361 protein-coding genes, 2 tRNA genes, 2 rRNA genes, 1 other RNA gene, 5 pseudogenes and 1 riboswitch (1 of these 372 cut by a window edge) are annotated in these 461,373 nt (G+C 68.9%); of the genes and pseudogenes, 228 read left to right on the forward strand and 143 right to left on the reverse strand.

Annotated elements, in window-relative coordinates:
* Positions 1-50: 50 nt before the first annotated feature.
* From NRY95_02865 to NRY95_02885, 5 genes are all read left to right on the forward strand, one after another.
* Positions 51-126 (forward strand) — tRNA-Ala (locus NRY95_02865).
* Between the two features lie 76 nt (positions 127-202).
* Positions 203-279, forward strand: a tRNA-Ile gene (locus tag NRY95_02870).
* A 226-nt stretch (positions 280-505) separates the two neighbouring features.
* Positions 506-3,385 (forward strand): 23S ribosomal RNA (locus NRY95_02875).
* 168 nt (positions 3,386-3,553) lie between these two features.
* Positions 3,554-3,668: ribosomal RNA gene (gene rrf, locus NRY95_02880) — 5S ribosomal RNA — on the forward strand.
* Between the two features lie 493 nt (positions 3,669-4,161).
* Positions 4,162-5,229: an NAD(P)-dependent alcohol dehydrogenase gene (locus NRY95_02885; GenBank protein ID UYC16935.1), complete on the forward strand. Its 1,068-nt coding sequence runs from the start codon at positions 4,162-4,164 to the stop codon at positions 5,227-5,229.
* Between the two features lie 360 nt (positions 5,230-5,589).
* On the opposite strand, the gene NRY95_02890 is transcribed toward NRY95_02885, so the two are convergent.
* Positions 5,590-7,320: a M28 family metallopeptidase gene (locus NRY95_02890; GenBank protein ID UYC16936.1), complete on the reverse strand. Its 1,731-nt coding sequence runs from the start codon at positions 7,318-7,320 to the stop codon at positions 5,590-5,592.
* Positions 7,321-7,404: 84 nt separating this feature from the next.
* Positions 7,405-8,067, reverse strand: a complete 663-nt coding sequence (locus tag NRY95_02895; GenBank protein UYC16937.1) for a hypothetical protein — start codon at positions 8,065-8,067, stop codon at positions 7,405-7,407.
* Between the two features lie 194 nt (positions 8,068-8,261).
* On the opposite strand from NRY95_02895, the gene NRY95_02900 reads away from it, so the two are divergent.
* Together NRY95_02900 and NRY95_02905 are read left to right on the forward strand one after the other, a co-directional pair.
* Complete coding sequence (locus NRY95_02900; GenBank protein UYC18480.1) at positions 8,262-9,482, forward strand: peptidoglycan DD-metalloendopeptidase family protein; 1,221 nt, start codon at positions 8,262-8,264, stop codon at positions 9,480-9,482.
* Between the two features lie 105 nt (positions 9,483-9,587).
* Positions 9,588-11,078, forward strand: a complete 1,491-nt coding sequence (locus NRY95_02905; GenBank protein ID UYC16938.1) for a S41 family peptidase — start codon at positions 9,588-9,590, stop codon at positions 11,076-11,078.
* Between the two features lie 176 nt (positions 11,079-11,254).
* On the opposite strand, the gene NRY95_02910 is transcribed toward NRY95_02905, so the two are convergent.
* From NRY95_02910 to NRY95_02920, 3 genes are read right to left on the reverse strand one after another with little or no spacing between them, the layout of a single operon-like run.
* A complete protein-coding gene (locus NRY95_02910; GenBank protein ID UYC16939.1) occupies positions 11,255-12,244 on the reverse strand; it encodes a D-2-hydroxyacid dehydrogenase family protein in 990 nt (329 codons plus the stop codon).
* Positions 12,245-12,248: 4 nt separating this feature from the next.
* Positions 12,249-12,569 carry a DUF1820 family protein gene (locus tag NRY95_02915; protein UYC16940.1) on the reverse strand — a complete coding sequence of 107 codons (321 nt, stop codon included), beginning with the start codon at positions 12,567-12,569 and terminating at the stop codon, positions 12,249-12,251.
* 40 nt (positions 12,570-12,609) lie between these two features.
* Entirely contained in the window at positions 12,610-13,302 is a 693-nt protein-coding gene (locus NRY95_02920; protein ID UYC16941.1) for a rhomboid family intramembrane serine protease, read from the reverse strand.
* 232 nt (positions 13,303-13,534) lie between these two features.
* Between NRY95_02920 and NRY95_02925 the strand changes: the two genes are divergently transcribed.
* From NRY95_02925 to NRY95_02950, 6 genes are all read left to right on the forward strand, one after another.
* Positions 13,535-14,872, forward strand: a complete 1,338-nt coding sequence (locus NRY95_02925) for an outer membrane protein transport protein (protein UYC16942.1) — start codon at positions 13,535-13,537, stop codon at positions 14,870-14,872.
* Positions 14,873-15,504: 632 nt separating this feature from the next.
* The gene (locus NRY95_02930) at positions 15,505-18,477 is read left to right on the forward strand and encodes a TonB-dependent receptor (protein UYC16943.1); all 2,973 of its coding nucleotides are present in this window, start codon (positions 15,505-15,507) and stop codon (positions 18,475-18,477) included.
* Positions 18,478-18,547: 70 nt separating this feature from the next.
* Positions 18,548-20,419, forward strand: coding sequence for a beta-galactosidase (locus NRY95_02935; GenBank protein ID UYC16944.1), 1,872 nt, complete (start codon positions 18,548-18,550; stop codon positions 20,417-20,419).
* A gap of 70 nt (positions 20,420-20,489) precedes the next feature.
* Positions 20,490-21,863: an APC family permease gene (locus NRY95_02940; GenBank protein ID UYC16945.1), complete on the forward strand. Its 1,374-nt coding sequence runs from the start codon at positions 20,490-20,492 to the stop codon at positions 21,861-21,863.
* Positions 21,860-22,786, forward strand: coding sequence for a carbohydrate kinase family protein (locus NRY95_02945; protein ID UYC18481.1), 927 nt, complete (start codon positions 21,860-21,862; stop codon positions 22,784-22,786). The genes NRY95_02940 and NRY95_02945 overlap by 4 nt, the downstream gene beginning before the upstream one ends.
* On the forward strand, positions 22,767-24,179 hold the full coding sequence (locus NRY95_02950; protein UYC16946.1) for a 6-phospho-beta-glucosidase: 1,413 nt from the start codon (positions 22,767-22,769) through the stop codon (positions 24,177-24,179). Before NRY95_02945 ends, NRY95_02950 begins: the two co-directional genes overlap by 20 nt.
* Positions 24,180-24,385: 206 nt before the next feature.
* Here the strand turns inward: NRY95_02950 and putA are convergent, their stop codons facing one another.
* Positions 24,386-27,571, reverse strand: a complete 3,186-nt coding sequence (putA, locus tag NRY95_02955) for a bifunctional proline dehydrogenase/L-glutamate gamma-semialdehyde dehydrogenase PutA (GenBank protein UYC18482.1) — start codon at positions 27,569-27,571, stop codon at positions 24,386-24,388.
* 55 nt (positions 27,572-27,626) lie between these two features.
* Here putA and NRY95_02960 point away from each other — a divergent pair, with 55 nt between their 5' ends.
* The 7 genes from NRY95_02960 to NRY95_02990 all read left to right on the forward strand — a co-directional run bounded on the left by NRY95_02960 (position 27,627) and on the right by NRY95_02990 (position 32,587).
* Positions 27,627-27,752 (forward strand): hypothetical protein, encoded by a 126-nt coding sequence (locus NRY95_02960; protein ID UYC16947.1) that lies wholly within the window; start codon positions 27,627-27,629, stop codon positions 27,750-27,752.
* Between the two features lie 93 nt (positions 27,753-27,845).
* Positions 27,846-28,322 (forward strand): DUF2244 domain-containing protein, encoded by a 477-nt coding sequence (locus tag NRY95_02965; protein ID UYC16948.1) that lies wholly within the window; start codon positions 27,846-27,848, stop codon positions 28,320-28,322.
* 35 nt (positions 28,323-28,357) lie between these two features.
* The gene (gene coxB, locus NRY95_02970) at positions 28,358-29,332 is read left to right on the forward strand and encodes a cytochrome c oxidase subunit II (protein UYC16949.1); all 975 of its coding nucleotides are present in this window, start codon (positions 28,358-28,360) and stop codon (positions 29,330-29,332) included.
* A gap of 30 nt (positions 29,333-29,362) precedes the next feature.
* Entirely contained in the window at positions 29,363-30,973 is a 1,611-nt protein-coding gene (gene ctaD / locus NRY95_02975) for a cytochrome c oxidase subunit I (protein ID UYC16950.1), read from the forward strand.
* The gene (locus NRY95_02980; GenBank protein UYC16951.1) at positions 30,973-31,104 is read left to right on the forward strand and encodes a hypothetical protein; all 132 of its coding nucleotides are present in this window, start codon (positions 30,973-30,975) and stop codon (positions 31,102-31,104) included. Before ctaD ends, NRY95_02980 begins: the two co-directional genes overlap by 1 nt.
* Complete coding sequence (locus NRY95_02985) at positions 31,101-31,691, forward strand: cytochrome c oxidase assembly protein (GenBank protein ID UYC16952.1); 591 nt, start codon at positions 31,101-31,103, stop codon at positions 31,689-31,691. Before NRY95_02980 ends, NRY95_02985 begins: the two co-directional genes overlap by 4 nt.
* Positions 31,692-31,711: 20 nt before the next feature.
* Positions 31,712-32,587 (forward strand): cytochrome c oxidase subunit 3, encoded by an 876-nt coding sequence (locus NRY95_02990; protein UYC16953.1) that lies wholly within the window; start codon positions 31,712-31,714, stop codon positions 32,585-32,587.
* A 98-nt stretch (positions 32,588-32,685) separates the two neighbouring features.
* Here NRY95_02990 and NRY95_02995 read toward each other — a convergent pair whose 3' ends face one another.
* Positions 32,686-32,904 carry a twin transmembrane helix small protein gene (locus NRY95_02995; GenBank protein ID UYC16954.1) on the reverse strand — a complete coding sequence of 73 codons (219 nt, stop codon included), beginning with the start codon at positions 32,902-32,904 and terminating at the stop codon, positions 32,686-32,688.
* A 30-nt stretch (positions 32,905-32,934) separates the two neighbouring features.
* Between NRY95_02995 and NRY95_03000 the strand changes: the two genes are divergently transcribed.
* The 5 genes from NRY95_03000 to NRY95_03020 are packed head-to-tail and all read left to right on the forward strand — an operon-like array spanning position 32,935 to position 36,849.
* Positions 32,935-33,693: an SURF1 family protein gene (locus NRY95_03000; protein UYC16955.1), complete on the forward strand. Its 759-nt coding sequence runs from the start codon at positions 32,935-32,937 to the stop codon at positions 33,691-33,693.
* Positions 33,694-33,720: 27 nt separating this feature from the next.
* A complete protein-coding gene (locus tag NRY95_03005; protein ID UYC16956.1) occupies positions 33,721-34,296 on the forward strand; it encodes a hypothetical protein in 576 nt (191 codons plus the stop codon).
* Positions 34,297-34,307: 11 nt separating this feature from the next.
* Entirely contained in the window at positions 34,308-35,471 is a 1,164-nt protein-coding gene (locus NRY95_03010; protein UYC18483.1) for a COX15/CtaA family protein, read from the forward strand.
* Positions 35,468-36,388, forward strand: coding sequence for a heme o synthase (cyoE, locus tag NRY95_03015; GenBank protein UYC16957.1), 921 nt, complete (start codon positions 35,468-35,470; stop codon positions 36,386-36,388). The genes NRY95_03010 and cyoE overlap by 4 nt, the downstream gene beginning before the upstream one ends.
* On the forward strand, positions 36,385-36,849 hold the full coding sequence (locus tag NRY95_03020) for a hypothetical protein (GenBank protein ID UYC16958.1): 465 nt from the start codon (positions 36,385-36,387) through the stop codon (positions 36,847-36,849). Before cyoE ends, NRY95_03020 begins: the two co-directional genes overlap by 4 nt.
* A 164-nt stretch (positions 36,850-37,013) precedes the next feature.
* Here NRY95_03020 and NRY95_03025 read toward each other — a convergent pair whose 3' ends face one another.
* From NRY95_03025 to rpsU, 6 genes are all read right to left on the reverse strand, one after another.
* Positions 37,014-38,600, reverse strand: coding sequence for a thioredoxin family protein (locus tag NRY95_03025; protein ID UYC16959.1), 1,587 nt, complete (start codon positions 38,598-38,600; stop codon positions 37,014-37,016).
* Positions 38,601-38,928: 328 nt separating this feature from the next.
* Positions 38,929-39,912, reverse strand: coding sequence for a bile acid:sodium symporter (locus NRY95_03030; GenBank protein ID UYC18484.1), 984 nt, complete (start codon positions 39,910-39,912; stop codon positions 38,929-38,931).
* 285 nt (positions 39,913-40,197) lie between these two features.
* Positions 40,198-41,937, reverse strand: a complete 1,740-nt coding sequence (dnaG, locus tag NRY95_03035; protein ID UYC16960.1) for a DNA primase — start codon at positions 41,935-41,937, stop codon at positions 40,198-40,200.
* Positions 41,938-42,004: 67 nt separating this feature from the next.
* Positions 42,005-42,919, reverse strand: coding sequence for a YihY/virulence factor BrkB family protein (locus NRY95_03040; GenBank protein UYC16961.1), 915 nt, complete (start codon positions 42,917-42,919; stop codon positions 42,005-42,007).
* Between the two features lie 131 nt (positions 42,920-43,050).
* Positions 43,051-43,500, reverse strand: coding sequence for a GatB/YqeY domain-containing protein (locus tag NRY95_03045; GenBank protein ID UYC16962.1), 450 nt, complete (start codon positions 43,498-43,500; stop codon positions 43,051-43,053).
* Between the two features lie 290 nt (positions 43,501-43,790).
* A complete protein-coding gene (rpsU, locus tag NRY95_03050) occupies positions 43,791-44,006 on the reverse strand; it encodes a 30S ribosomal protein S21 (GenBank protein ID UYC16963.1) in 216 nt (71 codons plus the stop codon).
* Positions 44,007-44,127: 121 nt separating this feature from the next.
* Between rpsU and tsaD the strand changes: the two genes are divergently transcribed.
* The 6 genes from tsaD to NRY95_03080 all read left to right on the forward strand — a co-directional run bounded on the left by tsaD (position 44,128) and on the right by NRY95_03080 (position 52,044).
* Positions 44,128-45,210, forward strand: coding sequence for a tRNA (adenosine(37)-N6)-threonylcarbamoyltransferase complex transferase subunit TsaD (tsaD, locus tag NRY95_03055; protein ID UYC16964.1), 1,083 nt, complete (start codon positions 44,128-44,130; stop codon positions 45,208-45,210).
* A 90-nt stretch (positions 45,211-45,300) separates the two neighbouring features.
* A complete protein-coding gene (gene folB / locus NRY95_03060) occupies positions 45,301-45,660 on the forward strand; it encodes a dihydroneopterin aldolase (GenBank protein ID UYC16965.1) in 360 nt (119 codons plus the stop codon).
* Positions 45,661-45,777: 117 nt separating this feature from the next.
* A complete protein-coding gene (locus tag NRY95_03065) occupies positions 45,778-47,226 on the forward strand; it encodes a circularly permuted type 2 ATP-grasp protein (protein ID UYC16966.1) in 1,449 nt (482 codons plus the stop codon).
* Positions 47,226-48,167, forward strand: a complete 942-nt coding sequence (locus NRY95_03070) for an alpha-E domain-containing protein (protein UYC16967.1) — start codon at positions 47,226-47,228, stop codon at positions 48,165-48,167. Before NRY95_03065 ends, NRY95_03070 begins: the two co-directional genes overlap by 1 nt.
* A gap of 353 nt (positions 48,168-48,520) precedes the next feature.
* Positions 48,521-50,698: a glycoside hydrolase family 3 C-terminal domain-containing protein gene (locus NRY95_03075; GenBank protein UYC16968.1), complete on the forward strand. Its 2,178-nt coding sequence runs from the start codon at positions 48,521-48,523 to the stop codon at positions 50,696-50,698.
* Between the two features lie 200 nt (positions 50,699-50,898).
* The gene (locus NRY95_03080; GenBank protein UYC16969.1) at positions 50,899-52,044 is read left to right on the forward strand and encodes a PQQ-dependent sugar dehydrogenase; all 1,146 of its coding nucleotides are present in this window, start codon (positions 50,899-50,901) and stop codon (positions 52,042-52,044) included.
* 365 nt (positions 52,045-52,409) lie between these two features.
* Here the strand turns inward: NRY95_03080 and NRY95_03085 are convergent, their stop codons facing one another.
* Positions 52,410-52,715 (reverse strand): hypothetical protein, encoded by a 306-nt coding sequence (locus NRY95_03085; GenBank protein ID UYC16970.1) that lies wholly within the window; start codon positions 52,713-52,715, stop codon positions 52,410-52,412.
* 176 nt (positions 52,716-52,891) lie between these two features.
* Between NRY95_03085 and NRY95_03090 the strand changes: the two genes are divergently transcribed.
* The gene (locus tag NRY95_03090) at positions 52,892-53,443 is read left to right on the forward strand and encodes a hypothetical protein (protein ID UYC16971.1); all 552 of its coding nucleotides are present in this window, start codon (positions 52,892-52,894) and stop codon (positions 53,441-53,443) included.
* Between the two features lie 164 nt (positions 53,444-53,607).
* On the opposite strand, the gene NRY95_03095 is transcribed toward NRY95_03090, so the two are convergent.
* The 4 genes from NRY95_03095 to NRY95_03110 form a co-directional block, all read right to left on the reverse strand.
* On the reverse strand, positions 53,608-54,900 hold the full coding sequence (locus tag NRY95_03095) for an APC family permease (protein UYC16972.1): 1,293 nt from the start codon (positions 54,898-54,900) through the stop codon (positions 53,608-53,610).
* Positions 54,897-55,718 (reverse strand): hypothetical protein, encoded by an 822-nt coding sequence (locus NRY95_03100; GenBank protein UYC16973.1) that lies wholly within the window; start codon positions 55,716-55,718, stop codon positions 54,897-54,899. The genes NRY95_03095 and NRY95_03100 overlap by 4 nt, the downstream gene beginning before the upstream one ends.
* 587 nt (positions 55,719-56,305) lie before the next feature.
* Entirely contained in the window at positions 56,306-57,412 is a 1,107-nt protein-coding gene (locus tag NRY95_03105; GenBank protein ID UYC16974.1) for a dipeptide epimerase, read from the reverse strand.
* Entirely contained in the window at positions 57,409-58,803 is a 1,395-nt protein-coding gene (locus NRY95_03110) for an SH3 domain-containing protein (protein ID UYC16975.1), read from the reverse strand. The genes NRY95_03105 and NRY95_03110 overlap by 4 nt, the downstream gene beginning before the upstream one ends.
* 382 nt (positions 58,804-59,185) lie before the next feature.
* On the opposite strand from NRY95_03110, the gene NRY95_03115 reads away from it, so the two are divergent.
* The 9 genes from NRY95_03115 to NRY95_03155 all read left to right on the forward strand — a co-directional run bounded on the left by NRY95_03115 (position 59,186) and on the right by NRY95_03155 (position 71,395).
* Positions 59,186-61,978, forward strand: coding sequence for a TonB-dependent receptor (locus NRY95_03115; GenBank protein UYC16976.1), 2,793 nt, complete (start codon positions 59,186-59,188; stop codon positions 61,976-61,978).
* A gap of 101 nt (positions 61,979-62,079) precedes the next feature.
* Positions 62,080-63,732 carry a serine hydrolase gene (locus NRY95_03120; protein ID UYC18485.1) on the forward strand — a complete coding sequence of 551 codons (1,653 nt, stop codon included), beginning with the start codon at positions 62,080-62,082 and terminating at the stop codon, positions 63,730-63,732.
* Between the two features lie 55 nt (positions 63,733-63,787).
* Positions 63,788-64,597 (forward strand): N-acetylmuramoyl-L-alanine amidase, encoded by an 810-nt coding sequence (locus NRY95_03125; protein ID UYC16977.1) that lies wholly within the window; start codon positions 63,788-63,790, stop codon positions 64,595-64,597.
* A gap of 131 nt (positions 64,598-64,728) precedes the next feature.
* Positions 64,729-65,646 carry a hypothetical protein gene (locus NRY95_03130; protein ID UYC16978.1) on the forward strand — a complete coding sequence of 306 codons (918 nt, stop codon included), beginning with the start codon at positions 64,729-64,731 and terminating at the stop codon, positions 65,644-65,646.
* Positions 65,647-65,720: 74 nt separating this feature from the next.
* A complete protein-coding gene (locus NRY95_03135; GenBank protein UYC16979.1) occupies positions 65,721-66,080 on the forward strand; it encodes a hypothetical protein in 360 nt (119 codons plus the stop codon).
* A complete protein-coding gene (locus NRY95_03140; GenBank protein ID UYC16980.1) occupies positions 66,050-66,835 on the forward strand; it encodes a hypothetical protein in 786 nt (261 codons plus the stop codon). Before NRY95_03135 ends, NRY95_03140 begins: the two co-directional genes overlap by 31 nt.
* 167 nt (positions 66,836-67,002) lie before the next feature.
* Positions 67,003-68,979 (forward strand): peptidoglycan-binding protein, encoded by a 1,977-nt coding sequence (locus NRY95_03145; GenBank protein ID UYC16981.1) that lies wholly within the window; start codon positions 67,003-67,005, stop codon positions 68,977-68,979.
* A gap of 435 nt (positions 68,980-69,414) precedes the next feature.
* Positions 69,415-69,966, forward strand: a complete 552-nt coding sequence (locus tag NRY95_03150; protein UYC16982.1) for a lysozyme inhibitor LprI family protein — start codon at positions 69,415-69,417, stop codon at positions 69,964-69,966.
* Positions 69,967-70,015: 49 nt separating this feature from the next.
* Positions 70,016-71,395, forward strand: coding sequence for a peptidoglycan-binding protein (locus NRY95_03155; GenBank protein UYC16983.1), 1,380 nt, complete (start codon positions 70,016-70,018; stop codon positions 71,393-71,395).
* A 135-nt stretch (positions 71,396-71,530) separates the two neighbouring features.
* Here the strand turns inward: NRY95_03155 and NRY95_03160 are convergent, their stop codons facing one another.
* From NRY95_03160 to NRY95_03185, 6 genes are all read right to left on the reverse strand, one after another.
* Positions 71,531-74,593, reverse strand: a complete 3,063-nt coding sequence (locus tag NRY95_03160) for an efflux RND transporter permease subunit (protein ID UYC16984.1) — start codon at positions 74,591-74,593, stop codon at positions 71,531-71,533.
* 24 nt (positions 74,594-74,617) lie between these two features.
* Positions 74,618-75,724, reverse strand: coding sequence for an efflux RND transporter periplasmic adaptor subunit (locus tag NRY95_03165; protein ID UYC16985.1), 1,107 nt, complete (start codon positions 75,722-75,724; stop codon positions 74,618-74,620).
* Entirely contained in the window at positions 75,721-77,001 is a 1,281-nt protein-coding gene (locus tag NRY95_03170) for an MFS transporter (GenBank protein UYC16986.1), read from the reverse strand. Before NRY95_03170 ends, NRY95_03165 begins: the two co-directional genes overlap by 4 nt.
* A 55-nt stretch (positions 77,002-77,056) precedes the next feature.
* Positions 77,057-78,469 (reverse strand): efflux transporter outer membrane subunit, encoded by a 1,413-nt coding sequence (locus tag NRY95_03175; GenBank protein ID UYC16987.1) that lies wholly within the window; start codon positions 78,467-78,469, stop codon positions 77,057-77,059.
* Between the two features lie 127 nt (positions 78,470-78,596).
* Positions 78,597-79,868, reverse strand: coding sequence for an ATP-grasp domain-containing protein (locus NRY95_03180; GenBank protein UYC16988.1), 1,272 nt, complete (start codon positions 79,866-79,868; stop codon positions 78,597-78,599).
* The gene (locus tag NRY95_03185; GenBank protein ID UYC16989.1) at positions 79,861-80,811 is read right to left on the reverse strand and encodes a hypothetical protein; all 951 of its coding nucleotides are present in this window, start codon (positions 80,809-80,811) and stop codon (positions 79,861-79,863) included. Before NRY95_03185 ends, NRY95_03180 begins: the two co-directional genes overlap by 8 nt.
* A gap of 337 nt (positions 80,812-81,148) precedes the next feature.
* On the opposite strand from NRY95_03185, the gene NRY95_03190 reads away from it, so the two are divergent.
* The 10 genes and pseudogenes from NRY95_03190 to NRY95_03235 all read left to right on the forward strand — a co-directional run bounded on the left by NRY95_03190 (position 81,149) and on the right by NRY95_03235 (position 89,093).
* Positions 81,149-81,604, forward strand: a complete 456-nt coding sequence (locus tag NRY95_03190; protein ID UYC16990.1) for a hypothetical protein — start codon at positions 81,149-81,151, stop codon at positions 81,602-81,604.
* 84 nt (positions 81,605-81,688) lie between these two features.
* Positions 81,689-82,582 carry a hypothetical protein gene (locus NRY95_03195; GenBank protein ID UYC16991.1) on the forward strand — a complete coding sequence of 298 codons (894 nt, stop codon included), beginning with the start codon at positions 81,689-81,691 and terminating at the stop codon, positions 82,580-82,582.
* 348 nt (positions 82,583-82,930) lie between these two features.
* A pseudogene (locus NRY95_03200) lies at positions 82,931-83,545 on the forward strand (M15 family metallopeptidase).
* Positions 83,546-83,574: 29 nt separating this feature from the next.
* The gene (locus NRY95_03205; GenBank protein ID UYC16992.1) at positions 83,575-83,775 is read left to right on the forward strand and encodes a CPXCG motif-containing cysteine-rich protein; all 201 of its coding nucleotides are present in this window, start codon (positions 83,575-83,577) and stop codon (positions 83,773-83,775) included.
* A 179-nt stretch (positions 83,776-83,954) separates the two neighbouring features.
* A complete protein-coding gene (locus NRY95_03210; GenBank protein UYC16993.1) occupies positions 83,955-84,344 on the forward strand; it encodes a hypothetical protein in 390 nt (129 codons plus the stop codon).
* A 225-nt stretch (positions 84,345-84,569) separates the two neighbouring features.
* Positions 84,570-84,932 carry an EF-hand domain-containing protein gene (locus tag NRY95_03215; GenBank protein ID UYC16994.1) on the forward strand — a complete coding sequence of 121 codons (363 nt, stop codon included), beginning with the start codon at positions 84,570-84,572 and terminating at the stop codon, positions 84,930-84,932.
* Between the two features lie 239 nt (positions 84,933-85,171).
* Positions 85,172-85,585 (forward strand): EF-hand domain-containing protein, encoded by a 414-nt coding sequence (locus tag NRY95_03220; GenBank protein UYC16995.1) that lies wholly within the window; start codon positions 85,172-85,174, stop codon positions 85,583-85,585.
* 22 nt (positions 85,586-85,607) lie between these two features.
* Positions 85,608-86,375, forward strand: a complete 768-nt coding sequence (locus NRY95_03225; protein UYC16996.1) for an HAD family hydrolase — start codon at positions 85,608-85,610, stop codon at positions 86,373-86,375.
* A 320-nt stretch (positions 86,376-86,695) separates the two neighbouring features.
* Positions 86,696-87,238, forward strand: a complete 543-nt coding sequence (locus tag NRY95_03230; GenBank protein UYC16997.1) for a hypothetical protein — start codon at positions 86,696-86,698, stop codon at positions 87,236-87,238.
* 493 nt (positions 87,239-87,731) lie between these two features.
* Positions 87,732-89,093 (forward strand): VOC family protein, encoded by a 1,362-nt coding sequence (locus NRY95_03235; protein ID UYC16998.1) that lies wholly within the window; start codon positions 87,732-87,734, stop codon positions 89,091-89,093.
* Positions 89,094-89,279: 186 nt separating this feature from the next.
* On the opposite strand, the gene NRY95_03240 is transcribed toward NRY95_03235, so the two are convergent.
* From NRY95_03240 to NRY95_03260, 5 genes are all read right to left on the reverse strand, one after another.
* Positions 89,280-90,424 (reverse strand): IS3 family transposase gene (locus tag NRY95_03240; protein UYC16999.1). Its coding sequence is split into 2 segments (ribosomal slippage): positions 89,280-90,172 and positions 90,172-90,424, totalling 1,146 coding nucleotides; the frame shifts between segments, so codons are not numbered across the junction.
* A gap of 149 nt (positions 90,425-90,573) precedes the next feature.
* Positions 90,574-93,708 (reverse strand): efflux RND transporter permease subunit, encoded by a 3,135-nt coding sequence (locus tag NRY95_03245; GenBank protein ID UYC17000.1) that lies wholly within the window; start codon positions 93,706-93,708, stop codon positions 90,574-90,576.
* A 148-nt stretch (positions 93,709-93,856) separates the two neighbouring features.
* A complete protein-coding gene (locus NRY95_03250) occupies positions 93,857-97,087 on the reverse strand; it encodes an efflux RND transporter permease subunit (GenBank protein ID UYC17001.1) in 3,231 nt (1,076 codons plus the stop codon).
* 63 nt (positions 97,088-97,150) lie between these two features.
* Positions 97,151-97,594 carry a hypothetical protein gene (locus tag NRY95_03255; protein ID UYC17002.1) on the reverse strand — a complete coding sequence of 148 codons (444 nt, stop codon included), beginning with the start codon at positions 97,592-97,594 and terminating at the stop codon, positions 97,151-97,153.
* 106 nt (positions 97,595-97,700) lie between these two features.
* Positions 97,701-98,945, reverse strand: a complete 1,245-nt coding sequence (locus tag NRY95_03260) for an efflux RND transporter periplasmic adaptor subunit (protein UYC17003.1) — start codon at positions 98,943-98,945, stop codon at positions 97,701-97,703.
* Positions 98,946-99,231: 286 nt separating this feature from the next.
* On the opposite strand from NRY95_03260, the gene NRY95_03265 reads away from it, so the two are divergent.
* The 4 genes from NRY95_03265 to NRY95_03280 all read left to right on the forward strand — a co-directional run bounded on the left by NRY95_03265 (position 99,232) and on the right by NRY95_03280 (position 102,519).
* Positions 99,232-100,542 (forward strand): M20 family metallopeptidase, encoded by a 1,311-nt coding sequence (locus tag NRY95_03265; GenBank protein UYC17004.1) that lies wholly within the window; start codon positions 99,232-99,234, stop codon positions 100,540-100,542.
* Between the two features lie 199 nt (positions 100,543-100,741).
* Complete coding sequence (gene queF / locus NRY95_03270; GenBank protein ID UYC17005.1) at positions 100,742-101,560, forward strand: NADPH-dependent 7-cyano-7-deazaguanine reductase QueF; 819 nt, start codon at positions 100,742-100,744, stop codon at positions 101,558-101,560.
* 104 nt (positions 101,561-101,664) lie between these two features.
* Positions 101,665-101,958 carry a LysM peptidoglycan-binding domain-containing protein gene (locus tag NRY95_03275; protein ID UYC17006.1) on the forward strand — a complete coding sequence of 98 codons (294 nt, stop codon included), beginning with the start codon at positions 101,665-101,667 and terminating at the stop codon, positions 101,956-101,958.
* Between the two features lie 51 nt (positions 101,959-102,009).
* Positions 102,010-102,519 carry a hypothetical protein gene (locus NRY95_03280; protein ID UYC17007.1) on the forward strand — a complete coding sequence of 170 codons (510 nt, stop codon included), beginning with the start codon at positions 102,010-102,012 and terminating at the stop codon, positions 102,517-102,519.
* Positions 102,520-103,027: 508 nt separating this feature from the next.
* On the opposite strand, the pseudogene NRY95_03285 reads toward NRY95_03280, so the two are convergent.
* Together NRY95_03285 and NRY95_03290 are read right to left on the reverse strand one after the other, a co-directional pair.
* Positions 103,028-103,306 (reverse strand): annotated as a pseudogene (locus NRY95_03285) (CRISPR-associated endonuclease Cas3'').
* Between the two features lie 182 nt (positions 103,307-103,488).
* Positions 103,489-105,204: a hypothetical protein gene (locus NRY95_03290; protein ID UYC17008.1), complete on the reverse strand. Its 1,716-nt coding sequence runs from the start codon at positions 105,202-105,204 to the stop codon at positions 103,489-103,491.
* A 200-nt stretch (positions 105,205-105,404) separates the two neighbouring features.
* Here NRY95_03290 and NRY95_03295 point away from each other — a divergent pair, with 200 nt between their 5' ends.
* From NRY95_03295 to NRY95_03305, 3 genes are all read left to right on the forward strand, one after another.
* Positions 105,405-107,636 carry an NADP-dependent isocitrate dehydrogenase gene (locus NRY95_03295; GenBank protein UYC17009.1) on the forward strand — a complete coding sequence of 744 codons (2,232 nt, stop codon included), beginning with the start codon at positions 105,405-105,407 and terminating at the stop codon, positions 107,634-107,636.
* A 202-nt stretch (positions 107,637-107,838) separates the two neighbouring features.
* Positions 107,839-109,581 carry a bifunctional isocitrate dehydrogenase kinase/phosphatase gene (gene aceK / locus NRY95_03300; protein ID UYC17010.1) on the forward strand — a complete coding sequence of 581 codons (1,743 nt, stop codon included), beginning with the start codon at positions 107,839-107,841 and terminating at the stop codon, positions 109,579-109,581.
* Between the two features lie 59 nt (positions 109,582-109,640).
* Positions 109,641-110,534 (forward strand): energy transducer TonB, encoded by an 894-nt coding sequence (locus NRY95_03305; protein ID UYC17011.1) that lies wholly within the window; start codon positions 109,641-109,643, stop codon positions 110,532-110,534.
* An 88-nt stretch (positions 110,535-110,622) separates the two neighbouring features.
* On the opposite strand, the gene NRY95_03310 is transcribed toward NRY95_03305, so the two are convergent.
* The 3 genes from NRY95_03310 to trxA all read right to left on the reverse strand — a co-directional run bounded on the left by NRY95_03310 (position 110,623) and on the right by trxA (position 113,951).
* Positions 110,623-111,375, reverse strand: a complete 753-nt coding sequence (locus NRY95_03310; GenBank protein ID UYC17012.1) for a hypothetical protein — start codon at positions 111,373-111,375, stop codon at positions 110,623-110,625.
* Between the two features lie 166 nt (positions 111,376-111,541).
* The gene (gene rho / locus NRY95_03315; protein ID UYC17013.1) at positions 111,542-113,371 is read right to left on the reverse strand and encodes a transcription termination factor Rho; all 1,830 of its coding nucleotides are present in this window, start codon (positions 113,369-113,371) and stop codon (positions 111,542-111,544) included.
* A gap of 238 nt (positions 113,372-113,609) precedes the next feature.
* The gene (trxA, locus tag NRY95_03320) at positions 113,610-113,951 is read right to left on the reverse strand and encodes a thioredoxin TrxA (GenBank protein ID UYC17014.1); all 342 of its coding nucleotides are present in this window, start codon (positions 113,949-113,951) and stop codon (positions 113,610-113,612) included.
* A gap of 201 nt (positions 113,952-114,152) precedes the next feature.
* Here trxA and rhlB point away from each other — a divergent pair, with 201 nt between their 5' ends.
* From rhlB to rpoH, 6 genes are all read left to right on the forward strand, one after another.
* Positions 114,153-115,937 (forward strand): ATP-dependent RNA helicase RhlB, encoded by a 1,785-nt coding sequence (gene rhlB / locus NRY95_03325; protein ID UYC17015.1) that lies wholly within the window; start codon positions 114,153-114,155, stop codon positions 115,935-115,937.
* Between the two features lie 70 nt (positions 115,938-116,007).
* Entirely contained in the window at positions 116,008-116,694 is a 687-nt protein-coding gene (ftsE, locus tag NRY95_03330; protein ID UYC17016.1) for a cell division ATP-binding protein FtsE, read from the forward strand.
* Positions 116,691-117,638 carry a permease-like cell division protein FtsX gene (gene ftsX / locus NRY95_03335; protein UYC17017.1) on the forward strand — a complete coding sequence of 316 codons (948 nt, stop codon included), beginning with the start codon at positions 116,691-116,693 and terminating at the stop codon, positions 117,636-117,638. Before ftsE ends, ftsX begins: the two co-directional genes overlap by 4 nt.
* Before the next feature lie 7 nt (positions 117,639-117,645).
* Positions 117,646-118,488, forward strand: a complete 843-nt coding sequence (locus NRY95_03340; GenBank protein ID UYC17018.1) for a response regulator — start codon at positions 117,646-117,648, stop codon at positions 118,486-118,488.
* Between the two features lie 18 nt (positions 118,489-118,506).
* Complete coding sequence (gene ung / locus NRY95_03345; GenBank protein ID UYC17019.1) at positions 118,507-119,235, forward strand: uracil-DNA glycosylase; 729 nt, start codon at positions 118,507-118,509, stop codon at positions 119,233-119,235.
* A gap of 220 nt (positions 119,236-119,455) precedes the next feature.
* On the forward strand, positions 119,456-120,334 hold the full coding sequence (gene rpoH / locus NRY95_03350) for an RNA polymerase sigma factor RpoH (protein UYC17020.1): 879 nt from the start codon (positions 119,456-119,458) through the stop codon (positions 120,332-120,334).
* 122 nt (positions 120,335-120,456) lie between these two features.
* On the opposite strand, the gene NRY95_03355 is transcribed toward rpoH, so the two are convergent.
* Together NRY95_03355 and NRY95_03360 are read right to left on the reverse strand one after the other, a co-directional pair.
* Positions 120,457-121,077 carry a trimeric intracellular cation channel family protein gene (locus tag NRY95_03355; protein UYC17021.1) on the reverse strand — a complete coding sequence of 207 codons (621 nt, stop codon included), beginning with the start codon at positions 121,075-121,077 and terminating at the stop codon, positions 120,457-120,459.
* A gap of 55 nt (positions 121,078-121,132) precedes the next feature.
* Positions 121,133-122,440: an NAD(P)/FAD-dependent oxidoreductase gene (locus NRY95_03360; GenBank protein ID UYC17022.1), complete on the reverse strand. Its 1,308-nt coding sequence runs from the start codon at positions 122,438-122,440 to the stop codon at positions 121,133-121,135.
* Between the two features lie 200 nt (positions 122,441-122,640).
* Between NRY95_03360 and NRY95_03365 the strand changes: the two genes are divergently transcribed.
* Entirely contained in the window at positions 122,641-124,368 is a 1,728-nt protein-coding gene (locus NRY95_03365) for a VanW family protein (protein UYC17023.1), read from the forward strand.
* 29 nt (positions 124,369-124,397) lie between these two features.
* On the opposite strand, the gene NRY95_03370 is transcribed toward NRY95_03365, so the two are convergent.
* Positions 124,398-126,587: a primosomal protein N' gene (locus NRY95_03370; protein UYC17024.1), complete on the reverse strand. Its 2,190-nt coding sequence runs from the start codon at positions 126,585-126,587 to the stop codon at positions 124,398-124,400.
* Between the two features lie 463 nt (positions 126,588-127,050).
* Here NRY95_03370 and NRY95_03375 point away from each other — a divergent pair, with 463 nt between their 5' ends.
* The 3 genes from NRY95_03375 to sppA all read left to right on the forward strand — a co-directional run bounded on the left by NRY95_03375 (position 127,051) and on the right by sppA (position 131,998).
* Complete coding sequence (locus NRY95_03375) at positions 127,051-128,478, forward strand: hypothetical protein (GenBank protein ID UYC17025.1); 1,428 nt, start codon at positions 127,051-127,053, stop codon at positions 128,476-128,478.
* Positions 128,479-128,649: 171 nt separating this feature from the next.
* Positions 128,650-130,017 carry an MATE family efflux transporter gene (locus tag NRY95_03380; GenBank protein UYC17026.1) on the forward strand — a complete coding sequence of 456 codons (1,368 nt, stop codon included), beginning with the start codon at positions 128,650-128,652 and terminating at the stop codon, positions 130,015-130,017.
* 82 nt (positions 130,018-130,099) lie between these two features.
* Positions 130,100-131,998: a signal peptide peptidase SppA gene (gene sppA / locus NRY95_03385; GenBank protein UYC17027.1), complete on the forward strand. Its 1,899-nt coding sequence runs from the start codon at positions 130,100-130,102 to the stop codon at positions 131,996-131,998.
* A gap of 79 nt (positions 131,999-132,077) precedes the next feature.
* Here sppA and NRY95_03390 read toward each other — a convergent pair whose 3' ends face one another.
* Entirely contained in the window at positions 132,078-132,305 is a 228-nt protein-coding gene (locus NRY95_03390) for a hypothetical protein (protein ID UYC17028.1), read from the reverse strand.
* Positions 132,306-132,368: 63 nt separating this feature from the next.
* Between NRY95_03390 and NRY95_03395 the strand changes: the two genes are divergently transcribed.
* Positions 132,369-133,142 (forward strand): SDR family oxidoreductase, encoded by a 774-nt coding sequence (locus NRY95_03395; GenBank protein UYC17029.1) that lies wholly within the window; start codon positions 132,369-132,371, stop codon positions 133,140-133,142.
* 101 nt (positions 133,143-133,243) lie between these two features.
* Here NRY95_03395 and NRY95_03400 read toward each other — a convergent pair whose 3' ends face one another.
* Positions 133,244-134,389, reverse strand: a complete 1,146-nt coding sequence (locus NRY95_03400; protein ID UYC17030.1) for a PilT/PilU family type 4a pilus ATPase — start codon at positions 134,387-134,389, stop codon at positions 133,244-133,246.
* 99 nt (positions 134,390-134,488) lie between these two features.
* On the opposite strand from NRY95_03400, the gene NRY95_03405 reads away from it, so the two are divergent.
* The 20 genes and pseudogenes from NRY95_03405 to NRY95_03500 all read left to right on the forward strand — a co-directional run bounded on the left by NRY95_03405 (position 134,489) and on the right by NRY95_03500 (position 157,196).
* Positions 134,489-134,881 (forward strand): DUF4398 domain-containing protein, encoded by a 393-nt coding sequence (locus tag NRY95_03405; protein ID UYC17031.1) that lies wholly within the window; start codon positions 134,489-134,491, stop codon positions 134,879-134,881.
* Positions 134,878-135,774 carry a hypothetical protein gene (locus NRY95_03410; protein UYC17032.1) on the forward strand — a complete coding sequence of 299 codons (897 nt, stop codon included), beginning with the start codon at positions 134,878-134,880 and terminating at the stop codon, positions 135,772-135,774. The genes NRY95_03405 and NRY95_03410 overlap by 4 nt, the downstream gene beginning before the upstream one ends.
* Before the next feature lie 337 nt (positions 135,775-136,111).
* Entirely contained in the window at positions 136,112-136,336 is a 225-nt protein-coding gene (locus NRY95_03415; protein UYC17033.1) for a YdcH family protein, read from the forward strand.
* Positions 136,337-136,540: 204 nt separating this feature from the next.
* Positions 136,541-137,911, forward strand: a complete 1,371-nt coding sequence (locus tag NRY95_03420; GenBank protein ID UYC17034.1) for a pyridoxal-phosphate dependent enzyme — start codon at positions 136,541-136,543, stop codon at positions 137,909-137,911.
* 80 nt (positions 137,912-137,991) lie between these two features.
* Entirely contained in the window at positions 137,992-139,188 is a 1,197-nt protein-coding gene (locus NRY95_03425) for a cystathionine gamma-synthase (GenBank protein ID UYC17035.1), read from the forward strand.
* 106 nt (positions 139,189-139,294) lie between these two features.
* A complete protein-coding gene (locus NRY95_03430) occupies positions 139,295-140,587 on the forward strand; it encodes a glycosyltransferase (protein UYC17036.1) in 1,293 nt (430 codons plus the stop codon).
* A gap of 2 nt (positions 140,588-140,589) precedes the next feature.
* Positions 140,590-141,375, forward strand: a complete 786-nt coding sequence (locus NRY95_03435; protein ID UYC18486.1) for an ABC transporter permease — start codon at positions 140,590-140,592, stop codon at positions 141,373-141,375.
* Positions 141,372-142,601: an ABC transporter ATP-binding protein gene (locus NRY95_03440; protein ID UYC17037.1), complete on the forward strand. Its 1,230-nt coding sequence runs from the start codon at positions 141,372-141,374 to the stop codon at positions 142,599-142,601. The genes NRY95_03435 and NRY95_03440 overlap by 4 nt, the downstream gene beginning before the upstream one ends.
* 42 nt (positions 142,602-142,643) lie before the next feature.
* Positions 142,644-144,065 carry a methyltransferase domain-containing protein gene (locus NRY95_03445; protein ID UYC17038.1) on the forward strand — a complete coding sequence of 474 codons (1,422 nt, stop codon included), beginning with the start codon at positions 142,644-142,646 and terminating at the stop codon, positions 144,063-144,065.
* Positions 144,008-144,967, forward strand: coding sequence for a GDP-mannose 4,6-dehydratase (locus NRY95_03450; protein ID UYC17039.1), 960 nt, complete (start codon positions 144,008-144,010; stop codon positions 144,965-144,967). Before NRY95_03445 ends, NRY95_03450 begins: the two co-directional genes overlap by 58 nt.
* Complete coding sequence (locus NRY95_03455) at positions 144,967-145,944, forward strand: GDP-mannose 4,6-dehydratase (GenBank protein ID UYC17040.1); 978 nt, start codon at positions 144,967-144,969, stop codon at positions 145,942-145,944. The genes NRY95_03450 and NRY95_03455 overlap by 1 nt, the downstream gene beginning before the upstream one ends.
* Positions 145,945-146,178: 234 nt before the next feature.
* Complete coding sequence (locus tag NRY95_03460) at positions 146,179-149,244, forward strand: glycosyltransferase (protein ID UYC17041.1); 3,066 nt, start codon at positions 146,179-146,181, stop codon at positions 149,242-149,244.
* Entirely contained in the window at positions 149,241-149,798 is a 558-nt protein-coding gene (locus NRY95_03465; GenBank protein ID UYC17042.1) for a hypothetical protein, read from the forward strand. The genes NRY95_03460 and NRY95_03465 overlap by 4 nt, the downstream gene beginning before the upstream one ends.
* A gap of 238 nt (positions 149,799-150,036) precedes the next feature.
* Entirely contained in the window at positions 150,037-150,987 is a 951-nt protein-coding gene (locus tag NRY95_03470) for an SDR family oxidoreductase (GenBank protein UYC17043.1), read from the forward strand.
* 29 nt (positions 150,988-151,016) lie between these two features.
* Positions 151,017-151,937, forward strand: coding sequence for a glycosyltransferase (locus tag NRY95_03475; GenBank protein UYC18487.1), 921 nt, complete (start codon positions 151,017-151,019; stop codon positions 151,935-151,937).
* Complete coding sequence (locus tag NRY95_03480) at positions 151,921-152,319, forward strand: GtrA family protein (GenBank protein ID UYC17044.1); 399 nt, start codon at positions 151,921-151,923, stop codon at positions 152,317-152,319. The genes NRY95_03475 and NRY95_03480 overlap by 17 nt, the downstream gene beginning before the upstream one ends.
* Positions 152,316-152,915 (forward strand): hypothetical protein, encoded by a 600-nt coding sequence (locus tag NRY95_03485; protein ID UYC17045.1) that lies wholly within the window; start codon positions 152,316-152,318, stop codon positions 152,913-152,915. The genes NRY95_03480 and NRY95_03485 overlap by 4 nt, the downstream gene beginning before the upstream one ends.
* Before the next feature lie 88 nt (positions 152,916-153,003).
* Positions 153,004-154,989: a hypothetical protein gene (locus NRY95_03490; protein ID UYC17046.1), complete on the forward strand. Its 1,986-nt coding sequence runs from the start codon at positions 153,004-153,006 to the stop codon at positions 154,987-154,989.
* Positions 154,990-155,056: 67 nt separating this feature from the next.
* Positions 155,057-156,223, forward strand: coding sequence for a nucleotide sugar dehydrogenase (locus tag NRY95_03495; protein UYC17047.1), 1,167 nt, complete (start codon positions 155,057-155,059; stop codon positions 156,221-156,223).
* A gap of 218 nt (positions 156,224-156,441) precedes the next feature.
* Positions 156,442-157,196, forward strand: a pseudogene (locus NRY95_03500) (IS5 family transposase).
* Positions 157,197-157,416: 220 nt separating this feature from the next.
* On the opposite strand, the gene NRY95_03505 reads toward NRY95_03500, so the two are convergent.
* Both NRY95_03505 and NRY95_03510 read right to left on the reverse strand, forming a co-directional pair.
* Entirely contained in the window at positions 157,417-158,358 is a 942-nt protein-coding gene (locus NRY95_03505; GenBank protein ID UYC17048.1) for an electron transfer flavoprotein subunit alpha/FixB family protein, read from the reverse strand.
* Between the two features lie 94 nt (positions 158,359-158,452).
* Positions 158,453-159,199: an electron transfer flavoprotein subunit beta/FixA family protein gene (locus tag NRY95_03510; GenBank protein ID UYC17049.1), complete on the reverse strand. Its 747-nt coding sequence runs from the start codon at positions 159,197-159,199 to the stop codon at positions 158,453-158,455.
* Between the two features lie 237 nt (positions 159,200-159,436).
* Between NRY95_03510 and rfbB the strand changes: the two genes are divergently transcribed.
* The 5 genes from rfbB (at position 159,437) to NRY95_03535 (ending at position 164,177) form a co-directional block, all read left to right on the forward strand.
* Positions 159,437-160,492: a dTDP-glucose 4,6-dehydratase gene (rfbB, locus tag NRY95_03515; GenBank protein UYC17050.1), complete on the forward strand. Its 1,056-nt coding sequence runs from the start codon at positions 159,437-159,439 to the stop codon at positions 160,490-160,492.
* Positions 160,493-160,549: 57 nt separating this feature from the next.
* Positions 160,550-161,437 (forward strand): glucose-1-phosphate thymidylyltransferase RfbA, encoded by an 888-nt coding sequence (rfbA, locus tag NRY95_03520; protein ID UYC17051.1) that lies wholly within the window; start codon positions 160,550-160,552, stop codon positions 161,435-161,437.
* Complete coding sequence (gene rfbC, locus NRY95_03525; GenBank protein ID UYC17052.1) at positions 161,434-161,991, forward strand: dTDP-4-dehydrorhamnose 3,5-epimerase; 558 nt, start codon at positions 161,434-161,436, stop codon at positions 161,989-161,991. Before rfbA ends, rfbC begins: the two co-directional genes overlap by 4 nt.
* Entirely contained in the window at positions 161,988-162,878 is an 891-nt protein-coding gene (rfbD, locus tag NRY95_03530; protein ID UYC17053.1) for a dTDP-4-dehydrorhamnose reductase, read from the forward strand. Before rfbC ends, rfbD begins: the two co-directional genes overlap by 4 nt.
* A 69-nt stretch (positions 162,879-162,947) precedes the next feature.
* Positions 162,948-164,177 carry a sulfotransferase family protein gene (locus tag NRY95_03535; protein ID UYC17054.1) on the forward strand — a complete coding sequence of 410 codons (1,230 nt, stop codon included), beginning with the start codon at positions 162,948-162,950 and terminating at the stop codon, positions 164,175-164,177.
* Positions 164,178-164,244: 67 nt separating this feature from the next.
* On the opposite strand, the gene NRY95_03540 is transcribed toward NRY95_03535, so the two are convergent.
* Positions 164,245-165,648, reverse strand: coding sequence for a mannose-1-phosphate guanylyltransferase/mannose-6-phosphate isomerase (locus NRY95_03540; GenBank protein ID UYC17055.1), 1,404 nt, complete (start codon positions 165,646-165,648; stop codon positions 164,245-164,247).
* 55 nt (positions 165,649-165,703) lie between these two features.
* On the reverse strand, positions 165,704-167,050 hold the full coding sequence (locus NRY95_03545; GenBank protein UYC17056.1) for a phosphomannomutase: 1,347 nt from the start codon (positions 167,048-167,050) through the stop codon (positions 165,704-165,706).
* Positions 167,051-167,182: 132 nt separating this feature from the next.
* Here NRY95_03545 and NRY95_03550 point away from each other — a divergent pair, with 132 nt between their 5' ends.
* Entirely contained in the window at positions 167,183-167,920 is a 738-nt protein-coding gene (locus NRY95_03550) for a CoA transferase subunit A (protein ID UYC17057.1), read from the forward strand.
* Position 167,921: 1 nt separating this feature from the next.
* Positions 167,922-168,554 (forward strand): CoA transferase subunit B, encoded by a 633-nt coding sequence (locus tag NRY95_03555; GenBank protein ID UYC17058.1) that lies wholly within the window; start codon positions 167,922-167,924, stop codon positions 168,552-168,554.
* A gap of 23 nt (positions 168,555-168,577) precedes the next feature.
* Here NRY95_03555 and NRY95_03560 read toward each other — a convergent pair.
* Positions 168,578-171,405, reverse strand: a pseudogene (locus NRY95_03560) (polysaccharide biosynthesis protein).
* Between the two features lie 66 nt (positions 171,406-171,471).
* Positions 171,472-173,115, reverse strand: coding sequence for an electron transfer flavoprotein-ubiquinone oxidoreductase (locus NRY95_03565; protein ID UYC17059.1), 1,644 nt, complete (start codon positions 173,113-173,115; stop codon positions 171,472-171,474).
* A gap of 113 nt (positions 173,116-173,228) precedes the next feature.
* Between NRY95_03565 and NRY95_03570 the strand changes: the two genes are divergently transcribed.
* Positions 173,229-173,810, forward strand: coding sequence for an alpha-ketoglutarate-dependent dioxygenase AlkB (locus NRY95_03570; GenBank protein ID UYC17060.1), 582 nt, complete (start codon positions 173,229-173,231; stop codon positions 173,808-173,810).
* 305 nt (positions 173,811-174,115) lie between these two features.
* On the opposite strand, the gene NRY95_03575 is transcribed toward NRY95_03570, so the two are convergent.
* The 4 genes from NRY95_03575 to NRY95_03590 form a co-directional block, all read right to left on the reverse strand.
* A complete protein-coding gene (locus NRY95_03575; protein UYC17061.1) occupies positions 174,116-174,784 on the reverse strand; it encodes an ABC-type transport auxiliary lipoprotein family protein in 669 nt (222 codons plus the stop codon).
* Positions 174,781-175,707, reverse strand: coding sequence for an MCE family protein (locus tag NRY95_03580; protein UYC17062.1), 927 nt, complete (start codon positions 175,705-175,707; stop codon positions 174,781-174,783). Before NRY95_03580 ends, NRY95_03575 begins: the two co-directional genes overlap by 4 nt.
* A 3-nt stretch (positions 175,708-175,710) precedes the next feature.
* Positions 175,711-176,532 carry an ABC transporter ATP-binding protein gene (locus NRY95_03585; protein ID UYC17063.1) on the reverse strand — a complete coding sequence of 274 codons (822 nt, stop codon included), beginning with the start codon at positions 176,530-176,532 and terminating at the stop codon, positions 175,711-175,713.
* 81 nt (positions 176,533-176,613) lie between these two features.
* On the reverse strand, positions 176,614-177,726 hold the full coding sequence (locus tag NRY95_03590; GenBank protein UYC17064.1) for an ABC transporter permease: 1,113 nt from the start codon (positions 177,724-177,726) through the stop codon (positions 176,614-176,616).
* Between the two features lie 100 nt (positions 177,727-177,826).
* Here NRY95_03590 and NRY95_03595 point away from each other — a divergent pair, with 100 nt between their 5' ends.
* Entirely contained in the window at positions 177,827-179,086 is a 1,260-nt protein-coding gene (locus tag NRY95_03595; protein ID UYC17065.1) for a threonine/serine exporter family protein, read from the forward strand.
* Between the two features lie 52 nt (positions 179,087-179,138).
* On the opposite strand, the gene NRY95_03600 is transcribed toward NRY95_03595, so the two are convergent.
* From NRY95_03600 to NRY95_03650, 11 genes are all read right to left on the reverse strand, one after another.
* Complete coding sequence (locus tag NRY95_03600) at positions 179,139-179,879, reverse strand: alpha/beta fold hydrolase (GenBank protein UYC17066.1); 741 nt, start codon at positions 179,877-179,879, stop codon at positions 179,139-179,141.
* Between the two features lie 40 nt (positions 179,880-179,919).
* Positions 179,920-181,125 (reverse strand): crotonyl-CoA carboxylase/reductase, encoded by a 1,206-nt coding sequence (gene ccrA / locus NRY95_03605; GenBank protein ID UYC17067.1) that lies wholly within the window; start codon positions 181,123-181,125, stop codon positions 179,920-179,922.
* 55 nt (positions 181,126-181,180) lie between these two features.
* Positions 181,181-181,624: a PaaI family thioesterase gene (locus NRY95_03610; GenBank protein UYC17068.1), complete on the reverse strand. Its 444-nt coding sequence runs from the start codon at positions 181,622-181,624 to the stop codon at positions 181,181-181,183.
* Positions 181,621-187,836, reverse strand: coding sequence for an SDR family NAD(P)-dependent oxidoreductase (locus NRY95_03615; protein ID UYC17069.1), 6,216 nt, complete (start codon positions 187,834-187,836; stop codon positions 181,621-181,623). Before NRY95_03615 ends, NRY95_03610 begins: the two co-directional genes overlap by 4 nt.
* Positions 187,833-195,911, reverse strand: a complete 8,079-nt coding sequence (locus NRY95_03620; GenBank protein ID UYC17070.1) for an SDR family NAD(P)-dependent oxidoreductase — start codon at positions 195,909-195,911, stop codon at positions 187,833-187,835. Before NRY95_03620 ends, NRY95_03615 begins: the two co-directional genes overlap by 4 nt.
* A 30-nt stretch (positions 195,912-195,941) precedes the next feature.
* Entirely contained in the window at positions 195,942-197,357 is a 1,416-nt protein-coding gene (locus tag NRY95_03625; protein UYC17071.1) for an acyl--CoA ligase, read from the reverse strand.
* Positions 197,354-197,887: a hypothetical protein gene (locus tag NRY95_03630; protein ID UYC17072.1), complete on the reverse strand. Its 534-nt coding sequence runs from the start codon at positions 197,885-197,887 to the stop codon at positions 197,354-197,356. Before NRY95_03630 ends, NRY95_03625 begins: the two co-directional genes overlap by 4 nt.
* Entirely contained in the window at positions 197,884-199,026 is a 1,143-nt protein-coding gene (locus tag NRY95_03635; protein UYC17073.1) for a beta-ketoacyl-[acyl-carrier-protein] synthase family protein, read from the reverse strand. Before NRY95_03635 ends, NRY95_03630 begins: the two co-directional genes overlap by 4 nt.
* The gene (locus NRY95_03640; GenBank protein UYC17074.1) at positions 199,023-199,520 is read right to left on the reverse strand and encodes a hypothetical protein; all 498 of its coding nucleotides are present in this window, start codon (positions 199,518-199,520) and stop codon (positions 199,023-199,025) included. The genes NRY95_03635 and NRY95_03640 overlap by 4 nt, the downstream gene beginning before the upstream one ends.
* Positions 199,521-199,530: 10 nt before the next feature.
* Positions 199,531-199,782, reverse strand: a complete 252-nt coding sequence (locus NRY95_03645) for an acyl carrier protein (protein UYC17075.1) — start codon at positions 199,780-199,782, stop codon at positions 199,531-199,533.
* Between the two features lie 74 nt (positions 199,783-199,856).
* Positions 199,857-201,389 carry an acyl--CoA ligase gene (locus NRY95_03650; GenBank protein ID UYC17076.1) on the reverse strand — a complete coding sequence of 511 codons (1,533 nt, stop codon included), beginning with the start codon at positions 201,387-201,389 and terminating at the stop codon, positions 199,857-199,859.
* A 330-nt stretch (positions 201,390-201,719) separates the two neighbouring features.
* Here NRY95_03650 and NRY95_03655 point away from each other — a divergent pair, with 330 nt between their 5' ends.
* The 3 genes from NRY95_03655 to NRY95_03665 all read left to right on the forward strand — a co-directional run bounded on the left by NRY95_03655 (position 201,720) and on the right by NRY95_03665 (position 203,740).
* Positions 201,720-202,328: a response regulator transcription factor gene (locus tag NRY95_03655; protein UYC17077.1), complete on the forward strand. Its 609-nt coding sequence runs from the start codon at positions 201,720-201,722 to the stop codon at positions 202,326-202,328.
* Positions 202,325-203,080, forward strand: a complete 756-nt coding sequence (locus NRY95_03660) for a hypothetical protein (GenBank protein ID UYC17078.1) — start codon at positions 202,325-202,327, stop codon at positions 203,078-203,080. Before NRY95_03655 ends, NRY95_03660 begins: the two co-directional genes overlap by 4 nt.
* A gap of 420 nt (positions 203,081-203,500) precedes the next feature.
* Positions 203,501-203,740 (forward strand): ATP-binding protein, encoded by a 240-nt coding sequence (locus NRY95_03665; protein ID UYC17079.1) that lies wholly within the window; start codon positions 203,501-203,503, stop codon positions 203,738-203,740.
* Positions 203,741-203,931: 191 nt separating this feature from the next.
* Here NRY95_03665 and NRY95_03670 read toward each other — a convergent pair whose 3' ends face one another.
* The 3 genes from NRY95_03670 to NRY95_03680 form a co-directional block, all read right to left on the reverse strand.
* Positions 203,932-204,399, reverse strand: coding sequence for an H-NS histone family protein (locus NRY95_03670; protein ID UYC17080.1), 468 nt, complete (start codon positions 204,397-204,399; stop codon positions 203,932-203,934).
* Between the two features lie 281 nt (positions 204,400-204,680).
* Positions 204,681-206,375 (reverse strand): proline--tRNA ligase, encoded by a 1,695-nt coding sequence (locus NRY95_03675; protein ID UYC17081.1) that lies wholly within the window; start codon positions 206,373-206,375, stop codon positions 204,681-204,683.
* Positions 206,376-206,488: 113 nt separating this feature from the next.
* Complete coding sequence (locus tag NRY95_03680) at positions 206,489-206,881, reverse strand: DUF4124 domain-containing protein (GenBank protein ID UYC17082.1); 393 nt, start codon at positions 206,879-206,881, stop codon at positions 206,489-206,491.
* Positions 206,882-206,961: 80 nt separating this feature from the next.
* Here NRY95_03680 and pssA point away from each other — a divergent pair, with 80 nt between their 5' ends.
* The 4 genes from pssA to NRY95_03700 all read left to right on the forward strand — a co-directional run bounded on the left by pssA (position 206,962) and on the right by NRY95_03700 (position 210,473).
* Positions 206,962-207,738: a CDP-diacylglycerol--serine O-phosphatidyltransferase gene (gene pssA / locus NRY95_03685; GenBank protein ID UYC17083.1), complete on the forward strand. Its 777-nt coding sequence runs from the start codon at positions 206,962-206,964 to the stop codon at positions 207,736-207,738.
* Between the two features lie 8 nt (positions 207,739-207,746).
* Positions 207,747-208,244 (forward strand): alanine acetyltransferase, encoded by a 498-nt coding sequence (locus NRY95_03690; GenBank protein UYC18488.1) that lies wholly within the window; start codon positions 207,747-207,749, stop codon positions 208,242-208,244.
* Positions 208,241-208,732: a ribosomal protein S18-alanine N-acetyltransferase gene (rimI, locus tag NRY95_03695; protein UYC17084.1), complete on the forward strand. Its 492-nt coding sequence runs from the start codon at positions 208,241-208,243 to the stop codon at positions 208,730-208,732. The genes NRY95_03690 and rimI overlap by 4 nt, the downstream gene beginning before the upstream one ends.
* Positions 208,733-209,321: 589 nt before the next feature.
* Entirely contained in the window at positions 209,322-210,473 is a 1,152-nt protein-coding gene (locus NRY95_03700) for a pectate lyase (GenBank protein ID UYC17085.1), read from the forward strand.
* Positions 210,474-210,536: 63 nt separating this feature from the next.
* On the opposite strand, the gene NRY95_03705 is transcribed toward NRY95_03700, so the two are convergent.
* The 4 genes from NRY95_03705 to NRY95_03720 all read right to left on the reverse strand — a co-directional run bounded on the left by NRY95_03705 (position 210,537) and on the right by NRY95_03720 (position 215,996).
* Positions 210,537-210,989, reverse strand: a complete 453-nt coding sequence (locus tag NRY95_03705) for an isoprenylcysteine carboxylmethyltransferase family protein (protein ID UYC17086.1) — start codon at positions 210,987-210,989, stop codon at positions 210,537-210,539.
* A 20-nt stretch (positions 210,990-211,009) separates the two neighbouring features.
* Positions 211,010-213,862, reverse strand: coding sequence for a valine--tRNA ligase (locus NRY95_03710; protein ID UYC17087.1), 2,853 nt, complete (start codon positions 213,860-213,862; stop codon positions 211,010-211,012).
* Between the two features lie 115 nt (positions 213,863-213,977).
* Entirely contained in the window at positions 213,978-214,403 is a 426-nt protein-coding gene (locus NRY95_03715; protein UYC18489.1) for a DNA polymerase III subunit chi, read from the reverse strand.
* A 111-nt stretch (positions 214,404-214,514) separates the two neighbouring features.
* The gene (locus NRY95_03720) at positions 214,515-215,996 is read right to left on the reverse strand and encodes a leucyl aminopeptidase (protein UYC17088.1); all 1,482 of its coding nucleotides are present in this window, start codon (positions 215,994-215,996) and stop codon (positions 214,515-214,517) included.
* 108 nt (positions 215,997-216,104) lie between these two features.
* Here NRY95_03720 and lptF point away from each other — a divergent pair, with 108 nt between their 5' ends.
* The 3 genes from lptF to NRY95_03735 are packed head-to-tail and all read left to right on the forward strand — an operon-like array spanning position 216,105 to position 218,600.
* Entirely contained in the window at positions 216,105-217,190 is a 1,086-nt protein-coding gene (lptF, locus tag NRY95_03725; protein UYC17089.1) for an LPS export ABC transporter permease LptF, read from the forward strand.
* Positions 217,187-218,293: an LPS export ABC transporter permease LptG gene (gene lptG / locus NRY95_03730; protein ID UYC17090.1), complete on the forward strand. Its 1,107-nt coding sequence runs from the start codon at positions 217,187-217,189 to the stop codon at positions 218,291-218,293. The genes lptF and lptG overlap by 4 nt, the downstream gene beginning before the upstream one ends.
* A gap of 4 nt (positions 218,294-218,297) precedes the next feature.
* Positions 218,298-218,600 carry a hypothetical protein gene (locus tag NRY95_03735; protein ID UYC17091.1) on the forward strand — a complete coding sequence of 101 codons (303 nt, stop codon included), beginning with the start codon at positions 218,298-218,300 and terminating at the stop codon, positions 218,598-218,600.
* A gap of 68 nt (positions 218,601-218,668) precedes the next feature.
* Here the strand turns inward: NRY95_03735 and NRY95_03740 are convergent, their stop codons facing one another.
* Positions 218,669-219,145, reverse strand: coding sequence for an RDD family protein (locus NRY95_03740; protein UYC17092.1), 477 nt, complete (start codon positions 219,143-219,145; stop codon positions 218,669-218,671).
* A 136-nt stretch (positions 219,146-219,281) separates the two neighbouring features.
* Between NRY95_03740 and xerD the strand changes: the two genes are divergently transcribed.
* The 18 genes and pseudogenes from xerD to NRY95_03830 all read left to right on the forward strand — a co-directional run bounded on the left by xerD (position 219,282) and on the right by NRY95_03830 (position 249,145).
* Complete coding sequence (gene xerD / locus NRY95_03745) at positions 219,282-220,256, forward strand: site-specific tyrosine recombinase XerD (GenBank protein UYC17093.1); 975 nt, start codon at positions 219,282-219,284, stop codon at positions 220,254-220,256.
* 112 nt (positions 220,257-220,368) lie between these two features.
* The gene (locus tag NRY95_03750; protein UYC17094.1) at positions 220,369-221,175 is read left to right on the forward strand and encodes a DsbC family protein; all 807 of its coding nucleotides are present in this window, start codon (positions 220,369-220,371) and stop codon (positions 221,173-221,175) included.
* Between the two features lie 207 nt (positions 221,176-221,382).
* Complete coding sequence (gene purL / locus NRY95_03755) at positions 221,383-225,498, forward strand: phosphoribosylformylglycinamidine synthase (protein ID UYC17095.1); 4,116 nt, start codon at positions 221,383-221,385, stop codon at positions 225,496-225,498.
* A 990-nt stretch (positions 225,499-226,488) separates the two neighbouring features.
* Positions 226,489-232,160: pseudogene (locus NRY95_03760) on the forward strand (cell surface protein).
* A 391-nt stretch (positions 232,161-232,551) separates the two neighbouring features.
* Positions 232,552-234,672 carry a YadA-like family protein gene (locus NRY95_03765; protein ID UYC18490.1) on the forward strand — a complete coding sequence of 707 codons (2,121 nt, stop codon included), beginning with the start codon at positions 232,552-232,554 and terminating at the stop codon, positions 234,670-234,672.
* A 161-nt stretch (positions 234,673-234,833) separates the two neighbouring features.
* Positions 234,834-236,723: a S8 family serine peptidase gene (locus NRY95_03770; GenBank protein UYC17096.1), complete on the forward strand. Its 1,890-nt coding sequence runs from the start codon at positions 234,834-234,836 to the stop codon at positions 236,721-236,723.
* Between the two features lie 360 nt (positions 236,724-237,083).
* Positions 237,084-238,814: a type II secretion system ATPase GspE gene (gene gspE / locus NRY95_03775; GenBank protein UYC17097.1), complete on the forward strand. Its 1,731-nt coding sequence runs from the start codon at positions 237,084-237,086 to the stop codon at positions 238,812-238,814.
* A gap of 115 nt (positions 238,815-238,929) precedes the next feature.
* Complete coding sequence (locus NRY95_03780; GenBank protein ID UYC17098.1) at positions 238,930-240,144, forward strand: type II secretion system F family protein; 1,215 nt, start codon at positions 238,930-238,932, stop codon at positions 240,142-240,144.
* Positions 240,145-240,463: 319 nt separating this feature from the next.
* The gene (gene gspG / locus NRY95_03785; GenBank protein UYC17099.1) at positions 240,464-240,898 is read left to right on the forward strand and encodes a type II secretion system major pseudopilin GspG; all 435 of its coding nucleotides are present in this window, start codon (positions 240,464-240,466) and stop codon (positions 240,896-240,898) included.
* Between the two features lie 79 nt (positions 240,899-240,977).
* Positions 240,978-241,427, forward strand: coding sequence for a GspH/FimT family pseudopilin (locus tag NRY95_03790; GenBank protein UYC18491.1), 450 nt, complete (start codon positions 240,978-240,980; stop codon positions 241,425-241,427).
* The gene (locus NRY95_03795) at positions 241,424-241,840 is read left to right on the forward strand and encodes a prepilin-type N-terminal cleavage/methylation domain-containing protein (GenBank protein UYC17100.1); all 417 of its coding nucleotides are present in this window, start codon (positions 241,424-241,426) and stop codon (positions 241,838-241,840) included. Before NRY95_03790 ends, NRY95_03795 begins: the two co-directional genes overlap by 4 nt.
* Entirely contained in the window at positions 241,837-242,487 is a 651-nt protein-coding gene (locus tag NRY95_03800) for a type II secretion system protein J (protein ID UYC17101.1), read from the forward strand. Before NRY95_03795 ends, NRY95_03800 begins: the two co-directional genes overlap by 4 nt.
* Positions 242,484-243,344 carry a type II secretion system protein GspK gene (locus NRY95_03805; GenBank protein UYC17102.1) on the forward strand — a complete coding sequence of 287 codons (861 nt, stop codon included), beginning with the start codon at positions 242,484-242,486 and terminating at the stop codon, positions 243,342-243,344. Before NRY95_03800 ends, NRY95_03805 begins: the two co-directional genes overlap by 4 nt.
* On the forward strand, positions 243,341-244,465 hold the full coding sequence (locus tag NRY95_03810; protein UYC17103.1) for a PilN domain-containing protein: 1,125 nt from the start codon (positions 243,341-243,343) through the stop codon (positions 244,463-244,465). The genes NRY95_03805 and NRY95_03810 overlap by 4 nt, the downstream gene beginning before the upstream one ends.
* Entirely contained in the window at positions 244,446-245,237 is a 792-nt protein-coding gene (gspM, locus tag NRY95_03815; GenBank protein ID UYC17104.1) for a type II secretion system protein GspM, read from the forward strand. The genes NRY95_03810 and gspM overlap by 20 nt, the downstream gene beginning before the upstream one ends.
* Positions 245,227-246,000, forward strand: coding sequence for a general secretion pathway protein GspN (locus NRY95_03820; GenBank protein UYC17105.1), 774 nt, complete (start codon positions 245,227-245,229; stop codon positions 245,998-246,000). Before gspM ends, NRY95_03820 begins: the two co-directional genes overlap by 11 nt.
* Positions 246,001-246,010: 10 nt before the next feature.
* Positions 246,011-248,305 (forward strand): type II secretion system secretin GspD, encoded by a 2,295-nt coding sequence (gene gspD / locus NRY95_03825; GenBank protein ID UYC17106.1) that lies wholly within the window; start codon positions 246,011-246,013, stop codon positions 248,303-248,305.
* A 6-nt stretch (positions 248,306-248,311) separates the two neighbouring features.
* A complete protein-coding gene (locus NRY95_03830) occupies positions 248,312-249,145 on the forward strand; it encodes a glycosyltransferase (GenBank protein ID UYC17107.1) in 834 nt (277 codons plus the stop codon).
* Between the two features lie 267 nt (positions 249,146-249,412).
* On the opposite strand, the gene NRY95_03835 is transcribed toward NRY95_03830, so the two are convergent.
* The 4 genes from NRY95_03835 to NRY95_03850 all read right to left on the reverse strand — a co-directional run bounded on the left by NRY95_03835 (position 249,413) and on the right by NRY95_03850 (position 254,611).
* Entirely contained in the window at positions 249,413-250,150 is a 738-nt protein-coding gene (locus NRY95_03835; protein ID UYC17108.1) for a UTRA domain-containing protein, read from the reverse strand.
* 91 nt (positions 250,151-250,241) lie between these two features.
* A complete protein-coding gene (gene pnuC, locus NRY95_03840) occupies positions 250,242-250,823 on the reverse strand; it encodes a nicotinamide riboside transporter PnuC (GenBank protein ID UYC17109.1) in 582 nt (193 codons plus the stop codon).
* 323 nt (positions 250,824-251,146) lie between these two features.
* Entirely contained in the window at positions 251,147-253,309 is a 2,163-nt protein-coding gene (locus NRY95_03845; GenBank protein UYC17110.1) for a TonB-dependent receptor, read from the reverse strand.
* Positions 253,310-253,462: 153 nt separating this feature from the next.
* On the reverse strand, positions 253,463-254,611 hold the full coding sequence (locus tag NRY95_03850) for a phosphotransferase (GenBank protein UYC17111.1): 1,149 nt from the start codon (positions 254,609-254,611) through the stop codon (positions 253,463-253,465).
* A 375-nt stretch (positions 254,612-254,986) separates the two neighbouring features.
* Between NRY95_03850 and NRY95_03855 the strand changes: the two genes are divergently transcribed.
* The 12 genes from NRY95_03855 (at position 254,987) to NRY95_03910 (ending at position 273,962) form a co-directional block, all read left to right on the forward strand.
* On the forward strand, positions 254,987-255,832 hold the full coding sequence (locus NRY95_03855; protein ID UYC17112.1) for a glycosyltransferase family 2 protein: 846 nt from the start codon (positions 254,987-254,989) through the stop codon (positions 255,830-255,832).
* Positions 255,833-256,003: 171 nt separating this feature from the next.
* On the forward strand, positions 256,004-256,954 hold the full coding sequence (locus NRY95_03860; GenBank protein UYC17113.1) for a hypothetical protein: 951 nt from the start codon (positions 256,004-256,006) through the stop codon (positions 256,952-256,954).
* A gap of 1 nt (position 256,955) precedes the next feature.
* Positions 256,956-258,893, forward strand: coding sequence for a glycosyltransferase (locus NRY95_03865; GenBank protein ID UYC17114.1), 1,938 nt, complete (start codon positions 256,956-256,958; stop codon positions 258,891-258,893).
* A gap of 22 nt (positions 258,894-258,915) precedes the next feature.
* On the forward strand, positions 258,916-260,355 hold the full coding sequence (locus tag NRY95_03870) for a hypothetical protein (protein UYC17115.1): 1,440 nt from the start codon (positions 258,916-258,918) through the stop codon (positions 260,353-260,355).
* A complete protein-coding gene (locus NRY95_03875) occupies positions 260,337-261,317 on the forward strand; it encodes a glycosidase-like protein (GenBank protein UYC17116.1) in 981 nt (326 codons plus the stop codon). The genes NRY95_03870 and NRY95_03875 overlap by 19 nt, the downstream gene beginning before the upstream one ends.
* Positions 261,318-261,352: 35 nt before the next feature.
* On the forward strand, positions 261,353-262,534 hold the full coding sequence (gene pncB / locus NRY95_03880; protein UYC17117.1) for a nicotinate phosphoribosyltransferase: 1,182 nt from the start codon (positions 261,353-261,355) through the stop codon (positions 262,532-262,534).
* Between the two features lie 219 nt (positions 262,535-262,753).
* Positions 262,754-263,212, forward strand: a complete 459-nt coding sequence (locus NRY95_03885; GenBank protein ID UYC17118.1) for a hypothetical protein — start codon at positions 262,754-262,756, stop codon at positions 263,210-263,212.
* Positions 263,213-263,262: 50 nt separating this feature from the next.
* A complete protein-coding gene (locus NRY95_03890) occupies positions 263,263-263,673 on the forward strand; it encodes a hypothetical protein (protein ID UYC17119.1) in 411 nt (136 codons plus the stop codon).
* A gap of 95 nt (positions 263,674-263,768) precedes the next feature.
* The gene (gene bcsA / locus NRY95_03895) at positions 263,769-265,919 is read left to right on the forward strand and encodes a UDP-forming cellulose synthase catalytic subunit (GenBank protein ID UYC17120.1); all 2,151 of its coding nucleotides are present in this window, start codon (positions 263,769-263,771) and stop codon (positions 265,917-265,919) included.
* A 47-nt stretch (positions 265,920-265,966) separates the two neighbouring features.
* On the forward strand, positions 265,967-268,282 hold the full coding sequence (gene bcsB / locus NRY95_03900) for a cellulose biosynthesis cyclic di-GMP-binding regulatory protein BcsB (GenBank protein UYC17121.1): 2,316 nt from the start codon (positions 265,967-265,969) through the stop codon (positions 268,280-268,282).
* Complete coding sequence (gene bcsZ / locus NRY95_03905; GenBank protein UYC17122.1) at positions 268,279-269,442, forward strand: cellulose synthase complex periplasmic endoglucanase BcsZ; 1,164 nt, start codon at positions 268,279-268,281, stop codon at positions 269,440-269,442. The genes bcsB and bcsZ overlap by 4 nt, the downstream gene beginning before the upstream one ends.
* Positions 269,430-273,962 carry a cellulose synthase subunit BcsC-related outer membrane protein gene (locus NRY95_03910; GenBank protein ID UYC17123.1) on the forward strand — a complete coding sequence of 1,511 codons (4,533 nt, stop codon included), beginning with the start codon at positions 269,430-269,432 and terminating at the stop codon, positions 273,960-273,962. Before bcsZ ends, NRY95_03910 begins: the two co-directional genes overlap by 13 nt.
* A gap of 368 nt (positions 273,963-274,330) precedes the next feature.
* Here the strand turns inward: NRY95_03910 and NRY95_03915 are convergent, their stop codons facing one another.
* A complete protein-coding gene (locus tag NRY95_03915) occupies positions 274,331-275,866 on the reverse strand; it encodes an ATP-binding protein (GenBank protein UYC17124.1) in 1,536 nt (511 codons plus the stop codon).
* 26 nt (positions 275,867-275,892) lie between these two features.
* Entirely contained in the window at positions 275,893-276,609 is a 717-nt protein-coding gene (locus NRY95_03920; protein ID UYC17125.1) for a response regulator, read from the reverse strand.
* Positions 276,610-277,403: 794 nt separating this feature from the next.
* Here NRY95_03920 and NRY95_03925 point away from each other — a divergent pair.
* The 6 genes from NRY95_03925 (at position 277,404) to fghA (ending at position 282,275) form a co-directional block, all read left to right on the forward strand.
* Positions 277,404-278,435, forward strand: a complete 1,032-nt coding sequence (locus NRY95_03925; GenBank protein UYC17126.1) for a glycosyltransferase — start codon at positions 277,404-277,406, stop codon at positions 278,433-278,435.
* A 240-nt stretch (positions 278,436-278,675) separates the two neighbouring features.
* On the forward strand, positions 278,676-279,155 hold the full coding sequence (locus NRY95_03930; protein UYC17127.1) for a hypothetical protein: 480 nt from the start codon (positions 278,676-278,678) through the stop codon (positions 279,153-279,155).
* 114 nt (positions 279,156-279,269) lie between these two features.
* Complete coding sequence (locus tag NRY95_03935; protein UYC17128.1) at positions 279,270-279,545, forward strand: metal/formaldehyde-sensitive transcriptional repressor; 276 nt, start codon at positions 279,270-279,272, stop codon at positions 279,543-279,545.
* Positions 279,546-279,588: 43 nt separating this feature from the next.
* On the forward strand, positions 279,589-280,698 hold the full coding sequence (locus tag NRY95_03940; protein UYC17129.1) for an S-(hydroxymethyl)glutathione dehydrogenase/class III alcohol dehydrogenase: 1,110 nt from the start codon (positions 279,589-279,591) through the stop codon (positions 280,696-280,698).
* A gap of 69 nt (positions 280,699-280,767) precedes the next feature.
* Positions 280,768-281,340 (forward strand): S-(hydroxymethyl)glutathione synthase, encoded by a 573-nt coding sequence (gfa, locus tag NRY95_03945; GenBank protein UYC17130.1) that lies wholly within the window; start codon positions 280,768-280,770, stop codon positions 281,338-281,340.
* A gap of 104 nt (positions 281,341-281,444) precedes the next feature.
* A complete protein-coding gene (gene fghA, locus NRY95_03950; protein ID UYC17131.1) occupies positions 281,445-282,275 on the forward strand; it encodes an S-formylglutathione hydrolase in 831 nt (276 codons plus the stop codon).
* Between the two features lie 43 nt (positions 282,276-282,318).
* Here the strand turns inward: fghA and NRY95_03955 are convergent, their stop codons facing one another.
* A complete protein-coding gene (locus NRY95_03955; GenBank protein ID UYC17132.1) occupies positions 282,319-283,233 on the reverse strand; it encodes a hypothetical protein in 915 nt (304 codons plus the stop codon).
* Between the two features lie 104 nt (positions 283,234-283,337).
* Here NRY95_03955 and NRY95_03960 point away from each other — a divergent pair, with 104 nt between their 5' ends.
* From NRY95_03960 to NRY95_04005, 10 genes are all read left to right on the forward strand, one after another.
* Positions 283,338-284,165: a lytic transglycosylase domain-containing protein gene (locus tag NRY95_03960; protein UYC17133.1), complete on the forward strand. Its 828-nt coding sequence runs from the start codon at positions 283,338-283,340 to the stop codon at positions 284,163-284,165.
* Positions 284,162-284,464: a TrbC/VirB2 family protein gene (locus NRY95_03965; GenBank protein UYC17134.1), complete on the forward strand. Its 303-nt coding sequence runs from the start codon at positions 284,162-284,164 to the stop codon at positions 284,462-284,464. The genes NRY95_03960 and NRY95_03965 overlap by 4 nt, the downstream gene beginning before the upstream one ends.
* 8 nt (positions 284,465-284,472) lie before the next feature.
* Positions 284,473-284,757 (forward strand): type IV secretion system protein VirB3, encoded by a 285-nt coding sequence (locus tag NRY95_03970; protein ID UYC17135.1) that lies wholly within the window; start codon positions 284,473-284,475, stop codon positions 284,755-284,757.
* Entirely contained in the window at positions 284,754-287,153 is a 2,400-nt protein-coding gene (locus tag NRY95_03975; GenBank protein UYC17136.1) for a VirB4 family type IV secretion/conjugal transfer ATPase, read from the forward strand. Before NRY95_03970 ends, NRY95_03975 begins: the two co-directional genes overlap by 4 nt.
* The gene (locus tag NRY95_03980; protein UYC17137.1) at positions 287,150-288,298 is read left to right on the forward strand and encodes a type IV secretion system protein; all 1,149 of its coding nucleotides are present in this window, start codon (positions 287,150-287,152) and stop codon (positions 288,296-288,298) included. The genes NRY95_03975 and NRY95_03980 overlap by 4 nt, the downstream gene beginning before the upstream one ends.
* Positions 288,295-289,137, forward strand: coding sequence for a TrbG/VirB9 family P-type conjugative transfer protein (locus NRY95_03985; protein ID UYC17138.1), 843 nt, complete (start codon positions 288,295-288,297; stop codon positions 289,135-289,137). The genes NRY95_03980 and NRY95_03985 overlap by 4 nt, the downstream gene beginning before the upstream one ends.
* Positions 289,127-290,182, forward strand: a complete 1,056-nt coding sequence (locus tag NRY95_03990; GenBank protein ID UYC17139.1) for a hypothetical protein — start codon at positions 289,127-289,129, stop codon at positions 290,180-290,182. Before NRY95_03985 ends, NRY95_03990 begins: the two co-directional genes overlap by 11 nt.
* 39 nt (positions 290,183-290,221) lie before the next feature.
* A complete protein-coding gene (locus tag NRY95_03995) occupies positions 290,222-290,581 on the forward strand; it encodes a hypothetical protein (GenBank protein ID UYC17140.1) in 360 nt (119 codons plus the stop codon).
* Between the two features lie 2 nt (positions 290,582-290,583).
* A complete protein-coding gene (gene virB11 / locus NRY95_04000; protein UYC17141.1) occupies positions 290,584-291,552 on the forward strand; it encodes a P-type DNA transfer ATPase VirB11 in 969 nt (322 codons plus the stop codon).
* A 192-nt stretch (positions 291,553-291,744) separates the two neighbouring features.
* Positions 291,745-291,879, forward strand: coding sequence for a hypothetical protein (locus tag NRY95_04005; protein UYC17142.1), 135 nt, complete (start codon positions 291,745-291,747; stop codon positions 291,877-291,879).
* 20 nt (positions 291,880-291,899) lie between these two features.
* On the opposite strand, the gene NRY95_04010 is transcribed toward NRY95_04005, so the two are convergent.
* Positions 291,900-293,309, reverse strand: a complete 1,410-nt coding sequence (locus NRY95_04010; protein ID UYC17143.1) for a PLP-dependent aminotransferase family protein — start codon at positions 293,307-293,309, stop codon at positions 291,900-291,902.
* A gap of 128 nt (positions 293,310-293,437) precedes the next feature.
* On the opposite strand from NRY95_04010, the gene NRY95_04015 reads away from it, so the two are divergent.
* Positions 293,438-294,229, forward strand: coding sequence for a PhzF family phenazine biosynthesis protein (locus NRY95_04015; protein ID UYC17144.1), 792 nt, complete (start codon positions 293,438-293,440; stop codon positions 294,227-294,229).
* Positions 294,226-295,155, forward strand: a complete 930-nt coding sequence (locus NRY95_04020) for a DMT family transporter (protein ID UYC17145.1) — start codon at positions 294,226-294,228, stop codon at positions 295,153-295,155. The genes NRY95_04015 and NRY95_04020 overlap by 4 nt, the downstream gene beginning before the upstream one ends.
* Before the next feature lie 165 nt (positions 295,156-295,320).
* Here the strand turns inward: NRY95_04020 and NRY95_04025 are convergent, their stop codons facing one another.
* The 3 genes from NRY95_04025 to NRY95_04035 all read right to left on the reverse strand — a co-directional run bounded on the left by NRY95_04025 (position 295,321) and on the right by NRY95_04035 (position 297,466).
* Entirely contained in the window at positions 295,321-295,659 is a 339-nt protein-coding gene (locus NRY95_04025) for a hypothetical protein (GenBank protein UYC17146.1), read from the reverse strand.
* Between the two features lie 161 nt (positions 295,660-295,820).
* A complete protein-coding gene (locus tag NRY95_04030; protein UYC17147.1) occupies positions 295,821-296,762 on the reverse strand; it encodes a DegV family protein in 942 nt (313 codons plus the stop codon).
* Between the two features lie 74 nt (positions 296,763-296,836).
* Positions 296,837-297,466: a DsbA family protein gene (locus NRY95_04035; GenBank protein UYC17148.1), complete on the reverse strand. Its 630-nt coding sequence runs from the start codon at positions 297,464-297,466 to the stop codon at positions 296,837-296,839.
* Positions 297,467-297,792: 326 nt separating this feature from the next.
* Here NRY95_04035 and NRY95_04040 point away from each other — a divergent pair, with 326 nt between their 5' ends.
* On the forward strand, positions 297,793-298,611 hold the full coding sequence (locus NRY95_04040) for a cellulase (protein ID UYC17149.1): 819 nt from the start codon (positions 297,793-297,795) through the stop codon (positions 298,609-298,611).
* A 141-nt stretch (positions 298,612-298,752) separates the two neighbouring features.
* Here the strand turns inward: NRY95_04040 and NRY95_04045 are convergent, their stop codons facing one another.
* The 3 genes from NRY95_04045 to NRY95_04055 form a co-directional block, all read right to left on the reverse strand.
* The gene (locus tag NRY95_04045) at positions 298,753-300,354 is read right to left on the reverse strand and encodes a polysaccharide lyase family protein (GenBank protein UYC17150.1); all 1,602 of its coding nucleotides are present in this window, start codon (positions 300,352-300,354) and stop codon (positions 298,753-298,755) included.
* Positions 300,355-300,639: 285 nt separating this feature from the next.
* Positions 300,640-301,935: an amidohydrolase family protein gene (locus NRY95_04050; protein UYC17151.1), complete on the reverse strand. Its 1,296-nt coding sequence runs from the start codon at positions 301,933-301,935 to the stop codon at positions 300,640-300,642.
* Positions 301,932-303,332, reverse strand: a complete 1,401-nt coding sequence (locus NRY95_04055) for an amidohydrolase (GenBank protein UYC17152.1) — start codon at positions 303,330-303,332, stop codon at positions 301,932-301,934. The genes NRY95_04050 and NRY95_04055 overlap by 4 nt, the downstream gene beginning before the upstream one ends.
* 424 nt (positions 303,333-303,756) lie before the next feature.
* Between NRY95_04055 and NRY95_04060 the strand changes: the two genes are divergently transcribed.
* The gene (locus NRY95_04060) at positions 303,757-304,302 is read left to right on the forward strand and encodes a DUF924 family protein (GenBank protein UYC17153.1); all 546 of its coding nucleotides are present in this window, start codon (positions 303,757-303,759) and stop codon (positions 304,300-304,302) included.
* A 220-nt stretch (positions 304,303-304,522) separates the two neighbouring features.
* Here the strand turns inward: NRY95_04060 and NRY95_04065 are convergent, their stop codons facing one another.
* A complete protein-coding gene (locus NRY95_04065) occupies positions 304,523-305,416 on the reverse strand; it encodes a hypothetical protein (GenBank protein ID UYC17154.1) in 894 nt (297 codons plus the stop codon).
* 101 nt (positions 305,417-305,517) lie between these two features.
* Positions 305,518-306,444 carry a Grx4 family monothiol glutaredoxin gene (gene grxD, locus NRY95_04070; protein ID UYC17155.1) on the reverse strand — a complete coding sequence of 309 codons (927 nt, stop codon included), beginning with the start codon at positions 306,442-306,444 and terminating at the stop codon, positions 305,518-305,520.
* A 45-nt stretch (positions 306,445-306,489) separates the two neighbouring features.
* Between grxD and NRY95_04075 the strand changes: the two genes are divergently transcribed.
* Positions 306,490-307,281, forward strand: a complete 792-nt coding sequence (locus NRY95_04075; protein ID UYC17156.1) for a polysaccharide deacetylase family protein — start codon at positions 306,490-306,492, stop codon at positions 307,279-307,281.
* Between the two features lie 121 nt (positions 307,282-307,402).
* Here the strand turns inward: NRY95_04075 and NRY95_04080 are convergent, their stop codons facing one another.
* The 4 genes from NRY95_04080 to NRY95_04095 form a co-directional block, all read right to left on the reverse strand.
* Positions 307,403-307,744 carry a hypothetical protein gene (locus tag NRY95_04080; protein UYC17157.1) on the reverse strand — a complete coding sequence of 114 codons (342 nt, stop codon included), beginning with the start codon at positions 307,742-307,744 and terminating at the stop codon, positions 307,403-307,405.
* 435 nt (positions 307,745-308,179) lie between these two features.
* A complete protein-coding gene (locus NRY95_04085) occupies positions 308,180-308,851 on the reverse strand; it encodes a methyltransferase (GenBank protein UYC17158.1) in 672 nt (223 codons plus the stop codon).
* Positions 308,852-308,911: 60 nt separating this feature from the next.
* Entirely contained in the window at positions 308,912-309,553 is a 642-nt protein-coding gene (locus NRY95_04090; GenBank protein UYC17159.1) for an SGNH/GDSL hydrolase family protein, read from the reverse strand.
* A gap of 90 nt (positions 309,554-309,643) precedes the next feature.
* A complete protein-coding gene (locus NRY95_04095) occupies positions 309,644-310,924 on the reverse strand; it encodes a pyridoxal phosphate-dependent aminotransferase (GenBank protein UYC17160.1) in 1,281 nt (426 codons plus the stop codon).
* A gap of 90 nt (positions 310,925-311,014) precedes the next feature.
* On the opposite strand from NRY95_04095, the gene rsgA reads away from it, so the two are divergent.
* Both rsgA and NRY95_04105 read left to right on the forward strand, forming a co-directional pair.
* Positions 311,015-312,130 (forward strand): ribosome small subunit-dependent GTPase A, encoded by a 1,116-nt coding sequence (rsgA, locus tag NRY95_04100; protein ID UYC17161.1) that lies wholly within the window; start codon positions 311,015-311,017, stop codon positions 312,128-312,130.
* Between the two features lie 28 nt (positions 312,131-312,158).
* On the forward strand, positions 312,159-313,397 hold the full coding sequence (locus tag NRY95_04105) for a flavohemoglobin expression-modulating QEGLA motif protein (protein ID UYC17162.1): 1,239 nt from the start codon (positions 312,159-312,161) through the stop codon (positions 313,395-313,397).
* A 73-nt stretch (positions 313,398-313,470) separates the two neighbouring features.
* Here NRY95_04105 and NRY95_04110 read toward each other — a convergent pair whose 3' ends face one another.
* Complete coding sequence (locus NRY95_04110) at positions 313,471-314,478, reverse strand: IS30 family transposase (protein ID UYC18492.1); 1,008 nt, start codon at positions 314,476-314,478, stop codon at positions 313,471-313,473.
* A gap of 241 nt (positions 314,479-314,719) precedes the next feature.
* Here NRY95_04110 and NRY95_04115 point away from each other — a divergent pair, with 241 nt between their 5' ends.
* The 3 genes from NRY95_04115 (at position 314,720) to NRY95_04125 (ending at position 316,785) form a co-directional block, all read left to right on the forward strand.
* Positions 314,720-315,283 (forward strand): hypothetical protein, encoded by a 564-nt coding sequence (locus tag NRY95_04115; GenBank protein UYC18493.1) that lies wholly within the window; start codon positions 314,720-314,722, stop codon positions 315,281-315,283.
* 40 nt (positions 315,284-315,323) lie between these two features.
* Positions 315,324-316,070, forward strand: coding sequence for a hypothetical protein (locus NRY95_04120; protein ID UYC17163.1), 747 nt, complete (start codon positions 315,324-315,326; stop codon positions 316,068-316,070).
* A gap of 316 nt (positions 316,071-316,386) precedes the next feature.
* Complete coding sequence (locus NRY95_04125) at positions 316,387-316,785, forward strand: hypothetical protein (protein ID UYC17164.1); 399 nt, start codon at positions 316,387-316,389, stop codon at positions 316,783-316,785.
* Between the two features lie 211 nt (positions 316,786-316,996).
* Here the strand turns inward: NRY95_04125 and phbB are convergent, their stop codons facing one another.
* The 3 genes from phbB to NRY95_04140 all read right to left on the reverse strand — a co-directional run bounded on the left by phbB (position 316,997) and on the right by NRY95_04140 (position 320,519).
* A complete protein-coding gene (phbB, locus tag NRY95_04130) occupies positions 316,997-317,737 on the reverse strand; it encodes an acetoacetyl-CoA reductase (protein UYC17165.1) in 741 nt (246 codons plus the stop codon).
* Between the two features lie 112 nt (positions 317,738-317,849).
* On the reverse strand, positions 317,850-319,175 hold the full coding sequence (locus tag NRY95_04135; protein UYC17166.1) for a CitMHS family transporter: 1,326 nt from the start codon (positions 319,173-319,175) through the stop codon (positions 317,850-317,852).
* 144 nt (positions 319,176-319,319) lie between these two features.
* On the reverse strand, positions 319,320-320,519 hold the full coding sequence (locus tag NRY95_04140) for a porin (protein UYC17167.1): 1,200 nt from the start codon (positions 320,517-320,519) through the stop codon (positions 319,320-319,322).
* 241 nt (positions 320,520-320,760) lie between these two features.
* Here NRY95_04140 and NRY95_04145 point away from each other — a divergent pair, with 241 nt between their 5' ends.
* From NRY95_04145 to NRY95_04155, 3 genes are read left to right on the forward strand one after another with little or no spacing between them, the layout of a single operon-like run.
* A complete protein-coding gene (locus tag NRY95_04145) occupies positions 320,761-321,474 on the forward strand; it encodes a response regulator transcription factor (GenBank protein UYC17168.1) in 714 nt (237 codons plus the stop codon).
* Positions 321,467-322,855 carry a sensor histidine kinase gene (locus NRY95_04150; GenBank protein UYC17169.1) on the forward strand — a complete coding sequence of 463 codons (1,389 nt, stop codon included), beginning with the start codon at positions 321,467-321,469 and terminating at the stop codon, positions 322,853-322,855. Before NRY95_04145 ends, NRY95_04150 begins: the two co-directional genes overlap by 8 nt.
* A gap of 11 nt (positions 322,856-322,866) precedes the next feature.
* Positions 322,867-323,925 carry an ABC transporter substrate-binding protein gene (locus NRY95_04155; GenBank protein UYC18494.1) on the forward strand — a complete coding sequence of 353 codons (1,059 nt, stop codon included), beginning with the start codon at positions 322,867-322,869 and terminating at the stop codon, positions 323,923-323,925.
* On the opposite strand, the gene NRY95_04160 is transcribed toward NRY95_04155, so the two are convergent.
* Positions 323,864-324,541, reverse strand: a complete 678-nt coding sequence (locus tag NRY95_04160) for a hypothetical protein (GenBank protein UYC17170.1) — start codon at positions 324,539-324,541, stop codon at positions 323,864-323,866. The genes NRY95_04155 and NRY95_04160 overlap by 62 nt on opposite strands.
* A 191-nt stretch (positions 324,542-324,732) precedes the next feature.
* On the opposite strand from NRY95_04160, the gene NRY95_04165 reads away from it, so the two are divergent.
* Together NRY95_04165 and NRY95_04170 are read left to right on the forward strand one after the other, a co-directional pair.
* The gene (locus NRY95_04165; protein UYC17171.1) at positions 324,733-325,371 is read left to right on the forward strand and encodes a response regulator transcription factor; all 639 of its coding nucleotides are present in this window, start codon (positions 324,733-324,735) and stop codon (positions 325,369-325,371) included.
* Positions 325,372-325,487: 116 nt separating this feature from the next.
* Positions 325,488-325,829: a DUF5713 family protein gene (locus NRY95_04170; GenBank protein UYC17172.1), complete on the forward strand. Its 342-nt coding sequence runs from the start codon at positions 325,488-325,490 to the stop codon at positions 325,827-325,829.
* 202 nt (positions 325,830-326,031) lie between these two features.
* On the opposite strand, the gene NRY95_04175 is transcribed toward NRY95_04170, so the two are convergent.
* Together NRY95_04175 and NRY95_04180 are read right to left on the reverse strand one after the other, a co-directional pair.
* A complete protein-coding gene (locus NRY95_04175; GenBank protein UYC17173.1) occupies positions 326,032-328,680 on the reverse strand; it encodes a PAS-domain containing protein in 2,649 nt (882 codons plus the stop codon).
* Positions 328,681-328,932: 252 nt separating this feature from the next.
* Positions 328,933-330,102: a porin gene (locus NRY95_04180; protein UYC17174.1), complete on the reverse strand. Its 1,170-nt coding sequence runs from the start codon at positions 330,100-330,102 to the stop codon at positions 328,933-328,935.
* Between the two features lie 479 nt (positions 330,103-330,581).
* On the opposite strand from NRY95_04180, the gene NRY95_04185 reads away from it, so the two are divergent.
* The 8 genes from NRY95_04185 to NRY95_04220 all read left to right on the forward strand — a co-directional run bounded on the left by NRY95_04185 (position 330,582) and on the right by NRY95_04220 (position 339,817).
* Entirely contained in the window at positions 330,582-331,949 is a 1,368-nt protein-coding gene (locus NRY95_04185) for a dicarboxylate/amino acid:cation symporter (protein ID UYC17175.1), read from the forward strand.
* 147 nt (positions 331,950-332,096) lie between these two features.
* Positions 332,097-334,388, forward strand: coding sequence for an NADP-dependent malic enzyme (locus tag NRY95_04190; protein UYC17176.1), 2,292 nt, complete (start codon positions 332,097-332,099; stop codon positions 334,386-334,388).
* 260 nt (positions 334,389-334,648) lie between these two features.
* A complete protein-coding gene (locus tag NRY95_04195) occupies positions 334,649-335,005 on the forward strand; it encodes a helix-turn-helix domain-containing protein (protein ID UYC17177.1) in 357 nt (118 codons plus the stop codon).
* A 258-nt stretch (positions 335,006-335,263) separates the two neighbouring features.
* Entirely contained in the window at positions 335,264-335,542 is a 279-nt protein-coding gene (locus tag NRY95_04200) for a hypothetical protein (GenBank protein UYC17178.1), read from the forward strand.
* Positions 335,539-336,801 carry an HlyD family secretion protein gene (locus NRY95_04205; GenBank protein ID UYC17179.1) on the forward strand — a complete coding sequence of 421 codons (1,263 nt, stop codon included), beginning with the start codon at positions 335,539-335,541 and terminating at the stop codon, positions 336,799-336,801. Before NRY95_04200 ends, NRY95_04205 begins: the two co-directional genes overlap by 4 nt.
* Before the next feature lie 99 nt (positions 336,802-336,900).
* Positions 336,901-337,050, forward strand: coding sequence for a hypothetical protein (locus NRY95_04210; protein UYC17180.1), 150 nt, complete (start codon positions 336,901-336,903; stop codon positions 337,048-337,050).
* Between the two features lie 12 nt (positions 337,051-337,062).
* Complete coding sequence (locus NRY95_04215; GenBank protein UYC17181.1) at positions 337,063-337,218, forward strand: hypothetical protein; 156 nt, start codon at positions 337,063-337,065, stop codon at positions 337,216-337,218.
* A gap of 496 nt (positions 337,219-337,714) precedes the next feature.
* The gene (locus tag NRY95_04220; protein ID UYC17182.1) at positions 337,715-339,817 is read left to right on the forward strand and encodes a peptidase domain-containing ABC transporter; all 2,103 of its coding nucleotides are present in this window, start codon (positions 337,715-337,717) and stop codon (positions 339,815-339,817) included.
* 156 nt (positions 339,818-339,973) lie between these two features.
* Here the strand turns inward: NRY95_04220 and NRY95_04225 are convergent, their stop codons facing one another.
* Positions 339,974-340,213 carry a helix-turn-helix domain-containing protein gene (locus tag NRY95_04225; GenBank protein UYC17183.1) on the reverse strand — a complete coding sequence of 80 codons (240 nt, stop codon included), beginning with the start codon at positions 340,211-340,213 and terminating at the stop codon, positions 339,974-339,976.
* Positions 340,214-340,416: 203 nt separating this feature from the next.
* Here NRY95_04225 and NRY95_04230 point away from each other — a divergent pair, with 203 nt between their 5' ends.
* From NRY95_04230 to NRY95_04240, 3 genes are read left to right on the forward strand one after another with little or no spacing between them, the layout of a single operon-like run.
* Positions 340,417-340,614, forward strand: coding sequence for a zinc-finger domain-containing protein (locus NRY95_04230; GenBank protein UYC17184.1), 198 nt, complete (start codon positions 340,417-340,419; stop codon positions 340,612-340,614).
* Positions 340,615-340,625: 11 nt separating this feature from the next.
* Positions 340,626-341,738, forward strand: a complete 1,113-nt coding sequence (locus NRY95_04235; GenBank protein UYC17185.1) for a glycosyltransferase — start codon at positions 340,626-340,628, stop codon at positions 341,736-341,738.
* The gene (locus NRY95_04240) at positions 341,719-343,065 is read left to right on the forward strand and encodes an O-antigen ligase family protein (protein UYC17186.1); all 1,347 of its coding nucleotides are present in this window, start codon (positions 341,719-341,721) and stop codon (positions 343,063-343,065) included. Before NRY95_04235 ends, NRY95_04240 begins: the two co-directional genes overlap by 20 nt.
* A gap of 237 nt (positions 343,066-343,302) precedes the next feature.
* Here the strand turns inward: NRY95_04240 and NRY95_04245 are convergent, their stop codons facing one another.
* Positions 343,303-344,247 carry an LpxL/LpxP family Kdo(2)-lipid IV(A) lauroyl/palmitoleoyl acyltransferase gene (locus tag NRY95_04245; GenBank protein UYC17187.1) on the reverse strand — a complete coding sequence of 315 codons (945 nt, stop codon included), beginning with the start codon at positions 344,245-344,247 and terminating at the stop codon, positions 343,303-343,305.
* Between the two features lie 120 nt (positions 344,248-344,367).
* Here NRY95_04245 and waaA point away from each other — a divergent pair, with 120 nt between their 5' ends.
* Positions 344,368-345,687, forward strand: coding sequence for a lipid IV(A) 3-deoxy-D-manno-octulosonic acid transferase (waaA, locus tag NRY95_04250; GenBank protein UYC18495.1), 1,320 nt, complete (start codon positions 344,368-344,370; stop codon positions 345,685-345,687).
* Positions 345,688-345,867: 180 nt separating this feature from the next.
* On the opposite strand, the gene NRY95_04255 is transcribed toward waaA, so the two are convergent.
* The 3 genes from NRY95_04255 to NRY95_04265 all read right to left on the reverse strand — a co-directional run bounded on the left by NRY95_04255 (position 345,868) and on the right by NRY95_04265 (position 348,711).
* Positions 345,868-347,232: a TolC family outer membrane protein gene (locus NRY95_04255; protein ID UYC17188.1), complete on the reverse strand. Its 1,365-nt coding sequence runs from the start codon at positions 347,230-347,232 to the stop codon at positions 345,868-345,870.
* Between the two features lie 18 nt (positions 347,233-347,250).
* Complete coding sequence (locus tag NRY95_04260; GenBank protein ID UYC17189.1) at positions 347,251-347,910, reverse strand: protein-L-isoaspartate O-methyltransferase; 660 nt, start codon at positions 347,908-347,910, stop codon at positions 347,251-347,253.
* Positions 347,911-348,045: 135 nt separating this feature from the next.
* On the reverse strand, positions 348,046-348,711 hold the full coding sequence (locus NRY95_04265) for a TetR/AcrR family transcriptional regulator (GenBank protein UYC17190.1): 666 nt from the start codon (positions 348,709-348,711) through the stop codon (positions 348,046-348,048).
* A 257-nt stretch (positions 348,712-348,968) separates the two neighbouring features.
* Between NRY95_04265 and NRY95_04270 the strand changes: the two genes are divergently transcribed.
* The 8 genes from NRY95_04270 (at position 348,969) to NRY95_04305 (ending at position 358,535) form a co-directional block, all read left to right on the forward strand.
* On the forward strand, positions 348,969-349,640 hold the full coding sequence (locus NRY95_04270; GenBank protein ID UYC17191.1) for a thermostable hemolysin: 672 nt from the start codon (positions 348,969-348,971) through the stop codon (positions 349,638-349,640).
* An 89-nt stretch (positions 349,641-349,729) separates the two neighbouring features.
* Positions 349,730-351,133, forward strand: a complete 1,404-nt coding sequence (locus NRY95_04275) for an AMP-binding protein (GenBank protein ID UYC18496.1) — start codon at positions 349,730-349,732, stop codon at positions 351,131-351,133.
* Positions 351,130-351,807, forward strand: a complete 678-nt coding sequence (locus NRY95_04280) for an iron-containing redox enzyme family protein (protein UYC17192.1) — start codon at positions 351,130-351,132, stop codon at positions 351,805-351,807. Before NRY95_04275 ends, NRY95_04280 begins: the two co-directional genes overlap by 4 nt.
* A complete protein-coding gene (locus NRY95_04285) occupies positions 351,807-352,625 on the forward strand; it encodes an SDR family oxidoreductase (GenBank protein ID UYC17193.1) in 819 nt (272 codons plus the stop codon). The genes NRY95_04280 and NRY95_04285 overlap by 1 nt, the downstream gene beginning before the upstream one ends.
* Complete coding sequence (locus NRY95_04290; protein ID UYC17194.1) at positions 352,622-353,278, forward strand: hypothetical protein; 657 nt, start codon at positions 352,622-352,624, stop codon at positions 353,276-353,278. The genes NRY95_04285 and NRY95_04290 overlap by 4 nt, the downstream gene beginning before the upstream one ends.
* 22 nt (positions 353,279-353,300) lie before the next feature.
* Positions 353,301-353,984, forward strand: coding sequence for a response regulator transcription factor (locus tag NRY95_04295; protein UYC17195.1), 684 nt, complete (start codon positions 353,301-353,303; stop codon positions 353,982-353,984).
* 17 nt (positions 353,985-354,001) lie between these two features.
* Complete coding sequence (locus NRY95_04300; GenBank protein ID UYC18497.1) at positions 354,002-355,375, forward strand: ATP-binding protein; 1,374 nt, start codon at positions 354,002-354,004, stop codon at positions 355,373-355,375.
* Between the two features lie 247 nt (positions 355,376-355,622).
* Positions 355,623-358,535 carry a diguanylate cyclase gene (locus NRY95_04305; GenBank protein ID UYC17196.1) on the forward strand — a complete coding sequence of 971 codons (2,913 nt, stop codon included), beginning with the start codon at positions 355,623-355,625 and terminating at the stop codon, positions 358,533-358,535.
* A gap of 194 nt (positions 358,536-358,729) precedes the next feature.
* Here the strand turns inward: NRY95_04305 and leuB are convergent, their stop codons facing one another.
* The 9 genes from leuB to ilvC all read right to left on the reverse strand — a co-directional run bounded on the left by leuB (position 358,730) and on the right by ilvC (position 367,945).
* Positions 358,730-359,821, reverse strand: coding sequence for a 3-isopropylmalate dehydrogenase (leuB, locus tag NRY95_04310; GenBank protein UYC17197.1), 1,092 nt, complete (start codon positions 359,819-359,821; stop codon positions 358,730-358,732).
* Entirely contained in the window at positions 359,811-360,389 is a 579-nt protein-coding gene (gene leuD, locus NRY95_04315) for a 3-isopropylmalate dehydratase small subunit (protein ID UYC17198.1), read from the reverse strand. The genes leuB and leuD overlap by 11 nt, the downstream gene beginning before the upstream one ends.
* A complete protein-coding gene (locus NRY95_04320) occupies positions 360,389-360,571 on the reverse strand; it encodes a hypothetical protein (GenBank protein UYC17199.1) in 183 nt (60 codons plus the stop codon). The genes leuD and NRY95_04320 overlap by 1 nt, the downstream gene beginning before the upstream one ends.
* The gene (leuC, locus tag NRY95_04325; GenBank protein ID UYC17200.1) at positions 360,571-361,998 is read right to left on the reverse strand and encodes a 3-isopropylmalate dehydratase large subunit; all 1,428 of its coding nucleotides are present in this window, start codon (positions 361,996-361,998) and stop codon (positions 360,571-360,573) included. The genes NRY95_04320 and leuC overlap by 1 nt, the downstream gene beginning before the upstream one ends.
* An 84-nt stretch (positions 361,999-362,082) precedes the next feature.
* A complete protein-coding gene (locus NRY95_04330; protein UYC17201.1) occupies positions 362,083-363,642 on the reverse strand; it encodes a 2-isopropylmalate synthase in 1,560 nt (519 codons plus the stop codon).
* Positions 363,639-364,745: a threonine dehydratase gene (locus tag NRY95_04335; protein UYC17202.1), complete on the reverse strand. Its 1,107-nt coding sequence runs from the start codon at positions 364,743-364,745 to the stop codon at positions 363,639-363,641. Before NRY95_04335 ends, NRY95_04330 begins: the two co-directional genes overlap by 4 nt.
* Before the next feature lie 192 nt (positions 364,746-364,937).
* Positions 364,938-365,186, reverse strand: coding sequence for an acetolactate synthase (locus NRY95_04340; GenBank protein UYC17203.1), 249 nt, complete (start codon positions 365,184-365,186; stop codon positions 364,938-364,940).
* Entirely contained in the window at positions 365,170-366,891 is a 1,722-nt protein-coding gene (gene ilvG, locus NRY95_04345; protein UYC17204.1) for an acetolactate synthase 2 catalytic subunit, read from the reverse strand. The genes NRY95_04340 and ilvG overlap by 17 nt, the downstream gene beginning before the upstream one ends.
* A gap of 43 nt (positions 366,892-366,934) precedes the next feature.
* A complete protein-coding gene (gene ilvC / locus NRY95_04350) occupies positions 366,935-367,945 on the reverse strand; it encodes a ketol-acid reductoisomerase (GenBank protein UYC17205.1) in 1,011 nt (336 codons plus the stop codon).
* An 852-nt stretch (positions 367,946-368,797) separates the two neighbouring features.
* On the opposite strand from ilvC, the gene ggt reads away from it, so the two are divergent.
* Positions 368,798-370,513 carry a gamma-glutamyltransferase gene (gene ggt / locus NRY95_04355; GenBank protein ID UYC17206.1) on the forward strand — a complete coding sequence of 572 codons (1,716 nt, stop codon included), beginning with the start codon at positions 368,798-368,800 and terminating at the stop codon, positions 370,511-370,513.
* Between the two features lie 43 nt (positions 370,514-370,556).
* Here the strand turns inward: ggt and NRY95_04360 are convergent, their stop codons facing one another.
* Positions 370,557-372,122 carry a BCCT family transporter gene (locus NRY95_04360; protein UYC17207.1) on the reverse strand — a complete coding sequence of 522 codons (1,566 nt, stop codon included), beginning with the start codon at positions 372,120-372,122 and terminating at the stop codon, positions 370,557-370,559.
* 483 nt (positions 372,123-372,605) lie between these two features.
* On the opposite strand from NRY95_04360, the gene NRY95_04365 reads away from it, so the two are divergent.
* From NRY95_04365 to NRY95_04390, 6 genes are all read left to right on the forward strand, one after another.
* A complete protein-coding gene (locus tag NRY95_04365; protein UYC17208.1) occupies positions 372,606-374,462 on the forward strand; it encodes a methyl-accepting chemotaxis protein in 1,857 nt (618 codons plus the stop codon).
* A gap of 217 nt (positions 374,463-374,679) precedes the next feature.
* Positions 374,680-374,780, forward strand: a riboswitch (TPP riboswitch).
* A 110-nt stretch (positions 374,781-374,890) separates the two neighbouring features.
* On the forward strand, positions 374,891-376,801 hold the full coding sequence (gene thiC, locus NRY95_04370) for a phosphomethylpyrimidine synthase ThiC (protein UYC17209.1): 1,911 nt from the start codon (positions 374,891-374,893) through the stop codon (positions 376,799-376,801).
* 65 nt (positions 376,802-376,866) lie between these two features.
* Positions 376,867-377,532 carry an ion channel gene (locus NRY95_04375; GenBank protein ID UYC17210.1) on the forward strand — a complete coding sequence of 222 codons (666 nt, stop codon included), beginning with the start codon at positions 376,867-376,869 and terminating at the stop codon, positions 377,530-377,532.
* A gap of 256 nt (positions 377,533-377,788) precedes the next feature.
* On the forward strand, positions 377,789-380,131 hold the full coding sequence (locus NRY95_04380) for a winged helix-turn-helix domain-containing protein (GenBank protein UYC17211.1): 2,343 nt from the start codon (positions 377,789-377,791) through the stop codon (positions 380,129-380,131).
* 121 nt (positions 380,132-380,252) lie between these two features.
* Positions 380,253-381,149: a helix-turn-helix transcriptional regulator gene (locus tag NRY95_04385; protein UYC17212.1), complete on the forward strand. Its 897-nt coding sequence runs from the start codon at positions 380,253-380,255 to the stop codon at positions 381,147-381,149.
* 49 nt (positions 381,150-381,198) lie between these two features.
* Entirely contained in the window at positions 381,199-384,051 is a 2,853-nt protein-coding gene (locus NRY95_04390) for a TonB-dependent receptor (GenBank protein UYC17213.1), read from the forward strand.
* Positions 384,052-384,630: 579 nt separating this feature from the next.
* On the opposite strand, the gene NRY95_04395 is transcribed toward NRY95_04390, so the two are convergent.
* Both NRY95_04395 and ppa read right to left on the reverse strand, forming a co-directional pair.
* Positions 384,631-385,794 carry a response regulator gene (locus NRY95_04395; GenBank protein UYC17214.1) on the reverse strand — a complete coding sequence of 388 codons (1,164 nt, stop codon included), beginning with the start codon at positions 385,792-385,794 and terminating at the stop codon, positions 384,631-384,633.
* A gap of 107 nt (positions 385,795-385,901) precedes the next feature.
* A complete protein-coding gene (gene ppa / locus NRY95_04400; GenBank protein UYC17215.1) occupies positions 385,902-386,435 on the reverse strand; it encodes an inorganic diphosphatase in 534 nt (177 codons plus the stop codon).
* Between the two features lie 194 nt (positions 386,436-386,629).
* On the opposite strand from ppa, the gene NRY95_04405 reads away from it, so the two are divergent.
* On the forward strand, positions 386,630-387,118 hold the full coding sequence (locus NRY95_04405; GenBank protein UYC17216.1) for a hypothetical protein: 489 nt from the start codon (positions 386,630-386,632) through the stop codon (positions 387,116-387,118).
* A gap of 53 nt (positions 387,119-387,171) precedes the next feature.
* On the opposite strand, the gene NRY95_04410 is transcribed toward NRY95_04405, so the two are convergent.
* Positions 387,172-389,187: a sodium-translocating pyrophosphatase gene (locus tag NRY95_04410; GenBank protein UYC17217.1), complete on the reverse strand. Its 2,016-nt coding sequence runs from the start codon at positions 389,185-389,187 to the stop codon at positions 387,172-387,174.
* A 256-nt stretch (positions 389,188-389,443) separates the two neighbouring features.
* On the opposite strand from NRY95_04410, the gene NRY95_04415 reads away from it, so the two are divergent.
* Positions 389,444-389,983: a hypothetical protein gene (locus tag NRY95_04415; protein ID UYC17218.1), complete on the forward strand. Its 540-nt coding sequence runs from the start codon at positions 389,444-389,446 to the stop codon at positions 389,981-389,983.
* A gap of 88 nt (positions 389,984-390,071) precedes the next feature.
* Here NRY95_04415 and NRY95_04420 read toward each other — a convergent pair whose 3' ends face one another.
* Positions 390,072-390,500 carry a DUF6434 domain-containing protein gene (locus NRY95_04420; protein ID UYC17219.1) on the reverse strand — a complete coding sequence of 143 codons (429 nt, stop codon included), beginning with the start codon at positions 390,498-390,500 and terminating at the stop codon, positions 390,072-390,074.
* A 94-nt stretch (positions 390,501-390,594) separates the two neighbouring features.
* Here NRY95_04420 and NRY95_04425 point away from each other — a divergent pair, with 94 nt between their 5' ends.
* Positions 390,595-391,923 carry a hypothetical protein gene (locus NRY95_04425; GenBank protein ID UYC17220.1) on the forward strand — a complete coding sequence of 443 codons (1,329 nt, stop codon included), beginning with the start codon at positions 390,595-390,597 and terminating at the stop codon, positions 391,921-391,923.
* A 233-nt stretch (positions 391,924-392,156) separates the two neighbouring features.
* Here NRY95_04425 and NRY95_04430 read toward each other — a convergent pair whose 3' ends face one another.
* A complete protein-coding gene (locus tag NRY95_04430; protein ID UYC17221.1) occupies positions 392,157-393,416 on the reverse strand; it encodes a 6-phosphofructokinase in 1,260 nt (419 codons plus the stop codon).
* A 145-nt stretch (positions 393,417-393,561) separates the two neighbouring features.
* On the opposite strand from NRY95_04430, the gene NRY95_04435 reads away from it, so the two are divergent.
* From NRY95_04435 to NRY95_04445, 3 genes are all read left to right on the forward strand, one after another.
* Positions 393,562-394,125 carry an adenylate kinase gene (locus NRY95_04435; protein ID UYC17222.1) on the forward strand — a complete coding sequence of 188 codons (564 nt, stop codon included), beginning with the start codon at positions 393,562-393,564 and terminating at the stop codon, positions 394,123-394,125.
* Positions 394,126-395,176: 1,051 nt separating this feature from the next.
* Positions 395,177-396,658: a UDP-N-acetylmuramate:L-alanyl-gamma-D-glutamyl-meso-diaminopimelate ligase gene (gene mpl, locus NRY95_04440; GenBank protein ID UYC17223.1), complete on the forward strand. Its 1,482-nt coding sequence runs from the start codon at positions 395,177-395,179 to the stop codon at positions 396,656-396,658.
* A 28-nt stretch (positions 396,659-396,686) separates the two neighbouring features.
* A complete protein-coding gene (locus NRY95_04445; GenBank protein UYC17224.1) occupies positions 396,687-397,256 on the forward strand; it encodes an LON peptidase substrate-binding domain-containing protein in 570 nt (189 codons plus the stop codon).
* Between the two features lie 312 nt (positions 397,257-397,568).
* Here NRY95_04445 and NRY95_04450 read toward each other — a convergent pair whose 3' ends face one another.
* A complete protein-coding gene (locus NRY95_04450; protein UYC17225.1) occupies positions 397,569-399,572 on the reverse strand; it encodes a bifunctional DedA family/phosphatase PAP2 family protein in 2,004 nt (667 codons plus the stop codon).
* 48 nt (positions 399,573-399,620) lie between these two features.
* Here NRY95_04450 and NRY95_04455 point away from each other — a divergent pair, with 48 nt between their 5' ends.
* Complete coding sequence (locus NRY95_04455) at positions 399,621-400,295, forward strand: serine/threonine protein kinase (protein ID UYC17226.1); 675 nt, start codon at positions 399,621-399,623, stop codon at positions 400,293-400,295.
* A gap of 119 nt (positions 400,296-400,414) precedes the next feature.
* Positions 400,415-401,230 carry an NAD(P)-dependent oxidoreductase gene (locus NRY95_04460; protein ID UYC17227.1) on the forward strand — a complete coding sequence of 272 codons (816 nt, stop codon included), beginning with the start codon at positions 400,415-400,417 and terminating at the stop codon, positions 401,228-401,230.
* Between the two features lie 693 nt (positions 401,231-401,923).
* On the opposite strand, the gene NRY95_04465 is transcribed toward NRY95_04460, so the two are convergent.
* Both NRY95_04465 and NRY95_04470 read right to left on the reverse strand, forming a co-directional pair.
* Complete coding sequence (locus NRY95_04465) at positions 401,924-403,159, reverse strand: phosphodiester glycosidase family protein (protein UYC17228.1); 1,236 nt, start codon at positions 403,157-403,159, stop codon at positions 401,924-401,926.
* The gene (locus NRY95_04470) at positions 403,149-405,782 is read right to left on the reverse strand and encodes a TonB-dependent receptor (protein ID UYC17229.1); all 2,634 of its coding nucleotides are present in this window, start codon (positions 405,780-405,782) and stop codon (positions 403,149-403,151) included. Before NRY95_04470 ends, NRY95_04465 begins: the two co-directional genes overlap by 11 nt.
* Before the next feature lie 246 nt (positions 405,783-406,028).
* On the opposite strand from NRY95_04470, the gene NRY95_04475 reads away from it, so the two are divergent.
* The 5 genes from NRY95_04475 to NRY95_04495 all read left to right on the forward strand — a co-directional run bounded on the left by NRY95_04475 (position 406,029) and on the right by NRY95_04495 (position 412,321).
* Positions 406,029-407,102, forward strand: a complete 1,074-nt coding sequence (locus NRY95_04475; protein UYC18498.1) for an ROK family transcriptional regulator — start codon at positions 406,029-406,031, stop codon at positions 407,100-407,102.
* Between the two features lie 144 nt (positions 407,103-407,246).
* The gene (locus tag NRY95_04480) at positions 407,247-407,669 is read left to right on the forward strand and encodes a VOC family protein (protein UYC17230.1); all 423 of its coding nucleotides are present in this window, start codon (positions 407,247-407,249) and stop codon (positions 407,667-407,669) included.
* Positions 407,670-408,127: 458 nt separating this feature from the next.
* Entirely contained in the window at positions 408,128-409,282 is a 1,155-nt protein-coding gene (locus tag NRY95_04485) for a glycosyltransferase (GenBank protein UYC17231.1), read from the forward strand.
* Positions 409,279-411,027 carry a glycosyltransferase family 39 protein gene (locus NRY95_04490; protein UYC17232.1) on the forward strand — a complete coding sequence of 583 codons (1,749 nt, stop codon included), beginning with the start codon at positions 409,279-409,281 and terminating at the stop codon, positions 411,025-411,027. Before NRY95_04485 ends, NRY95_04490 begins: the two co-directional genes overlap by 4 nt.
* A gap of 61 nt (positions 411,028-411,088) precedes the next feature.
* Positions 411,089-412,321 carry an acetylornithine transaminase gene (locus NRY95_04495; GenBank protein UYC17233.1) on the forward strand — a complete coding sequence of 411 codons (1,233 nt, stop codon included), beginning with the start codon at positions 411,089-411,091 and terminating at the stop codon, positions 412,319-412,321.
* Positions 412,322-412,710: 389 nt separating this feature from the next.
* Here the strand turns inward: NRY95_04495 and NRY95_04500 are convergent, their stop codons facing one another.
* On the reverse strand, positions 412,711-413,328 hold the full coding sequence (locus tag NRY95_04500; GenBank protein ID UYC18499.1) for an HAD-IA family hydrolase: 618 nt from the start codon (positions 413,326-413,328) through the stop codon (positions 412,711-412,713).
* A 289-nt stretch (positions 413,329-413,617) separates the two neighbouring features.
* Between NRY95_04500 and NRY95_04505 the strand changes: the two genes are divergently transcribed.
* The 6 genes from NRY95_04505 to azu all read left to right on the forward strand — a co-directional run bounded on the left by NRY95_04505 (position 413,618) and on the right by azu (position 420,889).
* Positions 413,618-416,314, forward strand: coding sequence for a TonB-dependent receptor (locus NRY95_04505; protein ID UYC17234.1), 2,697 nt, complete (start codon positions 413,618-413,620; stop codon positions 416,312-416,314).
* Between the two features lie 228 nt (positions 416,315-416,542).
* Positions 416,543-418,117: an NAD(P)/FAD-dependent oxidoreductase gene (locus NRY95_04510; GenBank protein UYC17235.1), complete on the forward strand. Its 1,575-nt coding sequence runs from the start codon at positions 416,543-416,545 to the stop codon at positions 418,115-418,117.
* Positions 418,114-418,542, forward strand: a complete 429-nt coding sequence (locus NRY95_04515; protein ID UYC17236.1) for a cytochrome c — start codon at positions 418,114-418,116, stop codon at positions 418,540-418,542. Before NRY95_04510 ends, NRY95_04515 begins: the two co-directional genes overlap by 4 nt.
* Before the next feature lie 43 nt (positions 418,543-418,585).
* Entirely contained in the window at positions 418,586-419,095 is a 510-nt protein-coding gene (locus NRY95_04520; protein ID UYC17237.1) for a RidA family protein, read from the forward strand.
* 31 nt (positions 419,096-419,126) lie between these two features.
* A complete protein-coding gene (locus NRY95_04525) occupies positions 419,127-420,317 on the forward strand; it encodes a pyridoxal phosphate-dependent aminotransferase (protein UYC17238.1) in 1,191 nt (396 codons plus the stop codon).
* A 221-nt stretch (positions 420,318-420,538) separates the two neighbouring features.
* Positions 420,539-420,889 carry an azurin gene (gene azu / locus NRY95_04530; protein UYC18500.1) on the forward strand — a complete coding sequence of 117 codons (351 nt, stop codon included), beginning with the start codon at positions 420,539-420,541 and terminating at the stop codon, positions 420,887-420,889.
* Between the two features lie 270 nt (positions 420,890-421,159).
* Here the strand turns inward: azu and NRY95_04535 are convergent, their stop codons facing one another.
* Both NRY95_04535 and hemL read right to left on the reverse strand, forming a co-directional pair.
* Positions 421,160-423,934 carry a LuxR C-terminal-related transcriptional regulator gene (locus tag NRY95_04535; GenBank protein ID UYC17239.1) on the reverse strand — a complete coding sequence of 925 codons (2,775 nt, stop codon included), beginning with the start codon at positions 423,932-423,934 and terminating at the stop codon, positions 421,160-421,162.
* Between the two features lie 221 nt (positions 423,935-424,155).
* Positions 424,156-425,448 carry a glutamate-1-semialdehyde 2,1-aminomutase gene (hemL, locus tag NRY95_04540; GenBank protein ID UYC17240.1) on the reverse strand — a complete coding sequence of 431 codons (1,293 nt, stop codon included), beginning with the start codon at positions 425,446-425,448 and terminating at the stop codon, positions 424,156-424,158.
* 310 nt (positions 425,449-425,758) lie between these two features.
* Here hemL and NRY95_04545 point away from each other — a divergent pair, with 310 nt between their 5' ends.
* Positions 425,759-428,920 carry a TonB-dependent receptor gene (locus NRY95_04545; GenBank protein ID UYC17241.1) on the forward strand — a complete coding sequence of 1,054 codons (3,162 nt, stop codon included), beginning with the start codon at positions 425,759-425,761 and terminating at the stop codon, positions 428,918-428,920.
* A 292-nt stretch (positions 428,921-429,212) separates the two neighbouring features.
* Here the strand turns inward: NRY95_04545 and thiE are convergent, their stop codons facing one another.
* Positions 429,213-429,836 carry a thiamine phosphate synthase gene (gene thiE, locus NRY95_04550; protein UYC17242.1) on the reverse strand — a complete coding sequence of 208 codons (624 nt, stop codon included), beginning with the start codon at positions 429,834-429,836 and terminating at the stop codon, positions 429,213-429,215.
* Positions 429,837-429,910: 74 nt separating this feature from the next.
* Between thiE and NRY95_04555 the strand changes: the two genes are divergently transcribed.
* Positions 429,911-430,102: a rubredoxin gene (locus NRY95_04555; protein ID UYC17243.1), complete on the forward strand. Its 192-nt coding sequence runs from the start codon at positions 429,911-429,913 to the stop codon at positions 430,100-430,102.
* Between the two features lie 278 nt (positions 430,103-430,380).
* On the opposite strand, the gene NRY95_04560 is transcribed toward NRY95_04555, so the two are convergent.
* From NRY95_04560 to NRY95_04605, 10 genes are all read right to left on the reverse strand, one after another.
* The gene (locus NRY95_04560) at positions 430,381-431,226 is read right to left on the reverse strand and encodes a SirB1 family protein (protein ID UYC17244.1); all 846 of its coding nucleotides are present in this window, start codon (positions 431,224-431,226) and stop codon (positions 430,381-430,383) included.
* 108 nt (positions 431,227-431,334) lie between these two features.
* Complete coding sequence (locus NRY95_04565; GenBank protein UYC17245.1) at positions 431,335-431,784, reverse strand: DUF192 domain-containing protein; 450 nt, start codon at positions 431,782-431,784, stop codon at positions 431,335-431,337.
* 172 nt (positions 431,785-431,956) lie between these two features.
* The gene (gene rpiA / locus NRY95_04570; GenBank protein UYC17246.1) at positions 431,957-432,604 is read right to left on the reverse strand and encodes a ribose-5-phosphate isomerase RpiA; all 648 of its coding nucleotides are present in this window, start codon (positions 432,602-432,604) and stop codon (positions 431,957-431,959) included.
* A 91-nt stretch (positions 432,605-432,695) separates the two neighbouring features.
* On the reverse strand, positions 432,696-433,166 hold the full coding sequence (locus tag NRY95_04575; GenBank protein ID UYC17247.1) for an EVE domain-containing protein: 471 nt from the start codon (positions 433,164-433,166) through the stop codon (positions 432,696-432,698).
* Positions 433,163-433,756 (reverse strand): 5-formyltetrahydrofolate cyclo-ligase, encoded by a 594-nt coding sequence (locus NRY95_04580; protein UYC17248.1) that lies wholly within the window; start codon positions 433,754-433,756, stop codon positions 433,163-433,165. The genes NRY95_04575 and NRY95_04580 overlap by 4 nt, the downstream gene beginning before the upstream one ends.
* Before the next feature lie 78 nt (positions 433,757-433,834).
* On the reverse strand, positions 433,835-434,614 hold the full coding sequence (locus tag NRY95_04585; protein UYC17249.1) for a thioesterase family protein: 780 nt from the start codon (positions 434,612-434,614) through the stop codon (positions 433,835-433,837).
* Positions 434,615-434,790: 176 nt separating this feature from the next.
* Positions 434,791-434,975: non-coding RNA, 6S RNA (gene ssrS / locus NRY95_04590), on the reverse strand.
* 98 nt (positions 434,976-435,073) lie between these two features.
* Positions 435,074-435,367, reverse strand: coding sequence for a cell division protein ZapA (locus tag NRY95_04595; protein ID UYC17250.1), 294 nt, complete (start codon positions 435,365-435,367; stop codon positions 435,074-435,076).
* Entirely contained in the window at positions 435,364-435,585 is a 222-nt protein-coding gene (locus NRY95_04600) for a TIGR02449 family protein (GenBank protein UYC17251.1), read from the reverse strand. Before NRY95_04600 ends, NRY95_04595 begins: the two co-directional genes overlap by 4 nt.
* Before the next feature lie 67 nt (positions 435,586-435,652).
* A complete protein-coding gene (locus tag NRY95_04605; GenBank protein ID UYC17252.1) occupies positions 435,653-437,872 on the reverse strand; it encodes an EAL domain-containing protein in 2,220 nt (739 codons plus the stop codon).
* Positions 437,873-438,032: 160 nt separating this feature from the next.
* Between NRY95_04605 and NRY95_04610 the strand changes: the two genes are divergently transcribed.
* On the forward strand, positions 438,033-438,578 hold the full coding sequence (locus NRY95_04610; protein ID UYC17253.1) for a YecA family protein: 546 nt from the start codon (positions 438,033-438,035) through the stop codon (positions 438,576-438,578).
* 3 nt (positions 438,579-438,581) lie between these two features.
* Positions 438,582-439,958 (forward strand): aminopeptidase P N-terminal domain-containing protein, encoded by a 1,377-nt coding sequence (locus NRY95_04615; protein ID UYC17254.1) that lies wholly within the window; start codon positions 438,582-438,584, stop codon positions 439,956-439,958.
* Positions 439,959-440,183: 225 nt separating this feature from the next.
* Here the strand turns inward: NRY95_04615 and pepQ are convergent, their stop codons facing one another.
* The 8 genes from pepQ to rph form a co-directional block, all read right to left on the reverse strand.
* A complete protein-coding gene (gene pepQ / locus NRY95_04620) occupies positions 440,184-441,515 on the reverse strand; it encodes a Xaa-Pro dipeptidase (protein ID UYC17255.1) in 1,332 nt (443 codons plus the stop codon).
* Between the two features lie 306 nt (positions 441,516-441,821).
* Positions 441,822-442,163: a PilZ domain-containing protein gene (locus NRY95_04625; GenBank protein ID UYC17256.1), complete on the reverse strand. Its 342-nt coding sequence runs from the start codon at positions 442,161-442,163 to the stop codon at positions 441,822-441,824.
* Entirely contained in the window at positions 442,160-444,670 is a 2,511-nt protein-coding gene (locus NRY95_04630) for a DUF1631 domain-containing protein (protein UYC17257.1), read from the reverse strand. The genes NRY95_04625 and NRY95_04630 overlap by 4 nt, the downstream gene beginning before the upstream one ends.
* 92 nt (positions 444,671-444,762) lie before the next feature.
* On the reverse strand, positions 444,763-445,914 hold the full coding sequence (hemW, locus tag NRY95_04635; protein UYC17258.1) for a radical SAM family heme chaperone HemW: 1,152 nt from the start codon (positions 445,912-445,914) through the stop codon (positions 444,763-444,765).
* A 249-nt stretch (positions 445,915-446,163) separates the two neighbouring features.
* The gene (locus NRY95_04640; GenBank protein UYC17259.1) at positions 446,164-446,472 is read right to left on the reverse strand and encodes an antibiotic biosynthesis monooxygenase; all 309 of its coding nucleotides are present in this window, start codon (positions 446,470-446,472) and stop codon (positions 446,164-446,166) included.
* An 11-nt stretch (positions 446,473-446,483) separates the two neighbouring features.
* On the reverse strand, positions 446,484-447,083 hold the full coding sequence (rdgB, locus tag NRY95_04645) for an RdgB/HAM1 family non-canonical purine NTP pyrophosphatase (GenBank protein UYC17260.1): 600 nt from the start codon (positions 447,081-447,083) through the stop codon (positions 446,484-446,486).
* A complete protein-coding gene (locus tag NRY95_04650; GenBank protein ID UYC17261.1) occupies positions 447,080-447,472 on the reverse strand; it encodes a VOC family protein in 393 nt (130 codons plus the stop codon). Before NRY95_04650 ends, rdgB begins: the two co-directional genes overlap by 4 nt.
* Entirely contained in the window at positions 447,469-448,194 is a 726-nt protein-coding gene (rph, locus tag NRY95_04655; protein UYC17262.1) for a ribonuclease PH, read from the reverse strand. The genes NRY95_04650 and rph overlap by 4 nt, the downstream gene beginning before the upstream one ends.
* A gap of 109 nt (positions 448,195-448,303) precedes the next feature.
* Here rph and NRY95_04660 point away from each other — a divergent pair, with 109 nt between their 5' ends.
* The 9 genes from NRY95_04660 to NRY95_04700 all read left to right on the forward strand — a co-directional run bounded on the left by NRY95_04660 (position 448,304) and on the right by NRY95_04700 (position 458,558).
* Positions 448,304-449,164: a YicC family protein gene (locus NRY95_04660; protein ID UYC17263.1), complete on the forward strand. Its 861-nt coding sequence runs from the start codon at positions 448,304-448,306 to the stop codon at positions 449,162-449,164.
* Between the two features lie 153 nt (positions 449,165-449,317).
* Complete coding sequence (gene gmk, locus NRY95_04665) at positions 449,318-449,947, forward strand: guanylate kinase (GenBank protein ID UYC17264.1); 630 nt, start codon at positions 449,318-449,320, stop codon at positions 449,945-449,947.
* Positions 449,948-450,059: 112 nt separating this feature from the next.
* Positions 450,060-450,359 (forward strand): DNA-directed RNA polymerase subunit omega, encoded by a 300-nt coding sequence (rpoZ, locus tag NRY95_04670; GenBank protein ID UYC17265.1) that lies wholly within the window; start codon positions 450,060-450,062, stop codon positions 450,357-450,359.
* 101 nt (positions 450,360-450,460) lie between these two features.
* The gene (locus NRY95_04675; protein UYC17266.1) at positions 450,461-452,632 is read left to right on the forward strand and encodes a bifunctional (p)ppGpp synthetase/guanosine-3',5'-bis(diphosphate) 3'-pyrophosphohydrolase; all 2,172 of its coding nucleotides are present in this window, start codon (positions 450,461-450,463) and stop codon (positions 452,630-452,632) included.
* A 334-nt stretch (positions 452,633-452,966) separates the two neighbouring features.
* On the forward strand, positions 452,967-453,350 hold the full coding sequence (locus NRY95_04680) for a RidA family protein (protein ID UYC17267.1): 384 nt from the start codon (positions 452,967-452,969) through the stop codon (positions 453,348-453,350).
* A 9-nt stretch (positions 453,351-453,359) separates the two neighbouring features.
* On the forward strand, positions 453,360-455,510 hold the full coding sequence (recG, locus tag NRY95_04685; GenBank protein ID UYC17268.1) for an ATP-dependent DNA helicase RecG: 2,151 nt from the start codon (positions 453,360-453,362) through the stop codon (positions 455,508-455,510).
* A gap of 137 nt (positions 455,511-455,647) precedes the next feature.
* The gene (locus tag NRY95_04690; protein ID UYC17269.1) at positions 455,648-456,586 is read left to right on the forward strand and encodes a nucleoside hydrolase; all 939 of its coding nucleotides are present in this window, start codon (positions 455,648-455,650) and stop codon (positions 456,584-456,586) included.
* A 150-nt stretch (positions 456,587-456,736) separates the two neighbouring features.
* Positions 456,737-456,979 (forward strand): type B 50S ribosomal protein L31, encoded by a 243-nt coding sequence (locus NRY95_04695; protein UYC17270.1) that lies wholly within the window; start codon positions 456,737-456,739, stop codon positions 456,977-456,979.
* 289 nt (positions 456,980-457,268) lie between these two features.
* Positions 457,269-458,558, forward strand: a complete 1,290-nt coding sequence (locus tag NRY95_04700) for a citrate synthase (protein ID UYC17271.1) — start codon at positions 457,269-457,271, stop codon at positions 458,556-458,558.
* A 407-nt stretch (positions 458,559-458,965) separates the two neighbouring features.
* Here the strand turns inward: NRY95_04700 and NRY95_04705 are convergent, their stop codons facing one another.
* The 3 genes from NRY95_04705 to NRY95_04715 form a co-directional block, all read right to left on the reverse strand.
* Positions 458,966-459,784, reverse strand: a complete 819-nt coding sequence (locus tag NRY95_04705) for a DMP19 family protein (protein UYC17272.1) — start codon at positions 459,782-459,784, stop codon at positions 458,966-458,968.
* 57 nt (positions 459,785-459,841) lie between these two features.
* The gene (locus NRY95_04710) at positions 459,842-460,489 is read right to left on the reverse strand and encodes a hypothetical protein (GenBank protein ID UYC17273.1); all 648 of its coding nucleotides are present in this window, start codon (positions 460,487-460,489) and stop codon (positions 459,842-459,844) included.
* A 208-nt stretch (positions 460,490-460,697) separates the two neighbouring features.
* A protein-coding gene (locus NRY95_04715) for a penicillin-binding protein 1A (GenBank protein ID UYC17274.1) crosses the window boundary here: on the reverse strand, positions 460,698-461,373 show its end. Its footprint extends 1,754 nt past the window's final position; 676 of the gene's 2,430 nt are visible here — the last part of the coding sequence; its start codon lies off the right edge, out of view; it ends in the stop codon at positions 460,698-460,700.

The raw sequence follows: 461,373 nt of genomic DNA on the forward strand, positions 1-461,373 counted from the left end.
AGTCACCTGCATTCAGAGAGTTCCGCCACAGGGCGGGGCACCCCGATTTCGGGGCCATAGCTCAGCTGGGAGAGCACCTGCTTTGCAAGCAGGGGGTCGTCGGTTCGATCCCGACTGGCTCCACCAGATTTGCAGATCCCTCTGCAAACGCCCGCACCTGCGTGTGCGGACTGTCTAAGGGAGCTGCAAGAGCAAAGACTTTGGGTCTGTAGCTCAGGTGGTTAGAGCGCACCCCTGATAAGGGTGAGGTCGGTGGTTCGAGTCCTCCCAGACCCACCACTCTGAATGTATGAGCACACTAAGAATTTAAGATGCGCCAGCACTGAGGCTGGGGTATGTTCTTTTAAAATTTGTGACGTAGCGAGCGTTTGAGATCAAACTATCTTGACGTGTCGTTGTGGCTAAGGCGGGGACTTCGAGTCCCTAGAAATTGAGTCGTTATAGTTCGCGTCCGGGCGTTGTACCCCCGGACTCAGCATGACCTCGAGGCAACTTGAGGTTATATGGTCAAGCGAATAAGCGCACACGGTGGATGCCTTGGCGGTCAGAGGCGATGAAGGACGTGGCAGCCTGCGAAAAGTGTCGGGGAGCTGGCAACAAGCTTTGATCCGGCAATGTCCGAATGGGGAAACCCACTGCTTCGGCAGTATCCTGCAGTGAATACATAGCTGCTGGAAGCGAACCCGGTGAACTGAAATATCTAAGTAACCGGAGGAAAAGAAATCAACCGAGATTCCCTAAGTAGTGACGAGCGAACGGGGACTAGCCCTTAAGCTGGTATGGTTCTAGAAAAACAACCTGGAAAGGTTGGCCATAGAAGGTGACAGCCCTGTATTTAAAAGGGCCATTCCAGTGAAGACGAGTAGGGCGGGGCACGTGAAACCCTGTCTGAATATGGGGGGACCATCCTCCAAGGCTAAATACTCCTGACCGACCGATAGTGAACCAGTACCGTGAGGGAAAGGCGAAAAGAACCCCGGAGAGGGGAGTGAAATAGATCCTGAAACCGTGTGCGTACAAGCAGTAGGAGCTCGCAAGAGTGACTGCGTACCTTTTGTATAATGGGTCAGCGACTTACTGTTCGTGGCAAGCTTAACCGTATAGGGGAGGCGAAGGGAAACCGAGTCTGATAAGGGCGCATAGTCGCGGGCAGTAGACCCGAAACCGGGTGATCTAGTCATGCCCAGGGTGAAGGTCAGGTAACACTGACTGGAGGCCCGAACCCACTCCCGTTGCAAAGGTAGGGGATGAGGTGTGATTAGGAGTGAAAAGCTAATCGAACCCGGAGATAGCTGGTTCTCCTCGAAAGCTATTTAGGTAGCGCCTCGGACGAATACTGCTGGGGGTAGAGCACTGTTATGGCTAGGGGGTCATCGCGACTTACCAAACCATTGCAAACTCCGAATACCAGTACGTACTATCCGGGAGACACACGGCGGGTGCTAACGTCCGTCGTGAAAAGGGAAACAACCCAGACCCACAGCTAAGGTCCCAAATTCACTGCTAAGTGGAAAACGATGTGGAAAGGCACAGACAGCCAGGAGGTTGGCTTAGAAGCAGCCACCCTTTAAAGAAAGCGTAATAGCTCACTGGTCGAGTCGGTCTGCGCGGAAGATTTAACGGGGCTAAGCAGTGAACCGAAGCTTGGGGTGCATCGCGATAAGCGATGCGCGGTAGAGGAGCGTTCCGTAAGCCGTTGAAGGTGGATTGAGAAGTCTGCTGGAGGTATCGGAAGTGCGAATGCTGACATGAGTAACGATAATGCGGGTGAAAAACCCGCACGCCGAAAGCCCAAGGTTTCCTTGCGCAACGTTAATCGGCGCAGGGTGAGTCGGCCCCTAAGGCGAGGGCGAAAGCCGTAGTCGATGGGAAGCAGGTTAATATTCCTGCACCTCGCGTAAGTGCGATGGAGGGACGGAGAAGGTTAGGTGTACCGGGCGTTGGTTGTCCCGGGGAAAGGCGGTAGGTTTGGATCTTTGGCAAATCCGGGATCCTTTAAGACCGAGCACCGAGACGAGTCTTTTAGACGAAGTCACTGATACCACGCTTCCAGGAAAAGCTCCTAAGCTTCAGCTTACGCAGACCGTACCGTAAACCGACACAGGTGGGTAGGATGAGAATTCTCAGGCGCTTGAGAGAACTCGGGTGAAGGAACTAGGCAACATGGCACCGTAACTTCGGGAGAAGGTGCACCCTTTTTGGTGGCTCATGCGAGCTAGAGCTGAAGAGGGTCGCAGAAACCAGGCCGCTGCGACTGTTTATCAAAAACACAGCACTCTGCAAACACGAAAGTGGACGTATAGGGTGTGACGCCTGCCCGGTGCTGGAAGGTTAATTGATGGGGTCAGCCGCAAGGCGAAGCTCTTGATCGAAGCCCCAGTAAACGGCGGCCGTAACTATAACGGTCCTAAGGTAGCGAAATTCCTTGTCGGGTAAGTTCCGACCTGCACGAATGGCGTAACGACAGCGGCGCTGTCTCCACCCGAGACTCAGTGAAATTGAAATCGCTGTGAAGATGCAGCGTTCCCGTGGCAAGACGGAAAGACCCCGTGAACCTTTACTATAGCTTTACACTGAACGTTGAGTTCGTCTGTGTAGGATAGGTGGGAGGCTATGAAACTGTGGCGCTAGCTGCAGGGGAGCCATCCTTGAAATACCACCCTGTCGTGCTTGACGTTCTAACCTAGGTCCGTAATCCGGATCGGGGACCGTGTATGGTGGGTAGTTTGACTGGGGCGGTCTCCTCCTAAAGAGTAACGGAGGAGCACGAAGGTACGCTCAGCGCGGTCGGACATCGCGCACTGTGTGCAAAGGCATAAGCGTGCTTGACTGCAAGATCGACGGATCAAGCAGGTACGAAAGTAGGTCTTAGTGATCCGGTGGTTCTGTATGGAAGGGCCATCGCTCAACGGATAAAAGGTACTCCGGGGATAACAGGCTGATACCGCCCAAGAGTTCATATCGACGGCGGTGTTTGGCACCTCGATGTCGGCTCATCACATCCTGGGGCTGTAGTCGGTCCCAAGGGTATGGCTGTTCGCCATTTAAAGTGGTACGCGAGCTGGGTTCAGAACGTCGTGAGACAGTTCGGTCCCTATCTGCCATGGGCGTTGGAAGTTTGAGAGGGGCTGCTCCTAGTACGAGAGGACCGGAGTGGACGAACCTCTGGTGTTCCGGTTGTCACGCCAGTGGCATTGCCGGGTAGCTATGTTCGGAAGCGATAACCGCTGAAAGCATCTAAGCGGGAAGCGCGCCTCAAGATGAGACTTCCCGGGGCACAAGCCCCCTTAAGGAACCATGTAGACTACGTGGTTGATAGGTCAGGTGTGTAAGTGCAGCAATGCATTGAGCTAACTGATACTAATGATCCGTGCGGCTTGACCATATAACCTCAAGGTGCTTCCAGGCATCCCTTAGCACGACACACGTCGATGGCTATCCAAACGTTCGCTACGTCACACCCTATGAGAGGCTGGCGCCAGGTGCCGTCCTTCCCACACCGCACTTCCGTGCGCTGTCCGAAGACGCATCGCGGCGACACTCCAACCGTCTCCCTGGTGAAATTAGCGCTGTGGAACCACCCGATCCCATCCCGAACTCGGAAGTGAAACGCAGCTGCGCCGATGGTAGTGTGGCTCAAGCCATGCGAGAGTAGGTCATCGCCAGGGGCTTTACCCCAAATCCCCGTCCCACAAGGACGGGGATTTTTTATTGGCCGAAAAAAAAGCCGCAACAACCTCAGTCCCGCTCCGCGCTCACCGCGCTCCCGTCGTGGCTGACCGTCTTCAGAGGCGCCCTTGTGTTGTTGCGCACGCTTCCGGCTCGATCGCACAGGTCCGATCCGTGCGCGTTACGCGTCTAACCCGCGCTTGGGGCTCAGGTCTTCCATTGCTGCTGGGGGGCGGGGGGCCAGATCGATCTGGCCCGCTCGCTCGACGCTGGCTCACGATGCCGATACAAGCGATCCCGTGACGGCGCACCCGCTTCGTCAGCCCGCGCGTCGGGATGGTTCGCTCCGTTGCATCGACGATGCGTGCTTTTAATGCCTCGCGGCTTAGACTTTTCGTCTGTTGCGCCAGCCGCTATCGACATGCGCTGTCGGCTCCGACGACATCGGAGTCCTGCAAGCCTTCCCTTCCCCCGTCACGAGAGAACTCTCCCATGAGCCAAGCCAATGGATACGCCGCACTGGCGTCCGATCAGCCGCTGACCCCCTACGCATTCGAGCGCCGCGCGACCGGGCCGCAGGATGTCAGCATCGAGATCCTCTACTGCGGTGTCTGCCATTCCGACCTGCATACGGCACGCAACGAATGGCAGAACACCCAATATCCGTCCGTGCCGGGACATGAAATCGTCGGGCGCGTGACGGCGGTCGGCGACCAGGTCGAGGCCTTCAAGGTCGGCGACCTGGCCGGCGTCGGGTGCATGGTCGATAGCTGCCGGCATTGCGCGTCCTGTGCGGACGGCGAAGAGCAGTATTGCGAAAACGGTTTCGTGGGCACCTATAACGGCCCGATGTTCGGTGGCGAGAATACCTATGGCGGTTACTCCGACCATATCGTGGTCGACCAGAAGTACGTGCTGCAGATCCGCCATGCCGAACAGGACCTCGCCGCGGTGGCGCCGCTGCTGTGCGCCGGCATCACCACCTATTCGCCGCTGAATCGCTGGAAGGTGGGGCCGGGCAAGAAGGTCGGCATCGTCGGCCTGGGCGGTCTGGGCCATATGGGCGTGAAGATCGCGCACGCCATGGGGGCGCATGTGGTGCTGTTCACGACCTCGGCGAACAAGAAGCACGACGCCTTGCGTCTGGGCGCCGACGAAGTGGTGGTGTCCAAGCTGCCGCAGGAGATGGCGGCGCACACCAACAGCTTCGACTTCATCCTCAATACCGTCGCGGCCTCGCACGATCTGGACGCGTTCCTGACCTTGCTCAAGCGCGACGGCACGATGACCCTGGTCGGCGCTCCGGCCGAACCGCATCCGTCGCCGACGGTGTTCAACCTGATCATGAAGCGTCGGCAATTGGCCGGCTCGCTGATCGGCGGCATCCGCGAGACCCAGGAGATGCTCGATTTCTGCGCCAAGCACGGCATCGTGTCGGACATCGAGACGATCGAGATGGCGCAGATCAACGAGGCCTACGAGCGCATGCTCAAGGGCGACGTGAAGTACCGCTTCGTCATCGACATGGCCAGCCTGGAAAAAGCCAAACAGGCCGCCTGACGCAGCGGCATGGCTGGCCGCGCAACGCCGCGGTCGGCCCATGCGCCAGATGCGAAACGTTCGACGACGCGCCTGGACACGCGAGTGCCCAGGCGTTTTCGTGCGGATCATGGGCCATGACCTCGCGTTGGAGCGGTTTGCGTCCCGGTGGTTACAGGCAACGAAACGCGTAGAGGCGGCTCGGGGGGAACCCCTGGACCCTCAGTTGCAACAGCCCATGTCGGAAACGCCCGTCGCGGCTAAAGCCGCTCTTACAGGAACGCGCTGGCTCACGCGCCAGCGGCGATGGAGAAGAGTTCGAAACGACAACGGCGCCGCAGCGCCGTTGTCGTGACCGTCGCCAAGCAGCGCGTCAGCCGATCATCTGCCCGGCGTCGCCGCCGCCGACTTGACGCCGCCCATCATGCTGTCGCGGGCCGCCTTGAACGGATTGTCCTGGTACCAGTTCGGCCACGTGTCGCCTGCTGCCAGTTCCTTGCCGACGCCATAGACGGCCTGCAGGTCGTCCATCACCCCATCGAGCTTCCAGGTGGCCGGATCGTACTGGTCGGCCGGCGTGTGGTAGCGGTGCTTGCCGTAGTCCTCGGCAGCGCGCTTGCCGGCATCGATGCCGCCATCGACCAGGTCTTCGCCGCCATCGATGTACAGCGCCGGCACGCCGGCCTTGGCGAAGTTGAAGTGATCGGAACGGAAGTAGAAGCCGCTCTGCGGCGAGGACTCGGCATGCAGCACGCGGCCCTGCGCGGCGGCGATCGGCTTGAGCAGGTCTTCCAGCTCGGAGCTGCCGAACCCGTTGACCACCAGGTCCTTGGCGCGGCCGGCGACCGGCATCGCGTCGAGGTTGATGACGCCGGCGATCTTGTTCAACGGGAAGGTCGGGTGGGCGACGTAGTACTTGGAACCGAGCAGCCCCGACTCTTCCAGCGTCACCGCCAGGAACACCACCGAGCGCTCCGGCTTGGGCTGCTGGTGCACGAACGCGTCGGCGATCTCGAGGATGCCGGCGACGCCGGTCGCGTTGTCGACCGCGCCGTTGTAGATGTTGTCGCCGCTCTCGCCCTCGTGCTTGCCCAGGTGATCCCAGTGCGCCATGTACAGCACCGCTTCGTCGGCACGGCTGCCGCCGGGAAGCACGCCGACCACGTTGCGCGATTTCTTCTCGGAGATCGTGCTCTTCAGGTCCAGCGACAGCTTGGCCTTCAGCGGCACCGGTTTGAAGCCGCGCTTGCTCGCGTCCTTGTAGGCCTGGTCCAGGTCCAGCCCGGCGTCGGCGAACAGCTGCTTGGCGGCCTGCGCGGTGATCCAGCCCTGCGCCGGGATGCGCGGTTCCGGGTCGTCCTTGGCCGGCAGGTCGTACTGCGCGCCGGACCAGGAATTCTTCACCACGTCCCAGCCGTAGCTGGCGCCGGGGGTGTCGTGCACGATCAGTGCGGCGGCCGCGCCCTTGCGCGCGGCTTCCTCGAACTTGTAGGTCCAGCGCCCGTAATAGGTCATGCGCTTGCCTTCGAACAGCGCGCCGTCCTGGGTGTGGAAGCCGGGGTCGTTGACGAACATCACCACCGTCTTGCCCTTCCAGTCCTGGTCCGCGTAGTCGTTCCACTTCTGCTCGGGCGCGTCCACGCCGTAGCCGACGAACACCATGTCGCTGGCGTCGATCTTGACTTCGGTCTGGCCGGTGCGGGTGCCGATCACCATGTCGGTGCCGAATTTCAGTTCGCGCGGCTTGCCGTTCTGCTCCAGCTTCAGCGTGGTGTTCGGATCGGCCGTGGTCTCGGTCATCGCCACGTCCTGGAACCAGCTGTCGCCGTTGCCCGGCTGCAGGCCGATGCGCTGCATCTGGTCGCGGATGTAGGCGACGGTCTTGTCCTCGCCGGCGGTGCCCGGGCCGCGGCCTTCGAACGTGTCCGAGGACAGGGTCTTGACCAGTTCGCCGAAGTCGGCCGGCGTGATCTCGGGAGAAAAGGCGTGGCCCGCGGCGGCCACAGGAGCGGGTGCGGGCGACGCGGCATCGGCGGCCGGGGCCGGGGCCTCGCGCTTGCACGCGGTCAGCGCGGCCGCGGCGGCCAGGCACAGCACAAGCTTGCGGGACATGGGGGCTCCTGGGGTATGAGGAATCCCGATTCTATAGGCAAGTCCCGCGCGCGCGCCGCCGGCAGTGCGGACGACGCGGCCGGATCAATTCTCCGGCGCGGTGTCGCCGTCGAACGGCTGCGCGGTGGCGCCGCTGATCGGGCCGGTCTTCGCGCTGCGGTGCACGTACAGGGTCACTTCGCGTTCGAAATGCAGCGGACCGTCGATCACCGCGCGCGGGCCGATGATGATGCGTGGCTTGCGTGCCGGCTTGAACGACATGCTGAAGCTCGGCTTCTTGATCTCGATGCCGCCGCCGAGGTGCGAGTCGTGGCCGACGGTGATGTCGCCGTTGACCGTCTCGATGCCGCCTCCCAACTGCGTGGCGACCAGGCCGATGCTGCCGTTGACGCTCTCCACGCCGCCGCCGATGCGGCCGCCGCGATCGACGAAGATGCCGCCATTGACCGTCTCGATGGAATCGGAAATCTGCACCTGCTGGCCCACGTGGATGCCGCCGTTGACCGTGGACAGGCCTCCGGTCTGCGCGTTGTCGGCGATCTTGAGGCTGCCGTTGACGGTTTCCACATCGCCGACAGTGGCGCCGGATTCGACGCTGATGCCGCCGTTCACGGTTTCCAGGTCACCGTACTGCTTGCCGGATTCGGCGGTGATACTGCCGTTGACCTTGCTGATGCCTTCTGCCGCCAGGGCGGGGCCGGCTGCCAGGGCCAGCGCCAACAGGATCGCTACATGCGTACGCTTCATCACCCACCTCCGGGACGCCGGCCAGTCGCGGCACCACTTGTGCGGCGATCACAACACGCTTCGCTACAATCCGCACCTGCCTGAAGTCATTGGATCAGCCCTTGCCCGCAACCGCCTTCGCTTCGTTGCGCCCTGCCTCGCCTGCCGCGCTGGGGCGGCGCCTGCGTGCGCCTGGGCAGACGGCAACCAGGTGGCTGGCGGGGACGGTGCTGCTGCTGATCGCGACCGTGGCGCTGGCGCAGAACCCGCGCGAGGCCGAGCGCCGCCTGGAGAAGGTGCGTGGCGAACTGAAGAGCGTGGCCGAGGAGCGGCGCCAGCTGGAAGGCAAGCGCGGCGATGCCGCGCGCCAGCTGCGCGAGGCCGACGAGAAGGTGGCCAGCACCGGGCGCAGCCTGGCGCAGACCCAGCAGGCGCTGCAGCAACACCAGCAGACCCTGGCCGAACTGGAACGCAAGCGCGACACGCTGCGCAACGGCCTGGTGCGGCAGCGCGCCGAGCTGGCGCAGCTGCTGCGCGCGGCCTATGCGATCGGCGGCAATGCACCATTGAAGCTGCTGCTGGCGCAGGACCGGGTGGCCGACGCCAACCGCCTGCTGGCCTATCACCGCTATCTGCAGCGCGAGCGCGCGCAGCGGATCGCCGCACTGACCCATGAGTTGCAGGCGCTGCAACAGGTGCAGCGCGAGGTGGCGGCAAAACAGCAACAGCTCAGCGCAGCGCAGCGCCAGCAGCAGGAACAGGCAGCGGCGCTGCAGCGCGATCGCAAGCAGCGCGCCAGCCTGGTATCCGAACTGGACGAGCGCTACCAGGACCGCAGCGAGCGCGAGAAGGCGCTGGGCCAGGACGCCAAGGCGCTGGAGACGTTGCTGGCCAATCTGCGTGCGGCGGCGGCGCGGGCCGAGGCCGAGCGGCGTGCGGCCGCCAGGCGCGCGGCGGCCGAGCAGGCCGCGCAGGCCAAGGCCGCAGCGAAGAATCCGTCGCGCGGCGGCAGCAAGGTGCCGCCCAAGGTGGTGGCCTCGGCGCCGGCGCTGAAGGTCGGCGGCCTGGGCTGGCCGTTGTCCGGCGACCTGATCGCGCGCTACGGCGGCAAGCTGCCCGATGGGCGCACCAGCAACGGCGTGCTGATCGCCGCGCCGGCCGGCAGCACCATCACCGCGGTGGCCGACGGCACGGTGGTGTTCTCCGACTGGATGACCGGGTACGGCATGATCCTGATCGTGGACCACGGCAACGGCTACATGAGCCTGTACGCGCACAACGACACGCTGTTGCGCGATCCCGGCGCGCGGGTCAAGCGCGGCGATGCGGTGGCCAAGGTCGGCAATTCCGGCGGGCAAGGGCGCCCGGCACTGTATTTCGAATTGCGCCGCAACGGCCAGCCGGTGGATCCGTCGTCGTGGCTGCAGCGGCGCTGACCACCACCGAGGCCGTGCATTCAACGCGGATTTAGCCCGCTTTCGCGCATAATCCGGACAGCTGCGCCGTAGACGGTGCAGGTCATCCCCCAATCGGAGTGCTTCATGCGCGTAGTTCTGTCCGCTGCCCTGTTGCTTGCTCTGGCGCCGCTGCCGTCGATGGCGCAGAGCGCCGGCGAACAGACGCCCTCGGCCTCCACCGCCAGTGCCGACGATCCGGACGCCACCGAATCGGCCACCTCGCGCGTGCCACTGGACGAGATCCGCCGCTACGTGGCGGTGTACAACGCGGTGAAGGAAGCCTACGTCGATCCGGTCGACGACAAGAAACTGATGCAGTCGGCGATCCGCGGCCTGCTGCTCGACCTGGATCCGCACAGCACCTATTTCAGCAAGGAAGACGCCGAGGCCTTCGACGAACAGGCCACCGGCGCCTACGACGGCATCGGCGTGGAACTGCTGCAGCTGCCGGACAACACGCTCAAGGTGGTGTCGCCGATCGACGACACCCCGGCCGCGCGCGCCGGCGTGCGCTCGGGCGACATCATCGTCGCCATCGACGGCAAGCCGATCAGCGCGGTCAAGGCGATGGAGCCGCTGCGCGGCGAGTCGGGCAGCAAGGTGGTGCTGACCATCGTTCGCGAGAAGGTGGACAAGCCGTTCGACGTGACCCTGACCCGGCAGACCATCCGCGTGGCCAGCGTGCGCAGCCGCATGCTCGAGCCGGGCTACGGCTACATCCGCATCAGCACCTTCCAGGCCGATACCGGCGCGGACTTCCACAAGCAGCTGCAGCAGTTGCAGGCGCAGTCCGGCGGCAAGCTGCGCGGCCTGGTGCTGGACCTGCGCAGCAATCCCGGCGGCCTGTTGACCGCGGCGGTGCAGGTGGCCGACGACCTGCTCGACAAGGGCACCATCGTGACCACGCGCGGGCGCATCTCGGTCAGCGATTCCAAGTTCGACGCCACGCCCGGCGATCTGCTCAACGGTGCGCCGATGGTCGCGCTGGTCGATGCCGGATCGGCCAGCGCCTCGGAAGTGCTGGCCGGTGCGCTGCGCGACAACAAGCGCGCGCGCATCGTCGGCAGCCGCACCTTCGGCAAGGGTTCGGTGCAGACCGTGCTGCCGCTGGACAACGGCGATTCGGTCAAGCTGACCACGGCGCGCTACTACACGCCCAGCGGCAAGTCGATCCAGGCCAGCGGCATCGTGCCGGACGTGGTGCTGCGCCCGGAAGAGAGCAAGGAGGACGCGGACAAGCCGGCCGTGTTGGCCGACTACAGCGAAGCGACGCTGCCCGGCCACCTGCATGGCGACGACGAAGGCGCCGAAGGCTACAGCGCCGGCGACGTGCTGCCCGGCGATGCGCCGATCGTGCAGGCGTTGGCCGAACTGAAGCAGCCCGGCGCGGTCGCCAGGGCCGCTGCGGCCAAGCAGGTCCGACCGAAAGCCAAGCCGGCCGCAGCGCCGGCATCGGCGAAGAAGCCGCCCGCACCGGCGGCTTCCGCGCCGCAGCAGTCGCCGGCCCAGGCCGAGCCCGGCAAGACGACCGAACCGAGCAAGAGCGAACCCGCGCTACCGCCGTCGGGTTCCTGAGCGGGCGACGGCACGGCGCCCTCGCCAGCCGGCGGGTTCGCGCATGCGCGAGCGCGGCAGACGACGATGGCGTCAGGAACCGGGAGCGCGCGCCGCGTGCGTGCGGCACGCGTGGCACGCAAAGGCGGCCATCGGCCACAGCGTGGCCGGCGCCGCCTGCGCCCGCAACATGCGGGTCAGCCCGATGACGTCGCCAGCACCTCGGGGTTGGCCAGGCATTGCGGCGCGCCGGCGGCGAAGGCCAGCAGGTTGTCGAAGGCCGTGCCGAAGTACAGTTCGTAGCTGGCTTGCTCGACATAACCCAGGTGCGGCGTCGCCAGCACCCGCGGGTGGCGCAGCAACGGGTGCTGCGGATTGAGCACCGGTTCGTGCTCGAACACGTCCAGCGCCGCCTGTCCCGGACGCCCGGCGTCCAGCGCCGCCAGCAGCGCGCCGGGCGCGAGCAACTCGGCGCGGCTGGTATTGACCAGCAGCGCGTCGGGCTTCATCCGCAGCAGGTCGTCGAGCACGATCTGGTGCCGGGTCGCGGCGACCAGGCGCCGGTGCAAACTGAGTACGTCGCTGTCGGCGAACAGCGACGCGCGGCTTGCCGCCACCTCGAATCCGTCCGCACGCGCCTGCGCACAGGAACTCTCGCCGCCCCAGATCAGCACGCGCAGGCCGAATGCGCGGCCATACGCGGCCACGCGGCGACCGATCTTGCCGTAGCTCCACACGCCCAGGGTCCGGCCGTGCAGGCTGCGTCCCAGGCGCGCGTCGCCGGTGGCTTGCCAGTGGCCGGCGTGCAATGCATCGCGATAAGCGGGCAGCCGCCGACTGGCCGCCATCACCAGCGCCCAGGTCAGCTCCGCCGGCGCGATCGGTGAGCCGGCCCCCTCGCTCACCGCGATCCCGTGTGCGGTGCATGCGGCCAGGTCGATGTGTGCGCCGATCTTGCCGGTCTGGCTGATCAGGCGCAGGTTCGGCAGCTGCGCCAGCAGCGCGGCATCGATGTGGGTGCGTTCGCGGATCAGCACCAGCGCCTCGGCCGGCGCGGCGCGCGCGACGAAGGCCGCGCGATCGTGCAGTGGCGCGGTCAGTACATCGACGGCGTGCGCCTGCAGGCGCTGAAAGCAGGGCAGCTGCCGGACCGTGTCCTGGTAGTCGTCCGCGATCAGGATCCGCATCGGCTCAGCGCGGTTTGCCCGGCATCGGAAACGGGGTGATCACTTTTTCGCCGGTGGCCGCGTCGCGGATCGCGGACTGGCCCTTCTTGTCCACTTCCTCGATGCGCACGATGCTCTGCATCGGCAGGTGCAGCATCTTGGTGTCGCCGAATTCCTCGCGCAGGCGTTCTTCGGTGGGGTCGACGACCAGGCCGTCGTGCAGGTCGAACACCAGCCCGCCGATCTCGCTGAAGCCCCACAGGTGACTGCTGCCCACATGCTGCGCGTACAGCTCGTACACCTTGCCGTGGTTGAGGAACGTCACTTTGTACAGGGACTTGGCCATGCGCGAAGTATAGAGCGCGCTAGCGCCGCGGCGTGGCGGATCAGAAGCCCTTGCGCTTGCGCAGGCGCCGCGCGATCGCCGCGCGCACGTACAGCCCGTATGCCATGCCCAGGGTGAAGCCGGTCAGGTGCGCGGACCAGGCGACCATGCCGAAGGCCGGGCCGATATAGGCGAACACCACCTGCAGCGCCGCCCAGGTGCCGATCAGCAGCGAGGCCGGCGCGCGCACGAATTCCAGGAACAGCCCCAGCGGCAGCACCACGCCGAGCTTGGCGCGCGGGAACAGCGCCAGGTAGGTGCCGATCAGCGCCGAGACCGCGCCGCTGGCGCCGATGATGACCCGGTCCGGAGTGCCGATCGCGAACACCGCGGCCAGGTTGGAGAGGGCGCCGCCGCCCAGGAACAGCAGCAGGAAGCGCCACGGCCCGAGCACGCGCTCGGCGGGCAGGCCGAAGATCAGCAGGAACACCAGGTTGCCGAGCAGGTGCGACCAGTCCGCATGCAGGAACAGCGCGGTGAACAGCCGCAGCACGCTGCCGTCCTGCACCGTCGCCAGCCAGTCGCGCGGGCTGGCGACGCCGGCCGACAACGCGCCCCAGTCCAGCCACAGCGTGGCGCGGGCCTGGTTGGGGCGGCTGATCGACCACAGGAAGGCCAGCCACATCGCCGCGAACAGCAATGGCGTGGCCCAGCGCAGCGTGGTCCGGTCGCGGGAGGGGATGGAGACGAACATGCCTGTACCGGGAAACTCGGCCCGTAACGATACCGGCTCCGTTCGCCTGAACGCACGCCTACTCCGGGCGAAGCTGAACGGGCGGTATTGTTATTGTTCGGTTAACGCAGAGGCGTATACTGCATACGGCGTCGTATGTCGGGAGGGGACTCCGGCGCGCATTTCCGGCTTGCTCAGCTGGGATGCGCAGACGCGAACACAGACATTTTCGTCTTCCGGAGAGTAACAAGCCATGCAAAACGCAACCCAGTTCGTCCGCTTCACCGCCCTGGCCGTCGGCATCGTCGGCGCCCTGACCATCGGTCAGGCGCACGGCGCCGCGTTCCAGCTCAAGGAAAACAGCGCCAAGGGCCTGGGCCGCGCCTTCGCAGGCTCCGGCAGCGCGCCCGGCGACGCCTCGATCATCGCCAACAACCCGGCCGGCATGCGCCAGCTCGACGGCAAGGTGTTCCAGGCCGACGTCAGCGCCATCCAGTTCGCGGCCAAGTACCATGGCACCGGCACCTACGCCACCGGCTCGGCGATCTCCGGCGGCAACGGCGGCGATGCCGGTACGATCGCGCCGGTCCCGGCGGTCTACTTCCACTTGCCGTTCGGCGAGAACAACAACATGCACTTCGGCACCTCGCTGACCGTGCCGTACGGCTTCAAGACCGAATACGACCGCGACTGGGTCGGCCGCTACAACGGCGTCAAGACCGAGCTGCAGGCGATCGACTTGAACCTGGCGTTCTCCTACGACGTGAACCCGTACGTGTCGTTCGGCGCGTCGGTGTTCGCCGAGCGCCTGGACATCGATCTGTCCAACGCCATCGATCTGGGCAGCGTCCTGGCTGCGCGCCGGGTGCCGGGCTTCGCCCCGGGCAGCGCCGACGGCTACTCGCGCATCAAGGGCAACAGCACCGATATCGGCTACACCCTGGGCGGCCTGTTCAGCATCGACGAGAACACCCACATCGGCTTCAGCTACCGGTCCAAGGTCGAGCACAAGATCACCGACGGCAGCGCCGACTTCACCACGCCGGCCAACGCCGCCACCGTGCTGGCCGTCGCTGCGCCGGGCACCTTCGTCGACACCAAGGGCCGCGCCACGGTCACGCTGCCGGCCAGCGCGACCGCCAGCTTCACCCACACCATCAACGAGCAGTGGACGGTGATGGCCGACGTCAGCCGCACCGCCTGGAGCAAGTTCGACCAGGTGACGGTGGACTTCGCCAACAACCAGCCCGACAGCGTGCTGAACTTCGCCTACAACGACACCACCTTCGTCTCGATCGGTGCCGACTACCGCATGAGCGACACGCTGACCCTGCGTGGCGGCCTGGCCTACGACGAAACCCCGACCAGCAACGAGCACCGCGACGTGCGCGTGCCCGACGCGAGCCGCAAGTGGGTCTCGCTGGGTCTGAGCTGGCGTCCGTCCGAGCAGGCCGAGTACAGCTTTGGCTATACCCACCTGTTCACCAGCGATCCGAGCATCAACTCGACCACCGCGACCGGCAACACCCTGATCGGCAGCTACGACGTCAGCGGCAACGTGCTGGCGGCGTCGGTCAACTACAAGTTCTGATCGAGCGCTTGCGCGACGGTGTCGCGGTGCAGGCCGCGAGCAAGCAGAGCCCCGCTTCGGCGGGGCTTTTTTTGTGCGCGTTTCCCTGTCGGGGATGCGGCTTCGCGCATGTCGCCGCGAATGCTTGACAGACATCCCACCCGGGCGTAGAAGGCTTGTGAAGCCGATGGGGATGTGACATCGGCATGCGGCCACGGCAGTCATGCCGTCGCCATCCGGCCTGCTGTCGTCGAATGGGAGAGGTTGGCAATGCACCACCACGAATCGACCCCTTCGTCCTGCGCTGCAACGCCGCTTTTTTCCTGTGCCGCGCCTTCGGCACTGGCTGCCGTCCGCGTTTCCCGAGGCGAGCCGGCATGACCGTTCGCCACAAGCTGAGTGCCCTGCGCTCACGCGACAAGTGCGTCGCCGGCTACTCGCCGCCTCGACGCCAATCGTGCATCGCGGTCTGATCTGACCGACGCGCTCGCGTTTGTTTCCCGTGTCCCGTTGCCCGTGCGCGCTCGCTTTTGCGCGCAGCGCCGCAGTGCGCGCGCCATGCATTCGCCTTGCGTCCGGTCGGTCCCAACGACATCCGGGTTGCCGACATGCGTCGCGCCCGGTGCATGGCACTTTTGGCGAGGGGAAGCATCATGTGCAATGGCAAGCGTTCGAACGGCAAGATCCTGGTTGAGGCGATCCTGGCGGTACTGGGGGCGAGCGCCGCATTGACGGCGGTGGCGGGGACGGTGACCGGTCAGGTCAGCGTGCAAGGCGGCAAACCCGCCGCGAACGCGCGGGTCGGCATCGCCGGGACCGCGTATGGCGCGGTGACCGATGCCAATGGGCATTTCGCCATCGCCGATGTGCCGGCGGGGCAATACGCGCTGGAATCGAGCTATCCGGGTTTCAGCGCGGCGCAGACCAGCTTCGAGGTGAGCGACACCGGCACCACCGCGCTCACCGTCGCGCTGGACGAGGTCAAGCAGCTGAAGAACATCACCGTCGTCGCCAACCGCTACGACGCCAGCAACCTGAAGATGAATGCCGTGAACACGGTGGACGTGCTGTCCGCCAACGACCTGCAGCACACCGCGGTGCACAACGTCGCCGAGGCGCTGGGGCTGATCTCGGGCATCAACATCACCACCACCGGCTCGGGCTATTTCGGCGGCGTGGACGGCGCGGCGCGCGGCGAGGGCATGTTCGCGTCGGTGCGCGGTTTGCCGTCGGAGTACAACGTCAACCTGATCGACGGCGTCACCGTCGCGCAGGGCATGCCGTATAGCCGCAGCGTGCAGCTCAGCCTGTTGCCGCCGTCGGGATTGCAGACCATCGTGGTCAACAAGACCTCCACCGCCGACATGGACGGCGATGCGATCGGCGGCACCATCGACTTCCGCACGCCCACCGCGTTCGATTTCAAGCAGACCACCAGCGGCAGCGTGACCGGCAGCGGCCGCCTGGAGAGCCGTGCGCGCGACTACGGCGGCGACGGCCTGGGCGGCGGCCTGGCCGGCGAGTTCCAGCACAAGTTCGGCGACGAACAGCAGTTCGGTTTCTACGCCAGCGCCTACTACGACTACCGCACTTCGACCAACAGCGAGGTCGCCGCGGCGACCAGCGCGCTCAACGACGGCTCGTGGGAATTCCTGCACACCGATGCCGACGGCGGCAACGCCGCCGGCTATGATCCGCAGCACAACCTGACCAGCACCGGCATGAACGTGGGCGTGGTCGCCGGCTGGGAACGCCGCTACGGCGGCAACGCCTCGTTCGACTGGCAGGTCGACGACAGCCTGTCGCTGTACGCGCGCGCCACCTACGCCTACGCCAAGACCGACCAGGGCACCACCTTCGTGCAACTGCTGCCGCAGGACGTGACCTATGTGCCGAGCGCGACCGCAGGCGTCTACACGCCCAACATCGGCCGCATCGCCTCGCGCTTCTGGTACGAGACCAATCCGGAAATCGCCGACCTGGCGACGTTCCAGATCGGCGCGCGCAAGACCTCCGGCGGCTGGACCTTCATGCCGAACCTGTTCTACAGCTTCGGCGACAACGACCGTCCCAACCATGTCGAGATCGACGGCCGCGAGGACAAGTTCTCGCAGACCAACTACGCCTACTCGGGCAGCTCGCTGGTGCGCTACGGCAGCGGCGCGTTCCCGTATCCGCAACTGACTCCGGCGCTGCTGGCGCAGGTCAACAATATCCCGTCGCTGTACGCCAGCAGCTACGGCGAACTGACCAAGATCTATTCCGGGCAGAAGAAGGGCGGCGCCAAGTTCGACGTGCGCTACGACTTCGAGGACGGCGCGCTGTCGGCGCTGCAGTTCGGGGTGAAGTACAGCAAGAGCTCGCGCAATTTCAGCAACCGCGACTGGTGGACCGGCGGCGTCGCCGACACCAGCACGCTGGGCGATCTGGGCATCTTCAACGGCAACTACAGTGCGATCTTTCCCGGCAAGTATCCCTGGGTCACGCCCAAGGTCAGCGAGACCGCGGTCAGCAACGTCATCTACAGCCATCTGCGCGACGACGACCTGGACAGCTGCGGCAAGGCGTATTACGTCAACAACTGGAACTGCAACACGATGCGCGGCACCGAGGCGGTCGCCGCGGCCTATGCCATGGCGACCTTCTCGCTCGGCAACCTGGAAATCGTGCCGGGCGTGCGCTTCGAGCACAGCAGCATCCACAACACGTTCTGGGTGACGCCGTCCGATGCCGACGGCAACGAAACAGTCGGCTATTTCGACAGCAACCACACCGCCTACGACGAACCGTTGCCGAGCGTGTTCCTGACCTGGCGCCCCGACGCCCGCACCGCCTACCGCGCCTCGCTGTGGACCAGCTATACCCGGCCTGCGTTCGTGCAGTTGGGCGGTGGCAGCAATATCAGCATTTCCTCCAACGGAGTGACCACGATCACCCAGGGCAACCCGGACCTGAAACCGATCGAAGCGACCAACCTGGACCTGTCCGGGGAATGGTCGACCGAACACGGCGGCTTCTTCTCGGTCGCCGGCTTCTACAAGCGCCTGCGCCACTACATCTACGATGCCGGCTCCGGCCAGGCCAATCCCGACACCAGCGGCAGCGGCACGGTGTTCTATGCGATGCCGACCAATGGCGGCGACGGCCGCGTCTACGGCCTGGAGGTCAGCGCACGCCAGCGCTTCCAGGATCTGCCCGAACCGCTGAACGGCCTGGGCGTGAGTTTCAACGCCACCCGCCAGCATGCGCGCGCCGACCTGGGCATGGACGGTTTCGAGAACGAGCACATGCAGTCGGCGCCCAATGCCATGGCCAACGTCGAGCTGTTCTACGAACGCGAGCGGTTCTCGGTGAACCTGAGCTACCACTTCAGCAGCTCGTACCTGCTCGGTTACGACTATCTGCACCAGGGCGCGACCTGGGACGACCTGTGGGCGCGCCCGACCCGGCGCGTGGACCTGCATGCCGGCTACCACTTCGACAACGGCCTGAGCCTGGACCTGTCGATCTCCAACCTGACCAAGGAGTACAGCTACTGGGCGCACGTGGGCCGCAGCGATCTGGCGGTCTCGGACATCGTCGATGCCGGCATGACCACGTTGCTGACCGCCAAGTACGCGTTCTAGCCAGTTCTCCGCGGGATCGGGGCGATGCAGGTCTGCATCGCCCCGTGCCGCGCTGCCCACGGAGACTTCGATGAAACGTCGCCATTTTTGTTTGCTGAGTGTGCTGGCGCCGCTCGGGATGGCGGCCGCGCCAGCGGGTGCCGTCGCCACGGCCGTCGCGCCCGAACCGGATGGACGCCCGCATGCGTTCGGTTTCGCGCAAGGGCAGTTCGTGCTCGACGGCCAGCCGTGGCAGATCCGCAGCGGCGAGATGCATCCGCTGCGCATTCCGCGCGAATACTGGTTGCAGCGGATCCGCATGGCCAAGGCGATGGGCCTGAACACCATCGCGCTGTATCTGATGTGGAACGCGCTGGAATCGGAACCGGGCGTGTTCGACCTGGCCAGCGATCGCCGCGATTTCGTCGCCTTCATCCGCCTGTGCGCGCAGGAAGGCATGTGGGTCTATCTGCGGCCAGGTCCCTACGTCTGCGCCGAGTGGACGCTCGGCGGCCTGCCCGCCTATCTGTTGCGCGAACCCGGCATGCGCCTGCGCGACGCCGGCGATGCGCGTTACATGGCCGCAGTGCGCCGCTACATCGCGGCGGTGGCGCCGCGCATCGCGCCGTTGCTGGCGGCGGCCGGCGGGCCGGTGCTGATGCTGCAGATCGAAAACGAGTATTCGATGTTCGGCGCCGACGTCGGCTACCTGCAGGCGTTGCGCGCGCTGTGGCAGGAGCACGGCATCGACGGGCCGTTCGCGGTCGCCGACGGCATGAAGGACCTGCGCCGGCGCAAGGCGTACCTGCCCGGCGCGGCGCTGGGCCTGGACGGTGCCGACCTGGCCGATCTGGAGCACGGCCGCGCGTTCGCCGGCGACGCGCCAGTGTGGGTGGCCGAGGGCTATCCGGGCTGGTTGACGCACTGGGGCGAAGCGGGCTTCGCGCGGCGCGACTACCTGCCGACGCTGCGCCGGCTGCTCGCGCATGGCCATTCGTTCAATCTCTACGTGGTGCATGGCGGCAGCAACTTCGGCCTGAGCGCCGGCGCCAATGCCGACGACGACGGCTCCAACTTCCAGCCGGCGTTGACCAGCTACGACTACGGCGCGCCGATCGACGAGCGCGGCGCGGCGACGCCGGCGTACTGGGCGATGCGCGACGCGATCGCCGCGTCTGTGCCGCAGCGCTTGCCGCAGCCGCCGGCGGCACCGCCACGTGCGACCTTCGCGCCGACGCTGGCGCTGCCCTATGCGTCCTTGTGGGACAACCTGCCCGCGGCGCCGGTCGCGACCGTGGCGCCGGCCGGCAACGAGCTCCTGTTCGGCCAGGACCAGGGACTGGTGCTGTATCGCCGCCGCATCGGGCCCGGCGCGCAGCTGCGCGTGGACGGCGTGCACGACTACGCGGTGGTGCATGTCGACGGCGAGGAAGTGGGGCATGTGTCGCGGGTTCGGCACCGCACCTTGCATTCCTCGGCGCAGCTGACCCTGCCGCCGACGCAGCAAGCGCAGCGCACGCTGGAGATCCTGGTCGACAGCTTCGGCCATGTGAACTTCGGTCCGGCGCTGGGCGATGCCAAAGGGCTGCTCGGCGACGTGCGGCTGCACGGCACGCCGCTGCAGGACTGGCAGGCGTCTCCGATCGCACTGGGCGCCGCCTGGATCGAGGCGCTGCAGCCGCTGCGCGCGCCGACATCGCGGCCGGGACTGTTCTTCCGTGCGGAGATCGTGGTCCAGACGCCTGGCGACGCCTACCTGGACATGCACGAATGGGACAAGGGTTATGTGTGGGTCAACGGCCAGTTGCTCGGCCGCTACTGGCGCATCGGGCCGCAGCAATGCCTGTACTGCCCGGGACCGTGGCTGCGGCCGGGCCGCAACGAGGTGCTGGTGTTCGATCTGCATCGCACCCGCGCCGCCGCGATCCGCTGTGCGGACGCGTTGCAAGGAACGCGCGCGTGAGCCTGCGCCGCACACCGCCCGACCGTCTCCATCCGATCCGCTGCGTCGCACCGGCGACAAGGGAGTCTGCATGCTGCTGACCACGCCCGATGCGGCGCGCCACGATGCCGAGCACGTGCCGCCACGCGCGATCGGATTCTGGGGTGGACTGTCCGCGAACCTGCTGAACATGGTCGGCATCGGCCCGTTCATCACCATCCCGTTGGCGTTGTCGGCGCTGGCCGGACCGATGGTGTTGCTGGGCTGGGTGGCCGGCGCGCTGCTGTGCCTGTGCGACGGCCTGGTCTGGGCCGAACTGGGCTCGGCGATTCCCAAATCCGGCGGGCCGTACCACTACCTGCGCGAGGCCTATGGCCGCGACCGCCTGGGCAGCCTGTTCGGGTTTCTGTACCTGTGGCAGACGCTGCTGACCGCGCCGCTGTCGATCGGCGCGGCGGCGGTCGGGTTCACCCAGTACTTGGCGTTTCTGGTGCCAGGGTTGGCGCCGTGGCAACTGACCGCGATCGCGGCGGCGCTGTGCCTGTTCAACACCGCCTTGCTGTACCGCGAAGTGCGCTCGGTGCAGGTGCTGTCGCTGCTGGTCACCGCCGCGGTGGTGGCGGCGGTGGTGTGGATCGTGGCCAGCGGCCTGCTGCATTTCGACATGGCGATCGCGCAGCGTTTCCTGCACGCGGGGACGGACTCGCCGCATGGCTTCTGGCTCGGCTTCGGCGTGGTGGCGCTGATCGCGGTGTACGACTACGGCGGCTACAACAACGTGTGCATGCTCGGCGGCGAGATCCGCCAGCCGCGGCGCAACATCCCGCTGGCGGTGCTGTGTTCGATCCCGATCGTGGCGGCGCTGTACCTGGGCCTGAACGTGGCCATCCTCGGCGTGCTGCCGTGGCAGCAGGCGGCGCAGTCCAGGGCGGTGGTGGCCGACTTCATGCAGGCGATCTACGGGCATGTCGGCAGCACCATCGCGGTGGCGCTGATCATGCTGGCCAGCTGGGGCTCGGCGCTGGTGGTGCTGCTCGGCTATTCGCGGGTGCCGTACGCGGCGGCGGCCGAGGGGCAGTTCTTCCGGGTGTTCGCGCGGCTGCATCCGCGCGGGCGCTTCCCGACCGTGTCGCTGCTGTTCGTCGGCGCGACCTCGGCGCTGGCCTGCCTGCTGTCGCTGGACGACCTGATCGCCACGCTGATGGTCATCCAGATCATGTTCCAGTTCATGGCGCAGTGCCTGGGGGTGGTGTTGCTGCGGCGGCAGGTGCAGCGTCCGCCGGAGGCGTTCTCGATGCCGCTGTATCCGTGGCCGCTGTGGGTGAGCGTGGCCGGCTGGCTGTACATCCTGGCCACCAGCCAGGGCCGCCATCTGCTCGCGGCGGTCGTGGCGTTGTGTGTGGGCACGGCGCTGTTCCTGATTCAAGCCAGGAGGCAGGGCACATGGCCTTGGATAGCGCGATGAGCGCATGCGACGTCGCCGTGGTCGGCGAGATCTACGCCGATCACATCCTCAGCGGGTTCCAGCGCTGGCCGCAGCCGGGCGAGGAAGCCCTAGCCAGCGCCTATCTGCGCGAACTCGGCGGCGGCACCGTCAACACCGCCTGCGGGTTGGCGCGGCTGGGGCGCAGCACGCGGCTGATCGGCCTGATCGGCGAGAGCGACCGGCTGTGGTTCGAACAGCGCCTGGGCCAGTTCCAGGTGCGCAGCGACGGGGTGCGCAGCGACCCGGCCGGCACCGGGATCTCGGTCAGCGTGTCGATGCCCGACGACCGTGCGTTCTTCACCTACCTGGGCGCCAACGCCAAGCTCGATGCGCTGCTCGCGCGCGCCGAGGTGCTGGACGAACTGTGCGCGGCGCGCCATGTGCATTTCGCGATGCCGCTGTCGCGCGCGCTGGCGCAGACGCTGCTGCCGGCGCTGGCTGCGGCCGGCTGCACGACCTCGCTGGACGTGGGCTTCAGCCCGGACTGGCTGAGCGCGCCGCAGAACCTGGCCACCTGCCGCGAGGTGGACTATTTCCTGCCCAACCAGAAAGAGGCCGCGCTGCTCGGCTGCGGCGACGGCGCCGAGGCGTGCCGCCAGTGGGCGCAGACGCTGGGCTTGCGCCATGCGGCGATCAAGCTCGGCGGCGCCGGCGCGATGGCGGTCGATGCGGCCGGCGCGCGCCTGGTGGCCGCGCCCGCGGTGCAGGTGCGCGACACCACCGGCGCCGGCGACGCCTTCGACGCGGGCTTCATCGATGCGCTGCTCGACGGCGCAGGACTCGACGACTGCCTGTGCCGCGCCTGCTTCTGCGGCGCGTCCTGCTGCGCCGCGCTCGGCGCGCTGGACGGCCTCCCCGATTTCGACCAACTGAGGAACCGCAATGACAGCAACGAATCGTAAGATTGCCTTGATCGGCGGCGGCGGGGTGCGCTCGCCACTGGTCGTGTATGGGGTCAACGAGGCGGCCGCGGCACTGGGCGTGGAGGAGATGGTGCTGTACGACCCGGATCCGCAGCGCGTGCAGCTGATGGTCGCGATGGGCCGCGCGGTGGTGAGCGAGTTCGGCGGCGACTTGCGCCTGCGCGCGGCCGATTCGCTGGAGGATGCGATCGAAGGGGCGGACTTCGTGCTCAACAGCATCCGCATCGGCGGCATCGCGCAGCGCGCCGCCGACGAGCGGGTGAGCATCGACCAGGGCTATCCGGGGCAGGAGACCACCGGCCCGGCCGGCGTGGCCATGGCCTTGCGCACCGTGCCGGTGTCGATCGCGCAGGCGCGGCTGGTGGAACAGCTGAGCCCGGATGCGTGGCTGGTCAACTTCACCAATCCGGCCGGACTGATCACCCAGGCGGTGACCACGCACACCCGCGCCAAGATCGTCGGCATCTGCGATACCCCGACCGAACTGTTCCACAACATCGCGCATGCGCTGGGCGCGCACCACGACGCGGTGGAATGCGATTACGTCGGCCTCAATCACCTGGGCTGGGTGCGTGGCGTGCGCCTGCACGGCGAAGAGGTCATCGACCGCCTGCTGCAGGACGACGCGCTGCTGCGCCAGCTGTACTTGGCGCCGCTGTTCGACTTCGACATGATCCGCGAACTGCGGCTGATTCCCAGCGAATACCTGTTCTTCTACTACGAGCGGCGCCGCGCGCTGGCCAATCAGCGCACCCAGGGCGGCAGCCGCGGCGCCGAGATCGAGACCTTGAACCATGCCCTGATCGCCACGCTCGGCAGCCGCCTGCAGGCCGGCGACGGCCACGGCGCGGTGCAGGCCTATGAGGCGTATCTGAACCAGCGCTCGGGCTCGTACATGAAGCTCGAGGCCGAAGGCGGTTCGGCGTTCGATGCCGGGGTCAGCCTGCAGGCCGATCCGTTCCGGGTCAGCACCGGCTACCACCGCATCGCGATCGACGTGATGAGCGCGCTGACCGGCGCGGTGCCGGCGAAGATCGTGGTCAACGTGCGCAACCAGGGCGCGATCGCCGATCTGCCCGACGACGACATCGTGGAGATTTCCTCGCAGATCGACCGCGACCGCATCGTGCCGTGTCCGACCGCGCCGCTGCCCGATGCGGTGCATGGCCTGATCCGCGCGGTGAAGGCCTACGAACGCGCGGCGATCGAGGCGGTACTGTCGGGCAGCCGCCTGACCGCACGCAAGGCGATGCTGATCCATCCGGCGATCGGCGAATGGACGCCGTCGCACGACTTGCTGGAGAGCCTGTTCGGGCACCTCAGCGACGACGGCCAGTGCCTGTGCCAGGGGCCGATGCATTGGCATGGCTGAGTAAAGCGAGTGTGCGGCGACGGACGTAACGCCGCCGCCGCATTGCGCCCGCAAAGGCCGCCATGCTTATTGTCGCCGAGCATTCCTGTTGGAGCGACTTCAGTCGCGACGGGCGTTACCGGTGATGCCCGTCGCGACTGAAGTCGCTCCCACAACAACTCCACTACCTGCAAATCTGAAGAAAAACGCGCTGGCGAGCGCCGTGCTCAGTCGCCCAGCGTCAGCAGCGAGGCATTGCCGCCGGCCGCGGTGGTGTTGACCGTCACCACCTTCTCGGTGGCGAAGCGCAGTAGGTAGTGCGGGCCGCCGGCCTTGGGGCCGGTGCCGGACAGGCCCTGGCCGCCGAACGGCTGCACCCCGACCACCGCGCCGATCTGGTTGCGGTTGACGTAGACGTTGCCGACCTGCACGCGCGCGGCGATGCGCTCGATGGTCTCGTCGATGCGCGAATGCACGCCCAGGGTCAGGCCATAGCCGGTGGCGTTGATCTGCTCGATCACCGCGTCGAGCTGGTCGGCCTTCCAGCGGATCACGTGCAGCACCGGGCCGAAGATCTCGCGCTGCAGCTGCGCCAGCGACTGCAGTTCGTAGGCGCGCGGGGCGAAGAAGCTGCCGTGCGCGGTGCCGTCGTCGCTGGCGGCCACCGCGATCAGGCGCGCTTCGCGGTCCATGCGCGCGGCGTGGTCGCTGAGGAGTTGCAACGCGTCGGCATCGATCACCGGGCCGACGTCGGTGGACAGCAGGCCCGGGTCGCCGATCTTCAGTTCGGCCATCGCGCCGGCGAGCATGGTCATCACCTTGTCGGCGATGTCGTCCTGCACGAACAGCACGCGCGCGGCCGAGCAGCGCTGGCCGGCGGAGATGAAGGCGCTGGCGATCGCGTCCTTGACCACCGCCTCGGGCAGCGACGAGGAGTCGGCGATGAACGCGTTCTGGCCGCCGGTCTCGGCGATCAGCACGCCGATCGCGGCATCGCGCGCGGCCAGCGCGCGGTTGATCGCGCGCGCGGTCTCGGTCGAACCGGTGAAGGCGACGCCGGCCACGCGCGCATCGCGGGTCAGCGCGGCACCGACGGTGGCGCCGTCGCCGGGCAGGAACTGCACCGCCGCTTCCGGCACGCCTGCCTCGTGCAGCAGCTTCACCGCGGCATGGCCGACCAGGTTGGTCTGCTCGGCCGGCTTGGCGATGACGCTGTTGCCGGCGGCCAGCGCCGCGGCGACCTGGCCGAGGAAGATCGCCAGCGGGAAGTTCCACGGGCTGATGCACACGAACACGCCGCGGCCGTGCAGCTGCAGTTCGTTGGATTCGCCGGTCGGCCCGAGCAGGCGCTCGGGCGCGCCGAACTGGGCGCGTGCCTGGCCGGCGTAGTAGCGCAGGAAGTCCACCGCCTCGCGCACCTCGGCGACGCCGTCGGGCAGGGTCTTGCCGGCTTCCTTGACGCACAGCGCGATGAACTCGGGCATGCGCGCTTCCAGCAGGTCGGCGGCGTGCTCGAGGATGGTGGCGCGGCTGGCGGCCGGGGTGCGGTTCCAGCCCGGCTGCGCGGCGACCGCGTTGGCCAGCGCCTTCTCCACGGTGGCGGCGTCGGCCGGCTGCCAGCGGCCGACGGTCTGGCGGCGGTCGGCGGGGTTGGTCACGTCCAGCGGCGCGCTGGAGATCACCGCGCCCGGCACCAGCGGCGCGGCCTGCCAGGGCTTGATCGCGGCGTTGAGCTGGTCGGCCAGCGCGCGCAGGTCGTTGTCGTTGGCGAGGTTGGCGCCCATGGAATTCTTCCTGTTGTGGTTCTGGCTGCGCAGCAGATCGGCCGGCAGCGGGATCTTCGGATGCGGGATGGAGGCGAACGCGGACACGGCTTCGACCGGGTCGCGGATCAGGTCCTCGATGGCCACGTCCTCGTCGGTGATGCGGTTGACGAAGCTGGAGTTGGCGCCGTTCTCGAGCAGGCGCCGCACCAGGTACGGCAGCAGGTCCTCGTGCGAGCCGACCGGCGCGTACACGCGGCACGGCACGCCCAGGCGGTCGGCGGGAATCACCTCGGCGTACAGGTCGTCGCCCATGCCGTGCAGCTTCTGGTGTTCGTAGTCCTTGCCGCCGGCGATGGCGCGCACCGCGGCGATGGTCTGCGCGTTGTGGGTGGCGAACATCGGGTACAGCGCGTCGCTGTGCGCGAACATGCGCTTGGCGCAGGCCAGGTAGGACACGTCGGTGTTCTGCTTGCGGGTGAACACCGGATAGCCCGGATGGCCCTCGACCTGCGCGCGCTTGATCTCCGCGTCCCAGTACGCGCCCTTGACCAGGCGCACCGGGATGCGGCGGCCGACGCGGCGCGCCAGGTCGGCGAGGAAGTCGATCGTGTACGGAGTGCGCTTCTGGTACGCCTGCACCGCCAGGCCGTAGCCTTCCCAGCCGTCCAGCGACGGATCGGAGAAGGTGGCCTCGATGATGTCCAGCGACAGCTCCAGGCGGTCGGCTTCCTCGGCGTCCACCGTGTAGCCGATGCCGTAGGACCGGGCCAGTTGCGCCAGTTCCAGCACGCCCGGCACCAGCTCGGCCATCACCCGCGCGCGCTTGGCGTGCTCGTAGCGCGGGTACAGCGCCGACAGTTTGATCGAGATGCTGGGCGCGGCGAACACGTCGCCGCCCGTGTACGAGCCGTTGGGGCCGCTGCGGCCGATCGCGTGGATCGCCTGGCGGTAGGCGTCGAGGTAGCGGTGCGCGTCCTGCATGGTCAGCGCGCCTTCGCCGAGCATGTCGAACGAGTAGCGGTAGTGCGCGTTGTCGCCCTTCTTCGAGCGCGACAAGGCCTCGCCGATGGTGCGGCCCATCACGAACTGGTGGCCCATGATCTTCATCGCCTGGCGCACCGCCAGGCGGATCACCGGCTCGCCGACGCGGCCGATCAGGCGCTTGAACGCGCCGGCCACGTCGGCGCGGGTCAGGTCGTTGATCTGCACCAGCTTGCCGGTGAGCATCAGCCCCCAGGTGGAGGCGTTGACCAGCACCGAGTCGCTCTCGCCCATGTGCTTCTTCCAGTCCGCATCGCCGAGCTTGTCGCGGATCAGCTTGTCGGCGGTGTCCTGGTCGGGGATGCGCAGCAGCGCCTCGGCCACGCACATCAGCAGCACGCCTTCCTCGCTGCCCAGGTCGTACTGGCGCATGAAGGCTTCGATCGCGCCCTGGTTCTGGGCGCGGGCGCGCACCCGGGTGACCAGGTCGGCGGCCAGCGCCTGCACCTTGGCCTGGTCGGCGGCGGGCAGGCGCGCCTGCTCGAGCAGTTCGCGCACGTGGTCGGCCTCGTCCTTCAGCCACGCGGCGGTGATCGCGGCGCGCAGCGCGTGGGCGGCGGGGGGCAGTTCGGGGGCAAGCAACGGCGAAGGAGACGCGGACGGCATCGCCGGTGCGGGACCGGCGCCAGACAGAGCGTTCATGCAGGAAGGACCAGGAAAGATGCGCGCATTTTATGCCAGCGCCCGCTCGCGCAGTGCGGCGGCGGCGCGCCCGGATGCCGGCGCCGGGCGCGGATGCCTGAACGTCGGCCGCAAGAATCTGGTTGCAATGCAGCATTTTTTATGATGAACCCGCGCTTGCCGGCGCGCAGGCCCGGGGCTACCATCGAATCGTTGCTCGCGGCTGGCACAGCGCGGCGGCTCGGAAGCGCGGTGCGACATGATCGAAATGTGTCCGTGTTCTGCGGAGGGAGCGGGGACGCAGCTGCGGCTGCGGCCGCCACGGGCGCTCAGTGCCCGGCAATTCGTGATGTTGTTCGCGGCGCTGGCCGGGGCGATGTGGGCGGTGGCGGTGTTGGGGTGGTGGGCCGGCAATGTGTTCGCGCCGGCGTTCGCCTTGTTGCACAGCATCGTGGTGGCGCTAGCGCTGCGCTGGTCATGGCGCAGCGGCGAGCGCGAAGAGGACATCCGGGTGGGTCCGGGCTGCGTGGAAGTGACCCGCACGAATGCAGGAACGCCGGCGTTCCGCGCCCACCCGCATTGGGTGCGGTTGCGGATCGAAGGCGACGACAGGGTGGTGCTGGCGTGCAGCGGCAAGCAGGTCCGGGTCGGCGAGTTCCTCGGCCCGGACGAGCGCCGCGCGCTGGCGCAGACCCTGGAAGGCTTGCTGGCGGCCGCGACCGGCCGCAACCGATGACGCTCCAAGGGGTCTAGGCAATGAAGCAATGCGGCATGTCGAAGCAACAGGCGGTCAGGGGCGCGATGGCATTGGCGGCGGCGCTGGCCGCACCGATGGCGTGGGCACAATCGGCCGATCCGAAACCCTGGCAGTTGAACATGGGCCGCGGCGTCACCCAGAGCGCGCGCAACGCCTACGATTCGAACATGCTGTCGCTGTGGATCTGCGCGGTCATCGGCGTGCTGGTGTTCGGCGCGATGGGCTATGCGATGTTCAAGTTCCGCAAGTCCAAGGGCGCGGTCGCGGCGCAGTTCAGCCACAACACCAAGGCCGAGGTGATCTGGACGGTGATCCCGGTGCTGATCCTGATCGCGATGGCGTGGCCGGCCACGGCCAAGCTGATCGCCATGTACGACACCCGCGACGCCGAGCTGACGGTCAAGGTCACCGGCTACCAGTGGATGTGGCGCTACGAATACCTGGGCGAGAACGTCTCCTTCACCAGCCGCCTGGCGCGCGACTCCGACCGCATGCGCCAGAGCGGCCAGGTGCCGAGCCTGGAGAGCAATCCGCACTACCTGCTCGACGTGGACAACCGGCTGGTGCTGCCGGTGAACACCAAGGTGCGCTTCGTCATCACCTCCGACGACGTGATCCACGCCTGGTGGGTGCCGGCGCTGGGCTGGAAGCAGGACGCCATCCCCGGGATCATCAACGAAGCCTGGACCGACATCGACACCCCCGGCGTGTACCGCGGCCAGTGCGCGGAACTGTGCGGCAAGGACCATGGCTTCATGCCGATCGTGGTCGAGGCGGTGTCCAAGCAGGACTTCCAGAAGTGGCTGGCGGCGCGCAAGCCCGCCCCGGCGGCGGCCCCGGCCGCGCCGGCCGCCGCACCTGCCGAAGCCCCCGCCGCGCCGGCGGCTCCGGATGCGCCCGCGCCCGAGGCCACTGCGCCGGCCGCGCCGCCGCAGGCCCTGTTGCCCCGTCTTCGTTCCGGCTCGCACCTGACCGTGCAAGCCGCCTGATCTCCTGCATTCTTTTTTGAGGTAGCCGCCATGGCCCATTCCGCAGTCGATCACCACGACGAGCACGGGCATCAGCAGAGCTTCGTGGAACGGTGGTTCTTCTCCACCAACCACAAGGACATCGGCACGCTGTACCTGCTTTTCAGCTTCACGATGTTCATCGTCGGCGCGGCGATGAGCGTGGTGATCCGTGCGGAGCTGGCGCAACCGGGCCTGCAGTTCGTCAAGCCCGAGTTCTTCAACCAGATGACCACCGTGCACGCGCTGGTGATGATCTTCGGCGGGGTGATGCCGGCCTTCGTCGGCCTGGCCAACTGGATGATCCCGCTGCAGATCGGCGCGCCGGACATGGCCCTGCCGCGCATGAACAACTGGTCGTTCTGGCTGCTGCCGGTGGCCTTCACCCTGCTGCTGCTGACCTTCTTCCTGCCCGGCGGCGCGCCGGCCGGCGGCTGGACCCTGTACCCGCCGCTGTCGCTGCAGGGCGGCTACAACGTCGCCTTCAGCGTGTTCGCGATCCACGTCGCCGGCATCAGTTCGATCATGGGTGCGATCAACATCATCGCCACCGTGCTGAACATGCGCGCGCCCGGCATCGACCTGCTGAAGATGCCGATCTTCTGCTGGGCCTGGCTGATCACCGCGTTCCTGCTGATCGCGGTGATGCCGGTGCTGGCCGGCGCGGTGACCATGCTGCTGACCGACAAGTTCTTCGGCACCAGTTTCTTCAATGCGGCCGGCGGCGGCGACCCGGTGATGTACCAGCACATCTTCTGGTTCTTCGGGCATCCGGAGGTCTACATCATGATCCTGCCGGCGTTCGGCGTGGTCAGCGAGATCATCCCGACCTTCAGCCGCAAGCCGCTGTTCGGCTACCAGGCGATGGTGTACGCGATCGCCGCGATCGCGTTCCTCAGCTTCATCGTCTGGGCGCACCACATGTTCACCGTGGGCATGCCGCTGGGCGGCGAGATCTACTTCATGTTCGCCACCATGCTGATCTCCATCCCCACCGGGGTGAAGGTGTTCAACTGGGTCAGCACCATGTGGCAGGGCTCGCTGACCTTCGAGGCGCCGATGCTGTGGGCGGTGTCGTTCGTCATCCTGTTCACCATCGGCGGCTTCTCCGGGCTGATGCTGGCGATCGTGCCGGCCGACTTCCAATATCACGACACCTATTTCGTGGTCGCGCACTTCCACTACGTGCTGGTCACCGGCGCGGTGTTCGGGCTGATCGCCGCGGTGTACTACTGGTGGCCGAAGTGGACCGGGCGCATGTACAGCGAGGCCTGGGGCAAGTTCCACTTCTGGTGGACGATGCTGTTCGTCAACCTGCTGTTCTTCCCACAGCACTTCCTCGGCCTGGCCGGCATGCCGCGGCGTATTCCCGACTACAACGTGGTGTTCGCCGACTGGAATCTGGTCAGCTCGATCGGCGCGTTCGGCATGTTCGTCACCCCGTTCCTGATGGCCGGCATCCTGCTGGCGTCGCTGCGCAACGGCGCACGCGCCGAGGCGCGGTCCTGGGAAGGCGCGCGCGGCCTGGAATGGACCGTGCCGTCGCCGGCGCCGGCGCACACCTTTACCTTGCCGCCGGTGCTCAAGCCCGGCGACCTGGCCCACGACGACATCAGCCACTGATGACCGCGCAGACGCCGCTCGACGAAATGGCCCTGCGCCGCAAGCGCGCCGTGCGCACCGCGCTGGTGGTGGGCGCCGTGGCGGTGCTGATCTATGCCGGCTTCATTCTGTCCGGGGTGATCGGCCGATGAGCGCGCCGGCGCCGCGCGTGCACAACAGCGCCGGGCTGTTCAAGCTGGTCGGCGTGGCGCTGGCGGTGTTCGTGCTGACCTTCTCGCTGGTGCCGCTGTACCGCATCGCCTGCGAGAAGGTGTTCGGCGTGCGCCTGGAGCGCGGTCCGGGCGAAGGCCCGCAGGCGGGCAAGCCGCTGGTCGGCAAGCGCACGGTCAAGGTCGAGTTCGACGGCGGGGTGAATTCCAAGCTGCCGTGGTCGTTCCATCCCGAGCAACTGACCATGCAGGTGGTGCCCGGCGAACTCAACGAGGCGCTGTACTACGCGCGCAACGACGGCGAACGCGCCATCGTCGGCAGCGCGGTGCCGTCGGTGGCGCCGGCGCGCGCGTCCGGCTACTTCACCAAGACCGAGTGTTTCTGCTTCACCGCGCAGACCCTGCAGGCCGGCGAGAAGCGCGACATGCCGGTGCGCTTCATCGTCGACCCGAACCTGCCTGGCGACATCACCACCATCACCCTGTCGTATACCTTCTTCAAGAACGATGCGCTGAGCGCGGAACTGGGATCGCCGAAACTGGCCGGTTCCGCGCGCGCGGCCCCTTGACCTCACCCGGAACGCCCGCCATGGCCCAGCCCAGCACCGACGCCACTGCCTATTACGTGCCCAGCCAGAGTCGCTGGCCGTTCATCGGCTCGATCGCGATGTTCGTGACCATGATCGGCGTGGCCAGTTGGCTCAACGACGCGGACTGGGGCAAGTGGACCTTCTTCATCGGCATCGCGATGCTGGTGGCGACCTTGTTCATGTGGTTCGGCGACGTGATCCGCGAGTCGATCGCCGGGCACTACAACCGCCAGGTCGATGTGTCGTTCCGCATGGGCATGGTCTGGTTCATCTTTTCCGAAGTGATGTTCTTCGGCGCGTTCTTCGGCGCGCTGTTCTACACCCGCACCTTCATCCTGCCGTGGCTGGGCGGCGCCGGCGACGGGGTGATGACCAACGCGCTGCTGTGGGACGGCTATTCGGCGGCCTGGCCGACCAACGGCCCGGGCGCGATCGGCGGCCAGTTCCAGACCATTCCGGCGTGGGGCCTGCCGCTGATCAATACGCTGATCCTGCTCAGCTCCGGCGTGACCCTGACCATCGCCCACCACGCGCTGAAGGCCGGGCAGCGCACGCGGCTGCTGGTGTTCCAGGGGCTGACCGTGCTGCTGGGCTGCACCTTCCTGTACTTCCAGGCCGAGGAATACATCCACGCCTACAAGGAACTCAACCTGACCCTGGGCTCGGGCATCTACGGCTCGACCTTCTTCATGCTCACCGGCTTCCACGGCGCGCACGTGCTGCTGGGCACGATCATGCTGCTGGTGATGTGGCTGCGCTCGGCGCGCGGGCATTTCAGCCGCGACAACCACTTCGCCTTCGAAGCGGCGGCGTGGTACTGGCATTTCGTCGATGTGGTGTGGCTGGCGCTGTTCCTGTTCGTCTATGTACTTTGACGGCTGGGATTAGGGATTCGGGATTGGGGATTCGGCAAAGCAGGGGCGCTGATCACGCGATTCCCCATTCCCGATTCTCCATTCCCGGCTCGGCCGCGTCAGCGGCCGAGTCCGTGCGGCTTGATCACGCCTGTGTAGATGCCCAGGATCACCAGCAGGATCAGGCACACCGATAGGCCGATGCGCCAGGTCAGTGCGTTCACCGTGCGCTTGCTCTGGCCGCGGTCCACCAACAGGTAGTACAGGCCGGCGCCGAGGTTCCACAGAATGAGCAGCAGGAACGCGACGATCAGCAGGGTTTTCAGCGAGTCGTTCATGGGCGTCTCGGTGCACGGTATCGCCGCATTATGACCCTCGCCGCGTCCTCGCGCGTCGCCGCGCGCGCGCGCATGCCGCTGTGGCTGGGCTGGAGCATCGCCTTGGCGGTGGCGCTGGGATTCTGCGCGCTGGGCCGCTGGCAATTGCTGCGCATGCACGAGAAACAGGCGCTGCTCGCGCAGGCCGCGCACATCCGCGATCGTCCGCAGGCCTTGGCCGACGCGCTGCGCGCGGCGCGGCCGACGCAGCTGGCCTGGGTGCACGGCGCTGGCCGTTTCCTGCCCGGGCAGATCCTGCTCGACAATCAACTGCGCGAGGGCCGCAGCGGGGTCAAGGTCTACCAGCCGTTCCTGGCCGATGGCGCCTCCGCGCCGCTGCTGGTCGAACTGGGCTGGTTGCCGCTGCCGGCCGATCGCGCGCTGCCCAGGCCGGTGCCGGTGCAGGGGCGGCACACGCTGGTCGGCCTGCTCGGGCCGGTGCCGTCGCACGGGCTGACCCTGGGGCCGGCGCTGGTCGCCGCGCCGGCGCCGCAGCTGTGGCTGGCGATGCGCATCGAGCCGGCAGCGATCGGCCAGGCGCTCGGCCGCCGCGACATTTTGTCGCAGGTGCTGCGCCTGGATCCGGCCCTGCCGCTGGGCTATCCGCGCGACCTGGACATGCTGCCGAACACGCTGCCGCCCGAGCGCCACTTGGGTTACGCGGTGCAATGGTTCGGCCTGGCGCTGGCCGTGCTGATCACCGCGGGCCTGCTCAGCTGGCGCGCGCGCAAGGGGCGAGGCGGGCGCTGAGCGCGCGCGCATGAGAAAATCCCCGGCATGAATGCCTCCCCTTCGGCTCCACGCCAGGCGACCGCACGCGGCCGCTGGACGTTGATCGCCCTGTTCGCCCTGTTCTTCGGCTCGATGCTGGTCGCCGGCGCCTTGCGCTTCTCCGGCTGGCAGCCGCCGGGCAACCGCAACCACGGCGAGCTGCTGCAGCCGCCGGGCGACCTGCGCGCGCTGCAACCGCGGCGCGACGACGGCAGCGTCTACGCCTGGCATCCGCAGCAGCGGCTGTGGCGCATCGCGCTGGCGCCGCCCAGCGACTGCGCCACCGCCTGCGAGGCGCTGGCGCGCGACCTGGACAAGGTCTGGCAACTGTTCGGCCACGACGCCGACCACGTGCAGATCCTGTGGATCGGCACGCCGCCGGCGGCGGTGCGCGCGCTGCCGCAGGTACGCGTGCTGCGTGCCGACGCCGCGCTGCTGGCCGGTCTGCCGCGCGTGCACGACGCGGCCGGGGTGCCGGTCTACGTGATCGATCCGAACGGCTTCGTGGTGCTGCGCTACGCGCCGGGCTTCGACCCGGCCGGGCTGCGCGCGGACCTGTCGAAGCTGCTGAAACTCCTGTGAGCCGTCCCCCTATGAACCTGTTCGCGCCACCGGCGCTGTTTCGGCACTTCCACCGCATGGCCTGGCTGGCGGCGCTGTTCACCGCCAGCACGATCATGTTCGGTTCGTTCGTGCGCCTGTCCGATGCGGGCATGAGCTGCCCGGACTGGCCGACCTGCTATGGCCGGGTGACCTGGCCGCAGAGCAGCGACGAGGCCAACGCGCACGCGGCCAGCAAGATCCGCCCGCTGGAGACGCACAAGGCCTGGCGCGAGCAGGTGCACCGTTTCCTGGCCGGGGCGCTGGGCGTGGAAGTGCTGGTGCTGTCGCTGTTGGCCGCACGACGGCGGCGCCTGGGCATCGCCCAGATCGTCGGCGCCGCGCTGCTGGTGGCGCTGTCGATCCCGCTGTACATGTCCGGCTGGCCGTCGCTGGCGATGGCGCTGGCCGCTGCCGGCGAAGCGATCCTGCTGCTGGCGGCGCTGCGCTGGTCCAATGCCGACCTGGCGCGCGCGGCGGTGCTGACCCTGGCGGTGGTGATCTTCCAGGCGCTGCTGGGCATGTGGACGGTGACCCTGCTGCTCAAGCCGATCGTGGTGATGGGGCATCTGCTCGGCGGCCTGCTGATGTTCTCGCTGCTGGTGTGGATGGCCTGGCGCGCCACCCACCTGCCGATCACCCTGGCCGATGCGTCGCGGCTGAAGTGGCTGCTGCGCATCGGCGTGGCGCTGCTGGCGCTGCAGATCGCGCTCGGCGGCTGGGTCAGCGCCAACTATGCGGCGCTGGCCTGCGGCGGCGGCAGCTGGTCGGCCGACAACTTCCCGCGCTGCGTCAGCCAGTGGTGGCCGCCGCACGATTTCCGCGAAGGCTTCACCCTGTGGCGCGGCATCGGCGTGGACTACGAAGGCGGCGTGCTCGACGGCGCGGCGCGCATCGCGATCCAGATGGCGCACCGGATGATGGCGCTGCTGGTGGCGGCCTACCTGCTGTGGCTGGGCTGGCGGCTGAGCCGCTCGCCGGGCATGCGCGGCTGGGCCGCGGCGCTGGCGCTGTTGCTGGTGGCGCAGGTCAGCCTGGGCATCCTCAACGTCAAGCTGGCGCTGCCGCTGCCGGTGGCGGTGCTGCACAACGCCGGCGCGGTGGCGCTGCTGTTCGTGCTGGTGTCGCTGCTGGCGCGGCTGCGGGCGCCGCAATGAGCGCCAAGGGCCTCCACTGGCGCGACTACTGGGACCTGACCAAGCCCAAGGTGGTGGCGCTGATCGTGTTCACCGCGCTGGTCGGGATGTGCCTGGCGATTCCGGGCGTGCCGACCTGGGCGCAGGTGCGCACCGGTTTGATCGGCTTCTTCGGCATCTGGCTGGCGGCATCGGCCGCGGCGGCGATCAACCAGTTGCTGGACGCGCGCATCGACGCGCAGATGGCGCGCACCTCGTGGCGGCCGCTGGTGGTGGGCAAGGTGCTGCCGTGGCAGGTGCTGCTGTTCGCCACCGCGCTGACCGCGCTGTCGATGGCGATCCTGGTGCTCTGGGTCAACACCATCACCGCGGTGCTGACCTTCGCCTCGCTGATCGGCTATGCGGTGATCTACACCGTGTTCCTGAAGCGCACCACGCCGCAGAACATCGTCATCGGCGGCCTGGCCGGCGCGGCGCCGCCGCTGCTGGGCTGGGCCGCGATCACCGGCATGCAGGGCCAGTGGGACTGGGCCTACGCCTCGCTGCTGGTGCTGATCATCTTCGTGTGGACGCCGCCGCACTTCTGGGCGCTGGCGATCTTCCGCCGCGCCGACTACGCCAAGGCCTCGATCCCGATGCTGCCGGTCACCCACGGCGTGGCGCATACGCGCAAGCAGATCCTGGTGTACACGCTGCTGCTGGTGGTGGCGACGCTGCTGCCGGCGGCGGTAGGCATGAGCGGTGTGTTCTACCTCGGCGGCACACTGGTGCTCGACGCGGTGTTCGTCTGGTACGCCTGGCGCATGCTCGATCCGCCGGACGAGATGTTCTCGATGCGCATGTTCGGCTATTCGATCGTGTACCTGATGGCGCTGTTCGCGTTCCTGCTGGTGGATCACTGGTTGCTGCCGGCACTGCCGATGCCGATCGGCGCGTGAGCCGCCTGCGTCACGCCGGGCTGCTGGCGCTGGCGGCGCTGCCGTTGCCGGCCTCGGCGTGGGACACGCCGGAGCAGGCGATCGACGCCTACCTGGCCTTCGAGCTGGACGGCGGGCGGCTGCAGGCCTGGCCGTTCGCGCGCTACATCGTGGCGCCGCGCGGCTACGACGAACCGGGCTGGGACGTGCTGCATGCGGTGCGCGGCTGGCAGCGCGGCGCGGTGCGGTGCGACCATCCCGCGCGTTGCGAGGTCGTGGTGCTGTTCGAATACGCCGACACGCTGGCCCTGCCGGCGGCATGGCAACTGATGCCGCATCCGCATGGCGGCAGCGAGCGGGTGCGCTATACGCTGCAGCAGCAGCCCGCGCCGGACGGCTGGCGCGTGGCCTCCACGCTTGGCCCGCCGCGGGTCAGGCTGAAGGAGGTGGCGACGCTGTGGCCGGAAACTGCGGCCGACTGAGCCGCGCCGATCGACCGCGGCGCGCGGGCGCTGGCGCCGCAGCCGGTGCAGGCCGGAGCGGCTCCGATGGCGCACTGCCTTCGTTCGATGGCGCCCGGTGCGGCGCGCGCGCTGCCCGCAGGCGCGTGCGCCAACACCGGCGCACGCCGCGATGACCCGGGCGCTCAGCTCAGCCAGTGCTGGCAGCCGTCGCGGTCCTGGCTGCCGCAGCTTTGCTGCATCTTGTGCTGCAGGCGTGCGAGCACGGCGCTGCCGCCATGGCCCTTGCTCCAGCCTTGCAGGGCCTTGGCCAGGGTGTCGAAGCGCTGCCTGGTGCGCTGGTGGTAGCCGCCGGGCTGCCCGGCCAGTTCGCCGATGACCTGGCCGGCGGCGGCCTCGATCGCGGCCGCATTGTCCGGCTGCAGCCGGATCAGCCCATCGACGTAGAGCACGCCCCACTGCACCCGGGTGGCGGGGCCTTCGGCGCTCTCGTAGGCCTTCTTCAGCCAGTACAGCGCGGTCTGCCTGTCGCCGCGCGCCTCGGCCAGGCCGGCCAGTTCCGGCATGTAGTAGTACGGCGTCTTGCTGCGCCCCAGCTCCGCCAGCAGCAGCTGTTCGGCGCCGGCGCTGTCGCCGGCGTCGTCGAGCAGGCCGGCGGCATTGCTGATCGTGGACTGGCGTTCGTAGTCGGTCCTGGCGGCCTGCTCGGCCCACTGCACGCGCTGCTGCACCTTGGCGACCACCGCGGCCGGCAGCGGCGGATGCGGCCCATCGCCGGCATCGGCCGGCTGGCCCTGCGCCAGCCGCGCCAGCTGGATGTCGGCGTACGCGGTGTCCAGGCGGTCGCTGATCGGCAGGCTGCTGTCGGCGTAGACCCGGTCCAGCGCGCCGGTCAGCGCGGTGGACAGCGTGGTCCGCTCGCCGGCATCGGCGGCCGCGGCCTGCACCAGTTCGCGCGCCGAATAGGTCAAGGTGCTGCGGTTGGCGCGCACCTCGGCCGGATCGGCGAGTACCGCCTGCAGCAGGCGGCGATCGGTGGCGCGGCGCTTGGCGTCGGTGGCGCCGGCCTTGTCCGGATCCCGCGCGGCCAGCGCCAGCAGCGCGAAGCGGCGCTGCAGCGCCGGCTGCGGCGCGGCGGCGGCCAGCTGCGCGAGCACGCCGGCGGCCTGCTCCGGCTTGACCAGCTGGCTGGCGTCCACCGCCCAGCCGTATTCGCCGAGCAGGGTCCAATCGTCGGCGCTGAGCGTGGCCGGCGCCTGCAGCGCCTTCTGCAGCAACTGCGCCGAGGTGGTGGTGCGGGTCGCGGCCACGCGCAAGGCCTCGGCCAGGCGCCCGGTGTCGCTGTCGCCCGCCAGGCGGGTGATTTCGCTGCGATCCGGGCGCAGCACGATGATGGTCGGGTAGCCCTTGATGCCGAAGCGTTCGCCCCAGGCCTGCGCGCCTTCCGAATCGCCGTCCAGATGCACCGCGACGAAGGCGCGGGTGCGGGCGATGAAGGCCGGGTCCTTGAACAACGTGGCCTTGAGCCGGTTGCACGGCGGGCACCAGGCCGCGCCCCAGTACAGCAGCACCGGCTTGTTGTGCTCGCGCGCCTCGGCGAAGGCGTCGTCGACGTCGCCCTCGCGCCAGGCGATGCCGGCGCTGTCCGCCGCCTTGGCCGGCGCGGCGGTCTGCGGCTTGGCGGGAGCGGGCGGCTTGTCGCAGCCGCCCAGCGCCAGCATGGCGGCGAGGCTGGCGGAGGTCATCAAGGAAAGGCGGAGCGTACGGCTCATGCGTCGGTCACCGGGCGAAGAGGGGAGGGCGGCAACGGCGGATGCCGTGCAGGCCATGGCGCCGATCGCGCACTCTACCTAGGCGCTCGTGCCGCGGGGACCTGCCGGACCTGCCGGTTGCGCATTTGCATATACCGCGATTCAGCGACGGCGGCCAGCGCGCGCTTGCGGCACGGACCATGGCGCGGCGCCGGGCGGCAGCCATTGCGCAGCGTTCCGGCGTCGCCAGCGCAGACCTGGCCGATCGGCGTGCCGCGCACGAACAGGACAGCGCCGTGCGTTGAACCCGGGCAGGCAGGGCCGAGCCGCCGCCGCTGCGACGCGGTCGCTAGTCGTGTTTCGCGGTCTTCGCATCGCGCGCATAGCGCTGCGCGACGAAGGCGCAGACGATCAGCTGGATCTGGTGATAGATCATCACCGGCAGCACGATCGCGCCCAGGCTGCCGCTGGCGAACAGCACCTTGGCCATCGGCACGCCGGTGGCCAGGCTCTTCTTGGAGCCGCAGAACACGATCGGGATCTCGTCATGGCGGCCGAAGCCCAGCCGCCGCGCGGCGAAGGTGATCAGCCCCATCGCCAGCGCCAGCAGCAGCGCGGCCACCGCCGCCACGCCGAGCAGCGCCGGCAGCGGCGTCTTGCGCCACAGGCCCTCGATCACCGCGGCGCTGAAGGCGGTGTACACCACCAGCAGGATCACGCCCTGGTCGGTGTAGCGCAGCACCGCGCGGCGCCGCTCGACCCAGGCGCCGACCCAGGGCCGCAGCAGGTGGCCGGCGACGAACGGCACCAGCAGCTGCAGCATGATCTTGCCCATCGCCTCGAGCGGGTTGGCCATCGCGCTCTGCGCGCCGGCCAGCAGGCCCATCAGCAGCGGCGTCAGGAACACCCCGAGCAGGCTCGACAGCGAGGCGCTGCACACCGCCGCCGGCACGTTGCCGCCGGCCATCGAGGTGAACGCGATCGACGACTGCACCGTGGACGGCAGCGCGCACAGGAACAGCACGCCGATGTACAGCTCCGGGGTCAGCAGCCAGTGCGACAGGGGCTTGAGCAGCAGCCCCAGCAGCGGGAACAGCACGAAGGTGGCGGCGAGGATGGTCAGGTGCAGGCGCCAGTGCAGCGCGCCGGCGACGATCGCCTCGCGCGACAGGCGCGCGCCGTGCAGGAAGAACAGCGCGGCGATGGCGATGTCGGTGACGTCGTCCATGATCGCCGCCGCCTGGCCCTGCACCGGCAGCAGCGAGGCCAGCAGCACGGTGCCGAGCAGGGCCAGGGTGAAGGGTTCGATGCGGAGTTTCTTCAGCAGGCTCATCGGGAATGGAATCTCGGCGAAGGGGGCCGCCGGCAGCGGCGGCACGGAAACGAGGACGATCCTGGGTGCGCCACGGCGCCGTCGTGCGTCGCGCTCGCGACCGTCGCGGTAGCGCAGGATGCGGCGGTGCGGTATCTGCACCAGCGTAGACCAGGCGCAGTGGCGCGGGCATCGCGTGGGCGCGGGAGCGCGCTGCGTGCCGCATGCGCTGCAGACCGCGGATGGCGCCGGTCGTGCATGCGTGCAAGCGCAGCACGCAGCTTGGCCGCACGTCCGCGCATCATGTCAGCGCGCACCGGGGCGCAGCCGCAGCAGCTCGCGCAGTTCGTACTTGTCGGTTTCGTCCAGGCCCTGCGCGCGCTGCTTGGCCTGCAGTTCCTCCAGCCGTTGCTGCAGGGTCTGCCGCTCCAGCTGCACCACCACGTCGTGCAGTTCCTGGCGCCAGCTGGCGGTCTCGCCGGGGATGTCCTGCACCGCCAGCTTCTGCAGCGCGGGCAGTTCCTCGCGTTCGTGGAAGTGTTCGAGCAGCGCGCCGGTGGAGATGTCCGGGCGGGTGTGCACGATCTCCAGCAGCTCGATCATCAGCTCGATGCCGGGCAGGCGCAGGCCGGCGAACGGGTAGGGCGGGGGCAGCTCCAGCGCCAGCGAGGGCGTGTGCAGCAGGCGCACGATCGCCTCGCGTACCAGGCTGCGTTTTTGCGTCGGCCGTGCCGCTGCGCGCGGCGGCGGCTTGGCCAGTTGCGCGGCGGCGGGCGCGGGGCCGCCGATGCCGGTGATCTCGGCCAGGCGCTGGCGCATCAGGTCGCCGAACGCGCCATCGGGAATCTGCGCCAGCATCGGCCGCGCGCGCTCGGCCAGCCGCGCCCTGCCGTCGAGCGTGGCCAGGTTGACCTCGCGCGACAGTTCGTCGAAGAAGAACTGCGACAGCGGCGTGGCCTGCTGCAGGCGCGCGGCGAAGCCGTCGGCGCCTTCCTTGCGCACGATGCTGTCCGGGTCCTCGCCGTCGGGCAGGAACAGGAAGAACGCCTGGCGCCCATCCTTCATCCGCGGCAGCACCGACTCCAGCGCCTTCCAGCCGGCGCGGCGGCCGGCGGCGTCGCCGTCGAAGCAGAAGAACACGTCCGGCGCGTTGCGGAACAGCAGCTCGGCGTGGTCGGAGGTGGTCGCGGTGCCCAGCGTCGCCACCGCCTGGGTGACGCCGAACTGGAACAGCGAGACCACGTCCATGTAGCCCTCGACCACGATCAGCCGCTCGATCTTCTGGTTGGCCTGGCGCACCTGCCACAGGCCGTACAGCTCGCGGCCCTTGTGGAACAGCGCGGTCTCCGGCGAGTTCAGGTACTTGGGGCCGTCGTCCTTGTCCATGACCCGGCCGCCGAAGGCGATGACCCGGCCGCGGCGGTCGAAGATCGGGAACATGACCCGGTCGCGGAACTTGTCGTAGACGTGGCCGCGCTCGTTCTTGGAGAACAGCCCGGCGCGCTCGAGCAGCTTGTGGCGGCGCTCGTCGGTGCCCAGCGCGTCCTTCAGCGCGCTGTAGCCGTCCGGCGCATAGCCGATCTGGAAGCGCGCGCGGTTGTCGGCGTCCACGCCGCGGCCGTCGAGGTAGCTGCGCGCCTTGTCGCTGGACTCGAGCTGGCGCTGGAAGAACCTGGTCGCCGCGTCGAGTGCCGAGTACAGGTCGCGATGGTCGTCGCCGGCGGCCTGCGCGGCGCCGCGCTGCTGCGCGTCGCGCGGCACTTCCATGCCGGCGCGCTTGGCCAGTTCGTCGACCGCGTCGAGGAACTCCAGGCGGTCGTAGTTCATCAGGAAGCTGATCGCGGTGCCGTGCGCGCCGCAGCCGAAGCAGTGGTAGAACTGCTTGGTCGGCGAGACCGTGAACGAGGCCGAGCGCTCGTCGTGGAACGGGCAGCGCGCGGCGTATTCCTTGCCCTGGCGCTTCAGCGGCACGCGCGTGCCGACCACCTCGACGATGTCGGTGCGGGCGAGCAGGTCGTCGATGAACGCGTCGGGGATGCGGGCCATGGGCGATAGGATGCCATGCGCCCGCGCCGCAGCCACGGGTCGCGCGGCGAAACCGGTTATTGCGCGGTTAGACCTGCGGCGGAACCGCGGCGATCGCGCTGGCGTCGATCCCGGCCGCAGCGAGCTTGCGCCGCGAGCGCAGGCGTTCGTCGATCACCGCGGTGATCAGCGCGCCGACGAAGAACACCACGGTGGCGTAGTAGATCCATACCAGCAGGATCACCAGCGCGCCCATCGAGCCGTAGGCGCTGCCCGGCGCGGCGGTGGCGATGTACAGGCCGATCGCATAGCGCCCGGCCACGAACAGGCAGGCGGTGATCGCGCCGCCGATCACCGCTTGCCGCCATTCCACGCGCCGGTCCGGCAGGTAGTGGTAGAGCACGGCGAAGGCCAGGATGTAGATCGCCAGCGTGGAGGCGTAGCCCACCGCCGGCAGCAGCGACGGCAGGCGCGCGAAGGCGACCTGCAGCACCGTGGTCAGGATCATCGAGATCAGCAGCAGGAAGCCCAGCGCGAACACCACGCCGAACGAGAACACGCGCTTCTTCAGCCACGCCACGATGCCTTCCAGGCGCTGCTTGTCGGTGCGGAAGATCAGGTTCAGCGCGTTCTGCAGCTGCGCGAACACCGCGGTGGCGCCGACGAACAGCAGCAGCGTGCTCCACAGCCCGGCCAGCGAGCCGACGTTGGGCTGGTTCTTGGCGTTGTCGATGATGGTCTGCGCCACTTCGCGCGCGCCGTGTCCGGCCAACTGCCCGATCTGCTCGATGAAGGCCTGCTGCGCCTGCGGGTACAGCGAGGCGGTCAGCCACAGCAGCAACACCAGCAGCGGCGCCAGCGACAGCAGCGCGTAGAACGACAGCGAAGCGGCCTGGGTCATCACGTCGATCTCGACGAAACGCCGCAGCAATGCCGCCGGCAGGCTCTGCTGCAGGCGTTCGAGGTGTTTTTGCAGGCGGGTGGGCGACAGCGACAGGGACATGGGAGCGGCGACGGCCTTGCAGCGGGCGCGGCAGGTGATGCCGGGCCCGCGGATGCGCGTGGAAGGTGTCGCAGGCTCGCGGGGGTTGTAGCAGCCCGGCGCCGAAAGGCGGGTGAAGCCCGCCTGCGCGATCAGCCGGCCAGTTGCTGCTTGACCAGCACTGAGACCAGGCTCATGTCGGCCTTGCCGGCCAGCGCCGGCTTCAGCACGGCCATCAGCTTGCCCATGTCGGCCGCGCTGCTGGCGCCGGTCTGCGCGATCGCGGCCTGGATCGCGGCGACGATCTCCGCCTCGCCGAGCTTGGCCGGCAGGTAGCGCTCGATCACCACGATCTCCTCGCGCTCGATCGACGCCAGGTCCTCGCGCCCGGCCGCGGCGTACTGGCTCACCGAGTCCTTGCGCTGCTTGACCATCTTGTCCATCAGCGCCAGCACCGCGGCGTCGTCCACGTCCTTGCGCTCGTCCACTTCCTTCTGCTTGATCGCGGCGTTGATCAGCCGGATCACGCCCAGGCTGTGCGTGTCGCGGGCCTTCATCGCGGCCTTCATGTCGTCGGTGAGCTGCTGCTTGAGGGTCGTCATGAGGGGCTCCAGGGGGAAAGAAAGGGGGGTGTCATTCTAGGCGCTGCGCCGTCTCGGTCCCGGCGGGACCAATCCGGCGCAAGCGCAAGCAGCGCGCGGGATCGGTCCTGCTGCGGGCCGAGACCGGCGTGCCGGACCGCGCGGCAGCCCGCTGCGGGGTGGCTGGCCGCCGCGCTGGACCTTAATCCCGGGCCACACAAAAAGCCGGCGACGCTTGCGCGTGCCGGCTTCGTGGGCTTACCGTAGCGGATGCCGAAACCGGCACACCCCGCTACCGCAAACCGCGATCCTCAGTACAGACGCTGGCGCTTGGTGACGTCGCGAGACGTACGGCGCAGCTGGCGCTTCACCGCAGCTGCGGCCTTGCGCTTGCGTTCCTGGGTCGGCTTTTCGTAGAACTCGCGCTTGCGGGTTTCGGCCAGCACGCCGGCCTTTTCGCAGGTGCGCTTGAAGCGGCGGAGCGCAAACTCGAAGGGCTCGTTCTCGCGGACTTTGACGCTGGGCATGGAATCTCCGGGACACAATGGTGACCGGGTCACGCCCGGCGAGCCGCACATTATAGCGACTGATTTGCTGGCTGCAAGCGGGACGTTTGCCTGCCGCCGATTCGGCCCCACAATGGCAGCCATGAGAGTCCTCGGCATCGAATCCAGCTGCGACGAAACCGGCGTCGCCGTCTACGACACCGCCCTATCCGGCGCCGCCGCGCTGCGCGCGCACGGGCTGTACAGCCAGATCGCGCTGCACGCCGAATACGGTGGCGTGGTGCCGGAACTGGCCAGCCGCGACCACGTGCGCAAATTGCTGCCGCTGATCCGCCAGACCCTGGCCGAGGCCGGGCTGCAGGTGCGCGACATCGACGGGGTCGCCTATACGGCCGGCCCTGGCCTGGTCGGCGCCTTGCTGGTCGGCGCCGGCGTCGCCCGCGCGCTGGCCTGGGCGCTGGAGGTGCCGGCGATCGGCGTCCACCACATGGAAGGCCACCTGCTGGCGCCGCTGATGGAGGACCCGGACCCGGTGCACGGCGTGCCGGCGCCGCCGTTCGTGGCGCTGCTGGTGTCCGGCGGACACACCCAGCTGATCGCGGTGGAGGCCATCGGCCGGTACCGCCTGCTCGGCGAGACCCTGGACGACGCCGCCGGCGAGGCCTTCGACAAGACCGCCAAGATGATGGGCCTGCCGTATCCGGGCGGCCCGCAGCTGGCCGCGCTGGCCGCGCAGGGCACGCCGGGACGGTTCCGCTTCGCGCGGCCGATGACCGACCGGCCCGGGCTGGATTTCAGTTTCTCCGGGCTCAAGACCCAGGTGCTGCTGGCCTGGCGCGGCAGCGACCAGAGCGAGAGCACCCGCGCCGACATCGCCCGCGGCTTCGAGGATGCGGTGGTGGAGACGCTGGCGATCAAGTGCGAGCGCGCGCTGCAGGCGGCCGGCAGCGGCACCATCGTGGTTGCCGGCGGCGTCGGCGCCAACGTGCGCCTGCGCGCCAAGCTGCAGGCGATGGCGCAGGCGCGCGGCGGCCGCGCCTGTTTCCCGCGCCCGGCGCTGTGCACCGACAACGGCGCGATGATCGCCTTCGCCGGCGCGCTGCGCCTGCAGGCCGGCCAGTCCAGCGACGCGGCGGTGCGGGTGACGCCGCGGTGGGACATGGCTTCGCTGCCGCCGTTGGCGGCGGCAGCGGGGGAATCGGGAATGGGGAATCGGGAATCGTAAAAGCGGGTTCCGAGCGGTTTTCGCCTTTGCCTCCGCTTTTGCGTTTGCTCTTACCATTCCCCATTCTCGACTCCCCATTCCCGGCCCCCAATGGATAAAGTTTTCATCGAAGGTCTAGAGATCGACGCGCTGATCGGCATCTACGATTGGGAGCGGCGGATCCGGCAGACCTTGCGCTTCGATCTGGAGATGGGCTTCGACAACCGCGTGCCGGCGGCCAGCGACGACATCGCCGATACGCTCAACTACAAAGCGGTCAGCAAGCGTCTGGTGGAGCTGGTCGAGCAGTCCGACTACGGCCTGGTGGAAACGCTGGCCGAGCGCTGTGCGGCCGCGGTGCTGGCCGAGTTCGAGGTGCGCTGGCTGCGGCTGAAGCTGAGCAAGCCGGGCGCGGTGCGCGGTGCGCAGGCGGTGGGCGTGATCATCGAGCGCAGCCGCGACGCCGGCTGAGCGCGCGCCGGCGCGGCATCGCCGCAGCCGCTTGACGCTCATTCCGGTTCCGGGCATGTTGCTGTGCAACGCAACACTTGGCCGATCGCGCTCGGTGGCGTACAACGACGGGGCACGATGGACTGGAGCAAGTACCGCACGGCCACCTACGACGAGCTGATCCAGGCAGATGGTCAGCCGCGTCCCGCCGCCCGCCGGGTCATCGAATACCTGTCCAGCCTGTCCGGCCGCGAATTGTCCGAGCGCCAGCTCGCCGCCGATGTCGCCGCGCGGGTCATGGGCATCACCTTCACCGTCTATTCCGATGGCCGCAACGTCGATCGCACGCTGCCGTTCGATCTGATCCCGCGGGTGATCCCGCTGCGCGAATGGCAACGCACCGAAGCCGGGCTGAAGCAGCGCATGCGCGCGCTCAACCTGTTCATCGGCGACGTCTACGGCGCGCAGCGCATCGTCAAGGACAAGGTGTTCCCGGCGATGCTGCTGGAGCACTCGGTGAACTTCCGCCCGCAGTGCGTGGGCATCACCCCGGCGCTGGGCGTGTGGGCGCACATCTGCGGCTCGGACCTGGTGCGCGATGCCGACGGCACGCTGTACGCGCTGGAGGACAACCTGCGCATTCCCAGCGGCGTGTCGTACATGCTGGAAAACCGCATGGTCGCCAAGCGCGTGTTTCCCGAACTGTTCGAGACCAGCGCGATCCTGCCGGTGGACGAATATCCGGCGCAGCTGTACGACACCCTGGCCGCGCTGTCGCCGCGTCCGGGCGACCAGCCGGTGATCGCACTGCTGACCCCCGGCATCTTCAACAGCGCGTATTTCGAGCACGCCTACCTGGCGCAGGCGATGGGCATCGAGCTGGTCGAGGGCGACGACCTGTTCGTCGCCGACGACGACTGCACCTACATGCGCACCATCTACGGGCCGCGCCGGGTCGACGTGATCTATCGCCGGGTCGACGACCTGTTCATCGATCCGGAAGTGTTCCACCCCGATTCGGTGCTCGGCGTGCCCGGGCTGATCCGCAGCTGGCGCGCCGGCAAGGTGGCGCTGGCCAATGCGCCCGGCGCCGGCGTGGCCGACGACAAGGTGGTGTTCGCCTACGTGCCGAAGATGATCCGCTACTACCTGGACGAGGAGCCGATCCTGCCCAACGTGCCCAGCTACCTGTGCCACGACGACAAGGACCGCAAGTACGTGCTCGAGCACCTCGACGAACTGGTGGTGAAGCCGGCCAACGAATCCGGCGGCTACGGCATGCTGATCGGGCCGCGCTCGACCAAGCGCCAGCGCGAGGAGTTCCGCAAGCTGATCCAGGCCGATCCGCGCAACTACATGGCGCAGCCGACGCTGGGCCTGTCCACCGCGCCGATCGTGACCGAGGTCGGCCCGTCGGCGCGGCATCTGGACCTGCGCCCGTTCATCCTGTCGCGCGAGGACGTCTACGTCACCACCGGCGGGCTGACCCGGGTGGCGATGGAAGAGGGCTCGCTGGTGGTCAATTCCTCGCAGGGCGGCGGCGCCAAGGACACCTGGGTGGTGGACCTGGACGAGGAGACGGACTGATGCTGTCGCGGGTCGCCGACAACCTCTACTGGTTCAGCCGCTACGTGCGCCGCGCCGAGACCACCGCGCGCCTGGTCGGCGTGGGCAGCCTGCTGCAGCTGGACCTGCCGCGCTCGGTGCGTTTCGCCTGGCGGCCGATGATCGACACGGTCGGCGCCGGCGAGATCTTCAACGTCTGGTTCCCGCACGCCGGCGACGACGTCGGCGACGCCGACGTGGTGCGCTTCCTGCTGCTGGACGAGCGCAATCCGTCCTCGCTGCGCAGTTCGGCGCGGCAGGCGCGCGAACTGCTGCGCGGCATCCGTGACACGCTGCCGCAGGAAGTGTGGGAGGCGGTCAACGACCTGCACCTGTACATCGACGCCAACGGCGAGCGCAGCGTCGGCCGCCGCTACCGGATGGAGTTCCTGGGCCACGTCACCGACGCCTGCCTGAAGGTCTCCGGTCTGCTCACCGCCAACGTCAGCCGCGACATCGGCTTCCAGTTCCTGCGCCTGGGCACGGCGATCGAACAGGCCGACATGACCACGCGCATCATCGACGCCGGCGCCTCGGGCCTGATCACCCCGCGCAAGGCCGACGATCTGGAGGCCTACCAGAACATGCAGTGGATGAGCGTGCTGCGCTCGCTGGCCGCCTACCAGATGTACCGGCGCCACGTGCGCCAGCGCGTCACCGGCGAGCATGCGCTGCGCTTCCTGCTGCAGAACAACGATTTCCCGCGCAGCGTGCATTTCTGCCTGACCCGCGCCCAGCACATCCTGCCGACCATGCCGCCGCGGCCGACCGTGGAGCGGGCGCTGATGCGGATCAACGGGCTGGTGCGCAATGCCGATCCGTCCTATCTGGCGCGGCACAATCCGGCCGAGTTCATGGACGAGATCCAGACCCATCTCGGCTACCTGCACAGCGCGATCGCCGAGGCCTACTTCAGCTCGTGAGCGGCGCCTGGCCGGCGCGGCGCCGGTCGCCTCACGCTGCCGCCCGGGCTGTGCGGCCGGCGTGTCGCAAGGTGGTTGAGACGCAATCCGGCATGGACCGAGGGCGCAGGACCGCTACGATCGCCGCCGCGCCCGCTGGGCGCGAGACACCTGTGCCGGCCAGTGCGGAGTGCGACGCGCGCGGCGCAAACGGTTCAGCGGCGGGATGCAGGGGCGTATGGCGGCACTGGTCGCCAGCGGCGGGCGACGGTAGACAGTTCCCTGAATAGGCGGATCCGGCGCCGGGATTTGCTCTTTCTTCTGGCCGGAGAGCTAGAATTGACGGCTATGTAAACGTTTTCTCAAAGGACCCCATGGCTTCGGATCGTATCGAATCGCTCATCGCCCGCATGACCGTCGAAGAGAAGGTCGGCCAGCTCGGCGCCTTCGCCGACATGGTGCGCCCGTTCGCGCCGGACGTGAATCCGGAAGCGAACGTCAGCAATGCCGACGAGGTGCTGCAGCAGGTGCGCGCCGGCCTGGTCGGCTCGCTGTTCAACGGCGCGGGCGCCGACCTGGGGCGGCGGATCCAGCGCACGGCGCTGGAAGAGAGCCGCCTGGGCATTCCGGTGATCCTGGCCGCGGACGTGATCCACGGCATGCGCACGGTGTTCCCGATCCCGCTGGGCGAGGCCGCCAGCTTCGAGCCGGAGCTGGCCGAGCGCACCGCGCGCGCCACCGCGGTCGAGGCCACCGCCGCCGGCATCCACTGGACCTATGCGCCGGCGGTGGACATCGCCCGCGACCAGCGCTGGGGCCGCGGCGCCGAGGGCGCCGGCGAGGACGTGGTGCTGGGCTGCGCGTTCGCCGCCGCCCGCGTGCGCGGCTTCCAGGGCCCGGACCTGCGCGCGCACGACGCGCTGCTGGCCACGCCCAAGCACTTCGCCGCCTACGGCGCGGTCGCCGCGGGCATGGAATACAACAGCGTGGACATCGCCCCGCAGACCCTGCGCGACGTGCACCTGCCGCCGTTCCAGGCCGCGTTCGGCGCCGGCGCGCTGAGCGTGATGACCTCGTTCAACGACATCAACGGCGTGCCGGCCAGCGCCAACCACGAACTGCTGACCGAGATCCTGCGCGGCGAATGGAAATTCCCCGGCGTGGTGATCTCCGACTACACCGCCGACATGGAACTGATCGCGCACGGCTATGCGGCCGACGAGCGCGACGCGACCAAGAAGGCGTTCCTGGCCGGCATGGACATGAGCATGCAGAGCGGTTTCTACGCCGCGCACCTGCCGTCGCTGGTAGAGGATGGCGAAGTGCCGATGGCCGCGCTGGACGAAGCGGTGCGGCGGGTGCTGACGCTGAAGGAAACCATCGGCCTGTTCGACGATCCGTACCGTTCGCTGGACCCGCAGCGCGAGGCCGACCAGTCGCACATCGCCGCGCACGATGCGCTGTCGCGCGAGGCGGCGCGGCGCTCGATCGTGCTGCTGAAGAACGACGGCGACGTGCTGCCGCTGCGCAAGCGTGGACAGAAGATCGCGCTGATCGGGCCGTTCGTGCAGGACCGCGAGAACATCGAGGGTTGCTGGACCCTGTTCGGCGACAAGACCCGCTACGTGACCCTGGAAGCCGGCGTACGCGCCGCGCTGGGCGATAGCGATGCGTTGAGCGTGGTGCCGGGCTGCGAGCTGGAAGCGCCGCTGGACGGCGGCATCGACGCGGCGGTGGCCGCCGCGCGCGCCGCCGACGTGGTGGTGCTGGCGCTGGGCGAGCCGCAGCGCTACAGCGGCGAGGCGCAGTCGCGCACGCAGATCGTGCTGCCGCCGGCGCAGCAGGCGCTGGCCGAAGCCGTCGCCGCCACCGGCACGCCGCTGGTGGTGTTGCTGCGCAACGGCCGCGCGCTGGCGCTGCAGGGCGCGGTGCGCGACGCGGCGGCGATCGCGGTGACCTGGTACCTGGGCACGCAGACCGGCCCGGCGGTGGCCGACGTGCTGTTCGGCGACTACAACCCTTCGGCGCGGCTGCCGGTCAGCTTTCCGCTCGATCCGGGCCAGCAGCCGTACTTCTACAACCACGCGCGCACCGGCCGGCCGGAACTGCCGACGATGAGCGAGTTCAAGGCGCGCTGGCGCGAGATCCCGAACGCGCCGTTGTATCCGTTCGGCCACGGCCTGAGCTACACCCGCTTCGCCTACGGCGCGCCGCAGCTGGATCGCGTGCAGCTGGGCTGGGACGACACGCTGACCGTGACCACCCGCATCGACAACGTCGGCGAGCGCGACGGCGAGGAAGTGGTGCAGCTGTACGTGCACGATCGCGTCGCCAGCCGGGTGCGCCCGGTGCGCGAACTGAAGGGCTTCCGCAAGGTGCGACTGGCGCCGGGGCAGGGCATGGACGTGGTGTTCACCCTGGACCGCCGCACCCTGGCCTTCAGCGGCAGCGACGGCCAGTTCAAGGCCGAGCCGGGGCTGTTCGACCTGTGGGTCTGCGCGTCGTCGGCCAGCGGCGAGCCGGCCGGTTTCGAGCTGTTGCCGCCGCGCTGAGACCTGCGCGCAGGCGTCCATGCCACGGGCGCCTGCGCGGCGTCCGCTGGCGTCGCCGCTGCAGCGCAGTGCGGGCGGCGACCCGTCTACGTTGCGCGAGCGCCGCGCGTGACCGCGACCACGGCTTGGCCATTGCATGCTTGCCGTCCACACCCGCTTTGCTAGGTTCGGCCTTCGACCCCATTCGATAGGTGCGCGTCATGCAACGTTCTCCCCTGGGTTTGGCCTGTGCGCTGGTGATGAGTCTGGCCGTGTCCGCCGCGCACGCGGCGCCGGCCGCCAAGAGCGTCGAACGGCGCGGCGACTGGCCGTTCTCGGCGACGCCGTTCGCCACCTTCAACGAACCGTGGGCGATGAGTTTCCTGCCCGACGGCAGCGCCCTGATCAGCGAGCGCGGCGGCACGCTCAAGCGTTTCGATCCGGCCAGCGGCCGCACCGGCACGGTCAGCGGCGTGCCTGCGGTCGCCTACGGCGGCCAGGGCGGGTTCGGCGACGTGCTGCCGCATCCGGGCTTCGCCCAGAATGGCTGGGTCTACCTGAGCTATGCCGAGGCCGGCAGCAGCGACACCCGCGGCGCCGCGGTGGCGCGCGCCAGGCTGACCCTGGACGATAACGGCGGCGGCGCGCTGTCGCAGCTGAACGTGATCTGGCGGCAGCAGCCCAAGGTCTCCGGCAGCGGCCATTACGGCCACCGCCTGGCGTTCGGGCCGGACGGCAAGCTGTGGATCAGTTCCAGCGAGCGGCAGAAGTTCGATCCGGCGCAGGACATGAGCGGCAACCTGGGCAAGATCGTGCGCCTCAACGACGACGGCGGCGTGCCGGCCGACAACCCGTTCGCGCGCCGCGGCGGCGTCGCCGCGCAGGTGTGGTCGCTCGGCCATCGCAATGTGCTCGGCCTGGCCTTCGACGCCAACGGCCAGCTGTGGGAACACGAGATGGGCCCGGCCGGCGGCGACGAACTGAACCTGATCCAGCGCGGCGCCAATTACGGCTATCCGATCGTGTCCAACGGCGACCATTACGACGGCCGGCCGATTCCCGACCATTCCACGCGCCCGGAGTTCGCCGCGCCCAAGGTCAGCTGGACGCCAGTGATCTCGCCGGCCGGCTTCGTCATCTACAGCGGCAGCGTGTTCCCGCAATGGCGTGGCAACGGCTTCATCGGCGGGCTGTCCTCGCAGTCGCTGGTGCGGATCGAGTTCAACGGCGAGAACGCGCGCGAAGCGGCGCGCTACGACATGGGCAAGCGCATCCGCGAAGTGGAGCAGGGCCCGGACGGCGCGCTGTGGCTGCTGGAAGACGGCAGCGGCGGACGCTTGCTGAAGCTGCAGCCGGTGGAGAGCTGAGCGCGAGACTGAAACGTCGCCGCGCTACCTTGGTGGGCGGCGACGTATCGGCAGGATAGTGCTGGTTTCGCGGGAATGGTCTGCGTCGCAGACAACACGGGGCTTTCGGTTGCGCCGGTCGTGGCTGAAGCCGTTCCTGCAGGTGTCGTCGCGCCGATGGAAGGCGCTTGATCGATCGGCAGCTCTTGCAGGAGGGCGTCGGCCCCGACCACACGGCATCCGGATGAGGCCAGGGCTGAAACGCGCGAGATCATCGACGTCGCCAGCGACTCCCGAGCCGCTGGGCTTCGCTGGAAGCGCAGCGAGATGCGCAAGGGTCTACCGCAGCAAGCGCAACGGCAGCCCTCCCAGTCGCGATCACCGGCTCAACTTTGACCCGCCCGCTCCCAGGCGCGGCGCACCGCATGGCGCGCCTTGCTCCAGCTCAGGGTCTGCGATCCCTTGGTGCTGTCCCAGTCGCGGTGCAGTTCCGCTTCGACCTGTTCGTAGGCGAGATTGAAGTTGCGCACGCGCGCCTCGTGTCCGGCGTGGTAGGCCGGTTCGTAGTCCTCGAAGCGTTCGCCGTCGCTGTAGTACGGCTCCTGCGCGAACTGTTCGCGCCAGTATTGCGAGACCAGGTTGCGGTCCTCGTCGTTGGGTGCGCGGCCGGGAATCTGATACGGAACGCTCATCGTCGTCTCCTGGGCGAATGTGGCGTAAGACCTTAGCCGTCGCAGCGTTAATCCGAGTCCAGCATCGCGTGATCGGGGCATGAAGCGGGCGCGCGGCCGTGTGCCTGCGGCCGCCATGCAAGCGCGCCGCGGATGGATTACGATCCGGCAACGCCGCTTTCCCGCCGCAGGATCCCATGGCCGCTACCGGTATCGCCTTGCTGACCCCGTACCTGGCCACCGCCGGCATCGGCTGGCTGTACTACCGGCGCATTCGCCGCTATTTCGGCCGCCAGCCCTGGCAGCCGCGGCGGACCGCGGCGCGGATGCTGCTGCTGTCGCTGGCGACGGCCGGCCTGAGCTATCTGGCGGTGGTGCTGCCGCCGGTCCGTCTGGGCATGGCGCTGGGGCTGGTGGCCGGCACGGCGCTGGGCGCTTTCGCCTTGCATCACACCCGCATCGAATTGCGCGAGGGCCGGCGCTACTACACGCCCAACCCCTGGATCGGCGCCGGGCTCAGCGTGCTGCTGATCGGGCGCCTGGCCTGGCGCTGGGCCAGCGGTGCGTTTTCCGGCGGCAGCGCGCAATCGCTGCACAACGCCAGCCCGTTGACCCTGGCGATCGCCGCGGCGCTGATCGCCTACTCGCTGGTGCACACCGGCGGCTTGCTGCTGCGCATGCGCGCGCTGGCGCCGGCCGCGCCGGAGGTCGCGGCGACCAGCACCGGCGTCGGCAACGGCAAGCCCTGAAAATGCGCTGACAGAGTGTCGATCACGCCTGGTACCGTTGCCGCGACGGCCTCGGCAGGGCGTCCGGCGACATGCGGCGTCAGGATGACGTTGGACAGCCGCGGAGGCCTTCGATGGGGCCTTCCATCATTTCGCTATTGCCGCGCTATTCCGACCGACGAAACCTACGGCGCCTTGCGTGGGAAGCGGTAGAACAGCGCGCCGACCAGCAGCGCCACGCCGGCCGCGGCCAGGTTCTGCCAGCTGGCGCTGAGCAGCAGCGCCAACGCCAGCAGCAGCGCCGCCAGCGGGATCAGCGGGCCGCCCGGCAGGCGCAACGCGCCAGGCCGGTCGCGATAGCGCCGCGCCAGCACCAGCACCGCCGCGGCCGTGCCGATGTAGGCGAACAGGCGGGTGACCATCGACAGCAGCGCCAGCTGCACGAACGAGCCGGACAGCGCCAGCGCCAGCGACAGCACGCCCTGCAGCAGGATCGCCGCGGCCGGCGTGCGGAAGCGTGGATGCACCCGTGCCAGGAACGCCGGGCCGTAACCGTCCTGCGCCAGCGCGAACAGGAAGCGCGGCCCGAGCATCACCGTGTTGCTGGTGGTGCCGAGGATGGAGATGGTGGCACCGACGGTGAGCAGCAGCGCCAGCGCCTCGCCGCCGAAGCCGCTGGCGGCATCGGCCAGCGGCGTCGCCGACTGCGCCACGTTCGCCAGCGTGCCCTGCGCGACCACCTGCACCGCCGCGTAGATCAGGGTGACGGTGACGATCATGGTGATCAACGCGAACGGCACGTCGCGGCGCGGATTGCGGTATTCGCCGGCGGCGGCGGGGATGTTCTCGAAACCGGCGTAGGCGAACAGCAACAGCAATGCCGCTTCGCCCATGTTGCCGAAGTCGCGCGGGTCCGGCGCCTTGCCGGAGAACGCCCACGACCAGTCCACGTAGAACAGGCCGATGGCCACGAACAGCAGCAGCGGCACCAGCTTGCCGATCACCAGCGCCACGCCGGTGCGCGCGGCCGACTTCACCCCGATCACGTTGATCGCGGTGAGCAGGCCGAGCGAGCCGACCACGATCGCCAGGCGCGCGCCGCCGCCGGCCGCGGCCGGCCAGAAGCGCACCACCGCATCGGCCAGGCCGTTGCCGAGCGCGGCGGCGGAACTGATCCGGGTCAGCCAGATCATCCAGCCGATCTCGAAGCCGGCGAAGCGGCCGAACGCCTCGCGCGCATACAGATAACTGCCGCCGGGTTCGTCGAAATAGCTGGCGGCCTGCGCATAGCACAGCACCAGCAATCCCACTGCCAGCCCGGCCAGCAGCACCGCCCACAGGCTCATCGGCCCGAGCAGCGCGGCGGTGGCGGCGGGCAGCAGGTAGATGCCGCTGCCGATCACGTCGTTGATCGACAGGCCGACGATCTGCCAGCGGCTGACCGCGCGGACCAGGCTCGGTTCGGGGGCGCTGCTCATGGTGACGGCTCCACGGCCGGCAGCGCCCAGGCGCTGCGCAGGCGTGCGTAGTCGTCGCGCGGCAGCAGCACGAACAACGGCGCGGCGTCCGGCCGCAGCCAGGCCAGCAGGCGCTGCATGTCGGCCGGTTCCATCGCGGTGCAGCCGGCGGTGGCTTCGCCCGCGGCGCGCCACAGGTGGGCGAAGATGCAGCTGCCGGCGCCGGGCCGCGCCTGCGGGTTGTGGCCGATCACGAAGCCCTCCTGGTAGCGGCGATCGCCGTCGTGGTGCAGGTCCAGGCGCATCGGCTCGGTCGAGCCGGCCACCGCCTCGGCGCCGACCCGGTCGGCGTCGACGATGCGGTTGTACAGCGGCGAATCGGGCACGTCGATGCAATAGCTGCTCTGCTGCATCGGCTGGTACGGCAGTGCGCTGTCGATGTGCTGCGCATAACCGAACGCCTCGCCGATGCTGAAGACGCCGGCCGGGCTGCGGCCGTCGCCTTCATGTTTCTGCGGGCCATCGGTCTGCGCCGGATGCAGGCCCAGGCCCCAGGCGCTGCCGTTGCGGCCGAGCGCGACGTCGAAGCGCTGGCCGTGCGCGCGCCAACCCTGCGCCGTGCGTTCGAACGCCTGCAGTTGCCCGCGCGGGCTGTCCCAGTCCGGTGCCAGCACCAGGACCAGTTGCCGCGCCTGCTGCAGTGGCGGTGGCGTGGCGGTGTCGGAACCGGCCAGGCAGGTGCCGGCGGCCGCGGCGCACAGCAGCGCCAGTGCCACCCGCCAGCTGCGGCGGACGCTGCCGGGCTGCGTCAGGGTGGACAACCACGGGAACTTCGGCATGCGCATCTCCGGTTGCGTTCGGACATCGAGCGGAGTTGGGCCCGCTGCAGGTTCGCCGCCAGCTGCCGGCGGCGCTCGGGGGTGTTCTGGCACGGCAGCACGAACGCAATATCGAGCGGCTGCCGCGATGCTGCAAGGTACAACAGTTGTTCGATGTGCGGCGTTGGGCATGTGTGCGGACCGCCCGCAAGGCGCCGACATGCGGGCGTAGCGGGTCGCGGTGCGCCCGTCGATTGCTCCAAGCGTCCGCTGCAAACCCGGACATGGCGGTTGTCTGGAGGCTGCCGCTGTGGTTGTTGCTGTTTCGCTTTACCGGGTCTCTTACGCAGCGGCGGAAGGGAACCCGGTAAAAGCAACAGCAGAAGCAAAGCACATGCAGGGCACATGCAAAGCACGGCAAAGCACAGCGGAGCAGCGCAACGAGCAGGTGGCTGGGTGTTCCAGGCGATGCAAGCCGGTCTCCCGTGGCTATCCTTCCTGACACGCACCTGCGCGGGCCGCCGTACGTGGCGATGGCAAGCGTGATCGCGATGGAAGCCATCGCATGGGTTGGCCGTGCGCATTGCAGCGCATGCGCCAACGCGCTCTTATCGCCCGCGCGGCGGCAGCAGTTCCAGGCCGCGGATCTCGCGGATGCCCAGGCCAGGCGCATCGGCGATGGTGATCTGCGACTCGTCGAAGCTCACCCCGCCGTCCACCGGATTGAACAGGCCCAGCGACGGGCCGTCCAGATCCACCTTGGTGATGATGTCGGCCTTGGCCACCGCCAGGTGCACCGCCGCCGCCACGCTGATGCTCGACTCGAGCATGCAGCCGATCATGCAGGGCACCCCGTACAGCGCGGCGATGTCGGCGATGCGGATCGCGTTCGACAACCCGCCGGTCTTCATCAGCTTGATGTTGACGATGTCCGCGGCGCGGCGCTGGATCAGGTCGAACACCTGCGCCGGCGCGAACACGCTCTCGTCCGCCATCACCGGCGTGCCGACCCGCTCGGTCACGTACTTCAGCCCGTCGATGTCCCAGGCCTTGACCGGCTGCTCCAGCAGTTCCAACGCCACGCCGGCGTCTTCCAGCCTGCGCATCGCGTACACCGCCTGCTTCGGCGTCCAGCCCTGGTTGGCGTCCAGGCGCAGCGAGGCGCGGCCTGCGACCGCGGCATGGATCGCCTCGACCCGCGCGATGTCCACGTCGATGTCCTTGCCGACCTTGATCTTCAGCGCGGTGAAGCCGCGCCCGAGCGCCGACAGCGCATCGGCCACCATCTTGTCGATGGCGTCCACGCTGATGGTGATGTCGGTGGTGATGGCCGGCGTACCGCCGCCGAGCATCTTGTACAACGGCGCGCCGTACAGCTGCGCCCACAGGTCGTAGACGGCGATTTCCACCGCAGCCTTGGCGCTGCCGTTGCGCTCCAGCGCGCCCTGGATCCGCCCGGTGAGCCGGTTGAGGTCGGCCACGTCCTCGCCGATCAGGCGCGGTGCGATGAAGCGGTCGATCGCCGCGACGATCGAGCCGTGGGTGTCGCCGGTGATCGGCGCGGTGGCCGGCGCTTCGCCATGGCCGATGTGGCCGCTGTCGGTATGCACCAGCACCACCACGTCCTCCACCGTCTCCACGGTACGCAGCGCGGTCTTGAACGGGGTCTTCAGCGGCACGCGCAGCATGCCCAGTTGGATGTCGGTGATCTTCATTCGGTCGGCAGCGGGCGGACGCGTTGGATGCGGGTGATGCGGTCGATGAAGGGCACGCCGTCGCCGAGCAGCAGCGGTTCCAGCGGGGTCACTGCGACACCGTTGAGATGCACGCGCTGCAACCGTCCGGACGCGTCGCGGTAGCTGGCGCCGGACACGTCGTGGATCACCCAGGTGAGGCCGCGCTCGTGGCCGATCACCATCATCACGTGGCCGGGGGTGTACACCAGATCGCCGACCTGCAGTTGCGCCAGCGCCTGTTGCCGTTGCGCCAGCGGCGCGGTCGCCGCGTAGGGCACAGCGGCCAGGCTGCGGCTGCGCGCCTGGTCGCCGGTATTGCGCGGCAACGCGATGTCCAGGCTGCGGTAGACGTCGGAGACGAAGCCGCTGCAGTCGCGCGCGTCGTAGTCGTTGCCCCAGCCGTAGCGCTCGCCGAGAAATTTGAATGCCTGCCGCAGCAGGTTGCGTGGCGTCGCCGGCAGCGCTGCGGTGGCGACGTCGGCGCCGCGCGGCACCAGCACGGGCGCCAGCCGCAACCGGCCATCGGCGTCGCGCAAGGGCAGCTGCACCACGTAGGCGGCCAGCGGCGACTGGCCGTTGACCGCCTGTTGCGGCGGCCAGTCCTCGAGCAGCGGCACGGCGCTGCCCATGTCCAGCGGCAGTTGCGACGCCGCCGGCACGTCAGGCGTGAACGCGGTCAGCGCGCGTGCGCCGGTCACCAGCAGCCGCGGCGTGCGGTGCGCGTAGTCCAGCACGCTGTCGCGCTCGCCTTCGGCCACGCGGTCGCGTTCGATCCAGGCCGCGTAGTTCGGCGCCAGCACGAACAGCCACTGGCCGTCGCGGCTGGCATGCAGGATCGCCACCGCGGTGCCGGGATACAGCGCCGACTCCTGGAAGCGGTCGATGTCGTGGTCGTCGCGGCCGCTGAACGCGCGTTGCCGGGTCGGGAAGGTACGCAGGTCGGCGCGACGCACCACCAGCGCGTAGCGCGGCGTCACCTGCGCGGGAATCGCGTCCAGGGCGAGCGTGGACTGCAGGGCGGCCAGTTGCGCGGCATCGAGCGTAGCGCCACTCGCGTCGTAGAGCGTGCGTTTCGGCGGCGCCGACAGCGCCAGCACCTGCGCTCGCACCTGCTCGGCGCTGTAGCGTTCGGGCAGCGCCTGCAGGTCGTGCATCGAGGCATCGTGGCGCAGCAGATGCGCGTTGAAGGCCTGCACTTGCGTCGCGTCGAGCAGCGGTGGCTGTGCATCCGGCAGACGCGCGATCCAGTACTCCGCCTGCAGTTGGTTGGCTTGCACTTGGAACGGCACCTCGCCGGCGGCGCTGGCCGCGGCGATGGGCGCGCTCAGCGCTGCGGCCAGCAGCAGGCACAGGCCACGCATCGTGTTCATCGGACCCCGGGGCGGTTGTAGAGAGCACCGGACCGCTGCGCGCCGGTCTCGGAATACTGTTTTCCCAGGTCGGGCTTGTCAAGAAGCGTCGATTGACATGCCATTTCGCGCCGTGCTAAACCCGAAACGCAGATGCGAGGAACGGTGGCGACAAGCGCCGGTTCGGCGAACAGCGCGGCGATGGCCTGGAGTGATGGGCGCATGTCGCAGGGGGCGCTGTTGGGCACGCGCATCTGGGGAACGTCGCGATTGCAGAAGAGGGCGCCGTGCTGCGGCCGTGCGCTCTGTTGTCCGCGTGGGTGCCAAGGGACGGCGGCCGGCTGTTGGCCTGCGTCGGCTCGGGTCACCGTCGTCAGCGTCATCGCTTGCAGGAGAGAGCCGCATGCCCACCCGAATCCAGCGTTCCCGTTGTCGCCTCCGACCGTTTCGCCTCGCCCTCGCGTTGCTGGCCGGGGTCGCTCTGCCATCGCTTGCCGTCGCGCAGGATACGGCCAGCGCCACGCGCGATCTGGACAGGGTCACCGTCACCGGTTCGCGCATCGCCCGCTCGCAGGTGGAAGGCCCGGCGCCGGTCACCGTCATCACCGCGCAGGACATCCAGAAGCAGGGCTTCAGCACGGTGTGGGAATCGCTCGGTACGCTGACCCAGTTCAGCGGCAGCGCCTTCAACGAGAGCGACCAGACCGGCAGTTCGCCCAACGGCCAGTACCTCAACCTGCGCGGCCTGGGACCGGGCTACCAGCTGATCCTGCTCAACGGCAAGCGCATGGCCGACTACCCGCAGTCCTACGGCGCCAACGGCACCGCGGTGAGCCTGGGCAGCATTCCCGCCGCGGCGGTGGAGCGCATCGAGGTGATGAGCGGCGGCGCTTCGGCGATCTATGGTTCCGATGCGGTGGCCGGCGTGGTCAACATCATCACCAAGCGCGATTTCAGCGGCGACACGTTGCGCCTGCGCGGCGGCACCAGCACGCGCGGCGGCGGCGACAGCGGCCAGCTGCAATGGAGCGGCGGGCGCACCGGCGACCATTGGAGCCTGACCTACGCGTTCGAACGGCTGGACCGCGAAGCGATCGTCGCCAGCCAGCGCGACTTCCTCGATTCGTACTACGACCATCCGGCCAACAAGGCCGATCCGTCCAGCCCCAACGCGTCGATCTCCGGCGTCTACCTGCGCCGCGGCAACACCTATCTGTGGCCAAGCGGCGGCACCCTGTCCACCTCGGCCAGCGCGCTGGACGCGGCTTGCGCGGCGACCAATCCGGCGTTCGTGCCGTACAAGACCGCCGACAGCCTGGCCGCGGCCAACCGCTGCGGTGCGTTCGGCTACTACGAAGGCCGCTCGGTGCAGAACGGCTACGGCAAGACCTCCGCGTATCTGTCGGGCAGTTTCGATGTCGGCGACGCCGTCACCGGCTATGCGCAGGTGCTGGCCAACCGCTCCAAGGACGAAAGCTCCAGCCAGACCCACTACTACATCGGCGAAGGCGCGTTCACCGTCTACGATCCGGACCTGGGCCTGGTCACCGCGCAGCGCATCTTCCTGCCCTCGGAAGTGGGCGGGATCAAGAACATCGCGTACGACGAGAAATCCTGGAACCTCAACGCCGGCGTGCGCGGCAAGCTGTTCGACGGCCGCTTCGACTGGGACGCGAGCGTGTCGCTGTCGCGCTACGACATCACCACGCGGCGTCCGCGTTTCCTCACCAACGCGGTGCGCGACTACTACATGGGGCCGCTGCTGGGCTATCGGCCCGACGGCACCGAGATCCGCGAGTTCTACGCCGACAAACTGTTCGCACCGGGCAGCGCGGCGCTGTACGACCAGCTCACCACCGAGGTGGTGAGCCGTGGCGAATCCAGCACCGACCAGGCCCAGTTCGTGTTCAGTGGCGACCTGTTCGCCCTGCCGGCCGGCATGCTGCAGATCGCCACCGTGCTGGAGGCGGCGCGGCAGAAGTACGACCTCGCGCCGGATCCGCGCACCACCGTGGACTACACCGGCAGCGAACGCATCTACAACCTGACCCAGACCCCGGGCGGCGGCCCGCGCGACCGCTACGCCGCAGGCCTGGAACTGCGCGTGCCGATCTTCCGCCGGCTCAGCGCGACGCTGGCCGCGCGCTACGACAAGTACGACGACATCACCGCGGTCGACGATGCCGCGACCTGGCAGGCGGGATTGGAGTGGCGGCCGTTCGACAACCTGCTGCTGCGCGGCAGCCACGCCACCAGTTTCCGCGCGCCGGACCTGCTGTGGATCTACGCCGGCACCAGCGCCAACAACCCCACCGTCACCGACGAATACCTGTGCCGCCGCGACGGCCTGGATCCGCTGTCCGATGCCTGTTCGGCCGCGCACGAATACCAGACCTTCTCCACCCAGTCCTCCAATCCGTTGCTGGAAGAGGAGAAGGGCAAGTCGACCACGCTGGGTTTCGTGTGGGACGTGCTGCCGACCCTGTCGCTGAGCGCGGACTACTACCGCATCGAGCTGGAAGGCCGGGTCGAATCGATCTCCAGCGAGACCTTGCTGGAGAACAACGCCAACTGCCTGCTCGGCCGCGACCGCGCCGGCAATGCGGTCGATACCGCATCGGCGGCCTGCCAGTTCTACATCCAGTCGGTGACCCGCAGCCCGGGTACCGACCTCACCGCCGAAGGCCAGATCACCGCGTTCGAGACCTTCCCGATCAACCAGTCGCTGATGCGGACCGACGGCGTGGACGCCAACCTGCGCTACAACTTCGACCTCGGCGACTGGGGCGCGTTCGGGTTGCAGGCCGGCTATACCCGCGTGCTGAAGATGGAAGTGGCGCAGTTCGCCGGGGCCAGGCCGGTGGACGTGATGAACGACGTCGACTACCTGGCGTTCCGCACCCGCGCCAACTGGCGTGCGAACTGGAGCGTCGGCGACTGGTCGACCAGCCTGTACGGCTACCGCTACGGCTCGCGTCCCAACTACGCCGAGAGCGGACGCGTGGCGCCGTACGTGATCTGGAACGCGGACATCGCCAAGCGGATCACCGACAAGGCCACGCTCGGCCTCAGCGTGCTCAACGTGTTCGACAAGATCCATCCGCGCGACGACACCTACACCGCCTGGCCGTACTTCCCGCGCGTGTACAGTGCGATCGGGCGGCAGTTGTACGCCAATTTCACCTACACCTTTTGAGGACGCGCGTGCGAGGCGAGGCTGCCACGCTGGAGTCGACGAGACCGGGGACGCCGTCGCGCAGCGTTGCAAGCGCGGGACGCCTGCGCAGCGCGTTGCTCGTGGTCTGCCTGGTGTTGCCGGCATTGGCGGCGGCCGCGCCTGGCACCGCGGACGCGCCGCCGCCGCGCGCCGAGCTCGACCGCCTGTTCGAGCAGGCCATGACCCGCTACCGGCTGCCGGGGTTGGCAGTCGGCGTGATCGACAACGGCGAAGTGGTCTACACGCGCAGCGCCGGCGAGCTGCGTGCCGGCAGCGGCGAGCGCATCGATGGCGCGACGCTGTTCAAGATCGCCTCCAACAGCAAGGCGATGACCACCGCATTGCTGGCGCGGCTGGTCGATGCCGGCAAGCTGCGCTGGGACGATCCGGTCACCAGGTATGTGCCGGAATTGCGCATGTACGATCCGTGGGTCACGCGCAACATCCAGGTGCGCGACCTGCTGATCCACAACAGCGGCCTGGGCCTGGGCGCCGGCGATCTGATGCTGTGGCCGGAACCCAACGCGTTCGCCCGCGCCGACATCATCGCCGGGCTGGCCTACCTGAAGCCGACCCACAGCTTCCGCGCGCACTACGCCTACGACAACCTGCTGTACGTGGTCGCGGGCGAAGTGGCCGCGCGCGCCGGCGGCAAGCCCTACGAGCAACTGCTGCGCGAGCAGGTGTTCGCGCCGCTGGGCATGCGCCGCTGCCAGGTCGGCGCCTGGGAGCGCGACGCGGTCGGCAACGTCGCCCAGCCGCATATGCGCCAGGGTGAGGCCAACGTCGTGGTGCGCGCGGACCCGGCGCGGATCGCGGATACGCCGTCGATGGCGGCTGGCGGCGTGCGCTGCAGTCTCGACGACATGCTGACCTGGATGCGCGCCTGGCTGTCGCCCGACACCGGCGCTGTGCCCTGGCTGTCGCCGGCGCAGCGCCAGGCGCTATGGACGCTGCACACGCCGATGCCGATCTCCGCGCAGATGCGCGACTGGGACGGCACGCGCCTGTACGGCTATGGCTACGGCTGGCGCCTGTCCGACGTGGACGGGCAGTGGCAGGTCGCGCACACCGGCACCTTGATGGGCATGTATTCGGCGCTGGTGCTGCTGCCGGATCGGCGCAGTGGCTTCGTCATCCTCAGCAATGGCGAGGGCGGCGAAATGCGGACCGTGTTGGGCGAGGCGCTGCTCAAGCAGTTCACCCGTCCCGGCGAGCGTGCGCTGGATGTCGTGCACTACGCCACGTTGCTCGAACGCGCGCGTGCGCAGGCCGACAAGGCGGCGCCTGCCGCAGTGGAGACGTCTGCGCGCACACCGGTCGCCAGCGCCGCCTCGCGCGATCGGCAAGGCGTGTGGCGCGATCCGTGGTTCGGCGAGGTCGTGCTCTGCCCGCAGCAGGGACTGCTGCGCTTCCAGGCGCGCAAGTCGCCGCTGCTGCGCGGCCGGGTCCTGCAGGCCGGCGCGCGCTGGCTGGTGGACTGGGACGACGCCAGCGTCGATGCCGAGCCGTGGCTGGACTTCGCTGTCGGTGCCGACGGCGTGCAACGGATGCAACTGGCGCATGTCGATCCGAACGCGGATTTCAGCTACGACTATGCCGATCTGGCGTTCGTGCGGGTGGGATCCTGTCCCGATCGTGTGGGAGGGATTTCAGTCCCGACGCTTTGGCGGAAAAGCCTGCCGGGACTGAAGCCGCTCCCACCACAACCCTCTCGTTCACCAGGATTCTAGATACTGCTGTTGCTTGCGCTTGCCGCTCACTGTCAGATGCCCCGGAATCTTCTCCATGACCCGACGCTTTCCCCCTCCCGCATCGCCCCGCATCCGCTGGCTGGCACCGCTGGCGCTGGTCGCCCTGCTCGGCGCCTGCGCGCACGCGCCGCAGCGCAATCCGCTGGCCGAGTGGGTGCCGTCGCCGAACCAGGATCTGCGCCGGCCGATCCTGATCGTGATCCATTACACCGACCAGGACTCGGTGCAGCGCAGCCTGGACACGCTGCGTTCGCACAACAGCAAGGGCAAGGTCAGTGCGCATTACCTGATCGGTCGCGACGGCAAGCGCTACCAGCTGGTCAGCGACGAGCGCCGCGCCTGGCATGGCGGCGCCGGGCGCTGGGGCACGATCACCGACATCAACTCCGCCTCGATCGGCATCGAGCTGGACAACGACGGCAAGACCCCGTTCGCCGCCGCGCAGATCGACAGCCTGCTGCTGTTGCTGGAGGACCTGTGCACGCGCCTGCGCATCCCGCGCACGCAGGTGGTCGGGCACGAGGACTTCGCACCCACGCGCAAGGTCGATCCGGGGCCGCTGTTTCCGTGGAAGCGCCTCGCCGACGCCGGTTTCGGCCGCTGGCCCGCCGCGGACACGCCGCCGGCGCCGCCCGGCTTCGACCCGTGGCAGGCGCTGGCGCTGATCGGCTATCCGATCGACGACCGCGCGGCCACGCTGCGCGCCTTCCACCACCATTACCGCGGCAACGACGCCACCGCGTTCGATGCCGAGGACCTGCGCATTCTCTATGCACTGACCCAGCCGGCGCAGGCGCGACCGCAGCCGCAGCCGACCCCGGCGCAGGAACAGGACGTGCCGTAGCGTTGCCGGGTCGTCCGGCACTGCATGCAGGCGACCACGCCTGTGGCGCCGCGCCGACCTGGCGCGGCATCCATTGGAGCCAACGTGTTCTTGGTAGCATGAGCGCGCCAAGAACTCCAAAGGACGCAGTGATGAGGCTCGCAAAGACAGCCCTGTGGGCGGCAACGCTCCTGTTGATCGGCGGTTGCACGGACAAGCACGCCGACCCCGCGCCGGCAGGCACGCAGGCGCAACCCGCGGCGACCGCTGCCGCCGCGCCTGCACCCGCGTCCGCGGCCGCGCAACCCGAGCCGGTCGGCGTCGAGGTACCGGCGCCCGGGCAGGTGCTCGCCGATATCTATGGCATGAAGGGCGACGGCTCGGCGTCCTACACGATCGACAACAACGCCCTGGCCAGCTTCTGGTACGGCTATCGCTTCGACCTCGGCGGCAAGCACTACTACACCGGCTTCGCCAATGCGGGTCCGGAGAAGTACGGCAAGTCGGAGGAAGAGAACACCCCGGATCCGGCCGTCGGCGTGAGCATCAGCCAGGCCACCTATGTGCTCGACAGCACGGACGGCAAGCCGACCTGGACGCTGTTCCATGCGCAACGCTGGGTTGGCGATTTCGGCGGCAACGAGAAGGCCGATACGCTGGACCAGAAGCGCAAACCGCAGAGCACCGAGAGCAAGGACGGCCACTTGCTGCTGGCGCTGCCGACCACGCGCTTCGCCGACGGCATCACCAGCTCCGGCTTCGCCGTGTTCACCTTCGACCCGAACAAGAACGACCTGGGCGACTACAAGGGTTGGGTCTACCTGGGCACCGTGGCCAGCGGCGAGGACAACGGCGCGGCCTGCGACGATCAGGGCACCATGAAGTGCGCGTCCAGCACCGGCACGCTGAGCTTCGAACCCGGCACCGGGCCGCTGCCGGGCCTGCGCGTGGCCATGAGCGGCACCGCCATCGCCGGCCCCGGCAAGGTCCGCACGCTCGGCCCCGCCGACGTGGCGACCTATACCTACGACCCGGCCAAGGGCAAGTACACGCCGCCGCTGGATCGCTGAACACCCGCCGACCGGCCCGCGCCGCGGCCGGTCGGAGGCAGGCGCGGAGGGGCGCTGCCCGCTGGTAGCCGGCAATGGAACTGGGTAAGATGCCGGCACGGGGCCTGATGATCAGGCGAGTCATTCGCGAGCGGCAATGGATGCTGCACTCGCCCGAAATGCCGGAGTGGATCGCCGGCTTGCGGTTCGCCATGCGCGAACGCCATCACCGCCCCTGCTTTGGGGCCGGATTGCAATCCACCGTTCTCTGTCCGAAGCCGCGCCTGCGAGGAGTTCTTCGTCCGCGTAGGTCGCGCTGTGTCTGCGATGCGCAAGAGGGCGGCATCCGGATACGGCGGCGTGGCGTGTCGGGATTTTCAGGAGTGTTTTTCGGCTTCTTCAACGAATACAGGATGTTCTGCACATGTCCAATGACAACAAGCTCGCCGTCGTGACCGAAGCGCCGCCCTATCCGGGCAGCGTGCTGTATCTGATCTACGGGATCGACGGCGATGGCGCCCTCTCGTACGAAATCGACAACGGCGCCGTGGCCAGCTTCTGGTGCGGCCAGCATTTCGATCTGGGCGGCAAGCACTATTACACCGGTTTCGCCTACGCAACGCGCGGCAGGTACGGCAACGACGACGAGGAAACCTTTCCCGGTCCGGACGACAGCGTTTCGCTCAGCCAGGCCACCTTCGTCCTGACCGACCCCGGCAGCGAGCGGCCGTGGATGGTCTTCCACGCACAGCGCTACGTCGGCGCCTTTGGCAGTTACGAGCGCGCCGATGCGCTCGACGAGACGCGCAAGCCGCAGCAGCACGTGCTGGACAACGGCCACCTGCTGCTGGCGGTGCCGACTTCCAGCTTCGCCAACGGCGTCACCAGCGCCGGCTTCGCGCTATTCACCTTCGACCCGAACAAGAACGAGCTGGGCGACTACCAGGGCTGGGTGTACCGGGGAACGGTCGCGGCTGGCGAGGACAACGAGGCCAGCAGCGACGAAGAAGGCGTCGTCCCTCACGTTTCCAGCGTCGGCACGCTGCGTTTCGAGACGATACCGGGCGAACCCATGCCTGCTCTGCGCGTGGCGCTGAGCGGCACCGCGATCGCAGGTCCCGGCAGGGCGCGCATGCTCGATGCATCCGACGCGGTGGTCTATGCGTACGACCAGGCGAGCGGACAGTACCTGCCGAAAGATGGCCCATGAATCCACCGGCGCGCCGATCCGCCGATCGACGCACCGGCAGCAGCAAGAACGCATTCCCCGCAGTACCCGAATTGTTTTGTTGACCGCGCACTAACAAGCTCACGGACGAGCTCGGTTGACCTTGTCGGCGCACGCCGCCGTATATCAACCTCAAGGAGTAACACGAGATGGCACGCGATTACACGAAGGCCGAGAACCTCGACATCATCGAGCGTGAGGCCAAGGAACGCCACATTCCGGTCGACGATTTCATGCGTTTCGCCTATATCGAAACCGGCGGCAAGTTCAACGAGCAGGCCAGCCGCGGCCCGAACAGCGCCAAGGGCCTGTTCCAGTTCACCCCCGGCACCGCAGCGGCCTACGGCATCAGCGGCCGCGAACTGGATGCAGTGGCCAATACCGACGCCGCGGCGCGTCTGTACCAGGACAACCAGCATTCGCTGACCCGGCAGCACGACAAGGACCACCGTCCGTACCTGTCCGGCAAGCCGCAGCCCGATGGCCTGGACATGTACATGGCGCACCAGCAGGGCGCCGGCGGCTACCGCTCGATCCAGGCCGCGGTCGCCACCGGCAGCTTCGCGCGCGAAGACACGCGTCCGAACATCCTCAACAACGTGCCGCGCGAAAAGGATGCGGCCGGGGCCAAGCAGTTCGAGGCCTACACCGGATCTTCGCTGGCCGAGTTCAAGAAGATGTCCGACCAGGACATGGCCAAGACGTTCCTGAAGTACTGGGACACCAAGTTCGACCACATTGCGATCCCGGAAAAGGGCATCAAGCCGGTCGCCGAGGGTCATGCCCCGCAGCCGGTCCCGGCGGGTCGCATGCAGCCGCATGCGCCCGTGCATCCGGCCGCACATCCGGCCACGACCGCCAAGCAGGACGGCCACGACGGGATCAAGCTCACCGCCGCGTACGAGATGGGCATCAAGTACGACGACGTGAAGTACGCGATCAACATCAAGGACCACAAGCTTTCCCACCCCGGCGTGGACGGCAAGCATCTGGAGCAGGGCTACATCGACTGCTCCGGCTGGGTGACCGAGCTGCAGAACAAGACGATGCTGGAGATCAACCGGAAAGCCGGCCACGAGGTGTTCGGCCAAAAGGATCTGCTGACGCAAGGTATGGTCGGCTCCGGCGACATCGTCAAGAAGGCCTCCCTCAGTTCCGGCGCGCTGCTGCAGGGCCAGGACGTGTTCAAGCCCGGCGCGCTGAAGGAAGGCATGGTCATCGGCGTCGATGCCAAACACAAATCGGGCCATGACTACTGGCACGGCATCGACCACATCATGATGGTGGTGCGCGATCCCAAGAGCGGCGAACTGCTGATCAGCCAGTCCAGCGGCAGCAAGGGCGTCAACACCATGCCGTTGGATGACTATCTGGCCAGCCACAAGAACGCCAAGCTGTTCGCGGCCGATCCGCTGGCCAAGGCACGCGACCTGCTGCAGGACAGGCAGCAGACGCAGTCGCAGTCGCAGACGCACGGCCAAGGCCATGACGCGCGCACCTCGCTGAAGCCGGGCGAGCAGGGCCCCGACGTGAAGGCGATGCAGCAGAGCCTGATCGAGCTCGGCATCAAGGACAACAGCGGCAAGTTGCTGACCGGCACCGGCTACTACGGCGACAAGACCAGGGAAGTGGTGGCCAACCTGCAGCGCGAGAAGGGCATCGAGCCGACCGGCGTCGCCGACAAGCTCACCCTCGATGCGCTGAGCAAGCTGCAGACCCAGGGCAGGACCGAGGCCAAGCCCAACCCGGCCGCCGCCGAGGCGCAGCGTGCCGACAATCCGCTGTTCACCCAGGCGCTGGAGAAGCTGCAGAAACAGGGACCGAACGGCGGTTTCAACAGCCGCGAGGAAATGCAGCGTGCGGCCGGGCAGGTGGCGTTCGAGGCCAAGGTGGGCGGCATGTCGCGCATCGACGACGTGGTCCACAGCACCGACGGCAAGGGTCTGATCGCGGTGGAGCGCAATCCCAACAACCCGCACGACGTGAACCGCGCCTACGTGGACAAGCAGCATGCCGCCACGGTGCCGCTGGAACAGAGCCAGCAGCAGCTGGCAGCGGAAACCCAGCGGCAGGCGCAGGAGCAGACCCAGGATCAGCGCACCCAGACGCAATCGCCGACGCGCTGACCCGCATCGCCGGCGGCGGCGGCCACCGACAGGCGGGTCGGATGGCAGCCGATGCCCGGCCGGTCACCGATCGGGCTGGCGTCCGGCGCGCGCTCGAAGCGGCCTGACTCCTCCGTCTACCGACGCCCGTGTCGGGGATTGGGTGTTGTGCGCGAAGTGACCGAGCGTGCGCGCGAAGTCGATTTGCGGACGTGGGCGTGTTTCACGCGATGGTGTTCTGGCTGCCATCTTCCTCGTCCGCGCGTCGCGACCGAAGTCGCTCACACCGTGAAGGCGCTTCGCGACTGTTTTCGAAACGCTGTCGGCAGCCTGTCTGCGTTGTTTGAACGCCCGTGTAGCGGTGTCGTGGCGATCCGGCGATCCGATGGACACGGTTTCGACGATCGTTTAGAACTTCCCTCCCTTACATGCATCACCACAAGGCGAATTCCAACAGTGGCCATCGTCAAGCTTCTTCCCCTTTCCTGCCTGTTCGCGCTCTGCGGTCTGACCGCGGCGTGCAACGGCGGGTCTTCCGCGCCGGCGCCGGCTGCGGCATCCGCTGCCGCTGCTACTGCGCCAGCGTCGGCGTCGGCACCGCCCGCAGGCGATGCGCCTGCGGCGAATGCGCAAGCGCCGAGCGCGCCGTCCACCCAGGCGGATGCCGCCGCCGCACCATCCAAACCTTCAGGAGAAAACGTCGTGCTGCGACCTTCCTATGACGCCTGCATCAGCGCCGCCGCCGGCGTGACCCCGACGATGCAGGACTGCATCGACACCGAATACGCCTACCAGGATGGCCGCCTGAACACGGTCTACAAGGCGCTGATGGCCAAGCTGGGCGATGCGGAAAAGAACGCGCTGCGCGAGCAGCAGCGCAAGTGGATCGCCGATCGCGACGAGAAGTGTTTCTACGATCCCGACAGCGGGCAGGCGGGGCGCGTGGATGCCGCCGAATGCCGTCTCGACATGACCGCCAAGCGCGCCGACGAACTGGAAGCGCGCTGATTGCTGCAGTGGTTTTTGCGATGAACTTTTTTAGACAAGGAGATGGACGATGAGCGACAAGGATTGGGAACTGGGTCAGACCTCGAAGCATTACGAAACCGGCGGACGCGGCGCGAGCACGGTGTCCTCCGGCATCGACGATCCCGGCGGCGTGTCCTACGGTTCCTATCAGATGACCTCGCAGGTCAAGACCAAGGAAGGCACGGTCATCGTGGGCGGCACCGTCGCGGCCTTCGTGAAGGACAGCAAGTACGCCGACGACTTCGCCGGCCTGAAGCCCGGCTCGGCCGACTTCAGCGCGAAGTGGAAGGAACTGGCCAGGACCGACGACAGCTTCGCGCAGGAACAGCACGACTACATCAAGCGCACGCACTACGACAAGCTGGTCGATCGGCTCCAGGACAAGGGCCTGGACCTGTCCGACCGCGGTCCGGCGGTGCAGGACGCGCTGTGGAGCACGGCGGTCCAGTACGGCCCCGGCAGCGACAAGAAGCCCGGCGGCTCGGGCGTGTTCCTGAAGGGGATGGAAGCGAAGTTCGGCAAGGACTACGACCTGTCCAAGCTTTCCGACAAGGAGATCGTCGGCGCGGTGCAGGACTACAAGGCCGAGCACGTCAAGGAACTGTTCCCGCGGGTGGAGAAGCAGAAGACCCTCGACTCGCTGCAGAACCGCGCCGAGAACGAGAAGGCGGACCTGCTCAAGCTGGCCGACCAGGACAAGACGGTGACCCGGAGCGGCGAGCAGCCGGCCAGGCATGAGCGCACCTCGCATGCGGACAAGTCGCATGGCGGCAATGGCCCGCATGCAGAAAACGGCGATGGCGTGCTCAAGCGCAACGAGCAGGGCGCCGCGGTGAAGGACCTGCAGGAGAAGCTGTCCAAGCTCGGCTACCTGGATGCGAAGGACGCCATCGGCACCTACGGTCCGAAGACCGAAGCGGCGGTGGAGAAATTCCAGCAGGACAACCGGCTCAAGGGCGTGGACGGCAAGGCCGGCACGGAGACGCTCGCCTCCATCGACAAGAGCCTGCAGCGGCAGCAGGGCGTGGACCAGTTGCGCCGCGACAATCCGATGTTCGACCAGGCGGTCAAGCAATTGGAGAAGCAGGGGCCGAACGGCGGCTTCGGCAGCCGCGAGGAGATGCAGCGCGCGGCCGGCCAGGTCGCGTTCGAGGCCAAGGTCAACGGCATGTCGCGCATCGACGACCTGGTGCACAGCACCGACGGCAAGGGCCTGATCGCGGTGGAGCGCAACCCGAACAACCCGCACGACGTGAACCGCGCCTACGTGGACCGGCAGCAGGCCGCCACGGTGCCGCTGGAGCAGAGCCAGCAACAGCTGGCATCCGAAACCCAACGCCAGGCGCAGGAGCAGAGCCAGGACCAGCGGCGTACCCAGGCGCAGTCGGTGCCGTCGCCGACGCGCTGATCCTCCACTGCTGGCATCGACCGCCGATGCCAGCAGTGGCCGATGGCTTGTCCAATCGCGTCCACAGGAGCGGATGTGGTTACGCGTTTGGGCAAAGGGTCTTGCAGCCTGGCGAACAGGGCGCTGCGAGGCTCGTCAAACTCGATCGGCCGGGATGAGCGAAGTGCCGCTGTTTTCCACAAGCGCTGCGCGAGGTTTCGCCAATAGCATATAGAACGCAGGCACGATCAGCAGCGTCAAAAAGGTTCCGATGCCCAGCCCTGCGATCACGATGCATCCGATCGTCGACCGTGCCGCCGAGCCGGGGCCGCCTATGAAAAGCAGGGGCAGTGACCCGATGATCATCGCCGCGGATGTCATCAGTATTGGCCGAAGCCGGATATCGAGGGCGACAAGGATCGCATCGCGTTTGCAGCGGCCCAGGTCCTGTTGCTCGTTCGCCACCTCGACCAGCAGGATGCCATGTTTGCTGATCAAGCCGATCAGCGTGAGCAGTCCAACGTCCGTATACAGGTTTACCGAAAGCTGATCGAGGCCGAGCCACACGAAGAGCAACGCGCCCGACAGCGAGGTGGGTACCGAAACGAGGATGATGATCGGATCGGTAAGGCTGTTGTAGAAAGAAGCGAGCGTTAGATAGACCACCGCGATACTCAGCAGTAGCGTCACCGCATAGCCCTTTTGGTTCTTTGTGTACTCGCGCATCGGGCCCGAGATATCCGAGGAGTAGTCCTTTGGGAACTTATTGGTCACGTCCGCAAGGTAATCCGCCACCTGCCCGCGGGAGACTCCCTTCGCCAATTCGCCGGAGATGGTAATGGCGCGTTGGCCCTGGAAATGGCGTAGCACGTCCGCGCCGGTGGTCGTCTCCAGATGTGCGACAGCCCGTAGCAGGACCGGCTGCCCATTGACCGTTGCGACCGGGTAGTCCAGTACGTCACGGCCAAGCTTTCTCGAATCGCGCTCGGCTGCAGAGATTACCTTGTAAGAGCGTCCCTCATAGTTGAAGTAGTTTATATAGCTCCCGCTCAACATGGGGCTGAGCGCATTGGAAACGCTTTGCACATCCAGATTGAAATCGGCCAACTTTGCGCGGTCAAGGACGATGCGGCTTTTCGGTTGGCCAAGCTGCTGGCTGGTTTCGAGGTAGGCGAATAGGCCCGATGCTTTCATCTTTGCCAGGATTTCTTGCGTTACCTTGGTGAGGTCGTCCAGTTCGCCCGCCCCTTCGACGACGAACTCGACAGGGTCGCCGTCTTCGGTGGGGAGCGATTCCGACTGATATAGCGAGAAGGAAAATCCGGTGACGTCATGGAGTGCTTGTCGCAGCTGATCGATGGCGTCGGCCGTAGGAGGGCGCGATGACCAGTTGGTCAAGGAGATCCCGCCTCTGATCGACGCCGGCGTGACCGTATTCCAGGAGTGTCCCGAATAGGGGAAACGGGCTATGCGTGCAAGGACGTCCTGGTCGAAGCGCCGGGACGCTGCAAAAGACATTTCCGGAGCGGCATGTCCGCGAAGGTGCACGTATCCTTGGTCTTCCTGAGGCGCCAGTTCCTGTCGGCTGCCTACGAAGAAAAACACCGTCGCGACTATCAGCAGGCCGCCGCAGACGCTCACGAGCCGATAGTTCGCCAACGATCTAGCCTGCAACCTGTCGAATGACCGAAGCACCTTGCGCCAGGTTTCGGCGCCGCTTGCGCCAGCAACGTGGCTCGATCGCCGAACAATAAACCGGCACAGCAAGGGACTGACTGTGACGGCAATAAGCGCGGAGAAGGAGACAGATGCGACGAGGGTGGTGGCGAACTCCCGGAACAGGACGCCGGCGATTCCGGGCAGAAGCGCGATAGGAAGATAGGCGGCTGCCAGTACGATTGTCATCGAGACGATCGGCCTCAGCAATTCGGATACTGCCCTATCCGCTGCGTCGTGTGGCGAGAAGCCCGATTCCAGATGACGCTCGTGACGTTCGACGACGATGATGGCGTCGTCCACGACCAATCCTACGGAAAGTACCAGCGCAAGCAGGGTGAGTTCGTTGATGCTGTAGCCGAGCACGCTGAGGCACCAGAGGCTCCCCAGCAGCGCAAGCGGTACCGCGATCACCGGAATAAGCGCCGATCGTATGTTGCTCAAGGCGACGAACACGATCAGGCTGACCACCAGAAGCGCCTCGGCAAGAGCCTGTAGCACTTCGCGAAGCGCGTGGCGCGTAAATTCCGTGTCGTCCTCGTTTACGGTCAAGGCAATACCGGGGGGAAGCGTCCTTTGCAATAGCGCAACCTTGTTCTTGACCGCCTGGGCGACCTGGATGATGTTGGCGCCATCGTTGGGCACGACATCCAGGAAGATGCCGGGAACCCCATCGGCATACGCGGCGAACTTCTCGCGCGACGTTCCGATCTCCGCGCTGCCGATGTCACGGATGTGAATGGGCGACCCATTGACCGTGCCCACCACCAAATTCCTGAACCCGGTAACCGTGCCAAGCCCGGACGCGATGGTGAGCGGTAACGAAACGCTGTCTCCATCGATCGTCCCTACGCCCGCGACGTAGTTGTTTCCCGCGATCTTGTCGCGGACCGCCTCTGCGGTGAGTCCGTAGGCCGTCATCTTGTAAGGATCAAGATTCAAGCGCATCGCCAGCGGCAGACTGTCGTTGACGCTAACGGAGCGGACGCCGGGAATCGTGGCGATTTCCGGTTTCAGCACGCGCAGCGCGTACTCGGACATCTGCGGGCCGGTCGCGGTGGCGCTGGTCAGCGCGAGATCCAGGATGCTTTCGTCACCGTAGTTGAGGACGATGGCAGGACTTTGTGTTCCTGAGGGAAGATTGGACAGGACCGCGTTGACCAGCGATTGGACCTGCGCCAGCGTCGCCGCTGGATCAGCATCGAGGGTCAGATGCAGGACAATTTCGGACTGGCCTTCCTTGCTGGCAGAGGTGACGAAATCGATGCCTTTCGCAGGCGACACGGCCTGCTCCAGGGGAGAGCTGATGAAGCCTTCTATGGTCTCCGGATCGGCGCCGTAGTAGACCGTGGAGATGTCGATGGTGGCGTACTTGATGGTCGGGAATGCCTGAATCGGAAGGCGGCCAATCGCCAGGATGCCACATGCCGTCACCACCAGAACGACGGCGAAGACCGTGCTGGCGCGGGTCAGCGCCGAAACCAGGGAGGATCCAGACTTCATGCGCGACCTCCACAAGGACAATGCCTATTCATGCGGTGCGACAGCGACACGAGCGCCGTCCTCGATCTTGATCTGCCCGCTGACCACGATCCTGTCATTACACTTGAACTGTCCTTCGACGACCGCCCTGTCGCCATCGTCGTCCTTTACCGCCACCGGAACCTGGTGGACGACGGCCTCCTTCGCCGCGGTGCTCAACAGATACAGCGTATCGCCATGCGTGCTGGACAGTATCGCGCTCCTCGGGACTGTCCTGACGGCGCGCAGTGTTTCCACATCCAGGCGCATCGTCCCGAACATGCCCGACACAAGCGCCTGCGGATCCCCGGCGAAGGTCGCTCGCGCGGAAATGTTGTGGCTTTGCGGGTCGGCGATCGGGGGCAGAGAACTTACGGTCGCATCGAAGCTCTTCTTGCCATAGCCTTCGACCGCAATCCGGCCACGCTGTCCGACGCGGATCGAGGGAAGTAGCGACTGCGGAAGTGAAAAGTCGAAGAGCAGAGGCGTTCTCCCGTCGATCGTCGTGATGACGTCGCCCGCCTGAATGAACTGACCAGGATCCACTTTACGGATGCCCACGGTGCCGGCGAATGGTGCACGAACGCTTCGCTGCTCGACACGAGCCCTCTGCGCCGCGAGCCGTGCTTTTGCCGCTTCCATCGCATGGCGCAGCGAGTCGAATTCCTCCTGGCTGATCGCTCCCAGGCGCAACTGCTCGACGGCGCGTGCAAAGTTCTTCTGGGCCAGCGTCAAATCCGCTTCCGTCTCGGCCAGCACACCCGGCCCATCGTTCAAGCGCAGCTGCACGAGAAGCTCGCCGGCCTGCACGGACTTGCCCGAATCGAAATGCACGGAGTCCACGATGCCCGCGGTATCGGTGGTGAGATCGGCTCTATGAGACGCGCGGACCACTCCGCTGAAGGACTCGTGCCGGTTCCAATCGGTACAGACCACCGTCGCTGCGGCGACAACCGGCAATGCCATCGAGCCGGACGCTGCTGGCGGCGGATTCGCCAAGGTGGCTTTGTGCCGATACGCTGCGAATCCAACGATGCATAGCGCAAGAACGGCGATGGCGCGCCAGCGCGGCGAATGCCCTGCGCCACGAGGTTGACTTTCGCTTGCGCTCATGGACGCTTTCCTTCAACCGAAGTGCTCGCTGGGATCAATACATTCGCGACAGGTCGCGGCGGTGCGGCATTCTCCTCGATGCCCGGTTTGGCGGAAAGAACCCAGTCGGCGACGGCGCCGAGCACTGCGATCAGCATGAGCGCACCGTAGACGATCCAGTCCTTGTGCGTGTGCACGCCGATGCCGACCAGCCATTTCGTGAAAATCGCCGTGAGAACAGATGCAAGCGTGTAGTAGATCCCGAAATAAAGGCCGGTATCGCGGCCATTCGAGCATGCGCGGATATGCGCCATTGCGGACGGATACGCGAACACCGTGCCGAATGTGAGTAAGGCACCGCAGCACACCGACGACACCCAGTCAGACAGGCCGAGATACGAGCAAACAGGAAGTAGCACGAAGGCGCCTCCCATCAAGATATAGCTCAGTGATGTCGCAACCTTGTTGAGGTAGATGGACGCGCCGTACAGGCTGAACAGCGCCTGCGCCACCACGCCGACGAGCGCCGCGATACTCAGGCCTAGTCCAAGAAAGTCGGCCCTGTTTTGCGACGAAAGGATGAATAGCGGAACTACTACATAGAGCTGTGCCACCAGAATGGAGTAGGGCGCCACGCCGATGCAGGTCGCGAAGAAACGGCGGCTGAGAATCCGAATGCCAGCAGGCAGGTGCTCTTTCCCTCTCGGGTCTTCCAGGCTCAGATCCCCCTGCTTGAAGATCAGCAGGAATGAAACGGTCGTCGCCAGGTAGATCAGCGATGCGGCGATGCACACGCGCTCGAAGTAGCGTGGACAGAGCCATCCTCCAACCAGGAACCCGATGATCTCACCTGCGTTGCGGAACGTGGCCAGGTTGGCGAATGCGAGCACATTCCGCCCGCGCTCCCGTCCGGACACCAGCGCCGAACTTAAGCCTGTGGTAATCGATGAGGCCACTCCGATGACAAGCACCGCGGCTATCAGCATCGCCTCCGTGCGGCCCATGGCCAGAAGGAAATACGCTACCGCACGGAGCAGGGAGCTCAACGCGAGGGTGGGCCTGGGACCGAGAAGGCGCCCGGCCACGGAACCGGGCAAGGTGAAGGCCTGGCTGGCGAACGCTCGCATCGCGAGCACCGTCCCGACGACTCCAGCTTCCATGTGCAGCACATCGGCGAGAAAGAGTGCCAGGAACGGGATGATGGAGAAATAGACCGCGTTTCCGGTGAATGCGGTCGCGAATGTCCAGCGTTGCCGTTTCAGCATCGGTGTTTGCCTGTCCGAAGGGTGTGTCTGCATCGTCAGCGTTCCGTCTATTCACAGTTGTTGCCTGGTCGCCGGCATGGCGCAACTCTCAATGTGCCTGCTGTTCACCAGCGTCATCGCGCCTCCACCATCCGCCGCCGAGTTCCTCATACAGAACGACCGTGTCGATGAAGCGATCGGTGCGCGCCTGGGCCAGTCCGAGCGATGAGGTCTGATAGGCTTCCTGTGCCGCGATGAGTTGCACAGTGGATACGCTGCCAATTGCATTCCTACGCTCCAATAGCGTCTGGATTCGGCGCGTGGCCGCCTCGTCATCGGCAGCAAGCTGCAGCTTCACAGCATCGTGCTGCAACCTCGACAGGGCATCGGAGAGGGCCCGGAATGCGTCGATGACGGTCGCTCGCCATCGCGCATCGGCCTCATGCATCGCAGCCTCCTGGGCGCGCTGGCGGTGCTTGAGCGATCCGGCGTCGAATATGGATTGGCTCGCGCCGGTGGAGACCGACCAGAATCCATTCCCTGCACCGAAGAGCCTGCTGGGATCCAGTGAGGCGGCGCCGAGCCGGGCGCTGATCGTGATGTCGGGAAAGCGTTGAGCGGTGGCAACACCCACCATCGCGGTCTGCGCGTGCAGTGCCGCTTCCGCCGCTCTGACGTCCGGACGCTGCTCGACCAGTCTCGAAGGTAGCGTAACCGGAAGAGTGGCAGGAAGCTTCAGCGTGTCCAGGTCGATCGAGACATCGGCAACCGCTGCGGGTGGCTTCCCCAGCAGAGCCGCCAGTCTGTGCTGTACCTGCTCGCGATCCACCAGCAGCGTCTCCAGCGAGGACTTGGACTGGGCAAGCGTCGACTGCTGCAGCGCGACATCGAAATCGCTCCTAGTTCCGATCTTTGCCTGCCCTTCGACCAAGTCGAGCCACTGTCGCTGAAGCTCGATGATGTGCTTCTGGATGCGGATTCGCTCGTCGAGGCCGCTCTTTTCGAAGGCCGCGGTCGCCACGTGACTGGTCAGCGCAAGGTACGATGCCTCGAGTTCGAAGCGAGCGTAATCCGTTTGCGCGCCGCTGGCCTCGATGGAGCGACGAATGCCGCCCCACAGGTCCATGTCGTAGATGGCGCCCAGTCGTGCTTCGGAGATGGCATAGTGACTTGGTGCGCCGGTGTCGCCGTCCTCGGCCTGCGCATAGCGACTGCGTTGCTGGGAGATGTCCGCGTTCACCGAAGGCAATCGCCTGCCGCCCTCTGCGCGTTCGAGTTGCTTTGCCCTGTTTAGCGCTTCGTGTGCAGCATGCAGGTCGGGATTGTCGCGAACGGCCTGTTCGACCAGAGTCGTCAGTTCGGCGGATTGATAAAGCTCCCACCATCGGCTCGCCACGTCGCCACCGACCTGGAGCGCTTCGGGATCCCCGCCCGCCACATTCGCCGAGGCGGTCCGTTCTTGAATGGGCGGCAGAGCCACATTGCGGTAATCGGGAGCAGGGGACTTGAAATCTGGTCCCAAGGTGCATCCGGCGAGCAGGCACATAGCCGCAGCGCAAGTCGTCCCGCGCAGGCGCGAGATCGGCGGCCGCCCGACTCGGCGCGACCGAGGGCCGCAGATGCACCGCCGATCGGCGCGGCTGGGTAGGTCAGTGTCTTTCAAGGTAGGCGAGTTCCATCGCCGCGATCAGCCGCTCGCAATGCCGGCGCGCGTGCATCCCTTCTTTGTCGATGCATAGCACGTGCGCGAGATAGCTGTCGTTGTTCCTCGGAGCGCCAACCTTCTTGCCTCGAATGGCGGGATCCAGATGACTCCTCCACACATGCGGGTCGTCTACAACGCCGTCCCAATTGGAAACGCCCGCCAGAACGCCAGGACCTTGCGGCAGCAGGAACTGGATCGCGGCGCTGCGCGCAACCGGAGCGACCACACAGTCGCGTAAGTCGGTGGCGCCGAGAGAGAGCTTGACGAAGGCCTGAATCAGATCGAATCCGACGGCGATCCGCACCAGCTCCGAAATCCAGTTCCCTCCTACGCGTGGATTGATCTCCACCACGCGCGGCCCTCTGGAAGTGAGCTTGATCTCGGTGTGGGCCACGCCGTGGGAATAACCGACCGCGTGCAATGCCGCTTCGGCGAGGCGACTGGCGGCGTGGACCGTCGCAGCGTCCAGGATCGCTGGAACCATGTGGCCGGTCTCGATGAACAGCGTATCGCTGTAGAGCGACTTATCGGTCACCGCAATCACCTGGGTGGTTCCGTTCGCTGTCGCTGTCTCGACGCTGACTTCCTGACCATCGAGAAATTCTTCGATCAGCGCGACGGCGTTGAGCGTCTGTCCCCTAGCGTTCTGGCGATAGCAGGTGACTGCCTCGGCGGCCTGAAGCAACTCTTCATCCGTCTTCGCCAGCGCGACGAATGCGCTGGCTGACATGTCCGTTGGCTTCACAACCACCGGATAACCGATCCGTTTGGCTATGGCCAGCGCTTCCTGTGGTGTGGTAGCCACCGCGAACTGCGGGGTCGGCACTCCTGCCGAACGAGAGGCCACTCGCATCAAGTACTTGTCCCGCGTGGTTCGGATCACCTCGCTGCCGACGGTCGGCAGTCCCAGCGTCTCGGCCACACGCGCCGCAGCGACAAGATAGTGATCGCAAGACGTGATCACCGCATCGAATGGTCTGATTTCATGCAGCCTACGCGCGGTCGCGAGCAAGGTGGCGTCGTCGTTGACGTTGGCTACGACAACCTCTTCCGCTTCCGCGATCACCGGATGTATGCCATCACCCAGGGGGTTGTTCTTGAACCTGGACGGATCGGGTGTCACCAGCGTGTAGCTGTGGCCCAATCCACGGATGGCCAAGGGCACCGTGACCCCGGTTGCGTAGATCCAGCTATCCAGCATGAGCAGCCTAGCCATGGGAGGGTTGCTCGTCGTATTGCCGTACGATGTAGGAGGAGTGATTGTTGAATGACAACGGCTGGAGATAGAGGTAGCGCTCAAAGGAATCGAGTTCCCACGGCTGCACTTCTGTATACAGGATGGTGCAAGGAATCGACGCGCTTCGAACGACCAGGAACGCGCCGGGCGCGGCGTGGATTCGCAGGTGCTCAATGACCTTTTGCTTCATGTCGGCCACGCCGACGAACCCTGCGAGCCAGATGACGTCGTATTTGGAAAGGTCGCGCAACTCCAGTATGTCGCTGGTTATGTGGCCTATTCCATCTGTAACGTTGAGGCGGCGCATCAATTCGTGCGAGATTTCGTTCGCCTCCGCGCTGATGTCGACGCAATCCACCTTCAGCCCTAGTCGCCGAAGAATCATGGCTGTCGATCCAACCGGTCCGGATCCGATCATCAGTGCGTACTTCAGGTCACGCCCCGCGCAGATGCGAACCGTCTGATGCTCAAGAGTCACTATCCGCTCGTAAAGCGGGAGGTCTGTAAACAGCATGTGGAAGGCGCTTTCCGTGTCTTCCGATTCGAAGATCTTCCGGGCTGCGTCGAGTTCGCGTAGGTAGCACCATTGTGCATAGAGCGTCAGTAGTTTCGGCTTGATGTCGTTCAAGCGCTCATCTGAACAGACCGCATGAGCGATTTCCTTGTTGCGAAGGCTCTGACACAGATGCCACAGGCTGGAAAAGTCCGCGATTGAGGACTCGTTGATCGTCAGCGGCTTATGGCAAGAAACGGCGTTATAAGCGGAGATAAGCTGTTCTACGTGGGTATCGACGGAGAGGTGATCCAACATTGCATCTTGCTCCTGAGCGTTGCTGTAGTCGGTTGCCCAGCTATTGATCCTTTGATCGACGAGGCCGGGGCGATCATGGTTCCGCGGACCACGCACGTGGCGTTGGCTCATTGCATGCTCCCTATGCAAGGACCATCTGTCTTAACGCGTATCGCACGCTTGGCGAATGTCTCAGCCAATACTTCCGCTGTGACCTAAGCTATGAGTCGAGAACGATGGCGAGCCATGCAATCAATAGCCGGAATCCTGGTCTTGTTGCTGCGTTGATTCGATATCCACAGCGCCAACACCGAAGGGCTGGCGCCGCATGCCGGGGCACGGGTCTTTTAGGGATCACGTGCATTTATGGATTGCAAGTAAATTGCGGTGTTTTGCCCCGTGGTTTTATTAATGAGTGGACCTTTCGCTGGCCTTTCCTTGGGTCAGGATGTCTACGATTGTGGACGCAATGGTGGTTTACAGCATGGAGACATGTACTGTTTTTAGAGCAAATATCAGCGCTTCCTTTCGTTTTGCTTTCCGTGGAAGCTATGTTTACTCGCGTAGACAAGTGATCGATTGGTGGTGCAGACAACTGGGGTGTTTATTGACGCCGGGTCTTGGCCTGGATCACTATCGATCGAGAAGCATCGCCAAATATTATCTGATGGGTTTAAGTGGTTCGCTTGCGGTGAATTGTTGGATTCTGGCGATTAAAATCTCGATTATTGCCGGTAACAGCGGAGCCGCTGGTCAATACTCTGTGGCGGCACATTGCTGTGTATCGGCGGAAAGTATCGGGTTGAATTCTGCAATTTCGCTTGGGTCTTCTTCACCGCGTGAGCCGCGCCATGCGGGATGGATTTCCTTCGCTGTCGCTTCTGCGCATCAATGGCATGACTGCAGGTGGAGCGCCGCTGGTTAGCCGAGGTGGCGCCATGCTGCGGGAATCCATCCTGTCTTTGCGCAACAGGTTTCGTTCTAGATCCCAGGAAAACGGAGTGTCCTTATGCATAGCGAAGACCTGGTGGCAGCAAGCACAAGCGAGCCGCTACTGCGGGGAGTCGGTGTAAGCGAGCTGACACTTGAGAGCGTGCTGCGATCCAAGGCGTCCATGCAGCAATTCATCTGCAACGTGGCTGATTTTCTCCGTGAACAGCGTGGTGAGGCGGGTTATACGGCCATGCCGTTCCATGTTCTCGATTTTCTGATGGAGAGCGTCGAATCGAGGATATTCTATGCGACGGAAGTTGAAGAGCTGATTTTTGGCATCAAGCGGGAAATGCCCCATCATGGAATATTGCAGGAGGCGTATTGCGTATGGGAGACGACGCTGGAGCGTAATTTCGTCGCGCGATTGTGTGCGGGGTCCGCGACGGCGATCTCCGATTATAGATTGGCTAATCGCCTGCAGCGCCTCGTGCGGCGCGAGGTGTCGATGCTGCGCAGTCATCCGCAGAGAATGCTCTTTATCGGTTCAGGTCCGCTTCCGCTGAGTGCCATCTGGTTCAACAGGATTCTCGGTGTGCATGTCGATGGAGTCGATATTTCCAGTGCGGCTGTCGAGCAATCGTCGGCGCTCATCAAGATGCTGGGTCTGGATCGGTCCATTCGCATCCTTCATCGAAATGCGGTTGACTACGATGTTTCGGGCTATGACATGATCGTCATCGCGCTTCTCGCAAAACCCAAGCAGCTGCTGTTGGATAACATAGCGCGCACTGCGAGAAGCGATTGCACGATAGTCTGTCGTACTTCATTCGGGCTGCGTAGCCTGATTTACGAACCGACGTTCGTTTCCCCTGCGATTCTCGAGAATTTCGATATCGAGGATATGCGCTTGGTGAAGGGGGCGGGAGACGATACCGTCTCTTCGTTGAGGCTCAGTATCCGAGCGCTCTGACGCGGGGTTCGCTTTTGCCGCGCCGCGCGAAGCCTGGCGACGGCCGTTCTCCCCCCGCGTCGCATGCGCGCGTGCTGCGCGCGGGTAGCCGTGTTCTGCTGGCCATGTCGGGGGTGGGGGGGCGCGCCGGGCGCATGTCGGCGTCTGCTGCTTCCTGCGCTGCCGCGTGATGGCATATGCTCGGCGCATGTGCTGTTCCTCGCCCCGCTGTGCATGCTGTACCGGGCCATAGCCAGGGTTTGTCGTGGGCGAAGGCTGGCGTTCGCGCTGTTCGGCCTGTCTGCGTACGCTTCCGCAGCGGCGGCCCCCGGTCCAGCCTTCGAGTCAGCGCCGGCGCCAGTTGTCGCTGCCGCACAAGCAGGGCTGGTGGACGTGCACCAGGTTGCGCCGGACATCGCGATGGACATCCGCTATGCCGGCCACGACAACTTCACCGGCCGCCCGGTGCCGGGCTACGAGGCGCCCAAGTGCTACCTGTTGGCAGCGGTCGCGCAGGCGCTGGCGCGCGTGCAGGCCGCGTTGCGCGCCGAGGGCTACGGCCTGCAGGTGTTCGACTGCTACCGGCCGCAGCGCGCGGTGCGCGCGTTCGTGGCCTGGGCACGTGACCCGAACGACCAGGTCGCCAAGGCGCGCTACTACCCGCATCTGGACAAGCGCGTGCTGCTCGGCGACTACATCGCCGAAACCTCCGGTCACAGCCGCGGCGCGACGCTGGATCTGGGTCTGCTCGACTGCCGACACGGCCATTGCGCGCCAGTGGACATGGGTACCGGCTTCGATTTCTTCGACCCGTTGGCGCACACCGATGCAGCAGGGATCGATGCGGCCCAGCGCGCGAACCGCCAGCGTCTGCTGCGCGCGATGGCGGCGCAGGGCTTCGCCAACTACCCGCTGGAATGGTGGCACTACACCTTCCAGCCCGAACCCAGTCCCGGCACCGCCTACGACGTACCGGTACGCTAGCCGTTCGTCTCGCTTCCCAGGCCAACATCATGTCCGGCATGCAACAAAGTTTCATCGACCTGCAGTGCCCGTATTGCGGCGAATGGATCGACCTGGCGCTGGACCCGTCGGTCGAGGCGCAGCAATACGTGGAGGATTGCCAGGTGTGTTGCCGGCCGATGCTGGTGACGGTGCGCTGGGACGAGGACGGCGCACCGGTGGTGAGCGCCACTGCCGAGAACGAGGGCTGATGCGTGCCTGTCGGTCGATTGCCAGCGTGAGCGCGGCTCCCGGTGGCCTCGGGCAATAGTCACGGCAGACGCCGCCGACATCGCCCTTTGCGACCATGCCCGAGTGCGCTGTGAGGACCGCACACCGGCCGCCACACCACCTAGACTGGCGCTCTCCCCGACAACCAGGAAGCACCGCAATGAATCTCCCGCTGCACTTCGGCCTGCTGGGCTCGCTCGAAGCCGGGTTGATCGCGTTCGCGGTCGGGTTCCTCGTGTACGCGTTGTGGCACCGCCTGTGCCGCTGGCTGCAATGGTCCGAAGGCCATGCGCTGGGCTGGTCGTGCCTGATCGCGGTCGCGGTGTCGGCCGGGATCGATTGCTGGAACCTGTTCTACACCGGCATCGTGCGCCTGGAGTCGCCGTTGTACGCGCGGCTGGCGTTGGCCAGCATCCACGATCCGAACGAATTGGGGTCGCGGGTGGTGCTGGAAGTGTCCGGTGCGCTTGCCGGCGTTGCCGTGGCCTGGGTCGCGTTCAGTTCGCGTTCAAGCGAAAAATCCGCCGAGCGCGACCGCGAAATCGGCTGAAACACACGGTTTTTTTCTGGTTTCCGAACGCCTCGAACGAATGGCTTACTGCACGCTCACCGCTTGCTAACCAAGCCGGTAACGGGTGTTTTCCATGCTGTGGTTAACGAAGCGTTGCCTGCGTTTTTTCGCAAGGGAATGGATTCAGCCTGGCACCGGCACGGTGTGGCCATGCACCGGATTCGACCGGGCATGCCACAACCGAGAGAGCACAGGAGACCACCCATGAACATTCGCAACCGCACGCCGCTGATCGGGACCGCCGCCATTCTCGCGGCCGCACTGGCCCTGCCGGCCTTCGCCCAGGAGGCGCAGAGCGATGCGGCCACCCAGGCGCAGTCGCCGACCAGTGCGACCGGGCAGTCCGCACAAGCCGGCGCGTCCGGCGGCGGCCAGACCTGGGCCGATGTCGATACCGATAGCGACGGCGCCATCAGCAAGCAGGAAGCGCAGGTTAATGCAGGCCTCAGCCAGATCTTTGCGCAGGCCGATGCCGATCACAACGGCAAGCTGACCCCGGACGAATACAAGGCGTACGTCGCCAAACAGCAGCAGGGCGGCGCCGCCGCCGGCAGCAACGGTCAGTAACGCCGACGGCGGCAAGGCGCCACAGCCGGTACGCGCAGAGACGAGCGCGCGTGCCGGCCGCGGCGCGGAGACGACGTCGCGGCCCAATCGAACGTGACAATGCGTATGAGGAAGGGCGGCTTGTGCCGCCTTTCCGCTCTTGCGGTGCAACCGAGGAACCGACATGGCCGGACATCGGCGCGGCCATCCGCAGCGCCGCAAGGAGTAGGGTGTCCATTCGCCGTTGGATGGGGCCGCCCATGAGTTTTTCACGCTATTCGCTGCGTCTGTGCCTGGCGTCGTCGTTGGCGGCTGTTGCCGCAACCGGCATGGCCGCGCCGCAGCAGGATCCTGCCGCACCCGTCCTGCCCCTCCCTGTGCCGACACCCGCGCCCACCCCGGCGCCGGCCGCACTGCCGCCGTTGCCTGCGCCGCCGGCATCGACCTTGCCGGTGCCGGCAGCGCCGGCCAGCGACGCCGGCGCCGCGGCAGGCGCCCGCAGTTTCGCCGCGATGGACCTGGACCGCGACGGGCGCATCGGCCGCGCCGAAGCCGCGGCCGACCCGGTCCTGCGCGAAACCTTCGACACGTTCGACGCCGATGCCGATGGGGCGTTGTCGCGCGAGGAGTACGCGCATTACCAGCCCGGTCCCGGCGATCCTGCGGCGCAATAAGGGCCGCTGCTATGCTTGTGCGATGCCTACTCCTACCGCTCTGCGCTCCTCCGCCATCGCCCTGGTCGGCTTCGACGGCGACGACACCTTGTGGAAAAGCGAGGACTACTACCGCGACGCTGAAGCCGCGTTCGAAGCGATCCTCGGCCAGTACCTGGACCTGCGCGACGTCGCCACCCAGCAGCATCTGCTGACGGTGGAGCGGCGCAACCTGAAGGTGTTCGGCTACGGCGCCAAGGGCATGACCCTGTCGATGATCGAGGCGGCGATCGAGCTGACCGATGCGCGCATTTCCGCGCGCGATCTGCAGCGCATCGTCGAGATCGGCCGCGCCACGCTGCAGCATCCGGTGGAGGTGATCGCCGGTGTGCGCGAGGCGGTGGCCGCGATCGCCGCCGAGTTCGAGGTGGTGCTGATCACCAAGGGCGACCTGTTCCACCAGGAGGCCAAGATCGCCCAATCCGGGCTGGGCGAACTGTTTCCGCGCATCGAGATCGTGTCGGAGAAGGATCCCAAGACCTACGCCAAGGTGCTGGCCGAATTCGGCATCGGCGCCGAGCGCTTCGCGATGATCGGCAACTCGCTGCGCTCGGACGTGGAGCCGGTGATCGCGCTCGGAGGCTGGGGCATCCATACGCCCTATGCCACCACCTGGGCGCACGAGGCCGAGCATGGCGTGTCCGCCGACGAACCGCGTCTGCGCGAGGTGGCCACGGCGGCCGAGTGGCCGCAGGCGGTGGCCGACCTGAACCGGCATGCCGCCGCGCAGGATGCCTTGCCGCGGGGGTGAGGGCGATCGCGGCGACGGCGTTCCCGCGCCGCGCGGATTGCGCCGCCAGTGTGTGCGGGGAGTGCGCAAACAGGCGCTGCCAGCGGTGGCGCATGAGGGCACGGCCTTGCGTTGGCGGGTGCAGGGCAGGCGCGGCCCGGGCGGAGCAGGCTCGTGCCATCGGCGCCGACGCTTTCCCATCCGTGGCGATCTTGCCCGAGACGCAAGCCGATCGGATCCGCCAGGTCGTCGGGTGGATGCGCTGCCTTGTGGGGCTTCCCTGGCGAGCGTGCCGGCCGCGCTACCCTGACAGCGCTGCCGGCATCCGGCAGAATCGCCGCATGCCCTCTCGCCTGCGCTCCATCTGTCTGATCCTGCCGCTGGCGCTGTGCGTGGCGAGCGCGGCAGTGGCCGAGGATACGCTGGCACCGAGCGCCGCCGCAGCGGATGCGGCCGTACCCGGCAGCGGCGATGCCTGGGTCGATCGGCAACTGCTGGACATCGACCGTTACGCCGCCCGCTATCCGGACAGCTTCCTCGACGAAGTGGCGCGCTACGCGCAGCTGCCGCGCGGCTACGCCGAGGCATTGCTGCGCGAGCGCGGTTGGCCGCCGCGCGACATCTACTTCGCCTGTTTCCTGGCCAAGGCGGCGGGGCTGCCGTACCGCGAGGTGGTGCGTGCACGGGCCAGCGCCGGCCCGGACGCGAGCTGGGCGGACGTGGCGAATGCGTTGCAGGTCGAACCGGGGTCGCTGACCTACCGCGCGCTGCGCCATGCCATCGTCGCCAGCTACGACCACTGGGACCGGCCGATCGAGCTGGACGCGCTGTTGCGTCGCCAGCTCGGCGACCGCGCCCAGCGCGACCGGGCGGCTGCGCAGTAGGGTGGTCGGCGGCGTACAGCTCGCGGTCGGCAGGCCGGGTGCTGGAAGCCCCGGCTTGAATGCGCGAGGTGTCCAGCGGTCCCCGTGGCGCTCATGTGGGAGCGACTTCAGTCGCGACGCGCGGATCTCGTCGTAGACGCATCCAGGCAACCCCAAGATCGGGGACCGGCAGGCATCGCTGCTGCGCTCGTCGCGACTGAACGGCACCTCTAATAACCCCAAAGAACTCGACTAGAACGCTCGCGAATCATTGGTGCGCATGGCGTGCAATTTTTGGATTTGGGATGATTGGAGATGCCGTGAAGTCGCTCCCGCAGGAGCTTGCGGCCAGCAGGCCGCCGGGCGGCTGACGCTGTCGCCCTCCATCGCGCCCATCCGCGACGCTCGTCATGGCTGCGATCTGCCGCACGACTGGCCGCGCCACCGCCGCGGCGCGAGAATAGGCGTTCTGCCGGACCTTGTGCCCGGCGCCACCGCCGCTCCGGACCGTCCGATGACCACTGCTTTCGTTTCGCCCGATGCCATCCGCAGCCTGTTCGCGCAGGCGATGTCCGACATGTACCGCGCCGAGGTGCCGCTGTACGGCACGCTGATGGAGCTGGTGGCGCAGGTCAACGCGGCGACCCTGGCCGCCGATCCGGCGCTGGACGCGCAGCTGCAGCGCAACGGCGAGCGCGCGCGGCTGGACCAGGAGCGGCATGGCGCGATCCGCGTGGGCAGCGCCGAGGAACTGGCCACGCTGCGCCGGCTGTTCGCGGTGATGGGCATGCATCCGGTCGGCTACTACGACCTGTCGGTGGCCGGGGTGCCGGTGCATTCCACCGCGTTCCGCCCGCTCGACGCGGCGGCGCTGGCGCGCAATCCGTTCCGCGTGTTCACCTCGCTGCTGCGGCTGGAACTGATCGAAGACCCGGCGCTGCGCGCGCAGGCCGCGCAGATCCTCGCGCAGCGGCGCATCTTCACCGACGGCGCGCTGCAGCTGACCGAACGCTGCGAGCGCGACGGCGGGCTGGGCGAGGCCGATGCGCAGCGCTTCGTCGCCGAGGCGCTGGAGACCTTCCGCTGGCACAGCGACGCGACCGTGGCGCTGCCGACCTATCGCGCGCTGAGCGATGCGCACAAGCTGATCGCCGACGTGGTCAGTTTCCATGGCCCGCACATCAACCACTTGACCCCGCGCACGCTGGACATCGATGCGGCGCAGACGGAAATGCTGCGCCGGGGCATCGACGCCAAGGCGGTGATCGAAGGCCCGCCGCGCCGGCGCTGCCCGATCCTGCTGCGCCAGACCAGCTTCAAGGCGCTGGAGGAAACGGTGCGCTTCCCGGCCGGCGCCGGCGCCGCCGAGGCCGGCACCCACACCGCGCGCTTCGGCGAGATCGAGCAGCGCGGCCTGGCCCTGACCGCGAAGGGCCGCGCGCTGTACGACGCCTTGCTGGAGCGCGCGCGCGCCGCCGACGGCAGCGCCGGCGGCGACTACGCCGCGCGCCTGCAGGCCGCCTTCGCCGAGTTCCCCGACGACTACGCCACGTTGCGCCGCGAAGGCCTGGGCTATTTCCGTTATGCGCTGACCGAGGCCGGCCGCGCGGCGGGCGCCGCGGCGCTGGCCGGCAAGCCTGCCGAGGCGCTGATCGCCGACGGCCTGGCCAGCGCCGATCCGATCGTCTACGAGGACTTTTTGCCGGTCAGCGCCGCCGGCATCTTCCAGTCCAACCTCGGCGGCGGCGAACAACGCGCCTACGCCGCGCACGCCAACCGCGCCGCGTTCGAACAGGCGCTGGGCGCGCCGGTGCACGACGAGTTCGCGATCTACGCGGGCATCGAGCGCGCCTCGCTGGAGGCCTTGAAGGCCTGACCCGCAAAGCCCCTCTCCCACCGGGAGAGGGGTTGGGGTGAGGGTCCGGCGCGAAGCGTCTCGTGGAGTTTGGTAGGCGAGGCTGCGTCCGTCCCCTCATCCGCCCCTGCGGGGCACCTTCTCCCGATGGGAGAAGGGAGAAGCCGTGTTGTGGTCAAGTTTTGGTGGACACGTGGATAGGGGATTTCAGGTGGTGGCTTTCTCGTAGTCGGCTGGAGATCGATAGCCGAGGGTGGAGTGCAGGCGGTGGGTGTTGTAGAAGCCGACGATGTAGTGGGTGATGTCGGCGATGGCCTCGTTGGGGTTGGTGTAGCGACGCTGCCAGACGCGCTCCATTTTCAGGCTCAGGAAGAACCGCTCCATCACCGCGTTGTCCCAGCAGTTGCCCTTGCGGCTCATGCTGGCCACCAGCTTGTGCTTGGTCAGCAGGTCGCGGTGGGCCTGGCTGGCGTACTGGCTGCCGCGGTCGCTATGCACGATCAGCCCCGGCTTGGGCTGGCGCAGGGCAATGGCCATCTGCAAGGCGGTACAGACCAGCTCGGCCGGCATGGTCGGCGCCATCGCCCAGCCCACCACCTTGCGCGAGTACAGGTCCAGCACCGCGGCCAGGTACAGCCAGCCGCGCTCGGTGCGGATGTAGGTGATATCGGCCACCCAGGCCTGGTCGAGGGCGTCCGGGTTGAAGCGCCGATCCAGATGGTTGTCCGCCACCGGCATCTCGTGTCGGCTGTCGGTGGTATGGACGAACTTGCGCCTCCAGCGCGCCTTCAGTCCCTGCTGCTTCATCAGGCGGCGGACTCGATGGCGACCGGCGGGCAGGCCCTGGGCCTTCAGGCTCGCGCTCAGCCGGCGGCTGCCGTAGTTGCCGCCGCTGGCCTGGAAGGCCGCCTGCAACGGCGCAGCGAGCGTGCAGGACCTCGGTGCTGCGCGCCGCCGACGGGCCGCATACAGCCCCGAGCGGCTCACGCCCAGCAGCTGGCACAGCCGGGCGGTTGCGGCCTTCTCCTGCCACTGATCGATCATCTGCTGGATCATTTCAGTTCCCGGGCGAAGAAGGCCGATGCTTTTTTTAACAAGCTGTTGTCCTCACGCAGTCGCTGGTTCTCCCGTTCCAACTCACGGATGCGTTGCTGCTCGGGGGTCAGGGGCCGACCTTGCCCAGGCTGGCCGGCATGCTCGGCCTCGTATTGGGCCAGCCAGCGACGCACGGCGCTATCGACCAAGTCCAGATCGCGGCACACCTGACCCACGCTCAGGCCTTGGTCGCGGATCATTTGCACCACCTGCAGCTTGAAGGCGGTATCGAAATTTCTACGGATACGGGGCGTCATGTCGTTCAAAGTCCTCGCTGGGCATGATCATCCCCTATCGAGGTGTCCACGAGAATTAGACCAGGACAGCCGAGCCCCTCTCCCACCGGGAGAGGGGTTGGGGTGAGGGTCCGGCACCAAGCGCTGCGCTGTGAGGAGGTGCAGACCGACTAGTGCGATGCGGCCGGCTGCTGCGGCGCGCGACGGGCCTGGCGCCGCGCGCGCGCCCGCGCCCGCCGTGCGCGCCAGCGCTCGCGCAGGCAGGAGAAGATCACGTACAGCGCCGGGGTGCTGAGCAGGGTCAGGCTCTGCGAGATCAGCAGGCCGCCGATCATCGCGATGCCCAGCGGGCGGCGCAGCTCCGAACCTTCGCCCAGGCCCACCGCCAGCGGCACCGCCGCCAGGATCGCCACCATCGTGGTCATCATGATCGGGCGGAAGCGCACCACGCAGGCCTCGCGTACCGCCTCCTGTGGCGATTTGCCGTGCTGGCGCTCGGCGACCAGCGCGAAGTCGATCATCATGATCGCGTTCTTCTTGACGATGCCGATCAGCAGCACCAGCGCGATCATCGAGATCACCGACAGTTCGGTGTTGGTGACCCACAGCGCCAGCAGCGCGCCCATGCCCGCGGCCGGCAGCGTGGACAGGATCGTCACCGGGTGCACCAGGCTCTCGTACAGCATGCCCAGCACGATGTAGACCACCACGATCGCCGCCAGCACCAGGATCAGCATCGAATTCGGCTGCAGTGCCACGCCGAAGCCGCCGCCGTCGGCGATGCGGATGTCGCCGGGCATGCGCAGGCCGGCGACGGTGGCGGCGATGATCGCGTCGCCTTCGCCGGTGCTCACCCCGGGCGCCAGGTTGTAGCTCAGGTCCATCGTCGTGTACTGGTTCTGATGGGTGATCTGCGGCGGCGCCAGCCCCGGCACCTGGTGCGCCACCGCGGTGAGCGGCACCATCGCGCCGCTGCGCGTGGGCACGTAGATCCGGTCCAGCGCCGCCGGCGTGGCGGTCTGCTCGGGCAGCGCGTTGACCACCACGCTGTACTGGTTGAGGTCCGAATAGATCGTGGAGATCTGGCGCTGGCCGAACGCGCCGTACAGTGCGCCATCGATCGCGCCGATCGACACGCCCAGGCGCGCGGCCTGGGCGCGGTCGATGACGATGTTCTGGCGCAGGCCGGCGGTGTCCACGTCGGTGCCGACGTCGCGCAGCTTCGGATTCTGTTTCAGCGCCGCCTGCAGCTTGGGCAGCCATTCCTGCAACTGGGCGTTGTCGTTGCCCTGCAGCGAGACGCGGTACTGCGCGCCCTGGCTGGTGCCGCCGCCGCCGTCGCTGGGCAGATCCTGGATCGCGCGCAGGCGCAGTTGCAGGTCCGGGAAGCGGTCGGCCTTGGCGCTGAGCCGGGTCAGCACTTGCGCGGTGGTCTCGGAGCGGCCCTCGTCGCGGCGCTTGAGCTCGATGTTGAAGCTGGCGCTGGACCCCTGGCGGCTGCTGCCCAGGCGCGCACCGACGATCTTCACCGCCGGATCGGACATCAGCATGTCGGTGATGCGGCGCTGGCGCTTGACCATGTCGGCGAAGGACACGGTGGCGCTGGAACTGGCGCGGCCCCAGATCAGGCCGGTGTCCTGCGCCGGGAACGAACCCTTCTTCACCGCGCCGGCCAGGAACACGGTGGCGGCGATCAGCAGCAGCGGCGTCAGCGCCAGCAGCAGCGCGTGCCGCAGCGAGAAATCCAGCGCCACGGTGTACACGCGCAGCATGCCGGCGTGCACGCGCTCCAGCCAGGCGCCGAAACGGCTCGGCCGCTCCGGTTCGGCATGCGCGGACAGGAAGCGGCTGCACAGCGCCGGGGTCAGGGTCAGCGAGACCACCGCCGAGACGCAGATCGCCGCGACCAGGGTCACGGTGAACTCGCGGAAGAACGCGCCGATCATGCCGCTGGCGAACAGGATCGGGATGAACACCGCCACCAGCGAGGCGGTGATCGAGACGATGGTGAAGCCGATCTCGCGTGCGCCGGCCAGCGCCGCGTCCAGCCGCGACATGCCTTCGTCGAGGTGGCGCATGATGTTCTCGATCACCACGATCGCATCGTCCACGACGAAGCCGATCGCGATCACCAGCGCCAGCAGGCTCAGGTTGTTCAGGGTGAAGCCCATCACGTACATCGCCAGCGCCGCGCCGGCCAGCGACAGCGGCACGGTGGCCGCGGCGATCAGCGTCGGCGCCAGCCGGCGCAGGAACAGCGCCATGGTCAGCACCACCATCGCCAGGCTGATCAGCAGCGTGGCCTGGACCTCGTTCAACGAGGCGCGGATGGTCGGCGTGCGGTCGAAGTAGGCGGACATCCTGGTGCCCGGTTGCAGGTAACCGCGCAACACCGGGATCTGCGCCTTGACCCGGTCCACCGTCTCCACGATGTTGGCGCCGGCGCGGGTGAACACATACATCACCACCGCCGGCTTGCCGCCGAACCAGGCCGCCTGGTAGGCGTCCTGCTGGCCGTCGTAGACGTTGGCGATGTCGCGCAGGCGCACGGTGCGGCCGTCCTGCTGCGAGATCACCAGTTGCGCGAAGTCGGCGGCCCTGGCCACCGAATCGTTGGCCACGATCGCGGTGGTGGAGCTGCCGTCGCTGAGGAAGCCGGTGGGCGAGGTCACGTTGGCCGCGCGCACCGCATTGCGCAGCTCGTCCGGGGTCAGCCCCATCGCGTTGAGCGCGCGCAGGTTCACGTCCACCCGCACCGCCGGGGTGGAGGCGCCGCCGATGTCGACCGAGGCCACGCCGCTGATCTGGCGCAGGCGCTGCGCCAGCAGCGAGTCGGCGACGTTGTACAGCTCGTCGGCCGATTGGGTGTCGGAGGTCAGCGCGATGGCGATGACCGGATCGTCGTTGGGATTGGCCTTCTGGTAGCGCGGCGTGGACAGGCCCGAGGGCAGGTCCGCCTGCGCGGAATTGATCGCGGTCTGCACGTCCTGCGCCGCCGAATCGATGTTGCGGTCGCTCTGGAACATCATGAACACCTGGCTGTTCCCCTCCGAACTGGAGGAACGCATGGTGTCGATGCCGGGGATCTGGCCCAGGTGCCGTTCCAGCGGCGCGGTGACCGTGGACGCCATCGTCGAGGCATCGGCGCCGGCCTGGCTGGCCTGCACGAAGATCACCGGAATCGAGATGTTCGGCAGCGCCGCCACGCCCAGGCGCAGGTAGCACATCATGCCCATCACGAACAGGCCGATGGCCAGCAGCGTGGTGCCGATCGGGCGGCGGATGAAGGGGCCGGAGATGTTCATGGGGCCGGGACTCGGGACTGGGGACTCGGGACTCGCAAGGCGCCCGTGGTATGCAGTTTTCGCGAATGCCGAACGATTCGGTCGAGCGAGTGCCGCGGTGCGGCGCCGCTTTGTGGGTCCCGAGTCCCCAGTCCCGAGTCCCGACCCATCATGCCGGCCGCTCCGCGGCCACTGCCGCCGCTCTGCGTCGTTCGCGGTAGGCGCGCATCCGCTCGGAGGCGCGTTCCATGTACAGGTAGATCACCGGCGTGGTGTACAGGGTGACCAGCTGCGACAGCAGCAGGCCGCCGACGATGGCGATGCCCAGCGGGCGCCGCAGTTCCGAACCGATGCCGTCGCCCAGCGCCAGCGGCAGCGCGCCGAGCATCGCCGCGGCGGTGGTCATCATGATCGGGCGGAAGCGCAGCAGGCAGGCGCGGCGGATCGCATCGTGCGCGTTGGCGCCCTCGCGGCGCGCGTCGATCGCGAAGTCGATCATCATGATCGCGTTCTTCTTGACGATGCCGATCAGCAGCACGATGCCGACGATGCCGTCCACCGACAGGCTCAGCCCGCACAGCATCAGCGCCAGCAGCGCGCCGACGCCGGCCGGCGGCAGCGTGGAGATGATCGTCAGCGGATGGATGTAGCTCTCGTAGAGCACGCCCAGCACGATGTAGATCAGCACCACCGAGGCCAGCAGCAGCCACACGATGTCGGTCTGGCTGCCGGTGTATTCGGCCGCCTTGCCGATGAATTCGGCATGCAGCTGCGGCGGCAGTTGCAGCTGCTGGTTGGTCTCCTCGATCGCCGCCACCGCCTGCGACAGCGAGTAGCCCGGCGCCAGGTTGAACGACACGGTGATCGCCGGCAGCTGCTGCTGGTGGCTGACCACCAGCGGCGTGGTCGCGATCCTGGCCTCGGCCACCGCGGCCAGCGGCACGGTGCCGCCGCTGCCGACCGAGATGCCGGTGTTCTGGTTGCCGATGCCGGTGGCGGTGGAGGAGTTGCTGGAAGTGGTCTGGCCGAAGCTGGTGGCGTTGCTGGCGGTCAGCGCGCCGCTGCCGTTGCTGGACACCGCCAGCTGGTGCAGCAGCGCGGTGCTGTTGCGGAATTGCGGCGCCACTTCCAGCACCACGCGGTACTGGTTGAGCTGGGTGAAGATGGTGGAGATCTGGCGCTGGCCGAAGGCGTCGTACAAGGTGTCGTCGACGGTCTGCATCGGCACGCCCAGCGCGCTGGCCTTGTCGCGGTCGACGGTCAGCTCCAGCGCGCGGCCCTGGTTGGCCAGGTTGTTGTCCACGTCGGCCAGTTCCGGGCGCTTGCGCAGCGCCTCGGTCAGGCGCGCGGCCTGGGTCGCCAGTTCGGCGCTGTCCACGTCCGACAGCGAGTACTGGTATTCGGTGGCGGCCACGCGCGTGTCCAGGGTCACGTCCTGCACCGGTTTCAAGTACAGCGCCACGCCCGGCAACCCGGCCACCGCCTTCTGCAGCCGCGGCAGCACCTCGTCCAGGCCGTCGCGGTCGCCGCGGGTCTTCAGCACGATGCTCAGCTGGCCCTGGTTGAGGGTGGGATTCATCGAGCCGGCGCCGATGAACGCGGCCACCCCGGTCACCGCCGGGTCCCGGCGCAACGCCTCGGCCACCGCCTGGGTGCGCTGCTGCATCTGCGGGAACGCCACGTTCTGGTCGGCCTGGACCACGCCGGTGATCAGCCCGGTGTCCTGCTCGGGCAGCAGGCCCTTGGGGATCACCACGTACAGCACCACGGTCAGCACCATCGTCGCCAGCGCGATCGCCAGGGTCAGCGGCTGGCGCTCGAGCACCCAGTCCAGGGAGCGCTCGTACAGCGCCACGGTGCGCGTCCACACGGTGGTCTTGCCGGCGGCGGCCGCGCGCTCGTGCGCGTCCTCGCCTTCGGGCAGCGCGTCGGGCTTGAGCAGGTAGGCGCACATCATCGGCGTCAGCGTCAGCGACACCAGCATCGAGATCACCACCGCGATCGACAGCACCCAGGCGAACTCGTGGAACAGGCGCCCGGTGACGCCCGGCATCAGCAGCAGCGGCAGGAACACCGCCACCAGCGACACGGTCAGCGACAGCACGGTGAAGCCGATCTGCTTGGCGCCGATCTCCGCCGCCTCCGGTCCGCTCTTGCCCTGTTCGATGTAGCGCACGATGTTCTCGATCATCACGATCGCATCGTCGACCACGAAGCCGGTGGCCACCACCAGCGCCATCAGCGACAGGTTGTCCAGCGACATGCCGGCGAAGGCCATCACCGCGAAGGTGCCGGCCAGCGACAGCGGCACCGCCACCGACGGGATGATCGTGGCCCACAGGCGGCGCAGGAACACGAAGATCACCGCGACCACCAGGCCGATGGTCAGGATCAGGGTGAACTTGACCTCGTGCACCGAGGCGCGGATGGTCTCGGTGCGGTCGGAGAACACGTCCAGGTGCACGCCGCTGGGCAGCACCGCCTGCAGCTGCGGCAGGATCGCGCGGATCTGCTCCACCGTCTGCACGATGTTGGCGCCGGGCTGGCGGCGGATCTCCAGCAGCACCGCCGGCTTGCCGTCGGCCCAGGCGGCGAGCTGGTCGTTCTCCACCCCGTCCACCACCTGCGCCACGTCCGACAGCCGCACCGGCGCGCCGTTCTTGTAGCTGATGACGGTGTCGCGGTAGTCGGCGGCGCTGGACAGCTGGTCGTTGGTGCCGATGCTGTAGGACTGGGTCTTGCCGTTGAGCGAGCCCTTCGGTGCGTTGACGTTGGTCTCGGTCAGCGCGCTGCGCAGCGCCTCCATGGTCAGGCCCATGTTCGACAGCTGCGCCGGATTGACCTGGATGCGCACGGCCGGGCGCACGTTGCCGGCGATCGACACCAGGCCCACGCCGGGCACCTGCGACAGGCGCTGCGCCAGGATCGAGTCGGCGTAGTTGTTGACGTCGCGCAGCGGCAGCGTCTCGGAGCTGAGCTTGAGCGTGAGGATCGCCGCGTCGGCCGGGTTCACCCGGTTGTAGACCGGCTGGTAGGGCAGCGACGAGGGCAGGGTGGACTGGCGGATCGCCGCCTGCACGTCCTGCGCGGCGATGTCGATGTCGCGGTCCATCGCGAACTGCAGGATGATCGTGGACAGGCCCGCCGACGAATCGGAGGTCATCATCTGCAGCCCGGAGATCTGCCCCAGCTGCCGCTCCAGCGGCGTGGTCACCAGCGAGGCCATGGTGCTGGCGTTGGCGCCGGGGTACTGGGTGGTCACCACCAGGCTGGGCGAGTCGATCTCCGGCAGCGCCGACACCGGCAGCTGCCGGTAGCCGAGGATGCCGAGCAACAGCACGCCTGCCATCAGCAAGGTGGTGGCGATCGGGCGGCGGATGAAGATCGTCGAAAAGCCCACAGGAATATCCTTGCTGGTGAGGTCCCGGACCCGGACGGACCGGGGCCGGGGAAAGCCGTTGCGTCAGTCGTCGAGTGACATCTGGTCGAACAGGTTGGTCAGGTCGCTGTTCGGGGCGACCGTGACGAAGTTGCCCTGGAACGCGTATCCGTGCGGCCCCCATTGCCCGTAGACATCGGTGGTCGAGGCGATGACGGTGCGGCTCAACGCGTTGGCGATCCGCTCGGCGGGCGTCAGCAGGTCGCTGCCGAAGGTCAGGCTGCCGGCGCTGCACACGATCAGCACCGCCTCGAACGCGACGTCCATCGGAAAGTCGGTGTTGTGCAGCAGCGCATCCAGGAACGCGCTGCCGTCGCCCAGTGCGTTGTCGTGGGCGAGGATCCACAGCTGGTCGCCGTTCTGCAGCGCGTCCAGCGGCGGACCGGCGACGAAGCCCTGCTGGTTGAGCAGAAACGTCTGCAGGCGCTGCGCAAGCGGGTCTTGGGAGGCGATGACGACATTGGCCATGATGGGATTCCTCTTGAGGGTGACGGGCGGGGAGCGAGTGCTCCGCCCGTCATCCAGACGCGCCGCCGCCGCGGGTGTGAGCCGCATGCCGCGCGTGCCGGCCTGCTCAGCGCGGTCCGCCGCCGCGGCGGCCGCCGCCGCTGTCCTTGCGCTGCTGCTTGCTCTCGGCCGCCTTCAGCTCGGCCTCGCTCGGCTGCGGCGGCGCCTCGCCCGGCTTCAGCGGGGCGACCTTGCTGCCCGGCTTGAGCCGGAACTGCCCCTCGGTGACCACCCGCTCGCCGGCCTTCAGGCCCTGCGCCAGCTGCACCTGGCTGTCGCCCACTTCCACGCCCTGCACGACCGTCTGCATCTTGACCGTGTTGTCGCCCTGCACCACGTACACGTAGTCGCCGTCGGGGCCGCGCTGCACCGCCTGGGTCGGCACCACCACGCCGCTGTCCAGCGTGCGCAGGGTCAGCCGCACGTTGACGAACTGGCCCGGCCACAGCGCGTTGCCGGGGTTGGGGAACACCGCGCGCACCTTGAAGGTGCCGGTGTCGCTGCTGATCTGGTTGTCGACCACGTCGACCTGGCCGTCGCCGGCGATCACGTGCGCATCGGTGCGGTCCAGCGCCGCCACCGTCAGCGGGCCGGCCGCCTGCGCCTCGCGCAGGCCCTGCAGCTCGCGCTCGGCCAGGTTGAAGACCACGTAGATCGGATGGATCTGGGTGATGGTGACGATGCTGCTGCTGGTGCTGACGATGTTGCCCACGTCCACGCCGCGGATGCCGGTGATGCCGTCGATCGGGGCGATGATGCGGGTGTACTGCAGCTGCACCTGCGCCGCGCGCATCGACGCGTCGTTGGCGGCCACCGCGGCCTCGTACTGCGCCACCTGGTTGCGCTGCGTGTCCAGGTCGGTCTTGGCCACGTACTGGCGATAGGCCGGCGAATCGGAGCGCTGGAAGGTGGAGCGGGCGGTGGCCAGCAGCGCCTGGTTCTGGCGCTTGCTCGCCGCCGCCTCGTCGTAGCTGGCCTGCAGCGAGCGCGGGTCGATCTGCGCCAGCACGTCGCCCTTCTTCACTTCCTGGCCTTCGCGGAAGTTCAGGCTCATCAGCTGGCCGCCGACCTGCGGGTTGACCGTGACCGTGGCCAGTGCGGTCACCGTGCCGGTGGAGGTGGCGTAGATCGGCACCGCCTGGCTGCTGGCGGCGACCACCGTCACCGGGATCGGCGTGCTGTCGTCGCCATCGCCGCCCGCTTCCGCGCCGCCGCGGCCATGGCCGTGACCGCTGCGCAGGAAGTGCGCGCCCACCAGCACCACGACCACCGCTGCGACGATCAGCAGCGCAATCTTCCAGAAACGCGACATCCGGGGGGAACTCCTGTGGCGAGGCGGGGTAGGGGACCCTCCCGCAGTGGCTGGTGCGACAAGCGCTGAAGCATATCGCCAGCGCGTTGCGATTGGACCATGACTTAAGGGAGGGGGGCGTGCGCCTGCGGCCATTGGCGCTGTTAGCGGCAACGCACCGGCGGCGGATCGGTTGACACGGATTCCTAAGGGTTTTTTCGCCGCGGCGGCGCGTTGGCCGGTGCCGGCCTGCCGCGAATGCAATACATTGACTGAACGCCATGCAAAAACCGATCGGAGATTCCCCATGCCGCGCCTGTCCCGCCTGCTGTCCGCCCTGCTGCTCGCCGTCCCCGCGCTGGCCTGCGCCCAGTCCGCCGAACGCCCGGAAGTGGCGGCCGCGGCAGCCAAGCTGCAGGCCAAGGTGGTCGAGTGGCGGCGCGACTTCCACCAGCATCCCGAACTGTCCAACCGCGAGGAGCGCACCGCGGCAAAGGTCGCCGAGCGGCTGCGCGCGCTGGGCCTGAAGCCGCAGACCGGGATCGCCCACCACGGCGTGGTGGCGATCATCAAGGGCGCGCTGCCGGGGCCGAAGATCGCCCTGCGCGCGGACATGGACGCGCTGCCGGTGACCGAGCAGACCGGCCTGGCGTTCGCCTCCAAGGCCACTGGCGAGTACCGCGGCGAAACCGTCGGGGTCATGCACGCCTGCGGCCACGACGCCCACACCAGCATCCTGCTGGGCGTGGCCGAAGCGCTGGTGGCGATGCGCGCGCAGCTGCCGGGCGAGGTGATGCTGGTGTTCCAGCCCTCCGAGGAGGGCGCGCCGGGCAACGAGGAGGGCGGCGCCTCGCTGATGCTGAAGGAAGGCCTGTTCCGCGACTTCAAGCCCGACGCGATGTTCGGCCTGCACGTGTTCTCCAGCGTGCAGGCGGGCAAGATCGCGGTGCGCGGCGGCCCGCTGATGGCCGCCTCGGACCGCTTCAGCATCAAGGTGATCGGCCGCCAGACCCACGGCTCGGCGCCGTGGAACGGGATCGACCCGATCGTCGCCAGCGCCGACCTGATCGGCGCGGCGCAGACCGTGGTCAGCCGCCGCGCCAACATTTCCAGGCAGCCGGCGGTGCTCAGCTTCGGCGCGATCAAGGGCGGCATCCGCTATAACATCATTCCCGACGACGTGGAGATGGTCGGCACCATCCGCACCTTCGACGAAGGCATGCGCCAGCAGATCTTCGCCGACCTGAAGACCGTCGCCGAGCACACCGCCGCCGCGCACGGCGCCAGGGCCGAGGCGCACGTGCCGGACCAGGACGGCAACCCGGCCACGGTCAACGACCCGGCGCTGACCGCGAAGATGCTGCCCAGCCTGCAGGCGGTGGTCGGTGCCGACAACGTCTACGAGCCGCCGTTGCAGATGGGCGCGGAAGATTTCTCGTTCTACGCCCAGCAGGTGCCGTCGATGTTCTTCTTCGTCGGCGCCACCGGCCCCGGCATCGACCCGGCGACCGCGCCGAGCAACCACTCGCCGCAGTTCCTGCTCGACGAATCGGCGCTGGACGTGGGCCTGCGCGCGCTGCTGCAGGTGTCTTTGGACTATCTGGGTGTGAAGCGGTGATTCGGGATTGGGGAGTGGGGATTCGTCAAAGCGGTTGCCCGGGGCGGAGATAGCGCCGCGCGCCCTCGCACTTCCGGATCCGGATGGATTGGCCAAGCCGCAGTGCGCGCAGTGCGCTTTTGCCAATCCCCAATCCCGACTCCCCAATCCCGGCATCTGTATACCTGCCAGCCAGACCGCGCCCGCTAGACTGGCCGGCATGAACACCCCCCAGGATTCCAGTCTCGGCCGCGAGGTCGCGTATCCCTCGCAGTACGATCCCGCACTGCTGTTCCCGATCCCCCGCGCCGGCGGCCGCGCCGAGATCGGCCTGGAGACCGCGCCGCTGCCGTTCTTCGGCCTCGACCGCTGGCATGCCTACGAACTGGGCTGGCTGGATGCGCAGGGCAAGCCCTGCGTGGCCACCGCCACCTTGCAGGTGCCGTGCACCTCGCCGCAGCTGATCGAATCCAAGTCGCTCAAGCTCTACCTCAACTCGCTCAACGCCATGCGCTTCAACAGCGCCGAAGCGGTGCGCGCCTGCATCGTCACCGACCTGTCGGCGCGCGCCGGCGCCGACGTGACCGTGGAGTTCGGCCTGCCGCCGGTGGATCCGCTCGGCGACGGCGAGTCGCTGGACGCGCTGGACATCGCCATCGACTGCTACGGCCCGCCGCGTCCGCAGTTCCTGCTCGCCGCGGCCGAGGACATCGTCGAGGAGACGCTGAGCAGCGAACTGCTCAAGTCCAACTGCCCGGTCACCGGCCAGCCGGACTGGGCCACGCTGTGCGTGCGCTACCGCGGCGGCCGCATCGACCGCGAAGGCCTGCTGCGCTACCTGATCAGCTTCCGCGAGCATGCCGGCTTCCACGAACAGTGCGTGGAGCAGATCTTCCACGACCTGATGACCCGCTGCCGTCCGCAGTCGCTGCAGGTCGAAGCGCGCTACACGCGCCGCGGTGGCCTGGACATCAACCCCTGGCGCGCCACGCCCGACGTGGCCGAGCCGATCGCCTTCCATCGCGACCCGCGGCAGTAGCGCGGGGCTGAATCGCGCAAGCGCCGTTCACGGCTGCGCGATCCGCTTTTAACAAATCATGTGCAACCGTGGCGGTATTCCATCCACGCACGGAGCCACATGCGATGAACAGCGACAAGCGCGCCGATTTTTCGGCAGTCACCGCCAAGGTGGACACCACTGCCGACGTCACACCGAAGGCGGATTTCTCCGCAGTGCAGGCGCAGGTGGATACCACCGCCGAACAGGTGCAGCAGGTCTACGTGGTCAAGTCGGGCGATTCGTTGTCCAAGATCGCCAAGCTGCACTACGGCGACGGCAACGCCTGGACCCGCATCTTCGAAGCCAACCGCGACGTGCTCGACGACCCGGACAAGATCTATCCCGGGCAGACGCTGAAGCTGCCTGCCCGCGCCTGACGCGCCGAACGACGCGCGCGATCCACCATTCCATCCAAGGAGCACCACCTCATGAAGATCCATTCCAAGACATTCACCTCTCCGCTGCTGCTGGCCCTGGTCGGCACGCTGGCCCTGGCCGGTTGCAAGAAGCAGGAGCAGAGCCAGACCGCCACGCCGGATCCGACCTCGTCGGCCCCGACCGAGGCGATGCCGGGTCCGGCAGCGACGGCGCCGGCCGCGGCCAATGCCGGCGCGGTCACTGTGGCCTCGGTGACCGTGGGCAACACCGCCGGCGCGGACAAGACGGTGGCGCCGCTGACCACGCTGAGCAGCAAGGACACCATCATCGTCTCGGTGAAGACCGAGGGGTCCTCCACCAACACCGCGATCGGCGCCAAGCTGCTGTTCCAGGACGGCCAGACCGCCGGCGAGCAGAGCGCGACGCTGACCACGGCCGGTGCGGAAACCACCAATGTCTCGTTCACCAACGCCAAGGGCTGGCCGGCCGGCAAGTACAAGGCCGAGGTCACCGTGAACGGCCAGTCGGCCGGGACCGTGCAGGAATTCGAAGTCAAGTGATGCGCACCGCGTCCCGCTAGGGACACCGCAGTCACGGATCGCGCCAGCCGACTCTCTCCCGGCCGGCGCGGCACGCTGGGCGCAGTCGCGAGACTGCGCTTTTTTTTTGTGGGCAAATGCGATAGAACGCCACATCGTCGCGCTTCAATCCGCGCGCCTGTGAGGACGCGACGCGCCATCCAGACGGATAGCAACATCATCATGCCGTTTCAATCCCTGTGTCCTTAAGGACGCGACGAGTTCAGCAGGTGCCGCTCGTAGCTGTACGCCATGTTTCAATCCACTCGCCCGTAATGACGCGACGAATTCGCAGGAATGGTCAACGCCGGCCGCTTCAAGTTTCAATCCACGCGCCCGTGAGCAATCGAATCAAGTCCCGCTTCGGCGCGTAGCACGGCGGGGACATCGACATCGACCCCTGCCTCGATCAAGCTGGTCGAGACCAGCCGGCACGGCAAGCCGTCTTTCAGTCGCTGCCGTATCTCGGTCAGCACCTTGCTGCAGTGGCGTACGCCAGCAGCGTGCCCAGGCTCGGGTAACGGTCTCGGGCTACGTGCGCGCCCCAGGTGGCATGGTCCACGCGCGGGACCTGGCCTTTCAGCCGGTCCTGGAACTGAAGGGTGTACTTGCCCAGGTCGTGCAGCGCGCCGGCGATCCAGCCCAGTTGCTGCCCGCCGAAGGCGGCGGCATTGCGCCCGGCGCGCTCGGCCACACCCAGCAGGTGCGCTCGCAGGCCTTGCCAGTCCGAGCGATCTTCGCGTTTGGTTGAATGCGCGTAGAACTCCATGTCCCCCCCGATGTCCATTCTCCAGGTCGCCCCCGACGCGAGACCGGCGACGCAGCGAGCATATGCCAACCGGTCGCATGCGAGGGAGACAAGTGCGCGTGCGTCTCGTGGATGGCGCCGCCGAGAGGGGAGGGGCTTGGTGGCTCAGGAGGCCGACTGCAGAGGAATATTTCTGTTGCTGATCAGGGCGTTCGAGCTGCCGCCATGATTGGCGGGAATGTCTTGTCCAGCAATTCGATCAGGCTGCGTTTGGCGCGATGGCCTTGCCGCAGTTGGGCGAGATAGGCATCGAAGGCGGTCAGGCTGTCCTGGCGTCGATGCAGGCGTTGCATGATCGACAGCAGGTCCAGTGCGGCGAGATAGCACTGCCGATTGGTGCGCGCGATGTTGGTCTCGACCAGGGTACGGCAGATGCGCAGGGCCGTTGGCGGATCGAGCGTTTCTGCTTCCGGCAGTAGTCGTTCCCAGGTGTACGGCGCCAGTTTGGAGGTGGCGCCTTTGGCCAGGTCCAGTGCGCGTTGCGCCTGGCCTTCGGCCAGCAGCAGGCGTATGCGGATGTCGTACGTGGCGGCGACGGAATGGAGCGTCTCGCCATCCAGCGCCTGCAGCGCGCGCTCGCGCCACGGTTCCCATGGGCCGAGCGCCAGTGCGGCCTGGCGAAGAGCCAGGTAGGCGGTTTCCTCCGGTTGCAGCACGAAGGCTTTCCAGTGCAGTTCCAGCGCATCCTCGGGGAAGCCATCGCGGGTGTAGGCCTGGGCCAGCGCGGTCAGGATGCGCGTTTCCTCTGGATGGGCCTTGGCGCCGCGCTCGAGCCAGTCGAGCGCTTGCCGTTCGCGGCCATGTTCGGCGCAGCGCCGTGCCATCTCCAGGTGGTCCCAGCCGCTGTTGCAGCGGCTGGCGAACCACTGCAGCATCGACTCCACGCTGCCGCCGCAGCGTGCCGTGTCCTCGAGCAGGGACTCGGCCGATAGGCGCTTTGCGCTGTCGGCCGTGTTTGTGTGCAGTGCCTGCAATGCGGCGTGCTCAAGCGAGGCGATGCCCGTGCTTCCAAGCAGTGCGGCATAGTCGCGCAGTGGCGGCAGCAGGTTCCATTCGTCGAGCATGCGCAACTCGTACAGACGCTTGCCGAGGTTCGGTGCGCAGGCTGCCCGGGCCGCCTCCGGGTGAGCGTGTGCGAGCGCGCGCACACGGTCGCCGATGTGACCGCCGGAATCATCGCAATCTTGGTAGATACTCACCAAGCGTTTGAATGCGTATTCGTGCAGGTCCAGCGCCGCCAATGGATCGCGTTGCCGCGCCTGCTCGAGCAGGGCGGGAAGCGATGCTAGCTGCCTGGCGTAGGCGATGCTGTCGCGATAGTCCATGAAACGCTTGCGCCCAATCAGCGCCGATACCGCCTTGCGCCAATCCTGCGGCGCCGCGCTGGACAATCGTGCGCGGCTCAGCAGCCGCCGGCGCAGTTCGGGGTCGCTGTCGGCCAGTTCCGTGACCAGTGCCTGCAGCGCTTGCGGTGACTGAGCCGCAAGCCATTGTTGCAGAAGCTGCTGCGGATTCTCGGCAAGCGGCGTGGCCTTGCTGCGTGCGCTGCGCTGCGGCGCGCTGTTGCATGCGGCTGCACGTGCCCAGGTCAGCGCAACGGCGACCTGATGTTTGCAGAACGCCTCCTGCTGGCCGATCGGGCAGTCGCAATCGCCGTGCAGGGCGCCGTCGCGCCATGCCAACTGCACGCTGTAGGCTTCGCTGCCGCTTACCTCGGCGCTGACGCATAGCGGTTCCACGCTGCGCAGCGTCACACGTTCTTCTTCGGCATAGGCCAAGCCTCGCTCGTAATAGCGACGTTCGGTGATGCGAAGCAGGAAATGGCGGTCGATTTGTGCTGCGGAGAAGGTGGAAATCATCTTCCATATTTTGGAGGAACATCGGTCCTGGTTGAAGGTCGTTCCGATGGCGGTGTCGATAGTTTTTTGCCCGCAGAGGTAAGAAACGCGACAATGGTCGACCCAGGCCGGGCCTGTCCCGGCATCGAAAAATCCGTCGGCAACGTACTTGACCGTACTGTCGGCGACTCCTCCCCCTCCCTGAGGTAACCCAGCGCGCCATGTCGAATACGCCCAAGATCCTGTACACGCTCACCGACGAAGCCCCGTACCTGGCGACGCAGTCGCTGTTGCCGATCGTCGCCGCCTTCGCCGGCACCGCCGGCATCGCCGTGGAAACCCGCGACATCTCGCTGGCCGGCCGCTTGATCTCGCAGTTCCCCGAATACCTGCGCGAGGACCAGCGCATCGCCGACGACCTGGCCGAGCTGGGCCAGCTGGCGACCACGCCGGAAGCCAACATCATCAAGCTGCCCAACATCAGCGCCTCGGTGCCGCAGCTCAAGGCCGCGATCAAGGAGCTGCAGCAGCAGGGCTACGCGCTGCCGGACTACCTGGACGAGCCGCAGGACGACAAGCAGAAAGAAGCCAAGGCGCGCTACGACCGGGTCAAGGGCAGTGCGGTCAATCCGGTGCTGCGCGAAGGCAATTCCGATCGCCGCGCGCCGCTGTCGGTGAAGAACTACGCGCGCAAGCACCCGCACCGCATGGGCGCGTGGAGCGCCGACTCCAGGTCGCACGTGGCGCACATGGACGCCGGCGATTTCTACGGCAGCGAGCGCTCGGTGCTGATCGAGCAGGCCGGCAACGTCAAAATCGAACTGGTCGGCAAGGACGGCGCGGTCACCGTGCTGAAGGAAAAGACCGCCGTGCAGGCCGGCGAGATCATCGATGCGGCAGTGATGAGCAAGCGTGCGCTGGCCAGCTTCGTGCAGGCGCAGATCGCCGATGCCAAGCAGCAGGGCGTGCTGTTCTCGCTGCACCTGAAGGCGACGATGATGAAGGTCTCCGACCCGATCATGTTCGGCGTGGTGGTCGGCGCGTTCTACCAGGACGTGCTGGACAAGCACGCCGAGGCGCTGAAGCAGGTCGGCTTCGATCCGAACAACGGCATCGGCGATCTGTATGCGCGCATCGCCACCCTGCCGGACGCGCAGCGCGCGCAGATCGAAGCCGATCTGCAGGCGGTGTACGCGCAGCGCCCGGCGCTGGCGATGGTCAATTCCGACAAGGGCATCACCAACCTGCACGTGCCCAGCGACGTGATCGTCGATGCGTCGATGCCGGCGATGATCCGCGACTCCGGCAAGATGTGGAACGCCGAGGGCAAGCTGCAGGACACCAAGGCGCTGATCCCGGACCGCTGCTACGCCGGCGTGTACCAGGCGGTGATCGAGGACTGCAAGCGGCATGGCGCGTTCGATCCGGCGACGATGGGCAGCGTGCCCAATGTCGGCCTGATGGCGCAGAAGGCCGAGGAGTACGGTTCGCACGACAAGACCTTCCAGATCGCCGCCGACGGCGTGGTGCGGGTCAGCGATGCCGGCGGCACGCTGCTGCTCGAGCATGCGGTCGAAGCCGGCGACATCTGGCGCATGTGCCAGGTCAAGGACGCGCCGATCCAGGACTGGGTCAAGCTGGCGGTCAGCCGCGCGCGCCTGAGCGACACCCCGGCGGTGTTCTGGCTGGACCCGCAGCGCGCGCACGATGCGCTGATGATCCAGAAGGTGGAGCGCTACCTGCAGGACCACGACACCCAGGGCCTGGACATCCGCATCCTGCCGCCGGTGGAGGCGACCGCGTTCTCGCTGCAGCGCATCCGCCAGGGCGAGGACACCATCTCGGTCACCGGCAACGTGCTGCGCGACTACCTCACCGACCTGTTCCCGATCATGGAGCTGGGCACCAGCGCCAAGATGCTGTCGATCGTGCCGCTGATGGCCGGCGGCGGCCTGTTCGAGACCGGTGCAGGCGGTTCGGCGCCCAAGCACGTGCAGCAGTTCGTCGGAGAGAACTACCTGCGCTGGGATTCGCTGGGCGAGTTCCTGGCCCTGGCCGCGTCGCTGGAGCATCTGGGCCAGCGCGAAGGCAGCGCGAGCATCGGCGTGCTGGCGCGGACCCTGGACCAGGCCAACGGCCAGTTCCTGGACAACGACAAGTCGCCCTCGCGCAAGGTCGGCGAACTCGACAACCGCGGCAGCCATTTCTACCTGGCCCTGTACTGGGCGCAGGCGCTGGCCGCGCAGGACGAGGACGCGGCGCTGAAGGCGCGCTTCGCACCGCTGGCCAAGCAGTTGGCCGAGCACGAGGCCGCCATCGTCGCCGAACTCAACGGCGTGCAGGGCAAGCCGGTCGACATCCAGGGCTACTACCGCCCGAATCTGGCCCTGGTCAGCGAGGCGATGCGGCCGAGCGCGACGTTCAACGCCGCGCTGGCGACGCTGACGGCGTAGTCCGCTACAGCGAGACCGCCAACCGAACCCGGCCGGCGCGCATGCGTCGGCCGGGTTTTTTGTGCGCGTGCCGCCCGACTGCGCCGTCGCCTCAGCGCAATGGCGACAGCGCGGCCATCGTGCGGCGCAACAGCGCACGCGCGCGATGGTTCTCGTCTGTCGCACGCGCGTGCGCCGCCGCGCACGCGGGTAGACTGCGGCCATGACCGACACGCCCGCGCCGCCGATGCCCGCAGAACCCCGCGCCGACGCCGTGGCGCGCAGCATCCGCGACGCGTTCGAGGACTACCACGCGCGCTTCGCACAGATCAGCCGCCGCGCCCGCCGCCGCTTCGAGCGCCGCGACTGGAACGCCGCGCGCAACGACGCGGTCGAGCGCATCGCGCTGTACGACCAGTGCATCGGCGAGTGCACGCTGCGCCTGCGCACGCTGCTGCTCGGCCAGACCCACGACCGCACGCTGTGGGCGCAGGTGCGCGACAGCTTCGCCGCGCAACTGCACGGGCTGATCGACCAGGAACTGTACAAGACCTTCTACAACACGCTGACCCGGCGCTTCTTCCGGACCCAGGGCGTGGATGCGCGGATCGAGTTCGTGGCGCTGGACATCGAACCCACCGACGCGATCACCCATCCGGTGGCGCGGCACAACTACGTGGTCTCCGAGACGCGGCCGGTGGATGCGTTCGTGCGGGTGCTCGGCGACTACCCGTTCGACGTGCCGTACGCGCACCGCACCCGCTGCGCCGCGGCCATCGCGGTGCGCCTGCAGGACGACCTGGCGCACTGGGGCGAGCAACCGGTGCGCGGCATCGAGCTGCTGGAGACGGTGTTCTACCGCGAGCGCCGCGCCTACCTGGTCGGCCGCGTGTTCGGCGAACACCGCTTCTCGCCGTGCGTGATCGCGCTGGTCAACGACGCCGACGGCCTGCGTGCCGAGGCGGTGCTGACCAGGCGCAACGACGTGGCGCAGCTGTTCGGCATCTCGCGCAGCTATTTCCAGGCCGATCTGGCCACCGTCGGCGATGCGGTGGTGTTCCTGCGCAGCCTGCTGCCGCACAAGCCGATCGACGAGCTGTACACCATGCTCGGCCGCGCCAAGCAGGGCAAGACCGAGCGCTTCCGCACCTTCTTCCGCCACTTCCAGGCCCAGCCCAACGAACAGCTGGTGCACGCCGAGGGCACGCCCGGCATGGTCATGGCGGTGTTCACCCTGCCCAGCTATCCGCTGGTGTTCAAGCTGATCCGCGACCGCTTCGCCTATCCGAAGACGATGAGCCGCGAGCAGGTCGAGGACAAGTACGCGCTGGTGTTCAACCTGGACCGGGTCGGCCGCCTGCTCGACGCGCAGCCGTACCGATCGCTGCGTTTCCCGCGCGCGCGCTTCGCGCCGGCGTTGCTCGCCGAACTGCTGCAAGGCTGCGCGCGCAGCCTGCGCGAGGACGGCGAGGACCTGATCTTCGAGCTGTGCTACGTGCAGCGCCGGCTGCGCCCGCTCAATCTGTACCTGCGCGAGCAGACCGCCGACGCGGCGCGCGAGGCGGCGCTGGACTACGCGCAGGCGATCAAGGACATGGCCCGCAACAACATCTTCCCCGGCGACATGCTGCTGAAGAACTTCGGCGTGTCGCGGCAGGGACGCGCGGTGTTCTACGACTACGACGAACTGTGCCTGGTCACCGACTGCACCTTCCGCGACTGGCCGCAGCCGCGCAACGACGAGGAGGCCATGTCCGCTGAACCGTGGTTCCACGTCGCCGCGCGCGACGTGTTCCCGGAGCGCTTCGCGCTGTTCATGGGCTTGCCCGCCGCCTCGCTGGAAGCGGTCAGGCGCGCCCATGGCGAACTGTTCGACCCGCAGTGGTGGCGCGAGCTGCAGGCGCGGCTGCGCGAGGACGACTATCCGGACGCGCCGCCGTACCCGGAGTCGCTGCGCCTGGCCTGACTTGCCCGCGTCGGCCGGCTGCGCTGTAATCGGCACCTCATCCATGCAAGGAACGCGCGATGCACCGCAAATCAGGACTCTGGATGTGGCGTTGGGGCGGCCTGCTGTTGGTGTTGCTCGCCGCCACCGCGTTCGCCACCGGCAGCGGGCCGGGCGCGGTGCGCAAGCAGGTCGAAAGCAGCCTGCTGGTCACCGGCAAGATCGACATCGAGGCCGACGGTGCGGTGTCGGCGCTGGCGATCGATCGGCAAGACAAGCTGCCCGAGGGCGTGATCGGCTTCGTGCGCGATTCGGTGAAACAGTGGAAATTCGAGCCGGTGCTGCGCGACGGCAAGCCGGTGCCGGCGCGCGCGCCGATGACGCTGCGCATCGTGGCCAAGCGCCGGCAGGGCGACAGCTATCAGGTGGAGATCCGCCATGCCAGCTTCGCCAGCTACGATCCCAAGGATCCGCGCGCGGTGACGTCGCTGAAGATGGCGCCGCCGTCCTATCCGGAAGCGGCGTACCGGGTGGGCGCAGCGGGCTCGGCGTACCTGGTGCTCAAGGTGGCGCGCGACGGCAGCGTCGCCGATGCCGCGGTCGAGCAGGTCAACCTGCGCATCGTCGGCTCGGAGGGCGAGATGAAGAAGCTGCGCGAGATCTTCGCCCAGAGCGCACTGGCGGCGGCGCGCAAGTGGACGTTCCGTCCGCCGACCGAAGGCGAGGGCGTGTCGGCGCCGTACTGGGTGGTGCGCGTTCCGGTCGACTATGCGCTCAGCAACGAGCCCAACGAAAACAGCCCCAGCAGCTACGGGCATTGGATCAGCTATGTCCCCGGTCCGCGCGCGCGGGCGCCCTGGGACACCGGCAAGGACGCGTCGGGTTTCTCGCCCGACACGCTGTCGGCCGGCGGCGTGTACATGGTCGACAACAACGGCCCGCGCCTGCTGACGCCGCTGCAGCAGGGCAGTTGAGCGCCAGCGGGCGGCGCTCCCGGCAGCGCTGTCCGCTTGCGCTGGAAGATGTCCCGCGTCGCGGGGCGTTTTCCTGCAGCGCCGAGAGCTACCTGGTGGTCGCAGCGATCGCGCGATGGCGAGTGCTGGCATACAGCACCGCGACCAGGATCGCTGCCAGCACCAGCGAGGCGCCGGCGGTACCCAGATCCAAGCCGCCCCTGGCGGCCGGCTTGGTCAGCAGGTCGCCGAGCGTGGCGCCGAACGGCCGGGTCAGCACGAAGGCCGCCCAGAACAGCGCCACCCGGTCGATGCGGGTGAACGCGCCGGCCAGCGCGATCGCAGCCAGCGTCGCCCCGATCAGCGATGCGCCGCCGAGGAAGCCCAGCCCCGAGTCGTCGGCGAGGTAATCGCCCAGCGCGGTGCCGAGGGTGTTGGAGAACAGGATCGCCACCCAATAGAAGACTTCCGCGCGGCCGCCATCGATCCGCTCGACCGACAGGCTGCGTTCGCTCAGCCACCATGCGCCCAGGGTCAACGCCAGGCCGCCGCTCAGGAGCAGCGCGCCCTGCGCATAGCCCAGCCCCAGGCTGCGATCCATGTAGTCCGACACGGTGGTGCCGGCGGTGCTGGTGGTCAGGATCACCCACCAGTACAGCCACGGGCGGAAACGGCGTGCGCGCAACTGCGTCCACAGCGACAGCGCGAACACGCCGAGCAGCACGGCGCTGCTGAGCGCATAGCCGACCTCCCAGGTCATCGACAGCAGGTCGCCAGCGGTCTCGCCGAGCGTGGTGGCGCAGATCTTCATCGCCCAGAACGCCAGGGTGACCGGTGCGACTTTGGCGACAGTGGACTGCATGGGGCGGCACGCCGGATCGGGACAGCGCCAGCATCGCCAGCGGCATGTCGAAAACCGGTCGGATCGCGTGATGCCGGAACGCCGCGGCCGCGGCTCGCGCAGATGGCCCCGCACAAACGCGGACGCCCCGCCGAAGCGGGGCGTCCGGGTCGCGCCGGCGCCGGACTCAGCGCTTCATCGAACCGAAGAACTCGTCGTTGGACTTGGTGTTCTTCATCTTGTCCAGCAGGAATTCCATCGCCGCGATCTCGTCCATCGGATGCAGCAGCTTGCGCAGGATCCAGATCTTCTGCAGCAGCTCCGGCTCGATCAGCAGGTCTTCGCGGCGGGTGCCGGAACGGTTGATGTCGATCGCCGGGTACACGCGCTTCTCGGCGATGCGGCGGTTCAGGTGCACTTCGCTGTTGCCGGTGCCCTTGAACTCTTCGTAGATCACCTCGTCCATCTTGCTGCCGGTCTCCACCAGCGCGGTGGCGATGATGGTCAGCGAGCCGCCTTCCTCGACGTTGCGCGCCGCGCCGAAGAAACGCTTCGGGCGGTGCAGGGCATTGGCGTCCACGCCGCCGCTGAGCACCTTGCCGGAGGACGGCACCACGTTGTTGTAGGCACGGGCCAGGCGGGTGATCGAGTCGAGCAGGATCACCACGTCCTTCTTGTGCTCGACCAGGCGCTTGGCGCGCTCGATCACCATCTCGGCGACCTGCACGTGGCGCGCGGCCGGCTCGTCGAAGGTGGAGGAGATGACCTCGCCGCGCACGGTGCGCTGCATTTCGGTCACTTCTTCCGGCCGCTCGTCGATCAGCAGCACGATCATGTGCACGTCGGGATGGTTGGTGGTGATCGCCGTGGCCACCTGCTGCATCAGCATGGTCTTGCCGGCCTTGGGCGGGGACACGATCAGCGCGCGCTGGCCCTTGCCCTGCGGCGCCATCAGGTCGAGGATGCGCCCGGAGATGTCTTCCGAGGAACCGTTGCCGCGTTCCAGGGTGAAGCGCTTGCGCGGGAACAGCGCGGTCAGGTTCTCGAACAGGACCTTGTTCTTGCTCGCTTCCAGCGGCTCGCCGTTGATCGTGTCGACGATCGACAGCGCGAAGTAGCGTTCGCCGTCCTTCGGGAAGCGGATGCGGCCGGACAGGTGGTCGCCGGTGCGCAGGTTGAAGCGGCGGATCTGGCTGGGCGAGATGTAGGTGTCGTCCGGGCCGGCCAGGTAGCTGGCCTCGGCCGCGCGCAGGAAGCCGAAGCCGTCCGGCAGGATCTCCAGCACGCCGTCGGCGGCGACGCCTTCGCCGTGGCGGGTCAGCACCTTCAGCAGCGCGAAGATCACGTCCTGCTTGCGCGCGCGGGCCACGCCGTCCTGGATGTTGAGCTGCTCGGCGATGTCCAGCAGCTTCTGCGCCGGCATCCGCTTCAGGTCGCTCAGCGAGTAGATCGGGAAGCCTTCCGGCACGTTGGCGTGCGGGCGCGGCACGAACACCTCGTTGGCGCCGTTGTCGTTGGGCAGGCCGTTGTCCGGGTAGCGCTCGCGGCCGCCACCATTGCCACCACCACCACCACCACCACCACCGCGATCGCGGCGATTGCGGAAGCGGTCGCGGCGATTGCCCTGCTGGTTGTTCTGGTTGTTCTGGTTCTGCGGATTCTGGTTGTTGAAGCGCGGGTTGCCGCCTTCGCGCGGCTCGCCGCCGTCGTTCTGGTTGCCGCCGCCCTGGCCCTGGGCATCGCCGCCGGAGGCGGGAGCGGGCTGGGACTGGGGCTGCTGCGACGGGGCCTGCGCGTGTTCCTGTGGCGCGGCGCGTTCCTGGCGTTCCTGCGGCGCCGGGCGCGGCGCGTCGGCCTGGGCCGGCGCCGGGTTCAGCGGCAGGTTCGGCTGCGCCGGCGCGCCGTGCTCGGCTCCGCCGTCAGCGCCGGCAACGGCCTTGCTGACACGCGGCTTGCGCGCGCGCTTCTCGGCGGGGGCGTCGGCGCTCCCGGGTTCGGTGATGGTGTGATCGGACAAGTGGTGATTCCTCGCTATGAGTGCGAGCGCCCAGCGTGGGGGCAAACGGGTTGGGAAGGGGTCTAGAAGAGAATCTTCCAGAGGGGGTGCGGTGCGCGAATGCCACCGGATGCGCCGACACTATCATCGCCACGCAACCACGGCAAGCAGGCGTTACCGGGCGATTCAGCCGGCCGGCAGCGTCGCTGCAGGCCGGTACAACAAGCGGCCGTTCGATCCGGAACGGCCGGCGACAGACTCAGGCGGCCGCGCCGCCCAGGCTCTTGTCGATCATCTGGGTCAGCTGGCCCTTGCCGACCGCGCCGATCTGGGTGGCCTGGACCTTGCCGTCCTTGAACAGCAGCAGCATCGGGATCGAGCGCACGTGGTACTTGATCGCGGTGGCGCGGTTCTCGTCCACGTTGACCTTGGCCACCTTGAGCTTGCCGTCGTAGGTGTCGGCCAGGTCGTCCAGGACCGGGGCGATCATCTTGCACGGGCCGCACCATTCCGCCCAGAAGTCCACCAGGACCGGCTCGCCGGATTGCAGCACGGCGGTATCGAAATCGGCGTCGCCGACGTGTAGGACCTTATCGCTCACTAGGGGTATCTCCTGGGCCAATGCGACCGGCCGGACCGGGTGGCCGCCGCATTGCGGTAAACTGGGGCATTGCGCGGCGAAATCAAGGGATTCCCCCTGTCGCGCGACCCGGCATGGAAGTCGCCAGTGTGCGACGCTGCCGGGGCCGATGCAAGCCGCGACCTTACGCTTCGGGCGGGGTGGCCTGACGAAGATGGAATGATGAGCGACAAACCGCTGACCGATGTGACTTTTTCCGCGTTCGAACTGCAACCGGCGCTGCTGGCCGGCCTCGAAGGCGCCGGCTTCACCCGCTGCACGCCGATCCAGGCGCTGACCCTGCCGGTGGCCCTGCCGGGCCGCGACGTGGCCGGCCAGGCCCAGACCGGCACCGGCAAGACCCTGGCGTTCCTGGTGACGGTGATGAACCGCCTGCTCAGCCGCCCGGCGCTGGCCGACCGCAAACCCGAGGATCCGCGCGCGCTGATCCTGGCCCCGACCCGCGAACTGGCGATCCAGATCCACAAGGACGCGGTCAAGTTCGGCGCCGACCTGGGCCTGCGCTTCGCGCTGGTCTACGGCGGGGTGGACTACGACAAGCAGCGCGAGCTGCTGCAGCAGGGCGTGGACGTGATCATCGCCACCCCGGGCCGGCTGATCGACTACGTCAAGCAGCATAAAGTGGTCTCGCTGCACGCCTGCGAGATCTGCGTGCTCGACGAAGCCGACCGCATGTTCGACCTGGGCTTCATCAAGGACATCCGCTTCCTGCTGCGGCGCATGCCCGAGCGCGGCACCCGGCAGACCCTGCTGTTCTCGGCCACGCTCAGCCACCGCGTGCTGGAGCTGGCCTACGAGCACATGAACGAGCCGGAAAAGCTCGTGGTCGAGACCGAGAGCATCACCGCCGCGCGCGTGCGCCAGCGCATCTACTTCCCCTCCGACGAGGAGAAGCTGACCCTGCTGCTGGGCCTGCTGTCGCGCAGCGAGGGCGCGCGCACCATGGTGTTCGTCAACACCAAGGCCTTCGTCGAACGCGTGGCGCGTTCGCTGGAGCGCAACGGCTACCGGGTCGGCGTGCTGTCCGGCGACGTGCCGCAGAAGAAGCGCGAGACCCTGCTCAACCGCTTCCAGAAGGGCCAGCTGGAGATCCTGGTCGCCACCGACGTGGCCGCGCGCGGCCTGCACATCGACGGGGTCAAGTACGTCTACAACTACGACCTGCCGTTCGACGCCGAGGACTACGTGCACCGCATCGGCCGCACCGCGCGGCTGGGCGAGGAAGGCGACGCGATCAGCTTCGCCTGCGAGCGCTATGCGATGAGCCTGCCGGACATCGAGGCCTACATCGAGCAGAAGATCCCGGTCGAGCCGGTCACCGCCGAGCTGCTGGTGGCGCTGCCGCGCACCCCGCGCGCGGCGGTCGAGGGCGAGGACGTCGAGGTCGATGCGGATGCCGACGAGAGCATCGGCGACATCTTCCGCGAGGCACGCGCGCAGCGCGAGGCCGACGAACAGCGTCGCGGCGGCGGCAGCAGCCGCGGCAAGCCCGGCGCCGGCCGCAGCGGCCCGGGCGGCGGTGCCGGCGGCCGCGGCGAAGCGCGCGGTGCCGACGGCAAGCCGCGGCGCCCGCGCACCCCGCGCCCGGCCGACGCCGCGGCAGCGCCCGGGGCCGTCGCGGAAGCGCCGGCTGCGGGCGCCATCGAGGCGGCGGCGGTGGTCGCGGCGCCCACGCCCAGGCCGGCCCGCCCCGCCGTCGACGGCGCGCCTGCGGCGGACGGCGAGCGCGCGCCGCGCAAGCGCCGGCGGCGTCGCGGCGGCCGTCCGCTGGAAGGCGCCGAGGGTGCGGCGACTGCCGCCGTCGCCACCGGCGATGCGCCGGCCAAGCCGGTGCAGGTCAGGGCTGCGCGCCAGGGCGAGCGCGCCGCGGCACCGGCCGCGGCGGCGAACGATTCGTTCCTGACCCGCCTCGGCCGCAAGCTGCGTTCGCTGGTCTCCAGCTCCTGAACCGGCGGTCCACCGTTCGCGGCGTGCGCACGGTGGACGAAAACCCGGGCCGCTCCGGCATAATCGCCGGATGAGCGTTCTGCGGTTCGACAATGTCAGCAAACAGTACGCCGGCGGCCACGAGGCGCTGGTGGACGTCAGCTTCCAGGTGGAGGAGGGCGAGATGCTGTTCGTCACCGGCCATTCCGGGGCGGGCAAGAGCACCTTGCTCAAGTTGATCCACCTCAGCGAGCGCCCGTCGCGCGGGGCGGTGCTGTTCGGCGAGCGCAACCTGCTGAAGGTGCGCGGGCGGCGCGTGCCGCTGCACCGGCGCGAGGTCGGCGTCGTGTACCAGGACCACCGCCTGCTGATGGACCGCAGCATCGCCGAGAACGTGGCGCTGCCGTTGATCCTGCGCGGCACCCGCCGCGCCGAGATCGGCAAGCGCGTACGCTCGGTGCTGGAGCGGATGGGCCTGGGCCATCGCGAGAAGGCGCTGCCGTCGCAGCTGTCGGCCGGCGAGCAGCAGCGCGTCGGCATCGCCCGGGCGATGGTCGCCGAACCGCGCCTGCTGGTCGCCGACGAGCCCACCGGCAACCTCGACCCGACCCTGGCCGCCGAGATCATGCAGCTGTTCGCCGAATTGCCGGCGCGCGGCACCAGCGTGCTGGTGGTCAGCCACGACCTGGCGCTGCTCAAGCAGATGCGCAAGCGCGTGCTGATCCTGGACCACGGCCGCCTGGCCGACGACATCTCCCCGCAGGACCTGGCCGAATGAGCGCACGCAATGCCGGCGGCAGCGCCGCGCCCTCGCGCCTGGGCGTGTGGTGGGACCACCACCTGCACAGCATCGTCTACAGCCTCGGCCGGGCCATGCGCAAGCCGTGGGCGACGCTGCTGACCATGGCGGTGATGGCCCTGGCCCTGGCGTTGCCGCTGGGGCTGTCGATCGCGCTGGACAACCTCAAGCAGTTCGCCGGCAGCGTGCAGCAGTCGCGCGACATCAACGTGTTCCTGAAGACCGACATCGATGCCGCCGCGGCCAACGCGCTGGCCGCGACCCTGCGCGGCCGTGCCGACGTCGCCGCGGTGGCGCTGCGCACGCCCGAACAGGGCATGGCCGAGCTGCGCGACAGCGCCGGGCTCGGCGAGGCGCTGGACGCGCTCGACGACAACCCGCTGCCGACCCTGCTGATCGTCACCCCGGCCGCGGCCGACGACGCGCAGCTGGCGGCCTCGCTGAGCGCGCTGCCGCAGGCCGACCTGGTCCAGCACGACGCGTTGTGGCGCAAGCGCCTGGACGGCTGGCTGCGCTTCGGCGAGCGCCTGGTGCAGGTGCTGTCGGTGCTGCTCGGCGCCGGCGCGGCGCTGGTGGTCGGCAACACCGTGCGCCTGGACATCCAGTCGCGGCGCGAGGAAATCGGCGTGCTGCAGTTGCTCGGCGCCAGCGACGGTTTCATCCGCCGCCCGTTCCTGTACCTGGGCGCCTGGTACGGCTTCGGCGCCGGGGTACTGGCGCTGGGCCTGATCGCCGCGTCCGGGCTGGCGCTGGGGCCGCCGCTGGCGGAACTGGCCGACAGCTACGGCAGCCATTTCGCGCTGCACGGGCTGGACGCCTTGCACTCGGCGTTGGTGCTGCTCGGCACCCTGCTGCTGGGCTGGCTCGGCGCCTGGCTGGTGACCGGCCACTTCCTGCGCCAGACGCGTCCCACCGATACCTGAGGCGCGCATGTCCCGGCACGAGCTCAAGCACCTGATCAGCGACGCCCCGCGGGTGATGGTCGTGGACGGCTCCAAGCTGGTGCGCAAGCTGATCGCCGATGTGCTGCACCGCGAACTGCCGGACGTGGAAGTGGTGGGGTGCGCCAGCATCGCCGAGGCGCGCGCCGCGCTGGCGGCCGGCCCGGTGAACCTGGTCACCACCTCGCTGGCGCTGCCCGACGGCGATGGCCTGGCCCTGGCGCGCAGCGTGCGCGAGGCCGCCGGCCAGGCCTACGTGCCGGTGATCGTGGTCTCCGGCGACGCCCAGCAGCACCTGGTCGAACGCCGCTTCACCGAATACGTCACCGACTACTTCGACAAGGCGCTGGGCCACGAGGCGCTGGCGACCTTCATCCGCGGCTACGTGCAGCCGCAGCCGGTGGCCGGCGCCACCATCCTCTACGTCGAGGACAGCCGCGTGGTGGCCGAGGCGACCAAGCGCATGCTCGAGCGCCAGGAGCTGCACGTGGTGCACGTGCTGACCGCCGAGGACGCATTCGCGCTGCTGACCGCCGAATCGCTGGGCCGCACCACCCGCCGCATCGACCTGGTGCTGACCGACGTCACCCTCAAGGGCGAACTCAACGGCCGCGACGTGGTGCAGCGCATCCGCATCGACTTCGCCTACGGCAAGCGGCGCATGCCGGTGCTGGTGATGACCGGCGACAGCAACCCGCACAACCAGTCCGAACTGCTGCGCGCCGGCGCCAACGACCTGGTGCAGAAGCCGATTGAGGAGCGCCTGCTGGTCACCAAGGTGCTGTTCCAGCTGCGCCTGGCCAAGCTCACCGACACTGCCGTGACCTTCTGATCGAACTGCCGAACCTGCATGAGTAGCGAAGACGACACCCGGATCCAGCTGGAACCCTCGTGGAAGGCGCGGGTCGGCGACTGGCTGCTGCGCCCGGAGATGCGCGAGCTGGCCGCGTTCCTGCGCCAGCGCAAGGCCGCCGGCGCCCGCGTGTTCCCGCCCGGGCGGCAGATCTTCGCCGCGTTCGACGCGACCCCGTTCGACCAGGTCGAGGTGGTGATCCTCGGCCAGGATCCGTACCACGGCTACGGCCAGGCGCACGGGCTGTGCTTCTCGGTGCTGCCCGGGGTGCCGGTGCCGCCGTCGCTGCTGAACATCTACAAGGAGATCGAGGACGACCTGGGCATCCGCCGTCCCGATCACGGCTGCCTGCTGCCGTGGGCGCAGCGCGGCGTGCTGTTGCTCAACGCGGTGCTGACGGTCGAGGAAGGCCGCGCCGGCGCGCACCAGGGCAAGGGCTGGGAGGGCTTCACCGACCACGTCGTGGAGACCTTGAACCGCGAGCGCGAAGGCCTGGTGTTCCTGCTGTGGGGCAGCTATGCCCAGGCCAAGGGCAAGGTCATCGACACCCGCCGCCACCGCGTGCTGAAGGCGCCGCATCCCTCGCCGCTGTCGGCGCACCGCGGCTTCCTGGGCTGCAAGCACTTCTCCGCGGCCAACGACTACCTGCACCGCCGCGGCGCCGCGCCGATCGACTGGAGCCTGCCGCCGCGCGCGGCGCTGGACCCGGCCTTGACCGGCGGCTGAACCGTGGTTCGACGGCGTCGCTTGGGGCGGGTGGCGTACACGAAAATTTCGCTGGCTTGGTGCTAGGTTTGGCGCTCGTAACCGGTTACGCCTGCCTCACCCCAGTGTTCCAGCGGCTTCTGTCACAGTCCGTTTCCTGATTCGAATGTTCCATAAGCAGAACGCAGGAACTTTTTACTGTACCCAGCAGTCTAGTTAGTTGACTGCTAAGATGAGCCCTATGAGCCAGACCATCCCTGCCACCGCGCTGGTGGCCAACAACCTCCCGATCCCCAGTCCGCTCGGTTCGCTGGATGCCTATATCGGCGCCGTGCACCAGATTCCGGTGCTGACGTCCGAAGAGGAACGCGCGCTGGCGGTGCGCTACCGCGACCAGGAAGACCTGGATGCGGCGCGCGAACTGGTGCACTCCCATCTGCGCTTCGTGGTCCACGTGGCCCGTGGCTACAACGGCTACGGCCTGCCGCTGGGCGACCTGATCCAGGAAGGCAACATCGGCCTGATGAAGGCGGTCAAGCGCTTCGACCCGGAAATGGGCGTGCGCCTGGTCAGCTTCGCGGTGCACTGGATCCGCGCCGAGATGCACGAGTACATCCTGAAGAACTGGCGCATCGTCAAGGTCGCCACGACCAAGGCGCAGCGCAAGCTGTTCTTCAACCTGCGCAAGTCCAAGACCCGCCTGGGCTGGATGAACGCGGCGGAAGTGACCGCGGTCGCCAAGGACCTCAACGTGTCCGAGCGCGAGGTGCTGGAGATGGAGTCGCGCCTGTCCGGCCGCGACATCGGCTTCGATGCGCCGTCCGACGATGACGACGACCATGCGCCGCCGTCGCCGGCCGCCTACCTGATGGCCGCCGAGGAAGATCCCTCGCAGGCCTACGAGCGCGCCGACAGCGAGGACAACCAGCTGCAGCTGCTGCGCGAAGGCCTGGCCGAACTGGATGCGCGTTCGCGCGACATCATCAAGCGCCGCTGGCTGGACGCGGACAGCAAGATCACGCTGCAGGAACTGGCCGACGAGTACGGCGTGTCGGCCGAGCGCATCCGCCAGATCGAAGCCAACGCGCTGAAGAAGATGAAGGCGTTGTTCGTGGCGTGAGTGGTGCGCCCAGCTGCGGATGATCGATCCGCCAAGCAAGAAGGCCCGGTTTTCCGGGCCTTTTTCGTTGCGCCAACGCGTGCGAAGACTGGCGATGCCGAGCCGCGGCGCGGCCGCGCAGGTTACGGCTCCGGCGGCGGACGCGCCACCGGCAGATGCCAGCCATAACGGATCGCCATGAAGCGCAGGCCGAAGCACAGCGTGGCGCCGATCGCCAATCCCCATGGCTGCTGCAGGTGCAGCGCGTGCGCCGCGGCGACCACGCCGCCGCCGAGCAAGGCCGCCACCGCGTACAGCTCGGCCTGCAGCACCACCGGCGTGCGCGCCACCAGCAGGTCGCGGACGATGCCGCCGCCGATGCCGCTGAGCATGCCGAGCAGGGTCGCGCTGAGTGGACCCAGGCCGAACGCCAGCGCCTTGCTGGTGCCGTACACCGCGAACAGCGCCAGGCCGAGCGCATCGAAGAGTTGCACCGGGTTGCGCAGGCGCTCGACCGTGTTGTGGCTGTAGAAGGTCAGCAATCCGGCCAGGCAGGCGACGCCGAGATAGCGCGCGTCGCCGAGCGCGGCCGGCGGGGTGGCGCCGATCAGCACGTCGCGGGCGATGCCGCCGGAGACCGCGGCCGCGCACGACAGCACCAGCACGCCGAACAGGTCCAGGCGGTGGCGCACGCCGACGGTGGCGCCGCTGATCGCGAACACGAAGGTGCCGAGCAGGTCGAGCAGGAACAGGAAGGTCGCCAAGACGGCACTGCGCAGCGGCAAGGGGCGGCTAGGATCGCAGCCCCGCCACGGGGTGTCACGCGGCCGTGGGCGGCTCGGGCGCCGCCGGCGCAGGCACGGAAGCGCGCGCGTCGTCGCCGAGGATGATCCGCGCCGCGCGCTGGTAGCTCCAGTACGCCCAGGCCCAGTTGAGCAGCACCACCAGGCGGTTGCGGAAGCCGATCAGGAAGAACACGTGCGCGGCCAGCCAGAACCACCAGGCCAGCAGGCCCGACAGCTGCAGGCGGCCCAGATGCACGATCGCGGCCATGCGCCCGATGGTGGCCAGGTTGCCGTAGTCGGCATAGCGGAACGGCGCGTCGCCGGGCTCGCCGCGCAGCCGCTTCGACACATTCTCGGCGACGTGCCGGCCCATCTGCTTGGCCGCCGGCGCCACCCCGGGCACCGGCTTGCCGTCGGCCTGCTGCAAGGCGGCCAGGTCGCCGGCGACGAACACCTCCGGATGGTCGGGGATGCTGAGGTCCGGCTGCACCTGCACGCGGCCGCTGCGGTCCAGCGGCACGTCCAGGGTCCGCGCCAGCGGCGAGGCCGCCACGCCGGCGGCCCAGACCACGGTGCGCGCGGGCACGAAGGTGCTGCCCAGCCGATAGCCGCTGGCGTCGATGTCGGCCACCGGCACGCCGGTCAGCACTTCCACGCCGAGCTTTTCCAGCTGCCGTTGCGCCTTGGCCGACAGCCGCTCCGGGAACGAGGCGAGCACGCGCGGGCCGGCTTCGATCAGCCGCACCTTGGCCTCGGCCGGATCGATGCGGCGGAATTCGTGCTTGAGCGTATGCCGCGCGATCTCGGCCAGGGTGCCGGCCAGTTCCACCCCGGTCGGGCCACCGCCGACGATGGCGAAACTGAGCCAGGCCGCGCGCGCGGCGGGGTTGCTCTCGGCTTCGGCGCGCTCGAACGCCAGCAGCAGGTGGCGGCGCAGGTGCAGCGCGTCGTCCAGGGTCTTCAGGCCGGGCGCATGCCGGGCCCATTCGTCGTGGCCGAAATAGGCATGGGTGGCGCCGGTGGCGACCAGCAGGTAGTCGTAGTCCAGCGTCTCGCCGCCGGCCAGCTGCACCTGCCGCGCCTGCTTGTCCACGCGCAGCACTTCGCCCAGGCGCACTTCCACGTTGTCCTGCTTGCGCAGGATCTGCCGCAGCGGCGCGGCGATGTCCGGCGACGACAGGCCGGCGGTGGCGACCTGGTACAGCAGCGGCTGGAACAGGTGGTGGTTGCGGCGGTCGATCAGGGTGATGCGCAGCGGCGCCTTGGCCAGCGCGCGGGTGGCCCACAGCCCGGCGAAACCGCCGCCGACCACGATCAGGTGCGGAACGGGTGCGTTAGCCATGCAGGTCTCCAGAAGAACGGAAAGGCGAGGCGCAAGCGGCGATCGGGATGCGCGCGATGGGCGCGGACGCTGCGCGCACGCCGCGGGGCGCAGCGCCGTGACGCACGCGGCGATCGCGGCGCCGTGCAGGGACTGGGGACTGTAACGGCATGCGCCTATAGTAGCGCGATGGCAGGCGCAGGCAGGAATGCGGAGGGCGCGTGGCAAGGCGAGCGACAGCAACGGATCGGCCTCTGGTTTCGCCCGTCGCGGCGACGCCGTCGCGGCTGGGCGGCCTGCTGTTCGCGCTGAAGATCCGCGTGCTGCAACTGCGCCGCGCGCTGCGCGATCTGCGCGGCGGACCGCGCCGGCATCGCCGCGATGCGGGACTGCCGATCGGCCCTGCGGCGGTGTCCGAATCGGTCACCGCGCTATGGCCCGAGTCGCAGGAAACTTCGCCGCTGCTGGTCGCCGGCAAGATCCACAACCTGCGCGTGGCCGCACGCAAGTTGCACGGGATCGAAATCCCGGCCGGCGCCACCTTCAGTTTCTGGCGGCAATTGGGCCGGGCCACACGCCGGCGCGGCTTCGCCGCCGGGCGCGAGCTGCGCGAAGGCTGCCTGGTGCCGTCGATCGGCGGCGGCCTGTGCCAGCTGTCCAATGCGATCTACGACGCGGCGCTGCGCCAGGGCCTGGAGATCGTCGAGCGGCATCGGCATACGCAGGTGATCGCCGGCTCGCTGGCCGAACGCGATCGCGACGCGGTGGTGTTCTGGAACTACGTCGATCTGCGCCTGCGCGCGGAGTCGGCATGGCGCCTGGAAGTGTGGCTGGATGGCGATGACCTGCACGTGCGCATTCTCGGCGGTGCGCCTGCCGTCGCCGCGCTGCCGTTGCTGCCGCTGCGGCGCGCGTCGGCAGCGCCGGCGGCGCCGGCGGCGAACGACTGCACGCGTTGCGGCCGCGAGGCGTGCCACCGGCATGTGCCGGCGAGCGCGCAGGGCCTCCGCCGCACCTGGCTGGTGGACGAGGACTGGCCGGAATTCGCCGACGACCGCCGGCGCCGCATGCAGCCGGGCGATCGGGTGCTGGCGCTGCGCCGGAGCAGCCTCGCCGCGCTGCAGGCGGCCGTGCTGCAGCGCTGGTGGCTGCGGCGCGGGCTGCCGTTGCCGCAGCTGCGGCAGCGCGCGCAGCGCATCCGCCTGCGCGCGCTGTCGCGTCGGCTCGGCGCGCAGGACGTCGAACTGGTGGTGCCGCAGAGCCTGTTGCCGGGGCTGTGGCTGGCCGGCGAACTGCAGGGCCGGCGCTGGGAGGTGTGCATGACCGCCTTGCCGATGCATCTGCTGCAGGCGCGCCTGGACGTGGCGGCGCAGCGGCACCCCGACAGCCTCACGCTGCGCGATTTCCGCGCCGATCCGTTGCTGGTCGAGGCCGAACGCGCGGCGCTGGCGCAGGCGCGGCACTGGATCACCCCGCATCGCGAATTGCTGGCCTTGGCCGGCAGCCGCGGCATCGCCCTGCAGTGGCAGCGGCCGGTGCTGCCCGCCGCCGCACCCGGCGACCAGGCGGCGGCCACGCAGGTGCTGCTGGCGTCGTCGTCGCTGGCGCGCAAGGGCGCGTTCGAACTGCGCGAGGCGTTGCGGGGTTTGCCGGTGCAGTTGCTGTTGCCGCCAGGCGCGCAGGAGACGCCGCAATTCTGGAACGGCTTAAACGTGCGCCGGGTCGCGTCGATGGCCGCGGGCGTGCAGGCGGCCGCGCTGGTGGTGCTGCCGGCCTGGATCGAGCAGCAGCCGCGTGGCGTGCTGCTGGCCCTGGCGCTGGGCAAGCCGGTGATCGCCACCGCCGCCTGCGGTCTGGGCGCGGACGACGGCGCGTGGCGCTGCGTGGAAGCCGGCGACAGCGCCGCGCTGCGCGCGCAGCTGGTCGACGTGCTGGGTTTGCCGGGCTGAGAAAGCGGGACGCGAACGACGCGCTCGGCTCAGTACAGATCCTGCGGATCCACATCCAGCGACCAGCGCACCCGCCGCGCCTGCGGCAGCGCATGGATCGCCGGCACCGCCGCGTCCAGCACCGCATGCAGCGCACGCCGCGTCGGCGCCGACAGCAGCAGCTGGGTGCGCTGGAAACCGGCGCGGCGCGGCATCGGCGCCGGCATCGGCCCGAAGCGCTGCACCTGCGCCTGCTCCGGCAGCAGCGCGCGCACCGCGCCGAGGAAGGCGTTGGCGTGTTCGACCTGCTTGGCTTCGGCGCGCAGCAGCGCCAGATATGCGAACGGCGGGAAGCCGGCCGCTTCGCGCTGCGCCAGTTCGGCCTCGGCGAAGGCGTGGTAGCCGCCGTGCACCAGGGTCTCCAGCAGCGCATGGCCGGGATGGTGGGTCTGCAGCCAGACCTCGCCCGGACGCGCGGCGCGGCCGGCGCGGCCGGCGACCTGGATCAGCTGCTGCGCCAGTTTCTCGCTGGCGCGGAAGTCGGCCGAGAACAGGCCCTCGTCGATGCCGACCACCACCACCCGGGTCAGCTGCGGCAGGTCGTGGCCCTTGGCCAGGATCTGCGTGCCGACCAGGATTCCGGGCTGCGTGCCGAGCGTGGCCAGTTGCGTCTCCAGCGCATCGCGGCGCTGGGTGGTGCCGCGGTCGATGCGCAGCACGGGGACGTCGGGGAAGGCCTGCAGCAGGCGTTCTTCCAGGCGCTCGGTGCCGATGCCCTGCGGCTGCAGCGCCAGGCTGCCGCAATCCGGGCAGGCCAGCGGCGCCGGCTGCCGCGCGCCGCAGTGGTGGCATTGCAGGCGGCGGCCGCCGGCATGCACGGTCATCGGCGTGGCGTGCAGCGGGGTGCTGCAGCGCTGGCACGGCGCGGTCCAGCCGCAGTCGTGGCACAGCAGCACCGGCGCGTAGCCGCGGCGGTTCTTGAACACCAGCACCTGGCCGCCGTCGGCCAGCGCGCTGCCGATGCCGGCCAGCACCTCCGGCGACAGGCCGTCCTGCAGCGGGCGTTTGCGCACGTCGAGCACGCGCACCGTCGGCGGTCGCGCCTCGCCGGCGCGGCGGGTCAGGCGCAGGTGCGCGTAGCGGCCGCTGGCGGCGTTGTGCAGGCTTTCCAGCGACGGCGTGGCGCTGCCCAGCAGCACCGGCACGTCCAGCGCCTTGCCGCGCACCAGGGCGAAATCGCGGGCGTGGTAGCGGATCCCGTCCTGCTGCTTGTAGCTGCCGTCGTGTTCCTCGTCGATCACGATCAGGCCGGCCTGCGGCAACGGCACGAACACCGCCGAACGGGTGCCGACCAGCACCCGCGCCTCGCCGCGCCAGGCCGCGGCCCAGACCCGCGCGCGTTCGTTGTCGGTGAGGCCCGAATGCAGCGCGTGTACCGGCACGCCCAGGCGCGCGCGGAACCGCGCCAGGGTCTGCGGGGTCAGGCCGATCTCCGGCACCAGCACCAGCGCCTGGCGGCCGCGCGCCAGGCAGGCGGCGATGGCCTGCAGGTAGACCTCGGTCTTGCCGCTGCCGGTGACCCCGTCGAGCAGGAACGGGGCGAAGCCCGGCGCGGCGACGACGGCGTCGATCGCGGCCTGCTGTTCGTCGTTCGGGGTGGGGCCGGGTTGCGGCTGCGCCGCCGCGGTGCTGGCCGGCACCGCGATGCGTTCGGCATAGTCGCGCCTGACCAGGCTGCGCGCGGCGCTGCGCCAGTCGTCCATGGCCTGGTCCAGGCGGTCCTCGTCCAGCGGCCCGGCCGCCAGCAGTTCGGCGAAGCGGTGCGGGCGGGTGCCGGGACGGGCGCGATGGCTGGCGCCGGCCTCGGTCAGGCGCCAGGCCCAGGCGTGCGTGTCGGGCAGCGCCTCGCCGCGGCGCAGGGTGACCGGCAGCGCCGTCGCCAGCACTTCGCCCAGCGGCGCGTGGCTGTAGCGCGCCAGCCAGTGCAGCGAGTCGGCCAGCTCGCCATGCAGCAGCGGCACCGGGTCCAGCCAGGCCAGCGCCTCGCGCAGGCCTTCGCTGTCGGCGACCTGGCCGAGCGCGGCGACCACTCCGCTCAGTTCGCGGTTGCCGAACGGCACCCGCAGCCGGCGCCCGATGTCGCCGGCGACGGCGGCGCTGCCGGGCGGCGGCAGGTAGTCGAACAGCTGCGGCAGCGGCAGCGGCAGGGCGACGCGGAGGGTGGCGGCGGGGGACGGCATCGAGCCTAGTTTAGCGGCCGGGGGAGGGAGGGCAGCGGTCTCTCGGCCGCGCGCGGCGGCCGTGCGAGGTGCAGGCGATAGCTGCCCGCAAAGTGATAAACAGGTCGTAAATAGCTGCCCCGCTTGGAGAATCGATTTTATCCACACGCGCTGTGGATAAAGCTGTGCATGAAAGGGATGCTCCACGCCGTGAAGACGGACTCACAAGCTTCTGCCACAAGTTGGACAAAAAAGCGCCAATCGGATAAATTCTATAAATAACAACAACTTGGCCGTGAAACATGGCTGCAATGTGATTTTCCGGGGGCTTGACAGGAGGTGCCGGCCGCACCTTCAGGGCGCTGTGCACAACCCGCCGCCGCGATCCGCCCCGCTGGCGCCTGAAGCAGCCGATCGGCGCGCCGTTGTCAAGCGCGCGGCGCGGCGGCGGCCTCGCTATCATCGCGCCGATGATGGAGTTCCGATGACCGCCGCGTCCCCCTCCGACGGCACGGCCGCACCGCCCGCCCTGGCCGCCTTCCTGCGCGGCATCGAACGCCGTGCCGCGGTGCTGGCCGAGTTGCAGAGCGGCAGCGTCGAACGCGGCGCGCCGGCGCTGGCCGCGGCGATGCGCGCGTTCCGCAGCCATGCCGCAAGCTTGCCGATGGCCGACTGGCCGCTGCACTTCTGGAAGCTGCTCGCTGCCGTGCCGTCGCTGCGCCAGGGCGCGACCGCGGCCGGCAGCGGCTGGCCCGCGCCGCTGGCGCACCTGGGCGAGCTGGGGGCGGCCGACCGCCTGGCGCTGCTGCTGCGGATCGTGGCCGGGCTGGACGAGCCGACCGCGGCGCAGGTGCTGAACCAATCCATCCAGGACTACCAGCAGGCGCTGGCGAGGGCTTGCCCGCGCGATGCCGGCGGGCGCCCGGACGCGGCCGGCTGGCGCGCGCTGGCCGAGGCCGCCCAGCAGCATCTGCGCGAGCTGCCGCTGCAACGGCTGCAGGCATTGGCGCAACTGCGCGACGCGGCCATCGCCGGCGCGGCGCCCACGCCTGCGGCGACGCCGGTGGCGCCGGCCGCGGTCCGTCCGCGCCGTCGCGGCCTGACCCGGTCGCGGCTGGCGGCGGCTGTCATCGTACTAGTGGTCCTGGCCCTGCTGGGGACGCTGTGGTGGGGGCGGACGTCGTCGCGGCCTGCGGCGGCAGGGACCGGGTCGAGCCTGGCGCTGGGCGATACCGGGCCGGTGCAGGTGGAGGAGCTGCCGGCCGAGTCGGATGCATCCACCGCGCCGCCGGTTCCGGCCGCGCCGCCGGCGCCGCTGCCGGAACCGGCGGTCTACGACCTGGACTTCTTCGCCTGGTACGCGGCCGGCGCGCCACCGGCGCGGATCGAGCACAGCGCGCCGAGCGCGGAGGACATCGCCGAAGCCGCCGCGGCCCAACCGGCCACCGGCATCGTCGCCCCGGCGGCGCCAGCCGCTGCGGCCAGTCCGCCGCCGGCGCTGACCCCGGCGCAGCTGCGCCAGCGCCAGGCCGCCTGGGAGGCGCTGGACGCCCCGGTGCAGGCGCGCCTGCGCCAGGTCGCCGGCGCTTTCGCCGGCTTGCCGGTGGAGCAGCAGCACACGCTGCGCGCGCAATTCGCCGCACTGGATGCGCTGGAACGCCACGGCTGGTTGCTGGGCCCGGAACTGGGCAGCGAATACTGGGCGTTGCAGCCGCTGTTCGGCTACGTGCCCGACGCGCAGCGTGCGGCGCTGCTGGGCCTGCTGCGCACGTTGCCGGCCGAGCAACGCGAGCACCTGGCGTTGTTGTCGCAGCGCACCCCGCCACAGGAGCGCGCGGCGCTGCGCCGCGAGTTGCTGGCGCAAGGCGCGGACAGCCGCGCGGTGTGGCTCCGCCAGCGCGCCGCACGCTGAGCGCAGCATCCGCCGCTCTCCGCTCTCCGCTCTCCGCTCTCCGAGTCCCGAGTCCCGAGTCCCGAGTCCCGAAAAAGCCCGCGCACAGGGTAAACTGCCGCCCCTCCGCCACCCGGCGCCGGCGCTTTCCTTCCGCGCGGCCGCAGTCGGCGGGATCGCCAGAGTCTTGCAATGTCTTCGTCCTCCACCCCGGCGTCGGTCCGGGGCCGCGAACTGCGCACCACCGCGCAGCTCGCCCTGCCGCTGGTCCTGGGGCACATCTCCGCCGGCCTGATCAGCTTCGTCGACAACGTGATCGCCGGGCACCACGGCACCCGCACGCTGGCCTCGGTGACGGTCGGCACCGCGCTGCTGTGGCTGCCGATGATGATTCCGATCGGCACCCTGATCGCCTTGACCGCGTCGGTGTCGCAACTCGACGGCGGCAAGCGCCACGCGCAGATCGGGCCGATGTTCCGCCAGGCGCTGTGGCTGTCGCTGGGCCTGGGCGCGCTGATGTTCGCGTTCCTGAGCGTGATGCCGATGGCGTTGCCGCAACTGGGCATCGCCGCGGAGATCGTGCCCGGCGCGCGCGATTTCCTGCACGCGATCCGCTGGGGCGTGCCGGCGATGGTGCTGTACTTCTGCATGCGCTATCTCAGCGAGGGCATGCACTGGACGCTGCCGACCATGCTGCTCGGCTTCGGCGGGCTGCTGGTACTGGCGCCGCTGGGCTACGTGCTGACCTTCGGCCTGTTCGGGCTGCGCGAACGCGGCGCCGGCGGGTTGGGCATGGCCTCGGCGATCATGATGTGGCTGCAGGCGCTGTGTTTCGCCATCTACCTGGCGCGCTCCAGGCGCTTCGCGCCGCTGCGCCTGTTCGCGAGCTTCGAGGCGCCGGACCTGCGCGCGATCGGCGGGCTGCTGAAGACCGGGCTGCCGATCGGCATCACCATCCTGATGGAGGGCGGGCTGTTCATCGTCACCGCGCTGCTGATCGCGCGGCTGGGCGAAGTGCCGGCGGCCGCGCACCAGATCGCGATCAACGTGGCGCAGCTGTGCTTCATGGTGCCGATGGGCGTGGCCGAGGCGACCACGGTGCGGGTCGGGCGTGCCGCCGGCGGCGGCGATGCGGTGGGCGTGCGCGGCGCGGCCAGGGCCGGCTATACGATCGTGCTCGGCACCCAGGCGCTGTCGGCGCTGGTGCTGCTGTTCGGCCACGACGCCATCGTCGGCGTCTACACCCGCGACATCGCGGTGGCCGGGCTGGCCTCCACGCTGCTGCTGTACGCGGCCGCGTTCCAGTTCCCCGACGGGGTGCAGGTGCTGTCAGCCGGCGCGCTGCGCGGGCTCAAGGACACCCGCGTGCCGATGCTGCTCGCGCTGTGTTCCTACTGGGGCCTGGGCATGCCGCTGGGCGCCGGGCTCGGCCTGTGGCTGGGCTGGGGGCCGCAGGGCATGTGGATCGGGCTGATCCTGGGCCTGACCGCGGCGGCGGTGATGATGGCCGCGCGCTTCCGCCTCAGCAGCGGGCGCCTGCTCGCCGCCGCGGTTGCCTGACCCCTGACTTCAGGCGCATGTGCGGCGCCGGCACAGCCGGTATGCTGCACGCGCGCAAGACGCCTTCCTTCCGGAGTTTTCCATGAACCAACCCGTGCGTCGCAGCCCCATCGCCAGCTTCTTCGTTGGCCTATGGGATGTGATGAACTTCACCCGCCGGCTGATCCTGAACCTGGTGTTCTTCGGCTTCCTGCTGCTGCTCCTGCTGGCGATCGTGTTCGCGATGGCGCGCGGCGACGGCGCCAAGACGCTGCGCGACCGCACCACGCTGCTGATCGCGCCGGAGGGCACCCTGGTCGAGCAGTTCAGCGCCGATCCGGTCAGCCGCGCGCTGACCAAGGCGATGGGCGACAAGGGCGCCGAGGAGATCCAGTTGCGCGACCTGATCCGCGCGCTGGAAGCGGCCAAGACCGATCCGAAGATCGAGCGCGTGGCGCTGCGCCTGGACAAGCTGCAGCCCAGCGGCTTCGCCTCGATGCGCGAAGTGGTCGCGGCGCTGCAGGACCTGCGCTCGTCCGGCAAGCAGGTCGTGGCCTACAGCGACAGCCTGAGCCAGGCCCAGTACCTGCTGGCCGCGCAGGCCAACGAGGTCTACCTGGACCCGATGGGCTCGGTGGTGCTGGAAGGCCTGGGCCGCTATCGCCAGTATTTCCGCGAAGGCCTGCAGGACAAGCTCGGCGTGGACGTGCACCTGTTCAAGGTCGGCGAGTTCAAGTCCGCGGCCGAGCCGTACGTGCTCGACGCGGCCTCGCCGGCGTCGAAGGAAGCCGACCTGTTCTGGATGAACGACGTGTGGCAGCGCTACGTGGCCGACATCGCCAAGGCGCGCAAGCTGGCGCCCGAGCAGATCTCCGCCGGCATCGACACGATGCCCGAAGGCATCGCCGCGGCCGGCGGCGACATGGCCAAGTTCGCGCTGCAGCAGAAGCTGGTGGACGGCCTGAAGACCCGCGAGGAGGTCGAGGAGCTGCTGACCAAGCGCGGCGTCGCCGACGACGACGCCGACAGCGGTTTCCGCAACGTCAACCTGGATGCCTACCTGCAGCAGCTGGACCTGCGCCGTTCGCCGGTGGATTCGCGGCCGCAGGTGGCGGTGGTGGTCGCCGCGGGCGAGATCAGCGGCGGCGAGCAGCCGGCCGGGCGCATCGGCGGCGAGTCGACCGCGGCGCTGCTGCGCGAGGCGCGCGACGACGAGGCGGTCAAGGCGGTGGTGCTGCGGGTGGATTCGCCCGGCGGCGAAGTGTTCGCCTCCGAGCAGATCCGCCGCGAGGTGGTGGCGCTGAAGGCGGCCGGCAAGCCGGTGGTGGTGTCGATGGGCGACCTGGCCGCGTCCGGCGGCTACTGGATCAGCATGAACGCCGATCGCATCTACGCCGATCCCTCGACGATCACCGGCTCGATCGGCATCTTCGGCATGATCCCCAACCTGACCCGCAGCCTGGACAAGATCGGCGTGCATACCGACGGCGTCGGCACCACCCGGTTCGCCGGCGCGTTCGACGTCACCCGGCCGATGGACCCGGTGGTGGGGCAGGTGATCCAGTCGGTGATCAACAAGGGCTACGCCGACTTCACCGGCAAGGTCGCGCAGGCGCGCGGCAAGCCGGTGGAGGCGATCGACCAGGTCGCGCGCGGCCGCGTGTGGAGTGGTGCGCAGGCGAAGGAACGCGGCCTGGTGGACGCGTTCGGCGGCTTCAAGGACGCGGTGGCCGATGCCGCCGCGCGGGCCAAGCTGGGCGACCGCGACAAGTACCGCGTGCGCTACATCGAGAAGCCGGCCACGCCGTTCGCGCAGTTCGTCAGCGGCTTCGCCGGCAGTCGCATGGGCGCGTGGATGCTGGGCGACTCGGCACTGGCGCACGCTGTGCTCGCGCGCAGCATGCCCGAGCTGGATACCCAGCTGCGCTTCGTGCAGGACGCGACCGACAAGCGCGACGGGACGCCGGTCAAGGCGCTGGCCTATTGCTTCTGCGGCTTCTGATGCAGGCCTGATGCAGGCGCGTCCGCCACTGGCGGGCGCGCTGCAAGCAACGACGAACGCCGGCCGATGCCGGCGTTTTTCATTGCCCGGTGGCGGCGTCGATCGCCGCGTTCTGCGCGGCCGCGGCCTGCCCGGTGCCGGCCGCCGCCTGCCTGGCGCGGTCCAGTGGCTGCGCGATCGCCGCGCGCAACGCGCCGGCCTGCGGTTCGGGCGGCTTGTCCGGCGGCTTCGGCGGCGCCGGCTTGCAGGCGGCCAACGCGGCCAGCAGCGACAGTCCCAACGTCATCAAGCGCAGTGAACCGGTCATGGCAGCGACCTCGTTGAGCGTGGGCGTTATCCTACGTCCACCCCGGTGCAGACAGGCAAGGCGATGCAGCAACGTTGGCGGCTGGACGGACAGACCGCATTGATCACCGGCGCCAGCGCCGGCATCGGCCTGGCGATCGCGCGCGAACTGCTCGGCTTCGGCGCCGAGCTGCTGCTGGTGGCGCGCGACATCGATGCGCTGGAAGCGGCGCGCGACGAACTGGCCGATGCCCACCCGGAGCGCCGCATCCTGGCGCTGGCCGCGGACGTGGCCGACGACGAGGACCGCCGCGAGATCCTGGACTGGGTCGAGGACCATGCCGACGGCCTGCACCTGTTGATCAACAACGCCGGCGGCAACCTGAGCAAGGCCGCGGTGGACTACACCGAAGACGAGTGGCGCGGCATCTTCGAGACCAACCTGTTTTCGGCGTTCGAACTGTCGCGCTATGCGCATCCGCTGCTGGCGCGACACGCGGCCGCGGCGATCGTCAACGTCGGCAGCGTGTCCGGGCTGACCCATGTGCGCAGCGGCGCGCCCTACGGCATGACCAAGGCCGCGCTGCACCAGCTGACCCGCAACCTCGCCGCCGAATGGGCCGAGGACGGGATCCGGGTCAATGCGGTGGCGCCGTGGTACATCCGCACCCGCCGCACCTCCGGGCCGTTGTCGGATCCGGACTACTACGAGCAGGTGATCGAGCGCACGCCGATGCGCCGGATCGGCGAGCCGGAGGAAGTGGCGGCCGCGGTCGGTTTCCTGTGCCTGCCGGCGGCCAGCTACATCACCGGCGAATGCATCGCGGTGGACGGCGGGTTCTTGCGTTACGGGTTTTAGGGTAACGGCCCTGCCTGCGCAGCGCGGCAGCGGCGTCTGGCCCTGGTCTCTCCCGGCCGCGGCTGAAGCCGGCATCTACACAAGCGACGCGGCGTGCGCCCTCAACCGAAGCCGTGGGTGATCCGCGGCGAACTGGCGCCGCTGCCGCCGGCGTCGTAGTCGGCGTAGGGGTCGTGTTCGCCGCTGGAGCCCTCGGACAGGCGGAACTTCAGCGCCAGGCCGTCGCGCGAGTCGGCCGCGCGCAGCGCTTCCTCCTGCTCGATCTGGCCCTGCTTGACCATCCGGAACAGGCACTGGTCGAAGGTTTCCATGCCTTCCTCCAGCGATTCCTCCATCGCCTGCTTGATCTCGTGGACCTGGCCGCGGCGCAGCAGGTCGCGGATCATCGGCGTGTTCAGCAGCACCTCGGTGGCCGGGCGGCGGCGCTCGTTCCTGTCCTTGACCAGGCGTTGCGAGACCACCGCGCGCAGGTTCAGCGCCAGGTTCATCAGCACGTTCTTGTGCGCGCTTTCCGGGAAGAAGTTGAGGATGCGCTCGATGGTCTGGTCGGCGTTGTTGGAGTGCAGCGTGGCCAGGCACAGGTGGCCGGTCTCGGCGAAGGCGATCGCCGCCTCCATCGTCGTCGCGTCCAGGATCTCGCCGATCAGGATCACGTCCGGCGCCTCGCGCATCGCGTTCTTCAGCGCGTTGTGGAAGGCGTGGGTGTCCAGGCCGACCTCGCGCTGGTTGACGATCGACATCTTGTGCTTGTGCAGGTATTCGATCGGGTCCTCGATGGTGAGGATGTGCCCGGTGGTGGTGCTGTTGCGGTGGTCGATCATCGACGCCAGCGAGGTGGACTTGCCGGAGCCGGTGGAGCCGACCACCAGGACCAGCCCGCGCGGGGTCATGATCACGTCCTTCAGCACCTGCGGCAGGTGCAGCTCCTCGATGCTGGGAATCTTGCTGCGGATCGCGCGGATCACCATGCCGACCTCGCCGCGCTGCTTGAACACGTTGACCCGGAAGCGCCCGGCGTCCTGCAGCGCGATGGCCATGTTCAGCTCCAGCTCGCGCTCGAACTGCGGCACCTGGCCCTCGTCCATCAGCGAATAGGCGATCTTCTTGACCATCCCTGGCGGCAGGCCGGTGGCGCCGAGCGGGTACAGCTTGCCTTCGATCTTGATATAGACCGGTGCTCCCGTGGTCAGGAACATGTCCGAGGCGTTCTTTTCGGTCATCAGCTTCAGGAAGTAGCCGATATCCATGCGCAATGGTTCCCCAACAATCTGCGGCCGCCCGTTGCAAGCGCGCCACAGGCTTCCGACAATGGCCGCGCTCGACGTCTCCGCCTACGGCCCCCCTTGATGAAAACTAGCTTCGCACAAATCCGTTGCCCGCAGTATGTGATGGCGTGCGCATTGGCGCTGTTTGCCTCGCCTGTCGCCTTTGCCCAGGTCGCCTCGCCGGAACTGCAGACCGCGCAGCAGGCGGTGCAGCGCGCGATCCAGGCCGATGCCGACCAATACGCCCCGGACCTGATCGCCACCGCCCGCCAGGGCCTGGAACAGGCGCAGCAGGCGGCGCTGGACCGCCGCCAACGCAAGACCGCGCCGCAGCTGGCGCTGCGCGTGGCGGCCGATGCCGACCTGGCGCGGGTGCGCAGCGAGGAGGCGGTGGCGAACGCGCAACTCAAGCAACGCAAGGCCGAGGTGGCCGAGCTGGAGCGCAGCTTGAACACCGGGGAGGGCCGTCCATGAGCCGCCGCCTGGGCATGGCCGGCCGCCTGGCCGCGCTGCTGTTGCTGGTCGCGCCGCTGGCCGCGTTCGCCGCCGACGATCCGGAGCTGGCGGTCCTGAACCAGCGCTTGGTCGCGCTGCAGGCCGATCCGCTGAGCGCCGACCTGGCCGCCTACGAGCGGCTGCAGGCGCAGCAGGCGGTCGCCGCGTTCGCTGCGGCCAAGCGCAAGGAGCAGGACGAGGCGCGCTATCTCGCCGAGCGCCGCGTCGAGATCGCCGAGACCGCCATGCGCGCGGCCTTGGCGCGGCGCCAGGTCGACCAGTTGGAGAAGACCCGCAGCGACCTGCTGGTCGAGGCCAGCCGCCGCGAGGCCGCGCGCGCGCGCCAGGAAGCCGAGCGGCTGCGGGTGCAGGCGCAGATCCAGGCCGAAGAGGCCGAAAGCCTGCGCCAGGCCGCCGAGGCCGAACAGCAGGCGCGGCAGGACGCCGAGCAGGCGCTGACCAATGTGGCCGGGCAGCAGACCGCCAAGCTCAGCGCCGCGCAGCAGAAGTCGGCCAAGCTGGCGCGCGAGGAGGCCGAGCTGGTCGCCGGGGCCAAGCTGCCGGCGTCGCGCTTCGAGCCGCGCGGAGAGGTCTTCACCGTCACCGGCAGCGCCTTCGCGGCAGGCAAGGCGGCGCTGTCGGCCGATGCCGCCGGCCAGGCCAAGGCGCTGGCGCAGTATCTGCAGATCGGCGCCAAGGGCCGGGTGCGGATCGAGGCCTACGACGCCGATGCCGGCGTGGCGCAGAAGCGTGCCGACGCGCTGCGCTATGCGCTGGTCGGCGGCGGCGTCGCCGCGAGCCGCTTGCAGGCGGTGGGCAAGAAGGCGCCGGCGACCAAGGCGCGTGCCGCCGAGGTGGTGATCGCGCCCTGAGCGGGGGCTGGCCGTTACCGGGCCTGGAGCCCGTTTAACGCGGTTTTTCTCTGGGCCTGAGCCGCAAGCAACTGAATGCGGAAAGCGCGCGCTGCTGCTCTTGCCGGAACTGGTGGGGAGGCGTAGGGTCGAACTCCCAGGCGACACACCGTCGTCTGGTTCCACGGAGACCCCGGGCCGATGAAGCAGTGGCACGTACCGCAGCGAGACGTTCCAAGGGCGGCAGGCCCGGGCGTTGCGGTGGAGTGGCTGGCGACCCGCGCGACTCCGCTCCCAGGCAACGCCCCGTGCCGTTCCGGCCGGGGCGTTCTTGTTTCCAGCTGAAGGAGGCTATTCCATGTTCGAAGGGCAACCGCAGACCGAAATCGACGCGCTGATCAAGTCCGATCCCGAGTTCAAGCAGCTCTACCAACGCCACAAGACCCTGGACAAGAAGTGCATGGACGCCGAGCTCGGCGTGCTGCCGATCGACGATCTCACCCTGTCGCAGATGAAGCGCGAAAAGCTCGCGGCCAAGGAAAAGCTGTTGCGGCTCTACGACGAGCAACAGAAGCCTCACTGATCCTGCTCTCCCACGACAAGCGTTCAATTGTCGCGGGCGGTGGCCGGCCTCCTCGTCGGCTTGCCACCGTCCGCGTCATCTCCCTCCCCGAAGCCGCGATCGCGGCTTTTTTCGTGCTGGTTCCGCGCTTTGTCTGACATTCCGGCGCATACCGCGGATAATGACCGGTCCAGCCGCTATGACGGCGCGATGCATCCGGACGCGATGGCCATTCACTCTTCCGTACTCGACCTGATCGGCGACACCCCGATCGTCAAGGCCAGCAAGCTCGACACTGGCGTGTGCGAGCTGTACCTGAAGCTGGAAAGCGCCAATCCCGGCGGCTCGATCAAGGACCGCATCGGCCTGTCGATGATCGAGGCGGCCGAGCGCCGCGGCGAGCTGAAGCCCGGCGCGGTACTGGTCGAGGGCACCGCCGGCAATACCGGCATCGGTCTGGCCCTGGTCGCCCAGCAGAAGGGCTACAAGCTGATCCTGGTGGTGCCGGACAAGATGAGCCGGGAGAAGATCTTCAACCTCAAGGCGATGGGCGCCGAGGTGGTGCTGACCCGCTCGGACGTGGCCAAGGGCCATCCCGAGTACTACCAGGACCTGGCCGCGCGCCTCGCCGCCGAGACGCCCGGGGCCTACTTCGTCAACCAGTTCGGCAACCCCGACAACCCGGCCGCGCACGAGTTCGGCACCGGGCCGGAGATCCTGCGGCAGATGGACGGCAAGCTGGACGCGATCGTGTTCGGCTGCGGCAGCTCCGGCACCATGACCGGGCTGTCGCGCGCGTTCGCCGCCGCCTCGCCGCACACCGAACTGGTGCTGGCCGACCCGGTCGGTTCGATCCTGACCGAGTACATCGAGCAGGGCACGGTCAGCGAGAAGTCCGGCAGCTGGCTGGTGGAGGGCATCGGCGAGGACTTCCTGCCCGACATCTCCGATTTCTCGCGGGTCAAGAAAGCCTATTCGATCAGCGACGCCGAGAGCTTCCATACCGCGCGCGAACTGCTGGCCAAGGAGGGCATCCTCGGCGGCTCCTCGACCGGCACCCTGCTGGCCGCCGCGCTCAAGTACTGCCGCGCGCAGACCGAGCCCAAGCGCGTGCTGGTGTTCGTCTGTGACACCGGCAACAAGTACCTGTCGAAGATGTACAACGACTACTGGATGCTGGACAACGGCTTCCTGGAGCGCCCGCAGCACGGCGACCTGCGCGACCTGATCCTGCGCCCGTACAGCCAGCGCGACACCGTGGTGGTCGGCCCCAACGACCTGCTGACCACCGCCTACCAGCGCATGAAGCTGTACGACGTGTCGCAGCTGCCGGTGATGGATGGCGATCAACTGGTCGGCATCGTCGACGAAAGCGACGTCTTGTTGCACGTTTATGGCGACGAGGCACGGTTTCGCGACCCGGTCTCCACGGCCATGGTCAGCAAGCTCGACCGGCTCGACGTGAAATCGCCGATCGAAGCGCTGCTGCCGGTGTTCGACCGCGGCCAGGTCGCCATCGTCATGAACGATGGCGCCTTCCTCGGCCTGATCACCCGCATCGACCTGCTCAACTACCTGCGCCGCCGTGTGCAGTGACGGTCCTGCATGAACGGCCCGATGCATGGGGCCGTTCAGACCTCGCTGCTAGAATCACGCCCCTTCTCCGGGAACCCCTCATGACGGACCACACGTCCAAACCCAATGGCGACGGCCCTGCGCTGTCGCTGGCGACCCTGGCGATCCATGGCGGCCAGCATCCGGACCCGTCCACGGGCGCGGTGATGCCGCCGATCTATGCGACCTCCACCTACGCCCAGTCCAGCCCCGGCGAACACCAGGGCTTCGAGTACTCGCGTACCCACAATCCGACCCGTTTCGCCTACGAGCGCTGCGTGGCCGCGCTGGAAGGCGGCACCCGCGGATTCGCCTTCGCCTCGGGCATGGCCGCCACCTCCACGGTGATGGAGCTGCTGGACAGCGGCAGCCACGTGGTGGCGATGGACGACCTGTACGGCGGCAGCTACCGCCTGTTCGAGCGCGTGCGCCGCCGCAGCGCCGCCCTCGACTTCAGCTTCGTCGACCTGACCGATCCGGCCGCATTCGAAGCGGCGATCGGGCCCAAGACCAGGATGGTATGGGTCGAGACCCCGACCAACCCGATGCTGAAGATCGTCGATATCGCCGCGATCGCCGCGATCGCGCGCAAGCATGGCCTGCTGGTGGTGGTGGACAACACCTTCGCCTCGCCGATGCTGCAGCGTCCGCTGGAACTGGGCGCCGACATCGTCGTGCACTCGGCGACCAAGTACCTCAACGGCCACTCCGACATGGTCGGCGGCATCGCTGTGGTCGGCGCCAACGCCGAGCTGGCCGAGCAACTGGCGTTCCTGCAGAACTCGGTGGGCGGCGTGCAGGGCCCGTTCGACAGCTTCCTGGCGCTGCGCGGGCTCAAGACCCTGCCGCTGCGCATGCGCGCGCATTGCGCCAATGCGCTGCAGCTGGCGCAGTGGCTGGACACCCATCCGGCGATCGACAAGGTGATCTACCCCGGCCTGGCGGCGCATCCGCAGCACGCCCTGGCGCAGCGGCAGATGTCCGGCTTCGGCGGCATCGTCTCGATCGTGCTCAAGGGCGGCTTTGACGCTGCCAAGCGTTTCTGCGAACGCACCGAACTGTTCACCCTGGCCGAATCGCTGGGCGGCGTGGAAAGCCTGGTCAACCACCCGGCAGTGATGACCCATGCCTCGGTGCCGGTGGAACGGCGCGCCAAGCTCGGCATCAGCGATGCGCTGGTGCGGTTGAGCGTTGGGGTGGAGGATGTGGGGGATTTGCGCAGTGACTTAGGATGCGCGCTAGAGGCGGCTGGACAATGACTGTACGTTTTGTCATTGGCTGGGTCAGCCCCCGGTCGTCGGAAGGCGCTGGCGGAAAATCGTGATTCTGCGCGACCCGATAGGGGCGTCAGGAATGATGGGGGGCATGCTGCGCATGCTGCCGCCGCGGCTTCGCACTTATCTTTCGGCTCAGCGTGCTCGTTGCTTTTCCAGTCGATTCCAATTTGCGCGTACGCCAGCGTGGCGGCTGGTGGAAGACGAGTTCGTATGGGAGCGAGGTGCGAGTCAGGCACTGCCAGGCTTCAACTTGTTTGGATACCTGCGCGGCGAGTTTGGCTTGGGTGAAGTGGCGCGCGCTTATGCTCGTGCGGCGATGCTATCGGGTATTCCGCTGTCTCTTGTCGATGTCGATCTTCAGACGCTGCATTCGCGCAAAGACCAGCGATTGCAGGCTTTTCTGGAGCAGCGACCGTTGCAGCATGCAATTGACGTGGTATTCGTCAATCCCGACAACTTCGGCAGGGCGCTGCAGCAACCCGTTCCTAGGGCTGGTGTGCGGCAGAATCTCCTGGCCTTTTGGTTCTGGGAGCTGCCGCTTGTGCCTGAGGCTTGGTCGGCCGTGATAGATGGGGTAGATGAAATCCTGGTTGCGAGCGAATACATCGCCCATGCATTTCGTCAGCGAACTGACAAACCGGTGACGAAAATCCCGTACCCATTGTTCCGGCCTCGCCCTAGCGCGTTGCGGCGATCCGACTTCGGTCTTCCTGTCGAGCCATTCCTATTCCTTGTGTCATTCGATTTCAATTCATCGATTCAACGCAAGAATCCCGCCGCTGCGATTGCTGCATTCCAACGGGCGTTTCCCCCTGAGCGGAAAGATGTTGCGCTGCTTGTCAAATCTAGCGGCGGCCATCTTAATGCGGCTGGCCTGGCTCATCTTGTGGCGCTCGCCAGCGAAGATTCGCGCATCTTCATCCGCGACGATGTGCTGCCGGTTGCCCATGTTCACGCGCTCCAAGCCTGCTGCGATGCCTATGTGTCGCTTCATCGAGCCGAAGGGTTGGGTTTGGGGCTGGCCGAATGCATGAGTCTGGGCAAGCCGGTAATCGCGACGAGGTGGTCTGGCAATCTGGAATTCATGGCCGGTGACGATGCTTTGTTGGTCGATTATCAGTTGGTCCCGGTGCCAGCTGATGCTTATCCGTTCGCTGACGGACAGCACTGGGCTGAGCCTGATATCGAACATGCCGCAGCGCTTATGCGACGTTTGGCCGATGATCGGACGGCGGCGGCGGCGCTTGGGGCCGTCGCTTCTACCCACGTACACTCCGTTCTGTCTGTGGATCGTAGCGCCGCTGTACTGGCCGAGTGCCTGCATCGGATAACGAAGAAAGATGAAGATGGGGCGTTTCCTTATCCAGGAGCTATGTGGTGAATATGTTGCAGTCGATTTGGGCTTACCGGTATTTTATTTTCACGTCCATAAAAAACGAGCTGAAGGCACGTTTTGTGCGTAGCAAGTTGGGCGGAGTCTGGATGATCATTCACCCCCTGATGCAGGTGTTGATTTATGCGGTCATCCTCTCCGAGGTGTTGTCGGCAAAGCTGCAGGGTGTTACCAGCAAGTATGGATACGCGCTCTACCTGCTCGCCGGAATGCTTTTCTGGACGTTGTTCTCCGAAACGGTTGGCAAGTGCCTGACACTGTTCGTGGATAACGGGAATCTGATGCGCAAGATCGCTTTCCCGCGCATTTGCTTGCCAATCATCGCGGCAGGTACCGCCTTAGTGAACAATCTGTTGCTGGCGGTTGCGATTTTCTGTGTCTTCGCGGTTCTAGGGCACTTTCCCGGAGGTCAAATCATATGGTTGCCCGTGCTGATGCTATTGACCCTGATCTTGGCCATGGGAATTGGCATCTTTCTGGGGGTTCTCAATGTGTTCATGCGTGACATAGGGCAGGTTGTTCCGGTCGTGCTCAATGCTCTGTTCTGGCTTACGCCGATCGTTTACAATCTCAACGCTCTACCTCAGCAATTCCAAAATTGGTTCGGTCTGAATCCTCTTTATGGCCTTGTCACCAGCTATCAGGCGATCCTGGTATACGGCACTCCCCCGCTGTGGCCTGTGCTGGGGCGTCTGCTGATCGGGGCGCTAGTGGTTTCTGTGCTTGCGATGCTGGCATTCCGTCGCTCGAGCGCTGAAATGGTGGATGCACTATGAGTCCGCGACTTGTAGTTGAGGGGGTCGGCAAGCGTTTCGTGCGCTGGCACAGCGAGTTTCTGCGCGTCCTCTCATGGTTTGGTCTTCCATTGAAGCCGTCCGAAGAGCATTGGGTCCTGCGCGGTGTCACCTTCTCTGTCAGGCCTGGCGAGAGCGTCGGTATCGTCGGGCAGAACGGCGCTGGCAAAAGCACGCTGCTCAAGCTCATCACTGGGACATCGCGGCCAACCATCGGCAAGATCACCCAGACCGGTAGCGTTGCAGCAATTCTTGAGCTCGGTATGGGCTTCAACCCGGATCTGACAGGTCGCCAGAACGTCTTCCATGCGGCGGGCCTGATGGGCCACTCGCAAGCAGCCATCGAGGGCGTCATCGACGAGATTGAAGACTTTGCGGAGATCGGTGACTATTTCGACGCTCCGGTGCGCACTTATTCCAGCGGCATGCAGATGCGGGTGGCGTTCAGTGTGGCAACCGCGTTCAAGCCGGATCTATTGATCGTTGACGAGGCGCTTTCCGTTGGTGACGCTTACTTTGTCCACAAGTGCTTCGACCGTATCAGGGACTATCGCGAGAACGGCACTAGCCTTCTGTTCGTTTCCCATGATCCAGGCGCGGTGCAGGCGTTGTGTGATCGTGCGATCCTGATCGAGGGCGGCAAGGTCGTGCTGGATTCGGATCCGAAGCGGGTCATCGACTACTACAACGCGCTGATTGCGATGAAGGAGAAGGGAGTGATTGCGGTAGAGGCCGATGGTAGTGGGCCGGCCCGTGTGGAGTCGGGCACGCAAGAGGCGGTGATCGAGGATGTACAGTTGCTGGATGCGGATGGCAAGCCGACCGAGTACATCGAGTCGGGGGCGATGGTGACGCTGCGCGTTAATGTACACGTCAATGTGCCTGTGGAGCAGCTGGTCTTCGGCTACATGCTGCGCGATCGGTTGGGGCAGGTGATCTTCGGTACAAATACGTACCATACAGAGCAAGTGCTCAGCTCCTTGGAGTCCGGCAGCAAGGTGACATATGAGGCACGTTTCGTTGCGAATCTAGGTCCGGGGACCTATTCCGTCTCGGTGGCCTTGACGGATACGCAGGATCATCTCGGACGGAATTATCAGTGGAAGGATACGGTGCTGGTATTCTCTGTGGCCAATGTGGATCACCCGTATTTCATTGGATGCAACTGGATGCAGCCGAGCATTACCGCTACGTTGGTAACGCGCTGAATTTGATGACTGCGTTGCCAATCGTTCTTTTAGGAGTTTCCAATGTCTGAACAAGGTCTTGTTTCCGCATCCGAGGTCATGCGCCGTGTCAGATTCCGCCTCGGCGTGGCCTCGGGGGCGCGACCACCGAACGAGCCTGGCCGGCAGTTGTCGCAAATCCAGGCGCCCTCGCCGATACTGTGCGAACGTCCCGCGCTGGGCTTTGAGCAGAAGCAGCAGTATGTCGTCGGCGACTTGACACGGTTCGACGACGTGGAATTCATCGAGCATGTCTACAGGGCGCTGTTGATGCGAGAGCCTGATGAGCATGCGCGCATGTATCTGAACGACCTCCGTTCAGGTTACACGAGCAAGATTGAGATCTTGGGTGACATCCGTTTCTCAGCGGAAGGGATGGCGCGTTCCGTTCATGTCGATGGGCTGCTGATTCCGTACAAACTGCGCAAGTTCCGCCGCTTACCGGTTCTGGGTAGTGTTCTTTCCAGCCTCATGGCCTTGGTGAGGCAGCCCAAGCTCATGGATCGGATCGACGCGCATGTGGGGCAACTCGGTGGCTCCCTCTTCTTCCTTCGCAGCGATCTTTCCAGCTTGGCGCGCGATCAGGGAACGCAGATAGATTCGCTTCGGCGGGCGATGGATTCACACGCTAGCGTTTCAGATGTGCAGGTTCTGCGAGAGTCGATTCGAGAACTTGCCGGCGAACTCGCTGCGCAACGGGCCGAGGTAAAGCGGAGCGCTCGGTCCAAGGCGCGGGCCTCGGCCGTGAGCGAGAGTCTGGACCAGCTATATTCCGACTTCGAAGCCCAGTTTCGTGGTCCGCAAGAGGATATTGCTGAGCGCTTACGGCCTTATCTGCAATTTGTCGCCAACATAGGCGCGGGCGTTGAAAGCGCGCCGGTACTGGATATCGGCTGTGGCCGTGGGGAGTGGCTCAAGTTGGTAGAGGAAGCTGGTTACCGCGGCTTCGGCGTCGACATGAACGCGATTTTCGTGCAGGACTGCCGTCAGGCGGGATTGTCTGTTGAGCTGATGGACGGTTTGGAGAAGTTGCGATCCCTGCCAGATGCGAGTATCGGTTTGGTGAGCATGTTCCATCTGGCAGAGCATCTCCCCTTCGATGTGATGATCGCGATCTTTGACGAGGTACTGCGCGTCCTGGTTCCTGGTGGCGGTTTTTTGGTCGAGACCCCAAATCCGGAGAATGCGCTGGTTGCGCAGTGGTCGTTCTATATGGATCCTACGCACCGCAATCCCTTGCCGCCGGAGATGCTGCGCTGGATGGTGCAGTCGCGCGGCTTCTCGGAATCTGGAATCCATCGACTGTTCGATGCGCGCCCGGTTCTGCCGATCGAGCGGGTCGCCGAGGCTGTGCCCGGTGCGGATACCATCAACGCTCTCGTTGCGCCATGGAAGGCATCGTTCGACTACGCCGTGATGGCACGCAAGCCGGTGGCCTCGCATTGAATATCCGATTGCTCGTAACGGGGCTGAGGGGTTTCGTCGGCGGTCATGTCGCCGAGGCGATTGAAGCAGGTGTCTTCGGCGACGCCACATTGCTATCGTTGCCTGACGGACTGGACTTGCGTGATCGCCAGGCGACTGAGCGGGTGATTGCGTCAATGGCCCCCGATCATGTCCTGCATCTGGCAGGTCAGAGCTTCGTGCCGCGATCCATCCAGTCGCCCGCAGAGACCTACGAGGTCAATGTCGTCGGTACCGTGAACCTCGTCCAAGCACTCGCTTTAGGGGGGTTCAGTGGGCGCTTCCTTTACGTCAGTTCCGGTGATGTCTATGGTCGTGTGGAGGAACGTAATCTGCCGGTAGATTGCTCCACGCCGGCCAGGCCAATGAATCCCTATGCGGCGAGTAAGATCGCAGCAGAAGAGTATTGCCTACAGGAATGGCGTCGTACCGGTCTGAATCTCGTGATCGCAAGGCCGTTTAATCACATCGGCCCGCGCCAGGATGCTCGGTTCGTGGTCGCGTCTTTCGCTCAGCAACTCAGGCAGATCGCCAATGGGGAACGCGAGCCAGTCCTGAATGTGGGCGACATCGATACCACGCGTGACTTCACCGATGTTCGCGACGTGGTGCGCGCCTATGCTGCCTTGCTCGAAAGGGGAGATGCCGGTAGCCGCTACATCGTTGCATCGGGAGTCGAGCGTTCGCCGCGCCAACTTCTAGAATTAATGATCACTTTGATAGGGCTGGATGTGCGCATCGAGCAGGACCCTTCCAGGATGCGGGCGTCGGAGCAGCGTAGGATGGTCGCCGATGCTTCCAAGACAACTCATGCTTGCGGTTGGGTTCCTTCCATTTCCATCGAAACCACCCTCGAAGACATACTGAAGACGGTAAGTTACTAATGACTAGTGTAAAGAGTGCGTTGATCACCGGGGTGACTGGCCAGGATGGCGCCTATCTCGCAAAGCTGTTGCTTGAAAAGGGGTATGCCGTCAGTGGACTGCTCGCGCGTCGCAGTACTGACACCTTGTGGCGGTTGCGCGAATTGGGCATCGCTTCTGACGTTGCGTTGATCGATGGAGATGTTGCCGACATTTCCTCACTAATTCGCGCCCTTCGTCACTCGCTGGCGGACGAAGTCTACAATCTGGCTGCACAGAGCTTCGTGGGGAGTTCCTGGCAGCAGCCCGTTCTTACTGCGCAGGTCGATGGCGTGGGTGTCATCAATGTGCTTGAAGCGGTGCGTATCGCCCGCCCCGAAGCACGCTTTTATCAGGCGTCCACCAGTGAGATGTTCGGGTTGATTCAAGCCGAGCGCCAAGATGAGGCCACGCCCTTCTATCCGCGCAGCCCATATGGAGTGGCCAAGCTGATGGGTCACTGGGCGACGGTTAACTATCGCGAGAGCTTCGGCATGCACGCGTCCAGCGGTATCCTTTTCAATCACGAATCGCCACTGCGCGGCATCGAATTTGTCACACGAAAGGTTACAGACGGTGTGGCCCGTATCAAGCTGGGCAAGAGCAAAAAGCTCTTGCTCGGAAACATCGATGCAAAACGCGATTGGGGCTTTGCCGGCGATTATGTCAAAGCAATGTGGCTGATGCTTCAACAACCGCATGGCGACGACTATGTCGTCGCAACTGGGGTGACGACAACCGTGCGCGATATGTGTGAACTCGCTTTCAGTCATGTCGGGTTGGATTACCGCGATTACGTCGAAATCGATCCTCGCTTCATGCGCCCGGCGGAAGTTGATGTGTTGCTTGGCAATGCTGCCAAGGCCAACGCCAAGCTAGGTTGGCGCCCGGAGACCTCGCTGAAAGAATTGATTTCGATGATGGTGGAGGCTGATCTCCGACGCGTGGCAAGGGAATGAAGCGACTGTCTTTTAAATTGCCTTTTGCGATCTGCATTTTCCAGAAGGCGAACAATATGTCTTTCGCGTTTGATGCCGAGGTGACAACGGCCTCGATGGTAAGCTTCTCATCGACATGCGGGCGAACTGCTATTGCAACATAGTTATAAAGGCTGCTTTCCCGGAAGCGGTAATGATCTAGGCTGAATTTATTCTAATACACTGGCAATTGCTGAATCTACAAGGCAAATGGAAATGACTGATCACATGGGAACCTCGGCAATACGCCATCGTCAGGATCGCGGCGTGTCAGTGGTCGTGCTTACCTGGAACGGTCTTGAATACACCAAGCCCTGCTTGGCTAGTGTCCTCGCAAATACGGACACTAGTTGTGTCGAAGTCGTGGTCGTGGACAATGGCAGTACAGATGGGACCGTCGAGTACCTAAAACAGTTGCCGGGTATTGCCTCTATTTTCAATAATGCCAATCTGGGCTTTGTGAAAGGGAACAATGCTGCGCTAAAGCTCATTGCGCCCGATCGCGATGTGATCCTGTTGAACAACGATACCGAGATAGACGATCCAGACTGGATCGAAAAGCTGCGTCGTACCGCCTATTCCAGGGATAACGTGGGTGTGGTCGGCTGTAGGATCAAGCGTCTCGATGGCGAGGATTTTCAGCACGCCGGTACCTATATTCCGGACCGTACTTATTGGGGGCAGCAGTTCGGCTCTGGCGAGCAGGATGTCAATCAGTATCCGTACGATCGCGAGGTCGAAGGAGTGGTATTTGCCTGCGTCTATATCCGGCGGGAGCTGATGGATGCGATCGGTTTCCTCGATGAAGACTACTTTTCCTATTACGAGGATTCCGATTATTGCCTGAAGGCAAGGCGTGCTGGTTTCGCGGTCATGAACTGCGGTTCGCTCACCATCCGTCATCGTGAGCATGGTTCGACCTCTGCCAATAAGGTCAATCACAACGACATGTTCATGAAGTCGCAAGAGACCTTCCTTGGTAAATGGAAGGCGGTTCTCGATGCGCGATATCCACACAAGTTACATTTGCATTCGACTTTCTTCAATCCGGTCGGCTATGCGATGACCGCACGGCAGATCGCGCTTGGCCTTGATGCAAACGGCGTATCAGTTTCATATGAATATCTTTATGGCGAAGGCACGGTTTACCCCGTCGAAGAGCCTCGGGAGAGAAGCACTGGTGTCTATGCTTTGGAAGTCATCAAGCAGCGCAATGTTCCGAGCCAGTCCGTTCCACGGCTGATCTATGGTCAGGCCGATGCTTTTGCTACGGTACGAACGGAAGCCTATAAGATCGGTTATACCATGCTTGAAACTACCGGGGTTCCGAAGGAGTGGGTTGATGGATGCAACCTCATGGATGAACTCTGGGTGCCCAGCGAGTTCAACAAGTGGACGTTCAAGCGGTCGGGCGTGAAAGTCCCGATCAATGTGATGCCGTTGGGTCTCGTTGATACAAACTATTTCAATCCGGAAATCAGGGGGGAGCCTATCCCGGAGATTTTCACGTTCCTTTCGATCTTTGAATGGGGTGAGCGAAAGTCACCAGAGACGTTGCTACGCGCGTTCAATCGGGCGTTTCGCGTTACCGATCCAGTAGTCCTGATCTGCAAGTACTCGAATCGCGATCCCGGAGTGAATCCCTCCGCCATCGTGGCAGCGCTCAATCTGGATCCAGAGGGTGGCCGTATCGTCTATTCGGAGAACGAGAGTCCGCCTTACTACCAAGTGGCGCAATTATATCGTTCCGCCAATTGTTTCGTTCTTCCCACGCGTGGCGAAGGCTGGGGTATGCCGATACTGGAGGCGATGGCATGTGGAGTCCCCGTCATAGCCAGCTATTGGAGCGCGCAGCAGTGCTTTCTGGACGATGACAACAGCTATCCATTGCAGGTGTCATTGATTCCCGCGGAGGCGAAGTGTCCCTATTATCTTGGTTTCGAGTGGGCGCTGCCGGACGAGCAGCATTTGGTAAGTCTGCTGCGCCATGTCTATCAAAATCCCACGGAGGCAGTGGAAAAGGGGCTGCAGGCCGCACGGGATGTGGCCGACTATTGGTCGCTGGACAAGAGTGCCGATCGCATGGCGCGGAGAGTGGCTGATCTGCAAGTCGAGTCTGGCGAGAGGGTGCGCTGGTCGTCTCCGCGCAGACGCATCGGCATCGACTGCAGTCGAGCTGTCGGAGGGGAGGTGTCGGGCGTCGGTGGTTATGCCGCGACCTTGGTCAAGGGGTTGTCCGAATGGCAATTCGAACATGGCAGGGAATTTGACTTCTTGCTTTTTCCCGGCTTTGGAGGATTTACGCATCCCGACTATCAACCTGCAGCCAAATCGCCTTTCCCGGTGCGTGCGGGCTCGGGAATGACGATGTACCGCGGTCCCTTGCCGGCGTTCGGAAAAGAGGATAGCTATGTTCCGGGCATGGATCTGGTGTACTGCACTGCGAATGCGTTCCCCAAGACGATTGATAGCCCTAGCGTGATGGTGGTTCACGACACAACGTTCCTGTCGCATCCCCAGTTCCATACGCGCGAGAACATCGATCTGTGCGAGAACAACTTCAGGCGTGCGGTGGATGCCGGCAGTCATTTCGTCTCTGTGTCCGAAAGCTCCCGTCATGATCTGATGCGTCACTACGGTGTTGATGGTCGTCGTGTGACCACCATCCATAACGGTATCGACGGATCGATTTTTCACCCGGCACCTGTGGTTTTTCAACACAGCGTTCGCCAGCGCTACGGCTTGCCGGAAAAGTTCTTCCTCTTCGTAGGCTCGTTGGAGCCGCGCAAGAACCTGAAAACCCTGCTCAGTGCAATGCAACGTTGGCAAGGGAAGGAGGTGCTTGTCGTCGTCGGCGGAAGCGGCTGGCTCAACGATGAGCTGCGCAAGCTGATGGCGGCAGCCGGCAGCAAAGTGAAACTATTGGGTTACGTGCCGCGCTCTGATCTGCCTTCCCTGTACTCGCTTGCGTCTGTATTCGTTTATCCATCCCTCTATGAAGGCTTCGGCTTGCCGGTGATCGAAGCCATGGCTTGCGGGGCGCCAGTCGTCACGTCAAGCAACAGTTCGCTGGGCGAGATTGCTGCGGATGCCGCGGTCTTGCTGCAAGATCCTCTGGATGTTAAGGAAATGGAAGAGGCTTTGTTGCGTAGTTCTCAGGATGCGAGCCTGCGCGAACACCTGCGCACTGCAGGGCTTGCGAGGGCCGAGCGCTTCAGCCTTCGCGAGCAGGTCAGCAAGCACATGACTCTATTCGCACAACTTCTTGGAGGTGATCGGTGAAGAATCGTTTCTGGGTATCGGCGTCAACTGCCGTGCTAATCGCTGCGTGTAGCGGCCAACAACAGTCTTCCAGTGCTGATATCTCTATCGGCACGAGGCAGGCGGCCAAAGCGACGTTCGCCACGGAGGCTGACCGTCCATTGATTTCCGTCCCGCCTGGGTTGGTTGACGCCAGGCCTTCCGAGCATGTTTCCTGTTATGCCGATGTCGTTGAAGGAGCTGAAAGGACAAGTTCCGGTTGGCAAGTCGCCGCTGACACCGCGCGCCTCTCGGGTTGGGCTGTCGATGCGGACCATAAGCAGCAGCCGCCAGCAGTTCTGGTGCTGAAAGGGGGGGCAGGGACCTTTGTCTTCAAGGCGTCTCGAACGGTGCGCGATGATGTGAGCAACGCAGAACAGTTCAAGTCGGTGTCGCCAGTCCTGCCTGGCATCGCGGTGTCGATGCTTTTGAATGCGGTTCCTGCTGGAACCTACCAGTTGGCGTTGACGGTGGGAGAGGGGGACGCAGCGCATAGTTGCGAACTCGGTGAAGCCAATCGCCTAGTGATCCGCTGAACATCGGTTCGGGTCCTTTGGGCATAGTAAATGCTCAATGGACTGCCAGGGCCTTGTCTGGCACCTAAGGCCTTGGGTCTACGTTCCGTGTTGAGCCTCTAGAGCAGCAAGCACCTTAGGTCGTCATCTGAACTATGATCTTGAAATGTCTAGGAACCCCTGGGCGATTCAATTATCATTCGAAGCGTGGTAGGGGCGCCCGGAAGTCGAGGCGCTTCGTACCAGCACAAGGAAAAGCATGCATACTAACGATAGTCGGGTACTCGTCACCGGCGGCGCAGGTTTCTTGGGTTCGCATCTGTGCGACCGGCTGATTGCGGCCGGGCACGATGTCCTTTGCGTAGACAACTTCTACACTGGGCGCAAGGCCAATGTGGCTGGCCTGCTCCCAAGTCCTCGGTTCGAGTTGATGCGTCACGATGTGACGTTCCCGCTCTATGTCGAGGTGGATCGCATCTTCAATCTGGCCTGCCCCGCGTCACCGATACACTATCAGGCAGATCCGGTGCAGACGACCAAGACCAGCGTTCATGGTGCGATCAACATGTTGGGCTTGGCTAAGCGTGTCGGTGCCCGAATTCTGCAGGCGAGCACTAGCGAGGTGTACGGCGACCCGGAGATCCATCCGCAGGTCGAGGGCTATTGGGGCCGCGTTAACCCGGTGGGAATCCGTAGCTGCTACGACGAGGGCAAGCGCTGCGCCGAGACCTTGTTCTTCGATTACTGGCGCCAGCACCGTCTCGAAATCAAGGTCATGCGCATCTTCAATACCTATGGTCCGCGCATGCATCCCAATGATGGTCGTGTGGTCAGCAACTTCATCGTGCAGGCGCTGCGAGGCGAGCCAATCACGATTTATGGAGAAGGCACGCAGACGCGGAGCTTCTGCTACGTCGATGATTTGATCGAGGGCATGCTGCGCCTGATGGAAAGCGATCCTTCGTTCACCGGGCCGATCAATATCGGCAATCCCCGCGAGTTCACCATGCTGCAGCTTGCCGAGACGGTGCTGCGCCTAGTTGGTGGCAAGTCGAAGCTCGTTTTTGAGCCGTTGCCATCGGATGACCCCAGACAACGTCAGCCGGATATTAGCCTGGCCAAGGATAAGCTAGACTGGCAGCCGAAGGTGACGCTGGAGGATGGTCTTAAGGAAACTATCGCCTACTTCCGTAGCCGCTTGGAGCAGTGACGGTGGCGGGAGAAGCGTTTGTCGTCGTGATGCCAGTCTACGAGGATGTCGAGGCTTCTGGACGCTTGTTTCAGCAGCTCGCGCGAGTGTGCTCGTCCTCGGCCTATATTGTTGCGGTGGATGATGGTTCGGTCCGGCAACCCCTGGATCCGGCGGCGATCGCCGCTGCGGGGCTGGATGGTGTCGTGATTAAGCTCAAGCGCAATGTCGGGCATCAGCGTGCTATTGCCGTCGGCCTCAGTTACGTGGCAGAGCACTTCGGTGACGACCAGCGTGTGGTCGTGATGGACTCCGATGGTGAGGACATGCCTGAAACCATATCCGAACTCATGATGGGCCTGGATTCGCCCGAAGTGGACGTAGTGGTGGCCACTCGCAAGAGCCGGGTAGAGACACTGCGATTCCGCGCGTTCTACGTGGTCTATAAGTGGCTGTTCGCCATGCTCACTGGCCATAAGATCAGCTTCGGCAACTTCATGGCAGCCAAGATGCCCGCGGTGCGGCGTCTGGCCGTCATGCAGGAGCTTTGGACCCACATCGCGGCCTGCGTACTCAGCTCGAAGCTGCGAGTGGCGACTTGCGCGCTGGACCGTGGCCCACGCTACGCCGGTCGTAGCAAGATGAATTTCGTCGGCTTGGCATTGCATGGGTTTCGTGCACTGATGGTTTTCGCTGAGGATGTACTGGTAAGGGTTGGCATCGCTTGCACGTTGGTGGCGGCGCTTTCGGTCGCCGGCGGGGTGCTGGCGCTGGTGCTTAAGGCTATCGGCTTTGCAACGCCTGGCTGGTTCTCGCTAGCGACGGGCATTCTTTTGCTGGTATTCCTGCAGACCGCGGCATTGACCCTGATCACCCTGATGCTGTCGGGCATGATCCGTAGCGGCGGTGTGTTGGTGCCTGGCAATTATCACGCGTTCGTCCAAGAGGTCAGGCATGCCCGTCCGCGCTGACACGGCGCGGGGCAGTCAGCTTGTTCGTTATCTGATCAACGGCGTGCTTGCCACAGTAGTCCACTTCTCGGTGTTGAAATTCAACCTGGAAGTGGTCGGCATGGCGTCGGCAGGCTTGGCCAACGGCGTCGCTGCAGTCTTTGGTATCGCTGCCTCGTTCATTGGCAGCCGCTATTTCGTCTTCAGAAACAGTGGCGGCCGCTTGCTACATCAGGGCATCCTGTTTCTGCTGGTCTACGCATGCATCGCTGTACTGCATGCGCTAGTGATGTATGTTTGGGCCGATCGGCTTAAGTTTGACTATCGAATAGGGTTCCTATTGGCTACCGGCATGCAAATGGTTTTCAGTTTTCTGGCCAACAAATTCATGGTATTCAAGTGAACAAGATCCTGCGGGCGTTTCTCGCGACCGTCATCTTTATCGTGGTCCTGTTGCTGACCTACTACATCCACATGCGCTATCTCCAAGTGAATGTGGTGTTTTATGCCAGTATTCTTGACGCGTTCATTGCAATGGCGGTCGTGACGGGCGGTTTGGCGTTGTTGCGCTGGTTTCGCGACTTCTCGCGTCTTGAGTTTTTGCAGCTTTTGTTGATCTGGATGCTTGGTGGCTATGTCTTCGCGATTTCTGTGCCGACGGTGATCGACCGATCATTGTCTTTTTACATTCTCGAAAAGCTTCAGCAACGCGGCGGCGGCATCCGCGAAGATGCGTTCAAACAGATATTCACGGACGAGTATGTGCGCGAGTACCACTTGGTTGACGTGCGTCTTACTGAGCAGCTCGAGTCGGGGACCATTGAAATTCATGATGGTTGCGTACGCTTGACTGAGCGTGGCGAGCGACTCGCAAGCTTCAGCGGGTTCTATCGCCGGAATCTTCTACCAACCCATCGTCTGCTGATGGGGAAGTACACCGACGCGCTGGTTGATCCTTTCCGCGATAGTCAGATGAGCTCCGACTATCGCTGCCAGTAGGGAGGGTATGACTATGCGCAGTAGCTCAGGCATTCGCCGCCATGCAGATGCGAAGGACCTAGAGTGGCGCTGGATGGCGCCACTCGGGATGTTGCTGCTCGGATTCATCTTGGTGCCGCTTGCGCATACTTGTCGTCTGTCCTGCGTGCCCGGCGACCTTGGGGATGCCCGTTTCAATGGCGTCATCTTGGAGCATTTCTTCCGCTGGCTGAGCGGCCACGAGCACAGTCTCATTAGTCCGACGTTTTTCTTTCCCATGCCGGGGGCGTTGACGTTTTCGGACAACCACTGGGGCACCGGCTGGCTTTACTCACTTTACCGATGGCTGGGGGCGGATCGTTATGAGGCGTTCGACCTCTTGTACCTCGGGGGGTATGTAGCGAACTTTTTCGCCTGCCACTTGGTATTGCGCAAACTCGGATACTCGCCGGTCGCCAGTGCGATTGGCGCCTTTGCTTTTAGTTTTGCCATGCCGGTCATTGCGCGGCATGGGCATGAGCAGCTTGCCTACCGTTTCTTGATTCCTGTGGCGTTGCTGCTGTGGCAACGTTTCCGGGATGATGGTTGTTGGCACTGGCTCGGATGGTTGGCCCTTGCTATCGCGGGACAGTTCTATCTCTCGATCTACCTTGGCTATTTCCTGCTACTGTTGCTTTCGGCTTGGGTACTGGCGCAGTGCATCGTTGAGCGCAGCTGGCCATGGCGTTGGTTCGTGCCGGGGTTGTCGCGTGGGCGGGCTCACAGGATGCGCGATGTCATCCTTGCATTGGCCATGGGTGCCGTCGCGCTCGCCGCAGTGGCGTGGTTGATGTATCCGTACTTGCACTACTCCAAGCTTTATGGTTTCCAGCGTTGGCCAGATGAAATCGCCTCGTTGCTGCCGCGCCTACGCAGCTATCTTCTCGCCGATGGGTCGGTAATATGGGGAGGGATGGGGGCGCGGTTCGTGGATTCGATGCCGATGCGTCACGAGCAGCAGATCTTCTTCGGTGCCGGGATTCTTGGCCTGGCGGCAGTAGGTTTGTTGCGGCCGACCTTGTCCATGCGCTGGGTCGCACTGCTATCCCTTGTGCTTCTGGTGGTCCTGACGCTGAGCGTTCGCGGTCATTCCCTGTATTTGTTGTTGGCGGGATTGCCGGGCGTCAATTCAATACGAGCGGTGGCCCGGATCGGGCTGGTTCTGGCAATGCCAATGGCAATTTTGGTGGCTACCGGCGTCGATTCAGTGCGCGAAAGAGGATCGCTCTGGGGGGTAGTGATCGCAGCATTAGTAATGATCATGGTGGCAGAATCAGCGTCCATGCGTACCCTTCATTACGATATCGAGCAACAGCGCGCCTCGATGAGCGCGTTGCGGAGGGAGTTGCCACATCCTTTGCCTGCGGATGCGATCCTCTATGTCGCAGCGAACCAGGAGCGTCCTTTCTATATGGCCGAACTGGATGGGATGGTATTGGGGCAACTTGAGTCTCGCGCGACGCTCAACGGATACTCTGGCAACGTGCCGCCAGGCTACGGGCCGGCAATCGCTAGTCCGCCGTGCGTTCAGGCGACGCGTCGTCTTCGTGCCGCTGCCTTGTTCTATGCCGAACGGTTGCATGCGTCGCTTCCTCAGGCCGCTCGCGGTCCCTTGACGGTTGCGGGCCATCCCGAATGCACGGGGATGAGCTGGGCACAACTGCCGCTTGAAGATTTTCCGCAGTTGGAACTGCGGATCATGGGTGTACAGCCCCAGGGTGACCATTACAGTGTGCAGGTTGAGCTGGAGAATCACTCGCATTATGTGCTCGATTCGGCGCCGGCCGCTCAGCCTTTGCGGTTGTCGTGGCAACAGTTGCCGGCTGGCGCGGATATAGATCCTTCTGCGTGGCGCTCGCGTGTGGAGATCGGTGATGGGTTGGATCTGGGTCCAGGCGAGATACGGAAGATCGAATTCACAGTTCCAGCCGGGGCAGCGGCAGGTCAGAGAGAGCGGCTTGCCATCACCATGGTGATCGAGGGGCGTGCGTGGTTCCACGAACTCGGTGTGCCAGTATTGATCGTGCCACTGACTGCCGCGCCGAGCCACGAATGAGGTGTCCTGCATATTGCGCGGCGAAGCTGGAGTGGATTGTGGATATTTGGAATAGGGATCACGGCGGATGAAGATTGCAATAGCAGGAACCGGCTATGTCGGGCTTTCTAACGGCGTACTTCTCGCTCGCCATCATGAAGTCGTGGCGTTGGATATTGCCGAACACAAGGTTCACATGCTCAACCAAGGGCGTTCGCCCATATCTGACGCCGAACTCGAGCAGGCGTTGAGTGGAGGGGGGCTGAATTTCCGCGCTACACTCGATCCGCGCGAAGCCTACGAAGGCGCCGACTACGTCATCATCGCCACCCCTACTAACTACGACCCCGAGACCAACTATTTCGATACCCGTTCGATTGAGGCCGTCATCCGTGATGTGCTGAAGATCAATCCGGACGCGACCATGGTGATCAAATCTACGATCCCAGTGGGTTATGTTGGCAATGTCCGGCAGAAATTCGGAGTCGATAACATCATGTTTTCGCCGGAGTTTCTCCGGGAAGGCCGTGCACTTTACGACAACCTCTATCCGTCCCGGATCATCGTCGGCGAACGCTCCTCGCGTGCGGAGACCTTTGCCGGCCTGCTGAAGCAGGGGGCTCTCAAGCAGGATGTTCCTATCTTGTTTACTGAGCCTAGCGAAGCCGAGGCGATCAAGCTTTTCGCCAATACCTATCTGGCGATGCGGGTTTCATATATAAATGAGCTGGATACCTATGCGGTCACGCATGGTTTGGACAGTCGGCAGATCATCGAAGGCATCGGCCTAGATCCGCGCATTGGGTCGCACTACAACAACCCCTCGTTCGGCTACGGCGGCTATTGCCTGCCCAAGGATACCAAGCAGCTGCTTGCTAACTATCAGAGCGTGCCGCAGAACCTGATACGTGCGATTGTAGATTCGAACACCACGCGGAAGGACTTCATCGCCGAGCACGTCCTCCGGCGAAAGCCGCGCGTGGTCGGCATCTATCGACTTATCATGAAAAATGGCTCTGACAACTTCCGTTCCTCCAGCATTCTGGGGGTGATGAAGCGTATCAAGGCCAGGGGCGTGGAGGTCATTGTCCATGAGCCTTGCCTAGAGGACGCGGAGTTCTTCCGATCACGTGTAGTCAACGACTTGGACGCCTTTAAGCGCGAAGCGGATGTGATCATCAGTAATCGCATGTCAGAATCCTTGGCCGATGTGACAGAAAAGGTTTATACCCGGGATCTGTTCGGGGACAATTAAGCCTTACATCCTGAATCTATGGTCTTCCGTTTGTCGCCTATTGGTTGCCTATTGGTAGAGCATGGATTGGCTGATTTCGGCTCGCAGTCCTCCGCATGCGCATGAGGTGACCAGTAGATCATGCTCGATGCGCTGAGTTTGGCTTCTCAAGGATCTAGGGCTTGTCATCATTTGCTGAGATAGGCGATGCTTGTCGCCCCCTCCTACATCGCCCTGCAATGAGACGTCGCTACGCCCTTCGAGACGATCAGTGGGATCGCATCCGCGATCTGCTTCCCGGCCGAGCCGGCCATGTCGGTGTGACCGCCAAGGACAATCGACTGTTCGTCGAAGCCGTGCTGTACCGCTACCGCGCCGGCATTCCCTGGCGGGACCTGCCTGAGCGCTTCGGTGATTTCCGCGTCATCCACCTACGACATACCCGCTGGAGCCGGTCAGGCGTCTGGCAACGGGTGTTCCAGGCCCTGTCAGAAGACGCGGACAACGAATACGCGATGATCGACAGCACCATCGTCCGGGCGCATCAGCACAGCGCCGGGGCAAAAGGGGGAAGCCGCAGGCCATCGGACGCAGCCGCGGCGGACTGAGCAGCAAGATCCACGCGGTGGTCGATGCGCTGGGCAATCCGGTGGCATTTCATCTGACCGCAGGCCAGGCCTCGGATCTGGAAGGTGCAGATGCCTTGTTGCCGCGATTGTCGGTCGGCGCCTTGCTCGCTGATCGAGCCTACGACGCCAGCGCACGGGTCATCGAGCCGATGCGGCGACAGGAGACGCAGATCGTCATCCCCTCCCATCCAACACGCAAGGTGCAGCGTGACTACGACCGGGTGTTGTACAGGGATCGACACCTGATCGAGAACTTCTTCGCCAGACTCAAGCAGTACCGGGCCATTGCCACCCGCTACGACAAGACAGCCTGCAACTTCCTCGGCGCGATCTACTGGATCGCCTCGGTCATTTTGCTAAATTGATGACAGGCCCTAGAGTCGGTTGGCAAGTGCATCGGTGCGGGATTCTGACGTGAGCTCCCCGGTCAACATGTAGGCTGCTGGTGCTCAATGTTTATGAACACCAGCAGCATACCCTCGAGTGATCTTCAACGCACTCAAAGTTCCATCCATTGCCTGTGATGGGAACTCGTTTGCAAGTTGACCGTTCGTCAAATGGGAATGGGCGATGCGCCTGTGTTGCTTAAGCCAGTGCCGCTTCTAACTGCGGCAGCAGCGTGAACAAATCTCCCACCAGCCCGATATCTGCGATCTCGAAGATCGGCGATTCCGGATCCTTGTTGATCGCGACGATGGTGCCGGCGTCCTTGATCCCGGTCAGGTGCTGGATCGCACCCGAGATGCCGACGGCCACGTACAGGTCCGGGGCGATGATCTTGCCGGTCTGGCCGACCTGCAGTTCATTGGGCACGTAGCCGGCATCCACTGCCGCGCGCGAGGCGCCAACCGCGGCGCCGAGCTTGTCGGCCAGCTTGTAGATGACCTGGAAGTTCTCCGCCGAGCCCACGCCGCGGCCGCCGGAGACCACGCGCTTGGCGCTCTGCAGGTCGGGCCGGTCGGACTTGCCCGCAGCCAGGCCGACGAAGCGGGTGTGGCTCGGCAGCGTCGCGCTGACGCTGGCCGCTTCGATTGCGGCGCTGCCGCCCTGTGCCGCTTCCGGCCACGAGGCGCTGCGCACGGTGGCGACCACGGTCTGGTCGGCGGGCGCATGCACGCTGATGATCGCGTTGCCGGCGTAGATCGGGCGCTTGAAGGCATAGTCGCCATCGACGGCCATCAGGTCGGAGATCTGGTTGACCCCGAGCAGCGCGGCGACCACCGGCATCAGGTCCTTGCCGAACGTGGTGGACGGGCCAAACACGTGGCTGTAACCCTGCGCCAGTTGCGCGATCTGCGGCCCCAGCACCTGCGCGATGGCGTGTTCGTTGGCCGGGTTGGCGACGGTGAGCACGCGGCTCACGCCAGCGATCTGCGCGGCCTGCGCGGCGACGGCGGCCGGGTCGGCGGCCAACACCACGATGTCGATGGTTTCCGGGGACAGCGCCTGCGCGGCGCTGACGGTCTTGGCGGTGGCCGCGTTGAGCTGGCCGTTCAGGTGTTCGGCGACGACGAGGATGTTAGACATCAGAGTGTCCTTTCAAACATGGGGCTCTTGGGGGATGCAGGCTTCGGCATTGAGAAGTCCGGCCATGGATGGCCGGGCTCTTGATCAGGGATGATCACAAAAGCCCCTTCTGCTTGAGTGCGGCCACCAGTTCGGCGGCGTCCTTGACCATCACGCCGCGGCTGCGCTTGGGCGGCGGGGCGTAGTGGGTGGTGGCGAGGCTGTCGTTGGACTCCACACCCAGGTCGGCGAACGCCAGGGTCTGCAGCGGCTTGCTCTTGGCCTTCATGATGTCCGGCAGCTTGATGAAGCGCGGTTCGTTCAGGCGCAGATCGGTGGTCACCACCGCCGGCAGGTCCACTTCCAGCGTCTCAAGGCCGGCATCGACCTCGCGGGTCACCGTGGCCTTGCCGTCGGCGACCACCAACTTGCCGGCGAAGGTCGCCTGCGGGCGGCCCCACAGCGTGGCCAGCATCTGCCCGGTCTGGTTGGCGTCGTCGTCGATGGCCTGCTTGCCCAGGATCACCAGGTCCGGCTGCTCCTGCTCGACCAGTTTGAGCAAGGTGCGGGCCGCGGTCAGCGGCTGGATCGCGGCATCGGTGACGACGTGAATGGCGCGGTTGGCGCCCATCGCCAGGCCGTTGCGCAGGTGCGCGGCGGCATCGGCCGGGGCCAGGGTGACCACCACGACCTCGCTGGCGATGCCGGCATCGCGCAGGCGCAGCGCCTCTTCCAGGGCGATTTCGTCGAACGGATTGGGGGACAGCTTGACGCCCTCGGTCACGACGCCGGAGCCGTCCGGCTTGACCTGGATGCGGACGTTGTAGTCCACCACGCGCTTGTAGGCGACGAGGATTTTCATCTTGTACGAGATCCTTCAGCAGTGCGGGAAGGCCCGGCCGCGGCGGCTGGCACGGGGCAGTCGGTGGATTCTAACCGGCGGCGGTGGACCATGCGAGGGCGTATGGTGGACGGCTTGCCGCTGTCGGCTCCGCCTGAATCAGCGGCGGTGGCAGAGGCGATCATCTCTGGCAAAGCGTATATCCTGTGAGGTTTGAATAGCGGAGCGCCTTGCGGCGCCCGATCAGGAGGCGTCACAGTGGCTACTTGGCTTGTAACCGGCGGTGCCGGGTTCATCGGCGGCAATTTCGTGCTGGAAGCGGTGTCGCGCGGCGTCCGCGTGATCAATCTCGATGCGCTGACCTACGCCGGCAATCTGAACACGTTGGCCTCGCTGGAAGGCAATCCCGACCACGTCTTCGTGCACGGCGATATCGGCGACCGCGATCTGGTGACGCAACTGCTGCGCGAGCACCAGCCCGACGCGGTACTGAACTTCGCCGCCGAGAGCCATGTGGACCGCTCCATCGACGGCCCCGGCGCCTTCATCCAGACCAACGTGGTCGGCACCCTGGGCCTGCTGGAAGCGGTGCGCGACCACTGGAAGGCGCTGCCGGAGGGGCCGCGCGCCGCGTTCCGCTTCCTGCACGTGTCCACCGACGAGGTCTACGGCACGCTGGGCGAGACCGGCAAGTTCTCCGAGACCACGCCGTACGCGCCCAATTCGCCGTACTCGGCCTCCAAGGCCGCCTCCGATCACCTGGTGCGCGCGTTCCACCACACCTACGGCCTGCCGGTGCTGACCACCAACTGTTCCAACAATTACGGCCCGTACCACTTCCCGGAAAAGCTCGTGCCGCTGGTGATCGCCAAGGCGCTGGCCGGCGAACCGTTGCCGGTCTACGGCGACGGCAAGCAGGTGCGCGACTGGCTGTTCGTCGGCGACCATTGCGCGGCGATCCGCACCGTGCTGGCCAATGGCCGGGTCGGCGAGACCTACAACGTCGGCGGCAACTCCGAGAAGCAGAACGTCGAGGTGGTGCAGGCGATCTGCGCGCTGCTCGATGCGCGCCGCCCGCGCGCCGACGGCCAGCCGCGCGCCAGCCAGATCACCCATGTCGCCGACCGCCCCGGCCACGACCGGCGCTACGCGATCGATGCGTCCAAGCTGAAGAACGAGTTGGGCTGGGAGCCGCAGTACAGCTTCGAGCAGGGCATCGCCATCACCGTGGACTGGTACCTGGCCAACCAGGCCTGGGTGCAGGGCGTGCTCGACGGCAGCTACCGGCTGGAACGCATCGGCACGGCGGCATAACGCGAGTCCCTCGCAAGAGCCCGCACATCGATGTGCGGACTTCCTAGGAAGCACCTCATGACCCAACGCAAAGGCATCATCCTGGCCGGCGGCTCCGGCACCCGGCTGTATCCGATCACCAAGGGCGTCAGCAAGCAGCTGCTGCCGGTGTACGACAAGCCGATGATCTATTACCCGCTCAGCGTGCTGATGCTGGCCGGCATCCGCGAGGTGCTGATCATCAATACGCCGCACGAGCAGGCCTTGTTCCGTGCGCTGCTGGGCGATGGCTCGCAGTGGGGCATGCGCCTGGAATACGCGGTGCAGCCGAGTCCGGACGGGTTGGCGCAGGCCTACCTGATCGGCCGCGATTTCGTCGCCGGCAAGCCGAGCTGCCTGGTGCTGGGCGACAACATCTTCCATGGGCATGGGCTGACCGAGACCCTGCGCCGCGCCGACGCGCGGCAGCACGGCGCCACCGTGTTCGGCTATTGGGTCAACGATCCTGAGCGCTATGGCGTGGCCGAGTTCGACCAGGCCGGCAAGGTCATCGACATCGCCGAGAAGCCGGTCCAGCCGCGCTCCAACTATGCGGTCACCGGCCTGTACTTCTACGACGGCCAGGCCAGCGAGCACGCGGCCGCGTTGAAGCCCTCGCCGCGCGGGGAGCTGGAAATCACCGATCTCAACCGGCGTTACCTGGAGGCGGGCGAACTGCACCTGGAACCGCTGGGCCGCGGCTACGCCTGGCTGGATACCGGCACCCACCAGTCGCTGCACGAGGCCTCCAACTTCATCGAGACCATCCAGTCGCGACAGGGCTTGCAGGTGTGCTGCCCGGAAGAGATCGCGTTCGGCCAGGGCTGGATCGATGCCGCGCAGCTGGAGAAACTCGCCGCGCCGCTGTTGAAGAACGACTATGGCAAATACCTGCATGAACTGGCTGTCCGAGGAATCGTTCCGTGAAAGTGATTGAAACCAATCTGCCCGGCTGCGTGGTGATCGAGCCGGCGGTGTTCGGCGACGAACGCGGCTATTTCTTCGAGACGTGGAACGCCGAGCGTTTCGGCCAGCATGGACTGCCCACCAGCTTCGTGCAGAGCAACGTGTCGACCTCGGCCAAGGGCGTGCTGCGCGGCTTGCATTACCAATGGCCGCGCCCGCAGGGCAAGCTGGTCAGCGTGCTGGAAGGCGAGGTCTACGACGTGGCGGTGGACATCCGCCGCGGCTCGCCGCATTTCGGCCGCTGGACTGCAGTGGTGCTGAGCGCGGAGAACAAGAAGCAGTTCTGGATTCCGGAAGGCTTGGCGCATGGCTTCGCGGTGCTGTCCGAGCGCGCGGTGTTCAGCTATCTGTGCACCGACGTGTACGTGAAGCAAGCCGACGCCGGCGTGCGCTGGGACGACGCGGCGATCGGCGTGGACTGGCCGATCGGCGAGCCGCTGCTGTCGGCCAAGGATGCGGTGGCGCCGTTCCTGGCCGACATCGCCGAAAACCGCCTGCCGGTGTACGTGCCGTGACCACGCTGGTGTTCGGCGCCAACGGCCAGGTCGGCCAGGAACTGTTGCGCGCGCTGGCCAGGCACGGCCCGTTGCTGGCGACCACGCGCAGCGGCCGCCTGCCCGATGGCAGCGCCTGCGAAATCGCCGACTTCGACCAGCCGCAGACGTTGAGCGCCTTGCTCGATCGGCTGCAGCCCACGGCAGTGGTCAATGCCGCGGCCTATACCGCGGTAGATCGCGCCGAACAGGAACGCGATGCGGCTTTTCGTGCAAATGCTAAGGCCCCCGGTACGATTGCGCGCTGGTGCGCAGATCACGACGTGCCGCTGGTGCACTATTCAACAGATTATGTATTTGATGGGCGGGCGCAGCATCCTTACTTGCCAAACGCTCCGACCAACCCCTTGAGCGTGTACGGCGAGAGCAAATTGGCCGGCGAGCAGGAGATTCGCGTAGCTGGCGGACGTCATCTGATTTTTCGTACCGCTTGGGTCTATGCGGCGCATGGCCACAATTTCCTGCGCACCATGCTGCGCGTCGGCGCCGAACGCGACGAGCTGCGCGTGGTCGCCGACCAGGTGGGCACGCCGACCCCAGCAGCGCTGATTGCGGACGTGACCGCACATGTCATGACGCAAAAGGGCCGTCGCTCGGGAACCTGGCATCTGACCGCCATGGGGGAGACGAGTTGGCACGGGTTCGCCTCAACCATTTTCGCGAAGGCGTTTGATCTCGGATTGATCGATAAGCTGCCAAGTGTGATTCCTATCACGACTTCGGAGTATCCAACGCCGGCACCGCGGCCGGCATTTTCACGATTGGATACGACTTCGCTCATTACCGATTGGGGCGTCGAGTTGCCGCAATGGCAGCAAGGCATTGAGAGTGTGTTAAGGTCTCTATGAATGACTTCAAAATTTGGTCATTCCGTCACATGAGGCATGTATAGCGCGCATCGATGAGCATGGAGAAGAATGCAGCAGAATACAAACTTGCGAGGTGTTGAGAATCAGCTGGAGTCGTTGTATTACCTGCACATCCCCAAAACCGCGGGTACGTCGCTCATCGCTTTCCTTGATGCCCAGTTTGCGGACACCGAAATATGTCCCGGGCAACTTCTGCCGAGTCTATTTTCGATAGATCGAACCAGGTTGCGTGACTACCGCTTCTTTCGGGGGCATTTATGGCACGGTCTGGAGAGGTATGTCGGCCAACCCCTACGTTACCTGACAATGCTGCGGGATCCATTGCACAGGACCTTGTCGTGGTATTCGCATGTGCGCCGCGACCCAAACGCTCATCGTCATGAGCAGGTGGTCGGTGAGCAGTGGTCGTTGCTGGAATTTGTCACCGATCCAGAAACGCAGTGGGATCTCATCAATACCCAGACCATATTCCTGGCGGCGGACTTGGATTTTGAGCAGCTCGCAGCGGATCCCGTAGGTTACGGTACGCGTACGATTCGGGCTTATGCAAAGCGAGGGGATGATCCTGCCTTGCTGGAGGCCGCCAAGCGTCGCCTAGAATCGATGGAGTTCGGTATCGCCGAGCGTATGGCGGATTCTTTGAATCTCTTCTCGCATGTGTTCGGATTCGACCCGGCGATGCCGGCGCAGCATCTCAATGTATCGGCTCGGCACATCTCTGAATCCGAAATCAGCGCTGATGTGCGATCCGCAGTGGACAAGGTCACCGTGCTGGACCGTGAGTTGTACGACTGGGCAAGGGCCAGGTTCGCGGAACGCTTCAGCGCGATGGTCAGGTCGTTGGTGATGAACGAAGCCCGGCGCGAAGGTCGTGCTGGACGTGTATGGCGCTTACCGCTGCAGCCATCCTCGCATGAGTACATTGGTGTAGAAGTCCTAGAATGTCCCCGCTCACTATCGCCCGATGCGCTGGCTATGGTTGATGTCGCGATTCGCAATGATTCCGAGGAACTGCTCAGCAGTCGTCCTCCCCATCCGATCCATGTGTCCTATCACTGGGTCGATACGGATGGCGAGATGATCGTTTACGACGGCGAGCGAAGCCAGTTGCCTAAGCCGCTCGGCGCAGGCGAACGTTTTGGGATGACTGTGCGTGTCAGAGCTCCTGTACAGGAAGGTCGGTTCAACCTTCAGGTCAGACTGGTGCAGGAGGGCGTGAGCTGGATCGAGGGCGTCCAGCGCCCGCAGAACTTGGAAGTGCTCGTGTCGTCGAACTGATGCCCAATTGGCGGCCGCACGAGGCGGCCGGCTCAAGCATCGGTTTTACTACGTGGCAGCCTGCAGCTCAGGTACGCCCGTACGTATCCTCGAAGCGCACGATGTCGTCCTCGCCCAGATAGCTGCCGGACTGCACCTCGATCAGTTCCAGCGGCAGCTTGCCCGGGTTCTTCAGGCGATGGGTCACGCCCAGCGGGATGTAGGTGCTCTGGTTCTCGGTGAGCAGCAGCACTTCCTCGCCGCGGGTGACCTCGGCGGTGCCGCTGACCACGATCCAGTGCTCGGCGCGGTGGTGGTGCATCTGCAGGCTCAGCGTGGCGCCGGGCTTGACGGTGATGCGCTTGACCTGGAAACGCTGGCCGTTGTCGATCGAATCGTAGGCGCCCCAGGGGCGATACACCTTGCGGTGCCAGGTGGCCTCGGAGCGGCCGCTGGCCTTGATCCTGGCCACGATCTGCTTGACCTCCTGGATGCGATCGCGGTGACCGACCAGGACCGCATCGTCGGTCTCCACTACCACCACGTCCTGCAGCCCGACCATCGCGATCAGCCGCGAGCCGTAGGCATAGGTGTTGCGGCAATCGATCTCGATCACGTCGCCGTGGTGCGCATTGCCTTGCGCATCCTGTGGCGAGACATCCAGCAAGGCGGACCAGGACCCCACATCGTTCCAGTTGGCGTCCAGCGGCACGACCACCGCATCGGCGGTCTTTTCCATCACGGCATAGTCGATCGAGTCGGATGGGCTGGCGGAAAACGCGTCCTTGTCCAGGCGGGTGAAATCGGCGTCGCGCGTTGCCGCGTCCCACGCCTTGGTGCAGGCATCGGCGATCGCGGGCTGGAAGCGGCGCAGCTCTTCCAGGTAGCGCGAGGCGCGGAACAGGAACATGCCGCTGTTCCAGTAGTACTCGCCCGAGGCCAGATAGCCCTGCGCGGTGGCCAGGTCGGGCTTCTCGACGAAGCGCTCGACCGCGCTGACGCCGTTGCCGGCGCCGGCCTTGATGTAGCCATAGCCGGTTTCCGGCGCGGTCGGTTTGATGCCGAAGGTGACCAGCTTGCCTTGCTCGGCTGCGGCCGCGGCAACCTGCACGGCGGCCTGGAACGCCGCTTCGTCGCGGATCACATGGTCGGAGGGCAGGACCAGCAGCAGCGGGTCGGCGCCATTGCGGGTGGCCTCCAGCGCCGCCACGGCGATGGCCGGCGCGGTATTGCGGCCCTTGGGTTCGAGCAGGATCGATTGCGGCTTCACGCCGATCTGCTGCAATTGTTCGGCGGCGACGAAGCGGTGTTCTTCGTTGGCGACCACGATCGGCGCGTGCCCGGCGACCGGCGCCGCGCGCAGCCAGGTGGCCTGCAGCATGCTGTGCTCGCCGACCAACGGCAGGAACTGCTTCGGATAGGACTCGCGCGACAGCGGCCAGAGCCGGGTGCCGGAACCGCCGGACAGGATGATGGGAAGAACGTCGCTCATGGGCGGGGGAACTCCATAGATGCGTTGAAGGGGAAGGTGGAGGACATGAAGTCGATCATGCTTTCAGCAGGTCGGAGATTTCGGTGGTGCGCTGTTCCAGCAGTGCCGCATCGCCGCGCGTTTCCACGTTCAGGCGCAACAGCGGTTCGGTGTTGGAGCTGCGCAGGTTGAAGCGCCATTGCGCGAACTCGGCGCTGACGCCGTCGGTGTAATCCAGCGCCGGCGACTGCGCGGCGTAGTGCTCCATCACCCGGGCCACCGCGGCCTTGGCATCGGCGACCTTGAAGTTGATCTCGCCGCTGCACGGGAACTTCTGCATCCGCGCCTCGACCAGGTCGGCCAGCGAGCGGCCCGACTGCGATACCAGTTCGGCGATCAGCAGCCACGGAATCATGCCCGAGTCGGCGTAGGCGAACTCGCGGAAATAGTGGTGCGCGCTCATCTCGCCGCCGTACACCGCATTTTCGCTGCGCATCTTCTCCTTGATGAAGGCGTGCCCGCTCTTGCACAGCACCGGCACGCCGCCGGCATCTTCGACCATCTCGATCGTGTTCCAGGTCAGGCGCGGGTCGTGCACGACCTTGCCGCCCGGCTGCTTGGCCAGGATCGCCTGCGCGAGCAGGCCGACCAGGTAATAGCCTTCGATGAAACGGCCGTTCTCGTCGAAGAAGAAGCAGCGGTCGAAATCGCCGTCCCAGGCGATACCGAAGTCCGCGCCGTGCTCCTTCACCGCCTTGGCGGTGGCTTCGCGATTCTCCGGCAGCAGCGGGTTCGGGATGCCGTTGGGGAAGTGGCCGTCCGGCTCGTGGAACACGCGCACGAACTCGAACGGCAGGTGCGGCGCCAGCAGGTCGACGATGGCGCCGGCGCCGCCGTTGCCGGCGTTGACCACCAGCTTCAGCGGCTTGAGCGAGCCGAGGTCGATGTAGCTCAGCAGGTGCGCGATATAGGCGGACTTGTCCGGGCGGCTGTGCTCGGCCGCGGTCGGCGTGCCGGCGGGCGCGGTGTCGGCGGCCACGGTGTCGCGGATCGCGAACAGGCCGGTATCGGAGCTGATCGGGCGCGCATTCTCGCGCACCAGCTTCATCCCGTTGTAGTCCATCGGGTTGTGGCTGGCGGTGACCATCACCCCGCCGGCGGCCTGCAGGTGGTCGGTCTGGAAATACACTTCCTCGGTGCCGCACAGGCCGATGTCGATGACTTCGCGGCCGCTGGCGCGCAGGCCGGCCGACAGCGCGTCCTGCAGCCCCTGGCTGGCCAGGCGCACGTCGTGGCCCACCACCACCGGTCCGCTCTCCAATTGCCCCGCCAGCGCCACGCCGATACGGCGGGCCAGGTCCTCGTTCAGTTCGTCGGGAACGCGACCGCGGATGTCGTAGGCCTTGAATGCGGGAAGCGACATAGGGAGGGACCTTGGATGGGGGAAGCTGGAGTGTAACGTTCCGGCCCTTAATCGGTCATTGCGGCAGTGCGCAGCGGGCTGCGCGCGGCGACCGGCTAAACTACTTGTCTACTTCCGATGCGGAGCTGGCGAATGGGCGACACCTCTACCCGGGCGACCGGGCGACGCGGCAAGCTTTTCCCCGATGCGGCCACGGCGCTGGCCGACGTGGTGGCCAACGGCCAGACCCTGGCGGTCGGCGGGTTCGGCCTGTGCGGCATCCCGGAGGCCTTGATCGCCGCGCTGCGCGACAGTGCGGTGACCGGCCTGACCGTGATCTCCAACAACGCCGGCGTCGATGGCTTCGGCCTGGGCCAGCTGCTGGCGACCCGGCAGATCCGCAAGATGATCTCGTCCTACGTCGGCGAGAACAAGGAATTCGAGCGCCAGTACCTGGCCGGCGAGCTGGCGCTGGAGTTCAATCCGCAGGGCACCCTGGCCGAGCGCCTGCGCGCCGGCGGTGCCGGCATTCCCGCGTTCTTCACCGCCACCGGCTATGGCACGGTGGTCGCCGAGGGCAAGGAGACGCGCGAATTCGGCGGCAAGCACTACGTGCTGGAAACCGCGCTGCAGGCCGACGTGGCGCTGGTCAAGGCGTGGAAGGCCGACGCGGCCGGCAACCTGGTGTTCCGCAAGACCGCGCGCAACTTCAACCCGGCCTGCGCGATGGCCGGCAAGGTCTGCATCGCCGAGGTCGAGCAACTCGTCGAGACCGGCAGCATCGACCCGGACCAGGTGCATCTGCCCGGCATCTACGTCGACCGCATCGTGCACAACCCGCATCCCGAAAAACGCATCGAACAGCGCACCCTGCGCCAGAAGGACGCCTGACATGGCCTGGACCCGCGACGAAATGGCGCAGCGCGCCGCCCGCGAACTCACCGATGGCGCCTATGTGAACCTGGGTATCGGCTTGCCGACCCTGGTCGCCAACCACATTCCCGCAGGCGTGGACGTGTGGCTGCAGTCGGAGAACGGCCTGCTCGGCATCGGCCCGTTCCCGAGCGAGGACGAGGTCGACGCCGACCTGATCAACGCCGGTAAGCAGACCGTGACCGCGCGCGCCGGCGCCAGCTATTTCGGCAGCCACGATTCCTTTGCGATGATCCGCGGCGGCCATATCGACCTGGCGATCCTGGGCGCGATGCAGGTCAGCGCGCGCGGCGACCTGGCCAACTGGATGGTGCCCGGCAAGATGGTCAAGGGCATGGGCGGGGCGATGGACCTGGTGGCCGGGGTCAAGCGCGTGGTGGTGCTGATGGAGCACGTGGCCAAGGACGGCAGCCACAAGATCCTGCATAACTGCGATCTACCGTTGACTGGGGTCGGCGTGGTCGACCGCATCATCACCGACTTGGCGGTGTTCGACGTGAGCGCGGAGGGCCTGGTGCTGGTCGAGGCGGCCGACGCTGTGGACGAGGCGGAACTGGTTGCCAAGACCGGGGTCGCTTTCCGCAGCGCCTGACGCTACGGCGAAGACGGATGCCCTTACATGGTCACGGCCACCCGGCCGCGGCCAGTGAACGCATCGCTGACCGCCAGGCCTCGTGCCCAGTCGCCGGCCTGCCAGCGGCCCTCGCCCAGGCAGCGCAATGGCGCCTGGATCAGTGCGCGGTCGAAGGTGAATTGCCAGGTCTCGCTGCCGCCGACTGCGCAAAGGTCGGCGACGAAATCGAGCGCGCCTTGCTGGACTGCGGCGACCGCGGCGAAGTGCGTGGGAGCCAGTTCGTTGTCGGCGAAGACGGGTTCGAGCTTGCCATCGTCGTGCAACGCGAAATGCGAGAACTGGCCATCCGGTGCGGTCAGGAAGGTTTCCAGCAGCAAGTCGTGTTGCAGGATCGCCGAGGTTTCCGCATCGGCGCTGCGGCCATCGAAGTAACGGGCTTCGGCCCAGCCACTGGCCTGGACCTGAGCGATGCCGGCGTTCACCGCGAAGTAGCCGCCGCCCAGCGTGGTTCCGGTCAACCTGCCCAGTTGCGCTTGAATGGTGCCTGCGTAGCCCAGGTCCGCCACCATGGCCGGTGCGTCTTCAACCGTATCGCGCCAGTAACGCAGATAGCCTGCGCGTTCGACTGCGGCGACGTCGAGCAGCGCAGGTATCGCAGGCGCCAGTTTTTGCAGCAAGGCGGCGCGCATCTCCGGCAGCATCACCATGCCGCGCATGTCTGCAGCGCCAAGCTGCGCAGCGATCGCGCTTGCCGCCGCGGTGCCGAGTCGTGCCTGCAGCAGATCCTGCAGGCTGCCGGTATAGGTGCTGCCGAGCAATGCCTCCAGGTCATTGGCCTCACGCAGGGTCGGCACGCCGGTGCCGCGGCGCGAGGCCAGCAGATAGCGGCCGCGCAGGGCGGCCAGTGGCGGACATGCCGCCTGAAGCTGCGTGAACGCCTTTTGCAACAGATAGCCTTCCCGGCTCAGGAACAGGATCTGGCCAACGCCGCGCGACAGCGCCACACGCGACAGCCACAGCAGGTAGTCGGCGACCAGGGGGCCAAACACCAGATAGCCGAGCGATGTCGGCGATTCCAGGTGCAGACGGTCGCCGAACTGCGCCGGTCGAGTATCGGCCAGATCCGCCAGGTGGCGACTGAGCAGGCCAAGCCATAATTGATCCTGCCAGGGGCTGTGTGCGCCCGCCGCAGGTCGCAACGGGCGTAATGCCGGGACCACGTCGAGCAGGGCCGATGGGCGCAGCACATGCACGGGCGTGAGATAGCCGTGCATCTGCGGGCGCTGGATGTCCGCCTGTTCGTTGTCGCCGACGTGCAGCCAGTGCCGCGCGGCGACACCTTCGCGCGCCGGCAGCTGTTCCCATGCCAGGTCGTCGTCCTTGCGCCAGCCGGTTTCGCAAGACACATACCAGGCTTGCGGCAGTACGCGGACCGCCGCTGGCAATACCCTGCGCAGATCGGCGCTGTTTAGGTACATGTCCGACACGGCGACCAGGCGCCGGCCGCTGGCGGCGAGCGCGGTGGCCGCGGCAACCAGCGTCTGACGCGGCCGCAACAGGCGTGTCTCCGTGTCCAGTTCCAGTTTCTGCAGGGCTTGCAGGGGAAGGTCTTTCGCTTCCGCGAGGTGGGCCATCGCGGCATAGATGGCGTCCAGGTCGACATCCTGCCCTGCCGCTGCGCGCGCGTTTCGGCGCGCGCGCGCAATGCGGCGAATCCGGCGACGCCAAGCGTCTCGGCTGCCAGATGAGCGAGATAGGCGCGCGCGCCTGCAGGGGTCAGAAAGGGGCGCGTCACCAGGGTGTCGAACACATCCAGCGATACCACGTTTGCATCGATCGCCGAGAGCGCCAGGCGCGTGGCCAACGGCATCTGGAAGGCCTGCATCCAGTTGCGGCCGCCTTCCGTGCTCAGTGCGAGTGTTCCGTCCGGGGGCAGAATGCCAGCCAGCAGTCCTTGCTGGCGCACTACCGCCACGAACATTCTCTCCAGGGCATGCTGCAGGGTCCCGTCGATCTGGCCGCGCTCTTCCGGGAAGTCGTGCAGGTTCAATCCCAGTGCGTAGATCGGTCGCAAGGCCTCCACGCGCGCCCAGAACATCGAGCCAGCCGGGAAATCGATGTAGGCGGTCGCATCGATACCGACGCCGAGCCGCTGGCCCAGTTCGCGACAGACCTGGAGATTGCTCAGCCAGGTGTGCGCCCACAGCGGTACGCCGCTGAAGCTCTCCGGATACACGATGCCCAGCCGCGGTTCGGCTTCGAACATGCCCAGAATCCAGCCGATACGCTGTGCCGAACCGAACAGGGACGTGGTCAGGTAGTTGCGCCAATCCTGGCGCTCGCCACCGGTATACAGCGATTTTTTGCTATGCCAGTGCGCCACGACGTCCAGCGCCAGAACCTCCTCGCGGAACGTCACGATCAGCGGCGCCAGATCGCGGCCGCGGTTGGAGACCTTGTGCACGTGCAGCGCCTGCAGGTTCGGCAGCGACGACAGGCGCTGTCGGGCCGCGATCTGCGCGGCGTCGTCCACGACCGAGACCATCAACACATACGACACCGGCATTGCCGCCAGCGCCTGGGCCAACTCATCCAGCAGGTCGGGGTAGAAAACGTGCGCCATCACGCCCACACGCAGTTGCAGGCGCTCGACCGCGATCGGTTCGGGAAACACGATGTCCGATGGCGGCGGTGCCGACGCTTGCGCGTGCGCGGCATTGCGCAAGCGCTGCACGAAACCGGAAAGGCCCAGCGCTCGCAGCACTTTCCAGCTGCGCTCGGCGACGGCAACCAGACCCCGCCAGCCGCCGCCGTGCCGCTCGACAGCCGCACGCGCGGCCAGCTCGGCTTTACGCCAGGTTGCTCTCATCGCGACGTCACGTGGCGAAGAAGAGGGCGGCGGCGCAATAAGCGCATCGTGTCGGAAGCGCGTGGCTCACAGGTTCTGGTAATTCGGCCCGGAGCCGCCTTCCGGGGAGACCCAGTTGATGATCTCGTAGGGGTCCTTGATGTCGCAGGTCTTGCAGTGCACGCAGTTGGCGGCGTTGATCTGCAGGCGCTTGCCGGCCGCGTCGTCGACGATCTCGTAGACCGCGGCGGGGCAGAAGCGGGTGCAGGGGTTGCCGTATTCCTCGGTGCAGCGGGTCACGCAGATCTGCGGGTCCAGCACCTGCAGGTGCACGGGCTGGTCCTCGTCGTGTTCGGTGGCGGCGAAGTACACGGCCTGCAGGCGGTCGCGCGGCGCCAGGTCGCGCTGCACGTAGTCGCGCTTGGGCTGTTCGTGCGCGCCCAGCCGGTCCAGCGACGACCAGTCGGCGGTCACCTTCAGTGTCCACGGCGAGGCGCCCTTGACCAGGGTCTCCCAGGCGCCGTTGAGCAGGCCGAACCACATGCCCTTCTTGAAACCGGGCTTGATGTTGCGCACCTGGCGCAGTTCGGCCATCACCTCCGAGCCGCGCAAGCGCGCGTCGAAACCGGCCGGATTCGGCGCCGCGCCGGCGGCCAGGTGCTCAGCGGCGAGCATGCCGCTGCGGATCGCCTGGTGGGTGCCCTTGATCTTGGGCACGTTGAGCAGGCCGGCGCTGTCGCCGATCAGCAGCGCGCCGGGCATCTCCACCTTCGGCAACGACTGCCAGCCGCCGCTGGCGATGGCGCGCGCGCCGGCCGACAGGATGCTGCCGCCTTCCAGCAGCGGCTTCATCAGCGGGTGGTTCTTCCACTGCTGGAACGCCTCCCACGGCCGGTACTCGGGGTCGTGGTAATCCAGCCCGCTGACGTAGCCCAGCGCCACCTGGTTGTTCTCCAGGTGGTACAGGAAGCTGCCGGCATAGGTGGCGTTGTCGGCCGGCCAGCCGAGGGTGTGCACGATCTTGCCGGGCACCACGCGGCCTTCCGGCAGCTGCCACAGTTCCTTGATGCCGATCGAGTAGGCCTGCGGGTCGCTGTCGGCGTCCAGCGCGAAGCGCTTGACCAGGCGCTTGGTCAGGTGCCCGCGCGCGCCTTCGGCCAGCACCGTGACCTTGGCGCGGATGTCGATGCCGGGGGTGTAGCCGGGCTTGTGCGACCCGTCCTTGGCCACGCCCATGTCGCCGATGCGCACGCCGAGCACGGTGCCGTCGTCGGCATGCAGGGTCTCGGCGGCGGCGAAGCCGGGGTAGATCTCCACGCCCAGCGCCTCGGCCTGCGGCGCCAGCCACGCGCACAGCGCGCCGAGGCTGACGATGAAGTTGCCGTGGTTGCGCATGCCGGGCGGCACGATCGGGAACTTGCGCCCGCCGTCCTTGCTCAGGTGCCAGAACTCGTCTTCGCCGGCGGGGACGCAGATCGGCGGCGGGTTGTCGCGCCAGCCGGGCAGCAGCGCGTCGAGCGGCGCCGGTTCGATCACCGCGCCGGACAGGATCTGCGCGCCGACCGTGCTGGCCTTCTCGATCACGCAGACCGAGATGTCCGGGTTGAGCTGCTTGAGCCGGATCGCGAACGCCAGCCCGGCCGGACCCGCGCCGACGGTCACCACGTCGTATTCCATGACGTCGCGTTCCACTGGCTCCGGCGCGCTGGCGCCGCCCTCCAATTCCGTCATCTGGTCCGCTCCCGTTGGCTCGATCTGGCTGCACGCATTTTCAGGCTTTGTGCGTGACGGGGCAAATTCCGCACGCTGGCGTATGGTGCCGGCAGGCATGCTAGCGTGGCGCGATGCGACTCGATCTGCCCGGCGCCGACGTCCGCTGGCTGCCTGGCTGGCTCGCCCCGGCCGAGGCGGCGGCGCTGTTCGCGCACTTGCTGGACGCAGTGGACTGGGAAGTCCACCGCATCCGCCTGTTCGGGCGGATGGTCGATTCGCCGCGGCTGAGTTGCTGGATCGGCGACCCGGAGGCGAGCTACCGCTATTCCGGCACCCGCTTCGCGCCGCATCCGTGGCCGCCGGCGCTGCGGCCGCTGCGCGCGCGGCTGGCGGCGGAAACCGGGGTGGCGTTCAACAGCGTGCTGGCCAACCGCTACCGCGACGGCCGCGACGCGATGGGCTGGCACAGCGACGACGAAAAGGAATTGGGTGCGCGTCCGCTGATCGCTTCGCTGAGCCTGGGCGCCACAAGCCGCTTCGTGCTGCGCCATCGCCAGGAGCCGGCGCTGCGCCAGGCGCTGGACCTGAGCGCCGGTGTCTTGCTGTTGATGGGCGGGGAGACCCAGCGCCTGTACCGGCATGCCTTGCCGCGGACTGCGAAACCGGTCGGCGAGCGGATCAATCTGACGTTCCGGAAAATCGCCGCGCGTTAGCGGCCACGAATTCCTTTCTCCCCTTGGGAGCATGGCCTCCTTTTCGGGGGAAGTGCCTCGAAGGGGCGGATGAGGGTAAGGGCGCAGCCTCGTGCACCCAACTCCGCGAGTCGCTTCGCGCCGTACCCTCACCCCAACCCCTCTCCCGGTGGGAGAGGGGCTAGACGGTCCCTTCTCCCATCGGGAGAAGGTGCCCCGAAGGGGCGGATGAGGGTACGGGCGCAGCCTGGTGCCCCCGAACTCCGCGAGACGCTTCGCGCCGGACCCTCACCCAACCCCTCTCCCGATGGGAGAGGGGCTTTGGGTCAGCGGCGCGGTGCCGGGGCGACCTTCGGCACCGGCGCCAGGGCCGTGGCCGCATCGGCCTGGCCCTGCTGCAGGGTCCAGCCGACCACATCGCCGGTCACCTGCGACAGCGCCTGGCTGAAGGCGTCGGCGACCTGCGCCTGCGCGGTGCTGGCCGCCGGTTGCGCGGCGAGGAAGGTGCGCGAGGCGACCACGCGCTGGTCGGGCGTGTACAGCAGCTTGGCGTTGAGCTCGATCGTGGCCGACGGCACGTCGCGACCGGCGTAGTCGGATTCGAAGCGGCGCAGGTCCAGCAACAGCTTGTAGTCGGCGCGGATGCCGGTGCCGAGCCGGGCCACGCCGGGGATGCGGCCGGAATCCTCGAACGCGCGGACCAGGGTGTCCTCCAGCATGTCGGTGGCCGGCTGCGCCCAGCTGACGCCGCTGTACACCTGCAGTTCGTCCGGAGTGGGGCGCACCGCGATGCGCGGGCTGTCGACCACGCGCGATGCGCTGGGCTTGGCGATCGCCAGTTGCCAGGTCACCTGCGGCCAGGCCGGGTTCGGCGCGACGTGGACGTCGGGCGCGTAGATCGTCACCGGCTCCTTGCTGCCGCCGGTCAGCGCGGAGCAGCCAGCGAGCAGCAGGGCCGGAAGGGCGAGCAGCAGGAGGGCGCGCGTCGGCTTCATTTGGGTTTGAACTCCTTCGGGGCGTCGCGGCCGAGCAGGTAGCGCGCGGGGTTGTTGTCCAGGCGGTCGCTGACCCGGCGCAGGTCGCGGATCAGCCCGCGCAGTTCGGTCAGGGTCGGGCCGAGCTGGCCCAGGCCGTCGTTGGCGAAGCTGTTGATCGCCGCGCGGTTCTCGCCGAGGATCTTGTCGGCGTTGCCGGACGCCGAATCGAGCTTGCTCAGCGTGCTTTCCAGCTTGTCCAGGATCGGCGGCAGCTGCTGCACCAGGTTCTGGTCCAGGCGCTGGATGGTGCCGTTGGTGGTCTTCAGGGTCACGTCGAGATTGCGCGCGGCATCGCGCGCGCTGAGGATCAGCGATTGCATGCCTTCGTCGCGGTCGGCCAGCGAGCCGCTGATCGTTTCCAGGTTGTGCAGGGTGGCGGTGATGCTGGCCACGTTGCGGTCGCTGAGCACTTCGTCCAGGCGCTCGACGATGCGGTTGGCGGTATCGGTGATGTTCTGCAGCGCCGACGGCGTGGTCTGGATGATCGGCGCGTCGCTGGTGTCGATCGTGGTCAGCGCCGGCGCCTCCGGGGTGCCGCCGGAGAGCTGGATGATCGACGGACCGGTCAGGCTAGTGATGCCCAGCTTGGCGCGGGTGTCGCTCTTGATCGGCGTGGTCGAGTTCAGCCGCACCCGCGCCACCACCTGGCGCGGATCGTTCGGCGCCAGGGTCAGTTCGGTGATCGAGCCGACCGCGATGCCGTTGTACTGCACCGGGCTGCCCACCGACAGGCCGGTGACCGCCTCGCGGAACACCACCCGGTATTCCTGCCAGGTGCGGTCGGACGAATACTTGGCGGCCCACAGCCCGAACAGCAGCAGGGCCAGCCCGGCCACGATGGTGAAGGCGCCGATCAGGACGTAGTTGGCTTTGGTTTCCATGGCTCAGTGGGTCTCGGTCCAGGCGGTTTTGGCGTCGCGCGCCGCGCGCGCGCGCGGGCCGTGGAAATAGTCCTGGATCCAGGGGTGGTCGACCTGCTCGATCTGCGCCAGCGGCGCGGTGGCGATGACCTTGCGGTCGGCCAGCACCGCCACGCGGTCGCAGATAGCGTACAAGGTGTCCAGGTCGTGGGTGATGAGGAACACGGTCAAGCCCAGCGCTTCCTGCAAGGTGCGGATCAGGCGGTCGAAGGCGGCCGCGCCGATCGGGTCCAGCCCGGCGGTGGGTTCGTCCAGGAACAGCAGCGGCGGGTCCAGCGCCAGCGCGCGCGCCAGCCCGGCGCGCTTGCGCATGCCGCCGGACAGCTGCGAGGGCAGCTTGTTGAGCGCATCGGCCGGCAGTCCGGCCAGCTTCACCTTCAGCAGCGCCAGTTCGTAATGCCAGCTGTCGGGCAGTTCGCCGAAGTGCTCCTTCAGCGGCACCTGCACGTTCTCGCCCACGCTCAGCGAGGAGAACAGCGCGCCGTCCTGGAACAGTACGCCGGTATTGCGCTCCACGTGCAGCCGGTCTTCGCGACGCCTGGAGTCGGTGTCCACGCCGAGCACGCGGATGTGGCCGGCGTCGGGTTCGCGCAGGCCGAGGATGCTGCGCATCAGCACCGACTTGCCGGTGCCCGAGCCGCCGACCACGCCGAGGATCTCACCGCGGCGCACGTCCAGGTCCAGGTCTTCGTGCACGGTCTGGGTGCCGAAGCGGTTGAGCAGGCCGCGGACCGAGATGGCCAGTTCTTGATCGGGATTCGGGATTGGGGAATCGGGAATGGTCAAAGCGCGCACTCCCCGCCACAGCTCGCAACGCCGCTGGCTCTACCCATTCCCGATTCCCGATTCCCGATTCCCAGCCTCACATCACCACCCCACGTTCATGAACCACAGCGCGGCGATCGCGTCGATGATGATCACCAGCGAGATCGTCTGCACCACGCTGGTGGTGGTGCGCTCGCCGACCGATTGCGCGGTGCCTTCCACGCGCAGGCCTTCCAGGCAGCCGATCAGGCCGATCACGATCGCGAAGATCGGTGCCTTCGACAGGCCCACCAGCATGTGCCGCAACTGGATGGTGTCGTGCATGCGCGCCAGGTACATCTGCGGCGGGATGCCCAGGTCGAAGGCACCGACGGTGACGCCGCCGGCCAGGCCGGCGATCATCGCCACGAAGGTCAGCAGCGGCAGCATCACCAGCAGCGCCACCAGCCGCGGGATCACCAGCAGGTCCATCGGGTCCAGGCCCAGGGTCTGGATCGCGTCCACCTCTTCGCGCGCCTTCATCGCGCCGATCTGCGCGGTGAACGCGCTGGCGGTGCGCCCGGCCAGCACGATCGCGGTCAGCAGCACCGCGAATTCGCGCAGGAAGGCGATGCTGACCAGCTCCACCACGTAGATCTCGGCGCCGAAGTCGCGCAGGATGGTCGAGCCCAGGAACGCGATCACCGCGCCGACCAGATAGGACAACAGGGCGACCAGCGGCACCGCGTCCAGCCCGACCTGTTCCATGTGGTGCACGGTGGAGGTCAGGCGGAAACGCCGCGGTTCGTGCACCAGGCGCAGGACCTTGACCAGGGTCTCGCCGAGGAAGCCGACCAGGGCGACGATCTCCTTGCCGTTGCGGTGCACCGCATAACCCAGGCGTTCCAGCGCGGCGGCGAAGCCGTAGTCGCGCTTGCGCTTGGGGCGGTCGTCGGCGACGTCCTCGATCGTCGAGACCAGCGCGCGGTGGTCCTGGCGGAAATCCAGCGCCTCGTGGGCGATGCCGTTGCGCGTGGCGTAGCGCATCAGTTGCAGCACCCCGGCCGAGTCCAGTTGGCCGATGCCGCTGGCGTCGATGCCGGTGGTGCCGGCCGGCATGTCGCGCAGCACTTCCGAGGAGGCCAGGGCCGTGGCCAGGGTCCAACTGCCGGTCAGCCGCACCCGCGAGGGGTCTCGGTCGTCCTGGCTGAGTTTGGGCGGTTGCGGTTCGATCATGGGGGCGTCCGGTGCGCGAGCATACCTGTTTCGCCCGTGTTGCAGATGTGGTGATCGCGACGGGGTGGCCGGGCGCGGCGTTGGCGCCATACTAGACGACATGCCCGCCGCTCCCACCGTCAGTCCCTCCGCCAACGCGACCTACGCGCAGCGCATCGCCTTCGTCTCCGACATCGCCGGGCGACTGCACACCTACGGCACCACCGCGCAGCGGCTGGAGGCGGCGGTGGTGGCGCTGGCGCAGCAGTTGGACCTGGACTGCGAACCCTGGTCCAACCCGACCGGGCTGATCCTCAGCTTCAGCGACCCGACCAAGGCGATCGGCTCCAGCGACATCACCCGCGTGGTGCGGCTGGCGCCCGGCGACAACGACCTGCACAAGCTCAGCGTCGCCGACCGCATCGCCGACGACGTGGCCAGCGGGCGGATGAGCGTGTCCCAGGGCCACACCGCGCTGCGCCAGCTGGACCAGCCGCCGGGGCGGCGCTGGATGGCGATGCAGGTGCTCGGCTTCGGCCTGGCCGCGGCCGGCGTGGCCGGGTTGTGGCGCCTGCCGTGGCTGGATATCGCCACCGCCACCGCGATCGGCCTGCTGATCGGCGTGCTCACCCAGCTCACCGACAAGCGCCCGGCGACCAAGGAAGCCAACGACGCGCTGGCGGCGTTGCTGGCCGGTTTCGTCGCGACCCTGGTGGCCAGTTTCGTGGCGCCGCTGAATCTCAATACGGTGATCATCGCCTCGCTGGTGGTGCTGCTGCCGGGTATGGCGCTGACCAATGCGGTCAACGAACTCACCAGCCAGCACTGGGTCTCGGGCACGGCGCGCTTCGCCGGCGCGGTCACCACCATCGTCAAGCTGACCGTCGGCGCGGTGATCGCGGTGACCCTGGCGCAACTGCTGGGCCTGGAGCCGATGGTGCGGGCATCGCGGCCGCAGCACGGCTGGGTGGAGTGGGCGTCGCTGCTGGTCGCTGCCTACGCGTTCGCGCTGCTGTTCAAGGCCAGCGGCCGCGATTATCCGTTCGTGATGGCCGCCTCGGTGGCCGGCTACGCGATCGCGCGGTTCGCCGGCGACGCGTGGGGCAGCCCGGTCGGCATCTTCCTGTCGGCGATGGTCTTGACCGCGGCCGGCAATCTGTTCGGACGCATCGTGCACCGGCCGGGCGCGCTGGTCCGGTTGCCGGGCATCATCATGCTGGTGCCGGGGAGTGCCAGCTTGCGCGGGCTGTTGACCCTGGTCCAACATCAGGACGTGCTTGGCGGGCAATCGGCGCTGCTGACGGTGACCAATATCGTGATGGCGCTGGTCGCCGGCCTGTTGTTCGGCAACCTGCTGGTGCCGGCCCGAAAGAATCTGTAGGGCGCGCGCCGCGCTGCGCAGGCGCCTGTGCGGCCGGCCGCCTCCGCTCGTGTCAGCGCGTTTGCGACAGGAACCGGTCGATGCTGGCCAGCACGTCGTGCAGATGGTCCTTGATGAAGAAGTGACCCCCCGCGAACTCCAGGAAGGTCGCTTCGCACGAGCTCTCGTCGCGCCAGCCCTGCGCCATCGCGGGACCGTGGCCCGGATCCTGGCGGCCGCTGAGCACCAGCAGCGGCACCGGCAGCGGCGGTTGGGGCCGCCAGCGATAGCTGCGCACCAGGGCCAGGTCGGTCCTGAGGGCCGGGAGAAAGAAGTTCATCAGCGCGCGGTTGCGCAGCACCGTTTCCGGCGTGCCGCCATAGGCGCGGACCAGCGCGATGACCTCATCGTCGGAAAGCGCGGCGGACGTCGGCACGAAGCCGGCGGGCGCCTTGCAGCCGGAGACGATCAGGCCGCGCGGCAGCGGCAGCCGCCGTTGCGCCAGGGCCCGGCACACCAGGAAGGCGAGCAGGCCGCCGAAGCTGTGGCCGAAGAACGCGAACGGCCTGGCGGCGTCGGCGAACATCGGCACCAGCGTCTGCACGAAGGCATCGATGTCGGCATGCGCGGTTGCCGGATGGCGCCCGCGGCCGGGGAGTTCGAGGGTGATCCATTCGATCGAGGGATCCAGCCGCTGCGCCCAGCCGGCGTAGACCTGGGCGTCGCCGCCGGCATAGGGGAAGGCGTAGAGGGTGCGCGGCCGCCGCTCGGGACTGGCCCGGACCAGCCAGGGGTGTTCGCTGCCGCCGGTCATGTGCAGGTCTCCATGCCGCGCGTGGGGCGGTGGGCGCCGTTCAACAGCCGGCTCCGAGGCCGGGCCTGTCGGCCTTGACCAACACCGCGGCATTGCCCACCACGTCGCCGCACATCAGCGCCTGGTGCGCCTGCGGAATCTCCTCGAAGCGATACAGGGTGTTCAGCGTCGGCACCACGCGCCGCTGTTCGACCAGATGCAGGAATTCCCGGCATTCGCGGATGTTGGCGTAATGCGAGCCCTGGATGCGCTTCTGGTGCATCCACAGATGGCGCACGTCGAAATCGCAGTTGTAGCCGGAGGTGCCGCCGACGATCACCACCATGCCGGCGCGATCGCAGATCTGCAGCGAGGTGGGGAAGGTGGCCTGGCCGGAATGCTCGATCACCAGTTTGGGCAGTTCCTTCCTGCCGAGGACGGCGAAGAAGTCGCGGCGGAACGCGGCGAAGCCCTGCATCCACGCCGCGTGTTCTTCCGAGCCGAACGCCGGCAGGCGTCCCAGGTGGTCGTAGTCGGTCCTGAGCAGGTAGCCGACCGCGCCCAGTTCGCAGGCATAGCGGCCCTTGTCCGTGCTGGACACCACCGCCACCGGCAGCCCGCCGAGCGCGCGTGTCAATTGGATCGACAGCGACCCGAGGCCACCGGCGGCGCCCCAGATCAGTACCGCATCGCCGGGCTTGACGGTGTTGGGCACCCAGTGCGTGAGTTGCTTGTAAGCGGTCGGTCCGTTGAGCATCAGCGTGGCGCTTTCCTCCCAGCTCAGGAACTTCGGCTTGGGAAAGCACTGGTAGTCCTCCACCAGGGTGTACTCGGCGAAGGAGCCGTAGCTTTTTTCGTAGCCGTAGATTTCCTGGTTGCTGCAGAACATGGGGTCCGGCGCGATACGCGATTCGAGCGCGGTGGCGTCGTAGACCGAGCAGGAGACGACCACGGTGTCGCCTACGGCGACGTTGCCGACCGCGCTGCCGATCGCGCGCACGTAGCCGGCCGCCTCCGAGCCGCCGATGTGGAACGGTTCGCTCTCCGGCGCGCGCTTGCGCCGCGCGGCGATGATGTCCACCGGCTTGCCCTGGGCGGCCCAGACGTTGTTGTAGTTGAGGCCGGCAGCCATCACTTCGATCAGGACCTGGTGCGGCGTCAACGCCGGAATCGTGACGCGTTCGGCCTGGATGGCGTGGAGGGGATCGCCGTAGCGTTCGGGGCGGATCAGGTAGGCCAGCATGGAGTCGGGAAGGGCGGTGTGCATGAGCATCCTCATCGGCGTCAGCCAGGGGAGGGACCGGCGTGGCCGATCCGGTTTTCTAATCGAGGGGACGGTCGCGGGCGGACGCCGTGCGCGTGGCGACCACGATGCCGGAGGCGGTGGCGCAGGGCCTGTCGCGCGCGTCGCTGAGCACGGCGCAGACGAAGGCCAGGCCGCGTCCGCTGCGCGTCGGCCGCGCAGCGATGCGGCACGGCGCGGTGCGTACCGGTCGCTGCAGCTTCACCGACAGTTCGATGACCGCGGCCGGCGCGTCTCCCAGGCAGGCCTGGCCGCACAGGCCGATCGCCGCTTCCAGGGCCGCGCACAGCACGGCACCGTTGATGCCGGGACGGTCGGGCATGCCGAACGCGCCGGCATGGGTGGGGCACTCGGCGTCGATGCCGAGGCAGACGCCGTCCGCGGCCAGCGCCCGCACGCGCAGGCCCAGGCTCTGGAACAGCGGCGAGCGGTCCAGGGCATTGCGCAGGGCGTCCGCGTTCATGGGCCCGCTCCGGCATGGGCATCGTCGGTGGCCAGGACCGCGCGCAGGTGCCGGGCGGTTTGGCGCACCTGCTCGGTCAGCAGCGTGAAGTGCCGCCCGGGTGTGCGGACCACGCGGGCCAGGCGCGGCCACAGGTGTGGCCAGGCTTGGGCATCGTCCGCGTCCACGCTTGCCGGCGCCTGCTCGGCCTGCAGCAACAGGACCGGCGCCGCCAGCGGCTGCGGCGTCCAGCCCCGGCCGAACAGCGCCAGGTAATGCGCCATCGCGCTCAGGCCGCCGTCGTCGCTGGCCCAGAAGTCGCCGCGGCTGTCCAGCCATTCGCGCAGTACCTCCTCCAGCACCTCCGGCCGCATGGTGGCCGGTGGGTAGCTGTCGATCAGACACACGGCGCTGGGGCGGATGTCGCGCCGTTGCAGGTGTTCGGCCGCGGCGTAGGCGACCAGCCCGCCGGTGGAAAAACCCAGCAGGGCGAACGGCCGGCCGTCGGCGCAGCGTTCCACCGCCAGCGCCAGCGCCAGCGCCGCAGCGCTGGCGCTGGCGGGCAGCGGGTCGCCGGCGTAGCCGGGCAGCGGCAGGGTGGCCACGGCGTACCGCTCCTCCAGTTCGCCGCTCAGGCGCTGGTAGGTCAGATTGACCCGCGCGGGGATGAAGGAATTGACGCAGATCAGCAAGGGCAGGCCCTGCTCCTGGCGCAGCCAGATGGGCGTCGGCGCGCGCTGTGCCGCCTGATCCTCGGTGAAGTGCGCGCGCCCCGCGGCCGCCTCGGCGAGGCGCTCCAGGCCGGCGCCCAGGCGATCCTCGCGCACGGCCTGGCGCAGCGTCTGGAACAGCACGCCCGGCGCGGCCTGCGCGGGCGGTGCGGCGGGCGCGTTCGCCGCCAGGCAGGCGTCGAGGTGGTCGGCCAGGCGGGCGGGGGTGGGGTGGTCGAACACCGCGGTGGCCGGCAGACGCATCCCGGTGCCGGCGTTGAGCCGGCTGCTCATCTCCACCGCGGTCAGCGAATCGAAGCCCAGCGCTAGGAACGCGGTATCGGCGGGGATCGCCGCCGGATCGGGATGGCCGAGGATCTCGCCGATGCCCTCGGCGATCAGCGCCAGCAGGCACGTGCGGCGTTCGTCCGGCGGCAGCGTCGCCAGCGCATCGGGGCGCGGGCCGGCCTGCGGTTGCCGCGCGCTGCCGGGCAGCAACTCGCGCAACAGCGCGGCCGGCCCTTGGCGGCGCAGCGCCGGCAGATCCAGGCGCGCCGGGACCAGCAGCGGCGGCGTGGCGCCGGCCAGGGCCAGATCCACCTGGCTCAGGCCGTCCTCCAGGGCGATGGGCAACTGGCCGCTGTCGAGCAGTTGCTGGATGCCCTCGGCGGCCAGCCGTTCGCCCATGGCCGAGCGCTCCGCCCACAGGCCCCACGCCAGGGCCACCGCCGGCAGGCCCGCCTGACGGCGATGGTGGGCCAGGGCGTCGAGGAAGCTGTTGGCGGCGGCGTAGTGGGCCTGGCCCGCCTGCGGCAGCAGCCCGGCCGCCGAGGAGTACAGCACGAAGGCGGCCAACGCCTGCCCGCGGGTCTGCGCATGCAGGTGCCAGGCCGCATCCAGCTTGGGCCGCAGCACCGCGGCCAGGTGCGCCGGGGTGAGCTGCTGCAGGCGCGCGGGCTCGACGACGCCGGCGACGTGGAAGACGGCGGTCAGCGGATGCGGCGCGGGCACGCCGTCCAGCAACCGGGCCAGGGCGTCGGGATCGGCCACGTCGCAGGCGGCGACCGTGGTCGTGGCCCCGTGTTCGGCGAGCGCTTGCGTCAGCGCGGCGACCTCGGCCGCCGCTGCCGCCGCGCCGCGCCGACCGACCAGCAGCAGGTGGCGTACACCGTGCCGTATCACCAGGTGCTGCGCCAGGGCCCGGCCCAGGGTGCCGGTGCCGCCGGTGATTAGCACGGTGCCGTCGGGATCGAGCGCGGCGTGCGGCGGTTGCGTGTCCGCCAGCTCCGCCGCGGCGTCGGCTCCCCGCCGCAGCCGCGGCGCCAGCAACCGGCCCTGGCGCCAGGCCAGTTGCGGTTCGCCGCTGGCGGCGACGGCCAGCGCCGCGCCGACGTCGGCCGCGGACGCTGTGTCGTCCAGGTCCAGCAGCAGGAAGCGGTCCGGGTGTTCGGCCTGGGCGGTGCGGACCAGGCCCCAGAACCCGGCCTGGGCCAGGGTGGGAACGTCCTCGTCGTCGGCGGTGGCCACCGCCCGGCGGGTGATCAGCAACAGTGGATGCTCGGCCGTGCGCGCATCGTCCAGCCACGCGCGCAGCATCGCGGTCAGCGCCAGCAGGGCCTGCTGCGCGGCGGCGGGCGTGGCCGCCGGCAGCGGCGCGAGGTGGACCAGCGCGGTGCCGGGCGGCGTCGCGGCCAGAGCGTCGATGGCCTCGGCCAGATCGGTGCAGGCGGCGCTGCCGACGCGGTCGGGCAGGTCGTCGCGGGCGCCCAGCCAGCGCGGTTCGGCGACCGCAGGCGCGGCCGCGTGCGGCACCTCGCGCCAGTGCAGCCGATAGCCGACCAGGCGGCGGGGCAGGGCGCTGCCGCTGGCCGACTTGAGCACCATCGACTCCAGGCTGACCACGGCCCGACCCTGGTCGTCGGCCAGGCGCATGCGGTAATCGTGGGGGGCGGTGGGCGAGGTCTGCGGCGCCTTGAGTTGCAGCAGGCCGCGCAGCCGTGTGGCGCCGTGCTGGTACAGGCGCATGCCGCTCATGGAGAACAGCATGCGCGGTGCGTCGGCCGGGGACACGGCGCCAGCGACCAGCAGGCCCGATTGCAGGCCGGCATCGAGCAGCGTCGGGTGCAGGGTGAAGGCCGGGCCGGGTTCGGCGTTGGCGCGCTCGGCTTCGACATAGATGCCCTCGGCGCTCTGCCAGGTGCGGACGATGCGGCGGAACGAGTCTTCCAGTTGCACGCCCTGTTCGGCCAGACGGGCGTACAGGTCGGCGAAGGCCAGCGGCTCGGCATGGGCCGGCGGCCAGGCCGCCGTCTGCAGATCGGGCCAGTGCGGCGGCGGCGCGGGATCGGGCAGCAGGCGGCAACTGGCGAAGTGTTGCCAGCCGCCGCTGGCATCGGGCTGCGCCGGGCGGAAGTAGGCCGTTACCTGGCGCATGCCCTGGGCATCGGCGGCGTCGACCTGGAACTGCAGGTCGACCGCGCCTTCCTCCGGCAGCGGCACCAGGCGTTGCAGGGTCAGTTCCTCCAGCCGCGGGCAGCCCAGCTGGTTGCCGGCGGTCAGGATGCACTCGGCGGTCATCGCGCCGGCGCCGTAGGCCTTGCCGCCGACGCGGTGTTCCAGCAGCCAGGGCTGGCGCGCCACGTCCAGGCGCCCGCAGAACACCCAGCCCTGGCCATCGGCGCGTTCGACGCCCATCGGCAGCAGCGGGTGCTGCAGCGCGAGCAGGCCGGGCAGTGCGCCCACCTCGCCGGCGGTGCCGGGCAGCAGCCAGTAGTGCCGGTGCTGGAACGGGTAGGTGGGCAGAGGCATGCTGGCCGCCGGCGGCAGCAGCCGGCGCCAGTCCAGCGCCGCGCCCTGCGCGTACAGCCGCGCCAGGGCCGCCAGCAGCGGCCGTCCCTCGTCCTGGTCGCGCCGCAGCGGCGCGATCCAGTGCGCCGGGCCGGCGTCGCCGGCGTTGCTCCTGCCGAGCGCGGTGAGCACCCCGTCCGGGCCGATCTCCACGGCCGTGGCGACGCGGCGATCGAACAGCCAGCGCAGCGCCGCGGCGAAGCGCACCGGCTGCCGCGCCTGCATCGCCCAATAGTCCGGCGAACAGGCCTGTTCGGCGGTCATCGGCAGGCCGGTGACGGTGGAGACGATGGGGAGGGCCGGCGCCTGCGGGCGTAGCCCGGCGAGGGTCTGCCGCAGCTCGGCAAGGATGCCGTCCAGATGCGGGGAGTGGAACGCGTGGCTGACGCGCAGGCGCTGGGTGCGGCGACCGCGCTGTTGCCAGTGCGCGGCCATGCGCTCGACCGCGGCGCAGTCGCCGGAGATCACCACCGCCGTCGGCGCGTTCACCGCGGCGATGGCGACCGCCTGTGCGGCGTCGGCCAGTGCGTCCTGTACCTCGTCTTCGCCGGCTTCGATGGCGACCATGGCGCCGGCCCGGTCGATGCCCTGCATCAGCCGTCCGCGGGCGGCGACGAAGCGCGCCGCATCGGTCAGGTCGAACACCCCGGCGACGTGGGCGGCGGCGATTTCGCCGATGGAGTGGCCCAGCAGCAGGTCCGGACGCGGGCCGAAGTGGACGAGGGTGCGATACAGCGCGACCTCGAACGCGAACAGCGCCGGCTGGGTGAAGTCGGTACGGTCCAGCAGCGCGGCCTCGGCGCTGCCCGGGTCGGCGAACATCACCGGCTTGAGCGGTTGCGGCAGCAGCGGATCCAGCGCCGCGCACACCGTGTCCAGGGCCTCGGCGAAGGGCCGGCAGTGCGCGTGGAGGCGTCGGCCCATGCCCGGCCACTGCGCGCCCTGGCCGGAGAACAGGAAGGCGGTGCTGGCGCTGGGCGAACGCACGCCCTGGATCAGTCCCGGCACGTGCCGGCCCTCGGCCAGCGCACGCAGTTGCGCCAAGCTGTCGTCGCGCTGCGTGGCCAGCAGCACCGCACGGTGATCGAAGGCGGTGCGCTGTAGCGCCAGCGACGCGCCGAGCGCGGCCAGGTCGGTGGCCGGGTCCTCGAGCAGGGCGATGGTCTGGGCGGCCTGCGCGCGCAGGCCCTCGGCCGAGGCCGCCGACAGCGGCATCGCCACCGCCGGCAACCCGTCCAGGTCGGCGACGCTCGCCTGCGGCGCGGGCGGCGCGGAGGCGGGCGCCTGTTCGAGGATCAGGTGCGCGTTGGTGCCGGAGAAACCGAACGAGGACACCGCCGCGCGCCGCGGCCTGTCCGTTCGCGGCCAGGGTCGCGCGGTGTCGAGCAGCCGCACCGCCGCCGCCGACCAGTCGATCTTGGACGACGGCATGTCCGCGTGCAGGGTCTTGGGCAGCACGCCGTGGCGCAGCGCCATGACCATCTTGATGACGCTGGCGACGCCGGCGGCCAGTTGCGTATGGCCGATGTTGCTCTTCAGCGCGCCCAGCCACAGCGGCTGCTGCGGCGCGCGCTGGCGGCCGTAGGTGTTGATCAGCGCGCCGGCCTCGATCGGATCGCCCAGCGCGGTGCCGGTGCCGTGCGCCTCCACCGCGTCGATGTCGTGCGTGCGCAGTTGCGCGTCGTGCAGCGCCGCCTGGATCACCTGTTCCTGGGCCGGCCCGCTGGGCGCGGTCAGGCCGTTGCTGGCGCCGTCCTGGTTGACGGCGCTGCCGCGGATCACCGCCAGCACCGGATGACCGGCGCGCTGCGCGTCGGCGAGCCGCTCCAGCAGCAGCACCCCCACGCCCTCGGCGAAGCAGGTGCCGTCGGCCTGGTCGGAAAACGCCTTGCAGCGGCCGTCGGCGGCCAGGCCGTTCTGCCGGGTGAACTCGGCGAACACTTCCGGCGTGGCCATCACCGTCGCGCCGCCGGCCAGCGCCAGCGCGCACTCGCCGCTGCGCAGCGACCGCACCGCCAGGTGGATGGCGGTGAGCGAGGCCGAGCAGGCGGTGTCTACCGTGATCGCCGGCCCGCGCAGGCCGAGCACGAAGGCGATTCGCCCGGAGATCAGGCTGCTGAGCCCGCCCTGCAGGCGGTAGCCGTCGGCCGCCGGGTTGCGTCGTTCCAGGTCGGCCAGGTAGCCGTTCTGGGTGGCGCCGAGAAACACACCGGTGGCGCTGTTCTTCAGCGTGGCGGGCACGATCCCCGCGCGTTCCAGCACTTCCCAGCCCACCTCCAGCAGCAGCCGTTGCTGCGGGTCCATCGCCTGGGCCTCGCGGTCGGAAATGCGGAAGAAGGCCGCGTCGAACCCGGCGACGTCCTCGAGAAAACCGCCGCGCCAGTGGGCCACCCGCTCGCGCAGCGGCGAGTCGGCGGCGAACAGCGTGTGCAGGCGCCAGCCGCGGTCGTCCGGCAGCGGCCCGCCGACCGCCTCGCCCGCTTCGACCAGGCGCCACAGCGCTTCCGGCGTGGTCACGCCGCCTGGCAGCCGGCAGCCCATGGCGACGATGGCGATGGGGGCGTGGGCGGCGGCCTGCAGGTCGCGGTTCTGCCGCTTGAGCGCGTCGTTGGCGATCAGGCTGGCGCGCAGCGCCTCGGTCAGGCGCGCGCTGTCGGTGTGTTCGGCATGGCTCATGACGCGTGCGTCCCGGTCGCCAGGGCGAGGGCGACGAGCTCGTCGGCGCTGGCGGTTTCCAGATCGGATGCGGCGGCGGGCGCTGCCGCGTCTTCCGGGGCATCGGCGAGCCGCAGCAGCGGCGCCAGCAGCCCGGCCTCGCGCAGCGCGGCCAGCGAAATGCCGGCCAGCAGCGCGCGCACCTGCGCCTCGTCGGTGCCCGCGGCGTCGGTGGGGGACGCATCGCCCTCCGGGAACAACTGTTCGTCGAGATAGCTGGCCAGCGCGGCCGGGGTCGGCTGGTCGTAGGCCAGCGTGGCCGCCAACCGCAGCCCGGAGGCCTTGGCCAGCCGGTTGCTCAGTTCCAGCGCCATCAGCGAATCGATGCCGATGTCCTTGAACGTGCCGTCCGCCAGGACCTGGCTGGCGTCCTCCAGCCCCAGGACGATCGCGATCTGGGCGGCGATGACGCCTTGCAGTTGGCGGGCGCGGGCGTGCGCATCCAGCCCGGCCAGCGCCTGGCGCAGGTCCTGCGCCTTGGCCGTTGCGGCATCGCCGCGCGGGCCGCCGGCGTTGCCGGCCAGGCGTTCCAGCAGCGGATGCAGGGCGCCGGCCTGCTGGTTCCTGCGCAGCGTCTGCAGGTTGAGCGGCGCGGCCACGACCACCGGCCGCGGCGCGGCGAGCGCCGCGTCGAACAGGGCATGGCCATGCTCGGCGGTGATCGGCGCCAGGCCGGTGCGGGCGATGCGGGCGTTGTCGGCGGCGCTCAGGCGCCCGGACAGCCCGGTGACCGGCTGCCACCAGCCCCAGGCCAGGGAGGTAGCCGGCAAGCCCTGGCGATGGCGCTCGTGCGCCAGCGCATCCAGGAAGCGGTTGGCGGCGGCGTAGTTGGCCTGTCCGGGGCTGCCCAGGGTGCCGGCGCTGGAGGAGTAGAGCGCGAACTGCGCCAGGTCCAACTGGCGGGTGCGCGTGTGCAGCAGCCAGGCCGCATCCACCTTGGGCGCGAACACCCGTGCCAGCTCCTCCTCGCCCAGGTTCGGCACGGTGGCATCGGCCAGCACGCCGGCGGTATGCACGATGCCGGTGAGCGGATGCGCGGCCGGGATCGAGGCCAGCAGCGCGTCCAGCGCCTGCGGGTCGGACAGGTCGCAGGCGACCACGCGCACCTGCGCGCCCTCGGCTTCCAGTGCCTGGCGCAAGGTCTCCGCGCCTTCGGCCTGGGCGCCGCGGCGACTGGCCAGCAGCAGGTGCCGTGCCTGCCCGGTGCCCACCAGGTGCCGCGCCAACAGGCCGCCCAGGGTGCCGGTGCCGCCGCTGATGAGCACCGTGCCGTCCGGGTCGAGCCGGCGCGGCAGGGTCAGCACCACCTTGCCGGTGTGCCGGCCCTGCTGCATCCAGCGCAGCGCCTGGACCGCCTCGCGCAGATCGAAGGCGGTGATCGGCAGCGGCGTCAGCGCCCCCTCCCGGACCAGTTGCAGCAAGGCATCGAGCATGCGCCCGGTGGCCTCGGGATCCTTGTCCGGGCGGTCCAGGTACCGGTAGTGCCGGCCCGGATGGCGACGCGCGATCTCCTCCGGGTCGCGCACATCGGTCTTGCCCAGTTCGACGAAGCGGCCGCCGTGCCCGAGCAGGCCCAGCGAGGCGTCGATCGCCTCGCCGGCCAGGGAGTTGAGCACCACGTCCAGGCCCTGTGCGCCGAGCACGGCGGCGAAGCGCTCGGCGAAGCCCAGCTCGCGCGAACTGGCGATGTGATCCGGCGCCACGCCCAGCGCGAGCAGGGTCGGCCACTTGTCCGGATGCGCGGTGGCGAAGATCTCCGCGCCCAGGTGCCGCGCCAGTTGCAGGGCGGCCTGGCCGACGCCGCCAGCGGCGGCATGGATCAGCACCTTGTCGCCGGCGCGGACCTGGGCGAGATCCACCAGGCCGTAGTAGGCGGTGAGGAACGCGACGGGGAAGCCGGCGCCCTGGGCGAAGCTCCAGTCCGCCGGCAGTTTCCTGCTGCTGCGCCGGTCGGCGACCAGCCGCGGGCCGAATGCGCCTTCGCCCATCGCCAGCACCCGGTCGCCGGGTTGCAGGTCGTCCACGCCCGGGCCGACCTCGGTCACCACGCCGGCGGCCTCGGTGCCCAGTTCGTGCTGCGGCGGGACCAGTCCCAGGGCGCAGACCACGTCGTAGAAGTTGACGCCCGCCGCCCGCACCGCCAGACGGATCTGTCCCGGTTGCAGCGGTGCTTCGGCGCGCGGCGCCGGTTGCAGCGCCAGATCGTCGAGATTGCCGGGGCGGGCGATCTCCAGCCGCCACGCCGCGTCCCCGGCAGGCGGTATCAGCGCGGCCTGCGCCGTGCCGCGGGCCAGGTGCGGCGCCAGCCATTGCCCGCGGCGCAGCGCCAGTTGCCGCTGCGCGCCGGCCAGCGCCGCCTGCACCGGCGCGGCATCGCGCAGCGGGGCATCGGTATCGAGCAGCAGCAGCCGACCCGGGTTTTCGTTCTGCGCGCTGTGCAGCAGGCCCCACGCGGCCGCCTGCGCCGGGTCCAGCGCTTCGCCGTCGGCGGTCGCGACGGCCTTGCGGGTGACGACCAGCAGCGTGCTCTCCGCCAGGCGCGGCTCGGCCAGCCAGGCCTGCAGTTGCGCGATCACCTCGCTGCACAGCGCCCGCGCGGCCTGCGCGAGGTCCGTCGCCTGCGCCACCGGCAGCGGCCAGATCAGCGCCTCGGGCGCCGCGGCGTCTTCCAGCGTCCGCTGCAGCGCGGCCATGTCGGCATGTACCGGCGCATCCAGCGGCAGCGGTGCATGGCCCAGTTGCGCCCAACGCGGGGTGCCGCGCGGCACGCGCGGTGCGGCCGGCAGCGGGCTCCAGGCCAGGCGCAGCAGATCGTGCGCGGGCGGGACCCGGGCCAGGTCGCGCAAGGTGTCGCGGCTGGCCGCGCGCAGGTGCAGCGCGGCGATGTGCAGTACCGGTGTGCCGCTCTCGTCGTAGGCGCTGACCGCATGCGTATCCGCGCGCAGGCGCTGCAGCAGCACCCGCAGCCGGCGCGGGCGGTCGGCCGCGGCGGTGATGCCGCCGAGCGCGAAGGGCAGGCGCAACGGCGCGTCGGCGCTGTCGCGCTCGCCCAGGGCCAGCGGATGCAGGGCGGCATCCAGCAGCGCCGGATGCAGCAGGTGGGTGCCGGTCTGCACGGTCTCGGGCAGGGTGACCTCGACGAAGCTGCGGTCGCCGTCGCGCCAGGCCGCGGTGATGCCCTTGAAGGCCGGGCCGTAGTCGTAGCCGGCGTCGGCCAGGCGTTGGTAGAGCGCGGTCGACTCCATTGCGTCGGCGCCGGCCGGCGGCCAGGCCAACTCAAGCGGGGCCAGCGGCTGCGGCGCGGTGGGCAGCAACTGCGCACTGGCATGCAGGGTCCAGGCCGCGGCAGCGTCGCCATGGCGCCTGGCGTAGACGTTGGCCAGGCGCGCGCCCTCCGCGTCGGGCCGCTCCACGCCGAGCAGCAGGTCGACGCGGTCCTGCTCGGCCAGCACCAGCGGCGCGCGCAGGGTCAGTTCCAGGACGTGGCCGCAATCGGTTTCGCTGGCGGCGTGCAGCAGCATGTCCAGGAATGCGGTGCCGGGCAGCAGCACCACGCCCGCGGCGGCGTGATCGGCCAGCCAAGGCTGCGTGCCGAGGCCGACGGTGCCGGTCAGCAACAAGCCGCCCTCCGGCAGTTCCACGGCGGCGCCCAGCAGCGGGTGCCGGGTCGGGCGCTGGCCGGCGCCGGCGACGTCGCTGCGGTCCTGCGCGGTGAGCCAGACGTGGCGGTGTTCGAAGGGATAGGTGGGCAGTTCCACGATCCGCGCCGTGGGCGACAGCGCCCGCCAGTTCAGGTCGTGGCCGCCGACGTACAGCCGCGCCAGGCTTTCCTCCAGGCACGCGCGTCCCGGCCGGTTGCGCTGCAACGAGCCGAGGCTGCTCGCGCGTTCGCCCACGCTGTCTTCCAGCGCCGCCAGCAGGATCGGATGCGGGCTGCACTCCAGGAAGGTGACCTCGCCCGCGCCGCCGAGCGCGCGCACGGTGTCGGCGAAGCGCACCGGCAGGCACAGGTTGTCGCACCAGTACGCCGCGTCCAGGCGGCGTCCGTCCAACGGCGCGGCCGCCGCGTAGCCGGCCACGGTGCTGTGGAACGGCAGCGTCGTCGCCTGCGGGCGCAGACCGGCCAGGTGTTCCAGCAACGGCGCGCGCAGGCCGTCCAGGTGCGGCGAATGGCCGGCCACGTCGACGGCGACGCGGCGTGCCATCACGCCGTCGCGCTCGCACGACTGCAGTAGCCGCTCGATGGCCTCGGTGCCGCCGGAGACCACGGTGGCGTTCGGGCTGTTGAACACCGCCAGGGTCAGCGCGGGATCGACCCGCGCGACCAGGTCGGCCGCCTGCGGCTCGGACAGGCCGACGGTGGCCATCGCGCCGGTGCCGGCCTGGGCCAGCATCAACCGCGAGCGGATCGCCACGATCTTCACCGCCTCGTCCAGGCTCAGCGCGCCGGCGACGTGCGCCGCGGCGATCTCGCCCTGCGAGTGGCCGATCACCGCGTCGGGGGTGCAGCCGAGCGACTGCCACAGGCGCGCCAGCGCCACCATCACCGCGAACAGCGCCGGCTGCACCACGTCGATGCGTTCCAGCGCCGGCGCCTCGGGCGCGCCGCGCAAGACCGCCGACAGCGACCAGTCGACATGCGCGCGCAGCGCCGTCTCGACCTGGTCGATGGCCTGGCGATAGACCGCGAAGGTGTCGTACAGGTCCATGCCCATGCCGGCCCACTGCGCGCCCTGGCCCGGGAACACGAACACCCGCTTCTTCTCGCCGCCGCCAGCGTGGCCTTGCAGCAGCCCCGGATGTTCGCTGCCGTCGGCCAGCGCCTGCAGCGCTTCCAGCAGCGCCTCGCGCGAGTCGCCGCGCACGGCGGCGCGGCAGGCGAAGCGGCTGCGCGAGACGCCGAGGGTGTAGGCGACGTCGGCCGCGGCCAGCGCCGGCTGCCGCTGCAGGTGCGCGGCCAGGCGCTCGGCGGCGGCGCGCAGCGCGGCGTCGCTGCGTGCGGCCAGCGGCCACAGCGGCGCGCGCGTGTCTGCGCCCGGCTCGGCCGCGCACGCGGGGTACTGTTCCAGGATCAGGTGTGCGTTGGTGCCGGACACGCCGAAGGAGGAGATGCCCGCGCGTCGCGGCCGTCCTGCCACCTCCGGCCAGGGCTGGCGTTCGCTGAGCAGGCGGATGGCGCCGGTCGACCAGTCCACCTCGGTCGAGGGCGCGGTGATGTGCAGGCTGCGCGGCAGGGTGCCATGGCGCGCCGCCAGCACCATCTTGATGACGCTGGCCACGCCCGCGGCGGCCTGGGTATGGCCGATGTTCGACTTGATCGAGCCGAGCAGCAGCGGCCGCTCCGGCGGGCGCTGGCCGTAGGTCGCCAGCAGCGCGTTGGCTTCGATGGGATCGCCCAGGCGGGTGCCGGTGCCATGCGCATCGACCGCGTCCACGTCCTGCGGCTGCAGCGCGGCGTTGGCCAGCGCATGGCGGATGACCCGCTGCTGGGCGGTGCCGTTGGGCGCGGTCAGGCCGTTGGAGGCGCCGTCCTGGTTGACCGCGCTACCGCGGATCACCCCCAGGATGCGGCGACCGTTGGCCTCGGCCTGCGACAGCCGCTCCAGCACCAGCATGCCCACCCCTTCGCCCAGGCCCACGCCATCGGCCGAGGCCGAGAACGCCTTGCAGCGGCCGTCCGGGGACAGCACGCGCTGCTGGGAGAAGTCGATCAGCACGCCCGGGGTGGGCATCACGGTGACGCCGCCGGCCAGGGCCAGCGTGCAATCGCCGTTGCGCAGCGCCTCGCAGGCGGTGTGGATGGCCACCAGCGACGACGAACAGGCGCTGTCGATGGCCAGCGCCGGTCCCTGCAGGCCCAGGCTGTAGGCCACGCGGCCGGCGGCCACACAGGTGGCCGTGCCCATGTAGCCGTAGCCGCTGACGTCTTCCGGGGCGTGCTGGATCTGGGTGCCGTACTCGGTGCCCATGATCCCGGCATAGACCCCGGTCAGCGAGCCGTGCAAGGCGCCCGGATCGAGGCCGGCGCGTTCCAGCGCTTCCCAGCAGACCTCGAGCAACAGGCGCTGCTGCGGTTCGAGGGTAATCGCCTCGCGCGGGGAGATGCCGAAGAAGCCGGGGTCGAACGCCGAGGCCTCGTGCAGGAAGCCGCTGCTGGGCGTGGAAATCTTGCCGAAGCGGCCCGGCTCGGGGTCGTGCAGGTTGGCCAGGTCCCAGCCGCGGTCGGTGGGGTAGCCGCTGATGGCGTCGCGTTCCTGCAGCAGCAGATCCCAGAGCGCTTCGGGGCCGTCGACGGCGCCGGGATAGCGGCAGGCCATGCCGACGATGGCGATGGGGTCGTCGTGGTGGATGACGCCGATTCCGGGCAGGTCCTCGGTTTCCTGCGGCGACAGCAGCCCCAGCGCATCGCGCAGGTACTGCACCAGCGCGCGCGGGGTGGGGTGGTCGTACACCAGGGTCACCGGCAAGGCGAGATCCAGCGCCGCCGACAGCGCATCCGCGAACTCGACCACGTGCAGCGAGGTGAAGCCGCAGTCGCGGAAGGACTGGGTTTCGTTGGCGAAGCCCTGGTCCACCAGCGCCTGCATCTCGCGCGCGATCAGGTCCAGCAGCAGGCGGCGCTGCTCGGCCACGCTGCGCTCGCGCAAGCTCGCCGCGCGCAACAGGGCATCGCCGCCCTGCGCGGCGACGGTGGGCGCGGTCGGCTGCGGCGCCTGCGCGGTGGCCTCGGGCTCTGTTGCCGTCTGCGTCTGCGTTGCCGTTGCCGTTGCCGGCTGCGCCGGCAGCAGGCGCGCAAGCACGCGCGGCCAGTCGACCGGGGCGCCGTGGACGAAGGCATGCGCCAGTCCCTGCAGCAGGCTCTCGCGATCGTCCTTGCGCTGGTCCAGGGTCGCCACCGCCGCCCCGGCGACGCCGGCGCTGCGCAGGGCCTCGTCGATGAGCGAGGTCAGGACCGGGTGCGGACTCACCTCGACGAACAGCCGGTGGCCGTCGCCGATCAGCGCCTGCAGGCTGTCCTGGAAGCGCACGGTCTGGCGCAGCACGCCGAACCAGTAGTCCGCATCCAGCCGCTCGGCGGGCACGCGCGCGCCGGCGACCGAGGAGTAATAGGGCACCTCGCCGTGCAGTGCGTGGCCGGGCGCCCGGGCCACGACCGCCTCGCGCAGCGCGTCCACCTGCGGGCCGTGGCCGGCGACCTGCCCGCCGGGCACCTCCCAGGCCCACAGGCCGGCGTCGGCCAGCCGCGCCTGCAGGCGCGCCAGGGTCGCCAGCGTGCCACTCACCGTCACGCTGCGCGGGCCGTTGACGGCGGCCACGCTGACCGGCTCGTCGAGGTCGGCCAGCAGCGGCTGCAGATCGGCGAGCGCGGCCGCCACCGCCAGCATCCCGCCGCGGCCCTCGATCGCGGTGAGCGCCTCGCCCCACAGTGCGGTCAGTGCGGCGGCCGCGGACGGGTCCAGGTAGCCGCCGGCGTGCGCGGCGGCGGCTTCGCCCACCGAATGGCCGACCACCGCCGCCGGCTGGATGCCGAAGGCCCGCCAGGTCTGCGCCAGCGCCGAGGCCAGGGCGAACTGCAACGGCTGGATCCGCACCAGGCGGTCGATGCTCTGGCCATCGTCCAGCGCCTGCGCCAGGTTCCAGGCCAGGCGCGGTTGCAGCCGTCGCGCATGGTCGACCAGCGCCGCGCGGTAGTCGGGGAGCGCGGCGGCCAGTCCGGTGGTCATGCCGGGCCACAGCGGGCCCTGACCCGGGAACACCAGCACCGGCTGGCGGACCCGGTCGGCCCGCCCCAGCACCAGGTTGCGCGCCGCGCGCCCCTGCGCCAGCAGCGCCAGGCCCTTGCACAGGCCGGCGCGGTCGTTGGCGAACAGCGCGGCGCGGTATTCGGTGTGCGCGCCCTGCAGTTGTTGCCGGCACAGCGCCTGCACCTGCGCCTCGGACAGCGCCTGGCATTGGGCGTGCAGGCGCTGGGCGGCGGCGTGCAGCGCCGGCTCGCTGGAGGCGGAAAGGACCAGGGGCACGTTCGGAGAGGTCACGGGCAAACTCCTGCGAAAGGGGGGAAGGGCTCAGCGGCGGGTCTTCTGCCAGCCGCCGTCCTGGGCGAAGCTCAGTTCCAGCCGGTCCGGTTGCTCGCTGCGCAGCAGGACCTTGGCCAGGTGCTGCCGCAGGGCGCGCTCGCCCAGGTCCGGGTCCGAGCACTGCACGTCCAGGGTGAAAGACGCGGTGTCTGCGCGCTCCGGGCTCTGCTGCACCCAGGCCTGTGCGCGCAGCACGCCGGGCAGCGCCTCGACCGCGTCGCAGACCGAGCGCAGGCAGACCTTCTCGCCATGACGCACGAGGAAGGACGGGTTGCGTTGCCGGAAGAACAAATAGCCATCGGCATCGCGATGGAAGCGGTCGCCGGTGGCGATCACGCGGCCCTGGCCGTGCGCGGGCGGCGCGCTGTCCTCTTCGCCGGCGCGGATGCGCCGCCGCATCGCGGTGTCGGTGGCGACCATGAGTTCGCCCTCGTCCGTCCCCGGCTGGCCGCGCAGCCAGACCTCCACGCCCTCCAGGGGACGGCCGACCGAGGCATGCCGCGCCGGCGGTTCGCGATGTGCCGCCAGCGTCGCCACGCGCGGGCCGGCCTGGGTCAGGCCGTAGGTGAGATACAGCTCGAGCCCCGGGTTGCGGTGCAGCAGCGCGGTCACGCGCGCGGCGGGCAGGGCGTCGCCGCCCACGGTCAGGCGCCGCAGCGGCGGCGGCAGCGTGTCCAGATCGGCCTCGGCCAAGGCCTGCACCATCAGCGGGGTCAGCGACGACTGGGTGATGGCTTGGACCTGCAGCAGGCGCCGGTAATGCACTGGGGTGAACGGCGGCGCGGCGATCACCATCTCGTTGCCCAGCGCGTAGCCGCACAGCAACTGCGCCACGAAGGCGAAGGAATAGAACATCGGCAGGTTGATCAGCACGCGGTCGCCGGCGCCCTGGCCGATCGCCGCGGCATGCCGTGCGGCATTGCGCAGCAGGTCGGCGAGCGCGAAGACGCAGCCGCTGAAGATGCCGGAGGTGCCGGAGGTGAGCAGCACCACCTCGCCCGGCTGGTAGCCGCGCAGGGCGACTCCCTGCAGGCGCAGCGCCTGCAGCCCGGGGCTCAGCGGCGTGCCTGCCGCCGCCAGCGTGGTCGCCGGCGCCGGGTCCGGTGCGATCAGCAGGTCGGCGCCGAGCAGGTCGGCCACGCGCCGGATGCGCGCCGGTGGCGCCGCCGAGGGCAACAGCACCGGCACCGCATCGAGCAGCAGCAGCGCGAACACCGCGGCGACGAAATCGGTGCCGTTGGGCAGCACCACCAGCACCGCCCGCCCCGGCCCGGCACCGCAGCGCTGCAGGCAGTGGCACAGCGGCGCGAAGGCGTCGAACGCGGCGCGCGGCGCGCCGGCTTCCACCGGCAGCACGCGGCGGAACAGCGCCTGCACCTGCGCTTCGGCGATCCCGGCGCTCATGGCGCCACGCCCTCTGGCGCGGCCTGCAGCAGAGTGCAGACCATCCGGTGCCCGGCGGCATCGGCGTGGTGCGCGCTGAGCAGCACGTGGCTCGCCGCGGCGCTGTGCAGCCAGTCGCGCGCCAGCAGCGCCGCGTACGTCATGCCGGACTCCGGTGGCATCGACAGCACCAGGCTCGGGCCGTTGAAGCGGAACTGCTGCGCCGGCACGCTGCAGATCAAGCCCGGGCAGGCGCCGGAGAAGCGCAGCGGCGACAGCCGGTTCCTGGCCAGGTCGCGGGCGATGTGGCGCATGGTCGGCAGGGTGCACAGGTCGCTGACCACGATCTGCCCGACCGTGGCGTGGGCGGCCAGCACCGCGTCGCGGCAGGGGGCCAGGGTCCGTTCCACCGCGTCCAGCAGCAGCCAGGCGAGCGGATCGGCATAGGCCGATGCCTTCTGCGCCTGCCGCGGCGGCAAGCTCGCCTCGGTTTCGGCGCTGCCCTGGCCGAGCACCCGGACCCCGGCCATGGTCCAATCGAGGCCGGTCATGGGCGCGTCTCCTGCGCCCGCCGCAGCACCAGGCAGGTATCGAAGCCGCCGAAGCCCAGGGTCACGCTGAGGCCGATCCGCGCGGCCCATGGCGTGGGCGTGCCGGTGGCCAGCGGCAATCGCGCGTCCGCGATCGGCTGTTCCAGGCCGACGATGGGCGGCACCGCCTGCGCGTCCAGCGCCAGCAGCACGGTGATCGCTTCCAGCGCGCCGGTCGCGCCCAGGGTGTGGCCGAAGGCGCCCTTGGTGCCGAACAGCAGCGGCGGACGCGGCGCATCGGCGAACAGCGCGCCGTAGGTTGTGGCCTCGAGTGTGTCGTTCAGGCGCGTGCCGGTGCCATGGGTGCTGATCAGGTCGACCTGGGCCGCGTCGATGCCGGCGCTGCGCAGCGCCCGTTGCACCGCGAGCGCCAGGGCGGTGCCGGAGGTGTCGGGCGCCACCGCGCTGAGCGCATCGTTCGCCGAGCCGGCCCCGGCCAGGACGCCATGGCAGCGCGCGCCGCGCGCGCGCGCCGCGGCGGCGGCCTCGAGCACCAGGAAGCCCGCGCCTTCGCCCAGCAGCGTGCCGTCGTGGGCCTGGTCGAAGGCGCGCAGGCCGCCGCTGGCCAGGGTGCCCAGTTGCGAATGGCCCAGGCGCTTGCCGGGCGTGAGGATGTCCGCGCCGCCGCAGACGCAGGCGCTGGCAAGCCCGTTACGGAGGAAGCTCAGCCCGGCCAGCAAGGCATCGGCGCCCGCCGAGCAGGCGGTACTGACCGTCACCGGCGGTGTCCGGCAGCCGGCCGCGTGGGCCGCCTCGTGCGCCCACAGCGACAGCGATTCGGTCTCCGGCACGTCCAGGTGATGGCCGTAGCTGGTCGCCAGCACCGGCAGGACGTCGGTGCAGGAAGGGTCCAGGCCGGCATCCTGCAGCGCGCGGTGCAGGGTCGTGGCGGCCAGCCGATGCTGTCGCGCGCGCGGCGGCAGTTCGGGGTCCAGCCCGCCGACCGGCGCGCCGAGCAGGCTGCGCAAGGGCGCCTCGGAGGCGATCGGCGCGATCCCCGAGCGGCCGGCGAGCAGCGCCTGCCAGACCGCGTCCAGGTCCTCGCCCAGGGCGGTGCACCAGGCCATTCCGGTCACCCAGACCTCCTGCGGGTCGCTCACCATAACGGGTTGCCCAGTTCCGCCAGGGTCTTGCGCACCAGCGACCCTCGCAGCGCCCCGACCTGGTGTCCGTCTACCGTCGCCCGGCAGGAGAAGGTGAAGAAGGCCGGGCGCAGGCTCTCGCAGGCCAGCGCGAAGATCACCCGGTCGCCCGGAACCACCGGACGGGTGAAGCGCGACTTGACCGAACCGATCAGCGTCACCTCGTCCTCGCCCAGGCGCGAGGTGGACAACTGGAACAGGATGATCGCCGACTGCGCGATGGCCTGCATGAGATGGCTGGCCGGGTAGATCGCGCGCTCCGGGAAATGTCCGGCCACCGCATCGGACTGGCCGGACACCGCCATCAGCGTCTCGATGCGCGCGCCCGGCTCGTAATCCAGCACGCGGTCCAGATACACCATCGGATGGCGATGGCGCAGCCAGGTCTTGAGTTCGGTGAAGCCCATGCGGCGCGGCGCGCGCTGCGCCTGCTCGGTGACGGAGTGGGTCATCGCGTGGTCCTCATCCGGCCTTCAGCGCGGTCAGCAACTGCGCCAGCGTGTGCACCGAATCGAAGTGCTTCGGATTGAAGTCCGCGTCCTCGATCTTGACGCCGAAGGCGTACTCGCACTGCGCGCGCAGCTCGCTGAACCCCAGCGAGTCCAGCCCCAGCGCGGTGCGCAGGTTGGCATGCAGGTCGATGTCCGCCCGGGGCGTGCTGACGAACAGGTCGTCGACCAGGATGTCGACGATGGTTTTCTCGGTCTCGTTCACTGCATGGCTCCGGCTGCTTGCGAAAAGGCGTGTCGCGGCCCGCGGCGGGACCGGCGGAAGGAGACGGCGATGCGCTAGGGTGCTGTGCCCGCGCCTTGCGCTTGCCGGTAGTCGCGCGCCAGTTGCTTGCGGCTCAATTTCCCGGCTGCGTTCACGGGAATGCGCGCGACGAACAGGTATTGGCGCGGATGCTTGTACTCGGCGATCAGGTCGGTGAGATGGGCTTTCAGTACGTGCTCGGGGATGTCTTGTCCGCTCGCGGTCCGCAGCATCGCCACCGCGCGTTCGCCGGTGGCCGCGTCGGGAATGCCGAACACCACCGCCTCGGCGATCGCCGGCAGCTTCAGCAGCGCCTGTTCCACTTCCAGTGGCGAGATCGGATAGCCGTCGGATTTCAACTGATCCTTCTCGCGGCCGACGATGAGGTAGTTGCCATCGTCCTGCGGCTGCACCAGATCGCCGCTGCTGAGCCAGCGGTCCGCCGGCAGCCGGTCGGGCGCCTGCGCGTTCCACAGCCCCAGCGTGTTGGCTGGCGAGCGCACCAGCAGTTCGCCGCTGTCGGCCTGTTGCGCATCCACCCCGGGCAACGGCCAGCCGATCGACGGCTGCGCGGTGGCGTCGACGTTGGGTTGGCAGAAGATCGGCCCGCCGGATTCGGTCATGCCGTAGGTGCTGCGCAACGCCACGCCCCAATGCGCGCGCCAGGCCGCGCCGAGTTCCGGCGGGCACAGGTCACCGCCGGCCACGCAGAACGTGTCGATCAGCGCGTCGTGGTGCGCCCCGCCGGCCTGCCGTGCGGACGCGAGCACCTGCTTGAAATGCGACGGCGTGCCCTTGAGGAAGCTGAGCGGCCGCCTGTGCAGCAGCGCCAGCGTGGTGTCCGCCGAGAGCGTGGGCAGCAGGGCCACCGCGCGCTCCAGGCGGTGCGCGGCGAGGATCATCAGGATGCTCCAGGGCACGATCGCGTCCAGCATCGAATGCACTGCGCCGCGACCTGCCGCACCGGCGGCGCCGCGCGGCGGCATGGTGGTCTGCATCAGGCCGACGGCCGATGCCAGCGTGGCCTGGGAATGCACTACGCCCTTGGGCGTGCCGGTGGTGCCGGAGGTGTAGAGGATCGCCGCCAGCCAGTGCGGTTGCGCATCCGGCAGTGGCGTCGGCGTCGCGGCCGCGGCGAGCAGGTCGGACCAGGGCAGGAACTTGCCCGCGCGCACGTCGTTGCCGACGACCCATGCCTGTTCCAGCATGGCGCTGGCGTCGACCACCGCAGCGTAACGCGCATGCGCCTGCCGATCGCCCACGTAGTAGCGCGCGCCGCTGTGGCCGAGCAGATAGTCGATCTCGCCGGCGACCAGGCGCCGGTGCAGGGGCACGATCACAGCGCCGATGCGCAGGCACGCGTAGTACAGTGTCACCAGTTCCACGCAATTGCCCAAGTGGATGGCGATGCGTTCGCCTTGCCTCACGCCCGCCCGCTGCAGTCCGCAGGCCATCCGCTCGATGCACTGGGCCAGTTCCGCGTAGGACACCGCGCGCTCGTCCTCCAGCACGGCGGGCGCATCCGCATGCTGTATCGCAACACTATGGAATTCGGCAAGCAGGCTCATATCGGGCGATCGATCTTCAAGCGAGAAAGGGGAAGGAGGGCGGCCGGCGTCACGTGCGCGAGCGTACGGACGCACGCATGGCTGCGCTGCGTCACGGTGCATGGCGATGTCGCTTGTGCCAACGTGTGTCGCAGCGTTGCATGACGGATTTCAACCAGTTCATCTGCGCCAATGCGTCGTGGGAGGAAGCCGTCCCGCTCGCGCAAACGGGTGGGTTCGTTCAACGAAGCCGAAACGTAAAGCGTGAGCGAAACCATAAACCATGGCATCGCTCATTTTCACTAACGTGTTACTGGAAAAGCGGATTTGTCGTCCTAGGTAGACAGGCGCATGTCAGGCCCTTCAGTTCTGCTCATCGACGATCACCCGCTCTTTCGCTCGGGTGTTGCCTTGATGCTGGAGATGCGCTTGCCGCAGACGACGGTCATCGAGGCCGGAGCGCTCGATGAAGCCCTGTCGCTCGAGCGGAAAACGCTCGATCTGATCCTGCTGGATGTGCAACCGCGCGGGGCCAGCGGTCTCGATGGCATCGCCGCTCTGCAGCAGCGTTGGCCCCAGGCGAAGATCGTGATCGTGTCGGCCCTCGATCTCGATCTCGATCTCGATACCGTGACTTGCGAGGCGATCCAGCGCGGTGCAGTGGAGTTCCTCAGCAAGGCCGAGCGGCCGGAGCGGCTGCTGGAACGCGTGCGCCTGCTGATTTCCGGCGCAACTGCCGAGACGAACGCCATTCCCGCTGCGCCGGTGTCGCTCACACCGCGTCAGATGGACGTGCTCGAGCTGCTGCGCCGGGGGCTGACGAACAAGCAGATCGCGCGTCGGCTGCATCGCTCCGAGCACACCGTCCGTTGCCACGTGCAACACATGCTGGCCATCCTCGATGTCTCCTGTCGCACCGAAGCGGCGTATGCCGCGCGCCGACTCGGGCTGTTCCCATGACGCATGACACTTTTGCGCGTCGCGAAGCGACGCAGTGTGTTCTGGTGGATTTCTCCCGCTCGCTGGGCAAGACAGTGCTGCTGGCCACGGGGCTGATGGCGGTCTTCCTGTTGGCCCGCGATGGCAGCGGCAGGCCTGTCTGGATGAGTCTGGTCGCGTTGGACGGGTATCCGGATCCAGGCCGCGTCCACGGCCAATTGCTGCTGTGGTACGTGCTTGCTCTGGCCTGCCGGACCGCGCAGGTCGGTTATGTCTGCCGGTATGTCTGCCGGGCATTGCGGATCGGGTTGAGCGAGGCGTGCGTGCGGCGTGTCGTCGGCGTTCTGGCGGTGGTTGGCGCGCTGGAGAGCGCCACCTGGGCGATGCTCGTCGAGATCGCGCTGCAGAATGCCTACCGGCCGCCTTTGATCATGACGGTGCTGATCGTGCTGGTGGCGTTGGGCAACGCCCATGTGCCGCTCCTGGCGACGATGCAACGCCTGTCTCTGGGCATGATCCTGCTGCCTTGCGTGTTGATCGCCGCGGAACTGCTGGCCCGGGCGAGGGGATCTACCGTGCGCTCGGTATTGCGACGTTGCTGTGCGGCCTGGGGGTGTACCGGCGAGTGCGTCTGGTCAGGAACGATCTGGCCGCACAACTGCAGCGGCAATCGCTGTGCGGCGGCGCCGCCGACCGGCTGCGAAACGATCTGCAGCAGCTCCGTCTCTCGCTGCAACGCGCCCGGCAGTCCAACACGGCGCTGTACCGCTTGATGGCCGCTGTCGGGCACGACCTGCGCCAGCCGATCCAGGCGCAGTGCTTGTTTCTCGAGGCCCTCGCCGGCGGCGTGCTGGATGCGCGTCAACAACGCTTGCTGGACAGCGCCAAGGTCGCCGCCACGACCGCCGCCGGCATGCTGACGACGCTGCTGGATTTTTCGCGGGTCGAATTGGGCGCGTTACCTCCCAGTCCGCGCGTCTTCGCGCTGCAGCAGCTGTTGAGCAAGCTGGAGGCGGAAATGGCGCCATTGGCCGAGCTCAAGGGGCTGCGTTATCGCACCCGGGAAACCGCCAGCGTCGTGTTCTCCGATCCGGTGCTGTTGGAGCTGGTGCTCCGCAACCTCATCTCCAATGCGATCCGCTATACGGCGCGTGGCGGCGTGCCGCCGCCGTTGCGGCGATGTCAGGGTCGACGTGATCGACACCGGAATCGGCATCGCCCCCCAGCACTACCAGACGATCTTCCAAGCCTTCCACAGGCTCGAGGGCGCCGCCGGGAACGATGGCCTGGGTCTGGGGCTGTCCATCGTCGCCACAATGGCGCGACGTCTTGGGCATTCGGTCACGGTGCTCTCGCGGGAGGGGCGCGGCAGCGCTTTCCGGCTACGCCTGCCGCTGGCCAAACCGGTGGAATCCCACCGCGCCATCTTCTAAATGCGCTGGGGTGTCAGCGATACAGGCGGCGGAATCGGCCGCCGCGCGCGGTCGATGGAAAACGGCGCCGTGGCCATTCGCGATCGAGACGGCCCTGGGCCCGGTGTTCCCGCGGCGCGGCCGCGGCGTCGATCCGAAAAAGAAAAACGCCGGCATGGCCGGCGTTTCCCGTTGCCGTCTGCGCTGCCGGATCAGGCCTTCGGCGCGGCGCTCTTGCTGGCCTTCTTGGCCACGCGCTTGACCGCCTTCCTGGCGGTTTTCTTGGCCGGCGCGGCGGATTTGGCGGCGCCGCCGGCGATCAGGAAATCCTCGACCTTCTTGCCCTTGGCGACCAGATCGGCCAGCCAGCGCGGCTGCTTGCCGCGGCCAGTCCAGGTTTCGGCTGCATTGGCGGGATTGCGGTATTTCGGCGGCACCTTGCCCAGTTTGCGGCCCGGCTTCGGGCCCGGCTTGCCGACCGCCTTGCGGCCGCGCTTGGCGGGCGCGGCGCCAGCGAAGACTTCGTCGATGCTGTAACCGTGGCTCTTGGCCAGGCGGGCCAGCTGGGTGCGGACCTTGGCGATGGGGGTGCGCTTGGCGACGATGGTCTGCTGCTTCTTGGCCGTCTTGATGAGAGCGCCCAACTGCTTGGCCGACAGGCCACTGAGATCGATGGTCATCTGTACTCCGGAAAATGGATGGTGAGCATACCGCCATTCCCTGGCTAGAGCGGAATCATAATATCGCTTTATCGGATTGACAAATATTCCGGTTATTTCGATAAGCCGGCCGTCGCGGGATCGGTGTGCGTGATACTTATACGCGCCGAATTCCGATTGTCAAATCAAAGCGCGGTGAGGCTCCGATTCGCTCGGCATATTGGCGCGGCAAATGTCGAGGCCGTGTCGTGATGGCGGCCGCGCAAGAAAAAAGGCCGGGATATATTCCCGGCCTTACCGAATTAACCCTGCAGGCGCGCCAGCAAGGCGGCCCGGTCCAGGCTCTCGGCCTCGCCGCCGCTGCGCGCGCGGTATTCGAAGGTGCCGGCCGCCAGCCCGCGCTCGGACACCACCACGCGGTGCGGGATGCCGATCAGTTCGATATCGGCGAACATCGCGCCGGCGCGCAGGCCGCGATCGTCGAGCGCGGCGTCCAGGCCGGACTGCTGCAGTTCGGCCAGCAGCGCCTCGCCGGCCGCGTCGATCGCCGGATCGCGCTTGGGATTGATCACGCACACCGCCACCGACCACGGCGCCATCGGCTGCGGCCAGCGGATGCCGGCCTCGTCGTGGTTCTGCTCGATCGCCGCGGCGACGATGCGCGAAATGCCGATGCCGTAGCAGCCCATCGCCATCGCCACGGTCTTGCCGTTCTCGTCCAGCACGGTGGCGTCCAGCGCCTGCGCATACTGGCGGCCGAGCTGGAACACATGGCCGACCTCGATGCCGCGCGCCAGGCGGATCTGTCCGCCGTCGTGCGCGCGTTCGCCCTCGACCACGTTGCGCAGGTCGGCCACGGTGTCCGGCTCGGGCAGGTCGCGGCCCCAGTTGACCCCGGCCAGATGGAAGCCGGCTTCGTTGGCGCCGACCACGAAATCGGCCATTGCCGCCACGTCGCGGTCGGCGACCACGCGGATCGGCTGGCTGGGGTTCAGCGGTCCGAGGAAGCCCGGCTCGCTGCCGAGGTGGGCGCGGATCTCGGCCTCGTTGGCCATGCGGTAGCCGGCCAGGCCGGCGACCTTGCCCAGCTTGATCTCGTTCACCGCGTGATCGCCGCGCACCAGCGCCAGCACGAAGACCTCGCCGGCCATCACCGCGACCGACTTGACCGTGCGCTGCAGCGCGACGCCGAGCAACTCGGCCACCGCTTCGCAGGTCTTCTGGGTGGGGGTGGCGACCTTGCGCAGCGCTTCCTGCGGCGCCGGGCGCGGCGCCGGGTCGGCGGCGACCGCGGTCTCGACATTGGCCGCGTAGTCCGAGCCGGTGGAGAACGCCAGCGAATCCTCGCCGGACTCGGCCAGCACGTGGAATTCCTGCGAGGCGTCGCCGCCGATGTCGCCCGAATCGGCCTGCACCGCGCGGAACTGCAGGCCCAGGCGGGTGAAGATGCGGCTGTAGGCGGCCTTCATGTTCTCGTATTCGCGGGCCAGGTCCTCGTCGCTGACGTGGAACGAATAGGCGTCCTTCATCAGGAACTCGCGCGCGCGCATCACCCCGAAGCGCGGCCGGATCTCGTCGCGGAACTTGGTCTGGATCTGGTAGAAATTGACCGGCAGCTGCTTGTAGCTGCTCAGTTCCTGGCGCGCGAAATCGGCGGCGGCCTCCTCGGCGGTGGGGCTGTAGCAGTATTCCTGCTCCTTGCGGTCCTTCATCCGCAGCATCAGGCCGCCGAACTTCTTCCAGCGCCCGGTGGCGTCCCACAGCTCGCGCGGCTGGATGGTCGGGAACAGCACTTCCACCGCGCCGGCGCGGTTCATTTCCTCGCGCACCACCGCTTCCACCTTGCGCAGCACGCGCAGACCCAGCGGCGACCAGGTGTACAGGCCGGAGGCGAGCTTGCGGATCATGCCGGCGCGCAGCATCAGCCGGTGGCTGACCAGTTCGGCGTCGGCCGGAGTTTCCTTGGTGGTGTGCAGGTGGAACTGGGAAAGGCGCATCGAGGGGCTTCGCTAACGGCGGGCGCCCATTTTGCCAGTCATTGCCTGGGTTGCGGGGATGCACTGCGGGGATGCGCGGGGGCTTGCGCCGTGTCCGCGTCGCCGCGGCGCGCTCACTCCGCGGCGGCGGGCGGCGCGCAATAGGCCTTGATCGCGGCCTCGGCCAGGCCCTTCTGCGCGTCGCGCTGGGCTTCGTCCAGTTCTCCGTCGGGCTTGCCGTCGCCGTCGCGGTCGGTCATCACCTTGCCCGGCTTGCCCAGGATGTCCAGGTTCCTGCGCGCGCTCAGGCAGTTGGCGTTCTCGGCCGGGGCGGCGATCTCGGTGGCCTCGACGGGGGCGCTGCCATGGCTGTCGACCCGCCGCGCCTGGTACTTTCCGCCCGGCGGCGGACTCTGCGAATAGTGGGTGACGCCCTGCGCATCCTTCCATTGGTACAGGGTGGCGGCGCCGGCCATGCCGCTGGCGGCGAGCAGGGACAGGCAGCAAAGCCGGGTCAGGGCGCGCATCACGTTCTCCAGGGGGCATGGGGCGAGGGCCGATTGCAGCACCCGCCGTCGGGCCTGGCAAGTCGATTAAACTGCCCGGCATGGACCCATCCCGACCGCCTCCCCGTTCGCGCACCATCTATCTGCTGCCGAACCTGTTCACCACCGCCGGCCTGTTCTCCGGTTTCTACGCCATCATCGCCGCCGCCAACGGCCAGTTCGTGCACGCCAGCGTGGCGGTGTTCGTCGCCGCGGTGATGGACGGGCTGGACGGGCGGGTGGCGCGGCTGACCGGCACCAGCAGCGAATTCGGCGTGCAGTACGACTCGCTGGCCGACCTGGTCAGCTTCGGCATGGCCCCGGCGCTGGTGATGTACCACTGGTCGCTGTCGGCGCTGAAGTTCGACGGCAGCGTGATGGGCCGGGTCGGCTGGTCGGTGGCGTTCCTGTACGCGGCCTGCGCCGCGCTGCGCCTGGCGCGCTTCAACACCCAGGTCGGCACCGTCGACAAGCGCTGGTTCGTGGGCCTGGCCAGTCCGGCCGCGGCCGGGCTGATGATGGCCTTCGTGTGGGCGTTCGCCGACGGCAACCTGGGCTGGGACGGCGAGCAACTGCGCTACGTGGCGCTGGGCCTGACCGTGGTCGCGGCGCTGCTGATGGTCAGCCGCATCCGTTTCTGGAGTTTCAAGGGCGGTGCCGCGAAAGGCCCGCGCGCCGACCGGGTGCCGTTCCTGATGCTGGTGCTGGCGCCGGTGGTGATCGCGGTGCTGGTCATCGACCTGTCGCGCGCGCTGCTGGCGATCGGCGTGCTGTACGCCCTGTCCGGCCCCTGCTACTGGCTGTGGCGGCGCTGGCGCAAGCTGCCGGACGCGACGTGAGCGAGGCGATGGCCAACGCCGCGCCGCTGTGGTCGGCCGAGCAGCACGGCTGGCTGCAGGCATTGGGCCATACGCTCTATGTCGGGGCCGACGCCGACGTCGGCGCGGTGGTCGCGCAGCCGGCGCTGGCCGAGCAGCGCAATGCCCCTGCCGCCGACGTGGCTGCGCCGGCCAGGGCGTCCGCGCACGCGACATCGTCTCACGCGCCGCGCGCCGTAGCGCCCGCGCCTGCGGAGCCGTCGCCGCGCGGGCGCGCGCCGGCCGCGCCCGCGGACTATCCGGAGCCGCCGCGCGCGGCGCCCGCGCCGGCCGCACGCCGCGCCGGCCTGCGTCTGCCCGATCGGCTGCAGATCGCGCTGTTGCGCGCCTCCGGGCGCAATCCGAACGATCCGGCCACGCAGGCGTTGATGGCGACCTGGCCGCTGGCCGAGCTGCGCGGCAACGCCGCCGCCAAGCGCGCGCTGTGGCCGCAGCTGCGCGCGCTGCGCAAGCAGGCGCTGCGATGAGCGCGCTGGGCACGGCGTCCTCGCTGGCGGCGGCGACGCTGCGCGCGTTGCGCGAGACCGACCTGGACACGGTGATGGAGATCGAGCGCCGCGCCTATCCGTTCCCGTGGACGCGCGGCATCTTCCGCGACTGCCTGCAGGCGGGTTATCCGGGTTGGGTGCTGCTGGAGCAGGGCCAGATCGTCGGCTACGGCGTGATCAGCGTCGCCGCCGACGAGGCGCACATCCTCAACGTCTGCGTCGCGCCGGAACGGCAATCGCGCGGCTACGGCCGCCTGCTGCTGCGTGCGCTGATCAAGTACGGCGCCGATCTGGGCGCGCGCCGCGTGTTCCTGGAAGTGCGCCCGTCCAATCCCAGCGCGATCGCGCTGTACCACAGCGAAGGCTTCAACGAGATCGGCCGCCGCCCGCGCTACTACCCGGCGGCCAACGGCCGCGAGGACGCGCTGGTGATGGCGATCGAGCTGTTCTTCGAAGGCATGTCGTAACCCGCGACGGCCTGCCGCCGCCGCCGCTCTGCGGCCGGTGTGCGCCGTTTCACTTCCGACGATTGGAGCATTTCGGCCTTGGCCGTTTTACGGCCGGCGGAATGCGGTGGGAGCGACGCCTGGTGATCCAGGGCCATCGGTCGCGATGGGCGTGATCGGTGTTGCCAGCCGCGACCGATAGACCCGGTGTCGGCCGCCCTCGCTCTGCCGAGGCCTGCCGACGATGCCGCCTGCGGCACGGTTTTTTCAGCACTTTCGGAATGCATCGCGCATTCGCGCAATGTCGCGACATGTCGTCGGGACAGCGTTGTTGTCCCGCAGCGGGAGCGGATGCGGAAGCGGCATCGCCAGCGCGTTTTGTTAGATGACTTCCCCATATCGCAGCGTTGGATCGGGACGCGCTGCATTTGTCTCTTCCCAAGCCGAACGCGCTCCCTACAGTGCGCGCCTCTTCGGCGCTGCCCGATTCGACGGCATCAGGCGCAGTTGTCCGAAGGGACAGCGAATGCGCTCGCGTCGCTTGCGTTTTTCCGTGCTGCGGAACGCGCCGCGCGTGCGATGACTCCACCCATGCTCACGAGGTTCCAGGATGAAGACACAGTCACTTATCGCATCCCCGCGCACGCTCACCCACGCGATTGCACTTGCGGTCTGCTTGGCGGGCGCCACCGGCAGCGCCTACGCCGATGCCAGCCTGGAGGTCGCCAGCAGCGGGTGGGCGACGCAGAACGGCGGCACCAAGGGCGGCTCCAAGGCCGCGGCCGCCGACGTCTACAGCGTCAGTACCGCCGCGCAGCTGAAGACCGCGCTGAAGGCCAGCGTCGGCAGCAACGGCCGCATCATCAAGATCACCGGCGTCATCGATATCAGCGAAGGCAAGGCGTACAGCACCACCGCGGACATGAAGAGCCGCGCGCGCCTGGACATCCCCGCCAAGACCACGCTGATCGGCATCGGCGCCAATGCGCAGATCCGTGAGGGCTATCTGTACGTCAAGGCCAACGACGTGATCATCCGCAACCTCACCATCGAGAATCCATGGGATCCGCAGCCGATCTGGGATCCGGACGACGGCGACGCCGGCAACTGGAATGCCGAATACGACGGCCTGACCATCGAGGGCGCCAGCAACGTGTGGGTGGACCATGTCACCTTCACCGACGGGCGCCGCACCGACGACCAGAACGGCACCGCCAACGGCCGCCCCAAGCAGCATCACGACGGCGCGCTGGACGTGAAGAAGGGCGCCAACTACGTGACCATCTCGTACTCGGCGTTCAAGTCGCACGAGAAGAACAACCTGATCGGCTCCAGCGACAGCGCCTCCGGCACCGACAGCGGCAAGCTGAAGGTGACCATCCACAACACCCTGTTCGAGAACATTTCCGCGCGCGCGCCGCGGGTGCGTTTCGGCCAGGTGCACCTGTACAACAACTACCACGTGGGCAGCACCAGCCACGCGGTGTATCCGTTCTCGCATGCGCATGGCGTCGGCAAGGAGTCGAAGATCTTCTCCGAGAACAACGCCTTCGACATCAGCGGCGTCAGCAGCTGCGACAAGATCGCCGCCAACTACGGCGGCAGCGTGTACCGCGATTTCGGCTCGCTGCTCAACGGCAAGGCGCTGACCTGCTCGTGGAACAACAGCATCGGCTGGACCCCGCCGTACACCTACTCGCTGCTGCCGGCGAACCAGGTGGCGAGCGACGTCAAGGCCAAGGCCGGGGCCGGCAAGCTCTGAGCGATGCAGGCCGCCGCCCGCAATGCCGGGCGGCGGTCGATTGTCGTTGTCGAGGAGTTCCCGCTACAGCCAGCGGCGCACGCGCCGGCAGTACTGCGCATACTCGGCGCCGAAGCGTTCGCGCAATGCCGCTTCTTCGCGCGGAATCTGCACACGACCGACATACAGCAGATAGAGCGCCAGGGCGAGACCCGCGGCCGGATGGCCGAGGCACAGCATCCAGCCCAGCAGGATCAGCGCATGCCCCAGGTACATGGGGTTGCGCGAATAGCGATGCAGTCCGGATTGCACCAGGGCGCTGGCGCGCTGCGGATGCAGCGGATTGACCGTGGTCCCGGCGCGACGGAAATGCAGCTTGGGCACCACGTTGGCGATCACTCCGGCAACGATCACCGCTGCGCCCAGCGGGCGTTGGCCGGTCAGGAGCAGCGTCGCCGCCGGCCAGGCATGTGCGGCGCCCCATGCGCACAGCGCGCCGGCAACCACGATCAGCGGCGGCGGCACGCGCAGCCTCATGCGCGGAGGCCGTCCGTGATCTACAGCTTGGCGCGCTGCTCGCGCAGGCCGGCCAGTTGCGTGGTCCAGTCGGCCAGGCGCGCGCGTTCCTGTTCGACCACCGCCGCCGGTGCGTTCTGCACGAAGGTGGCGTTGCCGAGCTTGCCGTTGCACTTGCCGATCTCCGCGTCCACGCGCTTGATCTCCTTGTCCAGGCGGGTGCGTTCGGCATCCAGGTCGACCAGTCCTTGCAGCGGCACCAGCAGCCGCAGTTCGCCGACGATCGCCGCCGCCGCCGGCGGTGCGTCCTGCGCGGCGTCCAGCCACTGGATCGCCTCCAGCCGCAGCAGGAACTTCAGCTGCGAGGCGCAGCGTTCCACCCGCGCGCGGTCCTCGGCATGGCCGCCCTGCAACAGCAGCGGCACCAGCCTGGACGGCGGCACGTTGAGTTCGCTGCGCACCCGGCGCAGCGCCGAGACCATGGCCTTGAGCCATTCGATGTCGGCCTCGGCACCGGCATAGGCGGCCACGTCCAACGCGCCTGCAAGCGGATACGGCTGCAGCGAGATGGTCGGCGCGGCGATGCCCAGGCGCGGCGCCACCTGCTGCCACAGTTCCTCGGTGACGAACGGGGTCAGCGGGTGCAGCAGGCGCAGCAGCGTCTCCAGCACCAGCAGCAGGGTGTGGCGGGTGCTGTCGGCGGCGACGGCGTCGTCGCCGTTCAGGGCCGGCTTGGTCAGCTCCAGGAACCAGTCGCAGAACTCGTTCCAGGCGAACTCGTACAGGCACTGCGCCAGCAGGTCGAAGCGGTAGGCGGCGTAGTGCGCCTGCGCTTCGGCAGCGACCTTGTCCAGCCGCACCAGGATCCACTTCTCGGCATCGGTGACCGGCGCGTGCTGTGCCGAGTCCCGGGTCCCGGGTCCCGAGTCCCGTCCCTCCGTGTTCATGAGCACGAAGCGGCTGGCGTTCCACAGCTTGTTGCAGAAATTCTTGTAGCCCTCGGCACGGCCGAGGTCGAACTTGATGTCGCGGCCGTGACCGGCCAGCGCGGCGATGGTGAAGCGCAGCGCGTCGGCGCCGTGGGCGATGATGCCCTCGGGGAATTCCTTGCGCGTGGCCTTCTCGATCTTCGGGGCGTCCTTGGGCTTCATCAGCCCGGTGGTGCGCTTGGCGACCAGGTCCTCGATGCTGATGCCGTCGATGATGTCCAGCGGATCGAGCACGTTGCCCTTGGACTTGGACATCTTCTGCCCGTCCTTGTCGCGGATCAGGCCGGTGATGTACACGTCGCGGAACGGCACCTGGCCGGTGAAGCTGTCGGTGGCCATGATCATCCGCGCCACCCAGAAGAAGATGATGTCGAAGCCGGTGACCAGCACGCTCGACGGCAGGTAGCGTTCGAAGCCGCGCTCGGCCATGGCCTGCGGGTCGGGCCAGCCCATCGTCGAGAACGGCCACAGCTGCGAGGAGAACCAGGTCTCCAGCACGTCGCTGTCCTGGTGCAGGGCGACGTCGGCAGCCAGGCCATTTTCCGCGCGCGCCTGCGCCTCGTCGCGGCCGACGTAGCAGTTGCCGGCGTCGTCGAACCACGCCGGAATGCGGTGGCCCCACCACAGCTGGCGGCTGATGCACCAGTCCTGGATGTTCTCCATCCAGTGGCGATAGGTGTTGATCCAGTTCGGCGGCACGAACTGGATCTGCCCGGACTCGACCAGTTCCAGGCCGCGCCTGGCCAGCGCGTCCATCTTCACGAACCACTGGTCGGTGAGATAGGGCTCGATCACCTGGCCGGTGCGGTCGCCGCGCGGCACCTGCAGCTTGTGCGGCTTGGTCTCCACCAGGATGCCGAGTTCCTCCAGCTCGGCCAATACCGCCTTGCGTGCGTCGTAGCGATCCAGGCCGCGGTATTTCTCCGGCGCGTTGTCGTTGATCGCCGCAGTCGGCGTGAACAGGTTGATCATCGGCAGGCCGTGGCGCACGCCGACCTGGTAATCGTTGAAGTCGTGCGCCGGGGTCACCTTGACCACGCCGGTGCCGAACGCGCGGTCCACGTAGGCGTCGCCGATCACCGGCACCTGGCGGCCGGTCAGCGGCAGCGTCACCGTCCTGCCGATCAGGTGCGCGTAGCGCGCATCGTCCGGGTGCACCATCACCGCGGTGTCGCCGAGCAGGGTTTCCGGGCGCGTGGTGGCCACCACCAGGTAGTCGCGGGTCTCGCGCAGGGTCTCGTTGCCGTCGGCGTCGTGCTCGACGTGTTCGTAGCTGGCGCCGTCCTCGAGCGCGTAGGCGATCGACCACAGGAAGCCGTCTTCCTCGACGTTCTCCACTTCCAGGTCGGAGATCGCGGTCTTCAGCACCGGGTCCCAGTTGACCAGGCGCTGGCCGCGGTAGATCAGGCCCTGCTCGTGCCAGCGCACGAACGCCTCGACCACCGCCGCCGACGGCTGCGGGTCCATGGTGAAGGTGCTGCGCGACCAGTCGCTGGAGGTGCCCAGGCGGCGCATCTGCCGCTCGATGGTGTCGCCCGACTGCGCCTTCCATTCCCACACCTTGGCGATGAAGCCCTCGCGCCCCAGCGAGTCGCGGGTCTCGCCCTTGCCTTCCAGCGCCAGGTTGCGCGACACCACCATCTCGGTGGCGATGCCGGCGTGGTCGCTGCCGACCTGCCACAGCGTGTCGAAGCCGCGCATGCGGTGGTAGCGCACCAGCGCGTCCATCAGCGTCTGCTGGAAGGCGTGGCCCATGTGCAGGGTGCCGGTCACGTTCGGCGGCGGCAGCAGCACCGTGTACGCCTCGCCCTGCCCGGACGGCTTGAAATAGCCGGCCGCCTCCCACTGGGCGTACAGGCGCGATTCGAAGGAGGTGGGGTCGTAGCTGGGGGCGAGGGTGGTCATAGGCGGGGAATCGGGAATCGGGAATGGGGAATCGACAAAGCGCGGCGCGGCGTTCGCCGCAATCGGTGGGGGAGAGCCACTATTCCCGATTCTCCATTCCCGATTCCCGGCTTCATCACATGTCGTACTTGCTGACCTCGAAGCCCAGCGCCTTGTACTGTTTCCAGCGTTCGCGCAGCGGTTCGCGCGCGGTGGGGTCGGCCGGCACCACTTCCAGCACGCGCTCGCAGATGCCGCGGTAGGCGTCGTCGCGCAGGTTGATCACCAATGCGCGCGACGGCGCTTCCACGCCGGGCGGGACGATCAGCACCTGCGCCTCTTCCTCGTCGACATCGGCGCCGGCGATCTGGTGCGGGATGTAGGCGTCGTCGTCGAACGCCCACAGCAACTCGTCCAGCTCCTCGGCCTGCGTCTGGTCGCGCGCCAGCACCAGCGTCCACAGGTTGGCGTCGTTGGCCTTGCGCGCCAGCTCGCACACCAGCCGCAGCGGCTCGGTGAGGAAGCGCGGCTTGGCGATCAGGTAGAAATCGGCGCGCATCAGAGCGGGGAACGGGGAATGGAGAATAGGGAATGGGAACAGCCGGCGGCGGCGAATGCGCCGCGCGCGGCGGGGGAAGACAGGGCGCTTTTCACGATTCCCGATTCCCCATTCTCAATTCCCGGCCGCAACGCGGTCGAGCAACCACTGCGACAACAACCCCACCGGCCGCCCGGTGGCCATGCCGCGCTTGCCTTCGTCGCTGGCCACGCCGGCGATGTCCAGGTGCGCCCAGCGCTGGCCTTCGGTGAAGCGCGACAGGAAGCAGCCGGCGGTGATGGCGCCGGCCCAGCGCCCGCCGATGTTGTAGACGTCGGCGAAGCTGGAGTCGAGCAGGCCCTGGTATTCGTCCCACAGCGGCAGGCGCCAGGCGCGGTCGAACACGTGCTCGCCGGCGGCCAGCAGCTCGTTGGCCAGGTCGTCGTGCTTGCTCATCAGGCCGGCGGTCTGGTGGCCGAGGGCGACCATGCAGGCGCCGGTCAGGGTGGCCACGTCGATCAGCGCCTCGGGGTTGAAGCGCTCGGCGTAGGTCAGCGCGTCGCACAGGATCAGGCGGCCTTCGGCGTCGGTGTTGCCGACCTCGATGGTCTTGCCGGACATGCTGGTGATCACGTCGGAGGGGCGATAGGCGTTGCCGTCGATCGCGTTCTCCACCGCCGGCACCACCACCACCAGGTTCAGCGGCAGGCGCGCGGTGGCCGCGGCGACGAAGGTGCCGATGACGTTGGCGCCGCCGCACATGTCGTACTTCATCTCTTCGATGCCGCCCTGGGTCTTCAGGTTGACGCCGCCGGTATCGAAGGTGATGCCCTTGCCGACCAGCACGTAGGGCTTGGCGTCGCCGCCGCCGTGCCACTTCAGCACCAGCAGCCGCGGGCGGTTGGCCGAGCCGCGCGCCACCGCCAGCAGCGAGCCCATGCCCAGTTCCTGCATCTGCGTCTCGTCGAGGATCTCGGCCTCGGCGCCGTCGACGCCGTGGGCGAACGCGGCCGCGGTCTCGGCCAGGTAGGCCGGGGTGCACAGGTTCGGCGGCAGGTTGCCGAGCTCGCGGGCGAACTTGACGCCGGCGGCGATGGCCTGGCCCTGGGCCAGCGCGGTGGCGTCCTCGCCGAGCACGGCCAGGCTGGCCAGGCCGCTGTCGTCGGGCTTCTTCTTGCCCAGCGTGGCGGTGTAGCGGTAGCAGGCGTGGTCGCTGGCGATCACCGCCTGGCGGATCGCCCAGGCCTGGTCGCGGCCCTTGATCTCCAGCTCGGACAGGGTGAACAGCGCCTTGGCGCACGGCCCGCTCTTCAGCGCGCGCGCCGCGTCGCCGACCGCTTTCAGGTACTGCGGCACGCCGAACTTGGCGGCCTCGCCCAGGCCGACCACCAGCACGCGCGGTGCGGTGACCCCGGGCAGGTCGTGCAGCAGCACGCTGGCGCCGGTCTTGCCGCTGACGTCGCCGCGGCCGGCCAGGGCCGTCAGGCGTCCGTCGCTGGCCGCATCCAGGGCCTGGGCAGCGGGCGACAGGCGCTTGTCGGCGAACATGCCGACGACGATGCAATCGAACGCCGCGGTAGCCGGGGCGTCGTGGTTCAGGGTGAATTCCAGGGCCATTGATCAGATTCCGTTGGCAAATCCGTACAATCGCGGGTTGTTTACGTCCAGCCGGGTTAGGCTGGCTCCGCCGCGAACGAATCCGAGAGTTTAAATCAACCCACCCCCATGCCGAAGCTCGATCGATACCTGCTGCGCGATTTCATCCAGAGCTTCCTGGCGACCCTCATCGTCCTGCTGGTGGTCAGCGTCGGCGGCGTGCTGGTCGACATCCTGGGCAACATCGCCGATGGCCGCATCCCGGCCAAGTTGCTGTTCTCCCAGTTGGGCCTGCAGTTCGTGGTGTATCTGCCGCTGATCCTGCCGCTGGCGCTGATGCTGGGCCTGCTGCTGGCGCTGGCGCGGCTGTACCGCGACTCGGAAATGGCGGTGATCACCGCCATCGGCGTCGGCCCGCGGCGCCTGCTGCGGCCGATCCTGATGCTGGTGGTGCCGGTGGTGGCCCTGGTCGGGCTGTGCTCGCTGTGGCTGGGTCCCTGGGCCGACCGCACCTCCGACCGGCTGATCGACGAGGCCAACCGCAGCCTGCTGATGGCCGGGCTGGAGGCCGGGCGCTTCACCCCGCTGTCCGACGGCGGCATCGTCTACATCAGTACCCTGTCCGGCGACGGCACCAAGCTGGGCAAGGTGTTCATGCAGCGGCAGAAGGACGACCGCCTGGACGTGGTCACCGCGCAGCGCGGCGCGATGTTCTTCGAGGGCAAGGCCGACCGCTACCTGCGCCTGGAGGACGGCTACCGCGTGGAAGGGCCGCTGGCCGGCGACGGCATGGACTACCGGCTGATGCGCTACGTCAGCAACGACGTGGCCCTGCCGGACCGCGATGAGGCGCGCAAGGACGACGATCCGGAACTGCTGCCCACCGCCAAGCTGATCGGCGACCCGCGGCCGCAGGCCAATGCGCAGCTGCACGCGCGCATCGCCCCGCCGCTGCTGGCGCTGGCCTTCGCCCTGCTGACCCTGCCGCTGTCGCGCAGTTCGCCGCGGCAGCAGCGCTACGGCCGGATCATGCTGGCGTTCCTGGCCTACCTGGTCGGCACCAACCTGATGTTCATCGGCACCCAGTGGCTGAGCACCGACAAGCTGCCGCGCGCGCTGGGCCTGTGGTGGCTGACCGTGCCGCTGCTGGTGCTGGCGGTGTGGACCTATCTGCGCGACGGCCAGCTGTCGCGGCCGCGGAGGCAGGCGGCATGAGGCTGCGTCCGAACCTGCACGACGTCTACGTCGGCCGCGCCGTGCTCGGCACCGTCCTGCTGACCTGGGCGGTGCTGCTCGGGCTCGACGTGATCATGGCCTTGTCCAACGAATTCAAGGACATCGGCAAGGGCAGCTACAGCCTCGGCCACGCCGTGGCGTTCGTCGCCTACACCGTGCCGCGGCGTGCCTACACCCTGTTCCCGACCGGCGCGGTGATCGGCGTGCTGATGGGCCTGGGGCAGCTGGCGGCCACCTCCGAACTGACCGCGCTGCGCGCGCTGGGCCTGTCGCGGCCGCGGCTGAGCGTGGCGGCCGCCGCGACGATGGCGCTGCTGACCGCGGCGATGGTGTTCAGCGGCGAGACCCTGGCGCCGTGGGCGCAGAACCAGGCCGACACGATCAAGGCCAACGCCAAGTACAACGGCAACATGAGCATGGCCCGCTACTCCGGGGTGTGGGCGCGCGAGGGCGACACCTTCCTCAACGCGCAGGCCGGCGAGGAACATCTGGAAGGCAGCGGCGGCACCTGGCTGGAGCTGCGCGACGTGCGCCTGTACACGCTGGACCAGGACGGTCGCCTGGCCTCGCTGACCCACGCCACCACCGCCGAGCACCGCAGCAGCGGCTGGACCCTGAAGCAGGCCTACCGCGACACCTTCGCCGAGCGTTCGGTGCAGCGCGAGACGTTCGACAGCCTGCCGTGGGCCTCGCGGCTGGACGCCGCGGCGCTGGCCTCGGGCCTGGCCAAGCCGCGCAACCTGTCCGCGCACGACCTGCACACCAGCATCGAGTACCGGCGCCGCAACGGCCTGGACGCGCGCGACTACGAGGACCAGTACTGGAGCCGCTGGTTCTATCCGGTCAACGTGCTGGCGCTGTGCTTCGCCGCGATCCCGTTCGCGTTCGGCGCGCTGCGCAGCGGCGGCATGGGCAAGCGCCTGTTCCTGGGCATCCTGTTCGCGCTGGTGTTCTGGCTGCTGCAGCTGTTCTTCGGGCGCATGGCCGGCGCGCTCAAGTTCGACTACCGCATCGCCTACGCGTTGCCGCCGCTGGTGATGCTGACCGTGTCGTGGCTGTTGTTCCGCAAGCGCAGCAGTTGAGTCGATGCGCCGGTTGAGCCTGCTCGGGGCGGGCCTGTGCCTGCTGTATGCAGTGCCGACCGCGTGGTGCGTGTGGGGTGCCCAGGGTGCCGACGACAAAGGGCACTTCGTATTGCTGCAACTGCCGTTGACCCCGCAGTTGCTGGTGCTGGATGCGCTGGGGGCCGACGCGTGGTTGCGCGGCATGTCCTGGATTGCCGGTTACGTGTTGCTGGTGCCGCCGCTGTTGCTATTGCTGTATCTGGCGGGACATGTGCTGGGGGCGACGTTGCGCCGCATCGCCATACGCCTTGCGCGACCGGGCTGAGCGGAGTGCCTTGCGCCGCAGTGGCATTGACGCGGCAATCGGGTTCGCCGCGTGCCCATGCGCTGCGGTCAGGGCGTTTGCTTCGGAAGTCGAACCAAGCGTGTGCCGCTGGCGCGGTCGTGCCACGCCAACCGTTCGCGATCCAGCAGCGCCCACCAGAACCCCAGCCCGCCCAGCAGCAGCGACAGCGTGCCGACCAGGTAGCGCCGCCACAGCGCGCCCCAGCCCGGCGTGCCGCCGTCGGCGCCGTGCAGGCGCAGCCGCCACGGGCGCATGCCCAGGGTCTGGCCGCCGCGGCGCCAGCTCAGCGTCGCGTACAGCCCGGCGGCCAGCCAGCAGCACAGCCACAGCAGCCACTGCAAGGCGCTGAACGGGGCGATGTTCTCGCGCGGCGCGTGGCCTTCGAGCGTGTAGCCCAGGGTGAACAGCGCCGAGATCGCGAACCACAGCGCCAGTACCGGCCAGGCATCGTAGAACAGCGCCAGCAGCCGCCACGGCAGCAGCGCACGCGGACGGGAAGCGGTGGCGGTGGACGCGGCGGTCATCGCCACAGCTTAGCGGCAGCGCCACCGGCGCGTCACCGGCTGCTACCGCGATCGGCGCAGCTCCCGCATTGCGCCGCGCAGAGTCAGCGCTAGGCTTTGCCCGAGTCCCGAGTCCCGAGTCCCGTAAGCTCTCCCCATGCCCGAACTCCGCACTCCCGCCGAACGCCGCCAGCAGGCGCAACGGCTCGCCCCGCTGCGCGATGCCGATGCCGCCGCGATCCAGCAGTTCCTGGACACGGCCTGGGCCGAGCAGGGCCTGGCGCGGCAGAGCCTGGACAGCTACCGGCGCGACCTGGAAGGCTTCGCGCGCTGGCGCGACGGCGCCGGCGGCGGCCTGCCCGGGGCCGATCGCCAGGCCTTGTTCGACTACCTGGCCTGGCGCACCCGGCTGGGCTATTCGCAGCGCAGCAACGCGCGCTGGCTGTCGTCGCTGCGCGCGTTCTTCGCCTTGCGCCTGCGCCGCGGCGAGCGCAGCGACGATCCGACCGCGTTGCTGGACCCGCCCAAGCTGCCGCGCTCCCTGCCCAAGGCCCTGGCCGAGAGTCAGATCGACGCGCTGCTGGCGACCCCGGACGACACCGCCCCGACCGGCCTGCGCGACCGCGCCATGCTCGAGCTGATGTACGCCGCGGGGCTGCGCGTCAGCGAGCTGGTCAACCTGCCGGCGAACGCGGTGAACCTGCGCCAGGGCGTGCTGCGGGTCACCGGCAAGGGCAGCAAGGAACGCCTGGTGCCGCTGGGCGAGGAATCGCAGCACTGGCTGCAGCGCTACCTGGACACGGCGCGGCCGGCGCTGGCGGCGGGGCAGGCGGTGCCGGCCAGCGACGGCACCGTGCCGATGTTCATCGATGCGGCGCGGCGTCCGCTGAGCCGGCAGCAGTTCTGGGGCCTGGTCAAGCGCTATGCGGCGCTGGCCGGCATCGACCCGGCCTCGGTCAGCCCGCACGGCCTGCGCCACAGCTTCGCCACCCATCTGCTCAACCGCGGCGCCGACCTGCGCGCGCTGCAGATGCTGCTCGGGCACAGCTCGCTGTCCACCACCCAGATCTACACCCTGGTGGCGCGCGAACACCTGCAGAAACTGCACAGCAAGCACCATCCGCGCGGCTGAGGCGGCCGCGCGGCAGCCCTGTTCGCCTGCCGCGGCCACTGCGCCTGTTTACATGGAGCTGACCAATCGGTATGCGACAATCCGACCGATTCGCAGCCCTCATGGATAGCCAATGCTCCGTTTTGCTCTTTTTGCGCTGCTGGGCGCCACCTCTCTTTCCGCCTGCGCGCAGCCGGCTTCGCCCACCGGCGGCACTGCCGCTGCCAAGCCGGCCGCCGCCGCTCCTGCCGGTGCCCCGGGCGACCAGCGCGTGCGTGCGGCGCTGCTGCAGCTGGATCCGAACTTCAAGCCCGACTTCATCGGCGCCGCGCCGTTCCCGGGTTTCCGCGAAGTGGTGGTCGGCGGGCAGGTGCTGTACGTGTCCGACGACGGCCGCTACCTGTTCCAGGCGCAGCCGTTCGACATCCAGGAAAAGCAGTTCGCCTCCAGCGAGGGCCTGCTGAACTACCGCCGCAAGCTGCTGGAATCGGCGCCGCGCACCGAGCGCATCGTGTTCGCCCCGGCCAACCCGAAGTACACCATCAGCGTGTTCACCGACATCGAATGCGGCTACTGCCGCAAGCTGCACAGCGAGATCGCCGAGCTCAACAAGCAGGGCATCGCGGTGGAGTACCTGGCGTTCCCGCGCATGGGCCTGGGCAGCCAGGACTACAAGGACATGGTCGCGGTGTGGTGCGCTGCCGACAAGAAGAAGGCGCTGACCGAGGCCAAGGCCAGCGGCAAGGTGCCGGGCGCGGCCAACTGCAAGAACCCGGTGACCATGCAGTACAACCTGGGCCAGCGCCTGGGCGTCAACGGCACCCCGGCGATCTTCGCCCCGGACGGCACCCAGCTCGGCGGCTACCTGCCGCCGGCGCAGCTGCGCCAGGCGCTGGACAAGCGCGCGGCCGAAACGGGCCGGGCGGGGGGCAGCCGCTAAGCGGTCGGGACTCGGGACTCGGGACTCGGAAAAGCGGGTTCCGGGTGGCTGATCCGTTGTCGGCGGGCGATACGTCAAGTGCGAACTGGTTCCTGATTTCCCTGGGTTTTTTGCGGTCGCCGGCAACTGCTTTTGCGAGTCCCGAGTCCCCAGTCCCGAGTCCCGGCTACACTACGCAGCCCGTTTACCTCACACGGTTCCCCGGACATGATCGTCCTCGAGGGCGCTTCCGCCCTTTCGCCGTTCCGCCGCGCTCGGCTCGAAACCCGCCTGCAATCCGTCGTTCCCGGTCTGCGCATCGCCGGCGCCTGGCACGTCTACTTCATCGACAGCGACGCCGACGGCGCGGTGGATAGCGCCGCCGCGCAGCGCATCCTGCAGGCGCAGGACGCGCCGATCGCGGCCGAGGCCGGCACCTGCTCGCGCTACGTGGTGCCGCGGCTCGGCACGCGCTCGCCGTGGTCGAGCAAGGCCACCGAGCTGGTGCGCGGCGCCGGCCTGGCGATCCGCCGCGTGGAGCGCGGCACCCGCCTGGACCTGGCCGGCTGGCCGGAAGACGCCAGCCAGCAGGCCGCGCTGGCCAAGCTGCTGCACGACCCGATGACCCAGTCGCTGCTGGACAGCGCCGAGCAGGCGCAGGCGCTGTTCCAGGCGCCGGCACGCGGCGACGTCGAGCGCATCGCGCTGGACCAGCTGGAGGCGGCCAACGCGCGGCTGGGCCTGGCCCTGGCCCAGGACGAAATCGATTACCTGCGCCAGCGCTTCGGCGAACTCGGCCGCGATCCGGCCGACGTCGAGCTGATGATGTTCGCGCAGGCCAATTCCGAGCACTGCCGGCACAAGATATTCAACGCCAGCTGGAGCATCGACGGCAAGGAGCAGGACCGCTCGCTGTTCCGGATGATCAAGCACACCCACCAGCAGACCCCGCAGCACACGCTCAGCGCGTACAGCGACAACGCGGCGGTGGTGGAAGGGCATCCGGCCGCGCGCTACCGCCCGGATCCGGCCAGCGGCGAGTACCGCAGCGAGGCGGTGACGCCGTCGGCGTTCTGCATCAAGGTCGAGACCCACAACCACCCGACCGCGATCGCGCCGTTCCCGGGCGCGGCCACCGGCGCCGGCGGCGAGATCCGCGACGAGGGCGCCACCGGCCGCGGCGGCAAGCCCAAGGCCGGCCTGACCGGCTTCAGCGTCTCGCACCTGCGCATCCCGACCCTGCCGCAGCCGTGGGAAGGCGAGCGCCCGTTGAACCCGCGCATGGCCCCGGCGCTGGAGATCATGCTCGAGGCCCCGCTCGGCGGCGCCGCGTTCAACAACGAATTCGGCCGGCCCAACCTGCTCGGCTATTTCCGCAGCTTCGAGCTGCCCGAGGCGCAGGACCTGACCCGCGCCTACGACAAGCCGATCATGCTCGCCGGTGGCCTCGGCGCGATCGACCGCATCCAGGTCGAGAAGCTCCGCCTGCAGCCGGGCGATGCGGTGATCGTGCTCGGCGGCCCGGCGATGCTGATCGGCCTGGGCGGCGGCGCGGCCAGTTCGGTGGCCTCCGGCGACAGCGCCGAGGACCTGGATTTCGCCAGCGTGCAGCGCGACAACCCGGAGATGGAGCGGCGCGTGCAGGAGGTCATCGACCGCGGCGTGGCGCTGGGCGCGGACAATCCGATCCGCTGGTTCCACGACGTCGGCGCCGGCGGCCTGTCCAACGCCATTCCCGAGTTGCTGCACGACTCGGGCGTGGGCGGCATCGTCGACCTGGACCGCGTGCCCAGCGACGACCCGTCGCTGTCGCCGATGCAGCTGTGGTGCAACGAATCGCAGGAGCGTTACGTGCTGGGCGTGCCGCAGGCGCGCCTGGCCGAATTCGCCGCGATCTGCGAGCGCGAGCGCTGCCCGTTCGCCGCGGTCGGCGTGGCGACCGCCGAAGAACGGCTCGTGGTGGGCTATGGAGTGCTCGGGACTCGGGACTCGGGACTCGGGACTCGGATGGAGCAAATGCAGGCGGTGAGCCCGCTGCATGCGTCCGCCGTTGATCTCGCCGTTCCCGCTGAACCGGCTTCTGCCGAGTCCCGAGTCCCGAGTCCCGAGTCCCGCCAGCACCCCATCGACCTGCCGATGGACCTGCTCTTCGGCAAGCCGCCGAAGATGCACCGCGATGCGCGGCGGCCGCCGGCGCCGCGCTGGCCGGAGCTGGACACCGACACGCTGGACCTGCGCCAGGCCGGGTTGCGCGTGCTGGCGCATCCGGCGGTGGCGGCGAAGAGTTTCCTGGTCACGATCGGCGACCGCAGCGTCGGCGGCCTGACCGCGCGCGAGCAGATGATCGGCCCGTGGCAGCTGCCGCTGGCCGATTGCGCGATCACCCTGGCCGGCTTCGACACCTACGCCGGCGAAGCGATGGCGATCGGCGAGCGCACCCCGCTGGCGCTGCTCGATGCCGCCGCCGCCGCGCGCATGGCGGTCGGCGAAGCGATCACCAACCTGTGCGCGGCGCCGGTCGAGGCGCTGGCCCAGGTCAAGCTGTCGGCGAACTGGATGGCCGCGGCCAACCACGCCGGCGAGGACGCGCGGCTTTACGCCGCGGTCAAGGCGGTGGGCATGGAACTGTGCCCGCAGCTGGACCTGAGCATCCCGGTCGGCAAGGATTCGCTGTCGATGCAGGCGCAGTGGGTGGTGGCCGGGACTCGGGACTCGGGACTCGGGACTCGGCAAGAGCAAGAGCCTGGTTCCGCGCCATTCCGCAATGCCGACACCGCCGCTGTCACGAGTCCCGAGTCCCGAGTCCCGAGTCCCGGCGAAACGCATAAAAGCGTTTCGCCAGTCTCCCTCATCGTCACCGCGTTCGCCCCGGTGGCCGACGCGCGCACCCAGCTGACGCCGTTGCTGGCGCGCGAGGCCGAGAGCGAGCTGTGGCTGATCGGGCTGGGCGGCGGCAAGCAGCGCCTGGGCGGGTCGGTGCTGGCGCAGGTGCATGCCGAGGGCGGCCTGCCGGCGTTCGGCGGCGCGGTGCCGGACCTGGACGATGCGCAGCGGCTGCGCGCGTTCTTCGAACTGATCCGCGATGCGCGCGAGGCCGGGCTGCTGCTGGCCTACCACGACCGCAGCGACGGCGGCGCCTTCGCCAGCCTGTGCGAGATGGCGTTCGCCTCGCGCCAGGGCCTGGAGATCAACCTCGATGCCTGGGGCGACGATCCGTTCCGCAGCCTGTTCAACGAGGAACTGGGCGCGGTGGTGCAGGTCGCCAACGAGGACCGCGCCGCGTTCGCCGACCTGATCGAGCGGCATGCGCTGACCGAGTGCGCGCAGCGCATCGCCCGCCCCAGCACCGCCGCGGTGGTGCGCGTGGGCCTGGCCGGCAAGACCCTGGTCGAATGGCGCTGGGAAGAGCTGTTCGACGCGTGGTGGTCGGTCAGCCACGCCATGCAGAAGCTGCGCGACAACCCCGACAGCGCCGACGAGGAACGCGCGGTGGCGCGCGATTTCGCCGCGCCGGGGCTGAAGCCGAAGCTGGTCTTCGACCCGGCCGAGGACGTGGCCGCGCCGTTCGTCGCCAGCGGCCAGCGGCCGAAGGTGGCGATCCTGCGCGAGCAGGGCGTCAATGGCCAGATCGAGATGGCCAATGCGTTCGAGCGCGCCGGCTTCCGCGCCTTCGACGTGCACATGAGCGACCTGATCGCCGGCCGCGTGGACCTGGCCGGCTTCGTCGGCCTGGCCGCCTGCGGCGGCTTCAGCTACGGCGACGTGCTCGGCGCCGGCCGCGGCTGGGCCACCTCGATCCTGGAGCGGCCCGCGCTGCGCGATGCGTTCGCGGCGTTCTTCGCGCGTCCGGACAGCTTCGCACTGGGTGTGTGCAACGGCTGCCAGATGCTGAGCCAGCTCAAGGACATCATCCCCGGCGCCGAGCACTGGCCGCGCTTCCTGCGCAACCGCAGCGAGCAGTTCGAGGCGCGCACCAGCCTGCTGGAAGTGGTGGAGTCGCCGTCGATCTTCCTGCGCGGCATGGCCGGTTCGCGGATCCCGGTGGCGGTGGCGCACGGCGAAGGCCGTGCCGAGTTCGACAATGCCGTGGACCAGGCCGCCGCGCGCGTGGCGCTGCGCTTCGTCGATGGCAACGGCGAGGTCGCCGCGCGCTATCCGCTGAACCCGAACGGTTCGCCCGACGGCATCACCGGCCTGACCAGCGACGACGGCCGGGTCACGATCCTGATGCCGCATCCCGAGCGCACCCCGCGCGCGCTCAACCTCAGCTGGCACCCCGAAGGCTGGGCGGATGCCTCGCCGTGGCTGCGCATGTTCCGCAACGCGCGGGTGTGGGTGGGCTGAGCGCGCCCACCTGCCGCGTCCGCCATCGGCGGGCGCGGCGGCATGTCGCAAGCGAGCACGCCCTGCGCCGGCCCGGCGCAGAGGGGCTATGCACAGCTCTGCTGTTCCCTTCTCCCACCGGGAGAAGGGAACAGCAGGAGCGGATGAGGGTCCGGGCGCAGCCTCGCGCACCCAACTCCGCGAGCCGCTTCGCGCCGGACCCTCACCCCACCCCCTCTCCCGGTGGGAGAGGGGCTGCCGCTGTTCCCTTCTCCCACCGGGAGAAGGTGCCCCGCAGGGGCGGATGAGGGTCCGGGCGCAGCCTCGCGCTCCCAACTCCACGAGCCGCTTCGCGCCGCACCCTCATCCCAACCCCTCTCCCGACGGGAGAGGGGCGATGCACTTCTCCCGGCGGGAACCTGCAACCGGCTGAAGAAAACCCCGATTCGCACCCCTCGGCAGCGGCCTGGCCGGCGCCTGCTGCTGCCGGCCAATGGCGGCGTTCTGCGCAGTTGCGCTTGTGCACGGCGGAATACGACCCCGGCCCCAGGTCGGCGGCAAGCCCTCTGCGCCATCATCCCGATTTGCGTCAAACCCTTGGCGCAGCGGCGAATGGCGCCACCGCCCGGTGTCAACGCATGGCAAGTAGCGTGCCGGGAATTTGGCGGAATGTCTTGTTTTGATTGAAATTTATCAAAAAATTAACAATTTAGTGATGAATCCGGGACTTTCATCCCTGTTCGTGCCGTTTTTAGTCAAAAACTTGACGTAATCAAGATACGGGGTTAACACTCCAGACAGTTCCGCATTTCATCTCAGTTCATCAAGGCAGACGGGCCGCGACACACGCAGGCCTGTCGTGCCCGAGCCGGGGATGCGGCGCGAATACCGACAGGGGGTCGGCCGGCTGGAATGCCGGGCGAGGGTGGCTTTTTGACCAAAAACCAGCCTATTGAGGAGCAGTACTCGATGAATCGGATTTATCGCAAGGTCTGGAACAAGGCGTTGGGGATGTGGACCGTGGCCTCGGAACTGGCCAGCGGCGACTCCCGCGGCCAGCTGGTTCGCGAAGGCAGGGCTGGACGCGCGCAGGGCCTGGCCTTGTCGGCCGCGATCGCCATGGCGCTGGGCGCCGGCGGATCGATGCTGCCCTCGGCCGCACAGGCGCAGGCGCTGCAGATCGGCGACGGCGCCAGCGCCAGCGGCGACTACGCCACCGCGGTCGGCGCCGAAAGCAACGCCAGCGGCGAGCAGAGCACCGCCACCGGCGCGGCCAGCAACGCCAGCGGCGACGGCAGCGTGGCCAGCGGCGCGCTCAGCGAAGCGAACGGCCTGGAATCCACCGCCCTCGGCTACTACAGCACCGCCAGCGGCATCGGCGCGACCACGCTCGGCGCCGAAAGCATCGCCAACGGCACCGCCACCGCGGCGCTCGGCCTGGGCGCCACCGCCGATGCCGACTTCGCGACCGCCGTCGGCGGCTTCGCCACCGCGTCCGGCTACAACAGCACCGCGCTGGGCAATGCCGCCGTGGCGCAGGGCGAGAACAGCGTGGCGCTGGGCGCCGATGCGCTCGCCGATCGCGACAACAGCGTGTCGGTCGGCAAGGCCGGCGGCGAACGCCAGATCACCAACGTCGCCGCCGGCAGCGAAGCCACCGACGCGGTCAACGTGGCGCAGCTGGATGCGGTGAAGCAGACCGCCGACACCACCGCCAGGTATTTCCAGTCCAGCGGCAGCGCCGACAGCGATGCCGGCGCCTACGTGGAAGGCGACAACGCACTGGCCGCCGGCGAAGCCGCCAATGCGATCGGCAACGGCAGCAGCGCGCTCGGCAGCGGCGCCACCAGCGTGGGCGGCAATGCGACCGCGGTGGGCAGCAACGCGACCGCGACGGGCGCTTCGGCGACCGCGGTCGGCGGTGCGCTGTCGATCGTCGATGAGAACGGCGAGGTGCTGCTGGAAGGCACCACCAGCGCCGCGGCGCAGGGCGCCAGCGCGTTCGGCGCCGGCGCGCAGGGCAATGGCGCGTTCAGCACCGCACTCGGTAGCGCGGCGCGCGCCGACGGCGTGCAGAGCACGGCCACCGGTTTCTCCGCCGAGGCCGGCGGCCTCGCCAGCACCGCGAACGGCGGCTTCAGCCAGGCCGGCGGCGATTTCGCTTCCGCGTTCGGTTACGGCGCCAATGCCAGCGGCGGCGGCGCCGTGGCGCTCGGCGAATCGAGCCTGGCCAGCGGCGAATCCAGCACCGCGGTCGGCGGCAGCGTGCTCGGCCTGTTCACCACCGAAGCGCAGGGCGAAGGCGGTTCGGCGTTCGGCGCCGGCGCCTGGGCCAACGGCGCGTTCTCCACCTCGATCGGCTGGCTGAGTTCGGCCGACGGCGACTCCAGCACCGCGCTCGGCGGCGCTTCCTGGGCGCAGGCCGAGGACTCCACCGCGTTGGGCTACGGCGCCAAGGCCGCGGCCACCGGCAGCGTCGCGCTGGGCCAGGGTTCCACCGCCGACCGCGCCGGCACGGTGTCGGTCGGCAGCGCCGGCAACGAGCGCCAGATCGCCAATGTCGCCGCCGGCACCGAGGGCACCGATGCGGTGAACCTGGACCAGCTCGATGCGGTCGCCAGCGTCGCCGACACCACCGCGCGCCTGTTCGCCGCCAACGGCGAAGGCAGCGCGCTGGCGCAGGGCGAGGAGGCCACCGCCTCCGGCTCCAACGCCCTGGCCGACGGCGACTACGCCACCGCGCTCGGCTCCAGCAGCTTCGCCGGCGGCACTGCGGCCTCGGCGATCGGCAGCGGCGCCGTGGCCAATGGCCGGAACGCCAGCGCGCTCGGCGCCAACGCCACCGCCGACGGCGAATCGGCGACCGCGCTCGGCGGTGTCGCCACCGTGTACGAGTACGACGAGGACGGCTTCATCGTCGGCAGCCGCGAGCAGACCACGCAGGCGCTGGGCACCGCGGCCACCGCGGTCGGCGGCGGCGCGCAGGCGCTGGATGCGCTGAGCACCGCGGTCGGCACCGGCAGTTCCGCCAGCGGCGTGCAGAGCACCGCGCTGGGCTACCACGCGCAGACCTTCCAGGACGGCGCCACCGCGGTCGGCGGCCTGTCCGAAGTGTCCGGCGCACTGGGCACGGCGGTGGGCTACGGCTCGCGCGCCGCCGGCGATTACGCCACCGCGGCCGGCATCGGCGCGCGCGCGACCGCGACCAGCACCGTGGCGGTGGGCATGAACTCGCTGGCCAGCGGCACCGACAGCGTGGCGATCGGCGGGGTCAGCACCGCCGCCGAGAGCGCCGGCAACAGCGTCGGCATCACCGCCGCGACCGGCGTCGGCGGCGTCGCCCTGGGCGCGGGCGCGCAGAGCCAGGGCGACTACGCGATCGCACTGGGCTACAACGCCAACGTGTTCCCGAACCTGGAGAACGGTACCGCCGACTCGGTGGCGATCGGCCACAGCGCCGGGTCGTTCGCACCGCACACCGTCTCGCTCGGCGCCCATGCGCTGTCCGCGGGCGAGGGCGGGGTGGCGATCGGCCAGGCGTCCACGGCGTGGACCGCCAACAGTGTGGCCCTCGGCGCCGATGCGGTGACCTCGATGTTCCACGACAGCAGCACCGCGATCGGCGCCAACAGCGCGGCCAACGGCACCGACGCGACCGCGATCGGCTACGGCGCGCGGGTCAGCAGCTGGCTCGAGGACGCGCAGAACCGTTCGGCATCCAGCGCGGTCGCGCTCGGCGCGTATTCCTACGCGGACCGCGACAACAGCGTCTCGGTCGGCGACGTGGGCAGCGGCCTGACCCGGCAGATCACCAGCGTCGCCGCCGGCACCGAGGCCACCGATGCGGTCAACGTCGCGCAGCTGCAGGCGGCGGGCAAGTACCTGCAGGCCAGTGCCGGCAACAGCGACGCCGGCGCCTATGTCGAAGGCGACGATGCGCTGGCCGCGGGCGAAGCGGCCAATGCCATCGGCAACGGCAGCACCGCGCTCGGCGGCGGCGCCGATGCGCTGAGCAGCGGCGCCACCGCGGTGGGCAGCGGCGCGGTCGCGGCGGGGCAGAACAGCGCCGCGTTCGGCACCAATGCGCAGGCCACCGGCCCGGCGGCGGTGGCCGTGGGCGGGGTGGCGGTCGACGAGAACGGCGATCCGCTGATCACCAACGGCGGCGTGGCGGTGGACACCGGCGCGACCAGCGCCGGCGTCGGCGGCACCGCGCTGGGCGCCAGCGCCGATGCCGGCGGCTTCGCCGCCTCGGCGGTGGGCGTGGGCGCCTACGCCAGCGGTGCGCAGGCCTCGGCGTTCGGCGCGGTGGCCAATGCCAGCGGCGACTACGCCACCGCGGTCGGCACGCAGAGCGCGGCGAGCGGCGCCAGCAGCGTCGCCGTCGGCGGCCCGGCCGACCTGATCCCGGGCCTGGGCCTGTTCGTGCAGACCCAGGCCAGCGGGCAGAGCGCGGCGGCGTTCGGCGCCGGCGCGATCGCCTCGGGCGATTACAGCCTGGCCAGCGGCAGCCTCAGCGAGGCCTCCGGCCTGGAAAGCACCGCGCTGGGCTACTTCGCCTATGCGCCGGGCGCCTTCGCCAGCGCGCTCGGCGCAGAGGCCTGGGCCAGCGGCGCCAACAGCACCGCGCTCGGCTACTACAGCACCGCGCTCGCCGCCGACAGCGTGGCGCTGGGATCCAACTCGGTCGCGCGCCGCGCCAATACGGTGTCGGTCGGCGATGTGGGCAGCGAGCGGCAGATCGCCAACGTCGCCGCCGGCAGCCAGGCCACCGACGCGGTCAACGTGGCGCAGCTGGATGCGGTGAAGCAGACCGCCGAGACCACCGCCAGGTTCTTCACCAGCAGCGGCAGCGGCACGGTCGGCGCGTACGCCGATGGCGAGGGCGCGCTTGCGGCAGGCGATGCGGCCAACGCCTACGGCAACGGCGCGGCCGCGTACGGCAGCGGTGCCGCCGCGATCGGCAGCGATGCGGTCGCGCTCGGCAACGGCAGCACCGCCGGCGGCGCCGGCAGCACCGCGATCGGCGGACAGGGCCAGGCCTTCGACCAGTACAACCAGCCGATCACCGATGCCGACGGCAATGCGCAACTGATTGGCGCCAACGCCGGCGAGAACGCCACCGCCATCGGTGCCGGCGCGCAGGCCACCGGTGCGCTGGCGACCGCCACCGGCTACGGCGCGCAGGCCACCGGCGACCACAGCACCGCCGGCGGCTACAAGGCGCGTGCGACCGGCAGCTACAGCCTGGCGCAGGGCGACAACGCCTGGGCCAGCGGCGACGACGCCAGCGCCAGCGGCGCCTATGCCTGGGCCACCGCCGACGGCGCCTCGGCGTTCGGCGCCTCGGCCTGGGCGACCGGCAGCAATGCCTCGGCGTTCGGTACCGGCGCGTGGGCCAGCGGCAGCGGCGCCACCTCGATCGGCTTCAACAGCTGGGCACCGGGCCTCAGCGCCACCGCGGTGGGGCGTGGTGCGTTCGGCTACGGCGACTACAGCGTGGCGATGGGCTTCCAGGCGCTGGGCAACCAGGTCAACACGATCGCCATTGGCACCAATACCCTGGCCGATGCGGAAAGCGCGGTGGCGATCGGCGCCGGCAGCGAGGCGACCGCCTCCAACGCCGTGGCGCTGGGCGCAGGGTCCGTCGCCGATCGCGCCTACAGCGTGTCGGTGGGCAGCGCCGGCAACGAGCGCCAGATCACCAACGTCGCCGCCGGCACCGAAGCCACCGACGCGGTCAACGTGGCGCAGCTGGATGCGGTCAAGCAGGCCGCCGAAACCACCAGCAAGTACTTCCAGGCCAGCGGCAGCGACGCCAGCGACGCCGGCGCCTATGTCGAAGGCGACAATGCGCTGGCCGCCGGCGAGGCGGCCAATGCGATCGGCGACGGCAGCACCGCGCTGGGCGGCGGCGCCAATGCGCTGGCCGCCGGGGCCACCGCGATCGGCTTCAACGCGGTGTCCAGCGGCAGCGATGCGGTCGCGCTCGGCAGCGACAGCCAGGCGCTGGGCCAGGACAGCATCGCCATCGGCAACGGTGCGCTGGCCAGCGACATCGGCGCCACCGCGAGCGGTGCCGGCGCGCAGGCCAGCGGGACCTATTCCACCGCCACCGGCAGCGAAGCGGTGGCCTCGGACAACCAGGCCACGGCCACCGGTTTCCGCAGCAGCGCCTCGAACATCGGCGCCACCGCGCTCGGCGGCTACAGCGAGGCCAGCGGCTACCTGTCCTCGGCGCTGGGCTACGGGGCGCTGGCCGCCGGCGACTACGGCACCGCGGTCGGCGTCGCCTCCACCGCTTCCGGCACCAGCAGCGTGGCGGTGGGCGAGTACAGCGTGGCCTCCGGCGAGGAGAGCGTCGCGGTCGGCGGTACCTCGTTCTTCGGGCTGATTCCGGCCGAGGCCTCCGGTGCCAATTCGTCAGCCTTCGGCGCCGGCGCCGGCGCCACCGCCGATTTCAGCACCGCCATCGGCAGCCTGGCCTACGCCAGCGCCGCCGATTCCAGCGCCTTCGGCTACGGCGCCTACGCGTCCGCCAGCAACAGCGTGGCCCTGGGCACGCTGTCCGAGGCCGACCGTGCCAACACCGTGTCGGTGGGCAGCGTCGGCAGCGAGCGGCAGATCGTCAACGTGGCCGCCGGGACCGAGGCCACCGACGCGGTCAACGTGGCGCAGCTGGATGCGGTCAAGCAGTCCGCCGATGCCACCGGCAGGCAGTTCAAGGCCAACGGCGGCGCAGAGCCGGCCGACGACGTCGGCAGCTATGTCGAGGGCAACTACGCCACCGCCGCCGGCGAGGCGTCCAACGCCTTCGGCACCGGCGCCTCGGCGTTCGGCAGCGGCGCGCTGGCCGGCGCGCGGTACGCCACCGCGTCCGGCTACAACGCCACCGCCACCGGCGAGTCCAGCACCGCGATCGGCGGTTCGCTGTACTACACCGACGCCGCCGGCAACGTGCTGCTCGACGGCACCACCACCGCCAGCGACGCCGGCGCCACCGCGCTCGGCGCGGGCGCGCAGGCCACCGCCGCGTTCAGCAGCGCCAGCGGCGCCGGCGCCACCGCCAGCGGCGTGCAGTCCACCGCCAATGGCTACAAGGCCGAAGCCACGACCGACTACAGCACCGCGGTCGGTGCGTTCAGCAGCGCCAGCGGCACCCGCACCAGTGCGTTCGGCTACGGCGCGGAGGCGGCGGGCAACTACGCCTCGGCGTTGGGCTGGGGCAGCACCGCGGCCGGCGCCTATGCCTCGGCACTGGGCTACAGCGCCCGCGCCACCGGCGAGGATGCGACCGCGCTCGGCGCGTCGGCCTGGGCCACCGCGGCGCAGACCACCGCGGTGGGCCAGTTTGCCTGGGCCACCGCGCAGGGCGGCACCGCGATCGGCCAGGATGCCTACGCCTACAGCGGCATCAACGCCACCGCGCTGGGTACCAGCGCCTGGGCCAGCGGCAGCAACAGCGTCGCACTGGGCGCCGGTTCGCGCGCCAGCGAGGCCAACGTGGTGTCGGTGGGCGGCGGCAACGGGGTCAGCGCGCCGGCCACGCGCCGCATCACCAACGTCGGCGCCGCGCTCAACGCCACCGATGCGGTGAACAAGGCGCAGCTCGACGCGGTGGCCGCGGCCGCCGGCGAGACCAGCGCCGACTTCCAGAGCTCGGGCAGCGGGGTGGCCAGCGCCAGCGGCGTCAACAGCACTGCGGCCGGTGCCGGCGCCACGGCCAGCGGCCTGCGCAGCACCGCGCTGGGCGTGGCCAGCGTCGCCAGCGGCGCCGGCGCCACCGCGTCGGGCGCCAGCAGCTCGGCCAGCGGCGCGCGCAGCACCGCGATCGGCCTGCAGACCAACGCGATCGGCGAGAACGGGGTGGCGCTGGGCTACAACAGCTTCGTGCGCAACAGCGGCAGCAACGGCGTGGCGCTCGGCGCCAACGCCGGCGTGTCGGCCGACAATGCGGTCGCGCTCGGCGCCGGTTCGCGCGTCTACGAGGCCGACACGGTGTCGCTGGGCAGCGGCAACGGCCGCGGCGGCCCGGCCACGCGGCGCATCGTCAACCTCACCGCGGGCAGCGTCGCCGCCGGCAGCACCGAGGCGATCAACGGCAGCCAGCTGTACCAGTCGCTGAGCAACATGGCCACGTTCCTCGGCGGCGGTGCCGGCCTCGGCGCGCAAGGCCTGTTCGTGGCCCCGACCTACGTGATCCAGGGCGCCAGCTACAGCAACGTCGGCGATGCGCTGGCGGCGCTGGACGGCAAGGTCAGCGAGCTGGATGCGCGCAGCGACGGCACTGCCAGTGTGTCCCGCAATGCGCGTGTCGCCAGCGTGGCGTCGGTCGCCGAGCCGGAGTCGGCGGTGGCCAGCGCGCAGGCGGTGTCCGAGTCGGCGACGGTGTCCGGCACCGCGTCCACCGCGCAGGTCGGCGAGGCGGTCGTGGCCGATGCGGGGGCGAGCGCGACCGCGACCGCGGTCGGCACCGCCGCGCGCGCCAACGACGTCACCGGCACCGCGATCGGCGGCAGCGCCTATGCGCACGGCCCCAACGACACCGCGATCGGCAGCAACGCCAAGGTCAACGCCGACGGCAGCACCGCGGTGGGCGCCAACAGCCACATCGCCGCGGTGGCGACCAATGCGGTGGCGATGGGCGAGGGCGCCAGCGTCAGCGCGGCCTCGGGCACCGCGCTGGGCCAGGGCGCCAGTGCCACGGCGCAGGGGGCGGTCGCGCTGGGCCAGGGCTCGGTCGCCGACCGCGCCAACACCGTGTCGGTGGGCAGCGCCGGCAACGAGCGCCAGGTCGCCAACGTCGCCGCCGGCACCCAGGCCACCGATGCGGTCAACAAGGGCCAGCTCGACAGCGGCGTGGCTACCGCCAAGTCGTACGCCGATTCGCGCTTCAACACGATGGCCGACAGCTTCGACGTGCTGCGCGGCGACGTCGATGCGCGCTTGCGCGACCAGGACCGCCGCATCGACCGGCAGGGCGCGATGAGCGCGGCGATGCTCAACATGGCCACCAGCGCGGCGGGCATCCGCACCCAGAACCGGGTCGGTGCCGGCGTCGGTTTCCAGAACGGCGAGTCGGCGCTGTCGGTGGGCTACCAGCGCGCCTTCAGCGAGCGCGCCACGCTGACCATCGGCGGCGCGTTCAGCGGCGACGACAGGTCGGTCGGCATCGGCGCCGGCTTCGGCTGGTGAGCCATCGCGGACGGCGGCGCGTGCCGCCGTCCGCCCACGCAATGGCCTGAGGGGGCAGACCTAAGGACCTTGGCTGGGCCGGCCAACGGATTCGGGAAAAAGGAGCTTTTTTACGGCCGCAACAGTCGCCTGATCCACGAAACTTTGAAGAGGACGTCAACGTGATCGACAAGCAAAATCTCCGTATCAATGCCATCGCCGCCGCCATGCTGGCGATGTCGCTGGGGGCCTCGAGCGCATGCGCGGCCGGTGCCGCGTCGCTGCCGGTCAAGCAGCCGGCCAAGGCCGCGCCGGCCGACGCGCAGACTTCCAGCCGCATCGTGGTGCGCTACAACGCCGGCAGCGCCGCCGCCAGCGACCGCAGCGCCAAGCTGTCGGCGGTGCAGTCGGCCGTGACCCGCGCCAGCCTGGGTGGCAGCAACGGCATCTCGCGTGCCGCGGCCGCCAGCGTGCGCGCCGAATACGTGCGTACCCTGGGCGTGGGCGCCGACCTGATCCGCCTGTCGGGCAAGCTGAGCAAGGCCGACGTGGACAAGGTGGTGGCTGAAATCGCCGCCGACCCGGCGGTCAAGTACGCGCAGGTGGACGTCAAGCTGCAGCGCACCGAGCTGCCCAAGGCGACGCTGGAGCAGCCGCAGCTGGTGCCCAACGACCCGCTGTACGCGCAGTACCAGTGGCACCTGAGCAGCGCCACCGGCGGCATCAACTCGCCGGCCGCCTGGGACGTGTCCAAGGGCGATGGCGTGGTCGTCGCGGTGCTGGATACCGGCATCCTGCCGAACCATCCGGACGTGGCGGTGAACCTGCTGCAGGGCTACGACTTCATCTCCGATGCGGAGACCTCGCGGCGTCCGACCGACGCGCGCGTGCCGGGCGCGCTGGACTACGGCGACTGGGTCGAGAACGACAACGAGTGCTATGCGGGCTCGCTCGCCGAGGACAGCTCCTGGCACGGCAGCCACGTCGCCGGCACCATCGCCGAAGCCACCAACAACGGTGTCGGCATGGCCGGCGTCGCACCGAACGCCACGGTGCTGCCGGTGCGCGTGCTCGGCAAGTGCGGCGGCTACCTGTCCGACATCGCCGACGCGATCACCTGGGCCTCCGGCGGTACCGTCGCCGGCGTGCCGGCCAACGCCAATCCGGCCGAGGTCATCAACATGAGCCTGGGCGGCAGCGGCACCTGCGACACGCTGTACCAGGATGCGATCAACGGCGCGGTGGCGCGCGGCACCACGGTGGTGGTGGCGGCCGGCAACAGCGCCGGCAATGCGGCCAACTTCCGCCCGGCCAGCTGCGCCAACGTGATCGCGGTCGGCGCGACGCGCATCACCGGCGGCATCGCCTACTACTCCAACTATGGCGCGGCGGTGGACCTGTCCGGTCCGGGCGGCGGCGGCAGCGTCGACGGCAACCCGGGCGGCTTCGTCTGGCAGAACGGCTATACCGGTGCGACCACGCCGACCTCGGGCAACTACACCTACATGGGCATGGGCGGTACCTCGATGGCCTCGCCGCACGTGGCGGCGGTGGCGGCCCTGGTGCAGAGCGCGGTGATCGCCGCCGGCAACGCGCCGCTGACCCCGGCCGCGCTGGAAACCCTGCTCAAGCAGACCGCGCGTCCGTTCCCGGTGTCGATCCCGACCAGCACCCCGATCGGTACCGGCATCGTCGATGCCAAGGCGGCGCTGGACAAGGCGCTGGAAGTGCCGTGCGACCCGCAGACCGAAGAGTGCGCGCCGCCGGCGACCGCGCTGACCAACAAGGTGGCGGTGGCCGGGTTGACCGGTGCGGCAGGCAACGAAGTGCTGTACAGCTTCGAGGCCAAGGCCGGCGCGGTGCTGAGCTTCCTCACCTACGGCGGCAGCGGCGACGTGTCGCTGTACGTGAGCTTCGACAAGGAGCCGAGCGCCACCAGCTACGACGCCAAGTCGACCCGTCCGGGCAACAACGAGACGGTGCGCTTCACCGCGCCGCAGGCCGGCACCTACTACGTCAAGCTGGTCGGCACCGCGAGCTACAGCGGCGTCAGCCTGGTCGCGCGCCAGTAAACGTGCGCCAGGCGGTGCCGGAAACGGCGCCGGAGAAACCAGGAAACCCGGCTTCGGCCGGGTTTCCTGCATTCGGGCAGCGGCAAATCGCGACTGTGCCGCGGATGCCGCTGGTGGCGGATCGCCCCGCGCGGCGCCATGGACGGGCCCGTCCATGGCGGTTGTGCGCTGCAGCGCCGGTGTCGCTGCAGCCATGCCTGCGGCGCCGCAACGCGCGATGCTGCGCGCCGCACATGTCATGCCAATGACGCCGTGCAGCGCGGCTGCGGCCTCGTAGACAGTCGCGGCGGCCGATGTCGCGCGGTTGGGCGGCAGGTCGCGCCGAACTGGTAAAGTCGCCGCACGCTCTGGAGGGATTGTGTGAACGCGCTCGTGAAGGACACTGCTGCCGCTGCCGATACGCCCGAGGCGCGCATCGTCGATGCCTTGCTGGCCAAGGGCCGGCTCAAGGAGGGCGACCTGCTGCGCGCGCGCCAGTTGCAGCGCGAATCCGGCGGCGGCCTGCTGTCGCTGCTGGCGCGGCTGGGGCTGGTCTCCGAGCGCGACCACGCCGAGGTCAGCGCCGAAGTGCTGGGCCTGCCGCTGCTCGATGCCAAGCAATTGCCGGCCACCGCGCCGGAGCACCTGCCCGAGGCGCAGCCGCTGTCGCTGCGCTTCCTCAAGCAATTCCACGTGTGCCCGCTGGGCGAGCGCGACGGCGCGCTGGAACTGTGGATGTCCGATCCGCACGAGGCCTATGCCGCCGATGCGGTGCGCCTGGCCACCGGTTTCCAGGTGCTGCCGCGGGTCGGCCTGCGCTCGGAGATCGACGACCTGATCGAACGCTGGTTCGGCCAGGGCCGCAGCGCGATGGGCGCGATCGTGGAGACCGCCGACGGCGACAGCACGGCGGCCGACGACATCGAGCACCTGCGCGACCTGGCCTCGGAAGCGCCGGTGATCCGGCTGGTGAACCTGGTGATCCAGCGCGCGGTGGAACTGCGCGCCTCGGACATCCACATCGAACCGTTCGAGAACCGGCTGAAGGTGCGCTACCGCGTCGACGGCGTGCTGATCGACGGCGAGAGCCCGCCGGCCAACCTGACCGCGGCGGTGATCAGCCGGGTCAAGATCATGGCCAAGCTCAACATCGCCGAACGCCGCCTGCCGCAGGACGGACGCATCATGCTGCGCGTGCAGGGCAAGGAACTGGACCTGCGCGTGAGCACCGTGCCCACCGCGCACGGCGAGAGCGTGGTGATGCGCCTGCTCGACCGCGAGACGGTGGTGTTCGACTTCCACCGGCTCGGCTTCACCGACGCGTTCCTGCCACAGTTCCGCAAGGTGCTGGAGCAGCCGCACGGGATCCTGCTGGTCACCGGCCCCACCGGTTCGGGCAAGACCACCACGCTGTACACCGCGCTGAGCCAGCTCAACACCGCCGACGTCAAGATCATCACCGTCGAGGATCCGGTCGAATACCAGATCGAGGGCATCAACCAGATCCAGGCCAAGCCGCAGATCGGGCTGGATTTCTCGCATGCGCTGCGCAGCATCGTGCGCCAGGACCCGGACATCATCATGATCGGCGAAATGCGCGATCTGGAAACCGCGCGCATCGCGATCCAGTCGGCGCTGACCGGCCACCTGGTGCTGTCCACGCTGCATACCAACAACGCCGCCGGCGGCATCACCCGCCTGCTCGACATGGGCGTGGAGGACTACCTGCTGACCTCCACCATCAACGGCATCCTGGCCCAGCGCCTGGTGCGGCGCCTGGAGCCGACCCATGCCGAGCGCTATGCGGCCTCGCCGGAGGAGATCGAGAAGTTCGAACTGCGCCGGCTGCAGCCCGAGGGCGACATTTTCCTGTTCCGCCCGCGGCCCTCGGCGATCGCGCCGACCGGCTACCTGGGCCGCACCACGATCATGGAATTCCTGGTGATGAACGACGCGCTGCGCCGCGCGGTGATGCGCCACGCCGGCATGGGCGAGATCGAACAGCTGGCGCGCGAGGCCGGCATGCGCACGATGTACGAGGACGGCATCGGCAAGGCGCTCAGCGGCCAGACCACGATCGAGGAAGTGCTGCGCGTGACGGAGGAAACCTGATGCGCGCGGCACGCGGCACGGCAGTGCCCGTCATTGCCGCGGCGCGCGGGCGCGCGTCCAGTGCGCGCGGCCTGCTTTCCGAGTCCCGAGTCCCGAGTCCCGAGTCCCGCCGCTGATGCCCCTGTACCGCTACAAAGCGCTCAACCCGCACGGCGAGATCCTTGAGGGCCAGATGGAGGCCGCCAGCGACGCCGAGGTGGCGCTGCGCCTGCAGGAGCAGGGGCATATGCCGATGGAGGCCAAGCTCGCGGCGCAGGGCGGCGGCACCTCGCTGCGCGGCCTGTTCCGGCCCAAGCCGTTCGACGGTGCGGCGCTGGTGCAGTTCACCCAGCAACTGGCGACCCTGCTCGGCGCCGGCCAGCCGCTGGACCGCGCGCTGACGATCCTGCTCGAACTGCCCGAGGACGAGCGCTCCAAGCGCACCGTCGGCGACATCCGCGACGCGGTGCGCGGCGGCGCGCCGCTGTCCGCCGCACTGGAGCGGCAGCATGGCTTGTTCTCGCGCCTGTACATCAACATGGTCCGCGCCGGCGAGGCCGGCGGCAGCCTGCACGACACGCTGCAGCGCCTGGCCGACTACCTGGAGCGCAGCCGCGAGCTGAAGGGGCGGGTGATCAACGCGCTGATCTATCCGGCGATCCTGGTCAGCGTGGTCGGCTGCGCGCTGCTGTTCCTGCTCGGCTACGTGGTGCCGCAGTTCGCGCTGATGTACGAGAGCCTGGACGTGCAGCTGCCGTGGTTCACCCAGGCGGTGCTGAGCGTGGGCCTGTTCGTGCGCGACTGGTGGATCGTGCTGCTGGTGGTGCCCGGGCTGGCGCTGCTGGCGGTGGACCGCAAGCGCCGCGATCCGGTGTTCCGCGCCGCGTTCGACGCCTGGCTGCTCAGGCAGCGCTTCATCGGCGTGCTGATCGCGCGCCTGGAAACCGCGCGGCTGACCCGCACCCTGGGCACCCTGCTGCGCAACGGCGTGCCGCTGCTGGCCGCGCTGGGCATCTCGCGCAACGTGCTGTCGAACCTGGCGCTCACCGCCGACGTCGGCGCCGCGGCCGACGACGTCAAGAACGGCCACGGCCTGTCGGCGTCGCTGTCCAAGGGCAAGCGTTTCCCGCGGCTGGCGCTGCAGATGATCCAGGTCGGCGAGGAATCCGGCGCGCTGGACACGATGCTGCTGAAGACCGCCGACACCTTCGAGCAGGAAACCGCGCAGGCGATCGACCGCCTGCTCGCCGCGCTGGTGCCGTTGATCACCCTGGTCCTGGCCTCGGTGGTCGGGCTGGTGATCATTTCCGTCCTCGTCCCCCTGTACGACCTCACCAATGCGATTGGGTGAGGCGCCACGCTCATGCGCCATGGCGCATGTGGTGCCGAACGCCCGGCCATGGATGGCCGGGCCGGCGGTTCCGGCGCACGTGGTGCCGCGGCAGGGAGGGCGGCGTGAACCCGTCGCGCCGCGCACGGTCCAAGCGATGGCGACGGCCATGACCAGGTCATCTGTGCGCCAGGTCATGCGCGAAATGCGGCATGGGTCGATCGCCGCCGCGCCAAACCCGTTCCCGCGCATGAAGCGCAGCTGCACGCACCGCACCCGATGGCGACCCTTGTCACCGCGTTCGGTTACATAAGGTTTTTTACCGCAAGGATCCGATGCAATGCGAAATATCCGTTCCCTGACCCGTTCTCCTTCCGCCGCGCGCCAGTCGGGCATGAGCCTGCTGGAAATCATCATCGTCATCGTGCTGATCGGCGCGGTGCTGACCCTGGTCGGCAGCCGCGTGCTCGGCGGCGCCGATCGCGGCAAGGCCAATCTGGCCAAGTCGCAGATCCAGACCATGGCCGGCAAGATCGACAACTACCAACTCGACACCGGCAAGCTGCCGTCCAAGCTCGACGACCTGGTCGCCGCGCCGGGCGGGGTCAGCGGCTGGCTCGGCCCGTATGCCAAGCCCGCCGAGTTGAACGACCCGTGGGGCCACCCGATCGAGTACAAGGTGCCCGGCGACGGCAAGCCGTTCGACCTGATCAGCCTGGGCAAGGACGGCCAGCCCGGCGGCAGCAGCTACGACGCCGACATCAAGTACGAGTGATCCCGGCGCCGTGATCCACACCCCTGCCGGCGTTCCCCAGCGCGGTGCGCACGCGTGCGTACCGCTGGCGCGTGCGCGCATGCGCGGCGTGTCGCTGCTGGAGATGCTGCTGGTGGTGGGGCTGATCGCGATCGCCGCGATGCTGGCCGCCTCGGTGCTGACCGGGGGCATCGACGGCATGCGCTTGCGCTCGTCGGCCAAGGAGATCGCCGCGCAACTGCGCTACACGCGGGCGCAGGCGATCGCCAGCGGGCAGCCGCAGCGCTTCCTGATCGATCCGCAGGCGCACCGCTGGCAGGCGCCCAACGGCCGCCATGGCCAGATCCCGCCGTCGCTGGCGATCCGCTTCAGCGGCGCGCGCGAGGCGCAGCGGCGCCAGGACGAAGGCGCGATCCAGTTCTTCGAGGACGGCGCCGCCACCGGCGGACGCATCGAATTGCTGACCCGCAAGGCCAGTTGGCGCATCGACGTGGCCTGGCTGACCGGCGAGGTCAAGGTCGGGCGTCCGCCGCAGCAGGGCATGCCATGAAGACGCAACGCGGCTACACGCTGATCGAGGTGATCGTGGCGTTCGCGCTGCTGGCGCTGGCGCTGACCCTGCTGCTCGGCTCGCTGTCCGGCGCCGCGCGCCAGGTCCAGCGCGCGGACCAGCTCAGCCGCGCCACGCTGTACGCGCAATCGCTGTTGGCCGTGCAGGGCGTGGAGCAGCCGTTGCAGCCCGGCCGCGCACAGGGCAGCTTCGAGCAGGGCCGCTACCGCTGGACCCTGGACGTGGCGCCGTACGTCGATGCGCGGCGCCCGCCGGACACGACCATGACGCCGGGCGCGCCGACGCTGCTGCAGCTGAACCTGCAGGTGCGCTGGGGCGATGCGCCGGCGCAGGCGCTGCAGTGGAAGACGCTGCGCCTGGTCAGCGCGCAGGGCAACGGGGTGACGCAGTGAAGCGCGCACCGCGCCGCGCCGCCGCGCGCGGCTTCACCCTGATCGAGGTGCTGCTGGCCACGGTGCTGCTGGTCGGCGGGCTGACCCTGGCGTTCGCCACGCTGCGCTCGGCCACCGCGATCAGCGGCCGCGGCGAGACCATCGCCGGGCGCAGCGAGCGCATGCGCGCGGTCGAGGGCTTCCTGCGCCAGCGCCTGAGCGGCGCGCAGGCGCTGGCGCTGGACATCGACAGCCGCACCCTGCAGCCGGTGCGCTTCGTCGGCGAACCGCAGCGCATGCAGTTCGTCGCCGATCTTCCCGACTACCTGGGCCGCGGCGGCCCCTACGTGCACGACCTCAGCGTCAGCGGCGATGGCGGCCGGCAGCGCCTGGCGATCGCGCTGGTGCAGGTGCAGGCCGGCAAGCAGATCGCCGAGGACAGGCCGCGGGCGCCCGAGCCGCTGGCCGAGGGCCTGCGCCAGGTGCGCTTCCGCTACCGCGGCATCGATCCGGAGCGCGGCAGCATCGGTCCCTGGCAGGAGCGCTGGGAGAAGACCGACCAGTTGCCGCTGCTGGTGTCGATCGAACTGAGCAGCGACGACGGCATGCTGTGGCCGCCGCTGGTGGTGGCGTTGCGCCAGGCCGGCGGCGCGGAGGCGCGGCAATGAGCGCGGCACCTCGGCAGGCGCGCGGCGCGGCGTTGGTGCTGGTGCTGTGGCTGATCGCGCTGCTGACCGCGCTGATCGGCGCGTTCGCGCTGACCGCGCGCACCGAGGGCCTGCAGGGCAAGGTGCTGGGCGACGGCGCGGCGGCGCAGGAGCGCGCCCGCGCCGGGCTGGAGTACGCGCTGACCCGGCTCGCCGGCACGCCGACGCAGCCGGGCTGGCGCGCCGACGGGCGCCGCTACCGCTGGCAGTGCGAAGACGCCACGGTCGACCTGCGGATCACCGACGAGAGCGGCAAGGTCGATCTGAACCTGGCCGACGCGCCGCTGCTGGCGGCGCTGGTGCGCGCGGTCGGCGGCGATCCGCAGCGCGCCGACCGCATCGCCGCGGCGATCGTGGACTGGCGCGACCCGGACAACCTCAGCCAGCCCAACGGCGGCGCCGAGGACCCGGACTATGCCGCCGCCGGGCTGCCCTACGGCGCCAAGGACGCGCCGTTCGAGAGCCTGGCCGAACTGCAACTGGTGCTGGGCATGGATGCGGATCTGTACGCCAAGCTGCTGCCGAACCTGACCCTGTACAGCGGGATTTCGCGCCCGGCGCCGGATTTCGCGCCGGCGCCGGTGCTGACCGCGCTGGGCCTGGATGCGCAGCAGGTGCTGGCGCAACGCGAGCGCAACGACCCGGCGCAGGCCGCTGCGATGGGGGGGGGCGGGGGCACCTACAGCATCGAAAGCCGCGCGCAACTGGCCGTGGGGCGCGAGGCGGTGCTGCGCGCCGTGGTGCGCCCAGGCTCGTCGGCGCTACCGGGCTCCGCCTACACTGTGCTGCGATGGGAAGAAGGATCGACCGTTCGATGACTGCGTGGCGGGACACGATGGACAAGCTCGGCGTGCGCATGGCGCCCGGTGCCGGCGGCGTGCTGGCCTGGTGGCAGCGTTCGCTGATGGCGTGGCTGCCGCCGCGCTGGCAGCTGCAATTGGGCTGGTCGCAGGCGCGGCTGCTGCTGTGGCGCGAGGGCGAACAGCTGTACGCCGTGCGCCAGATCGATGCCGAACTGGGCACGCCGCTGGCGTTGCCATGGCCGCTGCTGCCGAGCGACCTGGAGGCCGTGCTCGGCCCGCGCCTGGCCGCCTTGCCGCGGGTCTGGCTGCTGCCGGCGCAGTCGGCGCTGCAGCGCACGCTGCGCCTGCCGGCCGCGGCCGCCGAGCACCTGCGCGAGGTGGTCCGGTTCGAGATCGACCGGCAGACGCCGTTCCAGGCCGACCAGGTGGTCTACGACGTGCGTGTGGGCGCGCGCCGCGACGATGCGCAACTGGACGCCGAACTGGTGGTGGCGCCGCGCCGCGTGCTGGAGGAACTGCATGCCAGCGCCGGCGCGCTGCGCCCGACCCTGGCCGGGGTCGATGTCGCCGCCGCCGACGGCATGCCGCTGGGCGTGAACCTGCTGCCGCCGGAACAGCGCCATCGCCGCGCCGATCCGATGCGGCGCTGGAACGCGATCCTCGCCGCGACCGCGCTGCTGGCGCTGTGCGCCGCCGGCTGGCAGTTGCTGGACAACCGCCGTGACGCGCTCGAGCAGTTGCGCGCGCAAGTGGACAGCGGCGCGCAGCGCGCGCGCGGCGTGGCCGCGCAGCGCCAGCAGCTGGTCGACCTGGTCGAAGGCGCGGCCTTCTTCGACCAGCTGCGCGCCGAGCGCCCGACCACGCTGGAAATCTGGAACGAGCTGAGCAAGCGCCTGCCCGAGGGCACCTATCTGGAAAAATTCTCGGTCGAGGGCGACCAGTTGCAGCTGATCGGCCTCAGCAGCGAAGCGTCCTCGCTGGTCGGGCGGCTGGAGGGCTCGCCGCTGTGGCGCACGCCATCGCTGACCGGCGTGCTGCAGGCCGATCCGGGCAGCCATCGCGACCGCTTCACCCTGACCGCCGAACTGGCCGGGACCAAGCGCAAGGAGGCCGCCGATGCCGGTGCAGGTCGATAAGCGCGACCGCTGGCTGGCGCTGGGCCTGCTGCTGGCGGCGCTGGCGCTGGCCTATCTGCTGCTGGTGCATCCGTGGTGGACGCTGCCGATGCGCGAGGTCGAGGCGCAGATCCAGGAATTGCGCCAGCGCGAACTGCGCGTGCGCATGCAGTTGCAGCAGGCGCCGCAGGTGGCGCAGCGGCTGCAGCAGGCGCAACGCGACCTGGCCGCGCGCCCGGGTTTCCTGCGCGAGACCTCGGCCGAGCTGGCCTCGGCCGGGCTGGTGCAGCGCCTGGAAAGCGCGGTGGCCACCGCCAGCCCCGGCAACCGCAGCTGCGCGATCAGCAACCGTTCGCCGCTGGCCGCCGACAACCGCCGCGACCGTTTCACCCGCGTCGCGGTGCAGGTACGGCTGCGCTGCGGCACGCCGGAACTGGCCGCGGTGCTGCACGCGCTGGAGAGCGGCACCCCGGCGCTGTTCGTGGACAACCTCAACGTGATGGCGCAGCGCTACCAGCTGTCGCCGGGCGAGAGCGGCAACGGCCTGGACGTGGCCTTCGAACTGGCCGGCTATCTGCGCCCGAACGCGATGCCGCCGCCGCCCGCCGCCGCGGGCATGCCGCCCGGCATGCCGCCGCCGCCGGGCGCGCCGCCCGCCGCGCCGGCGATGGACGCCGGCACGCCGGCTGGCCCTGGGCCGAGCGAACCGGCGCCCGCGCAGGCGCCGCCGGCCATGCGCGATGCAGCCACGCCGCAGCCGCCGCAGCAAGTGGAGGGCGCGCATGCGAATTGAAGCGATCGGCCTGCGCACCGTGTGGCTGGCGACGCTGGCGCTGTGGGGGCTGTTGATCTGGATGCTGGGCCTGGCCGGTCTGGGCCAACGCATCGTGCCGTTGCCCGACGATCCGGGCATGACCCAGCGCCTGCCGAGCTTGCCGGCGGCGTCGGGCGAGCGCCTCGGCGACTATTCGCGCTACGCCGAGATCGCCGCGCGCCCGGTGTTCGCCGAAGACCGCCGGCCGCATCCGTTCTTCCTCAGCGCCGACAACGGCCAGGGCGCCGCGCCGAGCGTGCGCCTGACCGGCGTGCTGCTCACCGACAGCTTCAAGATGGCCACGCTGACCACCGAGCAGGGCGAATCGCTGCGCCTGCAGGAAGGCCGCGACCCGGTGAAGGGCTGGCGGTTGCTGTCGCTGGAACCGCGCCGCGCGGTGGTCAGCGGCGGCAGCGGCACCCAGACCCTGGAGCTGCAGGTGTTCGACGGCAAGGGCGGGCAGCCGCCGACCGCGCTCGGCCAGGGCGCGCGCCCGCCGGGCATGCCGCCGCTGCCAGGGCCGCTGCCGCCGCCGGCCGCGCCTGCGGTCGGCGCACCGGTCAATCCTGTCGCCGCCACGCCGCAGGCGGGCGCCAACGGGACGCCGGCCCCGAGTGCGCCGGCGGCCGCGCCGGCGCCGTCGTCGGAGCAGTTGCAGGCCATCCGCGAACGTATCGAAGTCCGCCGCCGGCAGTTGCAGCAACAACGCCAGAACGGCACCACCCCCGGCCAGAACCCTTAAGAGTGATCGCATGACGCCGCGCTTGTTTTCCCTGTTCCTCGCGATCGGCCTGGTGGCCGGCTGCGCCACCACGCCCTCGCCGGACGTCCGCCGCGGCGCGGCGATCGATCCCAACGTCGGCGCCGCCGGCAGCACCAGCGCCACCAGCGGCGGGCCGGCCGGCGTGGCCGACCCCAACGACCTGCCTGACCGCGTCGCGCCGGTGATCCGCCGCGGCAGCGGCAGCATGATCAATTCCAGCGCCGCCGCCGCGCCGGCGCCGTCGCTGGCCAACGCCAGCAGCGGCAGCGCCACCTTCAACTTCGAAGGCGAGTCGGTGCACGCGGTGGTCAAGGCGATCCTCGGCGACATGCTCGGGCAGAACTACGTGATCGCGCCGGGCGTGCAGGGCACCGTGACCCTGGCCACGCCCAAGCCGGTGTCGCCGGCGCAGGCGCTGAACCTGCTGGAGATGGTGCTGGGCTGGAACAACGCACGCATGGTCTACAGCGGCGGCCGCTACAACATCGTGCCCGCCGACCAGGCCCTGGCCGGCACGGTGGCGCCGAGCACCGCCTCGCCGGCCAGCGCGCGCGGCTTCGAGGTGCGCGTGGTGCCGCTGAAGTTCATTTCCGCCAGCGAGATGAAGAAGGTGCTGGAGCCGTACGCGCGGCCGAACGCGATCGTCGGCATCGACGGCTCGCGCAACGTCATCACCCTCGGCGGTACCCGTGCGGAACTGGAGAATTACCTGCGCACGGTGCAGATCTTCGACGTGGACTGGCTGTCGGGCATGTCGGTGGGCGTGTTCCCGATCCAGTCGGGCAAGGCCGAGCAGGTCGCCGCGGACCTGGAAAAGGTGTTCGGCGAAAACAGCAAGACGCCCAGTGCCGGCATGTTCCGCTTCATGCCGCTGGAGAACGCCAACGCGGTGCTGGTGATCACCCCGCAGGCGCGCTATCTGGACCAGATCCAGGAGTGGCTGGACCGCATCGACAGCGCCGGCGGCGGCAGCCGGCTGTTCTCCTACGAACTGAAATACATCAAGGCCAAGGACCTGGCCGACCGCCTGGCCGAAGTGTTCGGCGCCGGCGGCAACCGCAGCGATTCCAACGCCTCGCTGATGCCCGGCACCCAGCTCAGCCAGATGGGCGGCGGCGGCCTCAACGGCAGCAGCGACGGCAGCCTGGGCGGCAGCAGCAGCCTCAACGGCAGCAGCGACAGCCTGTCCTCCAGCAGCGGCAGTTCCTCCTCCGGCAGCAGCGGCGGCCTGGGCAACGGCAGCCTGCAGCTGTCGCCGCGCACCTCCGGCAACGGCAGCGTGACCCTGGAAGTGCAGGGCGACAAGGTCGGCGTGTCGGCGGTGGAGGAGACCAACACCCTGCTGGTGCGCGCCACGCCGCAATCGTGGCGCTCGATCCGCGACGTGGTCGAGAAGCTCGACGTGATGCCGATGCAGGTGCACATCGAGGCGCAGGTGGCCGAGGTCAGCCTGACCGGCCAATTGCAGTACGGCGTGAACTGGTTCTTCGAGAATTCGGTCAACGCCTCCGCCGACAGCACGGTGAGCAACAGCACCGGGCTCGGCGTCGGCGCCGGCCTGCCCAGCGCCGCCGGGCGCAACATCTGGGGCGACATCGCCGGCAAGGTCGGCAGCAGCGGCCTGGGCTGGACCTTCCTCGGCAAGAACGCCGCGGCGGTGATCAGCGCGCTGGACAAGGTCACCAACCTCAAGCTGCTGCAGACCCCGTCGGTGTTCGTGCGCAACAACGCCGAGGCCACGCTCAACGTCGGCACGCGCATCCCGATCAACTCGACCTCGATCAACACCGGTCTGGGCACCGACACCAGCTATTCGTCGGTGCAGTACATCGACACCGGCGTGATCCTGAAGGTGCGGCCGCGGGTGACCAAGGACGGCATGGTGTTCCTGGACATCGTGCAGGAAGTCAGCACGCCCGGTTCGCGGCCGGCGGCGTGCACCTCGGGCACCTCCACCGTGACCAACAGCTCGGCCTGCAACGTGGACATCAACACGCGCCGGGTCAAGACCGAGGCGGCGGTGCAGAGCGGCGACACCATCATGCTTGCCGGCCTGATCAACGACAGCACCAGCGACGGCAGCGCCGGCGTGCCGCTGCTGAGCAAACTGCCGGTGGTCGGCGCGCTGTTCGGTCAGAAAACGCAGGACAAGACCCGCAACGAAGTGATCGTGCTGCTGACCCCGACGATCGTGCGCAACCCGCAGGAGGCGCGCAATCTCACCGACGAGTACGGGCAGAAGTTCAAGGCGATGCAGCCGTTGCCGGCCTCGGGCAAGAAGTAGGCGCGGGTGTCCCTGCCCATCGTGCTGCTGCCGGTCGGCGTCGACGACGCCGCGCTGGACGCATGCCTGGGCGCGCTGGAGGCGCATACGCCGGCCGGCACCCGCGTGTGGCTGGCCGACGACGCGCAGGCCGGCCCGCGCGGCCAGCGCGTGGTCGAGGCCTGGCTGGCGCGCACCCGCCTGCAGGCCGACTACACCCGGCGCCCGCGCATGCTCGGCGAGGTCGCGCATCTGGACGAGATGCTGCGCGCCTGTGCCGCCGCCGACGTGGTGGTGCTCGCCGCGGACGCGCAACCCTTGCCCGGTTGGTTGCAGCAACTGAGCGCGTGCCTGACGCGCGACGCCGCCATCGCCAGCGCCACGCCATGGAGCAACGCCGGCGAAGCCTGCGCCTGGCCGCGGCTGGGCGAGATCAATCCTCTTCCCGACGACGATGAGCGTCTGGCGCGCGCCTGCGCGGCGCTGCCACCGGAGCATCCGGAACTGCCGTCGGCGGTGTGCCACGCGGTGGCCTTGCGCGGCGCCGCACGGCAGCGCGCCGGCGGCCTGGACGCGAGCAGCTACGGTTCCTGGTACGCGGCGCTGATCGACCTGTCGCTGCGCATGGCCGGACTCGGCTGGCGCAACGTGCTGTGCGAGACCGCCTACGTGGCGCGCAGCGGCGAAGGCCGCGCCGCCGACGGCGACATGGACGCGCTGGCCACGCGCTGGCCGGCCTGGCATGCGCGCCTGGCCGGCTTCCTGATGCACGACCCGCTACGCGCGCGCCGCGAGGAGCTGCAACGCCGGTACGCCGAACTGCCGCCGCCGGACCCGCAGCGCGCGCTGTTCGACGCCTAGCGCGTTTTCGACGCGGGCATTGCAATCGGTCAATCCGCGGAGTGTTGCCAGTCGGCGGAGTGTTGTGGGAGCGACTTCAGTCGCGACGGGCGTTACCGGTAGAGCCCGTCGCGACTGAAGTCGCTCCCACAAGTTTCAAGAAGTCCGTAATGGCCGTCGGCGTTGGCACATCCGCCGCGCGCGGCTCGGTCGGCGCATTGGCGATGCCATTGCCGGACCGGGCGGCCGCGGCCGCAGCCGCCCGCCACCGCCGGACGCGCGCCAGCCTCACTCAGGCGGCGCCTGCACGTCCACCGTCACTTCCAGCACGTCGTGGCGCCAGGATTCGATGTCGAACTCCACCGCGCGGCCGTCGGCGGCGTAGCTCACCCGCTGCAGCCGGAAGCACGGCGTGCCGGCGGTGGACTGCAGCAGCGCGGCCTGCTCGGCGCCCAGCGTGGCCGGATACATCGACAGCCGGCTGCGCGCCTGGCGCAACCCGAGCCGCTGTCCCAGCACGGCGCTGAGCGAGCCGGCCAGGTCGTGCTCGAGCAGGCTCGGCGCCCACGCGGCCAGGATCGCATTGGTCTCCAGCAGCACCGCGCGGCGGCCGATCCAGCGCCGCCGCTGCAGCAGGAACAGCTCGGCCTGCGCATCGTCCAGTTCCAGGTGCCGCGCCAGCGTCGCGCCGGCCGGCTGGCGGCGCACGCTGAGCAGTTCCGTGCGCGGCGTGCCGCCCTGCGCGGCCACGTACTGCATGAAGCCGGCGATGCTGGTGGGGTCGTGGCGCACGCGCGCCGCGCTGACGAACCAGCCGCGCCGGTTCTCGCGATAGATGTGGCCTTCCGATTCCAGTTGCTGCAGCGCCTCGCGCAAGGTGATGCGGGTGCAGCCGAACAGCGCGGCCAGCTCGCGTTCCACCGGCAGGCGCTGGTCCGCGGCCCATTCGCCGCCGGCGATGCGCGCCAGCAGCGCATCGACGATGCGCTGGCCGAAACCGGCGGCTGGGTTCAATGGCGTGGGCATGCGTTCTCCGTCGCGTGATGGCGCTGTCCCTGCGCATGGTCGCAGACTAGGCCCGGTTCGCTGTTCATGCCCGAGCGGCTTATGCGCCGGCTCATCGCGACGGTGGCGCGGCACCGGTGCGGCGCAGGTCGGCCTGCCACAGGCGCAGGCCGTAGATCGCCAGCACCACGAAGCCGGCGTACAGCGCCGCGGTCGGATACAGCCCCTTGTAGACGAAGACGCCGACGTACAGGCAGTCGAGCACGATCCACAGGCCCCAGTTGGCGATGCGCTTGCGCGCCGCCCAGAAACTGGCGACCAGGCTGAAGGCGGACAGCGCCGCGTCCAGCCAGGGCAGCGCGGCATCGGTATGACGGTGCATCAGCCAGCCCAGCGACAGCGCGCCGGCGGCGCCGGCCAGCAGCGACAGCGCCGCTTCGCGCCGCGGCAGCGGGCCGACCTGGACCTTGCCGTGCTCCAGCCGGCCCTGGCTCCAGCGCCACCAGCCGTAGCCCTGCAGGAACACGTAGACGCCCTGCAGCAACATGTCCGAGTACAGCTTCCACTGGTAGAACAGCCACGCGTACAGCAGCACCGCGACGACGTTGACCGGCCAGCACCAGCGCACCCGGCGTGCGGTCAGCCACACGCCGACTACGTTGACCAGCACGGCGAGAAGTTCGAGGGGGGACATGGGGGGCTCGGTTGGATGGTGTGGAGTCGGGACCGGGGACTCGGGACTCGAGGGGTGGTCGCCAGTGCACTGCATTCTTGCTTTTTTGTAGCCTGGCTTTGGCTCCGACGCGTCACCGGTAAGGCGTCGGGGCTGAAGCCCCTCCCACGGAAAAGCGGCTGGCTGAAACTGCAAAGGAGCCGCTTCTCTTCATTTCAAGATCTGGCACTTTTTTCATCAAGTCGCTTGACAGCGATTTGTCCCGGGGCAGCATCCTGCCTTCCCGAGTCCCGAGTCCCGAGTCCCGAGTCCCGAGTCCCGAGTCCCGAGTCCCGAGTCCCGAGTCAAAAATCGAACTGCAGCGCCAGCCGCGCCGTGCGCGGCGCGCCCAGGAACAGGTAGTCGTCGCCGAGGTATTCGCCGACGTCGCGCCAGTAGCGCTTGTCGGCGAGGTTGTCCACGCTCAGCCGCAACGTGGTTGGCAGCGTGCCCAGCCGCGTCGCGTAGCGTGCGCCCAAGTTATAGACGGTGTAGCCGCCGACGGCGACGCGGCCGCTGCGGTCGGCGTACTTGGCGCCGCTGAACTGCGCGCCGCCCAGCAGCGCCAGGCCGCTCGCCCCGGGCACGTCCCAGCTGGCCTGGGCGCTGGCGCGCAGCCTGGGTACGTTCAGGGCCTGGTGGTCTTCGTAGGCCGGCGTGCCGGTGTCCTCGGCGCGCGCGCGGATGCCGGCGACGCTGGCCTGCAGGTGCAGCCGCTCGCCGATCGCGCCGTCGGCCGACAGTTCGATGCCGCGGTTGTGCAGGCGGCCCTGCTGCACATACAGGAAGCTGCCGTCGGCCTGCGGCTGCGCGTACTGGTAGGCCTGGCGGATGTCGAACACCGCCGCACCCAGCGCCAGGCCGCCGCGCTCGTATTTCAGGCCGGCTTCGCTCTGGTAGGCGCTGGTCGGGGCGAGGATCGCATCGGCATTGCTGGCGAACCACGACGCGGTGCCGCCCGGCGCCAGGCCCTTGGCGAAACTGGCGTACAGCGACAGCGTCTCCTGCGGCTTGAACAACAACGCCGCCTGCGGCAGCAGTTCCGAGCGGCGGGTGTGCCGGGTCAGCGCGCCGTCGCGGTCCCAGGCGCGCTCGTCGTAGCGCACCTGGCGCGCGCCCAGCAGCAGCTGCCAGGCCTCGCCGATGCCGATGCGGTCGCTGGCCAGCAGCGATTGCTGGGTGCTGTCCAGACGCCGCTGCTCGGGGCCGAGTTCGGCGTCGGCCTGGGCCAGCAGCGGCGGATCGGCATCGATGTTGCCGCTGCCGATCCATTCGTTGATCGAGCCGTGCTGGTCGATGGTGCGCTGCAGGTAGTCCACGCCGAGGTTGAGCTGGTGCTGCAGCGCGCCGGTGGCGAAGCTGCCGGACACGGTCGCCTGCACCTGGTCGTTGCGGCGCGTGTCGTCGGGGCTGCGGTAGTCGTAGAGGTCGTAGTCGCCTTCGCGGCTGAAGTGGTTCGGAATCGCGTCGCCGGCGCAGCTGGCCGCGCCGTAGCAGCCCCAGGCGAAGCTGGAATAGTCGTCGATCACCGCGCGGCTATGGGCGGCCGCCAGTTGTGCGCGCCAGGTGTCGTTGAAGCGGTATTGGTAGCGCAGCTGCGCGTTGAGCGAGTCGATGCCGACCGGCTTGGACCAGGGTTGGTAGGCCAGCAATCGGTGCACCGACACGTCGCTGGGCACGCGCTCGCCGCCGAGCAGTTGATAGCCGGGCACCGAGCGTTGCTGCCGGTCCTGGTATTCCACGTCCAGCTGCAGCGTCGATTGCGGGTCGATGTTCCAGTCCGCGGCCAGCGACAGGAAATTGCGGTGGCCGTCGGCATGGTCGACGTAGCTGCGGATGTCCTCGTGCGCGGCGTTGACGCGCAGGCCGAACTGGCGGTCGCGGCCGAACCAGTCGCCCAGGTCCACGGCGGCGTAGCGGCCGCCGTCGTCGTCGGTGCCGAGCACCAGCGTGCGCACCTGTTGCGGGCGCTTGGTCACGTAGTCGATCACGCCGGCCGGCTCGGTGAGCCCGGACTGCAGCCCGGACAGGCCCTTGAGCACCTGCACCTGCTGCTTGTTCTCCAGCGCCACGTTCTGCTCGCCGGTGACGGTCAGGCCGTTGATGCGGTAGCTGTTGGCGGCGTTGAGCGAATAGCCGCGCACCACGAAGTTCTCGTAGTAGCCGATCGGCGCATAGCTGTCGCCGACCGAGGCGTCGGCGCGCAGCACCTCGCTGAGCACGCGCACCTGGCGGTCGTCCAGTTGCGTGCGGTCGATCACCCCGATCGAGGCGGGCGTGTCCAGCAGCGCGGCGTCGCCGTAGCCGCCCAGCGTGGAGCGGTTGCGCGGCTGCTCGCCCTGCACGTGGACCGCGTCCAGTTCGACCGGCGTCTGCGTGTCCGCATCGGCGGCGCGCGCCGGTGCGGCGGTGGCGGCCAGCGCCAACGCCAGGGCGAGCGGCGCGAGTGCGGGGAAGGTGTGGGACATGGGAGAACCTCTAGGCGGGAGTCGCAATGGAAAAGACGGATGTCGCTGCGCGCGGGCAACGGCGGAGGCGTGGGCGGGCGCGCTGCCGGCAGCGCGGCGCGGCATGCGCGCGCACTGGGCGCGCCGGCGCGCGCGGCAGCGAAAGCGAAACGCTCATCGCGCGGCGTCCGCGTGCCGCTGCAACTGCCGCAGCAGGCGCTGGCCTTCGCCGCCGCCGAACCAGTCGGCATGGCCGAGCAGGTAGCGGCGATAGGCGATCTCGGCGTTCGCGTCGGAGCCGGTGATGCCGGCGAAATAGTCGATCTCGGCGAGCGCGAAGTCGGCATGCGCGATCGGCAACAGCGCGGCCAGCAGGCGCAGCTGCGCCGCGTCCAGCGGCAGCAGCTGCGCGTAGCCGTGCAGCAGCGCGTCGAGCTGATCGAGCTCGGCGGGCGCGCGGCCGCCGATGTCCAGGTCCAGCCACGGCACCAGGTTGCGTTCGATCGCGGTGGCCAGGTCGAACAGCGCGAAGGTGCGGTCGGCCAGGCCGAAATCGAACACCGCGCTGACCTCGCTGGCCGCGCCGTGGCCGCGCCACAGCAGGTTGGAGGCGTGCCAGTCGCCATGCGTCCACAGCGGCGGCAGCGGCGCTTGCAGTAGCGGCCAGGCGCGCGCGTGCCACGGCAGCAGATGCCGGCGCAGGTCGCCGCGCCAGTCGTGGCGCTGCAGCCAGGCGGCCAGCGCCGGCCGCGCGCGCAGGTCCTGCTGCAGCGCCTGCAACGGATCGGCGCCGCCGAACAGGCGCAGATTGGCGACCAACTGGGTGGTGCTGCGCGGCGGCGCCGTGTAGCCCGCCGCAGCCTGATGCAGCAATGCGAGCGCGCGCCCGGCGGCCTGCGCATGGGCCGTGTCGGCGAAGGGCAGCCACGAGGCCGTGTCGCGGTACAGGTCTTCGCCGCTGGCGGCGCGCTGCACTTCGTAGGTCCAGTCGCCGAGCGCGATCGCGCTGGCGCCGTCGGGCGCGCGCAGCAGCACCGGGACCGGCACGCCGCGCACGCGCAGGTGCTCGATGAAGCGGTGTTCCTCGCCCAGCGTGCGCGCATCGCGCAGGCTGCGGTGATGGCGCTTCACGAACAGCGTGCCGACTGAACTCTCGACCTCGGCCGCGGCGGAGAACGGGCGCGGGCTGTGCCAGCGCAAGGCGCGGACCGCGTCGGCCAGGCCCATGTGCCGCAACAGCGCGTCGACCTCGTCGCTGCGCAGCGGCGGCCAGTCCGCCTCGGCCGGGGCCAGGCTCATGCCGTGCATCTGGTGCGTGCTCATCGGGTCCGCGCCGGGTGCGGGGGCGGCGCGTCGCAACGAAGCGGCGGGGTACGCCTTTCGTGGTTTGGTCTAGACCAGCTTCGCGGAGCCCTGCGTCGGCGGCCGACGGCTCTGTCGGTCGCAAGGCGGCGCTGCCGGGCCGTCGGCATGCACGGCCGCCAGCAAGCTGGGCGGCCGATGCGTCTGGATCCTGGGGGCAGCGCGCCGTCGTGGGCGCTCGCCGTCATCTACACCGCGAAAGGCATGGGACGCGCGATTCTACACGCGTCTCCACATGCGTCGGCGCGCAGGCCTGCGGCGCAGGGCGCGGCGCGGGCGCCGGTGACGCAGGCACGGCGCTTTCTGCGCGAGCCCGTTTGCCCGGATAATCGGCGCATGAGCGAACAGCAGATGGCCGTGGTGGTGGTGACCTACGAGAGCGGCAGCACCATCGACGCCTGTCTGCAGCGGCTGCGCACGGCGGCGGACGTCGCCCAGATCCGGGTGGTCGACAACGCCTCGCGCGACGACACCCTGGCCATCGTGCAGCGCCACGCGCTGGAGGACCGGCGCGTGCGCTTCATCGCCAATCCCGACAACCCCGGCTTCGCCACCGCCTGCAACCAGGGCGCGGCGGCCAGCGATGCGCCGTGGCTGGCGTTCGTCAATCCGGACCTGATGGTGGAGGCCGACACGCTGGCACTGCTGCGCGCGCAGGTCGCCGCGCTCGGCGACGCGCTGCTCGGCGTGGAGCAGGTCGACGAGCACGGCCGTGCCGACGCCGCGGTGCGCCGCCGCGATCCGGACTTCGCGGCGATGCTGCGGCATCCGCTGGCCGGTTCGCGGCTGGCGGTGGCGGTGGATCCGGCGCAGCCGCTGCAGCGGGTGGAGGCGATCTCCGGTGCGCTGATGCTGCTGCCGCGTGCGCTGTTCGACCGTATCGGCGGCTGGGACGCCGGCTACCGCCTGCATGCCGAGGACCTGGACCTGTGCCGCCGCGCGCGCCAGGCCGGGGCCACCGTGGCGGTGTGCAACCGCCTGCGCGTGCTGCACGTGCGCGGCGTTTCCAGCCGCAAGCGGCCGTGGTTCGTGGAATGGCACAAGCACCGCGGACTGTGGCGCTATTTCCGCAAGTTCGAGGCGCCAACGCGCGCCGCGCCGGTGCGTGCGGCGGTGTGGGCGGTGATCTGGCTGCACGCCTGGGTGACCTTCGCCAGGCTGTGTCTGCGCCGCCCTGGCTGAACGCGGCACCAGGCTGGTGCGTGCGCGTCGTTAGGCTGTATGCGTGATGAGTAATTCATTTATTGCGTGATGTGAATCACGCTTGAAAAATGTTACGGTCCTGCCACGATTCCGCGTTTGGAGTCGTTTCCTGCTCCCTGTTCCAGGGGCCCCCACCAGGAAACAACAGCGATGCATCAGTCGTACGACGGGCGCTTGCGCTCTCGGCCTCGCGCCTGCGCGGCCGCCTCTACCGTGACACGCAACGGATACCGACGCGCACGCGCGCTGTCGACGCTGGCAGTGGGCCTGGCCGCACTGGCGGCGGGGCCGTGCCTGGCCGGTGCCTGGGTACAGGACGAGGGCGCCGCGCTGGCGATCCTCAAGGCCAGCCACAGCGATGGCGGCGCGGTCTACAACAGCCACGGTCAGGACCAGAATTTCCCCGATGCCGGGCGCAGCCGCCAGGACCAGCTGAATCTCTATGCCGAGTATGGGCTGAGCGCCGACCTGACCCTGGTCGGCAACGTCTATTTCAGCAAGGCCGGCTATCGCAACGACAACGGCTACGGCAACCGGCACACCACCGGCTGGGCCGACCAGGAAGTCGGCCTGCGCTACCGCCTGGACCCGGACGGCGACGGCCCCTGGCAGGGTGCGGCGCAGGTGCTGGCGTTGATCCCCGGCTACGGCCGGCAGGGCCGTCCCCCCGAGCGCGACCGTCCGGCGCTGGGCCAGGGCGACTACGGCGTCGAACTGCGCTACAGCGTCGGTCGCGGCTACCGGGCCGGCAGCCACGACGGCTACGTGGACCTCGGCGCGGCGGTGCGCCTGCGCGGTGGCGACTCCGCCGACGAGGCGCGCCTGGACATCAGCAGCGGCCTGGCGCTGGCGCCGCGCTGGATGCTGATCGGCGAACTCAACGTGATCCAGGGCCTGGGCAACGGCAACGGCCCCAATCCGGTCTACGCGCCCGACACCCCGATCCGCGGCAACAACTACGACCTGACCAAGCTGCAGGCCTCGCTGCTGCACACGCTGCCCGGCGGCACCCAGTTGCAGCTCGGCTACCAGCAGCCGGTGGCCGGGCGCAACACCGGCGGCGCGGGTGGCCCGTTCGTCGCCGCCTGGTGGCGGTTCTGACATGGCCGCGGTGAACCATCCGGCGACGAGTCGCGCCGCCGGCGACGCGATCGGTCCGCTCGGCAGCGTGCCCGAGCCGCGCGGCTGGCAGACCCCGATCGGCACCGCGCTGGTCGAAGCCGGGGTCATCGATGCGGCGCAGCTGCAGGACGCGCTGGCGTTGCAGGCGCGTTGGCGTTCGCGCCTGGGCGACGTGGTGCTGGCCCAGCGCGGGGTCACCGCGCTGCGCTTCTACACGGTGCTGTCGGCGCATTTCGGGCTGAACTTCGTCAACCTGCTGCAGCAGCCGATCGACTCCGCCCTGTTCGAGCCGGAGCGCCTGGCCGACTATGCGCAACGCCTGGTGCTGCCGTGGCGGATGGAAGAGGGCCGGCTGGTGCTGGCGGTGGCCGATCCCGGCCCGGAGACCTTCGCCTGGGCGCGCAGCCAGTACGGCGCTGACGTGCGCTTCGTCGGTACCTCCAAGTTCGATGTGGTCTGGGGCCTGCAGCAGCAGGCCGATGCGCAGCTCACCCACGATGCGCTGAACCTGCTCGCCGAACATGCGCCGGAGCACTCGGCCAAGCAGGTGGTGACCCGCAAGCAGGTGGTGTCGCTGTGCACGGTGGCGGCGCTGTTGCTGCTGGCGCTGGCGATCTGGCCGGTGCCCAGCCTGATCGCGATCAACAGCATGGTCGGCGTCGCCTTCGTGGCCACGTTCGCGCTGAAGTTCGCGCTGGCCTGGCTGGGTGCGCGCCGCCGCATCGAGATCAAGGTCACCGACGCCGAAGTGGCCGCGCTCGGCGACGAGGATCTGCCGGTGTATACGGTGCTGGTGCCGATGTACAAGGAGCCGGACGTGCTGCCGATCCTGGCCAACGCCCTGCGCCGGCTCGACTACCCGACTTCCAAGCTGGACGTGAAGCTGGTGCTGGAGGCCGACGACACCGAGACCATCGAGGCGGCCAAGGCGCTGGGCCTGGAAGCGTTCTTCGAGATCATCCGGGTGCCGCCGTCGCAGCCCAAGACCAAGCCGAAGGCGTGCAACTACGCGCTGCAGTTCGCGCGCGGGCAGATGCTCACCATCTACGACGCCGAGGACAAGCCGGAGCCGGACCAGCTCAAGCGCGCGGTCGCCGCGTTCCGCAAGTCGCCGGCCGACGTGGCCTGCATCCAGGCGCGGCTGAACTACTACAACGCCGACGAGAACTGGCTCACGCGCATGTTCACGCTGGAATACACGCTGTGGTTCGACTTCTACCTGCCGGCGCTGGAAACCCTGCGCATCCCGATCCCGCTGGGCGGCACCTCCAACCATTTCCGCCTGGACATCCTGCGCAAGGTGCGCGCCTGGGACCCGTACAACGTCACCGAGGACGCCGACCTGGGCGTGCGCCTGACCCAGCAGGGCTACCGGGTCAGCGTGGTCAACTCGACCACGTTCGAAGAAGCCAACGTCAGCATTCCCAACTGGATCCGGCAGCGCTCGCGCTGGCTCAAGGGCTACATGCAGACCTGGCTGGTGCACATGCGCGATCCGGTGCAGCTGTACCGCTCGGTCGGTTTTCGCGGGTTCTGGGGCTTCCAGTTCTTCGTCGGCGGCACCTTCTTCACCGCGCTGATCGCCCCGCCGATGTGGTTGATCTACGGCATCTGGGCGCTGACCGACACGCATGTGTTCAATCCGTTCTTCCCGCCCGCGCTGCTGTACCTGAGCCTGCTCAATTTGATGCTGGGCAACGGCTTTCTGATCTACATGACCTTGTTGGCCGCGTTCAAGCGCGACTACTTCCGGCTGGCGCCGTATGCGCTGACCGTGCCGCTGTACTGGCTGCTGCAATCGGTCGCCGCCTACAAGGGCCTGTGGCAGCTCATCCGCAATCCGTTCTACTGGGAAAAGACCACCCATGGCATCAGCAAGCACATGGCCGAAGAGCGCCGCGCCGCACTCGACGACTGACACGCCGCGGCGCCCGCGCGGCGTGGCGGTATTCGTGGCCACCGCCGCGCTGCTGGCGCTGCTGTGCCACCGGTTGCTCGCGCACGGCTACATGAGCGACGACGCGATGGCGCAGTACGCCAAGCTGCTGCTGTTGCGCGACGCGGCCGGTTTCCGCACCGAATACCTGGGTTTCCTCTACGCGCAGGCCTCACTGTACCTGGGCCTGTTGATCGGCGGCGTGCCGGGGCTGTCCACCCCGTTGCTGCCCTACCTGGTGGACGTGCTCGCCGGCGCGGCGCTGGTGAGCCTGCTGTGGCGCGACCTCGCCGCGGGCCTGGGCCGTGCCTGGGCCTGGGGCCTGTGCGCGGCGCTGGTGCTGCAGCCGTTCTTCCTGTGGCCGACGCTGTCGGGCAACAACCAGGGCCTGGGCCTGCTGCTGTTCTACCTGACCTGCCGCGCGCTGCGCCATCTGCGTGGCGATCCGGAAGCCTTCGCCTACCTGCGCCTGGCGCTGGGCCTGTGCCTGCTGTTCTTCGTCGACGAACGCGCCTGCTTCCTGGCCTTGGCGATGGCGCCGTGGCTGGGCGTGATCGCGCCGCAGGGCATGCTGCGGCGCGCGGCGCTGTCGTTCTATCTGGTCTGCTATCTGCCGTTCCTGTTCGCGGTCGCGACCTGGATGTATCTGAACTACCTGTTCTTCGGCGATGCGTTGCTGTTCGTGCGCGACCAGCATTCGGCGTTCCGCGGCAGCTACGCGCAGGCGGCGCTGCAGCCCTGGCTGCAGCAGGCCATGGCGCGGCCGTGGTGGCCGCCGCTGTACCTGTTGTTGGCCGGGCTGGTCACCACGCCGTTGCTGTTGCTGGTGCGGCGCACCCGGCTCAGCAGCACCTGGCGCTGCGTGCTGGTGGCGACCGCCACCGTGATCGGTGCCGGCACGCTGGCGGCATGGGCGCGCTTCAGCGCGCAGCCGCTGGATTTCCTGGCGCTGATGCTGGTGCCGACGGCGCTGGTGCTGGGCGACCTGCGCCGCGAACTGCGTTGGCTGGCCTTGGCCTTGCTGCTGCTCGGCGCCGTCGCCAGCGGCTGGGTCATCGCGCAGACCGCCGCCTCGACCACCCGCGACTGGGCGAGCGCCTTGCGCGCGCCGGTGGCGCCGCGGCATCCGGACGAAGCGCGGCTGGGCGCCTGGCTGGCCGAGGCGCGGCTGCCGACCCTGCTCGACGATCGCGCCGGCTACGCGGTGATCGTGGCGCGCGGCGATGCGCAGGGCCTGATCCTGCCGTTCGACCCGCGCTTCAAGCGCGCGCTGGACGACCCGCGGCAGATGCCGGCGCAGGTGGTGGTGGCCGACCCGGCCAGCCAGGCCGGGGTGCTGGACAGCGTCAACCGGCGCCTGCCGCAGCTGTGGCAGCAGGGCCTGCCGGGCTACAGTCTGGTCTACCGACAAGGGGCCTACCGGGTATGGCGTCGATTGCCTTGAGGTGGCTGGCCGGCATGCTGTTCGCGATGAGCGCCTGCGGCTGCGGTGCGGCCACGCCCGCGGCAGCGCCGTGGATGGGCGCCAACGTCAAGGTATCGGCGCAGGCGCCGTGGGGCAGCGACGCGGCGCAGCGCTCGCTGCAGCAGTTGGCCGACGCCGGCGCCGAACGCGCGCTGCTGGTCGCCTTCGTCTGGCAGGCCACGCCGCAGTCCGACGCTCCGGTGCTGGGCAGCGACAGCAGCGTGGAGCAGGTGCGTGCCGGGCTGCGGCAGATGCGCGCGGCCGGCCTGCAGCCGGTGCTGAAGGTGCACCTGTGGATCCCGGGACATTGGGCCGGCGATGCCGCGCCGGCCGATCGCGCCGCCTGGTTCGGTGCCTACCAGCGCGTGCTGCTGCAGCTGGCGCAGGTCGCCGCCGACGAACGGGCCGAGGCCTTGATCGTCGGCACCGAATTGCGCGGCCTGCAGGACGCGCCGCAGTGGCCGGCGCTGGTGGCGGCGGTGCGCCAGGTCTATCGCGGTCCGCTGGGCTATGTGGCCGATGGCCTGGAGCAGGCCGAGCGTTTCGGCTACTGGGACCGCTTCGATTTCGTCGGCACCAGCCTGTACCCGGCGTTGTCGGCGGTGCCGGCGCAGCGGCTGACGCAGATGCGCGCGGCGGCGGCGCGGGTGCAGGCGCTGGGCACGCGCAGCGGGCGTCCGGTGTGGGTGGCGGAACTGGGCCTGCGCTCGGCGCGCGGCAGCCTGGCCGCGCCCTGGGAAAGTCCCGAGCAGCGTACCGCCGCGGTGGATACGGCCCTGCAGGCGCAGGTGCTGCGGGACTGGCGCCGCGTACTCGGTGAACAGCGCATCGCCGGCATCGCGCTGTGGTGCTGGTACACCGATCCGGACGCCGGCGGCGCGCACGACAGCGATTTCACCGTGCAGCACAAGCCGGCGCAGGCGGTGCTGGCGCGGCACTGATTCCTGCAGGCGCGATGCGGGCGCATAATCGCGCAATGATCATCGATTCGCTGCTCGACACCGACCTCTACAAGTTCACGATGATGCAGGCGGTGCTGCACCAGCATCCCGGCGCACAGGTGGAATACCGCTTCAAGTGCCGCACCCCGGGCATCGACCTGGCGCAGTTCCTGCCGCAGATCTCCGAGGAGATCGATGCGCTGTGCGCGCTGCGCTTCCGCGCCGAGGAACTGGACTACCTGCGCGGCCTGCGCTTCATCAAGCCGGACTTCGCCGATTTCCTGGGGCTGTTCCATCTGGACCGCAAGTATCTGCAGCTGCAGGCCTCGACCACGGTGCCGGGCGAGATCGAGCTCAGCCTGCGTGGGCCGTGGCTGCACACCATCCTGTTCGAAGTGCCGCTGCTGGCGATCGTCAACGAGGTCTGGTTCCGCAACACCGGCGGCGACGATCATGCCGAGGGCCTGCGCCGCTTGCAGGCCAAGATCGCGCTGCTGCGCGACAGCAGCGGCTACGGCGGCTGCGCGATCGCCGATTACGGCACCCGCCGGCGCTATTCGCGGGCCTGGCACGGCGAGCTGCTGCCGGTGCTGCAGCAGACCCTGGGCACGCAGTTCGTCGGCACCAGCAACGTGTATTTCGCCCGCCGCTACGGGCTGACCCCGCTGGGCACGATGGCCCACGAATACCTGCAGGCGTTCCAGGCGCTGGGCCCGCGGCTGCGCGATTCGCAGGCCGCGGCGCTGGAATCGTGGGCGCGCGAGTACCGCGGCGACCTCGGCATCGCCCTGTCCGACGTGGTCGGGCTGGACGCCTTCCTGCGCGACTTCGACCTGTACTTCTGCAAGCTGTTCGACGGCATGCGCCACGATTCCGGCGACCCGTTCGAATGGGGCGAGCGCGTGCTGGCGCACCTGCAGCGGCACCGGGTGGACCCGCGCGGCAAGGTGCTGGTGTTCAGCGACGGCCTGGACATCGACAAGGTGATGCGGCTGTACGCGCATTTCCACGGCCGCTGCATGCTCGCCTTCGGCGTGGGCACCAACCTCACCAACGACCTGGGGCCGGCGCCGCTGCAGATCGTGATCAAGATGGTCCGCTGCAACGGCCAGCCGGTGGCCAAGCTCAGCGACTCGCCGGGCAAGAACCTGTGCGACGACCCGGCCTACCTGGCCTATCTGCGCCAGGTGTTCGACGTGGCCGCCGATCACCCATAGTGGGACGTGTGCCTGCCTCGCCCCGGCCGGTTGCGACGAGAATGGCAGCGATCGTTCGGCTGGGAGGGACTTTGCTGTGGCGCAGCAGTGGGCTACCATTGGCTCGCAAAGTGAGAGCTGTGTCGCATTAGAGGCAGTGGCCGCCATATTGACATCGGGCTTGCTGGGTACCCTTGGCGGTTACCAGCCGTGCCATTTTTCCATCAGAGGCAGCACCCGATGAGCTCTCCCGAGCTACAGACGCAGTTTCGCACCCAGGCCTGTTCGCGGCAGTGGCGCGGTTTTCTGCGCGCGTTGGCCCAGGAGTTCGCCGCGGAACTGTCGCCGGAGGACATGGCGCTGCTGATGGCGCGGATCGGCCGCCGTTTCGCCGGCGAGCACCGGATCGGCGCCTGCGCGACGCTGGACGAGCTGCAGGCCGAGGTCAACCGGTTGTGGGACTGGATGGAGTGGGGGTATGCGCGCTTCGAGGAGCAGGCCGACCGGGTCGACCTGTACCACGTCGGCTCGCCGTTGCAGATCGCCCTGGCCGGGGAGGCGGCTGGCGCGGATGGATTCCTGGAAGGGGTGTACCACGCCTGGTTCGAGCAGGCCGGCATGTTGGCGGGTCTGGGGATCCGCGCGGTGCCGGTCGTCGAGGAGGATGTCCGTCGTTTCGTGCTGTGCCGGGTCGCCTGAGCGGGCCACCCGATTCCACCGGCTACAAAAATCATCTCAGGGGGTGATCGATGTCCAAGAAAACCGACCATGCGGGCGCCGATGCGGCCGATGACATTTCCAGCCTGTTCGCCAAGCTCGGCAGCCAGGGCGCCAGTGCGTACCAGGACTTTTCCGGCGTGCGGCTGAGCGCGCCGGAACCTGCCGCCGCCGAACCGGCGCTGGCAGCGGCACCCGCGCCGACGCTGTCGGTGGTGCGTGCGCCAGCCGAGCCGAAGCTGGTCGTGGCGTTGCCTGCGGCCAGGCCGGTTGCGGCCGAACCGGCGGCCGCCGCCGCCAAGCCCGCGTCGCCGGAGCTGGCACTGCCCGCGTCGGCAGGCACGGCCACGCCGCTGATCCAGTTGTTCCAGCGCCTGCTCGACAGCGGCCGCGATCGCGCGCCGACGCCCGACAGCCCGCTCAAGCGGTTCCAGATCCGCTGACCCGCGCGCGGCCGCTGGCGCCGCGCATCGCCGTCCTGTCGCCGCGCGGAGGGGAAACCGCGCGCCGGCCTCGCCCCTCCCGCTAGGAATCGCTGATGAGCGCTGCGTCCGCATCGCGTACCGGTCAACCCATGCATACACTGGCCAATTGGTCGCTGTGGGCGCTGGGCGCCTTGTTGTTGGTGTTCGTGGTCGCCATTCCGATGGACGTGCCGCAGCAGATGCTGTTCTCGCTGGTGGTGTTCGCCGCGGCGCTGCTGCTGCGCCGCAGCGGCAGCCGGCTGGCCGTGCTGGTGATGATGTCGCTGTCGCTGGCGATGTCCTCGCGCTACATCTGGTGGCGCATCACCCAGACCATGGGCGTGAGCAGCGTGGTCGATCTGAGCCTGGGCCTGGGCCTGCTGCTGGCCGAGGTGTATGCCTTCACCATCCTGGTGCTGGGCTATTTCCAGGTGCTGTGGCCGCTGAACCGGCGCCCGGTGCCGCTGCCCGCCGACCAGAGCGCGTGGCCGACGGTGGACCTGTTCATTCCCACCTACAACGAGCCGCTGTCGGTGGTGCGCTCCACCATCCTGGCCGCCAGCGTGATGGACTGGCCGGCGGACAAGCTCAACATCTATCTGCTCGACGACGGCCGCCGCGACGAGTTCCGCGAGTTCTGCGTGCAGGCCGGCATCCACTACGTCACCCGCACCAACAACTTCCACGCCAAGGCCGGCAACATCAACGCCGCGCTGAAGAAGTCCAGCGGCGAGTACGTGGCGATCTTCGACTGCGACCACATCCCGACCCGTTCGTTCCTGCAGGTGGCGATGGGCTGGTTCCTGCGCGACCGCATGCTGGCGGTGGTGCAGATGCCGCACTACTTCTTCTCCGCCGATCCGTTCGAGCGCAACCTCGGCAACCACGGCAAGGTGCCCAACGAGGGCGAGCTGTTCTACGGCCTGTTGCAGGACGGCAACGACCAGTGGGACGCGACCTTCTTCTGCGGCTCGTGCGCGGTGATCAAGCGCAAGCCGCTGGAGGAAGTCGGCGGGGTGGCGGTGGAAACGGTGACCGAGGATGCGCACACCGCGCTGAAGCTGCACCGGCGCGGCTACCGCAGCGCCTACATCACCGTGCCGCAGGCCGCCGGCCTGGCCACCGAGAGCCTGTCCGGCCACGTCGCCCAGCGCATCCGCTGGGCGCGCGGCATGGCGCAGATCGCGCGGCTGGACAACCCGCTGCTCGGCAAGGGCCTGCGCCTGTCGCAGCGGCTGTGCTACGCCAACGCGATGCTGCACTTCTTCTACGGGCTGCCGCGCATCATCTACCTGACCGCGCCGCTGGCCTACCTGTTCTTCGGCGCGCATGTGATCCACGCCTCGGCGCTGATGATCCTGGCCTACGCATTGCCGCACATCATGCAGGCCAACCTGACCAACCTGCGCACCCAGGGCAAGTTCCGCCACCTGCTGTGGAACGAGGTCTACGAGACCACGCTGGCCTGGTACATCCTGCGCCCGACCCTGGTAGCGCTGTTCAATCCCAAGCTCGGCAAGTTCAACGTCACCCCCAAGGGCGGCCTGGTCACGCGCAGCTATTTCGACCGGCAGATCGCCAAGCCCTACCTGTTCCTGCTGGTGCTGAACCTGGCCGGCCTGGCCGCCGGGGCGATGCGCCTGGTCTACACCGATGCCACCGGCGAAGCGCAGACGATCTGGTTCAACCTGGCCTGGACCGTCTACAACGTGCTGCTGCTCGGCGCCACCATCGCCACCGCCAGCGAGATGCGCCAGGTGCGCCGCTCGCACCGCGTGCCGCTGGACATCCCGGCCACGCTGTACCTGCCCGATGGCCAGGAACTGGCCTGCCGCACGGTCAACTTCTCCACCGGCGGCATGGCCTTGAACCTGGTCGAGACGGCGCCGGTGGAGCCGGATACGCTGGTCGACGTGGGCCTGTCGCAGCGCAATGTCGAACGGCGCCTGCCGGCGATCGTGCGCCACGACCGCGACGGACACATCAGCGTGCAGTTCCGCGCCATGTCGATCGAGCAGGAGCGCTGGCTGGTCGCCTGCACCTTCGCCCGCGCCGACATCTGGGTGTCGCAGTGGGGCCGCCACGACCGCGACAATTTCTGGAAATCGATGGGCCAGGTGTTCGCGGCGAGCATGCGCGGCTTCCAGCGCCTGGGCCAGCATGTCGGCGACAGCGTGCGCGGCGGCTTCCGTTCGCGTCCGGCCGGCGAGGAATCCGCGCCGTGAGCCGCGTTTGTCCGTCTTTCCTTTCCTCTTTCTTCCGGTTGCCCTCGATGCGCCTACCTGCCTTGGCCGCGTGCTGCCTCACCATCCTGTCCGGCCTGGCGCTGGCGCAGGAACCGACGCTTCCCGCCACGCCGGCGGCGCCCGCCGCCACCGCGACGGCCGCGGTGCCAGGACCGGCAGCGCCGGTGCCCGCGGCCCCGACACTGGGCGTGCAGGAACGTTCGGCGACGCTGAAGCAGCTCGGCATGGACTACGAAATCACCCTGCGCGGCATCCAGGGCAGCGCCGGCGTGGCGTTCAGCGCGCGCACCGACGAGGTGGTCGAGGCGGCGACGCTGCACCTGAGCTACAGCTACTCGCCGGCGCTGCTGCCGGAACTGTCGCACCTGAAGGTCACCGTCAACGGCGTCACCGTGGCGACCCTGCCGGTGACCCGCGAGAACGCCGGCAAGCTGCAGCAGACCGACGTGCCGATCGATCCGCGCCTGGTCAGCGACTACAACCAGCTCAACCTGCAGCTGATCGGGCACTACACCCGCGAATGCGAGGATCCCGACCACACCAGCCTGTGGGCCAACATCGACCCGGCCACGCGGCTGTCGCTGAGCACCACGCCGCTGGTGCTGGCCAACGACCTGGCGCTGCTGCCGGTGCCGTTCTACGACAAGCGCGACACGCGCCGGCTGGAACTGCCGTTCGTGTTCCCGCAGCGGCCGGACCTGGCCACGCTGCGCAGCGCCGGCATCGTCTCCTCGTGGTTCGGCGCGCAGGCCGGTTACCGCGGCGCGGTGTTCAACGTCTCCATCGGCGACGTGCCGGCGACCGGCAACGCGGTGCTGTTCGCCACCCCGAACACGCTGCCGGCCGAACTGGCGACCGCCGAGAACGGCCTGGGCGAGATCGCCGGCCCGACCCTGGCGGTGGTCACCAATCCGCGCGATCCGGCCGGCAAGCTGCTGCTGGTGCTCGGCCGCAACGACAACGACCTGCAGCAGGCGGCCACCGCGCTGGCGCTGGGCACGCCGTTCAACGGCGCCGTGGCCAGGATCGGCGAGCTGAAGCAGGCGCAGCCGCGCAAGCCCTACGACGCGCCGAACTGGATTTCCAGCGACGGCCCGGTGCGCTTCGCCGATCTGGTCGCGCAGACCTCGCAGCTCAATGTCACTGGCTACCACCCGGACCTGATCCGGGTCGGCCTGCAGCTGCCGCCGGACCTGTTCGTGTGGCAGCGCGACGGCATCCCGGTCAACCTGCGCTACCGCTACACGGTGCCGGACGTGCGCAACAAGTCCGCGCTCAACGTCAGCATCAACGATGCCTTCGTCACCACCCTGCCGCTGAGCGGGCGCCCGTACGCCGAATCGCTGCCGCTGCAGTGGTGGCACGACCTCAAGGCCAAGGGCGCGATGCCGGTGGAGCAGAAACTGCTGCTGCCGACCGGCCCGTTCTCGGCCAACAGCCAGCTGCGCTTCCACTTCTTCTTCGACCGCCCGCAGGCCGGCGAATGCAAGAACACCTTCCCCGACGTGTCCGGCGCGATCGACGCCGATTCGAGCGTGGACCTGAGTTCGTTCCACCACTACATGGCGATGCCGAACCTGGCCGCGTTCGGCAATGCCGGCTATCCGTTCACGCGCCTGGCCGACCTGTCCGAATCCACCATCGTGGTGCCGGACGAGGCCAGCGACCAGGACATGTCCAACCTGCTGACCCTGCTCGGCAAGCTCGGCGCCTCCACCGGCTATCCGGCCTTGCGCGCCACCCTGATCCATGCCGGCGAAGTGGAGCAGCACGCCGACAGCGACCTGCTGGTGTTCGGCTCCTCGCGCTCGCAGCCGCTGTTCCAGCGCTGGAGCGAGCACCTGCCGATCGGTGACGGCGCCACCGGCCGGCGCTTCTCGATGACCGACTGGGTGATGGACACGCTGCCCGGCTTCCTGTCCTTCGACGCGCGCCGCACCGACCTGCCGACCACCGCCGAAGTGGCGGTGAAGCCGGCCCCGGGCGACGTGGTGCTGATGGGCTTCGAGTCGCCGCTCAAGCCCGGGCGCAGCGTGGTCGCGCTGCTGGCCGAGGATCCGGCCAGCGTCGGCCAGCTGTTCGACGCCTGGTTCGAGCCGGCCACGCTGAAGGATTTCCAGGGCAGCGTGGTGCTGCTGCAGCAGGGCAAGATCCGCAGCCTGGCCGGCAACCAGGCCTATTACGTCGGCCACCTGCCGCTGCCGACCTGGGCGCGCTGGTACTTCTCGCAGCATCCGCTGCTGCTCGGCCTGGCGGTGGTGCTGCTGAGCCTGCTACTGGCGCTGGCCGCGCGCGTGGTGCTGCGCCGGCATTCGGCGCAACGGTTGCGGGAAGGGCAATGACCCCGCACGCGCGACAGCGCCGCCGCGTGCTCGGCGGCGCGCTCGCCGCGGGCGCGGCGGCGCTGCTGCCGTCGCTGCCGGCCACCGCCGCTGCGGCCGCCTGCGCGCCGTGGCGCGAGTGGACCGGCTTCGTCGCCAAGCATATCGACGACAGCGGGCGGGTGATCGATTTCAGCAATGCCGATCAGCGCAGCACCTCCGAAGGCCAGTCCTACGCGCTGTTCTTCGCGCTGGTGGCCAACGACCAGGTGCTGTTTGACCGGCTGCTCGGCTGGACCCGGCACAACCTCAGCGGCGGCCGCCCGCAACAGGTGCTGCCGGCCTGGCTGTGGGGCCGCGCCGACGACGGCAGCTGGCGCGTGCTCGACGACAACACCGCCAGCGACGCCGACCTGTGGATCGCCTACGCGCTGCTGGAGGCCGGGCGCCTGTGGCAGCGGCCCGGCTACACCCAGGCCGGCATGCAGACGCTGGCGCTGGTGCGGCGCCACGAACTGGCCGAACTGCCCGGCTTCGGCGGCATGCTGTTGCCGGCGATGAAAGGCTTCGCCAAGCCGCCGCGCTGGACGCTCAATCCCAGCTACCTGCCGATCCAGCTGCTGCGCCGTTTCGCCGCCGCCGATCCGAAAGGACCGTGGGCCGGGCTGGCGCAGCGCAGCGCGCGCCTGCTGCGCGACAGCGCGCCGGTCGGCTTCGCGCCGGACTGGATCGGCTGGGACGGCCGCGCGTTCGCGGTCGATCCGGGCAAGGGCGCACTGGGCAGCTACGACGCGATCCGCGTGTACCTGTGGGCGGGCATGCTCGATGCCGGCGAACCGCTGCGCAAGGCGCTGCTCGAGGACCTGTCCGGTCCGCTGCAGCAGGTGCAAGCGCAGGGCCATTTCAGCGAAAAGGTGGACACGCGCCTGGGCGTCGGCAGCGGCACCGCGCCGCCCGGCTTCGCCGCCGCCCTGCTGCCGTACCTCAGTGCGCTGCGCCAGCCGCTGCTGCTGAAGGCGCAGGCGCAACAGATTCCCGCGCCCGGCGAGGCCGCCGCGGCGAAGCTTCCCTATTACGATCGGGTGCTGGTCCTGTTCGGGCGCGGCTGGCTCGATAACCGCTATCGCTTTTCCGCAGACGGCCTGCTGCAGCCCGCCTGGAGAACCCAATGTTCCGCATGAACCTCAAGCCTCTGTACCTGGCCGGCATGATCGACCTGTGCCTGCTCGCCGGCAACGCGCACGCGCAGGCCGGCAACGCCACCCAGCAACTGGTCAGCCAGGGCAACTACTGGCACGACCAGGGCCGCGACGATCTTGCCGCCGACACCTGGCGCAAGCTGCTGCGGGTCGATCCCAACCAGCCCGACGCGCTGCTCGGCCTGGCCCAGATCGACCTGGCGCAAGGCCGCCAGGGCGATGCGCGCAAGCGCCTGCAGCAGTTGCAGAACACCCATCCGCAGGCGCCGCAGACGCAGCGCCTGAGCCAGGCGATCGGCGGCAGTGGCGACAGCGTCAACCTGCGCAACGCGCGCCGCGCCGCCTCGGCCGGACGCTACGTGGAAGCGGTGCGCGAGTACCAGGCGCTGTTCGACGGCAAGGCGCCGCCGGACCACCTGGCGCTGGAGTACTACCAGGCCCTGGCCGGCACCCCGCAGGGCTGGGACGGCGCCCGCGACGGCCTGCGCCGCCTGGCCGCGGCGCAACCCAACAACGGCGCCGCGGCGCTGGCGCTGGCGCAGGTGCTGACCTACCGCGAGCCGTCGCGGCGCGAAGGCATCGCCCAGCTCAGCGCGATGAGCAAGCGTCCCGATGTCGGCGGCCCGGCGCGCGCCGGCTGGCGCCAGGCGCTGCTGTGGCTCAATGCCGGCAGCGCCGACGCGCCGCTGTACCAGGCGTTCCTGGCGGCCAATCCGAACGATGCCGAAGTCGCCGCCAAGGCCACCAAGCTGGGCGAGCAGCGCGCCGCGCAGGCCGGCGATCCGGCCGGCGAACAACTCGGCGAAGCGTTCAAGGCGCTCAACGCCGGCAACCTGGCGGTGGCCGAGCAGCGTTTCACCCAGGTGCTGCGCGCGCGTCCGCGCGATGCCGACGCGCTCGGCGGCCTGGGCTCGGTGCGCCTGCGCCAGCAGCGCTTCGGCGAGGCGCAGGAACTGCTGCGTCCGGCCGCCGCGGGCAACGGCAAATGGCGTTCGGCGCTGGACAGCGCGCGCTACTGGCTGCAACTGCAGCAGGCGCAGGCCGCGCGCGGCCGCGGCGACAGCGACGAGGCGCTGCGCCTGACCCAGCAGGCGCTGAAACTGCAGCCCAACGAAGCCACCGGCTACGTGCTGCTCGGCGATCTGCAATCGGCCAGCGATGCGGCCGCGGCCGAACGCAGCTATCGCCAGGCGCTGGCGCTGAGCGCCGACAATGCCGGCGCGCTGCAGGGCCTGATCGGCCTGTACAGCCGCCAGGGCCGCGCCGACGAGGCCAGCGCGCTGTTCGCCAGGCTCAGCCCGGCGCAGCGGGAAAAGGCCGGCGGCGAAGCCACGCTGCGCTCCAACGTGCAGCGCGCCCGCGCCAAGCAGGCGCTGGAGGCCGGCGACACGGTCTCGGCGCAGAGCGAACTGGAAGCGGCGATGGTCGAACGTCCCGGCGATCCGTGGGTGCGGCTGGACCTGGCGCGGCTGTACCAGCAGGCCGGGCGTCCGGACCAGGCGCGCAGCGTGATGGACGGCCTGCTCGCGGTGCACGGCGACATGCCCGAGGCGCTGTACGCCAATGCGCTGCTGGCGCAGGAACGCGGCGACTGGGCCAGCGCCTACGCCAGCCTGGAACGCATCCCCAGTACGGCGCGGACCGCGGAAATGAGCGCGCTGCGCAATACCGCCTGGGTCGAGCAGCAGGCCGCGCAGGCGCGGCTGTTGCAACAGCAGGGCCGCGCCGGCGAGGCGCAGCTGCTGCTGGCGCGCACCGAGGCCGCGCTCGGCGGCGCGCTGGAACAGCCGGCGCTGCTGGCGTCGATGGCCGGCGCCTACGCCGACATCGGCAGCAACCAGCGCGCGCTGACCCTGGCGCAGCGCCTGGTCGCGCAGAACCCGAGCACCGAGGCGCGGCTGCAATACGCCAGTGTGCTGCTGCGCGCGCAGCAGGACGCCGAGCTGGCGGCGACGCTGCGCCAGTTGCGCGATACCGACATGAGCGCCGAGCAGCAGCGCCGCTACCAGGCGCTGCGCAGCGGCTACACGCTGCGCCAGGTGGATGCGCTGCGCGAGTTGGGCAACCTGGAAGCGGCCTACGACGCGCTGGCGCCGCTGCTGGCGCAGCAGAACCAGGATCCCAGGGCGGTGGCCGCGCTGGCGCGGCTGTACGCCGCCGCCGGCGACCAGCGCCAGGCGCTGGTGCTGTACCAGCAGCAGCTGCAGCAATCGCCCGAGGACCTGGACACGCTGATCGCGGCGGCCAACACCGCCGCCGCGCTGCGCGACCTGGGCAGCGCCGAGGACTATCTGCAGCGCGCACTGGCGAAAGCGCCGGATTCGCCGGCGGTATTGAGCGCGGCCGGCCGCGTGTACCGCAGCGCCGGCAAGAACCGCAAGGCCGAAAGCTATTTCCGTGCCGCGCTGGCGGCGCAGGCGCGCGAGGCCGGCCAGCACGACAACGGCCTGCCGACCGCCAACGGCCCGGCGTCCTTCGCCGGCGCCGGGCGCCCGCTGAACCCGTTCGCCGGCATGAGCGGACGCATGCCGCGCAGCCCGGCGGTGGTCTCCGACAGCCTCGGCGGCGGCTATCCGGCGCCGGCCTATGCCGCGGCCGGCCAGGTCGCGCTCCCGGCTGCGGCCGGCGCGGGCCAATACCCGTCAATGCCGGCCGCGGCTGCCGCGGCCTATGCCAGCGGCGGCGACGACCTGCCGCCGCCGGCCAGCGCCGGCGCTGCCGGCGGCGTGCAGCTGGCGGCGCTGCCGGTGCCCGGCCAGCGCGCGCCGGCCACGGCCGGCCTGGCCCCGTCCTACTATCCCGACGACCGCGTCGCCACCACGGGCAGCGCGCGCCAGGCGCAGGCGCTGGCCACCCCGGCGCGCACCGGCACCGTGCTCGACGAACTGCGCGAAGTGCAGTCGGAAAACAGCGACAGCCTGGCCGCCGGCGCCACCTACCGCGCCCGCGACGGCGAGGCCGGGCTGGGCAAGTTGAACGACCTGGAAGTGCCGCTGCACGGCGAATTCGCGCTCGGCGAGGGCAAGCTCAGCGTCGATGTCACCCCGACCCTGCTCGATGCCGGCACCCTCGACAGCGCCTATTCCACCGCCAGCCGGTTCGGCGCCGGCCCGAGCGCGGCGATGGGCGATGCGCTGGCCGCCGACCGCACCCCGATCGACGACCTGGTCGGCAGCGACCTGTACCAGCTGCTGCTCACCGAGGGCGACACCACCGCCACCCGCAACGCGTTGCGCACCTACGCGGTGAACACCGGCCTGTACAACGCGCTGTACAACGACACCGACGCCACCTTGACCAACGCGCAGCGCGAGGCCGCGGCGTTGCAGGCGCTGTATGCCGAACCGCTGTCGGTGTTCCTGCTCGGCAACGTCGCCGCCGACGTCTCGATCAGCACCCTGGCCAGCGCGATTCTCGACGACGCCTCGCGCAGCGCCGACCTCAGCGCCGCCGACATCGCCCGCTTCAAGGCGCTGGCCGCCAACACCACCGCGGCCAGCCTGACCCCGGCCGGCTTCAGCCAGGCGCTGTACACGATGGCCGCCAACGGCAACGGCGCGCGGCGCCTGGACCAGAACACCAATGGCGTCGGCGTGTCGGTGAAGTACAAGAACGGCGGCTTCGCGGCCGACCTCGGCAGCACCCCGATCGGCTTCCCCGAGCAGCGCATCGTCGGCGGCGTCGGCTACCGCGGCCAGATCGGCGAGAACCTGACCTATTCGGGCCAGGCGTTCCGGCGCGCGGTCAGCGACAGCCTGCTGTCCTTCGCCGGCGTCGACGACGGCCGCGCCGGCCTGCGCTGGGGCGGGGTGACCAGCAACGGCGTGCGCCTGTCGGCCACGCTCGACAACGGCCTGCTCGGCGGCTACGCCAACCTCACCGCCGATCGCCTGGTCGGCCACAACGTCGCCGACAACGACCACCGCCAGGTGGACCTGGGCGTGTACGTGCACGCGCTGGAAACCGAGAACCAGTCGCTGACCGCCGGCCTCAACCTGACCGCGATGCAGTACGACAAGAACCTCAGCGGCTACACCTACGGCCAGGGCGGCTACTTCAGCCCGCAGGACTATGTCGACCTGGGGTTCCCGGTGCACTGGAGCGGGCGTTCGGCCGGGCGCAAGGTCAACTGGAGCGTGGACGCCAGCGTCGGCGTGCAGCATTTCCGCAGCGACGACAGCAACTACTTCCCGACCAGCGCGCAGATGCAGCAGGACGCCTACGACGCCGCATCGCTGGCCGCGCTGCTGGGCCTGGTGGACACCTACACCGCGCCGGTCTACGCCGGGCAGAGCAAGACCGGCGTGTCCTACAACGTCGCCGGCGCGGCCGAGTGGCAACTGGCCCCGCAGCTGTTCCTGGGCGGCCGGCTGATCTTCAACAACGCCCGCGACTACAACCAGTTCAGCACCAACCTCTACGTGCGCTTCGTGCTCGACCGGCTCGGCGCCGGCCTCGGCCGCCGCCCGCAGGTGCTGGCCTCGCCGTACGTGGGCGAGTAGGGCGCAAGCGCTTCCCGCGTCGCGACCGACATCGCGCCCACAGGGACTTGCGGCCAGCGGCCGGAAGCCCGGCAGGAGGGGCTTCGGTCCCGATGCGGTCCGGCGGCGTGCGGCCCGCGGCCTCGCTCGTCGCAACTGCAGTCGCTCCCACAGTGGGCCTGCGGTTGGCGTGCTGGGTGCACTGCAGGAAGAGCGTCAGCCCCGGCGCCATGCGCAGCTGGCGGCGTTGCTTGGACGCCTCGCAGCGCCGCCGCCCGGTGCGAGGTGGACAGCCGCCTCATCGATGAGTGCGGCCGACGCCGCTGCGCTGCACCCTCCCGGCTGGCGCCGGAGCGGATGCTCGCATGCCTGATGCGGCTCGCATGCCGTCAAACGGCCGCCGCCGCCTGGCACGGCAACTCCACGCACACCCGCAATCCGCCTTCGGGGCGGTTGGTCAGGCTGATCTCGCCGCCGTGGGCGAGCACGATGCTGTGCGCCACCGACAGGCCCAGGCCGATGCCGCCGGTGTCGCGGTTGCGCGAGTTCTCGCCGCGGAAGAACGGCAGGAACAGTTGCTCGTGCTGGGCCGGGTCGATGCCGGGGCCGTCGTCGTCGATCCACAGCACGCAGTCGGCACCGTCGCGCTGCAGCTGCAGGCGCGCGCGCTTGCCGTACTTCAGGGCGTTCTCGAGCAGGTTCATCACCATCCGCCGCAGCGACAGCGGGTCGCCATCGAGGGTGATGGCCTGGCCGGCGACGAAGCTGACGTCGGCGCCGGTGTCGCTGGCGTCGTCGACCACGCTCTCCACCAGCAGGCGGAAATCCAGCGGCGCGCGGGTGCCGCGGCGGCTGTCGTTGTGGATGAAGTCCAGCGCCGCGGAGATCATCGCCTTCATTTCGTCGATGTCGGCGATGGTCTTGTCGCGCAGCGGCGGTTGCAGGCCTTCCAGGCGGAACGCCAGGCGCGCCAGCGGGGTGCGCAGGTCGTGGGCGATCGCCGCGACCATGTGCGTGCGCTCGTTGATCAGGCGGTTCAGGCGCGCCTGCATCGTGTTGAACGAGTCGGCGGCCTGCACGATTTCGCTGGGGCCGCTGCGCTGCAGCGGCTCCGCATTGGGGTTGCGGCCGAGCCGGTCGGCGGCTTCGGCGAAACGCTTGATCGGTGCGGCCAGCGCGCGCGAGAACCACCACGCCAGCGGCAGCATCGCCAGCAGGCCGGCCACGAACAGCAGCGCGACCTGGGTCTTGAAGGCGGTGGAGAAGCGTCGTGGCGGCGACGCCACGCTGCGCCAGCGGCCGTCGGGCTGCTGCAGTGCGGCGGTGAAGCCGCCCAGCAGCGGGGATTCGGGGGCGAAGCCGCGCTCGCGCCAGCGCGATCGCATCGCGCGCATGGTGGCGCCGGCGGCGCCATTGCTGACCGAGGCGGACTCTTCCGGCGGCGGCCGCCGCGTGGCTTCGTCGCCAAATGGCGAAGGCGATTGCGATGGCGGGCCGCGATCGGCGAACGGCGGCGGCGGCCCGCTTCCCGGCGGGCGGTCGTCTCCGGCCGGCGGCGGTGGCGGGCGTTGCTGTTCAGCCTGGTATTGACCTTCGGGCGGGAAGTCCGTTGCCGGAAAATTCTCGCTGCCGTTGCGATAGAAGCGCACCCGGTCCGGCGCCACGTCCAGCCAGTTGGTCATCATGCGTTCCGCGAAACGGTCCCGGATCTGCCCGGCAGCGGGTAGCGGAGCTTGGGCGGTGTCCTCCACCTTCAGCGTCTGCGTGCCGGCGGGCATCCTGGTGGTCAGCAGCGCGATCACTTCCGGCGGATGCACCGGCATCTCGTACACCGGCGTGCGCAACACCAGCAGGGCGATGCCGATAAGCTGCGCGGTCAGTAGCGCGGCCAGCAGCAGCAGGAACGTCCGGGCGAAGATCGACATGCCGCGTCGACCCCGCTGTTGCGTGGTCACAGACGCGCGACGCTCGGCAGCAGCATGTAGCCCTCGTTGCGCACGGTACGGATCAGTTCGGTCTGCACGCGTTCGTTGATCTTGCGGCGCAGGCGGCTGATCTGGCTGTCGATGGCGCGGTCGTAGACCTCGGTGTCGCGGCCGCGCGCGTAGTCGAGCAACTGATCGCGGCTGAGCACCCGCTGCGGATGCTCGACGAAGGTGCGCAACAAGGCGAATTCGCCGTCGGAAAGGTTGATGAAGATGCCGGTGGGGTCGCGCAGGTCGCGGCGGATCACATCCAGGCGCCAGCCGGCGAATTCGTAGACGTTGCCGCGCGCTTCCGGCGGCAGCGTCGCCGCCTGGCTACGGCGCAGCAGCGCACGCACCCGCGCCAGCAGCTCGCGCGGATTGCACGGCTTGGCCAGGTAGTCGTCGGCACCCACTTCCAGGCCGATGATGCGGTCGGTGTCGCTGCCCAGTGCGCTGAGCATGATCACCGCCGGTGAGCCGCGCTCGCTGGCCAGTTGCCGGGCGGCACTGAGACCGTCTTCCCCTGGCATCATCACGTCCAGGATCACCAGGTCGGGTTGGCGAATGGCCATCAGGCGGCGCATGTCGGCGACGTTTTCCGCCGCTTCCACCTGATAGCCGTGTTCTTGCAGGAACTCGCTGATGAGCCGGCGCAGATCGGGGTCGTCATCGACTACCAGAATGAAGGATTGCATATCCATGATCTTGAAGGGCGGCCGCTGCGGAGTTCAGCCAGTCTAGACGCGGCCGCTGCCGCCTGGAACTGGTGCGGGCAGGCCATCGCTGCTGTGTGCAAGGCGGGCGTGTGATCGCGGGGTCATGATAGGCAGGGGCAACAGTGGTCTCATGGCCGCTTTGCGGCATGTTCAGGCACATGTTGACACAAAACCCGTGCACTCCGTCGCCATGGCGCGCGCCGGGCGCGGCGCTGGATGTCGCCATGCCGGCGGAGGGGGGATGGGAGGGGGTGCCAGCGGCATGTCGCAAGGTGCAAGGCGGATCGGGCCGAAACCGGGCTTGCGGATGAGTGCCCCGCCCTTGCCGTCGGTGAAGGGCGCGGGCGTCGTTGGTGCCCAGCCGGCCCGCGGCGCAGGTTCGAACCATTGGCCGGTTTCGTTCACCCTCGCAGAATCGTTGGTCGTGCCCATGGTGCCGCCCCCGGCCGGGGGGCGCGCATGACCTCGGGGCTTTGCCGCTGCATCAGGAGCGCCAGCCAGTCGCGGGCATGGGGTTGAGGCAGGGCGGCCGACGGCAGGCCTTGGCGGGTGCAGACGCGTCGCGCGGGCGCGCCAGGCAAGCGCCCGCAGCGCATGCCGCGCTCGTTGAACATGGGCGGTCGGCTCCCCGTCCGCGTGGCGGTGCGCGGGCGCGACGCTGCGCCCGGAGCGGTGCCGCCGGCGGGTCTGGCTGAACTGTGACGTGTAGTGGCATGTCCGGACAAAACGCCGACATCTGCGCCCTCGACGCTGACGTTCTTTCTTCAAGTACCACGTGCATGGCGTCCGATCTCTACCGCATCGTCAGTTGCGACAACGGCACCGGCCTGAGCCGGGATCTGGGGCTGATGGCCGAAGCGCTGACGCTGGGCGGCCAGCGCGTGCAGCGACTGGGCTTCAGCCGCGGCAAGCTGACCCGGCTGGCGCAGGAGGCCGGCGCCCGGCTGGCATGCGCATTCGGCCACCGCGTGCACACCCAGGTGTTTTCCGAGCGCGTCTATCCCGGCTGCCTGGCATTGGCCGAGCGCAACCTGCTGGTGCCCAATCCGGAATGGTTCCTGCCGCAGTGGTTGCCGTTGCTGCCGCGCTTCGAGGCGGTGCTGTGCAAGACCCGGCATGCCGAGGTGGCGTTCCGGCGGCTCGGCTGCCGCACCCGCTACATCGGCTTCACCAGCCGCGACCGCTACGATCCTGCGATCCCGCGCCGCTACGCGTTCTTCCACCTGGCCGGGCGCAGCACCGCCAAGGGCACGCAGGTGCTGCTGGACACCTGGCAGCGGCACCCGCAATGGCCGCAACTGACCGTGGTGCAGAACCCGCGCAGTGCCGGCGAACGGGTTGGCGCCGGCAACATCGACCACCGCATCGCCTACATGGACGATGCCGAACTGCGCGCACTGCAGAACGCACACCTGTTCCACCTGTGTCCGTCCGAGGTGGAAGGCTTCGGCCATTCGCTGATGGAGGCGATGAGCGTCGGCGCGGTGACGCTGACCACCGACGCCGAGCCGATGAACGAGCTGGTGACGCCGGCGCGCGGCCTGCTGCTGGCACCGGCGCACTCGCGCATGCGCCGCCTGGCCTCCTATCACTACGTCGATCGCGCCGGCATCGAGGCCGGGGTGGAGCGCGCGCTGGCCCTTTCGGTGCTGCAGCGCGACGCGATCTCGCGCGCCGCGCGTCGCTATTTCTGTCACAACGATGCGGCCTTTGCGACACGGTTCCAGGCCGCGGTGCTGACCCGGGCCGCGCCGGCCGCGGCGGCGCCTGCGGTGGAGCGCATCGCTGCGATCGGGATGCCCGCGCCCTAGGTTTTCCGGCGGCGGCGCCATGGCGGTCGTTGCATCGCCTCCTCCGGACCGACGGCCGCCTTGGCAGGCAGCGTGCCAGGCGCGTGTCGCACACCGACAACTGCGCGCGATATCGGCATGACAGGATGCGGTCCGCGGGTGCATTGGTGCGCTTGCCGTGGAGGGCGGATGCGGCGCCGTCGGCGCAACGCGTCCATTGCCCGTTTTCACCACACGCCATCAGGAGGAGGCATGCCTAACATGACATCGCATCGAATCGCCCAAGCGGCGTTGACCCTAGTGTTGAGTGCCGCGCTGAGCAGCTGCGTCACCGTCTATGTCGGTGTTCCTGCCGCACCGCCGCCGCCGGACGGCGGGCCGCGCCACGGCCCTGGCCACGGGGCGGACAGCGGGCCGGGCCACGACCAGGCGCCGCCGCGCGACCCGGCGTTCGAGGCCGCGGTGCAGTCCTGCGCGCGCGAACTCGGGCTGCCGCTGCCTGGACGGCCGTCGGGTCCGCCGCCGGCCGATGCCGGCGTGGGTAAGGCGGGGGCGGCCAATGGCGGTGCGCGGCCGGCAGGCGCTGGGCCGGATCCGGCCCAGCCGGACCCGGCGATGCGCGCCAACTTCGCCAAGCTCGATGCCTGCCTGCGCGGCAAGGGCGTGACGCCGCCGCCGCGGCACGGCCCGCCCCAGGATGGTGCCGTGCCTTCTCCGGCCGCGCCCCCCGCGCAGCGCTGAGTCCTGCGGCCCGGTGCCGCATGCCCGCGTCGTCCCGGTCCGGACGGCGCGGGCATTTCCTTTTTTGCACAGGGGAATATACTGTCCCCCAGTATAGTTCACTGGTCGCGCCGCATGCCGCACACGCCCCACGAGAAGAAACGTGTCCTGGCCCGCATCCGCCGCGTGCGCGGACAGGCCGAGGCGCTGGAGCGTGCGCTGGAGGGCGGCGCCGATTGCGCTGCGGTGCTGCAGCAGATCGCCGCGATCCGCGGCGCGGTCAACGGCCTGATGTCGGAAGTGATGCAGGCGCATATCCGCGAGGAATTCGGCCACGCCGCCGCCTCGGACACGCAGCGCGCCGCGCGCGTGCGCGAGATGGGCATGCTGGTCCGCTCCTATCTCAAGTGATCCCGAACCCCACGACCCAACCCGTTCTTCCAGGAGAAACCTCATGAAATCCCGTGCCGCCGTCGCTTTCGAAGCCGGCCAGCCGCTGCAGATCGTGGAGATCGACGTCGAACCGCCGCGCCAGGGCGAGGTGCTGGTCCGCATCACCCACACCGGCGTCTGCCACACCGATGCGTTCACGCTGTCCGGCGACGATCCGGAAGGCATCTTCCCCGCCGTGCTCGGCCATGAAGGCGGCGGCATCGTCGAGGCGATCGGCGAGGGCGTGACCAGCGTCAAGGTCGGCGACCACGTGATTCCGCTGTACACGGCCGAATGCCGCAAGTGCAAGTTCTGCCTGTCCGGCAAGACCAACCTGTGCCAGGCCGTGCGCGCCACCCAGGGCAAGGGCCTGATGCCCGACGGCACCACCCGCTTCTCCTACAACGGCCAGCCGATCTTCCATTACATGGGCTGCAGCACCTTCAGCGAGTACACCGTGGTGCCGGAGATCTCGCTGGCGGTGGTGAATCCGCAGGCGCCGCTGGAGAAGGTGTGCCTGCTCGGTTGCGGCGTCACCACCGGCATCGGCGCGGTGCACAACACCGCCAAGGTCAAGCCGGGCGACTCGGTGGCCGTGTTCGGCCTGGGCGGCATCGGCCTGGCGGTGATCCAGGGCGCGGTGCAGGCCAAGGCCGGGCGCATCCTGGCCATCGACACCAACCCCGGCAAGTTCGATCTGGCGCGCAGCATGGGCGCCACCGATTGCATCAACCCGAAGGACTACGCCAAGCCGATCCAGGAAGTCATCGTCGAGCTGACCGATGGCGGCGTGGATTTCAGCTTCGAGTGCATCGGCAACGTGCACGTGATGCGTTCGGCGCTGGAGTGCTGCCACAAGGGCTGGGGCGAGAGCGTCATCATCGGCGTGGCCGGCGCCGGCCAGGAGATCAGCACGCGTCCGTTCCAGCTGGTCACCGGCCGCGTGTGGCGCGGCAGCGCGTTCGGCGGCGTCAAGGGCCGTACCCAATTGCCGGGCATGGTGGAGCAGGCGATGCATGGCGAGATCGATCTGGATCCGTTCATCACCCACACCATGCCGCTGGAAGAGATCAACGAAGCCTTCCACCTGATGCACGAAGGCAAGTCGATCCGCACCGTGATCCATTTCTGACCTGACGGTCAGTCCGGCGCGCGGCCGATTCCGCGCATGCAGGTACGCGACAAACCCGGGAGGGGCATGATGAGTACCGTAACGATTCATCCGTCGGTGGACGGTGGTGTGCGCGCAGGCGCGGAGAATTTCCAGGGCGGTACCCTGGAATGCCACTGCGCCAGCGACAAGGTGACCGTGGACGTTGGGGCGCAGACCGCGCACAACCACGCCTGCGGCTGCACCAAGTGCTGGAAGCCGAAAGGCGCGACGTTCGCAGTGATCGCGGTGGTGGGCCGCGACAAGGTCAAGGTCACCGCGCACGAGGAGAAGCTGAAGGTGGTCGACGAAAGCGCGACGATCCGCCGTCATGCCTGCACCGGCTGCGGCGTGCACCTGTACGGGCGCATCGAGAACACCGAGCATCCGTTCTACGGCCTGGACTTCATCCATACCGAACTGTCGCCGCAGCAGGGCTGGTCGGCGCCGGGCTTCGCGGCGTTCGTGTCCTCGATCATCGAGAGCGGCACCCGCCCGGAAGCGATGGACGGCGTGCGCAGCCGGCTGCGCGAGCTGAAGCTGGAACCCTACGACTGCCTGTCGCCGCCGTTGATGGACGCGATCTCCACCCACGTCGCGCGCAAGAACGGCGTACTGCAGTAAAGCCTGCTGCGCGCCGCGGGCCGCCTTGCCGGCGCGCGGCGGCAGCGTCTCCGGATGCGGCCGGCGTCTGCCCGGCCGCGTCCCCCCACTCCGGGATCCTTTCCATGGAACGCATCGAACACCATGCCTGCTGCGGTGGCTGGCAGGACGTCTATCGCCACGTGTCGACCGTGCTTGGCTGCACGATGAACGTGGCCGTGTACCTGCCGCCGCAGGCCGAACACGCCGCGCTGCCGGTGCTGTACTGGCTCAGCGGGCTCACCTGCACCGAGCAGAACTTCATCACCAAGGCCGGCGCGCAGCGCTACGCCGCCGAGCACGGGGTGATCCTGGTCGCGCCGGACACCAGCCCGCGCGGCGACGACGTCGCCGATGCCGAAGGCTACGACCTGGGCAAGGGCGCCGGTTTCTACGTCAACGCCACCCGCGAACCGTGGGCCAGGCACTACCGCATGTACGACTACGTGGTGCAGGAACTGCCGGCGTTGATCGAGGCGCAGTTCCCGCACAACGGGCGGCGCGCGATCAGCGGCCACTCGATGGGCGGCCATGGCGCGCTGGTGATCGCGCTGAAGAATCCGGGGCGCTATCGCAGCGTGTCGGCGTTCTCGCCGATCGTGGCGCCGTCGCAGGTGCCGTGGGGCGAGAAGGCGTTTTCGGCCTATCTCGGCGACGACCGCGCCAGCTGGAAGGCCTACGACGCCACCGCGCTGATCGCCGAAGCGGGCGAGCGCCTGCCGTTGCTGATCGACCAGGGCGGCGGCGACGAGTTCCTCGACAAACAGCTGCGGCCGCAGTTGCTGCAGGCCGCGGCCGCCGCCGCCGGCTACCCGCTGACGCTGCGCCTGCAGCCTGGCTACGACCACAGCTACTACTTCATCGGCAGCTTCATCGGCGAGCACATCGCCCACCACGCGCGCGCGCTGCAGGGCTGAAGGCCGCTGCAGCGCTGCGGGTGGGCGCCGCCGTCTGGCGGGGCTACACCGCCAGGCCGATGGTGATGGTGCCGGTGTAGCCGTTGCTGGTGTCGCCGCTGAGCGTCGGCGTCTGCGCGGCCAGCTGCGTGCTGGTGTTGTCGCCGAACACGTTGTCGCTGGACAGGCTGGCCGCGGCCTTGTTGGTGACGCTGGCGCTGTAGCCGCTGACCGCGGCATAGACCGTATCGCAGATGTCGCTGGGCATCGCCATCTGCGAGGTCAGCACCTTGTTGGTATAGCTGGTGGCGGTCTCCAGGCTCGGATAGATCTCGAAGTGGATGTGCGGCCAGCGCCCGCTGTAGCACGCGGGGAAGATGGTCTGGAAGGTGACCTGGCCGTTGCTGTCGGTGACCTGCACGCCGCGCAGGTAGTTCTGGTCCTGGATGCCGCTGGAGTACAGCGAATACTTGCCGTCGCGATTGCAGTGCCACAGATAGATGGCGTAGCCGGACAGGACCGCGCAGCTGTTGTTGACGTTGACCAGGGTCAGGGTCAGGGTCAGCGGCAGTCCGGCCGCGGTCCCGCTGTCGCTGCCGAAGCTGCTGCGGATGTCGCTGCGGACGATGCCGCTGGACGAGAGCACGTTCACCACGCTGCTGTTGACGCTGTTGGAGCCGTCGGCAGGATACGGGCCGGCGGTTTCTTCCGGATCGGCGACGCAACTGCCCGACGTGGTGCTGGTGGTCGTCGTCGTGGTGGTGGTCGTGGTCGACGCCGTGGTGGTGGATGCGGTGGATGCGGTGGACGAGTCGTCGCTGCTGGAGCCGCCGCCGCAGGCGCTGATCACGGCCATTGCGCTGCCGGAGGCGATCCAGGCAAGCAGGCGCCGGCGTTCCTGCATGCGCTGCTCGAGGGTTTGCAGGTCGAACTGCAGGCCGCGGTCGTGGTCGTCGAGGTCGTGGTTGCGATCTGTCATGGGGTTGCCTCCGGAGGCGCTTGGCGAGAGTCGATCCTGCGCACCATCGAGTGGCACGATCGTCGCAAGTCTTGCCGTTTGTGGCTTGCGGGGTTTGCCTGAACGTGACATTTGACGGCAAATGCCGGCGATCGGCCACGTGCGAGGATGGATTCGAGCTCTACGTGTCCGTTGCGTCGCGCATGCGGCGACAGGTTGGCGACTGGCGGCATGCCGCGGTCGCGCGACGTCCACGCCCGCCACGTGTCATCGCGATTCCGGATTCCACTGCCATGCTGCGCCATCCCGCCTCCCGCCCACACCGTCGCCCCGTACCCAGTGCCTGCATGTGGCGCCTGGCGCCGTTGCTGCTGGGGCTGGCGGCATGCACGCAGGCGCACGCGCAGGTCATGGAAATCGGCGAGGACGGCAGCGTGCGCCAGCTCGGCGATGGCTGGGCGACGCCGGCCGCGACGCAGCGCCCGTCCGCTGCGGCGCACACCTCCGCATTCGCTGCCGCGCCGCCCTATCGCGCCGCCTTCGAGGCCGCCGCGGCCCGCCATGGGCTGAGTGTGGCGTTGTTGCAGTCGTTGGCCTGGTCCGAGTCGCGTTACGACGCATCCGCGGTGTCGCCGGCCGGCGCGATCGGGGTGATGCAGTTGATGCCGGCCACCGCCCGCGCGTTGGCGGTGGACCCCTGGGATCCGCAGCAGAACATCGAGGGCGGGGCGGCCTATCTGCGGCAGCAGCTGGATCGCTTCGACGGCGACTTGGAGCGCGCGCTGGCCGCCTACAACGCCGGACCGGGTCAGGTACAGCGGCATGCAGGCGTGCCGCCGTTCCGCGAAACCCGCGCCTATGTCGCCGGCAACCTCGAGCGTCTGGCCGAGCTCAGCGTCGCTGGCGCCGCTTCCATCGTGTCGCTTTCCATCCCCCAGGGAGATCTGCAATGAACCCCATGTTCCGCCGCCTGCCGATCCTGGTCGCCACTGCCGCATTCGCTCCCTCCGCGTGGGCGCGGGGCGGCGATCCGGCCGGCTCCGGGCCGATCCTGTCGGCGCTGGAGTGGATCCAGGGCACGCTGCTCGGCAATGCCGCCACCGCGGTGGCGGTGATCGCCGTGGCCGTGGTCGGCTTGATGATGCTGAGCGGACGCATCCATTGGCGCCTCGGCGCGACCGTGATCCTCGGTTGCTTCGTGTTGTTCGGCGCGACCACCATCGTCGCCGGCATCCGCGCGGCGGCAGGCTGAGCAAGGCGATGAGCGCGTTGCGATCCACGCCGATCTTCCCCGCGCTGACCCGGCCGCAGATGTTCTGCGGCGTCACCTACAGCTATTTCATCGTCAATGGCGTGGTGACCACGGAGGCGTTCCTGATGACGCGTTCGTTCTGGGCGCTGGCGGTGGCGCTGCTCGCCCATGGCGTCGGCTACCTGGCGTGCCTGCGCGAGCCGCGCGTGTTCGACCTGTGGCTGGTGCGGGTCAGCCGCTGCCCGCGGGTGCGCCATTGGCGCCGCTGGCGCTGCAACAGCTACGCGCCATGATGCGGCCGCGTGAACAACGCGCTGGCGACCATCTGCCCTACGCGCGGCTGCTGGATGCGCATACCGTGCAGTTGCGCGACGGCGCGTTGCTGCAGTGCCTGCGCCTGGAAGGGTTGGCGTTCGAGACCGCCGACGGCGACGTGCTGGACCTGCACCAGCAGGCGCGCGACGCGGCGTTGCGTGCGGTGGCCGATTCGCGCTTCGTGTTGCATCACCACCTGCTGCGGCTGCGTGCGAGCGTGGAGGTGGGCGGCGACTTCGCCGATCCGGTCTGCGCGCTGATCGACCGGCGCTGGCGCGGGCAGCTCGGCCAGCGCCGGCTGTTCGTCAATGAGTTGTTCGTCAGCCTGCTGCGGCGCCCGGCGCGCGGCAAGACCGGTATCGCCGAGCGCCTGGGTGGCGTGTTGCGCAGGGGCCTGGGCGACACCGCGCGCGCGGCGGCGCTGGCGCGCGGGCGCCGCGAACTGGATGCCGCGCGCGATGCCTTGCTGGCCGCATTGCAGCCCTACGGCGCGCGCCTGCTCGGCGAGTACGAGACCGCGCACGGAGTGTGCTCCGAGCCGCTGGAACTGCTCTCGGCGCTGTACAACGGCGAGCTGCGGCCGATGCTGCGGCCGCCGCATGGCGACCTGGGCCATCACCTGCCGTACCGGCGCATCAGCTTCGGCCTGGAAGCGCTGGAACGCAAAGGCCCCGGTGCCGCGCGCGACTACGCCGCGCTGCTGTCGCTGAAGGAATATCCGCCGAACGCGCTGCCGGGCATGCTCGATGCGCTGTTGCGCATGCCGTGCGAGCTGGTGCTCTCGGAAAGCTTCGCTTTCGTCGAACGGCAGTTGGGACTGGAGCGCGTCTCGCTGGCGCTGCGCCGCATGCGCGCCGCCGAGGAGGATTCGGCGTCGCTGCGGCAGGGCCTGGTCGAGGCCAAGGACGACCTGGCCAGCGGCCGCGCGGTGTTCGGCGAACATCGCTTCGGCCTGCTGGTGCGCGCCGATGCGCTGGAGGCGCTGGACGCGGCCGTCGCCGAGTGCGCGGCGGCGCTGGCCGACCTGGGCGCGGTGGCGGTACGCGAGGACCTGTGCCTGGAGCCGGCGTTCTGGGCGCAATTCCCCGGCAACGAAGCCTACGCGGCGCGGCATGCGCTGCTGTCCAGCGGCGCGTTCGCCAGCCTGGCCTCGCTGCACGGCTTTCCGCAGGGCCGCGCCGACGGCAACCACTGGGGCGACGCGGTGACGGTGCTGGAAACCACCGCCGCCACGCCGTATTTCTTCAATTTCCACCGCGGCGACCTGGGCCACTTCAGCGTCATCGGTCCGTCCGGCTCGGGCAAGACGGTGGTGCTGAACTTTCTCGCCGCGCAGGTGCAGAAGTGGCGCCCGCGGGTACTGCTGTTCGACAAGGACCGCGGCGCGGAGATCTTCGTGCGTGCGATCGGCGGGCGCTATGCCAGCTTGCGCAGCGGCGAGGCGACCGGCTTCAATCCGCTGCAGTTGCCGGATACGCCGGGCAACCGTGCGTTCCTGCGGCGCTGGCTGGCGCAGTTGCTGGGCGATGCGCAGCAGCCGTTGAGCGCCGACGAGGCGGCGATCCTGGCCGCCGCGGTGGACGCCAATTACGAGCAGGCGCCGCAGTACCGCCGCCTGCGCCATTTCCGCGAACTGCTCGGCGGCCAGCGCCGTCCGCAGCCCGGCGACCTGGCCGCGCGCCTGGCACCGTGGTGCGGCGACGGCGAGCGCGCCTGGTTGTTCGATCACGCCTACGACCGCTTGGACCTGGGCATTCCGACACTGGGGTTCGACATGACCGAACTGCTGGACATGCCGCAGCTGCGCACGCCGACGTTGTTGTACCTGTTCCACCGCGTGGAGGAGCGGCTCGACGGCAGCCCGGCGCTGATCCTGATCGACGAAGGCTGGAAGGCGCTGGACGATGCCGTATTCGCGGCCCATCTGCGCGACTGGATGAAGACCTTGCGCAAGCGCAACGCGATCGTCGGCTTCGGCACCCAGAGCGCGCGTGACGCGCTGGACAGCCGGGTCGCCAGCGCGATCATCGAACAGGCCGCCACGCAGATCTTCATGCCCAATCCGCGCGCCCGGGCGGAGGACTATTGCGACGGCTTCGGCCTCAGCGCGCAGGAACTGGAACTGGTGCGGCTGCTGCCGGCGCATGCGCATGCGTTCCTGGTCAAGCACGGCAACGAGAGCGTGGTGGCGCGGCTGGACCTGTCGGGCATGCCGGAGTTGCTGACCGTGCTGTCCGGTCGCGAAGCCAGCGTGCGCCGCCTGGACCAGCTGCGCGCGCAGTTGGGCGAGCATCCGCGGCAGTGGTGGGAAGCGCTGACCGGGGTGCCGTATCCGGCGCCGGCCGCCTGCGCTGCCGACGAGCGTGCCGCATGAGCGCCTGCGCGGCGATTCCGATCGACGGCGATGGCGGCCTGGCCGCCGGCCTGGCCGCCATCGACTGCCAGATCAACGGCGCGGTGCAGGCCGGCTATGCGCAGCTGTTCGGCGCCAGCGGCATGTTCGGCGCGGTGCTGCGCGCCATGCTGGTGGTGTGGGTGGCGGTGCTGGCGCTGGGCCTGATCGGCGGGCGCCTGCGCCTGAGCCTGCCGGCGCTGGGGCCGCGCCTGTTCGGCGTCGCGCTGGTGCTGACCTTCGCCACCGCGTGGCCGGCCTACCAGACGGTGGTCTATGGCCTGCTGGTCGGCGGTCCCGACCAGATCGCGTCGGCCTTCCTGGGGGCGCCGCAGGGCGCCACCCAGGCCTTCGCGTCGCGGCTGGACGGCCTGCTCGGCGAACTGGTCGAACTCGGCCGCCAATTCGATGCGCAGGCGGCTGCGCCGCAGGCCAAGCAGGCGGCCAGGCTGGTGCGCGGCTGCGCCCTGTTGCTGCTGCTGTCGACGGTGGGGCTGCTGGTCGTGGCGCGGCTGGTGCTGGCGGCGTTGCTGGCGCTGGGGCCGATGTTCGTGCTGCTTGCGTTGTTCCGCGCGACCCGCGGCCTGTTCGAGGGCTGGTTGCGCATGGCGTTGAGTTTTGCGCTGGTGCCGATGCTGGTGGCATTGGCCGGTGCGGTGTTGTTGCGGGTGCTGGCGCCGGTGATCGACGCGATCGCGCTGGATCCGCTGGCGGCCGCGCAACAGCAGCGGCCGCTGCTGATGCTGCTGCTCGGGTGTGCGATCTACCTGGGCCTGCTGCTGGCGATGGCCTGGACCGCCGCCGGCCTGGCCCGCGCATGGCGCCTCGGCCGTGGCGATCAAGCTGCAGACGGTGGCTCGTCGCGGGTCGATGTGCAGGCCCGTGGAGCGCCCGCCGCGCTATCGCCCGCGCGGGTGCATGACCTCGCCACCGAGGCGCGGGCCGCCTCCGCGGGCAGCGCCCGCACCCTGCACTGGCTTGGTGGCCTGGCCCGCGACAGCGCGCCGCGCACGACGCCGCAGGCGTCTGTCGCCGCGGTGAGCGTGGGCAGTCGCCGTGGCGGCCTGGGGCAGGGCATGCGGCCACGCATGGCGCCGCGCCCGCTCGGCGGAGCGAGGACACCATGAACAGCCGCGCTCGCCGAGTCGGCCGCGCCGCCTTGTGCCTGCTTGCGTTGGCGGCGGTTGCCGATGCCTGCGCCGATCCGCGCATCCGCGAACTGGACTACGACGACCGCAAGGTGGTGCGCATCGACGGCTGCTTCGGTTTCCAGACCATGGTCGAGTTCGCCGCCGACGAGCGCATCGAGAACGTGGGACTGGGCGAGGCGGCGCACTGGCTGGTGGTGCCCAACAAGCGCGCCAACCTGCTGTTCGTGAAGCCGGCCTATCGGACCAGCCACAGCAACATGACCGTCGCCACCGACCGCCATCGCTACAGTTTCGAACTGGTGGCCAGCGATTCGCCCGATTGCAGGCGCGGGCGCGTGGTCTACGACCTGCGCTTCCGCTATCCCGAGGAGGCCGCCACACGCGCGGCGGCGACGGCGGCGGTGGCCAGCGCGCAGGCCGAGGTGCAGGCGAGCGCGGCGCTGCCGGCGCCGGCGCAGCGCAACAGCGCCTACAGTTTCAGCGGCGCGCGCGAGAACGTGCCGCTGCGCGTGTTCGACGACGGCCGCAGCACCTATTTCCAGTGGGCCGATGCCAGCAGCACGCCGGCGGTGTACGCGCTGGCCAGCGACGGCTCGGAGACCCCGCTCGCGTTCACCCGCCGCGGCGACTATCTGGTGGCCGACCAGATCGCGCCGGCGTTCGCCCTGCGCCGCGGCCATGCGGTGGCGCAGTTGTTCAACGACGGCTTCCACACGCCGGCACTGGATGCGCAGTCGCCGCAGCCGCGTACCGCGGCGCCCGCGCCCGCGCGCCGCCCGGCCTGGTGGCGAAGGAAGACAGCCGATGCGCCCTGATGCCGGCGAGCGCGATCCGAGACTGGCGCTGGACGCAGAGACGCTGCGTGCGGCATCGCTGCGCGCCGCGCCGCAGGTGGCGCGCACGCCGCGCGTCGGCGACGGCCTGGGGTTCGCGCTGGGCCTGCTGGGCGCCGTGGCGCTGGGCGGATTGACCCTGCTGCTGCTGTCGCGGCAACGCCTGCATGCGCCGCCGGTGCCGGCGCCGCCGCAGACGTCGGCGATCGCGGCGCCGCTGCCACGGGTGCCGGTCGCTTCCCGCACGGCACCGTCCCAGCCCGCGGTCGCGGCTGCGGCCATCGCCGTCGCTCCCACGCAGTCGCGGTCGATGCCGATGATCGTCGACAACAGCGCTGCGTCCGAAGCGGGCGCCGCACCTGGGCAGGCCGCTGCCGCATCGGGGACTGCCAACGCCGCGCCTGCGGGCGGTTCCGGACTCAACCAGGACGAGCAGTTCGCCCTGCGCGTGGGCGGCGACGTGCCGCCGTTGCAACAGGCGGTGGCGCTGGCGCATCCGGCGCGCACGGTGGTGCAGGGCAGCCTGATCCCCGCGGTGCTGGAAACCGCGCTCAATACCGATCTGCCCGGTTACGCGCGCGCGCTGGTCAGCCGCGACGTGCGCGGCTTCGACGGCAGCGAAGTGGTCATTCCGCGCGGCAGCCGCCTGGTCGGGCAGTACCGCAGCGGCGTGGAGACCGGCCAGCGCCGCGCCTACATCGTCTGGTCGCGCCTGATCCGTCCCGACGGCGTCTCGGTGCAGCTCGCGTCGCCGGCGGTGGACGGCAGCGGCGAGACCGGGCTGGACGGCGAGGTCGGGCGCCATTTCTGGCAGCGCTACGGCGCGTCGATGCTGCTGTCGGTGGTCGGCGGCGTCGCCAGCGCGCTCGGTGGCGACGCCGGCACGCTGGTGATCGGTACCTCGAGCAGCAGCGCCTCGGCGCAGGCGCTGCAGACCGACGGCAAGATTCCGCCGACCATCCGCGTGCCGTTGGGCACGCCGATCCAGGTGTTCGCTGCGCGCGACCTGGATTTCTCAGGTTACTGACGTTCCCGTTTTACTTTTTTCCATGTCCGAGGAATTCGCATGAAGCACCGTTCGCTGCCGTTGCTGTTGTCCCTGGCCGGGGCGCTGTCCTGCATGGCGCCGGCGCTCGCGCGCAGCGGCGGCGACGGCGCGCCGGCGAAGCCGCCGTCCGGCCCCAATCCGAAGGTGGAGGCGGCGATGCGTGCATGCGCCGCCGAGCAGGGTGTGGCGGCGCCCGCTGCAGGTCCGCCGCCCGCTGCGGGACGCCCGTCCGCTCAAGGCCGCCCGCCCGCCGATGCGAAGCGCCTGGACATGGCCAAGTTCGACGCATGCATGACCGCCAAGGGCCTGCCCAGGCCGAAGGGCCCGCCTCCGCAGGGCGGCCAGCCTGCGCATGGCGCGCAACCGCCGGCAGGCTGACGGTGCAGTCGCCGCCGCTGGCATTTCCGCGGGCGCCCGCGCAGGACGTCTATCTGCAGCGCTATCTGTTGCCCTTCCAGCCCTGGCTGGAGGCGGCGGACGTCACCGAGATCCTGGTCAATCGCCCGGGCGAGGTCTGGGTGGAGCGCCTGGGCCAGCCCTGCATGCAGCGCATCGACGTCCCCGCCATCGACGATGTGCTGCTGGAACGTCTGGCCACGCAGGTCGCGCGTGTCACCCACCAGGCGGTGAACCGCGAGCATCCGCTGCTGGCGGCCACCCTGCCGGGCGGCGAGCGCGTGCAGGTGGTGGCGCCGCCGGCCACGCGCCGGCACTGGGCGCTGGCGATCCGCCGCCACTTGAACCTGGATCTCGGGCTGGAGGCGTATCGGCTGGCCGACGCAGGCGCCCGCGACGACCTGGCCTGGGATGCGCAGGCGTCGCTGTCCGGGTTGCGTGCCGCGGTGGCGGCGCGGCGCACGCTGTTGATCGCCGGCGGTACCTCGTCGGGCAAGACCACCTTCCTCAATGCGTTGCTGAAGGAAGTGCCGGCCAGCGAACGCATCGTCGCGGTGGAAGACACGCCGGAGCTGCACCTGCGCCAATCCAATCACCTCGGCCTGGTCGCGGTGAAGGGCGAGCAGGGCGAAACCCGCATCACCACCCAGGATCTGCTGCAGGCCGCGCTGCGGCTGCGGCCGGACCGCATCCTGCTCGGCGAAGTGCGCGGCCCGGAGGCGGTGACCTTCCTGCGCGCGATCAACACCGGCCATCCGGGGTCGTTCACCACCATCCATGCCAACACGCCGCAGGGCGCGCTGGAACAGTTGGCGCTGATGGTGATGCAGTCGGGCATCGGCCTGAGCCGTGCCGACACCTTGGGCTACATCCGCAGCGTGGTCGACCTGGTGGTGCAGCTGGGCCGGGTCAACGGCGAGCGCCGCATCCTGGCGATCGAAGCGCTGCGCTGAGTGCGCGCCCGGCGCCGCCTGCGCGATGGCGATCGCATGACGATTCCGCGCGCCTGCCGGCGCCGCTCGTAAACAAATGCGCGGCGCCTCTTCCAATGCGCGGTTGTGCGATTGCCGTCGCGTCGGTCGAGACGGCGTGCCGCTAGATTGCTCGGCCTTCGCCATCGTGTCGTCCCGGACTGGAGTCGCGCCATGCTCGCCTGCCGCAAACCCGCATCGTCGTTGTCGCGGCAGCGTTGGCGCAGCCCGCTCAGCGCGCTGGCCATGCTCGCCTGCACCCTGATCGGCGCCTGCGCGGCGCTGGCGATCGGTGCGGCGACCGTATAAGCCGGGCGTAGACCGGCCGCTCAGCGCGGCAGCCGCGCCGCCAGCGTGCCCAGCCGCCGCATCGCGCTTTCCAGGCGCTCGCTCCACGGCTGGCCGCAGGTCAGGCGCAAGTGGTCGGCGTAGTCGCCGCGGCTGGAATACAGGTGCCCGGGCGAGGTGCCGATGCCGTCGGCCAGCGCCGCTTCGAACAGCGCCTGGCCGCTGCCGCCGTCGGCCAGCTGCAGCCACAGCGACAGCCCGCCGGCGGGATCGCCGACCCGGGTGCCGGCCGGCCAATGCCGCACGATCGCCTCGCGCAGGCGTTGGCCGTTGTCGGCCAGGGTACGGCGCAGTTTGCGCAGATGCCGTTCCAGATCGTGCTGCGCCAGGTAGTCGGCCAGCGCCAGCTGCGGCAGGCTGGCGCCGCCGACGGTGGAGAAATACTTGGCGCGGATCAGCGCGTCGGTCCATTCGCCGCCGAGCAGCCAGCCCACGCGCAGGCCTGGCGCCAGCACCTTGGAGAACGAGCCGCAGGTGATCACGTTGCCGTGCGTGTCGAAGTGGCGCAGCGGGCGCGGGCGCTGCCCGGCCCAATCCAGTTCGCCGTAGATGTCGTCCTCGATCACCACGGTGCCGTGGCGCGCGCAGCTGTCGAGCAGGGCGCGCTTGGCGCTGTCGGGGGTGAGGCTGCCGAGCGGATTGTTGAAGTTGGGAATCAGCACCGCGGCGCGCGCCGGGGTGCGCTGTAGCAGCGCGTCCAGGCGCACGGCGTCGATGCCATGGCCGGCGCGGTTGGGCACTTCCAGCACCTTCAACCGTAGCGCCGCGACCGCCTGCAGGATGCCGTGGTAGGTCGGCGTTTCCACCAGCACCACGTCGCCGGGCGCGGTCAGCGTGCGCAGCGCCAGGCTGATCGCCTCCACCGCGCCGGCGGTCACCACCACTTCGTCCGCCGCCACCGTGGTGGCGCAGTGCGCGTAGCGTTGCGCGATCTGCCGGCGCAGCGCGGCGTGGCCTTGCGGCGGTGCGTAGTCGAGCGCGACGGCGCGATGGCGGCGCAGCTGCCGCGACAGCGCGGCCGCCAGTTGCGCGCCCGGCAGCAGCGCCGGCGCCGGGGTGGCGGTGTGCAGCGGCACCAGGTCCGAGCGCGCGAGCATGTCGAGCACGCCTTGCAGCGCCGGGTTGTCGACCATGCCCGGCGTGCGCCGCCGCGCCGGCGCCGGCAACGGCGGCAACGGCTCGGCGGCGGCCCGCACGAAATAGCCCGAGCGCGGCCGTGCCTGCACCCGGCCTTCGCGCTCCAGCTGCAGGCAGGCCTGCACCGCGGTGGCGGCGCTGATGCCGTGGTTGGCGGCCAGTTGCCGGATCGACGGCAGGCGCTCGCCGGCGCGCAGCGTGCCGCGCTCGATCTGCTCGCGCAACTGCAGGGCGAGCGATTCGTACAAGAGCATGCGGGCGCCTCATCTGTATCGGTCGATTTACAGCGTATCTGAATCTGTAACGGTCGGGTGCGGCGCTGCACACTGGGCCTGTGCCGGCCACCGCGGCGGCGTTTCCCCCATCCCCTGCGAGACCGGCCATGCCGCTTTCCGTGTTCGTCGTCGATGCCTTCACCACGGTCCGCTTCAAGGGCAATCCCGCCGCGGTGGTGCCGCTGCAGGCCTGGTTGCCGGATGCGCTGATGCAGGCCATCGCCAGCGAGAACAACCTGTCGGAGACCGCATTCTTCGTGCGCGATGCCGATGGCGCGTTCGCCATCCGCTGGTTCTCGCCGCTGAAGGAAGTCGGCTTCTGCGGCCACGCGACGCTGGCCAGCGCGTTCGTGATCGCCACCCAGCAGCTCGCACCGTTCCCGCTGCGCTTGCGTGCGGCCGCGGTCGGCGAACTCGGTGTGGAGCGGCTCGCCGACGGCAGCTTCGAGATGCGCTTTCCGAATCAGGCGCCGGCCTTGCTGGCGTCGGTGCCGCAGGCCGTGTACGACGCCTTGTCGATCGCGCCGCAGGCGGTCTACGCCAACGCGCAGGCGTACATCGCGGTGTACGCGGACGAGCGCCAGGTGCGCGCGGTGGTGCCGGATCTGGCGCGGATGCTGGCGCTGGCGCCGCGCGATGTCGCGGTGACCGGGCCCGGCCGCAGCCACGATTTCGTGTCGCGCTATTTCTGGCCGGCCAATGGCGGTGCCGAGGATCCGGTGACCGGCTCCATCCACGCCGCCCTGGCACCGTTGTGGGCGCAGACGCTGGGCAAGACGCAGCTGACCGCGCTGCAGGCCTCGGCGCGCGGCGGCGAGCTCGGCTGCCGGGTCGAGGCGCAGCATGTCTATGTGCGCGGCAGCGCGGTGCAGTACCTGCACGGGACGATCGCGCTGTGAGCGCGGCGGTCGCCGTTCCCGCCGGCGCCGCGCGGCGCGCGCTGTGGCAGTTGTTGCTGGCCGAAGTGCTGATCGGCTCGGTCGGCGTGTTCGTGCACGAGAGCGGCCAGGACCCGGTGACCGCGGTGTTCTACCGCTGCCTGTTCGGCGCCGTGTTCCTCACCGTCTGCGGGCTGCTCGGCGGCCAGTTGCGCGGGCTGTGGCACGAGCGCAGGTTGCTGCGCGATGCCGCGGTCAGCGGCGTGCTGCTGGTGCTGAACTGGGTGGCGCTGTTCGCCGGCATGGCGCGCTCGTCGATCGGCGTGGCGACGATGGTCTACCACGTGTTCCCGTTCGTGATGCTGATCCTGGCGGCGATGCTGCAAGGCGAGCGCACGCGCCGCAGCGACCTGGGCTGGACGCTGCTGGCCTTCGTCGGCGTGGCGTGCTCGGCGGATCCGGCGCGGCTGTGGCATACCGCCGATCGCGGCTATCTGTTCGGCATCGCGCTGACCCTGCTGGCTGCGTTGCTGTGCGGCGCGTCGCTGTTGATGTCGCGGCGCATCAGCCGCGAGCGGCCGCTGGCGGTGGTGACGGTGCAGTGCTGGGTGGGCACGCTGCTGCTGGCGGGGTTTTCCAGCGGCGGCGCATTGCATCCAGGCTTGCACTGGTTGTGGCTTGTGGGGTTGGGCGTGATCCACAGCGGCATCGTCTACGTGCTGTTCTACTCGTCGTACCGGCACCTGCACGTGGCGACGATCGCGATCCTGGCGTTCGTGTACCCGCTGGTCACGCTGCTGCTGGACTATCTGCTGTACGGCCACCGGCTGGTGCCGGTGCAATGGCTGGGCCTGGCCCTGATCGTGCTCGGCACGCTGGCGGTGAACCTGAAATGGCGTTGGCCGCGGCGCGCGACGGGCGCTGCGGCGGGCGGTGTGGCGCGCTAGATGCTCGCCCAGGTATCGCGATGGGCAAGGCGCTGTGGGAGCCGCAGTCGCAATGGGCCTTGTCGGTAAAGCCCGTCGCGACTGAAGTCGCTCCCACAGGTGCCATCGCATGCGCCAAGGGTGCTCCGCGATTCACGTCGTCGTGGACGCGCGACGGCGATGCACTCAGCGCACGTTGCGCAATTCCCAGCCGCTGCCGGCGAGCAGGCGCATGCGTTGCTTGAGGATGTCGCTGGGGATGCTGGTGGTGGCGAGCAGGTCGATGCGCAGGTCGTCCTGCTTGCCGCTGACCGTGGCCGCCGGATCGACGACGCCCAGCGATGGATCCACGTCGTCCGGCTCCGGCTGCAGCGCGCGCCAGCGCTCGAACCAGGCCGGGCTGCTCAGGGCCTGCTGCAACTGCTCGGCGAAGGCGTCGGCGCCGTTGGCGCTGAAGCTGAGCGTAGGTTCGCTGCCGCGCGCGCGGGCGGGGTCGGGCAGGCTGATCGAATAGGTCACGGCCATGGCGGTCTCTGTGTGGAGCGGTGCGGCGCAGCCTAGCAGGCCGCATCGTGATCGGGTCGTCTACGCCCGCGATGCGCCGGGAGCGGCTTCAGCCGCGACAGGCTGTGGGTCGCGCCTGTCGCGGCCACGGCTTGGATGCCGACAGCGTCGGCGTGCAGCGCCTAGGCGAACGGATGCGGCACGTCGGCGAAGCCCAGGGTGAGCGCGCCCTTGCCGACGTTGACCATGCCGGTCAGGCTCATCACGCTTTCCAGCACCTCCACCGCGTGCGCCTCGCAGACCTGGCGCAAGGCGGTGTAGCCGGGCAGGGCGCGCAGCTCGCTCAGTTCGCCGCCGTAGCTCAGGCACAGGATCGGCGTCATCAGCCCCGTGGCGACGCGCTTGCCGACGAACTCGAACAGTTTCTGCACCGCGGCGTCGAAGCCCTTGATCTTGGCCACAGGCGCGGTTTCGCCGCGATAGCCGTGCAGCACCGGCTTGATGTCCAGCGCGGTGCCGAGCGCGGCGCTGATCAGGCCGACGCTGCGGTCGCCCTTGCTGCGCGCGCGGGCGCGCATGTAGTACAGGTCGCGGGTGATCATGTAGCCGTGCACGTTGCCGGCCAGTTCCTCCAGCCGTTCGCGGATCGCCTGCACGCTGGCCCCGGCCGCACGCAGCCGCACCGCCTCCACCGCGGTCACCGCCTGCGCGGCGAACAGGTTCTGCGTGTCGATCACCCGCAGCGCGAACGGCGAAAGATGCCCGGCGGCCTGCCGGATCGGCTTGTAGTCGTTGAGGATGGCGAAGCTGGCCTGCAGCGCATGCTGGTGGATCGGGCTGCGGGTCTTGGTGATGGTCATGCAGAACACGTGGTCGAAGTCGATCACCAGCCGGCTCAGGAACAGTTCGCGGATCTGCGCCACGCTGAACGGGATGGTCTCCGCTTCGGCGCCGTGCTCGGCCACGTGCGCGTGCAGGAAGCTGAGCGTGGCCTCCTCGTCGCGATGGTCGGCCAGCACCGCCTCGCCGATGCGCACGCTGATCGGCAGCAACACGATGTTGTGGTCTGCGATGTAGTCCTGCGGCAAGTCGCAGGCGGAGTCGACCACGATCCCGATACGCATCTGGCCCCCTCCGGCGTTGCGCTTCGTCAGTACCGGCTAGGTTAGCGCAGACGCCGCGCGACGTCGCGGCCGGGTCAGGCGCCGCGCTGCACGGCGACCGGCAGCGCCGCCAGTCGCGCCATTTCCCCGCGCTGCAGCAACTGCGGATCGACCAGCAGCGCCTGCATCAGCGGGTGCGCGTCGTTACCCCACAGCAAGGCCTCGCCGATCTGCAGCGTCGGCACGCCGAACACGCCGGCGGCGATCGCCTGTTCGGTATTGCCGCGCAGCTGCGCCTTGACCTGCGGATCGCTCGCGGCGGCGGCCGCATCGGCGATGCCCAGGGCCTGCGCCAGCGGCGCCAGCGCCGCCGCGTCGTCGCCGGCATGGCCGTCGCGCCACAGCCAGTCGAAGATCGCGTCGATCGCCGGCGGCGTGGTGCCGGCGGCGATGCACAGCCGCAGCGCCGCCAGCGGATTGAACGGATGCGCCGGCGGAAAGCGCAACGGCACGCCTTCCTGCTGCGCCTGCCACTGCACGAACTGGTAGGTGAAGCTGCGCTTGTGCGGGATCTCTGCCGGTCCGCGCGTGTGCAGATGCTGCAGCACTGCGCCGAACACGATCGGCACCGGCTCGATCCGCGCGAACTCGGGCAGCGCCTTGAGCTTGTGCCAGTGCAGATAGGAAAACGGCGAGACGAAGTCGAAATACCAGCGCAGGCGCATGAGCGGGCTCCGGTCGGCAATGCGCCAGCTTACTCGCCTGCCGGCATGCGTGCGCCGCAGCGTGTTGCACTGCGGCGCATGCCGCGATCGTGCGCGTGGCGCGACCGGCATGCTGGTCGCTGCGGTAGACAATGCGTCGCCGCCCATCTCGATGGCCTGTGGGAACTGCGAACGCGCGCACGCGGCAGGGATCGATCGCACGCCGCTATTGCCGCAGCGCATGCCGGTACGCCTTCTTTGCATAGCTCGCGCGGCGAGGGTCTTGCTAGCGTCCGCCGCGGCAGCACCTCCGCTGCCGTGCCTGCCGACTTCCTGGGAGAACCGTGATGCTTGATGTCCAAACCGCCCCGATCGCCGAACCGCCCCTGCGCGCGGCCGCGCATCGCGCGCCGTTGCGCCGGCGCCTGCTGCAGGCGCTGTTCGCCGTGTCGTGCCTGGCCGCCGCGCCGCTGGCACTGGCCGGACCGTACAAGATCTTCGGCAACCACTATGCGTGGGTCAACAACTTCAACGATCCCAACAACGTCATCCAGGGCACCTTCGGCACCGGCAGCACGCCGGAGCTGACGGTCACCTTCAATTTCGCCAACTCCAGCCTGTACGGGTATCCGGCGATCGTGCGCGGCTGGCACTACGACTGGAACCCGACCAGCGATACCTTGTTCCCGCGGCAGGTGGCGTCGCTGAGCACGATCCCGGTCAAGTTCACCTACAGCGCCGGCGGCAGCAACCTGGGCGGGGATTTCGCCTACGACCTGTTCTTTCGCCGCGACACCGGCAAGGGCGTGCCGCAGCTGGAAGTGATGATCTGGGGGGGACACAATTCCTGGCCGATCGGCACGCTCAGCGCCAGCAACGTGATCAGCGCCGGCGGCTACACCTTCGACCTGTGGGAAGGCAACAACAGCGCCGCCGGCTACTACGTCTACACCTTCATTCCGCACGGCACCGCCGGTCAGGCCAACCTGCCCACCAGCGGCAACCTCAACGTCGACGTCAAGCCGTTCCTGAACTGGCTGCAGGCCAATCGCAGCCAGGACGGCCGCTACAGCAATGCGCTGTACCTGCATGTGGTCGAAGCCGGCTTCGAGGTGGTGCGCGGCAACGGCTGGGCCAAGCTCGGCGCGACCATCGACGCGCATTGAGCGGCGCCTTGCATGCGGCGGACCGGCGGCGTTTGCGGCAGCTGGTCCGTCACGGCCGGCCGCATGGGCGTCCAGCCCGTCCGCCCCGATGCGCGTCCCGGATGCGCGCCAGCCGCGCATCCGGGACGGGGTCAAGGCGCATTACAACGCCACCAGCTCCACGCTGTCGAACACGAAGCCCGGCCCCAGATATGCGTTGTCGGGCGAACCGGAGACAACGTCGATCTGCAGCGAATTGCCCCCGGCCTGCAACGCTGCGGCCGGAATGTCGATGTCGTATTCGGTGTTGTTGCCGCGATAGGTGCCACGGGTGATGCCGCGGCTGTCCGGTTGCTCGGGCGCCGGCGGCGCCGGTCCATTCCAGCGGGCGTTGACGCTCAACTGCGGACGGCCGTTGGCCTGCGCCAGCGGCACATACAGGCGCAGGCGATAGTCGCGGACTTCATTGGCGGCCAACACGAATTGGATGCGCGTGGGAGCGTTGACGCCGCGCCATTGCACTGCCGGGAAATCGCCGATGGCGCTGGTGCCGACCCGGTAGACCAGCGGTCCCCAGGGCGCCATGCGCTTGTCGGAAGGATGTGCGCTGGGCAGCAGGTCGGCATTGCGGAAACCGCCGGGGGTGCCGTCGGGGATGCCGATCTGCCACTTCACCTGACCTGGGCGCGGCGCCGCCTGCAAGGCGGCCTGCACGGTCCCGCCGGCATAGACCTCCAGCGCGCTCTGCGCCACTTCCAGCTCGTTCTGGTACAGGGTGATCCGATAGCGTCCCGGCCGCACGTTGGCGAGCTGGAAATCGCCGCTGGCGCCGGCCCTGGTCCAGTACTGCGCGTCGGCGTTGCTCAGGCCGACCAGCGCCGGCTGTCCGGCAGCGACGCCGGCCACCTTGCCGGAGACCGCGCCGCGGCCTGCGTTGCCCAGGAAGCCTTCCAGGCCCAGCGTGGCATCGACGAAGCCCAGGTCGGTCAGCGCCGCCGCGGGCGCGCTGCCATCGGTGAACAGCAGCGCGTACACGCCGTGCAGGCCGCCGCGGTAGGCCTGGGTCTGGGTATGGTTGGAAAACATGTAGTTGTAGAGTTCGTGGGTCACCACGGTCTTTTGCGTGGCGATGTCCTTGAAGAACGGGCCGCCGGAACTGCGTTCGCGGTTGCCCATCCACATGTAGACGCCGACGCCGGGGCCGCTGACCCCGTGCACGGCGTCGTCGATCGCACGCCGCGCCGAATAGAATTTGGAACTGGTGCGGCCATCGGGAAGCAGGAACACGTCCTGGCTCTCGATCGCCACGCCGACGTTGGAATCGGGCTCGCGGTCGGCATTGGGCAGCTTGGCGACCGCGAGCCGGGTCACGAAGCGCAGTTCGCCGATCGGCAGCAAACTGGGGGCGTAGGTGGCCATGTAGACCGCATCGCGGCCCTTGCGCGCCATGTAGTACTGGACGAGGTCGCCGGCCTTGGCCGAGATGACGATGGTATCGCCGACGCTGCGGGCCGCCACGGTGGCCGCGCCGAGCCCGGAGGCGATCTGCGAACCCTTGCCCTCGGTGCTTTGCAGTTCGTTGCCGCGGTAGCGCATCGAGACCAGATCGCCGTTGCCGGCGTCCACGCTGAACACCAGATTGGCGCCGCTATCGACAACGATGCGGTTGCCGCTGCGGGTGAAGCCGAAGGTTCCGCTTTGCGCTGCGGCGGGCAGGGCGCTGCAGGCGAGGTAGCACAGGATCAGGCAGAGCAGGCGTTGCATGGGGGCCGTCGCAGCGAAGTGGAGAACCTGCACAAGGCTAGTCCTCCATGTTGCATTCGGATGGAGTGCGGCGCGGGTATTTCCTGGTTTCGCCACATCTGCGCACAGCGTTCACTTCCCGGTGTGCGCACGGCCGGCCGCCGACGGCGGCAGGGTTCACACGCGGCGTCCGCGGCGAGGGCCGATCGCGCAGAATGGCCGGTGCCGCGGCCGGCTCCGGCACTGCGCCCCCGCCGGCGGGGGCACGCAAGGATCGGCAGTCCGGCGCCGACCTGCGGCGCCACGCTACTGCGTATACGCCCGCGGCAGCGCACCCGCCTGTTTCATGTAGCGGTCGCGCAGTTCGGTCTGGCGCGAACGCATCGGCATCGCGCGGCCGCCCAGCCAGACCTGATCGGCGTAGTGGGCCACGTCCAGCGGATCGCCTTCCCACAGCACCAGGTCGGCCAGTTTGCCGGGAGCGATGCTGCCCAGCCGGTCGCCCACGCCCAGCGCCTCGGCCGGAACCCGGGTCAGGCCGGCCAGGCCGTCGTCCCACGGCAGGCCGTGGGCCACCGCGTTGCCGGCCAGCTGGCGCTGCTTGCGCGCGTTGTGCGAGCCGTCGCCGCCCTGGGTGAAGCTCACCGCGACGCCGGCGGCATGCAGGCGCGCGGCGTTCTCCAGGGTGGCGCCGATCTGGTCGAAGCTGGCGGGCAGGTCGTCCAGCGCGTTGACGAACACCGGCACCTGCGCCCTGGCCAGCTCCGGCGCCAGCTTCCACGCCTCGTCGCCGCCGGCGATGGCGATGCGCACCTTCTCGCGCTGCGCCCAGCGCAGCAGCTGGCGGATGTCGGCGGCGCGATTCACCGCCACCACGATCCGGCCCTGGCCGGCCAGGTACCGGGCCAGCACGGCGCGGCCGGCCGGGGTCAGCAGCGCGTGTGGCGAATCCGCCGGCATGCGCCCGCGCGCTTCGGTCACCAGCTGGTCGAGCAGCATCCACTGCGCGGCGCGCGACTTGCCGCTCAGTTCCAGCGCGTCGCTGCCCAGGCGCAGGTACAGTGCGCGTGGGCCGATCGGGTCGGCGCTGCCGTCCAGGCGCATCACCCCGCCCTGGCCGGCGATGAAGGCGCCGCCGCTGTTGGCGCCGAGCGCGGTGAAGCCGATGCCCTCCACGCGCGCGACCGGGATCAGCACCGAGTCGGGGTTGTAGGCCAGGGTCACGTCGAACTCCGGGCGCATCGGCTGGTCGTGCGGCAGGCTCAGCGCGCTGTCCACGGTGGAGGACTCGCCGGACACTTCCTCGATGCCGATTTCGGTGATGCCGCCGAACAGCGCCGGGGTCAGCGGGCGGCCCTTGGCCTCGATCACCGCGACCCCGGCCGGGGCCGCCAGCCCGGTGCCGACCGCGCGGATGGTGCCGCCCTGGACCAGCACGTCGGCGTTGGGAAGCGTGCCGCGCGCGCTGACGGTATGCACGGTGGCGCCGCGGATCAGCACGTCCTGGGCGAAGCCGGGTGCGTTGCCCAGAAGAATCAGGCAGGCCGCGATCGCCAGGCGCTGCGCCAGAACGCGGCGCGAATGCGGAGCGGAGCGGCTCATGGGGCAGCCTCCTGGCCGAGCATGAAGTCGGATGTGGGGTGCAGGCGGCGGTCGGCGCGGTCGTAGACCTGCGCGCCGTCGATGTAGACCTTCTCGGCCAGCGCGTAGGAACTGAATGGGCTGCCGTTCCACACCACCACGTCGGCCATCTTGCCCGGCTCCAGCGAGCCGGTCTGTTTCTCGATGCCCAGCGCCTTGGCCGGATTGCTGGTCAGCCAGCGGATCGCGCGCTCGGGCGCGATGGCGATGCCGGCGCGGCGGCCGGCGGCCATCGCCTTGGCCGCTTCCTGGTTGAGCCGCTGGATGCCTTCCTCCGAATCCGAGTGCACGATCGCGCAGCCGTTGGCCGGGCGATCGACCAGCGCGATGTTCTCCTGGATGCCGTCGAAGGCTTCCATCTTGAAGCCCCACCAGTCGGCCCACAGCGCGCCGCAGACGTTTTCCTGGGCCAGCCGGTCGGCGATCTTGTAGGCCTCCACGCCGTGGTGGAAGGCGGCGATCTTGAAGCCGAATTCCTTGGCCAGGTCGAGCATGGTGGTCATCTCGTCGGCGCGGTAGCAGTGGATGTGCACGCGGATGTCGCCGTTGATCGCGCCGGCCAGGGTGTCCAGCTTCAGGTCGCGCTTGCCGCCGCCGTCGCCGGAACTGTCCTTGTCGCCGGCGCCGCGGCTCCACCAATGGCGCTTTTCCGGGGCTTTTTTCTTCGGCGCGTTCTTGCGCAGGTATTCGCTGGCGTCGATGAACGCGGCGCGGTAGCCGGCGACGTTGCCCATGCGCGTGGCCGGGCCGCCCTTCTCGCCGTACACGCGCTTGGGGTTCTCGCCGCAGGCCATCTTCAGGCCCCACGGCGCGCCGGGGAACTTCATCGCCTGGTAGGTGGTGGCCGGCACGTTCTTCAGGGTCACGCCGCGGCCGCCGACCAGGTTGGCCGACCCCGGCAGCACCTGCAGCGCGGTGACGCCGCCGGCCAGCGCGGTGCCGAAGCCCGGATCCTGCGGCCAGATCGAATGTTCGGCCCAGACGTTGGGCGTCACCGGCGCGGTCATCTCGTTGCCGTCGCTGTTGGCGCTGACCCCGGGGCTGGCGTACACGCCCAGGTGCGAGTGCACGTCGATGATGCCGGGCGTGACCCACTTGCCGTGGCCGTCGATACGGGTGACGTTGGCCGGGGCGGCGAGCGCGCGGCCCACGGCCTGCACGCGGCCGTCCTGCAGCAGTACGTCGGCATCGTCCAGGCGCTCGCCGGTCCCGGTGAGCACGGTGGCGTGCTCGATCAGCACCGGCGTGGACGGCAGCGGCCGGTAGGTGCTGGGGTAGGGGTCTTCGACGAAGCGCGAGGCGGCCGCGGCAGGGCCGCACAGCGCCACGCCCAGGCAGGCGAGCAACAGATGACGCATCAGATTTTCCCCGGATGATGAAGGCAGCGTTGGCGCCGCCTGCGCACGCTAGCCCGAGCCGGCGCGCTTGCCAAGTGCGGGGGGCGTGCGGCGGGATTGGGGATTGGCAAAGGCGAGTCGGCAGGCGGATGCTCACCCGCCTGCGGCTTGAGGTGGCGGCGAACTGCCGTGCTTTTGCCAATCCCCAATCCCCAATCCCCAATCCCCCATGCTTCCGTTGTTAGCGGAGGACAGCACCGATCCGGCCGACGCGATCGCGCGCCGCATGCGCCGCGCTGGGCATGGGGGGATTGGCAGCGCGATGGTCCGGGCGCGGTCGGCGTGGCCGATCGCGAGGCGGCGACAGCCCACGGATCGCTCGCCGCACACCGCATGCCGACGCCTGATCGGGTATAGAGGCCGATTGCCGAACGATGGAATTGCAATGACCGAGACCCTGCCCCGCGATGTCGTGGAGTTCTGGCGCAGCGCCGGCCGCGAGCGCTGGTTCGCCGCCAACGACTCGTTCGATGCGAACGTGCGCCAACATTTCTTGGACGCGCATCATGCCGCGGCGCGCGACGAGTACGCGGCGTGGATGGACAGCGCCGAGGGCGCGCTGGCGCTGCTGCTGTTGCTCGACCAGGTGCCGCGCAACGCGTTCCGCGGCAACGCACACGCCTACGCCACCGACGGCCTTGCGCGGCGTTACGCGCAATGGGCGTTGGCGGCCGGCTACGACCTGCAGGTGGAGCCGGAGTTGCGCATGTTCTTCTACCTGCCGTACGAGCATGCGGAGGATCCGGTCCTGCAGCGCGAGGCGGTGGAGCTGTTCAGTGCGCTCGGCGATGCCGACAGCCTGCAGTGGGCCACGCAGCACGAGGACATCATCCAGCGCTTCGGTCGCTTCCCGCATCGCAATGCGGCGCTGGGGCGGGAGAGCACGCAGGACGAGCAGCGGTTTCTGGACGAGGGCGGTTTCGCCGGGTGAAGGCCCGCGCGGACCTGCGCCGGTGGGCCAACGTCAGCGGGTTGGCCGTGATCGCGCTTGTGGGAGCGACTTCAGGGCACCTCTAATAACCTCGATTCTAAAAATTTCGCACCATGCGCATCAATGACTTGCGAGCGTTTTAGTCGAGTTTTTTGGGGTTATTAGAGGTGCCCTTCAGTCGCTCCCACAATGTGTCGCCAGACGACAGGTGACGCTGCGCTCAGCAGCCGCCGACCAGATCCTCGGTTTGCCATTGGCCATCGACCGGGTGCAGCAGCCAGAACCCGTAGGTCTCGTAGCCGCTGTGCTGGATCAGGAAATCGACCGTGCCGTCGGCATCGATATCGGCGAACTGCAGCAGCGCGTAGTTGTTCTTGCGCCCCTCGCAATCGTCGCAGCCGTAGTCGGCGAAGCTCTTGCGCAGCCGCCAGCCCGCGTCGCTGCGTTCCAGCACCGCCAGCAGGGTGCTCAGCCTGGGCGAGGCTGCGTCCGCGTTCGTGGCCGGCGCCGGGTCGTAGACGCTGGCGGTCACCAAGGCGACCTCGTGGCCCGGCTGCTTGGCATCGCCGATCACGGTCAGTGCCGGTGCCTCGTCGGCCGGCGGTGCGGCGAGCTGGGCCAGCAGCCGCTTCAGCGCCGCGGCAGGCAGGCGCTTGCGCACCGAGGGAGCGTTGCCGATGACCTGCAGCAGCGCGCGCCGCTGCGTGGCATCGAGCTCGCGGCGGGCGAAGCGCTGGCCGGGATTGAGATCGAACGAGGCCAGCATGGCATCGTGAGCGAAGGTGGGGCCGTGCGCGGTCTTCAGGCGCACGCGCAGGTCGCCGCCGCACATGGTGTTGTCGTCGACCGAGAACGCCAGCGGTGTCGCCACGCCTTGCTCGCTGCCTTTGTCGAACACCCGCAGCGGCTTTTTCAGCCCGCGCCAGGCGCCCAGTTCGGCCTCCTCGGACGGCGCGTTGCGCACCGGGATGTAGCTCATCACCTGCGCCTCGTCCGAGACCGGGGCGACGTAGATCACCGTCGGCGGCAGCGCGGCGGGCGCGGGTGCGGCGGCGGCAGGCAGGGCGGCGAGACCGATCAGGACAGCGGACCAGGAGTTCAGCGTGCGTGGCATGTGTTCGTTTCCCCAGGGAAGCGCAAAAACCGTATCGCAAAAAAAAGCGGGCGACCCCCTGGATCGCCCGCCGTGGTGCCGCTGCGGCGTACGCCGCTGGCTCAGTACTTGGCCACGCTGCTGTCGACGGCGTCGGCCCAGGCATCGATGCCGCCGACCACGTTGTGCACGCGGGTGAAGCCGAGCGCACGGAACTGTTCGGCGGCCTGCGCGCTGCGCCCGCCGTGGTGGCACAGGAACGCCAGCGCGGTGTCTTTCGGCAGCGCTTCCAGCTGCGCGCGCTGGTCGCCGTCCAGGGTGCGGAACGGCACGTTCACCGAGGCGATCGCGCGCTCTTCCGGCGGACGCACGTCCACCAGGATCAGACCGCCGGCGCGCACCTGGTCGTCGGCGTCGCGCGGGCTCAGGTCCTGCACCGGCTTGGGCGCGTTCGGGTTGTCGATCGCCAGGCCGCGGCCGCGCAGGTCGTCGACCCAGTCGATGGTGATGCCGTCGGCGCGGCGCGCGCTGGCCAGGTCGAACTGCACGCGCAGGCCGTTGGACTCGGCGGCGATGGCATTGGGATCGGTCGGCGCCAGCTGGAAGTTCGGCTGGAACTGGGCGTCGATCGCCAGCGCCAGGGTCGCGCCCGGAGCGTCGGCCAGCGCGCCGCGCAGCATCTCCGCGGCGGCGTCGGTGATGGTGATCGACGGCGGGGTGCGGTCCGGCGCCTGCACGCCGAGCAGTTCGCTCAGCTCGCCGCTGCCGGCCATCTGCAGGATGATGTCGCTGCCGCCGACCAGTTCGCCGTCCACGTACAGCTGCGGGATCGTCGGCCAGTCGCCGTAGGCCTTGATGCCTTCGCGGATGTCCTGGTCGGCGAGCACGTTGACGTGGGCGAAGTCGACGCCGAGTTCGTTCAGCGCACCCACCGCCTTGGCGGAGAAGCCGCACTGCGGCATGCTCGGCTGGCCTTTCATGAACAGCACGACGCGGTTGGAGCTGAGCAGCGTTTCGATGCGGGAGCGCAGGGCGGGATCGAGGGACATGGCAGTGATTTCGGTCGCTGAGTCGGACCGGCCATTCTACGCCGCATGGCATCATGGGGCATGACAGTTCCGGAAACGCTGCATCGCATCCCCCGCCACCCCTACCGCTGGCTGCCGTTGGCGCTTGCCTCGCAGGTGCTGGTCGCGGCGCTCTGGTGGACGTGGGGCTGGCGGATCGGGCTGCCGGCGCTGCTGGCCTCGCATGCGGCCCTGGTGCTGCCGGTGTTCCTGCCGCGTGCCTGGCTGTACGCCCCGGTGCTCAGCCGCCTGCCCGGCACCGCGCCGCGGGTGTGGCTGACCATCGACGACGGCCCCTCCGACGACACCGCGCCGATCCTGGACCTGCTCGACCGCTACCAGGCGCAGGCCACCTTCTTCCTGGTCGGCGAACGCGCCGCCGCGCGCCCGGAGCTGGTGCGCGAGATCCTGCGTCGCGGCCACGGCATCGGCAACCACAGCCACAGCCACCCGCAGGCCTGGTTCTGGGCGTTGGGGCCGCGGCGCATGGCGCGCGAGATCGGCCAGGCGCAGCAGGCGCTGGGCGCCATCGCCGGCACCGCGCCGCGTTGGTACCGCTCGGTGGTGGGCATGACCAACCCGTTCGTCGCCGCGCCGCTGCGCCGCCACGGCCTGACCCGGGTCGCCTGGAGCGCGCGCGGCTTCGACGGCGTGCACTGCGATCCCGCCTCGACCGTGGCGCGCATCGTGCGCGACCTGAGGCCCGGCGCGATCGTGCTGCTGCACGAAGGTGCGGCACATGGGCACAACCTGGCGATCGTGGAGGGCGTGTTGCAGGCGATGCGGGAACGCGGTTACCGCAGCGTACTGCCGGGCTAGCGCAGGCCGCCGCGATCGGGATGGAGCGCGGCACCCCGGGAACCTGCCGTGCCGCTATCTCGGCAGCGCAGCATCGTGTGGGAATCCGACGCCGCAGCCGACGACGACGGGGGCGTCGACGCTAGCCGCCCTGGATGAGCCCGAACACGATCAGCGCGGCGATGCCGACCAGGGTCGCGATCGAAAAGACCAGGCCGAGCACGCCGTAGAGTTTCCTGCGGTCGCGCTGGAACAGGCTGCCGATGCCGAGCGCGGCGGCGGCGAACTCGGCGAACACGCCGACCATCATCGCCATGCCGACCAGCATCGCCAGCGGCGAGTCTTCGTCCAGGCTGTCGGGCTGGGAATAGACCAGGGCCGCGCAGACGCCGATCAGCACAAGCGTCAGCACCGCGGCGATCAGGCTGACCGCGAACGAGGCGATGCCGAGGCCGGAATAGGGAGGAAGCGTTGGGGATGTCATGGGGACTCCGGGGGGATGCAGGATGGTCGCGTCGCCGCTGGGCGCAGCACAGGGCGATGCGGCTTGCATGCGCTGCGCTTGCAGCGTCGGCGAGCGCAGCCATGGCAGTGGCCGCAGATGCGGATCGAATCAGGCGGTTCGGCGCGTTCGCGCTGGATGAGAGCGGCGCTACACATTGCCGAGTCCTGCATTTCCATCCGTGGAATCCGAGCGGTGCTGCCGATGCGCCACCGACGGCGCGGCAGTATAAACGTCGTGCGCATCATGCACTGACGGCGGCCCTGGAAATGCGCCGCATGTTCGAGCTGCAGCGCGCGCATGCGACTGACGCGTGGTGTTTTCGCGTCGCCAGGCGTATGGCGACGGCGTTGCGAGCGCTGTCCAGGCGGCACTGTCGTGACTGTTTCGAGCGAGAGCGGCGCGTGGCCGGCCGCGTCAGCGCGGCTCGGCCACGATCAGCCAGTTGTTGAACGGGGTGTTGCCGTACAGCGGCGCGAACGTGGCGCGCAGCCCGGCGTCGCCGAGCTGGCGTTCCAGGCTGTCGCGGGTGGGATAGCACTTGGGCACTTCCTGCATCCAGCCGGCCAGGTGCGCGAGCACGTCGGTGACGCGGCTGGTGCGGCCGCGGCCGCTGGCATCGCCCAGGCCGCTGCGGATCACCAGCTTGGCACCGGGCGTGAGCATCTTCGCCACGCTGCGGATCAGGTTGGCCTGCATGGCCGCATCGAGGTACTGCAGCACATCCAGGATCGCGACGCTGCCGCTGTGCTCGGGCCAGGCCTGGCCGAGATCGACCACGTCGAAACGGATGTCGTGCAGTGCGCTGCGCGCGGCGATGCGGATCGCGCGGCGGATCTTCGCCGCGTCGATGTCCACGCCGTGGTAACGCTGCCGCTGGCCGTCGGCGCGCAGCGCATGCGCGAGCAGGCCCAGGCCGCAGCCCAGGTCCAGGACCGGGGCGTCGGTGCCGCGCAGCGCGGCGAGCACGCCGGGGTAGAGCGGATCGGTGCGCAGCTTGGTGCGGGTGTAGTAGTAGTCGTAGCGGTTGCCGAGCGGATGCGTCGGCAGGAAGGCGCGGGCGATGGCCAGGGCCTGCGGGCGGGTCATGGGCTGGATGGTGCTGGCGTCGCGCAATGTCGGTCCTTGGCAGCGGGGCGTCGTACGCCGCTAGGCTAACGCATCGCGCGCCGCAGGCAACAGCAGGCCGGTCCAGCGCGCATACATCGCCGCCGACGGATGCAGGCCGTCGGCGGCGAGCATCGCGGCGCTGCCGCCGCCATCGCGGCTGGCCGCGGTGATGTCGACGAAGCGCACCGCACGCGCCTGGCAGCACGCCTGTGCGGCGGCATTGAACGCATCGATCTGCGTGCCGATCAGGGCCGGATCGTGTGCGGGCGGCTGCGCGAACGCGGTCACGCCCCAGTCCGGGATCGACACCGCCAGCACCCGCCGCGGCTGGCCGTCGGCAAAGCCGATCGCGCGGTGCAGCAGCCCGGCGAACTGCGCGCAGTATTCGTCGAGCGCGCGTCCGCGGTACTGGTTGTTGACCCCGATCAGCAGCGTCACCAGCGCGAACGGACCCTGCGGCGCGGCCGCATCGATGCCGGCGTCGAGTTCGTCGGTGGTCCAGCCGGTGGTGGCGACGATCTGCGGATCGGCGATGGCGATACCGTCGTGGCGCAGCGCCGCGGCCAATTGCATCGGCCAGCGCCCGCTGTCGGCGACGCCCTCGCCGATGGTGTAGGAATCGCCCAGCGCCAGGTAGCGCAGCGGGGCATGCTGGAGCGTGGCGAAGCTGGCCTGGCTCATCGCGACGGCACCGAAAACGGCCGGGTCACAGGCGCCGGAAATAGCAGCAACGCTTCACGCTTTGCCCATTCCCGATTCCCCATTCCCGATTCACCGCCCCGCAGCCACACTGCGCGGCTTCAGCGGCACCACCTTGGTCGCCGCCTCGGCGCGGCGCGCCAGCACCCGATCGATGCGCGCGAACACCTCGCGCATCACCGCCGCTTCCGGCAGCAGGGTCACCCGGAAATGGTGGCGGTAGGGCACGTTGAAGCTGGAACCGGGCACCACCAGCACGCCCTCGTCGTTCATCAGCTCCAGGGCAAAATCGTGATCGTCGAAATTGCGCGCGGCCGCGCCGACCACCGCCGGGAACGCGTACAGCGCGCCGGCCGGCTGCACCAGCGCCAGGTGCTCGCTGGCCGCACAGGCCTCGATCACCGCGCGGCGGGTTTCGTACAGGCGCCCGCCCGGCGCGCACAGCGGCGAGATCGTGTCCGGGCCGTTGACCGCGGCGTCGATCGCGTACTGGCCCGGCACGTTCGCGCACAGGCGCAGCGCGCCGAGCAGGTCCATCGCGTTGCGGAACTCGGTGACGCGCTCGGCGGCGCCGGACAACAGCGCCCAGCCCACCCGCCAGCCGCAGGCGCGGTGCACCTTGCTCAGGCCGCCGAAACTGATGCACGGATGCTCGCCGGCCAGTGGCGCGACCGGCACGAAGGCGGCGTCGTCGTACAGCACCTGGTCGTAGATCTCGTCGACCATCAGCAGCAGATTGTGCTTGGCCGCGATCGCCACGATCTTCTCCAGCAGCTCGCGCGAATAGCTGGCGCCGCTGGGATTGTTCGGGTTGATCAGCACGATGGCGCGGGTGCGCGAGGACACCAGCGTCTCGATCTCCACCGGGTCGGGCTGGAAGCCGTTCTCCGGCGCGCAGCGGTAGTACACCGGGCGGCCGTCGTTGAGGATGGTGGCGGCCGACCACAGCGGGTAGTCGGGCGAGGGCACCAGCACTTCGTCGCCGGGATTGAGCAGGGCGCGCAGCGACAGATCGATCAGCTCGCTGACCCCGTTGCCGATGAAGATCCGGTCCGGATGCGCGTCCGGGTGCCGGCGCCGCGCATAGGCCGCGGCGATCGCCTCGCGCGCCTCCGGCAGGCCCTGCTGGTGGGTGTAGGGATCGGTGCGGCCCATGTCGTCGGCGATCGCGCGCTGCAGGTGCTCCGGCGCGCGGAACCCGAACGCGCCGGGATTGCCGATGTTGAGCTTGATCAGCTTGCGCCCCTGCGCCTCCAGCTCCCGGGCTCGCCGCGCCAGCTCGCCGCGGATCTCGTAGCGGACTTCGGACAGGCGTTCGCGGATCGCGAGCGGCTTGGTCGGCAGGGTGGGCATCGCATTGGCCGGTGTGGGCGTGGAACCGGCATGGTAGCGGAAATGTGACACGACGGCCGGGCCGGGGCCCGCACCGTCTAGAATCCATACATGACTTCCCCCCAGATCGACTTCGACGCGCTGCGCCCCATCGGCTGGCCCTGGCCCGGCATGCCGGAAGAACCGGCCTGGCTGGCGGCAATGGCCGCGCACCCGCTGGCGCGGCCGGCGCGGGTCAGCGAGCAGCACCGCACCGGCTACGTGGTGGCCGATGCGGTGGATGCCGGCTTCAAGGTCGAGTCGCTGCCGGAATGGCAGCGGCCGCGCTTCCCCAGCCACGAGCGCGCTGCGGTCGGCGACTGGGTGCTGCTGGAGGACGACAAGCGCATCGTCGCGCTGCTGCCGCGGCGCACCGCGATCAAGCGCGGCGCGGCCGGCGAGCACTATCACCAGCAGGTGATCGCAGCCAACATCGATACGGTGTTCATCGTCTGCGGCCTGGATGCGGACTTCAATCCGCGGCGCATCGAGCGCTACCTGCTGCTGGTCGGCGGCGGCGGCGCCGAGCCGGTGGTGATCCTGACCAAGGCCGATCTCACCGAGTACGCCGACGACGCGCTGGCGGTGCTGGAGGAACTGGCCGCGCAGTCGATTCCGCTGCTGACGGTCAACGCCAAGGATGCCGACAGCGTGGCGGCGTTGCGGCCGTGGCTGGGGGCCGGGCGCACCGCGGTGCTGGTCGGCTCGTCCGGCGCCGGCAAGTCCACCCTCACCAACACCTTGCTCGGGGTGCAGAAGATGCGCACCGCGGCGGTGCGCGAGAACGATTCGCGCGGCCGCCACACCACCACCCACCGGGCGCTGCTGCCGCTGCCGTCCGGCGCCTGCCTGATCGACACGCCGGGCATGCGCGAGCTCAAGCCCACCGGCGAGGAAGACCTGGCCGAGGGCGGGTTCGCCGACATCGAGGCGCTGGCCGCGCAGTGCCGCTTCAACGATTGCGCGCACCAGGCCGAGCCGGGCTGTGCGGTGCAGGCGGCGATCGAGCGCGGCGACATCGAGGAGGCGCGGCTGGCCAACTACATGAAGCTGCGCGAGGAAGTCGCCGGTGCCGCCAGCAAGCTGGCGCAGCGCCAGGCGCAGAACGCGGACGCCGCCAGATCGGGCCGGCCCGGCGCGGGCAAGCCGGGCGGCAAGCGGCCGACGCCGCGCAACCAGCGCCGCTGACCGGCCGCGTCCGCCCGCCACGCTCGCGATGACCGCGCTGCCTGCCGAGATCCTGCACCACGCCGCGCTGGATGCGCGCCTGGTCAAGGCGGTGCGCGGCATCCGCCTGCTGGCGCTGGCCAGTTGGCCGGCGGCGGTGCAGGCGCCGTTCCTGGACAGCGTGGCGCGCGGCCAGCCGCAGCTGCCGCAGGTGCAGTACCCGCGGCTGGATTTCGCCGACACGCGCCGCGAGCTGGCGGCGATCGCGCAGGCGTCCGATCCATCGCATCCGCTGGGCGCGTATCTGCAGGCGTCGGCGCATAGCTGGGATCTGGCCGCGGCGTTGCTGGAGTCGTTGGGCACGCCGGCGGTCGGCACGTACTCGGCGCAGCTGTTCGGTGTGCCCGAGGATCCGATGCCCGGGCATGGCCCGACCACCCGCGATGCCGCCGGCCACTTCATCCATATCGCGCAGGAACTGGATCGCGAACTGCTGTCGGCCGAAGAGCAGGTGCCGGTGTCGGCGACGGCGCTGCGCCTGCAACTGCAGCAGGACCTGGACGAGTTCTTCGGCGCGCGGGTGATCGCGGTCGAACTGGATCCGCAACTGCTGGCCAAGGCCGCGGCCGGCGCGCACCGCATCCGCCTGCGCTCCGGCGCCTCGTTCAGCGACTACGACCGCGCGCAGCTGTTCCACCACGAGGCGCTGGTGCATTCGCTGACCGCGCTCAACGGCCGCGAGCAGGCGCATCTGCCGAGTCTGGCCCTGTCGTCGCCGCGGGTCACCGCCACGCAGGAGGGCCTGGCGACCTTCGCCGAGCAGATCACCGGCAGCATCGACATCGAGCGGATGAAGCGCATCAGCCTGCGCATCGAGGCGATCGCGCTGGCGCGCGGCGGTGCCGATTTCGTCGAGGTGTTCCGCTATTTCGATGCGGCCGGGCAATCGCCGGCGGAGAGTTTTTCCTCGGCGCAGCGCGTGTTCCGCGGCGTGCCGACCGGCGGCGGCACCGCCTTCACCAAGGACACGGTGTATCTGCGCGGGCTGGTGTCGGTGCACACCTTCTTCCGCCAGGCCTTGCAGCGCGACCGCCTGCCGCTGTGCCGCTGGCTATTCGCCGGCAAGATGGCGCTGGAGGATGTGGCCGCGTTCGCGCCCTTGTTCGAGAGCGGGGTGCTGGCGCCGCCGCGCTGGCTGCCGACCTGGGTCGCGCGTGCGAGCGGCCTGGCCGGGATGCTGGCGTTCTCGCTGTTCGCCAACCGCATCCGCATGGATCAGGTGGATTGAGTCCTAGACCTGCCTCAAACTTTGGCTTACCAACAAGGACGGGCGGTTTCAAGTTCCAAATGCAACACATGCCTTACTGAGGATGCACCGCGTGAGAATCACCACTCAATGCCAGCGCGTACGCCTGAAGCGGTGTCCTCCAGTCCAGCGTTTTGCGCGGACGCGTGTTGAGGCGGTCGGCGATGGCATCAAGTTGATCTTGCGAGTAGATCGACAGATCTGTTCCTTTGGGCAGGTACTGACGCAGCAAGCCGTTGGTGTTCTCGCAGGTGCCCCGTTGCCACGGGCTGTGCGGATCGCAGAAGTACACGTGCACGCCCGTGTTCGCGCTGAGCTCGACGTGCCGGGCCATTTCCTTGCCCCGATCGTAGGTCAGACTTCGACGCATCGGTTCGGCAATCGCATTGAGTTTGGCCGTAAATCCCAGCAGCGCCGAGGTGGCCGTCGCATCGTCCATCTTGGCCAGCACGACCAGGCGCGTAGTGCGTTCGACCAACACGCCAACCGAAGACTGGTTGCGTGCGCCCTTGATGAAGTCGCCTTCCCAGTGTCCGGGCAAGACCCTGTCTTCGATTTCGGGCGGGCGAACGTGGATGCTGACGATGTCCTGCAGCATCCCGCGTCGGTCCGTTCCGCGCGTGCGTGGCTTGCGAGCGCCGTGTCCTTGGCGCAGCAAGCTCACCAACTCCTTGCGCAGCGCCCCGCGTGGAACGGCATAGATCGCCGTGTAGATCGTCTCATGAGAGGCATGCAAGGCAGGCTCTCCGGGGTGTTGGCGCTTGAGTGTGACGGCAACTTGCATAGGCGACCAGCCTTGTTCAAGCAGCAAACGCACCCGTCCCCACAGCGCCCCTCCCAACGCCAGCTTGCGCGCACGCCGCCCCTGCCTGCGCACGCGCCGGCTACGCACGCCGGCCCGATGCGCGTCGTATCCGCCCGCGATCCGGGGACGCCCCATCGCCCCTTGGTCGCAAGCTGCCATGTAGCCATTACGTCGCAACTCCCGCGTGATCGTGCTGGGCGCGCGTCCCAGTGCACGCGCGATGGCGCGGGCGCTAGCATGTTCAAGCTTCATTGCCATCAGCACACCCCGTTCTTCGGCATTCAATTGCAAATAGCACTGCTGCATCGGGCGATTCCAAGGAGTGTTGCGCTTCACTATGGACTCCGCCACGCCAAACACTCGGAAGAGGCGGAAAAAGTAGGTAAAGCGTTGCTGGCGACAGGCGTTGCTCAGGAGCCGGGGGATCGCCTGGAGCCTGGATGCCCATGCTCATACTGGACTTGGCCTTCACGCTGGAGCCTCGGGTATCGCCTTGTTCTTGCTTTACTTAGGCGTAGTCACGGGGAGAAACGTTTACATTAGCCTCGCAATGCAGGGGTTGGATTACGATATCTCCCATGGGCGCGCCGTCAATGGCGCTGTAGGATTTCCGAGTGACACCGTGCCGGAAAATCGTATTCTGCATCCCTATCTCAGCGCAGGCACCGCCGGCGTGGCATCCGTTGCGGTGCGCATGTACGCCATTACCCGGCAGGAAAAATACAAGATTTTTGTCGATCAGGTTAAGGCGTCGGTTGCCCAGAAGTACACGATGAGCGGTGATCTGTTTCTTGGGCTTTCCGGGATCGGGCATTATCTTCTGGATGCCGCGCAATTCCTGGAGGACGATAGCTACCGGCGCTTGGCATGGCGGGTTGCCAGCGGTTTGGATCTTTTCAAGATAGAAAAGGATTATGGGGTATGTTTTCCTGGCGGGAACTCGCCGAAGATAAGTTGCTCGCTGGCGAGTGGAGGTGCGGGCATCATTTCTTATCTGGATTGCCTGGCTTGTGAAAAGAAGAATGAAGTGCTTATGCTGGATGAAATGCTGACGGCAAACTAGGGGTGTGTCCATGGTATACAGGAAAAGTGGAGGTCGGGGCGTGGCGGATGTCGTTGCCCAGCTGCGCACGCAGAATCGGATTCTGAAGGCGTTCTTGGCTGTGGCGCTGGCGCTGCCTTTCATGTTCATGATGATGGGCGCGCGTAGTCCGGTTCGCAGGGAGGTCTTCTCCGAAATCGATGTCAATCGCATCAATATCGTCAACGACGATGGATCGAAATCCATGGTCTTGGCGGCACGCGGATTTCTGCCGGATCCTGTGACGGACGGAGAGGTCGGGAAAAGCGATCGCGGCAAGATGCCCGGGATGTTGTTCTACAATGGCGTAGGCGATGAGGTCGGCGGGCTGATCTATGACGGCTATATCGATAAGGACGGCAAGCCAAATGGCGGCGTGCATCTCTCCATGGATCGGTATGGCGGAGATCAGCAGATGGCCCTGCATCATTACGAGGAGGGTGGGTTCATGGAGACGGGTCTTTCCGTATTTGATCGCGGTCTCTATGGGCAATACAAGGGGTTGTATGAGAAATACTTGGCCGCCCCGAAAGGTGTGGAGAAGGATGCACTGTTGAAGCAATGGAAGGAGGCAGGCGGTCAGCAGACCCAGAGGCTCTTTGTTGGGCGCACGCGCGGAAAGTCGTCCGCCGTCATCCTTGCGGACGAGGCGGGAAGGCCCAGGATCATCATGTCCGTCGCGCCTGGCGGCAAGGCATCGTTGGACTTCATCGATGACAAGGGCGATGTCATCCAGAGTTTCCCGGGGAACTCTGCCGCGAGTAGGTAGTTGATAGGGAAGAGACAGATCATGGATCAAGATGCGCCTGGTAGCGCGGAGAAGAGTTCCAGCGGGATGTTTCGCCATCAGGCGCTCGCCGCATCGTGCTTCTGCTTGGAGATCGGCTCGCCGGAGGGATGGCGTTGGCAGGCGTGCTGATCGTCGCGCTGATTCTGCTGTTTCTTGCCACGTTCAGCACGTCACGGAAGGTGCAGTGGCAGGGCGTGGTTGTCCCTGCAGGCGGAACCGTGTCGGTCATAGCACCCACCGCAGGGAGCGTCTCCAGGGTCTTGGTGAATGCGAGCAAGTGCAAGCCGGGCAAGCCATGTTCATGTTGTCGGAGTCGCTCGGCAATGCGCGCCTTGAAGGCGGCGATGGTGCGATTCCCGAACTCCTCGATGAACGCCGTCAGAGTCTGAAAAGAGAGACGACAGAGCGCCAACGGAAAGCTGAGCTGCTGAAGACTTCGATGTTGGAGGGGCTTGGCGATTACGACGAAGAGATTCGCGCGGCTTCCCAGCAGGAGCAGTTGCAGGTGCAGATCATCGCGCTGGCCGAGCAGACTTCGAGGACCTATTCGGATCTGGAAAGTTCCAGGTATGTGTCAGGCATTGCCGTTCGCGAAAGGCATCTGGATCTTCTGGACGGTACCTTGGTCACCGGCCAGAACCCGGCTTCGTCGGAAGAGGCGGCCAGGGCCCTGTTGGGGTTGCTGGCGAAGTGAGCGGAGCGCGGCCGGCGCGGTGTCGTCGAAGCCGACCCGTGAGCGGTGGTCGGCGGCAGTCGATGGTCCGTCGCGGCGTGAGTGCGGATCGCACGCAGTGTCGGACGCGGCGAACACCGCGTCCGGCCGATCACGGCACTGCCCGCGCGCCAGTGTCGCGACGCAGGCATGGCGCCGATCCGGCCTGCGCGCAGCGGCGCCGTGTTCGCCGCTATCCCATATGCAAGCCGCCATTGACCGCATAGTCGGCGCCGGTGACGTAGGCGGCTTCGTCGGAGGTCAGCCAGCCGCACAGCGCGGCCACTTCCTCGGGTTTGCCGAGCCGGCGCAGCGGCACCGAGGTCGCCAGGCGGTCGAGCACGTCCGGCGGAAAACTGCTGATCGAGGCGCTGGCGATATAGCCGGGCGACACCGTGTTGACGGTGACCCCGCGCGAGGCCACTTCCTGCGCCAGCGCGCGGCTGAAACCCTGCATCGCCGCCTTGGCGGTGGCGTAGTTGATCTGCCCGATCTGGCCCTTCTGCGCGCTGACCGCGCCGATGTTGACGATGCGTCCCCAGCCGCGCGTGGTCATGCCGTCCACCACCTGCTTGGTGATGTTGAACAGCGCGTTGAGGTTGCTGGCGATCACCGCCTGCCAGTCCTCGCGGCTCATCTGCCGGAACAAGGTGTCGCGGCTGCCGCCGGCATTGTTGACCAGCACGTCGATCTCGCCGACCTCGGCCCTGACCTTGGCGAACGCGGCGACGGTGGAGTCCCAGTCGGTGGCATTGCCTTCGGAGGCGACGAAGTCGAAGCCCAGTTCGCGCTGCTCGCGCAGCCACGCCGACTTGCGCGGCGAATTGGGGCCGCAGCCGGCAACCACGGTATGTCCGTTGCGGGCCAGCTTCTGGCAGATCGCGGTACCGATGCTGCCCATGCCGCTGGTGACGTAGGCGATGCGTAGGGTCATGGAGGAACTCCTTCGGAGTTGGGATTCGGGAGTGGGGATTCGGGATTGGATGGGCGCGCGGGCGGTGGCTTCTACGAATCCCCAATGCCCAATCCCGAATCCCGGGCGGCGCTCACTTGGCCAGCGGAAACAGGCCGAACACCAATCCGCCGCCCATCAGCAACAACGACACCAGCACCGCCCACTTCAAGGTGAAGCGCTGGTGGTCGGCGAAATCGACCTTGGCCAGGCCGACCAGCAGATAGGTCGAGGGCACCAGCGGGCTGAGCAGGTGCACTGGCTGTCCGGCCAGCGAGGCGCGGGCCATTTCCACCGGGGTGATGCCATAGTGGCTGGCCGCTTCGGACAGGATCGGCAGCACGCCGAAGTAGAACGCGTCGTTGGACATGAAGAAGGTGAACGGCATGCTGGCCAGCGCGGTGATCACCGCCAGGTACGGACCCCAGGCATCGGGAATCACCGCCAGGAAACTGCGCGACATCGCCTCGACCATGCCGGTGTTGGAGAGGATGCCGGTGAACACGCCGGCGGCGAAGATCAGCGACACCACCGACAGCACGTTGCCGGCATGGTTGACCAGGCGCCGGCGCTGTTCGGCCAGGTTCGGATAGTTGATCAGCAGCGCCAGCGCGAAGCCGATCATGAACAGCACCGGCATCGGCAGCACGCCGACCACCAGCGCCGCCATCAGCGCCAGGGTCAGCGCCAGGTTCACCCACAGCAGCTTGGGCCGCTTGATGTCCTCGGCGTCTTCCACGGTCGGCAGCGCATCGCCGTCGTCGGCCACGCTGCTGTCCATCCAGCTGTCGCCCGGCAGCGCGGCCACGCCGAGGCGGCGCCGCTCCTGCATGCCCAGGTACCAGGCCAGCAGCAGGATGCCGGCGATCGCCAGCGCCATCGCCGGCACCAGCGGCACGAACACCTCGGCCGGGTCCACGTGCAGCGCGGTGGCCGCGCGCGCGGTCGGCCCGCCCCACGGGGTCATGTTCATCACCCCGCCGGCGAGGATGGTCACGCAGGTCAGGTTCAGTGCGTTCATGCCGATGCGCCGGTACAACGGCAGCATCGCCGACACGGTGATCATGTAGGTGGTGGAGCCGTCGCCGTCGAGCGAGATCAGCAGCGCCAGCACCGCGGTGCCGACCACGATCTTCATCGGGTCGCCCTTGACCAGGCGCAGGATGCGCCGCACCAGCGGATCGAACAGGCCGGCGTCGATCATCACCCCGAAGTACAGGATCGCGAACATCAGCATCACGCCGGTCGGCGCGATCTTCTTGATCCCCTCCAGCATCATCTCGTTGATGCCGGTGCCGAAGCCGCCGACCAGCGCGAAGGCGATCGGCACGATGATCAAGGCGACCAGCGGCGACAGCCGCTTGCTCATGATCAGGTACATGAAGGTGATGACCATTCCGAAACCGAGCGCGGTCAGCATGGGAGTTCCTTGGGTGCTGCGGGGAAAAAGGGGGCGGGACTCGGGACCCGGGACTCGGGACCCGGAAAAGCGCGATAGCGCGATTTGAAGCGTTACCGACTTGCGTTCTTCGGGTCCCGAGTCCCGGGTCCCGAGTCCCGCGAATCAGAAGTCATACTGAAAACGCCCAGTAACCGCACGCGTGTGATCGAGCGCAATACCGGCCAGGTGGTCGCGGTTGCGGCTGTCGATCAGGTTCAGCATCAGGCGCAGGTTCGGCTTGAGATACCAGTTGCCGGCCAGCGTCCACGACGCGGTGGAGGCGTCGAGGAAATCCGCCTGGCCGTCCAGGTGCTGGGTGCCCCACATGCGGTCGTAGCGCAACGCCAGTTCGAACGCGCCGCGCGGGTTGTTGACCTGCTTGATGCGGGTGAAGCGCCCGGTCCTGCTGTCGTAGCGGCGCGATTCGCCGGTCGCGAACCAGCTGACGAAGCCGTAGGCGGACAGCACCCGTGCGCGTTGCGCGCCGTCGTCGAACAGGCCGCCGCTGAATTCGCTTTGCCACGACAGCGGGCCGCGGACCTGCGCGTATTCCAGCGACCACTTGTCCACGTCGGTATCGCGGCCGTCGGCGAAGCGCGCCAGGGTGATGCGGCTGTCGTCGGACAGATGCCCGGCCGGACGCGGGCGGATGCTCAAGGCCGGTGCGCCGTTGGCGCCGGGGTGGTCGTAGCGCTCGTGCGCCAGCGACAGCCCCAGATGCAGCACGTCGCCGTCGCGCGCGCCCGGCGCCCAGGTGCCGCGGCCGCCGAACGCATCGCCCTTGATGTTGGACACGTCGATGCTCTCCAGGCTGTAGACGCTGGCGGCCCAGGTGTAGTCCTTGCCGGCGGCCTGCCACGACACCGCCTTGCGGTACAGCGGCGCCAGCGTGCTGGCCGCGCCGCTGCGCTCCAGGAACTGGCCGAAGTTGGAGCCGGTGCGGTCGTCCAGCGAGAAGTACTGCTTGAACTGGCCGACGCTCAGCGTGCCGGCGTCGAACCTGCGGGTCAGGTAGACGTCCTTGGCCTCGATGCCCTTGCCGTTGAAGTCGTCCTGCAACCCGGCGAAATCGCCTTCGACCTTGTAGCCGAAGCCGAAGAACTTGCCGGATACGTCGATCCACAGCCGGCGGATCTCGGTATCGTCGGGATTGGGCGTGCCGCGCTGGTCGTTGTCGAACTGGGCGAAGTCCCAGTGCAGGCGGCCGCCGAGTTCGGCGGTGACCGGGCCGTCGTCGTCGCCCTCGGCGGCCTGCGCCAGCGCGGGCAGGGGCAGCAAGGCGCAGGCGCAAGCGCCGCACAGGCTCAATTTCTTCAGGTTCACGTACCCTCCCAGGTGCGCGCAGCGCGTCGATGAGTCGGTCGCCCGCAGCGGAAGGCGCAGGCCAGCGTGGCTGCAGCCTAGTGCGGCGTAGCTGTCATCGACCTGTCGGTGGGAAGCCGGGATTGGGGATTGGGGATTCGGGATTGGCAAAAGCGCGGCGCTTCGCTGTTTCCATTGGCGCAGGCGCGTTAGCATCCGCTCGCCGGAGATCGCTTCTCCAATCCCCAATCCCAAATCCCCAATGCGTCTCTTGTTAGTCGAAGACAACGCCGATCTGGCCGATGCGATCGTGCGGCGCATGCGCCGCAGCGGGCATGCGGTGGATTGGCAGAGCGATGGGCTGGGCGCGGCCAGCGTGCTGCGCTACCAGAGCTTCGACCTGGTGGTGCTGGATATCGGCTTGCCCGGGCTGGATGGCTTGCGCGTGCTGGCCGGGCTGCGCGAGCGCGGCGACACCACGCCGGTGCTGATGCTGACCGCGCGCGACGGCATCGAGGACCGGGTGCAGGCGCTGGACGTGGGCGCCGACGACTACCTGGGCAAGCCGTTCGATTTCCGCGAGTTCGAGGCGCGCTGCCGGGTGCTGCTGCGGCGCAATCGCGGCAACGCCAGCGAGGTGGTGCAGCTGGGCGGGTTCTCCTTCGACAACGCCGCGCACACCGTCAGCCTGGACGGTGCGCCGATCGAGTTGCCCAACCGCGAATACCGCCTGCTGGAGATCCTGATCGGCCGGCTCGGCCAGGTGGTGGGCAAGGACGAGATCGGCAACGGCCTGTTCGGCTTCGACGACGAGGCCGGGCCGAATGCGATCGAGTTGTACATCGGGCGCCTGCGCAAGAAGCTGGTCGGCGCGCCGCTGCGCATCGTCACCGTGCGCGGGGTCGGCTACAAGCTGGAAGCGGCCGGGATCGACACCCCGCCAGCGACGCCGCAGGACGCAGCCGGCGATGGCTGAGGCCGCGCTGCCGGCGCCGTCGATCCGGCGCACGCTGCTGCTGTACCTGGGGACGCTGTCGCTGCTCGGCGCGGTGGCGCTGTTTTTCGCCGCGCGCGACTACGGCCAGCGCGCGGCCAACCGTTCCTACGATCACCTGCTGGTGTCCTCGGCGCTGTCGATCGTCGATTCGGTGGCGCTGGCCGACGGGCAATGGCAGGTGGATCTGCCGTACGCGGCGCTGGACCTGTTGGCGATGGCGCCGGAGGACCGGGTGTTCTACCGGGTGTTCGATGCGCGCGGGCGCACCATCACCGGCTACGACGATCTGCCGAAGGCGCCGTCGCTGCCGCGTGCCAGCGCGGCGCCGCGCTTGTTCGACGCGTTCTACAGCGGCGAGCAGGTGCGCTTCGCGGTGGTGGCGCGGCGGGTGTCGTCGGCCGCGGCGCAGGACGAGGTCTGGGTGCAGGTCGGGCAGACCCGGCGCGCGCGCGCAGCGCTGGCGCAGGACGTGGTGTTGCACGCGTTGGTCGCGATCGCGGTGCTGTCGCTGCTGTCGCTGGCGCTGGTCTGGCTGGGCGTGTCTCGCGCATTGCGCCCGCTGCAGCGGATCGAGCGCGACCTGTCGCGGCGCGAGCCATCGGAGCTGAAGCCGCTTGCGCTGGCCGCGCCGCAGGAAATGCACCAGATGGTGGCGGCGTTGAACCGCTTCATGGCGCGCCTGGCGAGCAGCAACGAGACCCTGCGCGCGTTCATGGCCGAGGCCGCGCACCAGATGCGCACGCCGCTGGCCGCGTTGCGCGCGCAGGCGCAACTGGCGCTGGACGACGACGATCCGCGCGACATGCGCCGCAGCCTGGAGGCGATCGAGCGCAACGCCACGCACATGAGCCGGCTGCTCAACCAATTGCTCAGCGACGCCAGCGTGATCCACCGCGCCAACCTGCAGCGCTACGCCAGCGTGGATCTGGCCGAGGTCGTGCATCAGGCGCTGCACGAGGCGCTGCCGCAGTCGCAGCCGCGTCCGCGCGTGCAACTGGCCATCGCCAGCGAGCCGGCGCTGGTGCGCGGCGATGCGTTGCTGTTGCGCGAGGCGATCAAGAACCTGATCGACAACGCCTGCAAGTACGGCGGCGACGGCGCGCTGCAGGTGGCGCTGACCTGCGCAGCGCGCGATTGCGTGGTGACCGTGGCCGACCACGGCCCCGGCATCGCCGCCGCCGATGCCGAGCGCGTGTTCGAGCGTTTCGCGCGCGGCGAGGGCGCGGCCGCCGGCGGCGCCGGGCTCGGCCTGGCGATCGTCAAGCGCGTGGTCGACAGCCATGGCGGGCGCATCGATCTGTCCAACCGCATCGGCGGCGGCCTGATCGCCAGCCTGCGCCTGCCGAGGTTGCATCCATGATTCCGTATTTCCTGCTGCGCACGGCGGTTGTGGTGCTGGCCGTCGTCTGTGCGCAGGCCGCGCTGGCCGCGCCCGGCGACATCCGCCGCTTCCCGGCGCAGGGCAGCGCCGAGGCGCAGCTGTGCATCCAGGGGTCCACCGACATCGAGGTGTTCGCCGCGGTGATCGGCGACTACCAGCGCCTGCACCCGCGCACGCAGGTGGTGTACCAGGACGTCATCGCCTGGGACATGTACCAGCGCTACCTGCATCCGCGGCCCGGGGCGCGCTGCGCCGACCTGTTGATCAGCGCCAGCATGGACCTGCAGACCAAGCTGGTGAACGACGGCCACGCGCTCGCGCACCGCTCGCCGCAGACCGAGGCGTTGCCGGCGTGGGCGCAGTGGCGGCACGAGGCGTTCGGGATCAGCTACGAGCCGGTGGCGATCGTCTACAACAAGGCGCGGCTGCCGGCGGCGCAGGTGCCGCGCACGCGCCGCCAGTTGCTGGAGCTGCTGCGCGCGCCGGGCATGCCGCTGCGCGGCAGGATCGGCACCTACGACGTGGAGCGCAGCGGCGTGGGTTATCTGTTCGCGACCCAGGACGGGCAGATCGGCAGCATGGCCGGCGCGCTGCTGGCGGCGATGGGCGACAACCAGGTGGTGCTGGAGGAGCGCACCGGCGTGCTGCTGGACCGGGTCAGCCGCGGCGAACTGCTGCTGGCCTACAACGTACTCGGTTCCTATGCACAGGCGCGGATCGACGCCGGCGCGCCGCTGGCGATCGTGCAGCCGGAGGACTACACCCTGGTCGCGCTGCGCACCGCGGTCATCCCGCGCGATACGCCGCATGCGGCCGAGGCGCGCCGTTTTCTCGACTACCTGCTGTCGCCGCGCGGCCAGCAGGTGCTGTCGCGCGAGGCGTGGCTCAAGCCGATCCTGCCGGGCGCCGGCGGCACGACGCCGGCGGTGACTCCCGCATTCCGCCCGATCGCGCTGGGACCGGGCTTGCTGGTGTACCTGGATGCGCTCAAGCGCCGCCAGTTCCTGGATGCCTGGCGCAGCAGCATGCGCCGCCATCCGCCGCGCTGAACGCGCCGCGGCGTACACGGCGCTCGACGCGCGAAGTGCGGCGCGTGCGCGGTGGAAGGCAGGATGCGCACGCTGTCGCCGAGGTGTTCGGGCGCGCTGCCGGCGAGCAAGCCGTGCACGCGCAGCCGGTCCGCTGCCGCGCCGGCACCCAGGCGTTCCTGCCGGCGCCCTGGGCCGCGTACAGGCAACGATCAGCCAGGCCCACGCTCTGCTCCCAATCGCCCAGCGCCGGCCACGCCGCCGCCCACGGCCGCGGCGCGAAGCCGATCGAGCAGGCCAGCGTCGGTTCGCGCTGTTCCAGGGCGGAACGGTGCGCGGCCACTGCCGCGCGCAGGCGCTCGGCCAGCGCGGTATCGCGGGCCGAGCGGGCGAGGCTGTCGATGCTGCCGGTGGGCGGGCTCTGCCGGTCGCTGGCGTTGAGCGCGTGCCGGCAGGCGCGGAACAGATGGCCGGCGCAGCGGTTGAGGCCCTCCTGCGTGGCGATCCGCGGGAACCCCTGGTCGTCGCTCTGCAGCGCAGTGATCGTGAGCTGCGACAGGCCGACGTCCAGGCCGAAATGCGCCAGGCTGCCCGGCCACCCGGTGTCGCCGCCGCCGGCGGCGATCGTCGTGGCCATGCGCGCGCCCGGCGCCAGCAGCGCGCAGCGCCACGCGGTCGGGCGCAGGCCTCGCAGCAGGGTCGAAAGGGTCCGGATCAGGTCGCGCTGTCGGCCGCGCGCTGCGGCTTGAGTGCCGCCGATGCCAGGGGATGGTGCGATTGCTGGCGCGAGACCGGCACGGCGGCGGCCGCGCATGCCAGACTGTAGGCATGGATGCGCCCACGATTCTGGTCGCCGACGACCATCCCCTGTTCCGCGCCGCGGTGCTGCACGCGCTGCGCCAGGCCTTGCCGCGCGCGCGGGTGACCGAGGCGGCCAGCGCCGCCACCCTGGATGCCGCGCTGGCCGCGCAGGCGCATGCCGACCTGGTCCTGCTGGATCTGGCGATGCCCGGCGCGCGCGGTTTCTCGGCCCTGCTGCATGTGCGCGGCGAACGCCCGGACGTGCCGGTGGTGGTGATCTCCTCCAACGACCACCCGCGGGTGATCCGCCGCGCGCAGCAGTTCGGCGCGGCCGGCTTCATCCCCAAGTCGTCGCCGGCCGAGACCATCGGCATCGCAGTGGCGGCGGTGCTCGACGGCGGCACCTGGTTCCCGCCGCTGACCGCCGCGCGCTCGGAGGCCGATGCGCAACTGGCCGCGCGCCTGGCGCAGCTGACCCCGCAGCAGTTCCGGGTGTTGCTGTGCCTGGCCGACGGCCTGCTCAACAAACAGATCGCCTACGAACTGGGCCTGGCCGAGAACACGGTGAAGGTGCATGTGACCGCGATCCTGAAGAAGCTCGAATGCCACAGCCGCACCCAGGCCGCGGTGCTGGTCAAGGCGCTGGAGCCGGAAGGCGAGGCCTGAACCGCGGCGCGGCCGTCGGCCGTGCGCTGCGCCGGGAGCGTTTTCCGCCGCGCCCGGATACGCGATGCTATGCACTGGCGCCCGCGCTTCCTGCGGGCGGAAAGGACCCCCGGACCATGCCTATCCGCAACGAGCAGATCGCCTACTACCCGTTCCTGCAGGAAATGCTGGACGACGACTATTTCCCTTCCTTCCTGGTCGGCAAGGGCCAGAAGATCCTGCTGCGGCTGTGCGAGGCGATCGAGACGCAGGCCCCGCCGGACCTGCCGGCGCTGTACCGGCTGACCCACGCCGCCACCGAGGAATTCAATGCGCTGGCGCTGGAGTTCGAGGCGCACGACAGCGAGATCGAGACCGCCGCACGCGACAACATCGGGGTGGACTTTTTGTATATCGCCAGGACCTACGGCTTCGATGCTGCCGATGCCGAGGAGTTGATCGCGCCGCGCGAGTGGTGAGCGGGGCGGTGGTGGATCGGGCGTCGGCGGGCCATGCGCGCCGGCTGTTCCCTTCTCCCACCGGGAGAAGGTGCCCCGCAGGGGCGGATGGGGGTACGTGCGCAGCCTCGCGCACCCAACTCCGCGAGCCGCTTCGCGCCGGACCCTCACCCCAACCCCTCTCCCGGCGGGAGAGGGGCTAATGCCGTGGCGGGAGAGGAGCTCAACCGCGACGCAACAGCATCTGCGTCATCAGCGCGCGCAGTGCCGGCGCGCGCACCGGCTTGGACAGGAAGCCCCAGCCGCGTTCCTGGGCCAGCGCGCGTAGCGCCGGATCCGGTTCGGCGGTGACCAAAATCACCCGCGGTTCGGCGTTCCAGCGCCGGCACAGCTGCGCGAACAGGGCCGGGCCGTCGCGCTCGCCCATGCGCACGTCCAGCAGCACCAGCTCCGGCGCCTGCGCCGGCTGCGCCGCGGCCAGCGCCTCTTCGGGCCCGGCGGCCAGTTCCACCCGGCACGCCCAGCGTTCCAGTAGCGCGCGGCTGGCCTCGCACACGCGCGGGTCGTCGTCGATGCACCACACCCGGCAGCCGTGCAGGATCGGGTCGTCGCCGTTGTCGCTGGCCACCGCGGTCGGCGGCTGCGCCTGCGCCGCGGCGGTGGCGTCGCCCAGCATCACGGTGACCGCAAACACGCTGCCGCGGCCGAGCTGCGAGCGCAGGCCGATGCGGTGGCCGAGCAGGCGGCCGATGCGCTCCACGATCGCCAGGCCGAGGCCGGCGCCGCGGTCGTGGGCGACGCCGTCGCCTAGGCGGCGGAACTCCTCGAAGATCTCCCGCTGCAGCGCCTCGGGGATGCCCGGGCCCTGGTCGTGGACCTCGATGCGCAGGCTGTCGCCGTCGCGGCGGCAGCCCAGCAGCACCCGACCGCGCGGGGTGTAGCGGACCGCGTTGGACAGGAAATTCTGCAGGATGCGCCGCAGCAGGGTCTCGTCGCTGCGCACCGCGGCGCGGGTGGGCACGTAGTCCAGGCGCAGGCCGCGGTCCTCGGCGACGATGCCGAACTCGTGCGCCAGGGTCTGCAGCAGCGGCCCCAGCGCGAAGTCGCGCACCTGCGTCTTCAGCGTGCCCGCTTCCAGCCGCGAGATGTCCAGCAGGCTGTTGAGGATCGCGTCCTGCGCGACCAGCGCGTTGTCGACATGGTCGGCGATCTGCCGCGCGTCGTCGTCGTGCAGCTTGCCGCGCAGCGCGGACACGAACATGCGCGCGGCGTTGAGCGGCTGCAGCAGGTCGTGCACCGCCGAGGCGACGAAGCGGGTCTTGTAGCGGTTGGCGTTCTCGGCCTCGCGCTTGGCGTCGGCCAGGTCGCGGGTGCGCTCGCCGACGCGGTGCTCCAGCGCGTCGGCCAACGAACGCAGTTCGCGCGCGGCGTTCTTGTAGCTGGTGATGTCGGCGTAGCTGGTGACGAAGCCGCCGTCGGGCAGCGGATTGCCGCGGATTTCCAGCACCGTGCCGTCGTCCTTCTCGCTCTCGCGCATATGCGGGCGGCCGCTGCGCAGGTGGTCCAGGCGGCGCTGGATCGCCGCTTCCACCGGGCCGGGGCCGAGCAGGCCGCGGCGCGCGTTGTAGCGGAACACGTCCTCGATCGGGCGGCCGATGCGGATCAGCTCCGGCGGGAAGCGGAAGATCTCCAGATAGCGCGAATTCCACGCCACCAGGCGCAACTGCGCGTCGATGATCACCACGCCCTGCGGCAGATGCTCCAGGCTGCGGCTGAGGCCGGTATCGGCCTGTTGCGCGGCCTGCACCACGCCGTCCTGCGCGGTGCGCAGCTCCTGCGCATGCTGTTGCAGCAGCGATTCCAGCTCGCGCCGGCTGCGCTGGCGCAGGCGCGCCAGGCGCTGCCGCTGCTGGAACAACAGGCCCAGGAACACCAGCGCCAGCCAGATGCCGGCCGCGGCGAGCGCGGCGGCGCGGCCGGCGGCGCGGCTGCCGCCGATGTCGTGCAGCAGGTGCAGGCGCCAGCCGCTCTCCGGCAGCGCCATGCTCTGCCACAGCAGCGGCGCCGATTGCGCGGGCGCGTCGATGCGCATCACCTGGCTGCCGTCGTCCAGCGTGGCCAGGCGGCGCCGCCGCGCCGGCAACAAGGTCTGCCGGGCGTACTGGCGAGTGGCGAGCAGTTCGTCGCGCTCGCGCGTGCTGAGCGGCTGCAACTGGCGATAGCGCCAGGCGTCGCGGCTGGACAGGAACACCACCCCATGGCGGTCGCTGACCAGCACCACGTCCGGCACGCGCAGCCACTCGCGTTCCAGCGCGGCCAGTTCGATCTTGATCACGATCACGCCGAGGGTGCGTCCGGCCTCGTCGCGGATCGCCTGCGACAGGAAATAGCCGGGCACGCCGGTGGTCATGCCGATGCCGTAGAAACGGCCGCTGCCCTGCGCCAGCGCCTGCTTCACGTAGGGGCGGAAACTGTAGTCGGCGCCGACGTTGCTGCTGGCCAGGTGCCAGTTGCTGGCGGCCACGGCCACGCCGTCGGCGTCGATCAGGGTCAGTGTCGAAGAGCGGGTGACGTCGTTGGCGCGCTCCAGCTTCAGGTTCAGCCGCTGGTGGTCGGCCGGGGCCAGCGGCTGGGTCAGCGCATCGCGCAGTTCCGGATCCAGCGCCAGCACCTGCGGCAGCGTGCGGTAGCGGTCGATGCGCTGCTGCAGGGTCTGCGCGTACAGCTCCAGCTGCTGGCGCAGTTGCCGGCTCTCGGCGCGCAGCGCGCGCTGTTCGGCGAAATGCCCGGCCGACAGCATCGCCAGCGCCATGCCGCCGAGGGCGGCGAGCAGGAGCAGGGCGACGCGGCGATAGCGCAAGGCGGAATACATGCGGAAGTGGGCGCGGTCGGGACGAGATGCCGCCAGCTTAGCGGCAGCGGCGTGCGCGCTGGTGGCGATTCGCCGCGCGGTCGGCTGCGGTGGCGTGGCTGCGATCGCGCAGGCGGCCGTCGCGGCCGGGTGGCCGAATGCAGAACGGCAGCGCCGGCCCGTGTGCAGGGGCCGGCGCTGCCGCGCCGGGTAGTCCGTTCGAACATGCCCCGATCGGGCAGTGCCGGTCGGGGCGCGCTCAGGACTTGCCGATCAGAACTGCACCTGCGCGCGCAGGTCGATCGAGTCCGGCTTGGTGTGCACGCCGGCGCGCTCGGCATCGGCGCGCACGTAGTTGGCCTGGAACTTGAAGTGGCTGGTCAGGTACCAGTTGGCGCCCAGGGTCCAGTCGTGCTGGCGGCCGCCGAGCACGCTGCCGTCGTCCAGATCCAGGCGGCTGTAGCGCAGCAGCAGCTCGACCGCGCCATAGGCGTTGGCCGGCTTGATGTTGGCCACGTTGCCGGCGTTGTACGGGCGCGACTCGCCGGTCAGCACGTAGCTGGCGAACACGTACTGGCCGTCGGCGGTGTAGTCGGGGCGGCCGTTGTCGCGGGTGACCTCGGCGCGCAGCGCTTCGCCCTGCATCGAGAACGGACCCTTGATCCAGATCGCTTCCAGGCCGGTGCGGCGCACCTGGTCGGCATCGACCAGGGTGCCCGAGTCGACCAGGCGCACGTCGGTCAGGCCGGCTTCCGGGCGCGCACGCAGGCGCACGCGCGGGCTGAAGCTCACGTCCAGGCCGTTGTGGTAGCCGCGCGGGTTTTCCTGCGAATACGCCAGGCCCAGGTGCAGCACGTCGCCCTCGGCCTTGAACGGGGTCCACACGCCGCGCACCGCCTGGGTGGTGCCGGGATTGTCGCCCTGCAGGTCCTTGCCGCCGTACGCGCCGGCCTGCAACAGGTACTGCTGGCGCTCGAAGGTCCACTCCACGCCGGTGCGGCGGCCCTGGTAGATCGCCTGGCTCGGCAGCCCCGTCTCCAGGAAGCTGTCGGCGCGCGCGCTGGTCACGCCTTCCAGGCCGACCGGCACCTTCATGTAGCCCATCCGCACCTTGCCGTAGTCGCTGCCGAACAGCGCCTTGGTCTCGAAGCGGAAGAACACGTCCAGCCACAGCTTGGACTGGAAGTCGAAGTACACCATCGCGTCGTACACGCCCTTCTTCTTCAGCGTGGCGCCGAATTCCTTGCGGCGGAACGCGTTGTCGTCCTGCAGGCGCGCATCGTCGTCGGAGAAGTTGTTCCAGTCGTAGTTGTAGTTGCCGATCGCGGCCAGTTCGGTGCCGTCGCCGAAGGCGACCTTGGTCGGCCAATCGTCGAATCCGCTGGCGGCGGCAGGAGCGGCGGCGGTCAGGCACAGCGCAGCGAAGAGAAGGGTATGGCGCATGGTGTGATGTCTTCTTGATGAGGAAAAATGCGCGCCTGCACTCCGTCCGACGGGCAAGGCTTGCGCGGGCTGTGAAGCGTGGGACCGATCGCGACCTTCCCTCGGTTGCGATGCGGGGCGCATCGCCGGAACAACGAGCCGCCTGCATGCAATAGCGGGCGAATCCGGCGGTTCTTTACAGATTTTTACGGTCGCGTGTCGGTCCTGCGACGGCGCATCGCCCCTGAATACGCATGCGACGCCGGCAGCGCCGGCGGCAGATCGGTACGCGACGCAGCATCGGCGGGCACTCCCATGGCCGGCGTCGCGCGTCGCACCCCTCCCGAGAGCGTGCCGGAACACTGTAACTGCGTCGGCGGCGTCGCGAACAGGGGACTAGTACCAATAGGTTATCTGCTTAGAAGCTGGCGCCGCGTAAAAAGGCAGCATTCCGCGACCTGCGTCGGGTTGCCGGTCTCCATCTGCTCCGGAGCGCACGCATGCATATCCCAACTTCCCCGGCCGGCGGCCTCGTGCATCGGCACGTGCCGTTCTACCGGCAGCTGTATTTCCAGGTGGTGGTCGCCATCGTGCTCGGCGCGCTGCTCGGCCACTTCGAACCGGCCTTCGCCGAGAAACTCAAGCCGCTGGGCGACGCCTTCATCAAGCTGGTGAAGATGATCATCGCGCCGGTGATCTTCCTGACCATCGTCACCGGCATCGCCGGCATGACCCACCTGAAGACGGTGGGCCGGGTGTTCGGCAAGGCGATGATCTACTTCCTGTTCTTCTCCACGCTGGCGCTGATCGTCGGCATGACCGTCGCGCATGTGGTGCAGCCGGGCGCCGGCATGAACATCAATCCGGCCGATCTGGACCAGAGCGCGGTCAAGAGCTTCGTCGAGAAGTCGCACGAGCTGACCCTGGTCGGCTTCCTGATGGACATCATCCCCAACTCGCTGATCGGCGCCTTCACCGGCGACCAGATCGCCAACGGCAAGTTGGTCGGCCCCAACATCCTGCAGGTGCTGTTCGTGGCGGTGCTGTTCGGCATGTCGCTGGCGCTGGTCGGCGAACGCGGCAAGCCGGTGCTGAACCTGCTCGAGGCGCTGGTCGCGCCGGTGTTCAAGCTGGTGCACATCCTGATGAAGGCGGCGCCGATCGGTGCGTTCGGTGCGATCGCCTTCACCATCGGCAAGTACGGCGTGGAGTCGCTGGTCAACCTGGCCTGGCTGGTCGGATCGTTCTACGTGACCTCGCTGCTGTTCGTGCTGGTGATCCTGGGCGCGGTGGCGCGCCTGTGCGGCTTCTCGATCTTCAAGCTGATCCGCTATCTGAAGGCGGAACTGTTGCTGGTGCTGGGCACCTCTTCGTCCGAGTCGGCATTGCCGTCGCTGATGGAGAAGATGGAGAAGGCCGGCTGCGAGAAGTCGGTGGTCGGGCTGGTGGTGCCCACCGGTTATTCGTTCAACCTGGATGGCACCAACATCTACATGACCCTGGCCGCGCTGTTCATCGCCCAGGCCACCAACACCGAGCTGACCCTGGGCCACCAGATCGCGCTGCTGCTGGTGGCGATGCTCAGCTCCAAGGGCGCCGCGGGCGTGACCGGTGCCGGCTTCATCACCCTGGCGGCAACGCTGGCGGTGGTGCCGGAAGTGCCGGTGGCGGGCATGGCGCTGATCCTGGGCGTGGACCGCTTCATGAGCGAATGCCGCTCGCTGACCAACTTCATCGGCAACGCGGTGGCCACCGTGGTGGTCTCGCGCTGGGAGAACGCGCTGGATCGCGATCGCCTGCGCATCGCCCTGGATGGCGGCGAAGACGCGCTGCCGGCGGTCGCGGTCGAGCCTGCCGCGATCCGCTGAGTTTCGCCATGCCGCGCGCGCGCCGGCCTGGCCGGCGCGTCGCGTTTCCGGCCCCGGGCCTGCGCGGCGACAGCCGCAAGACAGGCTTGGTCATGGCCCAGGGAGTAGAATCCTGGCTCCTCGCGCCTCTCGACTACAGAAGCCTCAATGTCAAACGACGATTTCAAACAGGCCGCCCTCGACTATCACCGCCAGCAGCCGCCGGGCAAGATCAAGGTCGCCGCGACCAAGCCGATGCTGACCCAGCGCGACCTGGCGCTGGCCTATTCGCCGGGCGTGGCGTTCGCTTGCGAAGCGATCGTCGCCGATCCGCAGCAGGCCAGCGAGCTGACCGCGCGCGGCAACCTGGTCGCGGTGATCAGCAACGGCACCGCGGTGCTGGGCCTGGGCAACATCGGCCCGCTGGCGTCCAAGCCGGTGATGGAAGGCAAGGGCGTGCTGTTCCAGAAGTTCGCCGGCATCGATGTGTTCGACATCGAGATCAACGAGAACGATCCGGACAAGCTGGTCGACATCATCGCCAGCCTGGAGCCGACCTTCGGCGGCATCAACCTGGAAGACATCAAGGCGCCGGAGTGCTTCATCGTCGAGCGCAAGCTGCGCGAGCGGATGAACATCCCGGTGTTCCACGACGACCAGCACGGCACCGCGATCATCGTCGGCGCGGCAGTGCTCAACGCGCTGGTCGTGACCGGCAAGAAGATCGAGGACGTCAAGCTCGCCACCACCGGCATGGGCGCGGCGGGCATCTCCTGCGTCAATATGCTGGTCTCGCTGGGCCTGAAGCCGGAGAACATCCTGGCGCTGGACCGCGACGGCGTGATCCACACCGGCCGCACCGACCTGGACCCGGACAAGCAGCGCTACGCGCGCGACACCGACAAGCGCACCCTGGCGGAAATCGTCGAGGGCGCGGACATCTTCCTCGGCCTGTCGGCCGCCGGCATCCTCAAGCCGGAGATGGTGGCGACGATGGCGGCGCAGCCGGTGATCTTCGCGTTGGCCAATCCCAATCCGGAGATCACCCCGGAGGCGGCCAAGGCGGTGCGCCCGGACGCGATCATCGGCACCGGCCGTTCGGACTATCCGAACCAGATCAACAACGTGCTGTGCTTCCCGTACCTGTTCCGCGGTGCGCTCGACGTCGGCGCCACCGGCATCAACGAAGCGATGAAGATCGCCTGCGTCAAGGCGATCGCGGCGATGGCGCGGCGCGAGGCCTCCGACCTGGGCGCGGCCTACGGCGGCGAGACCCCGAGCTTCGGTCCCGATTACCTGATCCCGCGGCCGCTGGATCCGCGCCTGCTGGTCGAGCTGTCCTCGGCGGTGGCGCAGGCGGCAATGGATTCGGGCGTGGCCACGCGCCCGATCGCCGACATGGAGGCCTACCGCGACAAGCTCGGCCAGTTCGTCTACCGCACCAGCCTGATGATGAAGCCGGTCTACGACCGCGCCCGCGCCGACAAGCAGCGCGTGGTCTATGCCGAGGGCGAAGAGGAAGTGGTGCTGCGCGCGGTGCAGAGCGTGATCGACGAAGGCCTGGCGTTCCCGATCCTGATCGGCCGCCCGGACGTGATCGAGACGCGCATCCAGCGCCTGGGCCTGCGCATCACCGCCGGCGTGGATTTCGAAGTCACCAACATCCACGACGACCCGCGCTTCAACGACTACTGGCAGTACTACCACGCGTTGACCGAGCGCCGCGGCGTCACCGTCACCGCAGCCAAGGAACTGATGCGCTCGCGGCCGACCCTGATCGCCGCGGTGATGGTCGCGCGCGGCGAAGCCGATGCGCTGCTCACCGGCGTGGTCGGCCGCTTCCACAAGAAGCTCGGCTATGCGCGCAGCGTGATCCCGCTGGAGCCGCGGGTCAGCTCGACCTCGGCGATGACCGGCGTGATCAACCCGCAGGGCGCGTTCTTCTTCCTCGACACCCACGTGCAGGAAGACCCGAGCGTGGAGCAGATCGTCGAGGCCACGCTGCAGGCCGCGTACCGGCTGAAGCTGTTCGGCATCGAGCCGAACATCGCGCTGCTGTCGCATTCCAACTTCGGCAGCCACGACTCGCGCGACGCGCTGAAGATGCGCCAGGTGCGCGAGGCGCTGCTCAAGCGCAAGCCCGAACTCAACATCGACGGCGAGATGCAGGGCGACACCGCCTGGGACGAAGCGCTGCGCAAGCAGATCATGCCCAACAGCACCCTGAAGGGTCGCGCCAACCTGTTCGTGCTGCCGAACCTGGAAGCGGCCAACATCGCCTACAACCTGGTGCGCGTGTTCACCGACGGCGTGGCGATCGGCCCGATCCTGATGGGCATCTCCAAGCCGGTGCACATCCTCACCACCAGCGCCACCTCGCGCCGGGTGATGAACATGACCGCGATCGCCGCGGTCGATGCGCAGATCCGCAAGCAGCTGGAAGCGGAGAAGGCCGGCTGAGTGCAGGCTGAGTCAACCGCGGTCAAGCGCTCGGCGGCGCAGCGCGTGGTTGTCACCGTCGTCACGCGTGGACCTCTGCGCGGATGCTGGAGGCATGGCAACCGAAGCTGGTGAAGTGCGATCACTCGCATATCTCGAAAGCACCAGCTACCGACCGTTGATTGAGCATTGACAGTGCCGCCGATTGGAGCAAATTCGAGGCCGCACATCTGTTAAATTGGTGTGTAGGCCGCGGTTGGCTTCTAGGGACAGGGTGTGGCATGGGGCAGGGCACAGTGGCAACACGTATCCGGTCGGCGCGTAAGGCGCTCGGTCTCTCGCAGGTGGCACTGGCGGGTAGGCTGGGGGTGCACCGGGCCACCCTCGCCCATTGGGAGCGCGCAGACGGGTTCGTTCCCAGTGTCGATAACCTGCGCGTCCTCAGCATGGAGTTGCAGGTTGAGTTCGAGTGGTTGGCGGTCGGCCGTGCGACCGGCAAGACGGAACCGACGAGTGCTGCACCAAGTTCACGCCGTGACCTCGAATCGCGCCTGCTACAACTCTCCCGGCATGTCCCGGTCTCCTTTCTAGCCACGGTCATCGCGCTGCTGGAGAGCGCCAGCGCGTACTTGGAGTAATGCCTGGCGCCAACGCGGTAGATGGTTTGTGCCGTGGTGTCCCTGGGCTGTGCAGCGTCGCGATTGCCGTCGGATGCTGGCATTGGCAAGGAGGCTTGCCCGTGTCGCGTCAGCCCGACATGCATGTAGGTAATGTCAGGTCTGGCACACCTAAGTACTTGAATCGCAAGCAGCCAACGATCCTAATGGGGGAGAAGGCGGGAACGTCCGGTGTGTCCGGGCGATGAAGCCCCGTCGCCCGTTTCGAAGGATCGCAGCGTGCTTCATACCATCATTTTGCGGGTTCTCGACGGTCTTGCGCTCGTGGTACCGATCGCGCTCGTCGTACGGCTTGGCGGCCGCAAGGTGAATTGGACGATGCTGGCCGCGATCCTGGCTTCCGCGATAGTCGCGCACAGCGTCCAGGCCGGCTTCGAGTTGCCTGAGTGTGTCTTTCCGGTTTTGTGCGGTGCTTTTGTCGGGATATGCGTCCTGCTGGCGATGTCGCCCTCCAAGGGCCGCGTGGCGCGCGGTCAACGTCATGGGAATGCAGGATGAGCCAGCCCCTGTTCCGCGAGGAAGTCCTGCAAGCCCGCCGTACCAGTTGGTTGGGCGGTATTTCCATGGTGCAGCCGTTGCAGACATGGGTGCTCTCGGGCGCTGCCAGCGTGGTGGCAGCGTCCGTGTTGATCTTTCTTTGCCTAGCCACCTACAAGCATCGCTCCACCGTGACCGGCCAGCTGGTCCCGATCAAGGGTCTGGCCACGGTGATGGCGCCAGCCACAGGGGTGATTACGAGGCTCGATGTCAGCGAAGGTCAGCGCGTGGCCGCTGGGCAAATCCTAGGCGTTGTGACTGAGCCGCGCGCGACGCTGGCAAGTGGCGATACCGAGGCTGCGTTGCAACGTCATCTGCGCCAACGAGGGGAAGGCTTGAAATCTTCCGAACAGGCGCAGTTGCAGCAATTGGATGCGCAGGAGCAGGGGCTGCGCGCGCAGCTGGCAAATCTGCAGCAGGAATTGGTACAGGTGAACGGCGAGGTCGCCACCAGGCGTAGCCAGATCGCTCTCACCAACGAAGTGCTGCAACGCTGGCGCCAGTTGCAGGATGGCAATTACGTCAGCGTACTGCAGATCAAGCAACAGGAATCCAGCGCGCTTGAATACACCAGCCAAATGCAAGCGTTGGAGCGACAGGCGACCGAGATGCGGCGTTCCGTTTCGCAGATCGAGCAACAACTGCACGTGCTGCCGGGGCAGCGTCGCGGCGTGCAGGCAGATTATTGGCGCGAGAACGCTTTAGTAGAGCAGGAGGCGGTACAAACTCAGGCTGGCGGGGCGTTGGTAATGAAAGCACCTGTGACCGGTGTTATTACTGCCCAGATGGTTAAACTGGGACAGGCAATTCAGGCAGGCCAACCGCTGCTGGCGCTATTGCCAGATGGAGGCAGGCTGGAGGCCGAGTTGCTGGTGCCTAGTCGCGGGATAGGTTTCATCAAGCCTGGGGACAAGGTGGCGCTGCGCTACCAGGCTTATCCATATCAAAAATTTGGTCACCAAGATGGAAAGGTAGTTCGCATTAGCAGCAGTGCAGTTAGTCCAGGTGAAATTGATTCAGTAATGGACAAGGCCAAGCAAGGTGAACCATATTATCGAGTCGACGTAGCGCTGGCGCGGCAGACTATAAGCGTTCATGGGAATAATCAGATGTTAAAGTCTGGTATGTTGTTAGATGCTGGCGTTGAGGGTGAAGATCGGCGCCTGATTGAATGGGCGCTTGAGCCAGTTTACTCTTTGAACAAAAAAAATGGCATCTAGTAGTGATTTTTCTGAATTTTCATTGAGTTCCCTGTCTCATGTGGGCGCTCTCTAGCCAGCGCGAGGCTTTCGCGCGATTCGAAGAGGGAGGTTTTGAAAATGCGTGAGTTGACGATTTTTGAAATGGACGAAGTGTCTTGTGGGAGTTCCTATTCGGCTGGGTATGAAACTGGAAAATTTGTCGCTAAGACAATGATTGCGGTTGCAGTTGTGGTTACTCTTGCTACACTTATTCCTGCGTCTTCTTGAGGAGATAAAACCATGAAAGATCTTTTGGGTTTAGATTTGGACGCTATTTTTGGTGGAGTTGGGACTGCTGGTTCTCCCCCGGCTTCAGGCGACGATTTTATTAAAGGTTCGAGAGAGGTTGGGGCCTTTGTAAAGGGCTTCTTGCAAGGGTTCTACGACACCTTTTAATGTTAATAATGAGCTCGCCCGTTGCGGGCGAGCTTATATAAATTGGATTTCCATGAAATTACCTCTTGCATACTCTTTCTATATAATTATTCTCGGCGGCATTACATTTAAATCCGGATATGAAAGATCGGATTATTTGTTGATGGCTGTTGGCGCATTGTCGTTACTGGTGGCTTACAGAGTCGCAGCAATAGTAAAGAAGGGGGGGGCTTAGATTTTATCGAGGCGCATTTTAATTTATTTTTATCAGATAAATTCATATTTGCAACTGTGAGTGGGGCTGTAATTTTCTCGGCTTTTCTATATTGCCATTAATTAACGCGAATTGTTTTGTAAGACTGCAAGCCAGTGCAATTAATTGATTTTTCCCTGGCTGTTTTAGCGGTGAATTGTCTTGGGTTGAATTATACTATTTTTGAGAGGTTGTGGTTGGTGATTTGTTTGGGGCGCCTCTAAGGAATTAAGGAATTTTTGCAGTGTTATTCGGTTATTTGTTATGCGTGTGATTATCCAGTCCGAAGCTTCTGAGTGCGCTCTTGCTTCATTGGCAGTGATCGCGCACGTTCATGGCATGCAACTTGGCTTGCCTGAATTGCGTCGCCGCTTCCCGCTTTCACTAAAGGGAGCAAAGCTTAATCAGCTTGTTCGAACCGCCCAGCAACTCGGCTTCTCCACTCGCCCGCTTCGGCTGGAGATGCAACACTTGGGCGAACTCAAGCTGCCCTGCATCCTACATTGGGATCTCAATCACTTTGTGGTGCTCGCCAAGGTTAGTAAATCCAAGTTAACAATACTTGATCCTGCCGTAGGAGAACGAAAGCTCTCGATCAATGAAGTATCTCGGCACTTCACCGGTGTCGCGCTAGAGCTGACTCCCGCCGCGGATTTCAAGCCGCAGAAAGCGTCTCCCTCGATTTCCGCGCGTCAACTCACTGGTCCGATCAGCGGATTATGGGGCGCACTTTCCCAGATTTTCCTGCTGTCGGCAGCGCTACAGGTGTTCGTCGTCCTGGCGCCGTTCTACATGCAATGGGTGGTGGATCAGGCGCTGGTCTCGGCCGACCGCGATCTGCTGGTGGTGCTGGGCCTGGGCTTCGGTCTGGCGTTATTGCTGCAGGTGGGGATTGGCTTGCTGCGCGGCTGGTCGGTGGTGTATCTGTCCTCGAAACTCGGATTGCAGTGGATGGGCAACGTGTTCGCGCACTTGCTTAAATTGCCGCTGGATTTCTTTGAGAAGCGTCATCTGGGCGATGTCACCTCGCGCATGTCTTCGGTGCAGACGATCCAGCACACGCTGACTACCAGCTTCGTCGAGGCGATCATCGACGGGTTGATGGCCTTGGTCACACTGGCATTGATGCTGGTCTACAGCTGGAAGCTGGCGTTGGTGACACTGCTGACGGTGGTGCTATACCTGGGCATCCGCGCAATCGCCTACCGGCCGATGCGCGAGCGTACCGAGCAGCAACTGGTTGCCGCCGCCAAGCAACAGAGCCATTTGCTGGAATCGCTGCGCGGTATGCAGAGCCTGAAGGTGGCTGGCGAGGAAGCGCTGCGCCGTTCGAGCTACGATAATCTGCTCAACGATACCGTCAACCAGGACGTGAAGCTGGCGCGGATGTCGCTGGGCTTCAATACGGCCAGCCAGCTGGTATTCGGCCTCGAGCGCATCGCGGTGATCTGGATCGGTGCCAGGCTGGCGCTGGACAATGTGTTCTCGGTGGGCATGCTTGTCGCCTACCTGGCCTACAAGGATCAGTTCGCCATGCGCGTGAGCGGGTTGATCGACAAGTGGATCGATTTCCGCATGCTGCGCCTGCATGGCGAGCGGCTGGCCGACATCGTACTGACGCCGCCGGAGGACGACCACTCACTGCCCGAGGCGCTGCCTCCGGCCGAACCTCGCATCGAGGTCGATGGGTTGTCATTTCGCTACGCCGAGGGCGAGCCGTGGGTGCTCAAGGAGTGTAGCTTCGCGATCGAACCTGGTGAGTCGGTGGCGATCATCGGTGCGTCTGGCTGTGGCAAGACCACCCTGGTGAAGCTGTTGCTAGGTTTGCTCAAGCCGACTGAGGGTTCTATTCGCATCGGTGGTCACGATCTGCACAAGCTCGGGCCGCGCAATGTGCGCGCCATCGTCGGTGCGGTGATGCAGGACGACCAACTGTTTGCCGGCAGCATCGCCGACAACATCGGTTTCTTCGATCCGGATTTCGATCTTGAGCGGGTCGAGGCGGCGGCGCGGCTGGCGGCGGTGCATGAGGATATCGCAGCGATGCCGATGGGCTATCACAGCCTGATCGGCGACATGGGCAGTTCGCTGTCCGGTGGTCAGAAGCAGCGGGTGATCCTGGCGCGTGCGCTGTATCGGCAACCGCAGCTGCTGTTCCTGGATGAAGCCACCAGTCATCTGGATGTGATGCGCGAGCGCCTGGTCAACGACACGGTGAAGCAGTTGAAGCTGACCAAGGTGATCGTTGCGCATCGACCGGAGACCATCGCCAGTGCCGACCGCGTGCTGGTGATGGAACAGGGGCGCATTGTGCAGGAACTACGGCCCCAGGCGTCGACCATCGGGGCGACACCGGTCGAGGTCTGAGCGAAGCCGCGTGCCGCATCGCTTCCGTCGGCCGCTTAAATCCGTTAAGAAAATCCTGGCGCACAGGCATGAGTGCACCATGCGCGCCAAAAACAGGTATGGACCGGCACGGCGCGAACGGCTGGCCGCAGTTTGTACACCGCGGCGCAGCGGACCTCAGGCCAGACGCTTGCCCACCGGCAGCGGCAGGCTTTCGTGGTCGCCCTGGTTCAGCTTGGACGGCTTGCCGGTCAGCAGCACATAGGCATCGACGCCGGTAAGTTCGGCAATCTTCAGCAAATGCCGGGCATTGGGGACAGAACGATTGTTCTCCCAGTGACCCAGGGTGCTATGCGCCACGCCCAGCAAGGCGGCCAGTTCGCGCAGCGTGAAACCGGCATTGCGCCGCGCCTGCATCAATCGCACACCTATATCCACGGGACACCTCAAAGCGGCAGGTTTGCGCCGCGTGCTCCGAGCATAGTAGATGTCATTGCTTGGCATCAAGCCGACAGAAGAGGGACAAACCGGGCCAACGCTGGCGGGCCATGCGCCGGCCCGGCGCGCGCGCGGGACGGGCTGCTAGAATTCGCTGTCTCCTCCCGCCGTGTCCCACCGCCATGAGCCATACCGCCACCGCGCCCGCCAATGCCGAGAAGCGCTACAACGTGCACCGCGCCGACCTGCCGCTGAGCTGCCCGACCCCGGAAATGGCGCTGTGGAACTCGCATCCGCGGGTCTATCTGCCGCTGGACGAAGAACCCAGCCACGAGGCCAAGTGCCCGTACTGCGGCGCGGTCTTCGTGCTGGTCGACTGACCGCCGGGTCGATGCACCGCCTGACCGTGGTGCAACTGCTGCCGGCGCTGCAGTCCGGCGGCGTGGAACGCTCCACCCTGGAAATCGCCGCGGCGCTGGTCGCGGCCGGGCATCGCGCGCTGGTGGTGTCGGCCGGCGGCCGCCTGCTGCCGGCGCTGGCCGCGACCGGTGCCGAGCACATCGCCCTGGACATCGGCCGCAAGTCGCTGCTGAGCCTGCGCCACGTGCCGACGCTGCGGCGCCTGTTCGTGCGCGAGCGGGTGGACATCGTGCATGCGCGCTCGCGGCTGCCGGCCTGGCTCGGCTGGCACGCGCTGCGCGGCTTGCCGGCGGCGCAGCGGCCGCGCTTCGTCACCACCGTGCATGGGCTCAATTCGCCCAGCCGCTACAGCGCGATCATGGCCCGCGGCGAGCGCGCGATCTGCGTGTCGGCCACGGTGCGCGACTACGTGCTGCGGCATTACCCGCAGACCGACCCGGCGCGGCTGCGGGTGATCCCGCGCGGTATCGACCCGGCGCAGTTCCCGCGCCGCGCGCAGCCCGATCCGGCCGCGCGCGCCTGGGTCGCGACGCTGGCGCCGGCCGCGGCAGGCAGCGGTCCGCTGCTGCTGTTGCCCGGCCGCGGCACCCGCCTCAAGGGCCATGCCGACGCGCTGCGCCTGCTCGCGGCGCTGCGTGCCGACGGCCGCGACGCACGGTTGTGGCTGCCCGGCGCGCGCGAGGCCGGGCGCGAGGCCTACCTGCAGGAGCTGGAGGCCGAGGCCGCCGCGCTGGGCATCGCCGACGCGATCGCATTCACCGCGCCGACCGCGCGCATCGCCGACGCCTATGCCGCCAGCGATCTGGTGCTGCAGCTGTCGCGCAAGCCGGAAGCCTTCGGCCGCACCGTGGTCGAGGCGCTGGCGGTGGGGCGGCCGGTGCTGGGCTGGGCGCACGGCGGCGCTGGCGAACTGCTGGCGCAGCTGCAGCCGTCCGGCGCGGTCCCCGCGTTCGATGCTGTGGCCCTGCACGCCGCGGCGGCAGGGCTGCTGGCGCAACCGCCGGCCCCGCCGGCGCAGATCCCCTACACGCTGCAGGCGATGCAGCACGCGACCCTGGCGGTGTATGACGAACTCCGGCGCTGATTCCTCCTTGCTCGCGCCGCTGACGCCGGCGCGCAGCGAACGCTGGGCTCCGGTCTGGGTGCTGCTGTTCGTGGCGCTGTGGCCGGCGCCCGGCCTGGCCGCGGGCGTGCTCGCGCTCGGCGCGCTGGTCACTCTGGCGCGGCTGCTGCACAGCCGCTTCCGCGGCGGCGCCAGCCTGCTCAGCGGGCCGGCGTGGGCGCTGACCACGCTGCTGTTCCTGAGCTACTGGTTGCCGCAGCCGCTGTCGGCGCTGGATGCGGTGGACGTGCCGCTGGCGCTGCGCGAATCGGCGGTGGACCTGCGCTTCCTGCCGTTCCTGTGGCTGGTGGCGATGGCGGTGGCGACGCCGCGCGGGCGCCGCACCACCTTCAACGGGCTGGCGGTCATTGCCGCGATCTGGACCGTGGATGCGCTGGCGCAGGCGCTGTGCGGCACCAGCCCGCTGTTCTGGTCGATGGACCAGCTGAAGTGGGCGATCAGCCACCACGGCCTGTGCACGCCGCAGGAACTCGCCCTGGCCGACCGCCTCAGCGGCGTGTTCGGACCGTGCAACCTCAAGTTCGGCCAGGTCCTGGCCAGCCTGTCGCCGTTCCTGCTGTTCGCGGCCGGGCGCCGCGGCGGCACCTGGAGCTGGCTGCTTGCCGCGGCGGCGGTGGGCGTGGTGCTGGTGCTGGCCGGGTCGCGCGCATCGTGGATCACCTACGCCCTGGTGCTGCTGCTGTCGGGCTGGCGCCTGCTGGGCATGCGCCGGATGCTGGCGCTGGGCGTGGCCGCGGTGCTGGTCGCCGGCGTGCTCGGCGCGCTCTCGCCGCAGGTGCGCGAGCGCTTCGCGCGGACCACGCTGGCGCTGAGCGGGCGCCCGGCCGACGTGAACGCAGCGTTGGCCGGGCGCACCCAGATCTGGGACGCCTCGTGGTGCATGATCCGCCAGCATCCGCTCAACGGCGTCGGCGTGCGCGGCTTCCGCGAAGCCTATGTCGGCTGCGACCCGGATCCCGCGCATGGCGGTGCCTGGGGCCGCGAGCCGGCGTTCCATGCGCATCAGATCGTGCTCGAAGTGCTCAGCGAGACCGGCGCGATCGGCTTGCTGCTGTGGCTGGCCGGCGCCGCGCAGGCGTGGCGCGCGTGGCGCTACGCCTCGCCGCAGGCGCGCGAGCGGGCGCGGCCGGCGCTGCTGGCGCTGCTGGTCACGGTGTTCCCGTTCAACACCCACCTGGCGTTCTATTCCTCGTTCTGGGGCTCGCTGGCGCTGATGCTGGTCGGGCTGTATGCCGGCGCGCTGCTGGCCGACGAGCGCGACGCCGAGGGCACTGCAGGAACTGTCTAGCCCCTCTCCCGCCGGGAGAGGGGTTGGGGTGGGGGTGCGGCGCGAAAGCGACTCGCGGAGTTCGGATGCACCGGGCTGCGCCCGTACCCTCATCCGCCCCTGCGGGGCACCTTCTCCCGAGGGGAGAAGGGAACAGCGCTAGCCCCTCTCCCGTCGGGAGAGGGGGGGTGAGGGTCCGGCGCGAAAGCGACTCGCGGAGTTCGGGTGCACGAGGCCGCGCCCGTCCCTACCTCTATCTCAGTCGCGCTCGTAGAACGTACTGCGGCCGCCGGGCTGGCGCTTGAAGCGGCGGTGGATCCACAGGTATTGCGCCGGCGCCTCGCGCACCATCGCCTCGATCGCGGCATTGACCCGCGCGGTGTCGGCGACCATGTCCTGCGACGGGAAGTCCTCCAGCGGCGGGGCGATGCGCAGCACGTAGTCGGCGCCTTCGCGACGATGGAAATACGGCACCACCGCGCAGCCGGTCAGCCGCGCCAGCTGGTGGGTGGCGGTGATGGTGGAGGCGGGCATGCCGAAGAACGGCACGAACACCGTGTCCTTGCCGCGCATGTCCTGGTCCGGCGCGTACCACAGGAAGCCGCCGCGCTTGAGGTGGCGCACGCTGCCGCGCAGGTCCTCGTTGGCGAACATGGCGATGGCGTAGCGCAGGCGGCCGCGCTTGACCGCCCATTCGAACACCGGATTGCGGTGGCGGCGGTACATGCCGGCCAGCGGCACGTACTGGCACAACAGCCGGCCGCACATCTCCAGGGTCATGAAGTGGCCCGACACCAGCAGCACGCCGCGGCCCTGCGCCTGCAGCGCACGCAGGTGCTCCAGGCCTTCGATGCGGGTGCGGCGGCGGATCGGACCGAGGCTGCCCCACCAGGCGCGCGCGAACTCGAACACGCCCACGCCCAGCGCATCGAAGCTGTCGTGCAGCAGCCGCGTGCGCCAGGCGTCGCCCTGTTCGGGGAAGCACAGCTTCAGGTTCACCTCGGCGGCATGGCGGCGGGTGCCGGCCAGGCGCAACGCGATCCAGCCGACGCCGCGGCCGAGCGCGCGTTGCAGCAGCCAGGGCAGCCGCGCGGCGGCCACGGCGATGCCGAGCAGCAGCCAGGTCGGCCAGTGCCGCGGCGAGCGCGGCGGCGGCGCGGCCGTGGTGGCGGCGGACGGGAGAGCGGGGGAGGGGTCGGACATGCGCCAAGTTTAGCCGGGAGCGGGCAGCGCGGCATTGGCGCGGCACGGCGGCGGCGTCGCTTGGTGACCACGGTCGCGATCGTCTGCCGCCTGCGCGGCGCAACCCGCTATGCTTTCGCGATGCGCAACGATTTCACCGAGCGGCTGCTGCGCGGCCTGTACTCGACCGTGCTGTACATGCTGCTGCCGGTCACCGTCTATCACCTGGTCTGGCGCGGGTTCCGCGTGCGCCAGTACTTCCAGCGCTGGGACGAGCGCTACGCCTCGTATCCGCAGGCGCGCGGGCGGCCGCGGGTGTGGCTGCACGCGGTGTCGGTGGGCGAGGTCAACGTCGCCGCGCCGGTGGTCAACGCGCTGCGCGCGCAGCGCCCGGACATCCGCTGGGTCATCACCACCATCACCCCGACCGGGTCGGAGCGGGTGCGCGCGTTGTGGGGCGATGCGCTGGACCACGTCTACCTGCCGTACGACGTGCCCGGCAGCGTCGGCCGTTTCCTGCAGCATTTCCGCCCGAGCCTGGCGCTGATCCTGGAAACCGAACTGTGGCCGAACATGCTGTTCGGCTGCCGCGACCGCAACATCCCGGTCTACGTGCTCAACGCGCGGCTGTCGGCGCGCTCGCTGCGCGGCTACCGCCTGCTGCGGCCGTTGATCGGGCGCGCGCTGCGCACCGTCACCTGCGTGGCCGCGCAGTCGCAGGCCGATGCCGAGCGCTTCATCGAACTCGGCGCGCACCCGGCGCAGGTGCGCGCGCTGGGCAACCTGAAGTTCGACATCGCCGTGCCCGCGCAGCTGCCGGCGTTCGTCGCCGCGTTCGGCGAACGCGTGGCGACGACGCGGCCGGTGTGGATCGCCGCCAGCACCCACGAGGGCGAGGAGGCGGCGGTGATCGAAATGCACCGGCAACTGCGCCGGCACTGGCCGGACCTGTTGCTGCTGTGGGCGCCGCGCCATCCCGAACGCTTCGCCAAGGTCGAGGCGCTGGCGCGCGACCAGGGCTGGCGCGTGGCCACGCGCCGCCAGCAGCAATGGCCCGGCGCCGAGGACAGCGTGTTCGTGATCGATACGCTGGGCGAATTGATGATGTTCTACGCCTGCGCCCAGGTCGCCTTCGTCGGTGGCAGCCTGCAGCCGATCGGCGGGCACAACCTGCTGGAGCCGGCCGCGGTCGGCACGCCGTCGGTGAGCGGGCCGCACCTGCACAATTTCGCCGAGATCTCGCGGCGCATGCGCGAGGCCGGGGCGGTGGCGATCTGCGAGGACGCCGCGGCGGTGTGCGCGGCGCTGCACGAATTGTTGCGCGACGCAGCCGCGCGCGCGCGCATGGCCGAAGCCGGTTGCGCGCTGGTCGCCAATGGCCGCGGCGCGCTGCAACGGGCGCTGCAGCTGATCGCGGAGCATCTGCCGCCGGTGGCGCACGACGTGCCGGCGAACGAGTAGCGCGGTTCGCCCCGGGCATTGCAGTTGGCGGTGTGTTGTGGGGATCGCTCCCACGAGTGCCATCGTCATGATCGAAGATGCCCAGTGGCAGACGGCGTTTCTCTGCAAGTCGGCCGCCCCATGCAACAACGGCGGACCCGAAGGCCCGCCGTTGGCGGTAGTGCGGGTGCCCGCGCAGCGTTACTGGGTGCTGCTGCCGGAGTTGAGCTTGGATTCGGCGCTCTGCGTCAGCAGCGCGTTGATCGACTGCACTTCGGCCACGTCCAGCGAGCCCAGCGCCTGGCTCAGCAGCAGGCGGTTCTGCAGGAAGTTGTAGCGGGCCTGCGCGTAGTCCAGCTGCGCCGAATACAGCGTGCGCTGGTTCTGCACCACGTCCAGCACGGTGCGCGTGCCCACTTCCAGGCCGACCTGCGAGGCGTCGTACGCGGCCTGCGCCGACACCACCGCCAGGCGCCGCGCCTCGATTTCGCTGATCCCGGCGACGACGGTCTGGTACGCGTTGCGGGTATTGCGGTCGAGCGCGCGCTTCTGCTGCTCGAACGTGTCCTGGGCGATGTCGCGCTGCGCCAGCGCCTGGCGCACGGCGGACTGGGTGGCGCCGCCGGCGAAGATGGGGATGTTCAGGGTCAGGCCGAGCACGTTGCTGTCGGTGCGCGGCGAGTTGCTGCCGGACACGCCGTCGCCCCAGCTGGCATCGCGGCCGACGCTGGCCGACAGGTTCAGCGTCGGCAGGTGGCCGGCGCGCGCGGTGGCGACGTTGTCTTCGGCTTGCTGCACCTGGTACTGGTAGGAACGCAGCGACGGGTTCTTGTCCAGCGCCGAGGCGATCAGGCTGTCGATGTTGCCGCTGTCGGCCGGCAGCTGCGGACGGAAGTCTTCCGGCAGGCCGCGCAGGTCGTGCACCGGCTGCCCGGTGATCTCGGTCAGCGCCTGGTACAGGTCCTGCAGCGAGTTGCGCGAGGTGATCGTGTCGGCACGCGCCTGGTCGTATTCGGCGCGGGCTTCGTGCACGTCGGTGATCGGCGCCAGGCCCACTTCCAGGCGCTTGTCGGCGTAATCGAACTGCTTCTTGGCGGCGGCTTCGTTGGTTTCCGCGGCGACCAGCGACTCGATCGCGACCAGCACGTTGAAGTAGGCGGCCGAGGTGCGCACGATCAGGTCGTCCTTGGCCGATTCCAGCGTGTAGTCGGCGGCCAGGCTGCGCGCCTTCTGCGCGCGCAGGGTGGAGAACTGGGCGAAGTTGACCAGCGTCTGCGAGCCCTGGATCGCGTAGCTGCGGCTCTTGCCGGTGCCGGCCAGCTCGCCGCTGGCGCGGTCGATCTCGCTGTGGCTGCGCTGCAGCGAGGCGGAACCGTTCAACTGCGGCAGCAACGCTGCGCGCGCCTGCACCGCGCCTTCCTTTTCGTACAGCTGGGTCGATTCCGCGCTGGCCAGCTGCGGGTCGCTGTTGCGGGCCATTTCGTAGACTTGCAGCAGGTCCGCGGCGTTGGCGGCCAGCGGAAACAGCGCGGCGGCCAGCGCCAGGGCGAGGGATCGGCGGATCATTGCGGCTTCCTTGATGGATCAGAATGTGAACTGGGGGACAGGCGCGGCGCCACGCAGGTAGTACGCCAGGTCGGTTTCGAACAGCGATTCCACGCGCGGCGCGCCGGGCTCGGCGTGGACCAGCACCGCGTCCATGACCGGGGCGCGGCCGCGGACCGCGAACAGGCGGCCGCCGGGCCGCAGCCAGGCCAGGAACTGCGCCGGGATCTCGGTGACGGCCGCGGTGACGCAGACCACGTCGAAGCGGCGCTCGCTGTGCCAGCCGAACGCGTCGGCGGTCTCGATGCGCACGTTGCTGCCCAGCCCGGCGGCATCCAGGTTGGCGCGCGCGGCGGCGGCCAGGGCCGGCTCGATCTCCAGGCTGACCACCTCGCGGCCGAGCTCGCCCAGGCAGGCGCTGACGAAGCCGCTGCCGGTGCCGATCTCCAGCACGTCCTCGCCCGGTTGCAGGTCCAGCGCCTGCAGCATGCGTCCCTCGATCACCGGCTTCATCATGGATTGGCCGTGGCCCAGCGGGATCTCCAGATCGGCATAGGCCACCGCGCGGTGGCTTTCCGGCACGAAGGTCTCGCGCGGCAGCCGCGCCAGCACGTCGAGCACGCGCAGATCGAGCACGTCCCAGGGACGCACCTGCTGTTCAACCATCTTTTCGCGGGCTTGGGAGTAGTCGATCGTCATCTGGGGGATCCAACGCGGTGGGTCGCGCATTTTAGCCGGCGCAGGGGCCGTGCGGATGGTGCGTATGCCGCAGCATCGCCGCAGCGGTGCCGCCGCGCGCAGTGCCGGAAGTCATCGGGCCGCCCGACCGGCGACTCAGCGCGTGGCATAGGCACGCAGGAAGAAGTCCACGCTGGCCTGGACATGGGCCTGGATCTGCGCCCGGCTGGGGTCGCGGCACAGCCCGCACATCATCAGCGAGTGCAGTTCGCCCTTGATCAGGCAGAAGAACTGGGAGGCGGCCAGGCCCAGGTCGGGGATCTCCAGCTCGCCGGCCGCCACGTGCGCCTGCAGCAGCTGCGCCAGGTCCTGTTGGGTCCGTTTGGGACCGGCATTCCAGAACATCTCGCGCACGTGCTCGTCGCCGGTGCCGGGGGCGAGCATCATGCGGTGGGTCGCCATCGCCGCCTCGCTGCTGATCATCGCGAAGAAGGCCAGGCCGATCTCCACCAACTGCGCGCGCAGCGGGCCTTTCAGCGCATGCCCGAACAGGTCGTCGGGCAGCAGCGCCTGGCACTGCGCGCGCACCGCCTCGGCGAACAGGGTCTCCTTGTCGCCGTAATGGCTGTACACGGTGAGCTTGGACACCCCGGCGCGGGCGGCGATGCCGTCCATGCTGACCCCGCCGAAGCCCAGCTCGGTGAACATGTGCTTGGCCGCGTCCAGGATCGCCGCACGCTTGCCCATGTCCTTGGGACGGCCCGGCCCGGCGGCGCGGGAAGAGGCTTTGGGGGAGGCGGCGACAGAGGGTTTGCTGACCATGGCGGCAATACTAGACCAGTCGGTTCGATATTTATACTATACCGTTAAGTATACTATTTGGCCTGTCAGCCTCGCTGCCCTGTCCCGGTCGGATGGACAGGCGACGGGTCCGCCGGGCGAACGGTTCAGCCTGCGGCAGGGCTTGGCCGGGTTTTCGGGGCCACCCGGCGCCATTGCAATGATTTGCTTATGCGCCGCTTACATTCGCCTAACGTTCGGCTCATGGTCGGCTAATCGGCGCGACCGACGATGCCGCCATGGCCATCGTCCCGCTCTCCCCCGCCTCCCATTCCCGCTTCGCCAGTGCCGTGCTGATCGATCCGGGGCATCCGCAGCGCGCGTCCGTGGAAGCGTTCGTCGCCCGCGTCTACCGCCAGCGCTACGGCGCGGTGCTGCGCGGTTTCCTGCCGCATCTGCTGGCCTACTGCGCCGCCGACGGCACCTTGCGGGCCGCGCTGGGGCTGCGCTGCGCCAGCGAAGGCGAGCTGTTCGTCGAGCACTATCTCGAGCGACCGGCCGAACTGGCCATCGCCGAGCGGGTCCCGCGGCGGGTGGCGCGCAGCGAGCTGGTGGAGGTGGGCAACTTCGCCGCCGAGCAGGCCGGCGATGCGCGCGCGATGATCCAGGCGCTGACCGGCACCCTGCATGCGGCCGGGCTGCGCTGGGTGCTGTTCGTGGCCACCCGCCAGCTGCGCAATACCTTCGACCGGCTGCATCTGGCGACGGTGGACCTGGGCGAGGCGCGCGGCGAGCGCCTGCGCGGGGATCCCAGCGACTGGGGCGAGTACTACGCCGCGCAACCACGGCTGACCTTCGGCGACATCGCCGCCGGCCACGCGTTCCTGCAGCGCGACGTCGCGCCGCGGCAGGACACGATGTCCCTTTTCCAGGCTGGCGTGTTCCGCGGCTGCATGGCGGGTGCGCCGTGAGCGCGCCCGGCTTCGCCGAGGTGCTCGGCCAGTTGCGCGGCGACGAGGTGCGGCTGCTCACCGGCCACGGCGCGATCCGCGAGGGCGACCTGGTCGACCGGGTCCGTGCGCTGGCCGACGCGCTGCAGCGGCACGACCTGCACTGCGTCGCCAGCCGCCTGGACAACGGCAGCGACTGGCTGCTGCTGGACCTGGCGATCCGCCTGCGTGGCGGCGTGCACGTGCCGCTGCCGACGTTCTTCGGTGCGGCGCAGGCGCAGCACGCGCTGGACGGCAGCGGCGCGCAATGCCTGATCGCCAGCGAGGGCACGGCCATGCCGCCGCAGGGCATGCCGCTGCACCTGCCGCTGTCGGCGCCGGGCCTGGCGTGCTGGCGCCTGGCGCCGGCGCCCGTGGCGCTGCCGGCCGGCACCGGTTGCATCACCTATACCTCGGGCAGCACCGGCCAGCCCAAGGGCGTGTGCCTGGACGCGGGCGCGCTGCTGCAGGTGGCCGCGTCGCTGGCCGATGCGGCCTCGGCGCTGGCGCCGCGCCGCCACCTGTGCCTGATGCCGCTGTCGACGTTGCTGGAGAACGTGGCCGGGGTCTACGCCACGCTGTTGTCCGGCGCGCAGATCGCCGTACCGTCGCTGGCCGAGATCGGCTACAGCGGCGCGGCCGGACTCGACATTCCCCGCTTGATCGCCTGCCTGCACCGCTACCAGCCGCACAGCGTGATCCTGGTGCCGCAACTGCTGCTGGCGCTGGTGATGGCGGCCGAACAGGGCGTGGCGCTGCCGTCCTCGCTGCGCTACCTGGCGGTCGGCGGTGGCCGGGTGGGGCCGGGACTGTTGCGTCGCGCCGCCGCGCTGCGCCTGCCGGTGTTCGAAGGTTACGGGCTGACCGAATGCGCCTCGGTGGTGGCATTGAACCGGCCCGAGGCGCAGCGCCTGGGCAGCGTCGGCCGCCCGCTGCCGCACGCGCGGGTGCGCGCGATCGACGGCGAACTGTGGGTCGAGGGCGTGCGCTGCCTCGGCTATCTGGGCGCGGAGGGGCCGCCTGCCGGCGCCATCGCCACCGGCGACCTGGGCCATCTCGACGACGACGGCTTCGTCCACATCACCGGCCGCCGCAAGCATGTGTTCATCACCGCCTTCGGCCGCAACGTGTCGCCGGAGTGGGTGGAAAGCGAACTGTTGCAGCACCCGCACATCGCCCAGGCGGTGGTGTGCGGCGAGGCGCGCGCACACAACCTGGCGGTGCTGTGGCCGCGCAACGCCAGCCTGGACGATGCGGCGATCGCGCGGGCGCTGGCCGAGGTCAATGCCGGGCTGCCGGACTACGCGCGCGTCTCCGGCTTCGTCCGCGCCAGCGCGCCGTTCACCGCCGCCGCCGGCCTGCTGACCGGCAACGGCCGTCCGCGCCGCGACGCGATCCTGCAGCGCCATGCCGATGCCATCGCGCAGCGTTACGCCGAGCTCGAACCCTCTTCCTCCCACGGAGTTCCCCGATGACCTTCCACGAACGCCTGCTCGCCGACACCCAGGCCGAACGCGCCGCCATGATCTCGATCCCGATCATCCAGTCGGCCCTGGCCGGGCAGATCGCGCGCGAGGACTACATCGCCTTCCTCGGCCAGGCCTACCACCATGTGCGCCACACGGTGCCGCTGCTGATGGCCTGCGGCGCGCGCCTGCCGGCGCGGCTGGAATGGCTGCGCAGCGCGGTCGCCGAATACATCGAGGAGGAACTGGGCCACCAGGAATGGATCCTCGACGACCTGGCCGCCTGCGGCGCCGACCGCGCCGCCGCCGCGGCGTCCGAGCCGGCCGCCGCGACCGAGCTGATGGTGGCCTACGCCTACGACACCATCGCCCGCGGCAATCCGGTCGGCTTCTTCGGCATGGTGATGGTGCTGGAAGGCACCAGCGTGGCGCTGGCCACGCGCGCGGCCGAGCGCATCGAGACCACCCTGGGCCTGCCGCGCAATGCCTTCAGCTACCTGCGTTCGCACGGCGACCTGGACATCGGACATGTCGGGTTCTTCGTCGGGCTGATGGACCGGCTCGACGACGCCGGCGACCAGCGCGCGGTGCTGCACGCGGCCAGGCGCTTCTACGGCCTGTACGGCGACATCTTCCGCAGCCTGCGCGCGTTGCCGGCGCTGCGCATGGCGGAGGCGGCGTGATGGACCTGCGCGGACGCAGCGTGGTGTTGACCGGTGCCAGCGGCGGCATCGGCGCGGCGCTGTGCGACGAACTGGTCGCCGCCGGCACCCGGGTGCTGGCGGTGGGGCGCGACCCGCTGCGGCTGGCGCAGGTGGCCAGCCGCCATCCGCAGGGCCAGGTGCTGCCGCTGCCGGTGGACCTGTCCAGCGAAGGCGGCCGCGCGCAGTTGCTGGCGGCGGCGCGCGCGCTGCAGGCGCCGCCGTCGCTGCTGCTGATCGCGCATGCGCAGAGCGGCTTCGGGCTGTTCGCCGAGCAGTCCGAGCCGGAACTGCGGCGCATGCTGGACACCAACCTGCTGGCGCCGATGCTGCTGGTGCGCGCGCTGCTGCCGTTGCTGCAGGCGCAGCCGCAGGCGGCCGTGGTCGCGGTCGGCTCGACCTTCGGCAGCCTGGGATTCCCCGGCTTCGCCGGCTACAGCGCCAGCAAGTTCGGCCTGCGCGGCCTGTTCGAGGCGCTGTCGCGCGAGTACGCAGACAGCCACGTGCGCTTCCAGTACCTGGCACCGCGCGCGACCCGCACCGCGTTCAACACCGCCCAGGTCGATGCGCTGAACCAGGAGCTGAAGGTCGGCGCCGACACGCCCGAACGGGTCGCGCGCGCCTTGCGCGAGGCGATCGAGCGCGGCGACACGCGGCTGCAGATCGGCTGGCCGGAAAAGCTGTTCGCGCGGCTCAACGGCGCCTTGCCGGGGCTGGTGGACCGCAGCCTGAAAGCGCAATTGCCCGTGGTGCGGCGCCATGCCGCCCGGGTCCGTTCCGATCCTGGAGATGTCCGATGAACACCTGCCGCCGTTGCCTGCTCTTGCTCCTCGTGTCGCTGCTGCCGCTGGCCGCGGCGGCGACCACGCCGCTGTCGCCTGCGGTCGCCGCGGTGCGCGAGCAATGGGCGCAGGTCGCCTACCAGACGCCCAAGCCGCAGCGCGCGCAGGCCTATGCGGCGTTGGCCACGCATGCGGCGGCGGCCAGGCAGGCCGCGCCGCAGGATCCGGCCGCGCTGATCTGGGAAGGCATCGTGTTGTCGAGCGAAGCGGGCGAGCGCGGCGGCCTCGGCGCGCTGAGCCTGGTCAAGCGCGCCCGCGCCGATTTCGAGCAGGCGCTGAAGCTCGATCCGGCCGCGCTGAACGGCTCGGCCTGCACCAGCCTGGGCGCGCTGTACTACCAGGTGCCGGGCTGGCCGGTCGGTTTCGGCGACGATGCCAAGGCGCGCACGCTGTTGCTGCAGGGCCTGCACTACGACCCCGGCGGGATCGACGCGAACTACTTCTACGGCGATTTCCTGCGCGACCAGCAGGACTGGAACGGCGCGGCGGCGGCGCTGAAGAAGGCGCTGGCGGCGCCGCCGCGGCCGGGCCGCGAACTGGCCGACCGTGGCCGCCGCCAGCAGATCCAGGCGGCCCTGCAGGAGGTCGAGCCGCATCTTGCCAGCCATTGAGCGGCCGCCCACACTGATCCACATGCGCATCTTGCTGGTCGAGGACGATCTGTCGCTGGGCGAAGGCATCCGCACCGCGTTGCGCCGCGCCGCCTATTCGGTGGACTGGGTGCAGGACGGCGCGGCGGCGCTGATCGCGATCGGCGACGGCGGCATCGACCTGGTGCTGCTGGACCTGGGCCTGCCGCGGATGGACGGGCTGGAGGTGATCCGGCAATCGCGCCAGGCCGGCGCCGACGTGCCGATCCTGGTGCTGAGCGCGCGCGAGCGCCCGGCCGACCGCGCGCTGGGCCTGGACCTGGGCGCCGACGACTACCTGGGCAAGCCGTTCGACGCCACCGAACTGCTGGCGCGTACCCGCGCGCTGCTGCGGCGCAGTGCCGGGCGCGCCACGCCGCAATTGGAGATCGGCGCGCTGTACCTGGATCCGGAACGGCTGGCGGTGCGCTGGCGCGGCCGCGCGCTGGACCTGACCCGGCGCGAATTCGCGCTGCTGTGGCTGCTGGCCGAACGCCACGGCCGCGCCATCGCGCGCGAGGCGATCCAGCAGCGCCTGTACGGCTGGGACGAGGATGTGGCCAGCAATGCGGTCGACGTGCACGTGCACCAGCTGCGGCGCAAGCTCGGCCCGGCGCTGATCCGCACCGTGCGCGGGGTCGGCTATGCGCTGGACGAACAGGCCGCGGCCGCGGTGGCGGCGCCATGAGTTCGATGCGGCGGATGCTGCTGGGCGGTCTGCTCGGCGTGGTGACCCTGGTGTTCGCGGTGGCCGCATTGCTCAGCTACCGCGCCGGCCTGCAGGAGGCGGGCGAGATGTTCGATGCCAAGCTGGTGCAGTCCTCGCGAGTGCTGATGAGCCTGGTCGACGAACCGCTGGGCGAGCTGACCCGGCTCGGCCCGGCCGGCGAGGCGATCGTGATCCGCGGCTGGCACGGGCAGGCGCAAGGCGTGGGCGAGGCGCTGGCGTTCCGCACCGGCCATGCCTACGAAAGCAAGCTGGCGTTCCAGGTCCGCGACGCGCGCGGCCACCTGCTGCTGCGTTCGGACAGCGGGCCGACCCGGCAACTGGCGCCGCTGGTCGCCGGCTACGCCGACGTGACCGTGGACGGCCGCCGCTGGCGCACCTTCAGCCTGCACTCGGCGGGCGGGCGCTGGTTCCAGACCGGCGAGCAGGCCGACATCCGCCAGGAGCTGGCCGAAGACATCGCGCTGGGCACGGCCTTGCCGCTGCTGCTGGCGCTGCCGGTGCTGGCGCTGCTGGTATGGGCGGTGGTGAACTGGGCCAGCCGCGCCTTGAGCCGGGTCTCGCAGGCGATCGGCGAGCGCGACCCGCAGCGGCTGGAGCCTTTGCCGCTGCACGGCGTGCCGCGCGAGATCCATGGGCTGGTGGGGGCGGTCAACGACCTGATGCGGCGCCTGGAGGCCGCGCTGGCGCGCGAGCGCCGCTTCATCGCCGATGCCGCGCACGAACTGCGCACCCCGATCGCCGCACTGAAGGTGCATGCCGACAATCTGGGCCAGGCGCGCGACGCGGGCGAGCGCGACGAGTCGCAGCGGCACCTCGATGCCAGCGTGCACCGAGTGGAGCGGCTGGTCGCGCAGTTGCTCACGCTCAGCCGGGTCGAGCCGGGCGCGGCCGGGCCGGCGCGGGTCCGGCTGGCGCTGGATGGCCTGGTCGCGCTGCAGGTGGACGATGCGCAGCCGCTGGCGGCGCGGCGCCAGCAGCGGCTGCGGATGCTGTGCAACGACCCGGTCATGCTGCTCGGCAACGAAGCCGGCCTGTCCGCGCTGGTGCGCAATCTGATCGACAACGCCCTGCGCTACGCGCCGCCGGGCGGGCAGGTGGAAGTCGCCCTGCGCGGCGAGCGCGCCTGCGCCTGGTTCACGGTCGAGGATTCCGGCCCCGGCATCGCCGAGGCGGCGCGCGAGCGCGTGTTCGAACGTTTCCACCGCGAGCTCGGCAGCGGCGTGGAGGGTAGTGGGCTGGGCCTGGCGATCGCGCGCGAGGTGGTGAACGCGCACGGCGGCGACATCGCGCTCGATGCCTCGCCGACCCTGGGCGGGCTGCGGGTCAGCGTGCGCCTGCCGTTGCGATGAGCGGCGGTGGGCTGCGGTTCCCGAAAAGCATTGTGAGGAACGTCCTGACATCGCCGTTGAACCGGTGATGATAGATTAGCAACTTGTCGGGTTGGGATGGTCGCGCTTCGCCGAGGGCGTGTTTCTGGAAGCGATGGAGCTGGGGGGGCAGCGTCACAGACCCGATGACGGCGCTTATGCGCTGCGTCACAGCGCAGGCCTGCGTGCGCGCTTGTGTCTGTCGCTGGCCCTGCTGTGCGGCGGCGTCTTGGCAGCCGGGGCCGCCATCGCGCAGGCGCTGCCCGCCTTGTCCGAGCGCGCCGTCATCGATCGGCCCACGATCGTGCGCTGGACCCTGGATCAGGGCTTGCCGCACAACCTGGTGCGGGTGCTGGCGCAGGACCGCGACGGGCTGCTGTGGGTCGGCACCTGGGAAGGCGTGGCGCGCTTCGATGGCCGCAGCTTCACCGTGTTCGACCGGCAGAACACGCCGGGCATGGAGATGTCCGGGGTGTTCGCGATCGTGCCCGAGCGCGATGGCGGGGTGCTGGTCGGTACCAGCTACGACGGCGTGTTCCGCTATGCCGACGGCCGCTGGCGGCATCTGGGCGATGCACGTGCGCAGCGCTTGTCGGTGGCGTCGCTGCTGCGCGACCGCGACGGTGCGGTGTGGGTCGGCAGCGATGACGGGCTGTACCGGATCGAAACCGACGGCCGCCTGAGCGCTGCCGGCGCCGCCGCCGGCCTGCCGAAGGCGCGGGTCGATGCGCTGCTGCAGCAGCCCGATGGCGGCGTGCTGGTCGGCACCTCGCAGGGATTGTTCCGCCTCGACCGCGCCAGTGCGCGCGCGCGGCGCTGGGGCGGGATCGCGGCCATGCGCACCGCATCGGTGCGGCATCTGAGCCACGACCGCAACGGCGGATTGCTGGTCGCGAGCGATAGTGGCGTGTTCTGGTTGCATGCCGACGGCAAATTGCAGTGGTTGCTGCAGGGGCAGCGGGTCGATGCGGCGCTGCAGGATCGGCAGGGCCAGCTGTGGACGACCAGCCTGTCCAGCGGCCAGTTGCTGCGGCGCTCGTCCGGCGGCGAAGAGCAGATGCTGCCGATCTCCGGTGTGGTCACCCCGGCGCTGCTCGAGGACCGCGAAGGCCTGATCTGGGCAGGCAGCACCGATGGCCTGTTCCGTGTGGCCGCCGGCGATGCCGGCGGCCTGACCCAGTGCGACGGCCTCGGCGGCCACTACGTGCGGGTGGTGCGGCAGGCCGCAGACGGGGCGATCTGGATCGGCCACGCCGCCGGGCTCGACCGCTGGCAGCACGGCCGCGTCGCCGCGCTGCGTCTGGCTGCCAGTGGCCGCGATCCGTCGGTGCTGGCGCTGGCCGCGGCCAACGACGGCGGCATGTGGGTGGGCACCTACGACCAGGGGGTACTGCTGCTGGCAGCCGACGGCGCGATCCGGCAACGCCTTGGGACCGACGCAGGCGTGCCGCGGGAGATGGTGCGGGCCTTGCTGCAGGACGCGGACGGCGGCCTGTGGATCGGCGGCAATGCGGGCCTGTTCTACCGCAAACGTGGCCGTACCCGCGTGTACGGCCTGGCCGAGGGGCTGCCGGCGCTGCAGGTGCAGGCCTTGTACCGCGATCGTGCCGGCGTGCTGTGGATCGGCACCAGCGACGGCGTCGCCACCCTGGCGGCAGATGGCACGCTGCGGCGCTGGCCGGCCGGCATCGGGTTTCCGGCGCACAACGCGTTCGATTTCCTGGAAGATGCCGACGGCACGCTGTGGATCGCCAGCGATCGCGGCCTGCTGCGGCTGCGCCACGGCCGCTTGCGCGTCTACGACCACCGTGACGGGCTGCCGCGCGACAAGCTGTTCCGGATCATCGACGACGGCCGCGGCCATCTGTGGGCGACCAGCAACCAGGGCGTGTTCCGCATCGCCCGCGACAGCATCGCGCAACTGGACGCCGGCCGCCGCACCCAGCTGGCGGTGGATGTGGTCGATCGCGGTGACGGCATGCCGGGCAGCCAGGGCAATGGCAGCAGTGCCCCGGCCGGCTGGTTGAGCCGCGAGGGCTTCCTGCTGGTCCCGACCTTCGCCGGCCTGGCCCTGATCGACCCCGCGCTGCCCAGCCGGCAATCGCAGCGCGCGCCGGCGGTGGTGATCGAGCGGCTGCAGGTCGATGGCCGCGAGCAGCCGCTGCGCAGCCACTACCGCCTGCCCGGCAGCGTCGACCGGCTCGCCTTCAACTATGCCGGGCTGAGCTTCCGCTCGCCGGACAAGGTGCGCTATCGCTATCGCCTGCACGGTTTCGACCGGCAGTGGATCGACGCCGGCAACGGCGAGGAGGCGGTCTATACCAACCTGCCGCCTGGCGACTACCGGCTGGAAGTGCAGGCGACCACCAATGCGATGGACTGGTCGCGCAGCGATCTGGTGGGGCGCGCCTCGCTGCAGCTGGACGTGGTGCCGCCGTTCTGGCAGCGCGGTCCGTTCGTGGTGATCGCGGCGATCGCGTTCAGCGGTCTGCTGCTGTGGTGGTACCGCGGCCGCAGCCATCGCTACCTGCGCCGCCAGCGCCGGCTCAACCGCATCATCGCCGAGCGCACCCACGAGTTGCGCGCGAAGAACCTGGCGCTGAAGCTGGCCGATTTCGAACGCGAGGAGCTGGTGCGCAAGCTCGCCTACCAGGCCGGCCACGACGCCCTGACCGGCCTGCCGAACCGGCGTACCGCCGATCCGCACCTGACCGCGGCGCTGGAGCACGCTCGGGCCACGCACTCGCCGCTGTGCGTGGCGTTGCTGGACATCGACAATTTCAAGCGCATCAACGATACCTACGGCCACGAGATCGGCGACGAAGTGCTGCGCCGGGTCGGCGAGGTGCTGCGCGCCACGCTCGGCGAACACGCCTTCGCCGCGCGCCACGGCGGCGAGGAATTCCTGCTGGTGTTGCCGGGGCTGGAGCGCGAGCAGGCGCGGGCGCGGCTGGACGACCTGCGCCGCCGCGTCGCCGCGATCGTGGTCCACGACCTCGATGGGCGCACGGTGCAGTGCACGGCCAGCGTCGGTTTCGCCTGCGTCAGTCCGGCGCTGCAGACCCGGCGCGAATTGCTGGTGCTGGCCGACCAGCGCCTGTACCAGGCCAAGCACGAAGGCCGCGATCGGGTGATCGGCTAGGGCGTAAAGCGCAGGTGCACCCTTGTAGGAGCCGCTTCAGCCGCGACACACAGCACGGCGAGCCTGCGGCGCGTAATCCTGTCGGGGCTGAAGCCCCTCCTGCAGGAGAGATCCGCGCCGCCCGATGTGAGCGTTCGGCCGCTGCCTATCCGCGCAGTGGCCGAACGCAGTTACCAATCCCCAATCCCCAATCCCTACTCCCGAATCTCGGCTTCCACCGCCCCATGCGCCTGCAACTGCTCCACCACCGCGCGCGCTGCCGCGTTGGTGGAGATGCCGTGGCCCGGGGCGGCGAGGTCGGCGGTGAAGGCATGCGCGTTGAGCGCGGCGTCCACGGCCTGCTCGATCGCCTCGGCTTCGGCGTTCAGGCCCAGCGAATGGCGCAGCAGCAGCGCGGCGCTGAGGATGGTGGCGTAGGGGTTGGCGATGCCCTTGCCGGCGATGTCCGGGGCCGAGCCGTGGATCGGTTCGTACAGGCCGATCCGGCCTTCGCCCAGCGACGCCGACGGCAGCAGGCCCAGCGAACCGGCGAGCATCGAGGCTTCGTCGGTGAGGATGTCGCCGAACATGTTCTCGGTGACGATCACGTCGTACTCGCGCGGCTTGGCCAGCAGGTGCATGGCCATCGAATCGACCAGCTGGTGCTCCAGGCGCACGTCCGGGAATTCGTCGCGGCCGATACGCGTGGCCACGTCGCGCCACAGCCGCGAGGTCTCCAGCACGTTGGCCTTGTCCACCGAGGTGACGTGGTTGCGGCGCTGCTGCGCCAGGCGGAACGCGCTGCGCAGCACCCGCTCGATCTCCTCGACGCTGTAGCGGCACAGGTCGCTGGCGTCGGTGGCGCTGCGGGTCTTGTCGCCGAAGTAGATGCCGCCGGTCAGCTCGCGCACCACCACGATGTCCACGCCGGTGAGCAGGTGCGGCTTGATCGGCGAGGCGTCCAGCGCCGCCGGATGCGGCTTGACCGGGCGCAGGTTGGCGAACAGGCCCAGGCCGCGGCGGATCGCCAGCAGGCCCTGCTCGGGACGGATCCTGGCGTTGGGATCGGACCACTTCGGCCCGCCGACCGCGCCCAGCAGCACCGCGTCGGCCCGCTGGCAGGCGGCCAGCGTCGCCGCCGGCAGCGGCTCGCCGTGGCGGTCGATGGCGATGCCGCCGATGTCGTGCTCGTGGAATTCGAACGTGTGCTGGTAGCGGCGGGCGATGGTGCGCAGCACCGAGACCGCGGCGGCGGCGACTTCGGGGCCGATGCCGTCGCCGGGCAGGACGACGATGTCAGCGTGCATGGGTGGCCTCGTAGTGTTCGATCGCGGGTTGGCGCAGCAGCAGGTAGCCGAGTTCGTCGACGCCTTCGAGCAGGCAGGTCTGCGAGAACTCGTCGAGCGGGAAGGGGTAGACGCGGCCGTCGGGCGTGCGCAGCTCGCGCGCGGCCACGTCCACGGTCAGCGCGTCGTCCGGGCGCTGCATCAGGGTCTGCACGTCGGCCTCGTCCAGCACGATCGGCAGCAGCCCGTTCTTGAGGCTGTTGTTGCGGAAGATGTCGGCGATCTCGCTGCTGACGATGGCGCGCAGGCCCAGGTCGGTCAGCGCCCACGGCGCGTGCTCGCGCGAGGAGCCGCAGCCGAAGTTGCGCCCGGCCAGCAGGATCTGGCGGCCGGCGTTGTGCGGCTGGTTGAACGCGAACTCCGGGTTCGGCGTGCCGTCGGCCTGCCAGCGCCAGTCGTTGAACGCGTTGCGGCCGAGGCCGGCGCGCTCGGTGGTGGACAGGAACCGCGCCGGGATGATCTGGTCGGTGTCGATGTTGGTCTGGCGCAGCACCACGCTGGCCGAGGTGAGGGCGGCGAATCCGGCCATCAGCAGGCCTCCTGGGACACGGTGGCGGGGTCGGCGGCGGCCGCATCGGGCAGCGTCGCCGGCGGCAGCGCCGGAGTGGGGACGTGCGGCGGCAGCAGCGGCTTGCCGCGGTGGGCGAAGGCGCGGGTGGTGGCGGCGACGAAGGTCAGCGTGGCCGCGAACGCGGCGATGTGCGGCGCCATCACGCGACCTCCTGGGTGATGCCGGCGAACAGCGTGCGCGGATCGCTGACCTTGCCGTTCACCGCGGCCCAGGCCGCGGTCATCGGCGAGGCCAGCAGGGTGCGCGAGCCGGGACCCTGGCGGCCTTCGAAGTTGCGGTTGCTGGTGCTCACCGCCAGCTGCCCCGGCGCGACCAGGTCGCCGTTCATCGCGATGCACATCGAGCAGCCGGATTCGCGCCACTCGGCGCCGGCGGCGCGCACCACCTCGTGGATGCCCTCGGCCTCGGCCTGGCGCTTGACGATCTCCGAGCCCGGCACCACCAGCATGCGCACGTTCGGCGCGACGCGGCGGCCGCGCAGCACCTGCGCCACTTCGCGCATGTCGCTGAGCCGGCCGTTGGTGCAGGAACCGACGAACACCACGTCCACCGGCGTGCCGATCAGCGCGTGGCCGGATGCGAAATGCATGTAGTCCAGGCCCTTCTGCGCGGCCGCGTCCTGCGCCGCCGGAATCGGCACGTCCACCGCGATCGCGGTGCCCGGGTGGGTGCCCCAGGTCAGGGTCGGGCGGATCTCGCGCGCGTCGATGCGCACGTCCACGTCGAAGCGCGCGCCCGCATCGCTGCGCAGCTGCGACCAGCGCTGCACCGCGGCGTCGAACTCCGCGCCCTTCGGACCGCGCGGCGTGTTCGCCATCCAGTCGAAGGTGACTTGGTCCGGGGCGACCATGCCGGCGCGCGCGCCGGCCTCGATCGACATGTTGCACAGGGTCATGCGCTGCTCCATGTCCATCGCGGCGATGGTGGAGCCGCGGTACTCGAGCACATGGCCGGTGCCGCCGTTGACCCCGATCATGCCGATGATGTGCAGGATCACGTCCTTGGCGCCGACGCCCGGCGCCAGCGGCCCGTCGACGGTGATCGACATGGTCTTGGCCTTGCGCTGCAGCAGGCACTGCGTGGCCAGCACGTGGCCGACCTCGCTGGTGCCGATGCCGAACGCCAATGCCCCGAAAGCGCCATGCGTGGAGGTGTGGCTGTCGCCGCAGACGATGGTCATGCCCGGCTGGGTGAAGCCTTGCTCGGGCGCGATCACGTGCACGATGCCGCGGTTGTCCGAGGCCATGTCGAACAGCTCGATGCCGTAGTCGGCGCAATTGCGCGCGAGCATGTCCACCTGCGCCTCGGAGGCCTTGGTGTAGTACGGCAGCTTGCCGTCGGCGCCGCGCGGCAGGGTTGGCGTGGAATGGTCCATCGTCGCCTTGGTGCGGTCGGGCCGGCGCGGCGCCAGGCCGCGCGACTTCAGTTCGGTGAACGCCTGCGGCGAGGTCACCTCGTGGATCAGGTGCAGATCGATGTACAGCACCGCCGGAGCGGTGCTGCTTTCGGGAACGACGACGTGCGCGTCCCACAGTTTGTCGTACAGGGTGCGGGGCATCGAAGACATTACGGGACTACCTGGCAGGGACGCTGGGCAAGGAGGGAGAGCGGTGGGAAGCGTGCATCGTGGCGATGACCGTGGCGTGGCCGCTCAGGCGGCCGCCGTCGCGACGCCGGCCTGCGCGCCCAGGCGCTGGCGCAGCACGCGGTTGGCCACGTCCAGCCAGGCCAGCGCGCTGGCCTCGATGATGTCGCGGCTGGTGCCGCTGCCGTCGTATTCGATCTCGCCGTGGCGCACGCTGAGGTTGGCCTCGCCGCGCGCGTCGGCGCCGATGCCGACGCTGTGCACCTGGTAGCTGTCCAGGGTCAGCTGTACGCCGGTGGCCGCGGCCAGCGCGGCGAACAGCGCATCCACCGGGCCGTCGCCTTCGGCGCGCTCGCTGACCCGCTGGCCGTCCGGATCGGACAGCTCGACCTGCGCGCTGGCGCGCTGGCCGCGGTCGCTGACGGTCATCGACGACAGCCGGTAGCCCTGGCTTTCCGGCGCGTCCTGCATCATCGCCTGCAGGTCGGCGTCGTTGACCACGCGCTGCTGTTCGCACAGCGCCTTGAACGCCTCGAACGCCAGGTTCAGTTCGGCCTCTTCCAGCACGTAGCCCAGCGCGCGCAGGCGCTGCTCGACCGCGGCGCGGCCGCTGTGGCGGCCCAGCACCATCTGCGAGGACTCCCAGCCCACGTCTTCCGGGCGCATGATCTCGTAGGTGCCGCGGTGGCGCAGCATGCCGTGCTGGTGGATGCCCGACTCGTGGGCGAAGGCGTTGCCGCCGACGATCGCCTTGTTGCGCTGCACCGGCATGCCGACCAGCCGCTGCAACAGCTGCGAGCTGGCGACGATGCGCGGGGTGTTGATCGCGGTGTCGATCTCGTAGAACGCGTTGCGCACCTTCAGCGCCATCGCGATCTCTTCCAGCGCGCAGTTGCCGGCGCGCTCGCCGATGCCGTTGATGGTGCATTCCACCTGCCGCGCGCCGCCTTCCACCGCGGCCAGCGAGTTGGCCACGGCCAGGCCCAGGTCGTTGTGGCAGTGGGTGCTGAAGATCACCCGCTCGGCGCCGGGCACGCTGGCGATCAGCCGCGCGAACATGCCGCGGATCTCTTCCGGGGTGGTGAAACCGACCGTGTCGGGCAGGTTGATGGTGGTGGCGCCGGCGGCGATCGCCACCGCGCTCACTTCGGCCAAGAAATCCTCTTCGGTGCGGGTGGCGTCCTCGGCCGAGAACTCCACGTCGTCCACGTACTGGCGCGCCAGCGACACGTGCTTGCGCACCGATTCCAGCACCTGCTCGCGGCTCATCCGCAGCTTGTGCTCGCGGTGCAGCGGGCTGGTCGACAGGAACACGTGCAGGCGCGGCCTGGCCGCCGCCTCCAGCGCACGCGCCGAGATCTCGATGTCGGTGGCCAGGCAGCGCGACAGCACCGCCAGGGTCGGCTCGCGCAGCTCGCGGCCGATCAGCGCCATCGCCTCGCGGTCGGACTGCGAACTGGCCGGGAAGCCGGTCTCGATGATGTCCACGCCCAGCTCGGCCAGGGCGCGCGCCATGACCAGCTTCTGCGGCGGGGTCATGCTGCAGCCGGGGGATTGCTCGCCGTCGCGCAGGGTGGTGTCGAAAATGCGGATGCGGGGGGTCTGGGAAGAAGGAGAAGTGTTCACCAGATGGTTTCCTCTACGGCGGCGGTGGCTGGCGGATGGGGGAGCGGGGAGACGGGGCGAGCGGGAGCGGGCGGGGCGGCGGCACGTTGGTTGCGAAGTCGCTCGGCATTGCGGCGGCGCGGCTTGCGTGGCGCGCGCGGGCGCACCTCCGACAGCAGCGTCGCCAGCACGCCGGCGTCGATGTTGCCACCGGACACCACCGCGCACTTGCGCTTGCCGGCGACGCGGCGGCCGGCCGCCAGGGCCAGCGCGCCGGCGCCCTCGGCGATGACGTGCTCCTCCAGCGCCAGGCGGACCAGCGTTTCGCGCAGTTCCGCCTCGCGCACGATCACCACGTCGTCGAGCAGGCTGGCGCACAGCCGGCGGGTGATGAACCCGGGGATTTTAACCTTGACGCCGTCGGCCAGGGTGGGCACCGGGTCGATCGGGCGAATATCGCCGCGGATCGCCCGCGCCATCGAGTCCACGCCCTCGACCTGCGCGCCGACGATGCGCACGCCCTGCGAGCGCAGCGCCAGGGCCACGCCGGAGGCCAGGCCGCCGCCGCCGATCGGCACGATCACCACGTCCGGGGCGTGCGCGGCCAGCTCGATGCCGACCGTGCCCTGGCCGGCGATCACGTCCGGGTCGTCGAACGCGGACAGGAACCGGTAGCCGTTCTGCTCGGCCAGTTCGCGGGCGAAGGCGTAGGCCTCGTCGTAGCTGGTGCCGTGCTGGCGCACGGTGGCGCCCCAGTGGGCGACGCCGGCGATCTTGGTCTGCGGCGCGCCGTGCGGCATCACCGTGATCGCCTGCACGCCCAGGCGGTGCGCGGCCCAGGCCACGCCCTGCGCATGGTTGCCGGCCGAGGCGCAGATGACGGTGCGCTCGTCGCCGCGCTCCAGCCCGGCCAGCAGCGCATTCAGCGCGCCGCGCACCTTGTAGGATCCGGTGCGCTGCAGGTTCTCCAGTTTCAGCCACACGCCGAAGCGCTCGGCGTAGTGCACCGGCGTCGGCGGCAGGTAGCGGCGCAGCCGCGCCTGCGCGGCCAGCACGTCGGCGACGCTGACCGCTACGTCGCCTACGTCCGGTTCCTGCGGGGCGGGGCGGCCGCGGTCAGGCATGGGGCCGGGACTCGGGACTCGGGACTCGGGACTCGCAGAGCGGCATGCCGCCTGGAAGAAGATGCCTCCGTTGGAGAAGACGCCTCCGCGCCGTCGCGCGGCGCTGCCGCACGGCCGGCATGAAGCCCGAGACCAGTGAGCCGCCAACGCAGCCGTCGAGTCCCGAGTCCCGAGTCCCGAGTCCCGACCGGCTCATGGCGCCACGTCCAACGCGGTGACCCGCACCGACTCGCAGTCGTACACCTTTTCCATCTGCAGGCGCAGGCTCTCGCCGGGGCGGTTGCCGTCGACCACCATCTGCAGGTGCCAGCGGCCGGCGTCGTCGGCCACCGGCGCGCCGGTGATCGACAGCGGCGCGAAGCCGCGCCGCTCGGCCATGCCGATCGCGCGCAGCAAGGCGCCTTCGGCCGGCTTCAGCACCAGGTCAAGCTGGTATCGCATGGGGGATCTCCTGGCGCTGGGTCGCGGGGTTGCTCTCCAGCATGGTGCTGTTGGCGGTGTTCGGCGGCACCAGCGGCCACACGTTGGCGCGCGCGTCGATGGCCACGTGCAGCAGCGCCGGGCCCGGCTGCGCCAGCAGTTCGGCCAGCCCGTCCTCGACCTGGCCGCGCGCGGTGATGCGCCTGGCCGGGATGCCGAACACCTGCGCCAGCGCGGCGAAGTCCGGGTTGTCGGACAGGTCGATCTCGCTGTAGCGCTCGGCGAAGAACAGCTCCTGCCACTGCCGCACCATGCCCAGCGAACTGTTGTCCAGCAGCACGATCTTCACCGGCAGCTTGCAGCGCGCGATGGTGACCAGCTCCTGCACGTTCATCATGAAGCTGCCGTCGCCGCTGACCAGCACCACGGTGCGTTCGGGGCAGGCGAACTGCGCGCCCATCGCCGCCGGCAGGCCGAAGCCCATGGTGCCCAGCGCGCCGCTGGTCAGGTGGTTGCGCGGATGGTTGAAGCGGCAATGCTGGGCCACCCACATCTGGTGCTGGCCGACGTCGCAGGCGATCACCGTGTCGGCCGGGGCCAGCTCGCTCAGCCGCTTCAGCAGGCCGGGCGCGTAGATGTCCTCGCCCGGCGCGTCGTAGCGGGCGCCGAACTTCTCGCGATGGCCGATGCAGCGCGCGTGCCAGGCCTCGCAGGTGCTGGTGGCCGCGCTCAGCGCGCGCAGCGCCTCGGCCACGTCGCCGGGCACGGCGATGTCGGCATGGCGCAGCTTGGAGATCTCGCAGGCGTCGGCATCCAGGTGGATGACCCGCGCGAACGGGGCGAACTCGGCCAGCTTGCCGGTGGCGCGGTCGTCGAAGCGCGCGCCGACCACGATCAGCAGGTCCGATTCCTGCACCGCCATGTTGGCGGCGCGGGTACCGTGCATGCCGAGCATGCCCAGGTAGTGCGGATGCCCGTGCGGCAACGCGCCCAGCCCGCGCAGGGTCAGCACGGTGGGAATGCGGGTGGTGTCGACGAACTGGCGGAACGCGTCCACCGCGTTGGCCAGGGCGATGCCGCCGCCGCCGTAGATCACCGGCTTGTCGGCGCCGGCGATCGCCGCCAGCACCTCGGCCAGGGCCGCGGCGGACGGCGCCGGCGGCACCGGCACCGCGGCCGGCACGTGCTCCGGCAGCTGCGAGGCGTCGGCCAGCTGCACGTCCTTGGGCAGGTCGATCAGCACCGGCCCCGGACGCCCCTCGCGGGCGATGCGGAACGCGTCGCGCACCACCTGCGGCAGGTCTTCCACGCGGCGCACCAGGAAGCTGTGCTTGACGATCGGCAGGGTCAGCCCGAACACGTCCAGTTCCTGGAACGCGTCGGTGCCCAGCAGCGGCGTGGCGACCTGTCCGGTCAGGCAGATCATCGGCACCGAGTCCAGCATCGCGTCGGCGATGCCGGTGACCAGGTTGGAGGCGCCCGGGCCGGACGTGGCGACGCAGACCCCGACCCGCCCGCTGGCACGGGCGTAGCCGTTGGCGGCCAGCGCCGCGCCCTGCTCGTGGCGGACCAGGATGTGCTTGAGCTGGCTGTCTACCAGCGCGTCGTAGAACGGCATGATGGTGCCGCCCGGATAGCCGAACAGCGTGTCCACGCCTTCGGCTTCCAGGGCCTGCGTCAGCCAGCGCGCGCCGTTGCGGGGCGTGCCGTGAGCGGAGGAGTTCATACGGTGGCGACCTTTCGGTGGAAGCGGGTGGGGGAGCCGCGGGTTACGCGGCTTGGCCTGTCGCGGCCGGCTTGGCGGCAGCAGCGGCCTCGCCGTTCAGCCAGACCATCTTGGCGCGCAGTTGCTTGCCGACCACTTCGATCGGGTGCTCCAGGTCGGCCTGCTTGAACTTGGTGTAGTTCGGCAGCCCGGCTTCGTATTCGGCGACCCAGTTCTTGGTGAAGGTGCCGTTCTGGATGTCGGTCAGCACGTCGCGCATGCGCTCCTTGGTGGCCGCGTCGACGACCCGCGGGCCGCTGACGTAGTCGCCGTACTGCGCGGTCTCGGAGACGAACTCCAGCATGCGGGTGATGCCGCCTTCGTAGAACAGGTCCACGATCAGCTTCAGTTCGTGCAGCACTTCGTAGTAGGCGATTTCCGGCTGGTAGCCGGCTTCCACCAGCACCTCGAAGCCGGCCTGGACCAGCGACGAGGCGCCGCCGCACAGCACCGCCTGCTCGCCGAACAGATCGGTCTCGGTCTCTTCCTTGAAGGTGGTCTTGATCAGGTTGGCGCGCGCCCCGCCCAGGCCGGCGGCGTACTCGAGCGCGAACTGCTCGGCCTTGCCGCTCTTGTCCTGGTACACCGCCCAGATGCACGGCACGCCGCGGCCGATCTCGTACTCGCGGCGCACCAGCGCGCCCGGGCCCTTCGGCGCGACCAGCACCACGTCCAGGTCGGCGCGCGGCTGGATCATGTCGAAATGCACGTTCAGGCCATGCGCGAACAGCAGGCAGGCGCCCTGCTTCATGTTCGGCGCCAGCACCTCGTCGTACAGCTTCTTCTGCACCATGTCCGGGGTCAGCACCGCGACCAGGTCGGCGTCCTTGACCGCTTCGGCGGGGCTCTTCACCACGAAGCCGTCGGCCTGCGCCTTGGCTTCGGTCGGGCCGCCCACGCGCAGGCCGACGGTGACATCGAAGCCGGACTCGCGCAGGTTCAGCGCGTGGGCGCGGCCCTGGCTGCCGTAGCCGACGATGGCGATCTTGGTGGTGGGCTGGGCGGAACTGGTCATGGGGCGGATTTCCTCGGGACGGTGTGTGGGTAGGAAGGGAAGCGAGTGTTTCGCGGTTACTAAAATGAAAAACCCCGCGCCGTTGCCGGTGCGGGGTCTGATCGAATCCAGGCTGCTTGTCGCTTACACGCCGGTTCGTCCCGCACTTGTGGGCGAGGTAATAAGCACGAGTACGAGGAGCGACGCGGCGGCGTCCGCGCGCAGCGCGGCGGGCAGGCGGGTCGGCTTCGGGCTGGTGTGGCGATGCAACATGCGGCGAGATAAACATGGCCTTTGCGGGGCTGTCAACCCTGCCGCCGGCGCGCAACCGCGAATGTGCCGAAAGCCGCACCAGCACAGCATCGTTACGCCTGAAACGGTGCGCCGGCGCGGGCGGCGCGTGGCCGATTGCGCGGAATGGTCGCTGCGTTCGTGCCGCGCCCGGTGCGTGCCATCGGGCGGCAACAGGCGGCCGCCATCCTGCGCTCATCTGGCGCCGCCCCTGCCGTGCGGTCGTGGCCGGCGGCCCTTTCCCGTTCCAGGTGGTGCAGGCGAACCAGGCCGAACCGGGCAGCGCGGCGGTGCCCACCGCGATGGCGCGCGTGTCGCTGGCCGAAGCCCTGCTCGCCGTGGACCGGCGCGAGGAGGCGCGCGCAACTGCAACAGGCGCGTCCGCTGCTGGTCGCGCAGCTGGCGCCGCAAGCCGAGTTGCTGCGGCGGCTGGATGCCGGGCAACGGACGCTGGCGATGCGCTGAGAGTTTGCGCCGTGGCTGTAGCGCCGACACGGGCGCTACAGCGCGCTGGCGCAGCCGCAGCTGCGCGCGCGGCCCCGCTCGGGTAGGGTGGAGCGGTATCCGTCGTGGGGAATGCGCATGTCCGTTTCGACCTTTTCCGTGGCATGCCTGGCGCTCGCGCTGGGCTTGCCGCCGCTGGCCGCTGCGGCCGACCGCGTCACCGGCCAAGCGTTCGCCACGCGTTCGGAAGTGATCGCGCCGCACGCGATGGCCGCCACCTCGCAACCGCTGGCCACGCAGATCGCGCTGGACACGATGAAGGCGGGCGGTTCGGCGGTGGACGCGGCGATCGCCGCCAACGCCGCGCTCGGACTGATGGAGCCGACCGGCAACGGCGTCGGTGGCGACCTGTTCGCGATCGTATGGGATCCGAAGACGCACAAGCTCTACGGCTACAACGGTTCGGGCCGTTCGCCCAAGTCGCTCACCCTGGCCGAGTTCCAGCGCCGCGGCTTGAAGGACATTCCACCGACCGGGCCGCTGCCGGTGTCGGTGCCGGGTGCGGTGGACGGCTGGTTCGCGCTGCACGAGCGCTTCGGGCGCACCACGATGGCGCAGAACCTGGCGCCGGCGATCCGCTACGCGCGCGAGGGCCATCCGGTGGCCGAGACCATCGCCTACTACTGGGACCGCTCGGTGCCGCGGCTGTCGCAGTATCCCGGCTTCAAGGAACAGTTCACCATCGACGGCCATGCGCCGCGCAAGGGCGAGCTGTGGAAGAACCCGAACCTGGCCAATACGCTGCAGCAGATCGCCGACGGCGGCCGCGACGCGTTCTACAAGGGGCCGATCGCGCGCACCATCGATGCCTATTTCAAGGCCAACGGCGGGTTTCTCAGCTACGACGACCTGGCCAGCCACCACGGCGAATGGGTCGAGCCGGTCAGCAGCAACTACCGCGGCTACGACGTGTGGGAACTGCCGCCCAACAGCCAGGGCATCGCCGCGCTGCAGATGCTCAACATCCTGGAGGGCTACGACTTCTCGAAGATCCCGTTCGGCTCGGCCGAGCACATCCACCTGTTCACCGAGGCCAAGAAGCTGGCCTTCGCCGACCGCGCGCGCTTCTATGCCGACCCGGCGTTCCAGCCGGCGCCGCTGGCCAAGCTGATCTCCAAGGACTACGCCGCGCAACGCCGTGCGCTGATCTCGATGGACAAGGCGCTGAAGGAAGTGCAGCCAGGCACGCCGAAACAGTTGGAGGAAGGCGACACCATCTACCTGACCGTGGCCGACGCCGACGGCATGATGGTGTCGCTGATCCAGTCCAACTACCGCGGCATGGGCAGCGGCATGGCGCCACCGGGCCTGGGCTTCATCCTGCAGGACCGCGGCGAGATGTTCGTGCTGAACAAGGACCATCCCAACGGCTACGCGCCGGGCAAGCGCCCGTTCCAGACCATCATCCCGGCGTTCGTGACCAGGGACGGCAAGCCGTGGCTCAGCTTCGGCGTGATGGGCGGGGCGATGCAGCCGCAAGGGCATGTGCAGATCGTGATGAACCTGGTCGATTTCCACATGAACCTGCAGGAAGCCGGCGACGCGCCGCGGATCCAGCACGAAGGGTCGACCGAACCGACCGGGCAGGCCACGGCGATGCGCGACGGCGGCGAGCTGAATCTGGAAACCGGGTTTTCCTACGATGCGATCCGCGCGCTGATGCGCAAGGGCCACCGCGTGATCTTCGCCGACGGCCCGTATGGCGGCTACCAGGCGATCGCGCGCGACCCGGCCAGCGGCGTGTACTACGGCGCCTCGGAAAGCCGCAAGGACGGGCAGGCCGCCGGCTACTGAGCCGGCGCCTCCGCTGCGCGCGCCGGCGCTGCCGCCTGCGCGCTCACTCCTGCGCTGGCGCGCGTTCCGCCGCGCCGCGCGCCTGCTGCTGCGCCGCCTGCTCGCGCGCGATCCACGCCTCGATCATGTGCCGGGCGCGTTGCGCGCGGCGGCGTTCGCGGGTGTGCTCGGCGTCGAGCACCCGGTACAGCGAGACGATCACCAGCACCATCAGCAGCGCGAACGGCAGGGCGGCGATGGTGATCATGCCCTGCAGCGCGTCCAGGCCGCCGGCCAGCAACAGCACCGCCGCGATCAGCGCCACCGCCACGCCCCAGACCAGCTTGCGCGCCAGCGGCGGATCGCCGGCCTCGTCGGTGGACATGCTGGCCAGCACCAGCACCGCCGAGTCGGCCGAGCTGACGAAGAAGATCATCAGCAACAGCAAGGCCAGGCTCGACAGCAGCAGCGAACCCGGCAGGCTGTCGAACAGGGTGAACAGCACCGTTTCGTAGCCGTTGCCCAGCGCCTGCAGCATGTCGACGTGGCCGAACAGCTGCGACCACAGCGCGGTGCCGCCGAACACCGAGAACCATACGAAGCCGAGCAGAGTGGGAGCCAGCACCACGCCCACCACGAACTCGCGGATGCTGCGTCCGCGCGACACGCGGGCGATGAACGCGCCGACGAACGGCGCCCAGGCGATCCACCATGCCCAGTAGAAAATGGTCCACTCCGCCACCCACTTGCTGCCGGAGAACGGCGACATGCGCAGGCTCATCGTCACCAGTTGGTTGAGATAGGCGCCCAGCGTGGTAGTGAAGGTGTCGAAGATGAAGCCGGTCGGGCCCAGCACCAGCACCGCGGCCAGCAGCAGCGCGGCCAGCGCCAGGTTGAAGTTGGACAGCCACTTGATGCCGCGTTCCACGCCGCTGGCGGTGGAGGCCATGTACAGCACGAACGCCACCGCGATGATGGCCATCTGCACCGGAACGCTCGCCTGCACGCCGAACACGCGCTGCAGGCCGGCGGCGATCTGGATGGTGCCGAAGCCCAGCGTGGTGGCCACGCCGATCGCGGTGGCCACCACCGCGGCGATGTTCACCGCCTGCCCGATCCAGCCGCGATGATGGCGGCCGATCACCGGCTGCAGCATGTCGCTGACCAGCCCGCGGCCGTTGCGGTTGTACTGGAACCAGGCCATCGCCAGGCCGATCAGCGCATAGATCGCCCACGGATGCAGGCCCCAGTGGAAGAACGCGTAGCGCATCGACGCGCGCGCGGCGTCCATGCTTTCGGGCGGCAGGCCTTCCGGCGGCTTGAGGAAGTGCGAGATCGGCTCGGCCGCACCCCAGAACACCAGGCCGATGCCCATGCCGGCGGCGAACAGCATCGACAGCCAGCTGGCGCGGGAGAAGTCCGGCTCGGCATCCTCGCCGCCGATGCGCAGATGGCCGAAGCGGCCGAAGGCCAGATACAGCATGAAGGCCAGGGTCAGGAACACCACCAGCAGGTACATCCAGCCGGCGCCGCGGACGACCTCAGCCAGCGCCGCCTGCACCACGTGGTCGAACGGGCCGGGCGCGACGCCCGCGATCAGCACCAGCAAGGCCACCAGCGCGATGGACATACGGAACACCATGGTAAGGAGCGTCTCCGATCAGGGAATCGAGAGGGAGCGCGCCGGCCCTGCGGCATGCGCAGGCGAGCGGCACGCAGCGGTTGCCGGTCTGCACGCGCTGCGGCGGCAGCGCGGGGCAACGCGCGAACGAAGCGGGCGAGGATAGCGAGCGGATCGTCACGGCGCCGTTATGGCGCGTTCCGGTGCGTGCGGCGTGCATGCCTCGCGATGCGCCAGCGCAGGCCATGCCATTGGCCCTTGCGGCCCGCGCCGCTGCATTGCGAGGCAGTGTCTACGGCAGCGTCCACCTTCCTCGCACGTGGCGGTCGCCGCGGAGGCGGTGGCCGGCCCCGGTGGCATGGATGGCCAGGTGGCCCGCACCTGAATCCGCCAGGCAGCGGGCATGACGCCGGTCCCGGTTGTGCGCGTGTTCGCTCAGGTTGCACGGTGGCGGCCGATACCATGGCGGAAGGAGTCCTGCAGGGGAAGGCCATGTCGTTGTTCACACGCAATCCGGATGCCGACGCTGGACCCGCCGCGGCCTTGCCGGACGCGCCGGTGGCGCTGCTGCGGCTGGATCCGCAAGGCCGGGTCCGCGCCGTCAACCGTGCCGCGCTGGATCTGCTGGGGGTGCAAGCGGAGGCCTTGCTCGGCGAGCCCAGCGAGGCGGTGTGGGGCCTGCCGCTGGCGGCGCTGGCCGGCGTCGAGGGCAGCTGGCAGGCATCGCCGGACGATCCCGCGCGGCGCGTGCGCTACCAGCGCGATCGCGATCGCCATGGCGAGGGCTGGCTGCTGTCGCTGCCGCATCCGGAAACCGCCGCGCTGCTGCGCGATGTCGCCCTGCTCGGTAACGGGCAGGCGCAAGGCGCCATCAGCCCGGCGCTGCAAGCGCTGGCGCAGCGGCTGCAGGCCGGTGCGCAGGCGCAGGCCTTGCTGGACCGGGTCGGCGAGCGCCTGACCGGGTGCGACCTGGACCTGGGCCTGAGCACGCCGCTGTCCGCGCAGGAGACCGAGGCGATGGCCGGGCGGCGCCTGTCGGCCGGCTTCGGCAACCTGGCCGAGGCGATCCGCCAGGCGGTGGCGCTGTCGCTGCAGATCGCCGCCGACGTGCCGCAGGTGGTCGCCGAGAACGAGGAACTGGCGCAGCAATCGCAGACCCAGATGGACGCGCTGCAGACGGTGGTGGCGACCACCCGGCGGCTGCTGCAGGGCCTGCACGAGATGGACCAGGAGCTGCGCACGGTGATCGCGGTGGCGGCCAGCGCCGACGACAGCGCGCGCCAGGGCGTGGAGGCGGCGCGCGCGCTGGGCCAGGCGATGCGCGAGGTGGAGCGGCGCTCGGCGCGCGCCACCGAGGTCATCGAGGTGATCGACGCGGTCGCCTTCCAGACCAACATCCTGTCGATCAACGCCAGCATCGAGGCGGTGCATGCCGGCGCCGCCGGGCGCGGCTTCGCCGTGGTCGCCAGCGAGATCCGGCGCCTGGCCGAACGCGCCGCCGCGGCCGCGCGCGACGTGCGCAGCATCATCGGCGAGACCGGCAGCGCCCTGCACGACAGCGCCGCCTCGGCACAGCGTACCGAGCAGGTGCTCGGCGGCATCGGCCAACTGCTCGGCCGCGCCAGCGCGGCGATGGAGACCGTGGCCACCCGCGTCGCCGCGCAGGGCGAGGAGATCGGCGGTATCGATCGCGCGGTCGAGCACGTGGTCGGGCTCAGCCGCAGCAACCTGGAGCATGTCGCGCGCGTGGTCGAGCGCAGCGCGGCGCTGGCCGCGGGCAGCACCACGCTGCACGACTGCGTGGGCCTGTTCCGCTTGCCGGCCGACCCGATGCAGCAGCCGCGGCACGCGCGCATCCGCGAACTGGCCACGGCCACCGCCGGCAGGATCGGGCAGGCGCTGGCCAATGCGGTCGCACGCGGCCGCATCGGCGAGGACGCGCTGTTCTCCACCGACTACACGCCGATCGCGGGCGTCGATCCGCCCAAGTACCGCACCGCCTTCGACGCGTTGTGCGACGAACTGCTGCCGCCGCTGCAGGAACCGCTGCTGGCCGCGCATCCGTGGATCGTGTTCGCGATCTGCGCCAATCCGGACGGCTACGTGCCGACCCACAACCTGCGCTTCAGCCAGCCGCTGAGCGGCGACCGCGCCCGCGACCTGGTCGGCAACCGCACCAAGCGCATGTTCACCGATCGGGTCGGGCGCAGCGTCGGCCGCCATACCCAGCCCTATCTGCTGCAGGTGTATCGGCGCGATACCGGGCAGATCCTGTTCGACCTGTCGGTGCCGGTGCATGTGCGCGGCCGCCACTGGGGCGGGCTGCGCGTGGCCTACGTGCTGGAATGAGCGCCGCGGCGAACGCCGCACAAAAAAACGCCACCGGGGTGAGCCGGCGGCAGGGAGAGAGAGACGTCGTTCTTGTGGGAACAAGGCTAGGCGCGGTATTTCGCCGGGGTTTGCCGCAATGGCCTGCGCGCGTGGCGGCGCTGACAAGAAGTGGCCCCGGTTGTGCGCCGATTCAGCTGCGCGTGGTTGGCTGCGGCCGCGGAAACGGGTCTAATGGGCGCAGAAGCGGGGGTACCGCCGGCGCAGGCCGCGGTTGAGACAGTCCCTTCGAACCTGATCCGGTTGATACCGGCGTAGGGAAGCTTCGCAAGCCCGGTCCGTGCGCCCTTCGCGCCGGGCCGTGCCCGCGCCGCCGCTTCGTCCGTGCTGCGAGTTCGCTCGCAACCGCCTGCACCCGTTGTGGGCTTCCAGAACCAGGACGAATGCCGATGAATGCCGTACCCAGCCCGTTGCTGCAGCAGGCCGATACCCTGTCCGAGTCGGTGACCTGGCCGATCCCCGGTTCGCGCAAGATCTTCGTGCCAGGCTCGCGTCCCGACCTGCGCGTGCCGATGCGCGAGATCCAGCTGACCCGCACCCCGACCCTGTTCGGCGGCGAAGACAATCCGCCGGTCACCGTGTACGACACCTCCGGGCCGTATACCGATCCGCACGCGACGATCGACCTGCGCGCCGGCCTGGCGCCGCTGCGCGCGCGCTGGATCGAAGAGCGCGGCGACACGGCCGCGCTGGAACAGCTCAGCTCCGAGTTCGGCCGCGGCCGCGAGCACAACGCGCGGCTGGACGCGGTGCGCTTCCCGGCCCGGCACCTGCCGCGGCGCGCGCTGGCCGGCGCCAACGTCACCCAGATGCACTACGCGCGCCGCGGCATCGTCACTCCGGAGATGGAGTTCGTCGCGATCCGCGAGAACCAGCGGCTGGAGGCGGTGCGCGATGCGCTGCTGCGCCAGCAGCATCCCGGCGAGGCGTTCGGCGCCAGCATCCAGCACGTCATCACCCCCGAGTTCGTGCGCGAGGAGATCGCCCGCGGCCGCGCCATCCTGCCCAACAACATCAACCATCCGGAAAGCGAGCCGATGATCATCGGCCGCAATTTCCTGACCAAGGTCAACGCCAACATCGGCAACAGCGCGCTCAGCTCGGGCATCGCCGAGGAAGTGGAAAAGCTGGTGTGGTCGATCCGCTGGGGCGGCGACACGGTGATGGACCTGTCCACTGGCAAGCACATCCACGAGACCCGCGAGTGGATCGTCCGCAATTCGCCGGTGCCGATCGGCACGGTGCCGATCTACCAGGCGCTGGAAAAGGTCGATGGCCGCGCCGAGGAACTGACCTGGGAGATCTTCCGCGACACGCTGATCGAGCAGGCCGAGCAGGGAGTGGACTACTTCACCATCCACGCCGGGGTGCTGCTGCGCTACGTGCCGCTGACCGCCAGGCGGGTCACCGGCATCGTCTCGCGCGGCGGCTCGATCCTGGCCAAGTGGTGCCTGGCGCACCACCGCGAGAACTTCCTCTACACCCACTTCGAGGACATCTGCGAAATCATGAAGGCCTACGATGTGGCCTTCTCGCTGGGCGACGGGCTGCGGCCCGGCTGCATCGCCGATGCCAACGACGCGGCGCAGTTCGGCGAGCTGGAAACGCTGGGCGAGCTGACCAAGGTCGCGTGGAAACACGACGTGCAGACCATGATCGAAGGTCCCGGCCACGTGCCGATGCAACTGATCAAGGAGAACATGGACAAGCAGCTGCGCGAATGCGGCGAGGCGCCGTTCTACACGCTGGGGCCGCTGACCACCGACATCGCGCCCGGCTACGATCACATCACCTCGGCGATCGGCGCGGCGATGATCGGCTGGTTCGGCACCGCGATGCTGTGCTACGTGACGCCCAAGGAGCATCTGGGCCTGCCCAACCGGCAGGACGTGCGCGACGGCATCATGGCCTACAAGATCGCCGCGCATGCGGCCGACCTGGCCAAGGGCCACCCGGGTGCGCAGGTGCGCGACAACGCGCTGTCCAAGGCGCGCTTCGAGTTCCGCTGGGACGACCAGTTCCATCTCGGCCTGGATCCGGAGAAGGCCAAGGACTTCCACGACGAGACGCTGCCCAAGGACGCGCACAAGCTGGCGCACTTCTGTTCGATGTGCGGCCCGCACTTCTGTTCCATGAGCATATCCCAAGACCTGCGCGGCGAGTCCGCGCAGGGCACCCAGGACGTGCGCGACTACGCCGCCGAGCACGGCGTCGGCGAGAGCGACGCGCTGCAGGCCGGCATGGCCGAGAAGTCGGCGCAGTTCCTGGACGCCGGCGCCGAGGTCTACCGGCAGGGCTAGCCGGCCCCACGCCGCCGTGGCGGGCGCTTGTCTATGATGCGCGCACGCCACCTCCGGAATTCCGCATGCTCCGCTACGCGCTCGTCCTGCGCCGCCACCCGTCCGCGTTGCTGCTGGGCGTGCAGTTGCTGGGCGTGTTGCTGTATCCGCTGATGGAGGACACCGCGGCCGGGCGCGCGTTGTTCGGTGCGTTCGGCATCGTGGTGCTGGGCCTGGCGCTGTGGGTGGTCAACCGCAGTCCGTCGCTGCTGTGGATCGCATGGTGCCTGGCGCTGCCGTCGGTAGTCCTGTCGATCGCCGCGGCGCTGCGCCACAGCCCCGCGCTCGGCGCGTTCGCGCAATTGCTGGAAAGCCTGCTGTATTTCTATACCGCGGCCAGCCTGATCGCCTACATGCTGCAGGACCACGAGGTCACCCGCGACGAGCTGTATGCGGCCGGCGCGACCTTCACCTTGCTGGCATGGGCGTTCGCCTTCGCGTTCTCGGTGTGCCAGCAATGGCTGCCGGGCAGCTTCACCGCCGCGCAGATGACGCAATCGCCGCGCACCTGGATGGAGCTGCTGTACCTGAGTTTCAGCGTGCTGTCCGGGGTCGGCCTCAGCGACGTGCTGCCGGTGTTGCCGCTGGCGCGTTCGCTGGTGATGCTCGAGCAGTTCGCCGGGGTGATGTACATCGCCCTGGTGGTGTCGCGGCTGATTGGCCTCAGCGTCACACGCAAATCCAAAGCCTGAACTGCGGCTAAAAAAAACGCGCCAGGTGGCGCGTAATCTTGCAACGTTTATGTGAGTTTCGTCGGCGGAGAGAGAGCCTGTAGTGCTTCGCCGCGGTCGGCGGCGGCAACGACTAGGGTAGAATTTGTCGGCGTCGCCACGCCTGGCTGCATTCGTCGCATTGGTTTGCCGAATCTGCCCGTTGACGCCACACGGTGCCATTTGCGCCGTGACGTGGCTCCCACCCAAACGCAGATCGTCGTTGCCTTAGTCGCGCATGTCCTCGCCATCTCCTGCCACCCCGCTGCTTCCGGAACGGTTGCAGGTCGGCGATTGCCTGGTGCTGCTGTCGTTGCGCGAAGTGCACGCGCCGCGTGCGCGGCGGCCGCAGCGGCTCACGCCCAAGGCGATGGGCGTGCTGCGCGTGCTGCTGGCGCAGCCGGGGCAGGTGGTGGAGCGCGAGACCTTGCTGGCCCAGGTCTGGCCGGACACGCAGCCGACCAACGACGTGGTGACCCAGGCCATCACCCAATTGCGCAAGGCCTTCGCCGCCGGTGCGAAGGGCGATGCGCCGGCCTACATCGAGACCCTGGCCAAAACCGGTTATCGCCTGGTGGCGCCGGTACAGGCGCTGGCCGAGGTGCAGACCGATGCCGCTGCGCCGTTCGCTGCGGTGGTGAGCGAGCACATGCACGCCGATGCCGCCGTCGCTGCACCGGCGATCGCCGCCGCCGCGCCGCCGCCGCCGGCGGCGGCCGTTGTGCCGGCGCCGCAGTCGCGCCGTTTGCAGGCGGTGCTGGCCGCCGCCGTGGGCGCCGGCCTGATGCTGCTGGCGGTGCTGGTCTGGTGGCTGCCGCGCGGCGACCAGGACACGCTCGGCAGCGAGCAGGAGCGGGTGGTCGGCAGCCCGGAGCGGCCGTACCGGCTGATCACCACGATGCCGGGCTTCGAACTGGAGCCGGCCTTGTCGCCGGATGGCGCGCAGGTGGCGTATGCCGCGGGGATCGAGGGCCGCGCGGGCACGCAGCTGCTGGTGCAGGCGACCGGGCGTGCCGCCGGCAGCGCGTCGCCGCGTTCACTCGGCGTGCCGGACAAGGGCGATTCCGACCGCCTGCCGGCCTGGTCGCCGGATGGCCGCCGCATCGCCTTCGCCCGGCTCGGGCCGGACGGGCGCTGCCAGGTGATGGTGGTGGCCGCGGATGGGCGTGGCGCCGCGCGCGAGGCCACGCGCTGCGATGGCACCGAATTGCTCAGTTTCGACTGGACGCCGGACGGGCGCGGGCTGCTGTTCGGCAGCATGACCGGACGCCAGCCCAGCCGCGGCATCCGCGTGCTCGACCTGGCCAGCGGGCACTGGCGCGCGCTGTCCTACACGGTCGCCGCGGGCGACTTCGACTATGCGCCGCGCTATTCGCCCGACGGGCAGTGGATCGCGTTCGTGCGCAACCCGCAGATGGGCGGCCTGTGGCGGATGCCGGCCGCCGGCGGCCGCGCCGAGCCGCTGACCCGTGAGTTCGCCGAGATCCGCGGCTGGGACTGGACCCAGGACGGGCGCGGCCTGGTGTTCGGGCGCCGGGTCGACAGCGAGACCCGCCTGTACCGGCTGGATACCGCCTCGCAGCGCCTGCGCGACCTGGACCTGGGCGATGCGCAGTCGCCGACCCTGTCGCGCGACGGCGAGCGGCTCGCCTTCGTGCACCGGCGCCCGCAGTTCGCGCTGTATCGCATCGCCGCCGCCGACCGTCACGGCAAGCGCGACAGCCAGCGCCTGTTCGCCTCCACCGGACGCGACAGCCAACCGGTGATCGCGCCGGACGGGCGCCAGCTGGTCTTCAGCTCCGACCGGTCCGGCAGCTATGCGTTGTGGTGGGGCGATGTGACCCGGCCGCAGTCGCTGCGCCAGGTCGAGGGCCTGCGCCCGGAAACCCGGCAGCCGCCGGCCTGGTCGGCCGACAGCCAGTCGCTGCTGGTCAGCGGCCGCGATGCGCAGGGGCGCTCGGTGATCTACGAAGTGCGGCCGCAGTCGGGCAGCGTCGTGCCCTTGCCGGTGCCGTCGGGCGAACCGCTGCAGGCGGCGTACACCGCCGATCCGGCGCAGCTGCTGGTGCTGCTCGGCGAGCACGGCCGCACCCGCCTGCAGCTGTACGACCGGCGCAGCCTGCCGTGGCGGCGGTTGGCGTCGCTGGACGATGTCTCGCAACTGCGCGTGGACCCGGACAGCGGACGCGTGCTGTTCACCCGCCTGGCGCACAGCGGCCTGTGGCGCGCCGACGCCAGCTTGGACCCGGCCAGCGTGGCGGCGGTCGACCAGGCGGTGCCGTCGCTGTGGCGCTACCGCACCTGGGCGCTCGGTGCCGCCGGCGAGGTGCGCTACCTGTTCCCGACCGGCGAGTGCGCCAGCCGGCTTGCGCGGCTCGGCAGCGGGCTCGGCGACAGCGTGTGCCTGGACCGCGACCGGCTCAGTTCGGTCAACGGCTTCAGCATCGATCGGCGCAGTGGCGACGTGTATGCCTCGCTGGCGGTGGAGGATGGCAGCGACATCGGCTTCATGCGCATGCCCGACAGTACCGGCTGGTTCTCGGTGATCACTTCCAAGTGGTTGCTGCACAAGGGAAAGTGAGTTTCGTAAGTTGTTCGTGACGGCTTCGTGCCGATTTCGGACGAACATCGCCACATCGTCCTGACCTTGCCGCCACATCCGGCAAGACTGCGCGCCGGTTCAAGCAAAGCGGGTGCGTCGGATGCGACAAGTCTTCCTGGCCGATCGTGGGCAACAACGGATGCTGGACAACGAGGACGTGCCGGTCGGCTCGGCCTGCCTGGGCGCGGCACGGCTGGGCTGCCTGCAAGCTTCGGCCGCCGCATTCACGGTCTGGATCCAACTGCGCGGTAGCGCCTGGATCGAAGCCAAGGAAGGCCGCTTCGAACTGCAGCGCGGCCAGTGGCTGGCCTTCGAACGCGATTCGCGGCCGCTGGTGCAGGCCGATCGCGACGGGCTGTGCATCGGCCTGAGCCTGGATGCCGACGCATTGAAGGCGCTGGGGCGCATGGCCGATGCCACGCTGTACGCCGGCCGCGGCGCATTGCCGCCGCGCGAGGCGCGCATCGCATTGCGCCTGTGGCGGCAGGCGGCGGCGCGGCCGGGCGACGTGCTGGCGATGCGTCCGGTGCTGCTGCACCTGGCCTCGATGCAGGGCGAGCTGTCGCACCGCGTGCAGCGTTGCCCGGGGCGCTCGCGGGTGCGCAAGCGCCAGGTGTTCGGGCGCATGCAGCGCGCGCATCTGTATCTGGAAGGACACCGCGACCGCGTGGTGCGGATCAGCGAACTGGCCGAGCTGACCAACTTCTCCAGCTGGTATCTGTCCAAGACCTTCCAGTGCCTTTACGAGGAAAGCCCGCAGGCGCTGTCGGCGCGGCTGCGCCTGGAGCGTGCCGCGGATCTGCTGCGCGACACCACGATGATGATCGGCGAGGTCGCCGCGGCCAGCGGCTTCGACAATTGCTGCAGCTTCGCCCGCGCCTTCCGTGCGCGCTTCGGCGTCTCCGCTTCGCAATATCGGCAGGCGGCGACCGTGCCGCCAGAGTCGGCAAAGTCTGCGAACGGCCGCAGCAAAGCGCCGGTGCTCACCGGAACGTAACGTGCCCAGGGCGCTTAACACGCCCCTAACGTTACCCCTGGAGAGATGAATGAACCTTCGCACTTCCGCAGTGCGGCTGGGCCTGTTGCCCGCCAGCATCGCGATCGCGTTGACGCCGGCCCTGGCCGGCGCGCAAGAGTCCGCCCCCGCGACCACCAACCTGGATCGCATCGAGATCACCGGCTCGCGCATTCGCAGTGCCGACATGGAAACCCAGCAGCCGATCGTGACCCTGGATCGTCAGGCGCTGGAGCGTCAGGGCTACACCTCGGTGGCCGACGTACTGCAGAACCTGACCTCGGCTGGCTCTCCGGCCATTTCGCGCGCCGATGCCCTGGCCTCGGGCGAAGACGTCGGCGGCTACTACGTCGATCTGCGTAACCTCGGCGCCGAGCGCACCCTGGTGCTGATCAACGGCAAGCGGCTCGGTGCGACCACCTCGGGCCTGCAGGATCTCAGCCAGATCCCGATGTCGGCGATCGAGCGCATCGAAGTGCTGAAGGACGGCGCCTCGTCGATCTACGGCTCCGACGCCATCGCCGGCGTCGTCAACGTCATCACCCGCAAGCGCTTCGACGGCGCCGAGGCCTCGGTCGAGTACGGCCAGTTCGGCCAGGGCGACGGCGGCACCTCGCAGTACTCGCTCACCATCGGTTCGCAGGGCGAGCGCGGTGGCGTGACCCTGTCGGCAGAGTATTCCAAGCAGGATCCCGTGTTCGCCAAGAACCGCTGGTACAGCCGCGACGGCAGCCGTGGTCCGAACTCGACCCCGAACAGCTGGAGCCCGATCAGCCAGAACGGCTCCTGGTGCAATCCGCTCTCGGTCGATTGCACCGACCGGGACACGGCGGTGTGGCAGACCCTGAACCAGGGCGGCAACCCGAACAATCCGGCCGACTACCACACGCTGACTCCGTCCGAGTATTCCAACTCGAACCAGCAGATGATGACGCAGACCGGCATCGAGCGTAAGTCGGTGTTCGCCAACGCCAACTACGACCTGACCGATGCGATCGTGTTCAATGCCGACGTGCTCTACAACGAGCGCACCACCGATCAGCAGATCGCCGGCTATCCGTACCAGTCCGTGTCCTTCGACACGCCGCTGGCGGGCGACAGCGCGTTCAACCCGATCGGGCAGGACGTCGATTTCCGTCGCCGCCTGTGGGAAGTGCCGCGTACCACCGAGAGCAAGCTGAAGACCACGCGCTTCGCGCCGACCGTCAGCGGCTACTTCGAATTCGCCGGCAAGACCTGGGATTGGGACGTCGGCGCGCTGTGGAACCGCAACGAGAGCACCAAGACCGGTCATGGCGACATGAGCCTGATCGCCTCGCGTCAGGCGCTGGGCTCGTCCTTCATCAATGCCAACGGCGTCGCCCAGTGCGGCACCGCCGCCAACCCGGTGCCGCTGAGCGCGTGCCGTCCGTGGAACCCGCTGCTGCCGTACGGCGTGTCTGGCCAGGGTTCGCTGTCGGATCCCGATCTGCAGAGCTTCCTGTTCCCCGACTTCACCGATACCGGTCTGACCAAGACCACCAGCTACACGGCGAACCTGAGCGGCACGCTGGCGACCTTGCCCGCGGGCGACCTGGGCATCGCGGTGGGTTACGAGCACCGCAAGGAAGAAGGCCGCTTCGCCCCGGACGCATTCGCGCAGTCGGGCGAGAGCACCGGCCTGGGGTCCAAGACCACTGCCGGCAACTACAAGCTCGACGAGTTCTATCTCGAGTTGAACGTGCCGATCCTCAGCGACATGGCGTTCGCCAAGGAACTGACCGTCAACGCCGCCAGCCGGTATTCGGACTACAGCAACTTCGGCGACACGATCAATTCCAAGTTCGGTTTCACCTGGAAGCCGATCGACGAGTTGCTGGTGCGTGGTACCTACGCCGAAGGTTTCCGTGCGCCGACCATCCATGATCTGTACGGCGGCCTGAGCAGCAGCTTCGAGTCGTATGTGGATCCGTGCGGCGTGGGCGCTCCGAACAGCGTCAACGGCAATGCGGCGTGCAGCGGAGCCGGCGTGCCGGTGGGCTACACCCAGTTGGGCCAGGGCTACGTGCCGTGCACGACCTATCCGTGCCAGACTCCCGACGAGTTCATCAGCGGCGCCAACGCCAACCTGAAGCCGGAAACCTCCACCAGCAAGACCGCCGGTCTGGTGTGGAGCCCGCGCTGGGTGCAGGGCCTGGACATCTCGCTGGATTGGTACCGCTACGAGATCAAGGACATGATCATCGCCGACAGCGTCGACCGCATCCTGCGCGACTGCTACGTGCTGGGCGACGCCTCGCGTTGCGTGGGCGTGACGCGTGCGGCCGACGGCCACATCTCGGCCATGACCTACGGCGTGGCCAACCTCGGCCAGATGGAAACCGAAGGCTACGACCTGGGCGTGAAGTACCGTCTGCCGGAAATGGGCATCGGCAACATCCTGATCGACTGGCAGAGCAGCTACGTCAGCAAGTACGACGAAGCGGGCCAGAACAGTGCCGGCGACAACATCATGATCGGCCGCGTCGGCGAGCCGGGCATCTTCCGCGTGCGCTCCAACCTGGGCGTGAACTGGTCGATGGGCGACTTCGGTGTGAACTACACCCTGCGCTACTACTCGGGCATGAAGGAAAGCTGCATCACCCTGGCACAGGGCTACTGCGACGCTCCGGACCATTTCGCCAACGGTGAGTCCGATCCGCTGCGTCATACCGGCTCCAACACCTTCCACGACCTGCAGGTCAACTGGAAGGCGCCGTGGGATGCCACGATCGCCATCGGCGCGAACAACGTGTTCGACCACCGCGGTCCGCTGATGTACTCGGCACCGGACAGCAGCTTCGCCTATTACGGCGGCTTCGACATCGGTCGCTACATGTACATGAAGTACACCCAGCGCTTCTGATCCATCGGCGTCTGCGCAAGAAGAAAGACGGGCCGCAAGGCCCGTCTTTTTTTGTCCGTGGCTCCCGCCGAACGTTGCTGCGGCGAGAGCTTGAGCGGTGAGCGAGGAGCCCGAGACGATGGCTCTTTTTGTGGGAGCGACTTCAGGGCACCTCTAATAACCTCGATTCTAAAAATTTCGCACTATGCGCATCAATGACTTGCGAGCGTTTTAGTCGAGTTTTTTGGGGTTATTCGAGGTGCCCTTCAGTCGCGACGGGCTTTACCGATAAAGCGGTCGCGACTGAAGTCGCTCCCACAAAAGGCGGCAGGCGCTGTGCCAATCATCGCGGCGACGATTGCGATGGCGGGTGGCCTCGCAAGCCGCGTGGCCGGGACACGGGGCCGAGCCGCGGCTGCCTGGGGCGCTTTCGCGGATGGCCGATGGCGCGCCTTGCCGGGATCGCCGGCAAGGCGACATCGGCGGCAGCACGCAGGGCGCTGCCCATGCTTTCGAGGCGACCGCGATGGGCGTTTGCCCGTGGCCAAGGAAACCAGATGCCTGGGAATTCGCTGCGCCGCGAGGGCAGCGCTGCCGCGACTACTCCGAGGTCAGCCCCATCAGGTTTTCCGCCTGTTCGCGCCAGGCCGGCAGCTTGCTCAGCGTGCCGGTCTTGGCCAGGTACTCCTCGTCGATCTCCGAGCCGCTGGCCAGCGCCATCGCCACGTGTACCGCGCCGGTGACCCAGAAGCTGCGGGTGCTGGACCGCTGCGGCTGGCGGTGGAACGCCACCGCCTCGATGATCGGCATCGGCAGGCCCCACAGGCCGAGCAGATAGGCGCCCGCTTCGGCATGGCCGGGACGTTCGTCGTCGCCCTCGGCGAGCGGCTCGCGCTCGTTGCGGATGCCCGGCAACAGCAGGCCGATGTCGGCCAGCAGCGCCGCGGTCGCGCCCAGTTCGGCGCTGGAGGACGGCAGCATCTTCGACGCCAGCTTCGACGCCAGCAGCGAGCGCTGCTGCAACGCGTTGCGTTCGGCATTGGACAGCGCCTGCACCGAGAACACTTCGCTGGCCAGGACCAGGTCGCGCAAGGTGGCGATGCCCAGCCGCGTCACCGCGGTGCGCAGGTCGGAAATCGTGCGGCCGTTGGAAAAGTAGGCCGAGTTGCACAGCTGCAGCACCTTGGCCGCGATCGCCGGATCGGCCGACACCAGCTTGGCCAGATCGGCGGCGTTGCTGCCGTCGTCCTGTTCCAGCGCATGCATCAGGCTCAGGTACAGGTGCGGCGGCGAGGGCAGTTTCTCGATGCGGCCGATGCTGGCGCGCAGCCGCGGATCGCCGAGCAGCTCCTGCAGTTCCTCGATGCTGGTGACCGCCTCGAGCAGCATTTCCGGCGACAGCGGCAGCGGCAGGAAGCGGTGCGCCACGCCGATGATGCGCGCCGGCGGCGCGCGGTTGCTCTGTTGGGCGTCGATCAGTGCGATGCGGATGGTTTCCGGACTCAGCGTGCGGATCTGGCCGAGCAGGGTGGCCGTGGTCAGGTCCGGCAGCGCCGGCGCAGCGATCACCGCATCCAGCTGCACGGTCGCAGCGGCGGCGATGGCGGCATTGCCGTCGGTCACGGTCTGGACCTGCCAGTCCTCGCCCAATTCGCGGATGTATTCGGTGACTTCGGCCGGCAGGCTCGCCTCGTCGCCGACGAACAGGATACGCAAGACACTACCCCCAAGAGGGGCCGGTTCACGCTCGACCGGCCCGGACATTCGTTCAGCAATGTACTCTAAACCCCGGAACACGGCAGCGTCCGCATTCGTAAAACGTGAAGCGAGTCAGCCGTGGCGGGCGTCCCCCCCGCCGCGGCGTCGGTGCGTCAGACGCTGGCTTTGTAACGCTCGACCGCATCCAGCAGGATCTGCTTGGCCTCGGCGGCGTTGCCCCAGCCGTCCAGCTTGACCCACTTGCCCTTCTCCAGGTCCTTGTAGTGCTCGAAGAAGTGGCCGATGCGCTCCATCCAGTGGCCCGAGACCTGGGCGATGTCCTCGATGTGGCCGTAGCCCTCGAACACCTTGGCCACCGGCACCGCCAGGATCTTTTCGTCGCTGCCGGCCTCGTCGCTCATCTTGAGCACGCCAACCGGGCGGCAACGCACCACGCAGCCGGGCACCAGCGGCAGCGGCAGCACCACCAGCACGTCGGCCGGGTCGCCGTCGCCGCACAGGGTGTTGGGCACGTAGCCGTAGTTGCAGGGATAGCGCATCGGCGTGGACAGGATGCGGTCGACGAAGATCGCGCCGCTGGCCTTGTCCACTTCGTACTTGACCGGCTCCGAATCCTTGGGGATTTCGATGACGACGTTGATTTCGTCCGGCAGGTTCTTGCCGGAGGTGACCAGTTCCAGACCCATGCGCTAGCTCCAGTGGAGTGGCTTCAAAGAGGTCTGCATTCTAATCGGTTGGCTGTTGCAATGCAGCGCGAACCGCCAAGCCGATTCCTACAAGGTTTTCGGACTCCATACCTGGCCGCATGGGGAGGCTTCCGATAGTCCGCGGCCGCTTGCGAGGCGACGCTGTGTCCACAGTCCCCTCAAGGAGCAAGGCGATGAAAGGAATCCGGTGTTCGATGGGCCCGCTGCTGGCGGTCGTGCTGCTGGTCTGCGGTGCGCCCCAGGCGCAGGCGCAGCAGCAGGTCTACGTGGATGCGGTCGACTATCCCACCGCCGGCGCGGGTTGGGAGGCGTTCGACGACCTGGAGCGGCGGCTCGCCGAGGACTTCGACCAGAGCTGCGGCGACACCTTCTGCGAAGGCGACTACAGCGACTACCAGCCGCTGCGCTACCGCTGCTCGGTGCGCCAGCGCGATGGAGCGATCGGCCAGTGCGTATGGACCTTCGGCGCCAGCGAGGCCAGCATCGACCCGGCCACCGGCCAGGTGCAGGTGGATGCGAAGCTGTGGCAGTGCCCCACGCCGTTGCTGCCGCAGACCCGGCTGGTGGCGCTGTACCAGGCCCTGGCAGGGGAGCATCCGCTGTTCGCGCCGCTGCCGCACAGCCAGCGCAGCGTCAACGACGGCCTGATCGATTGCCTCTAGGCCGCTGCGGCCCGGCGCCGGGCAGTGCCGGCGCCGGTACCGGTCTCGCGTGGCTACAGCAGCGGCACCATCAGCAGCGCGACGATGTTGATGATCTTGATCAGCGGATTGATCGCCGGGCCGGCGGTGTCCTTGTACGGATCGCCGACCGTGTCGCCGGTGACCGCGGCCTTGTGCGCCTCGCTGCCCTTGCCGCCGAAGTGGCCGTCCTCGATGTACTTCTTGGCGTTGTCCCAGGCGCCGCCGCCGGTGGTCATCGAGATCGCCACGAACAGCCCGGTGACGATGGTGCCGATCAGCAGGCCGCCGAGCGCGCGCGGGCCGAGCAGCAGCCCGACCACCACCGGTACCGCCACCGGCAGCAGCGACGGCACGATCATTTCGCGGATCGCCGAGCGGGTCAGCATGTCCACCGCGCGGTCGTACTGCGGCTTGCCGGTGCCCTGCATGATCCCGGGGATCTCGCGGAACTGGCGGCGCACCTCCTCGACCACGGCGCCGGCGGCACGGCCCACCGCCTCCATCGCCATCGCCCCGAACAGATAGGGGATCAGGCCGCCGAGCAGCAGGCCGATGATCACCGTGTGGTCGGACAGGTCGAAGGCGAAGGTTTCGCCCGGATGCGCGGCGCGCAGGTTGTGCGTGTAGTCGGCGAACAGCACCAGCGCGGCCAGCGCGGCCGAACCGATCGCATAGCCCTTGGTCACCGCCTTGGTGGTGTTGCCGACCGCGTCCAGCGGGTCGGTCACCGCGCGCACCTCCGGCGGCAGCTCGGCCATCTCGGCGATGCCGCCGGCGTTGTCGGTGATCGGCCCGTAGGCGTCCAACGCGACGATCATGCCGGCCATCGACAGCATCGCGGTGGCGGCGATGGCGATGCCGTACAGGCCCGACAGCGCGAACGCGCCCCAGATCGCCGCGCACACCGCGATCACCGGCAACGCGGTCGATTTCATCGAGATGCCGAGCCCGGCGATGATGTTGGTGCCGTGGCCGGTGGTCGAGGCCTGCGCCACGTGCTGCACCGGTTTGTACTGGGTGCCGGTGTAGTACTCGGTGATCCACACGATCAGGCCGGTCAGCACCAGGCCGATCAGCGCGCAGCCGTAGAGCTTGGTCGCGCCGGCGGCGGTGTCGCCCATCAGCTGCTGGGTCACCGGCCAGAACGCCGCCGCGGCGAGCAGCGCGGACACGATCACGCCCTTGTACAGCGCGCCCATGATCGAGCCGCCGGGTCGCACGCGCACGAAGAAGGTGCCGACGATCGAGGCCACGATCGACACCCCGCCGAGCACCAGCGGATACTGCACCGCGTTGCGCCCGGCCTCGGCCGCCATCAGCCCGCCGAGCAGCATGGTGGCGATGACGGTGACCGCGTAGGTCTCGAACAGGTCCGCGGCCATGCCGGCGCAGTCGCCGACGTTGTCGGCGATCACCGCCGGGTTGCGCGGATCGTCCTCGGGAATGCCGGCCTCGACCTTGCCGACCAGGTCCGCGCCGACGTCGGCGCCCTTGGTGAAGATGCCGCCGCCCAGGCGCGCGAAGATCGAAATCAGCGAACTGCCGAAGGCCAGGCCGACCAGCGCGTGCAGGCTTTCCTCGACGCTGCGTCCCAGCCATTGCAGCACGCCGTAGTAGCCGGCCACGCCGATCAGGCCCAGCCCGACCACCAGCATGCCGGTGATCGCGCCGCCGCGGAACGCCACGTCCATCGCCGGCCCCAGCCCGCGCCGCGCCGCCTCGGCGGTGCGCACGTTGGCGCGCACCGACAGGTTCATGCCGATGTAGCCGGCCGCGCCGGACAGCACCGCGCCGATCGCGAAGCCGCCGGCGGTGTACCAGCTCAGGAAGAACCCGACCAGCAGCAACAGCGCCACGCCGGCGATGGCGATGGTCTGGTATTGGCGGTTGAGGTAGGCGCGCGCGCCTTCCTGGATCGCATCGGCGATCTGCCGCATGCGTTCGTTGCCGGCGGGCTGCGCCAGGATCCAGCGCGTGGACACCACGCCATAGAGTATTGCCAAGACCGCGCACGCCAGTGCCACGGTGACCGCATATCGTTCCAGCATGACCCCTCCCAAGGATGTGGATGTCGCCCAAGCGGTGGGGACGTACAGCGGGATCACACCGAAGGAGCCTGAGGCATGCAACGGCTCCGCGGCCGCAACGCGCCGGTGGTGCGTATCGCAATGTGCGACCTAGCCTGAACGGCCCGAGTATGCGCCCGGGTCCTGTCCATCGCCAGCAGCATGCGCCTGGGGCGTCTTGGCGCGGCGTTCAGTCGGCGCGTGGCAGCGTTGCGCATCGCTTTCAAGGAGCAAGCCCATGCAATCGACGATCCCGGCGCGGCTGCGCGCCCTCGCTTCGACCCTGGCCCTGGGCCTGTGTGCCTGCGCGCCGCTGGCGGCGCTGGCCGCCGATCCGGTCCCGGAACTGCAGCGCCAGCCCGGCGCGCCTCAGGCGGTGGGCGTGGTGCACACGATCCGGCAGATCCCCGAGGCCTGCGTGCGCTTCGAAGGCGTCTATACAGGCGATGCGGCGCAGCCCTACAGGTTTTCCGCGGTGCGCAGCAGCCCCACCTGCCAGCCGCGCGCCAAGCTGGTGGAGTTCGACCAGGCCAAGCCCAGCGAGGCCACCGGCTGGAAGTTCAACGACGTGATCCGCGTGCCCAGCGCGGCCTGTCCGTCGCAGCAGGCGGTGGTGCGGGTGTGGCGCAAGCCGGTGGCGACCAAGGCGGAGCTCGACGGCCAGGGCCAGTCGCGGATCTACCTGGAAGAGGCGAAGAAGCAGGCGGCGGCCGGCGCGATCGCGCAGGTACCGCAGTTCGCCGCGCAGATGACGCTGGAAGGCAAGGCCTGCCGCTGAGCCGGGGCGCGGAGCGGCAGTTCGCCGCGCGCGGCATCCCCAATTGGTTCCGGCGAGATTTGCGGGACGTCGCCCGCTGCGTGCCTGCTTAAGCGCCGCCGCCGCTGCCATGCATGGACGTCGGCGGGTGCGGCGCGTCCTGGCCTGGTGCGATGCGCATGCTCGCAAGCTTCATCGCGTCCAGCGCCGCTGGCGGCTGTCTCGGACTGTCGCGCCCCGCCGCCGATGCGCACTGCCGTTGTTTCAGGTGTGCAGTTCGGCGCGTGGGCGCATTCGAGCCGGTGCCGGCCTGGCGCGCCGCTTCCGGCCCTTGTCGCCGCCGCCGCCACCATTCGTCGGCAACCTCGCCCATGCTCTTGGGCACACCGTCCTTGATCCACGCCATGAAGCCGCGATCGAACTTGAACTCGGCGCCGCATGTGCCGCTGAGGAAGCGGCGTACTGCCTGCGTATTCCGATAGGTCCTGTCGACCGGCGTCGCGTGAGTGATCGGGCCGTTGTGCCAGTCGAAGCTCATCTCGTTCCTTGCCGATCGTGTGCGCCGGTCGCGGTCTTGTCTTTCGTCGCGCTCCTGGCAATAGTACTGCACGCGCCAAAAGGTCCGAGCATCCATGCGGTATCAATCGATTGTCGGCGGCTTGTTGTGGCTGATGGCGGCGACGGCTGCGAGTACGGCGGCGATGCCTTCCGCCACTGCCTTGCCCGTCGTGCCGGATGCGCCCGCGCCGGATGCGGCGGCGCGCGTCCAGGCCGCCAACGACCAGTCCGTCCAGGACGCCATGCATGGCCGCTATCTGGATGCCTCGTTCGGCCTGCTGGCGCATCTCGGCGTCGCCTCGGCGGGCGATATCCAGGATGCGGACGTGTTCGACCAATGGGCGCAGGTGATGTCGTGCATGACCGGCATGCCGACGTTCAATCCGGCGAAGGCAGCGGATTTCCACGTGCCCGAGGAACAGCTCGCCGACCTGCGCGCCGCGCACGGCGTTGCCGCGCTTGCGGAGATCGTGCGCCGCGCGCGCCGTACCAGCATCGTGATCCTCGACGAGAACCATCTCGATCCACGCGGCCGCGCGTTCGGGCTGGAGGTCGCGCGCGCCTTGCGCCCGCTCGGCTACACCGTGCTGGCGGCGGAGGCGTTGAAGCGCGATGCCGACGATGCGGTCTCGCGCGACAAGATGGCGGCGCTCTCGAAGGACGGCTACCCACGGCAGACGAGCGGCTACTACCTGCACGATCCGGTCTTCGCCGATTTCCTGCGCCAGTCGCTCGCGCTGGGCTACCGTCTGGTGTCGTACGAAACCACGCGGACGGACTACGCCGCCGATCCCGGCCAGGCCCAGGCGCAGCGGGAGCAGGACCAGGCCGACAACCTCATCCGGCGTGCGCTCGAGCAGGCTCCCGCCAGCAAGATCCTGATCTATGCCGGCGAACACCATGCCGCCGAACGGCCGATCGCCGCAGAGGGCGCAAAGGTCGAGATGATGGCGCAGCGCCTCAAGCGGGCCACGGGCATCGATCCGCTGACGATCGACCAGGCGGGCCTGTCGCCGATTCCGATGAATCGGCCCGACGCCGACCTGTACGCCATCGCCGAACCCAAGACACACGGCCGCTCCGTGGTCCTGATGCGGCACGGCAAGCCGCTGACGGTGGGCCTGCTAGCGGGTTCGGTCGATCTGCAGGTCGTGCACCCGCGCACGACGCTCGTCGCCGGGCGTCCGCAATGGCTGGTGGGCATGGGTCGCACGCCGAGTCCGATCCCGCAGGCGCTGTTGCCGACGGCCGGCACCCGCCTGGTCCAGGCCTTCGTCGCGCGCGAGGGCGACGAGGCGATCGCGCTGGACCAGGTGCTGGTCGCGCCGGGAACCGCAGCTCCCGCGTTGATGCTGCCGTCGCTGCCGGTTCGCTATGCCGTGCAGGAACGCGACGCGCGCTAAGGCCTGCAACGCGATCGGCACAGCCTGGCCCAATCGCGTCGCCAGGTCCTGGGCAGTCGCGAGGCTGCGCTGCGCAGCCGCACTTGGCAGCAGGTTGGAGACCTGATGCCACTGCGTTCTTTCCGGCGCTCCTCGGCGCCTTCGTGATCCTGCAGGCGGCGCGATCCCGCCGCGCAGCGCGCGCGCATCCGCTCCCGCCGATGCGCCGCCATGGCCGGCGCGCGCCGTGAGGGTCACCCCTCCCAGGCCGGCAACTTCTTCTTCACCGCCACGTTCTTCAGCGCCACGTACTTCGGCAGGCCGTCGCTGCGGTCGTAGGGCGGATAGGCTTCGCCGCGGATCAGCGGTTGCAGGTAGCGGCGCGCTTTCTCGGTGATGCCGAAGCCGTCCTTGCGCAGGAACGCCGGCGGCATCTTCTTTTCGTGGTTGGCGATCCTGCTCAGCGGTGCGGCTTCGATCTTCCAGCGGTACGGCGTATCGCTGCTGCGCACGATCACCGGCATCACCGCGTTCATGCCCTTCAGCGCGAACTGCACCGCCGCCTTGCCGGCGGCCTGCGCCTGTTCCCAGTCGGTCCTGGAGGCGATGTGGCGGGCCGAGCGCTGCAGGTAGTCGGGCAGGGTCCAGTGCACCTTGTAGCCGAGTTCGGCCTTGACCTTGCCGGCCAGGTACGAGGCCACGCCGCCGAGCTGGCTGTGGCCGAACGCGTCGGTGCCGCCGCCGGCGTCGGCGACGAAGCGCCCGTCGGCGGTCTGGATGCCTTCGCTGGCCACCACTACGCACCAGCCGACCTTGTCCACCACCTTGCGCACCTGCGCCAGGAACGCGGCTTCGTCGTAGGCGCGTTCGGGGAACAGGATGATCTGCGGCGCGTCGTCCGGCGACTGCGCGGCCAGCCCGGCCGCGGCGGCCAGCCAGCCGGCGTGGCGGCCCATCGCCTCGTAGACAAACACCTTGGTCGAGGTCTCGGCCATCGCCGCCACGTCCAGCGCCGCCTCGCGCACCGACACCGCGGTGTACTTGGCGGCCGAACCGAAGCCGGGGCAGGTGTCGGTGACCGCCAGGTCGTTGTCGATGGTCTTGGGCACGCCGATGCAATGCAGCGGGTAGCCGAACGCATCGGCCAGCTGCGACACCTTCCACGCCGTGTCGGCCGAGTCGTTGCCGCCGTTGTAGAGGAAGTAGCGCACGTCGTGCGCCTGCAACACCTGCAGCAGGCGCTCGTACTTGGCGCGGTCGGCCTCCAGCGACTTGAGCTTGTAGCGGCACGAGCCGAACGCGCCGCCGGGGGTGTGCGCCAGCGCGCGGATCGCCGCGGCCGACTCCTTGGAGGTGTCGATCAGCTCCTCGCGCAGCGCGCCAAGGATGCCGTTGCGCGCGGCCAGGACCTTGACCTTGCGCGCGCGCGCCTCGCCGATCACGGCGGCGGCGCTGGCGTTGATGACGGCGGTGACGCCGCCGGATTGGGCGTAGAGCAGGGTGCCTTGGGCCATGGTCGGGGCTCGCTCCTGGGGTGGGGACATTGCCGGGACATTGCCCGGATGCGGTAAGCTGGGGACCTTGCGGTGCAGCGCAGGCGTGGCCCCCGAGTCTAACGCCGCCGGCCGCGCACGGTAATTTCCTCGAGGAGTCAGGTTGATGCGATTGGTTCTGTTGGGACCGCCCGGATCGGGCAAGGGCACGCAGGCGGCCCGCCTGAAGGACAAGCTGCAGATCCCGCACATTTCCACCGGCGATCTGCTGCGCGCCGAAGTCGCCGCCGGCACTCCGCTGGGCGTGCAGGCCAAGGAAGTGATGGCGCGCGGCGACCTGGTTTCCGACGACATCCTGCTCGGCATGCTCGAATCGCGGCTCGGCCGCGACGACGTCGCCAATGGTTTCATCCTCGACGGCTATCCGCGCAACCTGGCCCAGGCCTCGGCGCTGGACGAACTGCTGGCCAAGATCGGCCAGCCGCTGGACGCGGTGGTGCAGCTGGACGTGGCCACCGAACTGCTGGTCGAGCGCATCGCCGGCCGCGCCAAGGCCGAAGGCCGCGAAGACGACAACCCCGAGTCGGTGCGCAAGCGCCTGCAGGTGTACAACGATTCGACCGCGCCGGTGATCGGTTTCTACGACAAGCGCGGCACCCTGGCGCGCGTGGACGGCGTCGGTTCGCTGGAAGACGTGCTGGCCCGCATCCTGGCGGCGATCGGCCGCTGAGCCGGCCCTGTGCCGAGCCGCCGCCTGGCTGCGGCGCTCGGCGCGACTCACGATCGAGGGTCTTGCCCCATCCGCGGTGTTTCTGCGCAGGCCCGCGGCCATGGTGCCGGGTGCACTGTAGGAGGGGGCTTCAGTCCGATGCCTTTCAACGTCTTTGATGTCCCGCTTTTGTAACCCGCTGATGTCCTGCTGATGGTGTTGGAAGACGCAACAGGGTGTAGCGCATTGCGCCCGCGCGTCGCAGCTGTGATCAATTGATTTTTATTGGCTCCGGCCAAAGACGTTGAAAGGGATGGGCCTCGGCCCCGAGGGTTCCCGAAGCCGGAAGGCTCGTCGCGACTGATAGCGAGGCCGCCGAGAGGCGCTCCCCAAGGGACTTGCTGCCTGCTCGCTGGGTGCACTGTGGGAGGGACTTCAGTCCCGACGCTGTCCAGTCACGGCAAATCCACCGCTCCGTGCGTCGCGGTCGAGACCGCTTGTGCCTGGATGTTGCTCCAAAAGTCGAGCGGAGAGCGATGTGCGGCACGCCGACAGGCCGCGCCTGCAAGGAACTGCGCTGGGCTGGCGGGTGCGCTGTTGAGAGGGAGCCTTTGAGCCGGGGCCGTCAGCCCCGACGGTGACGCCCTTCAGGGCGCCGCGCGTTCGGCGCGAATGGGCCGCCGGGCGCTGCTCTCATCAGAGGCCAGCCGTTTCCGTTTCCGTCTCCGCCGCCAACGACAAGCAAGGCCAAACCCTACCTCCCGCCACGCGTGGCCGCGGGCGGGAGGCCGGAAACCGTTAGGTGCCAGCGAACGGGCTTGCTCAGGGCCCCACAACATGAGCTCCCTTGGGGATGGCCTCTTGGGGAGTAGGACCGTAGGGGGTTGCGGCTGGCCCGTTCATTTTCGATGTCGGCTCCCGACTTGCCTATCGGGAACTTTCTTCAGGGGGTGTGGGGGATTTCCTACTTGACGCGGCCGCCGTTTCGATAGCAGGACGAGGGTCGCCGACCCTGCAGCGGCGACGCAGCGTGCCGGTTTGCGCGCGTCGGGGGATCGGCGACAATCGGTCCATGAGCAAGATCCATATTCTCGGCATCGCCGGTACGTTCATGGGCGGTGTCGCCGCGCTGGCGCGCGAACTCGGCGATGAGGTCGAAGGCAGCGACCAGGCGATCTATCCGCCGATGTCCACGCAACTGGAGCACCTGGGCATCGCGCTGAAGCAGGGCTACCTGCCCGAGCACATCGGCAGCGACTGCGCGCAGGTGATCGTCGGCAACGCGCTGTCGCGCGGCAATGCCGCGGTCGAGGCGGTGCTGGATGCCGGGCGTGCCTACACCTCCGGCGCGCAGTGGCTGAGCGAGCGGGTGCTGCCCGGGCGCGACACGCTGGCGGTGGCCGGTACCCACGGCAAGACCACCACCACGAGCATCCTGACCTGGCTGCTGCAGGCGGCCGGCCGCGAGCCGGGGTTCCTGATCGGCGGCGTGGCCGAGGACTTCGGCGTGTCCGCGCGTTTGGGCGGCACGGCGTGCGCGGCCGGCGGCGCGCATCGCGATCCGGCCGCAGATGTCGCCGATGCGAGCGTGCACGCCGCGGCCACCACCGGTCCGCGCACGCACGACCGCGAAACCGCAGCCGCGCCAGCACGGCCGCTGTTCGTGGTCGAGGCCGACGAATACGACACCGCGTTCTTCGACAAGCGCAGCAAGTTCGTGCACTACCGGCCGCTGGTGGCGATCCTCAACAATCTCGAATACGACCACGCCGACATCTTCCCGGACGTCGCCGCGATCCAGCGCCAGTTCCATCATCTGGTGCGTACCGTACCGCGGCGTGGGCGGCTGATCGTCAACGGCGAGGACGCGCATCTGCGCGAGGTGCTGGCGATGGGCTGCTGGACGCCGGTGGAGCGCTTCGGTTTCGATCCGGCGTTCGAATGGAGCGCGCGTCCGCTCGCCGCCGATGGCAGCCATTTCGCGGTGCTGCACCACGGCCGGGAACTGGGCGAAGTGCGCTGGCCGCTGCTCGGCCGGCACAACGTGATGAACGCGCTGGCGGCGCTGGCGGCGGCGCACGCGGTCGGCGTGGTGCCGGCGCAGGTGATGCCGGCGCTGGCGCAGTTCCGCAGCGTCAAACGCCGGCTGGAAGTGCTCGGCCAGGCGCAGGGCATCACCGTCTACGACGATTTCGCGCATCACCCCACCGCGATCCGTACCACGCTGGAAGGACTGCGCGCGAAGGTGGGCGCGGCGCGCATCGTGGTGGCGATGGAGCCGCGCAGCAATTCGATGCGGCTCGGTGCGCATGCCGAAGCGCTGGCGCCGGCGTTGGACGCGGCCGATGTGGTGGTGTTCCTGCAGCGGCCGGAACTGGCCTGGGACGCCGGCAAGGTGATCGCCGCGGTGCGCGGCCAGGCCGGCGCCGCCGTGGACGTGGATGCGCTGCTGGCGGCGCTGCAGGCGCAGGCGCGCGCCGGCGACCATGTGGTGTTCATGTCCAACGGCGGCTTCGACGGCGCGCCGCGGCGCTTCCTGGCGGCGCTGCAATGAGCGTCTTGCCGTGCGCTGGAGCGCCTGCATGAGCGAGGAGCGCAGCACGCTGCCGCTGTTCCCGTTGCATGCGGTGCTGCTGCCGGGCGCCTCGATCAAGCTGCGTGTGTTCGAACGCCGCTACCTGGACATGGTGCGCAGCGGTAGCGGTTTCGGCGTGTGCCTGATCCTGGAAGGCACCGAGACCGGCGCGCCCGCGGTGCCGGCCGCCTACGGCACCGAGGCGCGCATCGTCGACTTCGACGTCGGCGCCGACGGCGTGCTGGTGCTGAGTCTGCGCGGCGAGCGCCGTTTCCACGTGCTGCGCAGCCGCGTCCGCGACAACGGCCTGGTGGTCGGCGACGTGCACTGGCGCGAGCCGGACGAGGACGACGAGTTGCGGCCGCAGCACGCGCTGTTGTCGACCGTGCTGGACAGCATCCTCGACCAGGCCGCCGACGTGTATCCGGTGGCCGGCCCGCGCCTGCTCGACCAGGCCGCCTGGGTCGGCTGGCGCCTGGCCGAACTGCTGCCGCTGGACGAACGCCAGCGCCTGTCGCTGCTGCAGGAAGACGATCCGCATGAGCGGCTGGAGCAGTTGCTGGGGTGGATTCCTTGACGCCGGGATTTGGGATTCGGGATTCGCAGGAGTGCTGGCAGCGGATGCGTTGAGGGCAGCCTGCGGTTTACAGCAGCATGTTCGTCAGGTAATGCCTGTTTGTGGGAGCGACTTCAGTCGCAACGCGCTCTACCTGGAATATCTGTCGCGATCGAGGCCGCTCTGGCCATGAACAGCGCGCAAGCCGGCCGTCGTCTCGACGGCGTGTGACTCGGAGAGCGAGGGGTGGGGCGCCGCTGTGTGTCCGTGTGTCTGGCGCGGCATGGAGTTGGATGGCGCACCGCGCTGCGGTCCGGAGGGGATCCGAAGCGCTCAGGGCGCCTCGCCCTCGCTGCGCACCAGCAATACCGGCACATCCGACGGGCGATGCATGTCCTTGCGCGTGGGCAGCGTGTGCAGCGCATCGGTGACCGCGTTGAGCGCGGGATCGGCGCCGCGCAGCGGGCGCCACAGGCCGATCAGGTTGAAGTGGCGTTCGTAGCGCAGGCTCTGCGCGCTGCCCAGCCACAGCGGGACGTTGCCCGGCTGCAGCCGCGCCGGCGCCGGCCACAGGCGCAGTGCGTACAGTTCGCCGCGGCGCGGGCCGGGGCGCAGCATCAGCAGCGATTCCACCTGCGTGTCCAGCGTCGCCGGCAGCACCGGCACCTGTTCGGCCTGCGCCTTGTAGTCGAGCAGTTGCAGCGCCTGTTGCCAGCCGGCCTGCGGCTGCACGCGCCAGCCGGCGGCTTCGAGCTGGCGCTGCAGCGGCGCCAGCGGTCCGGCCACCTGCAGGTCCAGCGGCCAGCGCTGGTCGTCGTCGAACTCGTTGCGCCGCGACGGCAGCCGCCGCCACTCGTCCTGCCACCACGCGGTCGCGGTCAGATCCATCAGTACCGGCGGCGGCGGCTCGAACTTGGCCAGTTTGCGCTCCAGGTCGCGCGGCGCGTACCACAGCGCGGCGGCGACGAAGCCGCCATAGAACAGCCACGCCAGCGGCTTCATCCAGAACGCGCGGTTGAAGCGGCGGCGGTAGGCGATGCCCAGCACCAGCAGCCAGAAGATGCCGAACAGCATGCCGCCGACCACGTCGCTGAGCCAATGCGCGCCCAGGTACAGGCGGGCGAAACCGATCAGGGTCACCACCACGCCCGACAGCAGGTACGGCCACACCCGCGAGCGCCCCGGCAGCTCGCGCGCGATCAGCACGGCGAAGAAGCCGAAGCTGATCGTGGCCATGGTCACCGCCACCGACGGGAAGCCGAAGCCGCTGCTGGCCGCCGGCGGGCGCACCACGTGCACGGTGGTGCCGAGCAGCTTGGTCAGCGCCAGGCCGAAGGCCAGCGCCGCCAGCCAGTGTGCGGCCGCCATCCAGCGCCGGCGCCAGATCAGGTAGCCCAGGCCGAGCGCGGTGGCCGGCACCAGCACCTGCCAGTCGCCGAGCGAGGCCAGCGCGGTCATCGGGTAGTCGGCCAGCGGGTTGCGCAACGCCAGCATCAGGTCGTGCACCGCCAGGTCCAGCCGCAGCGGTTCGCCATGGCCGACCACCACCATCAGCAGCGCGAACCAGCCCCAACCCAGTGCCAGCAGCATCACCGCCAGCATCGCCAGCGGCACCGACTCGCGCCGCTGCGGGTCGAACACCGCGATCGAGTAGCGGCCCAGTACCGGGTGCCGGCGCGACCAGTCCAGGCCGCGCGCCAGCAGCGCGTCCATGTGCCCGGCCGACCAGCGGTAGCCGTACAGCACGATCGCCCAGACCAGGCCCAGCGCCAGCACCAGCAGGCCCAGCACCAGGAACAGGCGCCCAGCGACCGCGGCCACCGCGTCGTAGGCCTGGCCGAGCAGCCAGCCCGGGCCCAGGAACAGCAGCGCCCAGCTCACCGCCGCCACGCTGCTGGCGATGAAATAGCGGCGCAGCGGCATCTTCATCATCCCGGCCACGGCCGGCACGAACGGGCGGATCGCGCCGACGTAGCGCGCCACCAGGATGCTCTTGAAGGCATTGCGGCGGAACATCGCCTCGCCGCGATCCAGCAGCTGCGGATAGCGCCGGAACGGCCAGTAGTTGCGCAGCTGGTGGCCCCAGCGGTGGCCGACCCAGTAGCTGAGCGCGTCGCCGGCCAGCGCGCCGAGCGCGGCGCTGACCACGGCGTACGGGCCCGAGATCTGGCCCAGGCCGATCAGCACGCCGATCGCGAACAGCAGCGGCAGCGCCGGCACGATGGTGCCCAGCACGATGACCGCGTCGCAGAACGCGATCGCGAAGATGGCCGCGCCGGCCAGGATGGGATGCGCTGCGACCCACTCCAGCGTGGCGTCGATCCATGATGCATTCATGGGGGGATTATAGGTGGGCGAGCATGGCGTTCCGCTTAAACTGGGGCGATGACCCGCGCGCCGGCCGCTTCCACCCAGATCCTCAAGTCCGACAGCTTCGGCCGCATCCTGCTGGTACGCGAGGCCGACGGCCACGGCGAGCGCGTGTTCGTGCGTCGCGACCTGACCGCTGCGCCGTGGTGGCTGCGCCTGCCGGCCCGGTGGCTGGCGCGGCGCGAGGCGCGGGCGTTGCGGCAGCTGGCCGGCATGGCGGCGACCCCGCAGCTGCGCGGCTGGGACGGCACCTTCCTGGACCGCAGCTACCTGGCCGGGGACGCGATGTACCAGCGCCCGCCGCGCGGCGACCTGGCCTACTTCCGCGCCGCGCGGCGCCTGCTGCAGCAGGTGCACCGGCGCGGCGTGGCGCACAACGACCTGGCCAAGGAAGCCAACTGGCTGGTGCTGGAGGACGGCAGTCCGGCGCTGATCGATTTCCAGCTGGCGGTGCGCGGCGCGCCGCGTTCGCGCTGGATGCGGCTGCTGGCGCGCGAGGACCTGCGCCACCTGCTCAAGCACAAGCGCATGTACTGCCGGCAGGCGCTGACCCCGGTCGAACTGCGCCTGCTCAAGCGCCACTCCTGGGTGCGCGAACTGTGGTTCGCCACCGGCAAGCCGGTCTACCGCTTGGTGACCCGGCGCATCCTGAAGTGGGAAGACAACGAGGGGCAGGGGCCGAAGCCCTGAAGGCTGGGAATGGGGAACGGGGAATCGGAAAAGCGGGCCGCGTGTGCGTTTGGTTTGGCAGGGGAGCGGTGGGGAGGCGCTAAGCTGTTCCCATTCCCGATTCCCCGTTCCCGATTCCCATGACCCTAAATGGCAAAACCCTGTTCATCACCGGCGCCTCGCGCGGCATCGGCCTGGCGATCGCGCTGCGCGCGGCGCGCGACGGCGCCAACGTGGCGATCGCGGCCAAGTCGGCGGTGCCCAATCCGAAGTTGCCCGGCACCATCCACAGCGCGGCGGCGGCGGTCGAAGCGGCCGGCGGCCGCGGGCTGGCGCTGAAGTGTGATATCCGCGAGGAGGAGCAGGTGCATGCGGCGGTCGCGGCGACGGTGGAGGCGTTCGGCGGCATCGATATCCTGGTCAACAACGCCAGCGCGATCTGGTTGCGCGGTGCTTTGGACACGCCGATGAAGCGTTTCGACCTGATGCAGCAGGTCAATGCGCGCGGCAGTTTCCTGTGCGCGCAGGCCTGTCTGCCGCATCTGCTGCGCAGCGCCAATCCGCATATCCTGACCCTGGCGCCGCCGCCGTCGCTGGATCCGAAATGGTGGGCGCCGCATACCGGCTACACGCTGGCGAAGATGGGCATGAGCTTCGTGACCCTGGGTCTGGCCGGCGAATTCGGCCCGCAGGGCGTGGCGGTCAATGCGCTGTGGCCGCGCACGCTGATCGCCACCGAGGCGCTGAACATGATCCCGGGCGTGGAGGCAGGCAACGGCCGGCGTCCGGAGATCATGGCCGATGCGGCGCATGCGGTGCTGACGCGTCCCGCGGCCGGATTCCACGGACAGTTCCTGATCGACGACGAGGTGCTGGCCGCGGCCGGGGTGATCGACCTGTCCGGCTACGCGCTGGACCCGATGCAGCCGTTGCTGCCGGACCTGTTCCTGGATTGAATGGCGCTGCGCTGGCGGACACGCTGGCGCGTCGCGGAGTTAGCGGCATGGGCTTGATGGCGGCCGTGCGATGGCGCTTCGTGCAGCGGCGCTGTGTGCAGCTTGCCGCATGCCCTGTAGGAGGGGCTTCAGCCCCATGCCTTTCAACGTCTTTGGCCGGAGCCAATAAAAATCAATTGATTACAGCTGCGACGCGCGAGCGCAATGCGCTACACCCTGTTGCGTCTTCCAACACCATCAGCAGGACATCAGCGGGTTACAAAAGCGGGACATCAAAGACGTTGAAAGGCATGGACTTCAGTCCCGATGCTGTCCGGTCGCGGTACATCCGCCGCTTCGTTCGTCGCGGCTGACGCCGCTCCCACAAGGGGTTTCCGGAAAGGACTCGTGGCCTGCGCCCTGAGTGCACTGTGGGAGGGGCTTCAGTCCCGACGCTGTCCGGTCGCGGCACATCCGCCGCTTCGTTCGTCGCGGCTGAAGGGCACCTCTAAACCTCGATTCTAAAAATTTCGCACTATGCGCATCAATGACTTGCGAGCGTTTTAGTCGAGTTTTTTGGGGTTATTAGAGGTGCCCTGAAGCCGCTCCTGCAGGGACTTGCGATCGGTGTGATGGTGCGCTGGGAGAGGGGTGCGGGTGGCCTGGTCATCAGTCATCGACGCAATCCGAGGTCTGTCATCTCGCCGCTTCGTTTCACGGCTGCACGCGGATGCCCAGATGATTGGCGACCGGGCGTTCGCGGCCGGGGATGCCGGTGTGGATGCTGCTGTTGAGCACGCGCACCTGGCCGTCCACGCGCGCGGCCATGGTGCTGGAGCCGCCGCCGTCGAGATTGATCGCGCTGCTGGCGCCGAGCGCTTCGAACACCGCGCTCAGTTCGTCCAGGGTCATGCCCTCGCTGTAGTGCGGCTGGCGGCCGTCCACCACCACCAGCCACAGGGTCTGCCGCTTGGCGTCCAGACCCAGTGCGGTGCGTGGCTCGCGCCCGTCGTAGTACGCGGCGCGGCTGGTCTCGCGCGGCTGGCGCTTGCCGTCGAGCAGCAGCACCGGGCCGGCGCCGATGCCGATGCGGCTGCCGCGTGGACAGCCGCCGCGCCCGCGGAGAATCTGCGCGCCGCGCGCGCCGGCGCAGAACGCGCCGTCTACGCGCGCATCCGCGGTCGCGCCGTCCGAGGCAAGACGCCCGTCTGCGATCGCCAGGCCTTCGGCGGTGACGCCGCTGCCGGCCAGCGGCACGAAGGCCTTGTCGAGCAGGTGGCCGCCGTCGAACGGCAGGAAGTAGTCGGCGTTGATCGCCAACGCCAGCGCGTGCTCGCGCACGAAGGCGCTGGTCGGCGTGGCGAGGAATTCCTTGCCGCCGCTGCGGTCGCCAGGCGTGGCGACCAGTTCCAGCCCGGGCGTGCGCAGGTCGATCTGCGCGATATGCAGCATGGCCGGCGCCGGCGTGCTGCGCGCGCTGCGCCAGTAGCGCACGCCCGGGGCCAGCGCGATCGGGGCGCTGTCGCCTTGCGGGCGCTGCAGCTGCGGTTCGATCGCCACGCGCGTACCGGCGGCCGCGGCATTCACCGCGGCCAGGACCGCATCGAGGCGCCGCGGCGGCGTGCGCAGCAGCAGGCGCCGTTGCGGGGCAGCCTGCAGCAACTGCGCCAGGTCCGCGCAGCGCGCGCCGTCGCAGCGCGCATCGAAGCCGGCGCGCGCCGGCCCGGTCTCGGCATCGGCGACCTGCAGGGCGATGCGCCCGCCATCGGCCGCGCGGCAGTCGCGCACCGCCTGCAGCACATCGTCGCCGAATTCGCCCAAGCAATCGGCGCCGAGCACGGTTTCGATCGGCACGAAGGCCGGTGCTGCAGGCACCGGTCCGGCAGCGCAGGCGGACGCGGCGAACAGTACGCCGCCGAGGGCCAGCAGCCAGCGCAGTTCAGAACGCATAGTCCACCCCGACGTAATAGGCGCGGCCGTTGTCCAGTTGCTCGCGCAGCAGCGCCTGGTCCACGCCGATCATGCGCGAGAGCTTGGCGTCGCTGAGGTTCTTGCCCTGCACGGTGACGCGCAGGTGCTCGCCGATGCGGTAGGCCAGTTGCAGGTCGTAGGTGGTGATCGCGTCGTAGTAGCGGTCGTTCACCGGATTGTCGGTGGCGAAGGCGATCAGCTGCCTGTCGGTGTAGTTGCCGCTCAGGCGCGCGCTGAACGGTCCCAGGTCGTACAGCAGCGAGGCGTTGGCGGTGCGCTTGGGCGATTCCATCAGCGCCGGCAGCGAGCGCAGGCTGCCGTCGGCCATCTGCAGGTCGCCGGTGCGCGCGTCGAGCACGGTGACGTTGAACATGCCGCCGAAGTGCGCCAGCGCCTGGGGCAGGAAGTCGAAGTGGGTGTCGATCGCGGTGAACTCCACGCCGCGCACGCGCGCGTCGCTGGCGTTGACCGCCTCGGTGGTGGTGACCTGGTAGGTGCCGGTCAGTCCGCCCGGATTGGTCTGGGTGTCGGTCGCGGTCAGGCGCACGATCTCGTCGCGGATGCGCTTCTGGAACAGGCCCAGCGACAGCTGCGCGTCGCGGTCCGGATACCACTCCAGCGACAGGTCGAGATTGTCGGACCGACGCGGACGCAGCTGCGGATTGCCGATGCTGCGCGAGAGGGTGAACGCGGTGGTGCTGACCGTGGGCGTGCTGTTCTGGCCCAGGTCGGCATAGGTCGGCTGGCCGAGCGTGCGGCTGCCGGCCAGGCGCAGCTTCAGCGTCGGTGCGAGGTCCCAGCCGACGTCCGCCGACGGCAGCAGGTAGTGCTCGCTGCTGTCGGTCTGCTGGCCGACATAGTTGCTGGTGCTGTTCAGCGGCTGCGGCACGGAACTGACCACCGAGCGCTGCAGGGTCTCGTTGCGCAGGCCGAACGCGGCCTGGGTGGCGCTGCCGTGCCAGGTGCCCATCAGGTAGGCGGCGCCGCCGCGCTCGGCGATGGAGAAGTCGCTGAGCGTGCTGTTGCGCAGGTTGCTGGAGGCAAGCGCATAACGGTTCGGATTGGCGGCGAAATAGGCGGCGACCTTGGCCGGGTCGATCAGCAGCATGCAGCTGAAGTCGGCGTACGGGCACACGCGCGTGGCATCGCTGCCGACATCGGCCAGGCTGACCTTGCCGATCGGGTTGTAGCGCAGTTCGTCCAGGTTGTAGCGCTGGTCCAGGTTGCGGTACTGCAGGCCGGTGCGCAGGCCCCAGCCGAGCGAGCCGGCGTCGGCGTTCTGGCTGTAGTCCAGCTTCAGCGTGGTGGTGTCGGTGCTGCTGTTCTCCACTCGGGTGAAGAAATACGACTGCAGGTAGTTGGCGGCATTGCCGTAGTAAGCGGGATTGTTCAGCGTCAGCAGCGGGCGCGCCTCGGCGCGGACCGTGTAGCCGAAGCCCAGCTGCGACGAGGCGGCGCTGGTGAACACGTCCTCGCGCGTGTCCTGGCGGTAGCTGCCGCGCGCGCGGTTGACCAGGAAGTCCAGGTGCCCGGTCGGGTTGCTGATGTAGCGGCCGTCGAACTGCGCGTAGCGCAACTCGCGGGTCTGCTCGTACTTGTCGGCATCCACCTGCGCGTTGCCCTGCGCATAGCGGCCGGTGTCGGCCGAGGTGACGGTCGCATTGCCGCTGCGGTTGATGAACTGCGCGCGGCGCTGCTCGTTGTTGCTGTGCTCGAAGCGCCCGGCGCTGAGGTTCAGCGACAGCGCGTCGGCGTCGTCGTACTGCAGTTTGCCGAACACGCTGCGGCGCTGGCGGATGTTGTCGTAGGTCAGCGGACGGAAGCGGTCCGGCGCCAGCGCCATGCCGTTGGTGTCCAGGGCCGGGCTCAGGGTCTGGCGCACGCCGTTGCGGTAGTAGCTGTAGCTGTCGATCGCGGTGTCCAGCGACGAGGAGTCGCGGCGGAAATAGTCGGCCGACAGCACGACGCCGAAGTGGCCATCGGCGCCGAAGATGTTGCTCAGCGTGCCCTGCACCTGCCCGGACGGGCCGGAGTCGTGCAGGTAGCGCTGGTTTTCCCAGTCGGCCAGGTTGGTGCGCACCGCGGCGAACGGGCCGGGCTTGTCGAAGGCGCTGCGCGTATGCAGCGACGCCACACCGCCGATCGCGTTGGCGTCCATGTCGGCGCGGAACGACTTGACGATGTCGACCTGCTGCGCCAGCGAGGCCGGGATCACGTCCAGCGACTGGATACGGCGGCTGGTCTCGGTCGAGGGCAGGGCGACGCCGTCGATCAGCACTGCGTTGTAGTCGGGGTTGAGTCCGCGCAGGCTCATGAACTGCGCTTCGCCGCGGCCGTTGTTGATCACCATCGACACGCCGGGCACGCGCTGCAGTGCTTCGCCCAGGCCGAAGTCGGGGATCGAGCCGACGTCGTCGGCGGAGACGCCGTCGGAGATCACCTCCGCTTCGCGCTTGGCGCCGATCGCCTGGCGGATCGACAGCTGCTGGCCGCTGACGGTGATGGTGTCCAGTTGGGTCGGCTCGCTGGACGGTGCTGTAGCGGCTGCAGGAGCGGTCGCGGCATGGGCGCCGGTCGCGGCGGCCAGCGCGAGCGCCAGCATGGAGAGGCGGAGCGGCCTGCCGCGGCGGCGGCGGTTGGAAGTGCGGTGCATACGGAAATCCCCCTGGTTGCGTGAGGCTGGCAATTTACTAACTCAACGTGAATTAAATATTTCACCATTGCCCGGTATGCTTGTCCGACCTTCCGCCAGTCCCCGCTCATGCCCGCTCCCGTCGCCGTCTCGCTGCCGCGCGCTTCCCGCCCCGTCCACGCCACGCATGCCGATCTCAGCGACAACGAGCGGCGCATGCTCGACAGCCTGCGGTTGTTCGGCACCGTTACCCGCGCCGACCTCAGCCGCATCACCGGGCTGACCGTGCAATCGGCGGTGCGCCTGATCGATGGCCTGGCCGAACGCGGGCTGGTGCAGATCGGGGCCTCGCTCGCGCACGGCGGCCGCGGCAAGCCGGGCGCGGCGATCGCGCTCAATCCCGCGCATGGCCATACCGTCGGCTACTCGATCGCCACCGACGCGCTGTCGCTGGCGCTGCTTGACTTCGGCGGCCAGGTCCGCGCCACCGCCGAGCATCCGCTGCGTTCGACCGAGCCGGCGGCCTTGCTGGCGCAGTTGCGCGAGGCCGATGCGGCGCTGCTGGCCGCGGCCGGCAGCGGGCTCGGGCCGCGGCTGGGCGCCGGCGTGGCGATGACCGGTTTCTTCGTCGATGGCGCCGAGCGCATGAATCCGCCCGATCCGCTGCGCGCGCTGGGCGAGCTGTCGATCGGCGACTGGCTGGCCGAGGCGCTGGGCCTGCCGGTGTGGGTGGACAACGACGGCAGCGTGGCCGCGGTCGGCGAAAGCCTGCTCGGGGTCGGCCGCCAGTACCGCGATTTCGCCTACCTGTATTTCAGCTACGGTCTCGGCGGCGGCGTGGTGATCGACGGCGCCTGCCTGCGCGGCGCGCACGGCAATGCCGGCGAGTTCGCCGGCATGCTGCCGGGGCAGTGCCTGGAGCGCGGCACGCTGGAGCTGCTGCGGCAGATGCTGATCGAGGACGGGGTGATGATGGCCGACGTCAGCGCGCTGGTGGCCGCCTACGATCCGGCCTGGCCGACCATCGAGCGCTGGATCGCGCGCGCGGTGCCGGGCCTGTCGCTGATCGTCTCGGCGATCACCGCCACCTTCGACCCGCAGGCGGTGGTGTTCGGTGGGCGCCTGCCGCGCGACCTGGCGCTGCGGCTGATCCCGCAGCTGCGCATCGACAACCAGCCGCGCCGCGGCCAGGCGCGGCCGCTGCCGGTGCTGCTGCCGGCGGCGGCGATGGCCGACGCCAGCGCGGTCGGCGCGGCCACGCTGCCGTTGAAGGCCTGCTATTTCCGTTGAGCGGCGCGCTGCCGCGTGTCCACGCCTGCACGCTGCGGGCGCTACCCTATGCGCCTGTGCCAGGACCCCGCTGCCGCGCGCCGCGGCGTCGCCGCGCGCGGCGTGGCGGTCCTGGCCGTTTCCCCCAACACTGGAGTCGTTGCGATGAAATACCTGCACACCATGATCCGCGTCCATGACCTGGAGAAGACCAGCAAGTTCTTCACCGAGGGCCTGGGCCTGAGCGAGACCCGCCGCATCGACAACGAAGCCGGCAAGTTCACCCTGGTGTATTTCGGCGCGCCGCAGAACCCGCAGGCCGAAGTCGAGCTGACCTACAACTGGGGGTCGGACGAGGACTACGGCAGCGCACGCAACTTCGGCCACCTGGCGTTCGAGGTCGACGACATCTATGCGCTGTGCGCGCACCTGCAGGCGCAGGGCATCGTCATCAACCGCCCGCCGCGCGACGGGCGCATGGCTTTCGTGCGCAGTCCGGACCTGATCTCGATCGAGTTGCTGCAGAAGGGCGAGGCGCTGGCCCCGACCGAGCCGTGGGCGTCGATGCCGAACACCGGCGTGTGGTGAGCCGCCGCCGCGTGCGCCGCATGCACGGCGCGCGCGGCCCGTTTCCGGCTTGATCCTGCGTCGCCGCTGGCGGCGACGCAGCCCGCGCCCTCGCCGCGCCTGGCTGTCGGCCGACCGCCCCCCGCGCCACCCGTGGCGCTTGCCGCAGCGGACGACGTGCAGCGCGGCATGGGGTGGGCCCGCCTTGCGCCGCTTGCGCAATTGCGCGGCCGGTTTGGCGCGGGCCGGCCGCGCCGCGACCGCGGCGACGGATCCGGTCGCCGCGCGTTCATCGCCTGGAAAGCCGGCCGGCGGCGGCCGGCATGGCGTTTTTCCGAGCGTTCGATGGCATGCGTGCCAATGCCTGCTGCGAGGTTGCAGTACATGTCCATTCCTGCATACCATCGACACGCCAGGGCAATCCGCCGCCACATCCGCTGCAGACCCTTCGGCGCTCCCCCGCGCCCCTGGAACTGCCCATGCCCTCGTCTTCCCATGCTGCGCGACAGGCCGCGCCGACGGTCTCCATCGTCATCTGCACCTTGAACGAACACGAGGCGATCGGTCCGGTGCTGCGCGAACTTGCCGCGCACCTGCAGCACATCGACTACGAAGCGATCGTGGTCGACGACTCGGACGACGAGCGCACCGCGCAGGCGGTCGCCCTGCACGCGGCCGCCGATCCGGCGGTGCGCCTGCTGCGCCGGCGCGGCGGCCGCGGCCTGGCCTCGGCGGCGATCGCCGGTTGGGACAGTGCGCGTGGCCGCTGTCTGGCGATCATGGACGGCGACGGCCAGCACGATCCGGCGCTGATCGCGCGCATGCTGCGGCGCATGGACGAGGACGAGGCAGAGGTGGTGGTCGCCAGCCGCTACCTGGATGCAGGCGATTCGGGGCTGGGTCGCCGCCGGCATGCGCTCAGCCGCGTCGGCGTACGCCTGAGCCAGGCGCTGCTGGGGCTGGGCGTGGCCGATCCGATGAGCGGTTGCTTCCTGATGCGCCGGTCCTGGTATCGGCAGGTGCGGCCGCAGTTGTCCGGCGTCGGCTTCAAGATCCTGGTCGATGTGCTGGCCTCGGCCCGGCGCCGCCCCTACACGGTGCAGGTGCCGACGCAGTTGCGCCGCCGCCGCGGCGGCGCTTCCAAGCTCGACGCGCGGGTGGTCGCCGAACTGGCCGCACTGCTGCTGGAAAAGCGCACGCGCGGCTGGCTGCCGGCGCAGATGAGCCTGTTCTTCGCGGTCGGGCTCAGTGGCATGGGCGTGCATGTGCTTTTGTTGGGTGCGCTGCTGAGGCTGGGCATGGCGTTCTGGTTGGCGCAGTTGCTGGCGATCTGCACGGCGATGGGCTGGAATTTTCTGTGCAACAACCTGCTGACCTTCCGCGACCGGCGCCTGAGCGGCATGCGCCTGCTGCGCGGCATGGCGACGTTCTATGCGGCCTGTTTCGGCGGCGCGATCCTCAGCGAGCTGATCGGTAGCGGTCTGCATGCGTTGCAGGTGCCATGGTGGGGGGCGGGCGTTGCCGGTGCCCTGGCCGCAGGCGGATGGAACTACTACGCCACAACGCGCACCGCGTGGCCCCGCGGGCAGGCCGCGGCTGGCGCTGCGCCGTCGCCGCTGGCGCTGAAGGAGTGAGCCGGTTGCGCACCGTGAGCGGCGCGGCGGCGCGCTGGCCGGCGCTGGCCTTCGCCGCGATCGCGGCCTGCGCCTGCGTGTTCGCCTTCGTCGGACTGGACGCCAGCGACTACTGGATCGACGAGCTGTACACCGTGCACGTGATGGGCCATGGCCAGGGTCTGGCGGAACTGTGGCGGCGCGCGCTCACCGATACCCATCCGCCGCTGTACTACTTGCTGCTGTATGCATGGAGCCAACTGGCGGGCAACGGCGAGGCCGCGCTGCGCCTGCCCAGCGCGGTGGCCGCGGTGCTGGCGCTGGGCGTGTTCGGACTCGGCTTGCGCCGGGTGTTTTCGCCGGCGGCGCTGGCGTTCGCCCTGGCCGCGGGCGCGGTGTCGGTGTTCTGGTTCGAGCAGAGCCAGAACGCGCGCAGCTACGCGCTGTGCCTGCTGCTGTCCGCTGGCCTGCTTGTCACTGCGGTCGCATTGCGGCGGCGCGCGCAGGCCGGTAACGCGTTCCCGTTCGCGCACTGGGCCGCGCTCAGCCTGCTGGGTCTGTGCGCCAGCCTCACCCATTCCTACCTGCTGCTGTGCGTGGGCATGCTGTTGCTGTTCCTGGTCGCGACGCTGCGCGAGCTGCGCCTGCGCGCGGCGCTGGCGGCGTCGGCGCTGGCGATCCTGGCGGTCAATGTCGGCTTCGTGCTGCTGTTGCTGCATTCCACCCAGCAGGACGTGCACCAATTGTGGTTCCGCAACGACGCCCGGTTCTTCTATCTGCAGGTGCTCAGCGCCAGTCGCGACCTGCTGTCCGGGGGCAGCATGCTGGCGGTGCTCGCCTTGCTCGGCGGTTGGTTGTGGCGGCGGTTGCGCGCGCTGCCGCACGATCCGGTGTGGGACCGTGCGCAGGCGGACTGGACCGCGGCGTTGTGCGGCTGCGTGCTGCTCGGCATGGTGCTGAGCGGGATCGTGGTGAGCGTCGTCATCGCGCCGTCGTTCTCCGGCCGCAACCTGCTCACCGCCGCGCCGTTCGCCTGGGCCTTGCTGGCTTGCCTGTACGACGCGGCGGGGCCGAGCGCGTGCAGCCGTGGCGGGCGCGTTGCCGCGGCTCTGCTGATCGTGCTGGTGGGCGCGCAGTTGTGGTTGCTGCGCGGCCGGCCGCTGCAGCGCAACGAGGCCTGGCGCGGGTCGGCGCAGGTTGTGCAGCGTTTGCCCGGCTGCAGCGGCGTCGAGCTGCCGGTGGTGCTGCCGTACAAGTTCGGTCCCTCCAGCGCGCCGTACCGGGCGCTGGCCGAACAGGACTTCTTCGGCCATTACCTGACAGGCCATCGCCTGCGCGCCTATACCCCTGACGAACTCGCCGGGCGTGCTGCCGCGGACGGGCTCGCCGCGCGGCTGGCGACGCGCGCGCAGGCGGTCGCCGGCGGCGGCTGCGCGCTGCTGGCCTGGGGCGTGCACGACCTCAATGCGGCCACGGCACTGCAATTGGCGCAGGACCTGGCGCGGCTGCCGGGCGTGGCCCCGAACCGGGTCGTGCTGCAGCCGGTGCTGCGCTGGCGTCGGCACGGGCTGGGCTGGCATCGGCTCGCCGACGGCTTCGTATTCCTGGCTGCGCCGCCGCGCACCGGCCAGGCGCCGGCCGATCCGGGCGTTCCTGCGGCGGTGGCGCGGCTGCCGGCGCTGGGCACGCGCTTGGTGCTGAGCGCGGACGGCGCGGCCTGCGCGCCCGACTGCGCCGCAGCACCCGGCCACGGCGGCAGGCCGTAGCCGCGGGCGCCGGCCGCGCCGGCGGTCTTATACTCATGCGCTTTCTTCCAGGAATCCTTCGATGACCGCTTCCTCCGCCGCGGATCTGATCGCCCTCGGCCAGCACTACTACCTGCCGATCTACCGCCCGCGCCAGCTGGTGCTGGAGCGCGGCCAGGGCGCCAGGGTGTGGGACAGCGAAGGCCGCGACTACATCGACCTGTCCGCCGGCATCGCCGTGTGCGGACTCGGCCACAACGATCCGGATCTGGCGGCGGCGCTGCTCGAGCAGGCCGGCAAGCTCTGGCACACCAGCAACGTGTTCTACAGCGAGCCGCCGCTGCGCCTGGCCGAGGAGCTGGTCGCCGCCTCGCGCTTCGCGCGCAAGGTGTTCCTGTGCAACTCCGGCAGCGAGGCCAACGAGGCGGCGATCAAGCTGGTGCGCAAGTGGGCCGCCAGCCAGGGCCGCGCGCCGGACCGGCGGGTCATCGTCACCTTCCGCGGCAGCTTCCACGGCCGCACCCTGGCCGCGGTCACCGCCACCGCGCAGCCGAAGTACCAGGAAGGCTACGAGCCGTTGCCCGGCGGCTTCCGCTACGTGGATTTCAACGACATCGTGCAGCTGGAGACGGCGATGGCCGCCGGCGACGTGGCCGCGGTGATGCTCGAGCCGGTGCAGGGCGAGGGCGGGGTGATGCCGGCCGCGGCGGGTTTCCTGGCGCAGGTGCGCGCGCTGTGCGACCACCATGGCGCGTTGCTGCTGCTGGACGAGATCCAGTGCGGCATGGGCCGTACCGGCACCCTGTTCGCGCATTGGCAGGACGAGGTGACGCCGGACATCGTGACCCTGGCCAAGGCATTGGGCGGCGGCTTCCCGATCGGCGCGCTGCTGGCCGGGCCGAAGGTGGCCGAGACGATGCAGTTCGGCGCGCACGGCAGCACCTTCGGCGGCAATCCGCTGGCCGCGGCGGTGGCGCGGGTGGCGCTGCGCAAGCTGGCGTCGGCGCCGATCGCGGCGAACGTGTCGCGGCAGGCGGCGGCGCTGCGGCAGGGCCTGGCGGCGCTCAACGACGAATTCAAGCTGTTTGCGCAGGTGCGCGGGCGTGGCTTGATGCTGGGCGCGGCGCTGAACCAGGCGCATGCGGGACAGGCCGGAGCGATTCTCGACCACGCCGCGGCGCACGGCCTGTTGACGCTGCAGGCGGGGCCGGATGTGTTGCGCTTCGTGCCTTCGTTGAACATCACCGATCAGGAGATGGCGGAGGGGCTGAAGCGGTTGCGGGCGGCGCTGCGGGAGTATGCCGGCAAGCGTTGAAGTGCTTTGCCGGTAGGGTCAGTTTGCATGTGATGCAACTGCAATAGCCAAAGTCCAAAGCTTTCGCGCTTTGCGCGAGTCACTTTTCTTTGCTTGCGCAAAGAAGCGCTTCACAGCGGCCGAAGGCTGAGCAAAGTAACCAAAAGACCCCCCGGGCGGCACACCCGCGCTGCGCGCGGGTCCGCAAGCAGGACGGGAATTTTCGGCAGGCACATCCATGTGCCTGCCGAAAACGACGCGCATCCTGCGCGTCGCCCCCTGCGGGAGTTTTACCCGCCCTGCTTGCCGTGCCTCACCGGGGACAACGGCTGAAAAGCAGCGACAACAGCACACAACAGCAACAGCCGTAGTTGCAGCGATGGTTGATCTGTTGCCTGGATGCGTGGTGTTTACGCAAGCCCGTGCCGCGCCAGTGCGCGGCGCAGGGCGCGTGCGCCGCTGGCGGTTTCGGCGGGCATGCCGATCGCGCGGGCGCCGCGGACGTTGACGAACAGGTCGTCGATGAACAGGGCGCGCCGCGGGGCGATGCCGAAATGGTCGAGCGCGCGCCGATAGACCTCGGCCTGCGGTTTGCGTCCGCCGAGTGCGCCGCTGCACAGCACGCGCCCCTGCAGCAGCGGGAACAGCGCCGGCACGATCTGCGGGATCGCCTGGGCCATCAGCGCGCCGTTGTTGGTCAGTACGCCGATGCCGATCCTGTCGGCCAGCGCCAGCACGCGTTCGATCACGGCGGGGTCGCCGCGGCTGCCGGCCACGCGCGCGGCGATCCAGTCGGCTTCGCTCACCTGTGCGCCCAGGCCCGCGCCGAGCCGTTGCAGATAGTCGGCGGTGGCGATGTCGCCGCCGTCGTAGGCGGTTTCCAGTCCGGACGCGAACAGCACCTGCCGCACCCGCGCCGGATCGCAGCCGCAGTGGGTAGCCAGGTGCGCGATGCGCGCCGCGCGCGCGTAGCCGGCCAGCACGCCGTCGAAATCGAGCAGCAGCAGTTGCGGGCGCGGATGGATCAGCGCGGCCACGGCACTTGGCGCAACGAAGAACGGTGGGGCTGAAACATGTGTGGGGTCCGCAGCGGCAGCGGCCGAGAATAACCCAGTACCCGCGGCGATGAACGCCACTACCCGCGGCTTGGCGCTCGCCAGCCACCCACCCACCCGCTCGCGGCGCACCTACCCGTCGGATCCGGTCGCCCGGTGCTGTGCGCTGGCTATGGTCCCTGCACGCCGCGATCGCGGCGCCGCCGGTCGGGGGACCGGTGCGCATCCACGCCACATCCACGTCATCTCGGGGGTCTTGGACATGAGCAAGCGTTTGAACGCCGATCGTCTGGCGGAATCGGTATGCAGGGGACTGCGCAATGCACGTCACGGCCACGGGCTGGCCGCGTTGACGCTGCTGCTGGCCGGCACGCAGGCGCTGCCGGCGCTGGCCGAAGAACCGGTTGGCGAGGCCAAGACGCTGGACGCGATCACGGTCATCTCCACCGGCACGCGCAAGACCAACATGGCGGTGACCGACAGCCCGGCGCCGATCCAGCTGGTCAGCGCGGAGATGCTCAAGCAGTCGGCCGCGCCCGACCTGATCAACGCCATCGCCAATCAGGTACCGTCGTACAACGCCAACCAGACCGGCGTCGACATGGCGAGCCAGACCCTGACCGCCAGCCTGCGCAATCTGTCGCCCAACCACACCCTGGTGCTGGTCAACGGCAAGCGCCGCCACATCACCTCCAACGTCAACACCACCACCGGCGCGGCCTCGGCCGATCTGTCGTTCATCCCGGCTGCGGCGATCGATCATGTCGAAGTGCTGACCGACGGCGCCGCCGCGCTGTACGGCTCGGACGCGATCGCCGGCGTCATCAACATCATCCTCAAGAAGAACCACGGCGGCGGCGAAGTGGACGCCGGTTACGCAGGCTACAAGGATGGCGGTGGCGGCACCGATTCGTGGGGCGCCAACATCGGCTTCGGCAGCGACGCGGCATATTTCAGCCTCAGCGCCGAGGTCGAGAACCGCAAGACCGTGTACCGGCTCGGCTCCTACAGCTACGCCGACTGCGTGGCCAACTATGCCGACTGCACCGCGGTCAACCCGAGCATGGCCGACTTCCTGGCCGACGACGTGGAGGGCATGACCCTCAACGGGCGCTTCCCCAACGTCAACGCCTGGCTCAATCCGCCGGAAGTGCACCGCAAGGCGCTGTTCTTCAACTCCGGCGCGGTGCTCAGCGACACCCTGGAGTTCTACGCGTTCGGCAGCTACGGCAAGAAGACCGCGCAGTCGGAGGAGAACTACCGCCGTCCCAGCCAGGACGGCGGCTACGTCGATCCGGTCACCGGCGCGGTCAGCCACAAGTATCCGCTGGGCTTCAATCCATCCGAAGCCTCCGACGAGGTCGACTACGAGCTGACCGCCGGGCTGAAGGGCGTGCTGGCCGACTGGTCCTGGGATTTGTCCAGCAGCTACGGCAAGAACGAGATGGACGTGTACACGCTGAACTCGATGAACTTCAGCCTGTGGCAGGACTACGGCTCTTCGCCGGAGGACTTCTACGACGGCAGTTTCTGGGCCAGCCAGTGGACCACCAACTTCAACGCCACGCACGATTTCGACGTCGGCCTGTCGCAGCCGCTGACGTTCAACGCCGGCGTCGAATACCGCCGCGACCAGTACGGCATCGATCCGGGCGATCCGACCTCGTACTACGGCGCCGGCGCGTCCTCCTTCCCCGGCTACAACCCGCTGTTCAACACCGGCTCCTACAGCCGCCACAGCTATGCCGCGTACGCCGACGTGGTGTTCAATCCGACCGAGAAGTGGCTGCTGGATGTGGCCGGGCGCTACGAGGACTACAGCGACTTCGGCAGCAAGGTGGTCGGCAAGCTGACCACGCGCTTCGACTTCACCGACACCTTCGCGGTACGCGGCACCGCCAGCACCGGGTTCCGCGCGCCGACCCTGCAGGAAGGCTATTACTCGGCGGTGCAGGTCGGCCCGACCAGCGCCACCCCGACCCTGCAGCCCAACAGCGCGGCCGCGGCGGCGCTGGGCTTCGGCAGCCTGAAGCCGGAGACCAGTACCAACTACAGCCTCGGCTTCGTGTTCCGGCCGATGCCCAACTTCGACAGCACACTCGATCTCTACCGCATCACCATTTCCGACCGCATCGGCGTGGGCACCTTCGAATATTCCAAGGCCGGCCAACCCGGCGACACCAACGGCGACGGCACCCCCGACGCCGCCTACAACGCCGCGCTGGGCCAGGCGCTGGTCGACTTCGGCTACCTCGGCGGCATCGATCCGGCCGCGCCGGGCGGCTCGCTCGACGCCACCGCGCGGCAGAACATCTCGGTGGCGATCTTCAACAATGCGCTGAAGACCCGCAGCACCGGCGTGGACTGGGTGACCAACTACAGCACCGAGTTCGACTGGGGCTCGATCGACTGGATGCTGGCGGCCAACTACAACAAGACTGAAGTGCTCAGCGCCAAGCCGGCGCCGGAGGTGCTCGGCGGCGCCACCATGTACAGCGCGGCGACGCTGATCAACCTGGAGAACAACGCGCCCAAGTACCGGGTCAATCTGGGTGCCACCTTCAACATCGGCAAGTTCAGCCTGCGCGTGACCGAGGCGGTGTACGGGCCGCAGTACCAGCTGGTGGCGCCGTACGACGACTGGAACGGCGACATCTTCCCCGACAGCGTGCTGAGCCGACTCGACGTGGTCGACGTCAACGGCGCGCCGTACTACAAGCAGAAGATCGACACGATGGCGCTGACCAACGTCGAGCTGACGTTCCGGCCCACCGAGCAGCTGACCGTCAGCGTCGGCGGCGACAACGTGTTCAACAAATATCCCGACAAGATCCCGTCGGCGGCGTACGACTATCTCGAGAAGAACTACCTCAGCTACTACAACTCGCCGTACCTGACCGGCAGCCCGGTCGGCTACTTCGGCGCGCGCTACTACGCCAAGCTCACCTACCGCTTCTGAGCTGCGCCGCGCGCCCCGCTTGAGCCCCTCTCCCCCCGGGAGAGGGGTTGGGGTGAGGATCCGTCCGCCAGCGGAGCGCCCGCTCGCGCAGTACCGCGCCATCCGCGCTCCTACCCGCTCCATCGCGACCTACCCGCCGTACGCGGCCTGCGCCGCCGCCGCGGCGGCTATGGTCGATCCGCAATCCGTGAGGCGACATCGACGATGCAAGCACCAATCAGGGGAGCCATGACCCGCCGCCAACTGCTCGCCAGGATCGGCCTGGCCGGCGGCGGGGCGATGATGTACCAGGCGATGCACAGCCTGGGCATGGCGGCCGAATCGCGTTTCAACGGCGTGCCGCGGCTGGACGGCGACGCCAAGGGCGCCTCGGTGCTGGTGCTCGGCGCCGGCCTGGCCGGGATGACCGCGGCCTACGAGTTGCGCAAGGCCGGCTATCGCGTGCAGGTGCTCGAGTACAACGCGCGTCCCGGCGGCCGCAACTGGACGCTGCGCGGCGGCGATCGCTACACCGAGCTGGGCGGCTTCGAGCAGCAGTGCGGATTCGACGCGGGCATGTACCTCAATCCCGGGCCGTGGCGCATCCCGCATCACCACAAGGCGGTGCTGTCCTATTGCAAGCAGTTCGGGGTGGCGCTGGAACCGTTCGTGCAGGTCAACTTCAACGCGCTGCTGCACAGTCGCGAGGGATTCGGCGGCAAGCCGCAACGCTTCCGCGACATCGACGCCGACTACAAGGGGCACGTGGCCGAACTGCTGGCCAAGAGCACTAAGCAGCGGGCGCTGGACGCGCAGGTGCAGCGCGAGGACCAGGAGATCCTGCTCGAGTCGCTGCGCACCTGGGGCGCGCTGGACAAGGACTTCGGCTACGTCAAAGGCCGCGAGAGCAGCGAGCGCCGCGGCTTCGCCAAATATCCCGGCGGCGGCCTGTCCGGCAAGCCGGAATTCTCAGAACCGTTCAGCACCCAGGACATCCTGCGCTCGCGGCTGTGGGCGACGTTGGCGGCGGGCAACAACTACGAGATGCAGACCGCGATGTTCCAGCCGGTCGGCGGCATGGACCAGATCGGCAAGGCGTTCGCGCGCCAGCTCGGCGACGCGATCCACTACAACGCGCGGGTCACCCGCATCGACCAGGACGCGCACGGGGTCAGCGTCGCCTACCAGGACGGCGCCGGCGCCGAGCAACTGGCCAAGGCCGACTGGTGCGTGTGCACGATCCCGTTGTCGATCCTCAGCCGCATCCCGATCGCCGTAGGCGAGAAGATGGCCGCGGCGATCGGCCAGGTGCCGTATGCGGCCTCGGTGAAGGTCGGGCTGCAGTTCAAGCGCCGCTTCTGGGAGGAGGACGAGGCGATCTACGGCGGCATCAGCTACACCGATCTGCCGATCACCCTGATCAGCTATCCGAGCACCGGTTTCCAGAGCGCCGGCAAGGGCGTGCTGCTCGGCGCCTACGTGTGGGGGCTGGAGGCGTTCGAGTTCACCTCGATGACGCCGCAGCAGCGCGTGGCCAAGGCGGTGGAATACGGCACCCAGCTGCATCCGCAGTACCCACGCGAATTCGACAACGGCATCGCCGTGGGCTGGCACCGGGTGCCGTTCACCCATGGCTGCTTCGGCGTGTGGAGCGACGCCGCGCGCGCCGAGCACTACGAGAACCTGTGCCGGATCGACGGCCGCATCGCGCTCGCCGGCGAGCACGCCTCGTACATTCCGGCCTGGCAGGAAGGGGCCATCACTTCGGCATTGGACGCGATCGAGCGCCTGCATCGCCGCGTCGTCAACGGAGCCCGCGCATGAAGTTCGACCGTCACTGGGGGCTCGCCGCGGCGGTCGCCGCCGGGTTGCTGGCGCTGCTGCTGCCGCCGGCGATCGGCCCGGCCGCGGCGCAGAGCTCCGATGCCACGCCGCTGTATCCGCAGGCCGCGTTCGCCACCGCCTCCGGCGCCACCGTGTACGCGGCGATCTGCCAGAGCTGCCACATGCCCGGTGGGCAGGGCGCGCGCGGCGGCGGCGAGTATCCGGCGCTGGCCGGCAACCCCAAGCTGGCCGCGGCGCCGTACGTGGCGATGATGGTGCTCGACGGCCGCGGCGGCATGCCCGGTTTCGCCGGCATGCTCAACGACCAGCAGGTCGCCGAGGTCGTGCACTACGTGCGCAGCCAGTTCGGCAACGCCTATCCCGGCAAGCTCAGCGCCGACGAGGTGCATACCCTGCGGCATTGAGCCGCGAGCGTTTCATTTCCCTTTCGATCGCGAGGAGTTCCGCATGCGCCGTTCGTTCGTTTCCCGCTCGCTCCGTGCCGGCCTGTGCGCCGCGCTGTCGCTGCCCGCCCTGGCCGGCGCCGCCGAGATCGTGCGCCACAAGATTCCCAACAGCGATTTCCCGATTTCCGCGGCGGTGGAGATTCCGGCCGGCAAGACCACGGTCTATCTCAGCGGCGCGGTGCCGCGGCCGATCGATCCGAGCGCGCCCAAGGATTCGCCCGCCGCCTATGGCGATACCAAGGCGCAGACCATCAGCGTGCTGTCGCAACTCAAGGCGCAGCTGGAAGGCATGGGCCTGGGCATGGGCGACGTGGTCAAGATGCAGGCGTTCCTGGTCGGCGATCCGGCGCTGGGCGGGAAGATGGATTTCGCCGGGTTCATGGAGGGCTACCGGCAGTTCTTCGGCACGCCCGAACAGCCCAACCTGCCGTCGCGCTCGGCGTTCCAGATCGCCGCGCTGGGCAATCCGCTGTACCGCATCGAGATCGAAGTGGTCGCGGTGCGTCCGTAGGTTCTTCGCCCTGTCTTCCAAGGAGTCCGCCATGCAGCAGCCGTCGCGTTCGCGCCGCACTTTCCTCAAGGACTCGGCGCTGGTCGCCGCGGCCGGCTTCGGCGCGCCGTGGCTGGCGCAGGCCGCGCCCGCCGCGGCGCAGGCGACCAATGCCGACCTGGCGCCGGTGCTGATCAACGCCAACGAGTATCCCGGCGGTCCGTCGCCGGCCGCGCAGCGCGCGATCGCCGCGATCGCGTCCAGCGGCGGCCGCTACCTGGGCGAGCTGCAACTGGAATTGCTGCAGACCCTCGCCGGCCAGCTCGGCGTGGGCATCGATCACCTGATGGCCTATGCCGGTTCCACCGAACCGCTGGACTACACCATGCTGGCGTTCACCTCGCCCAGCGCGTCGCTGGTCACCGCCGACCCCACCTTCGAATCCGGCTGGCGCGCCGCTGCGCGCAACGGCGCCAAGGTGATCAAGGTGCCGCTGCGCAAGGACGACGCGCACGACGTGCAGGCGATGTGCGCCGCCGACGCCAACGCCGGGGTGATCTACATCTGCAACCCGAACAATCCCACCGGGTCGGTGACCGCACGCAAGGACCTGGACTACGCGCTGGCGCACAAGCCCAAGGGCAGCGTGCTGGTGGTCGACGAGGCGTATCTGCATTTCTCCGACAGCGCCCGCAGCATGGTCGACCGCGTCGCCGCCGGCGACGACGTGATCGTGCTGCGCACCTTCTCCAAGCTCTACGGCATGGCCGGCATCCGCCTGGGCTATGCGGTGGCGCGGCCGGAGCTGCTGGCCAGGCTGAAGTTCTACAGCGTCAACAGCCTGCCGGTGACCGCGGTCGCCGCCGGCCTGGCCAGCCTGCGCGATCCGGCGCTGGTGCCGCAGCGGCGCGCGCTCAACAGCGCCATCCGCAGCGACGTGGTGCGCTGGCTCGGGGCGCAGGGCTATGCGTGCACGGCGTCGGAAAGCAATTGCTTCATGCTCGACGTGAAGCGCCCGGCGCAGGAGTTCATGGACGCGATGGCGACCTGGGGCGTGTTCGTCGGCCGCAGCTGGGCGCTGTGGCCGAACCGGTCGCGCATCACCATCGGCACCGCGCCGGAGATGGCGCGGTTCAAGAGTGCGTTCGCGCAAGTCGCGGCGGGCAAGCGCGGGCCATTGCCGGTGCCGCCGCCGCGGATGGCGCTGCACGATCCGTTGCACGGATTCTTCCGCAACGCCTAGGCGTCGCCTGCGCCGGATGCTGCAGTGCACGAGGGCTTGTCGTTGACAAACATTTGCGCAAAGGCAGACAGTCTTGGCGACGCCGCTGCGCCGTCCCCATTGCCAAGGAGTTTGTCTTGAAAGCGAAGTCGCTGTCCCCCTTGCTGGTCCTCGCCGCGCTCGCGTTCGCGCCGGCCGCCTTTGCCAAGACCTGCGCGGTGACCATCACCGGCACCGACCAGATGTCCTTCGACCAGCCCCAGATCAAGGTCGCCGCCGACTGCACCGAAGTGGCGCTGACGCTCAAGCACAGCGGCAAGCTCACTGCCGCGGTGATGGGCCACAACTGGGTGCTGACCAAGACCCCGGACTTCCAGGCGGTGGCCAATGCCGGCACCAGCTCCAGCCTGGCCGACAACTACCTGCCGAAGAACGACGCGCGGATCATCGCGCACACCAAGGTGATCGGCGCCGGGCAGTCGGACACGGTCAAGTTCTCCACCGCCAAGCTGAGCAAGGGCGGCGACTACACCTTCTTCTGCTCGTTCCCGGGGCACTGGGCGATGATGAAGGGCAAGTTCGTGTTCGGCTGAGTCGTGCTGCGGTTGCGCTGCAGATCGCGACCAGCGATCTGCAGCGCCTTTCGAACATGATGGCGCCGCAGGCTTCGGGCTGCGTCAGTGCCGACTCACCCTGTGGGAGCGACTTCAGGGCACCTCTAATACCCTCGATTCTAAAAATTCCGCGCTATGCGCATCAATGACTTGCGAGCGTTTTAGTCGAGTTTTTTGGGGTTATTAGAGGTGCCCTGAAGTCGCTCCCACAAAATAGCGACGGCTTTCGCGATTGCGACGCCGTCGCACTCAGTCCAATGCGCAATCCGGCGGCGCCATGCGCTGCAGCAGGCCGCGTTGCAGCGCGCTGGCCAGCGCCGCTTCGCGGGTGCCCGCTTCCAGCTTGCGGTACAGATTCTTCAGGTGGAACTTGACCGTGTTCTCCGACAGCGCCAGGCGCCGCGCGATCTGCTTGTTCGCATCGCCCTGCGCCAGCAGCGCCAGCACTTCCAGTTCGCGTTCGCTGAACAGCTCGGCGCCGCTGTCCTGGTCGTGGCGCAGTTTGTCGAGCAGCGTCTGGATGGTCATCGCCAGCGTGGTGTTCGGGGCCGCCTGCGGATCCTGCTGGCGTGCCATGCGCAGCAGCGCCTTGCCCGGCACGCCCAGTTCCAGCAGGCATTGCCAGGCCTGGGTGCTGGCCACGTGCTGCAGCGCGTGACGCAGGTAGGGCAGGGCGGCGGCGGATTCGCCGCGGTCGTGCAGCACCAGCGCGATGCGCGCGCGCACCCGCGCCAGCTGCACCTGGTTGTCGGCCGCCATGCAGGCCGCCTCGACGCCTTGCAGCACCGCCAGCGCGGCGCGGGTGCGTCCGCCCAGGCGATGCCAGCGGGCCAGGGCGAAGCCGAGTGCGGCGAGGAAGCGCCAATCCTGCGGCTGGTTCAGCGCATGCGCGAACCGCGCCTCGCCGCCGGTGCGCGCGACCAGCAGGTCGATCGCCGGCGAGGGCGGCTGGTCGAGCAGCACGTGCAGCCGCCAGGCCAGTGCCAGGTCGGCGAGCCGGCTCAGGTGCCGTGCGTGCGCGATGCGGTCGATGTGGTCGAGCAGATCCAGCGCGGCGCGGCCGCTGCGGTCGTGCTGCCGCGCCAGTACCAGCGCGGTCTCGTAACCGGCGGCGTACACGTCCAGCCAGCCGTCGTGCTGCTCCAGGAAGCCCAGCGCCGGCTGCAGGCAGTCGGCGGCTTCGTCGTAGCGGCCGTGCTCGCATTGCAGCTGCGCTAGCAGGCACTGGCCCACCGCCTGCAGGGTGGGATCGAGCTGTTGCTGGCGCTGGGCGATGGCCAGCGCCTGGCGGCAGCTGGCCTCGGCCCGTTCCAGCTGGCCGCGGTAGTAATGGCTCTGCGCCAGGTGGATCAGCGCATAGCTGGCGCCGACCTCGCTGCCGCTGGCCTGCATCGCGGTGCCGGCCAGCCGCGCATAGCGCTCGGCGGCGGCGAAATCGGCGCGGCCCAGTGCGGTGGTGGCGCAGATGCACCACAGCGTGCCGCGGCCCAGGCTGTCGTCCTCGTCCAGCGCGGCGGCCTGCGCGGCGATCTGCGCCAGTCCTCGCGGGTTGGCGCAGACCTGGTCGAGCAGGTCGCGCAACAATGCGACCACCACCGTGTAGTCGCGCTCGAACGGCGCGCGCACGTGTTCTGGGAAATCGCGGAAGCGTTCCAGCAGGGTCTGCGCGTGCGCGAACTCGCCCAGCTTCATGTGCAGGTAGGCCTGGGTCAGGTTCAGCGCCGGCCGCTCGCCGATGCAACTGCGCGGGAACTGGCGCAGCAGCGCGCGGATCGGGGCGGTACCGTGGCGCAACAGCAACTGCCAGGTGCCGGCGCGGGCGATGCAGGCGGCGGCGCTGTCGAGCGCGCCGCCGCGCACCGCATGCCGCACCGCTTCGGGCAACTGTCCGTGCGCGTCGAACCAGTGCGCGGCGCGCCGGTGCAGCTGCGGCGCCAGCCCGGGCGTGTCGCGCTCCAGCTGCTGATGCAGGTAGTCGGCGAACAGCGGATGGAAGCGGAACCATTCGTGCTCGCCGTCCAGCGCCACCAGCAGGCCCTGGAAGTGCGCCAGCTGTTCCAGCAGGCGGCCGCTGTCGTCGCGCTCGCGCACCGCGTCGGCGAGCGCGGCGTTGAACCGTTCCAGCGGCGAGAGCTGCAGCAGCAACGCGCGCAACGCCGGATCCAGGTCGTTGAGCACCTGTTCGGCCAGATACGCCGCCAGCTCGGCGGTGCGTCCGGAGAACCGGCCGAGGTCGTCGCGGCGGGGTTCGTCGCCGCCCAGCCATAGCCCGGCCAGCTGCAGCGCGACCGCCCAGCCCTCGGTCTGCCGGCGCAGCTGGCAGGCCATCGCCGCCGGCACCTGCGGTCCCAGCAGCGCCAGCGTCTCCGCTTCGTCCAGCGCCAGTTCGCGCGCGCCGATGCGTTCCAGCTGGCCTTGCAACGCCCAGCGCGCCAGCGGCAGCGCCGGCGCGCGCCGTGTCGCCAGCAGCAGGTGCAACTGGCCGCCGGCATGTTCGACCAGCCGCGTCACCACCTCGTCGAGCGCGCTGCCGTGGCCGCGGTCGTAGTCGTCGAGGATGACCAGCAGGCGCCGCGGCGCGGCGCCGATCGCGCGGATCAGGACCGGCAGGGTGGAGGCCACGTCCAGGTTCTGGCCCTGCTGCTGCAGCACGGCCTGCAGCGGCGCGCCGAGTTCGATCCCGGCGCCGCGCGCGGCCAGCGCCAGGTAGGCGAGGAAACGCCCGGGATCGGCATCGTCCTCGTCCAGCGACAGCCATGCCACCGCGGCCTCGCCGCGCTCGCGCAGGCGCTGGTGCCATTGCCCGAGCAAGGTGGTCTTGCCGAAACCGGGCGGCGCCAGCAACAGGGTCAGCGGCAGGTCGGCGGCGCGCTCCAGGCGCTGCAGCAGCGCCTCGCGCGCCACCGCGGCCACGCGCGAGCGCGGCGGCGCCAGTTTGTCGGCCAGCACCCAGTCCGGCACGCCAGGACTGTCGTGCACGGCAGGAAGCAAACGCGGATTCAACAGCGTGACAGGCTTGAGCATGTCGCCAGGAGTGTCTGCAGCGGTCGCCCTCGCGCCCTCTGGCGGCTCGGGTGACGGTACGGCCTCGAACGCGTGCCGGCTTGCCGCGCAAATCGCGAAAAGCGCGTGCGCCGCGTCGATTCCACGGGCCCCCGCCCTGATGCCGTCCGTTGGCGTTGCACGTTGAACTTATGACACGGCCGCGACAAAAGCAAAGTTGAGATCCGGTGCTCAGTTTTCGTTCAGCTGCAGGCGACCACGCCGAACGCTTCGCGCGCCGCGGCCAGCGTGGCGTCGAGTACGGCGGCGTCGTGGGCGCTGGACAGGAAACCGGCCTCGTACGCCGACGGTGCCAGGAACACGCCGCGCTCGAGCATGGCGTGGAAGAAGCGGTTGAACGCGGCGGTGTCGCAGGCGGTGGCCTGGGCGTAGGTTTCGACCTTCTCGGACGTGAAGAACAGCCCGAACATCGCCCCGACCCGGTTGGTGGTGACCGCCACCCCGGCCGCGGCGGCGGCCTGCTCCAGCCCGGCGCACAGCGCGGCGGTGGCCGCCTCCAGGCGCTGGTGGAAGCCCGGCGCCTGCACCAGCTCCAGCATCGCCAGGCCGGCGGCCATCGCCACCGGGTTGCCGCTGAGCGTGCCGGCCTGGTAGATCGGCCCGGACGGGGCGATCTGCCGCATCAGCTCGGCGCGGCCGCCGTAGGCGCCGACCGGCATGCCGCCGCCGATGATCTTGCCGAAGGTGGTCAGGTCCGGCACCACGCCGTAGTGCGCCTGCGCGCCGCCCAGCGCCACGCGGAAGCCGGTCATCACCTCGTCGAAGATCAGCAGCGCGCCGTGCCGCGTGCACAGATCGCGCAGGTGCTGCAGGTAGCCCTCGCGCGGCGGGATGCAGTTGGCGTTGCCGACCACCGGTTCGATGATGACCGCGGCGATCTCGCCGCCGATCTGGTCGAACAAGGCGGTGGCCCCTTCGAAGTCGTTGTAGCTCAGCGTGGCGGTGAGTTCGCTCAGGCCCGCCGGCACGCCCGGCGAGGTCGGCACGCCCAGGGTCAGCATGCCGCTGCCGGCCTTGACCAGGAACGAGTCGCCGTGGCCGTGGTAGCAGCCCTCGAACTTGACGATGCGGCTGCGCCCGGTGGCGCCGCGCGCCAGGCGCACCGCCGACAGGGTGGCTTCGGTGCCGGAATTGACCATGCGCACCATCGCGCACGAGGGCACCAGCCGGGTGATGGTCTGCGCCATCGTCACCTCGGCCGCGCACGGCGCGCCGAACGACAGGCCGTCGCCGATCGCGCGCTGCACCGCCTCGCGCACCGCCGGGTGGTTGTGCCCGGCGATCATCGGCCCCCACGAGCCGACGTAGTCGATGTAGCGGTTGCCGTCCACGTCGTACAGGTAGGGGCCGTCGGCGCGCTGCACGAAGAACGGTTCGCCGCCCACCGACTTGAAGGCGCGGACCGGCGAGTTGACGCCGCCGGGGATCAGCGCCTGCGCCTGGTCGAAGAGGGCCTGCGAGCGGGAATGGTTCATGAGCGGGGGAATCCTTGGCGAGGCTGGCCGGGCCGGATGGCCGGGCGCGGAGCGATGCCGCCTATTGTCGCGGCTGTCGCCTGCACGTGCCATGTCGCCTACCCGGCAGCGCCGCACCTACCCGCCGTGGCCGGCTCGGCGCTGTGATCCGCTGCCTACTATCGAAACGTCCAGGGGCGCACGACCCGAGAGCCAACGGCGATCGGTCGTGCGGTGGGCGGAGAGTCCACCGTGTTCGCGGCGATCGCCCTTGGCGTTGCCTGCATTTTTTCGTTGGGTTGCCAACGATTTTCATCTTCGGGGAGAGAGCATGCACCGTACGATCCGCAGGAGCGCCCTGGCGCTCGCGTTGGCGCTTGCCGCCGGCCATGTCCATGCGCAGTCCACCACCGGCAGCATCGTCGGCAGCGTGCCGCCCGGCGCCGGCGAAAGCAGCGTGCTGATCACCAACACCAGCGGCTTCAGCCGCGAGGTCAAGGTGGACGAACGCGGCCGCTATGCGCAGGGCAACCTGCCGCTGGGCACCTACACGGTCACCCTCAAGCGCGACGGCCAGGTGGTGGAGACGCGCGAGAACATCAGCCTGGTGGTCGGCGCCGGCACCGAAGTCGGCTTCGGCGGCCCGGCGCAGACCCTGGACGCGGTCAACGTGGTGGCCGGCAACGTGGCCCGGATCGACGTGGCCAGCGTCGACAGCCGCACCGTGATCACCGCCGAGCAGCTGGCGGTGCTGCCGCTGGGCCGCAGCGCCGAGGCCATCGCCTTGCTGGCGCCGGGCGTGGTCAACAACAGCGGCGGCTACGACAACGGCCCGCTCGGCGGTTCGCTGGCCAGCTTCGGCGGCTCGGCGGCCAGCGAGAACGCCTATTACCTCAACGGCTTCAACACCACCGATCCGGCCAGCAGCCTGGGCGGGTTGACCCTGCCGTACGGCGCGATCGACCAGCAGGAAATCTTCACCGGCGGCTACGGCGCGCAGTACGGCCGTTCCAACGGCGGCGTGATCAGCCAGGTCGGCAAGCGCGGCAGCAACGAATGGCATTTCGGCGCGGCGGTGATCTGGCAGCCGGACAGCCTCAGCGCCAGGCAGAGCGACCTGTATTTCCGCAAGGACAGCGTGTACTGGGATCCGAGCAATGCCAAGTACACCGCCGGCGACTACATGCCGCTGAGCGAGACCAGCGCCGACCAGACCACCTACAGCGCCTATGTCGGCGGCCCGCTGGTGCAGGACCGGCTGTTCTTCTTCCTGGCCCTGGAGCAGGTCGATTCCAGCGGCACCCGCGTCGCCGACGCGCGCGTCACCTCCGGCGGCATCTCCGGTTCGCCGTGGACCCGCTACGACTACAAGCAGACCCGCGCCTACGCCAAGATCGATTGGCAGATCAGCGACAACCACCTGCTGGAATTCACCGGCGCGCAGGACAAGGCGCGTACCAACGGCAACATCTACCGCTACGACTACATCAACCGCGAAGTGGGCAGCTACAAGGGCCGCGAAGCCAAGAACGAGTTCGGCCCGATCCTGTTCCTGGGCAAGTACACCGGCTATTTCGGCGACAACCTGACCCTGACCGCGCTGTACGGCAAGGAGAGCCTGCCCAACAAGCTCACCGCGATCGGCTACGACGCCGGCAACGGCCCGTTCCTCAACAGCGTCGCCAACCAGAATCCGGCTTACACCGGCGGCACCGCGATCAGCAATACGCAGACGGTCAGCTCGATCACCGATCCGGACCGCGAGTACAAGAAGGACAACCTGCGCCTGAATCTCAACTGGCGGCTCGGCGAGCACAGCATCGACTTCGGTATCGACAACCAGAAGAGCGAGGCGATCAACATCGGCTCCTACAGTTCCGGCCCCGGCTACGCCTGGACCTACGGCTACACCCCGGACCCGTACGGCGTGAACAGCGGCGGCCAGGTCAGCGGCTCGGTGGCCGAGGACGGCAGCATCGGCGTGCCCAGCCCCGGCCTGGCCGATCCCACCTACGGCAGCACCGGCTACTACGTCACCAAGGACATCGCCACCAACCTGTATTCCTACGACGCCAAGCAGACCGCGTACTACCTCGAAGACCACTGGCAGGCCACCGATAAACTGCTGCTCTCGCTGGGCGTGCGCAACGACAGCTTCACCAACTACACCCCGTTCGGCCAGGCCTACATCGAACTGAAGAACCAGTGGGCGCCGCGGCTGGGTTTCAGCTGGGACGTCAACGGCGATTCCAGCCTGAAGGTGTACGGCAACATCGGCCGCTACTACCTCGGCCTGCCGCTGTCGCCGGCGGGCCTGTTCACCCCGGCGGTCTCCACCAGCACCTACTACACCTACAGCGGCATCAATGCCGACGGCACGCCGATCCTGGCCACCCAGCTGGCGCCGCCGGTGTCGGCCAACTCGCGCTTCGGCCGGCTCGCCGACGTGCGCACCGCGGTGGTCGAGGATATCAAGGGCGAGAACCAGGACGAGCTGATCCTCGGCTTCACCAAGCTGCTGCCCAACGACTGGGTGCTCGGCGTGCGCGGCACCCATCGCCGGCTCAACGACGGCATCGACGACACCAATCTCGACAACTCCAACGCGGGCCTGCTGGCCGCGGCGGAGGCGGCGGGCGTGGACATCGACTGGACCAAGAACGCCAGCGCGGCGCTGGTCAATCCGGGCAAGACCAATACCTACCGGGTGATCGGCACCGACGGCCAGATCCACGCCTTGACCGTGACCCGCGAGCAGGGCGGCTACCCGGAATTCAAGCGCCGCTACTCGGCGCTGGAATTCAACCTGGAGCGTCCGTTCGACGGCCGCTGGTACACCAAGATGAGCTACGTGTGGTCGCACAGCTACGGCACCACCGAAGGCCAGCTGCGGTCGGACCTGTGGCGCACCGGCGGCGCGCTGGGCAGCTACCAGGGCCAGGCGGCGACCTCGACCACGCAGAGCTGGGACCACGCGGCGTTGATGGAGAACTTCAACGGCAACCAGTCCAACGACCGCCGCCACCAGTTGAAGGCGTACGGCTTCTACCAGCTGACCGAGGAGTGGGGCACGTCCGCCAACCTGAGCCTGATCTCCGGCGCGCCGCGGCCGTGCCTTGGCTACTACTACGGCACCAACTACGACGCCGGCGACCGCGATCCGGCCGGCTATGCCAATCCCAGCGTCACCGGCGGCCCGTACCACTTCTGCTACAACCCGGCCACCGGCACCGGCGAGCCGTCGCCGCCGGGGTCGCACGGCACCCTGGGCTGGGTGGCGCAGCTCGACCTGGGCGTGACCTACAAGCCGAAGTTCGCCGAAGGCAAACTGGCGCTGAGCCTGGACGTGTTCAACGTCACCAACCGGCAGACGGTGACCAACGTCTATCCGTTCTCCGAGTTGAACCCGGGCGAAGTCAATCCGCTGTGGAACCAGGCGGTGGCCTACCAGGCGCCGCGCTCGGCACGGGTGACGCTGAGCTACGACTTCTGAGCGCGCACGGTTCCAAGCCCCTCTCCCCTCGGGAGAGGGGTTGGGGAAGGGTGCGGGCGCGAAGCGCTTCGCGGCTTTTGGGTGCACGGGGCTGCGCCCGTACCCTCATCCGCCCCTGCGGGGCACCTTCTCCCGATGGGAGAAGGAACAGCCGACTAGCCCCTCTCCCACCGGGAGATGGGTTGGGGTGAGGGTACGGGCGCGAAGCGCCTCGCTGAGTTTGGAGGCGCGAGGCTTCGCACTAAGAGCGCTCCGCCAGCAGCGCATTCGATATCCGCGCCGGCCCCCTGCCTCAGTCGAAGCAGGCGCGGTAGGCCGCCAGCGCGACGGGCGGATCGGCGGCGTCGAACACGCCGCTGATCACCGCCAGCAGGTCGGCGCCGGCGGCGACCAGGGCGCGGCCGTTGTCGGGATGCACCCCGCCGATCGCCACCCGCGGCAAACCCAGCGCCGCGGCGTCGCGCAGCAGTCCGGGGTCGGCACGGCGTGTGGTGACTTTGCTGCGTGTGGGGAAGAACGCGCCGAAGGCCACGTAGCTGGCGCCGGCCGCGGCCGCGGCGCGGGCCAGCGCGAGGTCGTCGTAGCACGAGGCGCCGATCAGCGCGTCGGCACCGAGCGCGGCGCGCGCGGCGGCCAGGTCGCCGTCGTCTTCGCCCAGGTGCACGCCGGCGGCGCCGACCGCCTGCGCCAGGGCCACGTCGTCGTTGACGATCAGCGGCACCCCGGCCTGCGCGCACAGCGCCTGCAGCGCCGTCGCCTGGGCCAGGCGCTGCGCCGCGTCGGCGCGCTTGTTGCGGTACTGCAGCCAGGTCGGGCCGTGGCCGAGCAGCGGCGCCACGCGCGCCAGCAGGCGCGCGCCGTCGGCCTCGTCGGGCGTGATCAGGTAGACGCCGCGGGGCGCCGGTGATGCATTCATGGAGGAGCCTTCCGGTGTGCAGGCGAGGGTGGGACAATGCCCCTCCGTTCGGCCCGTAGACCCGCGATTATCCAATGAGCGATGCCACTGCCACCACCTACCGCGCCTGGATGTGCGTCGTCTGCGGCTTCATCTACCGGGAAATCGACGGCCTGCCGGAAGAGGGCATCGCCCCCGGCACCCGCTGGGAAGACGTGCCCGACACCTGGACCTGCCCGGACTGCGGCGTGACCAAGGACGATTTCGAGATGGTGGAGATGGATTGATTGCTGGGAATGGGGAGTCGGGAATCGGGAATGGGAACAGCGACTCCCTGTCTCCATATCTCGCGCGGCGGATTGGGTTTAGGGTTGTCCGGGCATACACCGCGATTCCGAGCCATCGGATTGTGGCAACACCACAGGTCAGGTCGAGCTGCCAGCCCACGGACGCTCGAATGGACGATTCGGACGGCTCCGTATTAACCGTGTGGCCAAGCCAGTAACCCTGAGCCTCAGGGCAGCTGCTTTTCCCATTCCCGATTCCCCACTCCCGATTCCCAGCCTCAATGCATGCGCTGCGCGCGGGCGCTCAGTTCCACCAGGCGTTCGCGGATCGGCAGCATGTCGTTGGCTTCCGGGTTCAGTTGCAGGTAGCGGCTCAGGTCGCGGCGCGCGCCGGGGACGTAGTCCATCTGCAGGTAGGCCAGGCCGCGGTCGCGCAGGGCTTCGGGCTGGTCGGGCATCAGCTTGAGCACGCGGTCGGCGCTGCGCGCGGCGCGGTCCCATTCGTCGCGTTCGGCATAGACGCCGTGCAGGTTGCGCAGCACCCGGGTCAGGATCGCGCGGTGCGGCGCCGGGTCCAGGATCTGCAGCAGCGCGCGGTCGTCCGGGGTCTCCCCGCCCAGGTGCGGGCGCGCGCGTTCGCGCAGTTCCTCCACCGCCAGCGGGCGGCCGCCGTTGAACGGGTCCATCACCAGCAGGCCGTCGTCCACCGGCAGGCGCACCAGGAAATGGCCCGGGAAGGAGACCCCGTCGAGCGGGATATCCAGCCGCCGCGCCACCTCCATCTGCACCAGCGCCAGCGAGATCGGGTTGCCCAGGCGACGTTCGAACACCTCGTTCATGTAGCTGTTGCGCGGGTCGTAGTACTCGTCGTGGTTGCCGCTGTAGCCGAGTTCTTCGAACAGGTGGCGGTTGATCGCGGCCATCTTCAGCGGCCACGGCTCGATCATGGCCACTTCGTGGCGCAGATGGTCGGCGTGGTTCTGCGCCAGCGTGTCGTAGTGATCGGCATCCAGCTGCGGATACTCGTCGCGGGCGATCAGCAGCGCGGTGGCCAGCAGCGGCAGCGCATCGTCGTCCAGCGCGGCCAGGGTACTCCAGCTCGGCAATGTCAGTCGGTCCACCATGGCCCAAGACTGGCCGCAAAGTGCGACGCGATCAAGTCCGGCGGTTCCTGACAGCGGTGTCGGGTTCAGCGCGACGGCAGCGTCGCTTTTTCCCGACGCCGGCGCGGCTCAGCGGGCCTTGGGGATGCCCGGGCCGAAGCTCAGTTCGGCGCCGTTCTGCAGCTTGATCTGTTCGGCCTGGCCGGCGTTGAGTTCCAGCACGTAGCGCGCCGGCGCGTTGCTGGGGTAGGGCGGGCAGGCGTTGCCGGCCGAGCACGGCGGCACGTCGCGCTGCTGCGCCACCAGCTTGCGCTGGCTGTCGAAGTACAGGATGTCCAGCGCGATCTTGGTGTTCTTCATCCAGTACGCCTGCGGTTCCTCGCGGTCGTGGATGAACAGCATGCCGTGGTCGGCGTCCATCTGCTCGCGGAACATCAGCCCGCGCGCGCGGGTCGCATCGTCCTGCGCCAGCTCGACCTGGTAGCGGTGCCCGGCCAGTTCCACCCAATGGCTGCCGGCGCTGGCGCAGCCGCTGAGGGTCAGCAGGAGGAGGACGAACAGGGCGCGGAACAGGGACATGGCGGTGTCGGGCAGGGGACCAGCGCGCACCTTGTTGCATGGTGCGTGGCGAGTCAAGAGAGCCGGGATTCGGGATTGGGGATTCGGGATTCGTAAAAGCCAGAAGCTCCCTCCGGCCTCCGGACCCGCTGTTGCGAATCCCCAATCCCGAATCCCGAATCCCGCGCCCGTCCTACAGGACGCGCGGCGGCTCGCCACCGACGATCACCACGTCGGCCGGGCGGCGCGCGAACAGGCCGACGCAGACCACGCCGGGGATCTGGTTCAGTTCGCGCTCCAGCGCCACCGGATCGGTGATGCCGAGGTGGTGCACGTCGAGCACCACGTTGCCGTTGTCGGTGATCACGCCGTCGCGCCACACCGGCTGGCCGCCGGTGCGCGCCAGGATCTCGCGCGCGACCAGGCTGCGCGCCATCGGGATCACCTCGATCGGCAGCGGGAACGCACCCAATGTCTGCACCTGCTTGCTCGGGTCGATGATGCAGACGAAGCGTTCGCTGGCTTCGGCGATGATCTTCTCGCGGGTCAGCGCGGCGCCGCCGCCCTTGATCAGGCAACGCTTCGGATCGCACTCGTCGGCGCCGTCCACGTACAGCGACAGGTTGCCGGTGTGGTTCAGCTCCAGCACCTCGATGCCGTGCTGGCGCAGGCGCGCGGTGCTCTGCTCGGAGCTGGACACCGCGCCCTTGATGCGATGGCCGATGCGGCCCAGCGCATCGATGAAATAGGCCACGGTGGAGCCGGTGCCGACGCCGACGATCATGCCGTCCTCGACGTATTCGATGGCTTTTTCGGCGGCCAGGCGTTTGCTTTCGGACATGGGGGGCTCGGGATTGGTGATTGGGGATTGGGGATTCGTCAAAGCGGCAGGCGGGGCCGGGCAGGGACGAATCCCCAATGCCCAATCCCGGCTATTCGAGCGCCAACAGCAGCTTCCACTGCGCGGCGCTGACCGGGAACACCGACAGGCGGTTGCCGCGCGCGATCAGCGGAAAGCCCTCGCCGAGCGTGTCGGCATGCTGCTTGATCTCGTCCAGCGCGATGGTGCGCGCGAGCTTGCGTTCGAAGGCCACGTCCACCAGATACCAGCGCGGCTGTTCGCGGGTGGCCTTGGGGTCGTGGTAGTCGGATTTCGGATCGAACTGGGTGACGTCCGGGTACGCTTCGCTGGCCACGGTGGCGGTGCCGACGATGCCCGGCACCTTGCAGTTGGAGTGGTAGAACAGGATGCCGTCGCCGACCTTCATGCCGTCGCGCATGAAGTTGCGCGCCTGGTAGTTGCGCACCCCGTTCCAGGGTTCGCTGCCGACCCGCTGCAGGTCGTCGATCGAGAAGGCGTCCGGTTCGGACTTCATCAGCCAGTAGCGCTTGCGTGCGGTCATGCGGGGGGATCGGTCGCGGTCAGGAGGGTGAGGGAGTCGGTGCAGACCGCATCCACCGCCACGTCCCAGGCGGCGACGGGCAGCGCCACGACCTGCTGCGCAGCGAAGGCGGCGCCGACCAGCCAGGGCGGAGGCGCGTGCCGCTGGCGAAATGCGAAGCTGCGATCATACCAGCCGCCCCCCATGCCCAGGCGGCCGCCGCCGGCGTCGAAGCCGACCAGCGGCGTCACCACCAGCGCCATCTGCTCCGGCGCCAGCGTCGCCGCGGCGGCGACGTCGGGTTCGGGAATGCCATAGCGGTTGGCGGTCAGCGGCTGCCCCGGGCGCCACGGCGCGAAACGCAGGGTCTTGCCGCTGAGCACCGGCAGGCAGTACTGCACGCTGGCCGGCAGGCTCAATTGCCAGCGGTGCAGCGCGATCTCCCCGTCCATCGCCCAATAGCCGGCGACATGGCCGTGCTGCGGCGCGAACGGCAAGTCGAGCAAGCGCTGCGCCAGCGCGTCGGCGGCGGCCAGGCGCGCGGCGGCGGGAAGCGCGCGGCGGCGCGCGCGCAGTTGCTGGCGCAGGAGGTCGCGGTCGTCTGGCGTCATCGGGCAGGCGTGGGAAGAGACGGCGCTATTGTCGGTGCCGGCGCGCGGACTGACCAGGGCGTTGCCGTGGTGGCGGCATCACGCGTAGATCGCCACCGTCTGCCGGCCCGACAGCACCAGCTGTCCGGCTTCGTCCCAGATCTGCATGTCCTGCAGCGAATAGCCGTCGGCGGCGTGCTGGCTGGCCGAACGCAGCAGGAACCAGTCGCCTGCGGTCGCCGGCTGCGGGAAATCCAGGGTCCAGGTCATCGAGCTGACCGGCGCAGGTTCGGTGAAGCAGGCCATCGCTGCCGGCGGCAGGCTGTCGCCGAGCGCGACCAGGGCCACGCTCGGATCCACGCCCGCGCTGTCGCGATGGCGCACCCAGACCATCAGCTCCGGGGTGGCGGCGGCGGACACCGGCAGCGCGCCGCCTGCCAGGCGCATCTCGAAGTTGGCGACGAACGCCGGGGTGAACGTGCTGGCGGCGATCGGCGTCGCGGCGTCCGGTCCGCAGACCGTGGGCCGTGCAGGCATGAAGTCGTGGGCGATGCGGCTGGGGCGCGGTTGCGCGAACAGCAGCGCCGCGCGCAGCGCGACCTGCGCGCCGGCCAGGCAATCGACCGCGATCGAGGTGGCGGACTTGCCCTGCCGCAGCAGCTGCGCATCGAAACGCAGCGTGGCGTCGATGGGGCCGACGAACCAGATGTGCGCCGACTTCAGCGGCGGCAGCGCGGACGGCGCGGTGCGCAGCGCCGTCTGCAGCGCCAGCGCCGCCGACAGCCCACCGAAGGCGGTGCGTCCCTGCAACCAGTTGGCAGGCACGTCGAACCCGGCGTTCGGGTCGAAGCGGTCGATGATCTGGGCGAGCGAGGGCATGCGGCGTCTCCTGGAAGGGGCGACAGTATCCCAGGCTTGCGCGGGCGGCTGCTCGGTGCAGGGCTGCCGCGTCCGGCATGGACGCCAGCGGCGGCGCAGGCGCGCTGCGTCAGCGGGCGCGGCGCACGAGGCGCACAAAAGGAAACGGCGCCTTGCGGCGCCGTTTCCGGGATATTGCATTCTCCGCCATGACGATGCGTGCGAAACGACCTTGAACCCGGGGTTCAAGTGGGATGGCTGGGGAACCATCGGGCTTCCCGCTACAAGGCGGACCTGCACACCCGATTCCGTCGCCATCCCGTGGTCGTAATTAAGGGACAAGGCGAATGTTTGCACACGCTGTCGTTTACAGCAGAGAACGCAAACGAAGTATAGCGCCGTCGCCGCGCTTGGCTAGTCCGTTCGTCGGTCGCGCGGTACGGCGCAATTCACGTTGATGATCGAAATACGAGGCGGGCATCAACGCGCCGTATCGACCACGCCGTCGAGCCGGCGATTGAGATCGGCGAGCGTGCGCGCCATCTCATGATCGCGCCGCGCCTGCTCGTCGCGCAGTTGCTGCAGCTCGTGCGCCAGGTTCAATGCGGCCAGCACCGCGACCCGGTCCACCGCGGCCATGCGGTTGCTGCCGCGCACCTCGCGCATCTTCGCGTCGAGCAGGCGCGCGGCGGCGACCAGGCTGTCGCGTTCTTCGGCCTCGACGCCGACGGTGTATTCGCGGTCGAGGATGCGGACGCTGACCGGTTCGCTCACGTGTGCTGCTCCAGCGACTTGAGCCGGGTGATCATCGCCTCGACCCGCGAGCGCGCCTGCTCGTTCTTGGTCAGCAACTGCGAGCGCTCGCCGATCAACTGCTCCTGCTGCTGGCGCAGGCTGCGATTTTCGTCGGTGAGGCGCTGGCAGCGCTCGACCAGCGTTTCCACGCGTGTGGCGAGGGTGCGGAGCTGGGCGAGGGCGTCGGGGCTGTCCATGGCGCCCACGATAGGCATGCGCCCAAGCGGCGGTCAAGACGCCGGCGGACGCCGCGACGGCCGCCGCTCAGGCGGGCAGCAGCAGCGGCTGGCGCAGCAACTGCAGGCAGGCGTCCGGTTCCAGTGCCGGCGCGACCAGATGGCCCTGGATCTCGTCGCAGCCGTGCTGGCGCAGGAACGCCAGCTGGCCGGGCAGTTCCACCCCTTCGGCGACCACTTTCAGGGTCAGCGAGTGGCCAATCGCGATGATGGTGCTGGTGATCGCCTCGTCGTCCGGATCGCGGGTCAGGTCGCCGATGAATTCCTGGTCGATCTTCAAGGTGTTGATCGGCAAGCGCTTCAGGTAGGCCAGCGACGAATAGCCGGTGCCGAAGTCGTCGATCGCCAGGGCCAGGCCCAGCGCGCGGCAGGCGTGCAGGGTGGCGGCGTTCTTGCCGACCTGCGACATCACCACGCTTTCGGTGAGTTCCAGTTCGACATTGGCGGCCGGGACCCCGGTCTCGGCCAGGATCCGTGCCATCAGCGCCGGCAGGTCGCCGCGCTCGAGCTGGATCGCCGAAACGTTGACCGACATGCACAGCTCGGTCAGGCCCAGTTGGCGCCATGCGCTCAGCGTGCTGCAGGCCTGGCGCAGCACCCATTCGCCGATTTCCAGGATCAGGCCGGTTTCTTCGGCCAGGGGGATGAACTGGCTCGGCGAGACCGTGCCGAAATCGGCGCTGTGCCAGCGCAGCAGCGCTTCCACGCCGACCACGCGCTGCTCGCGCAGCGAATAGCGCGGCTGGTAGACCAGCTTCAGCTCCTGGTCGAACGGGATCTTGCGCAGGCTGCTGGCCAGCGTGGCGCGGTGGCGGGTGGCTTCGTCCATGCGCGCCGAATACGCCTGCACGTTGTGGCGCCCGGCGGCCTTGGCCTGGTACATCGCGGTGTCGGCGTGCTTGAGCAGTTCGCTGGGCAGCAATGCATGCTGCGGGAACAGCGAGATGCCGATCGAGGAGGAGATCGCCACTTCGCGGCGGTCTTCCAGTTGCAGCGGCGCATCGAACGCGGCCAGCACACGCGTGGCGACGGCTTCGGCCGCGGCCTGATCGGCGATGTCCTCCACCACCACGGTGAATTCGTCGCCGGCCAGGCGCGCGACCGTGTGCTGCGGGCCCACCGCCTGCTGCAGGCGTTCGGCGACCGCGCGCAGCACCCGGTCGCCGACCGCGTGGCCGAGCGAATCGTTGATGTCCTTGAACCGGTCCAGGTCCAGGAACAGCACCGCCACCGAGCTGCCCTGGCGCCGTGCCCGCACGATCGCACGCGCCAGCCGCTCGGACAGCAGCGCGCGGTTGGGCAGGCTGGTCAGCGTGTCGTAGTTGGCCAGGTAGCGCAGTTCCTGCTCGGCGCGCTTCTGGTCGGTGATGTCTTCCAGCACCACCACGTGGAAGCTGTGCCGGCCGTCGGCGTCGCCGACCGTGTTGCGGCGCACGTGGCAGAGGATTTCCAGGCCGTCCTTGCGCCGCTTCCAGGCATCGCCGCGCCACGACCGGCCGCGCTCGAGCGGCGGCGCGGCGGGCACGTCGGGCGCATGGTCGAGCAGGGTCATCGGCTGGCCCAGCACCTCGCGTTCGCTGTAGCCGGTGATCCGGGTGAAGGCCGGGTTGACCGAGATGAAGCGCAAGTCTTCGTCCAGCACCGCGACCGCCTCGCTCATGCTGCGCAGCACTTCGCTGGCGATGCGCCGTTCCAGGTCGGCCTGGCGGTGCGAGGTGATGTCGCGCGCGGTGCCGGCGAGCCGGCGCGGTTTGCCGGCCGCGTCGTAGTCGACCACGCGGCCGCGCACCCGCGCCCACAGCCACACGCCGTCGCCGGCCAGGTCCACCCGGTACTCGGCCACGTAGACCGGGGTCAGTCCCTGCAGGTGCTCGCGCAGCGCGCGCTCGGCCTGCGGCACGTCGTCGGGGTGGATGCGCAGCGGATCGTCCTCGCGGATCACCATGGTGATCTCCTGCGCATGCGGCGCCGCCTCGTCGGCGCGCATGCGGCGCAGCTTGCGCTGCTGCAGGTCGTAGTCCCAGAAGTGCTCACCGGAGGCCCACAGCGCCAGCTTCAGATGGCGGTCGCGCTGCTGCAGTTGCTGCTGGCGCTGCTGCTGTTGCTGCATGCGCCGCCGCCAGTGCAGCGCCTGCAACGCGGAGACCGCCGCGGCCACCGCCAGGATCGCCGCGGCGGCGGCCCAGCCCCAACGCCAGTCCGTGCCGGCGTGGCCGGCCATTCCCGCAGCGACGTGCTCGATCGACATGGCGGGAAGAGGGCTTCGGTCAGGGGAGGGGTGGTGGAGTGTAGGCGCCGGCCGGAAGCCTTCACAAGCAGCGCGACACATGCGGATTGCTACACTGCGCAGTCCCGCTCCGCCGCTGGCCCCGACTCTCGGTGGCGAGCGCACAACAGGCCTTGCGTCCATGATCGAACTTCCCAGCGCCGACGACGTCACCCAAGCCAGCCAGCAGTTGGGCCTGGCCGCGTCGGCGGCCGAACTCCACGGTGCGTTGTGCGGCTGGCTGGCCGGCGGCGGCGCCGACCTGGCGGCGTGGCCGGCCGCGGTGCTGGCCGATGCCGGCATCGCCACGCCGCGCCGCGGCGATGCGCTGGACCGGCTGCGCGAGGCCACCGCCGCGCAACTGGAGGACCGCGATTTCGCCTTCGACCTGGTGCTGGCCGATGCCGGCGCGCCGCTGTCCCAGCGCGCCGACGGCCTGTTCGACTGGTGCCGCGGCTTTCTCGGCGGCTTCGGCCTGGCCGCCGGCGCCAAGCCGCCGTTGTCCGAAGAGGGCGGGGAAGCGCTGCAGGACCTGGCGCGGCTGGCCCAGGCCAGCACCGACGATTTCGACAGCGCCGACGAGGACGAGGACGCGCTGGCCGAGATCGAGGAATTCGTGTGCGTGGCCGCCTTGCTGCTGCACAGCGACTGCGTGCTCGGCCCGCGCCATCGGCAACGCCTGAACTGAGCGATGAAACGACTCACCGGCATCGGCGCGGGCGAATACGCGCGTCGGCGCAGACACCTGATGGACATGGCCGGCGACCAGGCCATCCTGGTGCTGCCCAGCGCGCTGGAGCGGGTGCGCAGCCACGACACCCATTACCCGTACCGGCAGGATTCGGATTTCTGGTACCTGTGCGGCTTCCCCGAGCCGGAGGCGGTGCTGGTGCTGGTGCCGGGCCGCAAGCACGGCGAGGCGCTGCTGTTCTGCCGCGAGCGCGATCCCGAGCGCGAGGCCTGGGACGGGCCGCGCGAAGGCCAGGAAGGCGCGGTGGAACGCTACGGCATGGACGATGCGTATCCGATCGAGGACCTCGACGAGATCCTGCCCGGGCTGCTGGAAGGCCGCTCGCGGGTGTACTACCACTTCGGCCGCGACGTCGATTTCGACCTCAAGCTGATCGGCTGGGTCAAGCGCGTGCGCGAACAGGTGCGGCACGGCGCGCAGCCGCCGCACGAGTTCCTGGAACTGGGCCACCTGCTGCACGAGCAACGCCTGTTCAAGTCGCGCGACGAGATCGCGCTGATGCAGGTGGCGGCCGACCTCAGCGTGGCCGCGCATCGCGCGGCGATGCGGCTGTCGCGGCCGGGCCTTCACGAGTACCAGTTGCAGGCGGAGATCGAGCGCGAGTTCCGCGCCGGCGACGCCTGGCCGGCCTACGGCAGCATCGTCGGCAGCGGCAGCAACGCCTGCGTGCTGCATTACCGCGCCAACGCCGCGCGCCTGCGCGATGGCGAGCTGGTGCTGATCGACGCCGGCGCCGAGTACCGCGGCTACGCCGCCGACATCACCCGCACCTTCCCGGTGAGCGGCCGCTTCAGCGCCGAGCAGCGCGCGCTGCACGACCTGGTCGGCGCCGCGCACGCCGCGGCGCTGGCGCAGGCGCGGCCGGGCGTGGCCTACGAGGCCGGGCACCTGGCGGCGGTGCAGACCCTCACCGAAGGCCTGCTGCGGCTGGGCCTGCTCAAGGGCACGCTGGAACAGAACCTGGCCGACGGCGACTACCGGCGTTTCTACCGGCACAAGACCGGGCACTGGCTCGGCCTGGACGTGCACGACGTCGGCGACTACAAGCTGGCCGGCGCCTCGCGCCTGCTCGAGCCGGGCATGGTCTTCACCATCGAACCGGGGCTGTACATCGCCGCCGACGACAAGCAGGCGGAGCCGCGCTGGCGCGGCATCGGCATCCGCACCGAAGACGACGTGCTGATCACCGACGACGGCCACCGCGTGCTGACCGCGGCGCTGGAGCGCAGCGCCGAGGAGATCGAGGGATTGATGGCTGGTGAGCCGGGAATCGGGAATGGAGAATCGGGAATGGGAAAAGCGGCGGGTCGCGCGTGAGATGGGCGGTCGCAAGCAAGAACCTCAGCCCGTATGGCTGGGAATAGGGAATCGAGAATGGGGAATGGGAAAAGCGGCGGGTCGCGTGTGCGATGGGCGATCGCAAGCCAGAACCTCAGGTGATCGCTTTTGCTCTTGCTTTTGCTTTGCGATTCCCGGTTCCCTATTCCCGATTCCCCGCGCTTTTCCCATTCCCCATTCTCGATTCCCCATTCCCGGCGGCCGTCAGGCCGCCAAAGCAGCGAACGCCGGCCGCGTCAGGTTCTCCGGATCGCCCTCGGTGCACGCCACTTCGTCTTCGATGCGGATGCCGCCGTAGGGCTTGAACTGCTTGACCCGGTTCCAGTCCACGCTGGCGGCATGGCCGCTCTTCCTGACCTCGTCCAGCAGCATGTCGATGAAGTACACGCCCGGTTCGATCGTCACCACCATGCCCGGTTCGAGTATGCGGGTCATGCGCAGGTAGGGATGGCCGGCGGGGCGCTCGATGCGGCCGCCGCGGTCGCTGGCGGCGAAGCCGGCCACGTCGTGCACCTGCAGGCCGATCGGATGGCCGAGGCCGTGCGGGAAGAACGCGGCGCTGACGCCGGTGGCCAGCGCGGCTTCTGGCGACACGGTGATCACGCCGAAGTCCTTGAGCACGCCCATCAGTGCGAGGTGCGCATCGAGGTGCAACTGCTTGTAGTCCACGCCGGCACGCACGCCCTGGCCCATGCGGAGCTGCGCGGCGTCGATGGCATCGATCAGCGCCTGGAACTCGCCGCCGGTGTCGGCGGCGTAGCTGCGGGTGATGTCGCTGGCGTAGCCGTGCGCGGAGGCGCCGGCATCGATCAGGAAGCTGCGCCGCTGCGCCGGCGCCTGCCGCTCCAGTTCGGTGTAGTGCAGCACCGCGCCGTGCTCGTTCAGCGCAATGATGTTGCCGTACGGCAGTTCGTTGGCGTCCTGGCCGACCGCGCTGCAATACGCCATGTGGATCTCGAACTCGCTGCGGCCGTCGCGGAACGCGGCTTCGGCGGCGCGGTGGCCGCGCACCGCCAGCTGCTGCGCCTGGCGCATGAGCGCCAGTTCGTAGGCGGTCTTGTAGGCGCGGTGGTATTCCAGGTACTGCACCACCGCGTCCGGATTATTCGGCACGTAGTCGCCCAGCGCGCGCTGCGCTTCGCCGAGGATCGCGCAGCGCGCGGCCGGTCCCGGCAGCAGCGCCAGCGCCTCTTCCGGGGTGCGGATCACGTGGATGTCGCAATGCGCGACCCACCAGCCGTTCGGCGCCGCCGGCACCACGTGCCAGTAGTCGCGCGGCTGCTGGAAGATCAGCTGCGGGCGGCGTCCCGGGGTGTATACCAGCCAGCTGTTCGGCACCCGGGTCAGCGGCAGCCAGGCCTTGAACTGCGGGTTCACCGCATACGGATAGTCGCGATCGTCGAACAGCTGGTAGTGCAGGCTGCCGCTGGGCACGAGCAGGTGGTCGAAGCCGCCGCGCGCCAGCGCGGTGTCGGCGCGTTGCGCCAGCGTGCGCAGGTGGTCGGCATACAGGGCGCTGAGGTCGTGCTGGATCATGGCGAAACTCGGTCGGCGATGCGAAAAGGCAGGCGCCAAGTGTGCCGCAAACCTCGCATGGCTTGTTGATGCGCCGCGCCAGGCATCCACGCTGCGGATGCAGGCGCGGCATACGGCGGGGCGATGGAGCCGTCAGGAGGCGGCCGTCGTCGCGAATGTCGCCATGGCGGTTTTCCACGACTGTTTCCAGGCAACGGAACCTGTGGGAGCGAGGTCAGTGGCGACAGGATTTCTCGGTAATGCCCGTCGCGACTGACGTCGCTCCCACAACACATCGCCAGCGATGGAGGCGTGTGGCGGGCTGCGTTACCCGGCCGGCTTCGCGTTGATCCACTGCCGCAGCAGCTCGCGCTGCGCCGGCGAGATGGTCAGGAAGCGGAACCCGGCCCAGGCCTGGCCCGGCGCCTGCGCGCGTTCGCTCCACAGCAGGTGCACGCCGACGTCGATCTGCACGTCGCGGCCCAGTTGCGGCAGCGCGAAGCGCAACTGGTACAGCGCGTCCTCGTGCAGCGGCGCCGAGGCCAGCAGCAGCATGCCGCTCTCGGAGAGGTTGCCGAGCCGGCCGACCACGGCGTCTTCCATCATGTCCAGCACCGGCACCATGTCCGGGACCTGGCGGCGCGGCGAGCGGCGGGCTTCGGCGATCATGCGTCCTCCTCGGCGCCGGCGGGGACCGGCGCGCCGGCCAGGGTGCGCAGCGCGCGCACGGTGGCATGCCAGGCACGGTCGATCAGGCGCGCGCGGTCCTCGGTGACGATCCGCGCCTGGCTCTGCGCCAGCAGCCGCGACAGCGCATCCAGCGAATACTCGGCGGTCTTGTGGCCGCGCTGGTTGACGAACAGGGCGCGGTCGGTGATCGGGCTGTACCAGGACAGCCGCTGCCGTTTCAGGTCGCCCTGCTGGTTGGTCACGAATTCGAACCAGGTGCCGAACGGCAGGCTGCGCAGCCGGGAGTAGGCCGCCTGCTCGGTGTCGTTGCGCGGCGCCAGCAGCGGCCGCTCGCCATCCTCGCCCTGGTCGCCGAGGCGGGTGCGCGCCTTCAACTTGGCGCTGAGTTCGGTGCGCGAGGTCAGCGTGTCGCCGCCGCCCGGGGTGGACAGGCGCCGCGCGATCGCCTCGGCTTCGTCCTGGTGGTAGCCGACCTGCAGCAGGGCGCTGCGCACTTCGCCGACCAGTTCCGGATCGGGTTCGCCGCCGCTGGCGCGGCAGGTGACCTCGGCGATGCATTGGCTCAGCTGCTGGCGCTCGCGCCAGGCGTCGGAGTCCTCGCCCTGGCGCAGCAGGGTCAGGGTCAGCACATCGGACCAGGCCTGGTTCAGCAGCGCCTGTACGAACTTGGGCGGCTGCCAGGTCCGGCACAGCGCTTCCAGCGTGGCGCTGGCCAATTCCTTGGCCACCTCCAGCCGTTCCTTGCCGCGCGCGGCCTCGATGTGGCGGCGCTCGGCGATCTCGGCCTTGTGCGCCAGCGCGCGGTACTGCGCCTGGATGTCCTGGTGCGCCTGCTCGAAGACCTGTTCGTCGCCTTCGTATTCCTCGACTACCCGGTCGACCGTCTGGTTCAATTTCAGCAGCAGCTGCGGATCGGTGTCCTCTTCGCTGAGCCAGGTGGCGCCGGACTCGGCGACCGCATTGAGCAGCTCGCGCGCCGGATGCTGGCTGCGCACGAAGAACGCGCTGTCCTGCAGCGCGGCGCGCACCAGCGGCACCTGCAGGCGCTCCAGCAGAGCGGCGGCCGGCGCGTCGCTGCGCACTTCGCGTTCGATCTCTGCGTACAGCAGGCCGAGCAGGTCGAAGGTGTCGGCATCCTGCGGTGCCAGCGCCGCCTGCGGGCCATGTTCGGTGCGCAGCGTGGCCAGCAGCGCCGCCTGCACGTCGCGCACCTGGCGACGTCCGCGCAGGCCGGCCAGGGTGCTGTGCGCTGGCGGCTGCGCCTGTAGTTCGCCCAGGGCCTGCAGCAGCGATGCGGTGGGGACGGCGGGGGCGCTCGCCTTGGCGGCGGCGGTCGTCGTGCCGTTCGCGGTGGCGGCGCGCGGTGCGGCCGGGCCGCCAGGCGCAGGCATCGGCGTCGCCGCGGCAGCGCCGGATGCCGGGGAGAAGGCGCCGGCGGGCGTCGCGTTCGCGGTCCCGGCCGGCGCCGACGGCGCGGCCGGTGCCGTCGCACGGCCGCGTGCGGCGGCGAGCAGCTGGCGCAGCGTGGCCAGGTCGGTCGGTGCGTTGCCGGGCGCGGCCGGCGCGGCGCTTGCTGCCGTCCCGGGGGTGGCCGCGATCGGCGGCGGAGGCGGGGGCGCTGCGCTCGGCAGGGCCGCTTCGCCGCCAGCGGCGCCGGGGCCCGGGCCGGACCAGCCGCCGGGTGCCGCCTGTCCGGACCAGCTGGTGGCCGGGCGCGTGGCGGAGGAAGGGCGCGCCGCGCCGCGGTTGCCGGCGGCCGGGTCGGGTGCGGTCGTCGGCCGCGCCACGTAGGGCAGGTAGACCAGGCCGGGCAGCACGCCGGCATGCGCCAGCAGCACGTTGGCGCGTTCCACGATCTCGCCGTAGCGGGCCAGTACCTGGCGCTCGAAGGCGCGGTACAGGGTCAGCTGCGCGTCCAGCCCCAGCCGCAATTCCTCGCCGGCCTCGCGCAGGATCCGGCACAGCAGGTGCGGCCCCAGCGGCGTATGTTCGGCTTCGAACGCCGGCCGCGCGGCGAGCACGCCGAACCGCTGGCCGAGCAGTTGCAGCGGGGTGCTGGCCCGCGCCGCCTCGCGCCGGGCGATGTCGTGCAGCACGATGTCGCGGTCGATGTCCACGTCGGCGACCAGGGTCAGCATCTGCATCGCCGCGCTGGCCTTGTCCTGGCGCAGCAGGCCGACCGGGGCGAGCGGCAGCCGCAGCGTGGCCAGGGCCGCTTCCAGTTGCGCTCCATAGAACGGCGCGAAGCGTTCGCGGCGCGCGCGCAGGCCCTGCAGTTCCTGGTAGATGTCCTGCTGCAGCTGGCTGTTGCGCGCGCGCTCGGCCTGGTCGAACAGCCCGCGCTCCAGCTCGGTCAGGGTCGACTGCAGCGGGGCCTCCAGCGCCTGCCACACCAGGCCCTTCAGCGCCTCCAGGATGTCGCGCACGCGCGTGGGCAGGGCGGCGCCGGCGAGCGTCGCCGGGCTTGCCGACGGAGTGGCAGACAATGACATCCTGTGATCGCCGTTTGATTTCCGGGTCCGGTATGTAACACGTTTCTGGCGGCGCAACCATGTCGGCGACGGCCTGGCGCAGCGTTTCAGAGCATGAACAGGGCGACCACGTCGTTGGTGAAGCGCCGTCCCAGTTCGGTCGGCAGCGCATGCCCGGATTCCACCTGCAGCCAGCCCCGCGCCTGCGCCTGGGCCAGCGCCGGGGCGATCGTCTCCGGCGCCAGGCCGGTGCGCACGGCGAAGTCGCGCAGCGCGAAGCCCTGGTTCAGGCGCAGCGCATTGAGCATGTACTCGAACGGGCGCCGCTCGGCGCCGATCCAGTCGTCGCCGCCGATCGCCGCGGGCGTACCGGCCGCGGCCAGGAACGCCTGCGGATGCCTGGTCTTCCAGCGGCGCAGGATGCTCTGCTCGGCGCCGGAGCTGATCTTGCCGTGGGCGCCGGCGCCGATGCCCAGGTAGTCGCCGAACTTCCAGTAGTTGAGGTTGTGCGCGCACTGGTAGCCGTCGCGGGCGTAGGCGCTGACTTCGTACTGGGCGTAGCCGGCCGCGGCCAGCAGCGCCTGGCAACGCTCCTGCATGTCCCAGGCGTCGTCGTCCTCGGGGATGCCCTGCGGCGGGCGCGCGGCGAACACGGTGTTCGGTTCCAGGGTCAGCTGGTAGTGGCTGATGTGGGTGGGCTGCAGCGCCAGCGCGCGGACGATGTCGGTCTCCGCCCCGGCCAGGGTCTGCTGCGGCAGCGCGTACATCAGGTCCAGGTTGAGATTGGCGTAGCCGGCGTCCTGCGCCAGTTTCACCGCGCGCTCGGCGTCGGCGCTGTCGTGGATGCGGCCCAGGCGCTGCAGCGCGGCGTCGTCGAAGCTCTGGATGCCGAAGCTGAGCCGGTTGACCCCGGCCGCCAGATAGCGGTCGAAGCGGCCGTGCTCGGCGGTGCCCGGGTTGGTCTCCAGGGTGATCTCCAGGTTCGGCGCGAAGCGCAGGCGCGCGCTGGCCGCCTGCAGGAAACGGTCGATCGCCTCGGCCGGAAACAGGCTGGGGGTGCCGCCGCCGAAGAACACGGTGTGGACGGTGCGGCCCCAGACCAGCGGCAGGTCCTGGTCCAGGTCGCGGATCAGCGCGTCCACGTAGTCGTCGAACGGCAGCGCACCCTTGGCCGCGTGCGAGTTGAAATCGCAGTACGGGCATTTGCGCACGCACCAGGGCAGGTGCACGTACAGCGACAGCGGGGGCGGGATCAGCATGGTGCGGTGCGGGGCCTGTTAACGCGATCGGGATAGGCCACGCCGCGCTTAGGCGCGTGCGGGGCAAGGAAGAACGAGAGAGCTTATGTCGATAAGAGACCGAGTGATGACGCGGCACCGTGCGCGCCTAAGCGCGGCCCTCCGGGTTGCCGTGTCCGGCGCCCAGGCGGCCGCGCACGGCTTGGACAGGCGGCCAGCCTGCCGCGGCGCCGTGCGCGACCGCCTGGGCACCGGACACGGCAACGTGACCTATCCCGATCGCGTTAACAGGCCCCAGTAGCCCACGCAGCGCTCGGCCGTGGTCAGCGCATCGCCGAGCCGGTCGAGCTGCGCGTAACGCTCGCGGCCGTACGCCAGGCAGTGGGTGTAGTCGGCTTCGTCGCGCCAGCGGTCGATGCTCAGGTACGCGCCCGGTGCCTGCGCGCGCAGCAGTTCGGTGCCCAGGTAGCCCGGGTACTCGGCGAACAGTGCGGCCCAGGCGCCATCGGCGGCATACAGCGTCTCGAATGCCTGTGCCTGGCCGTCGGCCACCTCGTATTCCCAGATCGTGACGAACATCGGCGTCTCCCTCAGATGTCCCAGTGCGCCAGTTGCCTGCGCAGCAGCGCCAGCGCCTGGCCGCGGTGGCTGATCCGGTTCTTCAGCGCCAGCGGCATCTGCGCCGCGCTCTGGCCGTGGTCCGGATCGAAGAACACCGGATCGTAGCCGTGGCCGCCGTCGCCGGCACGCGCATGCAGGATGCGCCCGCGCCAGCTGCCTTCCACCAGCAGCGGCTGCGGGTCTTCGGCGTGCCGCAGCAGCACCAGCACGCAATGGAAATGCGCGCCGCGCTGCGCGTCGGGCACGTCGCGCAATTCGTGCAGCAGCTTGTCGATGTTGGCCGCGGCATTGCCGTGTTCGCCGGCGTAGCGCGCCGAGTACAGCCCCGGCGCGCCGCGCAGCGCGTCCACGCAGATGCCCGAGTCGTCGGCCAGCGCCGGCAGGCCGGTGACCTGGGCGGCATGGCGCGCCTTCAGCAGCGCGTTCTCGACGAAGGTCAGGCCGGTCTCGTCGGCATCGCGCACGCCGAGCGTGGACTGCGCGACCAGGTCGATGCCGGCGCCGTCGAGCAGCGCATGCAGTTCTTCCAGCTTGCCGGCATTGCTGCTGGCCAGGACCAGTGTCTTCATTGCCTGGGTTCCAGCAGATCCCACTTGGTGCCGTACAGGTCGCGGAACACCGCGACCGTGCCATAGGGTTCCGCGCGCGGGGATTCGAGGAACTCCACGCCCTGCGCCAGCATCGCGGCGTGGTCGCGGGCGAAATCGTCGGTGTACAGGAAGTGGTCCACGCGCCCGCCGGTCTGGTCGCCGATCCGCGCGCGCTGGGCGGCGTCGCCGGGTTCGGCCAGCAGCAGCGCGGCATCGTCGCTGCCGCCCGGGCCGACCACCACCCAGCGCTTGCCGTCGCCGAGCGCCACGTCCTGCAGCAGGACGAAGCCGAGCTTGCCGGTGTACCAGGCGATCGCCGCGTCGTAGTCGGCCACGACCAGCGTGGTCAGCGCGATCCGTCGCTTCACCGTGCCAGCGCCTCGCGCTGGGCGGCAAGCAGTTGGCCGATGCCGGTTTCGGCCAGCGCCAGCAGCGCATCCAGTTCGTCGCGGCGGAACGCGTGGCCTTCGGCGGTGCCCTGGATTTCGATGAAGCCGCCACCGTCGTTCATCACCACGTTCATGTCGGTGTCGCAGTCGCTGTCCTCGGCGTAGTCCAGGTCCAGCACCGGGGTGCCGCGGTAGACGCCGACCGAGACCGCGGCGACCGCGCCGAGCACCACCGGCTTCTTCAGGTCGCCGCGCTTCTGCAGCCAGTTCACCGCGTCCATCAGCGCCACGTAGGCGCCGGTGATGGCCGCGGTGCGGGTGCCGCCGTCGGCCTGCAGCACGTCGCAGTCCAGGGTGATGGTGCGCTCGCCGAGCGCATTGCGGTCCACGCAGGCGCGCAGCGCGCGGCCGATCAGGCGCTGGATCTCCAGCGTGCGCCCGCCCTGCTTGCCGCGCGCGGCCTCGCGGTCGGAGCGCGAATGGGTGGCGCGCGGCAGCATGCCGTATTCGGCGGTGACCCAGCCTTCGCCCTTGCCGCGCAGGAAGCCCGGCACCCGGTTCTCCACGCTGGCGGTGCACAGCACGCGGGTGTCGCCGAAGCTGACCAGCACCGAGCCTTCGGCGTGGCGGGTGAAGGCGCGTTCGATGCGCACCGGGCGCAGCTGATCGGCCGTGCGGCCACTGGGACGGGAAAAGGGCATGGGGATCGATCCGGAGGTGTCGTGAGGGCCGGGCGCGGCAGCGGGCCGGGCCGTGGGAGCTGAGAGGCGCTAGGTTACCATTCGCGCTTTGCACGCACCGGAACACCACATGATCCGCAGCATGACCGCCTTCGCCGGCGCCGAGCGCATCACTCCCTGGGGCACGCTGGGCTGCGAACTGCGCTCGGTCAACCACCGTTTCCTGGAAGTGGGCGTGCGCCTGCCGGAAGAGCTGCGCGCGCTTGAGCCGCAATTGCGCGAGCGCCTGGCGGCCCGCGTCAGCCGCGGCAAGCTGGACCTGATGCTGCGCCTGCGCGCGCCCGAAGCGGCGCAGGCGCTGGCGGTGAACGAGCCGCTGGTCGAGCAGCTGGCGGTGCTCGCGCAGCGGCTCGGCGCGCGCTTCCCGCAACTGCAGGTGCAGTTCGCCGACCTGCTGCAGCTGCCCGGCGTGCTGCAGGGGCAGGCGGTCGATCCGGCCGCGCTGCAGGCGCAGGCGCTGGAGTTGCTGGACGCGGTGGTGGCCGAGTTCGTCGCCGCGCGCGAGCGCGAGGGCGGCAAGCTGGCGGCGGCCATCGTCGAGCGGGTCGATGCGGTCGAGCGTGTCGCCGCCGAGGTGAAGCAGCTGATCCCGGCCATCCGCGACGGCCAGCGCGCCAAGCTGGCCGCGCGCCTGGCCGACCTGCCGCATCCGGTCGATCCCGGCCGCGCCGAGCAGGAACTGGTGCTGTGGCTGCAGAAGCTCGATGTGGACGAGGAACTGGACCGGCTCGACAGCCACATCAAGGAGATCCGCCGCGTGCTGCGCCAGCCCGAACCGGCCGGCCGGCGCCTGGATTTCCTGATGCAGGAATTCAACCGCGAGGCCAACACCCTGGGTTCCAAGTCGGTGGACAGCCGCACTTCCAACGCGGCGGTGGAACTGAAGGTGCTGATCGACCAGATCCGCGAGCAGGTGCAGAATCTCGAATAGCCGGGATGAGGGGATTCGGAATTGGGGATTGGCACAGCGGATCCCGGCGTCGGCCGGGTCGCGCTCAATACCGGGTAGCATATTGTCCCCGTGGGTGCTGGCCCGCGGCCCTGTTCGCGAATCCCGATTCCCCAATCCCGAATCCCTGATCCTATGCGCGGCACTCTCTATATCGTTGCGGCGCCGTCCGGCGCCGGCAAGAGCAGCATCGTCAACGCCACGTTGGCGCGCGACCCGCAGATCGCGCTGTCGATCTCGTTCACCTCGCGCGCGCCGCGGCCGGGCGAGCGCCATGCCGAGCACTACCACTTCGTGTCCGCCGACGCGTTCCAGGGCATGATCGATGCCGGCGACTTCTTCGAGTACGCCCGCGTCCACGGCGACTGGAAGGGGACTGCGCGGCAATCGGTGGAGCCGCAGCTGGCCGCCGGCCACGACGTGCTGCTGGAGATCGACTGGCAGGGCGCGCGCCAGGTGCGGGCCAAGGTGCCCGACGCGGTCAGCGTGTTCATCCTGCCGCCGTCGCGGGCGGCGCTGGAGCAGCGCATGCGCAAGCGCGGCCAGGACAGCGAGGCGGTGATCGCGCAGCGGCTGGCCGCGGCGCGCGAGGAGATGTCGCACTACGCCGACTTCGACTACGTGATCGTCAACGAGGACTTCGACACCGCGGTGGACGAGATGTGCGCGATCTTCGTCGCCAGCCGCCTGCGGCGCCTGCCGCAACAGCAGCGGCATGCCGATCTGATCGCCGCGCTGCTCGACCAGGATCAGGCAACTGGCTGATTCCAAAGGAAACTGAATAAGGGTCGGTTGATTTCGGTCGGCCCGCGCCCTACAATCGCCGCCCTTTCCCTCATTCGAGCGCGTGGCCGCCAGCGGCCCGCCGGGAGCCCGCATGGCCCGCATCACCGTAGAAGATTGCCTGGAAGTCGTTAACAACCGTTTCGAGCTGGTCATGATGGCGTCCAAGCGTGCCCGCCAGCTCGCCAACGGCGTGCAGGCCACCCTCGACAACACCGAATCGGCCGACAAGCCCACGGTGCTGGCGCTGCGCGAGATCGCCGCGCGCAAGATCGACAACGCGCTGATCGACGAAGTCGAGAAGGCCGAGCGCGAGCGTGCCGAGCGCGAAGCGCTGGAGTGGGCCGCGGCCGAGGTCGTCGCCGACGAGGACATGTCCAAGAACGACGACTGATCGCGCCCCCGCGCTCGGAGCGTCTGCCGAACAGCCCGCATCCGCGGGCTGTTTCGTTTTGCGGGTTTGCCGTCCTCGCGCCGCTGGCATAGTCTTCGCGCATGAACCCAGGCCCTTTCGCCCAGGTCGCCACCGCCGCGCCGTCGCCGGCCAACGAGGCGATCCCCGACTACGTTCTGCAACTCGAACGCAGCGCCAGCTATCTGCCGGCCGAGCAGATCCCGCTGCTGCGGCGCGCGTGGGAAGTGGGCGCGGCCGCGCATGCCGGGCAGACCCGCAAGTCGGGCGAGCCCTACATCACCCATCCGGTGGCGGTGGCCGGCGTGCTGGCCGAACTCGGCCTGGACGTGGAAGCGCTGATCGCCGCGATCCTGCACGACACCATCGAAGACACGCCGCTGACCCGCGCCGAACTGGCCGCCGAATTCGGCGAGGCGGTCGCCGAGCTGGTCGATGGCGTCACCAAGCTGGACAAGCTGAAGTTCCGCGACCGCCAGGAAGCGGCGGCCGAGAGCTTCCGCAAGATGTTGCTGGCGATGTCGCGCGACCTGCGCGTGATCATGATCAAGCTCGCCGACCGCCTGCACAACATGCGCACGCTCGGCGCGCAGAGCGCCGAGGCGCGCAGCCGCATCGCCCGCGAGACGCTGGAGATCTATGCGCCGATCGCGCAGCGCCTGGGCATGAGCCTGATGAAGTCCGAGCTGCAGAACCTCGGCTTCCGCGCGCTGCACCCATGGCGCCACGCGATCATCGAAAAGCACATCCGCAGCCAGCCGGTGGTGCGCCGCGAGTCGATGGCGCAGGTGGAGGTGCAGCTGTCGCAGCGGCTGGCCAAGGAGGGGCTGGAGCATCGCCTGGTCAGCCGGATCAAGACCCCGTGGAGCATCTACAACAAGATGCGCGACGAGAACAAATCCTTCGACCAGGTGATGGACGTGTTCGGCTTCCGCCTGGTGGTGCGCGGGGTGCCGGACTGCTACCACGCGCTGGGCGCGGTGCACGCCACGTTCAAGCCGCTGGACGCGCGCTTCCGCGACTTCATCGCCATTCCCAAGGCCAACGGCTACCAGTCGCTGCATACGGTGCTGTTCGGCCCCTACGGCTCGCCGATCGAGGTGCAGATCCGCACCGAGGAAATGGACCTGATCGCCGAGCGCGGCGTGGCCGCGCACTGGACCTACAAGTTCGGCGGCGATTCGCCCAACAGCGCGCAGAGCCGCGCGCATGCGTGGATCGTCGAATTGATCGAATCGCAGCGCGCGGCCGGCTCGTCGCTGGAATTCCTGGACAACGTCAAGGTCGACCTGTTCCCGGACGAGGTCTACCTGTTCACGCCGAAGGGCAAGATCCTGGCGCTGCCGCGCAATTCCACCGCGCTGGATTTCGCCTATGCGGTGCATACCGACGTCGGCAACCGCGCGGTGGCCTCGCGGGTGGACAAGAAGCTGGTGCCGCTGCGCACCAAGCTGGTCAGCGGGCAGACCGTGGAAGTGATCACCGCGCGTTCGGCCACGCCCAAGCCGCAGTGGCTGGAGTTCGTGGTCAGCAGCAAGGCGCGCACCGCGATCCGCCACCAGCTCAAGCAGCTCGAGCACGAGGACGCGGTGCAGCTCGGCCACCGCATGCTCGACCGCGCGCTGGAGGCGATGGACAGCGCGCTGGAGCGATTGCCGAAGGGGCGCCTGGACGCCTTCCTCAGCGAGCACCGCTACCCGCGCCTGGAAGCGCTGCTGGCCGACATCGCGCTCGGCAACTGGATGCCGAACCAGGCCGCGCAGGCGTTGATGGCGTATGCGGAACTGCGCGGCGGCGGCCACTCCAAGCATTCGCAGGAAAAGATCCTGATCAACGGCACCGAGCGCGGCGTGGTCAGCTTCGCCAACTGCTGCCAGCCGATTCCCGGCGACGAGATCATGGGCTACCACACCGCCGGCAAGGGCATCGTGGTGCACCGGCTGGACTGTCCGAACCTGGCCGAACTGCGCAAGTCGCCGGAGCGCTGGGTGCCGATCGGCTGGGACACCAGCGTCATCGGCGACTACGACACCGCGCTGGTGGTGGACGTGGAGAACCGCACCGGGGTGCTGGCGCAATTGGCCGCGGCGATCGCGCAGAGCCAGTCCAACATCGAGCGCGTGGACTATCTGGACCGCGACTTCAACGCCGCGGTGCTGCGCTTCAACATCCAGGTGCGCGACCGCAACCATCTGGCGGAAGTGATGCGCCGGCTGCGGCGGCTGACCGCGGTGCAGAGCGTGCGGCGCCAGTAGTGGAGCCGGGATTGGGGATTCGGGATTGGGGATTCGCAAGGGCGCGGTAGCTGCGCTTTTGTGGGAGGGCCTTCAGCCCCGACGCCTTGCCGATAGAGTGTCCGGGCTGAGCTCCTGCTGCAGAAAGCGTTTGCGCCGGAACCCGCAAAAAATGGCCTTTTTGCAGCAAACCGCTTGACAGCGATTTGCCCCACGGCAGCATCCTGCCGTCCCGAGTCCCGAGTCCCGAGTCCCGAGTCCCGAGTCCCGAGTCCCGAGTCCCGAGTCCCGAGTCCCGAGTCCCGAGTCCCGAGTCCCGAGTAAAATACCCATTCCTTTTTCCGTTGGAGCCGCCATGTCCCGCCAGATCATCCACACCGAGCAGGCGCCGGCCGCGATCGGTCCGTATTCGCAGGCGGTGCGCGCCGGCAACACGGTGTATTTCTCCGGCCAGATCCCGCTGGATCCGGCGACCGGCGAGGTCGTGCCCGGCGATGTCGGCGTGCAGGCGCGCCGCGCCTTCGACAACCTCAAGGCGGTGGCCGAAGCGGCCGGCGGTTCGCTCGACCGGGTCGTGCGGCTGGGCCTGTACCTGACCGATCTGTCGCAGTTCGCCCAGGTCAATGCGGTGATGCAGGACTACTTCCAGGCGCCGTTCCCCGCGCGTTCCACCGTCGAAGTGTCCGCGCTGCCGAAGGGCGTCGGCTTCGAGGTCGATGCGGTGATGGTGCTCGACTGACCTTCGCCCGTGCCGCGCGTGCAGGTTCCGGCGCCGGCGTTGTCGGCGGCAGGCGAGGCGCCGCTGTCGGCGCTGCCGGGCGTCGGCCCGAAGCTCGCCGAGAAGTTCGCCGCGCGCGGCCTGCTGACCCTGCAGGACCTGTGGCTGCACCTGCCGCTGCGCTATGAGGACCGCACCCGGCTGACCCCGGTGGCGGCGCTGCAGCCGGGCGTCCCGGCGCAGGTCGAAGTGCGGGTGGAGGCGGTGGATCGCGGTTTCCGCTACCGGCCGATGCTGCGCGTGGCGGTCGCCGACGACTCGCGCGCCACCCTGGTGCTGCGCTTCTTCCAGTTCCGCGCCGCGCAGGTGGCGCAGTTCGCGGTGGGCGCGCGGTTGCGCGCGTTCGGCACGCCCAAGCCGGGCCAGCATGGCCTGGAGATCGTGCACCCGAGTTACCAGATCCTCGGCGGCGACGCCGCCGCGGGTCTGGACGACAGCCTGGACCCGGTGTATCCGGCGGTCGAAGGCATCGGCCCGGCGACGCTGCGCAAGCTGATCGGGCAGGCGCTGGACCGATTGCCCGACGAAGCGTCGCTGGAGCTGCTGCCGGCGGCGATGCTGGCCGAACTGGGGCTGCCGTCGTTGCGCAGCGCGCTGCTGATCGCGCACCGGCCGCCGCCGCAGGCCGACCTGGGCGCGCTCGCCGCCGGCCTGCATCCGGCGCAACAGCGGTTGGCGCTGGAAGAGCTGTTGGCCCACCACCTGAGCCTGCGTCGCCAGCGCATCGCCCTGCAGCGGCAGCGTTCGCCGTCGCTGCGCGGGCGCGGCCTGCTGGCCAGGCGCCTGCAGCAGGCGCTGCCGTTCCAGCTCACCGGTGCGCAGCAGCGGGTGTTCGCGCAGATCCGCGCCGACCTGGAAAAGCCCTCGCCGATGCTGCGCCTGGTGCAGGGCGACGTCGGCAGCGGCAAGACCGTGGTGGCGGCGCTGGCGGCGATGCTGGCGGTGGACAAGGGCAAGCAGGCGGCGCTGGCGGCGCCGACCGAACTGCTCGCCGAACAGCACCTGGCGAACCTGCGCGCCTGGCTGGAGCCGCTGGGCATCCGCGTCGCCTGGCTGGCCGGCAAGGTCACCGGCAAGGCGCGCGCCGCGGTGCTGGCGCAGATCGCCTCGGGCGAGGCGCAGGTGGTGGTCGGCACGCACGCGCTGATGCAGGCCGCAGTGGCCTTCCACGACCTGGCCCTGGCCATCGTCGACGAGCAGCACCGCTTCGGCGTGCACCAGCGCCTGGCGCTGCGCGACAAGGGCGCTACTGGCGCCGGCGTGCCGCACCAGTTGGTGATGACCGCCACCCCGATCCCGCGCACGCTGGCGATGGCCGCCTACGCCGACCTGGACGTGTCGGCGATCGACGAACTGCCGCCCGGGCGCACCCCGGTGCAGACCATCGTGCTCAGCGCCGAGCGCCGCCCGGAGCTGGTGCAACGGATCCGCGTGGCCTGCGCCGAAGGCCGCCAGGCGTACTGGGTATGCACCCTGATCGACGAGGCCGAAGACAGCGACAAGCCGGCGCAGGGACAGGGCGCCGGCAACCGCATCGATGCCAGCGCCGCGCAGGCCACCTACGAGACCTTGTCGGCGCAGCTGCCGGAACTGAAGGTGGGCCTGGTGCACGGGCGCATGAAGGGCGCCGAGAAGCAGGCGGCGATGCGCGCGTTCAAGCAGGGCGAGATCGACCTGCTGGTCGCCACCACGGTGATCGAGGTCGGCGTCGACGTGCCCAACGCCTCGCTGATGATCATCGAGAACGCCGAGCGGCTGGGCCTGGCGCAGCTTCACCAGCTGCGCGGCCGGGTCGGGCGCGGCGCGGCCGCGTCGAGCTGCGTGCTGATGTACCAGGCGCCGCTGTCGGCGATGGCGCGGCAGCGGTTGCAGACCATGCGCCAGACCAACGACGGCTTCGTCATCGCCGAGAAGGACCTGGAGCTGCGCGGCCCCGGCGAACTGCTCGGCACCCGCCAGACCGGCCTGGCCGCGTTCCGCGTCGCCGACCTGGCGCGCGACGCCGGCCTGCTGCCGCGGGTGCATGCGCTGGCCGAACGGCTGCTGGCCGAGTCGCCGGCCCTGGCCGATCGCATCGTCGCGCGCTGGGTCGGCGGCGCGGCGCGGTTCGCGGGGGCGTAGGAGCCGGGATTTGGAATTCGGGATTGGGGAACGGCCGCGCCTTGCGACTCCCGAATCCCGAATTCCCAATCCCGGCTTTCCACGGCCGCGCCGCAATGCCAGACTCGGCGGCCGAACGGAATGACGAAGAATCACGCATGAGCGACAAGATTCCCCTGCTGATCGACACCGATCCCGGCGTGGACGATGCCCTGGCCCTGCTGATGGCCTTCGCCGACCAGCGCCACGCGGTGGTCGGCCTGACCATCGCCGCCGGCAACGTCGGCCTGCAGCACACCGTGCGCAATGCGCTGAAGCTGTGCGAAGTGGCCGGGCGCGAGGACGTGCCGGTGTTCGCCGGCTGCGCCGACCCGTTGCTGCATCCGGCGGTGGACGCCGCCCACGTGCACGGCCTGGACGGCTTCGGCGATGTCGATCTGGCGCCGGCGGCGCGCGCCGCGCAGAGCGAGCACGCGGCCCTGGCGATCCTGCGCCTGTCGCACCACTATGCCTGCGCGCTGCTGCTGGTCGCGCTCGGCCCGCTGACCAACATCGCCCTGGCGCTGAAGCTGGATCCGACCCTGCCGCAGCGGGTGCGCCGCTTCGTGGTGATGGGCGGGGCGATCACCTGCCACGGCAACATCACCCCGGCCGCCGAGTTCAACATCGCCTTCGACCCGGAAGCGGCGCACATCGTGTTTTCCGGGTTCCCGCACATCGAGGTCGCCGACTGGGAGGCGACCGTCGCCCATGGCCTGCCGCACCGCGAGGTCGAGCAGTGGCTGGCCGCCGATGCCGACAAGGCGCGTTTCTACGAGGCGATCTCGCGCAAGACCCGGCTGTGGTCGGAGGATTCGCGCGGCGAGCACTGGTATGCCGCCGATGCGCTGGCGATGGCCTGGGCGCTGCAGCCCGAGGGCGCGCTGGAGGTGCAGTCGCGGCCGCTGCAGGTCGAACTGGCCGGGGTCCACAGCCGCGGCGCCACCCTGGTCGACTGGAACCGCCAGCTCGGCCTGGCCGACAACGCGACCATGCTGATCCGCTACGACCAGGCCCGTTTCCAGGCGCTGGCGCGCGCGGCGGTCGGCGCCGGTTGAGCCGGGCGGCTTGCGGGCGCGGGCGCCCGCGGGCCGGGTTGGCACCCCGGTACCGGCCGGCGTGGAGTCCGAGCAAGTTGTCCTTGCACGCAGGCCGGGTGGCTTGCTATAGTTTCCCTCTTGTCCAGCAGCCCCCTACGGTGCGAGCCCATGAAGGCCGACATCCATCCCAAGTACCACAACGTCGTGTTTCACGACGTCACCTCCGATTTCAAGATCCTGACCCGTTCGACCATGTCCTCGAAGGACACGGTCAAGTGGGAGGACGGCGAAGAATATCCGCTGGTCAAGGTCGAAATTTCCTCGGCTTCGCACCCGTTCTACACGGGCAAGCACAAGGTCATCGACACCAGCGGCCGCATCGACAAGTTCCAGAAGCGCTACGCGCGCTGATCGAGCGGTCGAAGTGGTAAAGAAGGCCGCGCCCTGCGCGGCCTTCTTTTTTTGGCATCCCCGATGCATCGATTCCCGGCTGTGAGGCCGGCGTAGATTCTCCCGTCCTGGCGATGGCGAGGATGCAACGCTGTGTCGCCGTCTGGCCCTCGCTCTACGACTTCAGTACGAGCGACTACTCAAATGTTGCTGTGCGATAATGGCGCGATCCGTGGTAATTGCCGTGGACTTCCTTCACGCGTCTGTTCGCAAAGTACGGGCAGGCGCCTTCCACTGAGGAGCGCACACTGTGTCCGATCTTGATCAGGTCACGCTGAATGCCGGCGACAAGTCGGTCGTTCTGCCGGTACTCAAACCCACCTTGGGCAACGATTGCGTCGACATTTCCAAGTTGACCAAAGAAACCGGTCTGTTCACCTACGACTCGGGCTTCACCGCGACCGCCAGCTGCAAGTCGGCGATCACCTACATCGATGGCGACAACGGCGTGCTGCTGTACCGCGGCTACCCGATCGAGCAGCTGGCCGAGAAGTCCAACTTCCTGGAAGTGGCCTACCTGCTGATGAACGGCGAGCTGCCCACCGCCGACGAATTCAAGACCTTCGACCATGAAGTGACGCATCACACGATGATGCACGAGTCGCTGAAGAACTTCCTCGGCGGCTTCCGCCACGACGCGCACCCGATGGCGATGATGGCCGGTACCGTGGCCTCGCTGTCGGCGTTCTACCACGACACGCTGGACCTCAACGATCCGGAACAGCGGCGCCTGGCCGCGATCCGCCTGATCGCCAAGGTGCCGACGATCGCTGCCGCGGCGCACCGCTATTCGATCGGCTGGCCGATCCGCTACCCGCGCAACAACCTCGGCTACGTCGACCGCTTCCTGCACATGATGTTCGAAGTGCCAAGCGAGCAGCTGGAGATGAATCCGGTCGTGGCCAAGGCGCTGGACCTGCTGTTCATCCTGCACGCCGACCACGAGCAGAACGCCTCGACCTCGACCGTGCGCCTGGTCGGTTCCACCGGCGCCAATCCGTACGCATCCGTCGCCGCCGGCATCACCGCGCTGTGGGGCCCGGCGCATGGCGGCGCCAACGAAGCCGTGCTGAAGATGCTGGAAGAGATCGGCACCGCCGACAACGTCGAGAGCGCCGTGGCCAAGGCCAAGGACAAGAACTCGAGCTTCCGCCTGATGGGCTTCGGCCACCGCGTCTACAAGAACTTCGATCCGCGCGCCAAGATCATCCGCGAGATGACCCACAAGGTGCTGGGCGAACTGGGCGTCAACGATCCGCTGCTGGAAGTGGCGCTGAAGCTGGAAGAGGCCGCCCTGAAGGACGACTACTTCGTGCAGCGCAAGCTGTACCCGAACGTGGACTTCTACTCGGGCATCATCTACAAGGCGCTGAACATTCCGGTGGAGATGTTCACCGTGATGTTCGCCATCGCGCGCACCGCCGGCTGGGTGTCGCATTGGCTGGAGCAGCAGGTCGATCCGGAAATGAAGATCGGCCGTCCGCGCCAGATCTACACCGGCTACGACAAGCGCGACTACAAGGCCGACGGCCAGCGCTGATCGCGCTGCCGCGGGTCTGTCGCAATCGAACGCCCCGCTTCGCGGGGCGTTTTTTTATGGGGCGGAGCCTGATGCAGCGGCCTTGTCGGGATGCCTCTCGTCGCCACTGAAGTCGCTCCCACAGCCTGCATGCAGGCAAGCAGGTGCCGCACCGAATCGCTTTTCATGTGGGAGCGACTTCAGGGCACCTCTAATAACCTCGATTCCAAAAATTCCGCGCTATGCGCATCAATGACTTGCGAGTGCTTTGGTCGAGTTTTTGGGGTTATTAGAGGTGCCCTTCAGTCGCGACGGGCGTTACCGGGAATGTCCGTGGCGACCGATGGCTTGATGCCATACGAGGCGGCTTCTGCAGGCACCGCTCCGCGATGGCATCATCGAGCCGCAAGGGTCTGGATCGAGCTGCGCTACTGCTCGACCGGCACGTCGATCTGCGCCACCAACCCATGGCTGTCGGCGTCGTGCATGCGCGCGGTGCCGTCGAGGTCGAGCAGGTAGAAGTGGCCGCGGTCGGTCAGGAAATGCCAGGCCAGTACCTGCCTGCCGTGGTGTCGGTGGCTGGGATCGCCGGCGGTGACGCGGTCCAGCGTGTGTCCGCTGTCGGCGCACAGGCGGCGGATCAGTTTCATGTAGCGCGGTTCGTTCTCCAGCGCCGCGGCGATGCGCTCGAGGCGATCGGGCAGGGCGGCGCCGCGGCGCTCGACCTCGGCCTGCATCTGCGGAATCGACAGCGCCACCAGCTGCGGATGCGCGCGCAGCCAGGCCGAATTCAGTGCGATCAGGTCCTCTTCTTCCGCCAGCGCGAAGAACGCGTCGCCATGCCGGTCGAGCGCATCGCGCGCCGGGTTGTCGCCGAAGTACTGGCCGTCCATGAACGCCTGCAACGTGGCGTCGTCCATCTGTTCGAGCAGCGCGCGGCTGGCCGCGTACAGCGCCGCATGCCGGGTTGCCCGCATCGCCTGCAGTCCGCGCCCGACCTGGTCCAGCACCAGCGGATCGGCGTTGCAGTTGTAGACGAACTGGGCGAAGCCGCCGTTTTCCACCTGCGCCACGTAGAAGTCGACGTAGTAGCTGCACATCGCATCGGCGGCGATCTCGTCCGGACGCAGCCACTGGTCGAGCTGGGCGTTGATGAAGCTGATGTTGGACTGGATCGGCGCGTACGCGTCGTCGCTGTCGAGACTGTTGCGCGAGACGACGATGGCGTCGGGCGGAATGGCGGGCATGCAACGGGGTCCGTTGGCGGAAGGAATCGGTGCGCCGGGCGCGGCGCGCGCGGGCGCTCAGCGGCGCTGCTGGTAGTCGGCGATGTCCTGTTCGGTCAGCAGTTGCCGCAGCTGGCTTTCCGAGGCGCGCCGCATCGGCTTCTCGTCGACCTGCGACAGCGGCGCCTGGCGCAGCGCATCGTAGGGCAGCACGGTCAGGTCGAAGCTCAGTTCCTCGGCGGCGAACAGCCACACCGGGAAGTCCTCGCTGCGTTCGCGGTCCAGGCGCAACCGGCGCGTGCGCGATTCGGCCGGGATCCGGTGTTCTTCGAGGAAGCGCGCCACCGCATCGGCATCGTCGCTGTGCAGGTGCAACTGCACCGGGCTGTTGGCATCGGCGGTGCCGTCGTGCACCGGGCCGACCAGGCGCGGCGCGAAGCCATGCAGGAAGTCCATCGCGCGCAACGCGGCCTCGCGGCGCAGGCGCAGGCCGCCGGCGTGGTCGGGTCCGGCGAACAGGCGCTGGTACTCGCGCAGCGCATCCTCGATCTCGCGGTTGCGCGGCAGCGAGGCGTCGTCGTGGATGCCGAGCCGCTCGGCGGCCTTCAGCTTGGCCTGGTGGAAGTCGCGGATGCCGCCTTCGGCCATCAGCCGGGCGGCTTCGTGGGCCAGCCGGCGGCGGCGTTCGTGCGTGCGGGTCTGGGCATGTTGCCGAGCGTGGTGCATGGGGCCGCCTCCCTGAAAGCCTGCCCCGACTGTACAACAGCGCGGTGACATCGGCATGCAGCGCGGTTGACGCGCTGGACGGCCGCTGCAGCCCGCTCGACCGGCCGCGGCGACGCGGCATCCGCCCCGTGGCGATCCCGCCAGTCAGCGCCGCCTCGGCAGCGGGACCCGCCGAGTCCCGAGTCCCCGGTCCCGAGTCCCGCGCGCCTCAGAAAATATCGAACGCCGCGTCGTCGGTCTTCTGGTCCTGCAGGCCATAGTCGAACTCCTGGATGCGATCCATGTCCTCGACCTTGACCCACTCGGTGGCGCCGTTGAGCGTGGCCTGGACCATGCCGGCCGGCGGATCGTTGCTGGCGATCGGCTTGTCCTTCAGCGCCACGCGCATGTAGTCGATCCAGATCGGCAGCGCCGCCTTGCCGCCGTATTCGCGGTAGCCGAGCGAGCGGAAGTCGTCGCGGCCGACCCACACGGTGGTCACGTAGGGGCCGCCGAAGCCGGAGAACCAGGCGTCGCGGTGGTCGTTGGTGGAGCCGGTCTTGCCGCCGACGTCCTCGCGGCCCAGGACCTTGGCCGCAGTGCCGGTACCGCGCTGGACCACGTCGCGCATCATCGACACCAGCTGGTAGGCGGTGCGCTCGTCGATCGCGCGCGGCGCCACCTTGGCGTCGGGGTCGGTTGCCGGCGCGGTCTCGGCCGGGGCCGCCGCCGCGGTCGCCGCAGGCTTGGGCGCCGGCGGCGGCGCGGCGCTGCCGAAGTTGAATCCGTCCACGACCTGGCTGGCCGGGGTGGCGACGCCGCCGACGCTGCCGCAGCTGCGGCAGGCGGTGGCCGGGTGCTCCTGGAACAGCACGTTGCCGTCGCGGTCGGTGACCTTGTCGATG

Source organism: Xanthomonas campestris pv. phormiicola (assembly GCA_025666215.1).
Taxonomy (GTDB): Bacteria; Pseudomonadota; Gammaproteobacteria; order Xanthomonadales; family Xanthomonadaceae; genus Xanthomonas_A; species Xanthomonas_A campestris_A.

Bases quoted from the DNA above. Each gene is read 5' to 3' on its own strand.
- NRY95_02885 (UYC16935.1), top strand. From the start codon at position 4,162: ATGAGCCAAGCCAATGGATACGCCGCACTGGCGTCCGATCAGCCGCTG.
- NRY95_02890 (UYC16936.1), bottom strand. From the start codon at position 7,320: ATGTCCCGCAAGCTTGTGCTGTGCCTGGCCGCCGCGGCCGCGCTGACC.
- NRY95_02895 (UYC16937.1), bottom strand. From the start codon at position 8,067: ATGAAGCGTACGCATGTAGCGATCCTGTTGGCGCTGGCCCTGGCAGCC.
- NRY95_02905 (UYC16938.1), top strand. From the start codon at position 9,588: ATGCGCGTAGTTCTGTCCGCTGCCCTGTTGCTTGCTCTGGCGCCGCTG.
- NRY95_02910 (UYC16939.1), bottom strand. From the start codon at position 12,244: ATGCGGATCCTGATCGCGGACGACTACCAGGACACGGTCCGGCAGCTG.
- NRY95_02915 (UYC16940.1), bottom strand. From the start codon at position 12,569: ATGGCCAAGTCCCTGTACAAAGTGACGTTCCTCAACCACGGCAAGGTG.
- NRY95_02920 (UYC16941.1), bottom strand. From the start codon at position 13,302: ATGTTCGTCTCCATCCCCTCCCGCGACCGGACCACGCTGCGCTGGGCC.
- NRY95_02925 (UYC16942.1), top strand. From the start codon at position 13,535: ATGCAAAACGCAACCCAGTTCGTCCGCTTCACCGCCCTGGCCGTCGGC.
- NRY95_02930 (UYC16943.1), top strand. From the start codon at position 15,505: ATGTGCAATGGCAAGCGTTCGAACGGCAAGATCCTGGTTGAGGCGATC.
- NRY95_02935 (UYC16944.1), top strand. From the start codon at position 18,548: ATGAAACGTCGCCATTTTTGTTTGCTGAGTGTGCTGGCGCCGCTCGGG.
- NRY95_02940 (UYC16945.1), top strand. From the start codon at position 20,490: ATGCTGCTGACCACGCCCGATGCGGCGCGCCACGATGCCGAGCACGTG.
- NRY95_02945 (UYC18481.1), top strand. From the start codon at position 21,860: ATGAGCGCATGCGACGTCGCCGTGGTCGGCGAGATCTACGCCGATCAC.
- NRY95_02950 (UYC16946.1), top strand. From the start codon at position 22,767: ATGACAGCAACGAATCGTAAGATTGCCTTGATCGGCGGCGGCGGGGTG.
- putA (UYC18482.1), bottom strand. From the start codon at position 27,571: ATGCCGTCCGCGTCTCCTTCGCCGTTGCTTGCCCCCGAACTGCCCCCC.
- NRY95_02960 (UYC16947.1), top strand. From the start codon at position 27,627: ATGCGCGCATTTTATGCCAGCGCCCGCTCGCGCAGTGCGGCGGCGGCG.
- NRY95_02965 (UYC16948.1), top strand. From the start codon at position 27,846: ATGATCGAAATGTGTCCGTGTTCTGCGGAGGGAGCGGGGACGCAGCTG.
- coxB (UYC16949.1), top strand. From the start codon at position 28,358: ATGTCGAAGCAACAGGCGGTCAGGGGCGCGATGGCATTGGCGGCGGCG.
- ctaD (UYC16950.1), top strand. From the start codon at position 29,363: ATGGCCCATTCCGCAGTCGATCACCACGACGAGCACGGGCATCAGCAG.
- NRY95_02980 (UYC16951.1), top strand. From the start codon at position 30,973: ATGACCGCGCAGACGCCGCTCGACGAAATGGCCCTGCGCCGCAAGCGC.
- NRY95_02985 (UYC16952.1), top strand. From the start codon at position 31,101: ATGAGCGCGCCGGCGCCGCGCGTGCACAACAGCGCCGGGCTGTTCAAG.
- NRY95_02990 (UYC16953.1), top strand. From the start codon at position 31,712: ATGGCCCAGCCCAGCACCGACGCCACTGCCTATTACGTGCCCAGCCAG.
- NRY95_02995 (UYC16954.1), bottom strand. From the start codon at position 32,904: ATGAACGACTCGCTGAAAACCCTGCTGATCGTCGCGTTCCTGCTGCTC.
- NRY95_03000 (UYC16955.1), top strand. From the start codon at position 32,935: ATGACCCTCGCCGCGTCCTCGCGCGTCGCCGCGCGCGCGCGCATGCCG.
- NRY95_03005 (UYC16956.1), top strand. From the start codon at position 33,721: ATGAATGCCTCCCCTTCGGCTCCACGCCAGGCGACCGCACGCGGCCGC.
- NRY95_03010 (UYC18483.1), top strand. From the start codon at position 34,308: ATGAACCTGTTCGCGCCACCGGCGCTGTTTCGGCACTTCCACCGCATG.
- cyoE (UYC16957.1), top strand. From the start codon at position 35,468: ATGAGCGCCAAGGGCCTCCACTGGCGCGACTACTGGGACCTGACCAAG.
- NRY95_03025 (UYC16959.1), bottom strand. From the start codon at position 38,600: ATGAGCCGTACGCTCCGCCTTTCCTTGATGACCTCCGCCAGCCTCGCC.
- NRY95_03030 (UYC18484.1), bottom strand. From the start codon at position 39,912: ATGAGCCTGCTGAAGAAACTCCGCATCGAACCCTTCACCCTGGCCCTG.
- dnaG (UYC16960.1), bottom strand. From the start codon at position 41,937: ATGGCCCGCATCCCCGACGCGTTCATCGACGACCTGCTCGCCCGCACC.
- NRY95_03040 (UYC16961.1), bottom strand. From the start codon at position 42,919: ATGTCCCTGTCGCTGTCGCCCACCCGCCTGCAAAAACACCTCGAACGC.
- NRY95_03045 (UYC16962.1), bottom strand. From the start codon at position 43,500: ATGACGACCCTCAAGCAGCAGCTCACCGACGACATGAAGGCCGCGATG.
- rpsU (UYC16963.1), bottom strand. From the start codon at position 44,006: ATGCCCAGCGTCAAAGTCCGCGAGAACGAGCCCTTCGAGTTTGCGCTC.
- tsaD (UYC16964.1), top strand. From the start codon at position 44,128: ATGAGAGTCCTCGGCATCGAATCCAGCTGCGACGAAACCGGCGTCGCC.
- folB (UYC16965.1), top strand. From the start codon at position 45,301: ATGGATAAAGTTTTCATCGAAGGTCTAGAGATCGACGCGCTGATCGGC.
- NRY95_03065 (UYC16966.1), top strand. From the start codon at position 45,778: ATGGACTGGAGCAAGTACCGCACGGCCACCTACGACGAGCTGATCCAG.
- NRY95_03070 (UYC16967.1), top strand. From the start codon at position 47,226: ATGCTGTCGCGGGTCGCCGACAACCTCTACTGGTTCAGCCGCTACGTG.
- NRY95_03075 (UYC16968.1), top strand. From the start codon at position 48,521: ATGGCTTCGGATCGTATCGAATCGCTCATCGCCCGCATGACCGTCGAA.
- NRY95_03080 (UYC16969.1), top strand. From the start codon at position 50,899: ATGCAACGTTCTCCCCTGGGTTTGGCCTGTGCGCTGGTGATGAGTCTG.
- NRY95_03085 (UYC16970.1), bottom strand. From the start codon at position 52,715: ATGAGCGTTCCGTATCAGATTCCCGGCCGCGCACCCAACGACGAGGAC.
- NRY95_03090 (UYC16971.1), top strand. From the start codon at position 52,892: ATGGCCGCTACCGGTATCGCCTTGCTGACCCCGTACCTGGCCACCGCC.
- NRY95_03095 (UYC16972.1), bottom strand. From the start codon at position 54,900: ATGAGCAGCGCCCCCGAACCGAGCCTGGTCCGCGCGGTCAGCCGCTGG.
- NRY95_03100 (UYC16973.1), bottom strand. From the start codon at position 55,718: ATGCCGAAGTTCCCGTGGTTGTCCACCCTGACGCAGCCCGGCAGCGTC.
- NRY95_03105 (UYC16974.1), bottom strand. From the start codon at position 57,412: ATGAAGATCACCGACATCCAACTGGGCATGCTGCGCGTGCCGCTGAAG.
- NRY95_03110 (UYC16975.1), bottom strand. From the start codon at position 58,803: ATGAACACGATGCGTGGCCTGTGCCTGCTGCTGGCCGCAGCGCTGAGC.
- NRY95_03115 (UYC16976.1), top strand. From the start codon at position 59,186: ATGCCCACCCGAATCCAGCGTTCCCGTTGTCGCCTCCGACCGTTTCGC.
- NRY95_03125 (UYC16977.1), top strand. From the start codon at position 63,788: ATGACCCGACGCTTTCCCCCTCCCGCATCGCCCCGCATCCGCTGGCTG.
- NRY95_03130 (UYC16978.1), top strand. From the start codon at position 64,729: ATGAGGCTCGCAAAGACAGCCCTGTGGGCGGCAACGCTCCTGTTGATC.
- NRY95_03135 (UYC16979.1), top strand. From the start codon at position 65,721: ATGGAACTGGGTAAGATGCCGGCACGGGGCCTGATGATCAGGCGAGTC.
- NRY95_03140 (UYC16980.1), top strand. From the start codon at position 66,050: ATGTCCAATGACAACAAGCTCGCCGTCGTGACCGAAGCGCCGCCCTAT.
- NRY95_03145 (UYC16981.1), top strand. From the start codon at position 67,003: ATGGCACGCGATTACACGAAGGCCGAGAACCTCGACATCATCGAGCGT.
- NRY95_03155 (UYC16983.1), top strand. From the start codon at position 70,016: ATGAGCGACAAGGATTGGGAACTGGGTCAGACCTCGAAGCATTACGAA.
- NRY95_03160 (UYC16984.1), bottom strand. From the start codon at position 74,593: ATGAAGTCTGGATCCTCCCTGGTTTCGGCGCTGACCCGCGCCAGCACG.
- NRY95_03165 (UYC16985.1), bottom strand. From the start codon at position 75,724: ATGAGCGCAAGCGAAAGTCAACCTCGTGGCGCAGGGCATTCGCCGCGC.
- NRY95_03170 (UYC16986.1), bottom strand. From the start codon at position 77,001: ATGCAGACACACCCTTCGGACAGGCAAACACCGATGCTGAAACGGCAA.
- NRY95_03180 (UYC16988.1), bottom strand. From the start codon at position 79,868: ATGGCTAGGCTGCTCATGCTGGATAGCTGGATCTACGCAACCGGGGTC.
- NRY95_03185 (UYC16989.1), bottom strand. From the start codon at position 80,811: ATGAGCCAACGCCACGTGCGTGGTCCGCGGAACCATGATCGCCCCGGC.
- NRY95_03190 (UYC16990.1), top strand. From the start codon at position 81,149: ATGGTGGTTTACAGCATGGAGACATGTACTGTTTTTAGAGCAAATATC.
- NRY95_03195 (UYC16991.1), top strand. From the start codon at position 81,689: ATGCATAGCGAAGACCTGGTGGCAGCAAGCACAAGCGAGCCGCTACTG.
- NRY95_03205 (UYC16992.1), top strand. From the start codon at position 83,575: ATGTCCGGCATGCAACAAAGTTTCATCGACCTGCAGTGCCCGTATTGC.
- NRY95_03210 (UYC16993.1), top strand. From the start codon at position 83,955: ATGAATCTCCCGCTGCACTTCGGCCTGCTGGGCTCGCTCGAAGCCGGG.
- NRY95_03215 (UYC16994.1), top strand. From the start codon at position 84,570: ATGAACATTCGCAACCGCACGCCGCTGATCGGGACCGCCGCCATTCTC.
- NRY95_03220 (UYC16995.1), top strand. From the start codon at position 85,172: ATGAGTTTTTCACGCTATTCGCTGCGTCTGTGCCTGGCGTCGTCGTTG.
- NRY95_03225 (UYC16996.1), top strand. From the start codon at position 85,608: ATGCCTACTCCTACCGCTCTGCGCTCCTCCGCCATCGCCCTGGTCGGC.
- NRY95_03230 (UYC16997.1), top strand. From the start codon at position 86,696: ATGCCCTCTCGCCTGCGCTCCATCTGTCTGATCCTGCCGCTGGCGCTG.
- NRY95_03235 (UYC16998.1), top strand. From the start codon at position 87,732: ATGACCACTGCTTTCGTTTCGCCCGATGCCATCCGCAGCCTGTTCGCG.
- NRY95_03245 (UYC17000.1), bottom strand. From the start codon at position 93,708: ATGAACATCTCCGGCCCCTTCATCCGCCGCCCGATCGGCACCACGCTG.
- NRY95_03255 (UYC17002.1), bottom strand. From the start codon at position 97,594: ATGGCCAATGTCGTCATCGCCTCCCAAGACCCGCTTGCGCAGCGCCTG.
- NRY95_03260 (UYC17003.1), bottom strand. From the start codon at position 98,945: ATGTCGCGTTTCTGGAAGATTGCGCTGCTGATCGTCGCAGCGGTGGTC.
- NRY95_03265 (UYC17004.1), top strand. From the start codon at position 99,232: ATGCCGCGCCTGTCCCGCCTGCTGTCCGCCCTGCTGCTCGCCGTCCCC.
- queF (UYC17005.1), top strand. From the start codon at position 100,742: ATGAACACCCCCCAGGATTCCAGTCTCGGCCGCGAGGTCGCGTATCCC.
- NRY95_03275 (UYC17006.1), top strand. From the start codon at position 101,665: ATGAACAGCGACAAGCGCGCCGATTTTTCGGCAGTCACCGCCAAGGTG.
- NRY95_03280 (UYC17007.1), top strand. From the start codon at position 102,010: ATGAAGATCCATTCCAAGACATTCACCTCTCCGCTGCTGCTGGCCCTG.
- NRY95_03290 (UYC17008.1), bottom strand. From the start codon at position 105,204: ATGATTTCCACCTTCTCCGCAGCACAAATCGACCGCCATTTCCTGCTT.
- NRY95_03295 (UYC17009.1), top strand. From the start codon at position 105,405: ATGTCGAATACGCCCAAGATCCTGTACACGCTCACCGACGAAGCCCCG.
- aceK (UYC17010.1), top strand. From the start codon at position 107,839: ATGACCGACACGCCCGCGCCGCCGATGCCCGCAGAACCCCGCGCCGAC.
- NRY95_03305 (UYC17011.1), top strand. From the start codon at position 109,641: ATGCACCGCAAATCAGGACTCTGGATGTGGCGTTGGGGCGGCCTGCTG.
- NRY95_03310 (UYC17012.1), bottom strand. From the start codon at position 111,375: ATGCAGTCCACTGTCGCCAAAGTCGCACCGGTCACCCTGGCGTTCTGG.
- rhlB (UYC17015.1), top strand. From the start codon at position 114,153: ATGAGCGACAAACCGCTGACCGATGTGACTTTTTCCGCGTTCGAACTG.
- ftsE (UYC17016.1), top strand. From the start codon at position 116,008: ATGAGCGTTCTGCGGTTCGACAATGTCAGCAAACAGTACGCCGGCGGC.
- ftsX (UYC17017.1), top strand. From the start codon at position 116,691: ATGAGCGCACGCAATGCCGGCGGCAGCGCCGCGCCCTCGCGCCTGGGC.
- NRY95_03340 (UYC17018.1), top strand. From the start codon at position 117,646: ATGTCCCGGCACGAGCTCAAGCACCTGATCAGCGACGCCCCGCGGGTG.
- ung (UYC17019.1), top strand. From the start codon at position 118,507: ATGAGTAGCGAAGACGACACCCGGATCCAGCTGGAACCCTCGTGGAAG.
- rpoH (UYC17020.1), top strand. From the start codon at position 119,456: ATGAGCCAGACCATCCCTGCCACCGCGCTGGTGGCCAACAACCTCCCG.
- NRY95_03360 (UYC17022.1), bottom strand. From the start codon at position 122,440: ATGGCTAACGCACCCGTTCCGCACCTGATCGTGGTCGGCGGCGGTTTC.
- NRY95_03370 (UYC17024.1), bottom strand. From the start codon at position 126,587: ATGCCGTCCCCCGCCGCCACCCTCCGCGTCGCCCTGCCGCTGCCGCTG.
- NRY95_03375 (UYC17025.1), top strand. From the start codon at position 127,051: ATGACCGCCGCGTCCCCCTCCGACGGCACGGCCGCACCGCCCGCCCTG.
- NRY95_03380 (UYC17026.1), top strand. From the start codon at position 128,650: ATGTCTTCGTCCTCCACCCCGGCGTCGGTCCGGGGCCGCGAACTGCGC.
- sppA (UYC17027.1), top strand. From the start codon at position 130,100: ATGAACCAACCCGTGCGTCGCAGCCCCATCGCCAGCTTCTTCGTTGGC.
- NRY95_03390 (UYC17028.1), bottom strand. From the start codon at position 132,305: ATGACCGGTTCACTGCGCTTGATGACGTTGGGACTGTCGCTGCTGGCC.
- NRY95_03395 (UYC17029.1), top strand. From the start codon at position 132,369: ATGCAGCAACGTTGGCGGCTGGACGGACAGACCGCATTGATCACCGGC.
- NRY95_03400 (UYC17030.1), bottom strand. From the start codon at position 134,389: ATGGATATCGGCTACTTCCTGAAGCTGATGACCGAAAAGAACGCCTCG.
- NRY95_03405 (UYC17031.1), top strand. From the start codon at position 134,489: ATGAAAACTAGCTTCGCACAAATCCGTTGCCCGCAGTATGTGATGGCG.
- NRY95_03410 (UYC17032.1), top strand. From the start codon at position 134,878: ATGAGCCGCCGCCTGGGCATGGCCGGCCGCCTGGCCGCGCTGCTGTTG.
- NRY95_03415 (UYC17033.1), top strand. From the start codon at position 136,112: ATGTTCGAAGGGCAACCGCAGACCGAAATCGACGCGCTGATCAAGTCC.
- NRY95_03420 (UYC17034.1), top strand. From the start codon at position 136,541: ATGGCCATTCACTCTTCCGTACTCGACCTGATCGGCGACACCCCGATC.
- NRY95_03425 (UYC17035.1), top strand. From the start codon at position 137,992: ATGACGGACCACACGTCCAAACCCAATGGCGACGGCCCTGCGCTGTCG.
- NRY95_03430 (UYC17036.1), top strand. From the start codon at position 139,295: ATGCTGCGCATGCTGCCGCCGCGGCTTCGCACTTATCTTTCGGCTCAG.
- NRY95_03435 (UYC18486.1), top strand. From the start codon at position 140,590: ATGTTGCAGTCGATTTGGGCTTACCGGTATTTTATTTTCACGTCCATA.
- NRY95_03440 (UYC17037.1), top strand. From the start codon at position 141,372: ATGAGTCCGCGACTTGTAGTTGAGGGGGTCGGCAAGCGTTTCGTGCGC.
- NRY95_03445 (UYC17038.1), top strand. From the start codon at position 142,644: ATGTCTGAACAAGGTCTTGTTTCCGCATCCGAGGTCATGCGCCGTGTC.
- NRY95_03450 (UYC17039.1), top strand. From the start codon at position 144,008: ATGGAAGGCATCGTTCGACTACGCCGTGATGGCACGCAAGCCGGTGGC.
- NRY95_03455 (UYC17040.1), top strand. From the start codon at position 144,967: ATGACTAGTGTAAAGAGTGCGTTGATCACCGGGGTGACTGGCCAGGAT.
- NRY95_03460 (UYC17041.1), top strand. From the start codon at position 146,179: ATGACTGATCACATGGGAACCTCGGCAATACGCCATCGTCAGGATCGC.
- NRY95_03470 (UYC17043.1), top strand. From the start codon at position 150,037: ATGCATACTAACGATAGTCGGGTACTCGTCACCGGCGGCGCAGGTTTC.
- NRY95_03475 (UYC18487.1), top strand. From the start codon at position 151,017: ATGCCAGTCTACGAGGATGTCGAGGCTTCTGGACGCTTGTTTCAGCAG.
- NRY95_03480 (UYC17044.1), top strand. From the start codon at position 151,921: ATGCCCGTCCGCGCTGACACGGCGCGGGGCAGTCAGCTTGTTCGTTAT.
- NRY95_03490 (UYC17046.1), top strand. From the start codon at position 153,004: ATGTTGCTGCTCGGATTCATCTTGGTGCCGCTTGCGCATACTTGTCGT.
- NRY95_03495 (UYC17047.1), top strand. From the start codon at position 155,057: ATGAAGATTGCAATAGCAGGAACCGGCTATGTCGGGCTTTCTAACGGC.
- NRY95_03505 (UYC17048.1), bottom strand. From the start codon at position 158,358: ATGTCTAACATCCTCGTCGTCGCCGAACACCTGAACGGCCAGCTCAAC.
- NRY95_03510 (UYC17049.1), bottom strand. From the start codon at position 159,199: ATGAAAATCCTCGTCGCCTACAAGCGCGTGGTGGACTACAACGTCCGC.
- rfbA (UYC17051.1), top strand. From the start codon at position 160,550: ATGACCCAACGCAAAGGCATCATCCTGGCCGGCGGCTCCGGCACCCGG.
- NRY95_03535 (UYC17054.1), top strand. From the start codon at position 162,948: ATGCAGCAGAATACAAACTTGCGAGGTGTTGAGAATCAGCTGGAGTCG.
- NRY95_03540 (UYC17055.1), bottom strand. From the start codon at position 165,648: ATGAGCGACGTTCTTCCCATCATCCTGTCCGGCGGTTCCGGCACCCGG.
- NRY95_03545 (UYC17056.1), bottom strand. From the start codon at position 167,050: ATGTCGCTTCCCGCATTCAAGGCCTACGACATCCGCGGTCGCGTTCCC.
- NRY95_03550 (UYC17057.1), top strand. From the start codon at position 167,183: ATGGGCGACACCTCTACCCGGGCGACCGGGCGACGCGGCAAGCTTTTC.
- NRY95_03555 (UYC17058.1), top strand. From the start codon at position 167,922: ATGGCCTGGACCCGCGACGAAATGGCGCAGCGCGCCGCCCGCGAACTC.
- NRY95_03565 (UYC17059.1), bottom strand. From the start codon at position 173,115: ATGACGGAATTGGAGGGCGGCGCCAGCGCGCCGGAGCCAGTGGAACGC.
- NRY95_03570 (UYC17060.1), top strand. From the start codon at position 173,229: ATGCGACTCGATCTGCCCGGCGCCGACGTCCGCTGGCTGCCTGGCTGG.
- NRY95_03575 (UYC17061.1), bottom strand. From the start codon at position 174,784: ATGAAGCCGACGCGCGCCCTCCTGCTGCTCGCCCTTCCGGCCCTGCTG.
- NRY95_03580 (UYC17062.1), bottom strand. From the start codon at position 175,707: ATGGAAACCAAAGCCAACTACGTCCTGATCGGCGCCTTCACCATCGTG.
- NRY95_03590 (UYC17064.1), bottom strand. From the start codon at position 177,726: ATGATCGAACCGCAACCGCCCAAACTCAGCCAGGACGACCGAGACCCC.
- NRY95_03595 (UYC17065.1), top strand. From the start codon at position 177,827: ATGCCCGCCGCTCCCACCGTCAGTCCCTCCGCCAACGCGACCTACGCG.
- NRY95_03600 (UYC17066.1), bottom strand. From the start codon at position 179,879: ATGACCGGCGGCAGCGAACACCCCTGGCTGGTCCGGGCCAGTCCCGAG.
- ccrA (UYC17067.1), bottom strand. From the start codon at position 181,125: ATGCACACCGCCCTTCCCGACTCCATGCTGGCCTACCTGATCCGCCCC.
- NRY95_03610 (UYC17068.1), bottom strand. From the start codon at position 181,624: ATGAACGCGGACGCCCTGCGCAATGCCCTGGACCGCTCGCCGCTGTTC.
- NRY95_03615 (UYC17069.1), bottom strand. From the start codon at position 187,836: ATGAGCCATGCCGAACACACCGACAGCGCGCGCCTGACCGAGGCGCTG.
- NRY95_03625 (UYC17071.1), bottom strand. From the start codon at position 197,357: ATGAGCGCCGGGATCGCCGAAGCGCAGGTGCAGGCGCTGTTCCGCCGC.
- NRY95_03630 (UYC17072.1), bottom strand. From the start codon at position 197,887: ATGACCGGCCTCGATTGGACCATGGCCGGGGTCCGGGTGCTCGGCCAG.
- NRY95_03640 (UYC17074.1), bottom strand. From the start codon at position 199,520: ATGACCCACTCCGTCACCGAGCAGGCGCAGCGCGCGCCGCGCCGCATG.
- NRY95_03650 (UYC17076.1), bottom strand. From the start codon at position 201,389: ATGAGCCTGCTTGCCGAATTCCATAGTGTTGCGATACAGCATGCGGAT.
- NRY95_03655 (UYC17077.1), top strand. From the start codon at position 201,720: ATGTCAGGCCCTTCAGTTCTGCTCATCGACGATCACCCGCTCTTTCGC.
- NRY95_03660 (UYC17078.1), top strand. From the start codon at position 202,325: ATGACGCATGACACTTTTGCGCGTCGCGAAGCGACGCAGTGTGTTCTG.
- NRY95_03670 (UYC17080.1), bottom strand. From the start codon at position 204,399: ATGACCATCGATCTCAGTGGCCTGTCGGCCAAGCAGTTGGGCGCTCTC.
- NRY95_03675 (UYC17081.1), bottom strand. From the start codon at position 206,375: ATGCGCCTTTCCCAGTTCCACCTGCACACCACCAAGGAAACTCCGGCC.
- NRY95_03680 (UYC17082.1), bottom strand. From the start codon at position 206,881: ATGCGCGCCCTGACCCGGCTTTGCTGCCTGTCCCTGCTCGCCGCCAGC.
- pssA (UYC17083.1), top strand. From the start codon at position 206,962: ATGGACCCATCCCGACCGCCTCCCCGTTCGCGCACCATCTATCTGCTG.
- NRY95_03690 (UYC18488.1), top strand. From the start codon at position 207,747: ATGGCCAACGCCGCGCCGCTGTGGTCGGCCGAGCAGCACGGCTGGCTG.
- rimI (UYC17084.1), top strand. From the start codon at position 208,241: ATGAGCGCGCTGGGCACGGCGTCCTCGCTGGCGGCGGCGACGCTGCGC.
- NRY95_03700 (UYC17085.1), top strand. From the start codon at position 209,322: ATGAAGACACAGTCACTTATCGCATCCCCGCGCACGCTCACCCACGCG.
- NRY95_03705 (UYC17086.1), bottom strand. From the start codon at position 210,989: ATGAGGCTGCGCGTGCCGCCGCCGCTGATCGTGGTTGCCGGCGCGCTG.
- NRY95_03710 (UYC17087.1), bottom strand. From the start codon at position 213,862: ATGACCACCCTCGCCCCCAGCTACGACCCCACCTCCTTCGAATCGCGC.
- NRY95_03720 (UYC17088.1), bottom strand. From the start codon at position 215,996: ATGGCCCTGGAATTCACCCTGAACCACGACGCCCCGGCTACCGCGGCG.
- lptF (UYC17089.1), top strand. From the start codon at position 216,105: ATGCCGAAGCTCGATCGATACCTGCTGCGCGATTTCATCCAGAGCTTC.
- lptG (UYC17090.1), top strand. From the start codon at position 217,187: ATGAGGCTGCGTCCGAACCTGCACGACGTCTACGTCGGCCGCGCCGTG.
- NRY95_03735 (UYC17091.1), top strand. From the start codon at position 218,298: ATGCGCCGGTTGAGCCTGCTCGGGGCGGGCCTGTGCCTGCTGTATGCA.
- NRY95_03740 (UYC17092.1), bottom strand. From the start codon at position 219,145: ATGACCGCCGCGTCCACCGCCACCGCTTCCCGTCCGCGTGCGCTGCTG.
- xerD (UYC17093.1), top strand. From the start codon at position 219,282: ATGCCCGAACTCCGCACTCCCGCCGAACGCCGCCAGCAGGCGCAACGG.
- NRY95_03750 (UYC17094.1), top strand. From the start codon at position 220,369: ATGCTCCGTTTTGCTCTTTTTGCGCTGCTGGGCGCCACCTCTCTTTCC.
- purL (UYC17095.1), top strand. From the start codon at position 221,383: ATGATCGTCCTCGAGGGCGCTTCCGCCCTTTCGCCGTTCCGCCGCGCT.
- NRY95_03780 (UYC17098.1), top strand. From the start codon at position 238,930: ATGCCCCTGTACCGCTACAAAGCGCTCAACCCGCACGGCGAGATCCTT.
- gspG (UYC17099.1), top strand. From the start codon at position 240,464: ATGCGAAATATCCGTTCCCTGACCCGTTCTCCTTCCGCCGCGCGCCAG.
- NRY95_03790 (UYC18491.1), top strand. From the start codon at position 240,978: ATGCGCGGCGTGTCGCTGCTGGAGATGCTGCTGGTGGTGGGGCTGATC.
- NRY95_03795 (UYC17100.1), top strand. From the start codon at position 241,424: ATGAAGACGCAACGCGGCTACACGCTGATCGAGGTGATCGTGGCGTTC.
- NRY95_03805 (UYC17102.1), top strand. From the start codon at position 242,484: ATGAGCGCGGCACCTCGGCAGGCGCGCGGCGCGGCGTTGGTGCTGGTG.
- NRY95_03810 (UYC17103.1), top strand. From the start codon at position 243,341: ATGACTGCGTGGCGGGACACGATGGACAAGCTCGGCGTGCGCATGGCG.
- gspM (UYC17104.1), top strand. From the start codon at position 244,446: ATGCCGGTGCAGGTCGATAAGCGCGACCGCTGGCTGGCGCTGGGCCTG.
- NRY95_03820 (UYC17105.1), top strand. From the start codon at position 245,227: ATGCGAATTGAAGCGATCGGCCTGCGCACCGTGTGGCTGGCGACGCTG.
- gspD (UYC17106.1), top strand. From the start codon at position 246,011: ATGACGCCGCGCTTGTTTTCCCTGTTCCTCGCGATCGGCCTGGTGGCC.
- NRY95_03835 (UYC17108.1), bottom strand. From the start codon at position 250,150: ATGCCCACGCCATTGAACCCAGCCGCCGGTTTCGGCCAGCGCATCGTC.
- pnuC (UYC17109.1), bottom strand. From the start codon at position 250,823: ATGTCCCCCCTCGAACTTCTCGCCGTGCTGGTCAACGTAGTCGGCGTG.
- NRY95_03845 (UYC17110.1), bottom strand. From the start codon at position 253,309: ATGTCCCACACCTTCCCCGCACTCGCGCCGCTCGCCCTGGCGTTGGCG.
- NRY95_03850 (UYC17111.1), bottom strand. From the start codon at position 254,611: ATGAGCACGCACCAGATGCACGGCATGAGCCTGGCCCCGGCCGAGGCG.
- NRY95_03855 (UYC17112.1), top strand. From the start codon at position 254,987: ATGAGCGAACAGCAGATGGCCGTGGTGGTGGTGACCTACGAGAGCGGC.
- NRY95_03860 (UYC17113.1), top strand. From the start codon at position 256,004: ATGCATCAGTCGTACGACGGGCGCTTGCGCTCTCGGCCTCGCGCCTGC.
- NRY95_03865 (UYC17114.1), top strand. From the start codon at position 256,956: ATGGCCGCGGTGAACCATCCGGCGACGAGTCGCGCCGCCGGCGACGCG.
- NRY95_03875 (UYC17116.1), top strand. From the start codon at position 260,337: ATGGCGTCGATTGCCTTGAGGTGGCTGGCCGGCATGCTGTTCGCGATG.
- pncB (UYC17117.1), top strand. From the start codon at position 261,353: ATGATCATCGATTCGCTGCTCGACACCGACCTCTACAAGTTCACGATG.
- NRY95_03885 (UYC17118.1), top strand. From the start codon at position 262,754: ATGAGCTCTCCCGAGCTACAGACGCAGTTTCGCACCCAGGCCTGTTCG.
- NRY95_03890 (UYC17119.1), top strand. From the start codon at position 263,263: ATGTCCAAGAAAACCGACCATGCGGGCGCCGATGCGGCCGATGACATT.
- bcsA (UYC17120.1), top strand. From the start codon at position 263,769: ATGAGCGCTGCGTCCGCATCGCGTACCGGTCAACCCATGCATACACTG.
- bcsB (UYC17121.1), top strand. From the start codon at position 265,967: ATGCGCCTACCTGCCTTGGCCGCGTGCTGCCTCACCATCCTGTCCGGC.
- bcsZ (UYC17122.1), top strand. From the start codon at position 268,279: ATGACCCCGCACGCGCGACAGCGCCGCCGCGTGCTCGGCGGCGCGCTC.
- NRY95_03910 (UYC17123.1), top strand. From the start codon at position 269,430: ATGTTCCGCATGAACCTCAAGCCTCTGTACCTGGCCGGCATGATCGAC.
- NRY95_03915 (UYC17124.1), bottom strand. From the start codon at position 275,866: ATGTCGATCTTCGCCCGGACGTTCCTGCTGCTGCTGGCCGCGCTACTG.
- NRY95_03920 (UYC17125.1), bottom strand. From the start codon at position 276,609: ATGGATATGCAATCCTTCATTCTGGTAGTCGATGACGACCCCGATCTG.
- NRY95_03925 (UYC17126.1), top strand. From the start codon at position 277,404: ATGGCGTCCGATCTCTACCGCATCGTCAGTTGCGACAACGGCACCGGC.
- NRY95_03930 (UYC17127.1), top strand. From the start codon at position 278,676: ATGACATCGCATCGAATCGCCCAAGCGGCGTTGACCCTAGTGTTGAGT.
- NRY95_03935 (UYC17128.1), top strand. From the start codon at position 279,270: ATGCCGCACACGCCCCACGAGAAGAAACGTGTCCTGGCCCGCATCCGC.
- NRY95_03940 (UYC17129.1), top strand. From the start codon at position 279,589: ATGAAATCCCGTGCCGCCGTCGCTTTCGAAGCCGGCCAGCCGCTGCAG.
- gfa (UYC17130.1), top strand. From the start codon at position 280,768: ATGAGTACCGTAACGATTCATCCGTCGGTGGACGGTGGTGTGCGCGCA.
- fghA (UYC17131.1), top strand. From the start codon at position 281,445: ATGGAACGCATCGAACACCATGCCTGCTGCGGTGGCTGGCAGGACGTC.
- NRY95_03955 (UYC17132.1), bottom strand. From the start codon at position 283,233: ATGACAGATCGCAACCACGACCTCGACGACCACGACCGCGGCCTGCAG.
- NRY95_03965 (UYC17134.1), top strand. From the start codon at position 284,162: ATGAACCCCATGTTCCGCCGCCTGCCGATCCTGGTCGCCACTGCCGCA.
- NRY95_03970 (UYC17135.1), top strand. From the start codon at position 284,473: ATGAGCGCGTTGCGATCCACGCCGATCTTCCCCGCGCTGACCCGGCCG.
- NRY95_03975 (UYC17136.1), top strand. From the start codon at position 284,754: ATGATGCGGCCGCGTGAACAACGCGCTGGCGACCATCTGCCCTACGCG.
- NRY95_03980 (UYC17137.1), top strand. From the start codon at position 287,150: ATGAGCGCCTGCGCGGCGATTCCGATCGACGGCGATGGCGGCCTGGCC.
- NRY95_03985 (UYC17138.1), top strand. From the start codon at position 288,295: ATGAACAGCCGCGCTCGCCGAGTCGGCCGCGCCGCCTTGTGCCTGCTT.
- NRY95_03990 (UYC17139.1), top strand. From the start codon at position 289,127: ATGCGCCCTGATGCCGGCGAGCGCGATCCGAGACTGGCGCTGGACGCA.
- NRY95_03995 (UYC17140.1), top strand. From the start codon at position 290,222: ATGAAGCACCGTTCGCTGCCGTTGCTGTTGTCCCTGGCCGGGGCGCTG.
- NRY95_04005 (UYC17142.1), top strand. From the start codon at position 291,745: ATGCTCGCCTGCCGCAAACCCGCATCGTCGTTGTCGCGGCAGCGTTGG.
- NRY95_04010 (UYC17143.1), bottom strand. From the start codon at position 293,309: ATGCTCTTGTACGAATCGCTCGCCCTGCAGTTGCGCGAGCAGATCGAG.
- NRY95_04015 (UYC17144.1), top strand. From the start codon at position 293,438: ATGCCGCTTTCCGTGTTCGTCGTCGATGCCTTCACCACGGTCCGCTTC.
- NRY95_04025 (UYC17146.1), bottom strand. From the start codon at position 295,659: ATGGCCGTGACCTATTCGATCAGCCTGCCCGACCCCGCCCGCGCGCGC.
- NRY95_04030 (UYC17147.1), bottom strand. From the start codon at position 296,762: ATGCGTATCGGGATCGTGGTCGACTCCGCCTGCGACTTGCCGCAGGAC.
- NRY95_04035 (UYC17148.1), bottom strand. From the start codon at position 297,466: ATGCGCCTGCGCTGGTATTTCGACTTCGTCTCGCCGTTTTCCTATCTG.
- NRY95_04040 (UYC17149.1), top strand. From the start codon at position 297,793: ATGCTTGATGTCCAAACCGCCCCGATCGCCGAACCGCCCCTGCGCGCG.
- NRY95_04045 (UYC17150.1), bottom strand. From the start codon at position 300,354: ATGCAACGCCTGCTCTGCCTGATCCTGTGCTACCTCGCCTGCAGCGCC.
- NRY95_04050 (UYC17151.1), bottom strand. From the start codon at position 301,935: ATGAGCCGCTCCGCTCCGCATTCGCGCCGCGTTCTGGCGCAGCGCCTG.
- NRY95_04055 (UYC17152.1), bottom strand. From the start codon at position 303,332: ATGCGTCATCTGTTGCTCGCCTGCCTGGGCGTGGCGCTGTGCGGCCCT.
- NRY95_04060 (UYC17153.1), top strand. From the start codon at position 303,757: ATGACCGAGACCCTGCCCCGCGATGTCGTGGAGTTCTGGCGCAGCGCC.
- NRY95_04065 (UYC17154.1), bottom strand. From the start codon at position 305,416: ATGCCACGCACGCTGAACTCCTGGTCCGCTGTCCTGATCGGTCTCGCC.
- grxD (UYC17155.1), bottom strand. From the start codon at position 306,444: ATGTCCCTCGATCCCGCCCTGCGCTCCCGCATCGAAACGCTGCTCAGC.
- NRY95_04075 (UYC17156.1), top strand. From the start codon at position 306,490: ATGGCATCATGGGGCATGACAGTTCCGGAAACGCTGCATCGCATCCCC.
- NRY95_04080 (UYC17157.1), bottom strand. From the start codon at position 307,744: ATGACATCCCCAACGCTTCCTCCCTATTCCGGCCTCGGCATCGCCTCG.
- NRY95_04085 (UYC17158.1), bottom strand. From the start codon at position 308,851: ATGACCCGCCCGCAGGCCCTGGCCATCGCCCGCGCCTTCCTGCCGACG.
- NRY95_04090 (UYC17159.1), bottom strand. From the start codon at position 309,553: ATGAGCCAGGCCAGCTTCGCCACGCTCCAGCATGCCCCGCTGCGCTAC.
- NRY95_04095 (UYC17160.1), bottom strand. From the start codon at position 310,924: ATGCCCACCCTGCCGACCAAGCCGCTCGCGATCCGCGAACGCCTGTCC.
- rsgA (UYC17161.1), top strand. From the start codon at position 311,015: ATGACTTCCCCCCAGATCGACTTCGACGCGCTGCGCCCCATCGGCTGG.
- NRY95_04105 (UYC17162.1), top strand. From the start codon at position 312,159: ATGACCGCGCTGCCTGCCGAGATCCTGCACCACGCCGCGCTGGATGCG.
- NRY95_04110 (UYC18492.1), bottom strand. From the start codon at position 314,478: ATGGCAATGAAGCTTGAACATGCTAGCGCCCGCGCCATCGCGCGTGCA.
- NRY95_04125 (UYC17164.1), top strand. From the start codon at position 316,387: ATGTTCATGTTGTCGGAGTCGCTCGGCAATGCGCGCCTTGAAGGCGGC.
- phbB (UYC17165.1), bottom strand. From the start codon at position 317,737: ATGACCCTACGCATCGCCTACGTCACCAGCGGCATGGGCAGCATCGGT.
- NRY95_04135 (UYC17166.1), bottom strand. From the start codon at position 319,175: ATGCTGACCGCGCTCGGTTTCGGAATGGTCATCACCTTCATGTACCTG.
- NRY95_04145 (UYC17168.1), top strand. From the start codon at position 320,761: ATGCGTCTCTTGTTAGTCGAAGACAACGCCGATCTGGCCGATGCGATC.
- NRY95_04150 (UYC17169.1), top strand. From the start codon at position 321,467: ATGGCTGAGGCCGCGCTGCCGGCGCCGTCGATCCGGCGCACGCTGCTG.
- NRY95_04160 (UYC17170.1), bottom strand. From the start codon at position 324,541: ATGGCCACGACGATCGCCGCCGGCGGCGGCGACACCGGGTGGCCGGGC.
- NRY95_04165 (UYC17171.1), top strand. From the start codon at position 324,733: ATGGATGCGCCCACGATTCTGGTCGCCGACGACCATCCCCTGTTCCGC.
- NRY95_04170 (UYC17172.1), top strand. From the start codon at position 325,488: ATGCCTATCCGCAACGAGCAGATCGCCTACTACCCGTTCCTGCAGGAA.
- NRY95_04175 (UYC17173.1), bottom strand. From the start codon at position 328,680: ATGTATTCCGCCTTGCGCTATCGCCGCGTCGCCCTGCTCCTGCTCGCC.
- NRY95_04180 (UYC17174.1), bottom strand. From the start codon at position 330,102: ATGCGCCATACCCTTCTCTTCGCTGCGCTGTGCCTGACCGCCGCCGCT.
- NRY95_04185 (UYC17175.1), top strand. From the start codon at position 330,582: ATGCATATCCCAACTTCCCCGGCCGGCGGCCTCGTGCATCGGCACGTG.
- NRY95_04190 (UYC17176.1), top strand. From the start codon at position 332,097: ATGTCAAACGACGATTTCAAACAGGCCGCCCTCGACTATCACCGCCAG.
- NRY95_04195 (UYC17177.1), top strand. From the start codon at position 334,649: ATGGGGCAGGGCACAGTGGCAACACGTATCCGGTCGGCGCGTAAGGCG.
- NRY95_04205 (UYC17179.1), top strand. From the start codon at position 335,539: ATGAGCCAGCCCCTGTTCCGCGAGGAAGTCCTGCAAGCCCGCCGTACC.
- NRY95_04210 (UYC17180.1), top strand. From the start codon at position 336,901: ATGCGTGAGTTGACGATTTTTGAAATGGACGAAGTGTCTTGTGGGAGT.
- NRY95_04215 (UYC17181.1), top strand. From the start codon at position 337,063: ATGAAAGATCTTTTGGGTTTAGATTTGGACGCTATTTTTGGTGGAGTT.
- NRY95_04220 (UYC17182.1), top strand. From the start codon at position 337,715: ATGCGTGTGATTATCCAGTCCGAAGCTTCTGAGTGCGCTCTTGCTTCA.
- NRY95_04225 (UYC17183.1), bottom strand. From the start codon at position 340,213: ATGCAGGCGCGGCGCAATGCCGGTTTCACGCTGCGCGAACTGGCCGCC.
- NRY95_04230 (UYC17184.1), top strand. From the start codon at position 340,417: ATGAGCCATACCGCCACCGCGCCCGCCAATGCCGAGAAGCGCTACAAC.
- NRY95_04235 (UYC17185.1), top strand. From the start codon at position 340,626: ATGCACCGCCTGACCGTGGTGCAACTGCTGCCGGCGCTGCAGTCCGGC.
- NRY95_04240 (UYC17186.1), top strand. From the start codon at position 341,719: ATGACGAACTCCGGCGCTGATTCCTCCTTGCTCGCGCCGCTGACGCCG.
- NRY95_04245 (UYC17187.1), bottom strand. From the start codon at position 344,247: ATGTCCGACCCCTCCCCCGCTCTCCCGTCCGCCGCCACCACGGCCGCG.
- waaA (UYC18495.1), top strand. From the start codon at position 344,368: ATGCGCAACGATTTCACCGAGCGGCTGCTGCGCGGCCTGTACTCGACC.
- NRY95_04255 (UYC17188.1), bottom strand. From the start codon at position 347,232: ATGATCCGCCGATCCCTCGCCCTGGCGCTGGCCGCCGCGCTGTTTCCG.
- NRY95_04260 (UYC17189.1), bottom strand. From the start codon at position 347,910: ATGACGATCGACTACTCCCAAGCCCGCGAAAAGATGGTTGAACAGCAG.
- NRY95_04265 (UYC17190.1), bottom strand. From the start codon at position 348,711: ATGGTCAGCAAACCCTCTGTCGCCGCCTCCCCCAAAGCCTCTTCCCGC.
- NRY95_04270 (UYC17191.1), top strand. From the start codon at position 348,969: ATGGCCATCGTCCCGCTCTCCCCCGCCTCCCATTCCCGCTTCGCCAGT.
- NRY95_04280 (UYC17192.1), top strand. From the start codon at position 351,130: ATGACCTTCCACGAACGCCTGCTCGCCGACACCCAGGCCGAACGCGCC.
- NRY95_04285 (UYC17193.1), top strand. From the start codon at position 351,807: ATGGACCTGCGCGGACGCAGCGTGGTGTTGACCGGTGCCAGCGGCGGC.
- NRY95_04290 (UYC17194.1), top strand. From the start codon at position 352,622: ATGAACACCTGCCGCCGTTGCCTGCTCTTGCTCCTCGTGTCGCTGCTG.
- NRY95_04295 (UYC17195.1), top strand. From the start codon at position 353,301: ATGCGCATCTTGCTGGTCGAGGACGATCTGTCGCTGGGCGAAGGCATC.
- leuB (UYC17197.1), bottom strand. From the start codon at position 359,821: ATGCACGCTGACATCGTCGTCCTGCCCGGCGACGGCATCGGCCCCGAA.
- leuD (UYC17198.1), bottom strand. From the start codon at position 360,389: ATGGCCGGATTCGCCGCCCTCACCTCGGCCAGCGTGGTGCTGCGCCAG.
- NRY95_04320 (UYC17199.1), bottom strand. From the start codon at position 360,571: ATGGCGCCGCACATCGCCGCGTTCGCGGCCACGCTGACCTTCGTCGCC.
- leuC (UYC17200.1), bottom strand. From the start codon at position 361,998: ATGTCTTCGATGCCCCGCACCCTGTACGACAAACTGTGGGACGCGCAC.
- NRY95_04335 (UYC17202.1), bottom strand. From the start codon at position 364,745: ATGCCTGACCGCGGCCGCCCCGCCCCGCAGGAACCGGACGTAGGCGAC.
- NRY95_04340 (UYC17203.1), bottom strand. From the start codon at position 365,186: ATGCGATACCAGCTTGACCTGGTGCTGAAGCCGGCCGAAGGCGCCTTG.
- ilvG (UYC17204.1), bottom strand. From the start codon at position 366,891: ATGAACTCCTCCGCTCACGGCACGCCCCGCAACGGCGCGCGCTGGCTG.
- ilvC (UYC17205.1), bottom strand. From the start codon at position 367,945: ATGACCAGTTCCGCCCAGCCCACCACCAAGATCGCCATCGTCGGCTAC.
- ggt (UYC17206.1), top strand. From the start codon at position 368,798: ATGTCCGTTTCGACCTTTTCCGTGGCATGCCTGGCGCTCGCGCTGGGC.
- NRY95_04360 (UYC17207.1), bottom strand. From the start codon at position 372,122: ATGTCCATCGCGCTGGTGGCCTTGCTGGTGCTGATCGCGGGCGTCGCG.
- NRY95_04365 (UYC17208.1), top strand. From the start codon at position 372,606: ATGTCGTTGTTCACACGCAATCCGGATGCCGACGCTGGACCCGCCGCG.
- thiC (UYC17209.1), top strand. From the start codon at position 374,891: ATGAATGCCGTACCCAGCCCGTTGCTGCAGCAGGCCGATACCCTGTCC.
- NRY95_04375 (UYC17210.1), top strand. From the start codon at position 376,867: ATGCTCCGCTACGCGCTCGTCCTGCGCCGCCACCCGTCCGCGTTGCTG.
- NRY95_04380 (UYC17211.1), top strand. From the start codon at position 377,789: ATGTCCTCGCCATCTCCTGCCACCCCGCTGCTTCCGGAACGGTTGCAG.
- NRY95_04385 (UYC17212.1), top strand. From the start codon at position 380,253: ATGCGACAAGTCTTCCTGGCCGATCGTGGGCAACAACGGATGCTGGAC.
- NRY95_04390 (UYC17213.1), top strand. From the start codon at position 381,199: ATGAACCTTCGCACTTCCGCAGTGCGGCTGGGCCTGTTGCCCGCCAGC.
- NRY95_04395 (UYC17214.1), bottom strand. From the start codon at position 385,794: ATGTCCGGGCCGGTCGAGCGTGAACCGGCCCCTCTTGGGGGTAGTGTC.
- ppa (UYC17215.1), bottom strand. From the start codon at position 386,435: ATGGGTCTGGAACTGGTCACCTCCGGCAAGAACCTGCCGGACGAAATC.
- NRY95_04405 (UYC17216.1), top strand. From the start codon at position 386,630: ATGAAAGGAATCCGGTGTTCGATGGGCCCGCTGCTGGCGGTCGTGCTG.
- NRY95_04410 (UYC17217.1), bottom strand. From the start codon at position 389,187: ATGCTGGAACGATATGCGGTCACCGTGGCACTGGCGTGCGCGGTCTTG.
- NRY95_04415 (UYC17218.1), top strand. From the start codon at position 389,444: ATGCAATCGACGATCCCGGCGCGGCTGCGCGCCCTCGCTTCGACCCTG.
- NRY95_04420 (UYC17219.1), bottom strand. From the start codon at position 390,500: ATGAGCTTCGACTGGCACAACGGCCCGATCACTCACGCGACGCCGGTC.
- NRY95_04425 (UYC17220.1), top strand. From the start codon at position 390,595: ATGCGGTATCAATCGATTGTCGGCGGCTTGTTGTGGCTGATGGCGGCG.
- NRY95_04430 (UYC17221.1), bottom strand. From the start codon at position 393,416: ATGGCCCAAGGCACCCTGCTCTACGCCCAATCCGGCGGCGTCACCGCC.
- NRY95_04435 (UYC17222.1), top strand. From the start codon at position 393,562: ATGCGATTGGTTCTGTTGGGACCGCCCGGATCGGGCAAGGGCACGCAG.
- mpl (UYC17223.1), top strand. From the start codon at position 395,177: ATGAGCAAGATCCATATTCTCGGCATCGCCGGTACGTTCATGGGCGGT.
- NRY95_04445 (UYC17224.1), top strand. From the start codon at position 396,687: ATGAGCGAGGAGCGCAGCACGCTGCCGCTGTTCCCGTTGCATGCGGTG.
- NRY95_04450 (UYC17225.1), bottom strand. From the start codon at position 399,572: ATGAATGCATCATGGATCGACGCCACGCTGGAGTGGGTCGCAGCGCAT.
- NRY95_04455 (UYC17226.1), top strand. From the start codon at position 399,621: ATGACCCGCGCGCCGGCCGCTTCCACCCAGATCCTCAAGTCCGACAGC.
- NRY95_04460 (UYC17227.1), top strand. From the start codon at position 400,415: ATGACCCTAAATGGCAAAACCCTGTTCATCACCGGCGCCTCGCGCGGC.
- NRY95_04465 (UYC17228.1), bottom strand. From the start codon at position 403,159: ATGCGTTCTGAACTGCGCTGGCTGCTGGCCCTCGGCGGCGTACTGTTC.
- NRY95_04470 (UYC17229.1), bottom strand. From the start codon at position 405,782: ATGCTGGCGCTCGCGCTGGCCGCCGCGACCGGCGCCCATGCCGCGACC.
- NRY95_04475 (UYC18498.1), top strand. From the start codon at position 406,029: ATGCTCGACAGCCTGCGGTTGTTCGGCACCGTTACCCGCGCCGACCTC.
- NRY95_04480 (UYC17230.1), top strand. From the start codon at position 407,247: ATGAAATACCTGCACACCATGATCCGCGTCCATGACCTGGAGAAGACC.
- NRY95_04485 (UYC17231.1), top strand. From the start codon at position 408,128: ATGCCCTCGTCTTCCCATGCTGCGCGACAGGCCGCGCCGACGGTCTCC.
- NRY95_04495 (UYC17233.1), top strand. From the start codon at position 411,089: ATGACCGCTTCCTCCGCCGCGGATCTGATCGCCCTCGGCCAGCACTAC.
- NRY95_04505 (UYC17234.1), top strand. From the start codon at position 413,618: ATGAGCAAGCGTTTGAACGCCGATCGTCTGGCGGAATCGGTATGCAGG.
- NRY95_04510 (UYC17235.1), top strand. From the start codon at position 416,543: ATGACCCGCCGCCAACTGCTCGCCAGGATCGGCCTGGCCGGCGGCGGG.
- NRY95_04515 (UYC17236.1), top strand. From the start codon at position 418,114: ATGAAGTTCGACCGTCACTGGGGGCTCGCCGCGGCGGTCGCCGCCGGG.
- NRY95_04520 (UYC17237.1), top strand. From the start codon at position 418,586: ATGCGCCGTTCGTTCGTTTCCCGCTCGCTCCGTGCCGGCCTGTGCGCC.
- NRY95_04525 (UYC17238.1), top strand. From the start codon at position 419,127: ATGCAGCAGCCGTCGCGTTCGCGCCGCACTTTCCTCAAGGACTCGGCG.
- azu (UYC18500.1), top strand. From the start codon at position 420,539: ATGTCCTTCGACCAGCCCCAGATCAAGGTCGCCGCCGACTGCACCGAA.
- NRY95_04535 (UYC17239.1), bottom strand. From the start codon at position 423,934: ATGCTCAAGCCTGTCACGCTGTTGAATCCGCGTTTGCTTCCTGCCGTG.
- hemL (UYC17240.1), bottom strand. From the start codon at position 425,448: ATGAACCATTCCCGCTCGCAGGCCCTCTTCGACCAGGCGCAGGCGCTG.
- NRY95_04545 (UYC17241.1), top strand. From the start codon at position 425,759: ATGCACCGTACGATCCGCAGGAGCGCCCTGGCGCTCGCGTTGGCGCTT.
- thiE (UYC17242.1), bottom strand. From the start codon at position 429,836: ATGAATGCATCACCGGCGCCCCGCGGCGTCTACCTGATCACGCCCGAC.
- NRY95_04555 (UYC17243.1), top strand. From the start codon at position 429,911: ATGAGCGATGCCACTGCCACCACCTACCGCGCCTGGATGTGCGTCGTC.
- NRY95_04560 (UYC17244.1), bottom strand. From the start codon at position 431,226: ATGGTGGACCGACTGACATTGCCGAGCTGGAGTACCCTGGCCGCGCTG.
- NRY95_04565 (UYC17245.1), bottom strand. From the start codon at position 431,784: ATGTCCCTGTTCCGCGCCCTGTTCGTCCTCCTCCTGCTGACCCTCAGC.
- rpiA (UYC17246.1), bottom strand. From the start codon at position 432,604: ATGTCCGAAAGCAAACGCCTGGCCGCCGAAAAAGCCATCGAATACGTC.
- NRY95_04575 (UYC17247.1), bottom strand. From the start codon at position 433,166: ATGACCGCACGCAAGCGCTACTGGCTGATGAAGTCCGAACCGGACGCC.
- NRY95_04580 (UYC17248.1), bottom strand. From the start codon at position 433,756: ATGACGCCAGACGACCGCGACCTCCTGCGCCAGCAACTGCGCGCGCGC.
- NRY95_04585 (UYC17249.1), bottom strand. From the start codon at position 434,614: ATGCCCTCGCTCGCCCAGATCATCGACCGCTTCGACCCGAACGCCGGG.
- NRY95_04600 (UYC17251.1), bottom strand. From the start codon at position 435,585: ATGGACAGCCCCGACGCCCTCGCCCAGCTCCGCACCCTCGCCACACGC.
- NRY95_04605 (UYC17252.1), bottom strand. From the start codon at position 437,872: ATGTCGATCGAGCACGTCGCTGCGGGAATGGCCGGCCACGCCGGCACG.
- NRY95_04610 (UYC17253.1), top strand. From the start codon at position 438,033: ATGATCGAACTTCCCAGCGCCGACGACGTCACCCAAGCCAGCCAGCAG.
- NRY95_04615 (UYC17254.1), top strand. From the start codon at position 438,582: ATGAAACGACTCACCGGCATCGGCGCGGGCGAATACGCGCGTCGGCGC.
- pepQ (UYC17255.1), bottom strand. From the start codon at position 441,515: ATGATCCAGCACGACCTCAGCGCCCTGTATGCCGACCACCTGCGCACG.
- NRY95_04625 (UYC17256.1), bottom strand. From the start codon at position 442,163: ATGATCGCCGAAGCCCGCCGCTCGCCGCGCCGCCAGGTCCCGGACATG.
- hemW (UYC17258.1), bottom strand. From the start codon at position 445,914: ATGCTGATCCCGCCCCCGCTGTCGCTGTACGTGCACCTGCCCTGGTGC.
- NRY95_04640 (UYC17259.1), bottom strand. From the start codon at position 446,472: ATGTTCGTCACGATCTGGGAATACGAGGTGGCCGACGGCCAGGCACAG.
- rdgB (UYC17260.1), bottom strand. From the start codon at position 447,083: ATGAAGACACTGGTCCTGGCCAGCAGCAATGCCGGCAAGCTGGAAGAA.
- rph (UYC17262.1), bottom strand. From the start codon at position 448,194: ATGCCCTTTTCCCGTCCCAGTGGCCGCACGGCCGATCAGCTGCGCCCG.
- NRY95_04660 (UYC17263.1), top strand. From the start codon at position 448,304: ATGATCCGCAGCATGACCGCCTTCGCCGGCGCCGAGCGCATCACTCCC.
- gmk (UYC17264.1), top strand. From the start codon at position 449,318: ATGCGCGGCACTCTCTATATCGTTGCGGCGCCGTCCGGCGCCGGCAAG.
- rpoZ (UYC17265.1), top strand. From the start codon at position 450,060: ATGGCCCGCATCACCGTAGAAGATTGCCTGGAAGTCGTTAACAACCGT.
- NRY95_04675 (UYC17266.1), top strand. From the start codon at position 450,461: ATGAACCCAGGCCCTTTCGCCCAGGTCGCCACCGCCGCGCCGTCGCCG.
- NRY95_04680 (UYC17267.1), top strand. From the start codon at position 452,967: ATGTCCCGCCAGATCATCCACACCGAGCAGGCGCCGGCCGCGATCGGT.
- NRY95_04690 (UYC17269.1), top strand. From the start codon at position 455,648: ATGAGCGACAAGATTCCCCTGCTGATCGACACCGATCCCGGCGTGGAC.
- NRY95_04695 (UYC17270.1), top strand. From the start codon at position 456,737: ATGAAGGCCGACATCCATCCCAAGTACCACAACGTCGTGTTTCACGAC.
- NRY95_04705 (UYC17272.1), bottom strand. From the start codon at position 459,784: ATGCCCGCCATTCCGCCCGACGCCATCGTCGTCTCGCGCAACAGTCTC.
- NRY95_04710 (UYC17273.1), bottom strand. From the start codon at position 460,489: ATGCACCACGCTCGGCAACATGCCCAGACCCGCACGCACGAACGCCGC.